This is a genomic window from Rubripirellula reticaptiva, from assembly GCF_007860175.1.
GTDB lineage: Bacteria > Planctomycetota > Planctomycetia > Pirellulales > Pirellulaceae > Rubripirellula > Rubripirellula reticaptiva.
The window spans coordinates 1-461,373 of the sequence record NZ_SJPX01000001.1; the positions used below are offsets into that span (position 1 = coordinate 1).

334 protein-coding genes, 2 tRNA genes and 3 pseudogenes (1 of these 339 only partly in view) are annotated in these 461,373 nt (G+C 55.4%); 172 read left to right on the top strand and 167 right to left on the bottom strand.

Going from position 1 to position 461,373, the window contains the following annotated elements; translation table 11 throughout:
• Positions 1-156 precede the first annotated feature (156 nt).
• The 4 genes from Poly59_RS00005 (at position 157) to Poly59_RS29905 (ending at position 3,804) form a co-directional block, all read left to right on the top strand.
• The gene (locus Poly59_RS00005; RefSeq protein WP_390621411.1) at positions 157-756 is read left to right on the top strand and encodes a site-2 protease family protein; all 600 of its coding nucleotides are present in this window, start codon (positions 157-159) and stop codon (positions 754-756) included.
• Positions 757-934: 178 nt separating this feature from the next.
• The gene (locus Poly59_RS00010; protein ID WP_146532056.1) at positions 935-2,206 is read left to right on the top strand and encodes an NAD(P)/FAD-dependent oxidoreductase; all 1,272 of its coding nucleotides are present in this window, start codon (positions 935-937) and stop codon (positions 2,204-2,206) included.
• A 173-nt stretch (positions 2,207-2,379) separates the two neighbouring features.
• On the top strand, positions 2,380-2,883 hold the full coding sequence (locus Poly59_RS30020) for an LssY C-terminal domain-containing protein (RefSeq protein ID WP_146532057.1): 504 nt from the start codon (positions 2,380-2,382) through the stop codon (positions 2,881-2,883).
• Between the two features lie 702 nt (positions 2,884-3,585).
• A complete protein-coding gene (locus Poly59_RS29905; protein ID WP_146532058.1) occupies positions 3,586-3,804 on the top strand; it encodes a hypothetical protein in 219 nt (72 codons plus the stop codon).
• Between the two features lie 225 nt (positions 3,805-4,029).
• Here Poly59_RS29905 and Poly59_RS29145 read toward each other — a convergent pair whose 3' ends face one another.
• The 5 genes from Poly59_RS29145 to Poly59_RS00040 all read right to left on the bottom strand — a co-directional run bounded on the left by Poly59_RS29145 (position 4,030) and on the right by Poly59_RS00040 (position 5,959).
• The gene (locus tag Poly59_RS29145; protein WP_186775934.1) at positions 4,030-4,179 is read right to left on the bottom strand and encodes a hypothetical protein; all 150 of its coding nucleotides are present in this window, start codon (positions 4,177-4,179) and stop codon (positions 4,030-4,032) included.
• Between the two features lie 167 nt (positions 4,180-4,346).
• Positions 4,347-4,610: a hypothetical protein gene (locus Poly59_RS00025; RefSeq protein ID WP_146532059.1), complete on the bottom strand. Its 264-nt coding sequence runs from the start codon at positions 4,608-4,610 to the stop codon at positions 4,347-4,349.
• A gap of 47 nt (positions 4,611-4,657) precedes the next feature.
• The gene (locus Poly59_RS00030) at positions 4,658-5,236 is read right to left on the bottom strand and encodes a hypothetical protein (protein WP_186775935.1); all 579 of its coding nucleotides are present in this window, start codon (positions 5,234-5,236) and stop codon (positions 4,658-4,660) included.
• A 29-nt stretch (positions 5,237-5,265) separates the two neighbouring features.
• Positions 5,266-5,499 carry a carbon storage regulator gene (locus tag Poly59_RS00035; protein WP_146532061.1) on the bottom strand — a complete coding sequence of 78 codons (234 nt, stop codon included), beginning with the start codon at positions 5,497-5,499 and terminating at the stop codon, positions 5,266-5,268.
• A 184-nt stretch (positions 5,500-5,683) separates the two neighbouring features.
• The gene (locus Poly59_RS00040; RefSeq protein ID WP_146532062.1) at positions 5,684-5,959 is read right to left on the bottom strand and encodes a hypothetical protein; all 276 of its coding nucleotides are present in this window, start codon (positions 5,957-5,959) and stop codon (positions 5,684-5,686) included.
• Between the two features lie 326 nt (positions 5,960-6,285).
• Here Poly59_RS00040 and Poly59_RS00045 point away from each other — a divergent pair, with 326 nt between their 5' ends.
• The 3 genes from Poly59_RS00045 to Poly59_RS29150 all read left to right on the top strand — a co-directional run bounded on the left by Poly59_RS00045 (position 6,286) and on the right by Poly59_RS29150 (position 10,945).
• Complete coding sequence (locus Poly59_RS00045; RefSeq protein ID WP_146532063.1) at positions 6,286-8,823, top strand: PAS domain S-box protein; 2,538 nt, start codon at positions 6,286-6,288, stop codon at positions 8,821-8,823.
• 66 nt (positions 8,824-8,889) lie between these two features.
• Positions 8,890-10,359: a sigma-54-dependent transcriptional regulator gene (locus tag Poly59_RS00050; protein WP_146532064.1), complete on the top strand. Its 1,470-nt coding sequence runs from the start codon at positions 8,890-8,892 to the stop codon at positions 10,357-10,359.
• A gap of 409 nt (positions 10,360-10,768) precedes the next feature.
• Positions 10,769-10,945: a hypothetical protein gene (locus tag Poly59_RS29150; protein ID WP_186775936.1), complete on the top strand. Its 177-nt coding sequence runs from the start codon at positions 10,769-10,771 to the stop codon at positions 10,943-10,945.
• Here Poly59_RS29150 and Poly59_RS29155 read toward each other — a convergent pair.
• On the bottom strand, positions 10,932-11,297 hold the full coding sequence (locus tag Poly59_RS29155; RefSeq protein WP_186775937.1) for a hypothetical protein: 366 nt from the start codon (positions 11,295-11,297) through the stop codon (positions 10,932-10,934). The two genes, Poly59_RS29150 and Poly59_RS29155, sit on opposite strands and share 14 nt — an antisense overlap.
• Positions 11,298-12,232: 935 nt before the next feature.
• Between Poly59_RS29155 and Poly59_RS00060 the strand changes: the two genes are divergently transcribed.
• Positions 12,233-12,433 carry a hypothetical protein gene (locus tag Poly59_RS00060; RefSeq protein WP_146532066.1) on the top strand — a complete coding sequence of 67 codons (201 nt, stop codon included), beginning with the start codon at positions 12,233-12,235 and terminating at the stop codon, positions 12,431-12,433.
• A gap of 277 nt (positions 12,434-12,710) precedes the next feature.
• Here Poly59_RS00060 and Poly59_RS00065 read toward each other — a convergent pair whose 3' ends face one another.
• Positions 12,711-13,064, bottom strand: coding sequence for a VOC family protein (locus Poly59_RS00065; RefSeq protein WP_146533145.1), 354 nt, complete (start codon positions 13,062-13,064; stop codon positions 12,711-12,713).
• Between the two features lie 1,465 nt (positions 13,065-14,529).
• Between Poly59_RS00065 and Poly59_RS29160 the strand changes: the two genes are divergently transcribed.
• Together Poly59_RS29160 and Poly59_RS29165 are read left to right on the top strand one after the other, a co-directional pair.
• Entirely contained in the window at positions 14,530-14,676 is a 147-nt protein-coding gene (locus Poly59_RS29160) for a hypothetical protein (protein WP_186775938.1), read from the top strand.
• A 23-nt stretch (positions 14,677-14,699) separates the two neighbouring features.
• The gene (locus Poly59_RS29165; protein ID WP_186775939.1) at positions 14,700-14,867 is read left to right on the top strand and encodes a hypothetical protein; all 168 of its coding nucleotides are present in this window, start codon (positions 14,700-14,702) and stop codon (positions 14,865-14,867) included.
• 138 nt (positions 14,868-15,005) lie between these two features.
• Here the strand turns inward: Poly59_RS29165 and Poly59_RS00070 are convergent, their stop codons facing one another.
• The 11 genes from Poly59_RS00070 to Poly59_RS00120 all read right to left on the bottom strand — a co-directional run bounded on the left by Poly59_RS00070 (position 15,006) and on the right by Poly59_RS00120 (position 34,274).
• Entirely contained in the window at positions 15,006-16,451 is a 1,446-nt protein-coding gene (locus Poly59_RS00070) for a serine hydrolase (protein ID WP_146533146.1), read from the bottom strand.
• An 88-nt stretch (positions 16,452-16,539) separates the two neighbouring features.
• Entirely contained in the window at positions 16,540-17,613 is a 1,074-nt protein-coding gene (locus tag Poly59_RS00075; RefSeq protein ID WP_146532067.1) for an alpha/beta hydrolase, read from the bottom strand.
• Positions 17,614-17,699: 86 nt separating this feature from the next.
• Complete coding sequence (locus Poly59_RS00080; protein WP_146532068.1) at positions 17,700-19,124, bottom strand: ThuA domain-containing protein; 1,425 nt, start codon at positions 19,122-19,124, stop codon at positions 17,700-17,702.
• Between the two features lie 5 nt (positions 19,125-19,129).
• Positions 19,130-20,530 carry a DUF1552 domain-containing protein gene (locus tag Poly59_RS00085; protein WP_146532069.1) on the bottom strand — a complete coding sequence of 467 codons (1,401 nt, stop codon included), beginning with the start codon at positions 20,528-20,530 and terminating at the stop codon, positions 19,130-19,132.
• A 62-nt stretch (positions 20,531-20,592) separates the two neighbouring features.
• Positions 20,593-22,530 (bottom strand): DUF1592 domain-containing protein, encoded by a 1,938-nt coding sequence (locus tag Poly59_RS00090; RefSeq protein WP_222436019.1) that lies wholly within the window; start codon positions 22,528-22,530, stop codon positions 20,593-20,595.
• Positions 22,531-22,666: 136 nt separating this feature from the next.
• Positions 22,667-23,770, bottom strand: coding sequence for a serine hydrolase domain-containing protein (locus tag Poly59_RS00095; RefSeq protein ID WP_146532071.1), 1,104 nt, complete (start codon positions 23,768-23,770; stop codon positions 22,667-22,669).
• A gap of 112 nt (positions 23,771-23,882) precedes the next feature.
• A complete protein-coding gene (locus Poly59_RS00100; RefSeq protein WP_146532072.1) occupies positions 23,883-25,238 on the bottom strand; it encodes a WD40 domain-containing protein in 1,356 nt (451 codons plus the stop codon).
• Between the two features lie 32 nt (positions 25,239-25,270).
• On the bottom strand, positions 25,271-29,935 hold the full coding sequence (locus tag Poly59_RS00105) for a DUF1549 domain-containing protein (RefSeq protein ID WP_186775941.1): 4,665 nt from the start codon (positions 29,933-29,935) through the stop codon (positions 25,271-25,273).
• On the bottom strand, positions 29,919-31,334 hold the full coding sequence (locus tag Poly59_RS00110; protein WP_146532074.1) for a DUF1501 domain-containing protein: 1,416 nt from the start codon (positions 31,332-31,334) through the stop codon (positions 29,919-29,921). The genes Poly59_RS00105 and Poly59_RS00110 overlap by 17 nt, the downstream gene beginning before the upstream one ends.
• An 82-nt stretch (positions 31,335-31,416) precedes the next feature.
• The gene (locus Poly59_RS00115) at positions 31,417-32,889 is read right to left on the bottom strand and encodes a DUF1501 domain-containing protein (protein ID WP_222436020.1); all 1,473 of its coding nucleotides are present in this window, start codon (positions 32,887-32,889) and stop codon (positions 31,417-31,419) included.
• Complete coding sequence (locus Poly59_RS00120) at positions 32,886-34,274, bottom strand: DUF1501 domain-containing protein (RefSeq protein WP_146532076.1); 1,389 nt, start codon at positions 34,272-34,274, stop codon at positions 32,886-32,888. Before Poly59_RS00120 ends, Poly59_RS00115 begins: the two co-directional genes overlap by 4 nt.
• A 222-nt stretch (positions 34,275-34,496) precedes the next feature.
• On the opposite strand from Poly59_RS00120, the gene Poly59_RS00125 reads away from it, so the two are divergent.
• From Poly59_RS00125 to Poly59_RS00210, 17 genes are all read left to right on the top strand, one after another.
• Entirely contained in the window at positions 34,497-37,466 is a 2,970-nt protein-coding gene (locus tag Poly59_RS00125) for a DUF1553 domain-containing protein (RefSeq protein WP_146532077.1), read from the top strand.
• 24 nt (positions 37,467-37,490) lie between these two features.
• Positions 37,491-38,936 (top strand): DUF1501 domain-containing protein, encoded by a 1,446-nt coding sequence (locus tag Poly59_RS00130; RefSeq protein ID WP_146532078.1) that lies wholly within the window; start codon positions 37,491-37,493, stop codon positions 38,934-38,936.
• On the top strand, positions 38,933-41,497 hold the full coding sequence (locus tag Poly59_RS00135; RefSeq protein ID WP_222436021.1) for a DUF1592 domain-containing protein: 2,565 nt from the start codon (positions 38,933-38,935) through the stop codon (positions 41,495-41,497). Before Poly59_RS00130 ends, Poly59_RS00135 begins: the two co-directional genes overlap by 4 nt.
• Positions 41,498-41,528: 31 nt before the next feature.
• Complete coding sequence (locus Poly59_RS00140) at positions 41,529-43,631, top strand: FAD-dependent oxidoreductase (protein ID WP_246151264.1); 2,103 nt, start codon at positions 41,529-41,531, stop codon at positions 43,629-43,631.
• Between the two features lie 167 nt (positions 43,632-43,798).
• Positions 43,799-45,157 carry a DUF1552 domain-containing protein gene (locus Poly59_RS00145; RefSeq protein ID WP_146532079.1) on the top strand — a complete coding sequence of 453 codons (1,359 nt, stop codon included), beginning with the start codon at positions 43,799-43,801 and terminating at the stop codon, positions 45,155-45,157.
• A 139-nt stretch (positions 45,158-45,296) separates the two neighbouring features.
• Positions 45,297-46,556, top strand: coding sequence for a hypothetical protein (locus tag Poly59_RS00150; RefSeq protein WP_146532080.1), 1,260 nt, complete (start codon positions 45,297-45,299; stop codon positions 46,554-46,556).
• A gap of 17 nt (positions 46,557-46,573) precedes the next feature.
• Positions 46,574-49,681 carry a DUF1553 domain-containing protein gene (locus tag Poly59_RS00155; protein ID WP_146532081.1) on the top strand — a complete coding sequence of 1,036 codons (3,108 nt, stop codon included), beginning with the start codon at positions 46,574-46,576 and terminating at the stop codon, positions 49,679-49,681.
• Between the two features lie 3 nt (positions 49,682-49,684).
• Positions 49,685-51,106, top strand: coding sequence for a DUF1501 domain-containing protein (locus Poly59_RS00160; RefSeq protein ID WP_146532082.1), 1,422 nt, complete (start codon positions 49,685-49,687; stop codon positions 51,104-51,106).
• A gap of 2 nt (positions 51,107-51,108) precedes the next feature.
• Positions 51,109-53,841, top strand: coding sequence for a PSD1 and planctomycete cytochrome C domain-containing protein (locus tag Poly59_RS00165; RefSeq protein WP_246151265.1), 2,733 nt, complete (start codon positions 51,109-51,111; stop codon positions 53,839-53,841).
• Positions 53,842-53,930: 89 nt separating this feature from the next.
• On the top strand, positions 53,931-55,388 hold the full coding sequence (locus Poly59_RS00170; RefSeq protein ID WP_146532084.1) for a DUF1501 domain-containing protein: 1,458 nt from the start codon (positions 53,931-53,933) through the stop codon (positions 55,386-55,388).
• A complete protein-coding gene (locus Poly59_RS00175; RefSeq protein WP_146532085.1) occupies positions 55,385-57,937 on the top strand; it encodes a DUF1592 domain-containing protein in 2,553 nt (850 codons plus the stop codon). The genes Poly59_RS00170 and Poly59_RS00175 overlap by 4 nt, the downstream gene beginning before the upstream one ends.
• Positions 57,934-59,223, top strand: a complete 1,290-nt coding sequence (locus Poly59_RS00180) for a DUF1552 domain-containing protein (RefSeq protein WP_146532086.1) — start codon at positions 57,934-57,936, stop codon at positions 59,221-59,223. The genes Poly59_RS00175 and Poly59_RS00180 overlap by 4 nt, the downstream gene beginning before the upstream one ends.
• Positions 59,224-59,284: 61 nt before the next feature.
• Complete coding sequence (locus tag Poly59_RS00185) at positions 59,285-61,126, top strand: FAD-dependent oxidoreductase (RefSeq protein ID WP_246151266.1); 1,842 nt, start codon at positions 59,285-59,287, stop codon at positions 61,124-61,126.
• Positions 61,127-61,283: 157 nt separating this feature from the next.
• Positions 61,284-62,927, top strand: coding sequence for a sulfatase-like hydrolase/transferase (locus tag Poly59_RS00190; RefSeq protein ID WP_146532087.1), 1,644 nt, complete (start codon positions 61,284-61,286; stop codon positions 62,925-62,927).
• Positions 62,928-62,940: 13 nt separating this feature from the next.
• Positions 62,941-64,899, top strand: a complete 1,959-nt coding sequence (locus Poly59_RS29910) for an exo-alpha-sialidase (protein WP_222436022.1) — start codon at positions 62,941-62,943, stop codon at positions 64,897-64,899.
• A gap of 62 nt (positions 64,900-64,961) precedes the next feature.
• Positions 64,962-66,119: a sialidase family protein gene (locus Poly59_RS00205; RefSeq protein WP_146532088.1), complete on the top strand. Its 1,158-nt coding sequence runs from the start codon at positions 64,962-64,964 to the stop codon at positions 66,117-66,119.
• Positions 66,120-66,413: 294 nt separating this feature from the next.
• Positions 66,414-67,247 (top strand): polysaccharide lyase, encoded by an 834-nt coding sequence (locus Poly59_RS00210; RefSeq protein WP_146532089.1) that lies wholly within the window; start codon positions 66,414-66,416, stop codon positions 67,245-67,247.
• A gap of 249 nt (positions 67,248-67,496) precedes the next feature.
• Here the strand turns inward: Poly59_RS00210 and Poly59_RS30025 are convergent, their stop codons facing one another.
• Complete coding sequence (locus Poly59_RS30025; protein ID WP_390621412.1) at positions 67,497-69,806, bottom strand: family 16 glycoside hydrolase; 2,310 nt, start codon at positions 69,804-69,806, stop codon at positions 67,497-67,499.
• 1,617 nt (positions 69,807-71,423) lie between these two features.
• Here Poly59_RS30025 and Poly59_RS29175 point away from each other — a divergent pair.
• The gene (locus Poly59_RS29175; RefSeq protein ID WP_186775942.1) at positions 71,424-71,570 is read left to right on the top strand and encodes a hypothetical protein; all 147 of its coding nucleotides are present in this window, start codon (positions 71,424-71,426) and stop codon (positions 71,568-71,570) included.
• A gap of 273 nt (positions 71,571-71,843) precedes the next feature.
• Here the strand turns inward: Poly59_RS29175 and Poly59_RS00225 are convergent.
• Positions 71,844-71,917: transfer RNA gene (locus Poly59_RS00225), tRNA-Arg, on the bottom strand.
• 755 nt (positions 71,918-72,672) lie between these two features.
• Between Poly59_RS00225 and Poly59_RS00230 the strand changes: the two genes are divergently transcribed.
• From Poly59_RS00230 to Poly59_RS00250, 5 genes are all read left to right on the top strand, one after another.
• Positions 72,673-73,194, top strand: a complete 522-nt coding sequence (locus Poly59_RS00230) for a DinB family protein (protein ID WP_246151268.1) — start codon at positions 72,673-72,675, stop codon at positions 73,192-73,194.
• A 75-nt stretch (positions 73,195-73,269) separates the two neighbouring features.
• Positions 73,270-74,610 (top strand): class II 3-deoxy-7-phosphoheptulonate synthase, encoded by a 1,341-nt coding sequence (locus Poly59_RS00235; RefSeq protein WP_146532090.1) that lies wholly within the window; start codon positions 73,270-73,272, stop codon positions 74,608-74,610.
• Positions 74,611-74,716: 106 nt separating this feature from the next.
• A complete protein-coding gene (locus tag Poly59_RS00240; protein ID WP_146532091.1) occupies positions 74,717-76,390 on the top strand; it encodes a sulfatase family protein in 1,674 nt (557 codons plus the stop codon).
• 34 nt (positions 76,391-76,424) lie between these two features.
• Entirely contained in the window at positions 76,425-77,849 is a 1,425-nt protein-coding gene (locus Poly59_RS00245) for a pectate lyase (protein ID WP_186775943.1), read from the top strand.
• Between the two features lie 120 nt (positions 77,850-77,969).
• On the top strand, positions 77,970-80,147 hold the full coding sequence (locus tag Poly59_RS00250; protein ID WP_146532093.1) for an FdhF/YdeP family oxidoreductase: 2,178 nt from the start codon (positions 77,970-77,972) through the stop codon (positions 80,145-80,147).
• Between the two features lie 68 nt (positions 80,148-80,215).
• On the opposite strand, the gene Poly59_RS00255 is transcribed toward Poly59_RS00250, so the two are convergent.
• Both Poly59_RS00255 and hemB read right to left on the bottom strand, forming a co-directional pair.
• Entirely contained in the window at positions 80,216-80,905 is a 690-nt protein-coding gene (locus Poly59_RS00255; RefSeq protein WP_246151269.1) for a class I SAM-dependent methyltransferase, read from the bottom strand.
• Between the two features lie 4 nt (positions 80,906-80,909).
• Positions 80,910-81,920, bottom strand: coding sequence for a porphobilinogen synthase (hemB, locus tag Poly59_RS00260; protein WP_246151270.1), 1,011 nt, complete (start codon positions 81,918-81,920; stop codon positions 80,910-80,912).
• 220 nt (positions 81,921-82,140) lie between these two features.
• On the opposite strand from hemB, the gene Poly59_RS00265 reads away from it, so the two are divergent.
• The 5 genes from Poly59_RS00265 (at position 82,141) to Poly59_RS00285 (ending at position 92,332) form a co-directional block, all read left to right on the top strand.
• The gene (locus Poly59_RS00265) at positions 82,141-85,491 is read left to right on the top strand and encodes a PSD1 and planctomycete cytochrome C domain-containing protein (RefSeq protein WP_146532095.1); all 3,351 of its coding nucleotides are present in this window, start codon (positions 82,141-82,143) and stop codon (positions 85,489-85,491) included.
• Between the two features lie 6 nt (positions 85,492-85,497).
• On the top strand, positions 85,498-86,946 hold the full coding sequence (locus tag Poly59_RS00270) for a DUF1501 domain-containing protein (protein ID WP_146532096.1): 1,449 nt from the start codon (positions 85,498-85,500) through the stop codon (positions 86,944-86,946).
• 73 nt (positions 86,947-87,019) lie between these two features.
• Entirely contained in the window at positions 87,020-88,555 is a 1,536-nt protein-coding gene (locus Poly59_RS00275; RefSeq protein WP_146532097.1) for a family 16 glycoside hydrolase, read from the top strand.
• Between the two features lie 294 nt (positions 88,556-88,849).
• Positions 88,850-90,877 carry a hypothetical protein gene (locus Poly59_RS00280; protein ID WP_146532098.1) on the top strand — a complete coding sequence of 676 codons (2,028 nt, stop codon included), beginning with the start codon at positions 88,850-88,852 and terminating at the stop codon, positions 90,875-90,877.
• 39 nt (positions 90,878-90,916) lie between these two features.
• Positions 90,917-92,332: a polysaccharide biosynthesis/export family protein gene (locus Poly59_RS00285; RefSeq protein ID WP_246151271.1), complete on the top strand. Its 1,416-nt coding sequence runs from the start codon at positions 90,917-90,919 to the stop codon at positions 92,330-92,332.
• Here Poly59_RS00285 and Poly59_RS00290 read toward each other — a convergent pair.
• Entirely contained in the window at positions 92,329-93,603 is a 1,275-nt protein-coding gene (locus Poly59_RS00290) for an NAD(P)/FAD-dependent oxidoreductase (RefSeq protein ID WP_146532099.1), read from the bottom strand. The two genes, Poly59_RS00285 and Poly59_RS00290, sit on opposite strands and share 4 nt — an antisense overlap.
• A 41-nt stretch (positions 93,604-93,644) precedes the next feature.
• Positions 93,645-94,979 carry an MBL fold metallo-hydrolase RNA specificity domain-containing protein gene (locus tag Poly59_RS00295; RefSeq protein ID WP_146532100.1) on the bottom strand — a complete coding sequence of 445 codons (1,335 nt, stop codon included), beginning with the start codon at positions 94,977-94,979 and terminating at the stop codon, positions 93,645-93,647.
• A gap of 237 nt (positions 94,980-95,216) precedes the next feature.
• Here Poly59_RS00295 and Poly59_RS00300 point away from each other — a divergent pair, with 237 nt between their 5' ends.
• Together Poly59_RS00300 and Poly59_RS00305 are read left to right on the top strand one after the other, a co-directional pair.
• Positions 95,217-95,540, top strand: coding sequence for a hypothetical protein (locus tag Poly59_RS00300; protein WP_146532101.1), 324 nt, complete (start codon positions 95,217-95,219; stop codon positions 95,538-95,540).
• A 197-nt stretch (positions 95,541-95,737) separates the two neighbouring features.
• Entirely contained in the window at positions 95,738-97,090 is a 1,353-nt protein-coding gene (locus tag Poly59_RS00305; protein WP_146532102.1) for a M14 family metallopeptidase, read from the top strand.
• 19 nt (positions 97,091-97,109) lie between these two features.
• On the opposite strand, the gene Poly59_RS00310 is transcribed toward Poly59_RS00305, so the two are convergent.
• The 12 genes from Poly59_RS00310 to Poly59_RS00365 form a co-directional block, all read right to left on the bottom strand.
• Positions 97,110-98,402 (bottom strand): outer membrane protein assembly factor BamB family protein, encoded by a 1,293-nt coding sequence (locus Poly59_RS00310; RefSeq protein ID WP_186775944.1) that lies wholly within the window; start codon positions 98,400-98,402, stop codon positions 97,110-97,112.
• Positions 98,392-99,555, bottom strand: coding sequence for a hypothetical protein (locus Poly59_RS00315; protein ID WP_146532104.1), 1,164 nt, complete (start codon positions 99,553-99,555; stop codon positions 98,392-98,394). The genes Poly59_RS00310 and Poly59_RS00315 overlap by 11 nt, the downstream gene beginning before the upstream one ends.
• 120 nt (positions 99,556-99,675) lie before the next feature.
• Positions 99,676-100,080: a hypothetical protein gene (locus tag Poly59_RS00320; protein ID WP_146532105.1), complete on the bottom strand. Its 405-nt coding sequence runs from the start codon at positions 100,078-100,080 to the stop codon at positions 99,676-99,678.
• 13 nt (positions 100,081-100,093) lie between these two features.
• Positions 100,094-101,377, bottom strand: a complete 1,284-nt coding sequence (locus Poly59_RS00325; RefSeq protein WP_146532106.1) for a beta-ketoacyl-[acyl-carrier-protein] synthase family protein — start codon at positions 101,375-101,377, stop codon at positions 100,094-100,096.
• Positions 101,378-101,475: 98 nt separating this feature from the next.
• On the bottom strand, positions 101,476-101,988 hold the full coding sequence (locus Poly59_RS00330) for a 3-hydroxyacyl-ACP dehydratase FabZ family protein (RefSeq protein ID WP_146532107.1): 513 nt from the start codon (positions 101,986-101,988) through the stop codon (positions 101,476-101,478).
• Positions 101,989-102,023: 35 nt separating this feature from the next.
• Positions 102,024-102,413 (bottom strand): acyl carrier protein, encoded by a 390-nt coding sequence (locus Poly59_RS00335; RefSeq protein ID WP_146532108.1) that lies wholly within the window; start codon positions 102,411-102,413, stop codon positions 102,024-102,026.
• Between the two features lie 97 nt (positions 102,414-102,510).
• Positions 102,511-102,993: a 3-hydroxyacyl-ACP dehydratase FabZ family protein gene (locus tag Poly59_RS00340; protein ID WP_246151272.1), complete on the bottom strand. Its 483-nt coding sequence runs from the start codon at positions 102,991-102,993 to the stop codon at positions 102,511-102,513.
• Positions 102,994-103,148: 155 nt separating this feature from the next.
• Positions 103,149-103,682, bottom strand: coding sequence for a DMT family transporter (locus Poly59_RS00345; protein WP_146532109.1), 534 nt, complete (start codon positions 103,680-103,682; stop codon positions 103,149-103,151).
• Positions 103,679-104,065: a response regulator gene (locus Poly59_RS00350; RefSeq protein WP_146532110.1), complete on the bottom strand. Its 387-nt coding sequence runs from the start codon at positions 104,063-104,065 to the stop codon at positions 103,679-103,681. The genes Poly59_RS00345 and Poly59_RS00350 overlap by 4 nt, the downstream gene beginning before the upstream one ends.
• 133 nt (positions 104,066-104,198) lie before the next feature.
• Positions 104,199-106,370: an outer membrane protein assembly factor BamB family protein gene (locus Poly59_RS00355; protein WP_146532111.1), complete on the bottom strand. Its 2,172-nt coding sequence runs from the start codon at positions 106,368-106,370 to the stop codon at positions 104,199-104,201.
• 110 nt (positions 106,371-106,480) lie between these two features.
• The gene (locus Poly59_RS00360; protein WP_246151273.1) at positions 106,481-108,766 is read right to left on the bottom strand and encodes an outer membrane protein assembly factor BamB family protein; all 2,286 of its coding nucleotides are present in this window, start codon (positions 108,764-108,766) and stop codon (positions 106,481-106,483) included.
• A gap of 113 nt (positions 108,767-108,879) precedes the next feature.
• Positions 108,880-109,302 (bottom strand): cupin domain-containing protein, encoded by a 423-nt coding sequence (locus Poly59_RS00365; RefSeq protein WP_315852559.1) that lies wholly within the window; start codon positions 109,300-109,302, stop codon positions 108,880-108,882.
• A 901-nt stretch (positions 109,303-110,203) separates the two neighbouring features.
• On the opposite strand from Poly59_RS00365, the gene Poly59_RS30030 reads away from it, so the two are divergent.
• The 4 genes from Poly59_RS30030 (at position 110,204) to Poly59_RS00380 (ending at position 113,654) form a co-directional block, all read left to right on the top strand.
• Positions 110,204-110,431, top strand: a complete 228-nt coding sequence (locus Poly59_RS30030) for a hypothetical protein (RefSeq protein ID WP_246151274.1) — start codon at positions 110,204-110,206, stop codon at positions 110,429-110,431.
• A 281-nt stretch (positions 110,432-110,712) separates the two neighbouring features.
• Positions 110,713-111,093 carry a hypothetical protein gene (locus Poly59_RS30035; RefSeq protein WP_246151275.1) on the top strand — a complete coding sequence of 127 codons (381 nt, stop codon included), beginning with the start codon at positions 110,713-110,715 and terminating at the stop codon, positions 111,091-111,093.
• Positions 111,094-111,347: 254 nt separating this feature from the next.
• A complete protein-coding gene (lpxB, locus tag Poly59_RS00375) occupies positions 111,348-112,571 on the top strand; it encodes a lipid-A-disaccharide synthase (RefSeq protein ID WP_146532113.1) in 1,224 nt (407 codons plus the stop codon).
• A gap of 243 nt (positions 112,572-112,814) precedes the next feature.
• On the top strand, positions 112,815-113,654 hold the full coding sequence (locus tag Poly59_RS00380; protein WP_146532114.1) for a hypothetical protein: 840 nt from the start codon (positions 112,815-112,817) through the stop codon (positions 113,652-113,654).
• Positions 113,655-113,711: 57 nt separating this feature from the next.
• Here the strand turns inward: Poly59_RS00380 and Poly59_RS00385 are convergent, their stop codons facing one another.
• Positions 113,712-114,053, bottom strand: coding sequence for a hypothetical protein (locus tag Poly59_RS00385; RefSeq protein ID WP_146532115.1), 342 nt, complete (start codon positions 114,051-114,053; stop codon positions 113,712-113,714).
• Between the two features lie 148 nt (positions 114,054-114,201).
• A complete protein-coding gene (locus Poly59_RS30370) occupies positions 114,202-114,336 on the bottom strand; it encodes a hypothetical protein (protein WP_261343479.1) in 135 nt (44 codons plus the stop codon).
• A 128-nt stretch (positions 114,337-114,464) separates the two neighbouring features.
• On the opposite strand from Poly59_RS30370, the gene Poly59_RS00390 reads away from it, so the two are divergent.
• Positions 114,465-115,343 (top strand): sugar phosphate isomerase/epimerase family protein, encoded by an 879-nt coding sequence (locus tag Poly59_RS00390; RefSeq protein ID WP_146532116.1) that lies wholly within the window; start codon positions 114,465-114,467, stop codon positions 115,341-115,343.
• 63 nt (positions 115,344-115,406) lie between these two features.
• On the opposite strand, the gene Poly59_RS00395 is transcribed toward Poly59_RS00390, so the two are convergent.
• Positions 115,407-118,547 carry an error-prone DNA polymerase gene (locus Poly59_RS00395; protein WP_146532117.1) on the bottom strand — a complete coding sequence of 1,047 codons (3,141 nt, stop codon included), beginning with the start codon at positions 118,545-118,547 and terminating at the stop codon, positions 115,407-115,409.
• 190 nt (positions 118,548-118,737) lie between these two features.
• Here Poly59_RS00395 and Poly59_RS00400 point away from each other — a divergent pair, with 190 nt between their 5' ends.
• Positions 118,738-119,202: an NINE protein gene (locus tag Poly59_RS00400; protein WP_222436023.1), complete on the top strand. Its 465-nt coding sequence runs from the start codon at positions 118,738-118,740 to the stop codon at positions 119,200-119,202.
• Here the strand turns inward: Poly59_RS00400 and Poly59_RS00405 are convergent.
• The 6 genes from Poly59_RS00405 to Poly59_RS00430 form a co-directional block, all read right to left on the bottom strand.
• Positions 119,199-120,266, bottom strand: a complete 1,068-nt coding sequence (locus Poly59_RS00405; protein ID WP_146532118.1) for an outer membrane protein assembly factor BamD — start codon at positions 120,264-120,266, stop codon at positions 119,199-119,201. The genes Poly59_RS00400 and Poly59_RS00405 overlap by 4 nt on opposite strands.
• Positions 120,263-121,369 (bottom strand): MlaD family protein, encoded by a 1,107-nt coding sequence (locus Poly59_RS00410; RefSeq protein ID WP_146532119.1) that lies wholly within the window; start codon positions 121,367-121,369, stop codon positions 120,263-120,265. Before Poly59_RS00410 ends, Poly59_RS00405 begins: the two co-directional genes overlap by 4 nt.
• Entirely contained in the window at positions 121,366-122,094 is a 729-nt protein-coding gene (locus tag Poly59_RS00415; protein WP_146532120.1) for a P-loop NTPase family protein, read from the bottom strand. Before Poly59_RS00415 ends, Poly59_RS00410 begins: the two co-directional genes overlap by 4 nt.
• Positions 122,095-122,097: 3 nt before the next feature.
• The gene (locus Poly59_RS00420; RefSeq protein ID WP_146532121.1) at positions 122,098-122,970 is read right to left on the bottom strand and encodes an ABC transporter permease; all 873 of its coding nucleotides are present in this window, start codon (positions 122,968-122,970) and stop codon (positions 122,098-122,100) included.
• A gap of 191 nt (positions 122,971-123,161) precedes the next feature.
• Positions 123,162-124,715 (bottom strand): NfeD family protein, encoded by a 1,554-nt coding sequence (locus Poly59_RS00425; protein WP_186775945.1) that lies wholly within the window; start codon positions 124,713-124,715, stop codon positions 123,162-123,164.
• Between the two features lie 95 nt (positions 124,716-124,810).
• Positions 124,811-126,376, bottom strand: coding sequence for a TrkH family potassium uptake protein (locus Poly59_RS00430; RefSeq protein ID WP_146532123.1), 1,566 nt, complete (start codon positions 126,374-126,376; stop codon positions 124,811-124,813).
• A 283-nt stretch (positions 126,377-126,659) separates the two neighbouring features.
• Between Poly59_RS00430 and Poly59_RS00435 the strand changes: the two genes are divergently transcribed.
• On the top strand, positions 126,660-127,433 hold the full coding sequence (locus tag Poly59_RS00435) for an SOS response-associated peptidase (RefSeq protein ID WP_146532124.1): 774 nt from the start codon (positions 126,660-126,662) through the stop codon (positions 127,431-127,433).
• Between the two features lie 269 nt (positions 127,434-127,702).
• Complete coding sequence (locus tag Poly59_RS00440) at positions 127,703-128,584, top strand: hypothetical protein (protein ID WP_146532125.1); 882 nt, start codon at positions 127,703-127,705, stop codon at positions 128,582-128,584.
• Positions 128,585-128,587: 3 nt separating this feature from the next.
• Here the strand turns inward: Poly59_RS00440 and Poly59_RS00445 are convergent, their stop codons facing one another.
• Positions 128,588-130,129 carry a YifB family Mg chelatase-like AAA ATPase gene (locus tag Poly59_RS00445; RefSeq protein ID WP_146532126.1) on the bottom strand — a complete coding sequence of 514 codons (1,542 nt, stop codon included), beginning with the start codon at positions 130,127-130,129 and terminating at the stop codon, positions 128,588-128,590.
• A gap of 231 nt (positions 130,130-130,360) precedes the next feature.
• Between Poly59_RS00445 and Poly59_RS00450 the strand changes: the two genes are divergently transcribed.
• The 6 genes from Poly59_RS00450 to dprA all read left to right on the top strand — a co-directional run bounded on the left by Poly59_RS00450 (position 130,361) and on the right by dprA (position 137,658).
• Complete coding sequence (locus Poly59_RS00450; RefSeq protein ID WP_146532127.1) at positions 130,361-131,749, top strand: sulfatase; 1,389 nt, start codon at positions 130,361-130,363, stop codon at positions 131,747-131,749.
• A 134-nt stretch (positions 131,750-131,883) separates the two neighbouring features.
• On the top strand, positions 131,884-133,506 hold the full coding sequence (locus Poly59_RS00455) for a sulfatase family protein (protein WP_146532128.1): 1,623 nt from the start codon (positions 131,884-131,886) through the stop codon (positions 133,504-133,506).
• 408 nt (positions 133,507-133,914) lie between these two features.
• Positions 133,915-134,286 (top strand): DUF2513 domain-containing protein, encoded by a 372-nt coding sequence (locus tag Poly59_RS00460; RefSeq protein WP_146532129.1) that lies wholly within the window; start codon positions 133,915-133,917, stop codon positions 134,284-134,286.
• 69 nt (positions 134,287-134,355) lie between these two features.
• Positions 134,356-134,850, top strand: coding sequence for a DUF4149 domain-containing protein (locus tag Poly59_RS00465; protein WP_146532130.1), 495 nt, complete (start codon positions 134,356-134,358; stop codon positions 134,848-134,850).
• 147 nt (positions 134,851-134,997) lie between these two features.
• Entirely contained in the window at positions 134,998-136,326 is a 1,329-nt protein-coding gene (locus tag Poly59_RS00470; RefSeq protein WP_146532131.1) for a PGAP1-like alpha/beta domain-containing protein, read from the top strand.
• 117 nt (positions 136,327-136,443) lie between these two features.
• The gene (dprA, locus tag Poly59_RS00475; protein ID WP_246151276.1) at positions 136,444-137,658 is read left to right on the top strand and encodes a DNA-processing protein DprA; all 1,215 of its coding nucleotides are present in this window, start codon (positions 136,444-136,446) and stop codon (positions 137,656-137,658) included.
• Here dprA and scpA read toward each other — a convergent pair.
• The 6 genes and pseudogenes from scpA to Poly59_RS30785 all read right to left on the bottom strand — a co-directional run.
• Positions 137,655-139,823, bottom strand: a complete 2,169-nt coding sequence (scpA, locus tag Poly59_RS00480; RefSeq protein ID WP_222436024.1) for a methylmalonyl-CoA mutase — start codon at positions 139,821-139,823, stop codon at positions 137,655-137,657. The two genes, dprA and scpA, sit on opposite strands and share 4 nt — an antisense overlap.
• 97 nt (positions 139,824-139,920) lie before the next feature.
• Positions 139,921-140,325 carry a methylmalonyl-CoA epimerase gene (gene mce / locus Poly59_RS00485; RefSeq protein WP_146532133.1) on the bottom strand — a complete coding sequence of 135 codons (405 nt, stop codon included), beginning with the start codon at positions 140,323-140,325 and terminating at the stop codon, positions 139,921-139,923.
• 8 nt (positions 140,326-140,333) lie between these two features.
• Positions 140,334-146,786, bottom strand: a complete 6,453-nt coding sequence (locus tag Poly59_RS00490) for a type I polyketide synthase (RefSeq protein WP_146532134.1) — start codon at positions 146,784-146,786, stop codon at positions 140,334-140,336.
• A complete protein-coding gene (locus tag Poly59_RS30775; protein ID WP_456238987.1) occupies positions 146,786-149,293 on the bottom strand; it encodes a MupA/Atu3671 family FMN-dependent luciferase-like monooxygenase in 2,508 nt (835 codons plus the stop codon). The genes Poly59_RS00490 and Poly59_RS30775 overlap by 1 nt, the downstream gene beginning before the upstream one ends.
• Positions 149,276-151,063 (bottom strand): annotated as a pseudogene (locus tag Poly59_RS30780) (AMP-binding protein); the annotation flags it as partial. The pseudogene Poly59_RS30780 and the gene Poly59_RS30775, both read right to left, overlap by 18 nt.
• 15 nt (positions 151,064-151,078) lie before the next feature.
• Positions 151,079-151,600, bottom strand: a pseudogene (locus Poly59_RS30785) (formyltransferase family protein); the annotation flags it as partial.
• Positions 151,601-151,759: 159 nt separating this feature from the next.
• On the opposite strand from Poly59_RS30785, the gene Poly59_RS00500 reads away from it, so the two are divergent.
• The gene (locus tag Poly59_RS00500) at positions 151,760-152,806 is read left to right on the top strand and encodes a PP2C family protein-serine/threonine phosphatase (protein ID WP_246151277.1); all 1,047 of its coding nucleotides are present in this window, start codon (positions 151,760-151,762) and stop codon (positions 152,804-152,806) included.
• Positions 152,803-153,807, top strand: a complete 1,005-nt coding sequence (locus tag Poly59_RS00505; protein WP_146532136.1) for a DMT family transporter — start codon at positions 152,803-152,805, stop codon at positions 153,805-153,807. Before Poly59_RS00500 ends, Poly59_RS00505 begins: the two co-directional genes overlap by 4 nt.
• Before the next feature lie 31 nt (positions 153,808-153,838).
• On the opposite strand, the gene Poly59_RS00510 is transcribed toward Poly59_RS00505, so the two are convergent.
• Complete coding sequence (locus Poly59_RS00510) at positions 153,839-154,924, bottom strand: NHL repeat-containing protein (RefSeq protein ID WP_146532137.1); 1,086 nt, start codon at positions 154,922-154,924, stop codon at positions 153,839-153,841.
• A 159-nt stretch (positions 154,925-155,083) separates the two neighbouring features.
• Between Poly59_RS00510 and Poly59_RS00515 the strand changes: the two genes are divergently transcribed.
• Complete coding sequence (locus Poly59_RS00515) at positions 155,084-155,929, top strand: class I SAM-dependent methyltransferase (RefSeq protein ID WP_146532138.1); 846 nt, start codon at positions 155,084-155,086, stop codon at positions 155,927-155,929.
• Between the two features lie 21 nt (positions 155,930-155,950).
• Here the strand turns inward: Poly59_RS00515 and Poly59_RS00520 are convergent, their stop codons facing one another.
• Together Poly59_RS00520 and Poly59_RS00525 are read right to left on the bottom strand one after the other, a co-directional pair.
• Positions 155,951-156,391: a PH domain-containing protein gene (locus tag Poly59_RS00520; RefSeq protein ID WP_146532139.1), complete on the bottom strand. Its 441-nt coding sequence runs from the start codon at positions 156,389-156,391 to the stop codon at positions 155,951-155,953.
• Entirely contained in the window at positions 156,388-157,104 is a 717-nt protein-coding gene (locus tag Poly59_RS00525; RefSeq protein WP_186775947.1) for a TVP38/TMEM64 family protein, read from the bottom strand. Before Poly59_RS00525 ends, Poly59_RS00520 begins: the two co-directional genes overlap by 4 nt.
• 110 nt (positions 157,105-157,214) lie before the next feature.
• On the opposite strand from Poly59_RS00525, the gene Poly59_RS00530 reads away from it, so the two are divergent.
• From Poly59_RS00530 to Poly59_RS00540, 3 genes are all read left to right on the top strand, one after another.
• Positions 157,215-157,877 carry a hypothetical protein gene (locus Poly59_RS00530; RefSeq protein WP_146532141.1) on the top strand — a complete coding sequence of 221 codons (663 nt, stop codon included), beginning with the start codon at positions 157,215-157,217 and terminating at the stop codon, positions 157,875-157,877.
• Positions 157,852-159,258 carry a sporulation protein gene (locus Poly59_RS00535; RefSeq protein ID WP_146532142.1) on the top strand — a complete coding sequence of 469 codons (1,407 nt, stop codon included), beginning with the start codon at positions 157,852-157,854 and terminating at the stop codon, positions 159,256-159,258. Before Poly59_RS00530 ends, Poly59_RS00535 begins: the two co-directional genes overlap by 26 nt.
• 74 nt (positions 159,259-159,332) lie before the next feature.
• Entirely contained in the window at positions 159,333-160,136 is an 804-nt protein-coding gene (locus tag Poly59_RS00540; protein ID WP_146532143.1) for a phosphoribosylformylglycinamidine synthase subunit PurQ, read from the top strand.
• A gap of 79 nt (positions 160,137-160,215) precedes the next feature.
• Here Poly59_RS00540 and Poly59_RS00545 read toward each other — a convergent pair whose 3' ends face one another.
• Positions 160,216-160,650 (bottom strand): thiol-disulfide oxidoreductase DCC family protein, encoded by a 435-nt coding sequence (locus tag Poly59_RS00545; RefSeq protein ID WP_146532144.1) that lies wholly within the window; start codon positions 160,648-160,650, stop codon positions 160,216-160,218.
• 104 nt (positions 160,651-160,754) lie between these two features.
• Between Poly59_RS00545 and Poly59_RS00550 the strand changes: the two genes are divergently transcribed.
• On the top strand, positions 160,755-162,413 hold the full coding sequence (locus tag Poly59_RS00550) for a hypothetical protein (protein ID WP_146532145.1): 1,659 nt from the start codon (positions 160,755-160,757) through the stop codon (positions 162,411-162,413).
• A gap of 114 nt (positions 162,414-162,527) precedes the next feature.
• Here the strand turns inward: Poly59_RS00550 and Poly59_RS00555 are convergent, their stop codons facing one another.
• A complete protein-coding gene (locus Poly59_RS00555) occupies positions 162,528-165,362 on the bottom strand; it encodes a 2-oxoglutarate dehydrogenase E1 component (RefSeq protein WP_146532146.1) in 2,835 nt (944 codons plus the stop codon).
• A gap of 453 nt (positions 165,363-165,815) precedes the next feature.
• Between Poly59_RS00555 and Poly59_RS00560 the strand changes: the two genes are divergently transcribed.
• The 3 genes from Poly59_RS00560 to dusB all read left to right on the top strand — a co-directional run bounded on the left by Poly59_RS00560 (position 165,816) and on the right by dusB (position 169,990).
• Complete coding sequence (locus tag Poly59_RS00560) at positions 165,816-167,612, top strand: ABC-F family ATP-binding cassette domain-containing protein (RefSeq protein ID WP_146532147.1); 1,797 nt, start codon at positions 165,816-165,818, stop codon at positions 167,610-167,612.
• 155 nt (positions 167,613-167,767) lie between these two features.
• Entirely contained in the window at positions 167,768-168,826 is a 1,059-nt protein-coding gene (locus Poly59_RS00565) for a transporter (protein WP_146532148.1), read from the top strand.
• A gap of 135 nt (positions 168,827-168,961) precedes the next feature.
• Positions 168,962-169,990, top strand: coding sequence for a tRNA dihydrouridine synthase DusB (gene dusB / locus Poly59_RS00570; RefSeq protein WP_146532149.1), 1,029 nt, complete (start codon positions 168,962-168,964; stop codon positions 169,988-169,990).
• 10 nt (positions 169,991-170,000) lie between these two features.
• Here the strand turns inward: dusB and mscL are convergent, their stop codons facing one another.
• From mscL to Poly59_RS00590, 4 genes are all read right to left on the bottom strand, one after another.
• The gene (gene mscL, locus Poly59_RS00575; RefSeq protein WP_146532150.1) at positions 170,001-170,468 is read right to left on the bottom strand and encodes a large-conductance mechanosensitive channel protein MscL; all 468 of its coding nucleotides are present in this window, start codon (positions 170,466-170,468) and stop codon (positions 170,001-170,003) included.
• Between the two features lie 42 nt (positions 170,469-170,510).
• On the bottom strand, positions 170,511-171,788 hold the full coding sequence (locus tag Poly59_RS00580; protein ID WP_146532151.1) for an alkaline phosphatase family protein: 1,278 nt from the start codon (positions 171,786-171,788) through the stop codon (positions 170,511-170,513).
• On the bottom strand, positions 171,785-173,476 hold the full coding sequence (locus Poly59_RS00585) for an alanine/glycine:cation symporter family protein (RefSeq protein ID WP_146532152.1): 1,692 nt from the start codon (positions 173,474-173,476) through the stop codon (positions 171,785-171,787). Before Poly59_RS00585 ends, Poly59_RS00580 begins: the two co-directional genes overlap by 4 nt.
• Before the next feature lie 279 nt (positions 173,477-173,755).
• Positions 173,756-173,828 (bottom strand) — tRNA-Phe (locus Poly59_RS00590).
• 253 nt (positions 173,829-174,081) lie between these two features.
• Here Poly59_RS00590 and Poly59_RS00595 point away from each other — a divergent pair.
• The 8 genes from Poly59_RS00595 to Poly59_RS00630 all read left to right on the top strand — a co-directional run bounded on the left by Poly59_RS00595 (position 174,082) and on the right by Poly59_RS00630 (position 186,605).
• Positions 174,082-175,770: a hypothetical protein gene (locus Poly59_RS00595; RefSeq protein ID WP_246151278.1), complete on the top strand. Its 1,689-nt coding sequence runs from the start codon at positions 174,082-174,084 to the stop codon at positions 175,768-175,770.
• Positions 175,771-175,848: 78 nt separating this feature from the next.
• On the top strand, positions 175,849-176,793 hold the full coding sequence (locus Poly59_RS00600) for a hypothetical protein (RefSeq protein WP_246151279.1): 945 nt from the start codon (positions 175,849-175,851) through the stop codon (positions 176,791-176,793).
• A 62-nt stretch (positions 176,794-176,855) separates the two neighbouring features.
• Positions 176,856-177,563: a MotA/TolQ/ExbB proton channel family protein gene (locus tag Poly59_RS00605; RefSeq protein ID WP_146532153.1), complete on the top strand. Its 708-nt coding sequence runs from the start codon at positions 176,856-176,858 to the stop codon at positions 177,561-177,563.
• Positions 177,564-177,572: 9 nt separating this feature from the next.
• A complete protein-coding gene (locus Poly59_RS00610) occupies positions 177,573-178,061 on the top strand; it encodes an ExbD/TolR family protein (protein WP_146532154.1) in 489 nt (162 codons plus the stop codon).
• 104 nt (positions 178,062-178,165) lie between these two features.
• The gene (locus Poly59_RS00615; protein WP_146532155.1) at positions 178,166-178,927 is read left to right on the top strand and encodes an ExbD/TolR family protein; all 762 of its coding nucleotides are present in this window, start codon (positions 178,166-178,168) and stop codon (positions 178,925-178,927) included.
• A 71-nt stretch (positions 178,928-178,998) separates the two neighbouring features.
• Positions 178,999-182,334, top strand: coding sequence for an outer membrane protein assembly factor BamB family protein (locus tag Poly59_RS00620; RefSeq protein ID WP_146532156.1), 3,336 nt, complete (start codon positions 178,999-179,001; stop codon positions 182,332-182,334).
• Between the two features lie 27 nt (positions 182,335-182,361).
• Positions 182,362-184,722 carry an ABC transporter substrate-binding protein gene (locus tag Poly59_RS00625; protein ID WP_146532157.1) on the top strand — a complete coding sequence of 787 codons (2,361 nt, stop codon included), beginning with the start codon at positions 182,362-182,364 and terminating at the stop codon, positions 184,720-184,722.
• Positions 184,719-186,605 (top strand): hypothetical protein, encoded by a 1,887-nt coding sequence (locus tag Poly59_RS00630; protein WP_146532158.1) that lies wholly within the window; start codon positions 184,719-184,721, stop codon positions 186,603-186,605. The genes Poly59_RS00625 and Poly59_RS00630 overlap by 4 nt, the downstream gene beginning before the upstream one ends.
• A 73-nt stretch (positions 186,606-186,678) precedes the next feature.
• Here the strand turns inward: Poly59_RS00630 and Poly59_RS00635 are convergent, their stop codons facing one another.
• Positions 186,679-187,077 (bottom strand): S1 domain-containing protein, encoded by a 399-nt coding sequence (locus tag Poly59_RS00635; RefSeq protein WP_186775948.1) that lies wholly within the window; start codon positions 187,075-187,077, stop codon positions 186,679-186,681.
• A 46-nt stretch (positions 187,078-187,123) separates the two neighbouring features.
• Positions 187,124-187,786, bottom strand: coding sequence for a YqgE/AlgH family protein (locus Poly59_RS00640; protein WP_146532160.1), 663 nt, complete (start codon positions 187,784-187,786; stop codon positions 187,124-187,126).
• A 152-nt stretch (positions 187,787-187,938) separates the two neighbouring features.
• On the opposite strand from Poly59_RS00640, the gene pdxH reads away from it, so the two are divergent.
• Positions 187,939-188,583, top strand: coding sequence for a pyridoxamine 5'-phosphate oxidase (pdxH, locus tag Poly59_RS00645; RefSeq protein WP_146532161.1), 645 nt, complete (start codon positions 187,939-187,941; stop codon positions 188,581-188,583).
• Between the two features lie 20 nt (positions 188,584-188,603).
• Here pdxH and priA read toward each other — a convergent pair whose 3' ends face one another.
• Complete coding sequence (gene priA, locus Poly59_RS00650; protein WP_146533162.1) at positions 188,604-190,964, bottom strand: replication restart helicase PriA; 2,361 nt, start codon at positions 190,962-190,964, stop codon at positions 188,604-188,606.
• Between the two features lie 317 nt (positions 190,965-191,281).
• Here priA and nadD point away from each other — a divergent pair, with 317 nt between their 5' ends.
• Positions 191,282-191,941: a nicotinate (nicotinamide) nucleotide adenylyltransferase gene (gene nadD / locus Poly59_RS00655; protein WP_246151280.1), complete on the top strand. Its 660-nt coding sequence runs from the start codon at positions 191,282-191,284 to the stop codon at positions 191,939-191,941.
• On the opposite strand, the gene Poly59_RS00660 is transcribed toward nadD, so the two are convergent.
• Complete coding sequence (locus Poly59_RS00660) at positions 191,938-192,456, bottom strand: NADPH-dependent FMN reductase (protein ID WP_146532163.1); 519 nt, start codon at positions 192,454-192,456, stop codon at positions 191,938-191,940. The genes nadD and Poly59_RS00660 overlap by 4 nt on opposite strands.
• A gap of 145 nt (positions 192,457-192,601) precedes the next feature.
• Positions 192,602-193,309 carry a hypothetical protein gene (locus Poly59_RS00665; RefSeq protein ID WP_146532164.1) on the bottom strand — a complete coding sequence of 236 codons (708 nt, stop codon included), beginning with the start codon at positions 193,307-193,309 and terminating at the stop codon, positions 192,602-192,604.
• 369 nt (positions 193,310-193,678) lie between these two features.
• Here Poly59_RS00665 and Poly59_RS00670 point away from each other — a divergent pair, with 369 nt between their 5' ends.
• Entirely contained in the window at positions 193,679-195,352 is a 1,674-nt protein-coding gene (locus Poly59_RS00670; RefSeq protein WP_146532165.1) for a transglutaminase-like domain-containing protein, read from the top strand.
• A gap of 75 nt (positions 195,353-195,427) precedes the next feature.
• Here Poly59_RS00670 and Poly59_RS00675 read toward each other — a convergent pair whose 3' ends face one another.
• Positions 195,428-195,865 carry a bis(5'-nucleosyl)-tetraphosphatase gene (locus Poly59_RS00675; protein WP_146532166.1) on the bottom strand — a complete coding sequence of 146 codons (438 nt, stop codon included), beginning with the start codon at positions 195,863-195,865 and terminating at the stop codon, positions 195,428-195,430.
• A 116-nt stretch (positions 195,866-195,981) separates the two neighbouring features.
• Here Poly59_RS00675 and Poly59_RS00680 point away from each other — a divergent pair, with 116 nt between their 5' ends.
• The 4 genes from Poly59_RS00680 (at position 195,982) to Poly59_RS00695 (ending at position 200,984) form a co-directional block, all read left to right on the top strand.
• A complete protein-coding gene (locus tag Poly59_RS00680) occupies positions 195,982-196,533 on the top strand; it encodes a cob(I)yrinic acid a,c-diamide adenosyltransferase (RefSeq protein WP_146532167.1) in 552 nt (183 codons plus the stop codon).
• 127 nt (positions 196,534-196,660) lie between these two features.
• The gene (locus tag Poly59_RS00685) at positions 196,661-196,999 is read left to right on the top strand and encodes a P-II family nitrogen regulator (RefSeq protein ID WP_146532168.1); all 339 of its coding nucleotides are present in this window, start codon (positions 196,661-196,663) and stop codon (positions 196,997-196,999) included.
• Positions 197,000-197,111: 112 nt separating this feature from the next.
• Positions 197,112-199,733 (top strand): [protein-PII] uridylyltransferase, encoded by a 2,622-nt coding sequence (gene glnD, locus Poly59_RS00690; protein ID WP_246151281.1) that lies wholly within the window; start codon positions 197,112-197,114, stop codon positions 199,731-199,733.
• 450 nt (positions 199,734-200,183) lie between these two features.
• On the top strand, positions 200,184-200,984 hold the full coding sequence (locus Poly59_RS00695) for a hypothetical protein (RefSeq protein WP_146532170.1): 801 nt from the start codon (positions 200,184-200,186) through the stop codon (positions 200,982-200,984).
• 727 nt (positions 200,985-201,711) lie between these two features.
• Here the strand turns inward: Poly59_RS00695 and Poly59_RS00700 are convergent.
• The 10 genes from Poly59_RS00700 to Poly59_RS00745 form a co-directional block, all read right to left on the bottom strand.
• On the bottom strand, positions 201,712-202,317 hold the full coding sequence (locus Poly59_RS00700) for a DNA-3-methyladenine glycosylase (RefSeq protein ID WP_146532171.1): 606 nt from the start codon (positions 202,315-202,317) through the stop codon (positions 201,712-201,714).
• Positions 202,318-202,546: 229 nt separating this feature from the next.
• Positions 202,547-202,993, bottom strand: coding sequence for a hypothetical protein (locus tag Poly59_RS00705; protein ID WP_146532172.1), 447 nt, complete (start codon positions 202,991-202,993; stop codon positions 202,547-202,549).
• 281 nt (positions 202,994-203,274) lie between these two features.
• Positions 203,275-203,607 (bottom strand): protein kinase domain-containing protein, encoded by a 333-nt coding sequence (locus Poly59_RS00710; protein WP_146532173.1) that lies wholly within the window; start codon positions 203,605-203,607, stop codon positions 203,275-203,277.
• Positions 203,607-204,224 (bottom strand): protein kinase family protein, encoded by a 618-nt coding sequence (locus tag Poly59_RS00715; protein ID WP_146532174.1) that lies wholly within the window; start codon positions 204,222-204,224, stop codon positions 203,607-203,609. Before Poly59_RS00715 ends, Poly59_RS00710 begins: the two co-directional genes overlap by 1 nt.
• A 335-nt stretch (positions 204,225-204,559) precedes the next feature.
• Positions 204,560-205,702 (bottom strand): NAD(P)-binding domain-containing protein, encoded by a 1,143-nt coding sequence (locus tag Poly59_RS00720; RefSeq protein ID WP_146532175.1) that lies wholly within the window; start codon positions 205,700-205,702, stop codon positions 204,560-204,562.
• Between the two features lie 101 nt (positions 205,703-205,803).
• Positions 205,804-207,108, bottom strand: coding sequence for a DUF1501 domain-containing protein (locus tag Poly59_RS00725; protein WP_146532176.1), 1,305 nt, complete (start codon positions 207,106-207,108; stop codon positions 205,804-205,806).
• A 59-nt stretch (positions 207,109-207,167) separates the two neighbouring features.
• Complete coding sequence (locus tag Poly59_RS00730; protein ID WP_390621413.1) at positions 207,168-209,993, bottom strand: DUF1549 and DUF1553 domain-containing protein; 2,826 nt, start codon at positions 209,991-209,993, stop codon at positions 207,168-207,170.
• Positions 209,994-210,047: 54 nt separating this feature from the next.
• Positions 210,048-210,704 carry a hypothetical protein gene (locus Poly59_RS00735; RefSeq protein ID WP_146532177.1) on the bottom strand — a complete coding sequence of 219 codons (657 nt, stop codon included), beginning with the start codon at positions 210,702-210,704 and terminating at the stop codon, positions 210,048-210,050.
• Positions 210,694-211,281, bottom strand: a complete 588-nt coding sequence (locus Poly59_RS00740) for an anti-sigma factor (RefSeq protein ID WP_146532178.1) — start codon at positions 211,279-211,281, stop codon at positions 210,694-210,696. Before Poly59_RS00740 ends, Poly59_RS00735 begins: the two co-directional genes overlap by 11 nt.
• Before the next feature lie 33 nt (positions 211,282-211,314).
• Positions 211,315-211,857: an RNA polymerase sigma factor gene (locus Poly59_RS00745; RefSeq protein ID WP_222436025.1), complete on the bottom strand. Its 543-nt coding sequence runs from the start codon at positions 211,855-211,857 to the stop codon at positions 211,315-211,317.
• Between the two features lie 314 nt (positions 211,858-212,171).
• Here Poly59_RS00745 and Poly59_RS00750 point away from each other — a divergent pair, with 314 nt between their 5' ends.
• Positions 212,172-213,170: an ROK family protein gene (locus Poly59_RS00750; protein ID WP_146532180.1), complete on the top strand. Its 999-nt coding sequence runs from the start codon at positions 212,172-212,174 to the stop codon at positions 213,168-213,170.
• A 45-nt stretch (positions 213,171-213,215) separates the two neighbouring features.
• Here the strand turns inward: Poly59_RS00750 and Poly59_RS00755 are convergent, their stop codons facing one another.
• The 3 genes from Poly59_RS00755 to Poly59_RS00765 are packed head-to-tail and all read right to left on the bottom strand — an operon-like array spanning position 213,216 to position 218,055.
• On the bottom strand, positions 213,216-214,292 hold the full coding sequence (locus Poly59_RS00755; protein ID WP_146532181.1) for a hypothetical protein: 1,077 nt from the start codon (positions 214,290-214,292) through the stop codon (positions 213,216-213,218).
• Entirely contained in the window at positions 214,289-216,487 is a 2,199-nt protein-coding gene (locus tag Poly59_RS00760; protein WP_146532182.1) for a hypothetical protein, read from the bottom strand. Before Poly59_RS00760 ends, Poly59_RS00755 begins: the two co-directional genes overlap by 4 nt.
• The gene (locus Poly59_RS00765) at positions 216,484-218,055 is read right to left on the bottom strand and encodes a MotA/TolQ/ExbB proton channel family protein (RefSeq protein ID WP_146532183.1); all 1,572 of its coding nucleotides are present in this window, start codon (positions 218,053-218,055) and stop codon (positions 216,484-216,486) included. Before Poly59_RS00765 ends, Poly59_RS00760 begins: the two co-directional genes overlap by 4 nt.
• Before the next feature lie 303 nt (positions 218,056-218,358).
• Here Poly59_RS00765 and Poly59_RS00770 point away from each other — a divergent pair, with 303 nt between their 5' ends.
• The 4 genes from Poly59_RS00770 to ccsA all read left to right on the top strand — a co-directional run bounded on the left by Poly59_RS00770 (position 218,359) and on the right by ccsA (position 225,611).
• Positions 218,359-218,784, top strand: a complete 426-nt coding sequence (locus Poly59_RS00770; RefSeq protein ID WP_146532184.1) for a hypothetical protein — start codon at positions 218,359-218,361, stop codon at positions 218,782-218,784.
• 119 nt (positions 218,785-218,903) lie between these two features.
• Positions 218,904-220,505, top strand: a complete 1,602-nt coding sequence (locus Poly59_RS00775; protein ID WP_146532185.1) for a helix-turn-helix domain-containing protein — start codon at positions 218,904-218,906, stop codon at positions 220,503-220,505.
• 213 nt (positions 220,506-220,718) lie between these two features.
• Complete coding sequence (locus Poly59_RS00780) at positions 220,719-221,876, top strand: hypothetical protein (protein ID WP_146532186.1); 1,158 nt, start codon at positions 220,719-220,721, stop codon at positions 221,874-221,876.
• Positions 221,877-221,990: 114 nt separating this feature from the next.
• The gene (gene ccsA / locus Poly59_RS00785) at positions 221,991-225,611 is read left to right on the top strand and encodes a cytochrome c biogenesis protein (RefSeq protein ID WP_146532187.1); all 3,621 of its coding nucleotides are present in this window, start codon (positions 221,991-221,993) and stop codon (positions 225,609-225,611) included.
• A 20-nt stretch (positions 225,612-225,631) separates the two neighbouring features.
• Here ccsA and Poly59_RS00790 read toward each other — a convergent pair whose 3' ends face one another.
• Positions 225,632-226,990, bottom strand: a complete 1,359-nt coding sequence (locus Poly59_RS00790; protein WP_222436026.1) for a hypothetical protein — start codon at positions 226,988-226,990, stop codon at positions 225,632-225,634.
• 149 nt (positions 226,991-227,139) lie between these two features.
• Between Poly59_RS00790 and Poly59_RS00795 the strand changes: the two genes are divergently transcribed.
• The 5 genes from Poly59_RS00795 (at position 227,140) to prmC (ending at position 231,796) form a co-directional block, all read left to right on the top strand.
• On the top strand, positions 227,140-228,087 hold the full coding sequence (locus Poly59_RS00795; RefSeq protein WP_146532189.1) for a bile acid:sodium symporter family protein: 948 nt from the start codon (positions 227,140-227,142) through the stop codon (positions 228,085-228,087).
• Entirely contained in the window at positions 228,077-229,030 is a 954-nt protein-coding gene (locus tag Poly59_RS00800) for a class I SAM-dependent methyltransferase (RefSeq protein ID WP_146532190.1), read from the top strand. Before Poly59_RS00795 ends, Poly59_RS00800 begins: the two co-directional genes overlap by 11 nt.
• A 200-nt stretch (positions 229,031-229,230) precedes the next feature.
• Positions 229,231-229,470: a 50S ribosomal protein L31 gene (gene rpmE, locus Poly59_RS00805; RefSeq protein WP_146532191.1), complete on the top strand. Its 240-nt coding sequence runs from the start codon at positions 229,231-229,233 to the stop codon at positions 229,468-229,470.
• A gap of 208 nt (positions 229,471-229,678) precedes the next feature.
• Entirely contained in the window at positions 229,679-230,764 is a 1,086-nt protein-coding gene (prfA, locus tag Poly59_RS00810) for a peptide chain release factor 1 (RefSeq protein WP_146532192.1), read from the top strand.
• 144 nt (positions 230,765-230,908) lie between these two features.
• Positions 230,909-231,796, top strand: a complete 888-nt coding sequence (gene prmC / locus Poly59_RS00815; RefSeq protein WP_146532193.1) for a peptide chain release factor N(5)-glutamine methyltransferase — start codon at positions 230,909-230,911, stop codon at positions 231,794-231,796.
• Positions 231,797-231,816: 20 nt separating this feature from the next.
• Here prmC and purD read toward each other — a convergent pair whose 3' ends face one another.
• Positions 231,817-233,103: a phosphoribosylamine--glycine ligase gene (gene purD / locus Poly59_RS00820; protein WP_146533164.1), complete on the bottom strand. Its 1,287-nt coding sequence runs from the start codon at positions 233,101-233,103 to the stop codon at positions 231,817-231,819.
• Between the two features lie 576 nt (positions 233,104-233,679).
• Between purD and Poly59_RS00825 the strand changes: the two genes are divergently transcribed.
• The 4 genes from Poly59_RS00825 (at position 233,680) to thiC (ending at position 239,089) form a co-directional block, all read left to right on the top strand.
• Positions 233,680-234,471 (top strand): methylamine utilization protein, encoded by a 792-nt coding sequence (locus Poly59_RS00825; protein WP_246151282.1) that lies wholly within the window; start codon positions 233,680-233,682, stop codon positions 234,469-234,471.
• A 160-nt stretch (positions 234,472-234,631) separates the two neighbouring features.
• Positions 234,632-236,152 carry a glycosyltransferase family protein gene (locus tag Poly59_RS00830; RefSeq protein ID WP_146532194.1) on the top strand — a complete coding sequence of 507 codons (1,521 nt, stop codon included), beginning with the start codon at positions 234,632-234,634 and terminating at the stop codon, positions 236,150-236,152.
• Between the two features lie 51 nt (positions 236,153-236,203).
• Positions 236,204-237,601: a c-type cytochrome gene (locus tag Poly59_RS00835; protein WP_146532195.1), complete on the top strand. Its 1,398-nt coding sequence runs from the start codon at positions 236,204-236,206 to the stop codon at positions 237,599-237,601.
• Between the two features lie 132 nt (positions 237,602-237,733).
• Positions 237,734-239,089, top strand: coding sequence for a phosphomethylpyrimidine synthase ThiC (gene thiC / locus Poly59_RS00840; protein WP_146532196.1), 1,356 nt, complete (start codon positions 237,734-237,736; stop codon positions 239,087-239,089).
• 138 nt (positions 239,090-239,227) lie between these two features.
• Here the strand turns inward: thiC and Poly59_RS00845 are convergent, their stop codons facing one another.
• The 8 genes from Poly59_RS00845 to thrC all read right to left on the bottom strand — a co-directional run bounded on the left by Poly59_RS00845 (position 239,228) and on the right by thrC (position 249,328).
• Entirely contained in the window at positions 239,228-240,532 is a 1,305-nt protein-coding gene (locus tag Poly59_RS00845; protein ID WP_146532197.1) for an MFS transporter, read from the bottom strand.
• 61 nt (positions 240,533-240,593) lie between these two features.
• Positions 240,594-240,962 carry a hypothetical protein gene (locus tag Poly59_RS00850; RefSeq protein WP_146532198.1) on the bottom strand — a complete coding sequence of 123 codons (369 nt, stop codon included), beginning with the start codon at positions 240,960-240,962 and terminating at the stop codon, positions 240,594-240,596.
• A gap of 376 nt (positions 240,963-241,338) precedes the next feature.
• On the bottom strand, positions 241,339-241,944 hold the full coding sequence (locus Poly59_RS00855) for an O-linked N-acetylglucosamine transferase family protein (RefSeq protein WP_186775950.1): 606 nt from the start codon (positions 241,942-241,944) through the stop codon (positions 241,339-241,341).
• Between the two features lie 30 nt (positions 241,945-241,974).
• Positions 241,975-243,123 carry a hypothetical protein gene (locus Poly59_RS00860; RefSeq protein WP_146532200.1) on the bottom strand — a complete coding sequence of 383 codons (1,149 nt, stop codon included), beginning with the start codon at positions 243,121-243,123 and terminating at the stop codon, positions 241,975-241,977.
• A gap of 475 nt (positions 243,124-243,598) precedes the next feature.
• Positions 243,599-244,405 (bottom strand): 4-hydroxy-tetrahydrodipicolinate reductase, encoded by an 807-nt coding sequence (gene dapB / locus Poly59_RS00865; protein WP_146532201.1) that lies wholly within the window; start codon positions 244,403-244,405, stop codon positions 243,599-243,601.
• A gap of 77 nt (positions 244,406-244,482) precedes the next feature.
• Positions 244,483-247,521, bottom strand: coding sequence for a DEAD/DEAH box helicase (locus Poly59_RS00870; protein ID WP_246151283.1), 3,039 nt, complete (start codon positions 247,519-247,521; stop codon positions 244,483-244,485).
• Positions 247,522-247,644: 123 nt separating this feature from the next.
• Positions 247,645-247,848, bottom strand: coding sequence for a hypothetical protein (locus Poly59_RS29180; RefSeq protein ID WP_186775951.1), 204 nt, complete (start codon positions 247,846-247,848; stop codon positions 247,645-247,647).
• A gap of 118 nt (positions 247,849-247,966) precedes the next feature.
• Positions 247,967-249,328, bottom strand: a complete 1,362-nt coding sequence (thrC, locus tag Poly59_RS00875) for a threonine synthase (protein ID WP_146532203.1) — start codon at positions 249,326-249,328, stop codon at positions 247,967-247,969.
• A 274-nt stretch (positions 249,329-249,602) separates the two neighbouring features.
• Here thrC and Poly59_RS00880 point away from each other — a divergent pair, with 274 nt between their 5' ends.
• The 6 genes from Poly59_RS00880 to Poly59_RS00910 all read left to right on the top strand — a co-directional run bounded on the left by Poly59_RS00880 (position 249,603) and on the right by Poly59_RS00910 (position 254,391).
• Positions 249,603-250,235, top strand: a complete 633-nt coding sequence (locus tag Poly59_RS00880; protein WP_146532204.1) for a signal peptidase II — start codon at positions 249,603-249,605, stop codon at positions 250,233-250,235.
• Complete coding sequence (gene hisN, locus Poly59_RS00885; RefSeq protein WP_146532205.1) at positions 250,219-251,028, top strand: histidinol-phosphatase; 810 nt, start codon at positions 250,219-250,221, stop codon at positions 251,026-251,028. The genes Poly59_RS00880 and hisN overlap by 17 nt, the downstream gene beginning before the upstream one ends.
• A gap of 252 nt (positions 251,029-251,280) precedes the next feature.
• On the top strand, positions 251,281-252,015 hold the full coding sequence (gene fliP / locus Poly59_RS00890; RefSeq protein WP_246151422.1) for a flagellar type III secretion system pore protein FliP: 735 nt from the start codon (positions 251,281-251,283) through the stop codon (positions 252,013-252,015).
• Positions 252,016-252,230: 215 nt separating this feature from the next.
• A complete protein-coding gene (locus Poly59_RS00900) occupies positions 252,231-252,494 on the top strand; it encodes a flagellar biosynthetic protein FliQ (protein ID WP_146533167.1) in 264 nt (87 codons plus the stop codon).
• The gene (locus Poly59_RS00905; RefSeq protein WP_146532206.1) at positions 252,494-253,300 is read left to right on the top strand and encodes a flagellar biosynthetic protein FliR; all 807 of its coding nucleotides are present in this window, start codon (positions 252,494-252,496) and stop codon (positions 253,298-253,300) included. The genes Poly59_RS00900 and Poly59_RS00905 overlap by 1 nt, the downstream gene beginning before the upstream one ends.
• Before the next feature lie 8 nt (positions 253,301-253,308).
• On the top strand, positions 253,309-254,391 hold the full coding sequence (locus Poly59_RS00910; protein ID WP_146532207.1) for an EscU/YscU/HrcU family type III secretion system export apparatus switch protein: 1,083 nt from the start codon (positions 253,309-253,311) through the stop codon (positions 254,389-254,391).
• An 83-nt stretch (positions 254,392-254,474) separates the two neighbouring features.
• On the opposite strand, the gene Poly59_RS00915 is transcribed toward Poly59_RS00910, so the two are convergent.
• The gene (locus Poly59_RS00915; RefSeq protein ID WP_146532208.1) at positions 254,475-254,969 is read right to left on the bottom strand and encodes a hypothetical protein; all 495 of its coding nucleotides are present in this window, start codon (positions 254,967-254,969) and stop codon (positions 254,475-254,477) included.
• Positions 254,970-255,397: 428 nt separating this feature from the next.
• Between Poly59_RS00915 and Poly59_RS00920 the strand changes: the two genes are divergently transcribed.
• Positions 255,398-256,975, top strand: coding sequence for a 2-isopropylmalate synthase (locus Poly59_RS00920; protein WP_146532209.1), 1,578 nt, complete (start codon positions 255,398-255,400; stop codon positions 256,973-256,975).
• Between the two features lie 81 nt (positions 256,976-257,056).
• Here the strand turns inward: Poly59_RS00920 and Poly59_RS00925 are convergent, their stop codons facing one another.
• Positions 257,057-259,399 carry a glucuronate isomerase gene (locus Poly59_RS00925; protein WP_146532210.1) on the bottom strand — a complete coding sequence of 781 codons (2,343 nt, stop codon included), beginning with the start codon at positions 259,397-259,399 and terminating at the stop codon, positions 257,057-257,059.
• A gap of 306 nt (positions 259,400-259,705) precedes the next feature.
• Here Poly59_RS00925 and Poly59_RS00930 point away from each other — a divergent pair, with 306 nt between their 5' ends.
• The 15 genes and pseudogenes from Poly59_RS00930 to Poly59_RS00995 all read left to right on the top strand — a co-directional run bounded on the left by Poly59_RS00930 (position 259,706) and on the right by Poly59_RS00995 (position 278,144).
• Entirely contained in the window at positions 259,706-261,199 is a 1,494-nt protein-coding gene (locus Poly59_RS00930) for a S1C family serine protease (RefSeq protein ID WP_146532211.1), read from the top strand.
• 219 nt (positions 261,200-261,418) lie between these two features.
• Positions 261,419-262,798 (top strand): O-antigen ligase family protein, encoded by a 1,380-nt coding sequence (locus Poly59_RS00935; protein ID WP_186775952.1) that lies wholly within the window; start codon positions 261,419-261,421, stop codon positions 262,796-262,798.
• 100 nt (positions 262,799-262,898) lie between these two features.
• Entirely contained in the window at positions 262,899-264,125 is a 1,227-nt protein-coding gene (locus tag Poly59_RS00940) for a formylglycine-generating enzyme family protein (protein ID WP_146532213.1), read from the top strand.
• A gap of 114 nt (positions 264,126-264,239) precedes the next feature.
• Positions 264,240-265,253, top strand: a complete 1,014-nt coding sequence (locus Poly59_RS00945; protein WP_146532214.1) for an aspartate-semialdehyde dehydrogenase — start codon at positions 264,240-264,242, stop codon at positions 265,251-265,253.
• A gap of 134 nt (positions 265,254-265,387) precedes the next feature.
• Entirely contained in the window at positions 265,388-266,170 is a 783-nt protein-coding gene (truA, locus tag Poly59_RS00950) for a tRNA pseudouridine(38-40) synthase TruA (protein ID WP_146532215.1), read from the top strand.
• Positions 266,171-266,489: 319 nt separating this feature from the next.
• Positions 266,490-268,019 carry a serine/threonine-protein kinase gene (locus Poly59_RS00955; protein WP_246151285.1) on the top strand — a complete coding sequence of 510 codons (1,530 nt, stop codon included), beginning with the start codon at positions 266,490-266,492 and terminating at the stop codon, positions 268,017-268,019.
• Positions 267,979-268,341 (top strand): annotated as a pseudogene (locus Poly59_RS30570) (FHA domain-containing protein); the annotation flags it as partial. The gene Poly59_RS00955 and the pseudogene Poly59_RS30570, both read left to right, overlap by 41 nt.
• Before the next feature lie 147 nt (positions 268,342-268,488).
• Positions 268,489-269,034, top strand: a complete 546-nt coding sequence (locus Poly59_RS30040; RefSeq protein ID WP_246151286.1) for a hypothetical protein — start codon at positions 268,489-268,491, stop codon at positions 269,032-269,034.
• 65 nt (positions 269,035-269,099) lie between these two features.
• Entirely contained in the window at positions 269,100-270,476 is a 1,377-nt protein-coding gene (locus Poly59_RS00965) for a lipopolysaccharide biosynthesis protein (RefSeq protein WP_146532217.1), read from the top strand.
• A 6-nt stretch (positions 270,477-270,482) separates the two neighbouring features.
• Positions 270,483-271,661, top strand: a complete 1,179-nt coding sequence (locus Poly59_RS00970) for a glycosyltransferase family 4 protein (RefSeq protein WP_146532218.1) — start codon at positions 270,483-270,485, stop codon at positions 271,659-271,661.
• Positions 271,658-272,809: a glycosyltransferase gene (locus Poly59_RS00975; RefSeq protein WP_146532219.1), complete on the top strand. Its 1,152-nt coding sequence runs from the start codon at positions 271,658-271,660 to the stop codon at positions 272,807-272,809. Before Poly59_RS00970 ends, Poly59_RS00975 begins: the two co-directional genes overlap by 4 nt.
• An 84-nt stretch (positions 272,810-272,893) precedes the next feature.
• Positions 272,894-273,466: an NYN domain-containing protein gene (locus Poly59_RS00980; protein WP_146532220.1), complete on the top strand. Its 573-nt coding sequence runs from the start codon at positions 272,894-272,896 to the stop codon at positions 273,464-273,466.
• Between the two features lie 14 nt (positions 273,467-273,480).
• Positions 273,481-275,619 carry an alpha/beta hydrolase family protein gene (locus tag Poly59_RS00985; protein ID WP_146532221.1) on the top strand — a complete coding sequence of 713 codons (2,139 nt, stop codon included), beginning with the start codon at positions 273,481-273,483 and terminating at the stop codon, positions 275,617-275,619.
• A gap of 82 nt (positions 275,620-275,701) precedes the next feature.
• Positions 275,702-277,030, top strand: coding sequence for a Gfo/Idh/MocA family protein (locus Poly59_RS00990; RefSeq protein WP_146532222.1), 1,329 nt, complete (start codon positions 275,702-275,704; stop codon positions 277,028-277,030).
• Between the two features lie 25 nt (positions 277,031-277,055).
• On the top strand, positions 277,056-278,144 hold the full coding sequence (locus Poly59_RS00995; protein WP_186775953.1) for a serine hydrolase domain-containing protein: 1,089 nt from the start codon (positions 277,056-277,058) through the stop codon (positions 278,142-278,144).
• A gap of 27 nt (positions 278,145-278,171) precedes the next feature.
• Here the strand turns inward: Poly59_RS00995 and Poly59_RS01000 are convergent, their stop codons facing one another.
• Both Poly59_RS01000 and Poly59_RS01005 read right to left on the bottom strand, forming a co-directional pair.
• Positions 278,172-279,602: a DUF1501 domain-containing protein gene (locus Poly59_RS01000; protein WP_146532224.1), complete on the bottom strand. Its 1,431-nt coding sequence runs from the start codon at positions 279,600-279,602 to the stop codon at positions 278,172-278,174.
• A 67-nt stretch (positions 279,603-279,669) separates the two neighbouring features.
• Positions 279,670-282,840, bottom strand: a complete 3,171-nt coding sequence (locus Poly59_RS01005) for a DUF1553 domain-containing protein (protein ID WP_146532225.1) — start codon at positions 282,838-282,840, stop codon at positions 279,670-279,672.
• A 127-nt stretch (positions 282,841-282,967) separates the two neighbouring features.
• On the opposite strand from Poly59_RS01005, the gene Poly59_RS01010 reads away from it, so the two are divergent.
• On the top strand, positions 282,968-283,723 hold the full coding sequence (locus tag Poly59_RS01010) for an AraC family transcriptional regulator (RefSeq protein ID WP_146532226.1): 756 nt from the start codon (positions 282,968-282,970) through the stop codon (positions 283,721-283,723).
• Here the strand turns inward: Poly59_RS01010 and Poly59_RS01015 are convergent.
• Positions 283,715-287,368, bottom strand: coding sequence for a proline dehydrogenase family protein (locus Poly59_RS01015; RefSeq protein WP_246151287.1), 3,654 nt, complete (start codon positions 287,366-287,368; stop codon positions 283,715-283,717). The genes Poly59_RS01010 and Poly59_RS01015 overlap by 9 nt on opposite strands.
• A 145-nt stretch (positions 287,369-287,513) precedes the next feature.
• Between Poly59_RS01015 and serC the strand changes: the two genes are divergently transcribed.
• From serC to Poly59_RS01050, 7 genes are all read left to right on the top strand, one after another.
• The gene (serC, locus tag Poly59_RS01020) at positions 287,514-288,626 is read left to right on the top strand and encodes a 3-phosphoserine/phosphohydroxythreonine transaminase (protein ID WP_146532228.1); all 1,113 of its coding nucleotides are present in this window, start codon (positions 287,514-287,516) and stop codon (positions 288,624-288,626) included.
• 140 nt (positions 288,627-288,766) lie between these two features.
• Positions 288,767-289,942 (top strand): 3-phosphoglycerate dehydrogenase family protein, encoded by a 1,176-nt coding sequence (locus Poly59_RS01025; protein ID WP_146532229.1) that lies wholly within the window; start codon positions 288,767-288,769, stop codon positions 289,940-289,942.
• A gap of 300 nt (positions 289,943-290,242) precedes the next feature.
• Positions 290,243-290,785 (top strand): DUF2726 domain-containing protein, encoded by a 543-nt coding sequence (locus Poly59_RS01030; RefSeq protein ID WP_146532230.1) that lies wholly within the window; start codon positions 290,243-290,245, stop codon positions 290,783-290,785.
• 204 nt (positions 290,786-290,989) lie between these two features.
• Complete coding sequence (gene flhA, locus Poly59_RS01035; protein ID WP_246151424.1) at positions 290,990-293,044, top strand: flagellar biosynthesis protein FlhA; 2,055 nt, start codon at positions 290,990-290,992, stop codon at positions 293,042-293,044.
• An 81-nt stretch (positions 293,045-293,125) separates the two neighbouring features.
• Positions 293,126-294,346 (top strand): flagellar biosynthesis protein FlhF, encoded by a 1,221-nt coding sequence (gene flhF, locus Poly59_RS01040; protein WP_146532232.1) that lies wholly within the window; start codon positions 293,126-293,128, stop codon positions 294,344-294,346.
• 158 nt (positions 294,347-294,504) lie between these two features.
• Positions 294,505-294,774, top strand: a complete 270-nt coding sequence (locus Poly59_RS01045; protein WP_246151288.1) for a hypothetical protein — start codon at positions 294,505-294,507, stop codon at positions 294,772-294,774.
• A 212-nt stretch (positions 294,775-294,986) separates the two neighbouring features.
• Entirely contained in the window at positions 294,987-295,784 is a 798-nt protein-coding gene (locus Poly59_RS01050; RefSeq protein WP_186775954.1) for a FliA/WhiG family RNA polymerase sigma factor, read from the top strand.
• A gap of 80 nt (positions 295,785-295,864) precedes the next feature.
• Here the strand turns inward: Poly59_RS01050 and Poly59_RS01055 are convergent, their stop codons facing one another.
• Positions 295,865-296,956, bottom strand: coding sequence for a class I SAM-dependent methyltransferase (locus Poly59_RS01055; protein ID WP_146532233.1), 1,092 nt, complete (start codon positions 296,954-296,956; stop codon positions 295,865-295,867).
• A gap of 215 nt (positions 296,957-297,171) precedes the next feature.
• On the opposite strand from Poly59_RS01055, the gene Poly59_RS01060 reads away from it, so the two are divergent.
• The 4 genes from Poly59_RS01060 (at position 297,172) to Poly59_RS01075 (ending at position 300,952) form a co-directional block, all read left to right on the top strand.
• Positions 297,172-297,702 carry a hypothetical protein gene (locus tag Poly59_RS01060; protein WP_146532234.1) on the top strand — a complete coding sequence of 177 codons (531 nt, stop codon included), beginning with the start codon at positions 297,172-297,174 and terminating at the stop codon, positions 297,700-297,702.
• Positions 297,703-297,742: 40 nt separating this feature from the next.
• Positions 297,743-298,918, top strand: coding sequence for a glycosyltransferase family 4 protein (locus tag Poly59_RS01065; RefSeq protein ID WP_146532235.1), 1,176 nt, complete (start codon positions 297,743-297,745; stop codon positions 298,916-298,918).
• A 103-nt stretch (positions 298,919-299,021) separates the two neighbouring features.
• Positions 299,022-299,987, top strand: a complete 966-nt coding sequence (locus tag Poly59_RS01070; protein WP_146532236.1) for a serine/threonine protein kinase — start codon at positions 299,022-299,024, stop codon at positions 299,985-299,987.
• A complete protein-coding gene (locus Poly59_RS01075) occupies positions 299,987-300,952 on the top strand; it encodes an acetyl-CoA carboxylase carboxyltransferase subunit alpha (RefSeq protein ID WP_146532237.1) in 966 nt (321 codons plus the stop codon). The genes Poly59_RS01070 and Poly59_RS01075 overlap by 1 nt, the downstream gene beginning before the upstream one ends.
• Positions 300,953-301,320: 368 nt before the next feature.
• Here the strand turns inward: Poly59_RS01075 and Poly59_RS01080 are convergent, their stop codons facing one another.
• Positions 301,321-302,004, bottom strand: a complete 684-nt coding sequence (locus Poly59_RS01080; protein WP_146532238.1) for a CvpA family protein — start codon at positions 302,002-302,004, stop codon at positions 301,321-301,323.
• A 268-nt stretch (positions 302,005-302,272) separates the two neighbouring features.
• Between Poly59_RS01080 and Poly59_RS01085 the strand changes: the two genes are divergently transcribed.
• Entirely contained in the window at positions 302,273-303,001 is a 729-nt protein-coding gene (locus Poly59_RS01085; RefSeq protein WP_146532239.1) for a metal-dependent hydrolase, read from the top strand.
• Here Poly59_RS01085 and dtd read toward each other — a convergent pair.
• Complete coding sequence (gene dtd / locus Poly59_RS01090) at positions 302,998-303,447, bottom strand: D-aminoacyl-tRNA deacylase (protein WP_146532240.1); 450 nt, start codon at positions 303,445-303,447, stop codon at positions 302,998-303,000. The two genes, Poly59_RS01085 and dtd, sit on opposite strands and share 4 nt — an antisense overlap.
• Positions 303,448-303,567: 120 nt before the next feature.
• On the opposite strand from dtd, the gene Poly59_RS01095 reads away from it, so the two are divergent.
• Positions 303,568-304,482, top strand: a complete 915-nt coding sequence (locus Poly59_RS01095; RefSeq protein ID WP_146532241.1) for a DUF1559 family PulG-like putative transporter — start codon at positions 303,568-303,570, stop codon at positions 304,480-304,482.
• A 92-nt stretch (positions 304,483-304,574) separates the two neighbouring features.
• On the opposite strand, the gene Poly59_RS01100 is transcribed toward Poly59_RS01095, so the two are convergent.
• The 3 genes from Poly59_RS01100 to Poly59_RS01110 form a co-directional block, all read right to left on the bottom strand.
• Complete coding sequence (locus tag Poly59_RS01100) at positions 304,575-306,023, bottom strand: DUF1501 domain-containing protein (RefSeq protein ID WP_146532242.1); 1,449 nt, start codon at positions 306,021-306,023, stop codon at positions 304,575-304,577.
• Positions 306,024-306,081: 58 nt separating this feature from the next.
• Positions 306,082-308,019 carry a DUF1800 domain-containing protein gene (locus tag Poly59_RS01105; RefSeq protein ID WP_186775955.1) on the bottom strand — a complete coding sequence of 646 codons (1,938 nt, stop codon included), beginning with the start codon at positions 308,017-308,019 and terminating at the stop codon, positions 306,082-306,084.
• A 537-nt stretch (positions 308,020-308,556) separates the two neighbouring features.
• Entirely contained in the window at positions 308,557-309,771 is a 1,215-nt protein-coding gene (locus Poly59_RS01110) for an argininosuccinate synthase (RefSeq protein ID WP_146532244.1), read from the bottom strand.
• 91 nt (positions 309,772-309,862) lie between these two features.
• Between Poly59_RS01110 and larB the strand changes: the two genes are divergently transcribed.
• The 4 genes from larB to Poly59_RS01130 all read left to right on the top strand — a co-directional run bounded on the left by larB (position 309,863) and on the right by Poly59_RS01130 (position 313,698).
• Complete coding sequence (gene larB / locus Poly59_RS01115) at positions 309,863-310,717, top strand: nickel pincer cofactor biosynthesis protein LarB (RefSeq protein ID WP_146532245.1); 855 nt, start codon at positions 309,863-309,865, stop codon at positions 310,715-310,717.
• Between the two features lie 30 nt (positions 310,718-310,747).
• On the top strand, positions 310,748-311,641 hold the full coding sequence (locus Poly59_RS01120) for an NAD(P)H-hydrate dehydratase (protein ID WP_146532246.1): 894 nt from the start codon (positions 310,748-310,750) through the stop codon (positions 311,639-311,641).
• 62 nt (positions 311,642-311,703) lie between these two features.
• Positions 311,704-312,657 (top strand): bifunctional riboflavin kinase/FAD synthetase, encoded by a 954-nt coding sequence (locus Poly59_RS01125; protein ID WP_246151289.1) that lies wholly within the window; start codon positions 311,704-311,706, stop codon positions 312,655-312,657.
• Positions 312,658-312,711: 54 nt separating this feature from the next.
• Positions 312,712-313,698 carry a DHH family phosphoesterase gene (locus Poly59_RS01130; RefSeq protein ID WP_146532247.1) on the top strand — a complete coding sequence of 329 codons (987 nt, stop codon included), beginning with the start codon at positions 312,712-312,714 and terminating at the stop codon, positions 313,696-313,698.
• Positions 313,699-313,807: 109 nt separating this feature from the next.
• On the opposite strand, the gene Poly59_RS01135 is transcribed toward Poly59_RS01130, so the two are convergent.
• Positions 313,808-315,853 carry a membrane or secreted protein gene (locus Poly59_RS01135; protein ID WP_146532248.1) on the bottom strand — a complete coding sequence of 682 codons (2,046 nt, stop codon included), beginning with the start codon at positions 315,851-315,853 and terminating at the stop codon, positions 313,808-313,810.
• Positions 315,854-316,109: 256 nt separating this feature from the next.
• Here Poly59_RS01135 and purB point away from each other — a divergent pair, with 256 nt between their 5' ends.
• The gene (gene purB / locus Poly59_RS01140) at positions 316,110-317,537 is read left to right on the top strand and encodes an adenylosuccinate lyase (RefSeq protein WP_146532249.1); all 1,428 of its coding nucleotides are present in this window, start codon (positions 316,110-316,112) and stop codon (positions 317,535-317,537) included.
• 24 nt (positions 317,538-317,561) lie between these two features.
• On the opposite strand, the gene ppk1 is transcribed toward purB, so the two are convergent.
• From ppk1 to Poly59_RS01160, 4 genes are all read right to left on the bottom strand, one after another.
• Positions 317,562-319,787, bottom strand: coding sequence for a polyphosphate kinase 1 (gene ppk1 / locus Poly59_RS01145; RefSeq protein ID WP_146532250.1), 2,226 nt, complete (start codon positions 319,785-319,787; stop codon positions 317,562-317,564).
• 102 nt (positions 319,788-319,889) lie between these two features.
• A complete protein-coding gene (locus Poly59_RS01150; protein ID WP_146532251.1) occupies positions 319,890-320,996 on the bottom strand; it encodes a c-type cytochrome domain-containing protein in 1,107 nt (368 codons plus the stop codon).
• A 231-nt stretch (positions 320,997-321,227) separates the two neighbouring features.
• On the bottom strand, positions 321,228-321,920 hold the full coding sequence (locus Poly59_RS01155) for a hypothetical protein (RefSeq protein WP_146532252.1): 693 nt from the start codon (positions 321,918-321,920) through the stop codon (positions 321,228-321,230).
• A gap of 112 nt (positions 321,921-322,032) precedes the next feature.
• On the bottom strand, positions 322,033-324,207 hold the full coding sequence (locus tag Poly59_RS01160; RefSeq protein ID WP_146532253.1) for a serine/threonine-protein kinase: 2,175 nt from the start codon (positions 324,205-324,207) through the stop codon (positions 322,033-322,035).
• Between the two features lie 226 nt (positions 324,208-324,433).
• Between Poly59_RS01160 and Poly59_RS01165 the strand changes: the two genes are divergently transcribed.
• Both Poly59_RS01165 and queC read left to right on the top strand, forming a co-directional pair.
• Positions 324,434-325,396, top strand: coding sequence for a 3'-5' exoribonuclease YhaM family protein (locus Poly59_RS01165; protein WP_146532254.1), 963 nt, complete (start codon positions 324,434-324,436; stop codon positions 325,394-325,396).
• A 24-nt stretch (positions 325,397-325,420) separates the two neighbouring features.
• Entirely contained in the window at positions 325,421-326,110 is a 690-nt protein-coding gene (queC, locus tag Poly59_RS01170) for a 7-cyano-7-deazaguanine synthase QueC (protein WP_146532255.1), read from the top strand.
• A gap of 133 nt (positions 326,111-326,243) precedes the next feature.
• On the opposite strand, the gene Poly59_RS01175 is transcribed toward queC, so the two are convergent.
• The 14 genes from Poly59_RS01175 to Poly59_RS01240 form a co-directional block, all read right to left on the bottom strand.
• Positions 326,244-327,302 (bottom strand): hypothetical protein, encoded by a 1,059-nt coding sequence (locus Poly59_RS01175; protein ID WP_146532256.1) that lies wholly within the window; start codon positions 327,300-327,302, stop codon positions 326,244-326,246.
• 280 nt (positions 327,303-327,582) lie between these two features.
• Entirely contained in the window at positions 327,583-328,035 is a 453-nt protein-coding gene (locus Poly59_RS01180) for a YraN family protein (RefSeq protein WP_146532257.1), read from the bottom strand.
• Positions 328,036-328,131: 96 nt separating this feature from the next.
• Entirely contained in the window at positions 328,132-328,485 is a 354-nt protein-coding gene (gene rplS, locus Poly59_RS01185) for a 50S ribosomal protein L19 (RefSeq protein WP_146532258.1), read from the bottom strand.
• A gap of 10 nt (positions 328,486-328,495) precedes the next feature.
• Positions 328,496-329,215, bottom strand: a complete 720-nt coding sequence (gene trmD, locus Poly59_RS01190) for a tRNA (guanosine(37)-N1)-methyltransferase TrmD (protein WP_146532259.1) — start codon at positions 329,213-329,215, stop codon at positions 328,496-328,498.
• A gap of 28 nt (positions 329,216-329,243) precedes the next feature.
• Positions 329,244-329,612 (bottom strand): 30S ribosomal protein S16, encoded by a 369-nt coding sequence (gene rpsP, locus Poly59_RS30525; RefSeq protein ID WP_390621432.1) that lies wholly within the window; start codon positions 329,610-329,612, stop codon positions 329,244-329,246.
• A gap of 290 nt (positions 329,613-329,902) precedes the next feature.
• A complete protein-coding gene (gene ffh / locus Poly59_RS01200) occupies positions 329,903-331,372 on the bottom strand; it encodes a signal recognition particle protein (RefSeq protein WP_146532261.1) in 1,470 nt (489 codons plus the stop codon).
• Positions 331,373-331,567: 195 nt separating this feature from the next.
• Positions 331,568-332,035: a DUF420 domain-containing protein gene (locus Poly59_RS01205; RefSeq protein ID WP_146532262.1), complete on the bottom strand. Its 468-nt coding sequence runs from the start codon at positions 332,033-332,035 to the stop codon at positions 331,568-331,570.
• Positions 332,032-332,706, bottom strand: coding sequence for an SCO family protein (locus tag Poly59_RS01210; RefSeq protein ID WP_146532263.1), 675 nt, complete (start codon positions 332,704-332,706; stop codon positions 332,032-332,034). The genes Poly59_RS01205 and Poly59_RS01210 overlap by 4 nt, the downstream gene beginning before the upstream one ends.
• A 12-nt stretch (positions 332,707-332,718) precedes the next feature.
• On the bottom strand, positions 332,719-333,552 hold the full coding sequence (locus Poly59_RS01215) for an ABC transporter permease (protein ID WP_146532264.1): 834 nt from the start codon (positions 333,550-333,552) through the stop codon (positions 332,719-332,721).
• 52 nt (positions 333,553-333,604) lie between these two features.
• Positions 333,605-334,516, bottom strand: coding sequence for an ABC transporter ATP-binding protein (locus Poly59_RS01220; RefSeq protein WP_146532265.1), 912 nt, complete (start codon positions 334,514-334,516; stop codon positions 333,605-333,607).
• A 6-nt stretch (positions 334,517-334,522) separates the two neighbouring features.
• Positions 334,523-335,593 carry a protoheme IX farnesyltransferase gene (locus tag Poly59_RS01225; protein ID WP_146532266.1) on the bottom strand — a complete coding sequence of 357 codons (1,071 nt, stop codon included), beginning with the start codon at positions 335,591-335,593 and terminating at the stop codon, positions 334,523-334,525.
• Between the two features lie 16 nt (positions 335,594-335,609).
• On the bottom strand, positions 335,610-336,692 hold the full coding sequence (locus Poly59_RS01230) for a COX15/CtaA family protein (protein WP_146532267.1): 1,083 nt from the start codon (positions 336,690-336,692) through the stop codon (positions 335,610-335,612).
• A 169-nt stretch (positions 336,693-336,861) separates the two neighbouring features.
• On the bottom strand, positions 336,862-338,064 hold the full coding sequence (locus tag Poly59_RS01235) for a cytochrome c (RefSeq protein ID WP_146532268.1): 1,203 nt from the start codon (positions 338,062-338,064) through the stop codon (positions 336,862-336,864).
• A gap of 112 nt (positions 338,065-338,176) precedes the next feature.
• The gene (locus tag Poly59_RS01240) at positions 338,177-339,202 is read right to left on the bottom strand and encodes a threonine aldolase family protein (protein ID WP_146532269.1); all 1,026 of its coding nucleotides are present in this window, start codon (positions 339,200-339,202) and stop codon (positions 338,177-338,179) included.
• Between the two features lie 257 nt (positions 339,203-339,459).
• Between Poly59_RS01240 and hisD the strand changes: the two genes are divergently transcribed.
• From hisD to hisB, 3 genes are all read left to right on the top strand, one after another.
• A complete protein-coding gene (hisD, locus tag Poly59_RS01245; protein ID WP_146532270.1) occupies positions 339,460-340,806 on the top strand; it encodes a histidinol dehydrogenase in 1,347 nt (448 codons plus the stop codon).
• Between the two features lie 70 nt (positions 340,807-340,876).
• Complete coding sequence (gene hisC, locus Poly59_RS01250) at positions 340,877-341,941, top strand: histidinol-phosphate transaminase (protein WP_146532271.1); 1,065 nt, start codon at positions 340,877-340,879, stop codon at positions 341,939-341,941.
• Positions 341,938-342,528 carry an imidazoleglycerol-phosphate dehydratase HisB gene (hisB, locus tag Poly59_RS01255; RefSeq protein ID WP_146532272.1) on the top strand — a complete coding sequence of 197 codons (591 nt, stop codon included), beginning with the start codon at positions 341,938-341,940 and terminating at the stop codon, positions 342,526-342,528. The genes hisC and hisB overlap by 4 nt, the downstream gene beginning before the upstream one ends.
• Before the next feature lie 41 nt (positions 342,529-342,569).
• Here hisB and Poly59_RS01260 read toward each other — a convergent pair whose 3' ends face one another.
• The 4 genes from Poly59_RS01260 to gatA form a co-directional block, all read right to left on the bottom strand.
• Positions 342,570-343,412 carry a hypothetical protein gene (locus Poly59_RS01260; RefSeq protein ID WP_146532273.1) on the bottom strand — a complete coding sequence of 281 codons (843 nt, stop codon included), beginning with the start codon at positions 343,410-343,412 and terminating at the stop codon, positions 342,570-342,572.
• The gene (locus Poly59_RS01265; RefSeq protein ID WP_146532274.1) at positions 343,409-343,891 is read right to left on the bottom strand and encodes a hypothetical protein; all 483 of its coding nucleotides are present in this window, start codon (positions 343,889-343,891) and stop codon (positions 343,409-343,411) included. Before Poly59_RS01265 ends, Poly59_RS01260 begins: the two co-directional genes overlap by 4 nt.
• A gap of 13 nt (positions 343,892-343,904) precedes the next feature.
• Entirely contained in the window at positions 343,905-345,398 is a 1,494-nt protein-coding gene (gene gatB, locus Poly59_RS01270; RefSeq protein WP_146532275.1) for an Asp-tRNA(Asn)/Glu-tRNA(Gln) amidotransferase subunit GatB, read from the bottom strand.
• Between the two features lie 86 nt (positions 345,399-345,484).
• Positions 345,485-346,957 (bottom strand): Asp-tRNA(Asn)/Glu-tRNA(Gln) amidotransferase subunit GatA, encoded by a 1,473-nt coding sequence (gene gatA / locus Poly59_RS01275; protein ID WP_146532276.1) that lies wholly within the window; start codon positions 346,955-346,957, stop codon positions 345,485-345,487.
• On the opposite strand from gatA, the gene Poly59_RS29185 reads away from it, so the two are divergent.
• Together Poly59_RS29185 and Poly59_RS01280 are read left to right on the top strand one after the other, a co-directional pair.
• Entirely contained in the window at positions 346,956-347,093 is a 138-nt protein-coding gene (locus Poly59_RS29185) for a hypothetical protein (RefSeq protein WP_186775956.1), read from the top strand. The genes gatA and Poly59_RS29185 overlap by 2 nt on opposite strands.
• Before the next feature lie 123 nt (positions 347,094-347,216).
• Positions 347,217-348,050, top strand: coding sequence for a dienelactone hydrolase family protein (locus tag Poly59_RS01280; protein ID WP_146532277.1), 834 nt, complete (start codon positions 347,217-347,219; stop codon positions 348,048-348,050).
• A 52-nt stretch (positions 348,051-348,102) separates the two neighbouring features.
• On the opposite strand, the gene Poly59_RS01285 is transcribed toward Poly59_RS01280, so the two are convergent.
• The 4 genes from Poly59_RS01285 to mnmG form a co-directional block, all read right to left on the bottom strand.
• Positions 348,103-348,792 carry a zinc metallopeptidase gene (locus Poly59_RS01285; RefSeq protein ID WP_222436027.1) on the bottom strand — a complete coding sequence of 230 codons (690 nt, stop codon included), beginning with the start codon at positions 348,790-348,792 and terminating at the stop codon, positions 348,103-348,105.
• A gap of 77 nt (positions 348,793-348,869) precedes the next feature.
• Positions 348,870-350,150, bottom strand: a complete 1,281-nt coding sequence (locus Poly59_RS01290) for a sensor histidine kinase (protein WP_146532278.1) — start codon at positions 350,148-350,150, stop codon at positions 348,870-348,872.
• Between the two features lie 51 nt (positions 350,151-350,201).
• On the bottom strand, positions 350,202-350,789 hold the full coding sequence (locus Poly59_RS01295) for a response regulator (protein WP_186775957.1): 588 nt from the start codon (positions 350,787-350,789) through the stop codon (positions 350,202-350,204).
• A 480-nt stretch (positions 350,790-351,269) separates the two neighbouring features.
• A complete protein-coding gene (mnmG, locus tag Poly59_RS01300) occupies positions 351,270-353,087 on the bottom strand; it encodes a tRNA uridine-5-carboxymethylaminomethyl(34) synthesis enzyme MnmG (protein WP_146532280.1) in 1,818 nt (605 codons plus the stop codon).
• A 192-nt stretch (positions 353,088-353,279) separates the two neighbouring features.
• Between mnmG and Poly59_RS01305 the strand changes: the two genes are divergently transcribed.
• Positions 353,280-355,547 carry a hypothetical protein gene (locus Poly59_RS01305; RefSeq protein WP_146532281.1) on the top strand — a complete coding sequence of 756 codons (2,268 nt, stop codon included), beginning with the start codon at positions 353,280-353,282 and terminating at the stop codon, positions 355,545-355,547.
• A gap of 55 nt (positions 355,548-355,602) precedes the next feature.
• On the opposite strand, the gene Poly59_RS01310 is transcribed toward Poly59_RS01305, so the two are convergent.
• Both Poly59_RS01310 and Poly59_RS01315 read right to left on the bottom strand, forming a co-directional pair.
• Positions 355,603-356,265 (bottom strand): hypothetical protein, encoded by a 663-nt coding sequence (locus Poly59_RS01310; protein ID WP_146532282.1) that lies wholly within the window; start codon positions 356,263-356,265, stop codon positions 355,603-355,605.
• The gene (locus Poly59_RS01315) at positions 356,265-356,942 is read right to left on the bottom strand and encodes a hypothetical protein (RefSeq protein ID WP_146532283.1); all 678 of its coding nucleotides are present in this window, start codon (positions 356,940-356,942) and stop codon (positions 356,265-356,267) included. The genes Poly59_RS01310 and Poly59_RS01315 overlap by 1 nt, the downstream gene beginning before the upstream one ends.
• 149 nt (positions 356,943-357,091) lie before the next feature.
• Between Poly59_RS01315 and holA the strand changes: the two genes are divergently transcribed.
• A complete protein-coding gene (gene holA, locus Poly59_RS01320) occupies positions 357,092-358,135 on the top strand; it encodes a DNA polymerase III subunit delta (RefSeq protein WP_146533173.1) in 1,044 nt (347 codons plus the stop codon).
• A gap of 88 nt (positions 358,136-358,223) precedes the next feature.
• A complete protein-coding gene (locus tag Poly59_RS01325) occupies positions 358,224-359,384 on the top strand; it encodes a suppressor of fused domain protein (protein WP_146532284.1) in 1,161 nt (386 codons plus the stop codon).
• A 23-nt stretch (positions 359,385-359,407) separates the two neighbouring features.
• Here Poly59_RS01325 and Poly59_RS01330 read toward each other — a convergent pair whose 3' ends face one another.
• The 3 genes from Poly59_RS01330 to Poly59_RS01340 form a co-directional block, all read right to left on the bottom strand.
• Positions 359,408-360,346, bottom strand: a complete 939-nt coding sequence (locus tag Poly59_RS01330) for an ABC transporter ATP-binding protein (RefSeq protein ID WP_146532285.1) — start codon at positions 360,344-360,346, stop codon at positions 359,408-359,410.
• Between the two features lie 46 nt (positions 360,347-360,392).
• Positions 360,393-362,729, bottom strand: a complete 2,337-nt coding sequence (locus Poly59_RS01335; protein ID WP_146532286.1) for a hypothetical protein — start codon at positions 362,727-362,729, stop codon at positions 360,393-360,395.
• 62 nt (positions 362,730-362,791) lie between these two features.
• Positions 362,792-363,121, bottom strand: coding sequence for a MazG nucleotide pyrophosphohydrolase domain-containing protein (locus tag Poly59_RS01340; protein ID WP_186775958.1), 330 nt, complete (start codon positions 363,119-363,121; stop codon positions 362,792-362,794).
• A gap of 196 nt (positions 363,122-363,317) precedes the next feature.
• Between Poly59_RS01340 and Poly59_RS01345 the strand changes: the two genes are divergently transcribed.
• The 5 genes from Poly59_RS01345 to Poly59_RS01365 all read left to right on the top strand — a co-directional run bounded on the left by Poly59_RS01345 (position 363,318) and on the right by Poly59_RS01365 (position 369,602).
• Positions 363,318-364,460 carry a sulfotransferase family protein gene (locus Poly59_RS01345; RefSeq protein ID WP_146532287.1) on the top strand — a complete coding sequence of 381 codons (1,143 nt, stop codon included), beginning with the start codon at positions 363,318-363,320 and terminating at the stop codon, positions 364,458-364,460.
• Positions 364,461-365,765, top strand: a complete 1,305-nt coding sequence (locus Poly59_RS01350) for a 3-keto-disaccharide hydrolase (RefSeq protein ID WP_246151290.1) — start codon at positions 364,461-364,463, stop codon at positions 365,763-365,765.
• A gap of 524 nt (positions 365,766-366,289) precedes the next feature.
• Positions 366,290-367,117, top strand: coding sequence for a CvfB family protein (locus Poly59_RS01355; RefSeq protein WP_146532288.1), 828 nt, complete (start codon positions 366,290-366,292; stop codon positions 367,115-367,117).
• Between the two features lie 290 nt (positions 367,118-367,407).
• Positions 367,408-368,364: a hypothetical protein gene (locus Poly59_RS01360; protein WP_246151291.1), complete on the top strand. Its 957-nt coding sequence runs from the start codon at positions 367,408-367,410 to the stop codon at positions 368,362-368,364.
• Positions 368,365-368,384: 20 nt separating this feature from the next.
• Positions 368,385-369,602 (top strand): purple acid phosphatase family protein, encoded by a 1,218-nt coding sequence (locus Poly59_RS01365; protein WP_146532289.1) that lies wholly within the window; start codon positions 368,385-368,387, stop codon positions 369,600-369,602.
• Between the two features lie 101 nt (positions 369,603-369,703).
• Here Poly59_RS01365 and Poly59_RS01370 read toward each other — a convergent pair whose 3' ends face one another.
• The 3 genes from Poly59_RS01370 to ispH all read right to left on the bottom strand — a co-directional run bounded on the left by Poly59_RS01370 (position 369,704) and on the right by ispH (position 373,588).
• Positions 369,704-371,623, bottom strand: coding sequence for a dienelactone hydrolase family protein (locus Poly59_RS01370; RefSeq protein ID WP_146532290.1), 1,920 nt, complete (start codon positions 371,621-371,623; stop codon positions 369,704-369,706).
• Between the two features lie 184 nt (positions 371,624-371,807).
• Positions 371,808-372,527 (bottom strand): hypothetical protein, encoded by a 720-nt coding sequence (locus Poly59_RS01375; RefSeq protein WP_146532291.1) that lies wholly within the window; start codon positions 372,525-372,527, stop codon positions 371,808-371,810.
• A gap of 104 nt (positions 372,528-372,631) precedes the next feature.
• Positions 372,632-373,588 carry a 4-hydroxy-3-methylbut-2-enyl diphosphate reductase gene (gene ispH, locus Poly59_RS01380; protein ID WP_146532292.1) on the bottom strand — a complete coding sequence of 319 codons (957 nt, stop codon included), beginning with the start codon at positions 373,586-373,588 and terminating at the stop codon, positions 372,632-372,634.
• Between the two features lie 31 nt (positions 373,589-373,619).
• Between ispH and hpnC the strand changes: the two genes are divergently transcribed.
• The 3 genes from hpnC to hpnE all read left to right on the top strand — a co-directional run bounded on the left by hpnC (position 373,620) and on the right by hpnE (position 377,053).
• Positions 373,620-374,564 carry a squalene synthase HpnC gene (hpnC, locus tag Poly59_RS01385; RefSeq protein WP_246151292.1) on the top strand — a complete coding sequence of 315 codons (945 nt, stop codon included), beginning with the start codon at positions 373,620-373,622 and terminating at the stop codon, positions 374,562-374,564.
• A gap of 66 nt (positions 374,565-374,630) precedes the next feature.
• The gene (locus Poly59_RS01390; protein WP_146532293.1) at positions 374,631-375,626 is read left to right on the top strand and encodes a phytoene/squalene synthase family protein; all 996 of its coding nucleotides are present in this window, start codon (positions 374,631-374,633) and stop codon (positions 375,624-375,626) included.
• Positions 375,623-377,053 (top strand): hydroxysqualene dehydroxylase HpnE, encoded by a 1,431-nt coding sequence (gene hpnE / locus Poly59_RS01395; RefSeq protein ID WP_146532294.1) that lies wholly within the window; start codon positions 375,623-375,625, stop codon positions 377,051-377,053. Before Poly59_RS01390 ends, hpnE begins: the two co-directional genes overlap by 4 nt.
• A 129-nt stretch (positions 377,054-377,182) precedes the next feature.
• Here the strand turns inward: hpnE and Poly59_RS01400 are convergent, their stop codons facing one another.
• Together Poly59_RS01400 and Poly59_RS01405 are read right to left on the bottom strand one after the other, a co-directional pair.
• The gene (locus Poly59_RS01400; protein WP_146533177.1) at positions 377,183-378,787 is read right to left on the bottom strand and encodes a glycine--tRNA ligase; all 1,605 of its coding nucleotides are present in this window, start codon (positions 378,785-378,787) and stop codon (positions 377,183-377,185) included.
• Positions 378,788-378,985: 198 nt separating this feature from the next.
• Positions 378,986-379,711: a tetratricopeptide repeat protein gene (locus tag Poly59_RS01405; RefSeq protein ID WP_246151293.1), complete on the bottom strand. Its 726-nt coding sequence runs from the start codon at positions 379,709-379,711 to the stop codon at positions 378,986-378,988.
• A gap of 745 nt (positions 379,712-380,456) precedes the next feature.
• On the opposite strand from Poly59_RS01405, the gene Poly59_RS01410 reads away from it, so the two are divergent.
• The 4 genes from Poly59_RS01410 to Poly59_RS01425 all read left to right on the top strand — a co-directional run bounded on the left by Poly59_RS01410 (position 380,457) and on the right by Poly59_RS01425 (position 404,414).
• The gene (locus Poly59_RS01410) at positions 380,457-396,572 is read left to right on the top strand and encodes a GEVED domain-containing protein (protein ID WP_146532295.1); all 16,116 of its coding nucleotides are present in this window, start codon (positions 380,457-380,459) and stop codon (positions 396,570-396,572) included.
• Between the two features lie 286 nt (positions 396,573-396,858).
• The gene (locus Poly59_RS01415; protein WP_146532296.1) at positions 396,859-399,492 is read left to right on the top strand and encodes a dockerin type I domain-containing protein; all 2,634 of its coding nucleotides are present in this window, start codon (positions 396,859-396,861) and stop codon (positions 399,490-399,492) included.
• A 214-nt stretch (positions 399,493-399,706) separates the two neighbouring features.
• A complete protein-coding gene (locus Poly59_RS01420) occupies positions 399,707-403,906 on the top strand; it encodes a Calx-beta domain-containing protein (RefSeq protein WP_146532297.1) in 4,200 nt (1,399 codons plus the stop codon).
• 112 nt (positions 403,907-404,018) lie between these two features.
• Positions 404,019-404,414 carry a hypothetical protein gene (locus Poly59_RS01425; RefSeq protein ID WP_146532298.1) on the top strand — a complete coding sequence of 132 codons (396 nt, stop codon included), beginning with the start codon at positions 404,019-404,021 and terminating at the stop codon, positions 404,412-404,414.
• Here Poly59_RS01425 and pyk read toward each other — a convergent pair whose 3' ends face one another.
• A complete protein-coding gene (pyk, locus tag Poly59_RS01430; protein WP_146532299.1) occupies positions 404,415-405,848 on the bottom strand; it encodes a pyruvate kinase in 1,434 nt (477 codons plus the stop codon).
• A 142-nt stretch (positions 405,849-405,990) separates the two neighbouring features.
• Here pyk and Poly59_RS01435 point away from each other — a divergent pair, with 142 nt between their 5' ends.
• Positions 405,991-406,830 carry an SDR family NAD(P)-dependent oxidoreductase gene (locus Poly59_RS01435; protein WP_146532300.1) on the top strand — a complete coding sequence of 280 codons (840 nt, stop codon included), beginning with the start codon at positions 405,991-405,993 and terminating at the stop codon, positions 406,828-406,830.
• 113 nt (positions 406,831-406,943) lie between these two features.
• Positions 406,944-408,263, top strand: coding sequence for a xylose isomerase (gene xylA / locus Poly59_RS01440; RefSeq protein ID WP_146532301.1), 1,320 nt, complete (start codon positions 406,944-406,946; stop codon positions 408,261-408,263).
• Positions 408,264-408,267: 4 nt separating this feature from the next.
• Here the strand turns inward: xylA and Poly59_RS01445 are convergent, their stop codons facing one another.
• The 5 genes from Poly59_RS01445 to Poly59_RS01465 form a co-directional block, all read right to left on the bottom strand.
• Positions 408,268-409,188, bottom strand: coding sequence for a DNA cytosine methyltransferase (locus Poly59_RS01445; protein ID WP_146532302.1), 921 nt, complete (start codon positions 409,186-409,188; stop codon positions 408,268-408,270).
• Between the two features lie 73 nt (positions 409,189-409,261).
• A complete protein-coding gene (locus Poly59_RS01450; protein ID WP_246151294.1) occupies positions 409,262-411,961 on the bottom strand; it encodes a prenyltransferase/squalene oxidase repeat-containing protein in 2,700 nt (899 codons plus the stop codon).
• Entirely contained in the window at positions 411,958-412,380 is a 423-nt protein-coding gene (locus tag Poly59_RS01455) for an ExbD/TolR family protein (protein ID WP_146532303.1), read from the bottom strand. Before Poly59_RS01455 ends, Poly59_RS01450 begins: the two co-directional genes overlap by 4 nt.
• Before the next feature lie 3 nt (positions 412,381-412,383).
• The gene (locus Poly59_RS01460; RefSeq protein ID WP_246151295.1) at positions 412,384-413,346 is read right to left on the bottom strand and encodes a MotA/TolQ/ExbB proton channel family protein; all 963 of its coding nucleotides are present in this window, start codon (positions 413,344-413,346) and stop codon (positions 412,384-412,386) included.
• A 14-nt stretch (positions 413,347-413,360) separates the two neighbouring features.
• The gene (locus Poly59_RS01465; protein ID WP_246151296.1) at positions 413,361-416,642 is read right to left on the bottom strand and encodes a tetratricopeptide repeat protein; all 3,282 of its coding nucleotides are present in this window, start codon (positions 416,640-416,642) and stop codon (positions 413,361-413,363) included.
• 455 nt (positions 416,643-417,097) lie between these two features.
• On the opposite strand from Poly59_RS01465, the gene Poly59_RS01470 reads away from it, so the two are divergent.
• Together Poly59_RS01470 and Poly59_RS01475 are read left to right on the top strand one after the other, a co-directional pair.
• On the top strand, positions 417,098-418,084 hold the full coding sequence (locus Poly59_RS01470; protein WP_146532304.1) for an NAD-dependent epimerase/dehydratase family protein: 987 nt from the start codon (positions 417,098-417,100) through the stop codon (positions 418,082-418,084).
• A gap of 55 nt (positions 418,085-418,139) precedes the next feature.
• Entirely contained in the window at positions 418,140-418,631 is a 492-nt protein-coding gene (locus Poly59_RS01475) for a DinB family protein (RefSeq protein ID WP_146532305.1), read from the top strand.
• A 44-nt stretch (positions 418,632-418,675) separates the two neighbouring features.
• Here Poly59_RS01475 and Poly59_RS01480 read toward each other — a convergent pair whose 3' ends face one another.
• The 6 genes from Poly59_RS01480 to Poly59_RS01505 form a co-directional block, all read right to left on the bottom strand.
• Positions 418,676-420,202 (bottom strand): hypothetical protein, encoded by a 1,527-nt coding sequence (locus tag Poly59_RS01480; protein WP_146532306.1) that lies wholly within the window; start codon positions 420,200-420,202, stop codon positions 418,676-418,678.
• Positions 420,203-420,239: 37 nt separating this feature from the next.
• Positions 420,240-421,244: a potassium channel protein gene (locus Poly59_RS01485; protein ID WP_146532307.1), complete on the bottom strand. Its 1,005-nt coding sequence runs from the start codon at positions 421,242-421,244 to the stop codon at positions 420,240-420,242.
• A gap of 79 nt (positions 421,245-421,323) precedes the next feature.
• Positions 421,324-421,704 (bottom strand): DUF1844 domain-containing protein, encoded by a 381-nt coding sequence (locus Poly59_RS01490; protein ID WP_146532308.1) that lies wholly within the window; start codon positions 421,702-421,704, stop codon positions 421,324-421,326.
• Between the two features lie 46 nt (positions 421,705-421,750).
• Complete coding sequence (locus Poly59_RS01495) at positions 421,751-423,394, bottom strand: CTP synthase (RefSeq protein WP_146532309.1); 1,644 nt, start codon at positions 423,392-423,394, stop codon at positions 421,751-421,753.
• 67 nt (positions 423,395-423,461) lie between these two features.
• Positions 423,462-425,591, bottom strand: a complete 2,130-nt coding sequence (locus Poly59_RS01500) for a peptidylprolyl isomerase (protein WP_186775960.1) — start codon at positions 425,589-425,591, stop codon at positions 423,462-423,464.
• 141 nt (positions 425,592-425,732) lie between these two features.
• Positions 425,733-426,554 carry a 3-deoxy-manno-octulosonate cytidylyltransferase gene (locus Poly59_RS01505; protein WP_146532311.1) on the bottom strand — a complete coding sequence of 274 codons (822 nt, stop codon included), beginning with the start codon at positions 426,552-426,554 and terminating at the stop codon, positions 425,733-425,735.
• Between the two features lie 210 nt (positions 426,555-426,764).
• On the opposite strand from Poly59_RS01505, the gene Poly59_RS01510 reads away from it, so the two are divergent.
• Positions 426,765-428,273 carry a sodium:solute symporter family protein gene (locus Poly59_RS01510; protein ID WP_146532312.1) on the top strand — a complete coding sequence of 503 codons (1,509 nt, stop codon included), beginning with the start codon at positions 426,765-426,767 and terminating at the stop codon, positions 428,271-428,273.
• A gap of 365 nt (positions 428,274-428,638) precedes the next feature.
• On the opposite strand, the gene Poly59_RS01515 is transcribed toward Poly59_RS01510, so the two are convergent.
• The 4 genes from Poly59_RS01515 to Poly59_RS01530 all read right to left on the bottom strand — a co-directional run bounded on the left by Poly59_RS01515 (position 428,639) and on the right by Poly59_RS01530 (position 430,892).
• Positions 428,639-428,923 (bottom strand): hypothetical protein, encoded by a 285-nt coding sequence (locus Poly59_RS01515; RefSeq protein ID WP_146532313.1) that lies wholly within the window; start codon positions 428,921-428,923, stop codon positions 428,639-428,641.
• A 207-nt stretch (positions 428,924-429,130) separates the two neighbouring features.
• Positions 429,131-430,033, bottom strand: a complete 903-nt coding sequence (locus tag Poly59_RS01520; protein ID WP_146532314.1) for an NAD-dependent epimerase/dehydratase family protein — start codon at positions 430,031-430,033, stop codon at positions 429,131-429,133.
• Between the two features lie 122 nt (positions 430,034-430,155).
• Entirely contained in the window at positions 430,156-430,698 is a 543-nt protein-coding gene (locus Poly59_RS01525; RefSeq protein WP_146532315.1) for a hypothetical protein, read from the bottom strand.
• Positions 430,698-430,892 (bottom strand): Flp family type IVb pilin, encoded by a 195-nt coding sequence (locus tag Poly59_RS01530; RefSeq protein ID WP_146532316.1) that lies wholly within the window; start codon positions 430,890-430,892, stop codon positions 430,698-430,700. The genes Poly59_RS01525 and Poly59_RS01530 overlap by 1 nt, the downstream gene beginning before the upstream one ends.
• Before the next feature lie 335 nt (positions 430,893-431,227).
• Between Poly59_RS01530 and Poly59_RS01535 the strand changes: the two genes are divergently transcribed.
• From Poly59_RS01535 to Poly59_RS01545, 3 genes are read left to right on the top strand one after another with little or no spacing between them, the layout of a single operon-like run.
• A complete protein-coding gene (locus Poly59_RS01535; protein ID WP_146532317.1) occupies positions 431,228-433,000 on the top strand; it encodes an ABC transporter permease in 1,773 nt (590 codons plus the stop codon).
• On the top strand, positions 432,997-434,277 hold the full coding sequence (locus tag Poly59_RS01540; RefSeq protein ID WP_246151297.1) for a CNNM domain-containing protein: 1,281 nt from the start codon (positions 432,997-432,999) through the stop codon (positions 434,275-434,277). The genes Poly59_RS01535 and Poly59_RS01540 overlap by 4 nt, the downstream gene beginning before the upstream one ends.
• A complete protein-coding gene (locus Poly59_RS01545; protein ID WP_146532318.1) occupies positions 434,274-435,215 on the top strand; it encodes a CNNM domain-containing protein in 942 nt (313 codons plus the stop codon). Before Poly59_RS01540 ends, Poly59_RS01545 begins: the two co-directional genes overlap by 4 nt.
• A gap of 9 nt (positions 435,216-435,224) precedes the next feature.
• On the opposite strand, the gene Poly59_RS01550 is transcribed toward Poly59_RS01545, so the two are convergent.
• From Poly59_RS01550 to Poly59_RS01570, 6 genes are all read right to left on the bottom strand, one after another.
• On the bottom strand, positions 435,225-435,542 hold the full coding sequence (locus tag Poly59_RS01550; RefSeq protein WP_146532319.1) for a hypothetical protein: 318 nt from the start codon (positions 435,540-435,542) through the stop codon (positions 435,225-435,227).
• 142 nt (positions 435,543-435,684) lie between these two features.
• Entirely contained in the window at positions 435,685-436,617 is a 933-nt protein-coding gene (locus Poly59_RS01555; protein WP_246151298.1) for a tetratricopeptide repeat protein, read from the bottom strand.
• A gap of 254 nt (positions 436,618-436,871) precedes the next feature.
• Positions 436,872-437,795: an endonuclease/exonuclease/phosphatase family protein gene (locus Poly59_RS01560; protein ID WP_246151299.1), complete on the bottom strand. Its 924-nt coding sequence runs from the start codon at positions 437,793-437,795 to the stop codon at positions 436,872-436,874.
• 1,093 nt (positions 437,796-438,888) lie between these two features.
• A complete protein-coding gene (locus Poly59_RS01565; protein ID WP_146532320.1) occupies positions 438,889-439,353 on the bottom strand; it encodes a translation initiation factor in 465 nt (154 codons plus the stop codon).
• A gap of 479 nt (positions 439,354-439,832) precedes the next feature.
• Positions 439,833-440,240: a hypothetical protein gene (locus Poly59_RS29190; RefSeq protein WP_186775961.1), complete on the bottom strand. Its 408-nt coding sequence runs from the start codon at positions 440,238-440,240 to the stop codon at positions 439,833-439,835.
• A gap of 286 nt (positions 440,241-440,526) precedes the next feature.
• A complete protein-coding gene (locus tag Poly59_RS01570; protein ID WP_146532321.1) occupies positions 440,527-440,967 on the bottom strand; it encodes a DUF3750 domain-containing protein in 441 nt (146 codons plus the stop codon).
• 414 nt (positions 440,968-441,381) lie between these two features.
• Between Poly59_RS01570 and Poly59_RS01575 the strand changes: the two genes are divergently transcribed.
• On the top strand, positions 441,382-441,807 hold the full coding sequence (locus Poly59_RS01575; RefSeq protein WP_146532322.1) for a hypothetical protein: 426 nt from the start codon (positions 441,382-441,384) through the stop codon (positions 441,805-441,807).
• Position 441,808: 1 nt separating this feature from the next.
• Here the strand turns inward: Poly59_RS01575 and Poly59_RS01580 are convergent, their stop codons facing one another.
• The 3 genes from Poly59_RS01580 to Poly59_RS01590 all read right to left on the bottom strand — a co-directional run bounded on the left by Poly59_RS01580 (position 441,809) and on the right by Poly59_RS01590 (position 445,084).
• Positions 441,809-442,225: a Fur family transcriptional regulator gene (locus tag Poly59_RS01580; protein WP_246151300.1), complete on the bottom strand. Its 417-nt coding sequence runs from the start codon at positions 442,223-442,225 to the stop codon at positions 441,809-441,811.
• 176 nt (positions 442,226-442,401) lie between these two features.
• Complete coding sequence (locus Poly59_RS01585) at positions 442,402-442,713, bottom strand: flagellar biosynthesis anti-sigma factor FlgM (RefSeq protein WP_146532324.1); 312 nt, start codon at positions 442,711-442,713, stop codon at positions 442,402-442,404.
• A 451-nt stretch (positions 442,714-443,164) separates the two neighbouring features.
• On the bottom strand, positions 443,165-445,084 hold the full coding sequence (locus tag Poly59_RS01590; RefSeq protein WP_246151301.1) for a fused MFS/spermidine synthase: 1,920 nt from the start codon (positions 445,082-445,084) through the stop codon (positions 443,165-443,167).
• A 355-nt stretch (positions 445,085-445,439) separates the two neighbouring features.
• On the opposite strand from Poly59_RS01590, the gene Poly59_RS01595 reads away from it, so the two are divergent.
• Both Poly59_RS01595 and Poly59_RS01600 read left to right on the top strand, forming a co-directional pair.
• On the top strand, positions 445,440-446,357 hold the full coding sequence (locus Poly59_RS01595) for a cation diffusion facilitator family transporter (protein WP_146532326.1): 918 nt from the start codon (positions 445,440-445,442) through the stop codon (positions 446,355-446,357).
• An 87-nt stretch (positions 446,358-446,444) separates the two neighbouring features.
• Positions 446,445-446,909, top strand: coding sequence for a hypothetical protein (locus Poly59_RS01600; protein ID WP_146532327.1), 465 nt, complete (start codon positions 446,445-446,447; stop codon positions 446,907-446,909).
• Positions 446,910-447,552: 643 nt separating this feature from the next.
• Here Poly59_RS01600 and Poly59_RS01605 read toward each other — a convergent pair.
• Positions 447,553-449,388 (bottom strand): TIGR03960 family B12-binding radical SAM protein, encoded by a 1,836-nt coding sequence (locus Poly59_RS01605; RefSeq protein ID WP_146532328.1) that lies wholly within the window; start codon positions 449,386-449,388, stop codon positions 447,553-447,555.
• Between the two features lie 161 nt (positions 449,389-449,549).
• Here Poly59_RS01605 and nirD point away from each other — a divergent pair, with 161 nt between their 5' ends.
• The gene (gene nirD, locus Poly59_RS01610; protein WP_146533185.1) at positions 449,550-449,891 is read left to right on the top strand and encodes a nitrite reductase small subunit NirD; all 342 of its coding nucleotides are present in this window, start codon (positions 449,550-449,552) and stop codon (positions 449,889-449,891) included.
• 93 nt (positions 449,892-449,984) lie between these two features.
• Here nirD and trpB read toward each other — a convergent pair whose 3' ends face one another.
• The gene (trpB, locus tag Poly59_RS01615) at positions 449,985-451,208 is read right to left on the bottom strand and encodes a tryptophan synthase subunit beta (protein ID WP_146532329.1); all 1,224 of its coding nucleotides are present in this window, start codon (positions 451,206-451,208) and stop codon (positions 449,985-449,987) included.
• Positions 451,209-451,506: 298 nt separating this feature from the next.
• Here trpB and mutM point away from each other — a divergent pair, with 298 nt between their 5' ends.
• The 3 genes from mutM to Poly59_RS01630 all read left to right on the top strand — a co-directional run bounded on the left by mutM (position 451,507) and on the right by Poly59_RS01630 (position 456,639).
• Complete coding sequence (gene mutM / locus Poly59_RS01620) at positions 451,507-452,376, top strand: bifunctional DNA-formamidopyrimidine glycosylase/DNA-(apurinic or apyrimidinic site) lyase (protein WP_146532330.1); 870 nt, start codon at positions 451,507-451,509, stop codon at positions 452,374-452,376.
• A 120-nt stretch (positions 452,377-452,496) separates the two neighbouring features.
• Positions 452,497-453,558, top strand: coding sequence for a prenyltransferase/squalene oxidase repeat-containing protein (locus Poly59_RS01625; protein ID WP_146532331.1), 1,062 nt, complete (start codon positions 452,497-452,499; stop codon positions 453,556-453,558).
• 54 nt (positions 453,559-453,612) lie between these two features.
• A complete protein-coding gene (locus tag Poly59_RS01630) occupies positions 453,613-456,639 on the top strand; it encodes a CRTAC1 family protein (protein ID WP_146532332.1) in 3,027 nt (1,008 codons plus the stop codon).
• A 9-nt stretch (positions 456,640-456,648) separates the two neighbouring features.
• Here the strand turns inward: Poly59_RS01630 and Poly59_RS01635 are convergent, their stop codons facing one another.
• Positions 456,649-458,022, bottom strand: coding sequence for a PQQ-binding-like beta-propeller repeat protein (locus tag Poly59_RS01635; protein ID WP_246151302.1), 1,374 nt, complete (start codon positions 458,020-458,022; stop codon positions 456,649-456,651).
• A 71-nt stretch (positions 458,023-458,093) separates the two neighbouring features.
• Complete coding sequence (locus tag Poly59_RS01640) at positions 458,094-460,034, bottom strand: ABC transporter ATP-binding protein (protein WP_146532334.1); 1,941 nt, start codon at positions 460,032-460,034, stop codon at positions 458,094-458,096.
• Positions 460,035-460,176: 142 nt separating this feature from the next.
• Here Poly59_RS01640 and Poly59_RS01645 point away from each other — a divergent pair, with 142 nt between their 5' ends.
• Positions 460,177-461,373, top strand: the 5' portion of a protein-coding gene (locus tag Poly59_RS01645; RefSeq protein WP_146532335.1) for a sodium:solute symporter family protein. Its footprint extends 846 nt past the window's final position; 1,197 of the gene's 2,043 nt are visible here — the first part of the coding sequence; its start codon is at positions 460,177-460,179; the stop codon falls past the right edge of the window.

The window sequence follows — 461,373 nt, forward strand, 5'->3', positions numbered from 1 at the left end:
ATTCTGCAACGCGACACTACTGTGAAAGACAACATTCGCGGCAAACGTATGCGAGCGGGATGGGATGACGCCGTCCTGGATGGCATTTACGCCGGATTTAACCGCACTTGAACGTGCGATTGCCCTGGCCTGCCGATCATAGCAACAGCATCTCTATTGCCTGTCGCCGTGATCGGTTTTTTGTCAAAACTCGCTTGGGTCAATGTTGCATTAGTCGTGTTCAACATGATCCCTGCTTTTCCGATGGACGGCGGTCGCGTGCTGCGAGCGATGTTGGCGTTGGCGATGCCGTACAGGAGCGCGACTCGCGTTGCCGTCGGCGTTGGTCGGTTCGCGGCGGTCGGTTTGGGTTTGGTTGGCTTGATGACGGGCAACTTCCTGCTGGTCTTCGTTGCCGGGTTCGTCTTCTTGGCCGCCGGTGCGGAACTAGCGATAGCGAATCGAACGTCGGGCGAGGTACCAATGCCTGCGAAGTCGACATTACTGGACGCATCGGGACGAGAGATCGCACCGATCCCATCGCAATCCTTGCCGGTGGTGAGTGCTCAGTGGAACGCTCGCAACGTCCTAGGTTGGCTGTCAAGCGACTCGGTGGACGAATTTTTGGTTTCAAGTCAGGGCGTGGCAGTGGCCATTGTTCGCAAGTGCGATCTGCGACAGGCGGTGAAGAATGGAATGGGTTCGATCCCGATCGAACGATTACTGGCCGGGCACTTCTTGCCGTTTCGAGATGCGCATTCCGGGACGACAGCGTGAGCGGATTCGTCGTAAGCCGACCGGCCAGAGCTTGGAATACCAGCCAACACCAACCCTACGCGTCTGCAAGGCTTCATCCAGTGTGTCCTCGCTAACGCTTCGGATTGGTAGATTCATTCACTCTCTCAAGAGTGCGGCGACGACCGATATTCGTTCATTTTTCCAATAGAATCTGTTGATGAAGAACCAAACGACCAGAATTCTCGTCCTCGGTGGCGGGTTTGCGGGCGCGTATTGCGTCAAACGACTTGAAAAACTCGTCCGCGGTCGCGACGTTGAAATCACGCTGGTCAACGCACACAACTATTTCGCGTTCACGCCAATGTTGGTCGAAGCCGCCACGTCGGCACTTGAACCACGACACGTTGTGGTGCCGCTACGCGGCTTTATGCGATCAGCCAATTTTGCGATGGCCAGCGTCGAAAATATTGACTTGAATTCTCAACTGGTCACGGTCCAGCCTGAGTTCGGCGACCGAATGATGCTTTCCTACGACCATTTGGTGGTAGCGATGGGCAGTGTCACTCGAATGCCCTCGATAACGGGAGTCCAAGAGTTTGCTTTTGGACTGAAGACACTCGCTGACGCAACGACGCTAAGAGACCGAGTAATTGGGATGCTAGAAATGGCAAACTTGGCTCCCGATCACGAACATCGCCAAAGTTGGTTGACGTTTGCAGTCGTCGGCGCGGGGTACACAGGCGTCGAAGCAGCAGGCGAATTCAACGCATTCTTGAAGGAAGCAATTCGGAATTATCGCAACGTCAACGAAACCGATATTCGAGTAATGTTGATTCAACGTTCCGGCAGAATACTAGATACGCTCGATGACACAATGTCGGAAAAAGCGAGCGAGATCCTGAAACGAAATGGTGTCGACATCCGCTTGAACGAAAGTATCGCGGAAGTTCGCGAAACGTCGTTCACGCTCGAAAGCGGCGCAGAGATCGTTTCCCACACCGTAATCTGGTCCGCCGGTGTCGCTCCGCCGTCGCTTTTAAAAAATTGCGGTTTGCCGATCAATTCACACGGCTATCTCGAGTGCGAACGCGACTTGCGAATTCAAGGACACGACAACATTTGGGGCATCGGCGATTGTGCCTCGAATCCCGATGCGGATGGCAAACCGTATCCCCCCACCGCACAACACGCTCTTCGCGAAGGCCGCGCGGCGGCCGAGAATCTTTCCGCATTGCTGTCAGGTCAACCGACTCAGCCGTTTAATTATCGCAACAAAGGAACAATGGCACCGCTGGGAGGACGTCAAGCAATTGCAAACGTCTTCGGCTTGCACCTAACTGGCTTGCCCGCATGGTTTCTATGGCGAACAGTTTACCTTGGCATTATGCCAGGATTCGGCCGCAAAATTCGCGTCGCCATGGACTGGACGACCGAGATATTTTTCCGCCGCGACGACTCGCAACAGAACTTTCACCGCACACGCAAGTAAGATCCGTTGCAATCGCAGTCTCCTTCCATCATGACAACGATGGCTGCAGGCGAACTCCGGTATTGACGTAAAGTTTCAACTCTTCGTTGATTCGCGCATGTAACAGACGACGGTGAACCGCGCCGAGTGGTAGATGCGGTTCATTGCAATTCCATGCAGCAAGTGCTTTGACGATGTCTCGTAGAATTCGAACGCGCGGGAACAGGTCGTCGTCTCGAATCCAACTCAATGATTCAGCCAAGTCTATCGACGATCAAACCTTCAAAACGAAGACATCATGTTTTTCGGGCGACTGGAATTTTTGTTTTGATGTAACTCTCGTTGGCCTATTTGCTGGCTCCCCTGATGTGGGAAACCGTCGAACACTGGCAACTACGAATGGACCAAGGTCCTCGAATCGCTCACCCCGGCTCAGGCATCCCTGGGATCCGTTGAATGTCAGGTCGATTGGATCGAAAATAGAATTACTTGCAACCATGAAGTCAGCCAATTGGTATCAGGCAGACGCCTTGGGTATCGAGAGTGATTTGGAGATCGACGCGAATACGATGCCAAAACGAACATACGACGAGGCGACTGTCAGCCGGCTGATCTTGCTTTGTCGCGAAGAAGTTCTCGCGATGGAGGAGCCAGCCAAAACAACCCGCGCCGCCGGAACCATGTCCGATTTTGGTTAACTGAGCAACTTGGTTCCGGCGCTCGTCTAAGTTGGATCGGTTAAGCCAGCTTTGACCCTCGAGTCGGATTGGGCCATACCCCTGTCAGGTCACTCACCACATCGCGAGCGAGGTCGACACCGAACGCGACTATTTTCCCGACTGCTGCAGAAAACCGGACAGCTTTTCGGTAGCGACGTTGCAACGGAATTCCACGAACCGCTCGACAGCCGAAACGGCATCGGCGATCCGTGGATCGACACAATTCAACAGCCGGTCGTCAGCGAAGTCGGTAAAATTTAGAGTTGCACACTGGTGCAGCAATTGCGTTAAAGTGAAATCCGGCTAGTCGACTCGGACAAGCAATGAATCCATAATGATGAAAGCCAAATAAGTAGCCTACAAAGCTTCATTACCACCAGGGAAATCTTCGCGCAATTGCTTTCGTTTGCAGGACGCGTGATCCTTGGTGTTTTAAAGATCGCAATATCGTCCATCCTCACGCACGAGTTTCGTTCAATGACGAGTGATTACGAAGATGACGATTCCGAACCAAAGCCAATTCCCGCTATTGATCGGAGGGAAGTGATTCTGGTGATTACGCCAACAAGATACACAACGGATGCGCGGCGGCACTTTGTTGGAACGGTTCAGCGATACGATCGTAGCTGCATAAGAGCTTACGGTTACGAATTCGTTTGCGACAACAAGGTGGGGACTTTTGTGAGAAGCAAGACTCAGCGAACACGGATTCTTCCACTGAACGACAACGTCATCATTTACGTTTTGCCCGATGAGACCGAACTTTCAGGGGTGCGTTACGAGCAGACCGATCATTCCGATTTGAATGTCACCGACGGGAAGAATTTCACGCTGGACCTGAGCGAACTTGGACATCCTAAGCCATCGACAGAGCGAAGCTTCGAAGCCGAAGGTCTGTAGGCCTCGAGTCAAAACATCGATACGGGCTACGTATACCTTACGCTGAGGGGGAGACATGAGTCGCATTCGGTGCCGATGATAGGTTTCAATATGTTCATTTCCATCGATCATGGCTAAGTCATGGACATGGGCGTTGAAGAGTTGATGCAGGTGTACTTCTCGCTGGGTGTGATCAGGTCTTCGGTCGGGCCGGCTGAAGTAATGCGAAAACCGTAACCGAAGTCGTCAAATATTGAACTCCGTGCCAATCTGAAACGCCAGCCATCCGGAAGTCGACATGAGTTGCTTACCAATGTCTCTCTCGACATGAATGATCCGCTCGCCTAGGGGACGGCAAACGATGTTGTCCCATTCGATGATTTGGAAACCAGTCATAGCGGGTGACATAAATTGCTTGAGGCCTGAAATGGCAATCTCTTTATGGAGTGCTCTCGGTGCGCCGAAGCTGCACGACGTTAGATGAATGCCACGACCGAATCGAGACGTGCGGAGGTGTTCGGCTGGTGGTCCTTGCTGGCGCGTCGGGTTGGTTTTGAGTGAAACTAGAGCGACTTGCGAATCCGCTTGAAACCGTCGCTTATTTCGCTTCCAACCAGCTTGAATGAGTCCCAAACATCCTCGGTAGTTTCGTCGACGGCTTCGCGGAGTGGTTTGTAATCGTCACTCAATTGAGTGAGCTTTCCTTCGAGAACATCCCAATCGTCTTTAAAATTTTCTTTACCAAGGTGCAAGCGCACGCGAAGTTCGTCGCGTTCTTGCTTAAGGGCCACGATCATCTTGCCGATTCGTTCTTGAGTTGTAGTCATGATTGTTATTCCTTTGTGCGGTCGGAGCTGAAATCAAAAGTGCCGTACTAACTCGGAGCGTAAGCGGATGCGATTCCCAGTGGGAAAGCGATCAGGTGTGCGAGGTCTGCGGATAGCATTCGCCCGTCTTCGGGCAAGTGAATGAAGGACCAAGTGGCTCGCAAGCACAACACAACGATAATCGCAACTACTAGTGGCCATCGCATTTGCGATGCCATTGTGGCGAATGCTAAGCCTACGCATCCGTAGTAACCGGCTGAAGGACCGACATCCTGAACACACCAAAGCAAGTTACCGCGATGCGTTTCGCTGATCACGCTGGCAACCATGACGCCGATGGTCATCACGGCTAGCGTTGCCAGATGGACGGCGAAAAACGTTGCGATCGCTCGCAGCGGACCGAAACACCCCTCCACATATCCGACCGCAACGGCGAACATCACAATTGAACTATAAAACCGCCAGCCTCCGGCTGTAAAAAACAATGACGTGAATGCACGATGCACCTGGCCTTCGATCATCAATCGCATCGAGTAACCCGCAGTGCGATGCACGTTCTCGTTGAGCAAACCGACGTGACTGCGACCATAGATCCCAGCACCGATCAAAATGATTAACATCGTCATGGTAAAGGGAAGACGAAAAAGAGTGTTCATCACCTTAATACGGCAGTCGCCGAAGTTTGGATCGATGCGACGATAGACGCGACCAAAGTCGTGGGGACTTCGGCTACCGACGTCGTCATTTGCAACTCACCACGCACGATCCGGATTTCCTTCGGAGCCTCGATCGCAAAACGAACTCGATTACCTTGGATCTGAGTCACTGAGATGAAAATGTCGTCGCCAATGCGGATTGATTCGTTTTCTCTTCGCGTTAGAACCAACATGATAATTTTTCTCTTGGTGGGGGAAGAGTTCTTGTACCGACGCGTGAGCGAGGATCAAATCAGAGATGCTCTCGCTCTAGGTTCGGGTTGGTAAGCAAGATAAACGCACAGACTGTGCCAAACGAAAACTCGCACAAAAAATTGTCTAGAATTGATAAAAGCGGACAAATCCTGGTCACCCTGGCTAATTTCTGCTCGGCAAAGCATCGCTCATCGACACTGCGATTGCGGCAATGGCGTCAAGCAGCGGCTTCCAAGCGACGGCGTTGCGGTGCTTGCTTTCAAGCGAAACTGCTTGCTCAGCCTCGATCAATGCTTCGGACAGATGCCCTGACTCAATGAGTGATACGGCCTTGCTCGCTGCAGCTTTTGCAGCCTTGGCGTCAATCTCCACCCGTTCCAGAAACTGCGTCGCCTCCAGCCAAGCAGCCGATTCAGAACCGGAGGTCGAATCGGACATCAACTGAGCTTGTCGCGCCCGGATGCCACTCAAATTCAGCTGCCGTGAACCGAAGACGGTCTTCCAATTGCAACCCGTCCATTGACTCACCGCATCTTCGTAGAGTCGTTGCAATGGTTCGGTGGATTGTCGTGATGTGGCCAGGAAAACACCAATGCCTTTTTCAATGCGTAAGTGGAGAGGCAACGACCGTCGAGCTATGTTGCAGGTTGCGTACCGTTTGCGAGATGAACTGATACAATCCTCTGAAATTTCACCTACTAACCCGACGCGTTAGCGAACTTCAACACTCGCGCACGCGTTTGGCTAGTCCAATTCCTAAATAAATGAAAACACTCAACCGCACTTACTGGCTGCCTTATGCGATCGCTGCCGCATTCATCGCCGTTGCTGCGTTTGCGATCGTTTCCTATTTGAATACGCTCGCGATACGTGAAAGCGAACGCTTGGTCGCCCGCTCGTATTCGATTCGTGAAGCAACCGATCAATTGCTATCTGCGATGAAGGATGCAGAGACCGGACAGCGAGGATATTTGTTAACCGGTGACGAAACATTTCTAACACCGTTTCATACAGGCATTGAAAAAGCTGAAGAAAAGCTGAAAGAGCTGGAGTCGCTTTCTGAAGGAGCACGAGATACCGCCTCGCGTGTCGGCATCCTACGCGAGTCGTTTCAAAAGCAGCTCAAGCACCTGAACGAAACAATCGAATTGCGGCGTATTCAACCTGCCGCTCGCGTCAGCGACGAAGTATTGGAGCTGGTGAAATCGGGGCGTGGAAAGACGGCAATGGAAGCCGCACGTGAGGCTTCGCGGCAGATCGTAGCGAATCAAACCATGCAACTGAAAGACACCGAATCGAAGAATAGCTATTTGTCATCGATGTCACGGACCACGATAACCGTCGGAAACACGATCGCACTCGCATTGATTTTGGCCACCGCACTCGCTGCGTACCACGACCGCAAGAAACGCGATGCGGCGGAAGTGGCACTGCTAGCCCAACAAGCGGAACTCGCCGCCGTCGTTGACTCGGCCTTTGAAGGCATCATCACGCGTGACCAGGATTTCACGATCCGTTTTGTTAATCCAGCAGCGGCAAACATCTTGGGAGTTGACGTAAAGCAAACAGTTGGCAGGTCGTTGTTGGATTTCGTTCCTGAAAACCGTCGCGATTTTGTGAGGTTGCGAGCAGATCAATCTCAGCATTCCAGACTGCAAGTCTATGAGTTCGACAATGAACTGATGATTCGGGCGGATGGCACCGAGTTCGCAGCCTCCGGAAACTCCGTCCGAACCATTACGGCAACCGATACCCTGGTCACGGTTAAGTTCCGCGACATGAGCGACGTTCAGAAAAACGAAGCAAAACAACGTGAGTACGCTGCGATCCTTGAACAAATCAGCGATGCCGTGCTGGTCTGCGACACTGATAGTCGAGTTCGTTCATGCAACGACTCGGCCGAAACATTGCTGGGGATCAGCGAGCGAGAAATGGCAGGCCAGTCGGTTCGCGACCTCTTGGCAGTCGATACCGAGCAATGGGAAAGAGATCGCATCAAGGTAATCGAAACGGGACTAGCGATTAGTGAAAGTTCCTGGGTTTCGCCAGCTGGCCAGGAATACGTTCTCGAACAACGCCGCTCACTGATTCGAGATAATGAGGGGACCCCCATCGGGAAATTGTTGTTCTTGATCGACATCACTGACCGTGTGCGCGATGAAGCCAAGGAACGTCGTAATCAACGACTTGAAAGTATCGGCAGACTGACCGGTGGGATTGCGCACGACCTGAACAATGTCCTAACGCCAATCGTGATGAGCGCCAAACTGCTCAAGCGTGGTAGCAAGACGCCAGAGCGTTTGGTGGACAACATCATTACGAGCGCCGACCGTGGCGGACGAATGATTAAGAAGCTTCTTTCATTCGCGAGTGGTGGTGATGGCGAGCGGACACGACTGGACTTGCGAGAATTACTGTCAGAGTTGGAAGAAATCCTCAGTCATGCGTTGCAGCAAACCATTGACCTGCAAGTCACAATCCCTGCAAAGCTTCGCAATATTGACGCCGATAGTACCGAGCTTTCGCAGGTCATCATGAACTTGGCAATCAACGCTCGCGACGCGATGCCCAACGGTGGTCGGCTGGACATTTCGATCGGAGATTTTGACGTCGATCAATCGCGGGCGGATCGCAGCGATTTCTTGACCGCTGGACCGCACGTGCTATTGACCGTCGCCGACAACGGTCACGGTATCCCAAAGGAAATCATCGACCGTATTTTTGACCCGTTTTTCACCACCAAGGAGCAGGACAAAGGAACGGGTCTCGGTTTGGCAACGACACTGGGCATTGTTCGCTCGTACAACGGCGACATCACTGTCTACAGCGAACCAGACATCGGCACCAAGTTCTCAATCTATCTGCCGTCATCAACATTGTCAGCCGAGATTGCTGAGCTAGATGACGAAGACGCTGCGCCAATTGGCAAAGGCGAAACAATCTTAGTAGTCGATGATGAACGCCTGATTTTAGAAACCGCTCAAGAAACACTCGAATCGAGTCAATACAAGGTCATCATCGCAAGCAGTGGCGCCGAAGGCGTTGCGATCTATCAAAATCAGGGCGAAAAGATTGATTTGGTCTTACTTGATATGATGATGCCGGGAATGGATGGTTTTGAAACCAAAAACGCGATCCGTCGCATGAATGCGCAAGCACGAGTGATCGCCAGCAGCGGCCTACGTCGCCCCGGCCAAGAAGGCGGAAAGATGGCCGACTTCGACGGATTCCTCCCCAAACCTTACACAGACGACCACCTACTACGACTCGTCCGCAACATCATCGAACAAATCAAATCATAAGCGAGACACATCCAGTGCATTCTCGCTTATGTATCCGGTTCGCATTTTTTTGCACTCAAAGTAAACATGACAAACCTTCTCGTTATCGACGACGAACCGCTCATTTTAGAATCGATCGAAATGGCGTTTCCTGATCATGAAGTCACGAAATGTCTGACCGCTGAAAAGGGTATCGACGCGTTTTTGCAATCCACGCCCGACGTGGTGCTGTGCGACATTCGGCTTCCCGACATGTCCGGCATGGAAACGTTTGAAAAACTGCACCGCATCGACCCCAAAGTTCCGATCATTTTGATGACCGGCCGCGGCACTGCCGGGACCGCGATCGAAGCGATGCAACGCGGAGCGTTCGAGTACCTCCTTAAACCGCTCGACCCAGAGACCCTGATCCCATTAATCGAGGACGCCGCCGAAACCAGTCGTATGACGCGAGTCCGCGCTGTCGTGCCTGATGCGAGTTTGGACGAGGTGCCTACCGATAGCGAGAACGATTTGCTAATCGGCAACTGCCCAGCGATGCAGGAAGTCTATCGCTCGATTGGCCGCGTCGCTCGGCAGAACGTCACTGCTTTGATCCTTGGCGAAAGCGGTACCGGCAAGGAAGTCATCGCCCGAGCGATCTATCAATACAGCGAGCGTTCGGCGGGACGGTTTCTCGCCATCAACTGCGCCGCAATCCCTGAGAACCTGCTCGAAAGTGAATTGTTCGGTCACGAAAAAGGCTCGTTCACCGGAGCCGATCGCAAGAAGGTCGGAAAGTTCGAACTGTGCAATGAAGGCACGTTGTTCTTGGACGAAATCGGCGACATGACGCCGCTGATGCAGACGAAAATTCTTCGAGTCCTGCAAGATCAAACGTTCGAGCGGGTTGGCGGCACCGAAACGATTCGCACCAATGCCCGGATCATCGCCGCGACGAACCGTAACTTAGAACAAGCGATCGAAGACAAAGAATTCCGCAGCGATCTGTTCTATCGGCTTAACGTCTACACGATCAATTTGCCACCGCTACGAGAACGAGGCGACGACATCGCACTACTGGCGAGCTATTTCCTCAAACGATTCGCGAAGGAAATAGACAAACAAATCGACGGCTTTGCCGCTGAAGCCGTCGACGTGATTAGCGGCTACTCATGGCCCGGGAACGTTCGTGAGCTTCAAAGTGCAATGAAGCACGCATTGCTTGAAGCGACAGGCCCAGTGATCGTGCCTGCTTACTTGCCGGATTCAGTACGAGAGTGCGGTAGCCGAACTCGCGAAAGCTTGGATTCGGGAGCGGACCAGAGTCTACCGAGTTCGGCTACGACCGGCTTAGATTTTGCCGCGCTCACCCGTAAACGACTTGCCTCAGGAAGCAACGACATCCACCGTGAACTCGTTAACATTGCCGAGAAGGAAATCTTCGCCGAAGTGTTAAAGTATACCGATGGCAATCTCACTCAAGCCGCCAAACGACTGGGCATCACAAGAACAACGTTGCGATCCAGGCTTGAATCCCTTGGCATGTCACTGGACAAATCTGCATCTTACTCGTAGCTAGCGAACCACCGGTAACCGAACTCGCCAGAGCTTTGATCACCCATGCCGAAATCCATCATGTGATTATTGGTTCTCATCATCGCCTTGCTTTCCAGCCAACTTGCTGTGACCGGCGGCGAACCGATGACCATCGGCGAACATTAACCTGTGAACGCATTGAATCAGCGCTCAAACAACTCGACGTCACTCATCACTGGCTTGCTGGCAAGCACGTCGACTGGCTCACGGGCGATCCAAATGGCAAACCCGTCGGAAACCTCGGTTACCATACGCACTACAGTTCCTTCGTCGCCGCCGTGTCGCACCACCTTGGCGTGCTAATCCTGGAACCGCCCCAGCATCCGCAAATTTGCTCGCCGATGCGCAGTACGATTGGCTTGTATCAAATGCAGGTCTCAGCATCGGCTTGGAAACCATTAGCGATCCAGTCCTCGAAAACAAGTTTGCCGCGCAAGGTAAACTTGTCATCGCCGCTAACCACTCGCCCGACGAAACGAAGCCCGGACACATTGCCGTCGTCATTTACAGCAATCGCACCGAAGCACGAATCAAAGAAGACGGACCCGACATCAACGGCACTTAATCCGCGAAAGTACTACGCCACACCTGATTTGTAGTCGCGTCTTGGCTTCTTCGATGATTTGGTCGACTTGCCGGAACAAGCTTACCTCATGAGCGAGTCTGCCCTTGTACCGCCCCATCGCCATCTCCGGGACAAGGCCGGTCGACAACGCAAAGAGCACAATGACGCGTAAGATTGGGACCCCACACGCTGGTGCTTGGCTGGTCAGTTGCGGGTACTCAGCTTGTTTTTTTGGGGGAGTGTCAGCCATCGTCACCGTTGCCTCATCGGCGGTGATGGCCCGGTGCCCCTGCCACAGATCGGGGCTCGTCGCTTCAATCGCTTGGCCACCGCAGGTGACCAGGCGATGCATCAAAGATGCAACGAGCAAATCCGAGCGACAAAATCCGCACCGGTCTTCGCCGAGCAGGCCCGCTGAAAATTGGCGACTCGATAAGAGATAGGTTTGGCAATTGCGCATCCGCAGTCGTGGTGAATGCTCATGACCTGCGACACAAACACCCACAAGGTGACGAGGGTGTCGTAGATTCGGGCCGCACCAAAAATAGAGGTTGCTACGCCGAAGCCTGACTCGATCGTCTCTTTCGAGATCAGTGAGGCAGAGTAGAGGTCGCCGCATTACCATGCGTGGTCGACTCGGGCGCAAAACGAATCAAACGTTTGATCGTACACGGGGGGCTTCCTTGCATGGTGTGTTTGGGAGGTTGGATCCCAAAACTCATCGCAAGTGAAGCCCATTGCTGTCAATCGACGCTAACCCACGAACTGAAAACGGGTTGCTGTGGATTGATTGCCATTTGGGTCAATCGCCCAAACGGGTGCGACCGTGCTGTCGCGGACTTTGCTGCTGGTCTGCCGTATCAAAGCGCCAAAACACGACAATTGTTGAGCAGTCAACAATGCGGTGAATGTGATGCCCATCACAATAGCTAAGACCTGGCCCAGCTACCGGGAAACATTTTGATGGTGATGGTTCTAATGAAGAGATTCTTAGGTTTTCGACCGTGGCTGGCCAGCATTTGATCGGACCGCTCAAATTCTATCCAGCTGGTGTAGCGGTTGGACGCCAACGAGCTCACCCGAGACCGGAAAATTCGCTCGGCGTCAGCATTTTCTAGCCAGGAAAGCAGTATCGCCAAGAATTTGTTCGTGCCGACAATCCGATTGGTCCAAGGTATGCGACTCCTATATCGAACGCCTGACTAGCTTCTGCCAAGCTTCTGCCAAGCTTCGCTAGGATCGGCCGTTTTCGTGTTTCGGAACCCCATTTCAACCTAGAGATAAAAAATGAAACGTTCACTTGCTTTGTCGCTGTTAGCCGCACTTTCAGGCAGCACTTTCGCCGAACCGACATCGGCCGCAACCAGTCACTCCAACAGAACCTCCGCGGCACAAACTCAGACCGCTGAAAACTCGGACCTGAGCGAAAAGCAGCGGATCATGGTCGAACTCCGTCGCCAAGTTGGAAGTGAACTTAGCGAGAGATGAACACTAACCAACAAATTACCGTTTCGGTTCAGCAATTTGTCGATCACACGGTCGCCGATATTCTTTCCACGCAGTCTAGAAACGACACGACTCGAAATGTGCTGAGAGAGTGCTGACTGTGAAAAATGTTTTAAGCAACAAACCACAGTATCGCAAAAACGGGAGACCGCGTGACCTGCGGTTCAGACGAAAAAGTACGCCTCAAGTTCGATGGAAAAATGCCGAAGAATCTAGCCCCGTTTCAATCTCATGACTTTGAGTTTTGAGAAAACCTCCGTTATCCGCGACGAATTCTCTGAGCAAAGCTCAATTCGTTTCCTTCGGGATCGCGGAGATGAAAATAGCGTTCTCCCCACTCGGCATCCTTTGGCTCAAATTCAGGTTTCAGGCCTTTGTCGACTAGCGATTGGTACAGCACATCAACATCGTCAACCGCGAAGATAATCAGCGATGCGACAGGCGTCGGCGCATCAGGGTTAATGAGGCGAAGATTGACGTGTTGCTCACTAACCTGAAAAGTCGTGAACGAAGCCTGTTCGCCGCCGCGATGCAGAGCAAAACCTAAATGCGTGTAAAAGCGTACTGCTGCAGCCATGCACGATGTTGGGAGAGTTACGGCCGAAAGTTTCATCTCTTGTGATCCCAAGTTTGAAAGAAGTCGCCAGACTTCAAATCTTTCATCTAACCCGATGTGTGAGCGAGCACCAATACACAATACCTCGTTTGCGCTTTTAACCAGGACAGCTCGCCCCTCTTATTCGTTCGCAACACTCGAGGATCGCAACTCGCCGTCGCCAACACGTGATTCCTCGCCTCTCAGGCTAGGCACTGTCTCGCAACCCAGATTTGATCAATCTTCGTAAGGCGGCAAGGATTACGAAGGCGACGAAGCCGGCCACCTGGAGTCTCCGTATCGGTACCAGCTCAGAAAGGTCAGCAACAAACCTGATGGGACGAAATTGCCGGCGGTGATCTTTTGCCATGGTTCTGGCGGAGGCGTCAAAGAATTCCCGCCTGCGGAGAAAGAGATTGAATGGCAACAGGCACTTTCTCAGAATGGAGATTCGTACTATTTCTTTACACCAAAAAGCGGCAAAAAAGTGGCAGTCTCTCCGCAGAAGACCTCCAGAAGTTTATGAGCAACGTCGTGGCGAATTACGACTTCGATCCCAAACAAATCACAATCATTGGGTACAGCGCTGGCAGCGGGTCTGTTACAGCACCGCCGTGGACAAAGGTGACTTGATCAAATCAGCGATTGTGATCGAAGGTGGCTTCCGAGGGACTGTTCCGGACGACCATACGCTGAAAGGTCTACTGATCATGGTTTTCACAACAAGGACGATCAACGGGTTGCGTTAGAACGTGGTGAAAGCTTCGTTAGGATGGCACGTGAGGCTGGAGCGGATGTCAGTTTCACCATCAATCCCGATGGCGAACACAAGATTCAGGTCAAAAGGAACTTAACGCCAGAAGTTATAAAATGGATTTTGGGAAAACCGAGAGAGAAGTAGTCAATCACGCTGTTTCACAGCTCAACCACTTCGGAATTCAATCCAGACCATGAAGACAATACTCTCCGTTGCTTTTTGTCACCTCTTCTGTTGCGGCTGGAGAATTGGTCGACGACTTTACGGACGCACAGCTTGATCGGCGACTTGCAGAACGCGGCGAGTGGCAGTTTCAAAATGGATTCGCCAGTTGGGTCGCCGACCCAGATCTTTATAAAAATTTAAGAATCACGGCACCATCCTCAAATGGCCGCGTGAGTTCCCTCTTTACAATCGTGGTCACAGTCGACAAATAAAGAATGTCATGACGGCTGAGACGGAACTTACAAGAGTGACAATCTACGATTACCAATACACGACCCGGCAGCGGCAGCAGCCCTACACGAACGGCTATCCCCTCGTCGCAATGGAATCGACTTCGTTGCAATTTTCCAGCGTCTCTTTATCGCCCGAGGGCTCTGTCGATAGGATTGGTTCGAAGTTCGGCTTCCAATACATCGACTTCGACGAGCGCCCTACTTTCTCGTAAATGTTTGTGCTGAAGTCGAGCGACGAAGAGGCAATACGAGGTGCTTTTTTTCGCCGATGCTCGACCTGTTTTCCAAACAGCCCGCGGTGTCAGTCGATGCAAGCGGCGACTTGTTCACCGACATGGAGGTGAGCCATAGAGAGCCTGAAGAAATCCGCGATTTCATGGCCGAAGCCTACGAGTTCTTCACCGCTTTTCAGTAGCAATTCGATGAAACCAGCGTTCGGTGAATGAACCAGTCCAGCGCGTTCGGCCCGACTTTTCCGAGCAATTCGAATTGCTGCACGTTTTGGTTGCGATAGCCCCAGCCACGCATAGTGATCACAAACAGGACATCGTCCCCAACATCCAATCCGACAATCTGCGCAACGGCCAGTTGCTGATGAAGGAATGAGTCTTGGCGAAACCTCAAGGGTTTGCTCTTAGGCTTTAACTGGCTGGAAGCTTTCCGTGCATAAATCGATTTGCAGAATGACGAGCCACCATTCATCTACACGACTCCCGTAAGTCTGTCCGAGCCGTGTTGGTGACATTATGGACCAACACTCTGTCGATCGAGAAGCAACTGCAGTTCTGATGCATCGAGTGCGCCGTCGCGATTCTCATCGAGGAAATTGAACGAGCTCTTCAGTCGTGGCCCGGCTTCGTCTTGTGCAATCTTGCCATCACTGTTTCGGTCGAATCTTTGGAGGAATATTTGCACAGCTTGGCGCTTGTTACCCGGGACGCCGAAATCTCGCACGGATGCCTCAGCAGCTTGACCCGCGAGCAGCAGACTGAGGAAGGTGTTGTCTTCGAACCGATCCCGATCGCTGTCTCCTTGCCGAAGTGCAACCAGCTTCAGCGAGGGGATGACATACATACGGCACTTCCCCGCGCCAAGCGCGGCAAACAGGTCAGGGCAGCCGTCCCAGTAAATCCAACCGGCCTTGTCTCTTGGCTCCGTCCTCTGCGCGGCAACCCCCACCGAACCTTGCCCGCCCGGCTGGTTCAACCACAAAGCCAATCCATGTCCGGGGTTCGCATCGCTTGGCTTCATGAGTTCGTGCAGCAAATCCTTCCTGACGATCTGTTTCCCATTCCATTCACCGTCTTGAAGCAACCACTGGCCGTACTTTATCCACTCAAGCGCGGTCAGGTGTGCGCCGTTAGGGATGTGTGGATTGCCCGACACGTCGTGTACCCAGTCGCCGACCTCCACACCGATCGGATCGAGGATCCGCTGCTTCAAGTAGTCCAGCGGCGTCTGCTTTCGCGTCGCCAACTTTCGTTTCATGATCTCGCCCAACACGTAGTAGCAACTGGGACCATATTGGAATACCTCGCCAGGCTCGCGCAACACCGGCACTCCGATCGCGTGCCGATAGAGATCCCGGGCGAGGGTCGGCCGGTCGTGGCCCTGCAAGTTCGTAACATCCTGCACGAGCCCGGCACTGAGGGTGAGCAGGTGGCGGAGCGTGATCCGACTCTTTCGCGGATGACCATTCCATTCGGTTAGAGTCTTTGCGGCAAGTTCGTCAAAGGATTCGACCATCCCGTCTTCGATCATCGCTGCAATCACCGGTCCCCAAAATGCCTTGGTGGCACTGTGCAAGTGGGTGGCAGTTTCAGGTCCAAATCCGTTGGCGTATTTCTCAAAGACGGTCTTGCCGTCAACCAACACCAGCACTGCGCGACCGCCGTTCCTGGCCGAGTACTCGGAGGCTCGCTTGAAATTTCCGGCGGTCGGCACTACTCCACCATCGTTCGTGTCGATCAAACCTGCCGTTTCGCTGGCATCAGTCTTCGTTGCCGTGCTCTCTCCCTGGGCGAAAGGTTTGGCGTCGGCGGAGATCGGTGGTTCGGTGCCCCACGTTTTCGGCGCAACAACGAAAAGATAAACGCTAAGCAAAGCGAATGCGAGAAAACTCACAAGTCCAATTCGAAAATACTGCATTGCTTGAAGCCTATCGTTATTGAAGATGCGAGTCGCTCGCATCGCTATTTTATCTCTTGGTCGGTGGCAACGATAGCGAGAGTGTTTGCGAAGCAAGTTCCAGTCTGGGTAGCGTGTCGGTTATGGCGAACTACTTCGCTTCGATCAGTTGCCGAATCAAGAACCGTTCTACCGAACCATCGGGATCATTTTCAACGTTGATCCCCGGTGCTCGGACGATGCACTGGAGTCCGAGTGCTTGCATAGCTTCCTGTAACTTCAAACCAAGACGCACGTGGTGAACCCAGTCGCCCTGGGGCGTATCCCTGGTGACTTCCGTATTCCCGTGACCGTACACCATGTAAACCCTGGCCCGATCGTCTCGCGACAGGTGCGTGATCGGCGAAGCGTCTTTCATCCGCTGCCTCACTACCTTGTCGAAGAGTTCGATTTCACCATCAATCCCAAGGAACGCAGGCAACGCATCGTGGAACGGTAGGTCGGGAACACCAAACCACTCGCGATAGGTGTGCATGTCATACGTCGATTGGCCATTGAGTGTCGCGGCGGCGAGAATCCGAGTCGACTGACGAGCCACGGGATCGTCGCTGTTGGGTTGGGCCAGATCGTCATGAAAAGCAAGCCACAAACTGATCCCGGCTCCGGCTGATCCGCCGAAACAGGCAACTCGATTCGAATCGATGTTCCATTCCTTCGCTCGGTGCCGAATCGTCTGCAGCCCGCGAGCGGCATCGTGCATCATGTTCGGGTAAGGACCGACATCGGAAAGTCGATAGTTCATCGAAGCAAATGCAACGCCCGCTTCCTGAAACAGCCTGACCTGTTTCTCGCTCACAGCCGATTTATCGCCGCCGCGAAAGCCACCGCCATGAATGAAGATAACCAGGGGTGTTGGTTCTTTGGCGTCAGGAACAGGCCACAGATCGAAACGTTGCCGCTCATGCTCGCCGTAGGCAATATCGGCGTGCGGCGACACGGGCCGACGAGCTTCGGTTCGACTGCGGCGATCTTGCTGAAAATTACGATACTTATCCATCGTCAGACGCCCGTCGTGATCGGCATCACTTTCGGGGAAGCGTTTCAAAAACGCCGCCAACTTCTCTACCGTCGACAAAGTAGATCGGGTTGGCTCCTGAGCCAGCAGGAATGAACTGAAAGGCAAGCTGATCAGTACGAACAGGCAGCAGGTCAATCGACATTGCATTCGACGTTTCTCTTTCGTTTCAAAATACAAAAGCCGCACGATCCTTAAGCTGACTCTGCCAATCGGACCGATCCATCAACGCAAGCTCACGGCAAGTCGCCGGGAAGTTCGTCGAGACGACGCAGTTCGACAATCTCACTGACGAACCAAGGCTTGCCGGTTGCTTTGCGATATCCGATGCACTTGGACGGATACTTCGCCCCATCGTGTTGCCTCCAGTTACTGAATCGATTGATGTCCTTTCGCCAATCGATTCGCACGATCTGCAGGTTCGTCTTTTCAAAGTAGACGTCCATCGCTGGCGAGATCGACTCGCTGACTTGCAATCCAACCAAGGTTCGCCCGGCTTCTTCGATTTCCGGCAACACTTTCAGTTTCGACTTTTCATCGACGAGTGCCTGCAGTGTCCACGCCCACACGAGATCCGTGGCTGGTTCGTCTTTCTTTTTCTTCCAGTCGCCCTTGCCTCCACGAAACCACCAGTTCTCGTGGCCATCGAAAACAGACTCGCGAGGCTTGCCCGGTTTTGCCGGATCGTCACTGACATTCAATCGCTCCTCGATGGCAAACCGACTCAGTAGATTCGCGTTGCCTCCCGCGGATTGAACGATCCGCCGCGCCAATTTTCGCGGATCTTCGGAAAACTCAACCGCCGCCGGAGAGAATGTGGTGAGGTCCGGCAGTGTTGTCTGCACTCCGCCGTCGGGAACATCACGCTTGGCAGTCCAGACAATTCCATTGAGGATAAACCGTCGCAAATCTGCCAACGCCCAGTTCTTGTAGAAATGGGGCATCACGATCCCGAACCCACGACCGCTATCGGGTCGCTCGACACACCAAGCAACCGTTTCATTCTTGGGTGAATCCGTTGGCAACATTGATGTGGCTAGGGCCGTCACATTCGAGGCCAGTCGATTCTGATCGGCTCCGAAATAGTTGTTGACATAGGGTTCATCGTGCAACATGAATTCATTCCAACCACGTGAGATCGGATGTTCCGGAGTCGCCGGCGTGATCGCTGCGGAAGGATAGATTTTGGCGATGCTTTGGTGATGCGGGCAAGACTTGTTTGCAAAATAACCACCGAGCCAACCGAGCAGCGGATGCTCACCCGCCTGCCCAACATCGTGACCCATCAAGCCGGTTGCGTAGTGCACGCAAACAATGCCACATCCACGAGCCATCAGCGTATCGAGCTGCGCAAGAATCGTGGCGGTCTCCGGCAATCGCTGAGGCGGAAAGGTATCGCCGATGAACACAATCGTGCTGACCGATTTCAAACGCGACTGATCCTTCGGCCACTCATACACCACCTCCGCTGCGACGTCCGAAACGTTGGACATATTTTCGAGGCAATGCTGCAACAACCGTCCCCCAGCAGCGACTTCATGCGATCCCGGCGGATGGGTACTCGGGCCAACCACGATCAATACCCGAGTCGGCTCCGCTGCAACCAAGCATGGCACGGCGAACAAGCAAGCCAGCAGACTAAGTAAGAAACCATTCTTCATAGTGTTCAGCTCCTCGGTGTCGCATCAGAGGCAATCTCTTTGATTTGTTTGGTTGCAATCCCAACGGGTCGGTCCAGCGGAATCCCGGCGCAGGTAAGCAAAGTGGTTAGCAGGTCACCCTGATTTCCCTTCACGTCCGGCAGGAAGTGTCCCGTGTTGATCGAACCGCCTCCGCGACCAGCCAAGATGAACGGCAGGTTCTCTCGGGTGTGCCTGTCGCCGTTTTCAAGGCCAGAGCCCCACATCATGATGCAGTTATCTAGCAGCGTACCGTCGCCCTCGCGCAAACTGGCCATCTTTTTCACCATGTAGGCGAACTGATCGATGTTGAACTTCGTGATCGCGGCTACCTTCCTGACCTTCTCTGGATCATTGTTGTGGTGAGTCGTCGAATGATGCTTGTCCGTGAATCCCAACTCGGGGTAGGACACGCCGTTCGGGCTCGATCCTATGTAGGTGCAGACGCGGGTCGTATCGGTCTGAAATGCCAGCACGTTCAGATCGCACATCACCTGCATGTACTCACTACGTTTGTCTCCCTCCGGAATCTTGATCTCAATAGGCGGGGAATCCGATTCGTGGCGACGACTGGATCGGACGCCCGCCTGTTCCATGGCGGCCTCCTTTTGACGCAGTTCGATGGCGGCAATCCGTCGTTCGACTGAGCGAACGCTGTCCAGGTACTCGTCCAACTTTCGCTGGTCGGTCGGCGACAAGGTCCGCCGCAAATCCCGTGCACCGCCAATGACTAAATCCAGCATGTCTCGGTCTAACGGACTCATCCCTGTGGATGCCCGCCCGCTGCCTTCTATTTTCTTGTGAAACAATCGATTCAGCACGTTGCGAGGATTGCTTTCGGCAGGAACCGCTTGGGTCGGCGAGCGGAAACTGCAGTGGGAATAATAGGCCTCGTTCAGCCCCGCTTGGTTTTCCTTCCACGTTTGAGGCATCGTTGCAAGTTCCAACGAGGGCAATGTGGTGAAAGCTCCCAGAGCGCCCGCAGCAATCTGATCGGCAGAGATCGAGATGCTGATCTCATCCCGCTTGTCCGGGTCCGGCAACGCGGCCGTGAGCCACGTCGATAGTTCGAGTGCGTGAGGCGCGCCTTTGAAAGGACCGTTGGAAACTCCCGAGATGCCCTTCATCATCAGACATTGATCAAGCACGGGCCGCAGGGAATCGAGTGCCGGTGGCGGCGACGTGAGGAAACTCTCCGCATCCGTGGGCCAGAACTGATCCATGATCACGCCATGCGGCATGTACATGAACCCCAGTCGGATCGGCGGTTTGAACGCCTTCTTCTCGCTAGCTTCCGCCCAGCCCATCGAATCCAACAGCGGCAAGGCGAGAGCAGCCCCAACGCCTTTCAGACAGAACCGACGGTCAATCGTTGTGTTTTTACTCATTAGAAGACCTTTATATTGAGCCGCGGTTGGTTTCGATTTCGCTACAACTTGTGGGATGCCGACTACTCGGTTCGACGATGCGTGAAGGGGTAGCTGGTGACGATCGCTGTGACCACTGTCTGCATGCGGTAGCCATCCTGAGCAAGCTCCCGCATCAAATCATCCAACACAATTTCGTCATACCCCTCCAGCCTTCGACACAGGGCATAGGCTAACAATTTCTCAACCAGGTTGCGTGAAAAGTCATCGAGGCGTCCGGCAATCATGACCTTTAATTCCTGCGGACTCGAAAAACGACTTCCATCAGGAAGCTCACCCGAGGCGTCAATCGGCTGACCGTTTTCGTCCTGATCACGCCAGCGACCGATGGCATCGAAATTCTCCAGACCAAACCCGATCGGGTCGAGTAACTGATGGCAATTGGCGCAGACCGGATCGGTGCGGTGCAGTTCCGTGCGCTCGCGTAGGGTTAGATTGGCAACCGACTGCTGGTCCTGTTTCTCCAATGCCGGAACGTTTGGCGGAGCAGATGGCACATGCTCCCCGAGCAATTGTTCAAGCACCCACACACCGCGAATGACGGGACTGGTACGGTTGGGGAAGGACGTCGACGCGAGAACTCCAGGCATTCCCAATATCCCTCCCCGATTTTTATTGGTCAGCTTGACCTTGCGCATCTCGGCGCCAGCAACGGTTTTGCCTAGCCCATAGATGGAGGCCAGACTCTCGTTGAGGAACGTGTAATCGCTATCAATAAAACGAGCGACACCTTGGTTCTCACGCACGATACTCTCGAAAAAGAGACGCACTTCGTCGTACATCGCCGCGCGCATTTTTCCCGTCATCTCGGGGAACTTGGCGGGATCAAATGTCTTGCTGTCTAAATCCCCAACACGAAGCCACTGAGCACCGAAACCGTCAAACAGGGCTCGCGAACGAGGATCCTCCAGCATGCGTTTCACTTGCATTTTCAGGATCGTCGGCTCGTGTAGCTTTCCGGAGCCAGCCAGCGTCATCAGCTCATCGTCAGGCATCGTGGCCCACAGCAGATACGACAATCGCGAGGCGAGTTGATAATTGTCAAGTGGAACAATCTCAGCCTCGGATTCAAATTCTTCAGCCGGAGTGATGAACAGGAACTGTGGAGAAACGAGCATTGCCTTGAGCATCAAACGCAAGGCCGCCGGATACGAGAGTTCGTTTTGTTGTCCCAAGTCGAAGACGTCCAAGAGCACCTTGAGCTCGCCATCGGATGGCGGTCGACGGTAAGCTCTCTTCGCCAGCGACTGGGCTACCTTTCGTGCCTCTCTCCGAGAGTCATTCTTTGACGCGGGAGCTTCGCCAAAATGTCGCTGTTGGAACTGCGTGGGCGGGGAATCGTCGGGTGCCAAAACTTGGTCTAACACTTCATCGGCGATTGAAAGATACTGCTCGAGTTGAAGCGGTGAGAGCGAATTAAGATATCCCTCACCACTGACCTCATCTGGCAAGCCAGCGGCAATCTTCGGATCGACACCGAATAGATCGCGCAGCGTGTTGCTGTATTCCGTTTTAGTCAAACGACGAATAACAAACGTTCCAGGATCTTTGGGGCTGAGGTATTTGACCTTGTCCAGCCATTTCATGAACATCTGGCGTTCTTCATCGGTCGGCTGCTCCAAACCATCCGGTGGCATGTCGTGTGTCTTCACTCTGGCCGCCGCTTTCTTCCACTTTTCACTGAAGGCAGCATGCCCTGGAGTATCCAGGGCTGGGGTGAAGCTGAGGCCGGCCTCTGTCGGTCGACTGTTCTGGTGACACTCCAGGCAATACGTTTTGATAAAAGGAGTGACTCGTTGACGAAAGAACTTCTCAGAGTCGGCTTTCCCCTCAGCCAACGCCTCCTCAGCCGCGGACTGAGCCCAGCACGTCTTGGGACTAATCCACAACACGCCCAGGACCATCACGGCAAGTGTGCCACGGAGAAAACGTGCTTTTATCATTGTCACTTGAAAGCTCATCACACCCATCTTTGTATCTGTCCATTGTAGTCATTGCTCGTTAAAGCGGCATGCCGTAAGACGGACATCTTGTCCATCACGCGTCTCGCCCGACCTGGAAGGCCGGCGAGTCGGTGCGAACTCATCTGCCGTTCGCTCAGGATTTTTGCAAGGCCTCAGCGATTCGCGTCGCGACGAGATCCCTGGGATGGGGAAAGACTGCTCCGTAGGGTAGCGTCGTCAGAATCACGCAGATTGAATCCGTTGACGGGTCGGCCCAGCAAATCGTTCCTGTTGATCCAGTGTGCCCGAAGGTTTCATCACTCAGGTGAGGCGTATTGCCGATTTGCCCGAGATCAAACCCAAGACCTCGTGGTTGAATGTTCGGTGAATTCTGATTGCTGATTATCAGCTTGATGGTTTCAGGCTTGAGGATCCGTCCGGTCGAATGCAGAAACTCGCGTAGGAATCGAGCGACATCTTCCGCCGAACCGTGCGCAGTCCCCCAAGGAGCCCCAAGCTTTCTCCAGTACGGACTGTTCCAGTCCCAAGACTTCGTCGACGGATCGCCCGCGCCCGACTCAGGAGCAGCCCAATCGACCTGATTCATCAAGACGTCAGAGATTTTGAACGCCCCGAGCCCCATCGCCGAACGCGTCATCCGCAGCGGCTTGAAGATCCGCTCGTGCGTTAAGTCTGCAATCGAACGACCGCTAATCCGCCGGGCGACTTCTGTGGCCAGCAAAATTGCCATGCTTGAATAGCTGTATCGGCTACCGGGCTCGAACAGCAGCGGTGTCTTGACCGCCGCGGCAACGAACTCGGCAAGCGAAGCATGCGACGCGCGCAGTCGGGCGTTCTCGGGAAGTTGATCGGGAAGCCCCGAGACATGCGTCATCAACTGGCGGATCGTGATCTTCTCGCAACCGTCGCCTTGAAATTCGGGAAGGTATCGCTGCACGCGATCATCGAGCTCAAAGCGACCATCGTCGAAAAGCTTCATCACGGCGGCAATCGAGATCGTTTTTGAAATCGACGCCAACAAGAACATTGCGTCGGTGTCACGCGCTAGGCCATACGTTCGCGAAAAGACATCCGAGCCCTGCTGGACGTAGATGGCACTCGCTTGAATCTCCCCTTGCTCGGCAGCATTGGCTAGAATTCTGCAAGCGCTTTCAAGCCGCGACTCGTCCATACCAGCTCCCGCGCGCGGGCAAATCGCCAGAGCCAGACCACTTCCCAGAAAGATTCGTCGTTTCATGTCGCAGATACTCTTCTCGTTAACGGCTCAGCAGTAGTTAGGATTTAGTACGGCTGACAGAATCCTGCAGATCCATTTGCCAACTCTCATCTTGGCAGATAGCTCGTGCCGGCTACGGCTTGGCGATCCAATGGCGAACGATTGCGGCGTCGGCGATGTTCCAAATGCGAATTTCTCCGCTAAAAGAGCTGCTGGCGATGTAGTTACGTTTGTCGTCACCCGCAGTGTTCGGCTGGTAGCATGCTGACAGCACCCAATCACTGTGCCCCTTGTATTCTTGGGCAATCTTATTGGTGGCGAGATCGATTCGCAGCAGTCGGTGGTCGGAACAGGGCACGAAGAGATCGGTTCCGTTGCGGATCAGTTTGTAACCTTCACCACCAACGCCAACTTCCGCAACTTTCTTGGCGCCTTCGACATTCCATCGGTGCAGCTTGTTGTCCGCTCCAACGGAAACAACCTGCTTGTTGTCGGCGAGAATCGATACGCCTCGCACCGCTGCTCCGTGTCCTAGATAGCTCGAAAGCAATTCACCCGTGGCTCCGTCGTACACCTTTGCCGATTTGTCACGACTGGCCGATGCCAGTCGCGTGCCGTCGTCGCTCCAAGCTACCGCAGTGACCCAATCCGCGTGACTCGCGATCGACCGAATTTCCTGCAGGGTCTTAACATCGACGATGCGGATGGTGCTGTCAGACGAAGCGATAGCAAGTTCATTGGTCCCAGGCCGATAGGCGATGTCCAACACGACGTCGTTGGTTCTCGCAACAACGCCTTTGATTTCACCTGAATTGAAATCGACAAGTCGCACCTCTCCACTTCGTCCAGGCTCGCCACAACCGACGGCCAATGTTTGTCCGTCCGATGAAAACGCCAACGCAAAGACACGTTGCCCGACATTTTTGATCCGCCGAACGAGTTTCGCGTCCTCGGTATTCCAGACGACTAACTCGTGATAGCCGCTGGTAACAATCAGCTTTCCGTCAGGAGAGAAGATCGTCGCCGTGATTGGAATGGCTTGGCTGTAGACTTCCGGCGGGTCAGCGTATTTGACTGGTGGAATAACCAGCGTCAGCGACTGGCCAGCATCCTCACCATCGAACTTACCGCCGGCGGCAATCCATTTCCTGATCAACTCAATCTGCTCCGCCGCAAGAGGTTCGCTCTCAGCCGGCATGCGTTCCGATTCGTCGTCGCAGGCCACGCGTCGTAGCAACTCGTTGACTTGATCCGGCGAAGCAGCGATCGGCAATTCGCCCGAGTCACCCGCCTTAAGCAGCTCTTTATAAGTATCGACTCGATAGCCGCCTTCTGCTTTCTTGGGACCATGACAAGCGAGGCAACTGTCCAGCAGAATCGGAGCAATATCACTGCGAAAGCTGACCGTCGCAGTTTCTTCGCCTGAGGTGACCGACACTTGGACCAGAAAGCAGCTTAGCGAAACAGCAAGAATGTAGATTTGTTTCATGGATCTATTTGGGCTCGATGAAAATCCAGCGATTAATGCTGGAACAAAAACTCGTCGGTATTGAATAAGGCCCAACAAACATCCTCAACTCCCACGACTGGATCTGGATTCTTGCTGCAATGCTCGAGCGAGGCTTTTAGCTCGATGTCGGACGGTGGGCGACAGACGGATGCTAAATAGATGTCGCGAATGACTTCTTCGACTGGCTTCCCGGCTGCCAAGGCTTTGCGGAAACGATTGTTAGTGTCTCGCAACTTCTCGTGGATCATCGGTCCGTTGAACAACTCGATGGCCATGCCCAGATTGGAATCGTCAGCTCGTTCACACGCACAAACGGTGCTTCGTTCGGGTTGGCCGAAAACTTTCAAGAAATCAACTTTGACGACATCCGGAGCTGGCAATTGGGTCGCGAGCGTGCCTGCGGGTAGGCTGCCAAATTTCTGTTCGAGTGCTAGGGTCCGATTGATGGCGTCGAGCAATTGTTCTGCTCCCAGCAAACGAGGCTCTTGATGCGAGAAGTACTTGGTGTCCTCCTGGTTGAACTCCGTTGTTTGGTAACTCGCTTGATAAGTCCGGCTGTTCAAGATGACTCGCAGCAAATGCTTTCGGTCATAGCCGCTTTCGACAAAGTCCTTCGCGAGCGCGTCCAACAGGGCTGCGTTCGATGGAGGATTGGAGTCGCGGAAGTCGTCGATGGGATCGACAATGCCTCGCGCAAAGAGTTGACTCCAAATGCGATTGGCTTCGATTCGGGCAAAATACGGATTGTCAGGATTCACTAACCAATCGGCGAACGCGAGGCGTCGGTCGGTGTCGCCGGGCGACTGGATGCTGCCGACTTGCGGCAACCAGGGGGCCATGACTTGGCCGGTTCTGGGCTGCGTCACGTCGCCGGAAAAGCTGGTGTAGACAAACATCTCACCGGGTCGATCCGTCTTGCGTCGTTGGACACGATTGAAGAACGAGCCAAGTCCATAGTAATTGTCTTGCGTCCAGCGCTCGAAGGGATGATTGTGGCATTTGGCGCACTGCAGTCTCGCACCGAGGAAGACTTGCGAGATGGTTTCCACACATTCGTTCATGTCGGTGGAGGTGCGATAGAAATTCGCGGGCGGGTTGGACAGCGTACTGCCGGCACCGGTGAGCAGTTCTTTGGCAAACTGGTCGTAAGGCATGTTTTCATGCAGCGACTGTTCGACCCAGCGATGGTATTTGTAGACTCCTTCGTCGCCGACCAACTTGCTAGTCATCCTCAGCAAGTCGCCCCACTTCAGCGACCAGAACTTCGCGTACTCTTCTCGCTGGAGCAGCGCGTCAACCAACCGATCGCGTTTACGCTCGCCGGTATCCGCTAAGAACGCGGTTGTTTCTTCAATGGTGGGTAAAATTCCGAGCAGGTCCAAACTGACCCGTCGCAGGAACTCATCGTCGCTGCATGTTTCTGCGGGCAAGTACTGCAGTTGTTGCAGTTTGGCATTCACAAGTTCGTCGATGTAGTTGTTCGGCGCCAGAGACTTCCACTCGAAATCGTCCAAGTTCTCGACAAACATCAACGGCACGGATTCGATGTACTCCAGCAACCGCACCAAGATCGCAACTTCACCGCGTTCATGTGGGGTCACAAAGCCATTGACATCAACGGTCGCGACAGCCGTGTCGGAAGTTTCGTAGGCGACCAGATGCGTTACGTCACGCCGGCGACCATCGGCAAGGTGAGCCGTGACGGCCAGTTGCTGGCCGCCGTCTTTGACCGCCAATATTTGTTTTTGATTCGGATAGACCTCAAGCTTGGTGACGCGTGGCGTGTCCGCGGGGTCAGCATTCGCACCGCTGGCAATCCAGTCTCGCAAAATCGCATAAGCCGCATCGTCTTTGTGCAACTGCTTGCCACCGCCGTGCGCAACTTTCATCAAGGGTTTGAGCAACAGCAGGCTTTGTTCAGCATCCAGCGAGTTCGTACGACGACCAAAGTCTTCGCGGATCAACGTCAACTCGTCGAGTTTCATATCAAAGGCGCGTAGCGACAAGCGAAACCCGCCTTTGCCGCTCGGCGAACCATGACAAGCACCGGAGTTGCAACCTTGCTTGGACAACGCGACCAAGACTTCGGACTCGAACTCGATCTTACGCGGCGTGGTGACGTTGGAAACTCGGACCGGGATGACTTGTCGATGCATACCAACTTCGACGACAACTTCGGCTTCTCCATCAGCAATCGGATAAACGACTCCGTCACGCACCTCGGCAACTTGTGGGTTGGATGAAGTGAGTCGTGCATGGCGAGTCCAGTCGCGCGGCAGATTTTGCACGTCGGTTCCGGTGACCGCCATTTGCTGTCTGCCACGCGAATCTGCTAACACAATCTCGCTCGGGTACACGATCAGATTCGTGGGACTATCGTCCAGCTTCGGCAATGCGTGTGTCGATGCGACCGTGAAATCCTGACCTGCGTATTTGCTGGCGGCGTTGACGGTTAGCTCATGAGCAACATCGAGTGCGGCGTCAGCAGTGATTTGCAAATCGAATTCCGCATGTGATTGATCGGCGGAGACGACAAGCGACTCAGGCCCTGTGATGCCGACTGGTAAGCTCGCAAACGTAATGGTTACTGGCTGCGGATCCGTTCCCTCACGCAGTAGATGCACTTCCGCGCGAACTCGTCCGCCACGCACAAACGGTTCCGAAAATTTTGTCGTGACGCGAACGGGATCAATCCACTGGATCGGCAAGTTATAAGTTTCGATGCGTCCGTGTCCGTTGAACTCACCGAAGACCAGCAACGGCAGTTGCTCGGGTTCACCCGTGGCTTGGTCGCTGCGCAACAGCGTTAACGTGTACGATTCCTTATCCACTTTCGTGCTCGCGTTCCAACCAGCAGGCAACGCACTGGAGAGCACATCGACGCCCGCTTTGAATTCGGCTTGGATTCTTTTGGGCGTCAGTGCGGCCGAGTGCGAACGAACGGGACGAGCGAACTGTACCGGAGCGGTTGGTTCCATCGTGAACGGCGCATCGGTGGTCGTCGTAGCGGCGAGTACAATCACGCCGTCGGCTTGCGTCGAAGGAGCAAGCACAAACGGCTCCTTGACGCGTCGCAGCGAGTGACTGTTGACGACGCAACTTTGTTCGGGATTGTCGACGGAGGTCGCACTGATTCGCACGACGTCCAGGCTGTCGGATTTCCATGCTTCACTTGCAGTCAGGTAAATTTTCGCCTCGGCGACTTTCGCGGGAATGCGAGGATTCACGATTCGCAAACCTGATTCCGCGTTCGTCAGCGCGAGTTCGATCTCACCGTCGTAACCGAACCGCGAGATTTGCAGGTCCAGAGCACATGCGCCGTGCTCGGGTTCGATCATGAATGCTTCCCGTGTCGCTGCGTCGGCTTTGAGTGCAACGCTAAACGATCCGGACGGAGCGCATTCGATGTGGTAAGCAAACTCATCGCCGCCACGTTTCAGCAAGTCGGTGACGTCCAAACGATAGTCACCATCTTCGGGCAGCGTCGCATCAAAGCTCCACTCGTCAGCGTCGGTGACTTTGGTTTCAGCAATCTTCGCTCCGGCAGCGTTGAACAACTGCATTTGCAATAGCGTGGGACTGCCCAGGCTGCGCGTTTTCGCAGCGATGCGAATGACTTGTCCCTTGGCACAACGGATGAGATAGTTATCGACTTCTTGCGGTTGCCCTAAACGACCGTTGATGCCGATCGGCAATGTCAGACTGTCGTTTGACGCAGCCTCAATCAATTGCGGATACGGACTGCAATAGAGCGGTACCCAACTAGAAGATTGTCCGTCGTCGAATTTGGCACGAACTAGCATGTTGCCTGGAGCTCCGGCAGGAACGTCCATCTCGCGTGCTGGCAACCGTTCTCCATCGGGTCCGGAGAAGGCAACCGAAGTCTTTTCGCCACTGCGCACAGCGAGTGGATAACACTGGTTGACGATTGGGAAGTCACCGATTCGCAATTGATAAGCTGCGCCACCGGCGGCATTGCGGCTGTCTTGAATCTGCAGCCAGTAGTCGCCTTCCTCTGTGAATTGGTAACTGAACCGGCAATCGGGACCGACCAAACTGTCGTCAGCTTGGATCAGTGTCTCTCCAGCGGCATTGAGCACGCGAAGCACTGGGTCCATTGCGGAGCGAAGCTGCTGCGTGTGGACTTCGACGGCAATCCGTTCACCCGCAGTCGCATGGATTCGATAGAAATCGCTGACCGACGCATCGCAAACACCTTCGACAGTTGATCGCGTGGATAGCTGTTGCGCCGTTTCGATCGAGTGATTGTTGCCGCTGTCCTTCACCGCATCTAAGTCGTCGACGATGACCACATGGGGTTTGACTACGCCCGTCGCTGTCGTCAGCCACAGACTCATCGGGCCAAGTTGCACGTCTTCGGATAGCGTCAGAGCGACGGTGACTTGAGTAGGCTCGATCTTTTCGACTTGCCACCGCACCGATTCTTCACTGGATGCGATTCGCAGCGAGTCGTTCAAGTCCGTGCCTTGAATCAGCAACTGGGTCGTTTGCCCCGGCTTGAAGGTTCGCGGCTGCACCGAATTGATCGTTTGGGCTGTGGCGTGAAGCGACAAACACAGCCAAGCGAGACTCACTAAGCAAAGCGTGTAAGTTCGGTTTCGCATGGGCTTCATTCGGTAGGACGATGGAACGTTTTCATTAGGCGAGGAGTTCATGCAAGACTCTCCCTGAGGTGATTCGGTGAGGTCGGTTTTCGCGATCGAGCAGCGCGGTTTCGGTTGGCAGCCCCATTGCATGCAAGATCGTGGTGGCGAAATCCTGTGGCGTGACAGGATCGGATGCGGGGTAGGCAGCGTGTTTGTCGCTTGAGCCATAAACCATGCCTGGCCGAATGCCGCCGCCGGCCAGTAGGCCGCTGTAGCAAAACGGCCAGTGTTCGCGGCCCGCATTGTTCGCCGTAATCTGTGGCTTACGACCAAACTCGCCGACCCACGCTACAATGGTTTCGTCCAGCAAGCCGCGTTCTTCTAAGTCCGTCAAAAGTGCTGCGAGTGCTCGGTCGGCGGGTGGGATCAAGTCGTTCTTCAAGCGATTGAAATTGTCGCCGTGTGTGTCCCAGAAGTTTTTGCCGTCGTTGTGCCAATTCACTGAGATCAGCGGCACGCCATGTTCAACCAAGCGCCGAGCCATCAAGACGCATTGGCCGTGAATGTTGCGACCGTAACGTTCACGCGTTGCGTCGCTTTCTTGAGTCAAATCAAACGCTGAACGCACGTTGCCTGAACCGATCATTTGCATCGCGCGTGCTTGGTGGTTCCCATAGGATGACGCGCCGAGCGAACGATGCAGGTTCGCACGCTGAGCGTCGAGCGTCTTCAGCAATTCCACTCGCGATTCCAAACGTCCAATCCCAATGTCCGCTGGTAGTGACAGTCCTTGCGGGTGCCAGTTTGGATCATTGGGATCGCCACCCAGCAACATGCCGTCGTAGGCCGAACCCAACCAGCCACCGTGTTGCCCAGGCGCTTCGCCGCCGGGTGCGGCAGGATGAAACGCTTTCCATGGCATGGCAACAAAGGACGGCAAACCATTCGTACTGGGGCGAAGCTTCGATACCAATGCGCCCAAGTGCGGCGAGTCCTTGGCGCTCGGCGGATCAGCGTCGCTCTTGAGCACCGGTGCGAGCTGACCAGTGAGCGTTGCATGTCCGCTGGACAAGTGAGCGGGATCGTCGTGCGTGAGTGAGCGAATGATCGCGAGCTTGTCCGTCATCGATGCGAGCTGCGTGAAGTGTTCGCAGATTTGAATGCCTGGAACTTTGGTTGAGATCGGGTTGAAGGTGCCACGCACTTCCGCCGGCGCATCGGGCTTCATGTCGAACGTTTCCAGTTGACTTGGCCCGCCCCACATGAACAAGAAGATGCATGCCTTGGCACGCTTGGCTGGCAAGCTCAGTCCGTTTTCTTGTGCGAGCGCCAGTCGCGATTCCAAATCACCCAAGCCCAGACCGAGCGCCGAGATCGCACCCGCCTGCAATACTTGCCGACGGTTCAAGCGATTGAAACGTCGAAATTCGTTGCAGCCCGTTGGCATGCTTGTTTCACGAAATGACATGGTGTTCTCGGTGGGAATAATTTGTCGTCGTGCGCGCTGCCTGCCTACGCTCTCAGGCTGGCAGCCTGGGCTACGATTCCGACTAACTCAAACCGGCGATGGGTTCGCCGTGGTAAATGTGGTGGGGGCGATTCTGTGCGTCATGCCAAGCGGCGGTGGCTGGGACTCCCAAGGCGTCGTAGATCGTTGCAGCGAAGTTCTCCGGCTTGACTGGTTGTTCGTCGGGATACGCACCTCGCGCATCCGACTTACCAACGACGTTGCCGCCGCGAATCCCGCCGCCGGCGAACAAAACCGATTGGACGGCGCCCCAGTGGTCGCGGCCTGGCAATTTGTAATGTTTTTCAAGCAAAGTGATCTGTGGCGTACGCCCAAACTCGCCGGCCATCACGATCAGCGTCTCATCCAATTCGCCCGTCGAATGCAAATCATCCAGCAAAGCCGAAACGGCTTGATCAGTCGGAGGAAATAAATTGTTCTTCAAGTGCGGGAACGCATTGCCGTGCGTGTCCCACGTTTCATCGTTGCCTAAATTAACCTGCACGAGGCTGACTCCCGCGCCGACCAGTCGCCGCGCCATCAGCAACGACCAACCAAACGAGTTGCGACCATAACGATCAAGATGCTTCTCGTCCGCGTTCGTTACGTTTAGTGCTTGATGCACGGAGGATTCCGTCAACAGGGACACCGCTCCTTGCCGCAAGCGATCGAAGTTCTCGACTTGAGCGTACGATGCGAGGTCCTCACGCTGGCGATTAAGCGACTCCAACAGCGCTAGCCGACCGTTGATGGCCTGCATGCCAAGTCCGTCTGGCAAGGAAAGTTGCGGGGCTTGAAACAGACGTTCGTCTGGCTTGCCGCGATCCTGGTGATCGAACGCGTACTCGGGAAACGCACCATACGAAGTGTTGTGGAACGGCGACGCTTCGATCATCCAGGGATCGTGTTGCGGCCCCATCGGACCGGAGTGTTGCCCAGGGATCACGCGTCCGCTGTTGTGCACAAGTCGTTCTGGCAACACGACGGCTGTTGGCAAATTGTTTTGCTGTTTCGCACGCATCGCATAGCCCGTCACCGCAGCAATCGACGCTCGATCGGATCGGCTCGGGTTATTCGGACTGAATCCAGCCGGCAACTCGGAATGACCCGTCAACATGATGTGATGGGCGGCGGAGTGTTCGTTGGAGCCGTGGGTTAGCGAACGACAAAGCGACCACATCTGGCTTCGCTCGGCGAGTTTCGGTAGGTGTTCGCAAATCTGCAGTCCCGGAGTCTTCGTAGCGCGAGGTTGGAACTCACCGCGAATGTTGTCGGGAGCGTTCGGCTTCATGTCAAAGCTATCGTGCTGCGACAATCCACCTGAAAGAAAAATGAAGATGCACGATCTCGCTTTGCCGCTGGGCTGACGACCCTCCGCCGCAGTCGCCTGGCGCAACCCAGCGAGATGATTCATGCCGAGTCCAAGAATTCCAATGGCACCCGCTTGCAACGCGTCGCGACGTGAACGCCTCGCATGTTGCCAACTGCATTGCGACTCTTGAACTCGCTTGCTCACGCTGACGCTCCCGTGTACAGATTCGAGATGACGTTGCCGTTGAGCAAATGATGCGGGCGATTAAGTGGATCCATAAGGGTCGCACTCGAATTGACACCCAGGGCATTGAAGATCGTGCTGCAGATATCCGCCGGCGACCACGAGTTTGTTACCGGGTAAGCCGCTTGTCCGTCAGTCTGGCCGAGTACTTGTCCGCCTTGGATTCCGGCTCCCGCGAACAGACCGGAATACGCGTGAGCCCAATGGTCGCGGCCGGGAATCGTTTGGCCGGGCAAGGTGCTAACTTTCGGCGTCCGTCCGAATTCACCCATCACGATCAGCAGCGTTTCGTCCATCAAGCCGCTCGCCGTCAAGTCATCGGTGAGCGCCGCCAAGCCTTGATCCAACTGCGGCAACAACGTGTTCTTTAGCTTGCCCCAGTTGTCGGTATGCGTGTCCCAAGTCTGCACGATTCCCATCGTCGCTTGGACGACCGGCACGCCAGCTTCGATCATACGTTTGGACAATAGCAGCGATTGCCCGAATTTGTTGCGACCGTAACGATCTCGCGTGGCATCGGTCTCGCGATTGATCTCGAAAGCGTCCGTCAACTTGCCCGAAGTCAGCAAGCCGTAGGCGAGGTTCTGTTGATCGCGGAGTGAATCGGTTTCGACTCCCGTCAACCTGCTATGTCCACGATTCAATTTATCAAGCAGCTGTCGTCGCGATTGCAATCGTCCTGTTGAGACACCCTCGCGCATCGAGAGCGCCTGCATCCGAAAATCTTTGTCGTTCGGATCGCCATTGATTTGCCACGGATCATGCTTCGCGCCTAGAAAGCCAGAGTGTTGACCGGGCCAAGTCAAAGGGCCTTCGATCAAATAGTTCGGTAGCGAAACACCCGAAGGCATGCCATCGGTGCGCGGACGAATGAAATCCAAGGCCGAGGCGTAGTTGGGAAAATCGTTGCGTGTTTCAACGCGATCCAAATCCGATCCACCGCGCGGCACCGGCGTAGGACGACCGGTCAACGCCACATGCGTCGCCAGCAGATGATTGTGTTCGCGATGGGCGAGCGTCCGTACGATGGCCCAGCGATCGGTCTGTTGTGCGAGCTTTGGCAAGTGTTCGCAGACCTGAACACCGGGAATCGTCGTCGAGATCGGCGAGAACTCACCGCGCACTTCCGCCGGCGCGTCAGGCTTTGGATCGAGCGTGTCAAGTTGGCTCGGACCACCACTAAGCAGCACGATCAGCACCGACTTGGCCTTACCAAATCCGACCGGCTTGTCGGACATGGGATCGCCCGCCAATGAGATACCTTTCGGCAGCATCGATCCAGCGACGCCCGCAGCAGCGGCGCAAAGCAAACCTCGACGGTCCAATCCATAGAGAGGATTCAGCATGGGCGAGTACCCAGAAAGGCAGGGTTTAAGGTGGGCAGTTCATAACAGGCGGGACTGCCATTCTACACCAAGCGTGGCTGTCAAACCGTAGGGGACGCCAGCACAGGTCTTTTCCACTGTCTCGTTTCGTGCGGTACTTCTACCACAACAGCAGCGATTACCGTGCATGCACAAGTAATTGAGGGCATACTGGTAGGGCGATGTCTTTTGAGAACGGGAAAGATGAAACGAACACGACCAAGCCAATCCCCCCACGCCCGACGTCTACTCGCCTTTTCACTTGCTGTTTTTTCGGCGTGCGAAGCGCGAGCAGTCGATTTTGTAACAGACATCGCACCGATATTTGCTCAGCATTGCATAGGCTGCCATTCGCCGGGGAACAGGGAAGGTGACATCTCGTTGGCGACGATCGCCGATCTCGCTGCGAACGAGTACGTGACGGCTGGAGATGCTGCCGGTAGCTACCTGATCGAGCTTGTCACCGGGACCGACGGTGAACCGCCCGCGATGCCGAAAGACGCAAAGCCACTGGCAGAAAGTGAAGTGGCATTACTTAAGCAGTGGGTCGACCAGGGAGCGAAATGGCCGCAAGGATTGACGCTTCAAGAGTCGAACGTCGACAACTTTGATTGGTGGTCTTACCAGCCATTGATCCGCCCGCCAGTTCCGCAGATCAGCCATTTCTGGGCAAAGTCGACCATCGACAAGTTCATTCTAAGTGAGTTGAATCAGAAGGGGCTTACTCCTTCCGAGCCGACCGATCGCCGCACGTTGATTCGCCGAGTGACCTATGACCTGATCGGACTTCCACCGACTCCCGAGCAGGTCGATCGGTTTGTCCACGATAAGGATCCCCAGGCTTTTGAAAAACTAGTCGATCGCCTGCTTCAGTCGAAACACTACGGCGAACGGTGGGGGCGTCACTGGTTGGATATTGTCAAGTACGCCGATACTCATGGCTATGACAAGGACAAGCTACGCAGCAATGCATGGCCCTATCGTGATTATGTGATTCGATCATTCAACGACGACAAACCTTACTCGCAGTTCGTGCAAGAGCAGATTGCCGGAGACGTTTTGTTTCCGGGGCAGCCGGACGGAATTCTGGGACTCGGTTTCATCGCCGCCGGACCGTGGGATCACATCGGGCACGTGGAAGTTCCGGAAACAAAACTTGATGGCAAGGTGGCTCGCAATCTCGACCGTGACGACATGGTGTCCAACACGCTGAACACATTCTGCAGTGTGACCATTCAGTGTGCCCGCTGCCACAATCACAAGTTCGATCCGATCACACAGGAACATTACTACGGACTGCAATCGCTGTTTGCTGCCATCGACCGTGCCGATCGCACCTACGATCTGGATCCTGAGATCGACCAGCAACGTATCGAGCTGGATACTCGGCTGGCAGAGTTGCGGAAACAAGAGAAAGAGTCTGCTGAGGAAATCACTGAATTAGGCGGCCCCAGGCTGGCTGAACTCAAGAAACAGATTGCAGAGTCCCTGGCGAAAATCAAAGTCGTCAAAGAACCGCAGTTCGGCTATCACACCGGCATCGCAAAACAGCAAGATGTCGAAAAGTGGGTGGAGGTCGATCTCGGAAAAGGGCTTGAAGTTTCAAAGATTGTGCTGCGCCCGTGCCATGATGATTTCGGAAGTATTGGCGCAGGCTTTGGATTCCCCGTTCGTTTTCGTGTCGAAGTGTTACTGGACGGTGATTGGAAGACCGTTCTGGACCAAACGGAATCCGACTTTCCCAACCCGGGATTGTCCGCCGTGAAAATTGCGGATGTCGACCAGACGATTCGTAACGTTCGCATCACGGCGACCCGGCTAGCCGATCGTAAAGGGGTCTTCATCATGGCGCTCGCCGAGCTGCAGGTTCTGCAAGCTGACGGCACCAATGTCGCATTGGGGGCCAAGGTCGCGTCAGGCGATTCGATTGAAGCGCCGGTGCGGTGGGCACGCCAGAACCTGACGGATGGATTTTGGGCTCAAGGTGGCGATCCGCAGCGGCAGCAACAGCTCGCTGCGGAAATCAATGAGCGCGACGAGATCATGGCATCGATCCTGACGCCCGAGCGAAGTCAGCGGGACGATCAGATTCGAAAGGAAATCAAAGACACACAGGACCGTCTGAGCAAATTGCCAAAGGGAAAGATGGTCTACGCGGCCGCAACAAACTTCCAAGCTCAAGGCAATTTCAAGCCCACCAAGGGCAAGCCGCGCGTGATCCACGTGCTCCATCGTGGCAACATCCAACAGCCCGGCGATCCCTCTATACCCGGCGTCGTGCCGCTTCATGAGTCCGACAAGTTCCAGTTGGACGCGGGACTCAAAGATGATCAGCGTCGCGCGGCGCTGGCGCGTTGGCTGACCGGCAGAGATCACCCGTTGGTATGGCGATCGATTGTGAATCGGATCTGGCAATATCATTTCGGGCGTGGAATCGTCGAAACGCCGAACGACTTTGGTCGGATGGGGGCCAAGCCGACTCATCCCGAGCTGCTGGATTGGCTGGCGGTTGAGTTCCGCGACTCGGGTGAGTCGATGAAGTCGCTGCACCGATTGATCGTCACCAGTAATGTTTACCAGCAGTCATCGCAACACATCACTGCGAACGCGGAAATTGATGCAGGTAATCAATACCTGTGGCGAGCCAATCGCCGCCGCTTGGAGGCGGAAGAAATCCGAGATTCGATTCTGGCCGTCAGTGGTGCACTGGATCTGAAGATGGGCGGCCCCGGCTTTTATCTGTTTGCGCTGGAGAAGACGACACACTCGCCACATTACGAGTATCACAAATTCGATCCCAATGACCCTGCTTCACATCGCCGTAGCATTTACCGATTCATCGTGCGTTCTCAGCCCGATCCTTGGATGACCACGCTCGATTGCGCCGATTCGTCGCAAAGTACGCCCCGACGCAACGAAACGCTAACGTCGCTCCAAGCGCTCTCGCTGCTTAACAGCACATTTAACCTGGAACTGGCCCGGCTGTTTGCATCACGCATCGAACAAGAAGCCGGCGACCTGGAAACCCAGGTTCAGCACGCGGTGCAACTGGCCCTGCAACGCCCTGCCAGCGAAACAGAGCAGGCGGAACTCGTCGACTACGCTCGTTCTCATGGACTGCCGAATTTGTGTCGCGTTCTGTTTAACCTGAGTGAATTTGTGTTTTCGGACTGAACGGTCCAGCAAAGGAATCACCCCATGCAAAATCGACGTGACTTTCTATTGAGCGGCGGCGCCGGATTCGGCAGCCTCGCGCTTGCGACGATGCTGCAGGAAGATTCTCAAGCATCATCCGATGGCGTGGTGAGTGTTTTGCACCATCCGCCGAAAGCAAAACGAGTGGTGCAATTGTTCATGGCGGGAGCCGCCAGCCATATCGACCTGTGGGATCACAAACCGATGCTGGAAAAGCATCACGGCGAAGATTCCGATTTCGGTGAACACGTAGAGGCGTTTCAGAACGGACTTGGTCCATGGATGAAATCACCCTTCAAGTTTTCTCGGCACGGCGAGTCGGGAAAGATGATCAGCGAGGTCGTCGCGCCGCTCGGTTCTTGTATCGATGACATCGCGTTTGTGCATAACATGGTCGGCAAGACCGGTGTGCATTCCCAAGCAACCTATCTGCAAGCAACCGGATTCCAACGCCCCGGCTTTCCCGGCATGGGCTCGTGGATCAGTTACGCGTTGGGTTCGATCAACGAGGACCTGCCGACGTTCGTCGTCTTGCCCGACCATCGCGGTTTTGCGAGCAACGGTCCGAAGAATTGGGGATCAGCGTTTTTGCCAGCCAGCTCGCAAGGCACAGCGATCTTTCCTCAGCGTGACAATCCAATCGAGGATCTGCTGCCTCACGCAGATTACGTGACCAAAGCGGGAGACCGCGACGGGCTCAATCTATTAAACCGTATGAACCGGCGTTATCAACAGCAACGCGAATCCGATTCACGACTCGACGCACGAATCCGTTCTTATGAATTGGCAGCTCGCATGCAGCTTTCCGCCCCGGAAGCTTTGAACATTTCCGGCGAACCGAAGCATGTCATGAAAATGTATGGACTTGATCGACCTGGCGCTACCTATCCCAACCAAATCAACCATGCTGAAGAAGCAGAGTACTTTGGTCGTAAGTGCCTGATCGCTCGAAGATTGCTTGAACGAGGTGTGCGATTCGTACAAATTTGGTCTGGCAACGACAACGGTTTTCCGCGGCGCAACTGGGACTCGCATGAAGATATCCAGCGCGATCACGGTCCTCTGGCGCGAGGAATGGCTGTCGGGACCGCGGCGCTGCTGAAGGACCTGAAGCAAAGCGGCCTGCTGGACGAGACGATTGTCCTGTGGACCACCGAATTTGGCCGCATGCCAAGTACTCAAGGAAGCAAGGGGCGCGACCACAATCCGTATGTGTTTACCAATTGGATCTCAGGCGGTGGCATCAAGGGAGGCGTGACCCATGGTGAGTCAGATCAGTGGGGCTACAAACCGCTTGATCGAAGCAGTCCGACTCAGGTCTACGACATTCACGCCACCATTTTGCACTTGCTCGGCATTGACCACACGCGGTTGACCGTTCGGCATGACGGCATCGATCGTCGCCTGACCGACGTCCATGGACATGTAATCAAGGACATTTTGACGTGAATGATTCAATCTTCTCGAGTCGCCGCTGGAGTTTCGCCAAAGTGAAGCCACATCTTTCGCACTCCTTCGCCACGACTGACGTGTTCCCTATGTCGCGTTTATGTTTCGTTGTTTTGGCGTTCGTTTCCCCGGTGGTATCCGTGTCTGCTGCGGAATCGTTTGAGGCGTTTTTAACGAAAAACTGTGTCCGCTGTCATGGAGCCGATAGAGAAGAAGGCGACATGCGAATCGACCGGCTGTCGCACGATTTCAAAGCGGCAGTGGACACTCACCACTGGGCTGAGACGCTTGATAAGGTCAACAGTGGCGAGATGCCGCCTGAAGATGAGCCGCAACCAACTCAGGACGAGATCGCGGCGTTCGTGATGAATCTCAACTCTCGGCTCCAAGAAGGGCGGGCAGCCCGCATGGCAGTTCGACCCGCTGTGGCACACTACCGCTTGAGCCGGAAGGAATACCAGAACACGGTCTACGATCTGCTCGGCGTGCGCTACGATCCGGCCAAGCCGGGGGAGCTAAACGAGGACACGCTGTGGCACGGTTATGAACGTATCGGGTCGCAGCTTTCGCTCTCGCCATCGCATGTCGATCGCTATTACCACGCGGCGGACATCGTGCTCGACCGCGCGTTTCCTGCCGCTGCCAGTAAGACTCACAAAGTCCGCAAGACAGCAGCAGAGTTGCGATATGGTGGTGGGAAGAGTCAACAGGAGGCGTTGGACCGATTCGGCATCAAGCGACCGCTTCGTTACCTCCTCTTCCCCGGTCGGGTCCAAAACGCGCTTTCGTCCAACTGGTTTGGAAAGACCGGTCCGGAACACAGCGGACTTTACAAGCTCCGCCTTCAGGCCAGCGGAATTCGCCCGCCCGGCGGCCAGCCGGCCCACCTGAGTATCGGCAAGCAAACCAGTGAGGAGACCGTTGATGGCCTCGTTGAATTCGACATTAGAGCACCCGAGGACAGTCCGCAGGTTTATGAGTTCGACGTATTTCTTGAGATGCCGGCGTCTCTAGATTTCAGCGTGGTGGTCACCGATGTTGTGGACAGAAGAAGCGGCGCCGCCTTCCGCAACGCGCTCACCAGCCGAGGCGGCTATGTCTTCACGCACAGCAGCGAGACCGCGCTCCTGAACCCCAACGCTCCCCAGATGTTCGACGGCGACGGGAACGGCATCTTCTCGACAGTGCTGCTCGATTGGATCGAGTGGGAAGGGCCGCTAGTAACAGAAGCGGAGAAGTCACGGCGCAATGATGTGCTGCCGCCCGATGACGCGACTGCGAAAGTGGTTGCGGAGCATCTGCAACGCTTCGCCCAGCGCGCCTGGCGGCGGCCGGTAGAGCAGGAAGAGCTGGAGGACTATCTGGAAACTTACCGGATCGAACGCGAGGCGGGCGAAAAGGCGACCGATGCCTATCGGATCGCGCTGCAGGGCGTACTGACGTCCCGAAACTTTATCTATCTGGTCGAGGGCGATCCAGTCGCTCGCGAACGTCTCACGGACTCGGAACTCGCCTCGCGGCTATCGTATTTCCTTTGGAGTTCGATGCCCGACAACGGTCTTCTCTTAGCTGCTCGCAACGGCTCCCTATGTACGACGGACCTTCAGTCCGACGCTCCCCGAACAGACAAGATGTCCGTCGTACTGGCGCAACAGGTGGACCGGATGTTGATGGACAGCAGGGTCAACCGATTCATCGACGACTTCGCGCGGCAGTGGCTGCAGCTGCACCGCGTGGGCATGTTTCCGCCGGACAAAAAGCTCTACCCCGGCTATGACGACTGGCTCGAGACGAGTACGAGGGCTGAGCCGGTTGAGTACTTCCGCGAGATGCTCGCGAACAACCTGCCCATCGATAGCTTCCTCGATTCCGACTGGACCATGGCCAACGCTCGGCTCTGCGATTTCTACGGATTGCCCGAACCCAGAACGGGCGGCTTCCAACGCGTCTCGCTCAAGCCCGAGGACCATCGCGGCGGTCTGCTCACGATGGGCGCGGTGCTCGGGCTGACTTCGGACGGAACCCGACACCGCCCGGTGCATCGCGGCGTATGGGTGAGTGAATCGATCTTCAACAGCTCTCCACCATCACCTCCGGCCAATGTGGATCCGATCGAGCCCATTCCCCCCAAGGGAACCAAGATCACGATCCGCCAACGAATTGAAGCACACGCGAAGAACGCGAGTTGTGCCGCCTGCCATCGCAACATCGATCCGCTGGGACTGGCCTTCGACCAATACGATGCCATCGGTCAGTGGCGCACCCACGAGCGAGTTCCAACGGGTGTGGGTGAGGATCCGATGGTGGATGCCTCCGGATTGATGGCCGACGGACGTTCGTTCACCGATTCTGTCCAATTTAAACAACTTCTGCTCGAAGACCGCGACAAGGTCGCGCGAGCCTTCATCGAACACCTTTGCACCTACGCCCTCCGCCGCGTGCTGACCGTGGATGACGAAGGCGATCTCATGACGATTGAAGAAGAAGCGAAGAAGAACGATTACCGAGTCAAAGACATCGTGCGTGCGGTGGCCTTGTCGGAATTGATTCGAAAACGCTAACTGCCTTTCAGGAAATGAAATTTAGAATTCTATGAATACTTGGTTCAAAATCGCGATTTGTTTCATGGGTCTTCTAAGTGGTGAAGTGAGCGCCCAGGACGATCGATCACCATCCACGGAAACCCATTCGACAGACGTCATCGTCTATGGTTCGACACCCGGCGGCTTTTGTGCCGCGATCGCTGCTGCTCGTGAAGGCGCGTCGGTCATTCTGCTGGAGCCAACCGATCATGTTGGCGCGATGAATACAGGAGGGCTCAGCCACTGCGACTCAAACCAGATGGTCCGAAGCACCTTGATGGGACTCTTCGACGAGTGGCACATGCGCGTGGTTAGAGACTACACCGATCGTGGGCTGAGGGCACCATACAACCCGTCGAAAAAGGACCAGTCGCGGTGGACTTTCGAACCACATGTCGCGATGCGTGTGACGATGAAAATGCTTGAAGAAGCCGGGGTCATTGTGTTGACCAAACGCTATCTCGAATCGGTCACAAAGGATGGTCCGCGGATCACTTCGATTGTCACCAAGAACGGCACGTTTACCGCCAGAGCTTTTGTTGATGGCACATACGAAGGCGACCTGATGGCAGCGGCGGGAGTCGATTGGGTGATCGGGCGCGAAGGGCGGGACGAGTACGACGAGTCGCTGGCGGGCAAGCAGTATCCCAAGAAAAAAATGAACATCAGCGGATTCAATGAAACTGGAGTATCGTTGCCACTAGTCACCACCGAGGATGCGGGTGCCGAGCGGGAAGGTGATAGCCGAGTCATGACGTACAGCTTTCGACTTTGCCTGACCATGGACCCGAAGAATCGCGTCCCGATACCAAAGCCAGCAAACTACGCCCCGTCACGGTTTCAAGTCGTGCGTCGCGCATTGAAGGCGGGAGAGAAACGCATTGGTTTTGACCTCTACCCACTGCCGGGAAACAAACTCGATGGCAACAATTCGATCGGTGGACAGTTCTCGATCGGGTTAGTCGGTGGCGGGAACAACTGGCATTCAGCTGACGAAGCAGGCCGGAAGCAGATATGGGAAGCACACAAGCAGTACACGCTTGAGTTCATCCACTTCCTGACGACCGACCCGGCCGTGCCCGAGGGCATACGCAACAAATATGCGGAACTCGGTCTGTGCAAAGACGAGTTTGCGAGCTATGGCCACTTCTCTCCTGCGCTCTACGTTCGAGAATCGCGTCGCATGCAGGGCATGTATGTCATCAGCCAAAAGGACATCCTAAAGGAGCCACGCAAAGATGACCCCATCGCCATCTCGTCGTTCCCGATCGACTCACACGACGTCCAGCGAGTCGCGTTGAAAGACGGTGGAGTCATGAACGAGGGGACGATCTTCCCTGTGCGGAGAATCCCGGGTCAGGGATACGCCTACCATGTGCCCTACCGCGCGATCCTGCCGAAGCCTGAGCAGTGCGACAACTTGCTAGTGCCGGTCGCGCTGTCATGCACGCACGTCGGAATTTCGTCGTTGAGGATCGAAGGCGCGTGGATGGTGATTGGCCAAGGCGCTGGCGTTGCAGCGGCACTGGCAGCAAAAGACAACGTGGCAGTGCAGGAACTCGAGTACACGAAATTGCGCGCGCGACTTCTGGTTCAAAACCAGGCTCTGGAGCTGCCGGACGTGTCCGACTTGCCGACGGTGGACGGCTCCATTGCCGCGAAGTCCCTTTCGGGAATTGTACTCGACGATACGCAAGCGAAGCTGTCAGGCAACTGGTCTCGATCTACGAATTTCAAACCGTACATCGAAAGTGGATACGTCTTCAGCGGAGAAAAAGGTTCAACAGCAAAGGGCGATGGCAAAGCCAGCGCGACCTTTCGATTCAAAGTACCGAAGTCCGGTCGCTATCAGTTGCTCATGGCTTACTCGGCTCACCAGACCCGAGCGAAGAATGTCCCCGTTACGGTTTCTTATGCATCTCACCGTCAAGACATCTTGGTTGATCAGACCGTCCCACACCCAAGCGGCAAACACTTTCGTCCAATCGACACGCTCGAACTCGAAGCGAACACCGAAACCGTTATACAAATCACGAACACGAGCACGGATGGATTTGTGATTCTAGACGCTCTGCAACTGTTGCCGATCGATCGCAATGCGAAAACCAATTAGCAGCTTCACGTCGACTATGTCCTATTTGCTCAGGCGGTGAACGATACGCACGCAAGGGACATCACCATTCAATTCCTTGCTTACGCATCGCGTTACCCAGCCGATGCACGACTTAGACTTACCTTAACAGCACACACACCGAATTAAACGAACCCAGGAAACTCCCAATGAGTCACTTCCTTTCCCAATCGTGGTTGATCGACCGCCGACACGCCCTGCGCGCGATGGGCACTTGCATCTCGCTACCATTTTTGGAATGCATGATTCCGCTGCGCGCGGCGGAATCGGAAAGCGCCTCGCCTCGGCGCAGCGCCTTCATCTATCTCGCCAATGGCGTCCATTCACTAAACTATCAGGTCACGACACCGGGCAAGGATTACCAATTTTCCCGGTCACTTAAGCCATTGGAAAAGTATCGTCAGGTCATCACTCCTGTCAGCGGTTTACATCATCCGGGAAGCCTCGGGCATCATCACAACTGCATCGACATCTGGCTGACCGGCGGAACGATCGGCCCTTCGGCCCGCAATTCCATCTCCGTGGATCAGAAGATGGCCGAAGTCACCGCGCCGCATACCCGCTACCCTTCCATGGAGATTGCCCTGACGCAGGGCTCCCTCGCCTGGACCGCGGACGGCGTGCAGCTTCCTGCGATGCGTCGTTGCAGTGAAATATTCGCATCCATGTTCGTGGAACCGAAAGGCGGCATCGCTGCCCAGCGAAGAGCTTTGCGTCTTAAAGCCAGCGTTCTCGATGATAACCTCGCGGAAGTGCGTCGGCTCGAGCAAAAGATGGGAGCGGCCGACAAAGGACGACTCGACCAATACCTTACTTCGGTTCGTGAGGCGGAGATCCGCGCGCGACGGGCCGATACGTGGCTCGATACGCCGCTGCCTGAGATCTCCGATGCCGATCGCAAACGCACCAACCGCGACATCCCAAAGACTCAAGCGGGCGACTATTTCCGAACCGTCTATGACCTCATGGTGCTCGCCTTTCAAACGGACGTCACCCGAGTTGCTACCTTTAGCCTGGGCGGCGAAGGAGACGCCTTTGCCATTCCGGAAATTGGCATCACCGAGTCCCGCCATCAACTCAGTCACCACGGCGGTGATGAAGGCTACATGGAGAAGCTCACCAACTACGACACGTTCGCCATTGAGCAGTTCGGCTACTTTCTCTCGCGCCTCGAGGAGACGAAGGACGTCAATGGCCGGCCGCTGCTTGGTTCGACGATGGCTCTGTTTGGCAGCGGCATGTCCTATGGGCATAGCCACGGTAACGCCAACCTTCCTCTCGTCTTCGCCGGTGGTTCGGACCTTGGCCTGAAGCACGGCAGCCATCTCGACTTCAATCAAGGGCACTTCAACGGATACCAACTCGAGAAGCCCGGCGAACACTACGGACTCTGCAGTCGCCCCGCGAACCCGGACGCTCACATGAGCAACCTTTTGCTGACGATGGCCCAACGCATGGGTGTGGAGACTGATACTTTTGGTGATAGCAACAGAGTGATCGAAATCTAACGGATCGCTTTTCGCCAACTAAATGCAGGACGGACAGGAAGTCCGTCCTACGTTCGCCCACAACAACGTGATCCTCAACGACCACACGCTCTCAGACTGGCCACTACCAGATATGCCCTCACGAAAAACGGCAACCTCTATGTTTCGTCTTGCACTCTGCGTCAGTGTTACCTTGATTGGATCTGCCGCAGCCGCAGACGAACCGTTCCGCCCCGAGGCCGGGAAATTTCCGCCTTTGGAAAAGGCGCATTCCTACCGAGGCGAACTGGTCTTCGTGGATCATGCCAACCGACGCGGCAGCATCCGCGTTCAAGGGACGGGCAAGTTTTACCGAAACGACCCGCAGCCCTTCGCTATGCTTCCCTACGGTGTCATCCGCTATCACGGCGCTCCGGCAGATCTACGCGACATCCCGCTCGGTACCGTGATGCACGTTCGTGCCTTTCTCCCGCCTGCCCCAAAGATTTCCGCCGTACCGGTGTTGCCGGTAGACAACAAAAGGAAAGACGCGGGGCATTATCGTGGCACCGGTACGGCGCCAGCCGAGAACCATGTGCTGCTCCTAGAAGACGAGTCCAGTCACTGCCTGCACGAGGGATTGGTGTGGAGGCTTCAAGAAGTGGAACTGAAAAACAACGCGGGAAAGATCATCGCTAGTCGCGGGCCAAAGACCGGTGGCGACGGCAACTTTGAAGGGAAAGAATTGACCTTCGATGCCGCCACTCGCATCTGGCGTGATCGCGAGCGAATCAGAATCGCAGACCTGGTCGCCGAAAAAGCATGGCCCGCTAGCGGGAAGAAACAGCTCGATGGGCAGGCCGTCCTACTCGGGATCACCTGGAAGCCTGCACCAGGCGATGGGCTGAGTGGCGCTTTCACGCAATTTCACATCTCCGACATCTGGCTGAACGAAGACGCCATCCAGAACGCGGCCCATTTTCAGACCGAGACGCACAAAGCCTTCATCCGCAGCCGTTGGATGCCAGCCTGGATTGATGCCGTTGAGTATGGCAAGTTCGGCCACGCGACCGTCACCGCGACGCTCTTCGGCGGGATGGACTCCTCTCTCTACAACGACTTCCAGAAAGGCGTCGGTGCACAAATGAATGGTGCCGAGAACACTTTGAAGCACACAGCCGGACACTACGGTCCATCCCACGTCGCATCCAGTGGCAAAATCCTTGACGTCACCAAGTCAACCGGAGAAATTCCGCTCGGCAGCAGTGGTATCCAAATCCAGTTTGAGACGGACTTGATCATCGAAGGCATTCGACCCGGAAGAGTCGTTCGTGTCCGCCCGGAAAGCTGGCCAAAGATGCAAGTCCCTCGCGAGGAATACCTTCTTGAAAACGACCCCGAAGATCGATTCCCGACTCCTGCGATCTTCCCAAAATACTGACCCAGCGAAATCGAACGATGACACAACTCAAACTTCACTGCTGGGTCGCCGCGCTCTACCTCGGGCTCAATCGACTGCGGAACTGCAATGCGATTATCCGCAACTGCTTCATTTCGTTGAGTTGTTTGTGGCTGATAGCGCTGGGCTGCTCCGCGAAGGCGGCTGATAAGTCGATTGATTTCGGCAAGCAGATTGCGCCGATCATTGCGCAGCATTGCGTGCGATGCCACTCGCCGGACAGCAGCAAGGGCGACGTATCGCTGGCGACACTCGACGATTTGAAGTCGAACGACTATGTCGTCGCCAGTGATGCGGATGGCAGCTTTCTGATCGATCTGGTGACATCGCAGGATGGTGAGCCGCCCGCGATGCCGCAGGAAGCAAATCCGCTGCCAGACGAAGAAGTGGCCCTGCTACGTCAATGGATCAATCAGGGTGCGAATTGGCCCGACGACGTTGTCATCGAAGAGAAAGCAAAGGCTGATGTGTCGTGGTGGTCGCTGCAGCCGTTGGAAGTAGCTCGACACTCGGAGTTGAGTTCAAGCAGCCCCGACTCGGAGAGTCAGGCTACAACCATCGACGACTTTATTCACGAAAGACTCAGCCAACACGGTCTCACATTCAGTCCGAAGACAGATCGTCGAACATTGATCCGGCGTCTGTCATTTGATCTGCATGGACTGCCGCCGGCGCCGGAATCCGTTGATGCGTTTGTGACCGATGCGGATCCACAGGCATATGAAAAGCTTGTCGACCGAATGTTAGACTCTCCCCACTACGGCGAACGATTTGCGCAGCACTGGCTGGACATCGCACACTACGCCGACACGCATGGATTTGAACGCGACAAACGGCGGGACAACGCGTGGCGGTATCGCGACTATGTGATCCGCGCTTTGAATGAAGACAAACCGTACGACCGCTTCTTGCAAGAACAGATCGCTGGCGATGTGTTATGGCCCAGTGACGAGCAAGCCGTGATCGCGACCGGTTTTCTCGCGGCCGGACCGTGGGACTTTGTCGGGCAAGTGGAAACGAAAAGTCCTTTACTGCGTCGGTCGGCAAGGTCGCTCGATCTGGATGACATGACGACGCAGGTCATGACGGCCACGATGGCGATGACCGTTAATTGTGCGCGCTGTCACGATCATAAACTCGATCCGATTTCGCAGCAGGAGTATTTCCAGCTGCAAGCCGTGTTCGCCGGTGTGCGGCGAGACGATCGTGTTGTGAGTGACACAGCACTGAAGCAATACGAAGAAAGGAGGGAGTTGCTAATTGCCCGTCGAAACAAGATCGACTTCGAGGCTGGACTGCTTGAAGGCGACGGGCTGAATCTCGCGGACATCGTTGGCGGCGGCAGTGGGCTCGGCAGCGGTACCTATCGCAACGCTCTTGATCCTCGCAACGCCAAAGTTCAAACCCGTGACTCTGGGAAACTCGGCAATGTTGAGACGAATCGATTCTCGCCGTCCGATTTCGAATTCATCGACGGCGTGTTCATTCCAGATGGCGAAGACGGCAAGGCCGAGATCCCAGTCAGCTCAACGGGAATAACCATCACTGGTCTACCGAAAACGTCCGGTGACGCGTGGGACATGATCCGCAACGGGCCGGTTGCGAGTCAGCATTCTCCAGAACTAGGCGGCATTGACTTCACCAAAGACGGACACAGTTTGCTGGGACTGCATGCCAACGCGGGAATCACCTTTGATGTCGCCGCGATACGCGGCGCACTCGTGGGGCAAGACACAAACCCGCGTGACTCGCTTCTATTCACCGCAAAACTCGGTTACTTCGGTGCCGTCGGCGGACACCACGCAGACGCATGGGTGTTCGTTGACGGAAAACAAACTACACATTTTTCGAAACTAACTCGTGATGATGGGTTGCAGAATATCGAAATTGATCTGCCTCCGTCGTCACGATTTTTGACACTGGTTGTGACCGATGGCGGAAACGGTTTCAGCATGGATCAAATCGGCTTTGGCGATCCCGCGGTGAGGCTCTCTGCGCCAGCGAATCTCACCGTCGACGATCGCCAGCGACTTACTGAACTTCGCAGGCAGCGAATAGAGATCGACGCGAAGCTTGAGATTCTCGGGCCAACACCAAAGTTCTACGGCGTCGTTGCCGAATCCGACGTGCCGGAAGTAAGGCTGTTGACGCGAGGTGATCCCGAATCGCCGATCGGTGAAGCGCTTCGCCCCGCGGCACTCGGTTCGCTGGCGATGTTGACTCCGAATCTGGGAACACTCGAATCGAGCGCAGGCGAACGCCGCGCCGCACTGGCTCGCTGGATCACTCATCCCGACAATCCGCTGACGCGCCGGGTGATCGTGAATCGTCTGTGGCACTGGCATTTCGGCAAGGGATTGGTCGATACGCCCAGCGATTTTGGATTCGGCGGCGGTCGGCCATCGCATCCGGAATTGCTTGACTGGCTGGCGGAAGAACTCGCAGAGCGCAACTGGTCGCTCAAAGAAATACATCGATTGATTTTGAACAGCGAAACGTACCAACAGTCGAGTTACGTCGATGACGGAGCGAGCGCTGAATCTGCCCGACAGATCGACGCGGACAACCGATTACTCTGGCGTCAAAACCCACGGCGACTGGAAGCCGAGTCGATTCGTGACGCGGTGCTGTTCGTCAGTGGCAAGCTGAACCCCGAGCGTGGCGGTCCTGGTTTCGAGGACTTTCAGTATCAAGAAGCCTATGCCCCGATTTACACCTACATCACCGCTGACAAACCGGAACTGTGGCGACGGAGCATCTATCGTTACATCGTACGCACCACGCCGAACCGGTTTCTCACGACGCTTGATTGTCCTGATCCAGCGAACCTGACGGCCAGCCGAATGACAACGACCACGCCACTGCAATCGTTGGCTCTCTATAACAACGACTTCATGCTGAAGCAGGCGAGATACCTGGCCGAACGCGTCGAAAGCGATGCCGGATTGCACAAACGGGATCAAATTACACGAGCCTTTGAAATAGCTTTCGGAAGGCAGCCAACAGAAAGTGAATTGATCCTTGCGACCGACTTTGTGCATCAGCAAGGATTGTTTGGCCTATGCAGATCACTACTTAACTCGAATGAGTTTATTTATGTGGATTGAGAAATGAGCATCAGTTTTTCACGAAGAGATTTTCTTCAGTCCGCTGGCGGTGGACTCGGTGGGCTTGCGCTGACGGCGATGCTGGCTGGGGAAGGGCGAGCTGAGTTGCATCATGCGCCGAAGGCAAAGCGTGTGATTCAGATCTTCTGTCCCGGTGGCATGAGCCAGGTCGATACGTTTGACTACAAACCAGAACTTGAAAAACGCACCGGGAAGCCGTTTGATCCCGATGGCACGCTACAGTTTTTCGCGTCGAAGCCAGGTAACTGTCAGGGCAGCCACTGGAAATTCCGACAGCACGGCGAATCGGGGCTGTGGATCAGTGATCTGTTTCCGAAGTTGGCAACGTGCGTTGACGATATGGCGTTCATCTATTCGATGCACAGCAAAACAGCGCTGCATGGTCCGGCATGCTTCATGATGAACACCGGTTTCGCTTTGCCCGGTTTTCCGAGCATGGGTTCGTGGGTGACTTATGGGCTGGGCAGCGAAGCGGATGACCTGCCAGCCTTTGTTGTGCTGCCCGATCCACGTGGGTTACCGCCGGGAGGAATCATCAACTGGGGCGCCGGCTTCCTACCAGCGGAACATCAGGCGACGACGCTCGATACATCGAATCCGACTCGACCGATCACTGATCTGTTCCCACCAAGAGACTTCGCAGCAGCGAATCCTGAAGCGGATCGTGCGGGACTTGCGTTTCTTGAGCAGCTCAACCGTATGCACATCGAATCTCGCACCGCCAACAGCGAACTCGACGCGCGAATCAAGGCGTATGAGATGGCCGCCCGATTGCAGCTGAGCGCGCCCGAAGTCACCGACCTGAGTAACGAGACAGCAGCAACACAACAGCTCTACGATATCGACCATCCCGAGACTGGTTCGTTTGGTCGGCAATGTCTGTTGGCTCGGCGATTGGTTCAGCGCGGTGTGCGGTTCGTACAGATTTATTGCGGTGCGGAAAACACCACGGCGAAAAAGATACGCCCGAACTGGGACAGCCACGAAGATGTTGTTCGCGATCACGGATACTGGGGCGCGGTGCTGGATACGGGAGCGTCGGCACTGTTGAACGATTTGAAGCAGCAGGGAATGCTCGACGAAACACTGGTGATTTGCACGACCGAATTCGGTCGTCAGCCCGGTGCTCAAGGCGGCCAGGGCAAAGGCCGTGACCATAACGCCGGAGCATTCACCGCATGGCTCGCCGGCGGTGGCATTCGAGGTGGATCCGGCTACGGAGCCACAGATGAACTCGGGTTCAAGGCCGTCCAGTCGCCGGCCTACAGCTACGATCTCCACGCAACAGCACTTCACCTGCTGGGCGTCGATCACACGCGTTTGACGTTTTATCACAACGGGATTGAGCGCCGCTTGACAGACGTTCATGGACATGTGATCAGAGAGATTCTGCGAGAAACATGAACATGAAAAGAAGAATGTCAAATCAGCGTTTGTCTGCCTTGCTCTTCGCAGTCATCTTGGCTTGTGAAGTGCAAGCAGTTGACTTCACGCAAGACATCGAACCAATCATTCAGGCTCATTGCATCGATTGTCATGGACCGGATGAACAAGAGAGTCTGTTCCGACTTGATCGCTTGGCAGACATGCTTTCCGGTGGGAACTCGGGCGAGCCTGCCGTGGTGCCAGGAAAACCAGACGAGAGTTTTCTGCTGAAGTTGATTCGGCACAAAGAAACCGGCAAGGAAATGCCGCCGGATGAATCATTATCGAAAGGCGAAATAGATTTAGTCGAACAATGGATCGCCGACGGAGCAACGACTCCGGAAAGCTACGGACCAGCAAAAAGGAAAGTCGATCTTTCGCACTGGGCGTTCCAGCCGGTAAAGCGTTCCCAAGCAAGTGGTATCGACAAGTTCGTTCACGACAAGTTGACAGACAACGATTTAACGCAATCGCCCGCTGCGGAACGACGTGTTTTGATTCGACGGTTGTATCTCGTGATGCTTGGCATTCCGCCATCACCGCAGCAGGTCGAGACATTCGTGACGGATGATAGTGACGATGCTTGGCAAACGCTTGTTGAACGTGTTCTTGCCAGTTCGCATTACGGTGAACGTTGGGCGACGTACTGGCTGGACCTGGTACGGTTCGGGGAGACGCATGGCTATGAAATGAATCGCGAGCGACCGACGGCGTGGCAGTATCGCGATTGGGTCATCCAGTCGCTGAACGACGACAAACCCTACAACGAATTCGTTCGCCAGCAGATCGCCGGTGATGCGCTGGGAGCGGACGTCGCTACAGGGTTCCTAGTGGCCGGTCCCGTCGATCAAGTCAAAGGTTCCGACCCGAAACTGCGACAGGCTCAGCGAATGAACGAGCTCGACGACATGATCAACACCACCGGCACAGCGTTTTTGGGACTGACGACTGGCTGCGCGCGTTGCCACAATCACAAATTCGATCCCATCAGCCAGCGCGATTACTACTCGATGCAAGCCGTGTTCGCCGGCGTCGAGCACGGTGATCGCTCGCTGCCGCCATCGCCGGAAACCAAACAGCAGATCGCGACGCTGGATGCGGAGATCGCAGAACTGAATGACCGGCTGAAGAAATTCATGGCCGAAGATGAATCGAAACTACGTCCGTCCGTCAACGCCAAGCAGAACGAAGAGGTCTTCGAGAAACGAAAAGCACGCTTCATTCGCTTCACGATTCAGAAAACCACTGGCGGCGCAGGCTGTATTGATGAGTTGGAAGTTTACGCTGAAGGAAGTAACGTTGCTCTGGCTGACTGCGGTGCCAAAGCGACATCGTCCGGCGACTTCGTGCATCCAAAACATAAACTGTTGCACATCAACGATGGACGTCACGGCAATGATCGCAGTTGGATTGTCGATTCTGCGAAAGGCGGCTGGGTCCAAATTGAACTCGCCGCACCGGCCATCATCGACCGCGTCGTCTGGGGCCGCGATCGTGACGGACATTTTGCCGACCGGTTGCCGATCGATTACCACATCGAATCCGCTGTGGAAGCGGGCCAATGGGAATTGTTAGCGTCATCGGCTGATCGAACAGCTTACTCGGGTAGCAAGCCTTCCGAGCCAGAGTATCAGTTCGCGAAGTTTCCGGATGCGGAAGCGGTGCAGGGTGAGACGTGGTTGAAGCGGTTGCAGACAGCTCGCGACGAGAAAAAGGAACTCGAAGGTTCGACACTCGTTTATGCCGGCACGTTTTCACAACCCGGTCCCACGCATCGTTTGTATCGCGGCGAACGAGATGCGAAGCGCGAGCAGGTTGCTCCGAATGCGATCGAAGTCTTCACATCGCTGAATCTGTCGTCCGACGCGCCCGAGCGTGACCGTCGACTGGCGTTGGCGAATTGGGTTGCCAGCAAGGACAATCCGTTAACGGCACGCGTGATCGTCAATCGGTTGTGGCAGTTCCACTTCGGCACCGGTATCGTCGACACGCCCAGCGACTTCGGACTCAACGGAACACCGCCGAGTGACCCGGAGCTGCTCGACTGGATGGCCAGCGAACTGATGGCTCACGATTGGTCGTTGAAACATATTCATCGACTGATTTTGAATTCTGACACATGGCGTCAAAGCAATCGACCGAATGCGGATGCCGTGCGAGTCGATGCGACATCGCGTCTACTGTGGCGATTCCCGCCTCGACGTTTGGAGGCGGAAGCGATTCGCGATTCCATCCTCGCCGTAACCGGAGTGCTTGACCTCAAAAATGCTGGTGGTCTGGGGTTCAGTCCGTTTGAAGTGGAGATGGAGAATGTGCGTCACTATCACGCGAAGAAAACGTTTGGCCCAGCCGATTGGCGACGGATGATATACATGACGAAAGTGCGACAGGAACGTGAGCAGGTGTTCGGCGCCTTCGATTGCCCCGATGCGAGCATGGTGGTGCCGAAACGAAGTCGCTCGACCACACCGCTGCAGGCACTGAATCTGCTTAATAGCGAATTCGTGATGCAACAAGCCGAACTGTTTGCGCGGCGATTGGAAAAGGAATCCGATACACGGCCGGAGCAGATCATACGAGCCTGGCAGTTGTGTTTTCAGCGAGATCCGACAGACGAAGAACTGGCCGATAGCGAAGCGTTCATTCAACAAGAAGGCATCCAGCAGTTCACCCGCGCGATGCTGAATGCGAATGAATTCGTGTTCATTCCGTAGTGGCCGTTTAACGGCTAGCCGAAGGCGACAATTCACAACCGTTCGACGCCTTCGGCTTCGCATTAAACGAATCAATCAAGAAACCCACCATGACTCCATTTCTGAATCGACGACACTTTCTGACTCAGGCGACGACGGGACTCAGCAGCATCGCGCTGGCGAGTTTGCTGGATCAGCAACGGTTGCTTGCCGACACTGCACCGATTCGTCCGAAGATCGATCCCGCGAAACCGTTCGCTGCTCGTGACACGCATCATCCTGCGGCGGCGAAGAATGTGCTGGTGATCTTTTGCGCGGGTGCGTGCAGCCAGATCGACACGTTCGACTATAAGCCCGAACTGATCAAACGCCATGGCCAGCCCATGCCGGGCGCCGAGTCGCTGGTGACATTTCAGGGCGAACAAGGCATGCTGACGAAGAGTCCGTGGGAATTCAAACCGCGTGGCGAATCCGGCAAGATGATTTCGGAACTTGTGCCGCAACTTGCGGAACTCGCCGATGACATGTGTTTCATCCATTCGTTGACCGGAAAGACCAACACGCATGGGCCGGGCGAAAACTTCATGTCGACCGGTTATACGCTCGATGGTTTCCCCAGCATGGGCGCGTGGGCGACATGGGCATTGGGAACCGAGAACGAAAACCTGCCGGCTTACGTCGCGATTGCCGATCCACGTGGCACGCCGCAGTCGAGCGTCAATAATTGGGGACCGGGTTTTCTGCCCGCAGCCTTTCAGGGAACCGAGTTCAGCGCCCTCAAACCGCTAGACAACCTCGACATTCCGCCGGGTGTCAGCGCAAAAACTGATCGAGCGACGCGAAGTTTTCTGGAACGCATGAACCAGCGTCATCTCGAACAATTTCCGGGCGACAGCGAACTAGCGGCGAGAATTTCCAGTTATCAACTCGCCGCGCGGATGCAGTTGAGCGTTCCCGAAGTCACCGACTTGTCGAGCGAACCGCAGAGTATTTTGCGCGAATACGGAGCGGACGATTCGCAGAACACCTTGAAGGCACAGTTTGCGAAGAACTGTATCCTCGCGCGGCGGTTGATTGAAAACGGCGTCCGTTTTGTGCAACTGTTCAATGGCGCCTATCAGACTGGTGGCGAAGGCGTCAGTAACTGGGACGGACACAAATCGCTTCAAGAACAGTACAGCAAACATGGCCCGGTGCTGGATCAACCTTGCGCGGCTCTGCTTCGAGACATGAAGCGGCGTGGGTTGTTGAAGGATACGTTGGTCGTTTGGATGACCGAGTTCGGTCGCATGCCGACATTTCAAAAGGGAGCCAGCGGACGCGATCACAATCCAGACGGATTCACGGCATGGATGATGGGAGCTGGCGTGAAAGCACCGTTCACTTACGGGGCGACCGATGAGTTCGGTTACAAAGCCGCCGAAAACATCAGCACCGTCTACGATTTCCACGCCACGATTCTGCATCTGTTAGGTCTGAACCACAAGCAACTCACCTACTACCACAATGGCTTCGAGCGTCGCCTGACAGACGTGCATGGTCACGTCATCAAGGAGATACTGGCGTGAGCAGCTCGGCATCCCGCGGCCACTTGAAGGTCTCCTTGTTTAACGGAGTGTGCTTGCTGTTTTGCATCTGCGCATCGAAGTCAAACGCGTCGGAAATCCCCAAGCCAATTGGTGAACTCATCCGGAAGACCTGCGTCGACTGTCATGACGGCGACTCGGCAGAAGCTGGACTGGACCTCACATCACTGACGTTTGATCTGGCTGACCGACGACTTCGCGAGCGTTGGATTCTGATTCATGATCGAGTCAAATCGGGTGAGATGCCGCCTGATGATTCAAGTCTCTCAGATGGTGATCGACAGTCACTGGTGAAGACACTGCACGACGTTATCGGGAAAGCGGATCGTGAGGATGTTCTTGCAAACGGTCGCGGTCCGTTGCGACGGCTCAACCGTGACGAATACGAACAGAATTTGCGGGACGTGCTGAAACTGCCGCTGCTCGATATTCGTGACATGCTGCCGGAAGATCGCGTTGCCCATCGGTTCAACAAGACTGCCGCGGCACTCGACATGTCCCGCGTGCAGTTGGCTGCCAACCTCGATGCCGCCGACGCGGCGCTGCGACAGGCGGTGGCGGGCGGACCGGAGCCGCCACCGGTCACCAGGTATCACGCGGCGGGGACGCAGCTTTTTTCGGCCACCAGCACCTTTGGTGAACGCGAAGCGATGTTCTTTGCGAAGGACAACAAGGCGGTTGATACGACAGAACTCGACAATCTTAAAGACGATCCCGCACTGGAACTGGCGTTGTTCCGGTCGGCTCACTGGCCCTATTTCGGATATCCGCGTGGATTCGTTGCGAAACTCCCGGGCGAATACCGGGTCCGCTTTTCGGCGCGGGCCGTCTTGCAGACCGAAGGGTATCAGCTCAAACCGGCAACCGATCCGGTGCCGATGACGTTTCGCGCGCGAAAGCCGTCTGGCCCGGATGTCTCTGGCGATATTCGGGCAACGGGTGGAATCATCGACATTCAGCCCGAGCCCGCCGTTTATGAGACGACCATTCGCTTACTTCCAACAGAGACGTTCGAGTACAGCCTGTTAGGTCTGCCAGTTCCGCTGGCACGTAACGTCAACGGTGGCCCGCCGACGTATCGTTATCCGCCGTTTCCCGATGGTGGCCAACCGGGGGTTGCCTTTCAATGGCTGGAAGTCGAAGGTCCGCTCCCGCCGGAGACATGGCCGCCGCCGTCACACCACGTCTTGTTTGATGATTTTGGAGCGGACATTCAATCCACCAACCCGCAAGAAGACTCGCGGCGTCTACTTCGGCGCTTCGTAGAGATCGCTGCTCGCATGCCTGTACCGGAAGAAGCACTGCTCCGGTTCGAGCAACTCATTCTCAAGCGACTCGAGCAGGGGAGCCCGTTCCCTGAGGCGATGCTCGCCGGTTACAAGGCGTTTCTCTGTTCCAGCCACTTCCTTTATCTGCGAGAACCTGCTGATCCAGCGACTGGCAATCTCGATCAATATGCCATTGCCTCACGACTATCGCATTTCCTAACGAACACGCGGCCGGACCCGGCGTTGATGGAACTGGCCGGCGCGGGAAAGCTCCGCGATGCTGACACACTTCGCCGTGAGACCGATCGGCTGATCAATAGTCCCGGCTTCGATCGGTTCGTTGATGCTTTTACCGACTACTGGCTCGACCTGCGCAACATGCGACGCGACGAACCGGATATTCGTCTGCATCCCGAGTACCGCTTTGATGAGTACCTGATCGAGTCGATGGAGCGCGAAACTCGCACCTTCTTCACGGCGATGATTCGCGACAATCTCCCAGCGAGTGTTCTAGTCGATGCCGACTTTGTTTACGCCAACGATCGTCTTGCGCGGCATTACTGTTTGAAACCGCTCAGCGGGTCCAAAATGCAAAAGGTCGTGTTACCCGATGACAGTCCCTACGGCGGTCTGTTGACGCAGGCGGCCATTTCGAAAGTGACCGCCAACGGCACATCGACGTCGCCGGTCATCCGCGGCGCGTGGATCATGGAGCGTTTGATCGGCCAGCCACCCCCGCCTCCGCCAGCGAGCGTCCCCGCTGTCGAGCCGGACATTCGTGGCGCGAAGACGATTCGTGAGTTGTTGGCTCTGCATACGAAATCGGAATCGTGTGCTGGCTGCCATGCGCGGTTCGATCCCGTTGGTTTGGCATTGGAAAACTTCGATGTCCTGGGCGGCTGGCGAACACGTTATCGCGGACTCGAAGCGGGAGAACGCATCTCCGGGATAGACCGCGCCGGCCACGATTTCGCCTACGCACTTGCTGACACGGTCGATGCCAGCGGCCGTTTGCTGGATGGTCGCCGCTTTCAGGACATTCACGAACTGAAGGCCATCCTTGCAGGCAATCCACGTCAACTGGCCCGCAATCTTCTGCACCAGTTCACGCTTTATGCGACCGGAACTCCGGTCCGGTTCTCAGATCGCGAGGAGATCGAATCAATGCTCGATGCCTGCGAAGCAGATGGATATCGCGTTCGTGATCTCGTCCATGCATTGGTGCAGAGCAGGATCTTTCTCGGAAAGGAAGGCAGCCGATGATAGGCCGCTATCAAATCAATCGCCGTCAGTTTCTTCGCGGTGCGGGAGTCACGCTTGCGCTACCGTTTCTGGACAGCCTGCGTTCAGTATCAGCAAAGCAACCGGATGCAGAACTTCCGCGGCGAATGCTGTTGATCTCGAACAACCTCGGGGTCCTGCCGCAACAGTTCTTTCCGGAAACACCCGGGCGTGATTACGAACTCTCACCGTACCTGCAGGCTCTTGCCGAGTTCCGCGACGACTTCACGGTGATCAGTGGCCTCTCACACCCCGATGTCGACGGTGGTCACAGCACAGAGAACTGCTTTCTCACGGCAGCCCGTGGCCCGACCAAGAGTGGCTTTCGCAATACAATCTCGCTCGATCAATTCGCCGCCGAACGCCTGGGACCCGTGACGCGGTTCCCGACGCTCAATCTCGGCGTGAACATCGACAAGGCGAATCGCAGTCTTTCCTGGACGCGAGACGGTGTGCTGCTGCCCGCCGAAGACAGTGCGTCTGCTCTGTTTCGCAAGATGTTCATCCAGGGCGATCAGGCTGCTGTAAAACACCAGCTCCATAAACTCGACGAACGCGGCAGCATTCTCGATACGTTGCTGGATGATACGCGGCAGTTCCGCAGCAATCTCGGTCGCGACGATCAATCACGGCTCGACCAGTACCTGACGTCCGTCCGCGAAATCGAAGAGCGACTGCAAACAGCTCGCCAGTGGGAACTGCGCCCGAAACCGATAACTGATCAGCAACCACCGGACGACATTCGCGACCAGAAGTTGTTCTTCGAGAAGTTTGACCTGATGCTGTCGATGGGGCGGCTGGCGCTGGAATCGGATTCCACGCGGATCGTCACGCTGATGGTCGATGCCTTTGCGACTCCCGTGTTCAAACTGCATCCCGATCAGAACACAACCGATGGCTACCACAATCTCAGTCATCATGGTCAGTCAGAATCGAAGGTCCAACAACTCATCGACGCCGATCATCAGCAGATGACGCTGCTCCACAAGCTGTTCGGACAGCTTGCCGAAACTCGTGAAGGGGAAGACCGGTTGCTGGACCGCACGATGATCCTGTTCGGTAGCAACATGGGGGACGCCAACACCCACGACAATAACAACCTGCCGATTCTGCTCGCTGGCGGCGGACTCAAGCATGGCCAGCACCTCGCCTTCCGGAGCGATCGCAACAAACCACTGTGCAACCTGTTCGTCACGATGCTGCAGTACCTTGGCGTTGAAACAGAGTCCTTCGGCAGCAGCACTGGCAATTTGAATGAGATGACCTAATGGCCACGACCAAGAACGGACTGGCAAATGCATTAAGATTCGCTTAACCATGAGAGACGACATGAGAGATACAAGCACCTTACTCCTAACGCTTGTTGCGGCCCTGATGCTCGCGCCGCTGGCTGTGTTGCGAGCCGCCGATCGGTCCTTGGATTCACCAGACATTGTCGTGTGCGGTGCCACGCCCGCGGGCATTGCCGCGGCACTGAATGCTGCTGAAGGCGACCGAAGCATTTGGCTGGTCGAGCCCACGGGGCGAATCGGTGGCATGATGACACACGGCCTCTCGCATTCGGATTTCCATAGCTTCGAAGCACTCAACGGGCCTTTTCTGCTGTTTAGTCAGCGAGTCCTAAAGCACTACCAGGCTACTTATGGTGAAGACTCTGCGCAAGTCCAAGACAGCTGGCAGGGAACCCATGGTGAGCCTTCAGTCAACCTGCTGATCTTTCAACAGATGCTCGCCGAACGGCCGACAATCACAGTCCTAACCAACCACCGTCTGGTCGAAGTTGACGTTGAGAACTCGACCATCACCGCTCTGCATTTTGTGCTTCCGGATTCAAAGAAAGTCACGGTCAAGCCGCGGCTGGTCATCGATGCCACTTACGAAGGCGACCTGCTGGCAGCAGCGAAGATTCCGTACCGCGTGGGCCGCGAGGCGAAGTCAGAGTATTCAGAAACGCTCGCGCCGGAAGCTGCCGACGCCGAACTGCAGGGTTACAACTTCCGTCTATGCATGACTCAGAACCCGACGAATCACGCACCTATTCCTGTCCCCGACAATTACAACCGAGAGGACTATGCGGCGATCATTCCTCTGGTGAAAGCCGGGCAGTTTGACGCTGCCTTCGGCTATCCCGGCCGTCGCTTCATACTCAAGGCACATCTTCCGGTGATGCCTAACGGCAAGCACGACATCAACGATGTCTCACAGGGACTCGTTCGTCTTTCGCTGCCAGGTCAACATCACGAGTATCCCGAGGGCAACCTCGCCACCCGCCGCTTGATAGAGAAGAAGCATCTCGACTGGCAGCTCGGCCTGATCCATTTCGTCCAGACCGATCCCGAACTGCCTGAGGCATTTCGAAAGGAAGCCGCGACGTGGGGTCTATGCCGCGATGAGTTTGCGGACACCGGCCACATCCCACCGCAAATCTACGTTCGAGAAGGTCGCCGCATGGTGGGCTTGCGAGTCTACACCGAAGCCGACACCGAATACGCCCCCAACGACGCCCGTGCCCGGTTGCATCTCGACGCCATCGCGGTCGGAGAATACAGTCACAACTGCCACGGCACAGGCCACGAAGGACCACCTATCGGCGGACGACACACGGGCGAATTCTACAAGGGCGTTGCTCCCTATCAAATTCCCTTTGGCGTGCTGGTGCCGAAGAAGATTCGCAATTTGCTGGTTCCGACAGCCTGCAGCGCAAGCCATGTCGGTTTCTGCGCTCTGCGACTCGAACCAATCTGGATGTCGCTTGGAGGCGCTGCTGGGTTTGCAGCCGACATGGCGCTGGCTGAGAGCGTCTCTGTGCAGGAGGTCGATGTCGAAGCATTAAAACGCCGTGTTTGGTCGAGCGGCGGAGCAACGATCCACGTGAGCGACGTGCCTCCGAGCCACCCAGACTTTATCCCCGTGCAATGGTGGGGCAGCCTTGGCGGCTTGCATGGAATCGAGCCCGCTCCGAAAAAACCAGGCGCGCGAGGCAAGCATATCGTTAGTCAGTATTACGAAGCGTTTCCTGGCCACTCCATCAAGCTCGACCAGCCACTGGATGAGGAACTTAAGACTCGCTGGAATCAACTGGCTCGCCAACACGGCCTGCCGGAGTCCAATAACAGCACAACCCGCGGCGACTGGATTCGAGCTGCATTTGCGGGCGCAAAGAAAAGGTGATTCGATCACGAGTCACATCCACTCGAACAAAATGGTCTGCAGTTTCGCACGAATCGTCATATCAAATGTAAATCTTAGCATTCCGTTTCTGTCCGACGGACGCGGCAGAATGGTCAATAGAATTCAATTTCCTCGATGATGCCAGAAAAAAATCCGAATGAACAAACAAGCGGTCCTCATCCTCATCCTCGTCCTCCTGCTGCTCCCGCTCACCGCGTTGCAATCTGTTAAGGCAGCGAAACCCAATGTCCTGTTCATCATCGCCGATGATCTTGGTTGGGGCGATCTTCGCTGCTATGGCAATCCTGTAATCGACACACCCACGATCGATGGGCTGGCGAAGGCGGGAGTTCGATTCACTGATCATTACTCACCATCAGCGTTGTGCGCGCCGGCCCGCGCGGGGTTTCTGACAGGGCGTTTCAATCATCGCACCGGCGCTGTGGATGTGCCCAGTAATCGCGGACTCGACCGGCTTGATTTGTCCGAGAAAACCTTCGGTGACTACTTCCGTCACGCGGGCTACGCGACGGCGCTCATCGGCAAGTGGCACAACGGCGCGTATTCTGACGACTATCTGCCGCGCCGGCGCGGGTTTGATCTGTTCTTCGGATTTCCCAACGGCGGGCAGGATTACTGGAAATGGAATCTGCTCCGCAACGACGATGCCGTGCAGCACGATGGGCGATATCTCTCAAATGCACTCAACGACGAAGCTATCACGTTTATTCGCCAGCAAAAGACAAGACCATTCGCGTTGTGGCTCGCGCATCATGCACCACACAGTCCGCTGCAGGCTCCCGAGGCGCTCGTGCAGAAGTACGAGAAACGTTTAGGCAAGAACGTCGCCAAAGCTGTGGCGATTACTTATGCGATGATCGAGGCAATGGACATGGGCCTAGCACGAGTGTTTCAGACGCTGAAGGACGAGGGCGTGTGGGAAAACACGCTGATCGTTTTCACCAGCGACAACGGCCCAGTGCTCAGACCCGCCGCGGAACTCGGTTCGCAGATGCGATTCAACGGTGTCTTCTCTGGCCAGAAGGAGTCGGTATTAGAGGGAGGCATCCGAGTGCCTGCCATTGTCGCCTGGCCAAGACATATCCCAAGCGGACGAGTCGAGTCCACTGCGGTGCATGGTTGCGATTGGCTGCCGACACTTTACAGCCTCACCGGAGAGTCTGCGCCGGCCGGTGCTAAACCTTTTGACGGGATGAATCTGATGCCGTTGCTCGAAGGAAAGCCAGCACCCGCAGTGGCCGGGCGTTTCCTTTCGTTCCAACGCAACCGCTACGCCCCCGTGCCGCACGTTAACGCGTCCATTCGCGATAGCCGGTGGAAACTGTATTGGCCCGGCCATGACGCATCGCTCAAGAAAGACAGTGGTCGCGACAATCCCTCCTATCTGCGAGGCGTCGTGACGCCACATTGGGAGATGCCGCTTGACCGGCAACTCGACCCGCCCACCACCGCACCGCAACCCCCGCCACGCCTCTACGATCTCGACGCTGATCCCGCCGAGCAGCACAATCTGGCCGCCCAGCACCCCGAGATCGTGAAGTCGCTTGCCGCGAAACACGATGCCTGGTTCAACGACGTAAACGCCGACTGGCGGCAATCGCGAGCCCACATCGTTGCGCAGGACCGAGCATACTGGAGTACCCGCACCGCACCCGATCCCGCCGCCTTGTTCAAAGACTACTGGCAATGGAAGTCTGCCCCCAAAGGCACTGACCCCAAGACTGCTGATCCGCTGCAGGTCTTCCGAGGCTTCTGGAATAACGCTCTAACAGACCAATGAAAGCTGCCACGCGATGAACCCCACCTTCATGCTACTTGCTTCCCTGCTCCTCTCGCGGTTCGCCACGCTGCACGCTGATGAGCCCGCAACACTCTGGGACAAGCGTGCGTCTTTGCTCAAGACAGCCGAAATACCAGTACTTAAGGATGTGCGTTTCTCGGTGATCAAGCCTTACGAGTTTGAAAGCGACGGTTATCGATTCCTGCATGGTGCGGCAATTTGTTTTCACAAGGGGCGGCTCTACTCATCGTTTGGTCACAACCAGGGCGGCGAGAACACCGACACGGAGGAAGCCAGGTTTTGCGTAAGCGAAGATGAAGGCGAGAGATGGAGCAAAGTGAGCACGATCGACAAAGGCAAAGGCCCAATCGGCGTGAGTCATGGCGCATTTCTTTCGCACAACGGAACACTCTGGGCTTTTCAGGGAGCCTACACCGGTACGATGAGCGGCGTTCATACACGGGCTTATCTTCTCGATGAGGCCAGCGCTCAATGGCAGCCGAAAGGCACTGTCATCGAAGACGGTTTCTGGCCCATGCAGGAACCTCAAAAGATGGACGACGGCAACTGGATCATGGCCGGGCTCAAGGTCGGTGACAGCAACCCGGCCATCGTTGCCATCAGCCATGCCGATGATTTCACCAAGTGGGATTTGGTGCCCATCCCGCAATCCAAGAACCTCAAGAAGATGTGGGGCGAATCCACTGTCATCGTCAGCGACAAACAGATCACAAACATTTCTCGCTACGGCGATAAAGCGGAAGCTCTTGTTGCAACCAGCGAAGACTACGGTCGCACCTGGAGTGAGATGCGTCCCAGCAATCTGCCGATGACCACCAGCAAACCAATCGCTGGTACGTTGAGCACCGGTCAGCGTTATCTCGTCTGCACCACCACAGCGGACAGCGGCAAGCGACGTTCGCCCTTGACCATCGCTGTCAGCAGATCAGGCGAGACCTTGTTCAGCAAAGTCTTCGTCATTCGCCATGCTGAATTCACCGATGGCCCCGGCGAGTCGCATCCAAAAGCCGCGCTCTCTTATCCGTATGCAATCGAGCACGACGGAAAGCTCTACGTCGGCTACTCAAACAGCGGCGACAAGTCGGCCCGCATCGGCACCGGCCGCGAGCTTTGGAACAATAACAGCGCCGAACTGGCCGTCATCCCGATCGATCAATTGCGTACCGACGAAGGCTCGCTTTCGCCAACGGAGCCGACCAACGTTAACGAAGCAGCTGCGATGAAGGCTCGCGAAGAAGCGGAACTGGACCAGAAGTATCAAGCTTGGGTGGCAAAGCTGACGCCCGCCCAGCAGGCGTGGGAGAAAACACTGCAGGCGGAACTTGGCAGCTTCTATCTGCCGATTCATAAGCGTGAGAAGGTTGCCGGGAAACCCAACGCCTGGGACTTCGTCGAAGACGATCCCGTATTGCCCCGAGTCCTTCTCATTGGCGATTCGGTCTCACGCGCCTATACGCAAACAGTAAGAAAAAAGCTGGCAGGAATTGCCAACGTGCATCGCGCTCCCGCCAACTGCGGCTCAACGTCCACCGGTTTGAAAAAGATTGACGTATGGCTAGGCGATAATAAGTGGGATGTCATCCACTTCAATTTTGGAATCCACGATAGAGCGACACCGCTGGCGGATTACACGAATCGGCTTGAACAACTTGTCGAACGAATGCAGCAGACTGGTGCAAAGCTGGTTTGGGCCAGCACAACACCGATACCCGACGTCGCGGACAAGTACACCGCTGAGTCGATCGTTGAACGCAACGCAGCAGCCGCTGAAGTGATGCAACGACACTCAGTCATTATGGATGATCTCTTCACTGCAATCACGCCACGGTTAGCCGAATTGCAAAATCCCAGTGATGTACACTTCACCGGGCCGGGAAATGAATTTCTTGGTGAGCAGGTAGCGACGTTCTTTAAATCAATGATTCCGATTGTGTCCGCGCCAAGACAATGACGACAAAATCAGGGGCGACAGAAACAATCAAATGCATACTGACACTAATCTGAATCCTCTCTATGAAAACTTTTATCGCGATCCTTTGCCTGTCTATGTTTTCGGTATCTTCTGCCGCCGAACCGCTGCGAGAAACAAGCGATGTTTTTCCGCCTGGATTCAATGGCGTTGCTCGCTATCGCATTCCCGGCATCGTCGTGACTCCCAAAGGAACAGTACTGGCTTATTGCGAGGCTCGCCGGAACAACAGCTCCGATTGGGGTGAAATTGAAATCCATCTACGACGCTCACTCGATGGCGGCAGAACCTGGGAACCTGCCAAACACATCGCACACATCGGTGATCGGTTGCAAGGTAATTTCCACAAGAAGGAAGATGGTGAGCGTGAACAAACCGTGAACAATCCAGTCGCCATCGTTGATCGCCAGACTGGCGCGATTGAGTTCCTGTATTGCATCAACTATGCCCGCTGCTATTCGATGCGCAGCACCGACGACGGTCTCACTTGGAGCGTCCCAGTCGACATCACGGCGACGTTTGAACCCTTCAGAAAACACTATGACTGGAAGGTCATCGCCACTGGCCCTGGGCACGGCATTCAGCTCAGCAGCGGTCGCCTCGTGGTGCCAATCTGGTTGGCTTATGGCAACGCGGGTGATCATTCGCCTTCCGCTGCCGCGACGATCTTCAGCGACGACCACGGCCGGACATGGCAGCCGGGCAAACTGGCTGTGCCAAACGAAGGCGACTTCAATAACCCGAACGAGACCATGCTGGCGACCTTGTCCGACGACAGTGTCATGCTGGTCACCCGCAGTGTCTCGAAACCAAATCGCAAGCTCATCACGATCAGTTCCGATGGTGCCACTGGATGGAGCAAGCCCGTCTTTCATGACCAACTCTGGGAACCCGTTTGCATGGCTGGCATGGTGGCGCATCCGTCACAGCCCGGCACGTTGATCTTCTCTAATCCGCACTCGCTTCCGCTCGATAAAGACGGAAACGAAAAACCTGCTGGGCGTGGCAAGCGTGAGAACCTGTGTATCAAACTCAGCCGCGACGATGGAAAGACCTGGCCTATCAACAAAGTGCTCGATCCCGGAAAAGCAGCCTACTCCGACCTCGCTGTGCTGCCCGATGGGACGGTGCTGTGTCTTTACGAAAAAGCCGACAGCATCGCCTGTGCACGCTTCAACCTAGAATGGATCGGCACTCTCTAAGCCAATTTCCCCGCTTGTTCCTCTTGGCATCGTCGCTTAACTTTTGCAGCTCTGCAAGCGGCGACTTAGGAAGCTCAACGTGTGCCAAACCCGAGTTTCATGAGATCATCGCCAGGGAGATGTCAGTTGCCGAGCGAAGTTCATCGGGGTCTGCGAGCATTCAAGACAAAGACAATCAGTGGGTTACATGGCCGAATAAACCATTGATGACAAGCTCCGGGTGTTCTTGTTCGGGTGTTCTTGAATGAGCAATTGGGTTGGAACGTTTCCTGTCGATCATTTCACGAGAAATTTATGAAACAAGTCATTCATCTGCTGACGTTGACCGCACTTTCGATCGCTGGGCTGTCGATTTTTTCACTCAATGCCTTCGCGCAGTCGCCCGATGGGTTGTTTCATTGCGACTTTGAATCCGACACTTGGTGGTCCGAGTGGGCCGTTAAACAGCGAGATCCGCACACCGATACGGTCGAATCCGACCCCTCCCGAAAATTCGAACCTCACAATGGCAAGGCTCTCCGCATTCGAGTCGACGAAGACGGACACTACGGTGTGAGTCTGGAATTTCAGTTTAAAAAGCGAACAGGCTCTGAGCCGGAAGAGATTTTCTTTCGCTATTACATTAGGTTCGCCGATGACTGGAAACCGGAACGCGGCGGTAAGCTGCCAGGGATTGGTGGCACGTATGGCCGGGCGGGTTGGGGAGGGCGACCGGTCAACGGTCAAGACGGATGGTCCGCGCGGGGATTGTTCGACGGACAGAAGGACAGCCATACGCCTGTTGGTTTCTACTGTTACCATGCCGATATGAAGGGCAAGTATGGCGACAACTGGGTGTGGGATCGCGGCGGCTTTGACGGACTGGAAAACAACCGTTGGTATTGCATCGAACAGCAAGCACGACTGAACACGCCTGGGAAAAACGACGGGGTTCTGCGAGCCTGGGTCGATGATCGGCTAGTCTTCGAGAAAAGCGACGTGCGGATGCGGGACGTGGATAACCTCAAAATCGAAACCGTCTGGCTGAACCTCTACTACGGCGGCACCTGGACCGCCAAGTCCGACTACCACGTTTACATCGACGACGTGGCAATCAGCAAAACGCGCATCGGCATGACCGATCAATAAATAGAATTTTGCGCAACATATCAATCAAAAATCAGACGACCGTTTCGACGGACAACCGCACACAGACACTCGCTAGAAGAGAGCTGGACCTGGCGAAACGAAGCGCGTGCAACCCGGCATTCGAATAAGGGGATTGTCCCGCAATGACCTTCTTGCCTAACGTTGTTACGCAGCAATCTTCAGTCGCTTGCGCTACACAACCTGCTGCAAAAAACATTGTTGCTCTTCTTTGCACATACGGAAGATTATTTATTGTTTCGCTGCCTTCTCTTTGGCTTCCAGCATTGCCTTTACCCTTGCTTCTTCCTTCGCCAGAGCCTGGCCGGTCACAGGCATCGGTTCAAAGTAAGGTTCGGCCACAATGACTTCGTCTTGGGGGATTTCTCGCCAACGCAGGTTTCGAAACCAAACGTCCTGACCGTGGTCCTGCAACCAGAGTTGTCCCTTGCGTCCAGTCAGGTCGCCACCACGCGCTGCGAGCAACTGAATGTACCACTGCCACTTCGGATCAGCGTAATCAAAGGACAACACGCGTTCGCCGTTGAGCCAATGTTCGATCACACTTCCCTGGCAGATAATCCTCGCCGTGTTCCAACTTCCCATAGGCTGCGTGGCGTCTTTGGACGGTGCCATGCAGAAGAAGAGTGAAGCGGCGGCTTGTCGTGCATTCTCGCCGTAGGGACTGCCGACGTTGTCGAGCACCTGATACTCGACCTGCCCCGGACGATAGTAAACTCCGCTGTTGCAGCCTGCGGAGACCTTCCAGTCAAACCGCAATTCAAAGTCATCCGGCACCGCGGTCGCGGTATAGGTCAGGTTACCGCCGCGTGACTTTCGGTAGAACGCGCCGTGATCGATAACCCAGTTCCCGGACTGTTCCCAACCGTCGAAGGTCTTGCCGTCAAAGATCGGTGTAAAAGCCGATTCAGGCTTCGCAAAGCAGGCGAGCGGCCGACTGATCAGAATCTTTCGTTTTGATTTCGAACCCTTCAGTTCTCTCGCCAGAATGTCGTCCTCCGTGAATCGAGCCAGCAGGATTTCACCGTCGGTAGCACGGTTGCGATCGTACGAGATGTAGATCGTGCCATCGGGCGATTGAAAACCGTCGGGATAAGAAATGCCTTCGCGTTCGTCCAGAACAAGTCCACCTTGCCATGTCTTGCCGTCGTCATTGGAAAGCCAGGCACTGAGTTGCACTCGCCCTTGATGCGCGTCGATGCGATTACCGTGTTTGACCAACAGCAAGCGTCCGGACAGCAGTCGCCGCACATGGAAACGCGCGTTCGGCTGACGAATGCCTTGCGGCTCGTTCGCCTCGCTCCACGTACGTCCACCATCGGTCGAAATCGATTCCATGATTCCTTTCGCAGTCCGAGCCAACATCCACAACGAACCGCCCCGCCGCTCGACAACCATGTGCTCGTGCCAGTCGGGATTCGGAAAGGTGACCATGCCTCGACGCTCCCAGGTCGTTCCTTCATCACTGGACACAAACACGTTCGCACCTCGCATCGGATCCAGCTCAGGGAAGCATCCTTTGAACGGCCCGAAACCGCCCCGCTGGTCCAACGAGATCGGCAGCATCCACTCGCCCGTCGACAGAACAGTTGGCTTGTTTAGCGTCACGCCGTGCCAGATGCGGCGGGGAGTGGACCAAGCTGGCTCATCAGCGTCCGGGTTCTCACAAAGCGTCGCCCAGACTCCGGCGCGACCGTCGAACATGTCCATCGATTGATCGAAGATCAACCACAGCCTTCCCAGGGGATCTGTCCACAGATTCCCCACCAGGATGCTGCGTTCACGCGGCAGGTCCTTTGAATGCGAGTCCAAGACCAATCGCGGCTTCGACCAAGTCTGACCGTCGTCGTCGGACGTGGCCAGCACAAAGTAGGCTGCCGGACTGTCACCACCCGCAACCCAGCAGGCCCATAATCGACCACTGGGTGTCCGTTCGATCCCGATCGTCATGCCGTAATCCAACATCTCGTAGTCGTACTCGGGCAGCGGCGATGTGTTCAACACCGGTGGCACGAGGGCGTGGTCCGCCACTTTTTCCATCGCCGCGATTCGAGCCGCTGTTTCCTCCGCAGTCTCTTGCTTTCGAACTTGTGTTTGCACGAGCTTCACCTCGAGCCCCTCACCCAGAACCGGGAAGGCGAGTTTCCTCATCGCAATCCGGTCGCCCGGCTTGAGTTGCCGATGCCACGTCGAAACGCGATTGATTTCACCGGGGAACAACTGAAACACGGGAGTATCGATCTGCTCGAATTCTAGTTTTCGCAACGCGTCACCGCGATTGGATTCATGCGGCTTGCTGAGCGTCATGAGGAAGAGTTCGCCCGGCTTTGTGCAGACAAGTTCGTACCCTTCGATGCCTGTGCGCAGAAACGAACGACCGATCAGGAAGTCCGGCGCTTCTGTGAGCCGATAACCACGATCGGTGAATAGAGTCACACCAACCTTCATCACCGCCGGTTCCGCGGCAAGTGCGGGCCATTCGATGCGAGCGTGACCGCTCTGCGACTCAAACTGTCCGACCTCTTCCAGCTTGCCGAACATGATGCGTTCTTTGCGGCTTGCGTCTTTGTCTCCCTGCGTGACGGTCAGCCAGATCGCGCCGTTGTGCTCATGGAACGTTGGGTATTGAAAAGACTTGGGAGTCTCAAAGCGATACTTGCGTTGCCAGTTCTTTCCATCGCGAGAGATCTCCACGTTGAATACGCTGCGGTTCGCTCCATGGATCTTCGTCGCTTCTTGCCAGCCGAGGTAGTAGGTGTCGCCGAACTTGTCGAAGGTGGGCTTCGAGTTGGCACCATTCGGAACGACAGGAAGTTCTCTTCCCACGCTCCACGACTTGCCTTCAGAACTGGTCGTGAAGTGATAATTACCGCGATCATTGCGGCAGATGGCCATCCATGTCCCATCCGGCAAACGGTTGACTGCCGATTCGCTCAGCGCGGCCGACTGCGGTTCGTTGTAGTGGCCGAGGACCTCGAACGTCGCCAGATCGTCATGAACCATTGCCAGTGCATTCTGCTGGCCGGGGAAGTTGTTCAGAGCGATGTACTTCTGCCCGTCGAAGTCCTTGAATGAGTCGAACAGATACAGGCCAAAATCCTTTGCCGGTTTCTTGAACCCGCGTGCCGCTGCATCGTCGTGGAAGAAGCGAGGCTGCATGTCGACGATGCCTGCTGATGTCTTCAGCTTGGCCTTGTGGATCGACGCTTCAAACTTTCGCGTCATCAGATCGAAATCGCGAAACCATGTTTGAGCCTGACGCTTGCCCGGTTGCTCGCTGGCGAAGTAGCACCGCAGTGACTGCTCATCTTTCTGCAAAACACGGGGAACGAAGCAGGCTCCCACAGGAAGTGTTTCGTTCTCAAACTTCTGTTCGCTGCGGGCGAAAGGAATGACATCTTCGAGCTTGAGCGTTTTCAGGTTGACGATAGACAATGTGCAGTAGATCTCCGGCCACGCAGAGTTTTCTCCCGCCCGCGTGTCATTGACCTCGGCGACGATATAAGCACGATCGCCGACGCACACGAACTCAGCATCGTGGGCACCTTTCACTTCCGGCCCCGTCACCTTCACGAGACCTTTAATCACTTCATCGCCCGCCAACGAAGCATCCCATGCTTCGGGAATGAGTTTCAGGTCATCCGACCGCACCGTATTGCACGGGACGATAACCGCCAACATCGCAACCGCTATGCAGAGTTGTTTGCTCAATTGCCAAATCATATTCAAGTACTCTCCACTTCACTAACCGACTCTCGACTGAAGCACGCTCGCAAAGAGTTCGAGACCCTGCAGGCACTATCCGATCCTGACCTTTGCACCCACGTGAGCGATCGATCATGGCCGTCTCGGGTGTCAACCTCAATTGCCAGAATGATTCAAAATGTTGCGTATGTTTGTCGAGTAAGCATTATCACACGGCGCATTATATCACCCGCGACTGGGCAACCAGTTGATCGTGCCAATGGCCCATCCACCGCACATGAATACCGAGATCGGAACGAGCGAGCGACTTGGCGGGCTACTTCGGTCGTATTGCCGCGCGGCCTGAACTCGGCAATCTTTCCTGAATCACATTACCAATCAGTAACGATCGGCATCGAGACTATTGCGCCGATCCGCCGATTTGACTCAGTTTTTCGGTGCTTCTGTTGAATCTTGTCCCTGCCCAACACCGTCAACGGCCGCGACCCAATCAAAGAAGCCGACATCCGGCCCATCGCCAAGACGCTCGACTGGAAACAGCAACGCAAAATGTGGCGAGCGATCAAGGACTCTCAAGCTGTTAACCCAAGCCAAACATGAACCGTCTGATTCGGCGGGTCGGAAGCAAACGGCGTGGTAACAAGCAGCCACTTTGTGAACAGAGAACGCGATAGTTCGCAAAGAAAAAACCGCCCGGACGGACGCTGGCTCATGCGGATTCGGGGCAGCTAATTTCGGAGAAGAGGTCCGGGGCAAATCACCGGAATCTGAAAAACGCCCAAACACGGCGTTTATTGACCGGCCAGCTTGGCCGAAGAAGGACTCTCAACCTGCGAACTGGCCGGTAGGGCCAATTCCGCAGATCGTGAAGAGTACACCCGGCAGGATTCGAACCTGCAACCCTCGGTTCCGAAGACCGATGCGCTATCCAATTGTGCCACGGGTGCTTTTGTTCCGATAGTTTAGCGTTCTTTCGATTAGGGTTCTAGAGGCCAAAACGGAGACGACTGGTTGAGTGGGGGGGGCTGGTGGCTGACAACGCTAATTCCCGTTGTTTTTAGCATCCTTGGGCACAATTTCGTTTACGAACAGCGGATTTTTGCGTCCGGGATTATCGGCCCGGGAAGGATGGCGCGGGGGAATTGCTAGTTGTTTGAATGCGACGCTATCCCGTCGGCGGAGAAATAGACTGATGAAATCCCGGAATCTAACTCAAATTAGGTGGCGGGTGAGGATCCACCGGAATCCCCCAGGGATCAGTGGACATCATGTTTTCTCAACCGAAAAAGAGTTGAAGCCGGATTCGATCGTGGTGTGAGAGTCGGTTTACGAGCACGCCGAATTTACTCAACTGGCACATTTGTTCGCTATGCCCAGTGAGGTTGCGTCGAGCGTGTTGATTGCCAATCTTCGCTAGAGACGGCTCCCTCACGAACGATCTCCGGTGCAACTACCTGAACACACCTGCGGAACTCGTTTTCGCTGAGGAACTTCCCGGTACTCAATCGTGGCGAACCACTGAATTTGAGATCAGCCTCCGATTTGGTTACTGATCTCTGTGTCGAGTGATCGTCAATGTGACACTTGAAGGCGTTCGGAATTGCCGGCAGGCATATCAGTGGACTCTCTATTCGTAGCCGAATTGTTACAATCAGCCATTTGAATGACTGCAGAGCACCTGTTTGAACGCAAAGGATTTTTGATGTCAACAATCGGACCTATGTTTGCTGCGTCCGCCAACCTTGGTTTGGCCAATGCAGAACGCCTGTTGTCGGGGATCGCTGCGAGCGACTTTGGACGCTTCGCCCGGCCTGGCGGCCAGGCCATCGTTTCCAACCACCCGGCATTCGTATGCGGACACCTCAGTCTTTACGCGTCCAAGGTTTTGCACGACTTAAAACAGGACGCATCGGCTTTCGAACCGAGTGCAGCCTACCAAAATTTGTTCTCGAAGAATGCGACTTGTGCCGACGACCCTGATGGCACGATCTACCCTGGCAAGGATGAATTGGTCGAGCGTTTCCTAAGTGGCTATCGGGCTGTGTCGGCGGCGTTGATGACGGCGCCGGACGAGCTGTTCACTGCCCAGCTTCCGGACGAAGTGATGCGTGCGAAGTTTCCGACGGTGGGTGCGGCTGACTGCTTCTATGTCGGCGGTCACCTACTGTTGCATATCGGTCAACTCAGTGCTTGGCGGCGAGCAATGGGAATGGCGCCGGCCTAACCCGCGACGCAATGATTAACTGCGGATTTAGCGGGTGGCGTTTTGATGAGGCACACACTTTGCACGAAATCTTTTATGAGCGAATGGCAGCCATCGTCCTGGCGGAACAAAACGGCGCTACAGCAACCGGTGTATGCAGACCAAGACGAACTCGGTCGTGTGATCGATGAACTGGCGACCCGCCCTCCGTTGGTCACGAGCTGGGAAATCGAACGGCTGAAGTCTCAGTTGGCTTCTGCGGCGGTAGGCGATGCGTTCTTGCTGCAGGGAGGCGATTGCAGTGAAAGCTTCGACGCTTGCCAGGCTGACCCAATCGAAATGAAGTTGAAGGTCTTGCTGCAGATGAGCCTGGTGCTGGTGTACGGGATGCGCAAGCCCGTAATCCGAGTTGGACGCATCGCAGGCCAGTACGCCAAGCCGCGGTCCAGCGACCTGGAGACTCGCGACGGCGTTAGCTTGCCGTCGTATCGCGGGGACTGTGTCAATCGAAGTCCTTTCACGGCGGACGATCGCTGTCCCCAGCCAAGCAATTTGATCGGAGCCTTCAACCGTTCAGCTCAGACGCTGAACTACTTGCGAGCTTTGACCGAGGGCGGATTTGCCGACATCAAGCATCCCGAAAATTGGGAACTGGATTTCGTGACGCAATCGTCTCGATCAAGTCAGTATCACCGGATGGTCCACGGCATCAGCGATTCGCTGGATCTGCTTGGGGTGATCGGCGGTGTATCGCGATCCGACTTGTCGCGAGTTGATTTTTACACGTCGCACGAAGCACTGCTGTTACCGTATGAGCAAGCGCTGACGCGGCGAGCGATCGCAGGCGACGGTTGGTACAACTTGGGCACGCATTATCCGTGGATTGGCGATCGCACTCGGGCGATCGATGGAGCTCATATCGAGTATTGCCGCGGGATCCGAAATCCGATTGGTATCAAAGTCGGACCGAGCATGACGCCTCAGGAATTGTGCAAATTACTGGACGCGCTGAACCCGTCTCGCGAGGCCGGCCGGTTGACTTTGATTTGTCGTTTTGGCACCAGCAAGATCGCCCACTGCTTACCCACGTTGATCGATGCCGTGGTCGCCGCGAAGCATCCGGTCTTGTGGTCCGTCGATCCCATGCACGGCAACACGATCACGACCGACGAAGGCATCAAAACAAGGCACTTTGATCAGATCCTGGACGAAGTCCGACAGTCGTTTGCGATTCACGCCGAACAGGGGACCGTGGTTGGCGGGATTCACCTGGAACTGACGGGCAATGAAGTGACTGAGTGCATCGGCGGTTCAGGCGGGCTTGGCAGTCGAGACCTGGCACGAGCGTACGAGAGCAATGTGGACCCGAGATTGAATTACGAACAAGCAATGGAGATCGCATTTTTGATTGCCGACCAAGCTCGTGAGTCGAACTGAACGTACGATTCAGACAACCTTACCGGCCAATCGCTGTATTCGTAGAGAGACCGGTGTAGAATCGGTTTCTGCACTAAGACCGATCGCCCTTTAACCCCGCCCCGCTATGAATTGCAGAATCCTTTTGCTGCCCTTGGTTGTTTGGATGATCGCTGCATCGTCGCCTGCCCAAGCTGAGCAGTCGCGTGACAACGACCGTCCCAACATCCTGTTCATCATGTCCGATGACCACACAGCTCAGGCCGTCGGCGCCTACGCGACCTTGTTGAAGGAACTCGACCCGACCCCGACCATCGACACCCTAGCGGCCGACGGGATTTGCTTTGACAACGCATTTTGCACCAATGCGATTTGCACTCCGTCACGGGCCTGCATCATCACGGGCCAGTACGATCACATCAACGGCGTCTTTGACTTGAACGGCCAAATCAAGGGGCCAGACCAAACGTTGCCGATCGCAATGCGCGAAGCGGGCTACCAAACGGCCATGATCGGCAAATGGCATTTGAAGGAAGAACCGAACTACGATTACTACAAGGTACTGCCAGGCCAGGGCAAGTATTTTGACACCGAGTTTCGTATCCAAGGCGACAAGGCGTGGCCTAAGAACACGGTCGCGTATCCCGGCTCGCATTCGACGGACGTGATCACGGATGCGGCGTTGGATTGGCTGAAGAACAAACGTGATCCCAGCAAGCCGTTCTTTATGTCGCACCACTACAAGGCGCCGCACGACTATTTCGAAAGCAACCCACGCTACGACAGCTACTTGGCCGATGTCGAGATTCCCGAACCCAAGTCGCTGTGGGAACGGCCGGAAACTTGGGGGTCGATTGCGACGCGAGGCTATAACGACGAATTGACCCGGCACATTGGAACATCAATTGGCCGCAGAAACTTGCGACGGTCTTATGCGGAAGACTTGCCCAAACAGTTTCCCAAGGAATTCAAGTGGGACTTTAAAGACCCGAACCTGTCGGACGATCAGATCAAGCACTTGGCTTATCAGGCATACTTGAAAAAGTACCTTCGCTGCGTCAAAGGCGTTGATGAAAATTTAAAGCGATTGTTCGACTACTTGAAGTCCGCAAACTTGTTCGACAACACGCTGATCGTTTATACCGGCGATCAAGGATTCTGGTTGGGCGAAAAGGATTTCCAAGACAAACGTTGGGCCTATGATCCGTCCGAGCGGATGCCATTCATTGTTCGTTACCCAAAAGCCATCCCGGCTGGAATTCGCAGCGACGCGATCATCGAGAACGTCGACTTCCCTGCGATGATGATGGATTTTGCCGGGGCCGAAATTCCAGCATCGGTACAAGGCCAGTCGTTTCGTTCGATCTGCGAAACCGGCAAGGAACCGGCTGATTGGAAACAGGCGACGTACTATCGGTATTGGATGCACATGGCCCACCACGACAATCCTGGTGAAATGGCGATTCGAACGAAGACTCACAAGCTGATTTTTTTCTACGGATGCGACTACGCAGGAGGCGACCAGACGCCGCCGGCGTGGGAACTCTACGACATGATTAAAGATCCCGAGGAACTCAACAACGTCTACGATGATGCCGCTTACACGACGATTCGCGACGAATTGAAATCACAGTTTGCCGCGCTTCGCAAGCATGTCGGCGATGACGGCTCGCACTATCCCAAGACAGAAGCCGTAGTCCAAGAGTTTTGGGACTACGATGAAGCAGATCGTCAAAAGGCAATCGCGATCTCTGCCGATTTTCGCAAGCGACGCGAAGCAAGCTTGAAGAACAAAAAATAGGTAGCTAACGATGCTTGGGCGAATTCGATTGTGGATGACGACTTCAATCCCAACCTTCCTGTGTTGGATGTCACTTTCAGCCATCGCAAACGCGGATGGCGATAATCGTCAACATGTGCTCGATGCCATGCATCGTGCGTCGACTTACTTTCACCAGCAAGTCGCTTCGCACGGCGGCTATGTCTATCATTACTCGCTCGATTTAACGATGCGCTCGGGCGAGGGGGCGGCAACGAAGGACCAAATCTGGGTCCAGCCGCCGGGTACACCGACAGTTGGGATGGCCTACTTGGCCGCCTATCACGCAACGGGCGATCCGTTCTATTTGCAGGCAGCCCTTGATGCTGGGAATGCGCTTCGGCACGGACAATTAAAGTCAGGTGGTTGGACCAGTGCAATCGACTTTGACCCGCGAGGCACTCAGGTCGCCGACTATCGCAATGGCCACGGTCGTGGCAAGAACTATTCGACACTCGATGATGGAAAGAGCCAATCGGCAATTCAATTCCTGGCGAAGCTGGACGAGGCGACCGGATTTGCGAACGAAGCGATTCACGAATCCGTCATATTCGCGCTCAATGCATTGCTAGGTGCCCAGTTCGCCAATGGCGGGTTCCCTCAAGCATGGCCAATGACGACCGGCACCAAGCCGCCAGAAAATCTAAAAGCAAGTTACCCCGAATACGATTGGCGCACCGAACACCGCATCAAAGAGTATTGGTACTTAAGCACACTCAATGACAACTTGGCTCGCGATGTCGCCGAGACACTAGGCGAAGCCTATCGCGTTTACAAAGACCCTCGGTTTTTGGATTCGCTGCGCCGACTAGGCGATTTCCTGTTACTGGCCCAAATGCCCGAGCCCCAACCTGGTTACGCCCAGCAATACACGCCACAGATGAAGCCGGCTTGGGCTCGCAAATTCGAACCGCCAGCGATAACGAGCAGCGAGACTCAGTCTACTCTCTTCGCATTGATACTGATTTCGGAATTGACGGATGAAACGAAGTACCTTGCACCGATCGAGCCGGCACTGAAGTGGCTTCAGCGGTCTCTGCTTTCCGACGGCCGTTTGGCAAGGTATTACGAATTGGAATCTAACCGGCCGTTGTACATGAAACGTTCCGGCGACGTGTACTCGTTGACCTACCAAGACGATGACTTGCCGGGGCATTATGGATGGAAAGTCAGTTCGAAACTTCCGCAAATTCGCAAAGCACTGGACCGCACTGAAGCAGGCAAGTCGATTAAGTCTCAGACATCGCTGAAGTCGCTGTCAAAGCAGGCGTCGTTGATCGCCGATTCACTGGACGAATCGGATCGCTGGGTCGACATCTCCGACGGTTCGCGAATGGTGGGGCAGCTCAAGTTGCCCAGCGGCGAGCCATACCTGTCGAGCGAAACATTTAGCAAGAACATAACGATTCTGAGCGAGTTTCTTTCAGCGTCAAAGCCTTAGCGTCATGAAGCGAGGCCGCCAAACGCACGTCGGTTGAAAATGATTCCGACGCCGGTTGCAGATAAACCACATCGACTAGAATGACGGGGAATCAACACCTAGCGGAAAGGCAGTGAACACGTGAAAGTTGGCAGCGGCGGTGGATTTCGTGCGATTCTCTATACCTTCAAGAAGGGAAAAGAAGTCGGGGGAGTCTGGAAACTCTACAAAGCGCTTCGGTCTCGAAACTCGTGCAAAACTTGCGCGTTGGGAATGGGCGGCCAAAAGGGCGGCATGGTCAACGAGGCCGGACATTTCCCTGAGGTGTGCAAGAAGAGCATGCAGGCGATGGCCGCCGACATGCAACCTGGTATCGACCCCAATTTTTGGAAGAAAACGTCCGTCGCTCAACTGCAGCAGATGACACCCTACCAATTAGAACGGCTTGGTCGGTTGATTCATCCGATCCGGTATCGACAGGGCCGCACACACTTTGAAGTGATCACTTGGCAAGCAGCATTCGATGCAATCGCGGAAAAGTTCAAATCGCTGACGCCGGATGAATCCTTTTGGTATTTCAGCGGCCGCAGCAGCAACGAGGCTGGGTTCCTGCTTCAATTGATGGCGCGAGTTTACGGCACGAACAACGTCAACAATTGCAGCTATTACTGCCACCAAGCCAGCGGCGTTGGGTTGCAGTCAAGCGTCGGCAGCGGCACCGCGACGCTTGAACTGGCTGATTTGGAAAAATCGGATTGCGTGTTCTTGATCGGTGGCAATCCGGCCAGCAATCACCCGCGGTTGATGACAACGCTGATGCAGATTCGGCGTCGCGGCGGCAAAGTGGTCGTGATCAATCCGGTGCGAGAAACTGGCTTGGTTCGGTTTCGCGTCCCCAGCGATCCGGTTTCATTGATGCTGGGCACCAAGATTGCTAGCCACTATTACCAACCGCACATCGGCGGCGATCTGGCGCTATTGTGGGGGATTGCCAAAGCCGTCAAGAAAATGGGCACGATGGACGAAGCGTTCCTGCGTGATCATTGCAATGGCAGCGAAGAATGGGCGATTGCAGTTGATACGTTGTCGTGGGAGGAAATCGAAGCCAAGTCGGGCGTGCCACGCAGCGAAATCGAAGAAATTGCCCAGGTCTATTCGGCGTCAAAACACGTCGTATTTTCGTGGACGATGGGAATCACGCACCACGACAACGGCGTCGAAAACGTGCAAGCAATCGCTAACTTGGCAATGTGCCGCGGCATGGTCGGACGGCCAGGTTGCGGTCTGATGCCAATTCGCGGGCACAGCAATGTGCAAGGCATTGGCAGTGTCGGCGTGACACCAAAACTGAAAGACAAGATTTTCGAATCACTGCAATCAAAGTTTGGCGTGGACCTACCAACGACGGTCGGTAAAGACACACTGCAGTGCATGGAATCGGCTCACCTGGGCGAGATCAAGGCCGGGTTCTGCTTGGGAGGCAACCTGTACGGTTCAAACCCGGATTCGACGTTCGCGGAAAAAGCGTTGTCGAATTTAGAAATGAACGTGATGCTGAACACGACGATGAACACAGGACACGCATGCGGACTTGCCGCCGATACAATCGTATTGCCAGTGCTAGCTCGCGACGAAGAACCCGAACCGACGACCCAAGAGTCGATGTTCAATTACATCCGGCTAAGTGACGGGGGACCACGGCGGTTGCCTGGCCCGCGCAGCGAAATCGAAGTCATCGCGGAAATCGGCGAGCGTTTGGTGCCGAACACCAAAGGCATCGATTGGGATGCGATGAAGAAACCGACGACGATTCGCGACTGGATCGGTGCGGTAGTGCCGGGTTACGAAAAGATCACCGAGATCGACAAGACAAAGCAAGAGTTTCAAGTCGAAGGACGGACTTTCCATCAAATGAAATTCGGAACCGACGATGGCCGCGCGATCATGCACGTCCACTCGCTGCCCGAATTGAAGGGCCGTGATGAGACCGAACTTCGCATGATGACGGTTCGCAGCGAAGGCCAATTCAACACTGTCGTTTACGAAGAAGAAGATCTGTATCGGAACCAAGATCGTCGAGACATTATCCTGATGCATCCGGATGACTTGACGCGACTGGGACTGCAACATGATCAACGTGTCACAGTAAAGAGCGACACCGGATCGATGAAAAACATCCTAGCGCGAGGATACGAAGAAATACGTCCCGGCAATGCGTTGATGTACTACCCCGAATCCAATGTGTTGGTATCGCGGAAAGTTGACCCGTCCAGCAAGACGCCTGCGTTTAAGAACGTCGTTGTGACGATTGAAGCGTAGGCATTGCAGGTTGTCGGCATGCGCAACGAGAATCATAAATGCCAGCAAGTCGATACAAGGCTTGGCCGTTAGTCGGCCAAACGCAGCTGCATCACTCGAATCGGGTGCTCTGGGTCGTCAGCCAATTCAATTTTGTGCTCGGTATAGTCCCAACCTTGACCTTGAATCCAATCGCGGAACTCGTTGGCGATGAAACGAAACGGATCACTCAACAGAACCTCGCCACCGTCGGCCAAGTGATCTCGCAAACACTGATCCAGTTCCGGCCATAGAGCACGCAGGTAAGTCACATCGCTGCCCAAAATCAGCGGAAACTTCGGATCGTCAAGCCGATCCAACCCGAACCTCAGTCGCTCGACACGGCAGCGATCAGCCACCGCAAGCGTGCTCATCCGGACCAACATCAACGGATCGTTTACTCCGTCGGTCAAGACAACGTTGGCGCCGCGCATTGCAGCGGCCAAACCGGCGTGTCCCGTTCCACAACCGAGTTCCAAGACTCGCATGCCGCTGAGATCGATACGCTCGAGGTAATGATCTAATCCCGATGCGGCGCGCCAGGTTGCGGCCCAAAACGGATCAATCACACCTTCTTCACCGGCATCCTGTCGCTCGCAGGCTTCGATTAGCATTCCATCGGGATCCGATGCTACCGCCAAACGAGATTCCTGGCCGGCGATCATCGTCGGTTCCCAGTGCCATTTGATTTTTTCGTCGGCAAGTTTGGCCAGGCCCTGCATCACTGAATCGTCACTCATCGAATCAACCATCCGCCTTAAGAAGCTTGGCGGCATCTGCCGCAAAGTACGTCAACACACCATCAGCGCCCGCTCGCTTGAATCCCATCAAGCTTTCGATCATGACCTGCGATCGATTCAGCCAACCGTTCTGCGCTGCAGCGCAGATCATCGCGTACTCGCCACTGACCTGATAAGCAAAGGTAGGCACTGCAAATGTTGATTTGACGCGGTGAACGATATCCAGATACGGCATCCCCGGTTTGACCATCACACTGTCAGCGCCTTCGGCCAAATCCAATGCGACTTCGTGAAGCGCTTCGTCGGACTGAGTCGGTGACTGTTGATACGTTTTCTTACTGCCGCCGGCCAAGTTTCCGGACGAACCCACCGCATCGCGGAACGGACCATAAAACGCGCTGGCATACTTGGCCGCGTACGACATGATCTGCACGTCGGACTTGCCAGCACCATCAAGCGCTGTGCGGATCGCGCCAATGCGACCGTCCATCATGTCGCTTGGCGCAATGATATCGCAACCGGCATTGGCTTGGACGATCGACTGTTGGCATAGCACTTCGACCGTTTCATCGTTGACGACATAGTCACCCACTACAAGACCATCGTGCCCATGGCTGCTGTAGGGATCTAACGCGACGTCGCAGATCACACCAAGCGAGTCACCGACTTCGGCCTTGATCGCGCGAACCGTGCGGCAAACCAAATTGTCGGCATTGGTGGCTTCCCGTGCATCTTCGGTCTTCAATTTTGAATCGGTCGCTGGAAACACAGCTATGGCCGGAATGCCAAGCTCACACGCCATCACGGCCTGGCGTGCGATCTGGTCAGCGCCTAACCGATCAACACCCGGCAGCGAATCGACTCTTTGTCGACCATTTCCGTCGAACACAAACCAGGGCCAGATCAAATCGGCCGCTGTCAGCGCATTCTCGGCAACCATACGGCGAGCCCAATCATGCCGACGGATGCGGCGCATTCGGGTTGTAGGGTAGGGGGCGCGTTGAAATTCGGGCATCAAGCATCGTTCCTTGTTTCATGACAACTTCGTGAGTGCACGTTCACGGCCGACATATTAACAGTGTGTTCGAAAAGGGGTCAGTCGGGCGATTTTCACGAACTGAAGCCAAATTTTACCTCGCCGAGACGCAATCACCACAAAACTGGTATGCAACGAAGCGAGCACGGCAGGTTAACATAGAGTTCCCGCCTCGATCCCCACCCAAGAGCCTGCCCGCATGAGCCACCGTCGATCTGCCGCTGCCTGCCTGCTTGCCATCATCACCTGCGCGTCCATGTACGCGGACGGCCTGACACCTCGCGAAGAATTCTTCGAAAACCAAGTTCGTCCCCTGTTGGTCGAAAAGTGCATGGAGTGTCACAGCGAAAAGCTTCAGGAATCCGATCTGAGACTTGATTCGCGAGAATTGATCTTGCAAGGCGGAATCAGTGGCCCTGCTGCCATCGCGCGGAACATCGAAGACTCGTTGATCGTGAAAGTGATTTCTGGCGACGAAAATTTCGAGCGAATGCCGCCCGATGAACCACTTGATAATGACGAGATCAACATCTTAAAAAAGTGGGTACGTCTGGGGATGCCTTGGACGTCGGTCGAATCGTTCGCGGAAACCGAATCCGGAGACCAAATTCCCTTGGGCGATCAAGTGGCGATCGGAAAAGCGGCGCTTCGGCACTGGGCGTTTCAGCCAATCGCCAAAGTTTCACCGCCCGGCGACAGCAATGGATTGAACACGAATCCCATCGACGCCTTCATCACAGCCCGTTTAAAAACCGAAAACCTGAAACCAAACTCGCCCGCCGAACGCACGGTTTTGGCGCGGCGGATGTACTTTGATCTGATCGGGCTGCCGCCGACACACGAACAACTCGATGCACTGGAGCACGACCAACGGGCCGACAAAGAAGTGCTTGATGAACTTGCGACTACGCTGTTGTCGAGTGAACATCACGGCGAACGGTGGGCTAGATATTGGCTAGACCTTGCAAGATACGGTGACACCCGTGATTGGCAGGCCCAAGCCGAACTCCGCTATCCCTACGCCTACACATACCGCGACTATGTGATCGACAGCCTCAACAGCGACAAACCCTACGATGATTTCGTACGTCAACAGATCGCAGCGGATTCGTACACCGACGATCCTTCATCCCCTGACTTAGCAGGCCTAGGCTTATTGACCGTCGGACCGCAGTTTCGAAACAACAAACTGGAACAGATTGCTGACAAAATCGACGTGGTTTGTCGAGGCCTGATGGGGATCACGGTCAGTTGCGCCCGGTGTCACGATCACAAGTACGATCCGATTCCGACAGAAGACTTCTATTCACTTTACGGCGTGTTCGCCAGCACGCAGGTTCCCGATAGTTTTCCCGTGATTCCGGGAAAAAACATACCGCCGAAAATCGAAGCTGAATTTCGCGATCAGTTGTCCGTCAAACAAGCGGAACTGGAAGACTACAAACAGGGGCTCAAGCGAACAGCGGAAGCTGCCCTGAAGAAAGACTTCGCCATTTACATGGACGGGTTCGACATCATGACGATCCAAAAAAAGTCGGACATCCGTGGTACGGTCAGCAAATTGAAAGTGGTCGAAACGGCGATGACACCGCTGAACAACAAGCTCGCTCGAACGCTGACCGACAAGTCGTTGTCTGACGATTCAGTGCTGGGCCCCTGGTTTGACGGGCTATCAGTTTCAGACAAAGACTTTTTAGCCAAACGTGATACGTTGATTGCGAATTGGACGAGCAACCAGAATCTGAATCCGCGCATCGCCGCAGCTCTGAAACAAAGCCCGCCCAAGTCGAGGACAGATTTGGTGGTGATCTACCGAGACGTTTTCGATTCGGTCATCAATGCATGGGTCAAAGAATCACGAACCAAAGCGAAATCAAATGCGAAACTAGACGATGCTGATACGGCGATCCGAAAGGTGCTGTTCGGGCCGACCGGTTGGCTGGATCTTGACGTCGACCAAGTTGTTGCGGCTTCGCGTTTGCTAGGCAAAGGACGCAAAGATCTTGGCGACCGTGAAAAGGCCATCACTGAAGTCGAAGCAACTCATCCGGGTGCCCCGCCCAAAGCCATGACATTGGTCGACTTGGAAAAGCCGATCACGCCGTTCGTGATGTTGCGAGGCGAACCGAATCGCCGCGGCGACCGGGTGCCCAGACAGTTTCTGCGATTGATCGCCGGAGACCAACGCAAACCGTTCAAGGACGGCAGCGGCCGCCGCGAATTGGCTGAAGCAATCGTTGCCCCTGACAATCCATTGACCGCCCGAGTAGCCGTTAACCGAATCTGGTCACGTTACTTCGGCACTGGATTGGCAATGTCACTCGACGATTTCGGACTCCGAAGCGACCCACCAAGTCATCCCGAATTGCTGGATTGGTTAGCGCGAGAATTCATGCAAAACGATTGGTCGATGAAGTGGTTGCATCATACGATTGTGACTAGCGACACCTATCGTCAGAGTTCAGCCGTTCATGACGACGGATTGCTTGCCGACCCGAGCAATCGGATGCTTTGGCGACAGAACCGCCGACGATTGGATTTCGAGGCGATGCGAGATTCAATGTTGGCGGTCGCTGGTTCGCTTGACCTAACACTGGGTGGCCGATCGGTCAAGCTGAGCGAGGTTCCCTATTCAAACCGCCGGTCAGTTTATGCTTACGTCGACCGAATCGAATTAGATCCAATGCTGCGGACGTTTGACTTTGCCTCGCCCACAGCGTCGGCGGCGTCACGTGCGGAAACGACCATTCCCCAGCAAGCTCTCTTTGCGATGAACCATCCGTTCGTCGCACAGCTCTGCCGAAAAATTTCAGGCGATTTAAGACATCGTGATGCGGCCAACGATACCAGTCGTGACATCGCAGCGGTCTATCGCCGCGTGCTGGGCCGAGAACCGTCGCCAGAGGAAGCTTCGGCATCGAGTCAGTTTGTTCGGATGGCCAACGATGTGACTAGCGGCGACGCGACAAGTAGCGGCAGTAACACGTCAACTTGGCGATACGGGTATGGACCGCTGGACGCCGATACGTTCACGCCACTTCCACACTGGACGGGGCAAGTCTATCAAACGAGCGAAGAATTCCCGGATCCCCAGTTCAAACACCTTCGCTTGACCATGGCCGGTGGCCATCCAGGCATCAACGAGGAGTTTTGTGCAGTTCGCCGCTGGATCGCACCGGGCGAAGGCGTTGTCCGAATCACGGGCACGCTCAAACACGCCCGCGAAGGCAGCGATGGCATCATTGCAATGATTCGCAGCACCGATGTGACAGAAACGTTTAAGGTGCAACAAAGCAGCAAGGAAACCAAAGTTGGCCGGTTGGCCGTCAAACGAGGCGATGCCATCGATTTCGTGGTCGGTCCCGGCGCCACAACACGAGCCGACTCTTTCGCATGGGACGCCACCGTTGAAGGCATTGATGGCGAACTTAAAAAGCAGCGATGGAATTCGGTCAATGGTTTTCAGTCGCCACCTCCGCCGCCGCTTGACCCGCTTGCCCAACTGGCTCAAGCGTTAATGCTGACGAACGAATTTCTCTATCTGGACTGATCGACGATGAACAACGAAATCCACGCCCGGATGACGAACCGGCGGCAGATGCTGTCGCACAGCGGAATGGGGCTCGGCATGTTGGCGCTTGCCGGGATGATGGCCGACGAAGTCAAGGCCGACCAAGCAAACTCTTCTTCCGCGATCGCGACGGATGTCGCAGGCGGAACTTCGCTTAGCCCGCGTCTGCCACACTTTGCCGCAAGTGCGAAGCGTGTCATACATTTGTTCGCCAACGGTGGCCCGAGCCAAATCGATACGTTTGATCCAAAACCGGCTTTAGAGAAGTTGGCGGGTAAAACGCTGAGCACCGAACTTGCGCGCGACAAGCGACTGGGCGGAGTCGCACATCCGTCAAAATTCAAGTTCGCCAAACATGGCCAGTCTGGAACCGAAGTTAGCGAACTGTTCCCTAACATCGCCAAACATGTCGACAAGATGTGCGTGATACGTTCGATGGTCACGGACGTGCCGAACCATGAACCCGGTTTGATGATGATGAACTGCGGTGACATCGTTCGGCCGCGACCAAGTGTTGGTTCATGGGCGTTATACGGGCTGGGCACCGAAAACCAAAGCCTGCCCGGATATGTCGTCATGTGCCCCAGCGGGTTACCGACCGCGGCGACTGCGAATTGGCGAAACGCTTTTCTGCCGGGCATCTACCAAGGCACGCACGTCGACACCAAGTACACCGACCCTGATGAATTGATCGCGAACATTGAGAACAAATTTCTTGTTCATGATCAACAACAACGGCAACTCGACCTGGTCCGTCAACTGAACAAGTTCCATATTGACCGTCGTGATGACGATCCTCAATTGGCAACTCGCATCGAGTCGTTGGAGTTGGCGTTTCGGATGCAAGACGAGGCTCACGAAGCGTTCGACATTTCGGATGAACCCAAACACATCCAAGAAATGTATGGGGACTCGTTACAAGGCCGACAAATGCTGATCGCCAGACGTTTAAGCCAACGTGGTGTTCGCTACGTCCAGGTCTACCACGGCGCGGGACAACCTTGGGACTCGCATGCCGCGATCGAAAAAAACCATCCGCGTCTAGCAACCGAATGTGATCAACCGATCGCTGCGCTTTTGCAAGACTTGGAACAACAAGGATTGCTCGAAGATACGCTTGTGATCTGGGGCGGCGAGATGGGACGAACCCCAACGGTTCAATTGCCCGTCACCGCCAGTCCCGGCCGCGATCACCACAGCGATGGATTCACGATGTGGATGGCCGGCGGCGGCGTTCGCGGCGGGATGACGTATGGATCAACCGACGAAGTTGGATTGAAAGCGGTCGAAAATCGCGTTCATGTTCATGACTTGCACGCGACCATCTTGCACCTGCTTGGGTTTGACCACACTCGCTTGACGTACCGATACGCAGGTCGCGATTTCCGCTTGACCGATGTCCACGGAAACGTGGTCCACGACATCATCGCTTGACGTATGATCGTCACTACCATGCTGCTAGACTCGTCTGAACCTCTTTTACTCCTTTCCTCGAATTGGTTGCCCCATGTATCGATTCGCCAACTTGCTAGCTCGGACGACTTTGCTGTTCTTATTTGTCTTCATCGCGATCTCACCTTCGGTCGATGCGGCTGATCCGGGATCAAAGCCAGGATCGAAAATCTCAGTCCTATTGATTGACGGCCAAAACAATCACAAGTGGCAAGAGACTTCGCCGATCATCAAACAGACACTTGAAGCCTGCGGGCGTTTCGAAGTCGACGTGGTGACGTCGCCGGCAAAGGGTGGCGACATGGAAAGTTTTTCACCTGACTTTTCAAAATACGATGTCGTCGTTTCGAATTACAACGGTGACCCCTGGAATGAATCAACTCAGAAAGCATTCGAAAGTTTTGTCGCTAGCGGCAAGGGATTCGTCAGCGTGCATGCGGCAGACAACTCGTTCCCGAAATGGGATGGTTACAACCAGATGATCGGACTGGGCGGTTGGGGTGGACGCAACGAATCGAATGGGCCTTACGTGCGATGGAAAGAAGACCTAAAGCGTTTTACTCGTGACACCTCCAAAGGCAACGGCGGAACCCATGGCAAACGGGTTCCCTTTGTGGTGGTTATTCGGGATAGCGACCACCCCATCACGCGAGGATTGCCGGGTTCGTTCATGCAAACGGCGGACGAACTGTACGGCAAACTTCGCGGTCCGGCTTTGAACATGCACGTTTTGGCCACGGGTTTCAGCGCCACAGAAACGGGCGGTACGGGCGAACACGAACCGCTGTTGATGACGGTTCAGTATGGGGAAGGACGCGTGTTTCACACCACACTTGGCCACGATGTCGCCGCGATGCAGGGCGTCGCATTCCAAGTCACCTTGCAGCGTGGGACCGAGTGGGCGTCGACTGGTTCGGTAACCCTACCGCCCGTCGACCAAAAAACTTTATCGATGGACGAAGCGGCTGTCCGTGCCCCGGTTGATGCCACGGCTTCGAATTCCGAATCCATGCCCGACATCAAGAGTGACGGATGGGTTTCGCTGTTTGATGGAACGAGCCTAACCGGTTGGTCCACAAAAAACGGAACCGCGACGTACCGTGTCGAAGAGGGTGCGATTGTAGGAAAGACCGCCGAAGGAAGTCCGAATTCGTTTCTGTGCACCAACAAAACGTACAGCAATTTCGAGCTGACATTCGAGGTCTTCGACGACGTCGATTTAAACAGTGGCGTTCAAATCCGTTCACGAAGCACCGCCGAGTTTAAGGACGGGCGGGTTCATGGACCACAAGTGGAAATCGAAAAATCGCCAGGCGACAGTGGGTACATCTACAGTGAAGGCACGAACCGACAATGGATCTCGAAAGACCGCCCCATTGATGACGCTTTCGTCAACGGTGAATGGAATCGGTACGTGATCCGGGCCAACGGCGATCGCCTGCAAACTTGGATCAATGGGCGGGCGATCGCAGACATCCGTGATCCCGAATCGTTTCAAGAGGGTTTCATCGGACTGCAAGTGCACTCGGTTCCAAAGGAAAGCCCAACCATGACGGTGAAGTGGAGAGATGTGCGCATTCGCGAACTGTAGGCTGTCGGTAAACTTTGACGCCGGAGAGATACAATAAAATCGGTCGGGCAAACTTTGACGACCGCGACTTTGCCTACTATCCGGGTCGCCGGGTTTATCACGGATCTATGCGTTTAAACGCATTGTTGGTTTTTGTCGGATTTGAAACCTCACCAGAGGGATCCCTTGCTTGTGCTCGTACATTGCGTCACCAAAAGTGACGCGGTACGTCGATCTGGATCAGTGGATGTCCAAAGGCAGATCATAAGGACGTGATCGCTTGAGGCATCATTCAGATACGGGACAGGCAAGTTCATGGAAGAAACAAGCCGCTATTTCCGCTCGACCATTCATTGCTGGGCCAATCGTGGACTAAGCAAGGCTGGCATGACGAAGCGGATCGCGATCGCCACACTGATTTGCTCGTGCTCGGCGACATTTACCGTCGCGGACCATCCAGCCACGAAGTCCGAGACATCACTGCGCAGCCTATTGGCACAGGGCTTTGGCGACACGTCGCCGCTCGTCCCGTCAACACCGCAAGCCGCAACACCGCAAACCGCAACGCCATCTGCTGTAGCGCCATCTGCACTTTCGTTGCCAGTCGTTCACGAGAGCACGATTGCGGACGAGAGCCACAGTGAGGCGATCTCGTCACCTAAAGGCGAAATTGTTCCAGCCAATTCCCCAATTGCCCGTTCGATGCCAAGGCCGGTGAGTCAGCTCACACAACCAGCCAACCAATCGCAAACTGATCAGGACGATGACACTCGAGAGACGTCGGCCGATGTCGCCAAGAATGCCCATCCGAATAGCCTAGCGGAACTGCTGCGTCGAAAAAACAATCTGATCCAAGTTCCGAAGTTGGCCGAAGTCTCAAAGCCAAGGGAGCAACCTTCGCCAACACAACCCACCATCACCAGTCGCCAAGTTGCTTCGGCAGTAGAGCCTCAAGTGGTTGCCAAAGCAGATCCAGTGACCGCCCCAGCCAAGGCTGAACGCAAGACGACGAACGAAGGTGCTGCGATTGCTAAAAAATTGCAGTCCACCGAGTCGAGCACTGAAACCCACAAGGCCGAAGCTGTTCCAGCTAAGCCCCAGCGCATGCCATCGCATCCTGTCGCGTTTGCGAATCCGATCGAGTTGCCAGGCCCAACCATGTTGGAACTGCTAGAGGCCGAAACGGCTGAACGACGCGCCGAATTGGATGCAGAGTTCGCGAAACGGAACTTTGAACCTTTGACTGACGTTCCGAACACAGACGTTCCGAACACAGACGTTTCAAACATGGGCGGTGCAAACCAGCTTCAGCAGCCTCAAACAGTAGCCCAATCAACTGGCAAAGCTGTGATACCGGAATCGGCAAGCCATTCGCTGGCGAGCGACGCACTGATTCCACCGCCGTTGATCCCCGCCAATCAAGCGTTACCGACACCATCGCCAACCGCATTGGCGCACGCCAATCGACTGCGTGAGATGGCCCACCAATCGCTTCAGGATGCCAAGGAAAGCCTCAATCGCAGCGCAACCCACTCAGCTCGCAAGCATGCAACCGAATCGCTGCGGATGGCAGTCAACATGCAAGACGCGCTCGAAGGCAGCAATCACCATGCGAAGCACCTCGATACGGCACTTGATGCGATTCGTGAATCCAATGACTTCTCTGGACGATTTGGATTGGTCGACACTCGCGTGTTAGAGCGAATGGTCTCCGTTCACGAAACCGAAGTGCTGAAGAGCCGCGACCTTAGCAGCGTTTCGGCGATGCGGGCGACGGAAGCTTACCTAAGCATTGCCAAGGACAACTTGGTGGCCGCCACGGGTAGTTCAAACGACGCTTGCGATGCACTGGTGATGCTAGGCATTATCGAAAAGCAGTTGCACGACGGCAATGAATCACACGCTGGTGAGGTCGCCATGACGTTACAGCGAGCAGCGATTGAGATTGCACCTACTAGCGCCGTCGCCCACCGCGAACTTGGCATCACGCTGTTGGAACAAGGCCTCGTGCCGCAAGCAGCTTGGGCACTGACACAAAGCGTCCAGCTGCGACCATCGCGAGAAGGCTACAACAGATTGCTGGAAGCATCGCGTCGCATGGGTGATGCCAATGCTTCCCAAAAGTGTTTGGCAGCGTTGCAAGATCCGACACTGCCTAGTGGCATTCCGGTAAAGACACTTGCACCGGATGCATTCGCGGCGAGTTATCGTCCGAATCCGGCGGCAATCCAACCGACGCCGCCAACAACACAAACCGCCTCACCCGAGGTCAACCCGACACGTCCGGCAAAAACCGAAACGCGTGTCTCTACCCGTTCTTTGTTTCCGTTTGGGCGGCGATAGCGATGCACCGTGCATCGTCAATCGTGACGAAATCCAATCGTGTTTAAGTTCCTTCCTGATGGACCGAATCTTCGCGTCTTGAAACTGCGAGTGACCGTGATGGCAATGACTTCCAACCGAATAGCTTGGTCTTTGATGCTGACTTGCCTGATGATGGCTAGTTCAGCAGTAGTGCGAGCCGTGGAAAATGAATCGGTTCCGAAAGCGCCGAAATCAGCTCTCGAGGATCCGGAAATCAAGCTCGGTAAAACCAAGAAGGCCGAGGAACCAATCCCGTCGGCACCGTACTATCCAACGGCTGCCGAATACACCGTGGCGTCTTTGCCCGTTTCATCGGGACCGATCATTTCAAGCCAGTGCGGATGTGGCCAATGCCTAAAATGCGTTGATCGCACCGACGGCACAATGATCGGCGGCTTGGGAATGAAACTCGGCGTTGGACCATGCCCCGCGGGACACCAGTGCTGGCAATGTCCCTATGACGCGCCGTTCAACATCGTTGGACCTGGCGAGTACGCTGGTCCCGCCCGCACCCACCGCCTACCCGAATATCGCTTGCGGACGGGCGACACACTGCAACTGACCTTCATGGTCGCTCCGATGGCTACCGATGGCCCGTATCGATTGGTGGTCGGCGACGAACTGTTGATCGAAGCCGAGGCCGATGAAGACCTGACTCGCGGAACGCTCGAGAAGGGCTTGAAGATTCAACCCGACGGAACGATCACGCTGCGTTTGATCGGCCAGGTTCACGCCGCCGGACAAACGATCGACCAACTTCGCGAAGTGTTGGAAGACAAGTACGTTGAGTTTTATCCAGAGCCTTCCATCGATGTGACACCGGTCAATACAGGAACCGCTGCTCGTCAAGTTCGCGAAGCGATCAGCGGTGCGGGTGGATTCGATCCTCAACAAATTCAACAAACGTTGACACCATCAGGCGAAATTCGTTTGCCTAAGGTTGGCAGCGTTCAAGCCCAAGGTTTGACGTTGGACGAATTGAAGCGTGAAATTAATCTTCGCTATGACGATGCAGTGGGCGGCTTGGAAGTCGAACCATCGCTGATCTCACAAGCCGCTCACAACGTGTTCGTCTTGGGCGAAGTCGGCCAACCTGGCCGTTACGACATGAACAACACGCCAACAACGGTACTGGGTGCCATTGCAATGGCTGGCGGTCACCGTACCGGTGCCAACCTTCGCCAAGTGGTTGTCTTCCGCCGCGGCGACAACTGGGAACTGATCTCGACGACCTTAGATCTTCGCGGAGCCATTCTTGGCCGCGAAGCTCATCCTTGCGACGAAATCTGGGTGCGTGACGGTGACGTAATCATCCTGCCTAGCAGCCCGATTCGATTGTTCGACAACTTCGTTCGACAAGTCTTCACCGAAGGACTCTACGGCGTCCTGCCGATCTCGGGGTCTTACAACTTCGGCGGCAGTTTCAACAACTAGGCTTTGCCGAGGATTGCATCGGCCACCCGGATACCGCTATTCATCGCACCCTGGATGCTTGGCGTTTCGCAGTGGTCGCCGCAAACCAGCATGCCTGCCGGGCCGTCATAATCCGACGCTTGAATCGATCGCATGACCGGTTCAAGCGCTCGACGGGGTAGGGCGTACGGAACTTGATAAACCGCTAGACGATCCCAGTTTTTAACAGTCTCGCCGAACCAACCCACTAGCTGTTTCCGAACGCAGTGATCGAGCTGCTCCAAGTCGTTTCGATCCAGTTCAGGCCCCAGCGGACCAAGACTGATCGAGATCAAGGCTTTTCCAGTCGCCGAATACTCGGGCGCCACATCGGACATCACCGCGACCGTCTGTACCGGTCCCGTGTCGTCCCCACGCAACATCAACTGCTTCCGTTGATCGGGGGACTTGTCCGCTGCGAAATACAGCGTGGTGGTTTGATTCCACTGCGTCGCAATCTTCGCCGTCCCCAGCAATCGAGCAGCGGCAGTGCTTTCGGTCGCGACGACGATCTGTTCAGCCCAAAGGATCTCTCCGCTGCTCAGGTGCAAGCAATCGCTATCGACTCGGGTCACACTTTGTTGCAACCGGACGGATCCGCGTGGCAATCGATCGGCAAGTTGACGCGGGATCGCCGCCATGCCGTCGGCCGGTACAGCGACCTTGCCTTGGGCAAACATACGAAATACGAACTCGAACAATCGACTCGATTGAGTAAGTGATTCGTCTAGAAAGATACCACCGAGAAACGGCCTAAAAAACTCGTCGATCATGGACTGCGAAAAACCAGCCTGCTGTAAAAAATCGATCGTCGGTTGGTCGTTACGATGGTAAAGCTCATCCAGTGTGCCAGAACGAGCCTGGCGCCGGAGCTTAGCGATCGACAGCTTTTCCGACAGACTGCCAACCGGATTCAGCACCGTCGCAATCGCTTGGCTGGGCCGTTGCAAGGGATCGCTTAGAACACGAAACCTTCCTTGTTGACGAATCAACAGACTGGGTTCAAAGAACCGCAACCGCAGCGCGTCGTAGTCCAACATTCGCTGGCATGCCGGATAAGCGGTCAGCATCGATTGAAGTCCATGGTTCATCGTGAATCCGTCAACGACGTCAGTTCGCAGACGACCACCGAGCCGGTCCGTTGCTTCCAACACCGTCACGCGGCGTCCAGCATCGGCTAAAAGAACTGCACAAGTCAGCCCAGCCAATCCGCCGCCAATGATCGCGACGTCGAGTTTTTCTTGAGATTCCATTAGACGATTAAGCGATCGATCGAGTACAGGATTTGTCTGAATCAGATGACATTAAAACCTCGTTCAGTGAGTTCTTCGGCAAACACCTGTTTGGGTTGATACTCGCCGTGGACCAGCCGAATTTGTTCAGGGGGACTGGGCATCGTTTCGACAAAACGAAGCAAGTCGGCTTGATCGGCATGTGCCGAATAGCCATGGATCTGATGCACTTTCGCAGCCACATCGAAGCGTCGCCCATTGAGCCGAACCCATTGGCTGCCGCGGCTGATAATATTGCCGGGCGTGCCACCGGCTTGATATCCGACGAACACGATATCCGTGGTTGGATCACCGATAAAGCGTTTCAAGTAGTTGACGACTCGCCCCCCCGTGCACATCCCACTGCCCGCGATCACGATTGCCGGCAGTCTACGATCAGCTAGGTAATTGACGGTATCACGGTGCTCGCGATGATCGCCAACCGTCGTCAAGTTTTCAAAAACAAGTGGCTGGTCATCCGTTTCTAATTTTGCCTTCGCTTCGATCCCCCAAAACTCTTTCATGTCACGATAGAGTTCGGTGAAACGCGATGCCAAGGGTGAGTCAACGATCACATCGACTTGTTTCATCAACGATCTTCCTTCAGTCGATTGAATGCGTTCGAAGATCGCGTTCATTTCGTACAGAATGGATTGTGTACGCCCCAGGCTAAACGCCGGGATGATCGTAACTCCTTTGTCATCAAGTGTGCGCCGCAGGATCGTTTCCAGCGTGTGTTGCCGATCAGCGGTCGACGGGTGCAGCCGGTCGCCGTAGGTACTTTCCAAAATCAATAAATCGGCACGTTCGGGACAGACCGGATCACGCAACAGCGGATCGTTCCCAGTCCCCAAGTCACCTGAGAACACCACTCGCTTGCCGTCGGGCAAATCAACTTCAAACAAAGTTGATCCAAGCACGTGACCGGCTGTGCGTAGTCGGATTTTGATTCCGCCTGGCACATCGTGCCAAGCGTTATAAGGCAGCGGACGTATCAGTTGTTGGATTTTGCTTTGGAATCGCTTGATCAGATTTCGCGAGCGCGTGAATCCAATCTTTAATGAGTCCGCCATCACGAGTGGCAATAAGCGAGCGGTTGGAATGCTGCAATAAATCGGTTGCTCGAATCCCGCGGCGATCAAATATGGCAATCGTCCAACATGGTCGGCGTGAACGTGAGTCAGCAACATGCCAACGACGCCCTCGATCGAAAACTCGATTTCCGGGTTTGGGTGTTTCGCCGCGTCGTCACCTTGAAAGATCCCACAGTCGACTAGCACGCTTTGGTTCTTTTCCCAAAACAACTGGTGGCACGATCCCGTCACACCATGCTGAGCGCCGTGATGGATCAGTTTCATACCGGGGCCAATCGGGGGTAAGGATTCAGGGAATGGAACGATAAATGACCGCTGACAGACGGCACAAATTAACATTCACCGGCCGGCCTGCCGACCGGGCCAGCGGATGCAGTAATCCGGCGAACGGATGACGGACCAGACTTGTCACATCCCTGGGCGATGATATTGGTACCGCCGGCAAAGGACCTTTGCCGAATTGCAAACAACCTTAACCTCCAACATCGTCGGATCACAATCATGGCTAAATTCTACGTTCAATCTGGTACCGTCCGCACCATCGTTCAAGCCGAATCAAGCCGCAAGGCAGCCCTGTGGGCCGTCCACCAAACGATGCAACAAGTTTTGCCGGTTGCCGACGACATGGACCAAACCGCGGCCAGCAAGACCGACAAAGCCAATCAGCAAGGTTTCACGGTATTGGCGTCGCAGGTCAACGTCAGTGAACGTGGCTTTGATCGTGCCGACGGTGTCACGATGCCGACGATTGAAGTGGTAGCAGAATGGAACCAAATGGTGACGACTCTCGATCGCTTGGAACGAATGCTATACCAAGCGGCGTGAAACCGGAATGTCAACGACACGCGAACGACAAACAACAATCGCGTCCGGATTCACCTTGATTTCAGTGACGCGGGTTCAGTACAAGGGATTTGCTCACCAAGAGTCCCTCCTAAGCCTGCCCGAGTCGCTTCCTGCACCGTCGTTTCCAACGGCAAGTGATGATTGCGGCTCTCGGTCCCTTCGCCATTCATGCTCTGATGACCTCACCTATCGATGACCGGTCGGTTTTACGCGCGCCAACCGTACGCGCGATCCCAATTGCCGCGTTGCTGTTGTCATTCAGTTTCTGCCTTTTGCAGTCGTCACCGGCAACGGCGGACCCTCACAGCAAGTACTCATTTGAATCGATTGCCCAATCGAGCGGTACGACGTTCGTTTCTCAAAAAAACGATATCTTGATCACGAGCGAATTCGCGGGTGGGCGAATGAACCGCTGTGATCAAATCAGCGATGATGAGTTCGCGATCACGATCGAGCCAGAACGCAATCAGATCAATGATAGTGCGTGGTACGCGTTTCGAATCGAATCGACCGCCGCGGAATTGTCGAACACTCACGATGTGACCATTCGATTGAGCTATGTCGGTGGAACCCACCGGTATGATCCCAAGATAAGCCGTGATGGTCGGACTTGGGAAACCGCTGCGCACCTCGTCACTCGCAGGCATCCGGTCGGCAAGGAAGTCGAAATGCGGATTCCATTAGACGGAAAACCTATTTGGGTTGCGGGCCAAGAACTGCTCGACAGCGAAACGCTGGATGTGTGGGCAGACCATCTAAGCGAACAGCCACATGTTAGCCGCAGCGTCATCGGCAAATCGGTCCAAGGCCGCCCCCTGCATCGCTTGGACATCACCGAATCCAAACGCCCCGACTATGTCTTCATCATTGCTCGACAACATCCGCCGGAAGTATCTGGCGCAATCGGCATGATGCATTTTGTCGATGCGATCGCAGGCAAGAGTGAACTTGGCAAACAGTTTCGCGATCGCTACTCGACCGTCGTTGTGCCCATGGTCAATCCCGATGGTGTCGCGCACGGTCATTGGCGATGCAATGCAAACGGAGTCGATCTGAATCGTGACTGGTCTCACTTTAGCCAACCGGAAACGCGAGCCGTGATGGATCAGTTGGTCAAGTACCGCACGCTTGAAGACAACGATCGTGACGAACAACGTCTGTGCCTGTTCATCGATTTCCACAGCACGTTCGACGACGTTTTTTACACAACACCTCGCAAGTCAAATCTGTTCCCCAAGGACTTCACCCAAGATTGGCTCGGCGCGATCCAAGGTCGGTTTCCCAAGTACGAAGTCAATCAGGTCGCAGACCACAACGTACACCGTGCCACTAGCAAAGCCTGGGTCGCCCAGACGCTTGGCGTCACCGCAATCACGTATGAATTCGGTGACGAAACCAACCGTGACACCATCCGATCGGTTGCCACAGGTGCAGCCGAAGAAATGATGCGTTTGCTGATCGACTTGCCGAGCAAACCAACCCAGGGAGCCCGGGTCGCGACCACCAATGCGAAGCCAATCTTAAAGTAAGCCTGAGGCGTTTCCCCATTCACTCGAAACAGTAAACCGTTTCTTTGGCGCGGATGATCAAGCGTCCGTCGGCGATTGCGGGTGAACCTAAGACACCGTCGTCGAGCGTGACTTCGCTAATCACTTCGGCGGACTCGCCTTGGTCTTCTACAACGACACCGTTTCCGGATTGATCGAACGCATAGATCCGATTGCCGGCGACGACTGGAGTCGCCCATCCGCTGCCGATCGAACCGAGCCGTTCTTGCCAGCGCATTTCGCCATCACGAAGCGTGCCACCAACCAAAACCGATCCCTTCAGTGCATAGACGCGGTCTTCGTAGGCGACAACGGATGCGTTCTTAGGACTGAACTTGCTGCTACGCCATGCTTCAATGGGTGAGGTTTTGTCTGCCCCCTCTTCTTTTTCGCTTTGAACCGAATCGCTGCCGACCAGATCGAGCACCAACAAATCATTGCCCGGCAACATCAACAATCCACCGCTCGACGTCGGCGACGGGATGGTAGCTCGCCCCTCTTCGATCTCCCAGCTCGTTACACCGGTCCCTGGATGAACCGCCAATACACTTTCGCCGCTTTGCATGACCACTTCTTGGCTGCCGTCACCTCGGCTAATCAACAGTGGCGATGACCAGTTCGAGCTTTGTGGCCGATCGATCCGCCAACGCGTGACCCCAGATTCCAAGTCGATGCCCGCGGCGAATGAGTCACCCTTGGATTCGACCTGAACCACCACCACGTCACCGGCAATGATTGGCGATGAGGCCATGCCGACGTCATTGCCTGCCTTGGGATATTCGAACCCAAGTCCGCGATACCACATCAGGTCGCCCGCTGTATTTAAGCAAACCAAATCGTTGCTACTGAAGAACGCGACGATTCGTTTTCCGTCACTCGCCGGAGTCGGTGCCGCATTGGCACTCGACGAATGACAAAAAGGTCGTCCGGTCGCGTCAAAGGATTGTTCCCATGTTTTGATTCCGGACTTCAAATCTAGCGCGGTCACGAAGATCTTCTCACCGTCCGGCCCCGCCGAACTGGTCGTGATGACTTGACCATCAACTACGATCGGCCCGGCAACGCTCTTGCCGGGCATGTCGGCTCGCCAAGCCAAGTTACCGTTTTCGCTAGCGTCCAATTTTGCAGGGCCAGCCGAAACGCCACCGCTTCCATCACCTCGAAAGGCCAACCAGTCGTCGCCCATCGACTGTGCGGAAGTGAACGAAACAGTTGCCGCTGCAGCGACAGAGAACAGAATCGTCGCGAGACGTCGTTGCTTAATCGCCATATGGCGTTGCTGTTTAGTTACCACTGGTGAGTCCCTTTCCGTTGAGGTCGGTCAAGCGAAACTGGAATTCCCATTCCTGTGCCCAGCCTTCGGTTTGTTCGTTTTGACAGTTCTTGATCAAGATCGTGTTCTCGCCCGCCTTCAATTCCACCTGAGCGATGTATTGGTCCAGCGCAGTACCTGAGTGATAAATCTTGTTGGCGATCAATTCGTCCCCGTTGATCCAAACTTTGTTCGCAGCGATCGACCCGAGACGAGCCTGGGCGGTTTGCGCGGCCGGTGAATTAAACGTTGTGTAGACATAAGCTACCGCACCTTTCTCTTTGTCGAACGCCGTCGCCAAATCGACATTGCCGGTGTCGCCGTCCGCTTTAATGTCCTGCCAACTCACTTCGCCTTCTTTTCCATCGGCCGCTGGGTTGAAATTGATAGCGGCCGTTCTCACATAATCTTTTTCGACCGAGTACGCGGTATCGAAACCGACACCACCGACGTTATCGAAGGGGCCGATTGTTTTCCAATGTTTGATCATCGCAAACGCTTCCGCGATGCTGGCTGTTTCGCCAAGGCCCTTCAGCGCGGCCACAGCACCTTCGAGTTGCCTTGGCTGGCGAGCCGAAACGAGTGCCTGGCGATACAGTTTTTTGGCGACCGCTTCGTCACCGTCTTGTTTGGCTTGTTCAGCACGACCAAGCACTTGTGCGACTGCCATTTCTCGCAGCGGCAAACTCGGATCGTCCAGGCATTGGCCGATGCGTTGGGCCGCTGGCTCCGGTGCATCCAATTGAAACATTTCCATGGCAAGACCACGTCCAAACATGTTCTTCGAACGGTCCATCGCATAGTCTTCTAGCATGTCAGTTGGCGACAGCGACGTTCTTCGCTTGATATCAAACGCTAGCCCGCGGATCCAGTTACGCGACACCGGATCGGCGCCAGCCATCGCGTCGAGCAAATCTGGCAAGCGATCAGCGGGCAATTGCCGCAGCGAAGTAACGGCCGTAGTTGCTTTACTTAACCCCGCCGCATCGGGCGATACGGACGAGACCGCTGCGAGAGCATCTTCGACAGACAGGGGAGAAGCCGATATTGCCGGCATCCCATCAAACAACAGAGCTGCTGCGGCAATCGCTAGCGAAAAGCGGCGCGAACAAAAAATCAAATCGATCGGTGTCATAGAATCACCAAAGAAAGCGGACGACGAAGTACACCCCAAGAGTGTACCCGGATCGACAAGCAGCGACTTCCCATCGACGTGCCGCCGCCTCAGAACTTCCCAATCAACAGCCGACGAGGGCTACTGCTTCGACTTTAAATAGCCGGCACTGGTTTGAAAGTACCGAGTTCGGCGACGATGGGGTTGGTCATCCGGTGTTGCCGCCGCTTGCAGGTCCGCCAGATTGGCGGCGCAGTAACGGCAACCGACGGTTTCGACATGAAACCGAATATAACCCGAATGATCAGCTTCGAGGGCGCCAAGCAGATGCTGGCCCATCTCGTCCCGCGTCGGGCACGACAATCGCGAGCGACGCCAAATCCCGCCGATCGTGTGCAAACCGGCGGCTTCGCGACCGCGCACTTCGATCAAACGATTCCGCAGCTCAGTATCGCTGCGAAGATCCTGTTCCAACATGGATGACCGATTCGCGGGAAGGGCTTCGTCGAGGAAAGCGGCCAGTTCAGCGTCGGTATAGAAGCTCATGATTGGATTTCACTTAACCTTCGAAACGGCTCAGACACAGCGAGACATTCTGGCCTCCGAAACCGAAGCTATTATTCAGGGCGTATTTGACTGAGGCTTCACGTGCAACGTTGGGCACGTAGTCCAAATCACAAAGCGGATCCGGATTTTCGTAGTTGATCGTTGGTGGCAACACCGAATCTCGGATCGCCAGCAAGCAAACGATCATTTCGGTAACGCCAGCTGCTGCGATCAAGTGCCCCATCATGCTCTTCGTGCTGCTGACAGGAGTATTGGCAGCGCCCGCGCCAAAAACTTCGCGGCACGCCAACGATTCAACTTTGTCGTTCACCGTCGTGCTGGTTCCGTGTGCGTTGACATAGTCAATTTCCGACGGCGTGATCCCTGCGTCTTTGATCGCCATTCGCATTGCTGCGATACCGCCGTGACCATCGGGCGGAATGTCTGTGATTCGGTACGCGTCGGCGGTAGTCCCATATCCAGCAACTTCGCCATAGATCGTCGCGCCACGTGCCTGGGCGGCTTCCAACTCTTCCAGCACGACCATTGCCGAGCCTTCGCCAAGAACAAAGCCATTACGAAGTCGGTCGAACGGGCGACTCGCCTTGGTTGGCTCGTCATTGCTTTCCGACAGCGCCGTCAACAGGTTGAACCCCGTCACACCGAACGGGTGAATCATGCTGTGCGTGCCACCGGCTAACATCACATCGGCATCGCCTCGGCGAATGATTTCGGTCGCTTCGCCAACCGCTTGGCTGGACGCCGCACAAGCGGTCAAGCAATTCAGATTAGGGCCTTGCGCGCCGAACATCGTTGCCAGGTGGGCGGCCGGCATGTTGGGTTCTTGCTCGAGTTCTTTTTCGGGGTTCAGCAGTTCCAAACCCGCGGCAATGAACTTCGACGCCTCGTAGCTACCACTTTGCAGTGCGGCCGCCATCATCTTGCTGAAGGTGGCAAAGTCTTGGTTGCCTTCGCCGCTGCCCAAGTAGATGCCGAAGCGGACACGATCCTTGATCGAATCCATCACGCCGCTGTCCGCGATTGCTTGCTTGGCAGCTCCGACGGCGAACTTGGTGTGACGACCGCGGTTGACCCACAATTCGGCGGGCTCACCACAGTCCGTGATGTCCCAGTCTTTGACCTCGGCACTGATCTGGGTCGGAAAGCCCGTTGCGTCGAACAGAGTGGTTCTGGCAACGCCGCTTTTTCCCTCTTTCAGTCCCGACCATACAGTTTGGGCGTCGTGCCCCATCGGGTTGATCATGCCGATTCCGGTAACGACGACGCGACGACGCATGGACTTACTTTGCGAGAAGGGAGAAAGAGCAGGAAACAAAAACGCAACTTAAAAGTGACTAGCACCAGCGAGATTTGACACCTCGAATTCGAGCGCAGCTATAGATTCTGGTAAATCGGAACCGGTTTGCCAAAAGCATCCACGGCGACATGAAAGAAATTCATCATCCGCAGCATGCCTTCCAAATCACCGGGTGCGAACAGCGGCCCGTCGGTAAACCGATTGTCGCCTTCTTCCAGGAACGCGAACATCAGGTCGATTTCAGCCTGCGGTTTGCCATCACAGAAACTAGCGCTGGTGACCGTTGCACCGTGATCTTGAACCGCGTCAAGATTGACCTGATAGGTCAATTGGTCGCCCGCCCGGGCAGGCTCGAAAAATTCAGCCCGACCGACTTTGGCCAACACCACTCGCTTTTCGAACTTGAAATGCTCGGCCACCAGAATACCGCCCAATTGGGCCATGCCTTCGATGATCAGCGTTGGTGGTAACATCGCGTAACCGGGATAGTATTCGTCAACGACTTCTTCAGCCAACGAGATATTCTTGATCCCGTGGGCATGAGAACCGCTAACGAACTCGGTAAATCGATCGACCCAAAACCAACGCATCTGAAATCCTGGTGGGGGCTAAGCGAGACGGGCGATTACTCGCCGACCTTGCTGCCGACGTAGTTGCAAAGATCGCCAACGGTCAACAGGTTGCCGAAGTCTTGCACGCGCGGGTTCTTTTCGAACTCGGCCAAGTTCGCCCACGGCATCCGACGCTTCAGTTCGGCCATTCCGTCGCCGGTGACGACACCGTCTTGGACATACTGGCTATTGGTCAAAATGTCTTCGGGCGACAATTCTTCGCGAGGAATCGTAATGTCGAACGCTTTTTCGAGCTTGAAAACGATGTCCAAGAAATCGATCGATTCAGCACCCAGGTCACCGACCAAAGTCGCGTCGCGATTTACTTCGTCGTCATCAACGCCCAGAGCATCAACCAAAGCGGCTTGAACCTTCTCGAAAATATCTTCTTGCGACTGGGCCATCGGAAATCCTTTGTAGAAATTTGTCTCGGGTAAATTGATTTAAGGTTTGCGTTTTAGGGTCGCCGACGTAGTGGCCTCCCGATTGAAGCGGCTGGCTTCAAGCGGAAAGAGTAACATCGCCGAACAGTTCACGGAATTGCGTTTCGGCCTGCTTTCGCACGTCCTCGTCCGTTCCGAGGCGTTCCGGATCGTTACTGTGGCACTTTTCTAGCACCAAACGGGCGGTCACGGTGACTCGGTCGCCCTTCATGGCGTTTGCCTTCACAGTCACCCGATTTCCGTCTTCTTTTAGGATTTCTGCCGTAATTGTCAGTGTTTCGCCCGGTGCCAGGAAGTCACCAAACTTGACGCCTTTGGCTTCCCGCAGCAGTACCAGTGGGGTTTTGAAGTCCTCGCTCACTCGAATCAACCAAATGGCAGCCTGGTGCAAGGCTTCCAGCATCATCACGCCTGGCATGACAGGAAAACGCGGAAAATGATCTTCCAAATACTGCTCTTCCGCTCGCAACGTCCGCTCGGCGGTCAAAACCTTGCCAGGCGTCAGCGAGGTGATCCGATCGAGCTGGCGGTATTTCATCATCAGGCGAAACAATCAACAGAGGATAATCCAGGGGAGACACTAAAATAGAGTGTCTGAAAAAATGCCTCAACCATGCTAAGAACCGGTTTGCGAGGTATTCCGTGCCGGGGGACGAATCGTCCAGAGGTAGGGATGGCTTGATCAAAGCACTCGGTTCAGCGAGCTTTCACCTCGGCTTTGACCATTTCGCGGTCGATCGCCTGCTGTTCAGATCTTTTCGCGTACACGATTAGTGCTAATCCGGCTAGCAACAATGCGGCTCCGGCCAAACGGGTCGGCGATGCAGCGGCTCGATGATTGCCCAGCCATCCAAAATGGTCCAGCAACACGGCCGCGACGACTTGCCCGGTCATGATTGCGGCAAACCATGGCAGCGAGCCAATTCGAGGCACCAGAATCAATGAACTTGTCACCATGAACACGCCCATCGCTCCGCCACACCAAACCCACCACGGCATCGCCAATAGCGAAACATTAAAACGAGGCGGAAAGACTCCTCCGACTACGGTCATCACCAACAAAATCGCTGTGCCGCTAGCAAACGAGACCAAGGACGCCTGTAAAGGGTGAACGGCATACCTCCCCAACTGCCCATTGACGCTAGGCTGGATCCCGACCAACGCTCCGGCGGCGAGTCCGAACGCGATCGCAACAACAAGCAACCCGCTGCCGCCAATTGCGCCAGTCACTTCTTCTTCCGCTGGCCCAAGTACGGTTCCAGCAAAGCTTGCGTGGCATCATCGCCGATCGACAACTTCCCGAAGCCACGAACGCAACCTTGCTTGACCGCGTCGTCTTGGTGTTCCTCATAATTGGTCACCAACATCACGGGCACGGACTCCAGTTCGGGATCCGCCTTAATCGCTTTGATGACCTCCATCCCGTCGGTGTAATCACGATCAAGTTTCCGGTTCACCGTGACCAAATCAATCGTTCGCTCGCGAAGCATTGCCAAAGTGTCTTCGGTGCCGTGTGACTGTACCACGGAAGCATTGAAGTTCGACGTCACCATTTGACGAATCGAGTTGAAGTCGGGACCACAATTGCCGCAGTCCAAGAGCGTTTTTGACATATTTATCGAAACAGGGGGAACGAGCGTCGGATTAGAAATCTCTCTACCACAAACTCACTTACGACTGAAGAATTGAAACGACTTCAATTCTTCAGTCGCGTGAAATTCGTGGCGGAATCTCAAAGCAAAAGAGTTACTCAGTCTCACCGATCGAGAACAACTTGTCTTTGGTGCTGATGAAAATCGATTCATTGGCGGCGACCGGTGTGCTGTACACGCTGCTGCCCATGTTAATCTCGTCCATCGGCTCATTGTTCTCAGCGCCGAATTCGAAAATCGCAACGTCGCCGTCTTCATCACCGATGAAGACTCGCCCGTCAGCGATCAACGGACTGCCCCAACTCTGGGCCAGCATGTCATAGGTGAAGTGAACGACCGGCTTGCCGTCTTTGGTGCCTTTGGCATCCAAGCAGTGCACCAATCCAGAGAAGTCGGCAACGTAAAGAACATTGTCTTTGATCGCACAGGTACCGATCGAACGGTGCATTTCTTCTTCGAAGTCGATTTCGTCATCCTTATTGGAATCGAACATCGAGTAGTGCCACACAACGGCCGAGTTTGGGTTATCGACTTCGACCTCGCCCTTTTCAGGTTCTACCGCTTGAATGCGTCGATGTTCGATCGGCACTCGTTTGCCGTCTTCCAACTTCATCGCCAAAGTTGGTGACGTATCACCTCGCTTGGTAGGATCGATGCACCAGAAGTGGCCCTCGCCTTCGCCGTGTTCGGGGTCTTGCCCGACCGCAATGTAAACCAATCCATCGTAGGCCACTGGTGTTGCGATCAAGTTGTTGCGAGTCCCTTCGCCGCCCAATTTCCAAACGGTGGTCTTGGGGTTGCAGTCGAACTTCCAAAGCAATTCTGGCTTGCCGTCTTTGCCACGATTGGCAGCAAAGCTGTACAGGATTCCGTCGCCGCCACAGAACAATGCTTGAGGAACGCCGCCCAGTTCGGCAACTGCGGGGCTAGACCATTGGCCGTGCAAAATATTTCGTCCCGGCGATGAATCGGTCCAGATCACTTCGCCGGTGTTCTTGTCCATGCAAATGAAGCTCGGCGCGTCAGGTGCTGGCAAGTTGATGTGCGATTCGTCCAAACCGTTGGATGTGTTGACGAACAGCAAGTCACCATAGCTGGTCACGCTGCAGGCACACATGTTGTGCTGGCTGACGCCCATTTCGGGCCCCATCATGTCAAACACCCAAACCACGTCGGCGTCACGTTTGTCGTCGACCCCCAGTGCTTTGACGAACATGATTCGTGGGCCAATTTGCTTGATCGTGATATCGCGATCGACGCCGCCAAAGTTGCCGGTCGCCTTCCAGACTTTGCCATCGGTAACCGTCGTGACCACGACGTCGCCGTCAAGCGGCTCGTCAGCTTCAGCCAGCTTAGCTTTTGCGGCGTCTGACAATTTACCTTCGGCAAGTGCCGCCAGCGTGTCTGCGTGAGCTTTCGCCGCCGGACCCGCGTTCATGATCTCGGCGACGTTAGCAGGTTCGTTGGTGACCGGACCATCATCTTCGCCGTCGTAGAATCCCTTGGTGTCCAAGCAGCGAACTTCGCCGCGGTTGGTCACGAACCACAAGCGGTCGCCCTCAACAAGCGGCGCACAGCAAACACCTTGCAACGGCCAGTCATGGACGCGGCCAGTGATCAACTTTTCGCTGCTGTGTTGCCACAAAAACTCGCCATCTTTTTCGTTGAATGCCAACAAGCATCCCAGGTCGACTTCCGATGGGTAACGCTTGATGTGACCCGCACCGTTGTTGGTGCCAACATAGACATGTCCGCCAGCGACCACGGGGTTACCGTACGTTTGGCTGCCCAAGTTCGCGTACCAACGAATGTTCTTGGCCTTGCTGCTGTCCCAGTCACCGGTACGGCGATCGAACTTGCCGATATTCCATTCCTCGGGTAATCCAGTCACGCCGGGCGTGTTATTACGTTCGCTGGTTCCGCCCCACTGTGGCCAGTCGCCACCGGATTTGCGAACCGCATCAGGTGATGCGGTGAGAGCAACATCGGCCGCCGGTGCCGCAACCAACTTAACCGCTGGCTCAGTGCCTGGCTGGGCTTCCGTTTTCGCCTTTGACACAGACTCATCCGCCGGCATCGGCGTTTCCACTGCTGCCGATGGGGCACCGCCGGTGACGTTGCTGTCGACCGGACTATCGATGGTGGTTGACGTGTCAACGTTGACTGGCGGGGTAGGCGTACATCCACTTAGTGCGACCGTAGTGGCGCTGCCGAGCAATGACGCGCAAAGCAATGACGTCCAGGTCCAGATTTCTTTTTTAAACATGTCTTGGTTTCGACTTGAAATTTAGAAGGTTGTTTTGGTTTTAAACCAGGACGAAGCCTGGGAAGAATTTGAATCGCGTCTGCCAAGACATTGCTTGGCCTCGGTTTGCCCTAAGGCTGGTCCGTATTCGCCGAAACTTCGATGTTATCGAGGTACAGCTCAGCGACTTTCGCGTTGCCGTACAGACCTGGGCTGGCGTTCAAGTTCGGCGATTCGTCGCGAGCGGTGATCGTCCATTCCTTGGGCTCCGGTTCATCCTTTGGCCATACCTTTCCTCGCAACACTGCGACCGCGGCCGGCGGTTCGCTTTCGATGTCTGCTCGGAACTTCATCCGATACCACGTGTTTTCCTTCCACGGGAAATCGATCGTTTCAGCCATTCGCAGTTGAGCCGACCAGGTTCGAATTTGCAGTTGTTGACTCTCGCCCATCAAATCCAAAACATAACCGTGGTTGGTCAGCCCGATGTCGGGCAACTGATCACTCATTCGTTTGCCCATCGCATCGGCGGCAATGGTGTATTCCGCCAAATCACTTGGCCCCATCCAAGCACGGCTGCGTGCGCCTTTGGGAATCGTCGTGATTTTTGTTAGCGCTGGCGAACCGTCGACTTCCTTGATGATGTGTCGATAACGAGCCCCAACCCATGACAACGGAGGATCCTGCAGGCCGTCGAAAGTGAACTTCCACGGCAGTGGTGGAACGATTCGCACCCGTGCTTCGCCGGTGACGTCACCGACTTTGGCAGTGATCACCGCGCCAGTGTGGGACGCATCCGAGGATGCGGTGAACGTTGTCCCGCTGATCGATCCAGGCCCCTCGACACTGAACGTCACATCGCCATTTGTGTTTTGGACCGCTTGGCCGAGCGAATTGAAGTAGTTGACTTTCAACTCGACCGATTCGCCAGGCTTGACCAATGATTCGGTTGGTACCAACTGAACCCATGCCACGCTTGTGTTTTCCGACACCGGTGTCTCGGCCCCCATCGACTCGGACATCGTGACCGACTCTTGTTTGCCGTTCTCGGTACCGACGCAGTAAAGCGTTTTCGAACTTGGGAAGTACAGCCGTCCGTCAGACACTATCGGCGATCCGGCGAAGCCGACGCCTCGGACACGGCCTTTGTTGAGCACTTCGAATCCGTCTTCGGTTGGCTTCACCGTGGCCCAGCGACCGTTTTCGGTTAGGACATAAATTTTGCCATCGGCATGCAACAGTGCAGCCCGCTGGCGACTGCCGACAAACGATTCTTGTTCAACGATAGCCTCGCCCGTTTCAGCATCGAAGATCCACATCTTGCAACGATCGTCGACCAGATAAAGTCGGTTTCCGATCATGACAGGTTCGCTGTAACCGGAAACGACTTCCAATTGCTTCCAAAGCTCTTTGACCTTGGTATTGTCGCCCGTACCGGTGATTTCCAGTCCGACGACTCCGCCCATGACATTGTTGCTAGGCGAGACGTTTTCTTCGCTGTGACTGGCGAAGACTTTATTGCCGACGACCAACGGAGTAGCGAAGATGCCTCGCATCGAAAGATCGTAATGCCATAGCGGTTTGCCAGTGCGTGGCTGGAAACCCCAAATCGCTCCGTCACCGCCACCGATCACCAATTGTCGTTGGCCGTCGACGGTAACAATGCTAGGTGCCGAATAAGTCGTGTCGTATGGCAAGTCTCGCGTGCCGCTGAACCAACGCAACTCGCCGGTCAATTTATCCATCGCCAGCAGTCGGTGATTTGGCTTAGCCTTCTCGCCCCAGTTGATGATGATTCCGCTGATGATGACCAAGTCTTCGTGAACGACGGGAAAGTTGGTGCGTCCCCCGTAGGTCGACAACATTCCGTATTGCTCATGCAGCGGGATGCTCCAAACCGTTTCGCCGGTTTCACCGTTGATGCACATGAAAATGTCGCAGGAACCGAGCGCATAGATGTTGCCCGAATCCGGATCGGCGACGACGCTGGACCAACCGATACGTTCCGCTGGAACGTCCGACAGCCAAACGTTGTAGCGATTCTCCCAAATCGTTTCGCCCGTCTTAGCGTCCAAACAGACGACTCGTTCGGCTTCGCGAGGTGTGCCGGCATCGGCACGCTGAATCGTGTAGAGCCGATGGTTCATGACAACGGGCGTACAAGGGCCGCCGATATCGTCGCGGCTCCAGATCACATTGCTGCCTTCACCGCCATCGGGATCCCAATCGTCCGGCAATCCACTTGCCACCGCGGTGCCGTCAAACTGTGGCCCTCGCCAATAAGGCCAATCCGCCGATGCAAACTTCGGTGACGCAGAAATCCACAAAACCGACAGTGCGAATAGACCAACGATTCGTACTGTTCTCTGCATTTGCAGAGCGGTTGCGGGAAAAATATTCCGTGGACTCAGTTTCATAGTTTTGGTTCTGTTGAGACGGATGGAGTCGGGGGGAGGGGCGATGTGTCGAGTTCAGTTTTGGAAGTCGCATTCTTCAAATGGCGAGCGAATGCTCGGTCAGATAAGTCAACTCAGTCAAAAAACTCGTCGGCGGGATCAAAATTCGGAGTGCATACGATCATCACGGTCATTTCACCGCAGGCACGGTGGCGGACACCGGGTGGGATCAGCACGGCAGTTTGCGGCTTGACCGCAGTGGCGACGCCATCCAGTTCAATGCAAGCATTAGGCTGACAAGAAAGGACGACATAAACCTCGGTGTGCTCGCGATGGTAGTGCTGGCGAGCGTCTTTTGTGATTTGGGTTAAATGAACGGTTCCGGGAAACTCATCTCGATCAGCAAACGCTCGACGAGCAATCCCACAAGGGCAGGGTGTTGGTGGCAAACGCGTCAAATCAACAACCTCAGCACTGGCCCCCGTAAATCTGCCAGTCTTAGGTTTTGCAAAATTCAGTTCAGCAAACTTTGCTTCGTGTTCAATTCCAGCTCCCAACGCTGAGTCCTTTTCCTGACTCGATTCAGGTCTCGTTTTCGGATCAGGTTGGCCAGCGTTCAAACGATCAATTTTCCTTCGATTGGTACGCCAAAACAGCGAACCCCTCACAAGAGGTGCGAGATCACCACATTTGGCCTGATGGAAGCAGTTTATACCGGTCGCAACGAATTCGCCACGCGCACGATCGTTGGAATGATCAGACGACGAATATTTGGCTATTTTCGCCCAGGCCGCAAAGCTTAGCAACAGCCCGAAAATCCCCCAGAACACTGATTAGACGCCCGCTCAACGTCGATACGCTTAGTGACCCGCAAACAACACAACGCCGACTCGTGGTCGACGAACCTGCTGTTTGCGACTGACCCAGAAAGGCGATGACATTGGATGTCGTCGTCTTGTAGCACCAGAAAAACGCAAAGAGGCTGCCCCAAAACCCGCTGTCAATCACGCGGAGCATGGGGCTCTTAGGCCAAAGTAACCAGAGAATATGGCGAACAGAGCGAAGTCGACGGGCCGGGTGTCCGCACCCGGCTTGCGAGTGTTCGCTTGGGAAACTCGAGACCTGTCCGACGGCGACTTCGTCCGTCGAACATGCCTCCGCCCAGTTCTAAGGTGACTTTGAACCAAATTCTCTCAGCGAAATTCGACGGCTGCGAATATCGATCGCACAAAGATTGAGATTAGGGAGACGTGGCTCCAATGAAGCGGACTATCATGACTTTGACCATGGTTCTTGGCTGCACGCTGTGCACTCAGAGCTTTGGCTTTGACCTTCTGGATCGTATGCTCGGTATCAAGGGCTGTGGCAGTGCCACTAGCTGTTGCGACACCGGCTGCGAAGCCCCATCATGCGGCTGTGAGACGGCGTCGTCTTGCGGTTGCAACGCAGAACCAGCTTGTGGCGCCGAAGCCGCTTGCGGTGGATGCGGATCAACTAGCTGCCTCGGCGGTTGCGGATTGCTATCAAAGCTCCGCGGCAACGACTGCGGTTGCTCAGAACCTGCGTGTGGATGCGAAGCACCTGCTTGCGGATGTGCAATGGAAGCTCCGGCTTGCGGTTGCTCGGCTGAACCTACCTGTGGTGCTGACGCCTGCGGTTGCGGAAAAGCTGGCTGTGGTTTGCTAGCCAAGCTCGGCGGCAATAACTGCGGTTGCTCGGAACCAGCCTGCGGTTGCGAAGCACCTGCTTGCGGTTGCTCAGCAGAACCAACCTGCGGTGCTGACGCCTGCGGTTGCGGCAGCTCGGGCTGCGGATTGCTGTCCAAACTCGGCGGCAACAGCTGCGGATGCTCGGAACCAGCTTGCGGTTGCGAAGTCGCAGCTCCTTGTGGTTGCGAAGCCATTCCATCTTGCGACAGCGGATGCGGTTGCGGATCGAAGAAGCGTTGCGGCGGATTGCTGTCGAAGATGTTCAGCAGCACCGGCTGCGGATGTGACGCTGGTTGTGACATGGGCTGCGAAGATCCGACTTGCGGATGCGAAATCGCATCTTGCGACAGCGGTTGCGGATCGTCTTGCGGAACCGGTCACGGCAGCCTGATCAGCAAACTGTTCGGCAACTTGCGTAGCAAGGCTGGCTGTGGCTGCGACAGCGGTTGCAGCAGCTGCTCGGCTCCTGCAGCACCGTCATGCGGTTGCTCAGGCAGCAGCATCAACTACTCGGCACCTGTTGAAACTCATCAACACATCGAAGCCGCTCCTATGCCACCAGCACCGATCGTTGATCCAAGTGCTAGCGTGACTCAAAAGCGTCGCGTCGTTCAGGCCAGTGCCGTCTTCACCCGCTGATAAAGCGAAGTGAAGTCCCACTGATACCTATCAGACGTGACCGCAAAACGACCTGCCGAGGGAAACCTTGGCGGGTCGTTTTTTTTTGCTCCATCAGAGCCCCAAACAGGCAATGCTATCAATTACCCATTGATGCTGTTCCCTGTCGACTGTCACCGATTCCCCACTCGGCGTTGACGTCTGATCCCGATTTCTATTACCGATAGACGACGAAGTCTCGTAATTTCCACGCGAACTCGGACTGACCGTCTGTCATGCCCAAAACCATCTTCTTTTCCGTCGGCGAACCCAGCGGTGACCAGCACGCTGGGCGACTGATCCAAGCGATCCGTAACACCGATCCATCGATCCAGATCCGCGGTTTCGGCGGACAGTCGATGAAAGACGCGGGCTGCAGCGTCGACTTGGACCTGACCCAGCACGCGGTCGTGGGATTACTCGAAGTCCTGCCCAAGCTTCGCCAGTTCTTTGCCTTCGCCGATCAAGCCGAAGAAGTTTTCCAAACCGGTGATGTCGATGCCGTTGTGCTGGTCGACTTTCCCGGATTCAATTGGCACATCGCTAAACGAGCCAAGCGGTACGGCATTCCGGTCTACTATTACTGTCCGCCACAATTGTGGGCTTGGGGCGGATGGCGGACGAGAAAAATGAAACGCACCGTCGATCATGTACTGGCCGTGCTTCCGATCGAAGAAACCTACTTTGGCGGCGCCGGCATCCCATCGACCTATGTCGGGCACCCGTTCTTTGATGCGGTCGAGCACACTCAATTGGACTCGCGCGTCGTCAATCGCCTGCAAGCGATTGAACAAACCGGTGCGCCGCTGGTCGCGGTGCTGCCGGGATCTCGTGACCACGAAGTCCACCGCAACTGGCCGATGATGTTGGAATCGATCCGACGCCTGCACGCCAAGCATCCAACGGCCAAGTTTATGGTCGCGTCGTACCGCGATCGACAATGCCTGTGGTGCCGGGACCAAATGGCGGCCGCCGATGCTGAATTGCCGATCGAGTTTTTTGTTCAGCGAACCAGCGAAGTGATCGAGGTTGCCCGCTGTGCGATGATGGTCAGCGGCAGTGTTTCCTTGGAACTGATGGCCCGACGGACTCCCGCGACTGTCGTCTATCGTGTCGGCCGATTCCTGTACACGGTCGGACGATTGCTAGTGAAAACCAAGTCGTTGACGCTGCCGAATCTGATGAGCGACCGAGCGATCTTCCCCGAAATGGTTTCCGTCGGATCCGAAGAACCGGCTATCGAGTTTCTGACCGCATCGATCGATGCCATGATCGGTGACGAATTCTACTACCAATCGATCCTGCGACAATTGGACAAACTGCGAGCCGTGCACGCTCGATCCGGAGCCTCCAAGCGTGCAGCCCAGTGGATCTGCGAATCACTCGGCAGCAGACGATCGACCAAGGTAACGACACCGCCGAAATCGCTCGACCACACCCCAATCCGCCGCGCCGCCTAGGCGGGCAAGATCGCCGATTGCATGTTGCTGCACCTCGCCGAGTCGTAGCAACAAGAATCAAATAGCTGGATAATCGCCGCCAATTTCGCACTGGTCCGTCATTGCGGACAAATTCGGCCTCCGACTTCTGACGTCCGCACCAAACCTTTCCGGCCGATCGTGCGTAGCAAACCGCTACAGGCGGCATGTCGATCGAACCGACAGCCCATCCCCCATCTCCCTCGATTCGGTTTTGACGTACCCATGACCTCGGATTCGACCACCGACTCAAAGCCCGAAAACACTCCCTCGGCATCTAATTCGTCCGAAACACTCAGCCCGATGGGACAGGTGCCGCAGATGCACGCCGAGACGGGCTATGACGAGTCCGAGCTAATGGCGCCGCTGCGTTTTTCTGGATACGTCTGCCTGATCCTCGGATTGATCAGTCCGGTTGCGCTACTTGGCCTTCCCGCGTTGGTGGTCCCAGCACTGGCGATTTTCATGGGCCTGATTGCATTGCGTCCATCAAGCGGCCCTGTGCCAGCCGGACGCATGCCCGCCCAGATTGGAATCATCTTGGCGATCGGCTTTGGCATCTGCGGCTTCGGCATAGTGTCGATGAAAAAAAACACGCTCGGAACCCAAGCCAAATACTACTCGCGTGAGTACATCAGTTTGGTCGCCAATGGTCACAAGGAGCTGCCAATTGAATTGAGCAAGAGCTTCAACAATCGATTCAGCGAGTCGATGCCGCTGAAAGAGTTTTATGAAAACCAAGAAAAGGAATACGCCGAAAGACAGGCCGACGGACAAGGCGGTGGAGGAGGCGAAGGTTCCCCAATGGAAGAGTTTCAAAACAACGCCGCCCATACTGAAATCATCAGGCAGGGCCCCGACGCCGAGTGGAAACTTGCAACTCCGATCGAGATCTATCATCAATTTGGTATCGATCGCGCCATCGTCAACTGGAAAGCGCCCGGCAGCGAGCAAGTCGTCCAGTTCATGATGCAATACCTGATTGACGGTGAAGACGTTGGCCAGTGGCACGTCGACATCATCCAAATCAAACGCGAACGCTTGGTCGCCGAATCAATTCTGTAATGACTTGGGTCCGGTTTCGTCCCCGTGCATTCTCGGAATGGGGAAAGCAAGCGATTATCAGCGACGCAATCGAGCAAACTGGTATTCACGTTGTTGAAACACGGCAATAACGATTAAGACCGGAATCGCGGACATGGTCGCAGCCATCAATAGGCTACCAATGCCGAGCGGCATTGAGAATTCAAACGTGGCCCGGCAAATGATTGTCTGTGTGAACTGTGCGATGAACATCACAACGAAGACGATCGATACCGAAACAATCCAACCACCGTGTTTGTCCCACCACGCGATGCTGCCGACAGCGAATAACAACGGCCAAAAGTTCAGGATGATGGGGACTGGAAAGTAGGCAACAAACCACTCCGTTGGCCGGCCGTAAAACCCAGCCAGATGAGCCATCTGCCAAGGGGTCCATCCAACGCAACGATCGATTCGTCATGGGATAGAGCCAAACGACTAGCAGGGCTGACGCAACAGTCATGTGCTTCACCAACGACAGCAACAGTGGCAGCGGCCAGATTGTCATCGCTACCAACGTTTCGAACAACTAGATCGCGATCACAAATTGCCAACCGTTGATGACCAGCCCTAACAAGACCGGTATCACGATGACGGCGATCAAAATCGATTGCTCCTTTCGCCGTTGGTGTGAGCCTGCGGGCTCGGGCGATGATTCACTCACAGCCAGCTTCCCTAGTTAAATATTGCTTTGATGGCATGAGTCTTGGCCGAGTAAGTCTGATCGTAGAGTCGCATGTATACTAGTTTTTACTTCCAACTTTTCTCTTCACACAAAAATCGAACCTGAATATGAAACGTCGTCAATTTCTTGGTGCTGTTGGTGCTGGCGCTACGTTGGTTTCCGCTCCCCGTTTGCTGCTCGCGCTGGATAAAGACAACGCGTACCGACAAAACATCGGCATCCAACTTTACACGCTGCGAAACGAAATCAACGAAGACGTCCGCGCGACCGTCAAAGCCGTTGCCGACGCCGGTTACAAGCAAGTTGAACCGTACGGATTCCCCAACGCCGCCCCGATGATCGAAGCTGCGAGAGACTTTGGACTCGCCATCAACTCGTCGCACTTCAACAGCGACTCGATCGTCAACAACGATGCTGGCGACGACGAGTACTTTGAGACCGTCTTGGAAAAGGCTTCCGACGTTGGGCTGAAGCACTTGGTGATCCCTTACCTACCCGATCAATTTCGAACATCGTTAGATGACTACAAGCGGGTTTGTCAAAACTGCAACCAAGCAGCCGAAAAAGCGAAGTCGGCCGGCATCCAATTGTCCTACCACAATCACGCGTTCGAATTCGAACCACGCGAAGGTGGTATGAGCGGCTATGACGTGATGATCGATGAATTTTCTCCAGACATGAAGTTCGAAGTCGACGTGTTTTGGGTCGTCGTCGGCGGCAAGAATCCTGTCGAACTGATCGGCAAGCTCGGCAATCGTGTCTCGCAATTGCACTTGAAGGATCTTGATGCCTCGGTCGAAGTCCCTAACTACGGCGGGATTCCCAAAGAAGCGTTCAAGGAAATCGGCAACGGTGTCATCAACATCGAAGCGATCATTGAAGCCGCCGGTAAAGCGGGCGTAGCCCATTGCCACGTCGAACAGGACCAATCGCCAAACCCATTGGCAAGCATCAAGCAAAGCATGAAGTCGCTGAAACAAATGTAGCCCGACGCCAGCTCTCAAACATTCGGCCTTCCACCGAACCGGAGGCCGCGGTGTCGCGGTTGGCTACCGAAAGTCTCTGGAACGTGGCATCTTCTGGCCATCATCATCGGTGCCGAAATCTACCTCGTCGTTCAGATCGATCAGTCGTCCTACAATCACGTGGATCACGCCTTTCCGGTTTTCCAATTTCCCGTCGACGAGCCAGGAATTGCTAGTCTTGGCAATGCGGAAAAACCGTTGCCAGACAGCCTGAAACAACACAAGATTGATCGATCCGGTTTCGTCTTCAAGTGTCACGAAAACGATCCCCTTAGCGGTCGACGGCTGCTGTCGCAGCAATACCAATCCTGCGACTCGAACCGCGCGCCCGTCGCGAAGGCTGGCCAGGTCACCGGCACAAACACACCCGAGCGACTGCAGCTGATTGCGCGCAAACGAGATCGGGTGCGCCTTCAAACTCAGCCCCGTTGTTTGATAGTCAGCAAACACTTCTTCCTGTGGCGACATCGGCACCAACCCCTCCGGTGCATCGTCTTGGTCGTCAATCTCATCAAACAACGGTGTACCACCGGGACTGTTCTCTTGACCCAGCGATTGCCAAACTGCCGCACGTCGATCCGTTGCCAGTGATCGCATCGCATCAGCATCGGCAAGCCGTTTCAACAGCCCCTTGCCGGCCTTGGTTCGTCGCACCAATTCATCCATGCTTCGAAAAACGCCGCCGCGAACACGCTCGTCTACCAAATCACGACCGGACAATTCGGCCAGACCACTGATCGTCCGCAGCCCTAGCCGAATCGATGGACCAGGCCGGTTCCGATCCGGTTCCAACGTCGAATCCCAATCGCTGTGATTGACGTCGACGGCTCGAACGCGAACACCATGTTTGATCGCATCGGCAATCAATTGAGCCGGCGCATAAAACCCCATCGGCTGGCTATTCAACAGCGATACACAAAAAGCCGCAGGATAGTGACACTTCAAATAACACGATGCGTACACCAACAACGCAAAACTGGCCGCGTGCGATTCAGGAAAACCATATTCGCCGAAGCCCCGAATTTGATTGAAGACATGTTCGGCAAACTCAGCCGTTAACCCGCTGTCTTTCATGCCCGCCAACAACTTGATGCGAAACGTATCGATCACTCCTGGCCGTCGCCATGCTGCCATCGCACGCCGCAACTGGTCCGCTTCGCCCGGCGTAAACCCCGCCGCAACGACCGCCAATCGCATCGCCTGTTCTTGAAAAATCGGCACGCCCATCGTCTTTTCCAACACTCCACGAATCGCGTCGTTGGGATACACCACCATCGACGGATCCTGGCGAGCCTGCAGGAACGGATGAACCATGTTTCCCTGAATCGGTCCGGGGCGAACGATCGCAACTTCGATCACCAAGTCGTAATAGCAACGCGGGCGAAGTCGTGGCAGCATGCTCATCTGAGCTCGGCTTTCGATTTGAAAAACGCCCGTCGTATCGGCCAAACAAATCATGTCGTACGTCGCCACATCATCCGGCGGAATATTCGACAGGGACAACGCGTCGCCATGATGCTTTTCGACCAATTCAAAGCACCGGCGGATGGCTGACAACATCCCCAGCGCCAACACATCGACCTTCAAGACGCCAAGCTCGTCCAAATCGTCCTTGTTCCACTGGATCACCGTGCGACCGGGCATCGATGCGTTTTCAACCGGGCATAGCTCGCAAAGGTTGCCCGCCGTCATCACCATTCCGCCAGTATGCTGGGATAAGTGTCGAGGGAACCCTTTCAACATTTTGACCAAGTAAACAAATCGCTTACCCGTTTCGCTGGTCGTATCCAAACCGGCCGACTCGCAGCGCTGTTCGAACTCTTGACCGCTTTGACCAAGTTTTGAAATCGCGTCGATTGCATCGGCCGAAACCCCCAGCGACTTTCCGACTTCGCGGACCGCGCTGCGAGTCCGATACGTCGTCACGACCGCAGTCATGCCGGCTCGATCGCGACCGTACTTTTCGTACAAATACTGGATCACTTCTTCGCGTCGTTGGTGTTCGAAATCGACGTCAATATCGGGGGCTTCATCACGTTCTCGACTGACAAAGCGTTCGAACAACAGGTCCGTTTGACTGGGGTCAACACTGGTCACACCCAAGCAATAGCAGACAGCCGAATTGGCGGCCGAACCGCGACCCTGGCACAAGATCCCGCGTGACCGAGCAAACCGGACCATGTCCCAAACGGTCAAAAAATACGCTTCGTAATTCAATTCTTGGATCAGTCGAACCTCATGACGAAGCTGATCCAGCACTTTGTCGGGTACCCCACTGGGCCATCGCTGCTTGGCACCCTCCCAAGTCAAACGTCGCAGATGCTCCATCTGACTCATTCCCGACGGCGCAAGTTCGGCGGGGTATTCGTATCGCAGATCGGCCAACGTGAACGTGCATCGATCGGCAATCTCGATCGTCCGGGCGATCGCGTCGGGCACATCACGGTAAAGAAGTTTGATTTCGTCGAGTGTTCGCAAGCAACGTTGGCTGTTGGCGAACCGCTCGCTGGCAACCGCGTCGATCGTCGTGCCTCGGCGAATGGCGGCAACCAAGTCGTGCATTAGCATTCTCGCCGGCGTGTGATAGTGAACGTCACCACCGGCCACCAAGGGGACATCACAACCGATCGCCAATCGCTGAAGCCGTTGAACGTACAGCCCGTCGTCGACGCCGCGATGCAGTTCGCAAAAGACATAGCCGCGGTCGCCAAACGTGTCGCGAAATTTCGTTCGCAAAAACCGAGCCAATTTGGTCGGCTTGCCGTTCTCTGCTGCAACGACTTGTTCAACACTTGGCACCACCGCGGCGATGATCCCGTCACTGAGTTCGGCAAGATCCGCGAATCGCAGTTCACACTCACCTTTTTCCGCTCGCAAGCGCCCACGAGAAATCAAACGACACAGCCGCCCGTAGGCCTGGCGGTCGGTTGGCCAAACGACCATCGGCGGTGCATCGGCCAAGTGCAATTCCGAACCGACGATGTACTTGATGCCGCGTTCTTTGGCCGGCGTCCAGCCACGCACGACGCCAGCCAAGGAAGCTCGGTCGGTCAGGGCGATCGCGTGGTAGCCAAGATCGGCTGCCCGCTCGACCAATTCGTCGGGATGCGACGCACCCTCGAGAAACGTAAAATTGCTTTTGCAGTGCAGTTCGGCGTACTGCATGGGTGTCTACAACCTGAGGACAGAAGTGGCTTTTTGTCCACGTTAACGCGCCGAGCTCGGCACCGGTAGGCTAGCGGCCCCGAAGCGACGACAAAGTCTTGACGCCCAGAACTTTTTCACTGTCGCCCCAAGATTTCGGTTGCCGCGACGAATCCAAGACAGTGCGTTTGCCCGATTCTTGGAAATCACGATGCCTACCGCTTCATTTCAACCATCCTTCACCAACCAGCAACCCATTAACCACCGACACACGTCGATGTCCTCTGAAACCGCGCCGACTCATCCAGCCCTCGTTGGATACTTATTTTGGATTCTGGGATTTGTCGGCGCTCACCGGTTCTACTTTGGGAAACCGTTGACGGGAATCTTGTGGTTCTTTACGGGCGGCCTTTTCTTGGTCGGCTGGATCGTTGACCTATTCCTGATTCCCTCGATGGCTGACGAAGCCAACCGCCGATTCCATCCCGGCGAAGTGGACTACACCCTGACCTGGGTGCTGCACACATTCCTTGGCCTGTTCGGTGTTCACCGTTTCTACATGGGCAAGATCGTCACGGGCGTCATCTACCTGCTAACCGGCGGACTGTTTGGCATCGGCTACATCTACGACACGTTGACGCTGAATGAACAGATCGACGAGATCAACGTTAGCTAGTGAGAAGTTGCGTACGCGTCGGCCTTTAACATCCGTTCGATTTGCCGTGCGACTAGTGACAATCGAATGCGAATCGAGTCCTCGTCGTCGATCGCGCAAGCATCAACCGCATCGCTTGCCGCCCGAACGAACTCCCATGCCTTCTTGGCATCACCACGCCCAACCCAGACACGTGCGACTCGGTTCAGCCGATCAGCCGCCTCCCTTGGCATTCCGGCTTGCTGATACGCGGCCGCCGCCAACTCCAATGCGCCGGGCACTTCACGGAAATTACCCGCCATCCGCAGATACTTTGCTTCGCGATCAAAATGCCAGGCCGCCTGCAGGTACTCTTCTTTGGCCACGTGAATCAGCGCCGCGACGTTTTGCAATTCTGCATGCAGTTCGTACGAACAAACATCGCTTATCAGTTCACAAGCACACTGAAAGTGCTTGCCGGCGGCCGCCAAATCAAACTGCTCGGCTGCCAACCGAGCCCGCGTCAGATGGATCTGAGCGGTGAAACCATCGCGGCAATCTTCCTCGGCACGTTTTGCTTCCAAACGACGCCCGACACAGGGTACGCAATCGAGTGGACATCGCTTGCAGCCCTCAGAGGTCGGACATTCACACGTCGAATCGCCAACCGCGCAGGGCGGCGTCGCACACGCACTGGCATCCAGATAACGCGCCGCAGCAGCGAAACGCCCATCATCGATCGCGATGCGCGACTCTAATAACCAAACGTTACCGATCGATTCGCCGCCACGTGTTAGCTCTGCACGCGCATCAGCCAACCAATCGCGGGCGACCCCGTTGTCGCCGTCGGTCACCATGCAAGCAGCCAAGTTATACGCCCCGTTGCCCGATTCAGTGGGGTCGTCCATCGCCCATGCTCGCAGCACAGCCGATTGGTACTTCTTGATTGCCGCTTCAACATCACCTTCGGCAAACAACTCGCGACCGTCGTCCGCCAATCGCCGAACACGAGTGTCTTTAGCAACTTCACCAACCGACGAACTGCGACATCCGCTGACCACCAGCAACGTCAAGAAAACGAATCCGAAACTAAACCGTACAATCATCGTGCGAAGCCTCCCCGCACCGTCGATGGCGAAATCTGTTCACTCGACGATGCCCGGTTGCTTGATCGACGCAGCAACCAATGATCGCGAATCTCACCAACCAAGTCCTGCGTCTCGCTAACGGTATCGTTGACGCGAGCGGTCGTGCCGGGCAAGTCATCAGCTTCGCGTCGAACGATTCGCACAATCGCGCGAGTTTCTTCGGCCAACTGGGCGACTTGTTCTGCGGCCTGCTTTAGCGTCGCCATCGTGTCGGCAACATCGTCGCCCACTTCGACCGTGGTCGTGTTGGCCGTCTTGGCGGCTGAACTAATGTCGTCGCTTGATTGACGAACATCGGCAAGCGTCGACTTCAAATCATCGTCGAGCAACTTTTCAATTTTTGCAGTCAACACACCAACCTGCGACTGCAACTCGGTCGTCGCTTCGCGGATCACACGCAATGTTTCAGATGCTTCCGGACGCAGTTGCTCGTTGCTCTTCAAGAACGACTCCGACGCCACGCGAGCCTGGTCAAAGGATGGATTCACCGAACTATCAAATGACTCGTTCAAGTGATCCGAGGTCGTTTCAATCGAATCCAATGTCGGCATCATTCGTTGTTGAATCAAGCGTACCGAATCGCTAACGGTTTCAACTTCGCGCGCCATGCGTTCGATCCGATCATCTTCGCTACGGAACGTCGCGATGCGACTGCCATCGGGCAACGGAACCGGCGAAGTCTCGGGGCCTGATCCCCGGCGAATGTTCAGCACTGGCGTGCCCACGCCATACTTACGTGCCGGAACAATGACCGAGTTATCGAAGATCTGATCACCTCGGTTCGCGTCGATTTCTAAATTGACGCGTACACGATCGCTGCCGTTGACGTAATCGATGCCGCTAACTTGACCCGCTCGCTGCCCCAGAATTACCACTTCGATTCCAGGATGCAGATCCTGGACTTCTTCTTGGCCAATTTCGAACCAGTATGATTTTTTCTCCGCGAAATAGTCACTCGCTCTCAGCAACAATAACGCAAGCAGAATCAAAAACAGCAACAGCACCAATAGGAAGGCGCCGACAATTTGGTTGGTGTATCGCAAACGAAAAGGCTGGTTCATAACGTTGCCTCCGGACCTGCAAGACTAAGATCCGCAATCGGCTGTAACGATGCCGACACCAGTCGAAAATGAGCAACCGGCGGGATCAGTTCGGCGCTCGCTTCGGACGAATTGCCCGCGAACCACAACACCGCCGCCCCACGCTGGCGAAGTCGGTTGACGGCGGCCACCAACTTTGGCAACCACAACGGTGGGACTGCCTTCATCGGCCGCTCCAAAAGCAACAGCGATGGATTGCCGATCATGGCACGGACCCACTGGTACATTTGCAAACGCGTGGAATCGACAAAGGCAGGCCGTTCCCAAGATGGTGGGTCAAGCGAAAGCTGTTCGGACAATTCGGTCACTTCGGCACGAACTTCGTTGAGATCGCGACCATGGTGTTCGCTGGCTAACATCACGTTCTCGGTCATGTTCAAGTTTGCAAGCCACGCCTGATCATCGAACACGCGTCCGATCTTACTGCGCATTTTGAAGTGGCGTTCAAAGTCGCTCCCTTTCCAATCAGATTCCTGAAACAGAACTTCGCCGAACCTCGGTTGTTGGAGTCCTTGGATCATCGAAGCGATGTCTCGCGCGCTTTGGGATCGGTCCAAATGCACCATCAGTAATTCACCCTGACGAAGCGTCAGGCTGACGTCGGCAAGGACGAGCGAGCGTTTTGCGTTGCCTTCGAACGAGACATTGCGAAGCTCTAAAACGGCTGGAAGATTATTGGGTTCCATCGCCTACATGATCTTAAAAACGAGTAGGCGACCGTAAATCAGCACCGACAGCACGGCCGACACTGCAAACACGGCCGTCAGTGCCCGGATACCACTGCGACTGGAAACTCGCGGCACGTCTGTCATCGTGCCGCGAACATTCAATCCATCAATGCAGCAAATCGCGCCGGCAAACGCACCCGCAATGATGGTCTTGGGAACAAAGAACAATAGATCCAACGAGTTGAATTGGCTGACGATCCCATCCAGGAACGTTGACCAAGAGTCGCGTATGGCATCCATTCCCCATCCGATCGCATAGCCAGTGACCACCATCGACGTCGCGATGATGATTGCCAAACAAAACACACTGACCACAACACTGATGATTCGCGGCATGACCAAACAAGTCATCGGATCGATTCCCTGTGCATCCAAGACCTCAACCTCGCCACCCACGACCATCGTCGCAAGTTCAGTCGAGATCGCGATTCCGCTGCGCCCGATCACCACCAAACAGGCCAGTAGTGGCGCTAGCTCGCGGACAATTGCTTTCCAAAGTATGGGCATGATGATGTCAGTGGTAATCCCGAGCGCGTCGATCCAAAGCGCGGCCTGTACAATGATCAACACACCAACGGCGGCTCCGAATCGGACGCCCACGAATGCAGCGTCGACGCACGTGAACATCAACTGCCGTGCGAGCACCTGGCGGACCGGACGAGTCCATGAGGTCGGCCGGATTGCCAATATCGCCGTCGCCCACAAAATGGCCAGGATTGACGCCAGCGTCGCACAACGCCCGAGGAACTGGGCGCCGATGAACTCAACCGCCCAAAACACCCGATCCTTGAACGCGCCGCGAGATCGAGTAGGGGTAAGGGATGTCGAAGACACGGATCAAAATCGCTGGGACATGCGGATACGACGGACCCGCGAAACCCTCGCCGGCACCATCGATACGTTCGGCAACTTCCCAACCGCACTGCCAGCAAAACCCCGTCAACCCGAATTGCTAGCAATTCAAGTACCGATGCAACGGTTGCAACCCGCATAATCGGCCCTGTGTCATACCTGTAGTCGCTGCCTCACACGACAGTGGGACGAACCAGCACTCGGGCACCTTGCTTGCCAATCACGGTCACTTCGGTGCCACTGTCGACGAAATCACCTTCGGTCGCCACATCCACCGTAATGTCGCCTACCTGAATACGACCGCTTGGACGCAGCGGTGATACCGTCCGCCCTACGTCGCCAACGCTGACACGCTGCCACCCGGGCAACATCGAATCCATCGGCGCCTCGTCCGTCATTCCACCGGCCATTCCGCCAGCGCCAGCCAACACGGGTGGCTGCAATGTCAATCGACTCAGCCCCGGAATATCGCCGATGTAGTGAGACAGTAAAAACAGCCCCACCAAGAACGCACCGAACGCCCCCATCACCGTCAACACGTCGCTGCCGAGGCCGTCCCACTGCTGTGCATTTTCAGGAATCAACACACGCCGCGACGCCATCACGAGCGACCCTAATAGCAAACCGATCCCGGCCAACCCAGCGATCCCAAAACCGGGAATCACAAACAACTCGCACGCAATGAAGACAATCCCCAATGCGAACAACATGACTTCCAACCATCCAGACGTACCCGCCGCAAACCGGCTCCAGAAGAACAGCCCAAAACACAACAACGACATCAACCCACCCGCGCTAATCCCCGGCGCGCTGAGTTCCACCACCAGAGCAAGCAAACCGACCGCGATCAAAAAGAACGTCATCCAACCCGTGTTCAGAAACCTTGCAATTCGCTCGGCCCAGGTCGGTCCAAGCGTTTCGATGGGTTCGGCGACGTCCAGTATTTCGCCCAATTGGTCTCGGCTGTCGAACGTTTGGTCGGCCACGCCCAATTCAACAAGTCGGCGACCGTTGGCGATGAAGAACATTTCTTTGCCGCCTTCGCGAATCGGCTTGCCCCGTTCCCATTTTTCGCTGTCCTCAAAGGCGTCCCATTCCTTGTCCGAAAAGTACTGTTGCTCGCCAGTTTCCTTTTCCGTGGCCGAAAAAACCACCATGTCTTTGTCCGTCATCTTCTCGGCCAGCACTGGTGGTCGGCCTGTCGCGGCAGCCGTATCACGTGCCTTCTGGGCGACCATGCTGCGGCTCTTTGCTTCGGCATATCGAAACTCGCCACTTATCCCCAGCACGATCACGCCGGCATCGCCCAAGCGAGCCCCCGGCTTCATGATGATCTTGTCGCACGCCAACGCAAACAGAGCCGCACCGCTGATCGCATCGCGTTCGATCATGGCTACGGTTTCCACGTTGTCGGCTTCCAACAACATGTCCATCAATTCGAACGTCACGTCGACGCGACCGCCCGGGCTGTTGATGTCAAAAATCACAACATCTGCGCCGGAATCAACCGCTTCTTTGAACTTGCGTGACAAGATCGCACCGCTCAGCGGGTTCAAATCCTCATGCAGCTCGATGATGACCGCCGTTCGCTTCTCGTCCTTTTCGCGTTTGAACACCTGCGCGGTCAAAGGCGACGCCAGCATGCCGATCGACAGCACGGAAAGGACGCACGCAATGGCGAGCGACAAAGTATTGAGTGAGAAGGCATTCAAGTTTTTCGTGTACATCTGAGGCATCCGATCATCCGGTTCGCGGCGCCCACACTTTGAAAAGAACGGGCCGTTCGTATTGTAGCCGTGTTCAATCTAGGCACGAAAAGGGATCAAATACGGCGCCAAAATGATGGGAAAATCAGTACTAAAACGCTAAAAACTTCCACTCGCCCCAACATCATCAACCACACAAACAACAATTTAGCGCCCTGGCTGAACCCTGCGTAATTTTTTGTTGGGCCAACCACGCCAAAGCCCGGGCCGATGTTATTGAGTGTTGCCGCAACGGCGCTTGCCGAATCAAGCAACTTTTCATCCAACGTGTTGCGCCTCACCTGTTTTTCGATCGCGTCACCACTTGTTTCGACTTGCCCCGCCGTCGCCGCCTCGGTCACGCCCCACGTACTACTAGGTTCAAAGGTGATCAACAACAACCATGAAAAAACGAAAATTGCCAGGATCATGGAAAAGTAGACCACGATCCCATTGGCCAAGTTCGGATCGTCGACCGCCGTGCCACCGATGCGAATAAAACGAATCACGCGAGGCCGATGCGACTTTTCGATTTCTTGACGCAAGATTTTGTAGAACAAAATGTGGCGGATCACTTTCATGCCACCACCAGTACTGCCGGCACATCCGCCCACAAACATCAACAGCAACAAAATACCGCGGCCAAAGTTATTCCAGTGATCAAAGTCAGCGGTTCCGTATCCGGTTGTCGTCAAGACTGACACGACCTGGAACATTCCGTTCCGCAGTGCATCAAAGAACGTATCAAAACCTGCATCACCGGATCGCATTCCAAAGAAAATCACTCCGCCGGTCACTAATGTGATGATGCCGATGAAGGTCCGGAATTCAACGTCACGAAACAGTCGCTTGGGACTGTCCAATAGCGAAAGGTAAAGCAACGTAAAATTCGTGCCCGCCAAGATCATGAACAAGATCGTCGTGAAGTCGATCACGCTGCTGTTGAACTGTCCGTGACTAGCGTTGTAAGTGCTGAAACCACCCGTCGCCATCGTCCCAAACGCATGACACAGTCCATCAAACCACGACATGCCTTCGATGACATAGACGAACGTTAAAATCACGTTCAAGCCGACATAGATCGCGGCAAAGGCCCATGCCGTCGCTTGCATCCGCGGCATGCTGCCTTCTTTGGTGGGCCCCGGCATCTCGGCCCGCATCATCGCTTTGCCGGCCGACCCTTGCCCAAGAATTGCGACGAACAAAACGACGATTCCCAGACCGCCAAGGAAGTGAGTCCAAGATCGCCAGAACAAAATGCAGTGCGGCACTAGTCCAGGTGAATCCAAATCCGTCAACACCGTCGCACCGGTCGTGCTGAACCCGGACTGTGATTCAAACATCGCTTCGATGAACGTGATCGGTTGCCCTGCGCTGATGCATGTCCCGGACAAATAAAACGGCAGCGCGCCCAAGATCGTTGCCAACAGCCAACTGAGCCCGACGACGGCCATGGCTTCTTTTTGAAACAGCTGGCCACCCCGATGCCGGCGACCGATCATCCGAAGCAGCACACCCAAGAGCATGCATATCGTCATGCTCAGCAACAGCCCGCGAGCACCGGCGACCTCGAACCCATCCGCGGCCGGCAAATAAGTTCGCTTAGCAAGCGCCGGAAACGCAAACGGCAAACTGAAGCTCATCGATCCACCGATCAACAAACAAATCGATCCGAGCGCACGGAAGAGAAGCGGAAAGTTCAAAGAATTGGGCCGCTGGGAAAGGCGGTGGAGTGATGCAAAACGCAATTTCAACGCGGCGGCCAGTCGATTCCGGCTACCAAGGCCAAAAAATTCTAACGCCCCAGCCAGATTTCACGAAGGTGGCGCGGCGGAACAGCCGGCAAACTAGGTTGCAGCCACGGTCGCGACACCACGCTAGGATGGCACCAACAACTAACTTTGATGATATTTCGGAGCAAATCCCGTGTGTGGTCGCCTGACTCTTCGCACCCCGCCGACCCGTTGGTGCCAGCAATTCTTGCCGTCGATCGATCCCCAAGACTTCGGCAGCCAGCAATTCGACATCCAGCAATTCCCCCCCCGGTATAACGTCGCCCCAACCCAGATGCTCGCTTGCGTGATGACAGGGGTGACGGATCAGTCGCCGGAACACCCAACGAAGCAATCAACGAGGCAACCGACCGCGGCACCGGTCTTCCAGGGCCGCTGGTTGCGGTGGGGACTGCTGCCACCCTGGGCCAAAGAGCTTTCGGTGGGTAATCGCATGATCAACGCACGCAGCGAAACGGCGGCATCAAAGCCTTCCTTTCGCCAAGCCTTTTCGCGCCAGCGGTGCCTGGTCCTCGCTGACGGCTACTATGAATGGAAGAAAATGGAGGATGGAAAACAGCCCTACCTGATAGAGCAAAAATCGGCTCCCGACGGCGTCCCCGCAACCTTTGCGATGGCCGGATTATGGGAAACCAACACGAAGATTCCCGCCGACAAGTCGCCTCTTTATTCCTGCACGATTTTAACGACCGCGGCGAACAACACGATGTCAAAATTACATGACCGGATGCCAGTCATTCTGGAACGGGCCAACTACGAACGTTGGCTCGATCCAACTTTTTGTGACCTCGACACGTTACAGTCCTGGATGGCCCCGGCACCCGACGACAGCCTGTCGTTTCGCGCGGTCGATCGTCATGTCAACAACGCCCGCAACCAGGACGCTCGCTGCATCGCATCGGCCTGATGACAAGTTTGACGGTCAATCAACTTAGTCGCATCAATACAATTCCTGGTCGCCACAATCACCCGCAAAGTTTGCCGAACCCGATTGGTCAATCTGACCGGACCGATCCGATTAATTTGTGATTTCAGATCAACAAATATGTTCGCCACGAATCCGCGTCAGTTTGGCGCAATCGTCGGACACCGCATCGCTGCCAAGGATCCCGACGCTCGATATCAGAAATGCACCTCCCGCCCTTTCTGTTTCAGTTGAACTCATTGGCTATTTCTATGCGTCACCTTTCCTTGATCGTTGCGATCACCATCGGCTTCGCGTTCTCAGCAAACACAAGTGCGCAAAGCACAACTTCCGATCGCCCGTTTGATTTGACATTCGGCAAAGCGTTCTGGGGTGCGATGCTGCCAGAATACACGATCGGCGAAGATGCGGATGGTGGCTCGGCATACCGCGACGATGGCGACACGCTTGGTGCCCTGTGGGAACTCAAAGCAGTTCGACGATTCCTCTGGACTCGCACCAGCGTTGAAACGAAAGCCTTCTATGGACTGGCGCGAGCCAACTCGAACAAGGGCCCGACCGATCTTGATGTGCCCAACCCGATCACCGGCGCAAGCAGTGCGTTAACGAGCGGTCGAAGCCACCTTGATGCAGACGTTGATCACTACGGATTCGATTTCGCTCTGCGTGATACATGGCAAACGCGGGTCGGCGGATTGTCGGCCGGTTGCGGGTTCAGCTACATGGCGTTCGACCAAGATTTCAAACTTGAATATTCCGGTGACCGACTGTTCAAAGAATCCCTCGATTCGGACTTTGTCGGTGGCAAAGCGTTCGTCGGCTGGGAAGGCTACGTCCTTGACCGAGCAAGCAACCTTGATCTCACCTTCGGCTTCTACGATATGGATGCCGATTACACGTTCACGGGCGGATCAATCGCCGGTTCACGATTCGATGAAATCAGCCGCACCTCGGGTACCGCTGACATCAGCTTCACGACTCGCGGGATGATCAACGGACGCGTCGTCGGATTCACGACCGGCGCCATGTACATTTCGCGGATCGCGGCGATCGAGCGAAACGCCGCCGGCGTAGCGGTACTCGGCACTGACGACGCCGTAACGATCCGCGCCATGTTCGAAATTTTGCTGTAACCATCACGTCCACAAGTCGCGGTCCAGACTTCGATAGCCGATGGCTTCGGCGAGGTGCATTTCTTCGATCTTTTCGTCGCCCGCCACGTCGGCGACCGTCCGGGCGATTCGCAGGATCTTGTCGTGGGCTCGGGCGGACAGCCCCATTTCTTCGACGCTATGACGAAGCATCATTTGGCAGGTCTTGTTCAGTTCGCAGTACTTGCGAACCTGGCGGCTAGTCATCAGCGCGTTGTAGCGAACGGGACCGACCTTGAATCGTTCCTGTTGAGGCCCGCGCGCGGCAACCACATCCGCCCGCATCTGCTCGCTCGTCGTTCCGTCACTCGTCGACGTCGACAGATCTTCGAACGGAACAGCCGGTACTTCGATGTGAATGTCAATTCGATCAAGCAGCGGTCCCGAAATCTTACCCATGTATTTTTCAATCTGCGGCGGCGTGCAATTGCAACTGCGCCGCGGGTCGCTGCGGTAGCCACAAGGACACGGGTTGGCTGCCGCAATCAACATAAAGTCACTCGGGAAAGTACTGCTACGCAGCGCACGACTGATCGTGACGACGCCGTCTTCGAGCGGTTGCCGCATCACCTCGAGCGTCTTGCGATTGAACTCGGGCAGTTCGTCCAAAAACAAAATGCCATTGTGAGCCTTGCTGATTTCGCCCGGCGCCGGTGGACTGCCACCACCGACCAACCCAGCGTCACTGATCGTATGGTGAGGACTACGAAACGGACGCCGCGCCATAAGCGGCTGACCGGCCGGCAATTGCCCCAACGCACTGTAGATCCGAGTCGTCTCAATCGACTCCGGTGCAGACAGTTGTGGCAGAATCGTCGGCATCCGCTTGGCCAGCATCGTTTTCCCGCTGCCGGGCGGCCCCACCATCAACAAATTATGCCGGCCCGCTGCGGCGAGGGTCATCGCGCGCTTGGCAGATTCTTGTCCGCGGACGTCACCGAAGTCGACGTCGTAGGCACTGAACTGTTCGAACAATTGTTCCAGTCGACTTGGCGCCGGGTCGATTTCGATGGCACCGCCAAAGAAGGCGACCGCTTGCGCGAGTGTTTCTACCGCGATCACGTCGAGCCCTTCGACGACAGCGGCTTCGCCTGCATTTTCGGCTGGCACCACGATGCCGCGCAGCTTCTTGTCCTTCGCCGCTTCGATCGCGATCGACAACACTCCCTTGACCGGCCGCGTTTGACCTTCGAGCGCAAGTTCGCCGATGATTGCGTAGTCCTCAAGCCGCTCGGCCGACAACTGTCCGCTGCCTGCCAACACGCCCAACGCCACCGGCAAATCGAACGACGCAGCTTGCTTGGGTAAATCACCAGGCGCCAAATTGATGACGATCCGATCTTGCGGACGAACGAAACCGCTGTTGACGATCGCGCGTTCGACACGGTGCGTCGACTCTTTTACCGCTGCATCGGGAAGACCGACCAGAATTGTCTTGGGCATCGCGGCCGGCGAAATGTCGACCTCGACATCCACGGGCATCGCTTCAATCCCGAGCAGCGTGAACGTCTTCAGTCGAGCAAGCATGATGCCCCGTCACAGTTTGCGTAGCGTTTGTCCATGTAAATCGTGACACGCTCGACACCAACTATCAACCGGTGAGCGGCCTCTCGTGCACCACAGAATCGAATGCAGTCGATCTCGCACCGGTTTCCGACGAGTTATTGGTAGAGGGAAAGCCAACTCGCTCATTCAAGTTTGCCGACCTCTGACCGTCTATAATCTCAGCTTAAACTTGAATCATTTGGAAGATTGTGGATGATGATCCGACTGCACCTGATACGCCTATGCGTCGCTTTCTGTTTCGTTTCGATGGCTTGCGCAGCAGCACGAGGTGAAGGGAAACCCAACATCTTGCTGGTGATGCTTGATGATTCGGGCTGGACGGATTTTGGTTGCTTTGGAAGCGAAATTCAAACACCGAATATCGATGCATTAGCAGCGCAAGGGATGACGTTCACGGACTGCCACGCAGCGGCGCCCAACTGCTCTCCTTCGCGAGTCGGGATGTTGACGGGCCGAATGCCTACCCGGGTCGGAATGTACAGCTACATTCCGGCGAACCATCCAATGCACTTGCCCGACGAAGAAATCACGATCGCGGAAGTATTGAAACCACACGGCTACGCGACCGGGCACTTCGGAAAATGGCACGTTTCAAAACTGGACTCTGACCAGCCACAACCGGCCGATCAAGGTTTCGACTATTCACTGGGCACCGACAACAACGCTTTACCGTCACATCGCGATCCAATTAACTTTGTGCGAAATGGGAAAGCGATCGGTAAGGTCGATGGTTACTCGTGCCAAATCGTTACCGATGAAGCAAACCGGTGGCTCGCTTCGCTGCCCGGCGACCAACCATTCTTTTCATGCGTTTGGTTCCACGAGCCACACAACAAGATCGCTTCGCCGCCAGAACTAATCGAGAAGTACAAAAAGCTCTACCCGCAATTGAACCAGAAACAAGCGACGTATTACGCCAACATTGAAAATGTTGACCTCGCCGTTGGCCAGTTGTTGAAGAAGCTCGACGAACTTGATCGCGCGAAGGACACGTTTGTCTTCCTGACCAGTGATAACGGCGGAATGAATCCCTGGTCAAACCAGGGGCTTCGCGGCCAGAAGTCGCTGGTGTACGAAGGTGGGCAACGGGAACCGGGGATCCTGAGATGGCCAGGCAAAGTCGAACCGGGATCGCAGTGCGATGATCCGGTCAGCCACCTGGATTTGTTACCGACGATTTGCGAGATCGCCGGCGCTGCCAAGCCAAACGATCGCAAACTTGACGGGACCAGTTGGTTGCCGATCCTGTCGGGTCAGCCGCTGGTGCGAGTGACACCCTTGATGTGGTTTTTCTATCGCGTGGCTCCCGCGGCAGCGATGCGGCGAGGTGACTGGGTCATCCTGGGATATTTGAACGATCCCATCCAGCAACATTCGCATGCATTGACCAAACCCGACATGCCAATGATCAAAACGGCACGGCTTGATCGTTTTGAGTTATACAACCTGAAGTCCGACCAGCAGCAGACGAACGACCTTTCGGCATCCGAGCTCGAGCGACTCGGGCGAATGCGAACCGAGCTGATCAATTTGCACCGGGAAATCGTCGCCGAAGGTCCCGTTTGGGAATTAGAAGAGTAACCCTAAGCAAAGCGATGTACCCGAGCTCGTGTACGCCATCAAAGTGGTACGCATTGTGATTCGCCCAATCGGCAACCGTAGTCATCTCCCGCCGGCCGCCATTGAAGCGGCACTCCAACTAAGAGACCAAAGTTATGCAGAGTTCATCGTTTCTGTCTTTCCGTTTGCTGGCGGTTTTCGCCTTACCATTCCTGCTGACGGAGGCGAGATCGTCTGAACTGACGGCGCACGAGCGTCCCAATATCGTCTTCTTTTTCAGCGACGACTTAACCACGCAAGCGATCTCGGCATACCAGTACGGACTCGACTTGCCGCCGACGCCAAACATCGATCGCTTGGCGAAAGAGGGCATGCTTTTCGAAAACAGTTTCTGCGGGAATAGCATCTGCACTCCATCGCGATGCACCGTGATGACGGGACTGCACAGTCACAAAAACGGCATTGTCAATCTTTCCGGCGCCCTTGATCCGCAGCGGCCGACATGGCCAAAGGCGCTTCACAACGGCGGCTACACGACTGCGATCTTTGGCAAGTGGCACATGAAAACGAAGCCGACGGGTTTCGACGAGTGGGCAGTTTTGAGCGGGCAGGGCAGCTACTACAACCCCGACTTCTTTTTCTCGGACGGCGAAAGCCGCCGCATCGAAGGCCACTCGACTGATGTGGTCACGGATCTAGCACTCGATTGGCTCGAGCGTCGAGACACCTCCAAGCCGTTTGCATTGATGGTTCAGCACAAAGCGCCTCACCGGAACTGGAAACCAAGCCTGCGCGAACTCGAACTGTACCGTGACATTGAGTTCCCCGAACCGCCGACGCTGTTTGATCAATACGAAGGACGTGTCGCGGCGGCCTCACACGCGATGGGTATTGATGGCCACATGAGGATGGCATCTGACCTAATGCTGTTCGAGACCGAGAAGGACCAGAACGTCATCAATCGTTTTACACCCGAGCAGAAAAAGGCTTACCTGGCAGCTTTTGCGAAAGAAAACGAAGCCTTTCTTGCCAATCCACCGACGGGCAAAGAACTTGTGCGTTGGAAGTATCAGCGGTACATGAAGAACTACCTTCGCTGTGTTGCGGGCGTCGACCGAAACGTGGGACGTGTCCTTGCGGAATTAGACAAGGCTGGACTGAGCGACAATACGATCGTCGTCTACTGCGCCGACCAGGGATTCTACCTTGGCGAACATGGTTGGTTTGACAAACGTTGGGCGTACGAGGAATCGCTAAAGATGCCTCTGATCGTTCGCTGGCCCGGAAAGGTAAAAGCGGGATCTCGCTGCGCCGCGATGGTTCAAAACATTGATTACGCGCCGACGCTACTCGAAGCCGCTGGAATCCCAACCGACTGGGATGTTCACGGAATTAGCCTGATGCCACTGCTAACTCAAGGCGGGACGACACCGGATCAGTGGCGAGACACGATCTACTATCGCTACATCGACGGCGGGCACGGCGTCGCTCAACATAGCGCGATTCGCACGAACGATTTCAAGCTGCTGTACTTCGACAACCCACGAAACGAGGCAGAGAAAGCAAGCCGCTGGGAACTGTTCGACCTCAAGAATGATCCGCAGGAAATGACCAACCTCGCCACCGACACCAATCACGCAGCAAAACTAAAAGCGATGCAGGCAAGATTCCAGGAAACACGCCAGTTTTACGACGACACGGACGAGAGCGTGTGGAAGCGAGGAGCAAGCCAGAGGTACGCACCGGACTCCTATATCCAGCCACCGAGAAAGCGATAGCCAAGCGAGGATCCTCACCGATGCCGTATGTACGAGAGATGTACCTGGCGTGAAGTGAGGCTAATGCCGGTAGCGGATACCGATCACGACGGGGTACCTACCGGTACTTGGTCCGAAGGGAATAGCGGGCATGACCGAACAGGGCGGTCACGTCCCAACTGATGTCGTCCTTCTTGTCTTCGGCGATCCAAACAGAGCGACAGACCTTTTGGTGGCCATTGCGATGGCACTTTGATCGGTCGGTCGCGAAATGGTTCGGCAGTGGTATGATCGCCTGCGCAATGCCGCTGCGCGTTGCCGATTGGAATATATCGAAGCGGCGACCATGGTCCGACGGTGACTGATAAGCCGCTTATTCCACTGCGCGAAAACGACACAACAAAAACCAACGTCTAACGAGCAAACGCAATGAAACGCGATATGAATTTGATTCGGAGAATTGTGCTTGCGGTTCGCAGTCACGAGGGTCGACCAGGGGCTGGCGAAGTGCAATCGCTGATCTCCGATTCCGAAAACGATGTTTTCGGCTATCACATTGCGTTGTTGGTTCAAAGTGAAATGATGTCCGGCGTTGACACTGGACCTCGAAAAGACCGCTTTGGCGTGACCAACTTGGCTTTAACGTGGGCAGGACAGAATTTCGCTGACAACATTTTGAACGATGAAGTCTGGGCGAGCTGTCAAAAAAGCCTGGATGATGCGAAACTAGAATCAGCGTCATTTGAGGTCTGGTCACGAATTGCGATTGCGAGGATCACTGATCGATTGGGCAGCTCCTGATCGCGAGAAAAGAGTGAGCGAGCACGCGGCGAAAACGCATTTAGAGCAGCGTAGTGGACGATTAAAATCATGACTTGGGTTTTGCGAGTTCTGCTATTGCTTTCTTACTCTCTGTACTGGGGCGGACTCACCTTTTACACCGGTTTCGTCGTTCGGATATCGCACGATGTTCTAAACGACCCAATGGATGGCGGACTGATTACTCAGCGAGTGACGTCAGTGCTGAACGTCTTAGGCGCGGTGACGGTCGTTTTGATGGCGTGCAATTGCGTCGTTGTGATGCGTCAATCCCCAAAGTACGGATACGCGCTCGCCGGATGCGCCACAGTGCTTGGGGGCGTGCTGATTGGGTTGTTCGTGGTGCATGGACATCTGGACGCGATCATCAACATTGAAACCATGGAGATTACCAACCGCGACGCATTCGTGACGGGGCATCGCCGATACAACCAACTAACCACGATCGAGTGGCTCTGTTGCCTTGCCTATCTTCCAATCACGGTCGTTGCCTGGCGTCGCATCGACTCGAAAAAAGATTCTGTAGTCGCAGACGGTAACTCTTAGCTTCCGTTTGATTGAACACGACGGATTGGAAACCCGTTTCTTTCGTTGGCCTCGGCGACGTTGCCTTTTGACGTCAGTGGTATGATTCGAGCCACTTGACCTTGGCAAGCTTGTCTTCGTCGCCTTCCTATTTCCAGCGAGTTTACGATGCGATTCTTTTGGGCTGCACTCTTCGCAGCGATGCCTTCGACGAACGTTTCAGTTCGCCGACATTTTGGGATCCTGTTGTTCGGATTGATGTGCGTCTTCACCAACGCGACCAATCCAACGGTTGGGTGTGCGCAACCGCCGACCACGATCGGTGACGCCGGATGGCTGGAAATGGTCGTACCGTCGCAGAATGGACGAGTTCGGTGGAGCGATGTTTCGGAGGCGATGGCCGAGTCGATTCGGTTGGACAAGGAATCGGTACGTTCAATGTTTCCCGACGGTGAGATCAACCTTGCCGACGACAGTGTGATGTTGATGTTGCTGGGTGCGAACTTAGTGCTGGGCCAGCGTGGCTCGATTGCGATGACGAGCGATGCCGATGGCAATCGATCGATCAAGCTTCGCGTCAAGATTCCCGAGAGTGATTCAGCGACCAAACTGGGAGCGCTTGGAACTCAGCGACTTGCCAATGTCACGATTAACATCGACGAGGACTGGGCATTGCGAACGGCGAACAAACCACTGGCAATCTGCTTGCACGGTTTAAAAAGCAATCCCGAAATTTTTGGTGCCCTGCGAAATGAACTGCGTCAAGCGGGTTACGCAACAGCTACTGTTTCTTATGACGACCGGCGGTCGATCGTTGAATCAGCCAATTTGATTTCGAACAAATGCGAGACGCTTTTTAGAAACGCCAGAGTAAAACCGAGACTTGCCTTGATCGGGCATTCGATGGGTGGCTTGGTTGCTCGTGAATGGACTGAAAATCCTGCGTTACCCAATCAACGGATCACAACACTGATCACGGTGGCATCACCACACTTGGGATCGAACTGGGCGACAATGCCGCCACTGATCAATTTGTTGGCAGACGGAACGTTGGAAGGCCGGGACTTGGTCAATCTGTTGCTTCATCTGCCATCAAGTCCAGGCGTCCGGGACTTAGAACCCGGGTCGAAGATGCTAGAAACCATGAACGGGCGGCCTCGGCAAAATAATGTTCGCTACACCGCGATCGTTGGCACCCATTGCCCTATCAACGCCGAAGAATCACGAGAACTGCGGTCGGCAATCCGGCAACTTGACCAAGCGGAAAGTTTTACGCGGCTGATCCGACCGCGAATCTTGCCTCTTTTGAACGACTGTGACGAGTTGATCGAAGGAAAGGGCGATGGAGTGGTCGCTGTATCGAGCGGCATGATTCCTGGCGTTGCCGACACGGTCCTGGTTCCGCTGGCGCATAGCGAAATGATCGCTCGTTTGCCCGCCGGCAAACCAAATCCCGTTTGGCAATTGATCCTCGACCGACTTGGCGCAGTCGATTAGATCCAATCGGCTAACGATGGAGTCTTCATCGTCCAACTTTCGGTTCAGATGTCATTAAGCCCCTGCCGAATAGTTGTTAACCCTTACCGCGAACCGTTAGACTCAGGGTTTCGATTGATGACGAACGCTCGAGGGATCGGCCCGATGGAACATTCGACAGCCACTGACAAGTCGCATGCTGCATTTGATAAGTCAGCGATTTCACAGCTCACGGCCGATTCGCTTCGGTTGGCGATGTTGCCAGGAATAGGGCCTCGGACGATGTCTCTGTTGCTAGAGGCGTTTGGCGATCCTGCAGCCGTGCTGGCGGCTTCCGACGATCAACTGGCTTCGATTCATGGTGTTGGACAAAAACTGATCCAATCAATTCGATCTGCCAACCAACTGGTTGATGTGGAATCGATCGCAAGATGGTGCCACCGCAATCACGTCGACATCATTTGCCAAGACTCGGAATCCCAAACGTCAGTTGTCGGAACCACCACCGCCTATCCACGATCCCTGGCGGATCTGCCCGACGCGCCGCCGATTCTGTTTGTTCAGGGCGATCTAGTTGCCGATGATGAACTCGCCGTCGCAATCGTGGGCACACGGCACGCAACCACTTATGGATTGAAACAAGCCGAGCACTTGGCCTACTCGCTCGCTCGTGCAGGTGTGACGGTCATCAGCGGCCTGGCACGCGGGATCGACGCCGCGGCTCACGAAGGCGCCCTCGCTGGCGGCGGCCGAACGATTGCGGTTTTGGGTAGTGGTCACGATCATATCTATCCACGAGAACACGAAGGTCTTGCCAAAGCGGTGGCAGCCGACGGAGCCGTGATCAGCGAGTGTCCGCCGTACGCGAAACCTCGCGCCGGTATGTTCCCTCAGCGAAACCGAATCATTGCCGGACTGTCGCTCGCGACGCTTGTCATCGAAGCCCCCGATCGCTCGGGCGCCTTGATCACCGCCCGGATCGCCATGGAACAAAACCGCGAGGTCTTGGCGGTCCCTGGCCCGATCACCAGCCGCGTCTCTCGCGGGTGCAACCAATTGATTCGCGACGGCGCCAAATTGATCCAGAATGTCGACGACATTCTAGAAGAACTTGGCCCAATGCGTGCTCCAGTACAAACATCCGATGGACACGAAGTCCGTAACGCAGCAGAACTGCAACTCAACGAACTGGAACGTGCGGTCTTGAATGCGATCGAAACCGAAAGCACTCCGATCGACCAAGTCATCCAGCGCAGCCAGCTACCGACGCACAGCGTCATTGCTGTGATCAGTGTGTTGGAGATGCGCCGTTTGATTCGCCGGCTCAGTGGCCAATACGTATCGCGGATCTAACCTTGCGTCCGATGTTGTTCCGCAAGCGTGATCAAATCACTTGCGATCACGTCGATCGGTGTTGCCGGACCGTAGATTTGCCCAACACCCAATTGTTCTAGCGATTCTCGTTCGGCATCGGGGATGACCCCGCCAACCACGACGGGGATCTTGATTCCCGCTTTGGAAAGCTGGTGCATCAATTGGGGCAATAGCGTTTGATGGCCTGCCGCTAACGTTGAAATGCCGACAACATCGACACCGCTTTGGTCAACCAATCGGGCAACGTCGTCGGGCGTGGTGAACAACGGCGCCAGCACCACTTCGAACCCCAAATCCGCCAGTGCCGATGCCACAACTCGCTGACCACGATCGTGTCCATCCTGACCCAGTTTACAAATCAAGATTCTTGGCGGTCGCTCGTACGAATCAGTAAACGACACGACTCGCTGCGACAATGCTCTCCACTGGTCATCTTCACGGCGTTTCGACTGATAGACGCCGGAAACCAGAATCGATTCGTCTTGATGCCGTCCCCAAACCATTTCCAAAGCCATCGAAACTTCGCCGACCGTTGCACCGTTTCGCATCGCTTGAATTGCTAACGGAACCAAGTTGACGTCACTCGACCGCGCGGCATCAGTGATCGCCGCCAGCGAATGTTCAACGGCTTGTTGATCACGTCGACTGCGAAGTTCTCGCAGTCTGGCTTGCTGCTGTTGCTCAACCGATTCACCGTCAACGACGACAGTTTCGGCGACGGTGGAATCCGGTGTGGTGTGTTTGTTGACACCAACGATGACACGTTCACCACGATCGACTCGTGCTTGCTCAGCCGCAGCCGCCTCTTCAATTCGAAGTTTCGGCAACCCCAACTCGATCGCTTTCGCCATCCCACCAAAGCTTTCCACTTCATCCATCAGTCCATTGGCTCGGTCAACCAACTGCTGAGTCAGGCTTTCCATGAAGTACGATCCACCCCAAGGATCGACCACCTGAGTGATGCCGGTTTCCTCTTGCAGAATCAACTGGGTGTTGCGTGCGATTCGTGCGGCGGTGTCGGAGGGCAAGCAGGTGGCTTCGTCAAACGAATTGGTGTGCATCGACTGGGTTCCTCCAAAAACGCCGGCCATCGCTTCGATCGATGTGCGGACGATGTTGTTCATCGGGTCCTGCTGCGTCAAAGACCAGCCTGATGTTTGACAGTGCATCCGCAAGATCTTCGACTTCGGATTCTTGGGACCGAACTCGTTGACGATGCGGTTCCAAATGATTCGCGAGGCTCGCAGCTTTGCGATCTCGGTATAGAAATCGATACCGATGCCGAAAAAGAACGACATACGCAGCGCGCATTGATCGACGTCCAGCCCTGCGGCGATCGCGTTTCTCAGGTACTCGCGGCCATTGGCCAGTGTATACGCCAGTTCCAAAGCGGCCCCTGCGCCGGCTTCGTGCATGTGATAGCCGGACACCGAAATCGAATTGACCGAAGGGGCTTCGATGTGGCAGTATTGCATTACGTCTCGGACGATCCGCATCGACGGCGAGGGCGGATAGATGTACGTGTTGCGAATCAAGAACTCTTTCAAAATGTCATTCTGAATCGTTCCCTTCAGTTGTGCGGGGCTAACGCCTTGACGTTCCGCGGCCACGACAAAGGCGGCGAGGACCGGCAGCACGGCACCATTGATCGTCATCGACACCGAAACTTCGTCCAGCGGAATTCCGTGAAAGAGTGCGACCATGTCTTCCACACAGTCGATCGCGACGCCCGCCTTTCCGACATCGCCGAGCGCCAAAGCATGATCACTGTCATAGCCTCGCTGAGTCGGCAAGTCGAAGGCGACCGAGATCCCCTGGGCGCCAGTTGCAAGCAACTTTCGATAGAACGCATTCGAATCGACCGCGGTTGCCAGTCCCGCGTACTGGCGAATCGTCCAAGGTCGTTCGGAATACATCGTCGCATAGGGACCACGAACGTATGGCTCTTCGCCAGGCAACGAACCGAGATGATCGACGTGCTTCAAATCGTTGCGGGTATAGACCGGCTTGATCAAGATTCCGTCGGAACGACTGTGTCCCGTGGCTTCGCCAATTTGCGTTTCGTTGGCCGCTGCAGACCGCAACGAAAATCGTCGAATAGGACGAACCGAACGTATGGAATGGTTGGTTTTGCGAGTCATCATGTGGTGAAGCAGGAAGGGCGGGGCAGGGCTAGGAAGGACAGAGCAGGGTAGGGCGAGGGGCTAATCAGGCACCGATTGCAACCAAGATTGGTTGTCGTCAATCACCAAGACTTGCCAGTTCGATCAGTACACCGTCGAAGGAATCGGGATGGATAAAAATGACGCGATGTCCGCCCGCACCGATGAAGGGATGGTCGCTTAGGAACTGGTACCCACGGCTCCTTAACCGAGCGATATCGTTGTCCAAGTCATCGGATAGAAAACAAAGGTGATGAATGCCGCCACCACGTTTGCGAACAAATTTTCCGATCGCAGATTCATCCGCGGTCGCTTGCAGTAACTCAATTTTTGTCGAAGGCAACGGAAACATCGCCAGCGCGACGGACTGATCAGCCACTTCGTCTGTGCTTTCGCAACTCAGTCCCAAGTCACGTACGAAACGCTCAATCGCTTTATCGAGCGATGGAACCGCGATCGCAATGTGATCCAGTGCAACAATCATTTTGGCCCCTAAACCAACTCGGGTTGATGAGAGTGGGAAGAGTGAGCTAAGTCAAAATTCGACGCAGGAGCCAACACGTTTTTCGCAGCTGATTGGGCAAGTTCGAGTTGGCGTTTCATCATTGATGCGAGCGTTCGCACGTGCGGTTCAAGGACCATCGAGTCGTGGTCACCAGCGACCTCGAACAATTTGATGCCACCGCGGACCCACGGTTGCCAGTGATTCATTTCATCCATGAATTGACGATCGCTGTTAATTCGTCGTGAACCTGGCAAGTCATGCGCGATCGCAAGCGGCGGACGAAACAGATGCACGACACCGTCATAAGGCAACGTTTGGTAACACGCGTGGGCGTCCATGAACGCGTCACCAATCACCGAAGATCGAAACTCAACACCGTCGTGGGTGGCTTCAGCGGATGCATGACGGCTGCGTCGTCGGTCGGTTTCGGATTGACGATCGCTCCAATCTTTACGATCACGAAGCAACTGAGCGAAGTAACCGAATCGGCGCCCGCGAATTTGATCAAAGTGAATCTTAGCTTTGTCGATCCAAGTCAATTTCATGTGATGAACGGCTGGCGTATCGAGCAGCGCCACGAACGCAACTTCTTGGCCAGCGGCCGTCAATTGCTGAGCCATCTCGTAAGCTGAAACACCGCCGCCTGAGAACCCCCCGATGAAGTACGGTCCCTCGGGTTGGATCAGACGCACTTCATGCAAGTAATCACGCGCCATGTCAGCAAATGTGCGATGAGGCGCATCATCGCCAATCAAACCCTTGGCTTGGATTCCGTAGACCGGTTGATCGTCACCGAGTCTTTTCGCCAAGTAGCGAAGATTCAGCACATTTCCAAACATGCCGCCGACGATAAACAATGGCGGTTTCTCTGTTGCCGCCGGAACGTGCAACGGAACAACAAAACGATACGCCGGAGTTGTCGCAATTGCCGCATCTGATTTTGCATCAGATGAATCCTGATCGCCATCGATCAGAACCGCCAGCTTGCCGATCGTGGGCGAATCGAACAGCGTGGACAACGGCAAGTCGACACCTCGCTGCGTTCGCAGCCGGCTAAAGAACCGCACCGCCAACAACGAATGACCGCCCAAATCTAGAAAACTATCGTTGACGCCAATGTCTTCGATCCCCAGCAAGTCTTGCCACAACTGGGCCAGCCATTTTTCAGTCGGCGTGGTCGGTAATTTCAAAGCTTCGGCCGATCGCGGACGTGCGAACTTGAATCCAGAATCTTGCTTGGGTTGATCCAATTCGTCAAAACGCGAACGAAGATCGGACAAGTCCACTGGCGATACGTAAACGCACCCGTCGCTTGCATTCTCGACAATACGCTCGATCGCTTGACTACCTTCCTGGGGTGAGATGCCTAATCGATAGACTTCTGCAAACAGTTTTTGGCTGTCCGAGAGAACCGGTTTGTTGGTTGTTTGACGCTGGCGTACGACCGGCGAACCAAAACGGCTCGCATCAACCGCTCGCATCTGCAGCCGCTGGATCTCGGCGACCACGTGCCCCTGCTCATCTTGAATCGTGATGTCAAAGGCGATGTCGCTGCCCACGCCGGTTCGATTGCTGGCAAGTCGAATCGTCGACCGAACCACCGCCGGCATCGGTCGCAAAACACGAACGGATCCATAGCCAACCGGCACATACAACGACGACGATTGGTTGTAATCGGAAACCAGCGGTAAACCAAATCCCGTCGCCATGTCCAGCAGCGCCGGATGCAATGCGTGGTCGTTTAAATCACTGGCAAATTCCGCTGGCAATTCGAGTTCGGCAGTCGCGCAATCGCCAAAATACTGGATTGTTCGATACGAATTCCAGCGAGGCCCAAAGTTTAGCAATTCGCACTGGCGTGTCGTGTTTGCGATCGAACGAGGTATCGTCTCGCTCGGTGGACCAACCAGCGAGTCGAGGGTTACGGTCCTAGAATCGGCAACTGCTTCGACTTCCGCGATTGAATGAGTCAGCCAAACTTGGTCATCGCGAAGACGACTTTGAACTTCGATCGAACCAAGCTGCGATCGCGAATCCGTTGATGGCAACCAACAAACTCGCAGTTCCGCGAGTTCTTGGTCAGCCACGATGCATGGCGCAACGAACGCGACGTTGCAAAGACGGAATGAGCAGTGACCTAGCGACTCACTCGCAGCCGCGACCATCCATTGGATGTAGGCAGTGCCAGGAATGACCGCGTCACCGTTAGGCGTTCGGTGTTCATTCAGTTCCCAATCGCCGATTGCCTGCCGAGTGGTGTGATAGCGAACGACACCGTTGGATTCATCGACTGAAATGTGTTCGAACAAGGAATCGGCAGACGGTTCACGACGAACGAAATCTCCGTCGGTTGCGCCGATTAGCTTTCGGTGGACGCCAGCTCCCATGCCAACCGACTTCCACACACCCCAATTGATCGCGATGACATGCGTATTGGATTCGGGAAACGGATTCGAATGAGTAAACGCGTTAAGGAAATGGTTCGCCGCGACATAAGCCGTTTGCCCGGCGGGCGTCAAAAATGTACTCGTTGATGCACACACGAGGAAGAAATCAAGATTCGATTCTCGAAAGATTGATTGCAGAACTCGCGTCCCGTGAACCTTCGCCGACAATACTCGCTCGATCGAATCACTCGACAAAGTAGCGATCAGTTGGTCGTCTATTTCACCAGCCGCATGCAGAACACCATCGATCTTTCCAAATTGCTTGATCGCTTGTTCGACGGTTGAATCCATTTGCCACTGATCGGCAACGTCAGCGGCGCAGACCATGACGCAAGCCCCCGCGTTCCGCAGCGTTTCGACTTGGCGAGTGCGTTTGCCGTCGGATTCATCCAATCCGCGGCGACTAATTAGAACCAAATTAGCGTTCTTGCGAGCCAGCATCGCAGCCATCTGCAAGCCGATGCCACCCAGCCCACCGGTAATCAAATACGTGCCACGTTGCCGAATCAAATTTTCGGTGCCCCGATCATCCCCAGCCGACGAATCCATCAAGATCCGGCGATACGTATTTCCGTTGCGGATCGCCAACACTTGCGATCCTGAATCATGAGGCAACAACGTCTGCGCAATCACAGCCTTGGATGCTTCAGCGAGATCAACGCGCACGTGACCGCCAAGATCAACATCGATCGCCAACGTTTTCAAATTTGGGTATTCGCGTGCGGCAACTTCGATGGGTCCGAGTGCCGTTGCCTTTTCGGGATGGGCAACCGTTTCGCCATGGACTGACTGTGCACCACAAGTCGTCAACGTGATTCGGCACGACACATCACCCAATCGATCCGCCAGCGCCGCGATCAAGTAAGTAAGCCCATACAGGCCTTCTTCGAACGTCCGCATCAGGAACGTTGATCCCGGACGAAAACTCTGATCAGCAGTGACGGGCCACATGAACAAAACGTGATCGGGCAAGCGATCATCGTCGGCCAACGAATCAATCAGACTGCGGTACTCACTCGCGCCCAATTCAGGAACGATGCCGTAGCGTGACGCCGTAGTCCGCTGGAAAACATCTGCGACATGAACCGTGGTGACCTGTGCCGAAGCCGCCCGCAGTATCTCGACCGCAGCGTCACCAACGCCGGCGTCATCAACAAACACAAGCCATTTGGATGCCGAATCGACATTCAATGAGTCTGCTTGTGCATTGAAGGATTCCCAAGACGGAACCGAGAACCAATGCTGCAGATTATCACGGCGAGTCAGCGAAGGCTTTTTCACGACTTTGGCTGCGTCCGGGTCTTCGGTCGCATCCACCCAATATCGATCTTGTTCGAACGCGTACGTCGGCAACATAATTCGACTGGGCAACTGCTCCGCCATTCGGTTCGTCAAGTCGACCGGGAAACCGGCTGCCCAGAGGCTCCCGAGTGTCGCTAAGAAGTAGTCTTCGTCGGCGACGTTTTGATCGGGATGTCGCAGCGACGAAAGCACCGTCCGACTGGCGTGAACAGCCGGATGCTGCTTGACGATTGCCGACAGCACCTTCCCAGGACCGGCTTCCAACAGGACGCGAGACTCGTTCTGGGCTAACGTTTCAATGCAGGAAGAGAACCGAACCGTTCGACGCAATTGCTCGCACCAGTATTCGGGCGAAGTCGCTTCGTCATCGGTGATCCAAGTGCCAGTGCGATTCGATACAAACGGAATCGCCGGAGCATGCAGGGAGATGCTTTGCAAGAACGATCGGAATTCGGGGAGCACATCATCGAGCAATCGTGAATGGGCAGCGATGCGAATCGGAATCCGTTTGGTTTCGACGCCAATCGCTTTCATCCGCACCGCAAAACGAGCCATTGCTTCGTCGGCGCCAGAAACAACACACATTGAGGGTCCGTTGATTACCGCAATATCAACTTCGCCGCAAAGATGATCGGCAACTTGCTCTGACGCCCTATCGACCGTCATCATCCCGCTAGGCGGAACCTTTTCAAGCAACTGTCCGCGAAGTACGATTAACTGCAACGCATCGTCGAATGACATCACGCCAGCCATGTAGGCGGCCGTATTTTCGCCCATGCTATGACCGAGCATCGCTGTGGGCTGCACCCCGGACGCGATCCACAGTTTTGCGATCGCGACTTCCCACAGAAAAATCGCCGGCAACTGGATGCTGGGGCGTTCAAACTGTTGACTTGCGTCCGAATCGGCAAATACAAGCTCACGAAGATCACAGCCAATCAACGGCTTCAGCGTTTCACAACCCAGATCGATAACACTACGAAAAACTGGTTCGTGATCGTACAGCCCTTTGCCCATTCCCAGATACTGTGCACCGCCACCGGGGAACAGAAACGTCGCCGACGATGACTTGGGGTTTGACTTGACCGTCGATTGATAACCGAGTTCGTCACCGCGCAATCGCGCAGCGGCTTCGGCACGATCGCGAGCGACCACAACGCGACGATAGGCAAAGTCATCGCGACCGACTCGCAACGTGTAGGCGACATCGGAAAGCGATAGATCAGCCGACTCTTCGATGAAATCGGCTAATCGAATCACTTGTTCATCAAGCGATTCAGCCGACTTCGCAGAGATTGTCAAAATTTGCGGCGTCACACTTTTACGTCCCAGCACCACTCGCCTAGGCGGTGACTCCAGAATGACGTTTGCGTTCGTTCCGCCCACGCCCAGCGAATGAACCATCGCGCGGCGAACGGCTTGGCTCGGATCCCAATTTCTTGCGACACTGGAAACGACGAAGGGACTTGAATCGAAATCGATGGCCGAATTTGGCTCTCGAAAATCGACACTGGGCGGAATTTCACCGTGATGAATTGCAAGCGATGCTGCGATGAAACTGGCAACGCCGGCGGCCGTATCTGTGTGCCCGATATTCGGCTTGATCGAACCGAGAACACAAGTTTGGGTTTTTCCAGACGTTTCGCGGAACGCCTGAGTCAGCGCCGCAACTTCGATCGGATCACCGATCGGCGTCCCAGTCCCGTGGGCAGCGACGAAGCCGATCGTGTCGGCCGTGACATTGGCAATCGCCATCGCTTCGGCAGCAACCGCGGCTTGCTGATCGATGCTGGGCGCTAAATAGCCTGCCTTGGATGCACCATCGTTGTTGACCGCCGATCCACGAATCACGCTGTAGATTCGGTCACCGTCAGCAATCGCATCCTCCAACCGGCGCAGCACCACCGCACCACTCCCACTGCCGAACACGGTTCCTTCGGATCGATCGTCGAAAGCGCGGCAATGTCCATCGGGCGACAGAATCTCGCCGGGCGTGAATTCGTATCCTTGCCCATGTGGCAATTCGATGGTCGTGCCACCAGCGATCGCCATATCACATTCACCGGCCAGCAAACTTTGCGCGGCTGAGTGGATTGCCACAAGCGAGGTAGAACAAGCGGTTTGCACGCTGACGCTGGGGCCTTTCAAATCGAAACAATACGAGACTCGTGTCGTTAGAAAGTCCTTGTCGTTGCCAGTATGACGCAGCAAGAACATGCCGACCGAGTCACGCACCGCAGGATTGCGAAGCAGGTTGAAGATGAAATAGCTGTTCATCCCACAACCGCCAAAAACGCCAATCGGGCCATCGAACTTAGCGGGCGGATGCGTGCTGTCCTCGAGTGCTTCCCAACAACATTCCAAGAACTTGCGATGCTGTGGGTCCATGATCGCCGCCTCTTTGGGACTGAACCCAAAGAACTCAGCATCAAACAAATCGAAGCCTGTGATCGGCGCCCCTGACCGGACATAGCTCGAATCGTCGAGCTGATCAGCATCAACACCGGCGGCCATCAACTCATCGACCGAATAATCACGAATCGATCGCACGCCCTGGCGAAGATTGTCCCAGAACTGTGCCGGCGTCACAGCGCCGGCGAAACGTAATCCCATGCCGACCACTGCGATCGCACCTTCGGGAATGGGATCGGAAACTGCGTCCGATGTTGCCTCGTGGCCCCTTTCGAGCATCAGTTTGCTCCCTGCGGATGCTGGCTAATCCCGCCACGCCGCTGCATCATTTCGCGGCGACGCATAGCTCTGGACTGGCCGACCGACTGGGTCGCCGGTGTTTGTGATGCCGATGACTGGGATGCAATCGGCGTCACACTGTCCGTTTCGGCTTCACTCGCGTTTGTCCGTAGCGAATCTATGTGCGCCGCCAGCGTCTGAACGGTCGGGTAACGGAACAGATCCGTGATCGCCACCGTGACACCCAACTGATCGCGAAGCTGTCGGTGCATTCGAACCGCTAAGAGTGAATGACCACCCAAGTCAAAGAAGTTGTCGTTCAATTCGATCGTGTCAAGCTGCAAAACTTCTTTCCAAAGCGAGGTGATCTGCTTTTGAGTTTCCGATGCGTCGGGCGAAGACGCGCGAGCAGTGACCACTGGCGCCCGTGATAACTCGCTTTGCTTTGCAGAATCGCCAACCGGCAACGTGCTGAGCACCTTTCGGTCCACTTTGCCGTTAGGTGTTAATGGGAACGCATCAACGACGACAAAGTGCACCGGCAACATGTGAGCCGGCAACGATTGGCGAAGCTCCAATCGCAGCGACCGGATGAAGTCAGGCGAACCTTCGACACCGTTATGAACCACCACGAACGCCACTAACGTTTGCTCGGAAGAACTCGATTGCTTGGGAATCACAACCGACTGACGAATGGACGAAACCGCGTCGATCGCGTTTTCAATATCTCCAAGTTCGATCCGGTGGCCACGAATTTTAACTTGATGATCCGAACGGCCAAGGAATTCCAAATCGCCCGAGGCCGTCCATTTCGCAAAGTCACCGGTGTGATACATCCGCGCGTCTGGGTCGCTGACGAAGGGATCCGCCTGGAACTTTTCTCGAGTCAGTTCATCGCGATTCCAGTATCCCGGAACCACTCCATCGCCACCGATCCAAAGGTTGCCGGCCGCACCGTCCGGCACGTGATTTCCTTGCTCATCAAGCAGATAGATGAACGTATTGGCGATCGGCCGACCGATCGACACGGACTGAATCTCGCCCGGTCCAATCTTTGTGGACGTGGACCAAACAGTGGTTTCGGTGGGTCCGTAAACATTGATCAAAGCAACCGGCGAATCACTCGTCAAACGAGTCGCCAATTGAGCGGGCAGGGCCTCGCCGCCCAGCAAGACATTCGGAATCGAGCGAATCGCGGTTGCCGATGCATCGTCCTCAATCAACATCTGCGCCATCGATGGGGTGCACTGGAAGTGAGTGACGTCGTGCAAGTCGACCAACTGCTGGATCGTCGCAGTTGCGACCTCGGACGCTTGCTCGTTGACCAAGTCTTTCAAGTCGTTCAACGGATGCAGTGCGGCCAGCGATTCATCGGCACTGACACCAAAATCGATCAAACACGCGATTTCCGTCGTGCCGGCTTCCTGAAGTTTGCGAACCAGTGTCTGACACTTCTCGGGCGTACCAAACAGGCCACTCGTTTCAAAGTACCGTTCAAACGAAAACGCCAGCAGGTCATCCATGTCGTCGTCCGACAAAGAATCCAAATCCAACGCGCCTGCGGTGGTACCGTCGCTGCGTTTTTTGAACGCCGCCCAGGTGTGGGAAAACCCACGGACCAAACTTGCCGAGGTTCGCAAGTATTCGATCATCGGACCGCGAACGATCTGTTTGACCTTGTCCGTATCGTCACCCACAAACGTGTGCACCATGACGGAGACTTCGCCGGGACCAACGTGTCCGGCCGCTGCGCGGGACTCGCGATAAGCCTTGATCTTGATCGCCAGTTCGTCAGTGGTTTGCCCAAGCAAGTGCGTCAACACGTTGCAGCCGCTTTTGCCGGCTTGCCGAAACGTGTCCTCATTGCCAGCCGTTGTGATCCAAACCGGTAGCTCTTTTTGGATCGGCCGCGGATAGGTTTGAACGGAAACGGGCGCATCATCCGGCCCGATCATTTCGACCGTTTCGCCTCGCCACAGTTTGCGAACCGTTTCAAGGTTCTCGAACATCACCTTCTTTGCATTGGCATAGTTTGCCGGCGCCAAGACAAAGTCATTAGGCTGCCAACCCGAGGCAAACGAAACGCCAACGCGGCCGCCCGACAAACGGTCTACCATCGACCATTCTTCGGCCACTCGTGCCGGATGATGAAGCGGCAGCACCACACTGCCAGACCGGATCGCGACCTTCGTCGTGATTGCAGCAACGGCAGCGCCGGTCACCGCGGGATTCGGATACAGCCCACCAAAATCGTGGAAGTGACGCTCAGGAGTCCAGACGGATGAAAAGCCGTTCACATCCGCAAACTTAGCGCCTTCAAGCAGCAACCGATACGAGTCGCTGGGCGACTCGGCGTGATTCAGACTGGCGCTGCTCGAAAAGTAAAACAGACCGAACTTCACTTGGCTGGAAAGCGCACGGTGCCGATCAGCGGACGCGATTCGCGAAGGCGTGTCGTGCAAAATCACTTTGAACCCGCGGCAAACGGTCCACAACAACTCCAACACTGAAATATCGAACGACAAGCTGGTGACAGCCAACCAAGTTTTTGAAGAACTAGATTCCGACGTCGCATCTGGAATCACGTCGTCCATGCCCGCAAAAAAATTCATCACGTTACGATGCGAGACCATGACGCCCTTGGGCAGTCCCGTCGAACCCGATGTGTAAATGACATAGGCAAGATCCGACGCAGCACCAACAGAAAGATCCGCGACGTTTCCATCGGCACTGACCGAATCAACATCAAACAAGGGTGTATCCGATGCAGGTAAACGAGTGACGCTCGCCGAGTCCACCACAATACACCGCAGATCAGCGTCGGAAATCATGAACTCGATTCGCGAAGCCGGAAATTCCAAATCAAGCGGAACGTACGTCGCGCCGACTTTCATCACCGCCAACAGAGCAGCGACCATGTCAAGACTTCTTGAGGTGGCGATTCCAACTCGATCACCATGGCACACTTCACGAGTTTGAAGGGCAGCGGCAATCTGCTTGACTCGATTTTCTAGTCCGGCGTACGTCCATTGCAAGTCACCGCACACGAGCGCTACGGCACCGGGTGTCTTAGCGACTTGAGCAGAGAATTCACCATCGATCGTTGCTTGGCGATCGTAGTCGCGATGTGTTTGGTTGCGATGTTCAATCACAGCGAGACTTTTCGCTGACGACAATGACAAACGACCAAGATTCGTCGCCGGCTTATCGAGAGCACGCCGAATGAAGTCGCCCGCCTGATTCAACCATCCGACGCTCGAATCATCCAATCGACTCGCATCGAACCCGATCACCGCTCGTGAACCATCACGACTGACTTGCAAATCTATCTTTGATCCGTTTGGCATCCGTTCACCCATCTGATCAACGATCCGTGTCGTGATCGATGGATTGGCGGTAGCTTGCGAAAGCGATGGAAAACGCAGTCCAAGATCGCGAAGGTATCGCCCGTGCTGGGATGCCTTGACGATTCGATCACGAATCAACGCCGTGTTGTCATTAACCGACTTCGAACGGTCGAGGGAAATTGACAGAGGAACCAGAGAAGCAAACAACGAATTTACGACAGCGTTTGCATGATACTGCGACGTAACGAGGCTGAGATCAAAATCGGTTTGACCGGTAATCTTCCCCAAGCACATCGCAAAAATGGCAATGACACTTTCCGCGGTGGCGTGTTCCGGCAACTCGACCGAAACCGTTTTATAGGCAGCAACCGTTTGAAGTCTGGCGCTATTCGCATCACCGATCATCAGCGGCCGAACGTTTCTTAGTCGCGATATCCAAGTCGATTCTTGTTTAGCGGCGGATTGATAGGCTGCGTCGATTTCGGTGGCTAGGGATTCTGGAATCTGGTCCAGCTTTGTGCCGACTCGAAACGTACGGTCCCAAAATTCGCGTGACAGCGGTGCCCCCGCGAGATCGGCCAGATTGCTCAGTCCGATGTCGTGGGTCGAGGTCGCAACCCAAACCACTTGGTCCGCGACGCGGACGATCGTGCCAGCCTCTTCGGCTGACTTGGTGGCCGCGAGTTCGCATCGGCCGACAACAAACCAAGAATCGTTGATGCGAATTTTTGCGGTCGCAAGTGGATTTTCAAATTGCTTGCCGAAGTCAAGTGAACGCACCCGAGCAGCACAAACGTCGGCCGAATTTCGGTGATCGATCCAGCCTGCGACCGAAGGTCGTCGATGTCTGCCAAAATAAGTTCTCGCCGAAAGATCTTGGGGCGATGGCACGAAGTCGTCGTCAAGCAATCGATCAATCATCGCGTCCATCGATTCGGTCGCGGCTTCGAAGCACTTGGTGTTGAGCGTCAGCGCGGTTTCGTCACCAGCAATCGTGACAGGAACCTGCAACAACACGTCCCCCGTATCCGGCTTGTCCGTCAGTTGGTGCCAAGTGATTCCGTGTGATGTTTCGCTCGCGGCGACCGCCCAACTGGTGACGTTTAGCCCGGCATAACGCGGCAACATTGAATCGTGAAAGTTGATCGCAATTCGATCAGCCGCAGCAATCACCGCGGCGGGAATCATCTGCAAATACGTGACGCTGATCACATAGTCGATTGGTCCGGCCGCTTGCACGGCAGCGATGAGCCCGTCGTTAGCATTTCCGGTGTCAGCACTGGTTCCGACATCGACACTGGTCCCCATATCAACACAGGGAATTGCCTGATCAGATGCCCATCGCAGCACTTGTGGGTTGGACGATGCGAGACCGGCGACTCGGACACCACGCGTGAGGAGCGACTGCGCCGCTTGGACGACAAGAAGCCGCTCTCCGAGGAGAAACGCCGAACGAGGCTGGACCATGAAATTGAGGTGGGCAAAGGCAGTTGAGATTCTACGTCTCTATTAATAGTCGCGGGGGGTGCGGTCAACAATGCTTCAAAAGTAAATGAGCGTGAATCGCGGCATGAAGCCGCACTTTCCGTCGCCATGATCCGGGGCCAACAATCGATCATTTTGATCATGCCAATGGCCGATATTTATCAAGCTGTGAGAATCGCCAACATTCAAGACGCTTGCCCCACGGCCTGGATGGGGCGAGAATCGGTCGGCGGCAAATTCATTCTGCGGGCACCCAACCGACGCGAAAGAAGTGTTTTGGACAACGATTTTTATCGCGAGAGCGACCATTCTTTGGCAGGCGACGACGTGGTCAACGCCTGCGGGATGACCGACCAGGGCCGTGTTCGAAAGACGAATCAGGACCAGTTCCTGATTGCCCAGCTGAATAAATCGATGCGAGTTTCTGCGACAAGCATGTCTTTTGATCAGCGGCTTTACGGTATCGCGCAAGGCGAAGTGATGCTGGTGGCCGATGGAATGGGCGGCCACGCAGCGGGCGATCAGGCCAGCCGGCTAGCGATCGAGCACTTGGTCCAGCGATTGCTTAGCAGCATTCATTGGCATTTTCACGGCGAAGAAGAACGCGAAAGCGAATTCGTCACCAACCTGCAAGAGTTGCTAAAAGAGGCCCACGCTCACATCTTGTCAGAATCGGCCCAGCACGTGGACCAGCGCGGCATGGGCACGACTTTGACGATGGCCTATCTGATTTGGCCTCGTCTCTATGTCGTCCATGCCGGTGATAGCCGTTGTTACTTGATCCGCGACGGCCAAGCCGACGTGCTGACAACCGACCACACTCTGGCACATCAATTGGTCGAAGCAGGCGGACTGAAACCAGAAGACGAAGCGTCCAGTCGCTGGAGCAACGTGCTTTGGAATGTGCTGGGTGGTCGCTCGGACGGAGGTCTGATCGCGGAAGTAAGGCGGGTCGATTTGGAAGCCGGCGACAAAATCGTCCTTTGCAGCGATGGTCTGCACCGGTACGTCAAACCCAACCAATTGGCAAATATCGTCAACGAAAGCCAGGATCCCAGCCAAGCTTGCCAGAGTTTGATCAAATTGGCCAATGATGCCGGTGGCGAAGACAATATCACGGTGATCGTTTCGGCTCCGGCAGGCGAAAACATTAACGAGTCAACCTGGATCGAAGCGCTGACCGAGTGAGCATTCCCGATCCCTCGCCTTATCAGAGCCCGAAGACGCTCGAGCCAACCCGGCCGAAAACGCCGCCATTGTCCCACCCACCGCCAATCAAGTTGTGGTGGGGCGCGGCATGCGGAATGGCTGCGGCGGTCTTGTACACGGTTTCTAACATCGCCCTGCGGCAAAGCGTAAGCATTGATCCGTTCTTGGTGTCCGCTGTCAAAGCAGGACCAACGGTGCTGTTCCTAGGTCCGGTGATTGCGTGGATGTTCATTCAAGGACACCCGATCGCCACGAACCGCCGCATGATTCCGCAGTTCATGCTAGTGGCGCTGATGGGCCAGTTTGTCGGCAACGCAGCTTTTCAAATTGCGTTGGGTGTTATCGGCTTGGCCGCTGCGGTGCCGATCACGCTGGGCGTGCTGCTGATCGGCGGTGCGATGCTGGGACGGATCGTTTTGGGCGAACCCGTTCGCACGGCTACGGTTGTTTCCATGGTGACGTTGATCATCGCCGCGATCGTTTTGTCGCTTCCATCATCAACACCGAAAGTGCAACAAGCTTCATCGGAACTTCCGATGTGGGTGGGCGGACTTAGCGCAGCAGCCTCGGGCGCAGCCTACGCACTATTCGGTGTCGTGATGCGAAAAACGATGAACGACGGCGTATCCGCACCGCTGACAATGTTCTTAAGCGGCGCCGTGGGAACGGTCGCGTTGTGGTCGTTCACACTGATCCAGCATGGAACGGAACCGATTGCGATGCTTGAATCGAACCAGTGGGTAGTGATGGGTGCCGGTGGGCTATTCAATTTCCTGGCGTTTGTCGCATTGTCATACGCATTGAAAGCACTGCCAGTCGTCGCCGTCAATCTGATCAACGCCTCGCAAGTCGCGATGGCGGCGATGGCAGGTGTCGTGCTGTTTGCCGAACCCGTGACATGGCAATTGATGTCTGGTATCGGACTTACCTTTGCCGGATTGTTGATCCTGATGCGTGGGCGACTGTCGCCGTTCAGCTAAGGTCGACGAGCAAGGCCCAAACCGATTTCCTTTAGACTCTGGTCAGCTTGGTGACTCGTCCCGTGGCGACCCATTCGGCGACGTACAGGTTGTCTTCCTTGTCAAAACAAGCATCGTGGGGGTGAACGAACTTGCCTTGCTGCCACTTGCTTTCGTCGGTGCGGATCACAAACCCGTTGTTCTCTTTTTTGTCGGCTAAGACTCTTTCTCGGTCGTCACCAATGGTCGCAACCGTGTTGTGATCACGATCGAGCAACGACACACGAGCCACCAACTCTGGCACCACCATCAACTTGTCGTTGGTATCCATGTTGGCAGGTAAGCCGAAACCGGAAACCGTTTTCTTGTAGCCACCGTCCATCGTGAAGCACTGCAGAGTGTTGTTCGCGCGGTCGGCAACGACAATTTCAGAGTCGCCACCTTTGCGATTATCGATCCAAATTCCGTGCGGCGTTTTGAACGTTCCCTGACCATCGCCTTCACCGCCGAAACACGACACCCAGTTGCCATCGGAATCGTAGCGGTGGATGTAGAACGAACCATAACCATCGGCCAACAAGAACCCGTTGTCTGGCAAAAAAGCAAAGTTGGTGGGCATGAATCGATCGCGGCCCCAGATTTTTTCTGGACTGCTGGCTTCGCCTGCTGCGTAGACACCCGACTTCATCGGCGCATAGTGCTGCCAAATCGTTTCGCCTTGCAGAGTCAACTTGGCGATCGATTTGACTTGTTGATATCCGGTCACATACAGAAACGGTGTTCCGTCCTCCACCCGGACTTCCAATCCGTGCCCGCCACCTTGGAACTGCTGTCCGAAGGCTCGGATGAACTTACCGGCTGAATCAAATACGAAGATTGATGGGTGATCCGTCTTGGTGGCATCACCTTCGTGGATTACGTACAGATTATTGTCGGGATCGACAGCGACATTGTGCGTGATTTGCCAGGTGTAGCGATCGGGCAACTGAGGAAACAAGTGTTCGCACCTGTACTTGAAATCGCCATCGCCGATCACATCTTGGGCGGCTGAACGTTTGGCTGTGAAAATCGCTGGCGCACAAACGGTCGCGAGGGCGGCAGTCTTTAGAAAACGTCGTCGGGGAGTCGCTGAGGCCATAAGGTGATTCTCGAAAAAGAGGCGAGGGCAGGGCAGGGGGGCGACTCTGTTATACGCAACCTCGTTTCGCGACGGCAACTGATGTATGCAACACAGACTATGATGGGCAAACGCGAGTTTCGAATTGGCAAGCACTGAACGCCTTTTATCTATCGCCTTATGACTATCGCTCATCCGACCATCGCTCACCCGACTGACGAAGAAACTCGGTTCGCGTTTGGCGAAAACTGGCAAGCGTTTTTGCAGACGCTTGATCAAGAACGCATCGACGAAGCCGTCCGCTCGCTCGGTGAAATGCTAGACGTCGATTCGCTGGAGGGCTGTCGGTTCTTAGACATCGGCTGCGGCAGCGGCTTGTTTTCATTGGCGGCCTACCAAATGGGAGCGGCAGTTGTCTCGCTTGACTACGACACCGATTCAGTAGCCTGCACAGACGAGTTAAAACGACGATTCTTTGGCGACGGCGAGTGGACGGTGTCGCAGGGATCGGTCTTGGACGAAGCGACCATGTCCGAGCTTGGCCCGTTCGATGTCGTTTACAGTTGGGGTGTGCTGCACCACACCGGCGCAATGAATCGTGCGATCGAGTTGGCGTCACAGCGAGTCGACGATGGCGGACTGTTCTTCATCGCGTTGTACAACGACCAAGGCGGTCCCAGTCGCCGATGGTTGCAGATCAAAACAATGTATCACCGGCTTCCCAAGCGGATCCGCCCATTGTGGGTCATGATCATCGCCGGGCTGTATGAAATGAAATTTGCGTTAGCAAGACTGGCTCAGTTTCGAAACCCGCTGCCGTTTTCAGATTGGCGTGCAAAGAAGAAAGACCGTGGCATGTCGGCATGGCACGACTGGGTCGACTGGATCGGCGGCATGCCGTTCGAAGTGGCAAAACCCGAGGACGCCATCGTGCCCTTGGCCCGCCGCGGCTTTACGCTACAGAACCTGAAAACCGTCGGCAGCGGCTGGGGATGCAACGAATACGTGTTTCGCAAAGAAAGCTAGGTGGCGGCCTGTGCTACGTTTTTAGCTCAGGTCGGCGATAAAGGCGTCTTGGTCTTTGGGCGAAACGATGATGGTTTTCTTTGACGTTTTGATGGCGACTCGTTTGAGTGATAGCGAGGGTCCGCTTTTGAGTGACGCGGTTCGCTCAACCGACACGATGTCCGAAAGCGGAACTTGATAGCAGATCAGTCCACAGCGGATCGAAACGGCGTCGTCCAAAATCGTGTAGCGGCAAGGAACAGTAAAAGCAGCAGTGATCGCGGTTACAAATGCACCAGCCACAAACAGAACCGCCGCATCACCGGGCTGGCCCATCCACCAGGCATAAACGCCCAGCACGCCGGAAATCAACGGAGCCATCACCAGCAACAATCCAACCCACCAATCTATCGCGGATTCATAAACGGCTGGACGCGTCTTCCTGATCGCAGCAACATCGGCCCGGAATTCACTTTCGTTCAATCGATAATTCCTAGTTGATCTTGGCGTGTTTGTTTAAGTCGCTGAACTGCGCGGCGTGGCACGATGACGCTGACTGCGATCGCGCCAATGACCGACAGTGCGATACTAAACCATCGTAACTGGTCACTTTGCGAATCGCCGACCATCGTCACAGCACTGCCACTGTGAACCCACAACGTTTGCGGGATGACGCCAGCCGCAGCCGCTGCCAGGAACGGCCAGTACCGACCACCACAGGCACCCATCAGGTAACTGATCACCATCGTGGGCACGGGGGTCAGTCGCAGCAGAAAATGGAAACCAAACCCGGCTTCACCTGCCATCGATCGAGCCAGTTGCAGAATCTCGCCAGTTTGTGATTCCGCTTTGATCCGCCGATCAATCGTATCGGCCAGCCACCATCGCCCTATGAAAAAATTGATCGAGGCGGCCACCACGGCGATAAGGAGCATCAGCCCGCTGCCCATCACGGTGCCAAACATCGCTCCGGCGGCAACCGACATCACGGTTTTCGGGACCATCACCGACATCAACACAACTGCCATCACGACGAACACGATCGGCGCGGCACGGCCCAAATCCGTAACCATCCCTTCCAGCCTTGCCGAATCAAATCCGTTTGCCACCAGCGAAACCCCAATCAAAACTAGCACGACAGGCGCGCAAAGCTTGATCCATCGCAGGGCGGACGGTGATTGGGGAGTTTGGTTCACAGATTTGTCATATCGAATAGGTTGCAAGGTCGAATGTCGGTCGCTCATCATAGTGTGACGCCAAAGCGACGCTCGCACTACGGCCACATCGGCTGCAGTTTAGGAAACTGATGACGAAATCCGAACACCCGACCTGGCCACCGTCGATTGATCCTCATCGGTGGGAACGGCACCACCTGGTTCGCAACCCCTTTGGCGAACTGACACGGGAAGAGCGGACGCGTTTGGCGATCGTCGATGGCGACCAATGGGATTCGCTGATCGGTCGACCGCACAGTGCAGTTCAATTCATCGGCGACTGCGGACGTGGAAAGACGACACGGATGTTGGCGATCGCTGATCGACATGCCGAGTCGGCTTATGTTTATCTTCCCGAGAATGGGACGATCCCGGCAATTCCCACCGGCAACCCGGTGATGATTGACGAGGCGCAGCGATTGCCGCGAAAGATCCGCCACTGCATTTTCAGCAGCGGTGTTTCGCTAGTCATCGCGACTCACAAGGATCTGACTGGGCCGCTTAACCGACACGGCTACCAGGTTCACACCGAGCGGATCGGCGACCATAACAATGCGACGCATATCCGTCGCGTTCTGAACACTCGCATCGAAGCCTCGATGAGTGACGACGGATTGGCGAAGCTGATTTCAGCAGAAGACGCCGAAGTGTTGCACCGCCGATTTGGTAGCGATCTACGCGGTATCGAAGGTTTCCTTTACCAACAAATCCAAACCCAAGTGATGAGCGATGTCGAAGTGCGATTTGTCGATTGAACTAGACCACCCGAACGCGATCATCGATGGCGGCAGCAAGATCACCGGCGTCGTGCGAGCACGCACTAATGCCGACGTTAACTGCAAATCGCTAGAAGTGAAATCAGTCTGGAAGACGCACGGCCGAGGCAATGTTGCCACCGGCCAAGCGGGATCGATCACGTTATTCGAAGGACAATGGCAGGCAGGCGAAAACAACGAATATCGATTTGAGTTGCCGGTCGCCAACTGGCCGCCGACCTACCACGGTTTCCACCTGAACATCGATCACTCGGTCGAGGCACGCGTGAAGGTTCCTTGGGCATTTGACCCCAAAGCATCGGCCAGCTTTGTGATGCGACCGACAAACGATTTGGGCGCAACAGCAGCGAAAAAAACGCTTGTGGTGAATGGCAAACTGATGCAGATCATCGGTCTTTTCATCGGGGTAATCTTTGTGGTGATCGGCTCGGCGGTGGCGAGAAACTTCGGCGTCTTCGGCTTGATCTTCTTGCTGGTGCCCATCGGATTGCTGGTGCTCTGGATCGTCAAGCATGTCATGCCAAAATGGGTACTTGGCGAAGTGGAATGCGAACTGGCGTCATCGACGTGCCGCCCAGGTGAAACCGTGACAGGCGAGATCGTCGTTCGACCTCGCAAAAACGTTTCCATCAACGGCATCACAGCCGAATTGCGCGGTCGCGAACAATGCATCAGCGGCAGTGGCAGCAACCAAAAGACTCACGTCCATGTCTTCTATGAAGACCCCAAAACGTTGACCGAGACAACCACGTTGACGGGCGGACAAGCGAACCGGTTTCCAATCGAAATCACTTTGCCTGCCGATGCCGCAGTGACTGTTTCGCTAAACCACAACGAATTGATCTGGAGTACGAATCTGCGAATCGACATTCCTCGCTGGCCGGACTGGACCAAGGAATTGCCGATCACCGTAATGCCATCGGAAAAACGCAACCGAGACTCCGTTACATCGCCCAGCACAGTCAAAACTGAAACGCCGGGGCCGACGCAAACCGCAGCGACTGCATCCGCAGCCAACGAGGGCGAAATCACGTTTGCTGAAACGGCTCGTCACTTGATGGCAGTTCGTGACGACCGGCAACAAGTCGAGATGCTGGCCGAAGCGGTTACCGGGATGAGCTTCGATATCGAGGCCGAGGTCGAGCGACGTCTGCTGTACGCCGGAGACGACGATCCGCACGTTTACAAGGATGGATTCGCCGTTTGGGCCCGCTATTCTGAACCTTCTTTGCCGCTGGTTTTGTACGTTCCGCACCATTTGGGCGACGAATTTGAGCAATCCGGGCGGGGTCTTTGGCGGGGCCGGGGCACGATTGTGGGGTGGGACGGACTGCACGGCCGGTTACAGATCAAGCTTTGATATGGTTCTCAAGTTTTGCACGGACGTCTAAACTCGCGGAAACTGTCCATCTCCCCTCGCCCCGTGACACCGTCATGCCGTCGCCCCGTGTTTTGGTTCTTCGCGCTCCCGGCACCAATTGTGACGAGGAAACTGCGTTCGCCTTCGAACAGGCAGGTGCCGAAGTCGAACGTGTCCACGTCAATCGATTGATCGAAAACCCGGCTCTGAAGGATCGATACCAGATTCTTTGTGTCCCGGGCGGGTTCAGCTATGGCGACGATATCGCCGCCGGCCGGATCCTGGCCACGCGGCTTCGCCAGCACTTGTCCGACATGGTGGACAAGTTCGTCCACGGCAATGGCGATCGTTTGGTGCTAGGGATTTGCAACGGAATGCAGGTTTTGATGCGTTTGGGAGTGCTGACCGAAGGTGTCGGCGAAGCAGATCAATCCGCAGCGACGTTGACCTGGAACAACCACGGCCGGTTTGAAGATCGCTGGGTCCACCTGGCTGTGGACAAGACTCCGTGCGTGTTCTTGAAAGACATTGACCAGATGTATTTGCCGATGGCACACGCCGAAGGCAAGTTCGTGGCGGCCACCGAAAACACGCTGTCACAGCTTCGCGATGCCGGTCGACTGGCAGTTCGGTACTGCGACGGAGAAGGGCAGGGCGGGGTAGTCGACGAAGTGCTGCCGTTCCCAATCAATCCCAACGGAGCCGACGCTAACGTTGCGGGCGTTTGCGACTCGACAGGTCGAGTTTTTGGCCTGATGCCGCACCCGGAACGCCACATCGACGCAACTCAGCACCCATTTTGGACCCGCCGAAAAGTACAGCCCGAACGAGGCGACGGCTTCAAGATGTTCCAAAACGCGGTGGATTGGTTCGCTTAGGCCGGACTCGCCTGATCCCGAAAGTCAGGCGCTGGAACAAATGTGCTGGAACAAATGTGCTGGGGCAATCTGGCCCCAGCTATTTCAAATGCACGCTGCACGAATCTCCGTCGCAGTCGGACATCTTCCCCGCGATTTTGTAGCGACGTTTGGCGATTTCGCCGTAGATCCATCGCCACAACCGCGCCGTGCCGGGCAGATGCAGGATCGGCATCGCCGGCCACAGTATCGGCAATCGCCGTGACAAGTACTTCACGGCCTCGGATCCGCCATGACGCCGCCCTCGAGTGTCGACGACGTACATCTGCTTCATCATCTCGTCGTACGTCAGATCCGGATAACGCTCGGCGACCCGTGGGTCATGCAGCGAAATGAACGCCAATCGACCACCGCCCAGATCAAATCGGCTGAGCGTTCGGACCTGAGACCGACAAAAGTTGCAATCGCCATCGTAAATAACGACATCGGCGTCACTTTGCGTGTCCGGATCAGGCAGTTCGGGGCGACGTAACATTCGAATCTCGATAGAAAATCGGCAATTCAGGCTCGGATATGGGACAAGCAGAGCTCTATACTGAGTGTAGCCCGCAAAACAAGTCCCTGCTTTGGAACGCCGCGATGAACCGACTCGAACAAAAAGTCTCCACCGCCCGACGACGTCTGGTCCTGGCAAAGTTCGGCAAAGCCCTCTGCATGACGCTTTTCGTTGGCCTGATTGTCGCCACAGTGGCGATTGCCGTTCCGGCGCTGAAGTTTTTGGAAATCGATTTCCAAGCCTGGACCTACGGCTGGATTGGTGGCGCGTCGCTGGCCGCCGTGGTGATTGCTGGGATTTATGCGATCGCAACCGCCCCGACTATGCAGTCAGTCGCCGCCGAAGTCGACCGCCGATTCGGACTTCGCGAACGGGTCAGCAGTTCGATGGCTCTGGACAAAGCGACGAAGGAATCCGACTTCGGCATCGCCTTGGTCGCGGACGCCGAGAAACGAGCCGACCAATTGGCAGTTGCCGACCGATTCCCGCTCAAACCCAGCCGGCTTGGCTGGATGCCACTGGCGATCATCCCCGTTCTCGCGGTGGTATTGATGCTGGTCGAACCGCTCAACAAGACCACCGCCAGCAGTACTGCGGCGATTGATCCGGTCGAAGCCAAACAGGTGCAAACGGTGGCGTCGCAACTGAAGAAACGCATCCAGCAACAAAAGCGAAAAGCCGACGCAGCCGGACTCGAAGAAGCCAAAGAGATGTACGAGAAGATGGAGTCACAGCTCGACAAGATCACCGGCAAGAAGGATATGGATCGCAAAGATGCGATGATCGCGATGAACGATTTGAAGAAACAACTGGAGGAACGCCGCGAACAACTCGGTTCACCTGATCAAATGCGGCGTGCGATGTCACAGATGAAGGGTCTCGAATCGGGCCCCGGCGAAAAGGTGGCCAAGTCGATCGAAAAGGGCGAGTTCGGAAAGGCCGAGCAGGCGGTCAAAGACCTGGCTGACAAGATGCGCGACGGAAAACTAACTTCCGAAGAAAAAGAGCAGCTCAAGAAGCAAGTCGAACAGATGGCCAAAGTGCTGGAAAAGAATGCTGAGCAGCACGAAAAGAAGAAGCAAGAGCTGCAAGACAAAATCGACAAAGCGAAGAAAGAAGGCCGCGGCAACGACGCCGCGAAACTGCAACAAGAAATGAATCAAATGCAGTCCAAAGACGCGCAAATGCAACAGATGAGCAAGATGGCTCAAGCGATGAGCGACGCGGCCAAGGCAATGAAAGAAGGCAAGGGCGGCGAGGCTGCCGACGCGATGGAGAAGATGGCTGACCAACTCGGCGACATGGCTGATGCAATGTCAGAACTGGAAGACTTGGAAATGTCGATGGACCAGTTGTCGGAATCAAAGAGCCAGATGCGGTGCGAAAAGTGTGGCGGTGGCGGATGCCAAAGCTGCCAAGGCAATGGCCAGTTTGGAATGGGGCAGGGCCAGGGTGAAGGCAACGGGATGGGCAAGGGAAACGGATCCGGTGACCGTCCCGAAGAAGAAGGCGACACAAACACGTATGACACTCAGGTTCGCGGCGACGTAAAAAAGGGCAAGGCAATCATCGCTGGTTTTGCCGATGGCCCGAATCGCAAAGGCATTAGCCGCGAAGACGTCAAAGCGGCGATCCAAAGCACGCTAAACGAGGAAAGCGACCCCTCGGAAAATCAAACACTGCCACGAACCGAACAAGAACACGCTCGGCAGTATTTCGACAGCCTCCGCGAAGGCAAGTAAAGGGCAACGCTTTGTGACCCTGCAACTCTGTTCGCAAGGTGCATGATCTTCTACAGCTGCTTTGCAGCTGACGTCCCACGGACGGACTCGCGGGTCCACATGGGGCGGCCCGTGTTACAGGCCTTCGAAGGCTTCGTTGATCAGGTCGGCTTGCTCTAGCTTGTGAGCCGCCAGACTTCCGGTGCTCGGGCTGGCCGATTCAACTCGGCTGACTCGTCGCAGCGGATAGACGCCTTGCAGGTCATCACCAAAGTTCAGCTTCAAGTACGGCCAGGCGCCCATGTTGGTCGGCTCGTCCTGAACCCAGTAGATTTCGCTGCCCTTCGGGTAACCTTCAAACGCGGCGATCAATTCTTCGGTACTTAGCGGATACAACTGTTCGATCCGCATGATCGCGACGTCGTCTAGGCCACGTTGTTCGCGTGCTTCGAGCAAGTCAAAATAAACCTTGCCGGTACAAACGAGCAAGCGACGTGAATCGGCCAGCGAAACTTTGCGATCCCGCAAGATCTTCTTGAAACTGCCGTTGGCCAAAACCTTCAAAGGGCTGACACATCGCGGATGCCGCAGCAAACTCTTGGGAGTCAAAATCACCAGCGGCTTACGCCATTTGCGGATCACTTGACGGCGAAGGAGGTGATAATACTGGGCCGGAGTGGTTGGCTGGCACACTTGAATGTTGTCTTCGGCAGCCATTGCTAGGAAACGTTCCGGACGAGCACTACAGTGCTCGGGGCCTTGCCCTTCGAAACCGTGCGGCAACAGCATCACCAAACCACTAAGCCGATTCCACTTGTCTTCGGCCGACGCAATGAACTGGTCCACGATCACTTGGGCACAATTCCAAAAGTCACCGAACTGGGCTTCCCAGATCGTCAAACCGTCGGGATTGTCGAGCGAGTAGCCGTACTCGAAACCAAGAACGCCAGCCTCGCTAAGCGGACTGTTGTAGAGTTCCAGCGGCGCCTGGTCAGGCGACAAGTGTTTCAGCGGCGTGTAGGTCGAACCGTCTTTGGTATCGTGAAGAACCGCGTGCCGCTGGCTAAACGTCCCGCGCTGGCAATCTTGGCCCGTCATGCGGATCGGGTGACCGTTGGCTAACAGGGTTGCGAACGCGACCGCTTCGGCGCTGGCCCAATCGAGCGGCAAAGTGCCCTTGGCCATTTCACGCTTCTGAGCCATCGGTCGCTTCAGCTTTTTGTTTGCCGAAAATCCAGCCGGCAAGCGAGTGACCTTGTCGAGTAATTCCGACAACGTTTCGATCGGCGTCGTCGTATCGGTCACCTCTGTCGGTTCCGAACCACCGAAATACTGCGACCAGTTGGCGGCAAGCGTTTGCGTATCGGGAACGAACGTCTCATGCTTGGTGGCTTCGAATTCAGACTCAAGCTTCTCGGTTCGTTCTTTTTGAATCTGTTCGGCTTCGGCCGACGTGATCTTCCCTAGCTTCAGCAACTGCCCCAGATACTGTTCGCGAACCGTCGCACGAGAATCAATTTCGGCGTACATGCGTGGCTGTGTGAAACGAGGCTCGTCGCCTTCGTTGTGTCCCCAACGGCGGAAAGCGTACAGATCAATCACCACGTCGCGGTGGAATTCTTTGCGGAAGTCCATGGCAAGCGATACCACTTGCGCGACGGCTTCGGGATCTTCGCCGTTGACGTGAAAGATCGGAATTTGCAGCATTTTGGCGATGTCTGTCGCATACGTTGTGCTACGTCCATCGCAGGGTTCGGTTGTAAAGCCGACTTGATTATTAATGACCACATGCAGCGTGCCGTTGGTGCGATAGCCCGGTAATTCGCTGAGGTTCAATGTTTCTTGAACCACGCCTTCGCCAGCGAATGCCGCGTCACCATGGATCAAGATTGTCATCACTTCTTTGCGATCAACATCACCGGTTCGGTCTTGCTTGCAACGCGTGCGGCCTTGGGCAACGGTGTTGACGAATTCCAGGTGGCTGGGATTAAAGCACAACGAGATATGGATATTCTCGCCTGCGGCAGTCTTCCAATCGCTGCTGTATCCCAAGTGATAACGCACATCACCGCCGCCGCGATTCATTTCCGGCGTTGGATCATCGAACGACCAGAAAATGTTGGTCGCGCGTTTTTTTAGGATATTCGCCATCACGTTCAAACGGCCGCGGTGGGCCATCCCCATGACGACTTCCTTGACATTGTGCTGGCCCGCTTTTTCGAGCGCTAAGTCCAACAGCGGGATCAGACTTTCGGCACCTTCGAGCGAGAACGTTTTGGCACCGACGAACTTTCGGCGTACGAATTCTTCGAAAATTGCAGCGTCGGCCAACCGAACATAGATTCGGCGTTGGACGTCGTGAGAGAGTTCCAGGCGGTTTTCTGTCGTTTCCATCCGGCGCTGCAACCAATCGCGGATGTTGCGACGGTTGATGTGCATGAACTGGGCACCGATCGAACGACAGTACGTGTTTTGAAGCCGTTTCAGAATCGTTTTGATCGTTCCGCCGGCATTCTCGATCGCCATCGACTCGAACGGTAAGTTCAAGTCTTCGTCCGACAACCCGTAGACCTCGGGGCTGAGGTTCGGTCGGTCGGGACGGTCAAAGCCCAATGGATCCAAATCCGCAGTCAGGTGTCCGCGAACCCGGTACTCACGAACGAGATTATTGACACGGTCTTGAATCCGCGACAGCCAAATCGCTTCTTCGGCGTTTCGCATCGCCGAAGGTGACGCAGAATCCACGAGCGACGCGACATGCCCGTTTCCAGCTGATTTTTCAGCGCCAGCCATCGCTGTTTGGGGCCCTGCACCAACGGACGAAGCAGGCTTCGCCGCCGGCTTGGCCGTGGTGCCGCCAACGACAAAAAACTGTTCGAAGTACTGACGCCAAGTTTCGGAAACGCTCGAGGGATCCTGAACGTACTTGACGTACAGATCATCGATGTAGTCCAAGCTGAAGCTATTCATGGCAACGGCACATGGCCGGTCGGAGGGGAAACGCCAAAGACAACTTGATTTTTTCAAATTTTGACGTCTGGCGGAGTCAGGCGCAATTTAGAGAATCGTTGTTACGTAGGGTACCCTCGAGGCGAGTGTTTTCGCCAGCCGACTAAGGCGTCTAGCCGACAAAGATCACCCGATGACTTCATGCGGCGACCGCAGTCAACAACAAGGGCCGGTTGTAAACTTTCGGTGTCCGATCATCTTATGTCGTCTCATTGGGAACCCGCAGGCCTGTCCCGTTATTCCCAGGCTCGGTATTTCTAAGCTCGCAATTTCTAAGCTCGCAATTTCGAAGCTCGCAATATTTCTAAGTTCGCCATCCGTTCCTAAGCTCGCAATCCCAAGACCCGCTATCTCCGGGCCTTTGCGGGCGGAACGCCCACGCACCCACTACCCGTTCTCGATATTTCTGAATCCATGGCTGTTTTGATCCAAGTTCGTGACGCTCACAAACGCTACGGCGACCAAATTTTGCTGGATGGCGCCGAGTTATCGCTGGTCGATGACGTGAAGGTCGGGTTTATCGGCCGCAACGGAGCCGGAAAATCGACACTGCTGCGAGCCCTGCTGGGGAATGAAGAACTTGAAAAAGGCGAAGTCATCCACCATCCGTCGCTGCGGATCGGGTACCTGCGTCAACATGACCCATTCAACGCTGGCGAATCGGCGCTCGATTTCCTGATGCGTGACAGCGGCGAGCCGGATTGGCGATGCGGCGAAGTGGCCGGCCAATTCGAATTGAAAGGCGCCTACCTTGAAGGCCCTGTCAAAGAACTCTCTGGCGGTTGGCAAACGCGTGTCAAATTAGCGGCGCTGCTGCTGCACGACCCAAACCTGCTGATGCTGGACGAACCAACCAACTTCTTGGATTTGCGGACCCAGATTTTGCTGGAGCACTTTTTACGCAGCTTCAAGCAGGCCGCGTTGATTGTCAGCCACGACCGTGCATTCTTGAAAGCCACCTGTTCTCAAACGCTGGAACTTTCGCGCGGCAAACTGACGATGTACCCGGGCAAAATCGACGGGTTCTTGGAATACCGCGAAGAACGCCGAGAACACGACCGACGAGTCAACTCGACCGTCCAAGCCAAACAAAAACAATTGCAACGGTTCATCGAAAAGAACCGCGCCAGCGCGGCGACCGCCAGCCAAGCTCGCAGCAAGGCGAAACAACTCGAAAAACTGCAAACAACCGAGATCGAAGTAGACGAGCCAACCGTCTACATCCGTCCGCCACGGGTAGAACCGCGCAGCGGCACGGTCCTGCGATGTGAGAACCTAGCGATCGGCTATCCGGCCAGCAAAGAAGGCGACGCCGTCACGATCGCTGACAATATCAACTTTGAACTCGAACACGGCCAACGTGTCGCGATCGTCGGTGACAACGGACAAGGCAAGACGACACTACTGCGAACGATTGTTCACTCGCTCGACCCCGTCGACGGTTTGATGAAGTGGGGTTACGGGGTCGAAGTGGGAACATACGCCCAGCACGTCTACACGTCGCTAGACGAAAAGCAAACAGTGATCGAAAACCTCGAATACAACAGCATGGCCGGCACGACGCGGCAAGAATTGCTGGCGATGGCTGGCGCGCTGCTGTTCCGGGACGAACACATCAACAAGAAAGTGAAGGTCCTGTCGGGGGGCGAACGCGCTCGGCTTTGCATGGCAGGCTTGCTGCTTGGCACTGCCAACGTCTTGGTGCTGGACGAACCGGGCAACCACTTGGATGTCGAAACCGTCGAGGCGCTCGCCGAAGCGATGGATCTCTACAAGGGCACCGTTATCTTCACCAGCCACGATCGCCACTTCGTCGGACGCGTTGCGACTCGCGTGATCGAAGTTCGTGACGGCACCGCCAAGACCTACTTTGGCGATTACGACAGCTACCTAAAAACAGTCGAAGACGAAATCGACGAAGGCGAACGCCAACGCGGCAAGGTGCCGCCACCGGCAGCCGCAGAAGCACCGAAAGCCAAAGGCGAAGTCCACCGGGAACGAGGCAAGGACGGACGCAAAGCCGAGAAAGAGCTCAAAAACTTGGAAAAGAAGATCGCGAAGCTAGACGACGAAAAAAAAGAACTGTCGAAGAAGATGCTGACCGAAACGAATCCCGAAAAAGCGATGAAGCAACATGAGGAAATCGAGAAGCTGAACGCCGAACTGGCCGAGTGCGAAGAAAAATGGCTGGAGCTGAGCGACTTTTCGTAAGCTTCGTTCGAGAAAAAAGTGCCTGACCTGAGTACCGGGTCCGAATTTACCGGCCGTAACGGTTGCGTCGGTGGTTTCATTTTGATCGCGCATTGAGCCTCCATTGGCTCGATACCTTGAGCGTACCTTCAATGCCTCAAGGATGAGCGTGAAAAATGCGTCTACGATGTGCTGCTGCCGCAGCTTGCCTATTATTTTGGGGCACCCCTGCGAGTGCTGACCACCCCAATCGCAAGAGCTTGGCGGACAAGCACGCGCCCGCCGGCATTGTCGGTGACCACTTGCACAGCAAGGGTGAGTGGATGGTCGAGTACAAGTACATGGTGATGTCGATGGAAGACAATCGCATCGGCGAGAACTCCATCAGCGGCCAAGACGCGCTAGGACCGGCCGGGCCGCCGCCAGGCATTGTGGTCAACGGTATCCGCACCAACGCAGGTGCCGCGCCAACTCAAATGACCATGGAAATGCATATGGCACACGTCATGTACGGTCTGAACGATGACGTGACGCTGTACACGATGGCGATGCTGCCAAGCTTGACGATGGACCATATCCGCGGCGACGGAAACCCAGCCGGACGTGGCGGAGACTTCACGACTCACAACAGCGGCTTTGGCGACACGTCGATCGGCGCCTTGCTGCGTCTATACAGCACCGATTCTCAAGACTTTATCTTCAACCTTGGTTGCTCGGTCCCGACCGGCGACATCTATCGCGAATCGACGGCGCCGACCGCCGGCCTGGTATCCCAACCGCTGCCGTATCCGATGCGGCTGGGCAGCGGGACGTTCAACGCGCGGCCGGGCATGACCTGGAAATACTATCGTGATTGGTGGAGTGGCGGAGTGCAGTTTCAAACAGACCTTCCGATCGGACGCAACTATCGCGGGTACAGCGTCAGCGACGAGTTCCGACTCAATTCGTGGACCAGCGTGTTGCTTACCGAAAACTGGTCGGTCTCGCTTCGTGGCGAGCACTTGTGGCGAACGAACTACGACGGTGCGGACTCGGCGACGCCAGACATGTTGATCTCCACAAACGTCGAAAGCTTCCGGGGCGGATACTGGTACAACCTCGGCTTGGGAACGCAAATCATGGCGGCAGGCCACTACTTCAACCTTGAATTCGTTCCCACCATTGCCCAAGACCTAGAGGGCATCCAGCTGGAAACGGACTACTCGGTGATCGCGAGCTGGTCGAAAGCTTGGTAACGGGTGCTTGGCAAAAAGGCGGGTGCAAAAGCCCGGTAAAAAGCGGCCGCCGAGAAAAGCGAGTTGGCAGAACGTGGCTTAGCAGACACAATCAGTCTTCGTGCTGACCTGAAAACCGCTACCTAGTTCCGTCCTATGCCCAGCTTTCCACCTCCACCGCTTCGCATCGGCGACCTTGTCGTTGACCCGCCGATCTTGCAAGCCCCGATGGCGGGCTTCACCAACGCGGCGTTTCGACACATCGTTCGCCAATTTGGCGGCGCTGGCCTACTGGCGACCGAAATGGTGAATGCTCGCGGGTTTGTGTGGCTGGACGAAAACGATGCCGAACACCCCGACCGACTGTGGGGCGTCGCCGACGAACCGCGTCCGCTAGCGGTCCAGATCTGGGACAACGATCCCGAAACGATGGCTAAAGTCGGACGCCGACTGACCGAGGAATACAAGGTCAGCGTCGTCGACATCAATTTCGGCTGCCCCGTTCGCCAAGTCACCGAAAAAGCACACAGCGGCAGCTACCTGCTTCGCGAGCCCAATCGCATGTCGGCCATCATCAGCCAGTTGGTCAAAGCCTGCACACCGACGCCCGTCACCGCCAAAATTCGACTCGGTTGCAGCCGAACCCAAATCAATTGCAACGAGATCGCTCGCGTGGTTGAGGAAGCCGGCGCGGCGGCACTGACCGTTCATGGACGCACCGCAGCCGACATGTTCACCGGCAACGCCGACTGGGATCGGATCAGCGAGATCAAGGCCCACCTGAAACACATCCCACTGATCGGCAACGGCGACCTGGACTCGGCCGAAAAAGTCGTCGCAGCCTTCAAGAACTACAACGTCGATGGCGTGATGATCGCACGTGCCTGCCTTGGCCGGCCATGGCTGTTTGCGCAAGCGGCAGCGGCACTGCGAGGGGAACCTGTCCCGCCGGAACCCACAATCGCCCAGCAACGCGACGTGATGATCGACCACTACCAACTGGTGGTTGACCGGTTCGGAGAAGACAAAGGCACCGTACTGATGCGCAAGTACGCGTGCTGCTATGCCCAAGGCAAACGTGGCGCCCGGTTTTTCCGAACGCACGTTGCCAAAGTCTCAACCGCCGAAGAATTCTACAACGTCGTGGACGAGTACTTTCCGAACGCCGAAGTCGCGACGACCTAAACGAACTGACCTACGACTTCTTCAACGAGTCGCGAATTTCACGTAGCAGCAAGACGTCTTCGGATGGCTCTTTGACTTCTTCGGCTTGCTTTTTTTCGTAGCGAGCCTTGACGGAATTCATCACCTTGACTGCCACAAAAATGGCAGCGGCAACCAGCAAGAAGTCAACAACGGTCTGAATGAAAGGACCGTAATTCAGAATCGGATAGTCCTGCATCGCCATGACGGGCGAACCGTCTGCTGCCTTTTCAACCGTTCCATCGGGCAACAACTTTGGCGACTCCGTTTTGACTGTGTACGCCATTTCGCTGAAATTAACGCCGTATTTGGCCGTCAACAAATTAAGCGGCGGCATCACAATGTTGGCGACGAATGACGAAACAATCTTGCCGAATGCGGCACCGATTACGACACCAACGGCCAAGTCGACGACGCTACCGCGCATCGCAAACTCACGAAACTCTTTTAACATCCCCATCGCAACGATTCCTTCAAAAGCACTAGTAATCCAACGCCATGGTCAAAACATCTGACGGACGTAATCCGAGAAGTCTTGCATGCTAGTGGGCAAAATGCCAGTACCAACGACGACAGGACCGTCCTCTGGATTGTCAGGGCGCGTTCCATGACTCCCCCTGACCAATGAAGGATCCAGCGGAATCACGTCCATTTTGTAGCGAAAACCAAGTTTCTTCTGCGCCACGCGAGCGACCGCGCGTAGCTTGCTGGTCGCGAATAATTCACAGGGGTCGTACCCTGGCTTGCGATGAATATCGACCGTCCGCGCAAAGTCGGGAGCCATGTGATCGTCGAGCCAGTAATAATAGGTAAACCAAGCATCCGGTTCAGCCAGCGCGATCAGTTCGCCACTGCGAGGATGGTCGAGCTCCAACTGCTCCGGCGCAACCACCTGTGACACACCAGGCGTTGCCTGCAAACGGTCCCGAACGTCACCGATCATTGCCGGGTCGCGAACGTAGACATGAGCCAACTGATGATCGGCCACCGCAAAAGCCGCCGACTCGCCCGGGATCATCATCTCGCCAAACGGGCCTCCCCGGATACCCAGCCATCCGGCTTCACGAAGCACGCGATTGATGGAAACAGGACGACTGACCGGCACCAAACCGTATTCCGAAACGACGATCGGCGTCGCACCAATTTCGTTAGCCGCATCAATGATTCGGCCCGCCGCAGCGTCAACTTCGGCGACCCGAGCGGGGTCATGAACGGGCAGACGCTGGAAGTCGTAATCGAGATGCGGCAGGTAAGCGAGCGTCAACGCTGGCCGCTTTTCCCGCATCACAATTGCTGTCGCATCGGCGATCCAGTCACTGCTGGGCAAGCCCGCGTTAGGCCCCCAAAACGAAAAGAACGGAAACGGCCCAAGCTTCTTCGTTAGCTCGCATCCGGTGTGATCCAAGATGTCGAACGCCTTCGATCCGTCACATCCGTAGTGCGGTTTCGGGGTTGCCGAATACTTTACGCCCGATGATTGGTTGAACCACCAAAACATCTTCGCCGTTTCGATACCGTCATAGAACATTGGACCCTGCACTAGAGAATTAGCTTGTTGCCAAAACCGAATTTCCTGCGTATCGCGGTAGTACCAGCCGTTGCCAACGATTCCGTGGTCGCGTGGCGCAAGCCCCGTCAACATCGTTGCCTGCGACGTGCAAGTCACCGCCGGCAGCGGGCTCTGCCACGCCGAACCGGATCCGATCGCTCGGATTCGCGGCGCATGTTCTAGCAATCGAGGCGTCAGGCCGACGACATTGATGATGCAAACACGGCTCATGATTTCGGCACATCGACTCGCTTGATTTCGCCGCTTTTGTAGCGTTTCCAATACGAATCGAGCTGCCGCTTGACGACGCCGCTAAGCAAGAACACACCCAACAAGTTTGGAAAGCTCATCCCCAAAATCATCAGATCGCTGAAATCAAGAATGTTGCCACGCGTGATAACTGATCCGAGAACCGTGAACAATAAAAACAGCAACTTGTAGATCACCGATGTTCGCTCGCCAAACAATTCGACCCAACAGCGTTCGCCATAGTACGACCAACTGATGCAAGTCGAATAGGCAAACAAGACGACTGCAAAATACAAGATATAACGGAACCATGCGTGACCACCGTTGGCAAACGCATACAAAGTAATCTTGGCACCTTGATCGGCTTCGATCGCGGCCCCCAACTCAGGCGCGTTGTAGGCACCGGTGACGACAACGACCAAGGCGGTGATTGTGCAAACCACGACCGTATCGATGAACGGTTCAAGCAATGCAACAATGCCTTCGCTGACAGGCTCATCCGTCTTGGCGGCCGAGTGAACAATCGCTGCCGAACCAACGCCGGCTTCATTGCTGAACACCGCCCGCTTGATCCCGATGACCAACACGCCCAAGAACCCGCCGTAAGCGGCCTGAGGCGTGAACGCTTCGGTCACGATCAAGACAACCGCACTGGGGACCGCTGCATAATTTTTCGCCAAGATGTAAAGCGCTGCCATGACATAGGCCAAGCACATGAACGGTACGACTTTGCCCGCAACGGCGCCAATGCTCTTGATCCCGCCCACGATCACGATGCCAACCAAGAACGCCATCAACAGCCCATAGACGACAGGATGCGTTTGCAGAATGGGAATGTCACCACGAATCGCTTCGAGCGACTGCCCAATTTGGAACGCATTACCACCGCCGAAACTGGCACCAATACAAAGCAACATGAACACGACCGCCAAGATGCGACCTAGACCTGCATAGCCAACGTCGGCCAAACCAGTTCGCAGGTAACGCATCGGACCACCGAGCACATGTCCGTCCGTATCGGTCACTCGGTAGAGTTGCCCAAGGGTGCACTCAGCAAACTTTGACGTCATGCCAAGAAAACCAATCATGATGATCCAAAGCGTCGCTCCCGGACCACCCGTCCCGATTGCGATTGCAACTCCGGCAATGTTCCCTAAACCGACGGTTGCCGAAAGGGCGGCGGCCAACGCCTGAAAGTGAGAGACCTCCCCTGGCTCGTCTGGGTTATCGTAAGCGCCGCGAGTCAGATCAATCGCATGCCGAAACGCTCGAAAGTTGATGAACCCCATTTTCAAGGTCAAAAAGATGGCACCGAACAACAGCCAAACGACCACGAACGGGATCTTCGTGCCCAACCACGTCTCGGATCCAAAGCCATAGAAAATCACGGCGGCAGTAGGGCCAACGACGTAGGTGCCAAAGGCGTTGTCGATCTGTTTCGAAAGCGTTACTGGCAGTTCCGATTGATCGGAAGCTTCCAGCTCGGAAACCGAACCGGGATCTTCGCTTTCCAACGCATCGCCTACGACCTCCGATACCTGAGCAACGTCGGCCCCGGGATCGGTCGGCGAGTCCGATTGGGCAAGCGTGACCGCCGGCAACAGAAACACGGCGAGGACTGGTACAGCGAGACAACTAGCTCGCAATGACAGGCGACTTAGAGTGGGCATGGAGACCTGAAGGGAGAAATGGCATTCGAAAAGTCCAATTCCCCTCAAACTAAAGCCTAACCCGAGCCAAAGCGACACCTACGGCCGCATCAGAAGCGGACAAGCAAAAAAAACTTAAAAAAAGTTGGTTTCCTGTTCGCCACTTGGCTTAAATATCGCCAAATCTAGTGCACACCAATGGCAGCGACGCACGAAAGGCCCGTTTCCATTTGCTGGAAAATCACAGCAAACTGGACACAAACGCGACGAAGAGCATCGCGTTGAAAAGAGAGGTAAAAGTGGTTAGAGGCGGGCTCGAACCGCCGACACCGGCCTTTTCAGGGCCGTGCTCTACCAACTGAGCTATCTAACCATCGCAGAGACCCAACTTTGAGTGCGAAACAGCTAAAAAGCGGCTGCACACGAATGTTGGTTGAATCAACGGATGAGGATCGTAGGGTATGATGCTAGGCGTCGTCAATCGGTATGCCAAGTGACTTGACACTCCGATCAAAAAACACACACATTTCCCAAACAAAGCAACCCGACAGAGGGGAACGAGCAGCAACTACGACACCAGCCTGCCCCTTTTTAGCGAACCTCTACACCCATCAAAACCGATTTTCATGCCAACCACCATCAAAACATCCGCAAACCCCGCAACCATGGTCGCTCGACGATGGGTTGCGGCAATGGTTTTGACATATGCGTTCTTGGGAATGAACGCAAAATCTGCGTCCGCGTATACACCCGAGGACCCAATTGTCCAGAAGATGATTGACGGTGGGATCAGCTACCTGGAATCGTTGCCCGCCGACAACTCGAATGAGAACGGCGGCACAACCGGACTGACCGGATACGCGCACTTCAAGGTTCGCCATGATGCCGAGAATCCGGTAGTCAAACGGGGTATTCAATGGGCAGTCAATTACGCCAAGAACCTGCACGGTGGAAATAGCCACTCTCACACAGCAAATTACGAAATTGCAGTCGCAGTCCTGCTGCTGGCCGCAGTCGACCCAGTCCACTATCGCCCTGAACTGGAAACACTTCAGGAATATCTGATGTCGGTCCAGTTGCCCAATGGCCCGTTTGATTATCCCGGCGAAAAGTCTGGTGACGTCTCGCAAACTCAGTACGTCATGTTGGCGATCTGGACACTCGACCGCATCGGCATTCCGCTGGAATACGACCGGGTTGTGGCTTGTTTGCAATGGTTGTTGCGGGTCCAAGACATTGACGGAGCCTGGCCTTATAAGGGAGTCGACCCTGGTGTTGGGCGTCCCAACATCCGCCAAACTCAGTCTGTCGGTTACTCAATGGGACTAGCCGGTGGCAGCAGCATTTTAATCGCCGGTGACGCTTTGCGATTGTGGGGCGACACGGGTACAGACCAAGATGATCCTGGCATTGTCGGACTTCCCGAGGCCATCAAGCTATTCATCGAAGACTCAAACCAGAACAGACGCCAAAAGGTCAAAATTTCCCAAGAACCGGTCAAGCGATCGATCAATTTCCTAGAGCAGTGGTTAGCGAAAAATCCGTATAAACGCGGTGGCATGGATTGGTATTACTACATCATCTACACCACCGAGCGATACGAAAGCTTCATCGAAATTTCGCAAGGCTCAGCCAAGGACCCAAGCCCGGCTTGGTACAACACGATCGTTGAACAACTACGCGGTTACCAAAGCCCCGAAGGTGGCTGGAAAGATCGATCACACTCGCAACCAGCGCAAAGCACTGCGTTCGCTCTCTTGTTTCTGATTCGCAGCACCCAAAAAACCATCTTCTCGATGAGTGCCGGTACTCTCGAAGGCGGCTATGGATTGCCCAAAGACACGACCAACATCCGCGTCGACGGGACTCAAATCAAAGGCAAAGCCATTGCTTCGCAGGTCACGGACTTGTTGAAGATTCTGGAATCTGACGACACGAGTGAAACCGAGGGCAAATCGCTGCCCGATGACTTGGAACTTGACCCCACACCAGCAGGACGTCGCGCTCAATTGGACCGCTTGGAACGATTGGTTCGCGGCAGCAAGTCTTGGCAAGCGCGGCGGGTGGCTGCCAAGTTGCTGGGCAAGAGCGACGAGCTGCGGGTCGCTCCGGCGTTGATCTTTGCACTTAGTGACCCCGATAAACCGACTCGCCGTTTCGCCCGCGACGGTTTGCGCTTCATCAGCCGCAAATTCGAAGGATTCGGGATGCCCGATGATCCGACGGAAACCGAAACGGACCAAGCCCAAGATGCGTGGCGCGCCTGGTACCGAACGGTGGACCCAACTTTCGTGTTTTTGGATTACGATCTATAAGCCGCGGCGATTGACGCTCTTTCCGTTAACCCTTTTCATCTTTCCTTTTCTAACTCGCTTTGTTTTTGGGCTGCTGCCATGGCTTCGGTTGAAGATCCCGATCAAGACGCGTCTAAAATGACGCACGCGCAGACGCATAGCGACCACAGCACTCGTGACGCAGAACGAGAAAAGTTTCGCATCAGCCGGTTTGACGTGCTGACGTCATTTTTCATGGCTTTGATGCTGTTTATCGGCGTGTTCGTGTTCATGCTGTTCGTGATTTGGTTGACCAGTCGCTGGACGTTCGCGCCGCTCGCGATCGCTCCGATCATCGAAAATCCCGCCGGTCGCGGTGACAACGCCGAAGGTTTTGAACGCGACTTTGAACCACCTGGGGCCGAAGAAGTCGAAGAACTGCTGGAACCGACACTTCAAGACACGATCGAAGCCGTCACGGACGCGGTCAGCAGTGTGGCTGCGTCGCTGACCACAAATGACACGGCCGCGACGGCCACGACATCGGGTACGGGCGCCGGCGACTCGCGTCCGCCAGGTCCCGAAGGCGAAGGTGAAGACATCATTCCTCGATTCGAACGATGGCAACTCAACTTCACCGCCCGCGACATTCCCTCGTACGCCAAGCAGTTGGATTTCTACAACATCGAGCTCGGCGCAATCGGCGGCAGTAAACAAGGCGTGGATGCGGTCAACAACTTAGCCAGCAAGCCAACCGCCCGATTAATTGTCGACACCGAATCGGAAAAACGGCTGTACTTCATGTTTAAGACGCCAAGCCCGCTGATGCAGTTTGACTTGTCACTTTTGAATGCCGCGGGCGTTCAAACCCAAGGACGTACGCCGCTGAAGTTCATACCGACCGAACTTGAGAATAAACTGGCTTTCATCGAACTGGAATATTCCAAGGCAAAGGGACACCCGTCGGTCACTGAGATCGCCAAAACCGTTTTCGAAAGCAAATCCGCCGGTGGCAACTTTGAATTCGAAGTCACGAGCCAACGATATCGCAAGCCAAAGAAATAACGTTTCTTCCGCTGCAAACCAACTCTTCACGATTTAGATTCACCCGAAGGACCCGACCGCTGATGCTACTCGCCGAAATTTCTCTATTCGAGATCATCTCCAACGCGACCTATTTCGCACTGGCCGCCGCCGCGCTGTGGGGACTGTATTGCATCGTTGTCGTTTGGACTCGCGTGGGTCAAAAACGATTCAAGTCCGAAGAAGAACAAGATGTCTTCATGGACGACATCGAACAAATGCTAACCACCGGCGATTTGGATGGAGTCATCGAGTACTGCGAAGGCGACACTCGCGCCATCCCCCAAATCGCTGAAATGGCCTGCCAACACCGCGAACTTGGCTACAAGAAAGCTCGTACTTACGTCATGGACCGTTTCCAGCGGGACGTGATGAGCGACGTCGAGTATCGCTTGTCATGGGTCAGCACGATGATCAAGAGCGCGCCGATGATCGGATTGTTCGGAACGGTTTTCGGGATGATGGGAGCGTTCCAAACGCTAGCCACGGCTGAATCGGTCGAACCATCGCTGCTGGCTAGCGACATCAACATCGCACTGCGAACGACCGCCTGCGGTTTGGCCATTGCGATCCCGTTGATGATCTTGGTCGCAAGCGTCAACATTCGAATCTCGAAAATGGAAGACCTTGTCGGCGCCGGTTTGGCACGTTTCATGGCAGCGTTCCGCGAAGGGCTCGAGGCCAAACCTCAGTCTCGTCCATCGGCCGGACAAACCAACGAAGCAGTCGCCGTCCAAGCCCCCAATCGCTAAGGCATCCCAATGAGTACTGACCTTGACGATGCGGTTGACGACGCCGAAGACGATTTCGCGCTGCCGAGAAAGAAACGCGACGACGATGAGATGGACATCACACCGATGATTGACATCACGTTTCTGCTGCTGATCTTTTTTGTGGTCTGTTCAACGATGGACCCCACAAAAATCGGAACGATTCCGGAAGCCGAAAATGGTCTTGCGATCGCTGCAAAGAACTCGGCCGTGATCTTCATCAACCCAGGATCTGGGGATGAAGTGATCCTGTCCAAAATGGACGGTACCGAACTGAGCCGCGACGAAGACGCCCAGGCGTCCGAAATCATCGAATACATCACCGGCGAAATGGAAAAAGCGAGTGGCGCCAGTAAGCAGCAAGTGATGCTGTTCGGCGACTCGAACGTCAAAGTTGGCCAAGTCACTCGCATTCAAAAGATCATCGGCGACGCGTTCGAAGACATTGATTCAACCTACATCGCCGTCAAAGAAAACTAACCGCTGGTGGTTGTTGTCACCCAAAGCTGATCTCAAGCACCGCCCACGTCCATCACAGGTTTTTCGAAACCTGACCTCCTCAAACCTGTCACGCATTCTCCGCCATGTCGATCGAAGTCATTTGTTCGCAGTGCAGCACCGTCCATCATGTCAATGATCGGATGGCAGGCCGCACTGTGCACTGCCCAAACTGTGACGCGGTCGTGCCTGTGCCCGAACCAATCGTTGCCCTCGACGACACGGATGACTCGATCGAAGTCGAAGCAGTGGACGCCAGCGAAATCGTTGGCGCGAATACCGAAAACGCCCGCAGCACCGAGGCTGATATCGACGTCGAATCAGCTCGCGCCGAGTCAACTGAAGGGCAATTCAGCGATGCGATGATCCCGTCGATTTCGGGACTCGAGGATGACGAAGAGGACCAGGTTCTTGCTCGGAACAAACGTCCCGAAGAAGAAATGGACATGACGCCGATGGTCGACGTGACCTTCTTGTTGCTGATTTTCTTCATGGTCACGGCGGCGTTTAGTTTGCAAAAATCGATCGAGATGCCTCGCCAACAAACCGACGCGCCTAGCACGAATTCGGAACCCGAAGAAACCGAAGACCTGGACATGGTCGAGGTCCAAGTCGACGAATTCGGAAGCTTCTTGGTGATGGCTCCGGAATGGGAACGAGAAACGCCCGGCAAACAAAACTTGATCTCAACTCTCAAAGAAGCTGCGGGCAATAACAACGATGGCATGCGATTGGTCATCAAAGTTCATGAATCGGCAAAGCTGTTCGCTTTGGTCGATGCCATGGATGCCGGAACGATCGCCGGCTATGCCGAACTGGAAGTCACCCAAGTCGAAGAATTTGACTGACGTTTTCTGCGACCGACTTTCGGGCTCAATACTTAACGCCTAATTCCTAAAACCTAATACCTATTTCTTCCATGCTTGCTAAAGAATTGATCGATCGACTCGAACGGCTCGGGTTGCTCGACCAGGAGATCATCGAAGCCCTCCGCGAACAACTCGAACAAGGTGGCACGCGGGTTACGCCCGAAGCCGTCGCAAAGTTGTTAGTCGACAACGGCCAACTGACGCACTTTCAAGCGTCCAAGTTGATCGGCGAACTGCGCAGTGGCCAATACGAATCCGATGAAGTCGTCGAAGTCGGACTGGCCGAGGAAGAATTGGGCGTTGTCGGTGAAGAATTTGGGGACGTCGTCGAAGTCGAGGAAGCCGGCGTCTATGATGCGGAACCGGTTGCTGTTGAAGCCGTCGCCGTCGAAGCTGTCGCAACGGACAGTGGGCGAAGCGGTAGCAACGGTGACTCGCCGCCAGCCAACCGACCGCGTTCATCTCGCCGCAAACCAGACCCTCAAAAATCGGTTTGGGACTCTTTCAAGATCTATGGTTATCTAGGAATCATTGCGCTGCTGATCCTGACTGGTGCAGGCATCATGTTCGTGCTTAGTCGCGAAAACGCCGACGAAGTTATCGGCAACGCGAACAAACTGTACGACCAACAGAACTATCAAGGCGCCCAAGATGCTTACACCGGTTTTCTGAAGTCGTTCGGCGAAGAACACCAGTACTCGTCGCTGTCCAGAACTCGCATCACGATGACAGAGATGTACAAGGCAGCGCAGTTCAAACAGGAACCGTGGCAAGCCGTTGACCTAGCGAAAGAGAAGTTACCGATCATCGCCGAAGAAGAAGGCATGAACGAGGAACGGGGCAACTTGGCCGCATTGCTGGTCGACATCGCTGCAAACATGGCCACATCGGCGGGTAAGGCAAAGGAAACTTCCGAAAAGGAGAGCTTACTAGCGAAACTGGACGAGCATCTCGTGTTGATGGAAAATCCACTCTACATGCCAACGTCGATGCGGGCGACATTAGCGGGCCAGATCAAACGCGTCGAGGAAGCTCATGAACGCGTCAAACGCGACATCAGCCGGAACAAACGACTCGATGCAGCGGAGGCTTCGATGAAGGCCTCGTTAGAAACGAAGGACACGAAGGCAGCCTACGACACACGCACCGAATTGTTACGGGATTTCCCCGAACTGCAAAATGACGAGCGATTGGTGTCCCTGATCCGCGAGGCCAGTGGGATCCAACAAACCTTGGTGGCGCCCTCGTCGAAGTTACCCAAAATGGTGACTCAAGCCCCCGAAGGCGACTCGATCAAACAAATTGTATTGACGACTCTGGCCGGCAAGGCCGCGCCGGACCTGCGAGGCGAAACGCTGTACCTGCGAGCCGGCGGGTCGATCTTGGCGTTCGACGGCGAGAAAGGGAAATTGCGTTGGCGCAAGTTCGTCGGCTATTCCAAAGACTTGCCGCCCGTTCGGATCGGCAGCGGTGATGGCGTGCTGCTTAGCGATGCATCCCACAACGAAGTTTTCCGATGCGATGCCGAAAACGGGAAAGTATCGTGGCGTTCGCAAGTCGAAGAACCGTTCTACGAACCAATCTCGATCAAAGACGACGTTTTCGTATCTAGCAAGTCGGGCCGATTGATTTCGCTGGATTCCGAATCAGGCGATGCCAATTGGGCGACCCAAATCCCGCAAGGCTTAGAAGTCGGCCCCGGTGTCGACCAACGGGTTAGCCGAGCCTACTTGCCGGGCAACCACAGCAACCTGTATCTGATCAATACTCGCGATGGTTCATGCTTGGAAAGCTTCTACATTGGCCACCGCGAAGGCACCATCGCCGTTCCTCCGGTACCCTTGCTCGGTCACGTGTTTGTGATCGAAAACGCTGGTACTGATTACGCGAACGTTCACGTGCTTCGCGTTGACGAAACGGGCCAGAAAATGCGCATCGCGCAACCGGCCTTCCGGGTGACCGGAAACGTTCGTGTTCCGCCGATCATCCAGGGACGACGTTTGATCGTGTTGACCGACCGCGGCGAAGTCATGGTCTATGACATTGAACCAACGGCCGAACGAGAACAGGTCACCGTGGCGGCCAAACTGCCTGCGTTTTATGACCAACCCACTGCAACGCAAATGGCTGTTGGCCGGACCGCAATGTGGATCACGGGAACTCGAGTGGGTCGTTACGAACTGCAAATCAATACTGGCCGTGTGGTCCGCGATTGGAGCCTACATGAGTTGGACACGTTCATTGGCCGTCCTTTTGCCAGCGACGATACGCTGGTCCATGCACGAGTCCTTCGCGGAACGTCAGCCATTCGAGTGACGGCTGCAAATCCGAAGACGGGCGAAGAGATTTGGCGAACCGACGTTGGCGTGCCGGTTTCGATGATTCGCGCAGCTCCCAGTGGCGGCTACCACGTTGTGACTAGCCAAGCGGCATTGTTCGAACTCGATCGCGAATCACTGGCGAGCGGTTCAACCCAAGGACCAATCGAAAATCCAGGAAAGAATGCGGTTGGTATTCGATTTGAAGATCCAATCGCAATTGATGACACACGGGTCGTCATGGTCAACCAATCCGGTGGTCAATCGAATTTGGTCTACGACCCAAGTCGGGAAACCGAAAAGCTTCGCCAGGTCACTATGCAATTGCCCGACGGCAAACCAAGTGGTGGCGGAATCGTCGCCGGCGGCGGCCTATTCTTACCGCTCGATTCCGGGCGGGCTGTATTGGCCAAGATCCAAACCGGCGCCATGATGGCCACGCCGTTCCAACCCGCCAGCGACCCGGTCGCCAGCGTCCAATGGACCCGGCCGGTCGCGTTACCAGACGATGCCGACCAAGTTGTGGTCGCCGACAGTCGTAAGAAGATCTACCGCATTCGGATAGCCGAACAGCTTCGCGAGCTTGCGTCGAAAGATGTCGAGTACAAGTTCTTGGGCCCAGCCGCTGGAGTCGAAGGCACCTACATCGCATCAACGGCAGGACCAGCCGCCGACTTCTTGGTCGGCTTCGATCTGACCAGCTTGAATGAATCATTCAAGACATTGCTGGATGGCCGAATCGCTTGGGGCCCCGTTGCGGCAGGGAAGTGGTGCTTGATCGAAACCGAGGATCGAATACTACGAGGCTTCTCGTCCGACGGTGTCGAGAAGTTCCAAATCGAGTTGCCCGAAGGTCGCCCAGTCGGCCAGCCTGTAGTCGTGGGTGATGCGATTGTGCTTGCCGGACAAAGCGGTTGGCTGATTGCGTTGGATCCGGTGACCGGCAAGCTAAATGGCAAGATCGACCTGGGACAACCACTCTCGGCCTCACCACTGAAAGTCGGCAACAGTCTATTGGTGCCTGGCGCTGAAGGCGTCATCTACATCACTGAAATCCCCTCGGAATAAGCACTGGCAATGGAATTGATGAGGGACATGAACCAAGGTCTTCGGCGAGTCCAAGGCTCCGCCATCGCAATGCTCTGCGCGACGCTTTGCATAGCCGCTCTGGCGGTTGCGCCTGCACACGCCCAGCGACTCGATTACGCCGAATCGGGAACGCCACCTGATCCGGGTCTCGAACTGCTGCAGGAAGAACCGCACGACATCATTTACTTCACCGAAAAAGCAGGTGGAGGATGGGCCCGAGTACTGCCGCTGGATTTCCCCGGCCGTCGGCCACCATCCAACCCCACTGGAACGTTGCGATTCCAAGTGCTGGGGATCGAAGGCAAAGAAATGGTCGCCAAGTGGCCGACCATTGAAAAAATCGATCTGTGGGAAGTCAAACTTGAAAAGGAAGCAAGGGAACGGATCGCCAAAGGCGACTTCGTCGGCGCGTATCCTTTTCTGTCAGTCCTGATCCGGGATTTTCCTAACCAAAAGGGGCTGCGAGAATTGCGCAGCAACTTCCTTTGGCAAGATGCCATTTCAAGGGCCAAGAAAGGCGAGATCGCGCCGACACTGGCGATGCTTGAAGAGTTGCGCAGTTATGCACCCGAGTTCCAAAGATCCAGCGTGGTTCGTGCGCTCAGCGGCACGGCTGATCGATTGATGCAGATTCTCGTTGATGCCGGCAAACTTGACCTGGCTCAGCAGATGCTTGCCCGTCTTGAAACGGACTATCAAAACGATCGACTCGATGCGGTCAAAAAATGGAACCAGAAATTCTATGAAATGGCGGTGGGCAAACGCGATGAAGCGGAAACGGCCCGCGATGCTGAAGACTACCGCTTGGCTCGAAAGCTGGCCCGCGAAGCGCTCTACCTGCAACCCGATCTTCCAGGCGGGATGACGCTCGTTCGCCAAATCCATGACCTTTATCCGATGGTCAATGTCGGCGTTTTGCAAACCGCGACGGTCTTGGAACCGACTCGGATTGATAACTGGGCGGCGCGACGTGCGGGACGCTTGATGTACCGGACGCTATTCGAAATCCAAGGCGCTGGCCCAGAGGGCGGTGAATACGATTTCATTTTCGGCGATACCGAAATGAGCCCGGACCGCATGCACTTTGACCTGCTAATCGAACCGAACAATATCAAGCCCCCCTTAGACAAGATCCGCGGCTTCTTCTTGGCCGACGTGATGGCCAAACGGGCTCAGCCGAGTCATCCTGACTATTACGCGCCCTGGGCGGCTGCCGTACAGTCAATCGAGTTGGTTGGCCCGCAACAAGTCGGGTTCAATTTGCGGCGACCGCATGTGTTGCCGATCAGCTTGCTGCAGATTCCTGTCGATGGCAGTTGGTTCGGCGACAAACCAGACTCACCCACCGGCGACTATCGCCCGGACGAGACAGCCAAGAATGACGATGTCGTTCGCTATGTGCTGCGAGGTGAACCGAAGACTCCCACGCAACCTCGCGAACTCGTCGAAATGCGAATGACGTCAGGTGCAGATGGTGTCGCCAAATTGCTGCAAGGCGAAGTCGATGTGCTGGACCAGTTGTTTCCTGCCGATGCGATCCGCCTGTCCAAGAGCAAAAACATCAAAGTGGTGAAGTATCCACTACCGACGGTTCACATGCTGGTGCCATGCTCGGATCACCCTTACATGAGCGAACGGACGTTTCGACGTGCTCTGCTTTACGGAATCAATCGCGAAGACATTCTTAATGGCGAGTTGCTCGAAGGACTTCGCTCGGAAGGGTGCCGCGTCCTATCGGGACCGTTTCCGGCGGGTATCGAGATTAATGACCCGTTGGGCTACGCGTATGATCAAAAGATCAATCCGCGCCCCTACGAACCGCCACTCGCAAAACTTTTGTTAGCAATGAACGCCAATCAAATGGAAGCGTTCGCGGCGCGCAAGAAAGAGAAGCGACCAGAAATGACTCCGATCCGTTTGGCCTTTCCCGCCGACAACCTATCGCGAGTCGCCTGCGAAGCGATCAGTAGCCAGTGGGAACTGTTGGGTTTGACCGTTGAATTGGTTGAACTGCCGATTGGACGCACCTTCCCGAATCCCGACGAAGACATCGCTGACATCGTGTATGTTTCTGCAGCAGTCTGGGAACCGGTCATCGATGCCCGCCGAGTGCTCGGCCCCGAAGGAATGGCGAAGAGCGAAGACCAGTTGGTTGGACTCGGACTGCGACGGTTAGAGGAAGCAAAAAATTGGCGTGAAATTCGCGACCGCCTGCTAGATCTGCATGCGATTGCGCACCACGAATTGCCCGTCTTGCCACTCTGGCAAATGGTCGACTCGTACGCTTATCGACGGGAATTAGTGGGAATGGGAACGGATATCGTTTCGCTTTACCAAAACGCGAGCAATTGGCGGTTGGGACAATGAAAACGACTTCGAATCTGAACTTACCGACTTTGTTGATCGCGTTGCTGGCGACGCTGCCTGTGCAAGCACTCGCAGCCGATGTCGAAACACCGCCATCTGAATCGGTGCCTTCGCAGCCACAAACAACGGATACGAAACCAACCCAGCCTGAATCGATGGAGTCCAGCCCCAAACCGGAGCCACTGCCGGAAATACCTTGGGATTTTTCACCGTACCGCGTTCTAGTCTGGGTTGTCGCAGATAGCGCCCGCGCAAGTTCGGACGCGATCAGTCCGACGCTTCACGAATTTTTGGATCGTGATTTCTCGTCGATATGGCGTGTCACGATCGCGGATGCCCCGATGGCCGTCCGGGCTGCTGCATCGCGAGACATGGATGCAATGAGCTACGACATGCTGACTTCAGCCGACCCTGTGTTGGCGGTTAAGCGAGACCACAAAGACGCTGTTCGAATTCGAATCGCTTCGAACGTCGGTGAATTCGTCAACACGATCTACAGCACCAAGAACCAGATTGACGGCGTCATCGAACGTGGTGGACAGCGTGGGGACAGCACGCTCGCGGGCGTTGACAAACGCTTGAAACCGATCGACGGTGATGCATCAAAAGTCCAAGATCTTTGGGCCGATGCGAATACCGAAGCCATTTTGGCGTCGCGAGGGATGGCGGTCCGCCTGGACAATCCCGAAGCAAAAATCGTTACGCTGCCGATCGCCGGTTTGGTCAGCGAGACCATCGAACAATACGACAAAGTTTTTATCGTTCGAGCGACCGTGGATTCGATGCCTGGCCGTATCGACGTGGTTGAGCTCGATACTTTGATGCGATATTTCGGACCTATCGCTAGCTCATCGATCGCCGCCAACCAACCGATCGGTGAAGCCGTCGGACACGCAGTGATCAAAGCGTTTGCTCCAGTTGTACGCATCGATGACGCCGGTCAAAAAACAGCCGTCGGGTTGCTAAGAGCGTCTGGCCTGATCATGGACGAAGACTCGCCGGCGATGATCCATGTGGACGATGTTCTGCAACCGATGACTCGAAAGAACGATCGCAACGGAAACCCTTTCATGATCGGCGCAATGGATTGGGCTTACCTGGCGGTCACCGAATACAAAGACCGAAATGTTTCGATGGATTTCTATGCCGGTCGCGCCGGTGGATTGCAAGGTCGCAAGAACGCAAGAACGTTTCGAACGGCATTGAAAGTTCGCCCGATGGAAGACGAGACGCTGTTGCGACTGCATGCTCAGGGTGACGTTGATTTCCCCTTGATCGGATACGAAATCTACGAAAAGGAACTCAAGAGCACAGCAATGACGTTCATCGGACGCACCGATTGGAACGGCCGATTGAACATCCAGAAAACAGACGATCCGTTGCGATTGATGTATGTTAAAAACGGCGGTGCCGTTTTGGCTCGGTTGCCGATGGTTCCTGGCCTTCACCCAACGGCAGTCGCTGACTTGCAGGGCGATGATTTACGGTTGCAAGCCGAGGCGTACATTCGTGGCGTTCAAGACGCGATCATCGACTTGGTCGCTGTTCGCGAACTGTACAAAGCACGCATTCGCATGCGACTAGAACGCGGCGAAATGAAAGAAGCAGAAGAGTTGATGGAAGCGCTTCGTAACCAGCCCAGCAACGAAGCGCTCGCAACCGACATGGGAAAGAAGCAAGCAGTGTTCTTGAAATTGCTGGGCACCCGAAATGCAAATCAGAAACGCAAAGTCGACGAGATGTTCATCACCACTCGAGAATTGCTTTCCAAACACATCAACCCGATCCTTGTACGTGATCTCGAAAAAGATGTATTGGCCGCCAAGAAAAACGGTGGCAAGCTTCCGGTAAAGAAACCGAAAGACGACGAGGAAGAATCCTAGAAATAGATAGACCAAAGGTAGGACATCAGGCGACGATCGTCGCGGACATCCCTAGGGTCAAATTAATCGCGTGTTAATCGTTTTTGCGCCACGTAGGACGTTTGCGTTTTGCGTTGGGATGATGAGTGATGATCTTGAACGTTGCATCACGCCCCGACAATTTACGTCCGATCGGACGATCAGTCGGGCGGCAGACCTTGGCACGCAGCTTTTTCTCTTCTTCGAACTTAGTATCGTCCAGCTCGAACTCGACCCACATTCCGATTTCGGGTCGTACAAAGACGTCGCGTCCGAATCGGTTGGTTCGCCCATCCCAGACGTCTTTGTGAAAGAAAACGTCATCGCGATAGTCTTCGGCATCGATGAAACCGAACTTTCCATCGGGCTGGATTTGAATGATCTTCCCCAAGCGACGACGCTGGATGCGGAATTTCTTCTTCGGTGGAATGTCGTCTTCGTCGTGTCGTGCCACGGAAAGCTTCTTGGTGAAGTTGTCGATCTCGGATTGGTGGGGGCCGCTAGTTTAGCTCGCTTGCCCCAATCACGTCAGGCGTCCCCACCCAACGGGCCAGAGATCGTGCGGTCGCCCGCCGAATCAAGCGCGGCCACATCTCGTCGGGAGTCCCAAACACGATTTCAGCGGTGGCGGGCGCTGTATGCCAGAGCCCTGCGTTCAATTCGGTATCCAATTGGTCGATATCCCACCGCAAATGCCCAACGATCAACCGACAACTCGACGGATGCTGGGCAAGCAGGCGTTCGAGATGCTGTTTTTGAGCTGCCAAATAGATCCCGCTGCCCGGTTCTGCCTCGGCAAATTGACTGTCTTGGTGCAACGCGACGACGGGTCCTGACAGCGGGCCACCGAAGTGAACCATTCCCGAATCCGGCAACGCAGCAGGCATTCCAACTGACATCGCCGACTCGACGTCCGAGATGTCGCCAGTTTCCGAATCGTACCCATTGGGCTCTGGTAAACGCGAGGTCTTGGGCTTATTCACCATCGCCATCAACGCGCCCAAATTAGGTTTGAGTGGTCGATTCAGCATCACTCCATAAACTTGCTGGTCATCTTGATGCACGAGCAAACAAACGCCGCCCGAATAAATCGGATCCTGGACCAACGAGGATGCAAGTAACAGACTTCCCATAAAGGAATGATCGGCAAACGATTCGTTCATATGAATTTCAACGGAGGAAACAAACGTCTGTCAGGTTGGCAGTCCCTGGCTTGAATCCTACAAACGAGGCAAGCGGCGCGCCAAAGTGTTCGACCAGCCAGCTTTACACTCCCATTTCAAGACGATTTAACATCCAATTCGAAAGACAAGCGATGTCGATTCACCATATGCGACAGACCTACACCAAGGCCGGAATCAGCTTAAAGGACGTGAATTCGGACCCTATGGTTCAGTTCTCGGTCTGGTTCGATCAAGCCAAAGCCGAAGAGGCCCCCGATTGGATGGAAATCAATGCAATGACGCTCTCGACGGCGTCCTTGGACGGCAACGTGACATCTCGAATCGTGCTTTTGAAGGCAGTCGAAAATGGCAAATTCGCGTTTTTTACGAATTATGACTCTGTCAAAGGCCAACAGATCTCGGCCAATCCGAATGTTTCGCTGTGTTTCTTTTGGCCGCACCTGGAACGGCAAATTCGGATCGAGGGGACTGTCACGAAAACCAGCCGCGAAATTTCGCAAACCTATTTCGCCTCGCGCCCCCGTGACAGCCAGTTAGGCGCCAACGCCAGCGACCAATCGTCCGTGGTCGAAAGTGAGGATTGGCTAAACAACCAAATGGACAGCCTTCGGTCTCGATACGAAGGTGACACCGTTCCATGTCCTTCACATTGGGGCGGATACGATGTCACCCCCAACACCATCGAGTTTTGGCAGGGCCGACCAAGCCGTCTGCATGACCGAATCGTGTACAAGCGAAACGGTGACACTTGGAAGATCGTGCGGCTTGCACCTTAGTAACGAGGACGCACCAGCGATCACAGCATGTCCATCGGATCAATGTCGACAACGTATTGGACGTCATCCTTTTCAGGAATCGTGAACGTCTCGAGTGCGCGGCGAATGGTTTCGCCCAACTGAGACGCTTCGACCGATTGCAGCAAAATGTGGAATCGATACTTGCCACGCAGCTTGGTGATTGGCGGTGGTGCGGGCCCCAACAGCCGTACTTCGAATCCAAGTTTATCGCGGGCCGCTTCTAAACGATTCAGCAATGCTTCGGCCGTCGCTTCAGTCACATCTTCAACCGCGCCACGAATGATGATCCGGCCAACACTGCCGAGTGGCGGATAATTGAATTTACGACGGTTGACCATTTCGCCTGTCGCGAACTGTTCATAGTCGTGCGTCGACGCCGCCTGGATCGCCGGATGCTCCGGTGTAAAGGTTTGCACGATTACTCGGCCGCCACGATCTCCGCGACCGGTACGGCCAGCCACCTGCGTGACAAGCTGGAACGTTCGTTCGGAAGCTCTAAAATCAGGGAAGTGCAGGGCACCGTCGGCATTGATCACGCCAACCAACAAGACGTTGGGAAAGTCCAGTCCTTTGGCGATCATCTGGGTTCCCAACAAGATGTTGACCTCGCCACTGCGAAACGCCGACAAGACTCGCTGGTGACTGCCGGGACGTTTCATCGTGTCGCTGTCCATACGGGCGACATTGGCGTCGGGAAAGCGAGCCTTGACTTCGACTTCCAATTTTTGAGTACCAAGCCCACCATAGCGGATTCCATCGAACCGACATGCCGGGCACCAAGGCGGAGTGCCGATCGTGTAATCGCAATAATGGCAGACCGCTTTCCCACCATCCCGGTGATGCGTCAGAGGCATGTCACAATCAGGGCAAGCAACGACGTGGCCGCATGATGGACACTGAATCGTTGTCGCAAAGCCGCGTCGATTCAGCAGCAGAATGACTTGGCCCTTTTCCTTCAAAGTTTCTTCGACGGCGCGATGCAGCGGCCGGCTGATCGCGCCCGACGTACGATCATCGCGAACTCGCAGGTCGACCAACTGCACGTCGGGCATGGGCCGATCGCCGACGCGAGATGGCATCGAAACCAATTCGGCATGCCCCGTCGTACACGCGTGCCAGGTTTCCATTGACGGTGTCGCCGTGCCCAACACCAACGGAATCTTCAACAACATTGCTCGAGCGTGCGCGACCTTGCGAGCATGATAGCGGGGAACGCTATCTTGCTTGAATGATCCATCGTGTTCTTCGTCCAAGATAATCAGACCCAACCGAGGCAGCGGTGCGAACACGGCGCTGCGCGGCCCGACGACGACTTGAACATCACCACTGCGAATACGTTGCCATTGAAAGTGGCGTTCAGCGGGCGTCATCTGACTATGCAGAACAGCCACCGATTTGAAACGACGTTCGAATCGCCCGCGAGTCTGCGGCGTCAAACTGATCTCGGGCACCAACACGATCGCACTTCGTCCAAACTTGACCAAATGCTCGATCGCGCGAATGTAGACTTCTGTTTTCCCGCTTCCCGTCACACCATGCAGCAACAGAGTCTTGCCGACCTCTGAATCGACCGCCGCAACGATTCGGTCAAGCGCGTTGCTCTGATCGTCGGTTAGCGAATGACTTTTTTCTTTTTCACCATCGCCGAGATTCCAACGCATCGGCGCCGCGGTCGCCATTTCTCGACGAGTCTCGGTGCGTAGCAGTTCTTTCTTTTCAAGTGCTTTGATCGGCGCCGACGTGCAAGCAGCCTCGACCATCAATTGCGACGACGTCATCGGCCGCCCCGCGGCAATCAAAAACCGCAGCGCGATTTGCTGTTTCTGTGGCAGACCTTCGATCAGTGCGTCATCGATCAGCTTTGCGTTGGGCGTGTAATACGTCCGCTCGCGAGTTCCCGCGCCGCTACGAACACTTGACGGAATCAAAGCGTCAAAGACCTGCCCGGCGGGTGCTTGATAGTAGTGGCTCATCCACAACACCAACCGCACCAACGGCGGATCGCACAGTGGAGCGTGGTCAACGATTTGGTCGATGTCTTTCAAACTTCGCGACGCGGACGAGCCCAGCTTGCACTCGATGCACCATCCCGTTGTCATTTTCTTGCGGCGGCCCAGTGGCACTTTGACCCGCATGCCGGCTTCCAAAGATTCTCGCATCTCGTCGGGAATGCGGTAGTCGTAGGGGCCGTGCGGAGCCTCGCTGAAAACGACTCGGGCAGTCGCCACATCATCCTGGACCGCCAATTCCCAAGGCGGTGGGGCGGTCTCGAACAGTTCACCCTGCAACGAATCGGCCTTCAACGCATCGTCTTTGCGATCGTCAGGTACGTCGTATTCGTCGGAAACCGGACCGGACATCGGGACAGGCAAGGGGTGATGAGGGAGCGAGGTGTGATCCGTCAACATAGTAAATATTCCCAGACTTTGAACGTTGCCACTTTTATTGCAGTATCAGCCGGACGGTTGACACGGTTGGTCAACGGTTTGAAACCGACGGTTGGAAACCTAAGATTCGCCAATCAAGTAGAATGGCGTCGTCGAGATGCGAATTCTGCGTCTTCGCCAAACCAAGCTCGCAAATGAACCGCAGAATCCGACATCGTCGGCACTGACGCTATCGAAACCGGTGTTTTTGAAACAGCAGAAATGACCCGATACAACCCAGGACTGGTCGCTTGAGCAAACGAATTGGAATTTTTGGTGGCTCTTTCGATCCCGTGCACCTCGGCCACCTTTGGATCGCAGAATCGGCGCGAGAATCGTTGTCGCTGGATGAGATACGGTGGATGCCGGCGGCAACGTCACCGCTAAAACCAAGCGGTCCGGTCGCAAGCAATGAACACCGCGTTCAGATGGTACGCCTGGCGATTTCTGGCAATCCGCATTTCGTCGTCGATGATCGCGAAATCCGGCGTGGCGACGTCAGTTATACGGTCGACACGATCGCTGAGATCCAAGCAGAAAACCGCTTGGACGAGTTCTTTCTGATCATTGGCAGCGACTCACTGGCCTCGTTCAACCGCTGGCACGAACCAGCCAGACTGCTTGGATTGATCAACTTGGCCGTGGTCCAGCGGGGCGGCGATCCGCCGATCAACTTTGACGTGTTGGAACCATTTGCCGCGTCAAAAGAGCCAGCGGAAAAGACCGCTTCCGTGCCGATCACAAGATCGCATGACCATGTCATCGTGATGCCTGTGATCGAAATTAGCAGTAGCGACCTGCGACATCGCATCGCCGATAGAAAGAGCATTCGCTACCGAGTCCCGGCGGCTGTTGAATCCATGATCATGGCCAATCAGCTATATCAGTCCAAGGATTCGGACAAGAGCTAGGCCAAGGCTTTGGACATTCGAACCGACTCTTCAACCAATTGATTGACACGATTCTGAATAGAGTCATCCGCCAATTGATTGCCTTCGAATGATTCGCCCGTGGCGTAGATAAATCGTGGCACAATCACGCAGCGGAAGTCAAGCATTAGACTGTTTGCCAATCCCATGGCCGACATATAGCTGCCCTGACCGCCGGCGGCCAGCATCAAGCCAACGACTTTGTCCGTCCAAGCTTTCCCCGTCAACTCGACCGCGTTCTTGATCGCCGCGTTGACGTCGTAGTTGTAGACCGGCGCAGCGATTAAAATGCAATCGGCAGTATGAATTCGCTTTGAGAGTTCTTGCACATTGGCATCGCCATAGGCCGATGCTCCATCACAGGCCGGAAGCGATGTCACCGCCAAATCAAACAATTCAGCAGATTCACCAATCTCGGCAAGTCGATCGATCGATGCGCGAGCAAGAATTCGGCTGCGACTATCCGGATGTAGCGAAGAACTGATAACCAAAATCATAAAACAAACACACCAGCGACTAAGAACCAAGTAAGGCCGGATTGTACCTTGGCGATGCTCTGGTGCGAAACGTGTCCCCGAGTGCGGTGACAATCGCGTCACTGCAGGTGGGTTAACGCCAATTCAATCGCAATGAACGGACCGATCACCAAGCCGAAGCTTCACAATCTTCGCCGTCCATTCCAAGACGATTCTTCAGCACATTGAATTGGTCGTACATCTTTTCGCTGCTGCTGTGGACGTGTTCGGCTTCGGTGATGAAGCGAATGTCTTCTTCGGGGTACACGTCGCCTGCGATCAATACCGATTCAAACGACTTCAGCGGATCACCGTACGCGATCAACAACTTGTGTTCGTCCAACTGGACCTCTTGTCGTTTCGACGGATTGATCACGGCAATGCCGGTGCAACCATCGTTAAGAAGCAAGTCTTCGAATTCAAGCAAGATGCTTTTCAACACGGGCATGTCAATGTGTTCACGATACAGATCGTCGTGTCCGCCGCCGGCGCGGTGGCTGGTTTCCAGCACAACGTCAACGACTTCGCCGAGAGGTTCGATCAGTTCCAAGAACAGATCGATCAATCGATCGCGTGATGCCGACGCCATGATCACTGGCGTCCGCGTTCCACTTGCGTCATCGACGTATTCGTCGTGGCGAAAGCCCTGACGAGGCACGATACGAAGGTCGTACGAAGGACGAATCGCATCGGTCAATTCGAACACTCCGTAAGTTCGAATGCCCATGTGAGCCTGCAGCTCTTCGTCGGTGAGTGTTTCAAAACTTCCATCTGAAACGTTGCGCTGTGCTTCTTCGGTGGCGCCGCCTCGAAGGATACGTTTTAGAAAGCCCATGATGGTTCGGTCTCGTTGCCTGGGAATTTGTAGGTTGGACCGAATTTGTCGGTCCGATCAACCTGACGGTCGAACATCTACAAAAAAACTAGGTCAACTTTGTCGCGAGAGATTCAGGAACTGTGCAAACGATACCTAACGCGGCTAACCCACCCTGACTTATTGATAACGACTGATTCAATCGTTACCGTCGTTGCAATCAGGCGTCCTCGATGGGATGCGTAAACACCATACCTGGGTGTGTTTTTGCATCATTGTTGTCCATTCGATCTTGCACTTTCGTAGTTATAATCAGGTGCTGCCCGATTCTTTGATTCACGCTTACTCGCATTCGAAAGATCGCTGTTTCTAAAACGACAGCGACACACTGTGACTCGATTCAACTTTGCTGACTTTCGAACTTCAGCCATCGCCACCCACAAATGTCGTCAATTCTTCGGCGGTTACCTTTTCGTGTTGGGAACCGTCGTCCTGATATTCGGTTGCGACATTCCCAAGCGGCCGCCGCTAGTTCCTGCAGACGTGGCACACTTGGCGAACGAATCGGCCAATGGCCAGTCGTTGTCTGAAGGCGGAGCACTGTCGGTTGATGCCCAATCGGAAAACTACGAGTTGCCGATGGGAACCTTCAGTGATGACTGGGAAACCTGGGATTTGTATACAATCGATGGGCAACCCGTTGGCTACAACCACCTTACAGCCGAAGGGACTGATGAAGGCGAAGTTCGTTACCGAACGGATAACCACCTTTACGTCAATCAAGGAAAGTCACGAACGCTGCAGCGGATGATCCAAACCAGCTTCGAGACTCCCGACGGCAAATTGCTGCGATTTGAAAGCGAACTTCACGTCGGCCCCATCGTTACTCGCACTTCAGGCACCGTCGACGGTTCGCAGCTAAAGATCGAATCGGTTCGTGGCACTGCTAAAACCAATCGATCAATCGCCTGGTCGCCGCGAGACCGTGGACTTGTCGCCATTGAACAGTCATTACGCACCAAACCAATGACCAGAAAAGGTGAGACTAGGAATTTACGTCTGTTGTTGCCGGGTCAATTTCAAATTGCAACGGCACGGCTACGTTGCAGCGGAACCGCTTCGATACCGCTTTCCGATCAGACTTTGGCAGAATTGACGGAAATCAACTACGAAGTTCAAGTCGATGGCCAACTGGCGTCCTATTCAACGATTTGGACCAAAGCCGATGGTGAAATCGTCCGAATGTTTTCAGAGGGAATTAATTTGAATTCCTACCGAACGGATGAATCGACCGTCAAGTCGGCCATCGTCAACCAAAATGAAGTTACGGCCATCCCAGTGACGGGATCCATTGAACGCCCATCCGAGGCGACGCGAATTGCCCTGAGAGTGACTGCGACCTCGCAAGCCGCGAAAGAACAAAAGACCGCCCGCATCGAACCGATGCCCGGCCAACTGGTTCGCGCCCTCGATGACGGGACTGCGCAAATCTTGATAAGCCAGAAACCCGAATCAGCAACGAATGGTTTCGTCGCATTCGAATTGACGCCGGTGCCCGAGGACTCTGCACCGAACGCATTCGTCGATTCCAATGCATCCTTGGTCGCGCGTTACGCGACGGCGACGTTAGGAACACGTGAATTGACACCGCGAGAAACCGCCATCGAACTGGCTCGAGCCGTTGGCACGTCGATCGCGGATCGCGATAGACCCGGTGGATTGGTCAAGGCAAGTGAAGTGTTCAATCAAGGTCTCGGCGACAGCACAGGACGGGCGATCTTGTTGGCGGCAATGCTGCGATCGCGGAAAATTCCTGCGCGTGTTGCGATCGGTTTGAAGTACGCCAACAGTCCGCCGGATCGAATGACCTACCACATGTGGACTCTGGCCTACATCGACGACCAATGGATTCCCTTGGACGCGACAGCCGAAGGATTGGCACCGGTGGACCGCCTGATGTTGGCGACCTCAAATCTTTCCGGTGGGAACGAATACAACGCGTTCATCCCATTCCTTAATGCGACCAGCCGAATCAATATTGAAATATTGAAAGCTACCTACTAGCCGTAACCGGCGGTTCGCCATGCCCGAACCGAATCAGCACGTGATCAAAACGCAGTCAAAACAGGATCGGCGGATTCACGACAAATGCTGTTGAGCCGCCAAGATCAATGGGTCGATCGTTTCCGATTGGATAGGGGCGTTCGGTGGATCCCAAGCCCACCACTGGGCCGATTCGTGTTCCGTCAACGTTAACGCTGGCTGATCACGAACAAAACCGATGAAATACCGAACATGCTTTTCGAACGGCAGGTCGCCATAATTTTTGTAGGTGACCTGGTACTTCAAGTCGAACTGAAAGTCGGGATCCAACGAAATGGCTGATTGCGGAATGCCAGTCTCTTCTTCGGTCTCACGCAGCGCAGTTTCGACGAATGTTTCACCGTCTTCGCAGTGACCTTTGGGCAAATCCCATCGATCACGATGACGCATCAGCAAAAAGTGCGCCGGCGTCCCTTCGCCGGAAATCAACAGGATCCCGGCAGCCTTGACAGTCTGACCTGGTACTTTCTTCATGACGCACCCTTTCGGATAGGCGTTTTCGGATAGGTAGCACTGCGACGGCTTGTCGAACCGGAACAGTCGTTTACAACAAACTCAATCAGCCACCTCCACTATTTTGATGGGCTTCAATGAAAATTTACACCCGCACCGGCGATACCGGCAGCACTGGCCTGTTTGGTGGTCCGCGAGTTTCAAAAGATGACGATCGAATCGAATCCTACGGAACGGTTGACGAACTGAATTCGGCGATCGGTATGGCTCGTGCGGCTGGGGTAGGAACCGCGATCGATGCTCAGCTCGATCAAATCCAACACGAACTGTTCTCGATCGGCGCCGAATTAGCGACCCCCGAGCCCGACGATCACGAAATGCGGATCATCACCACGTCACACGTTGAACGGCTAGAACGCTGGATTGACGAGCATGAGAGAAATCTTCCAGAACTGAAACACTTCATCCTGCCGGCTGGCCATCCCGGATCGGTCGCGCTGCACCTAGCCAGATCGATCTGTCGGCGAGCCGAACGGCGAGTCGTGACGCTGGTTCGTCATCACGAGACCCAAGTGTCCGAGGAACTGATTGTATATCTGAACCGACTAAGTGATTTACTGTTTGTTTTGACTCGGACAGTCAATCACAACGCTGGGATCACCGAGGTACAGTGGATTCGGCCAACCTAGCATCCGATTTAGCCCGCTAGATCAACCCGATTGCGAGTGTACAATGACGCTTGCTCTACCAAACACTGTAAAAACAGCCGAACACTGTAAGAACAGCAGATCTATAGCCACCGACCGAGGTACGATCGTGAAGAAAGTCGAAGCCATTGTCCGTCACTTCAAGCTTGAAGACGTCAAAAACGCCCTGACGGACCAGGGCATCCATGGCATGACGGTCAGCGAAGTTCGTGGCTTTGGTCGCCAAAAAGGGCACACGGAAATCTATCGCGGCACTGAGTACGCAATCGACTTCGTGCCCAAGGTGAAAATCGAAGTCATCTGCGCCGACGAAAATCTGCAAACCGTCATCGACACGATTCTGCAAACAGCACAGACCGGGCAAATTGGCGACGGAAAAATTTTCGTCACCAATCTCGAGGACTCGATCCGAATTCGCACCGGCGAACGGGGCGAAGACGCGCTCTAGGACTAGCTCTGGTGGCGGCACAAGGCGAGGGTCGTTGATCCGTAATTAATACGATGCGCTCGCGCAGGCGAGTTGCCTACTCTTGATCACGCTGCGTTGCTAAATGCCAACCATGTCAATGCGACCGATCGTTCTGCGAAGTCGCGAAGTGCTGCGTGAAGGTCGCGAGAAGGCCTTTCAACAACACCGCAGCGGATCACCCGGCACTCAGGTATCAACACTGCTTGCCGACCTTTACGACGATGTCGTGCTGGACATCTTCAACGAAGCGATTCGTGAATACGCGACCGACGATCGATTGAGCGGATTGTGTCTGGTTGCCCACGGAGGTTTCGGGCGACGCGATTTAGCGCCTTACTCCGACGCCGACCTGATGCTGCTGACAACACCAAAATCAGAAAGCTTGGCGACGATCATCTCCGGTGTGTTGACTCGCGATCTGGGTGACTCGGGAATCCAGCCGGGGCTTTCCATTCGAACTGCTCCTGAAGCCTGCAGCATGTCGTGGGCCGACCCCATCATTTACTCTTCGCTTGCCGAGTCTCGTTTGCTGGCGGGCAGCCTGCAGTTGTACAAGAAATACTTTGACGCGTTTCGACACGGCGCGATGCAGCGCAGCAAAAGTATCATCAGCGATATCATTGCGGCTCGACGTGAAGAACGGACAAAGTGGGGCGAAACAAATTATCTGTTGCGTCCCAACGTCAAACGATCGCGTGGCTCGCTGCGAGACATCCAATTGATCCGTTGGATCGGTTTCGCCCGCTACGGTGAAACCGATCTTGACCGACTGTTGAAACTTGGCGCGTTGCCGGAAGAAGATTATCGCAAAGTCCGTCAAGCGTACCGATTCATGCTGCGACTGCGCAATGAATTGCATTTTCGCGAAGGCAAAAGCCAAGACGTGCTGGATCGGCCGACTCAGATGGAAATCGCTGATCAATGGGGCTACACCGGTACCGATGGCGTGCTGCCCGTCGAACAGTTCATGCAGGACTATTTCGATCAAACTCGCAACGTTCGCTACGCAGCGTCCTATTTTTCCGAAGACGCCCAAAGCCGTCCGCTGATTCACCGGATCTTTGAACGAGTTTTTTCGCGTTCGATCGACGACAAAATTCGCATGGGGCCAACTCACATTTGGGTCCGCGAACAAGCACTCGAATCGTTCGCAGCCAACTTGCCCGACGTGTTGATGCTGATGAGTTTGGCCAATCAACATTGCCGTCGCATTGCTCATCCTACTTGGCAAGCGATCCGGTTAGCGATGCAGGATCGGACACCGACTCCGCCGGATGCCGAAACGATCGATGCGTTTCTGTCGCTACTTAGCCGGCCAGGTCAACTAGCGCCGTTGCTTAGCCGGCTTCACGAACTGCGGATCATCGAACAACTGATCCCTGAATTCAAGCGAATGCGAGGACTGTTGCAGTTCAATGCGTATCACAAATACACCGTCGACGCGCACAGTCTGCTCGCCATCGAAGCGGCGACTAACATGCAAGATTCCCCGGACGGAATGGGGCGTCGCTATCGACGGATCGATGACAAACGATTGCTACACCTGGCGCTGTTGATTCACGACATTGGCAAGGGCTACGAAGAAGACCACTGCATTGTCGGCGCGCGGATCGCACGCGACACTGCCGCTCGCTTGATGCTAGATCCGACAACGGCCGAGACGCTGGAATGGCTTGTGCTTAAGCACTTGGCCGTCAACGTCACCGCGTTTCGACACGATCTTAGCGATCCCGAAATCGTATTGGCGTTTGCTGCCGAAGTCGGTTCGATCCGCCGTTTGGAATTGCTTGTCGTCCATTCGGTCGCTGACCTGATCGCCGTAGGCCCAGGCGTGGCGACCGATTGGAAGCTAAACTTGATCGAAGACCTCTATAAACGAACTCGCCGATACTTTGATTCGGGTGACCTGCCGGGTAGCCCGAATGATCCAGAGATTGAATCAACGCGAGGACGTGTGCAGAGTGAACTGAACGCCGCTAAGGCGCCGGCGCAAGCGTTCGAACTGCTGGAACAGGTTCCTTTATCACTGCTTAGCCGATGCGAACCAGACGATCTTGCCAGCGAGATCATGGTCATCGTCAATCAACCCGATCGAGATACGAAAACGATCACGATGTGTCGCTTTGACGCCAGCATCAAAGCGCTGCGTTATACGGTTATCCGCCGCGAGGACAAACATTCGATCGGTACGTTCGCCCGAGCCACCGGCGCCCTGTCGACCAGCGGGCTAACGATTTTGAGAGCACAGATTGAAATGGTCGGGGACTTTGCCTGGGACCACTTTTGGGTGATCGACCCCGAATATCCAGACGGCGATGTTCCCGAACATCGCACGGCCGAAGTGCGCAAACAACTCTGTCATCTACTGGACGATCCGACCGCGCCGCTGCCGCCCTATCGGTCGCGATGGAAACCCAATACATCGGTGGAACCGAAAAAGGTCAAGGTACTGCCAAAGAAAGTTGTCTTTGACAACGATACTGTCGACCGCTACACAATCCTTTCTTTTTTTGCGTACGACGAAGTCGGCTTGCTTTACCGAATCGCGTCGGCGCTCGCAGAAAAACGTCTTGTACTATCCTTCGCAAAGATCGATACGCACTTGGACCAAGTTGCAGACGTGTTCTATGTCACCGAAGCCGACGGGTCCAAGTTGACAGACACTTACCGGCAAACCGAAATACGTGCCGCTCTCTTGGACGCGGTAAGCTAAGAATTTCACTGTGTCCTTCGAATGCGCAGTCGTTCCGATTACGTTGGGCGCATGAATGCAGCGCTGACGATGTTCCGGCAAGTTCGGCAAGATTTAACGACTAGCGAAATGGTTCGCATCGTTTCGGTTTTGATCAAAGCTGTGTGGCGAAACAAGAAAAAGAAAGCCAAGTTTGCTTGCAGGGTACTTGCGGCGCGGCAAAGCTTTGGTGGTTCATCAACCACCATCGCTCGACGGATCCTGCCACCCCCGTGCCGCAAGCTTTGACTTGCCACCTACTTCGGGATTCCTGTCACGCGATAACCCACTTGATGGTTAGCGCTGAACAAAAACCAATCGGACTCGAAAATATCGAATTCGACTGAATTGAGTCGGCAAGGAAACCAAAAGATGGGCACGGTTGGGATCCAACAGATCCTCTCAACCCAACTTGCACAAGGAAGTCCTCTCATGCGAATCTCCGCACTCTCAATTGCGATCGTCGTCGCGAACGTTTTGGCTCCCCAAGCTTTTGCCAAAAACGATTTCAGCGCACTTCTAGCCGACCTCAGCTTCGGCGACGCACCGCCTTCGGCCCGTGTCGTTCAAAACCAATCCAACAATGCCTCGGCTTTCGATATCGACGAAGCCTTAACGCTTTCAGCGCCGACGCAGCTCGAATCCGCTGCCGTCGAAACAACCGAAGTCTTCAACGCCGTCGATAAGCTGGTGCCTGTTCCCCAAAGCTTCGCAATGCCAAGCTTTGCAGAAGTCCCGGCCAAGGTTTCACTACAAGCCCCCATCGCTGTCGCACCGCACGCAACCGACGCGATCGACCTGAACGCTGCGTTCGCACTTCAAGATTTAGAATCGTCGCAAACGTCAGTCTCAGCCCAATCGGTAGGGTTTGGACACCATGGTTCACACTCTGGACCTCTGGCGACGGCCATCCACGGAAACCATGGATGCGCGTCGGGCGTCTGCGACTCCGTCAGTGATTGCACGCCGCACGTCGCACCTTGCTTGCCCTCATCGACGCTGCTTCAGTACTTCCGAACCAGCAAGTGCAACACGCATGTTTGGGACGGATACCAGCAAAAGTGCGGGTTTGGTCAGAAACACGTTAACGGCACCTGCGATTGCTTCAAGCAACGCCAAGGCTGCGGACAACTTCTACCCGCCTGCAACGGTCCGAGCTGCGATGGCCCAAGCTGCAGGGGTTGCGACTCTTGCCGCGGCAGCAACAGCTGTGACAGCGGCTGCGATCGCTAACCATCTCTCAGGTGGACTCTCGTCCCCAACGGTGGCTTCCCTAAAAAATCCTACCCTCCTAATCAATTCGGTTTCAGATCATCAGGCCGATTTGCCGATTTGATCAGTACCATGGATTGGGAGGGTGGAACGATCGGTGCCATCGTTCCAGCATTGATGGGCCATGGTGAGGCAGGGAGGGCTTCACCATGGCCCTTCTTTTTTGCGCTGACTACTCAAAAATAACACGTTCCCTGAATGGGAAAACTCGGTGTTCTTTTTTGCAATTTTCTCTAAAGTCGCAATCTTCAGCTCTCGGGTCTGAATTCCGTTTGGCGTACTAGCGATGCAGCCGCTTCTAAATTTTTGGATCGACGCGACTGCCACTTACTTGGTCGTCCTCACATCGCAAGCTAGTGGACTATGTCGGCTCAGTTTTCGGGTAGTGAATGCAGTCACGAGTCCTTAACGGGACAGCGACTCGTTGCATCCAAAGTCGGTAAATCAGCGTTTTATCTTGTAAAGATGAACAGGGCAGGGGGCAACTCGGGTCTGCAATCGCTGTTTTGGCTGAAGAGATTGCTTAAGTTCCTAGGTCTTTGATCAGCTTTGCGTCCTTCGCTGCCAACGCCTCTGCGACGGCTTTCCGCAAGTCTCCTGCGATGTCATCTATTGCAATCTCCGGCGGCCAAGCAATTTGGATGATGAGCGAAGACGAGTTCGTTAGATTGATTATTCAAAAATCAGGCTACTTGCGTCGGCTCACAAAACGATTGTCTTTGATAAAAAAGCGGAGTGGCAGGTCGACGCTTTTGCTAATCCCGATACGGGGTGACGCGACAATATCGAACTCGGTACTTACGTGGTTCTGGCAAAGCATCAAGCGTGGTTCATCGGTGAAGTGACGTCCGTTGAAGCTGCGATCGATTGCCAGTGCTTGGCACAGCATAGCTGGGCCGCTGGTCAGTCGAGTCGGCGTTGTCAGACCACGGTGAGTTTCCATAACATCGATGCCCCAGATCGGCTCCAGTGCCCGAACAAGCACCGCGGCACCTACGTTTTCTGGCTGGGTTACAACGTTGAAACAAACCTTGGCGTGAATCGGGTAAACGTAGATCGTCCCTGGTTCAGCAAACATGGCCGCATTTGAATTGCCCTTGCCTCGAGCACTGTGACTGGCGAGATCATGTTCGTGCAGGTACGCTTCGGTCTCGACAATCCGGCCACCAATCCATTGCTCGTTGATTCGCCTTAGCAAAAGGGCGCCGAGCAGATTCCTGGCGACGGACTCCGTGTCTTCCGCGAAGTAGCTCGCAACAAGCTGCTTCGGATTATCTAGTTCCGGCTCAGTCATGAGTGAAAAAAGGGGACAGTGTAAAAAGCAATATGATTCTCGAACGTGACAGGACCTTGCGTTAATCGTAGCCGGACACGCCAACGTTCAGTTTTCCAGAGTTGCATAGAAGTCTGGCGACTCCTGCTACGATTGAATTAGCAAAGAACATCGGCACTTAGCGATCCACGGAATCCGGCAGCTCGAACGCGTCGATCGGACTCTCGCTTGCCAATGCATCAAAAAAGGCTTAATCGCATGGTACAAATGTCTGGTTGTCGCTGTGGATCGCGACCGTCGCGAAATCACCGACCAACTCTTTGGCATACTCGACCAGCCGCTGCGATGCTTTCCGAGGGATTGACACCGTTTCGGCTTGTTCGGTGTTCTGGGGCCACTGGTAGATGTCGATCGCAATCCAAGCCGAATGATCGCTGATCCGTTTGGCAAGCTCACCGTTGGCACCCGGTTCTTTCACCAGAAGGTTCACATCATGAAGATACGGTTTGCTGCTTGATTGAATGAAGTACTTGCATTTCTGACTCGCAACGATGACGACGTTTTCATTGCATTGGAAGACGTAGCCGTTCTCATCCGGCGCCATCTGATTCCGCTCCATTTGAAAGACAGCTTCGCCAATTGACCGTGACGCCTTGCTGACGATACCGGCAATGAACGGGCGAGGTGCCTTCAACAAGAAAACAACTCGCCGGACTTCGTTCTACAACGAAAACTCGCTCGGCATTTCGTCCGCCGCAGGGGCAGGCAGATTGAAAAGCCATTCCTGGGGCACTTCGATTGCGTTGACAAAGTCGTCGTGTGCATACGTTGCCGATCGGGTCAAACACCTTTGGTAAGCCGAGTCGAACCTGGTCCGATCGCCTTTCGCCGCATAGACCAGCGATCGCAGAAAATCACTAGAGTCTTCCAGCGTCTGACGCGCCGAAAGGATGGCGTCGTCGTAACGCTCCAGCCCTATCAGGAACCGTGTCCGTTATCCGTCGCTGTGGTAACGCTGCCACCGGTGGCTTGCTCGAGCGACATGAATCCCGGCGTGCCCATCACTGCGCCGGTTTGCGTGATACCGTGATCGTGTTCGGTACTGCGAGCGAGTCCAAAATCCGTCACCACCGGATCTCCGTCCGCATCAATCAGAACGTTGGCCGGCTTGAGGTCGCGATGCAGAATGCCGCGTTGGTGAGCGTGGTGGACTGCCGACGCGGTCTTGGCGACCATCTCGATGATGCGTGACTGATCTTGGCCGATGTTGTCACCGACTTCGCTAAGCGATTCACCCTCGATCAACTTCATCAGAAATAGTGCTGGTCATCGAAGTTGCCGATGTCGTAAATGGGCACGATACCGGGGTGGTCTAAGCCGGCAGCGGATTCCGCTTCGATTTGGAAGCGACGAATTTGATCATCCTCCGCGATATTGCCGCTTAGAATCATCTTCAGCGCGATCTCGCGGTTGAGACTGATCTGGCGAGCCCGGTAGACAACGCCCGTGCCGCCGCGAGCAATCTCGCTGACGATTTCATCGTCACCAAAGTAGCGAACTCGCGCGCCTCGCTTGGGCAGCAAACAGTTCCCATCGGGATGCCCCGAATCGAGCGTCGACATCTCAGCCTGGGTGGCCTGCGGTTCGCTCAGATCCAGACCGAGCGGTTGCATTTGACGCTCGTAAACATCTTCTGTGAGTTCACAGTGATGCCTCTGGCGATAGTCGCAATCGATTTGAATCAGTTCACGGGCGAGCGTTTCCCGCTGCATTTCGCTTGACATCCGCACGAACTCGGCAAGACGGGGTGGCGAGCTGGGTGATTCTTTCCAAACCTGCTCGAACCGGTCACACAGACGATCCATCTCGAGTTCGCCGTTCCATTCCGTATCCGATGCCTTGTCCCATGAGATGTCGTCGTGATTCATCAGGCAAGTCTTCGTAGTATCAGCAAGTCAGAAAGAAAGAAGGAACAGGCAGTTCTCTTAAGAGCGACAAATGTTGCGGATGCCCGACATCGACATCGGAAGAGCATAACAGTACGCGATTGAAGGGCATTTCGTCCGGTCCATTTTCTGACCCTTTGCGAAATCCAAGCATGCGTGCCGGCTACGTCGTCACACAGGGCACGGTCGCCTGGGGCTCAACACATGCGTAAAGCACATAAGTCCGGCCGGGAAGGCCGGGCATGAGCGATCTGGTAACGATAGAGACCAGGGCAGGGCGTACGCCGTTCACATCAAAGGTTTGCGTACTTCAACATTCAGCTCTCGGGGCTGATTTCAATTTGGCATGCCAGCGATGCAGCCGCTTCTGACTTTTCGGCTTGGCTTGACGCGCTGCCGTTACTCACCCCATGTTCTTGACTGGCGATATGACGGGCAATCTTTGCCGGATGATCATGACAGTTTTCCAAGAAGATCTGGTACTTGCTGCTTTGCGTGCCACCGACGGCTGTCCCGGCGACGTAAATTCCTGCAACCGGTGTTTCCATCGTTTCAGGATTAAAAACTGGTCGACCCGCGTCGCTGTCCAGCGGAATCCCTAGCTGATTGAACAGTGTTTTGTCTTGTCGATATCCAATCAGTGTCAGTACATCATCGACCACAACATCGATCATGCGATCTGGTTGGCCCGGTGCGACTTGGCAAAGCTTGACTTGGCCTGGCATGATTTCAACGACTTTTGAATCGAAAATCGCTTCCACGGCACCGCTGCGAATCAGGCCATCGATTTCTGGTCTTAACCAATACTTGATGCTGTCCGATGGAAATGATTCACGATGATAGCTGAGCGTTACTTTTGCTCCGGCCCGGTGCAGCCGAATTGCTGCTTCGACCGCACTGTTTCGCCCGCCGACGATCAGCACTCTCCGGCCGTGATACCGATGAGTCTCTCGCAAATACCCATCAACCAACGGCAAGTCTTCGCCGGGAACGCCCAAAAGATTCGGGTGGTCGGTGCCGCCGGTCGCCAAGATCACGTGCGGCGTCAGAATGTATTGTTGGACTGGTCCGCCAGCCTCGGCATGTCCGGAAACCAAACCGACCATCCATTCGTTGCCGTCTGGGGATGGCTTGATGGTCGAGACGCGAGTGAACGTACTGATTGCTACGCCGAATTGATCGACGACCGAGCGCAGATAATTTAGATACTCTTCGCGACTTGCCTTGGCTTGGTCGATCGTACACAGCGGAACTCCGGCGATCGAAATTCGATCATTGCTGCTGAACCACCGCGTCTGCGGCGCCCACCACGACACGGTATGCCCGATTGAGCCGGCTTCGACGATCTGAAAGTCGATCATTGCCGCCTGGAATGCAACGGCCGTCTCGATTCCGATCGGGCCAGCACCAACGATTACGGCGTCACGACGAAGGGTACATTTTGAGTCGTTTTTCAGCATCGGTCAACAGAGATCAGCGGGGCAGGGCGGTTCAGTTCTTTTATTCTAAACCGTTTTACCGCCGCTGATCATCAGTCGACTCGCCTGATCAACGAAAACCGCTAAGCGAACAGTTGGTTGATGACGCTGCCGTTGCGAACCAAGGTGATTGGACGCCCCGTGCTGCTGTCATATTCCAGCGTGTGATCAATGCCAAGGTTGTGATAGAAGCTGGCCGCGACATCGTCGGGCGTGATCGCTTCGTGGCGTGGTCCGGCAGCCGTGTCATCGCTTTCACCGATCACCTGTCCACCACGCACGCCACCACCGGCCATCAACATGAACATGCAACGCGGATAGTGATCTCGTCCACCTTCGGCACTGCGACTATTGATCTTGGGCGTCCGTCCGAATTCACCCGTCACGTAGATCGCAGTGGATTCCAGCATGCCACGCTGTTCCAACCCGACCAGTAGACCGGCCAAACCTTCATCCAGCTTGGGCAGGTTGTTGTCTTTCAGTTTCGTCCAGTTATCCGTGTGCGTGTCCCAACCACCAAGTTGCAGACTGACCATACGGACCCCCGACTCCACCAACCGCAGCGCCAGCAAGCAGCTTTGGCCGAACGAGGACTCACCGAACTGACTGGCAAAGCTTTCCGGTTCCTTACTGATGTCAAACGCTTGGCGTGCAAGCGGTGAAGTGATCATCGCGTAGGCTTGTTCACCAAATCGATCCAAGCCATCGAGCAACTGATCGTCTTTTTCGAGATCGGCAAAACGCCGATCCAATTTCTGCAGCAACGTTTGACGGCGTTTCACTTCGTCGACGCCAATTCCGCCTGGCAACGAAATGCCACGCACCGAATAGGGTTGGCCAAAATTTGGTGTCGAATTGGTTTCCAATGCAGCGTAGCGAATTCCAAGAAACCCTGGCCCTTGCGATCCTTTGGGGATTGCGACTTGACTGGGAATCTCCGGTGCACTCGGCTGTTCTTTGGCAAGCACAGCACCAAAGCTCGGATACTCAAGCGACGGAATCGGCTTGCTGCCCGTATTGACGTACTCTTGGCCCAAGCGGTGCGCTGCCAACGTATGACTGACCCCTCGCAGGATAGCAAACTTGTCCGCGCACTTGGCCAGTTTCGGCAAGTGTTCAGAAATTTCAATTCCAGGGACGTTGGTTTTGATCGGGTTGAAAGATCCGCGAAATTCGCTTGGTGCGTTCGGCTTCATGTCGAACGTATCCAAGTGAGACGGCCCACCCGGAAGTTCAATGAAGATTGCCCGAGTCGCTCGGCCGGGAGTGATCTGGCCGGCGTCAGCCAATTTCATATAGCCGCTAAGCGACAGACCGCCAAGCGATAGTGTGCCCGCGTGGAGCATGTCACGTCGGCTGATTCCGTCACAGGTGCGATTGAACTTCATAGGAATAATCTCAAAACAGGGAAGGGCAGGGCAGGGCGGAGCGGGTAACGTCGCAATCGCTAGTGAGTGATGATGAACTCTTTTGTATTCACAAGCGCCCAAAGCAACGATTGCAAACCGTCAGACGGCGACTTCGAATCTTTGATAAACGCAACTGAAATATCGGACTCTTCAGAATCGGGAAAGCGACTGAGAGATCGCAAGTAAGCTTCTTCGACCAACTGGTCCATTGTGATCGACGGTTGACCAGTCGATTCAACGGCGTTCTCGAGCGACGCCCACGAGTTGGGATTCTTGATCAATTGATCCAGGGTAGGGACTTTGATGTTGTATTGCCCCATCTTCGTGGAAACGCGTTTGTGCTCGCCGACGATTTGACGATGCAACTTTTCTCGTTTCGCTTCTGGTTGCTTGTTGAACAGCTTCACCTTCGCTATCAATTGCTGCTGCATTTGACTGGCACGTCGTTTGATCGCCAGCTCTTGCAAGTCTTCACTCTCGCGAGGTCCAGCCACGCCTAGTTTGCCGCACGCCTGATTGACCCAGCCGTCTTTCGCAGCCAATCGTTTGTACATGTCGGAATCATTCCGCAAATAGATCGACTGCAGCAGACTTGGCGAATCACTACGGTCGCAGTCACAGTTGGATTCACGATTCGACTGGCCAAACACTTCCAACGCAAAATCTTGGCGATTTCGCAATTTAGGTTTGCCGTCGGCAATGGCCATATCATCCAATTCGCTGCGCAACTGTTCGGCTTGCTTATCCGATCCGGTCGCCAACACCACTGCATCGTAGACCACTTCGGCTGGTAATCGCCGTGGCACATGTCGCGAGAAATTCGATTGGTCGCGAACGTTCGTCGAATTGACGGCTGAGCTTCGCTGATAAGTTTCGCTGGTCGCAATCGTGCGGTGCAGCCAATGCAAGTCAAATTCATGCTCGATGAACTGCTTAGCCAATCCATCCAGCAGCGGAGCGTTGCTAGGCGGGTTCGCCAAGTTCATGTCGTCCGACGGATCAACGATTCCAATTCCGAAATAGTTACTCCAGACTCGGTTAACAATCGCTTTTGCAAAGTATGGGTTTTCGGGTGCTCGCAACCAAGCCATCAACGGGTCGCGAGGATCTTTATCCAGCAAAACCTGGTCGGGTTGGCCCAAAATCTTTCCACTTGCCAGGTTCGCCGCTGGCGATTTGCTTCCCTTACCTTTGGCGCGAGCCTTCTTGGCTTTATCAGGAATCGCTCGGGTGTTCACCACCAACTCACCGAACGGAACCGTTTTCCCATCTCGTGCAGCGATGTAAATTTCTTTCCGCAGCTTTCCATTGTCGATTTTCTTACCACCGGTGATGGCCGCCAACATCTCTTCACGAACCTTCTTGGCGTCGGCAGCTACAAGGTTTTGATTCATTCGAATCGGCGTAAACAATTTCGAGAACTGTTCAAAGTCGTCTTTGGACCATTGGTCAAAGGGATGCTTGTGACATTGGGCGCACTCGATCCGGACTCCTAAGAACGAGTAAGCAAATCCGATGGCGCGTTCTTCGGGTTTTTGAAAGTTACGTCGTGCCCAGTACATTGGCATCCCGTCACGCTCGGCGAACAACGCCTCACCGCCTGGGGCGCATGCCTTGGTCATCGAATCGCAGTACTGCTGATAATCTTCACCAGGCTGGCGACTGTTAGCCGTCACGATCCCTTCGATGATCTCGTCGTACGAAACATTTTCGTCGAGTCGCTTGCGCAACCATTCGTACCACAACTTGCTAGCCACATCGCGAATCGGCAACGTGTTGGTGAGTTGTTCGTCACTGTTGCCCGTCCAATCCGAAAGCCGTGTGGCCCACCATGCGGCATAGCCGGGCGAGTCAATCAATTCATCGATCAACATGCTTCGCTTATCCGGCGACGGATCAGCCAAGAATTCACGAACCGAATCGGCCGACGGCAGAATGCCAGTGATATCCAGCGAGACGCGGCGAATGAATTCTTCGTCCGTGCAGATGCCCGATGCCTTGATCCCCAACTTGTCTAACTTAGTCGCGACCCATTGATCGATCGGATGTTCGTAAACCGTAGGCAAGCTTGGTACTGGGCCGATCGACCGCATCACTGGAATCGGCACGACTGCGTTGTCGTAGTAGACGACGAAGTGGGTGTCGCCAGTTTGGCCAGACTTCAGCGTTCCGTTCTCGTCAATGTCAGCAATTGCGTCATCGTTGGTACTGAATCGACAAAGCTCGGTCACGTCTTCTTTTGACCCATCTTCCCAGTGTGCGATCGCTCGTACTTGGATTGATTCATCGTCGCTAGCGAAGCGTACTTCCGAAGGAATGACTTCCAATTTGGTCAGCGTCTGTGGTTCGGCGTCGAGATACTTTGCACCTGATTCAACCCAGCGACGAAGCACATGATGCTGCCAGCTGTCTTCTTCGAATCGTTTTCCGCCTTCGTGAATGTCCGCGTCCAGTGGCTTGGCCAGCATCAAGCTTTCATCGATGTCCGCAAGATCAACTCGACCGGTTGCGTCATCGAGCAGCGCGTCGTGGTCTGCTTTGAAGTCGTAACCAAACAACGACAACTGAAAACCACCTCGACCTTGAAACGAACCGTGACAAGCACGACCGTTACAGCCCAGCCGTCCTAATAATGGCACCACATGCTTTTGAAAGTCAGGACTCTCGGTCACGGATGGACCGGCGAACCTGCTACTTAGCGGCTCCACCACTTTTGTGCCAGGAACCGTGGTCGGTTCGACCCGAGCGTTGGCGGGCGATGGCGCCGGCTCGATTGCAATCGCCGATGACGAAAGCAGCACGCCGGCCGCGATGGTTACAGACGATAGACTGAATCGCAATTTTTTGAATGGCATAATTGTCATTGGGAAATTCGTTTCGTCGGCAAATATAGGGGAACGATTCGGCGAGTTTGTGACTTAGGGTCGACGTCCGGATTTTCGCAACAAACCCACATAGGCATGCTGTCGATCCGCTTCGGTCGAGTCTTCGAGCATCTTAAGTTTTTGATTAGCAGATTGAAGCTGCTGCTTGGCCCTATCCAATCGGTCGGCAGCAAGTTGAACGTCGTAACGAACACGAGCCGTCTTGGCTTGATGGAGTTGGTCGACCGCATCCCGAAGCAAGTTGCGATCCGATGCGTCGTCGCGCACTTTCAACTTTGCACTCAACAAATCCACATTCGTTTCTGCTTTCAACAAATCAACTTCGATTCCATGCAGTTTTGAGTCACGCTTCTTTGCCGATTCCAAGCGTTTGACCCAACGCGACAAATCGCGGATGGCACGCTCGTATTGTCGTGGATTGGCGTCACGCAAACGGTCTAACATGCCGGCGAGCTGTGGCAAGTGTGACTGAACCAACAGCAACACGGCTGCTTCCGATTCGCCCGCAAGCTGATTCGCATCGGTCGGCAACGTCCGATCGAGCTGTGGGCCGTTTGCGGCCAACGGGCCGATCGACTTGGTGGGCTCGATCGCGGTCACCGTTGTCGCGACCAACATCAGCGACAACCAGGTTGCCCGCCGAATGACGACAAACCCGTAAGGGACTCGACGGGACGGACTAGCTTTCATCGTTAGACTCCGACATGTGAGCTTGCCCGGGCGATGACGATCCCGCAGCGACAGCGACGCACATCCAATCGAACGATGACTCGCCGCTAAGACTGACGTCCGCACCACTTTCGTCGGCAGGATCCAAAACAGAATCAATCAGGCTGAGGTCCGCGAAATTGAGATCCGAATCGGTTGCTTGGCGACCCGAAATGCTATCGGCCCAAGCTTGTGCGATCAGAACGTCCTCGGTCGAAGACGAGTCTCGCAATTGGATTCCCGTGACCGCCAACACAAAACAAGCCGCGACAGCTATGAAGACCGAAATCCAAGCCCCACGCAAAGTCACCGGTGCAACGGACTGATCAGGTAAACGAACCGGCCGAGAAAGATCGCCGCGCACATCAGCAATCGCCAGCAACAGATCAGCTTGCCGCACCAACTTGTCAGCCAGATCCGGTGATGTGGCCAATTGCAATTCGAATGTTTCGCGATCATCGCCGGCCAATTCACCTAGCAAATAAAGACCGCACTGCGAAGCAAAACCGTGCTCGTCGCACGGATTAATGGACGGGTTTGGTGGATCGTTAGAGTTCATAGCATTTGACAAATTGAATCGGTCGTTGGAATCTCAGTCGGTCGAATCTAGTTCGGTGGAATCAAGGTCACTTCGCAGTTGGATCAACGAACGTCTCATCCGAGTCAGTGCCGTTCCCAGTGGAATGCTCAATTGTTTAGCGATCTGTTCGAACGTCAGGTTTTCATGGATGCGAAGTCGCACGATCTCTTGATTGGCGGGTGGCAGTCGGTCGATTGCTTCTTGGACGGCTTGTCGTGTTTCGTCTCGAATGATGGGCAGGGCAGGGTCATCGTCGACCGCTTCTTTCGCGTCTTGGCCGAGCAGCATTTTTGTGGTGGACGACTTGGTGCGCCAGATCCTGGCCGATTCATTCGCCGCCACCCGAAACAGCCAAGCCGTTCGGGTTGCTGCGGCGACGCCCCCTCCGTGCTGGATCAACAAGACGTAAACCGCTTGCAAACAATCATCGACATCCGAGGGGTCTGGCAAACGCCCCATCAAAAATCGGCGCAGTCCCGGTGACGATTGTTCGAACAACTCGCGCAACTGATCACCCGTCAAATCACAACCCGAGTCATCGGCAGGCTTGTGCATGCGCGAGGCCGCCACAGAATTTTCATCCTGAGATTGCAGGTCGGTACGATCGGAGGGGGATTTTTTGGCGGGCAATTCACTCATCACTGAGTCGTTACGGTTAATAGATGCGCAACCAGCTACGATTATTTCACAATGAGTCGCTTTTTTTTCGAGCGAGACCAGATTGGAAACGGATAGGCGGGTTGAAGACCGACCAAAGTTACGGTCTTCTCTCAAAAAACCACTACCATTGTGACTGATTGGCGTGCCGCCTGTGGGTAAATGACCATACCCCGGCCGACCTTCCCCTTCATTACCTGGATCGCTGCCTGATGGCCGATAACGAAAAAAACATTTGGATCGGATTCGACTTAGGCGGCACGAAGATGCTGGCAATTGCCTATGACGACCAGTGGAAGGAACTCGGTCGCCGACGCCGAAAGACTCGTGGCCGTGATACATCCGATAGTGGTGCCCAGCGGATCGTGTCGACGATCACTCGGCTTCTCGAAGAAAACAAACTCGACAAAGCCAACTTGGCAGGCATCGGAATTGGCTGTCCCGGACCGATCGATTTGAAGAAGGGCTCCATCTTGACCACTCCCAATCTGGGCTGGGATGACGTCGAAATCGGCAGCTTGCTGAAGAAAGAATTCGGCTGTCCTGTGGTCGTTCTGAACGACGTTGACGCGGGTGTTTTCGGCGAATACCAGTTCGGATCCGGAAAAGGATCTCGCTGTGTCGTTGGCATTTTCCCTGGCACGGGCGTCGGTGGCGGTTGTGTGTACGAAGGCAAGATTCTGCAGGGTGCCGGCATTAGCTGCATGGAGATCGGCCACACCCGCATCAGCAGTAGCAATCGCGCAAGCGGCATTACGATGTCGGGCACGGTCGAATCCGAATCAAGCCGCTTAACGATCGCAGCCGAGGCCGCCAAAGCTGCGTTCCGCGGCGATGCTCCCTACTTGGCAAAAAAAACGGGAACGGATCTGACCGAAATCCGTAGTGGTGCGATCGCTGATGCGATCGAAAATGGCGATAAGTCGATCAAGAAACTGGTGGAGGGCGCCGCCGAGACGATCGGTTTAGCCGTCGTCAATATCGTCCACATCCTGGCGCCTGACAAAATCATTTTGGGCGGTGGACTCGTCGAAGCCATGGAGAGCCTGATCGTTGACACCGTCAAGAAAACGGCCAAAGCAAACGTGATGAGCGTCTACAAAGATCGCTTTGAAGTCGTCGCAGCAAAATTGGGCGACGACGCAGGCGTGCTAGGCGCGGCGGCGTGGGCCAAGGAACAAATCCAGGCGGTTAAACCGTCCGAGGGTTAACCAAGACGTATTTTTATCGTGACGCTGATTGCAGCGTCGATCGGCCTACTGGGCACTCGAACGAGAGCCCGATGGACTGCCGCTGATCGGTCGATCCATCGGCAGCGGTCTTGCTGCGGTGGCGAATCCTTTCGCGTACAGACGCTCCTTCAAACCTCGGAAAGCACCAAAGCTGTCCGGATAGACCCAGACGGTAATCGTTGTGCTTCTTGGATCGCGTCCAGCAAGTTCGATATCCAGTTCGCTACTGCCGCTGAGAACCTTTCCGATCTCCTGTCCGTGCGGTTCGGCTAGCGGTTCCAACGTCATGCCAACCAACTGGACTCGCGTAGCCATCTGAGCCCTGCCGCCGTTGTTGACCATCGCCCGATTTTTGTCGATCACGTAGCGAGCGACATAGCCGCGAACTGGCCCCACCGCGCCGTCGAGTTGCCCTTCGCGCGAACCGACTGCGGCCCGTTCAAAATCAACTTTGATCTCATCAACCAAGCGATCCACCGGAACCACCGACAGTAGATTTCCCTTCAAACGCAAGTGGATTTCGTCTCCGAAGACGGTCTTCGCCATCGGGGTTGGCAAGTGCTCGACCTTGACGACCGTTTCAGGTTGGTCCTGCAAACGCTCGCGTTCACCCTCAAGCTGCTGAAGTTCAGTTTTTGCTTTCTCGATCTGGGTTCGATGAGTCGCCGCCAGCATCTTGCTTTGGTCGAGCGACTTCTTCTTTTCGTCCCATGTCAATTTTGCTTCGGCCAGCAAGTCCATCAACATCGCGCGTTGCTGGACCTTCGAATCGAGCTCGGCATCATGCATCTTGACCAGTTGCTCTAAACGATTGGATTCCGACTGCGCCGCGGCGGCGCGCATCGCTTGCTGAGCCAACCGAGACAACTGCGATTCGCTGGCCCAGTGAGATTCGTCCAGCAGGCCTTCGTCGTTCAACGATTCGCTATCGATCGCTAACTTTTCCTGTGACTGTTCTTGGATTTCTTCGATCACGGCGGTCGACTGTGATCCCAAGATCACGACCAAGATGATCAAAATGCCGACCAAGTTGGCAACAATGTCCAAGAACGAATCGTGCCCTAGTTCAATGGTTGTGCGATTTCGCCGATTCCCGATCATTGTGATTGCCTCCCAAGCACTTCGACGCCGCTGCCGTCCATCAATGAACGCAACTGGTTGAAACGAGATTCAGCACCTGGCATGACTTCGACATCCAAACGTGGTTGCCACCGCCCACCCGGAAGTGCGGCGCCCCAACGCTCGACTTGATCTCGAACCGACGTCGCCAATTCCAACGTTGCTCGCTCGACGTCACCACTTAAAAAACCAAACATTTCGGTCGCACTGCCTCGAGTCGACAGCAACACAAAGTGGTCGTCATAACACTGGACCCGCATCGTACGAACGATCGCGTTTCCTTGTGCCCCCGCGACTTCGCTTGGCAGTGCCCAGTCGCGTCCCTGCCGACGAACAAGATCACGATCTTGTTTGGGCGACAGGTCTTTTTGAAATGAGGGCGACGGCGTGCCTTGTTGATTTGAATCCGACAAAGACGAGGATGCCGTACCAGCTTGCGATCGTGAACTTTGCGATCCGGGACTTTGTGAAGCCGAACCCGAACTTTGATTTCCGCCGGTACCGGTGCTGCCGGCTGACATTCGCGAAGTGGCTGAACCGGACTGACGGCTTGCCCCAGCCAGAGGCGCACCGTCGGCATCGACACCGCGGGTGCTGTTGCCTTTTCCATCTACGCGGCTGCCGTTTGCTGGTCCGGAAAGATCAAACGCGCCCGGCTTTGATCCCGCAGCGGTCAAGCCCTGAGCTGACTTGGAGCCCGCTTGATCCATTTGCTCAGCATCTTCGCCACCTTCTTCGCCTGTACTCTGATCCGTACCGCCAAGCGATCCTGAGCCACCGGACGTTCCAGCCCCGAGTGCATTTAAGGGGTCCGACATTGAACCACCAACGCCCCTTGCAAAGCTACCGTCGCCTGCGAAACCGCCCGACTTCATTTCACTGGCAGCCACCTTCATATCGTCTGCCCAGCGCTGCTCGGTCTGCGGATCGATCCCAGCAGAATTGGCTTGCACCCCGGAACCTGTTCCGAGGTGGCTACTGGCTCCGGTGTAACGACTAGCACCACTCGATCGAGCGAGCTGGCCATCGGCGCCACGAATGGCGGAACTGCTAACGTAGGGTGACCGTCCATAGGACGACGAGCCGTAGTCTTCGCTGCCGCGATCGGTATGAAAACCATTGGAACGACCATCGCGATCGAGCGACGCAGCCGACAAAATTCGCGGCCGCGACTTTGGACCACTGCCGTAACCGGCCCCACCGCTACCGCTGCCGCCAACACCGTATCCGCGTCCTGTCGCCATCATCGTTGATTTTTTGCGGACTTCGCGAGCAATCGTGTCTTCCAGCTCGCGTTTCAAGTTTGAATCGGGTTTGGCATACGCCAACTTCACTTCATCAGGCACCAGTTCGTATCCGAATTGGTCGTCCCAGTCTTCCATCGCGTTACGGGCCAGCCCATAAGTCTCGATACCGCCCGGACGCACCACCAGCAAAGGGTAGGGCGACGTGGTATCGCCATAGGTCTGCATTGCATGGTGACGAACGACACGAAGCGCCGCATTGAGCGGGTTTGCCGACGAGTCCGAGTCAGCCAACTGAGATGCCGTGATGCGAGTTCCTTCGGGCCAAATCGTTAGCCCATCATCTACACATTCCAAATAGATCGGTCGGCGATCGGTGCCGTTGGGCCCCTTGTGCGGCACGATCACGACGCGCGGCGTCTTGCCACCCGAGCCAGCTTTGAGCTCTTCGATTTCCTGTTTTTTGTCGTCAATCTGTTTTTGATATCGCGTCAACTCGTTTTCATCGACGTCCGCGATCGGGTCATCGCTGACCGCGCGATCGACTTCGTCGCTTAGCTGTTTCAGTTCAGCGCGTAATCGCGTGATATGGTTTTCAATGTGAGCAAGTTTGTCACGACGATCTTCAAGATCCGCGGTTTGCTTATCACGAAAGGCGACCAACTGGCTGACGCGAAAGTCTTCTTCGTCGACCATCTGCGCAACCGCAGCAGCTTCTAAACGCGGTGGTTTCGGATCCGAATCCACTTCGAATTTGGCAACCGGTGTGACAGCGGCTTTGGCACGCTTAGCATCGGCCTGGCGCTTTGCGTTATCGGTCGCATCTTGCGAAACGAGTGCCAACAACAAGATCAAAGTTCCTAGCGTGCAAACAAGCACAGCTAAGAATGGAAAAAGCGAAGGCGACAAGTTGGCGCGTTTTCGCCGACTCATGCTGCACGCCTTGTGGGAGTCGTCTTCGCGGACGAAGCATCCGTCGCCATCCGCGTAGTCAGCGTATCGACCGCCCGAGCCAGAATGCGCATGGCATCGGCCATGGCTTCGTTAGCTTCGTTGTTGGGGTTTGCCATCTGATGCTGCAACGAAACCGTGGCCTCGGTCAATCGACCGATCGCTTCGTGAGTTTGATTGATCGACGCATAGTGCCCCGCCAGAGTTTGCTGCTGGGTCGAGAGCGTTTCGCAAACGTCATCAAGAGTTTCGTTGAGCAACTTTGTTTGCGAATTGATTTGTTCGCTACTTTGACGAACCGATTGGTCCAACAAAGCCTGGGCCGATTCAATCGATCGTTCCCAACGGCCACACTGATCTGCCAACCGATCGCTAGCGATCACTGACGAATCGGCAACCGCGCCAGCATGTTTCAGCAGCGCCGGTGCAAGCGTCAGTTCGAATGCATCGGCGATCGTGGCGTTGTTCTTTTCATGAACGTCCTGCCACTGCGACTGAGCCGAATCGATTGTGCTTCGCCACAGCGTGGCTTGGTTCGACAACGACTCGGCAACGGCCGCTTGAACGCCTCGGCAAAGCTCGGCGATCAACACCGTTTGATTGTCAGACGCTTCATCGCTTGGCAAGGTCGATGAAACCAAGTTGCCAACACGAGCATCGACCGCGGCCAGCATTCGCTGTTCACTGCGCTCGACCGGAAACTGCAAAAAGATCGCAACGACCGAAAGCACCAAACCCATCGCCGTGGTATCGAAAGCGACGTACAAACCACTTTTCAGGTTATCCACTGCCGCGGTTCCGCTGCTAAAGTCAAGTCCGCCAAGCGTTTGCGTGATCCCGATCACGGTTCCCAAGAACCCCAACATCGGAATTGCCCAAACAATGATGCGTACCAAGCCCAGGGAATCGTGAGCACCGTCGGCATCGCGTCCGGCCAGTTCTCGCAAATCGTCGGCCAAGTTCTTTGAACCACGTTGGGATTGCCGCGTCAGCACTTCACGCAGTCGAATCACCAGGTGGCTATCGCGAGTTGTCTCAGGCAGACTTGCCAGTTCGCTTAACCAATTTCGGGCAACATGCCCGGCGTCGTTCTCGTCCATCCAGGCCTCCGCAGGGCTACTGGATTGACCGACATCCGCAGGCAGCAAATCCGAATCACGAATTCGATCCAGATGACCGCTCTCGGCCATCACCCCCATGGTCTTGGTGATTAAAATCGCGGCGGCAAAACAGAACAGAATGGTCGCCGCGACCGCGACCGGGTGGCCCAAAAAATAACGTTCTAGCGGGCCAGTGAAGGACTGGGTTGGCCCAAATTTCATGGCACCGATCAACAATCCGTAGAAACCCACGGACATGCCTGCGCCCAACACCGTCGCCAGCATCGAATTTCCCGCCACCGGCGCGTTGGCGATCACGGGCAGGACCGCAACCGATTTAGTTGCCGACGAAGTCAATCGTGATGATGGATCACTGGCCGGCTTGGGCTTGTTGCCAACCGGTTGAAAGCGTGCCGAGTCTTGCGATAACGCGTTGCCGTGATCAGTCAATTTTCAACCCTCGGGTCGTAGTCGTGTTTTCGGTGGGAGCGCGTCGCGGTGCTCGACGGAGCCGCCAAGGCATGCGTTGGCGGCATAGTCCCAATATCCAGATCGGCCGTTGCAACCAGACGTCTTTACCTAATCGTCAAGATTCTCCATCCGTCTTGCGGCCGCAGGCTGACGACAGGTACCAATTCGTCTGGGCGAAGCGATAGATCGTCTGAATTTTTGCTGGCGGAATCGCTGGTGGCGGCGATTCGTCGCCTGGGAGCGTCCGAACCTGTCCCTCGAACGAGATTTACCGAGAAAAAGATGGCAAATCACGGCGTCAAACTGACTTCATTGATCTTCGCGGCAGCTCTCTTGCTAGCGGCAGCCAGTGCTTCGACCGGGCAAAACCAGGTCCCTGGCACGGCCCCCGGCGCTTTCGCAAGCCCTGAAACGCCAAACATTGAAACGCCGACCGATGGCGATGTTCGAACGTTCCTATCCACCGCTAGCGGGATACCACAGATGGGCGTCGCGGGCGACATGATCGGATTTTCCAGTTCTGACGGCTCGGGAACTCAGACAATTACGCTAGTTCATACCGATAAATCATGGATGGCCGTGTATCATATCGATAGGTCCGGAAAAATCCGGCTGGTCAGCAGCCGTCCCATTGATGCTGATTTTTCACTGCAATTGAACGCTACTTCACCTCTGCCTGAAGAAATTCGTCAGATGGGTCGACGCTAATAAAAATAGCGCCGTACCGTTGGGAGAAGTTGCTGTTGCTGGCGATGCTATTATCCTAGCACCGCTTGCCTATCCACACGCACTTATCCAACTTGCCCAATCGCGGAGCCAAAAATCCGATGGCCGACTATCTGTCACTTGAGGAAGCTGCCCAAAAGCTCGGGATTTCAACCGAACGCTTGGTAGAACTTCGTAGCCAAGGCAAAGTTCGTGGTTTCCGCGATGGCTCGAGCTGGAAATTTCCGGAAAACGCCATCGAACAGCTCCAGGACGACCTAGCCGATCTGTCGTCCGGCGGCGGCAGCGGAATCTCGTTCGATGAAGGCAGTGACCTTGGCATCGGCGGCGATTCAGGCGAGTCCGGCGGCAGCGACGTCAATTTGGTCCCAAGCGAAGGCGAAGGCAGCGACGTGGCCATCGTCGCTAGCGACAGCGATCTGATGATGGAAAGCGCTGGCGGCAACCTGCTAGAAATCGATTCGGCCGATCTGCAACTCGATGGCTCGGCGATCCTGCACGATTCAGCTCAGCTGGATCTTGCAATCGAACCCAATGCAGGCAGCACCGGCCCGGTCACCGACGAAGAGCTTCGCGAAATCGCCGATTCACACCCCGACGCCCTTCGCCCCGAAGCTGGCGATAATGGAAGCGGATTGTCATTTGACGATGATGACGAAGACAGCGGTGAACTCGTCTTAGGCAGTGATGATGATGACAGCGCGATGGACGTGCTCGGCGACGCAGGAAGCGGACTCGCTTCGGCAGGCGCCAGCAGTCTTGAATTGATGAACGACCTGAACCCTTCTGACGATAACAGCAACGTTGGATCGATGGGCTCACGCGGTGTCGACGTGTTGAGCGAACTGGATCTGTTGAGTGCCGAACAATCCGGCAGCGGTCTGATTTCCGGTGACAGCGAAAACTTATTGATGTCGTCGGGACTGGGCAGCAGCATTGGTGCCGACGCATTCTCGGACAGCGATGTTTCAGGCATCGACGATGCCCTGGACGATGACGACGATCTGGTGATTGCGGATGATGACGACGATCTGGTGATCAGCAGTGCTGGCAGCGATATTTCGGTTGCCGGTGACAGCGGAATCAACTTGATGAGCCCATCGGACAGCGGCCTGTCGCTAGAAAGCGAACCGCTTGATCTGGCCGGCAGCAGCATTTCGGCACTCGACTTGGGCGCTGAGCTTTCCGACGGCAGCGGCAGCAGTGGAAGTGGCGGCGGCAGCGGGTCGATGGTCGACTTTCAAGCTGACGAAGAATTCCAATTGTCGCCATCCGGCATCGGCCTGGATGCGGACATGGAAAGTGGATCGCAGGTCATCGACGTCGAAGAATCGGGCGAAGTTGCCGAAGCGGTTGAGTTTGACGACGCCGGATTTGGCGATGCCGATCCGCTTGGCGGAGACGTTTTTGGCGCCGCTGATGGTGGCGAAGAAGCGGCGTTTGCGGTCGACGAAGAAGACGGGATGGTCGAAATCGACGAGTCATCCGCGCCGGTCGCGATGGGCGCCGTGGGAATGGGCGGCTATGAAGTGCCGTTCACGCTGCTGCAGTGCGTCACGTTGATGCTGGTTTTGTTGGTCCTGGGTCTTGGCGGCATGCTGATGACCGACTTGGTGCGAAACATGTGGACGTACACTGAAACCAGTGCACCGGTAAGCTCGCTAACCGATTCGTTGGTGGGCCTGATGGGCTGGGGTCAGTAACGGCGGACGAACGACAACCGTCGCAGTGCCGGCTTTTAGCTTACAAATCAGGCTAGCCTTAACGCGGCGATCCAAACCAACGCGTCAATTTGACGGGTACGTGAAGCTTGCGGCGTGCGTTAAGCTTGGGCGGTAGGGAAACAGAAATGAATTCCTGCTCCTGCCATGCCACTCCCGCTAAGCCACCGATGGCTGCTTCGCTTCTAGGTCGATATGTCGGCGCACCAATCGCAATTTCAATCGCTATCCGTTCGTACACTCGCATGTTGCCTGATCGCAGGTCTTACGCTCGGTTGCCAAAAGACTGAACCGATCACCACCTATCGGGTATCGAAAACGGTCCCCAGCCAGCTACTTGCCGAGCAAGACCGGATGCTGGCGGCGATGGTGCCCAGCGGTGACCAAGTCTGGTTTTTCAAAGTTACCGGCCCCGAATCGGCCGTGACATCAATCGAAAAGCCTTTTCGCAGCTTCGTCGAGAACATCAAGTTCGACGACGGATCGCCTGTCATCTCTGAACTTCCCGACGGCTGGAAAAAAGGTGGCGACAAACCGATGCGGTTCGCGTCGATAGACGTCGACACGCCCGGTAAACAACTCGACATCAGCGTCTCGCAGCTCGGGCGACTCGACGACTATGACGCGATGGTTACGATGAACGTCAACCGTTGGCGCAAACAGTTGTCGCTTGATGAATCGACGGAAAAATGGGCTGAGGGCGATGAGATCAACGTCGCCTCGGCGGATGGCAAATCCGTGTGGGTCGACATCACTGGTAAAGGTGGCGGTGGTGCACCGATGACACCGCCGTTCGCTGGTGGCAACGCACCGTTTGCCGCAGGCAGTGCCCCCTTCGCCGCAGGTAGCGCGCCGTTTGCCGGTGGCGAAACGCCCCCTGCGATGACCGCGCCGCAAGAACCTGCTGCTGATGCCGCACCAATCGAGCCGGACGAACGTATTCAGTTTGACCGCCCGGAAGGTTGGCGAGATGGCCGGATGAGTTCGATGCGGATGGCTGCATTCAACGTCGGTCCCGAAGACGCGGCAGCTGAAATCACGGTGATCCCAGCCGGTGGTGATTTGCGTGGCAACGTGGCTCGTTGGTTAGGGCAAGTTCGTGACGGTAACGCTCCCGACGACGTCGTCGACCAAATTCTCGCCGATGCAACCCAAGTCAATATCGATGGTCGACCGGGACAGCGGTACCTGTTAACCAGCGACGACTCGGCCGGTCAAGCCATTGATGCCACCATCGTGCCGCTTGATGGTGGCATGAGTCTGTTCATCAAGATGACCGGACCGGCCAAGACAGTGACAAGTGAGTCCGAAGCAATCACAGCTTTTTTGGAATCGATGAAGCTAAACCTGTAAACTTAGGTTGCAAGCTTTGATCGCAAGATTCCTGCCCCGCCTATCGAGTCACGATCTGCCCCCGCAGATCGATGCCCGCATCCTGAACCTTAACGTTCTCAAAGAGACCCAACGATGGCTACCATCGCTTCAGATGTCCAAGCTCATGATCGCACCAAGGCCGTCGACAGTTTCGGTTGGAAACTGCTGCAAACGGCTGGTTCACTCAAGCTGACGGTTTTCCTGTTTGCTTGTTCATTGATTTTGGTCCTAGTCGGCACATTGGCCCAGGACGAAATGAACATGTTGGAAGTCAAACAGCGGTACTTCCTGTCGTGGATCGCGCCACTTCACATCGACGACTTTTTTCCACAGGCCTTTTTGGCACACGATAAACCGATTCCCGGTGTAATCCCATTCACCGGCGGTGCCTTGATCGGCGTGCTGTTGATGATCAACTTGATCGCAGCAAAAATCACTCGTTTCAAAATTCACGCATCGGGCAGCAAACTGATCAGCGGAATTGCAGTAATTTTGGCTGGCTGTGCCGTTGCCGCGGTGGTGATCCTGGCCGGTCACGACAGTGATGGATTGCAAGGCACGCCGCCCGAGTGGTTGGGATACGACAAGTTATGGGCAGGCTTACTGTCGGCCATCACGTTGCTTGGTATTGGCATCGGGTACACGGCGACCAAGGTCAACAATTCGACTATCAAACCGCTGCTGTATGTCGTCGCCGCCAGCATTCTTAGCGTTGTCGCGTATTCGCTTTTCAGCGGATTTCGCATCGGCGAGCCCGGCTTGCGAATCGTTTGGCAACTTACCAAAGGGCTCGGCGCCGGCGTGATCCTGTTGATGGGATGCCAAATGGTGTTCGGCAAACAGGGTGGCAACGTGCTGTTGCACATCGGTGTCGGACTGCTAATGGTCGGCCAGTTTGTGTTCGGCGACCGCCAAACTGAGCAACGACTCAGCTTGATCGAAGGCGAGACAACCAACTCGTTCGTCAATCTGGATCAAGTCGAATTGACATTCACTGAGTCTCTAGAAAAAGAAGACATCGTCACGGCGATTCCCGGAACTCGGTTGCAAGCCGCGGTGGATTCCGACGCAAAGATCTCGGACGATTCGCTGCCCGTCGATCTAAAAGTCATTGCGTTCTATCCCAACTCGACGCTCACCGAAGTCCCGGCCGACAACATCGCCAATACAGGACTGGGGCTGGAAACGGGCGCTGCCGAGCGTCCCAAATCGGGCGGTGTGGATGCGGCGATGAACGTGTCGTCGGCGTACATCGAATTGCTCGATAAGCAAACTGGCGAATCTTTGGGCAAACACCTGGTCAGCCAGCTGCTATCGAATCGCGAAATGCTATCGCGTGGCGGTTCGTCCAAGAATTTTTACGACTCGGTCGAGGTCGGCGACAAAACGTACAACATCGGGCTTCAGTTTCATCGCGAAGTTAAACCGTACTGGGTCCACCTGGTCGATTTCCGGCGCACCAACTACAGCGGCACCCAGACGCCACGCGATTACTCGTCGTTCGTTCGTATCATTGCAGACGATACCGGCGAAGACCGCAACGAACGGATCTGGATGAATAACCCGCTTCGTTACCGCGGCGAAACGTTCTACCAATCTAGTTTTGACACCCTGCCTAGCGGCCAAGAGGTCACCAGCATCCAGGTCGTCCGAAATTCGGGTTGGTTGATCCCCTACGTCGCCTGCAGCATCACGGCACTTGGCATGTTGGCTCACTTCTTGGGCACGCTAACACGATTCCTTAAACGCCGCGAACGCGAGACCCGTGTCGAACGCGAAGAACTTGCTGCGTTCGCTGGCAAACGACCGGCCCAGTGGCCCGTGTACGCCACCGTCACTGGATTCGGTGTGCTGGCGATGATGGCGCTCGTCCCTTGGACCGCCGTCATGAACACGGCCCGGCCAGCGGCACGAATGCAAAGTTTCGACTTTTACACTGCCGGTAAAATGCCGGTCCAGTTTGGTGGCCGAGTGATGCCGCTGGACGCTTACGCACGGCAAACACTCAAAGCAATCAGCAATAAAGAATCACTGCCATTGGACACGGCCCCCTCAGGCATCAAGGGCCGAGTCGAAGGGCGCAAATTGTCGGCGATCCAGTGGTTGATGGAAGTCGCGATCGACAAGCCTGAAATGCGGTTCCTGCCGATGTTCCGAATCGATTCGGACGAAGTCCGCAGCGAACTCGAACTCGAACGCCGCGAAAGCAAACTGTATTCGCTAAACGAGCTGCTAGAACATTTTGATCGAGCCAGCGTGATCGTCGAGGCGGCCGCTCAAAAGGATGCATCGGAGATGACATTCAAAGAAAAGAAGCTGGTCGAACTGGACCGCCGAACACGGCAGTACACATTGACGGCCGCTGCGTTCCGATTGCCGGTGCCGGACAACATCCCAATGGAAGAATTTAAGAAGGTCTTTCCGGATGCGACTGAATCGGACCGTCAAATGGTGATGCTGCGTCAATTGCAGCGACGACTCGACGCAATGAAAAACATGTCAGCGCCCGCTATCGTCGCCCCTTCACAGGAAGACATCACGGCTTCGGATGACCAGCCCCAATGGTCCCCGTTCGCACCTGCGTTCTTTGACCACTTCCGTGAAGTTGCCGGCGGCAACGTTCCGGATTCCGACAAAGGCAACCCGGGCATCGAATCCTTCAGCCAAATCATCCAGGCCTACGGCAGCGACGATCCGGCAAAGTTCAATGCCTCAGTCGATGCAGAGCTCAACGCCGTCATGTCTTACCCGATTCCAGGCTACAAACCGAGCATGGTTTCACTGGAACGTTGGATGCAATCGAATTGGCCGACCGGTGTGGCGATGATGCTATACCTGATCACTTTGGTGATGGGACTGATTTACTTTTTGGTCGATCTGCCACGACTGCGTCAGGCGGTTTGGGGAACGCTTGCCTTGGCGATGGCGATCCACACAGTCGCCCTGATTTGCCGTATTTCGATCACCGGCCGTGCGCCGGTCATCAACCTGTATTCGTCGGCGGTATTCATCGGATGGGCTGCGGTATTGTTTGGCTTGGTCGTTGAACGAATCTTCAAGTACGGGATCGGAAACATCTTGTCGGCTGCGGCCGGCGTGATGACGCTGTTGGTCGCCTACGGCCTCAACTCGGGTGACACGATGCCCGTACTGCAAGCGGTTTTGGATACTCAGTTCTGGTTGGCCACGCACGTGATCAGCGTCACGCTGGGTTATGTTGCGACGCTTGTTGCGGGGACGCTTGGTGTTGGCTATCTGATCGCCGGATGGCTTGGCCGAGACGGCAAAGTAATGCGAGACTTGTATCGCTGTTGTTATGGCGCGGCTTGCTTCGGCATCCTGTTCAGTTTTGTGGGAACGGTCCTGGGCGGTCTTTGGGCCGACGATAGCTGGGGCAGATTCTGGGGCTGGGACCCGAAGGAAAACGGCGCGCTGCTGATCGTGATCTGGAATGCGTTGATGCTGCACGCCCGCTGGGACGGAATGGTCAGCGCTCGTGGATTTTCGGTGCTGGCGATCGGTGGCAACATCGTGACGGCATGGAGCTGGTTCGGCACCAACGAACTTGGCATCGGACTTCACAGCTACGGATTCACGTCCGGCGTGCTGATGTGGCTAAGCCTGTTTGTCGGCATCCAGCTCTTCTTCATGGTCGCTGACGGAGCATTCCGCTTGATGGGTTTGCGATTCGGCAAACCAACCGCCGGAAGCTAAAGAGCTCGCACGACGCCCGATCAGTAAGGCTGCGACGTGACTTCGCCGCCGGACCATTCTCTTGCCGTTTGGATCCTTGCTCGCATCGCGTCGGGGTCCAACGGCAGTGGGCGACTTGGCGGGATCAAGTACGGCAACAGTCCCGCGTTCTGACTCGAAAGCGGCACCGTGACACTGTGCGACGGTGCCAACACCGACATCAACGCAATCGCCGGCAACGTTTGTTGCCCGGAACGGACCAAAGCATAGCCACCCGAATGCAGCACGATGCCGGCCGGAAAACTGGTGTAGCCGACTTCGGTGTGACAGATCCCGTTGAGTTTCAACTGCGTGTCATTGAGCGAGAATCGCATCGCGATCCGGTCGTACGCTAGGTCTTCGACTCCGTCGGGAAGCGGAACGAGTTCGAACCCCAGATTCTGACTCGCCGACGCCAGTAACGAGCGACCGATCTGGCCATCACTGACCAACAACGTGCCCGACACATCCATGCTTTGAATGAAAGGATCGATGCGGCATCGTTCCAACCGAACCGAACCATTCCCCGTCAAACGATGAGGCTGTCTTTCAAAGACTCGGTCCAGCGAGATGTTGTCCAGCGATCCCACCATGTCCATCCACCACTGGTCAGCCGCGAAGCGATCACGTTTCACTTGCCAGCGCAGCGATCCAGTGAACGTCGCGTCGTCGCCGAGGTTGCCGATCGGTCCCGGCAAGTACTTTGCCAAAGCGGTGCAGGGCAGGGCGTTGTCGTGAGTATCAAGCGTCCAGTCGGTCGTTGGCGTTTCGTTACCGCGATCTCGGCGAAAGCTGATATCGATCGGAGTGCTTGAACGAGAGGATGCCAGCATGCACTGGATGCTGGCGCTGACCGCGTCCGATTCCGGCTCGATCCAGGCGTCCACATCGGTCAGCGTCATGCCGCCGCTAGCACCATCGGCGATCGTCAAGTCGTTGGCGGCGAATCGAATCGGCAACCCCGTGTGTTCGGGGCGACACAAGAATCGGTCGTGAACCAACCGCCACGCGGCGGCGATGGTGCGCGAATGCAGCTTCGGTTGACGCAGCAGCACGGAAACCGAGTCGTCGCGAGTGACCCAATCAAGCTGCCGAACAAAGGCCACTTCTTCGCCCGTTTCAGGGTCCAGCAATCGCAGTTCGTCCAAACGGATCATCGACGGCGAGGTGCGAACGAGTGTTCCGATCTCGACCAATAGCCCAGTATCGCGAGCGAGCTCGGACTCGAAACGTGATTTCAGCCGATTTGCGTACCAGGGCGTCGCCATCATGATCACGATGACCATCGTCACCATCGTCGGGACCGCGCAGCAGCCAACGAACATCAATCGAGCCATCGCTCGTTGCGTCCGTTCATGCACGGCCGGATTCCTTTCCTGCACGTCGTTGCGACTGGTCACGCGAGAGCATCAGCTATGCTAGCTTGCCGACGTTCTCCGCTAGAATTCTATGCCGCGATCTTACGATTACGGTCTGTGTCACCGATAGGTCGTTTAGGAAGAAGCACGGCATGTGGGCAAACGCTAAAAATCACTGGTTCTTGATCTCGATCGGGCTCTGCTTTGGGGCCGGCTACTTCGCTGAATCGTGGTTAGCTCCGATCACGCAAATTCCGCTGCTACGGGACGGGGTTGTCTTTGTCGTGATGTGGGCGATGGGCGTCACGCTGGCGGCAGACACCGTTCGTGAAAGCATTGCGAAACCCACGGCCGCCTTGCTAGCAATTTTGATCAATGTGTTCGTCGTGCCTTTGCTAGCATTGCCGTCTCAGTGGTTCTTGCCGGCAGGAGTGTTCGGCGGGCTGTTCGTGGCGGCGCTGATTCCCTGCACGTTGGCATCGGCATCAGTTTGGACGCGGCGGGCGGGCGGCGATGATTCGGTGACAATGATGACGACCGTGGTGACGAATCTGGCCTGCATTGCGGTCGTGCCGATCGGTTTGACCATGGTTCTAAGCCGCGTCAGCAATATCTCGGCAACCGATCAAATCTTGAAGCTATCAATCCTGGTCGCGTTGCCTCTGGTGATCGCCCAGACGATGCGTGGCATGGGCGCGGCCGGGTGGGCGGACCGAAACAAGCCACGATTGTCGCTTCTGGGCCAATGCGGGATCTTGGTGATGGTAGTCTTTGGCGCCATCGCAAGCCGGCAAACAGTCGACTTGGACGGCGGCGAATCACTGAACTGGCCGACGCTAGTGATCTTGTGCCTGGCCGCAGCGGCGATTCACACGACGGCGTTTGCGATCGGCATCGTGGCGTCGCGCGGCATGGGGATCGACCGAGACCGCCAGATCGCGGTTGGGATCGGCGGCAGCCAAAAGACATTGATGGTAGGACTGCAGATCGCGATTGATTGTGGTGTCAGCGTCGTGCCGATGCTGGTTTATCACTTAAGCCAGTTGGTCATCGACACGGCGATCGTTGATCGCTGGAAAAAGAAAGACAATGAACGATAAAACAATCCGACAAACAACCGAGTTCGCTGCGCGGCTTGGCAAGCGAGCTAAGCACTTTCGCAAATGGCCGACAAAACGCGGCATCACATGCTTTCGGATCTATGAACGAGACATTCCCGAAATTCCGTTGGTGATTGACCGCTACGACGACTGCCTGCACATCACGGAATACGAAAGACCGCACGATCGCGACGATGACGAGCACGAAGAATGGCTCGACCTGATGGCCTCGACCGCCGCAGCGACATTGGATGTCGATCCGGACAAAGTCTTCTTCAAACGTCGCAGTCGCCAACGAGGAAAGACGCAGCACGAGAAAGTCGACCAATCCGAACATCGCATGGAAGTCACCGAAGGCGGCCTGAAGTTTCTGGTCAACCTGCGAGACTACGTCGACACGGGACTGTTCCTTGATCACCGAAACACTCGTTCGATGATCCGAGAGGCTGCTCCGGGCAAGTCGTTCTTGAACCTGTTCTGCTATACCGGTTCGTTCACCGTCTATGCGGCAGCCGGCGGTGCGACCAAGACGGCATCGGTGGATTTGTCAAAGAACTATCTTCAGTGGGCGAAAGCGAACATGAACCGCAACGGTTTTGATGGCGACGACCACCGCTTCATCGCCGCCGACGCACGCGAATTCGTAACCAATCACTCACCGGGACCCCACTACGACCTGGTGGTGGTCGACCCGCCGACGTTTTCCAACAGCAAGCGAATGGACGACGACTGGACGGTCCAGGACGACGCGATGGACCTGCTGCACGGCATTTTAAAGTTAATGCCGGATGGCGGCGTGATGTACTTCAGCAACAATTTCCGGCAATTTAAATTCGACCGACAATCGATCTACGTCAGCGAAGCTCACGAAATCAGCAATCAAACGGTCCCCGAAGACTTTCGCAACAAACGAATCCACCGGTGTTGGCGGATCGTAAAGTAGCCGGATCAGCTCGATATTTAGCGATCGGCATTCGGTCATCGGCGAAATCCATTCAGAACTGCGGCAAACAACGCCCTGATCGTCAAAAAACGACCTGCATTGCCGCACTTGAACACAAGGCCCCTCCTAACGTACACTTCGGGGCCATGCGGAACTGTACCAAGCCAGAACCGCCAACCCCCCCAAATGAAGAATCAGCCATGAAAGACGGCATCCACCCTAATTATCAAGACACCGCAGTCACCTGCGGTTGTGGAAACACGTTCAGCACGCGCAGTGTTAAACCGGAACTTCGGATTGACATCTGCAGCGAATGCCACCCGTTCTACACCGGCAAACTGAAGTTTGTTGACACCGCAGGTCGAATCGACAAGTTCCAAAAGAAGTTTGCTGCTGGCACCTACGGCAGCTTGGCATCGAAAAAGGGAAAGAAGAAGTAGCTTTTCCAATTGCTAATTTTCTGATCAGCCGCTCGGTTCCCGATGAACCGATGCGGCTGTTTTCTTAACCACACGGCTGCTGTTTCCTGACCCGTAGACCATCGTTTAACGCCCGACGGAAGGCGCTGGCTTCCCCAAAAGCCGAGCAAGCCGACGCGATCAAGCCAGCGTTACGACAAGCAACTCCCTAAAAGCAAAGACGCCCCGCATGAGCGGCACTATTCGCGACACGCTCGAAGAAAAACTCGCGCGATTCAAGCAACTCGAAGACGAAATGGCTCAGCCTGAAATCCAGGCCGATGGCGTTCGTTTCAGTGCTGTTGCTCGCGAGCATGGCGGCTTGGCCAAAGTGGCCGGGAAGTACCGTGAATTCAAACGTTTGACCGACGAAATCCGCGAGTGCAAGGAATTGGTCGAGGTTGCTGAAGACGTTGAAGAACGCGAAATGGCTGAAACCGAAATGGCCAGCCTAAAGACGGAACGAGAAGAGCTTTGGGAAGAACTGCTGTCGTTGACCGTCGGCGGCGAAGACTCGCACCGAACGCGCTGCGTGATGGAAATCCGCGCGGGAACCGGCGGTGACGAAGCTGCCCTGTTCGCTCGCGACTTGTTCGAGATGTACCGTCGATACGCTGAATCTCGAAAATGGAAAACCGAGATCATGGACATGAACGCGACTGAAATGGGCGGGTTCAAAGAAATCGTGATGTCGCTCGAAGGCGAAAGCGTCTTCCGTGATCTGCAGTACGAATCGGGCGGCCATCGCGTCCAGCGAGTTCCAGAAACAGAAACGCAGGGCCGAGTCCACACTTCGGCCGCGACGGTTGCCGTGCTGCCCGAACCGGAAGACATCGAAGTCAACGTGAAATCGGAAGACTACCGAATCGACAAGTTCTGTGCGTCGGGCCCCGGTGGACAGCACGTCAACAAAACCGAAAGCGCGATTCGGTTGACACACCACGAAACCGGAATCGTAGTCCAGTGCCAAGACGAAAAGAGCCAACACAAGAACTTGGCCAAAGCGCTGCGAGTGCTGAAGGCGCGGATCTACGAAAAGAAACGCGAAGAAGAAGATGCCAAGATGTCCGAAACCCGAAAGGGATTGACCGGTTCAGGCGACCGCAGCCAGCGGATTCGGACCTACAACTATCCGCAAAACCGTCTTACCGACCACCGCATCAACTTAACCCTTTACAAGTTGGACCAAATCGTTGCCGGCGACCTGTCCGCGGTTACCGCGGCGCTCATCGAATTCGATCGCGACCAACTGCGCGGCGACATGATCGAGGCATAAGCTCGCCCAACCTCGGGCGATTTAGTTTCCAGCGAAATAGCCCCCGGCGCAACAATGCCGCGACCGTCACGCTAGTGGCAAATCTCTTCGGTTCTCATCCAGCCCGGCAAGTCTCGCGGGCCTACTTCACGAAAGAACATCACCATGTCCACCAGTCAACAAGATCCGTGGACCGTGCTACGGCTGCTGGAATGGACGACGGACTTCTTCAAACGCAAGGGCAGCGAATCACCTCGACTCGACGCTGAGGTTCTACTTGCCCATGCCCGCGGATGCAGCCGCATCGAACTGTACACGGCGTTTGGTGAAGAACCCGAAGAGGAACAGCGAGTCGCGTTTCGGGAATTGGTTCGTCGCCGCGGCGAAGGCAGTCCGGTTGCCCAGCTCGTCGGATACCGCGAATTTTATTCGCTGCGGTTTCGCATCGACGACAGCACCTTGATTCCTCGACCTGAAACCGAACACTTGGTGATCGAAGCACTCGACATCGCCAAAGCAAGCACGATCACCGACCGCCCCCTTCAAATCGCTGACATTGGAACCGGCAGCGGCGCGATCGCCGTGTCGGTTGCCAAGACGCTGAAGAACTGCGAAATCACCGCAGTCGACCAGAGTACCGCGGCACTGAAAATCGCAGCCTGGAACGCTGAACAACATAAAGTTGCTGACCGAGTTCGCTTTATCGAAAGCGATCTATTAGCAGCGGTCCAAACACCTGAACTGTTCGACATCATCTGCACCAATCCACCCTATGTTAGCGACGCCGAGTACGACGAACTGTCACCAACGGTGCGCGACTTTGAACCCAAAACGGCGTTGGTATCCGGCCCGACCGGCACCGAAGTGATCGAGCGAATTTTCAACGAGGTACCAGCCCGCATGCAAGTCGGCGGCCGGTTGATCATCGAGCTAAGCCCGATGATCGCTGACGCATGCTTGAAAATTTCACAGGACAGTGAACACTTCGGCGACGAACGATTCATCAAAGACCTCGACCACCATCGCCGAATCCTGTCCGTCAAGCGAGTCTGATCGCGACGGCAAAGCCGCGTCTATCTTGCCTTGTCGCTGATGTCTTTGCGACACCAAGCGCCTTGCCAGCGAATTTCTTTCACACCGCGATAGGCCTGCAATTTCGCTTTTGCAATCGTGTCGCCCATTGCTGTCACGCCCAACACGCGGCCGCCGTCGTTGGTGACTTTGCCGTCGACTAATTTGGTTCCGGCGTGAAAGACCTTCACGTCCTCGATCGCATCGGCTGCTTCCAAGCCCTTGATCTCGCGACCTTTGGCATAGTCGCCTGGATAGCCTTCGCTGGCCATGACCACACAGATGCTCGGGCGAGGATCCCACTCGAGCGGTTCGATTTCCCCCAAGCGTCCATCGACGGCGGCTTCAAGCACGTCAGCCAAATCTGTTTTCAATCGCATCAACAGCGGTTGGCATTCGGGATCGCCGAATCGCACGTTGAACTCCAACACCTTCGGCCCACCAGGCGTCAACATCAAGCCAGCATAAAGCACGCCCTTGAACGGTCGACGAGCTCGCTTCATTGCATGAACGATTGGCACTAAGACATCGGACTCGATGCGCGCCATCATTTCATCGTCAAGAACCGGTGCCGGACAATAGGCTCCCATGCCTCCGGTGTTTGGACCTGTATCGCCATCGTAGGCGGGCTTGTGATCTTGCGCCGGGGGCAGCGTGACAATCGTTTCGCCATCGGTGATCGCTAATACGCTGACCTCGGGACCGGTCAACCGCTCTTCGATGATTAACTCTTTGCCGGCATCACCAAACTCACGTTGCGAAGCGATCCGATCGATTGCATCGAGAGCTTCGTTACGAGTACCGCAAACGATCACGCCCTTGCCAGCGGCCAACCCATCGGCCTTGACGACGACACGCACCGGTTCATCGGGATCACAGTAGCGTTCCCAGATGTGACGTGATGCTTGTTCAGCGCTTCGAAACGTCAGATACGTCGCCGTCGGAATATTGGCGGTGTGCAACAGGTTCTTGCAGAACACTTTGCTGCCTTCCAACTCGGCGGCCGCCTTCGATGGGCCAAACACTTTCAGACCGGCTTCCTCCATGTCGTCGACAAGCCCATCAACCAAGGGAATCTCCGGGCCGACAACCACTAAGCCAATGGAATTTTCTTTGGCAAACTGAATGAGGGCTGGCTTATCGGTGACCGCGATCGGAACATTCGTCGCATCCAGAGCCGTGCCGGCGTTTCCTGGGGCAACAAAAACCTGTTCGACGCGCGGCGATTGCCCTAGTTTCCACGCAAGTGCGTGTTCACGACCACCGCCACCGACTACCAAAACCTTCATCATCGAACCCGAGTCTGCGAGGACTAGCCGGCCTGCGTGTCCAAATGGAATCGTATCCAATGGAATCATATCGACAAAACCGGCCCCAAAATTACCAAGCAGCAATTTACGCGGGTACAGCGAACGCAAACAGCGGTCGATTGAATCCTGTGACGGACGTCCTGCGACCGGCTGTCACGGCCCGTTTGCCAGCAATTAACGGTAGACACCCCGCCGTTAACAGCTAGAATAAGGCGACTTGCCGAAGAATGAATTTCTGCCATCCGCCCATGTTTCCCACCCCTGGAGTGGCACATTCTTCGCCCGCGACTAGTTTAGAATGTGCGGTGACGGCGGCGTTTCCCCGACTTGCCACGTCACCGCATTTTCACTCGGCTTCTAGCCAACGACTGATTTAATCACACAAGTTCACCACTCAATTTGACCGTTGACGCGGCCGACTACCTGTCACAGAAATGGCGATAGGGTTGCCTAGACTGGTTTTTAAGCGAGAATTCAGTGAATGCGTCTGGCAATCGAGTTGGCGGCCGCTCCCCAAAACACCCTGAATGCACGTTCTCTCTAGGAGAGTTAGTTTTGAAGATTTCGACTCTACGTCACATTGTTTTTTCTGTTGCCGTTGCTGCAGCTCCGTTTGTCGGCAGCCAAGTAAATGCCGAAGAAACTGGCGATCTGAAAATTCGCTTCGAATATGGCGGAACCCCTCCGAAAGCAGAAGCGATCGACGTCAACAAGGATGTCGAGTTCTGTGGCCGAAATCCGCTGATCGACGAGCGATTGATTGTTAACCCGGACAATAAAGGCATTAAGAACGTTGTCGTTTACGTTTACACCGGCCGAGGCGGGACGAAACTGCCAGACTTTGAACCAGCCAAGAACACACACACACTGGCCAACGAAAACTGTCGCTTCGAGCCACACATTGTTGTCGCACAAGTCGGCGACACGCTTGAAGTGACCAACCCGGATGCCGTTGGACACAATGCAAATCTGGGATTCTTTAACAACAAGCAACAGAACTTCACAATCCCATCAGGCCAATCGAAAATGGTTGAGCTTGAGAAGGACGAACCTGCACCGATCCCCGTCGATTGCAACATTCACCCTTGGATGAAGTCGTTTGTCGTTGTACTTGAACACCCATTTGCCGCGGTCAGCAACGCCGACGGCGAAATGGTCATCAAGGGACTTCCTGTTGGCACTGAACTGGTCTTCCGAGCGTATCACGAGTCAGGATCAATCAGCGACGTAACAATCAACGGCAAGAAAGAAGAATGGAAGCGAAGCCGGTTCGAAACCACCGTCAAGGCAGGCGAGAACGACATGGGCACAGTCGTGATTCCCGCTGAGGCACTGAAATCAAACTAATCAATCTTGAATCGAATTCTTGATGAAAGGCCAGGATCCGTCCTGGCCTTTTTTTGTTTCGATTGCTTGGTGATCCCTGGCTGGCGTTTCCTGTTCGACTTTTTCGATTTCACTCCACTAGTCTGATTAAAACTCGTGATCTGATGAGATTGGTGATCTGATGCAATCAACGCGAGCTCATTCGATCGGCTTGTTCATTGTCACGATCGTCGTGATGACGATCGCGGTGGTTGTTCGACTGTCCTCCCTGTATGAAAGTTTCTGGGTCGACGAACTGCACTCGGCTTGGTGCGTCTGGGAATCGTTTGCCGATGTGATGCCTCGGGCGAGCGCAGGCAATCAATCGCCGGTTTACTTTGCTGGGCTTTGGGCATGGAAACAACTGGTCGGTGAATCAGAGTTTGCACTGCGGCTTAGCAGCGTGATTGCCGTTGCGATGGGCGCTGGAGTTCTGTGCGTTGGAGTCGGACGTTGGACGGGACAGGTTGCGGCTGGCACCGCCGCAGGACTAACGCTTGCATTGGAGTCGAACGCGTTGTTTTTTGGCACCGAACTGCGGCCATTTGCGATGGTGATCCTGTTTTCGTCCCTGGCAACCGTTTGCTTTGTTCGATTGGCGACGACCGCGTCCCGTGAGGAAGACTGGCCGAAATGGCTTTGCCTGGTGATTTCAGTACTCCTTGCGATGGCGTGCCAACCGACGAGTCTGGGGGTGCTGGCATGGTTGCCCGCGATCGTTTGCTTGGTTTGGGGGTGGCGTGACCGCGGATCGATGACCGAAGTCGACGGCAAATCAATTGCCTTGGCCGCGATTGCGATCGCATCGTTTTGGGCGATCTGGAAGGTCACGTTGGATGAATCCTGGCATCGCCGCGATGCATGGGCGTCATTCGGCACAGCGAACGATCCATGGCAAATTTGGCAAGCCTGGGATTGGTTTTGGCTGTCAATCGCACCGGCCGGACTGACTGTCGCCGGCGCTGTCTATCGGTGGCAAATCGGCACCGGCCTCGATCGAAAAACAGTGGTAAAACGGAACCTAAAGGCGGCCCAGCGAGACCGCATCACCCTTGCGATCATCTTGCTTGCCGCCGCGTTAACGACCGCATACTGGACCGTGTCATGGTCGGGCGTGATGCCGATTTGGCATCGGCGATATTTCATTGCAGTCCTGCCAATGCTTGCGGTTGGCATGGGCGGCGCAGTTGCTTCCGTGCCGGCGTTCATCCGAGGCTCAAACTGGCTAGTCGCCGCCGTGATGATCTCGGGATTGACGTGGCAACAGGGCACGATGACCAGCTTGGTCCGATCACCTCGCAGCGTGATTGTCGCACGCGGCGAAGATTGGCGTGGGGCGGTCGATTGGGTGAACGACAACGCGATGCCCGATGATCGGATCCTGTTGGACGCCGGCCTCATCGAAGCACGAACGATCGAAATTTCAGCGGCAAGCTACCAAGTCAAACAGTACCTCAGCTATCCCATCATGGGACCGTACGAGATCCGCCAAGACGTTGAAGCCATCGGCCCAGACCTGGGTAAAATCACGGTCACCCCGGACAAATCAGTACTTATCATCACTCGCCGCCCTATGGCACGCATCGACGAATCAGTTTTCCCAAAAGCCGAAATCCATGGCTTCGGGGGCGTATCAGTCATTCGGTTGCCTGCTAATGATTGATAGCGGTCTATCCTAGAGATAAATCTCACCTCGTTCCCAGCGATCGTTTCTATGAAGTTGCAGCACTCGCATGCCTTTCAACTGGTCGCCTTAGCCGCAGTGATGAATTGTCTGCTTGCTTTGCCGCCAGCGCGAGCGGATGACGAGACTTCACGTGATGATGAGGCTTCGCGTGGCTACCGAACACTGACAGAGTTGCCGCTGCTTTCCAGCGACTTCACGCAAGAGGTATTCGAAAACAGCTGGCAATCTTGGCCCGAACCGCTGCGTAAGGCCGCGGCCCAGGCATCGCCAGATGAACGGTGGAAAATGGCATTTGATCGCTATGGTTTAACCGTTCGGCCGGGCGACGATTCGGGCAAACCGCTGCAATATGTCGTCGACGAAGCGACCGGGACTTGGACGATGAACTGCTTTGCCTGTCATGGCGGCGACGTCTATGGCGTGCCAACACCGGGTGCCCCGAACAATCGATTCGCGCTGCAAACGCTGACCGAAGAAATTCGGTCGACGAAATTCAAACTCGGCAAACCGTTTTCGCGGATGGACTTGGGCTCGCTCGTGATCCCTCTCGGGACGACCAACGGCACCACCAACGCGGTCGTGTTTGGGATGGGATTGATGAGCAGTCGCGACGCCGATCTGAACTTGATTTCAACACCTCTCGAATCGTTCACTCACCATGACATGGATGCGCCGCCGTGGTGGCACTTCAAGAAGCGTCCCTACCTCTACATCGATGGGTTTGCCGAAAAGGGTCACCGCGCCTTGATGCAGTTTGCATTGATCCCCGAGAACGGGCCAGCGTTTTTTAGGGATCACGAAGACGAGTTCAAAGATGTCAAAGCCTACCTTTCGTCGCTGACACCGCCCCCGTTCACGGGTGTGATTGACGAGAGTCTGGCAGAGCAGGGCAGGGTACTGTTCAACGAAACCTGCGCCGAGTGTCACGGCACTTACGGCGACAACCCAAGCTATCCCAATCGGCGAATTTCGATCGACGAAATTGGCACCGATCCTGTTCGCTTACACGCACTGTCGACGACCGGCCGGCAAAAGTACGCCAACAGTTGGTTTGCTCATGCGGGTGAACCCGACGAGCATTCCACCGTGGTCGATCCCGACGGCTACGTTGCTCCGCCGCTGGATGGAATTTGGGCTAGCCCCCCGTACTTCCACAACGGCAGCGTGCCGACGCTATGGCACGTGCTGCACCCCACCGACCGGCCAACCGTTTGGCGACGAACCGACCAGGCGATGGATGCCGAAAAAGTGGGCTTTCATATCGAACTGGCCGAGAAAATGCCGCTAAACGAGCCGGATGTAGCGATCCGCCGCAGCTATTTTGACACGCGTCGATTCGGAAAGAGCGGCTCCGGCCACAATTATCCAGACTTGCTGTCCGAGACCGACAAGCAAGCGGTGCTTGAATATCTGAAAAAGCTGTGATCCGACGCCGCCCAGAACCTGTCGTATTCACCGTGTCAATTGTTCCCAGAGATGTCCAGGCCTACGCGATTGTCGGCCGGCAGCGTATAAAGTGTATTCCCACCCGATCGATGCGTAGGAGCAAATAACGAGATGAGTCAAACACAACTGCAGGCTGCCCGCGCGGGTGAAATCACGCCGGAAATGGAATATGTCGCCAAGCGAGAAGACTTGGCCGTCGAGCTGATCCGTGACGAAATCGCCGCTGGCCGAATGGTCATCCCGGCCAACAAAGTCCACGCGGCCGGATCGCTTGAACCGATGGCGATCGGCATCGCTGCAAAGTGCAAGATCAACGCCAACATTGGCAACAGCGCCGTGACCAGCAATCCAGGCGAAGAGCTTGAGAAGCTGCACACGGCAGTCCACTTTGGCGCCGATACCGTCATGGACTTGTCGACCGGCAAGGACATCGACGAGATCCGTCGCCAAATCATCGAAAAGAGCCCCGTGCCGATCGGAACCGTACCGATCTACCAGATGCTCGAAGAACTCGGTGGCAACATCGAGGACATGACCGCTCAACACTTCTTGGACATGTGCGAGCATCAAGCCAAGCAAGGTGTCGACTACATGACGGTTCATGCAGGCGTCAAGCTGGAACACTTGCACCTAAGCATCAACCGCGTCACAGGCATCGTTAGCCGTGGTGGTTCGTTGATTTCGAAGTGGATGATGGTTCACAACAAACAGAACCCGCTGTACACGGCATTCGATGATCTGTGCGATATCTTCCGTCAATACGATGTGACTTGGTCGCTCGGTGACGGACTGCGTCCCGGTTCAATCGCCGATGCATCGGACGCAGCTCAGTTTGCCGAACTTGACGTGTTGGGTGAACTAACCAAGCGCGGCCAAGCCAACGGAACTCAGGTCATGGTCGAAGGGCCGGGACACATTCCGTTGAACCAGATCCAAATGAACATCGAAAAGCAAATCGAAGTTTGTGACGGTGCTCCGTTCTATGTCTTGGGTCCATTGGTTACGGACATTGCACCGGGCTATGATCACATCACCAGTTGCATTGGCGCGGCCAACGCTGGCATGCACGGTGCAGCGATGTTGTGCTATGTGACGCCGAAAGAACACCTCGGCTTGCCTAACGAAGAAGACGTCAAGCAAGGCGTGATCGCCTACAAGATCGCTGCTCACGCGGCTGACGTCGCCCGCGGCCGCAAGGGAGCACAAGATCGCGATGACGCGCTATCCAAAGCACGCTTCGCATTCGACTGGAACGAGCAATTCCGCTTGTCACTTGATCCAGAAACCGCTCGTCGTTATCACGACGAAACGTTGCCACAAGAAACCTTCAAGAGCGCCCACTTCTGCAGCATGTGCGGACCGAAGTACTGCTCGATGAAGATTACCGAAGAAATTCGGCAATTGGCGAAGGACAAGAAACTGGTTGGAATGCCAGTCGTCGAAGCTCCCGTTGTGGAAGCCAAGTAACTGTAGAAGCCAAGTAACGACGCCGTCCAAAGCGTTTTGATTCAAGGTAGCGAGACTCGGCAAGAGTCTCGACAAACGTGAAACACGTCGAAAGTCTGACGACGATCGCTACCGTGAAAATGGATCACTGATGAAGCCCTAGGCTTTGCTTGGCGGTTCCACCCCGTCACTTCCGACGACAAGTCCGGTTCCACGCAATCGCCACAAAAAGAATGCGGCGCCCACTGCCATCAAAATCGCGCAGATATAAAAGATGTGCTGCGGTCGATCACCAAAGCCTGGACGGATGGCCCAGTACAATAGTGCGGCCACGGTCATGAAAGTGAACGAGACTGCGTTCGCCGTTCCCAAGAATCGACCTCGTTCGTCGTCCGGCGACAAGTACTGCAGCAGTGCTTGCAGGGGAACGATGTAGAACCCAGAAAAGAACCCAGCACCAAAAATCAGAAACGACGTCATGCTGGTAGCAACATCAAGCATACTGGCGCCAGGCATTTTCGAAGTTGGAACTGCTCCCAACAACGTAAAAAAGACGATCAACCCGCCCGCGCCAATGGGAATCAATCGCGGCTGAATCTTGTGGCCCGAAATCAATCCGGCCACCGCACAACCAACACCGATCGCAACGCCCAACACGCCCATCAACGCACTGGCTTCAGCTCGATTGATACCAAGCACCACGGTGTACTCTGGCACAATGAACAGCGCCAGCCCAGCTAGCAAGTAGAAGTAGCCCCAGGCCATCATCACCATCAACAATCGCGACTCGGCCATCTCACGGACCGTCATCACATAAGTTGAAACTGGATTCCAATCCCATTTGAGCTTGCGATCACCAACCGGCAACCGCGGCATGAAAATCGCCGCGATCCAGCCACCGACGGCAATCAAAGTCAGCGCCGCCCCGGGCAGCCAGGCGATCCCCGCGGCACCGGCTTGAGGCGAGTATCGATCGCTAACCGCGCCGGCCACCAGCGTTCCCACAATGACCGCAACGTTGGTCATCATGTTGATCGTTCCATTGGCTCGGCTAAGATCGCCATCATCAACCAATTCGGGAATCATCCCATACTTGGCTGGCCCAAAGAACGAACTCTGGCAAGTCAGGGCGATCAACGACAACAACGTGACCCACAAATTGCCCGTGAAGAATCCAACGGCGGCAATGATCGCAATCGGGATCTCGGCAATTTTCACCCACAGTGTGACGTCACGTTTCGAAAAGCGATCGGCAAGCTGACCGCCATATCCCGAAAGCAAAATGAACGGGATCGTAAAGCAGATCCCGACGATGCCCTGGCCACCGGCACCAAGCTGTCCGGCCCAGGCACCATCGATCACCATGAACGTCAAAATCCCTTTCAGGACATTGTCATTCATCGCCCCAAAGAACTGAGCCGTCAACAGACTCAGGAAACCACGTTGCAAAATTTTGCTGGACACGTCAACGGGCTCTCTGTACCACGGGGCATCGGACGGATTCGGGTCGCGAGAGTCTAGCAGATTAGCCCGATCGATACTTCGCGATCGCTTCGGGCAGCGGGTACATCGTCACATCCCGGTCGCCCTCGGTCGCCGCGATTTCCAGCAACCGCTCGTATCCACGTGTGACCAAAACCGTCCGAGCGTCACGGTAGCCGGCGTCCAAGTTCGCTTTGGCAAAGTCACCTTCGACCGCGACCGCTTCGAAACGCGAATGATCGATGAACTGGGCCAGCACAGGATTGCAGCGAATGTGGCGTTCGGGCCGCGTGTGCAGCACCTCGGGATCAAGCTCGCCGATGACATAACGCAGGTACAAATCGCTATCGACAATCGACGCAACATCACCACGACAAACATCGCACAAATAACCCTCGTCGCACTTCGCCATACACCCACCTTCAAGATTTACCGAACCGCATCAACGATACCTTACCGCAACTCCCCAGACGACGCTCGCGGCAACCGAACGGCAAAACAGCTCGTGAGAAAGACATCGCACACCCTGCGAACGGAGTGTGGACCCGCGCCTCCGTTCGCGGGATACGAACTGCAAAGCAGTTCCTTGACGAAAACATAGCACACCCTGCGGCTACATCTGCTGATCAGTAACCCACGACCGCATCCGGGATTCCAGTTCACTCGTCAGGCCCTGCGGATCGGTGAGCGGTCCTGTGTAGAACCGATCTTGAACCACCGTGCGCAGCGATCTCAGCGAATCAAGGTCGCACAAAAGCTGGACCGCGATTTCGGCGTATTCCGCCGGATCACTTGCCACCAATTTGATGCAGCCCCATTCGCATCATCATCGCCGACGTGGCTCGATGCGCGTAATAGTCGCCACAACACGAGACGACCGGAGTTCCCACGGACAAACACTCAAAGGACGTCATCGTCCCTTGATAGGGAAACGCATCGAGCGCCAAATCACAGGACATCATCGTTCGCAAGTGCTGCCGGAGCGATTCGGTTTGCGTGCGAAAATCGAGTCGATGAGGAAGCACACCCTCGGCCGCAAATTCCCGTCGGTATCGATCCTGCAGTTGGGTAACGCTGTAGCGATCACCGTACTTCAAAATCAACTTCGCGTCTGGCACGCGGCGAATGATTAACGCATAGGTTTTTAGCGCCATCGGCGAAATCTTGGCGATATTGTTGAAGACGCCCAGCACCGGACCATCGCGATCATCGACCGAGATTTCGCTGGCGATTCTATACGGCCGCCATGCCAAGATCGCGTGGTCCAGCCACACCAATTGTTCGCCGTAAAGATGCTCGGTCAAACCCGGTGGGTCGGCGAATCGATCGGTCAAATGATAGTCAATCGTTTGCAAGGCCGATGTATTGGGGTGACCCAAAAACGAAGCCTGCACCGGTGCGACCCGTCGTGATACACCGTCACATCAAATTGCGATCGGTCGTGGCTTTCCAGGATCGGCAACACGATCTCGCCGACCGGATGCGTGTAAAAATCGCTGCCCAAGTACCCGATGCAAATGCGTTCGCCTGGTTGCCGCAATCGGCGCGGGATCTTCTCCGGTCGCTCGGTGAATCGCATCCCCAACCGAAAGCGTTCGTTTGAAATTTCCGCAGCCGAGTAGCGGTCGGAATAGTTCATGTACAGCAAGAAATTCGCAGCCGCAGCCAAGTGATGGCGGTTGATTTCCAACAGCCGCCGACAATACGCCAGCGACTCGTCCACCTCGCCGACCCCGGCCAGCAGCACGGACAACTGAAACAGGTTGATCTGGTTCGTCGGGGCAAGCCCGGCGAGCCGACGACGAAACTCGATCGCCTCGAACTTTCGCTCGGCCCGTTCCAGTGTCTCGCAGACCAAAGGCAACACGCAATTGGCCTTCTACGGGAAAACTGTCGCAGCGTTTGGCAATGTGCTTCAGCGATTCGGCGGCCTCGTCCGTTTGACCGATCCATCCCAGGGCTTCGGCCAGCCGTAAATGTGCCGCCAAGTCTGACCGATCATCATCGCAAGCCCGTCGCCACCGCGCGGCCTCTTCATCCCAGTTCGCTGACAACCACACCGGCTTTTTTGGACCGACTGTGTTGTCCGATGTCCCGACTGCATGCGAACTCTGCCGCAGTGGTTCCGGCGTCGGATATCCGAGCAGATCCAGCGTGGCGAGAAAATCTTCGTTGCCGCCGAGCGGCAGCCAAAATCCAGGCGGCAAGGGCTTACGTTTTCGTGGCCCGATCGTCTGCGGCTGACTCTTGACCGAGTCACCGGTGATCCGGTCATAGCCAGTCCATCGATCCTTCCACGCTGGATCGTAAGTCACCGACAACGCATCACAGATTCCAGCGAGCGTCCGATCCGGCGCCGCCAAGAAATCTTCATAGCGAAACCAGGGGATCGTTTGGATCGATTCAGCAAACTGCCGCATCCCACGCCAAACCGCTGCCTCATCCCAAGACGCTTTCAGGGATCCGAGTTGTTTCGTGCTGAGGTATTGATCGATCGAATGTCGGACCGTGGCACATCGTGGTCCCAGCCAAACATCCTCACCACCACCCATCCCATCCCATCCCACGACCACCCGCCAATCCCGAGCAAAACCACCTTCGCCCCTCCTAACTTCGCCTACGGCAAAGTCAGGAGGGGCGAGCTTGCTGCAAATCCAACTTCACTCACCAACGTTTTCACCGGAGAGACCACCAACAGTTTCAACAACGAATCGGACATCCCCGCGCAATTTGCTGGGAGCCGATCGCTACTATGAGGAACAAATGGCGCTGGCGATTGCGGTGATCAAGACGGCGTTCCCTACGTGATCGACAATCATCGCATCGACATGAGCTTCTTTCACTACTACTCGATCGACCGCTTGACATCGTTTGCCAAACACCGTCAACGTGTCATCTCGATCGTTCGAAACTATCCCGAATTGCACGCACTTCTATGTGAAAGCGCAGATTGGAAACGGTTGCCTCGCGGGACACGGACTGCAAAGCAGTTCGTGGGAAAAACAAAACATCCCGCAAACGGAATCGTGGGGCCACTTGCACTTGCGTTTACGACAAGCCAAGCACGTCGAACATGCTGTACAGGCCGGCCGGTTTACCTTGCAGGAACTTGGCTGCGGCGATCGCGCCGGATGCGTAGCAGTCGCGATTGCTGGCTGCGACGTTGATCTCGATTCGCTCGCCCAGCATGCCGAAGACGATGGTGTGCTCACCGGGATTGTCGCCGACTCGCACCGCGTGATAGCCGATTTCGTTTCGTGTCCGTTGCCCGGTTTCGCCTTCGCGTCCGTGAACGTGCTTGACGTCGCCGTCCATCTTTTCGGCGATCAGTTCACCGAATCGCAGCGCCGTTCCGCTTGGTGCATCGGCTTTGAAACGATGGTGCCGTTCGATGATTTCGATGTCGACTCCGCCCGCCACGTTCTTCAACGTTTCGGTGATTTGCTGGGTCACCTTCATCGTCAAGTTGACCGCCGTCGACATGCTGGGTGCCCAGACGATCGGGATCAGTTTTGCGGCGGCGGCGATCGCCTCTTTTTGCGAATCATGCAGCCCCGTCGTTGCGATCACAAGCGGCATCTTGGCCGTGACGCATTTAGCGACACAGGCATCGACGGCAATGGGCAACGAGAAATCGATCATCACGCTGGCGTAATTCGGCCATTCGGGCGTCAGCAAGACGTTCAGCGCAGCGATACCCGCGACGAGCCCTGCGTCTTGCCCGATCAAGCCGTTATCGGCGTGATCGATCGCGGCAGTGACTTGGATGTCTTTATCTTCGGCGGCAAGCGCCACCACGCGGCGTCCCATTCGACCAGCGGCGCCGTGAACGGCGAGTTGAATTTGTTTGCTCATACCGACAAATTTACAACGGTTTCGCCGGCTTGAGCAGGGCAGGGCGGTGGGCCGTTCCGAAGGGCTATTGCCAGTACCTATTGCCGCAACATTCGGATCAAGTCGTCATTGGACAATTTCGCCGCTGATTCAGTCCCTTCCATCACACCAGCAACGAGATCTCGCTTGGTTTCATGCAGTGCCAAAATCTCCTCTTCAATCGTCCCTCGCGCGACAATCCGGTAAACCATCACTGGCTTGTCTTGTCCCATCCGGTGAGCGCGGTCGGTCGCTTGGTCTTCGACGGCGGGGTTCCACCACGGATCCATGTGGATGACGTAGTCAGCAGCGGTCAGATTTAGACCGGTGCCGCCCGCCTTTAGCGAAATCAGAAACGCGTCCGCGGTTCCGTTTTGAAATCGGTCAACTGCTTCTTGACGCAACTTCGCGGGCGTCGATCCGTCCAGGTACTCGTAGCTGAATTCTTTCGCGTCCAGTGCCGCACGGATCAACGCCAAGTGCTGGGTGAACTGGCTAAAGATCAGTGCGCGGTGACCTTCTTCTTTTAGGCTTACAAGCGTCTCGCAAAGCTGATCCAATTTTGCTGACGAATCGGTCCAGTCTTTGTTGACCAGTCCAACGTGACAAGAAATTTGTCGCAAACGGGTCAGCATCGCCAAAATCTTGAAGCGTTGATCTTTGATGTCCGGCAACGATTCAAGCTGTTCAATTTCGCCAAGCGCCGCCAACCGTACGTTCTCGTACTCGGCCCGTTCGGCGGGGCTTAGCTCGACGTACAGGTTCATTTCCGTGCGAGGCGGTAATTCCGTCAACACTTCTTTCTTGGTCCGACGCAGCACGAATGGCTTCAAGCGGTTGGCGAGTGACAATCGAGCGTCTTCGTTGTTTTGCTTTTCGATCGGCGCGGCAAAGCGTTTTCGAAACTGTTCCCAACCGCCAAAGACGCCGGGCGATACCACATGAAACAGACTCCACAATTCGCCCAAGTGGTTTTCAACCGGCGTACCGGTCAGTGCCACGAACCAGTCTGCATTCAGGGTCGCGATTGCTTTCGACGTCTTGCTGTTGCTGTTCTTGATCGCCTGCGCTTCATCCAGCACGACGGTGCTCCATTTCACATCGGCAAGCGCCTTCTGGTCTCGCAGCGCCAATCCGTAACTACAGATGACCAAGTCGCCGGGTCCGACCGACGGCAGAAACTCGCCACGTTCGGTTTCGCGGTACAGGTGCACATTCAAACTTGGCGTGAACCGCTCGGCTTCACGAACCCAGTTGAACCCGACCGATGTTGGCGCGATGACCAGCGATGGCCCATCGGCAGATCGATCCAACAACACCGCCAATGTTTGCAGCGTTTTCCCCAGCCCCATGTCGTCGGCCAGGATTCCACCAACACCCCACTCAGCCAAACGACGCAGCCAGTTGTAACCCTCGATTTGGTAGTCGCGCAGAGTCGCATCCAGGCTCGCCGGCAACTCGGGCTGCAGCTTTTCGGCTCGGCTAAGTCGGTCCAGGCATTTCTGCCAAGCCTTGGCCGCGTTGACTTCGAAATCACCGTCCATCAAATCGCGAATGGCCGGCGCCGCGGTCGCGTCGAGCCGCAGGGACGACCGATCCGAGTTCGTTGCATCGCGAAGCTTTTTCAATCGCTCACGAAGTTGCTGCGAAACGCGTGCCCACTGGCTCTCGCCGACCTTCAAGTAGTCACCCGACACTTCGTCGTTGTCACTGGTCGCCAGCCCATCGAGCAACGCTTTCAGCGGCATCGTTTTGCCGCCGAAATTGCACTCGCCGGTGACGCCGAACCAATTCCGTTTGCTGCTGATGTCGACGCGAACATTCTTGCTGGTCAAATTGCCCAGCACTGAGATCGGCTGGGCGCTGGATTGATCCCACAGCACTTCGATCTCGTTATCGCCTGACTGCAACTTTTCAAGCAACGACAACCCGGCGCGAAAATCAGCGATGCTGCCAAACCAATTTTCGCGATCGACGGAAACGCCGAGTGAGCGAACGGCTGCGTGGCCGCGGCGCAATTCATCATCGAGCAACCGCTGGATTTGAATGGGCTTGCCATCGCGAGTCGCTGAACGAATCGTCGGCTCAATGCCGGGCCGGCGCAGTGTGCCGCCCGCATCGCGAATTCGAATCGCCAAATCAAGCGCACCGTCGGTGCGACTGCGCAGCAAAACGGCAAGTGGCGCTGACTCGGCGACAACTGGCCCACCGTCGGCTTCGTCTAAACGAATCGTCACCACTTTCTGCAACTCGCGTGCTTTGGCAATCAATCCGGCTCGATGTTCAACCGAAATCGGGGGCATACTGACCAGTCGCTTCACAATACCAATCACTTGTTCGCCGGACTGAGAGATGTAGACGATCTGGTTGGGCAGATCCAACGCCGCCAGCGATTCTTGATTGACCACCATTGGCAACTCTTCCTTGCAGTTGCCCTGTTCGTCGGCGATCCGAAAATCACAGAAAGCGTCTCTCTGGATGATCGCCAGCACTAACGGTCGCCGCTTCACTTCGATCGAAACGCCATCCGCCACAACATTGTCAGCGCCAACCAATTCGACCAGCGCCGCGAACTCGTCAATCGTGTATTCGGACCGCGAGTAATAGTATCGATCGGAATCCAATTCAATATGCTGAACGACTCTTTGATCGATCGGCGAAAGCGGCAACGACGAGTTATTTCGCAGCTTTTCCAGCGAAATCGCGCGGCCTTTGGTAAAACCGCCGCCACGTTTCTTTCGCTGCTGCAAGACGGGCCGCAAATGGATGTAGTCGTCATGGAAAATAACGTCCCAACAGATCCGTTGCTCTTTGATCTGGGACAGTTCAGGCAAACCGGCATCAACTTCGTCCGTGACCACCAAATTACTGGCCAACATTCTGTCGATTTCCCGCAGCGCAAGCTTTGATCGGTCCGGCGCAAAGCGTTTTAGGTCCAGCTCTCCTTCGTCGATGTCCTGGTTTTCGATACGCTTGCGCAGTTCCGTCCCTTGCTGCTTTAACTGCGTGACCAAGTAAGAAACAAAACCATAGCCATGAACACAGGGCCCCTCGCCCTCGGAATCGCTGCACCAGCAACCGGCCGGCGGAGAGCCCAACGTCCCGTCAGCGAAAATATCGAATCGCTGCGCCCCGGCCGTCGCTTAGCCTTCGATCGAGCCGTCGCGATAGACCTTGTCGATTCCGAACCGAAGTGCTTTGTTCTTTGCTTGTTTGGCAAGCTACGGAGGGTACATCCGCTGCAGCGTCGAAAAAGCATCAGTCAGCTCGCTGACCCGAGAACGCTTGCTGACGCCAGGCAGGGCGTCGTCGGAAAGGTCAGCGCCAAGAAGATTAGCTGCACCCGACCGAAGCGGGATCCCAGCCTTCTGCATTTCCAAAAGAAGCGATTGCAAATCGACGCGAGACGGGCGTCCTTTTCCCATGACCAGTTACTACCTATTCGCTGCGGTGTAAAAGATTTTCAGCAGCGAATAGTCTAGGACATTGAACCGGATATGCCGAGCAGCATTCGGCTAGCGCAAATCAGCAGAAAACGACCGCCTACAGATTCAACCGCTTGGCGATTTCGTCTTTGACGGCCGACGCGTCAGCGGGCAGATGAGTCGCCGGATTGGCGAATTCACTGGTCACGCCTTCGAGCGAGGACTCGTGATAGCCGACCTTGAAGTCCGTGAACTTCAAACCATGCGCGGTGCTGATCACGACCGTTTTGTCCGACGACTTGATCACGCCGCGTTTGATCAGTTTAGCCAATACCGCCAAAGCAACGCCTGTGTGCGGGCACGTGAACATACCCGTCAAGTCAGCGTGCGCCGCAGCCGCAGCCAGCTCGTTTTCGCTTGCTTGTTCGACGATCCCATCGGTTTCCTCGACCGCCTTGACGGCTTTGACATAGCTGATCGGATCACCGATTCGGATCGCGTTGGCCAACGTATCACTGGCTGTCACGCTGACCTTATCTTTGAAACCGTTTTTGTAGGACTGATAGAATGGGTTGGCGCGTTCGGCTTGCGCGGCAACCAGTCGTGGCATCCGGTTGATCAGCCCCAAGTCCATCATCAACTGAAACCCTTTGTGCAAGGCGCTGATGTTGCCGAGGTTGCCGACCGGGATCACGATCCAGTCTGGGACTTCCCATTCGAATTGACGAACGATCTCGATTCCCACCGTTTTCTGCCCTTCGATGCGAAGACTGTTCATCGAGTTGGCGAGGTAAATCGAGTTGTCTTTGGTGACCTCTTGGACGATCTTCATGCAGCCGTCGAAGTCCGTATCGAGTGCCAGGACGTGGGCACCGTTGGCGACCGGCTGGATCAACTGGGCGGTGCTAACTTTGCCGGCCGGCAAAAAGATGATTGCCGGAATTCCAGCGTACGCAGCATACGCAGACAGCGCTGCGCTAGTGTCACCGGTGCTAGCGCACGCGACCGCTTTGACGCTGCTGCCGCGAGCCATCATTTGCTTGACGACGCTGACCAGCACTGTCATACCCAAATCTTTGAAGCTGCCGGTGTGGCTGTTGCCACAAAGCTTGATCCACAAATCGGGCACGCCCAATTGCTTGCCAAGTCGCTCGGCCCAAAACAGGTTCGTGTTGCCTTCGAACATGCTGACAACGTTCTCGTCGGCCAGCGATGGAATCACCCATTCACGCATTCCCCACACGCCGCTGCCATAGGGCCAACTGCTGACACTGGCGCGCGAATCAAAAAGCTGTTGCCACTGATAGGCGTTCTTCTTTTGCAGCGGTTCGCGTTCGTGATGCACTTCCAACAAACTGCCACAGGTCGGACAGGTATAAATCACATCGTAAATCGAGAATTTTCCCGTGCAGCCAGAAACACAGCGAAAGTAAACCGTTTGGCTTGCGGTATCAGTTTGGGGCTCAGCGACAGACGACATTTGAAAATCCTGGAAATTGACGGAGACTCCCCCATTATGTTCGCCACCGCCGATCAGGCAAAGGGCGATGCGAAAGAGAAGTGCGGAGTTGGGAGTGGAAGATACGTGCGTTCAAATGCCATGGATGTCGCGACGACCGCGTCAGGGCGAGTATCACTGAAAAAACACCTCGACAGGCCAGCCTCCTAAAATCCAAAACAACTCTAGAATCGCCCTGCGAGAAACCTAAATCGGTCTGGGCAATCGAGCGGCGTGTTTCTAACGTGGCACGACTATGAACTCTCTAGCAACAAACTTCGAGCGAGAAACCGCTTTGACTCCCGCTTTTCCCCTATCTCGCGTCGTCCTGTTTCTTTCGCTGGCCCTGCTGGGTTCAGTGGCTGATTTATGGACGAAATCGGCAATTTTTGCGTGGCGGGGGCTGCCGGGCCAAAGTGATCCGTGGTGGATCATCGATGGTGTGTTAGGAATCGAGACCGCAGTCAATATCGGCGCCGTATTTGGGCTGGGCGCCGGAAAAGGTTTGTTTTTCGCCGCTTTTTCAATCGTTGCCGGCATCGGGATCTTGATTTGGCTGTTCTGGTTCCGAGCCGCCCAGTCGATTTGGCTGACCACCGCACTGGGGATGGTCACCGGCGGCATCATTGGCAACCTGTACGATCGGCTGGGGATTTGGTGGCAGGTGGGCTACCCCGAGCAGTGGCAAAGCGGCGTCCGAGACTGGATTTTGTTCCAAATCGACGGCGTTCCCTTGTTCAGCCCATGGCCGAATTTCAACATCGCTGATTCGCTGTTGGTGGTCGGCGCAGGCATGTTGCTGTATCAATCGTTCTTTCCTGGCAACGAAGAAACAAACGCACCAACAAACGACTCACCCGACAGCGTTCAACATGACCCAGCATCCTGATACTTGGAACACCGAGCACGAAGGCCGACTTTCCGCGATGACCGAGGTCGCAACGGCCGCCGGCAAACACACGCTGAAGTACTTTCGCAGCGACAGCTTGGTCATTGACGCCAAATCCGACGAGTCGCCGGTCACGATCGCGGACCGCGAAGCCGAACAATTGGTTCGCAAGCTGATCACGGCAAAATTCCCAACCGACACGGTGCAAGGTGAAGAGTTCGCCGAACAGACGGGCACCAGCCGCTATCGATGGGTCGTCGATCCCATCGATGGCACCAAGTCGTTTGTATGCGGCGTGCCGCTTTATTCAACGCTGCTTGCCTTGGAATGGGACGGCAAGCCGCTGGGCGGCGTGATCTTCATCCCGGCCACCGGCGAGATCATTGTGGCCGCGACAGGGCAGGGCAGTTGGTTCAAAAACAGCGAAGCCGACGACTGGAACCGAGCCGCCGTTTCAAAAAAAGCAGACATCGCCGAAGCCGTTTTTGTGGTCAGCCAAGTCGACTCGTTCGCCAACCGCGGTGCCGCCGACGCGTATTTGAATCTCGAAAAAGCATCATGGTTGACTCGTTCCTGGGGCGACGGCTACGGCTATCTGATGGTCGCGACCGGACGTGCGGACATCATGGTGGACCCGATTTGCAATGCTTGGGACGTGGCCGCGATCCTGCCGATCATCCTCGAAGCGGGCGGGAAATTTACGGACTGGGCAGGAATCGAAACCTGCCGCGGCGGTGACGGAGTGGGCACAAACGGACGGCTACACGATGCTGTCATGAAAATACTGTCTTAAAAATCTAGGCTTAGCCAAGATTTTCGCTCAAGTGCACGTCGCCTTCGGCCGACGGTTGCCCTTCCATCGACGACCACGATTTTCCTAAGCTCCAGCCACAGACATTTTCTTTGTCGACGGAGCGACGTGGTTTTGTTTCAGTTCTGCCGAATAGCGATACTTTTTACACTGCTGTTTACCAGCAGTCAGTCGCTGCGCGGACAAGACACGCGATCCAGTCAAGACACACAGCCCAGTTCCGACGCACCTACGATTATCTCGCGATCGCCGGTCACCGTGCCAGCCAACACGCTGGACATGTTGGCCGGCGGTCCCGAAAAATGGACCAGCCCCGAAGGCATGGCCAGCAGCCTGCAAGTGCTATTGTTGTTGACCGTGATCAGCATGGCGCCGGCGATCCTGTTGATGACGACCTGCTATGTGCGCATCATCATCGTGCTGGGACTACTGCGCCAAGCGATCGGTTTGCAATCGCTGCCGCCTAGCCAAGTGATGACCAGCATTGCGTTGTTCATGACCTTATTCGTGATGACGCCGGTGTGGACCCAGGTCTACGAAACGGCCGTCAAACCTTACACCGATCCCGATACACCAATGACGCTGGAAGAAGCGTACGAGGCAGGCGCGCTTCCGATTCGCGAATTCATGTCACGTCAGATCGACATGGCTGGCAACCAAGACGACGTGTTGCTGTTTTATGGCTACATGGACTCCGAAGCTGAACTGCCCACCGGCTATGAAGAAGTCCCGATTCGCGTGTTGTTGCCGGCCTACATCCTGAGCGAACTGAAGACATCGTTCTTGATGGGATTCCAAATCTACTTGCCGTTCCTGATCGTTGACCTGGTTGTCGCCAGTGTCACGATCTCGATGGGCATGCTGATGCTGCCGCCGCAAGTGATCTCGCTGCCGTTCAAGCTGCTGCTGTTCGTTCTAGTCGATGGCTGGCACCTAGTCGTCAAAATGTTGATGGACAGCTTTGGATGAGAGTAGGAAACAGGTGACGGGTGAGAGGACGATACAACGCCACCTACCACCTACCACCTGTTACCTACCACCTGTTACCTGTTACCTGTTACCTGTTACCTGTTACCTGTTACCTGTTACCTGTTACCTGTTACCTGTTACCTGTTACCTGTTACCTGTTACCTGTTACCTGTTACCTGTTACCTGTTACCTGTTACCTACTAAGACCAACTCTCATGGATGCTCCCGCCGCGATTGATCTTTGCCGTTCCGCGATGATGGCCGCCGTCGTGATTGCGATGCCGATGCTGTTGGTGGGCATGGCGGCTGGTTTGGCGGTCGGTTTGATGCAAGCGCTGACCCAAGTCCAAGACCAAACAGTGGCTTTTGTCCCCAAGGTTTTGGCGATGGCGGCCGCTTTGGTGGCGTGCTTGCCTTGGCTGTTGACGCGGTTGGTCGAGTTCACTCGGCACGTGTTTGAGAACGCAGGAATGCATTGATGGAACCCGTTGCTGACGCATCCAATTCCACCATCTTGGCTCAGTGGCTGATCGATCACTTGGTACTGGGCATGCTCGTGCTAACTCGACTTAGCACGCTGTTGATGTCGATGCCGGCAATCGGCACCGGAGTCCCAAATCGCGTTCGCGTTTTTTTGGCGCTGACGATGACGATGCTGATGCTGCCGACCGTCGCTGCGGTCACACCGTCGGATTCGCTACCTAACATGGACAATTTGATCGATTTGGTGATCGCGGTCGCGCGCGAGGGCATGATCGGGCTGCTGATTGGTGCGACGGTTCAATTGATCATCACCGGTTTGCAATTGGGCGGCGAAGCGATCACCAGCACCGGCGGCATGCAACTTGGTGACGCAATCGACCCGTCCACGCGAAGCAACATGCCAGCGATTGCTCGTATGGTCGGCATGATGGTCACCGCGGTACTGCTTTGTGTCGGCGGACACCGAATTATTTTGAACGTGCTGTTAGACAGCTTCAAAGCGTTGCCAGCAGGCGACGTGACGTTTGACGAATCAATGATGACGCTGATCGTCGACCAATTGACGTCCGGAATGGTAGCCGGCATCCGCGTGGCTGCTCCGGTCATCACGGCACTGTTGCTGGCAAACTTAGTGACTGGCTTGATCAGTCGCACCTTGCCCCAGATCAATGTCTTGGCAATCGGTCTTAGCATCAACGCACTGGCGATGCTTGTTGTCTTGGCGATCACGATCGGCTCGGCCGGTTTGATTTTCCAAGAAGAACTGGCCGATACTGCGACCCGACTTGGAAACCTCTGGTGAGCTAAACCATGTCGGAAAGCAGTGGAGACAAGAAGCATTCAGCGTCAGAGAAGAAGCGGCGAGATTCTCGCGAGCAAGGTCAGATCGCAAAGAGCCAGGATCTGACCTCGGCCGGGATGCTGCTGGCCGCATTGGGTGCACTTTGGGTATTCGGTGAACCAGCCGCCCAAAACTTAGCCGATGCGATGGCCCATGCTCTTTCAACACCAAGAATGGGAGCGCTGGGCACCAATGACGCTGCGCATTGGTTGCTGTCGGGATCAGCACGATTAGCGATTGCCGCGGTGCCGATGTTGCTGGCGATGTTTGTCGCCGGCGTGCTGGTGAATGTGGTTCAAACCGGGCTGGTATTTTCAACGGCAAAGATCGAACCGAAACTTAGCAACATTAGCCCGCTGTCGGGTGCGAAACGAATCCTGTCGCTGCAGGGCGTCGCGAGGCTCGGGTTCGGCATCTTCAAGCTACTGATCATCGCAGCAGTCGCCTACGCCGCACTCCTGAGCTATCGCGATCCCATATTCCATCTTGCCCAACTGAGTGTGCCGCAGATCGTCAAAGTGCTGTTCCGAACGATCATCGGAATCTGCGTTTGGATCGGCGCCGCCTTGTTCGTGCTGGCGATTCTTGAATACGCGTTCCAATGGTGGAAGCAAGAACAAGACATGATGATGACGGACCAAGAGGTCCGCGATGAAATGAAGGAATCCGAAGGCGATCCGCAGTTCGCCCAGCGACGTCGCCAAGTCCAACGACAAATGATGATGCAACGCGCTGAATCAGAAGTCCCCAAAGCCGACGTCGTCGTCAGCAACCCAACCGAACTTGCCATCGCAATCAAATACGATCCAACCACGATGCCGGCCCCGATCGTGCTGGCCAAAGGAGCCGGAGTCTTGGCCCAAAAGATCCGCCGCATCGCGTTAGAAAACGGCATCCCCGTGGTGGAACGCAAACCACTAGCTCAGGTTCTGTACAAGACGGTCGATGTCGGGCAGGTCGTGCCGACCGAACAGTACCAAGCCGTCGCCGAAGTCCTGCGGTATGTCTACCAGCTGCAAGGCAAAGAAATCCCGAAAGCAACGGCGGCGTAAGAACACCGCCATCAATCAGTCGAGCGGCCCGTTCGTCACTCGTCAGTCACTAGCGGACTAGGCGTCCAACTTAAACGCTCGAACTAGCCTACGATTTCGCGGACGACTTTTCGGATGCGCGGTGGCATGATGTAACGCGGGTTGCCCGAATCGTCGTCGCCCGCGTCTTCGGCAAGCTTCAAGAATCGGATATCGAAGCGGTTTTCGAGTTTGGCGAAAATCGCTTTCGTCGAGCGCATCTTGTTCGGCGGCAACGAAAGAGCTTGATCGAACTCGGCCAACGACCGTGGCGTTTGATCCAGACTCGCGATGCCCGATATGAATCGCCAGACACCGCGCTTGCTGATTCGATTGAGCTTCTGTTTCAGCGGCAGCCCGGCCGGTCCGTCCTTCTCTTTTTCGTCGTCTTGCTGACCTCGCTGGCGATGGCCACCGTTGCCAGGCCGGCAACCGCCGCCACCTCCACCAGGCCCTTCGGGCAGGGGATCGACTCCGGCGCGGCGAAGTCGTCCGCTTAGCTGGCGAAGTCCGCGCTGGCAGTCGCCGACGTCATCAAGATTGATCATTAAGTAAGGCATGTGTTTTCCCGTGCAGTGATTTGATTTAAGGAGCAAACTCCCAGAACGCCCTCACTATACACCGCACGCAACGCTCACGCAAGGCGTACGCAAAATCCCGTGTGGCTAACAGCTTTTGCGGCTTACAAACCTGTGTTGGCATGGCCTACTGACTTGCGCGGGGCTGGCCCAGTGGGCGGCAACCAAAGATGTGGGTTGCCCGCCAACTCGGCCGTGGCTACGATACGGCCATGCACAACCAATCCCTCCTCCTATCACTGCTACTATTGCGACGCCGAATCGGCGGGTGATGAGGGTTTGTCCGGACCAGAGATTGGTCCACCAAAAAAAGACACTGACCCGAGTCGCTCCGAGCGACTCGGGTTTTTTTGTGCTTCCATTTCCAATCGTTTCTCTCCCTGTAAATCTCTCGAAGGTTTCTCACAGCGATGTCGCAAACTACGACGACCACCGAAAGTGATGCACCTGCATCGGGCAATCAAGAACCACGCATGATTCGTATCTTTGATACGACCCTGCGCGATGGCGAGCAGTCGCCGGGCGCGAGCATGAACTTGGCCGAGAAGCTTGAGGTCGCACAACTCTTGGAATCCATGGGTGTTGACATCATCGAAGCCGGGTTTCCGATCGCATCACCGGGTGACTTCGAAGCCGTCAAAGCGATTGCGTCAACGATTCACCAATCGACCGTTTGTGGGCTGGCTCGTTGCAGCGACAAAGACATCGACGCGGCATGGGAAGCGGTCAAGGGTGCCCGCAACTCGCGGATCCACGTCTTCTTGGCGACCAGTGCCATTCACCGCGAATTCAAACTGCGGATGTCGACGGATGAAATCGTCGAGCGAGCGGTTGCCGGCGTCAAACGTGCCAAGGCCTACTGTGACGATGTGGAATTTTCACCCGAAGACGCCTGCCGCACCGAGCACGACTTCTTGTGCCGAGTCGTCGAAGCCGCCATTGATGCGGGCGCGACCACGATCAACGTGCCCGACACCGTTGGCTACGCGACACCAAGTGAAATTTTCGATCGCTTCACAATGCTGCGAAATCGGGTACCCAATATGGACAAAGCCGTGCTGAGCACTCACTGTCACGATGACCTGGGGATGGCGGTCGCCAACAGCATGGCTGCCGTTGCCGCCGGTGCTGGCCAAATCGAATGCACGATCAACGGGATCGGCGAGCGAGCGGGCAACGCGGCACTGGAAGAAGTCGTAATGGCGATGAAGACTCGCAAAGACTTTTTCAATTGCACGACGCGTATCGACAGCACGCGACTCGTTCCGGCAAGCCGCCTGGTCAGCAAAACCACCGGCATCCAGGTGCAACGCAACAAAGCCATCGTTGGTCGTAACGCGTTCGCGCACGAATCGGGGATTCATCAAGACGGAATGCTGAAGGAACGCAGCACCTACGAAATCATGTCCCCCGAAGAAGTTGGTTTTTCCAAAACCGACTTGGTGTTGGGCAAACACAGCGGCCGAGCAGCTTTGGCCGATCGCGCCAAGACGCTCGGTTACACGTTGACCGCCGAACAACTCAACATCGTGTTCGAACAGTTCAAAGTTCTGGCCGACAAAAAGAAAGAGATGTACGACGGCGACATCGTTGCCTTGGTCCAGCAACAAATCAGCGGCAGCGTTGAGGAGCAATGGAGTCTTGTCGACTATGTCGTCAGCAGCGGAAAGGGCAGGGGACCGCAAGTCGAATTGACTCTTAGCAACGGCGACGAACAATTCAGTGAAAAAGTCGAGCAGGGCGACGGACCAATCGACGCAGCGTTTTGGGCGGTGGAAAAGATCACGGGCGTCGACGTTGTCTGCAAAGACTTTCGCGTACGCAGTGCCACGCTTGGCAGCGATGCGATTGGCGAAGTCAACCTCGAAGTCGACCACAAGGGCCGCACTTACCGAGGCGTCGGGTCCAGCACGGATACGGTCGAAAGCACGATCCTGGCGATGCTAAACGCGATCAACCGAATCATCGCTGATCGCCCCAAGAGCTAAAGCTTGCCGAGCAATCGACTGGAAACTTGGATTCTTCCACGCGAGCAATAACGCGTTTGGAAGAATCCAAGGCTACTGCGTTTACTCTTTCGCGGTTCTTGGTTCACCATCGCTGTCACCTTCTTCGGCATCATCGTCGTCGAAGAGGTTTCCAAAATCGACTTGGCCCTCTTCGTCGCCGATTTCCAACGTGGCATCGAGGTCTTCCCCAGCGTCCGACTCGTCAGCACGATCATTGTCTTGGTGGTTGTCGGAATCGCCGATCTCCGGTGCAAGCACTAGATCATCGCCGCCACCGTTGTCGATTTGAAACGTCAACTCGCCTGTCACAGGATCGGGCGTCAACTGCAAAGAATCTTCGTCCGTCTCGAACGATTCTTCGCCGCGCATCATATGGATTCTGGGGGTTCCATCACCAGAATCACTAGCTTCATCACCAAGCATAGCCTCGAGATCGAGTGGTTCCGAATCAAGCTGATCCGAAATCGAATCGACATCGAGGGCTTGAGCTCTTTCCACGGACCGATCCGTCAATTCAACATCAGCCAATTCGGTGGACTTGATTTCATCGTCGTTTGGCGAAGGATCCAGCCCAAGCTCGTCTTGCGAGACCTCGATCCGAACCGTGTCATCGGTGACCGAAACCGTTTCGAACTTGACGACGTCATTATCGCTGTCACTGGCCGCCGGTTCGCTTAATTGATCGTCAAATTCAGCATCAAGTTCATCGACATTGACGTCGGACACATCGGTTGCGTCCTCAAACGAAACGGTGTCATCACTCATCGAGACCGTATCCGAATCAGACATTTCTTCAACACCGGATTCGATTAAATTCGAATCGAACGCGTCTGATTCGTTATTAAATTCTCCGCTGGTCAGTTCGTCACCCGACACCTCTTCGATGACCAAATCGTCGGCATCGGCTTCATCATCGCGGCCGAGCGCCCCCGCTGTCGCAGCGATCCCGCCTGCCATTCCTGCGGCCGTGGCTCCGGCGGTTGTCGCGTCCCAACTGGACGAAACCTCCTCAGAATTCATCGCGCCGATCAAATCCGGTCCTGAACCTTCTTCTGCCCAAGTGTCCGCTAACGGATCGACTCGACTCAGATCATCGTCAGTTTCCACCACACCGGACGGACGTGGGAAAATGTCGTCGACGTTGCCACGCAGAACTCGGCGGCCTAGCTCGATCGCCCGCTCTTCGCTCCATCGACATTTGCCAACAAAGTGATCCGCCAAAATGTCCGACAACACATGTCGGTACATATCAAACTTCGGCCACACAAATTCAAGCTTGTAAGCGTCGCTGTAGTAACCGATTTGTTTGGTTTGCGGGACCGCCTCAAGTCTTGCGGCGGCATCACGGGCAATGAAGGACGGAGTATTGCTGTACCACCAATGCCCATTGGTGATCACGTTCGGGAAGATCCACGCATAACTGACCAGTTCTTGATTCGTGACACTCGCCAATACCGAAATCGGGAACTTCACTTTCGGAAACGCATTGAACAGTTCGCGGTACTGGATCAAGGACACGCGACTGTCGTATAAATCTTGACCTTGAAAAACGCCACCCTCATAAACCCCGCGGTTCACCCCGATCATTAAATCGAATGGCAAACCAAATTCATCGCAGAGCTCAGTGATCGTCCAGAAGACGCGGCGAGAAAGTGCTTGCTTGTGGGAATCATCCGCTAACACGCCTCGGCGTAAAACCGCGTCGAGCGCCGACGTTGCCCGGCCATCACCGACCGGTGCGGGCGAGAAAGTTGGGGGCAGCGAAATCGCGCAGGCTCGTGCACCACGACTGACAAAGTGTTGAAAGCGTTGACGCAGTGATGCTCGCAGCGATGCTAGCGATCCATCCAATTCGATTCCCGTGCAAGCGGCCAACCGCGCGCGGACTTCGGGCTTGGACAAGTGAAAGACCAAGTCGTCGGTTCGCAGGCACGGGATGTAAGTGTCTGTGTCGAATCCGGCCAAATCGTCATCGAAATCATTCGTCAAGAAGACAGCTTCGACGTTACTTTGGTCCAGCACGATTTGCGGCCACTCGGCGGATGCCATCTGGGACTCGGCGCTGTCGTAAAGCGATTCCCAATTCGACGCATCAATACGATCGCCGTCAAAGCCAAAGAACATCCGACAGATTTCGACCAACCAGCGATACTGGGCAGTGTTCTCGAGAGGCAACAGATTTTCGACCAATCGGCGAACCAATTCACGCGGCCCAATACCCGACTCTTCGATCTGGTCTTTGGGCATACCAGCCGAATGGGCCAGTTCCGTGTAATAGTGATATCCCAACAAATCCGCGAGCGTCGTTGATCCCGCTGCATGAGGATTGATGTGTGTGTGAGGATCGATTAGTCGAATCGACGCAATCGCTTCGTAAATCGAATCGCGGGCAGAGTCAGACATGGCAGCAGGCTATCAGCGTCGAGTGGAATTAGAGTGGGAAGCTAGCAATGGATCGTACGCCAATCGACGCAGGTTGTGTCGACGGGCACCCGATAAGATAGTCGCTTGGTTGGCCCCAATCATCGGCATCAAGCCTCGGTAAAAACGAAAATCGGGGCAGGGCGGGGCGATTGTGACGGGACAGAACCCCAACGACGCCCCAAATGAGTCGAAAAATCCTAACCCTTTCAGTTGGCGCTGCGCTACAATGGATCGGTCGCCTGCTCGACGTTTCCCGGTCACTACCCGACAGAGTCGCCAAAGATCATGCTCGAGGATCCAACGCCGATCGATACCGACATGCCGAAACAAGCGTCTAGCGAGAGCCCGATTCAGGATCCGCGGCCCAAGCCGAACATTGCCCCCCCCAAAGGATCGGCAACTCAGCCAATTGCCGAAAACTCAACCGCAGCAATGCCTGCGTTGACCTCAACGTCCAGTCGCGACAAGTCGGCCATCCAAACCGAAGCGCCGGCAACCTATGCAATCACGCTGCAACGTTTCGATAGCGTCAACAGCCAGCGACTGATCCCACCACCGCCGCCGCGAACCGTCGAAACATTGAGAGTCGATTCTTCGACTCAAGGATCTCGCAAGAAAACGACCACCAAGCGTCGGTTACGTCGCCCAGATCCGCTAACGCAAAGTCTGATCCTGCTTGCCACGATGTCCATCATTCTGCTGGCCGCTCGGTTCATCGTGCCTCAGATCGTCGAAGAGACTCGGTACGCGTGGCGTCGCGGCGAGATGCGAGCAGAACACGAAACAGGAACGGAGGGACTTCGCAACGTTTCGCTTGACACACTGAGCGACGCCTACCAAATGGTCAATTCGGCCGTTGGCCCGAGCGTTGTCCATATTGACGTGCAGCGCCGCGAACCGATCAACGAAGCCAGCATCACGGCGTTGTTATCCAACCGCGCCGCGCCGGCATCGGACCAAGGCAGTGGTGTCGTCGTCGATGCAGAAGGCTACTTACTGACCAATCGCCATGTGATCGCCGACGGCGAGGACATCCGCGTTACCCTCAGCGATGGGCGGCGAGTATCAGCGGTTGTCTTAGGCACCGACGCGCTAACCGACTTGGCACTTTTGAAAGTCAACTGCGACGGGCTGATCCCGATTCCGTGGGGAAACAGCGATCGCTGCAACGTGGGATCGCCGGTCTGGGCCGTAGGCAGTCCGTTCGGATTGGACCGAACGGTGACCTTTGGAATCCTTAGCGGCAAGCACCGCATGGTCCGCGCCAGTACTCAGTACCAAGACTTCATGCAAAGCGACGTGGCGGTCAATCCGGGCAACAGTGGCGGCCCGTTGGTTGATGCGCGAGGGACGCTTGTCGGAATCAACACGGCCATCGTCGGTGACACCTATCAGGGCGTCAGTTTTTCGATCCCCAGCAATGTCGTCAAACAGGTCTACGAACGTTTGCGAGCGCATGGCAAAGTCGAGCGAGGATTTCTTGGCGTCATCTTGGCCGAAGTACCCGATGACGAACTTGTCGGTGACAACGCTCGCATGCGTGGAGCACAGGTAACCCAGATCCCGACACTCGATTCACCAGCCGGTCGAGCCGGCTTATTGGCTGGTGACATCATTTTGTCCGTTGATAACGCGATGGCTCGGGACAAAAACCACCTGATGCAGTTGATCGGCCAGGCCGCATCGGGTGAGCAGATCGAATTGCAGATTCAACGCAGCGGCCAACCCAAGGACATCAAGGTGGTTCTGGGCGTCCGACCGGAATCGTTTGCTCCCTAGGATTCCGCCTTTAGAAACTGACATCTTTAGATACAGGGATTCTGGACCTCTGGAATCCTCTCAGCTGGAAACGGGGGCAGCGTCGGTCAATTCACCGATTAACATGGGTGCCGCAGGACAAAAAATCGAATCGTCCTGCGTTTTACGAATCTCGTAAATTTTCGGCGACATTTAATGGATGCTCCGGCGCCCCTTCTGAACTCATCGAGCTCGCACCCCTTGGCCAACGACCGAACCATCAGCGGTACTTCACGGATTGCCGCGGTCGCGGGACTTCCCGCAGCCTGCTTCCTGATGGTCGCCATAGCGGCTTTTTTCAACACGGTCGACATCAACGCCTATTTTGATGCAGACGATGACCACTTAAGCGTCGATTGGCCCGTCATGGTCAAGCTTGCGATTGCTGGAATTTGCGGAATTGTTGGAGTCGCTGGTGTCATCTTCGACCGCTCTGTCCGCCGCAGTTTAATGACACTGCCTGGCATCTTTCTTGTCGCCTTAGCCGCGGTTTTCTTAGCGACTTCGGTGGTTGCGTACGAGGAGACGGCGACGATTTCTCGCGCAGCGGCGATAATCAATGTTGCCTATCTGTGCTTTGTTCCGACCGCAATTTCGATCTTGGGTCTTCGCCGTTTGATGATCGCATGCCTGATCGGAATGGTGACAAACCTAATCGTCAACTGGGGCATGTACTTGTTCTGGCCCGCGGTAGGCGTGTTCGAAGAGGAACTTGGAAACCAAACTTTTGTCAATCGAATGGGCGGCCTTGGCCACCCGAATGCCATCGCAAGAACGGGCGTCTTATCCAGCCTGCTGTCACTGGCAATGCTGCGAGGACTAGGCGAACACAACGCCAATACGGCATCGGGCCAACTTGCTTCGAAGGCACGGCAGGCCGTTTCCGGATGGTCTCGACTGGTTTTGCTCGCGATCATTGGAATTTCATTGCTAACGATGGCAGCCGCGTACAGCCGCAGTGGATTTGCGGCTGGTTTCATGGCAGCAGCGGTCTTGATGATCGACCGTCTTTTCAGCCGTGCCGGGATCCTGATTTCGCTTTCCGCCGTCTTGGTACTCTCGATAGGGTTTATCGGCGTTGAATTGCTGAGCGAGAAGATGATCCGCGGTGACTCGGTCACCTCAATGGTGACAAAAACTGGCGAGATCGACGAGCTGACCTCGGCAACCGGCCGAACCGAAATCTGGGGCGAAGCGATCCGTTTGATCCGCGAGCGACCATTGACGGGCTGGGGACTCAACAGCACGCCTAAATTGATGGCCGACTTCTCACTGCACACCCACAACCTGTTGCTGCACGTTTGCTTTTCTGGTGGGCTGATCGCCGGGCTACTGATTCTGATCCTGCTGGGCTGGAACTTGTTTTACGGCGTCCCGAGTCCGCTGCCGATCGTCCGTTCCATTTCAACGTATGTGCTTGTTTCCGGCATTTTTGAAGACACGGTGCTGGACACTTTCGCATCACCGTCAACGATTTGGTGGTTCGTGGTTCTGCTTTATCCGGCGATCGAAATGTCGCGACGAGCCAGCCAGACGCCTCGTACAGGCGTCGAAAGCGATTCCATCCCGGCGTATACTTAGCAACGCCATCTGAAACGCGACCAAATCGCCGTTTTGAGTCGCAAATCTGCCCACCCCCAGCTAGATCAACTTGTTTAACCTTTCGACCGAGTACTGCGACATGCGTCCGCTTGACCTGCTTTCATCGTTTCTTTGTCACCGCTTTGCCGTGGCTTTCGCCGCAACGGCCGTGACCATCGTCGGGGCTAACGCCGAAGCACCTGCCAAACCCGCTGCGACTGATTCAGCCCAGCTTGGGATCTCTGCGACCGAGCCCAGCGAAGGCCCATCGGTCAAAGTCGACAGCGGCTATATGGTTCCGTACACGACCAAGATCCCAGGCACCGACGTGACGATCGACATGGTCCCCGTCCCCGGCGGCAAGTTTCTGATGGGCAGCCCCGACAGCGAAGCCGATCGCGGTGACGACGAAGGCCCGCAAGTCCAAGTCGTGGTTGACCCGATGTGGGTTGCCAAAACCGAAACGACTTGGGGTCAATACAAAGAATTCATGCGTTTATACGCCATTTTTAAAGAATTCGAGTCGTCCGGAAAACGAATTGTCGACGAATCCAACAAGATCGACGCGATTACCGCACCCACCGAACTGTACGAGCCCAGCTATACATTCGAATACGGCGAAGAACCCGAACAGGCCGCTGTCACGATGACCCAGTACGCGGCACAGCAGTTCACCAAGTGGCTGACCCGCGTCACCGGGTCACAATACCGTTTGCCGACCGAAGCCGAATGGGAATACGCCGCACGTGCTGGATCAACGACTGCATTTAGCTGGGGTGATAGCGCCGACGACATCGACGAATATGCCTGGTACTACGACAACGCTGACGAGGGCCAATTGCCCGTTGGAACCAAGAAACCAAACGCCTTCGGCTTGTACGACATGCACGGCAACGTCGCCGAGTTGACCGCCAACGCGCACACTGAAAATTACGACGAATACAAAGCCAAAGAACCCATCAATGCCACCGACGTGGTGAAGTGGGGCGAAACCGCATCGGGTGTCGTCGTGCGTGGCGGCAGCTGGGAAGGTGATCCCGAAAATCTTCGCAGCGCAGCTCGATTGGTCAGCGATGACGAAGAGTGGAAAACAGACGACCCCAACTTTCCCCGCAGCCCATGGTGGTTCACAAGTGACCCAGCGCGAGGCGTCGGCTTTCGATTGTTCCGCAGCTATCGACCGCTTAGTGACGAAAAGATTGTCAACTTCCACGAAGCTGTCGCCGAAGATGTCCTCAGCGACATCGAGTCGCGAGTGCTCGGTGGCCGCGGTGGCTACGGTCTTGTCGACCCGAGCTTGCCCGACGCCATCAAAGAAATGAAGTAAGCAAACAACGACTGTCGCAACCACCATTGCAAACGATATCGCAGTGCAGGCTGCTCGCCTGCAAACCTTGTTTCAAATATCTAGTACCTATCACCCAATACTTATTTCTCCACTGTGTACGAAACCATTGCTTTGGTCGGCGCGACTGGCGCCGTCGGACGAATCGTCCTTGATCAACTCGTCCAACGACAGTTTCCCTACAAGCGACTAAAATTGCTGGCTTCTCAGCGGTCAGTCGGCACTGAGATCCGCGTCGGCGACGAAACGATCAAAGTCGAGTTGCTAGAACCCAGTGCATTCAAAGGCGTTGACCTGGTAATCGCTAGCACGCCAGACGAAGTATCCGCCGAGTTCGCTCAGTGGGCTGTTGATGCGGGCGCAGTCGTGGTCGACGAAAGTGCGTATTGGCGAATGGATCCGTCGGTCCCCCTTGTCGTTCCGGAAGTCAATCCCGAAGCGGTCAAACACCACTCGGGCATCATCGCCAGCCCCAACTGCAGCACCACACAAATGGTCGTCGCGCTGGCACCCCTGCACAAAGCCGCCGTCGTCAAACGCGTCGTCGTCAGCACCTATCAGGCAACTAGCGGCGCGGGCATTGCGGGCAACGAAGAACTCCGCGACAGCGTTCGTCGTTCGCTTGCCGGACAGACTCATCCGCCGAAAACGTTTGCGCACCCGATCGCTTTCAACCTAATCCCGCAGATCGGATCCGAAAAGCAAGATGGCTACACCAGCGAAGAAATGAAGATGGTGTACGAGACTCGCAAAATTCTTGGTGACGACAGTATCCAAGTCTGCCCGACTTGCGTGCGTGTTCCCGTGATGATCGGACATAGCGAGTCGATCCTTGTCGAAACTGAGCGGCCGCTAACGGCCATGGAAGCCACCGAGTTGTTCCGCGGCGCCGAAGGCATCACCGTGGTCGACGACTTGGCGGCCAAACAGTATCCGATGCCTCGTGATTGTGATGGCAAAGACGACGTGTTCGTTGGGCGTATTCGTCACGACATCAGCGGCCCCAACGGGATCGCATTCTGGTGCGTCAGCGACAACCTGCGGAAAGGTGCTGCCACCAACGCCATCCAAATCGCCGAACTGCTGGTTCGAAACGCGGCTAACGCTTAGTTGCATCGCAGCTCAAAGATCGAGAAGAGTTCGTAGCGAAAGCCTTCAAGACTTTCGACGTTCTCCGGACAGCCATCGCCGAATGTCTTGCCGACTTCCGCCATCGGCGAACCACCACCCATACGATTTGACTTGTGCCCGGTACCTTCAAACTAACCGTCGCCTATGACGGTACCGATTTCGCGGGTTGGCAGGTTCAAACCAATACCAACAAACGCACGATCCAAGGCGCCATGCAGCGCGCGGTCAGGAAAGTGACCGGCCAAGACGCCATCGTCATGGGCAGTGGGCGCACCGACGCCGGCGTTCACGCGCTGGCCCAAGTCGCTTGCGTTCGAATCCCGAACTGGCGTCACCCGGCCAAGACATTGATCCGAGCCATCAACGTCCGCCTACCCGATACGGTTTCGGTGCTCGATGCGGTCGAAGCCCCCGATGACTTTCACCCGATCCGCGACGCTATCGGCAAACGCTACCGATACCAACTGCAGATCGGCGGTATGCGAGATGCATTTGACCACCGATACCGCTGGCACCACCACGCCCAACTTGACCTGGACGCGATGCGCGACGCGGCTGCGAGGATTGTTGGTAAAGCCGATTTCGCGAGCTTCCAAGGTGCCGGTTCTGTTCGCAAAACCACCACTCGAGACGTCCGCGCCTGTGACATCATCATCCAGCCCACCACCACGGACCAGCGCGCTCACATCGCCATCGAAGTCGAAGCCGATGGATTTCTCTACAACATGGTCCGCAACATCGTCGGATCATTAGTCTCGGTCGGCCTAGGCCAACACGCCCCAAGCTGGATCGACCAAGTCATCGCAGCCAAGGACCGCCGACAAGCCGCACAAACCGCACCGGCACACGGACTGTTCATGATCCGAGTCGACTACCCAACCGACAACGACCTGTAACGCTCGTTCGACGATACACAGCCGTCGAATTTCATGGTCGAGAAATTCACACGGTTTCTTCACAATCGTTGCACCGGCAATTGTCTGCTGCATCCCGACAGAGAAAACTCGCCACTCAACGACAAAATTTCTTGAGCTTCTCGCGGTCGCTTATGGCGAATTCAGGTCCGTTCTATCGGCTCAATGGACAACCTCGCCAATGTGAAGAACCACTTACAAAGTGTTCATTCAATATTCACGGAATCCAGTGGCGATGGATGCGTATGCTATGCGACGGTCCGATGACATGTCGCTGGACTTCTATCAATGAAGATTGGAAATGCAAACGGGAACCTCGATCAACAGCGCTACGACGACTCAACCAGTCCCACCTCAACCGGTCTTGGACGAGGCGACTCGTTCGTTCGTGAAACGTTCGTTGGCGGCTGGCTTGGTCGAAGTTAGCGACCTGAAAAAGGTCGTCGTGTCACTGATGGCTGAGAGTCTAGTGTTCTCGCCCGAACGACTGGCCGGCGGCTTAGTCGGTGCCGGGATCCTAACCCAATGGCAAGCGACCAAACTTTTGTCGGGCAAAAGCAAAGGCTTTTACTTGGGCAGCTACCGTCTGCTGCGTCCACTCGGTCGCGGAGGCATGGGCGTCGTGTATCTGGGCGAACACCACGTGATGAAGCGGTTGATGGCGCTGAAGATTTTGCCCCCCGAAGCGTCTGGAGACGCGCGACGCATCAAACGTTTTCAAGACGAAGCGAAAGCTTGCGCGCAGCTTGACCATCCCAACATTGTTCGTGCTTACGATTTTTCACAAGCCAGCGGCAAGCTTTACATCGTGATGGAGTACGTCGATGGCATCGACCTGCACCAAGCCGTCGCGCGAGATGGAAAGATGTCGGTCGCCGAAGCAATGGACGCACTAACGCAAGCGGCTGCCGGCCTGGCTCACGCGCACGAGCGAGGCATCATTCACCGCGACATCAAACCGTCCAACTTGATGTTGCGGACCGACGGTGTTTTAAAAGTCAGCGATCTAGGACTAGCTCGCATTGGCTGGACCGACGGCGAAGACGAGAGCCGACGGCTGATGGGCACCGCTGATTTTGTTGCACCTGAACAAGCCATCAACAGTCAATCGGTCGACGCACGAGCTGACATTTATTCGCTAGGGTGTTCGCTCTATTTCTTATTGACCGGACGTGCCCCCTTTGATGGTACGACGGTCGCACAGCGATTGGCCAAGCATCAAACCGCCGCCGTCCCTGACGTTCGGCAGCGGCGCCCCGATTGCCCCGCCGGAGTCGCCGAACTGTTGATGCGGATGATGGCGAAACGCCCCGAGGACCGCCCCAAGTCGGCAGTCGAGTTGATCTCGCAGTTGAAGCGATTCGGCGGACTTGGAACAGATTCGAATAATCATCCGCTTCGCCATGTGGCGCCGGCCAGCGACACGGCCATCGATGAAATGACTTATCAAGCCACCATCGACGACAGCTCGCTTTCGTCCGATGGCGAGGTCGAAATCGTTGCTGATGAATCCGTATTTGATTTTGGCGATCTGCCGCCGGTCGATATGGCCAGCGTTGTGATGAGCAAACCCGTCGCAATAGCAAATGCCGGTCCCATCAAACCCAAGTCAGTGGCGGGCGAACGAAATTCACCAACTTCAAACGGCAGTGCCTCGAACAACCAGCAAGTATTGCTAGGCGTCGGACTAGCGTTTGCGATGATCGCGCTGGTTGCGGTGATCGGACTCGGGTTCATTTCCATGTCACGTCCATTGCCTCAGGCAGTGCCCAAAATCAAAGTGACCGAAGGTGGAAAAGACGGTTCCGTCATCATTCTGCAGCAACCCTAGCACACCAAAGGAAAAATCCTTGATTCGCTCGGCAGTACTCGAAACGGCTTGCGCACGACTGATCCTCCAAACGGGCAGCTTGGCTGGTTTAGAGGCTCCGTTGATGACGGGTTTTTATATGATCGGCCGACATGCAGATTGTCAGATCCGCCCCAAGACACGGTCAGTCAGCCGACGACACTGCTTGCTCCAATGCCAAGATAAATCAGTGCAATTGATGGATCTGAACAGCACCAGCGGTACCCGGGTGAACGATGAGAAAATCGAACCGAAAACGTGGCGTTTGCTTTTTGAGGGCGATCGGGTCCGATGCGGCAAAATTGAATTTCGCGTGGGCCTGACTGCTCAACGGCCCCCCAGACCAGCGATCAACAATCGCATTACCGCTGCGAAGCTAACCACAGCACAAATCAAGCCTCCTCGCATCGAGGCACTTCCGACCAAACTCACCGCTCAACCCAGCGACCGCATGACCTCCATCGCCCCACCCGAATCTCAGCCGAATTCTCCGTCGATCGTCAATGGAGCGGCTTGGGAATCATTTGACATCGCCGGATTCCTTGAAACCGAAGACAATCAAGATCGTGAAGCACGGTACGACCGAATTCGGACCGAGAATGCCGAGGCGATTGCAGCAGAGAACCTGCGAGACCGCCAATTTGACGACACCCAATTTGATGACACGATGGTCGAAGACAGTAGCGACGATATTGCACCGTATAACGATGTTGACGCATCCTCGCTTGCCGCTTCGTTCAACAGTGGTGCGACCACGCAGCCCAAGTCATCGCAGCCCAAGTCGTCGCAGCCCAAGCCGTCGCGGCCCGATAGGCCGCAGCCCAGAACGAAACGAAACTGGAACTTGGCCGCTCGGTTCACCCTTCCCTACGAACCCGACGCGATCAAGTTAACTGCGGCTTGGATTCTCGCCGCAGCCATCGTTGGGCTGGTCGCTTGGAAGGCCTATCATTTTTCCGCTAAACCGGATGTACGCGTGATCCAGACAATCGACTGACGAAGTTGCCGATTTTTGGATGCCGGGTTTAGAAGACTTTTAGGGCGCGACTATACTCGCCCCTCATGACCACTTCTGCCAACCATCCCGATTCGACGCCTCCGCAGGCGACTGCATCGGACGGCGCGAGCGCGGATACGCCCACGGGCGATGCCGCCCCAGCGGGCGAGTCGGCGGCAGAGTCGGCTAAATCCGCCAGCGGCAAGAAACGCAAAGCACTGCAGTTCATTTCGACCGTCGGATTCGCATTCGCCATCGTCGGTCTCCAGCTCGGCCAAGGCATCCTGCTGGCCCGGTTGCTGGGCCCGGTCGGCCGCGGCGAATATGCCGCAGCGGTACTTTACGTCCAGATGCTGTTGTACGTAGGACTGTTTGGCGGGCTGGAAGTGATCTGTCGCCGTGCGGCCGAAGACAAACAGGCCAGCGAGGGACAAATTGGCGACCCTTTCAAACTTCGCCGAGCCGCACTTTGGCTGGGCATCACGACCGGCACCGTCACATCGCTGATTGCCGTGGGATTGAACCTAGTCGCATTGCCAGCCGACAAACGGTTTCTGATTCCTGTCGCGATCCTGTGTTCGCTCAGCATCCTGGGCCAACACGCGATGCTGATCATGACGGCAGTCGACCGTGGCCGTGGCGAGTTTGGCAAGTACAACATCCGCCGGCTGATCGCCGCGGCCTCGTTCCCGATGCTGTTGCTGATCACGGCCTTGATGATGCCGATCGATGTGATGACAGCCGCTTGGTTGTTCGTCGCTGCGTCGGTGATTTCGATGATCGCGTGCTTAGCCGGCGTGCCACGCCCATTCACGGGGGCAAGCGAACCGAGCGTGCCAGTGTTGACCCGCGAAAGTCGGCCCTACGGGTACTCGATGCTGGTGACGGACCTGTTCGAGCGACTCGATCTGCTGCTTGTTTTATGGCTCGCACCGCTGATCCAGCAAGGCTTCTATGCCGCGATGGTGCCGGCGGTTTACCCGTTGACGGTGATCCCCAATACGCTGGGCCTGTTCCTCTTCAACGCCGGTGCCAGCAAGGAAGGCCGTCTGAAAACCCGTGACATCCACCGAATTTTGGGATCATCGCTGGCCATTCAAACCATCAGCACGATCGCTTTCATGTTGTTGATCGGGCCAATGGTGCGGCTATTTTACGGCGAAGACTTCGAACCGGCGATTAAGTTTGCCATGTGGCTGGCCCCGGCATCGGCAATCAAGGGCGTGCTGCAGGGCCTGGACAGCTATCTGAAGGGGCGAGGGCGACCACTGGCGCCGATCCGAGCTCGGTTTCTGGCAATCGCGGTCATGATAGTGTCCACTTGGGCACTATTTAGTACCTATGGAACTCTCGCCGTCGCCATGGCAGCCTTGGCGGGCCAGGTTGTTTGTCTGATCTGGTTGACTAGCATCGTGTATTCAGATGTTCAGCGTCACGAATAATTCAACATGAAACCCGCCCCATCAACCGCCGTCGAAGACGCTCACGTCGTGTTTCTGGTCAACTTTGTTGCGCCTAACCTGATCGCGGTTTGCCAACAAATCGCTGCTCGAGTCGGCAAGTTCACGATCCTGTCGTCGGTCGCGATGGAATCCAACCGCGACTGGCAGACGGAGTGGGGCGACTTAGACGTTCGCGTTCAAAAGACGTGGACCATCACCCGCCATCCTAAGCATCCGGGCGGATACGTCGAAGTCAACTACGTTCATATCCCAACCGATACGCTCGGCCAACTTCGTCGGCTCAAACCTGATGCGATCGTTTCACTAGAACTCGGTGCTCGAACGGCTTGGTCATCGCTCTACAAGAGCCTGCATCGCAAGTGTGTCCATATCACCTCGGTGTACGCGTCGGAACGAAGCGAAAGCGGTCGTGGACGACTGCGAGGCTGGCTGCGACGACGGTTGCTCCGCCGCGCCCAGTGGGTGACCCACAACGGTCCAAGCTGCCAACGATTATTGCTGTCGTTCGGCGCCGATCCCAATCGCATGTCGTCGTGGAATTATGCGGCCGATCCCAACAAAGCTTACCGCGGTCCGATCACGCAGAAGTCTGACCGTTCGTCGTTGAAAATGCTTACCGTTGGACAATTGAGCGAGCGAAAGGGCGTCACTCAGGCGCTTCAGCAATTGTCCCAATGGGCAACCGCCCATCCCGACGTATCGATCGTTTGGAACGTCGTTGGCAATGGTCCGTTGATGGAATCGATGAAGGCGACATCGTTGCCGGCGAACTTGACGATGCTCTTGCACGGTCACTGTGGCCCCGAAGCGATCGCAGACCAGTACCGCGACAACGACTTGATGCTGTTCCCAACTCTGGCTGATGAATGGGGATTGGTCGTCGACGAATCGCTACAGTCCGGCTTGCCCGTCATCGGCAGCCTGTACAGCCAAGCCGTCACGACGCTGATCACCGACGGCTGCGAAGGCATGGTTTACGATCCCGAAGAACCATCATCGCTTGCCCAAGCGATTGATCGCATTCTGGCGATGCCCGACGAGGACTATCAACGCATGCCCGAGACGGCTCGACTCACCGGAGCCGCGAGAACGCCCGAAGCATCGGCGGATCAACTTGTCAACGCCATCCGAATGGCCATGCAATCCAATGCGAGGGCACGATGAACTCATCGACCATTGCGAACAATCACCCGGATCTACCGGGCACGTCTAAGCCGCTTCGAGTGGCCATCTACACGGCCGATCAAAATCCGCACCGTGACCGCAGTCAAGGCATCACGTCGATGACGCGAACGCTGATGGAAGAGTTTGCCTTGCGCCGTGATCTGCAGATGACTCAAGTGATCAGTCGCAGTTCGTATCGACATTCCGATGCGGCAGTTCAAACCAAGTCGATTCCGTTTCGAACCGACGGACGAATCGGACGAGTTCTGGCCGACGCAATCCACCCCTGGCTCGCACGCCCCGCGGTGGACCTTTGGTATTACCCCAAGGGCTACGTGTCGCAGTACTCGCATCCGCATCAACCATCGGTCGGCACGATGCACGACACGATCGTACAACACTATGCCGATCACTATCCCGAAACTCGCAGCCCGCGCGCGTTCAAGTACTGGATCGGTGTCACCCGGCGCAGCTTAAAAGAACTTTCGTACGTGCTGACGATTTCCCAGCATGCTGCGTCTCAATTGAAACAGTTCTGCGACCGCTACGACATTCCTCAACCGCAAATGGAAGTCACCTACGAGGGCAGTTCATGGGAATCGATTCGCCATATCCGTCACGAAAAAGACGACTGTGTCACTCACCTCGCGTCACCGGCGCCTCACAAAGGCACCAACCGTTTGCTGACGTTCTGGCAAACATTGCAATCACGCGGACGCGACCTTCCCAAGCTCGAACTGATCGGCAACCTCGACCAAGCTGGCGAAGAACTTTTTGAAACTCTTCGTGGCGTGATTCGCCACAAGCCGCAAGCAACCGCCGATCTGCAAGCCTCGATTGGCAAGGCTCGCGCGCTCTTGCTGCCTAGCGAGATCGAAGGATTCGGACTGCCGGCTTTGGAAGCCTATTACGTCGGCACGCCAACTTGCTATGTCCGTGACACGTCGGTCGGGGAAGTCGTCGCGGACCAGGGCAGGGCAGGGGAGTTCAATTTGACGGACGTCGACGACTTTGAAAAAGCACTCGACTGGTCCCTGAGTGTCGACGAACCGACCATCCGCGCGATCGGCGATGCGATGCACGCACGATTTGCCAACCGAGTCATCGCCGACCGTGTTGTCGCAGCCTTTCGCCGCGCCGTGGTCTAGGGATGTGGTGTAGGATGGCCCTCGAGTGAACCGGCAATTCCCTTGCCGCCAATCCCTACGACACAAACCATCAAGCGTTTCACAATGGCCAAGGATCGGACCACACCAACCCGGACCGCACAAATCGTGTCGCCCGCGTTGTGGTTGCTGATTGATGGCTACAACGTCCTGGCTCCGACCGCCCCACCACGAAACCCAGGTGCAAACTGGCTTCATCAAGAACGGATGCTGCTGATCAACCGATTGGCCGAGCACCTTGATAGCGAAACGCGGCGTCGGACCTGCGTCGTTTTCGATGCCGCCAACCCACCCCGCGATCGACCGCACCGATTCACGATCAACGATATCGACGTGGTCTTCGCCATCGAGTATCCCGAGGCAGACGACTTATTGGAAGAACTGATCGCAGCTCACCCGACACCAAAGACATTGGCAGTTGTCTCGTCAGACGCTCGGGTCCAGACAGCCGCGAAACGCAAACGTTGCCGATCCTTCGATTCGCAACTTTGGCTCGACGACTTGCTTGACGGAAATGTTCGCTTGGCCGTCGATCCGGCGCCGACCCAACCAACAACACCCAATCGCATCAAACCGGCACCACCATCCGAATCCGATGTTGCCGATTGGATGCGAGAATTCGGATTCGACGAAAATTAAAGGTTAAGGTATCCATGTCATCGAGAAAACTGATTGCCCCCAGTCTGTTGGGACTCGTCTTCATTGCCGTCTGGAATCTGACCTCGATGGCAGACGACCAAACCGGCAGTGAAACGCTTGCAGGCGATCGTCTGGTTCGTGAGTACTTTGAGATTCAAACCGAACAACTGTCAAAGCAGGTGCTGCCCCCGGACACCACACTGCAGCAGTGGAAGGACGGCCGGCCTGAACTGCAACGGCAACTACGCGACATGCTGGGGCTCGATCCCATGCCACCTCGCACTTCCTTGCAAGCCGAAGTTGTCGGTTCCATGCTGCACGGCGACTACCGGGTCGAGCGACTGCACTTCCAACCTTCACCCGGGCTCTACGTCGCCGCCAACTTCTACCTTCCCGCCAAAGTCGAAACGCGGTTACCGACAATCTTGTACGGCTGTGGCCACGCCAAGCAAGCCGCTGGCAAACTTAGCTACGGCAACAAGACCGCCTACCACCATCACGGCGTTTGGTTCGCTCGTAACGGCTACGCGTGCTTGATCATTGACACGATTCAGTGGGGCGAGTTCCTAGGCGATCACCACGGAACGTACAGGTTGAAACAGTGGTGGTGGAACAATCGAGGCTACACGCCGGCGGGAGTCGAAGCGTGGACGTGCGTGCGGGCTTTGGACTATTTAGAGACTCGGCCCGAGGTTGATTCCGACCGCTTCGGTGTGACCGGTCGCTCCGGCGGAGGCGCGTATTCTTGGTGGGTGACCGGGATCGATGATCGCGTCAAAGTCGCCGTGCCGGTTGCCGGTATCACGACGCTTCGAAACCATGTGGTCGATGGGTGCGTGGAAGGACACTGCGACTGCATGTACATGATCAACACTTACCGGTGGGACTATTCGATGGTCGCCGCGATGGCGGCACCGCGTCCACTGTTAATTGCCAACAGTGATAAAGACACGATCTTCCCGCTCGACGGTGTTCTTGCGATCCATCAACAAGTTCGTGACGTCTATCGCCTGTACGGCCAGGACGACAAGCTCGGACTGCAGATCACCGAAGGCCCGCACCGCGATACCCAGGAACTTCGCGTTCACGCATTCCGGTGGTTCAACCGCTGGTTAAAAGACGATGACTCGTTGATTCAGTTTCCAGCGGAGAAGACTTTGACGCCCGAAGAATTGAAGGTGTTTGATGAACTTCCCGCTGATCAAACTGTGACGACGATTCAGGAATCGTTCGTCCCCAAAGTTGACGCAGGCGAACTACCGTCCACGGACGAAGCACTGTTAAAACGAACGGAACAATGGGTCAATGATCTGAACACAAAAACATTCGCGGGTTGGCCAGATGCCTCGCAACCAATACCCTTGAATACGGCCCACTCTGAAACGCTGCGCAATGATTCGGTCCAGTGTCAGGTTTACGATTTCGATAGCCAACGACCGTATCGCTTACCATTCTACGTTTTGCGCCCGCGTGACGCGGTTGAGAAACCCAAGTCGGTGCATCTGGTCGTGCTGCACGCTGAAGACTGGACCGCGATCGAGAACGACTTAAAAACGCTCGCTTCGACTGCACCGCCGGTAGATTCAAAGGCCAACTCCCAGGCGGGCCATACCGGATCGACGCCGACGTTATCCGAGCTCGTCGAAAGCAATCCTGACGCCGCGGTGCTGCTCTTTGCGCCACGCGGGGTCGGATCAACGCGGTGGACGGGCGACGACCGATCAGCGGACCATCTGCTGCGACGATTCATGCTGCTTGGGCAAACGGCCGATGGCATGAGAATTTGGGACATCCGCCGATGTCTCGGAGCCATGGGCGACGTCCCAGAACTCAGTGGACTCCCCGTTACCGCGACTGGCCGCAGTACCGCTGCCGCTTGGTTACTGTACGCGAGTCTTCAGTCGCCCATTCTTGCGAAGCCCAACGTCGCAAAATTGAGCCTGGTGGATTTGCCAACGACCAATCGTGACGCGATCTCGCTGCTCAATGTCAGCCGGGTGATTGAGATACCACAAGCCGTCCTGGCGGCAACCACGAAAGTTCAATCAGTTGAATTGGTCAGCAGCCGATCCGGCGATTCCGATTGGCAGGCGATCGCAGACGCATCAAATCGGTTCGCCACATCAGTTAACATAAAGCGTTCAACGGATTGAATCGCAAACTGAATTTTGCGGATCGACCTGTTGCCACATCGGATGGCAGTAATCGACTTCTGTTCTCAATGGGTAGAAACAAATGCATACGGCTGCTTCGCAACAGCGGCGACTGTTCCTTCAAGCCGGCGCGGCGATCACCGCGTCGATGCTTGCTGGCACATCCTCGGCCCAATCCCCAGAATCCGCCCCGGACCCCGTGACCGACGACCAAGGCAAGCTGGACGGCCAAAAAGTTCGGCTAGCAGTCATCGGAGCCAATAACCGTGGCACCGCGTTAATCAAAGGTTTCAACGCCAATCCGAACGCCGAAGTCGTTGCGGTTTGTGATGTCGATTCCGATGTCCTGCAGCGGACAGCTGCGTTGATCAATCAACCGAGCGGAGGCAAACCGACGACTTACGTAGATCTACGTCACGTCCTGGATCGCCCCGACATTGATGCCATCGTCGTTGCCACGCCCAACCACTGGCACGCGCCGGCGACCATTCTCGGCTGCGCCGCCGGCAAACACGTTTACGTCGAAAAGCCATGCAGCCAAACGCCCGAGGAAGGTGTCTTGGCAGTCCAAGCGGCTCGCAAGCACGACCGCGTCGTCATGATGGGATCACAGCGACGCAGTTGGCCCGCCGTCATCGCAGCAATGAACTTGGTTCACTCTGGACGAATCGGCAAAGTTTCCTACGCACGAACTTGGTACAACAATCGCCGCACATCGGTCGGGGTGGGAAATCAGGTGCCCGCTCCGCAAACACTTGACTGGGACCTATGGCAAGGACCAGCCCCGCGTCGCCCGTACGTCGACAACATCGTTCACTACAACTGGCACTGGCATTGGCACTGGGGCAACGGTGAACTGGGGAACAACGGCATCCACGTGCTGGACCTCGCTCGGTGGGGGATGCAGGTGACGTATCCAAATCGCGTCACCGCCGGTGGCGGGAAATACCGCTACCAAGACGACCAGCAAACTCCCGACACGATGATGGTCACCTACGACTTCCCCGAATCGAAAACCATCACTTGGGAAGGACTCAGTTGGTCGCCGATGGGAGCTCACGACACGTCGGTTGGTGTCAGCTTTCATGGTTCTGAAGGGACTCTGGTCGTCTTCGGACAAGGCTACACACTGTACGATGATCACAACAAAGAGATCGAAACGGTCACCGACGCGGGTGGGGACACGGCCCACTTGGATCAGTTTGTCCAGTGCATCCGCAATGGTGGCACGCCCAATACCGATATCCAAGTCGCGCACGACAGCACTTTGCTGACACACCTGGGCAACATGGCCTACCGCACCGGTGGACTGCTGAATATCAATCCGAAGAATGGCAAGCCGATAGACAATCAAGCCGCCACCGCATTGTGGGGCCGCGAATACGAACAAGGATGGAAACCCATTGTTTAGAAGATTGTTTAGCAGATTCCTTCTAGTGGCAATTTTGTCGTGCGCATCGTCCGCCGCCTGGGCCGATTCAGCATCCGCGACCAAATTGCTAGAGGAAGCGATTCGGTCGGGCCAGACCGCTGGCGTAGTCGTCTCGATGACACTCGGTTCCGAAATGATCTACCAGGTTGCTCTAGGCGACGCCCAGACTGAACCCGAGCCACGCCCAATGACGATGGACACGTTGTTTGACCTAGCGTCACTGACCAAACCGATTGCAACCGCTACGTCGATTATGATCTTGGCGGACCAAGACCGTGTGCAACTCGATGAACCAGCGGCGACTTACTGGCCACCATTTGCGATCCACGGCAAAGACACGATCACGGTCCGTGACCTGCTATTACACCGGAGCGGCTTGATTGCCGACAACTCGCTGTCGGACTACAGCGACGATCAGTCCGCCAACTGGGCCAACATCGCTCAGCTACGGCCAACGATGCCACCAGGTCAGACCTTTCGATACTCGGATGTCGGATTCCAGGTACTAGGGAAGTTGGTGGAAGAAGTCAGCGACATGCCACTGGATCAATTCGCTCTGCAGAACATCTTCGCACCTCTGAAAATGACGCGGACCCGATACAACCCATCGCAACAACTCGGCAAGCAGGAAGCAGCCCAAGCGGCGGCAACAGAGCAGCGAGACGGGCAATGGATGGTCGGTGAAGTTCATGACCCGCGAGCATTTCGGATGGGCGGTGTCGCCGGGCATGCTGGACTATTCTCAACCGCCGGAGACCTGATCCGTTTCGGGCAATCATTCTTAAAATTTTCCTTCCCGGATCATCCCGCCATCCTGCGCACCGCAACCATGGCAGAGATGACGAAACCTACCGCAGTCCCCAAAGGCATTCGCGGACTGGGATGGGACATGCGCACCGCCTATTCGTCCAACCGAGCGGAATCGTTTTCCGATGCCGCGTTTGGTCATGGCGGGTTTACCGGAACCGTTTTATGGATCGACCCGGCACAGCAAATCGTTTTTGTCTTGCTGAGCAATCGCCTGCATCCCGACGGCGACGGCAGTGTCAATCGCTTGGCAGCTCAAGTAGCCGACGAAATCCTAAAACCTTGACGGATCGTTCGTGTTGCGAAACTCAAATTAGGCGAGAATGTCGTTGATTACGCTTCCGTGAACGTCCGTCAGCCGGAATCGTCGGCCTTGGTACTTGTACGTCAAACGTTCGTGATCGATGCCCATCAAATGCAGAATGGTGGCGTTGAAGTCGTGCACATGGACACCGTTTTCAATGACGTTGTAACCAAACTCGTCGGTCGTCCCGTGAGTGATCCCGGGCTTGATCCCGCCACCGGCCATCCATGAAGTGAAACATCGAGGATGGTGATCGCGTCCATAGTTGTCGGCGCTCAACACGCCCTGGGTGTAAGACGTCCGGCCAAACTCGCCGCCCCAAATCACCAGGGTGTCATCAAGCATCCCCAGTCGTTTCAGATCAGTCACAAGCGCCGCCGATGCTTGGTCCGTTTCTTTCGCCTGACCGGCAATCTGTTTCGGCAAGTTGGAGTGCTGGTCCCACCCCTGGTGATACAACTGAATGAACCGAACATCTCGCTGTGCCAATCGCCGGGCAAGCAAACAATTCGCCGCGAACGTTCCGGGTGTGCGGGCGTCTTCGCCATAAAGTTCGAACGTCGATTCAGGTTCATCCGAAAAGTCAGCCACCTCAGGCACACTCGACTGCATTCGAAACGCCATTTCATACTGTGCGATTCGCGATTCAATTTCACCGTCTAGCTCTTTGCCGAACTGATGTTGGTTCAGCGAGTTGATCGCATCAAGCTGAGCTCGACGACGCGAGGGTGTGATGCCTTCGGGATTTGACAAATACAAGACGGGATCGCTGCCGCCACGAAACTGGACGCCCTGGTACTGTGAATCGAGGAACCCGTTGCCCCACAATCGGGAGTACAGAGGTTGCCCACCTTGCCCGGCGGTGACCAATACGATGAACGCCGGCAAGTCTTCGTTCTCGCTGCCCAAACCGTACGACAACCAAGACCCCAGCGAAGGTCGACCGGCGATCTGTGAACCGGTCTGGAACATCGTCACAGCCGGATCATGGTTGATCGCTTCGGTGTGCATCGATTTGATAAAACAAACATCGTCAACGATGCCGCGATGGTGCGGCAACAGATCGCTGAGCCAGGCACCGGACTCGCCGTGCTGCGAAAACTTGAATTTCGAACTCGCCAGCGGCAATGACGATTGGTTGACCGACATCCCCGTCAATCGCTGCTCGCCACGAACGGCGGGTGGTAATTCTTGGCCGTGCATTTTGGTCAACAGCGGCTTGTAGTCAAACAAGTCCTGCTGTGCCGGACCACCGGATTGAAACAGATAAATGATCCGCTTCGCCTTGGGTTCAAAATGAGTCTTTGGCAACGGTGCGGCCGGCGCGTCGGCCACCGCATCTTTGCCCAACATTGACGCCAGCGCGGCGATACCGACACTGGTGCACCCATTCTTGAAAAAGACGCGACGGTTCGAAGCGAATGGATCAGGTGAATTCATCGTGACGTTAAATGCTTTGAGTTGCTGATTTGTTTCAAGGGAGTCGGTACAGTGGCGGGTGAAGGAATCACCGTTTCCAAATCGTCGCGTCCAGATTCAGGATCGCTTGACAGACCGTTGTCATCGCCGCCAATTGGACCGGATCAATGAACTCGTTGATTTCCTTATCGCCCGAGTCAATCAACTTCTTGGCCTCGTCCGGATGGTCCGTATAGAACGCGACTTCGTCCTTCAATAAACCTGCCAGCACTTCGCTTTCTCGGTCATCAGGCTTGCGGCCCGCCAAACGCAAGAACGCTTGCTCGACCGGCGAATCGTCTTTCATCACTTGCTCGGCCAGCACGCGAGCCGCTTCGACGAACTGAACGTCATTGAGCAACACCAACGCCTGCAGCGGAGTGTTCGTTCGGGATCGCTTGACCGTGCAGACTTCACGTGTCGTTGAATCGAACGCCAACATATTGGGCAGGGGCGCCGTGCGTTTCCAAACCGAATACAACGACCGACGGTACAACGCCTGCCCAACCGATTGCTGGTACGGCGGTGACATTCCGTTGGATTCTTTCCACAAGTCTTCGCCCGGCTGATAGGGCGACACCGGCGGACCGCCTGTTTCGGGGTCCATGAGCCCCGATGCTGCCAACGCTACGTCACGGATCTGCTCGGCTGCCAATCGATAGGCGGGGCCACGGGCGAGCAATCGATTGGTGGGATCTGCCACGATCGATTTCTCGTCGGTTTTCGAATCTTGACGGTACGTTGCCGACAGCACGATTTGCTTACAAAGCCGTTTTACATCCCAACCGGCACTGACGAAATCACGCGCCAACCAGTCCAACAATTCGGGATGCGTTGGCAGATCGCCCTGCGAACCAAAATTCTCGGACGTGTGAACCAGCGGCTCTGCAAAGAAGTTGCCCCAAACGCGGTTCACCGCGACGCGTGATGTCAGCGGATGATTGGGATGGGTCACCCACTGGGCCAATCCCAAACGATCCTTTGGCCCATCGTTGGGAATCGGAATCGCCGACAATGTCTGGCGATTGACCAGTGTCTTGTCGCTGGTGACCGCGTCGTACTGACCGCGTGCCAATACGTGCGCGGAACGAACTTCAGGCATCTCTCGCATGATCGGAATTTCGTTCATGACTTCTTCGGCCATCACCCACGCCTTTCGTGCGTCGGTCAGTTTGCTCATCGCGGCGCGGGCCGCCTCGTCAATCGCCGTCGTGTAATAAGCGTAGTAGGCGTCGTCGTCCAGACTCGTTTTACCAGTCACCAATTGTGAAATCTCGGACATTGTCAACGCGCGGGTATAGACGCGAACGTCATCAATCAATCCTCCGTCGAGTCCACGAGCACGGAAACGTTGCCCGACGACAAACTCGCCACCGTGATCGACGAGCACGTTGCAGCTCTTTTTCAGTTCGTCCCGAAGCACCACTGTTTCAAGCGGCTTGCCATCGAGGAACAACAACAGTCCCGACGCCGCTGAAGATCCGTCGTACGTCGCCGTCACTTGGTGCCACTGGTCCACGGGAATGGGATCTACCGTGCGGACGCCGATGGCGTTTCCGGGCCAAACCCGATACATCCGCGATTCAAGGTGTCCGTCTTCGATCGTCAGATCCCAACCGTTGTACCCACAGTCGGTACCGCGAGTGTGGTGCGCGATCACACTTCGCTGACCAGTGCGTTTGGTTTCGCGAAACGTGACCACAACACTGATTGGCAACCAGCGGTCGAAAGGTTCAATCCCATGAGTCGTCACGCCTCGTTCGCCATCAAGCTTCATCGCTCGGCGAGATAGCGGTTCAGGAGAATCGGACTTGTCGGCCGCTACGCTGGGGTCCATTCGAACGACACTTGAATCGGTGACCTCGACTAACTCGGGCATTGTTGTCCAGGACCGATCAGACTCGGATGGATGATAGACCTCTTTGAACGAGTTATCGAAACTAAGGTCAAAACCAAGGGCCAGTTTAAGATCAGGAATGACAAGCGTTTCAGGTGCGTCTGCTTTCCAAGCGGTGAACCGTTCGCGTGAACCATCGACGGCCGCTTGATAAGCTTGCTCGGCTTTGGCGAGGTTGTTTCGAGCTTGCGTGAGCGCAGCTTCTTGGTCCGGTGTCGGCAATAAGATCGAAGGGCAGGGCACTTTGTCGGTTCGATCGTAAACGCCGCTTTCGTCGATCGAATTGAAGTACGCCGAGAACGAATAGTAATCGCGCATCGGAATCGGATCGTACTTGTGGTCGTGGCAACGACAGCACTCCATCGTCAATCCCAAGACCGCCGTACCGAAGGTGTGCACTCGGTCAGCCACGTTTTCAATTCGCCACTCTTCGAATACCGCTCCGCCTTCGTTGTTGAGTCGGTGAATCCGATTGAACGCGGTGGCAAGCCTTTGCTGGCGAGTGGGATTGTCCAGCAGGTCACCGGCCAACTGCCAGGTCAGAAAATCGTTATACGGCAAATTGTCGTTGTATGCCTGCACCACCCAGTCCCGATAAGGCCACTGGGTATTCAGTTTGTCCGATTGATACCCATACGAATCGGCATAGCGAGCAGCGTCCAACCAAGCGACCGCCATGTGTTCACCGAACGCGGGCGCATCAAGCAATCGTTGGACAACCCTTTCGTAGGCAGCGTCGAGATTCCTATCAGGCGAACTTGCGACCGATGCTTCGAACGTCTTGATCTGCCCGAGTGTCGGTGGCAGTCCGGTCAGATCCAGAGTCACACGCCGAAACCATCGCAGCGGATCGGCGGGCAAGGCTGGCGTCAAACCAGCTTCTTCGACTTTCGCCAATACAAACTGGTCGATCGGCAGGTCGCTCCAGTGACTGTCTTTGACCGAGGGAATGGGCACCGATTCGGGCAACGGTTCGAACGCCCAGTGACCTTGATACGGTGCACCGGCGTCAATCCACCGGCGAAGCATATCGCGATCAGCATCCGTCAACTCAAGGTTTGACTCGGGCGGTGGCATCATCGCGTCAGGATCGTCGCTGGTAACCCGGTCCATCAATTCACCCGACTCGATGACATCGATCGCTGCTTCGCGATTGTCCAGCCTCAGCCCAGCTTCTTGGTGCGTTTCGTCAGGTCCGTGACAGTAATAGCACTTGTCCGACAGGATCGGCCGAATGTCACGGTTGAAGTTGACATCGCCAGCATGCGCCGAAGCCGCCAACATCAAAACAGTGGCCAGCGCGAATGAGGTTTTGAATCGCATATTGAGTCAGCACGATGAGTTGAATTGATCAGCAGCAGGGTGCCGCCGAGTTTCAGAAACCACATCTTCGTCCAAACACGGCGTGGAATCTTGCACAACGGCACCTGATCCTGTGTAAAATCCACGCATGGAAACTACCAACTTCAAAGATCGCTTTTTTCGGCGTTTGGACTCGCACGAACAGGTATTCGCTTTGCTGGACCTCTTGCCGGGACTGTCCTTTTTCGTGAAAGACCGCCAGGGTCGATTTGCGGCCCTGAACCGCCGGGGCTGCGAGTACTGTGGCGTGGCGACCGAAGCCGACGCGATCGGCAAAACCGATCACGACTTCTTCCCCAAACAGCGTGCCGACGAATACCGTGCCGATGATTTGCTGGTGCTTCGGTCAGGCGAACCGATCCTCAATCGGGTGGAAAGTGCTCCCGAATCAGCCGGATCCCCGCGACTGGTCATGACCAGTAAGGTGCCGCTGCTTGATCAACGGAAACGAGTGATTGGCGTGGCAGGCTTTTCTCGCCAAGTCGACCAGATTCGCCAGCCTCAAGGCACCGTCGCCGCGTTCGCAGAAGTCATCGAGCACATGCACCAGAACTACGCCGACAACTTGGTCACCGCCGAACTAGCGGTGATGGCCGGGCTGTCACAGAGCCAATTCGAACGCCGTTTTCGCCGCGCATTTGGGGCTTCGCCGCGGCAGTATTTGATGCGAATTCGCGTCGAGCATGCCGCCGAAATGCTTTTGACGCGGTCGCAGACGGTGGTCAAAGTTGCACTCGACTGCGGTTTCTATGACCATGCTCATTTTAGCCGCAGCTTCCGCCGGATCATGAACGCGACGCCTTCCGAGTACCGCTTTCGAAACCGGCGACCATCCTCACACTGACCGACGAACTTCCTCGCCTCGTCGTCCAAGGTTTCCATAGCGGTGGTAGTCATGCGAGATCGATTGCTCATCGAGATATCGCAAGCATTCGATCGAAGCTTCGGCCAACACGGGTTCGGCAATCACGGTCACAAAGTGCTCGGCGCACACAGCGGTGGATTCAGAGCCAGTCGAAATCGCAGACAGTCTTCGCAAGCGTTTGACATCACCACTTACGATTCGTGATGCAAGCTCGCTATCGGTTTCATCGATCGGTTCAATCAAACCAGGAACATAGTCGGCAATCGCATCGAACCATTCGCTCCACGCATCCGGCGTGCCAGGATCGCTGGACAACGTGACCGGCGTGCCAACCGAAACCGCAGCGATAACGGCGAACAGAGCATCGCGAATCGAGTCAACGACTTCGACGCGAATCGTAGTGGCAACCACGGGGCGGTATCGACGCAAATTGTCTTGTCCGAGCACTCGGACAGTGTCGTGACTAAGCGAAAACTCAGTTTCCATCGCCCAGTGACAGTCCGTGACCATCTGCGATAGCGAGTGCAGAAATTTCGCGTCGAAGGACTCGGCCGACAAACTCGCCAACCAATCTCGCAAGGCGCTGGAAGGATACGATTCGTCGCGAGTATCATCCACCGCCGCATCATCGATCGCAGCAGCGTCCATTGCCTGCGGTGCAACGTCTGCGATTCGCATCAAGGCCAGAACATAGTGCGGACCGCCCGCTTTCACGCCTGGGCCGTAAGCGCTAAGCCCAACGCCCCCGAACGGTTGCCTTAGCACGATCGCGCCGGTCGTTGAACGGTTGATGTACAGATTGCCGGCGTGAATGGATTGCTTCCACAATTCGATTTCGCGGTCGTCCAAACTTTCCAGTCCGCTGGTCAATCCGTATCCCGTCGAGCGAACGATATCGATCGCTTCTTCCAATCGCGAAAACGGCATCACACCGAGGACCGGTCCAAACAACTCAGTCAAGTGCGCGAAGCCGCCGGGGTTCAAATTCCATTTGACGCCGGGCTTAAAGAGGTTTGGCTGCCCGACCACATGTTCAGGCGCGACCAACCAAGTCTCGTCGTCCTCAAGCGTTTTCATGCCGCGTGTGAGGGTCTGGCCAGGCGGACCAATCAACGGCCCCATCTTCGTGGACAAGTCCCAAGCTGATCCAACGGGAATGCTCTCGACGGCATCAGCGAACGTTTCACGAAACGCAGGATCGTCGAAGATTTCTTTTTCGAGCAACAGCAACGAAGTCGCACTGCATTTCTGGCCACCATGTCCAAACGCCGATTGAATGACGTGCTTGATCGCCAAGTCACGGTCCGCCATTGCAGTGACGATCGTCGCGTTCTTGCCACCGGTTTCCGCCAATAAGTGCAAGTCGGGCCGCACGGCCAACATGCGTTTCGCCGTCGACGTGCCGCCCGTCAAGATTACCGTATCGACCTTCGGATTCGCCACCAGTCCGGCTTCCGCATCAACGTCTTCGCACGGAATCATCTGCAGCACGTCGCGAGGAACCCCACCGTCCCAAAATGCTTGGCAAACTTGCGAAGCGACCAATACGGTTTCCGACGCGGGCTTCAAGATGACCGTGTTGCCCGCCGCGATCGCAGCCGCGATGCCACCGCAGGGAATCGCCAAGGGAAAGTTCCAAGGCGTGATCACGGCTACAACACCGCGCGGGCTAGTCGTGAGCGATTCACGATTTGCCCAGTCCAACATTGTCAGCGGATAGAACTCGCAAAAGTCGATCGCTTCGCTGACTTCGGGATCCGATTCCAGCACCGTCTTACCACCGTCGGCAACCATCGCGCCGATCAAATCTCCCCGTCGCTGGCGCAACAACTGTGCCACGTCACGAAGCACACGATGACGCTTGGCAAGATCCGTCGACTTCCAATCACTGCGATCGGCCAAAGCGATCTCGACGGCTTGTTCGACTTGCGATCGATGCGCCACTTGGTAGCGGCAAACCACCGTACCTGGGCGTGATGGATCAAATGATTCTCGCAAACATGACTCGTCACGATCGACTTTCTGATCACCGATCCAAAGTTCAACCTCAGTGGCGTTTTCGCCGGAGCGAACAATCCAGCGATCTAAAATCTCTTGTGCCCAAACGGAGTTCGCTGGCACAGCCCAGTCCGTATCAGGCTCGTTAATGTATGCCGACCAATGTTCCGAAATGCCGGATTCAAGCGGGGCAGGGCAGGGCGGTGGTTCGTGACGATCCACGTTTCGGCGCGGCGCCGAGGAAACGGTTGTCATCATGGCATACGATTTTTCGAAATCGTATGCCAGCGAATCGAACTCTGGCGTATCGGGTTTCAACCGATACGTGTGTCGCAAAAAGTTTTGCGGTCCCGTATTTTCGTCCAGCCGACGGATCAGATAGCCAATCGCGTTGATGAACTCGTCTTGTCGACACGCCGGGGCGTACAACAACATGTTATCAGCATGTTCACTGATCGCACGACGCTGATGGTTGGCCATCCCTTCGAGCATCTCGATTTGGATCGCATCGGTGTCCTTGATCGAATCGGCCCAGATCAACCCAAGGGCAACGTCGAACAAATTGTGCGACGCCAGCCCGACACGCAGAACACCTTCCTTGGCAGCGTCAATCAGCTCACGCAGCATCCGCTTGTAATTCGCATCGGTTTCCACTTTCGTGGAATAAGTCGCCTGAGCACAACCGGCGATCGACGCTTCGACACGTTCGAGTTCCAAGTTCGCGCCTTTGACCAACCGGATCGTCAGTGGAGTTCCTCCCTTGGCCACCCGGTCGTGCGACCAACCGATCAATCGCTGCATCACCGGGTACGAATCCGGAATGTAAGCCTGCAGGGCGATGCCCGCGCGAGTCTGCTCGAGTCCTGGTCGGTCGAGCGTTTCGCAAAGGATGTCAGCGGTCAGGTAGAGATCACGATACTCTTCCATATCCAAGTAGATGAATTTGCCCACGCCGGTAACTGGATCGATTTCACGATCGGCGGTCCGATACAACGTCTCCAAACGATCAGAAACTTTGGCGATCGTATGAGGACGGCTAATCGACGAAATCTGGCTATCGATGGTCGATACTTTGACAGACAGACATCGAACGTCGGGCAAACGAATCGCTTCGATGCAGCGCCGCATTCGATTGCGAGTCTCATCCTCGCCAAGAATCGCTTCGCCCAACAGGTTCACGTTCATGCCAACACCCTGACTTTGGCGAGCCCGCAAGTGACGCGTCAAAAGTTCGGGTTCGGCCGGTAAGATCACGTTGGCGGTTTCTCGCCGCATTTTTTCTTTGACCATCGGCACCGCAACGCCCGGCAGGTACTCACCAAACGACTGAAACCCCAGCAACATGGCTTGTTCGACGGGACTAAAGAAGCGAGGTATCCCTTGGACATCCAATAGGTGCGTCAATTGGTCCGCTACGCGGGCCGGCGAGTGAGTCCGAAAGGCTTGGTCCGTCATCTCAACCAGAGTCGCCTTGTCAGCCTTATGACAGATCATCCGATCAAGTTCGGCTTGTTGGCGTCTTTCCTGCGGTGTCTGCAGCTTTGAAGCCTCGGCCAACAATTGGGCGGCCAATCGGATTGCTAGGCGTACGTCGCTGGAATCGTTGGTTTCTGGGGTATCGGCCATTTTGGTGCTCCTCAGCGAACCGCCCGGTTCGCAACCTTCCGCACCCTTGGCGAGAAGCATAGAATCCGGAATCAGAAGCGACGATGAACATCATTTTTTCACCGTGCTTTCCCATGATACCTTTCCAATCAGGAAACTTCGATCCATGAGTGCCACCGCGACCACTGAGCGGGTCTTCAATTTTTCGGCCGGCCCCGCCGCCTTGCCCGTTTCGGTACTTCAGGAGATCCAAGACGAACTTCTGTGTTATCCCGGCGCCGGCGCGTCGGTGATGGAACTGAGCCACCGAGGCAAGGTCTTCATCCAGATCATGGAAGAAGCCGAAGCATCGATTCGCTCGCTGTTTGGCATTTCAGACGACTACGCTGTGCTGTTGCTACAAGGCGGCGCGGCGCTTCAGTTTTCGATGATTCCCTGCAACTTGCTTCGCGACAGCGGCAAGTCGGCTTCGTACCTGCTAACCGGTGCATGGGGTAAGAAAGCGATTGGCGAAGCCAAGAAAGAAGGCACGGTCGATACGATTTACTCGGCTGCCGATACAGGCTTTGACCGAGTACCCAAGGCCGGCGATTACACCGTCAAAGACGATTCGGCGTACCTGTATTACTGCAGCAACGAAACGATCGAAGGCGTTCAGTTTCAATCCGAACCCGAATGTCCAACCAGCGTGCCACTGATTAGTGACGCCTCGAGCGATTTTCTGTCTCGACCACTGGACATCGACAAGTACGGCCTGATTTACGCGTGTGCTCAAAAGAACGCCGGCCCGGCTGGCGTTACCGTCGTCGTGATCCGTCGCGATCTGTTGGAAATGGGCAGCGACAAGTTGCCCGGTTACCTGAACTACAAGAACCACGCCGATAACGACTCGATGTGGAACACGCCCCCGACATTCCCAATCTATGTACTGGGTAAAGTTGCAAAGTGGTTGTCCAGTGACATCGGTGGCTTGGCCGCGATGGAAAAGCTGAATCACGAGAAGTCAAACTTGCTGTACCAAGTCATCGACAAGTACCCCGAGTTTTACTTGGGCCATGCTCAGGTCGATTGCCGATCGAAGATGAACGCAACGTTCAATCTGCCCAGTAGTGGGTTGTTAGAAGCTTTTGTCAGCGAAGCCGGCAAAAACAATCTGCAGAACCTAAAGGGTCACCGCAGCGTCGGAGGCATCCGTGCCAGCGTCTACAACGCGATGCCGCTTGAAGGTGCCCAAGCACTGGCAAGCTTCATGGACGACTTTGCAGCCAAGAATGGTTAGTAGTCGACGTCAGCTTGTTTTTCCGGGTAGCAAAACTTGTCAAGAGTTTCGCTACCGATGCGGGTCAATGTGGGCCAGGACGATACCGATACCTGGCCAAAGTCCCTTTCCAATTTACTCTCAACGCTATTTCATTGTCCATGTACAAGATCCTGACGCTCAACAACATTTCGCCCCTCGGTCTGCAACGTCTGCCTCGTGATAAATACGAGATCGGGTCCGAAATCAGTCAACCCGACGGCGTCCTACTGCGTTCGTTCAAAATGCACGACATGGACATCCCAACGTCCGTCAAAGCGATTGGTCGCGCCGGCGCCGGGGTGAACAACATCCCCGTCGACGAAATGACCAAGCGTGGCGTCCCCGTCTTTAACGCGCCGGGCGCGAACGCCAATGCAGTCAAAGAGCTGGTCCTGGCGGGCCTACTGATGGCGTCTCGCAACATCCATGGTGCGATGAAATTTGCAGCGGGAATCCAAGGCGACGATGCAGCCGTTTCGGTCGCGGTCGAAGCCGGCAAGAAGAACTTTGTCGGATCGGAATTGCCGTCCAAGACGCTCGGCGTGATCGGACTCGGCGCCATCGGTGTACGCGTCGCCAATGCTGCGTTGTCATTGGGCATGAAGGTCGTTGGTTACGACCCGCTGATCTCGGTCCAAAGCGCTTGGCAATTGTCCAGCGGAGTCGAAAAAGCAGTCAGTCTTGATAGCCTGTTTTCCCAATGCGATGCCATCACCGTTCACGTGCCACTGATCGATGCGACTCGCGGCATCGTCAATGCCGACCGATTGAAGATGATGCCCAAGGGTGGCATCATCGTGAACTTAGCACGTGGCGGAATCTGCGATGACAAGGCGGTTCTAGCGTCACTCGACTCCGGACACACAGCCGCTTATGTGATTGACTTCCCAACCGAAGCGCTGATGAAGCACGCCAAAGTGATTTCGTTTCCTCACCTGGGTGCATCGACCAACGAAGCTGAAGAAAATTGCGCCGTGATGGTGGCAGACAGCGTCAGTGGTTTCCTGCAGGACGGGACAGTGACCAATGCCGTCAACTTTCCCGAGGCTTTCATGCCACGAAATAGTGGCACACGGATCACGATCGCAAACGCAAACGTCCCTAACATGGTGGGTCAAATCTCAACAATTTTGGCCAATGCAGGATTGAATATCGCCGACCTATTGAACAAGTCTCGCGGTGACATCGCGTACACGATCATCGACCTAGACGGTGACATCGACGATCAAACGCTCGAGTCACTTCGAGGTATCAAAGGCGTGCTTTCGCTGCGAAAACTACCACCGGTCGCCTAACAACGACGCGTTAGCGCCTGATCACTGATCGGAATGCACCGGGATAACGTCCCGGACGCACACGGAAACCTACAGTGGTCAGGCAGTGAATTGCTCGAATCACAATGGTGCTTCGTCTCCCCCCAGATCAAGCCGCACCCGCCAAGCCCCGCCCCCAAGAGGCCCTGGCTTGATGATCATTACCTGCAGCGGGGAGAGACTATCTTAGCGCCGGCGCCGCGGCTAACCTGAGTCCGAAAGAGGCGTTCGTATCATCGCCTCGAGTTGCAAGACGCATCTTTCGGCGAAGGTTTCCTGAGCATGCCTGCAAAGGTTCAACAAGGCTGGGCGAAAACGCTAAGTGGTCTCATGGGGCGCAAGCAAGGCCCAGCGACTCCTAGCGTAACGATCTCGCGCGACCAGTTTCTGCAGACCGATGAACTCGAGTTTTTTCACCGCTTGGTCGCCGCCATAGGAAAACGAGGCATTGTCTGCCCCAAGACGCGAGCCATCGATGTCGTTCGTTTGACAAATGCATCAGCGCACCTTAAAGATGCTGTGCGATTGAATCTAAAGCAGATCAACTTTCTTATCATCGAGCCACGATCTGGGGTTCCGATCTGCGCCATCCAAACAGAGCTAATCCAAAATCGCCGCGGACGACTACAAGAAGACTTCCTTCGCAACGTCCTCCGCTCGGCCGACCTGCCACTGATTCGAATCTCGATCACCAAGATGCCGTCGGTTGGATCGATTCGCGACCTGCTGATGCCGATCATCGAAAACCGAGAAAACGAACTCACCCAAACTTCGCAGATGATTCACGGCCCGCACGACAACGCCGCCCGCCAAGCAGGAAGCTAATTGCAAGCGATTTTGGAACCCCAGGCATCCAACACAAACAGCCGTGTCTGCCCAAATCGCCAAGCCAGTGCCCCCGATTGAATATTGGACGGCGCGAACTTCTCTGGACCGCAACCTGCGGTTTCCTGTAACGTCGAACCGTAGTGCTGGCAAAGGGATTGCCGGCTTCGGCGTTGCCAGAAGGATTCGACGATGCAGTTCTTGATGAAGTACCGAGACTTGGTGCTGCCACTTGGCATCATCGGTTGCTTGGTCGTCATCTTGGTACCGCTTCCACCGGCACTGATGGACTTGCTGTTGGCCGCCAATATCACGGTCGGAGTGATCGTGTTGGTGACCACCATCTACATCTCAACTCCACTTGAATTCAGCATTTTTCCATCGCTTTTGCTAGCGACCACGCTCGCCCGGTTGGTGCTTAATGTCGCGACGACCAGGCTGATTTTGACCGGCGCCGACGGCAAAGGCATGGGCGCCGCCGGTGGCGTGATCCAGCAATTCGGCGAATTTGTCGCGGGCGATCGCATCGAGGTCGGCGTGATCATCTTCGTCATCATTGTTTTGATTCAGTTCATCGTGATCACCAAGGGTGCAACTCGGATCAGCGAAGTGGCAGCCCGTTTCGCGTTGGACGGAATGCCCGGTCGACAAATGGCGATTGATGCCGACTTGAACGCCGGTCTGATCGACGAAAAACAAGCTCAAGAACGCCGCGAAGAAGTCGCTGGCCAAGCTGACTTCTATGGGGCCATGGACGGTGCTAGCAAATTCGTACGCGGTGACGCGGTCGCCGGTATCGTGATCACAGTCGTCAACGTGATTGGTGGACTGTACATCGGTGTGATGCAAGCCGGAATGAGCATCACTGAAGCAGCCGCCCTCTTTACAAAACTGACCATCGGTGACGGACTGGTCAGCCAAGTGCCCGCGCTGTTGATTTCGTTGGCGGCCGGTTTGCTAGTCACCAGAAGTGCCAAGAAGGCAAGCCTACCAACTCAGTTTCTGCAACAGTTGTTCGGCAATCCTAAGGCGTTGTTTGTTGCCGGCGGATTCTTATTGCTGTTGATCGTAACCAAGCTACCCGCGATCCCGATGGCTACTCTTGGCATTGGTTGTATCGGATTGGCCGTCGTCATGAATCGTCAAACGGCCCAAAAAGGCGTTGACGACGCCGCCAGCGCAGAAGCCAAACGAACGGCAGCAGCTGTACCGCCCGAAAAACGCGTTGAAGATTTCTTGGCGATCGACCCTATGGAAATCTCCATCGGTCTCGGCCTACTAAGCCTTGCCGACCCGGCCCGCGGCGGCGACCTGATGCAACGGATCACCGGCGTTCGAAACGCGATTGCGACCGACATTGGCGTCATTCTGCCAAAGGTACGCGTACGAGACGAAATGACACTGGGCCAATTCGAATACGAAATTCGCATTCAAGGGAATCCGATCGGCGGGGCGTCGGTACTGCCTGATCGACTGCTGGCAATCGACAGCGGACATACCACCGGCGTGATCGACGGCGAACCTACTCGCGACCCAACCTTTGGCGAGCCTGCGGTTTGGATTGACCCGATGCGGCGCGAACAAGCCGCAATCTACGGTTACACAACGGTCGAACCGGGAGCTGTTCTAGCGACTCATTTACAAGAAGTTGCCCGCCGCCACGCCGACGAACTGCTCTCGAGAGATGCAACCAAACACTTGATCGACGAACTACGCGAAGCATCCCCCACCGTCGTGGACGAACTGGTCCCCGGCGTGATGAAAGTCAGCGATGTTCAACAAGTTCTACATCTGTTGCTGCGTGAAGACGTCCCCATTCGTCAACTTGGCATCATCATGGAAACGCTTGGCGACTTTGCCACACGAACCAAAGATCCAATTTGGCTTTGCGAGTACGTTCGCCACCGCTTGGCACGCACGATCAGTTCGCGTTATCGCGACGAACAGGGCCAACTGCACGTGATGGCGCTCGACCCAGCCATGGAAGACCGTATCGCAGCAGGCATCGAACACAATGATCGCGGATTATTTATCCGAATGAGCCCAACAGCGATCGACTCGACTTGCGACAAGATCCAACAAGGGATTAAGAAACTATCAACCGCGGGTCATCCACCGTTGGTTTTGGTCAGTCCGAAAATTCGGCCAGGTCTTCGACAAATGACCGCGTCGGCATTGCCGCGACTAAGAGTCCTTTCGTACAACGAAATTACCCAAGACACAAAAATCGAATCTCACGGCGTGATCACAGATCTGTAGGCTTCAAAACCCCAGTTCTACCGTTCACAAAACAACGTTCTGTAAATCGTAATCCTTCCCATGATTCCCGACGTTCCCTCCATGCACATTCGCACCTTTCGAGCAGCCAGCTTGCAAGACGCCTTGGAACAGATCCGTCACCAGATGGGACCGGACGCATCGGTGCTGCACACGCGGCAAGTGCGAGACGGTTGGATGGGCTGGCTCGGGCGCACTTATGTTGAAGTCACGGCCGGACTGCGTGACGGCGAATCAGCCGCTGCCAAAGCAGGCAACCCCGCCGATGCGATCGATTCGCGGCACGCCTCGACCAACCATCCGCACCCACCGCGAAACACACCATCACACGGCAACTCGGCTAGTCCGATTCGCATCGCCGACCACGCCTACGACTTTAGCGACGCAGCGGCGAGAAACGACCGGGGCAGGGAAGGGTACTTGTCAAATTCAGCGTCACTTCCAATTTCGCTGCAATCGTATCGCGAGGAACTGATCAGCGCGGGTGTCGGATCTTCAACGGCAGACCGATGGCTAACCGCAACCGCCAGCTTTGCAGCCGGACTTGGCGATGCACCGGGCGGCCAATTCGTTTCGGGCACGCCATGGATGGAACACCTTCAGCGGACAATCGGACGCGAACTACGAATCGGCAGCCCGATTCTGACCCAACCTGGCGACCGCCGAATCGTTGCTCTCGTTGGACCGACTGGCGTTGGCAAAACCACCACCGTCGCCAAGTTGGCGGCTGGTTTTCGAATCGAAGCACGCCGGCGAGTCGGTTTGCTGACGATCGACACATTCCGAATCGCAGCAGTCCAGCAACTAAAGGCTTACGCCGAGATCATGGACCTACCGATGGAAGTCGTCGAAAACGAAAGCCAGATGCAACCGGCATTGGACCGACTCGGCGATGTTGACTTGGTCCTGATTGACACTGCTGGACGAAGTCCCCGCAGCGACGCGAGAATCGACCAATTGGTCGGCATGCTTCACAGCGCACAACCCGACGAAACTCACTTGGTGCTTAGCAGCAACAGCTCCGCCAGCGTGATCCGATCAACGCTTGATGGGTTTGCACCAGTCCAACCGACCTCGGCCATTCTAACCAAGCTTGACGAGACGCCGCACACCGCAGGCGTGTTGTCGGCAATTGCAGCGAGCGATCGCTTCGCCGGCATACCGCTTAGCTACGTCACCAACGGACAACAAGTCCCCGACGATATCGCCATCGCCGAACCGGAATACTTGTTGTCACGGTTGCTGCCGGCGCGAATGACATTATCGCAAATCGAAGCGGCCTAACAGAAACAAAAAAGAATAACTGATGACCCAACCCTAGAACGCCGATACTGACACTGAGGCGTTTCGCAAAACACAAAACTAGCTTTAGCAAAACTTTTTGCGACCGAACAACTCACCCAAGAAACTAAATAACTGACTCTGACGAAACCGACTCAACCGTGTCACGAAGCTTTGCTGTATCGCTTGGCACTCTCGCCATGGCCTTGGTGGTCCTGCGAGGGGCCATCGGCGGCGAACTGGCCGGTCAAGTCGCCTGCGAATCAATTGTCGCTTTGATAATTTTCGCCGGCGTTGGATACGTTTCCGGATGGATCGCAGACTACTTGATACGCGATGCACTTGAACGAAACTTTCGAGCTCGCGTCGATTGGTATCGAGATGGTTTAACGGATTCGGTTTACGACAAGACAAATTCATCGAAAGACTGAAGGGCACGGATGCTCGCAAAGGTTGATTGATGATGATGAGGAAGCGGAAAGGATTTACTTTGGCAAGGATGCTAAGTGATCCCAACCGCGACCCGTATTGGAACTTCTCCACTGCGGATTTTTTTGAGACCGGTATGCTCCGGTGAAGACGCCTGTCTTTGCGGAGCAAGTGCAGCACGACGCTGCGATACATAACTTTCACGGAGGATTGGATGGCAGCGACAGCCACAGCCGACGACGAGATCCTGCAAGTCTGGCAAGAATTCAAAAAGCTGGAAAAGGATGCTCACGACTACGAAGACCTCCGAAACCGGTTGGTTGAGCGTTACATGCCATTGGTCCGCTATAACGGCGAACGAATCTGGCAACGTCTCCCCGATGGTGTCGAACTCGACGACCTTATCAGCGCCGGCATTTTCGGCTTGATGGACGCCATCGACGCGTACGACATGGAACGTGGTGTTAAGTTTGAAACCTACTGTGTCCCACGGATTCGTGGTGCCATGTTGGACGAACTTCGCACCATGGACTGGGTACCGCGACTTGTTCGCAGCAAAGCCAGCAAACTGGCCGCCGCGAAGAAGGCACTCGAAACCAAACACGGTCGCGCTCCGACCGTCATCGAGCTGTCCGAACACATGGAACTGCCGGTCGCCGAGATCGAAAAAATGCAGTCTGACGCTAACGCTGTTGGCGTCGTATCGCTTAACAAGAAGTGGTACGAAACGGACAGCTATAAGGACGTTCGCGAAATCGACGTGCTAGAGGACAAGAAGGGCGAAGACCCAACTCGTCGCGTGCAGAAGAACGACCTGATGCGATTGGTCACCAAGGGACTCAATCGCAACGAACGGTTGATCATCATTCTGTATTACTACGAAGAATTGACGATGAAAGAAATCGGCGCTACGCTCGATCTTTCGGAATCACGCGTCAGCCAGATGCACACTTCCATCGTTAACCGATTGCAACAACAACTTGGCTATCGACGACTAGAATTTGGCGCCTAGCCAAACAAAAGCATCGACATCGAAACAAAGACGGCGACTCTGTAAAGAGCCGCCGTTTTTTCGTTTTCGGGCACGACAAATCAATTTCCTGATTTGCGATAGCAGATCAGGTCGTAGCCTTGCACGGTCTTGACGCTGTCGCAGTACAAGTTGGGCCAGTTCTGATCCTCGTACTTGTCGGTTTGCTTCGTAACGACCCACACATCACCACCGGGCCGAAGGCAATTCGAAGCGGTTTGGATGAAGTGTTCCGAAATGGCGAAATTGCCGTAGTAGGGCGGGTTCAGTAATGCGATGTCGCACGGCAGCACATCCAACTCGCCATCGTGATTCAAGATGGCCGTTAAGTTGGTGATCTCGTTCGCTGCGACCGCTGATTCAACGCACTGAATCGAACGTGCGTTGCAGTCCACCGCATAAACTTGGCCGGTTCGCGATCGCAGCGCCGCAGCTAAGGCAACTGCGCCGTTACCGCATCCCATTTCAAGCACATTGGCACCTTCGGGGATAACGACTTCGCGCATCATGACTCGCGCGGCGTTATCGATCGATCGATGCGCAAACATCGATGGGCGAGAGAACGTTTTCAAAAGCCGGCCATCAGCGCGAAACTCAATTTCGGCTGCGAACGAACGAACCTTCTTAAGCTCGGACTTCTTCTTCGCCACATACGACCAACCGGCCTCGGTCTGCTGGCAGTGAACCTTGGCAAACAACGCTTGCATCTGAGCCAGCAACCACTGGTCCTGCGGCGAGTTGACGGCGGCAACGAGGTGCCCACCGATGCGCAGTCGCTGGTAGGATTGCTGCAACAAGTCGCGGTTCATCTCAGCTTCGCCGTTCTTTAGTACTGGCAGAACGACAAGGTCCACGACGACCTCTGGCAAATCGGCGCTGCAAACGATTTCGACGCGAGTGCTCTGTGACTGAGCCATCGCCGACGCTTTTGATGATCGGTGCGAATCGACATACCAACTGATCACTCGAGCGCCGGGATAACGTCGTTCCAACTCGAATGCTGCTTGACCGCGTCCAGGCGACATCACCAGACAAGTCTTGACCGATGGATCCATGATTGAAGGAAACGCGCCGATCGCCAACTCCTCAGATGGGAGCGCGGGCAGTCGGGAGAGTTGCGAATGGTTCGAAAGTTCATCAGCAGAGTCAGTCATGCCGCGATTGTAGACGCAGCGAACCTAGATCCCAAGAAGGTAGCCTTGTCTAATCTCGCCCCGACTAGATCAACTCAAAAAAATCTGCTTTGATCTCGACGCAGGGCAGGGTGAACTGCCCAAAGAGAGAATTCCTAGAGCGGTCGCGATCACGCAAGAAAGCAATTAACATGGCGGTAACGTTCACGTTTTAGCGTCCCTCTCATCGATGCCCCATGTCTGACTCGCAACCCGATCTACTGACTGACGCACCATCCGATCCTGCGGCAAAGGAAGTCACCGAGCCTTCAGTGATCAGTTCAGGGACCGGTGCAGATGATGCCGATGACCGAACCCCAGCGGCAAATGAAGCACCATCGATCAGCAAAAGCCAACGAGTCCGCGACTACATTGCGGCGAACCCCAAAGCTCGCAACAAAGACATTGTCACAGCACTTGGTTCTTTCGGCATCAAGGTTGGCGATGTGGCGAGCGTCAAGTCAAAATTAAGACAACACGGGGACAAGCCCGCTCTCAAACGCCGCGGCCGACCAAAAGGTCCGAAAAAATCGGAGTCCAAAGTTGCCTCCGATCCCAAACCAGCTAAGTCAACAGCGAAGCCTGCGCGTCCAGCCATGGTATCGTCGACCGATGCAACCGTCGGTATCGATGTGCTGGAACAATGCGTCGAGTTCATTCGCAAAGCCGGTGGCATCGACCACGCACAAAACGCCCTCGACCTGATTCGTCGCATCCGATCTCTGTAGCCCGCTATCGAATCGAATTCTTTCCTGAAAGCCCATTGCATTGCGAATCGCTCACGTCATCACTCGAATGATCATTGGCGGCGCGCAAGAAAACACGCTGCTGAATTGCTTGGATTTGGTTCGCGACTACGGTGACGACGTTCTTTTGATCACAGGTCCTTCGGTTGGTCCCGAAGGAGACTTGCTTAGCCAGGGCAGAGCAGGGGACTTACCAGTTCGAATCCTGCCCAATTTGCTGCGTTCGATTCACCCTAGTCGTGACTGGGCGGCCAGTCGTTCGATCCGCCAAGCGATTCGCGAATTCAAACCTGACGTTGTCCATACTCATAGCGCAAAAGGTGGAATGCTTGGCCGATATGTGGCTTGGGATGAACAAGTCCCTGCGGTTATCCACTCGGTTCACGGCGCTCCGTTCCATCCCTATCAATCCGCGGTCGCAAGAGAGTTCTTTCGGCGCTGTGAAAAATGGGCGGCGAAACATTGTCACCGGATGATCAGTGTTGCAGACGCAATGACCGACCTGATGGTCAAAGCAAATGTCGCGCCGCGCGAAAAATTCCAAACCATTTACAGCGGCATGGATGTCGAACCATTCGTCCACGCCAACGATCACCGTGATGCCGTGCGTCAAAAATGGGGTTTTGAAAACCATCATGTTGTCATCGGCAAGATTGCTCGACTATTTCACCTGAAAGGGCACGACGACTTGGTAACCGCAGCGGCGGAAGTGGTCGGCCAAAATGCCAACGTTCGCTTCCTATTGGTCGGCGATGGAATTTTACGGCCCAGTTTGAAAAAGCGAATCGACGAACTCGGGCTAACGCATCACTTCGTCTTCACAGGCCTGGTACCTCCAACTGAGGTCCCGTCTCTGATCGGTGCCATGGACGTGCTGGTCCATACGTCATACCGCGAAGGGCTGGCTCGAGCCCTGCCGCAAGCCTTGATTGCCGGAAAGCCAATCGTCAGCTACGACGTCGACGGGGCCAGAGAAGTCACCATCGACGATCTGACCGGATTCTTGATCCCAGCCCAGGACACGGGCCAACTGGCCCGTTCGCTGGTCCAACTTGCCGGCGACGAACCAATGAGGCGTCGGATGGGCAGGGAAGGGCAGTCGCGTTTTACCGACCAATTTCGGCATCAAACGATGACCAAAGAAATTCGACACCTGTACGGGGAGGTTCTGGCGAGCAAATCGCCAAGACCCGTCTGATCTTCCCTGGTGGCGAAATCTTGCGTTATCATGTCGAATTACGCAGACCGTACCGTTTGCCAATTTGCGCCCAGCAACCCGCTTCCTCTCAGCATCCTGACAAATGTCGAAATCACGCGACTTTCTCGGCCCCTATCGGCTCGCCCGCTTGATCCGTGGCGGCAGCACTGCTGAAGTCTGGGAAGCGATCGACGAGAACACCCAAGAACGATTCGCTTTGAAAGTGCTGCGTGAAAGCAAAGCCGACAAAGCCGAAATCGCGTTGTTGAAACATGAGTACACCGTCGCGAAAGACTTGGCCAGTCCGCGAATCATTAAGGTGATTGACATGCGTGAGGACAATGGCCGCACGTACTTAGTGCTTGAACTGTTCAGCGAACTGAACATGAAGCAAGCATTGCGTCGCGGACCAGAATCTCTTGCTTTCATGCTTGGCAAAATTGTTGAGCAATCTGCCGAGGGACTCTACTACATGCACACTAAGAATTGGCTTCACCTTGATATCAAGCCTGATAACTTTCTGGTCAGCCGCGAAGGTGTTGTGAAGCTGATTGACTTCACGATCTCACAAAAGAAAAAAACAGGACTTAGCAAATTATTTCATAGTGAAAAAGTTGCTAAAGGCACTCGCAGTTATATGGCTCCGGAACAGATTCGCCGCAAAGTTTGCGACGAACGCACCGACATCTATTCATTTGGATGCGTCCTATATGAACTGGTGACCGGCAAACCACCATTCACCGGCGACACACCAAACGACCTGCTTAATAAACACCTAACCGCCTCGATCCCAAGCCCAATCGTCCATAACGACAATGTGACACGAGAATTCGCGGACTTGGTCAAAAGCATGATGGCCAAAAAACCCGATAGCCGGCCGCCGTCGATGTGGGAGTTTTTAAAGGTGTTGCGAGGCATTGAAATTTTCAACAAGCGACCTCGAAAACCAAAGATAAGTGTTTTCGACAACATGCCAGGCATCAAAGGCGCCGAAGACATGCTGTTAAAAGATCGCGGGCTCGAAGACGATGATGATGACGAAGATCAACAAGTAACGGAGGGTCGATAATGAGTGGCGGTCCCGGATTAGAATTTGAATCGAACATTGCAGTACTTGAAGAACAAATTGCGCAGCTCGAACGACGCACCGATCGCACCGACGAAATCGAAGTCGAAATGCGAGGGCTGCGTTTGGAACTGGTCAAACAGCTTCGCGAAACGTACAGCTCGCTGAACGCGTGGCAGACCGTTCAAGTTTCGCGGCACAAGAACCGCCCGTACACACGCGACTATCTGAATTTGGCGTTCGACGAGTTCGTCGAATTGCACGGCGACAAACACTTCGGCGACGACCGCGCGATGCTTTCGGGCTTTGCCAAACTGGATCGGTTCAAGGTCATGGTGCTCGGTCACCAGAAAGGTCGCACATACAAAGAACGCGCCGCCTGCCACTTCGGATGCGCTCATCCCGAAGGCTACCGCAAGGCGATGATCCGAATGCGGATCGCCGAGAAGTACAAACTGCCGCTGATCTGTTTTATCGACACACCCGGTGCGTACCCGGGAATCGGCGCAGAAGAACGTGGCCAGGCCCAAGTGATTGCCGAGAGCATGTTCATGATGAGCCGACTGAAAACACCGGTCATTTGCGTCGTCATCGGCGAAGGCGGATCGGGTGGCGCGCTGGGCATCGGCGTGGGCGATCGAGTGGCCGTTTTGGAGCACGCTTACTACAGCGTCATCAGCCCGGAAGGGTGCGCCGGAATCCTGTGGAAGAGCCACGAGCACGCACCCAAAGCGGCGGCGGCTTTGAGGTTCACCAGCGGCGATCTGAAGCGGCTTGGCGTGGTCGACGATGTGCTCGAAGAACCACTCGGCGGCGCCCACCGCGACCATCACCAAATGGCGTCACGGTTGAAAACTTATCTGTCGCGAACACTGTCGGAACTTGAGCAGAAGAGTGACAAAGAACTCGTCGACGAGCGCTACGAAAAGTTCCGCCGCATCGGCGTCTTCATGGAACAAGCCGTCTGAACACAGACGGCCAAACGGCTGGGAAGAGCGTCATCCACGGGCGATTCCAAACCGCCCCGCAACGTCCGATAATGCCTCTTATGTTGTATTGCAGGTACGGTTTTCCCCGTATCTGGCGTGATTTTGCTTTTCGAGCCGCCCACTGCACCGACCCATGGCGATGGCGAGCCTACACGGCGGCTCGCACGCCAATCATTTGCGAATCCAGAACACCAAGTGTTCGCCCTTTGAACAGCCGCGTCACAACTGTTCGCCAAATTTTGAGCCGAGCCTGCGCCCGCACACATTCGCCAAACCGATCAGCAAACAGACAGATTCTGCTCGCTTGATTCAGTGCATCAATCGCAAACCGAGACCCGCCCAACGCATCAACGTTGGTATGATCCGTTGATCGATTGCCGAGCCTGTTGAGTGTTCCAAGCGGGTGCTGCGGCGGGCGGTTGCCAGGGGGCGGATTCGACAAAACCGGCGGCCGCTTGGCCGAGCCCACCGATCGGACGAACTTCGCCGCTAGCGATGTTCGATCGGGCTGACTCGGCTTCGTGGAATTGCTGCTCGAATCGATCCAGGTACGGACCGATCACTTCGTGGATTTCCGGCGGGATCACAGATTGGCTTTGGTCAAGAACTTTAGCGATATAAATCCCGCTTTTGCTTTGCACGACTTTTTCGCGAACTTGCTGACCCGCCAACGTGACAGCGAACATCGTGATCAAGGTGCAGTACAGCGATCCCTTCAACAACCCGAACACAGCGCCGATGTGATTGTCGAACTCCTTCAATTTCATCCGATCGATCGAACTGCTGATCATCCGAAACGCAACCCAGATCAGCAGCGACGTTCCGATGAACAGAATCAACATCGCCAAGAACTGGTTCCACGGCGGCTCGACACTGATCGATCGTCCGAATGGCTCGCGCAGCTTCAAAGCCACAAAATAGCTTCCCAAGATCGAAGCGATCGAGGCAAGTTGCCAAGCAAGTCCTTTGACGGCGCCGAACAACATCGCGCCAATCAAAACGACCAACATCACAATGTCGTAGATCTCCATCAAATACATCCATGAAGGTAGGGAGAGAGCGGTGGGGGCGTGGCAAGAGGCCAGTGGAGAATGAGCGAAAATGAGGGAAGGGTGTTGATAGCAAAAAATCTGCGATCGGCACTCAGTCGGACTATAGCGATCGGCAGCATCGGATCGAATACCAATCCGACAACTCATCCGCAGCACGTTGCGCTAGCGTTGAGTCCCACAAAAAGACTATCTACGTAGGAGTCCGGAAGTTCCCCGTCCACTCCCCTGCCCTGGCTTGCTTACCCGAGTGGCAGATTTCAAATCGCACATTACTGGAAGCACGCTCGTCGGAGTCGCCTACGGCTACTGGGGCGTGGTCAGCCAATCCATGTCGCTGGAAAGCGGAATTTTGGCCGGTGGCGTGTGCGCGGTCAGCGGAATGCTGCCCGACCTGGATAGCGACTCGGGCATACCGCTTCGCGAGACCAGCATGTTCGTGGCGGCGATCGCGCCGATTCTGATGATCGATCGATTCCGCGACATTGGGCTGTCCCATGAATCGATGGCGCTCGCCGCGATGCTGATCTATGTGGCAATTCGATTCATCGCCGTCGAGTTCTTCAAACGATATACCGTTCACCGAGGAATGTGGCACAGCATCCCGGCTGCGCTGATCGCTGGAATGTTGGCGTACTTGGTCATGCCATGCCCGAGCGAATCTGTTCGAGTCTACAAATCCATCGCCGTCGTGCTTGGATTCATCGTTCACTTGACAATGGATGAAATCTGGGCAATTGACATTGGACTTGGATTTCGCCTTAAAAAATCCTTCGGAACAGCGCTAAAGTTTGTTGGCCCCAACATGATGATCAACGTCGCGATCTACGCACAATTGGGTCTGCTGATCTATCTCGCCATGAGCGATCACGGAATTGTTGACCGAATACGTTCTCGCACTGACTTGGAACGTCAATACATCGCGCAACCCGGACCACCACTGTTTGATCCTGCACGATGGAATGGAAAGCGATACTAAACCAACGGCGATCGGTCCAATACAATCGTTACGGGACCATCGTTCACTAACGAAACTTTCATGTCGGCAGCAAAAACACCTAGCTCGACCTTGATACCACGCTGAGCAATCGTAGCCGCATAGAGTTGATAGAGTCGCTTTGCGATTGGAGGATCGGCGGCATCGGTGAACGAGGGTCGCCGGCCTTTTCGGCAATCTGCCAGCAATGTGAATTGGCTAACCGCTAGGACTGCGCCGCCAATGTCCTCGACCGACTGGTTCATTTTTCCATGTCGGTCTTCAAAGATACGAAGCCCACATGTCTTATCGGCCAGCCAACGGACCTCGTCTTCGCCATCGCCCTGCCCTACCCCTACCAACGCCAACAAACCTTGCTGGATCTGGCCAACCACCTCACCATCCACTCGCACAATCGCCTCGGCAACTCGCTGCAACACGACTCTCATTGGACCACTCTTGCTTGATTCGTTTTGGTAAAATTCATTCGGTAGGTTCGTCCAGTGTGTTTGACTCGCGAAAAAAGGGGAGTCCACCGGCGCCTAAAATAATCGACTCGGACCCTCATCATGCCATTTCTGTTCACCTGTCCCGAATGCAATACGAAGACCCAGGTCGACGATCGATTCAGCGGACTGGCTGGACAGTGCGTGACGTGCGGCGCAGCGATTGTAATGCCAAAATTCGCAACCCAGTCCCCTGCCCTGCCCTCGCCACAGAACGTACCAACCAAACGAAATTTCGGTTGGCTGGCGGCCGTGCTGGTAACCGTCTTACTCGTCGGCAGCTTGTTGTTTGCAGCTATTCGATTTGGCGGCCAAACGATGTCGACGCTTGCCACCAGCCGAGAACAAACGGCATCCATTCGCAACCTGGAAAAGATCGCAGCCGCGATGGCGGCTTATGCAGCAGACCATGGAACGTATCCGCCACCGATGATCCGCGACGCAAAGCAACAACCGATGCATTCCTGGCGAGTACTGTTGTTGCCCTATCTCGGCGAAGACGAACTGTACAACCGCTTCAATCTTCAATTGCCATGGGACCATCCGGCCAACCGAAACGCGGCCGACTTTGGTATGCCGAAGGTGTACCAACACCCCTCGGCGATTGCCAATGGACTCTATGGACAGTCAAGCTATTTCTTAGTGACCGGCCCGGGAACCCTGTTTCCGACCCAAGGCGCGTTGGGACCGTCCGACATCACCGATGATCCCTCCCAAACGATCTTGATAACCGAAGCGGTTTTCAATTCGCCCTCGTCACTTTGGACCGAACCGATCGACCTCGACATCATCCGGATGCAAGGCAACGTTGGCAGTGGCTTTGGAAACGAACCGGGCGGATTGACAGCCGGCGGCGTGGCAGTCGTAACCACTGATGGACGCGGTCACTTCATACCGGACACAATCGATCCGGCGATTTTCAGAGCTTTAGTGACGCCGCAAGGCGGCGAACGACTCGCCGATGACCTGCTTGACTGAACAAGTCCCCCATTGCCGTGCGGATCAAAATCAACACGCGGCTCAGAATCTAGATTGGGTGCTCGGTCGCGAAACTCGATTCGGCGACAACCTTACGACAAGAATCCGATTGGATACGAAGTACCGGCGCCGAAGAAATTTCGGATATTAGGCAGGATATGTTCCATGTTATTGTCATTGGCAACGCCATACCACATCGCCAATTCAGCGGCCATTTGATCAACGGATGTCGTCGGCAGCAAACGCCCACGGCCCAAGTCCAAAGCATTCCCTGACGCAAGCGACAACGGATAGTCGCCATGAATTCGCCCACCAGTGACCGGACCGCCCATTACGATCTGGTTTCCACCCCAGGCGTGATCACTGCCCTTGCCGTTGCTACTAAGCGTTCGGCCAAAATCACTTGCCGTGAACGTGACCACGTCGTTGGTCATATTCAATTCGTCAATCGAATCCTGGAAACTTTTCAACGCCTGGCTGACCGTCGCCAGGTTGGTATCTTGGGCTCCAATCAAATTATCGTGATTGTCCCAGCCGCCGACGCCAACAAAGAAAATCTGGCGTGACTGGCCGATGCTTTCGTGCGCACCGATCGACTTGGCGATCATTCGCAATTGACTCTGCAATCGGGACGGCGACGTTGGGAAAAACTGATCAACGGTTGTAATTTGATCAACGGCATCATTGAAAGAAATCGCAGCGTCCAAAGCTGTGCGATTCATCTTGGCAAACGTCTTCTCCATCAAGTTGGCGTAAGAACGGGAAAGCACATCGTCCGTCAGCGTCGTAAATATTTTTGCCTGCGTCCAAGTGGGACCATACCAGCCAACCTCTTGTGCACCATTGCTGGTGACCACATAAGGAACCACCGAACCGCCGGTTTGCAAAAGATTGACCGAGTCCAGCGACATGTTCATCGAAATCGCAGGATTCGTATTGACCGTATCAGTGATCATATCAGCCATTCGGCCCGCCCACCCAGTGACCTGTGAGCGAGACTGAGGGACGGAAGTCATCCAGTGCTGTTGCAGGTCCGAGTGCGAGAACAAACCGAGCGGCAGATTCGCTCGCGATTGGTACTGAGCCATTGTGGTCGGCTCGACCAGGCTGCCGACGTTGGCAAGGAAAGTTGCCTTCCCTTGGTCGAACAGCGTTTTGACTTCGGGCATAGACGGGTGAATGCCGAACTGGCGTCCCGATACCGAATCCGTGATCGCGGTCGCTGCGAGTTCCGATGCCGGAATCCCAAGCGCACCGTTGCCAGCGGTGTAGTCGCCACCACGAGCGGCCAGATAATCCGCATGCTCGGACGAAGTTAAGGGCGTCAGCATATTGAACGAATCGTTTCCGCCAAACAAGAAAACACAGACGAGCGCCTTGTAGCCAGACAATCCTGATGTTTGCGCGACCGCGGTGTTAGTCGCCGACAGATTCAACATCGTCGACAAGAGCGAAGTGTTGGTAAGCGCCGCACAGCCACCCGCCAACTTTAGAATGTCACGGCGTGAGGTGTCTTTAGCAACTATGTGTGAGCGTTTCATCGCAAGGACTCAAGTGATAAGTAGTCGGTTGGATTAGGTAACAATCAGGAACGGGACACTATTCTTCGATCGCAGCAAACGGCGAAGTAAGCACCGAAATCAACGTCGATAAAACGCGAAACTCACCAGCTCGTGTTTGCCATGCTGGCGTACCATTGGCATTACCGATCATCCAATCGGTTTCTTTCAAGACGACGTAGGCAATCTCGTCTTTGAACTCTTGCGGCATCGTTCCGGAACAGAACAGCAGGTCGTACTTGTCAATCAAAGTGACTAAGTTACTAACGGCTGCCTCGGAACGCTGGATTGCCTCCCAAGCCGCATCGGTCAAGTTTCCTTTATTGGTCAGATCGTCTTCGTTGACCAGCGCACGGTCGGCATCCAAGTTGAATGTCAGATTACATTCCATGTTGTAAACGGATCCGTTGCTGGCAGTGAACCTTGCCCCACCGCGATTCAGATCGCCGATGTACCGGTTGACCAAACGGTTTGCCGTTACAGCTGTCATCTGCTGGAACTCGGGCGCTACCAAGTTCCCGTTCGGAATTCGCCGCGATGGCTGGAACCCGATCAAGTCACCCGGTGGTTGGAAACCCGGCAAGAAAAAGCTAAAGACGCTAGGCGACTTATAGGGCTCTTGTGTCCAGTCATAATCACGCGGCGTCACCATCGCATAACCATTGGCATAGTCGCTTGTCGCTTCTAAGCCACGCATCAAAGACGTGTAACGAATCACCGGCTCACGCAATCGGGAATACTCAGTCCCACGCGTAGCAACGTCGACTCGATTCGGACTTCGCAGCACTCGGACACGAACCGAACGCCAGGCTTCAGGATCGATCAAAATAGCTTTAACAACCGCCTTCATATCGCCTTTGACCCCCTGCCCGTTGTTGTCAAACGTCCGAGCGACTCGGCGGATGTAGGCTCGCGATGGATTACTTTTAACAAGCCGCTGAATCAACCGATACGAAATGAACGGCGCGACGTTGGCGTGATCAAATAAATCATCCAGCGCCGCCGCGATGTCGGCGTCACCATCGTCGACATCGACAACTTGCCCGCTGACCAAGGTCTTGGGTTCGGTGTCGTGTTCGTGCTGGGCCATTTCCATGGGGTACAAAAAGTCGTTGCCCGAATAAAAGACCCGATTGTTTGTGCTGGTATCACTCGGCTTGAAAGTTAGCCCCGTGAACACCCGAGCAAGTTCTTTGATCGTTTCGTTCGTGTACGTTGGAATCAGTTCGCCACTGAGAGTGGTCTTCAATCGCCCGTCGTTGTAGAGCTCATACAGACCGATCGAGAACAATTGCATGACTTCGCGAGCATAGTTTTCGTCTGGATAACGAACACCATTCGTCTTGCGATTTCGCATGTGGCTGAGATAAACCCCCATCACCGGGTGATAGGTCACATCTTGAAGTAGATCGCGGTAGTTTCCGAACGCACCGTTGACCAAAACATCGTAGTAATTTGTGACTCCGACCCAGCGGCCGACTCCCGAAAGATTACCGAGGCCGGTGTCATTAAATCCGGCTCCGTCTTCGCTGGTGACAAGAATCTGACTGAGCGCCCAGGCAACTCGCTGACGCAATTGGTCGTCGGCCTGCAGCGAAGCCGTCCACCAGGCGTGGTGCCGAAAACGCTGAATCCAAACGTTGTTCTGGCCAGACGTGAATCCGTCGTTGGCGATCATGCTCATCATCAACGGCTGGTGCTCAGTCGCTGGCAGCGCAAATTGAGCATCGATCCATTCTTCGCACGCAGGACGAATACCGATTTGATTGATTCGGCCAGCCAAAGTATCGATGTCGGCCATCGTAGGCCCAAACGTTGCGCGATTGAGGAACTGCGCGGCAAAGACTTTACTTTTCATCAGCTTGGCAGCGATGGGACTATCGACTTCGAAAGTCCCTGCCGATGCTACCGACGAAGAAAGTGCAAGCAGACAGAGGACGGCCAGCCCTCGAGAGATCAGCGTTTGGAAACTGAACATCACCATCACCTTAGTTTGGACGCACGCAAGTGCCGAAAAGGGGTATTCCTATGCCGCTGCCTATAGGTCGATCACGCCATAAAATGGGGTCATAGGTGGAACAGCCGAGCAGCAAAAGAGGAGGGTCGACAGGATTATAAGGCCGGTCAACTTCCCGCTAGCGTACTGCTATGGTTTCGCCGCGTCAAATGAACAATCCGCTCAAATTCACGCTACAGACGGACAACAGCCACAAAACACCCCCTGAATGAGTATTCCCCGTCACACCCTTAGCGCTGACTGGCTCGGGCAAGTTGGTCGGGCAGAGTCTCGGTCAACTTCGAAAAAATTGGCGTCAGACAGAAGGTGACCGTTACGTCGAAGAATAATCCTGTCCAATCGGCCTCGCGGCCTGATCGGACAGAAATTGAGTGAAATACCGCAAAAGCGACGGTGAAGACGTTAGATGGTTTCGAGCTCGATGCCTACGAAACGAGGCAACCTCAGATGACCGAAGTTGGGATCGAGATTTTCAGCAAACCTGAGTAGCTACAAACCTTAGTAGCTACGTGGCTTGACGGTGCCCTGCACGCGCGATGGCAGACCCTGAATTCGCAAGAATCCTTCGGCGTCGTCTTGGTTGTACGATCCGCCGCCTTCCATCGTGGCGATCTCAGCGTCGTATAGGCTGTTCGGGCTAGTTCGCGAATCAACGCTAATGTTGCCTTTGTACAACTTCAGCGTTACGTCACCGGTGACGGGCTTCTGCGCTTCCTTAATGAACGCCAACAAGGCATCCATTTTGGGCGTGTACCAGAAACCGTAGTAAACCATCTCGGCAACTTCGGGCGCCATGCGATCTCGCATGTGCATCAGATCGCGATCCATCGTCAACTGTTCAACGTTCATCAGCGCGTTATACAGAATCGTCATACCTGGCGACTCGTACACACCACGACTCTTCATGCCGACGAATCGGTTTTCAACCATGTCGATACGGCCGACACCATTCCGACCTCCGATCGTGTTGAGCCCCTCGACCATCTCGAGCGGCGAAACCTTTTTGCCGTTCAGCGTCGTTGGCACGCCGGAAACGAATCCGATCGACACCGATTCGGACTTATCAGGTGCTTCCTGCGGGCTGACGCCCATTCCAAAATCGACCAACTCGACACCGTTGATATCAAGTTCTTCCAATTGCCCTGCTTCGTAGCTGATGTGCAGCACGTTCTCGTCGCTGCTGTACGGTTTGCTGGTCGACGCTTTGACGGGAATGTTCTTGTCTTTGCAGTACGCGATCAACTCGGTCCGACCGGGGAATGCTTCGCGGAATTCTTTGATGCGCCATGGAGCGATCATTTCGACCTTGGGATCCAAGGCTTCGGCAGCCAGCTGGAATCGGCATTGGTCATTTCCTTTGCCGGTCGCACCGTGAGCGTACGCGGTCGCGCCGACTTCGCGAGCGACTTGTAAACAAATCTTGCTGATCAGCGGACGGGCGATTGACGTGCCGAGCAAGTAGATCTGCTCGTACTTCGCTTGCCACGCCAAAACGGGAAAAGCAAAGTCGCGGCACAGTTCTTCGCGAACGTCGATGGCACGGTACGATGCAGCTCCGCCATCTTCGGCCTTCTTCTTGATCGCGGCACGGTCTTCACAGGGTTGCCCCAAGTCGACGTAGACGGCGTGAACTTCGTAGCCTTGATCTTGAAGCCAACCGAGAATCACGGAAGTATCCAAGCCGCCGGAGTAAGCCAGTACACACTTTTTCATTACGATGATGTCCGCAAAAACTGTTAGATGACGAAGTTGACAAAGGAAGCCATAGAGATGAATTTTGTAACCTTTCGCGAGCGTTTCGCCCATGCCTGAGCAAAACGGAATCCCCTCTGCCCTGCTTTGCCTGCTTTCCGAGGTCATCGCAGGACGCGCCACGGCGACTGATTTGGTCCATCAAATCGGCTTGTTGGCAGTCCCTGAAACAGCGACTGATGCGGCGGATGGAACGTCCATGACAGAGATTGACGGCGCAACGGTGGACCTCGGCCGCAAGGCCCGCTGCGGATTCGGCGAAGTGATCTACGGGCCCGGGAAATCCGCTGACCTAGTCGCAAGGCTGATCGAAACGCAATTAGAGGCTGGGCAAGACTCGTTGGTGACGCGAATCGATCCGCAGACCGCCGTTGCAGCGACCCATCGGTTTACACACGCTCGACACAACCCCGTCGCCCGAACGCTACGCGTCAGCAGTGCTCCGATTGTGTCTGGTCTGCAGCCATCCCCCAACGGTCTGCATGTCGCCGTCGTCACCGCGGGCAGCACCGATGCACCGGTCGCCGAAGAAGCGATCGAGACCATTGAGTGGATGGGAGTCCCCGTTTCTCGGTTTGACGACATTGGCGTGGCCGGCCCCCAGCGACTGATCGCGGCGGTGCCAAAACTTCGAGAAGCGTCCGCCGTTGTGGTGGTGGCCGGCATGGAGGGAGCTCTGCCGTCCGTCGTGGCCGGGCATTTGGCGGTTCCCATTTTTGCGGTCCCAACCAGCGTCGGCTACGGCGCATCGCTGGGCGGGCTGACGCCGCTGCTGGGAATGCTGTCCGCCTGCGCCGCGAACGTTGCGGTGGTCAACATCGACGCCGGATTCAAAGGCGGTTATCTGGCCGGCATGGTCGTTTCACAGTTACGTCAAGTAACACCTGATACCTGTCAAGCAAGCTAGATCTTTGTCAGCCTACAAACGGACTCCTTCATGCCAACACAGTCTCGCCCTCCGGTTCAGATACCTGAGCGCACCCAAGATGCGCACAAAGGCACGTTTGGCCGCGTGCTGCTCATTGGCGGTTCGCGTGGCATGAGTGGTTCAATCTCACTGTCGTCGGTGGCGACACTGAAGACAGGATCTGGCCTCGTCACCGCAGCGGTCCCCAATCGGTGCTTAGAAACGGTAGCAGCCTTCCATCCTTGCTTGATGACGATCCCGTTGCCCGACGACGACAAGGGCACGTTTTCAGTGGAGGCATCAACGTCGGTTGCGACGCGACTCGCAAAGGTCGATGCGGTCGGCGCAGGCCCTGGAATGACGACCGGCGCCGGATCCGTGCGGATCGTCGAGCGATTGATCGCCGCATCGGGGCTGCCGCGAGTGCTAGATGCCGATGCGATCAACGTGTTGGCCGAACTGGCCTGGGCGTCGTCGGCAACTGCTGACCATACCGGACCGCTTGTGCTAACACCTCATCCAGGTGAACTCCAGCGACTGGTCGGCGTACCGGCCAAACACCGGACAGATCAAATCAATGCAGCGGAGAAACTGTCCGATCAAACAGGCGCGGTGATCGTCGTCAAAGGAGGACCAACGGTCGTGGTCGGGCTCGGCCAACGTTACACCAATTCGACGGGCAACCCCGGCATGGCGACGGCCGGATCGGGCGACGTATTGACGGGCGTGGTCACATCTTTGCTGGGCCAAGGGCTTTCGCCGTGGGACGCAGCCCGACTTGCGGTCTGGATTCATGGGCGGGCGGGCGATTTGGCGGCCAAGTTGACCGGGCAAGCCGGATTGACTGCACTAGAGATATTGCAGTGCTTGCCGCAAGCGGTTGTGGATGCGCAGGCTAGAAGCTTTCCGGTTGACGGCGCATAATTTGTGCGGGCCAGGACTCGCCGGCCACACTCCCCTGCCCTTCACTGCAATTTGCCCTTCTCGTGACGAAAATCGTTCCGCTCGCCAACGTCACCGATGCCAACGACCAGGCTCGGCTGGCGCATCTTCGCGGAGGAGCCGTCTCGATCGGCAACTTTGACGGAGTCCACCGCGGCCACGCTGCCCTGTTGAAACAACTGCGCCGTGCAGCCGATCGTGTTGGCGGCCCCGCCGTCGCCATCGCGCTGGCCCCGCATCCAGCAGAGATTCTGAGGCCAGACAAAGCCCCGCCGAAGCTGGCTTCGCTGAAACGGCGAGCCGAACTGATGACCGATCTCGGCGTCGATGCTCTGGTGATTTGTGACACCAGGGGCGGATTACTGAAATTGACCGCCCAGCAGTTCTACGAATCTCTAATTCGCCAAACGCTTGACGCCAAGGCCGTCATTGAGGGGCCAAATTTCTTTTTTGGACGTGGCCGAGAGGGCGACATCGCCGCACTCGGGCAAATGTGCCAAGCCGATCAAGTCGAACTGCAAATCGCACTGCCAACGACCATGGCCGGCGAAATGATCAGCAGTACTCGGATCCGCAATTGCCTAGCCCAAGGTGATTTGGCAACCGCGAATCAATTGCTTGGTACAGATTACCGAATTAGCGGCCGAGTGGTCAGCGGATCACGCCGCGGCCGAACGATTGGATTTCCAACGGCAAACTTGGAATCCATCGACACCGTGATACCAGCAGTCGGCGTTTACGGCGGCCGAGTTCAAACTGGCGACCAACGGTATCGCGCGGCAATCCACATTGGCCCCAACCCCACTTTCAACGAAGACGGTGACGTGAAGGTCGAGGTGCACGTGATCGATTACGATGGCGACCTGTATGACCATACACTGCAGGTTGATTTTGCCATCCACGTGCGAGGTATCACGAAGTTTGATTCGGCCCAACAACTCGCTGAGCAACTCGGGCGAGACATCCAAACCATTCGCGACCAACTAGCCCCACGCTAACACTCACCCCAATCACCCCGCCGCTTTCAGTAGCCCAACCAGGATCAGAATTTCATGAGCGTCAACTGGAAAGCGTTCACTCAACAGATCAGCCATTACCAATCCTTCGTTTTAGTCAGCCATATTCGTCCCGACTGCGATGCACTTGGCAGCGAACTTGGAATGGCCGAAGTGCTGCGAACGATCGGAAAAACGGTCCGCATCATCAACGCTCACCGCACCCCAGCGGCACTGAACTTCCTGGACCCCGCTGAAGCCATCGAAGTACTCGGCGATCACGTCGAGCCCGAAGACATCTCGTGCGATTGCATTATGATCATGGACACCAGCGCATGGGCACAGCTTGGCGATATGGGCGACGTCATCCGAGCGGCATCGTGCGACAAGATCGTATTGGACCATCACATCGGCGAAGACGCGCTGAACGCGACGATGTACAAGGACTACCAAGCCGAAGCGACCGGCCACTTGGTCGTACAGGCTGCCGACGCGTTGGGCGTGCCAATCACTCGCTCGATGGGCATGCCTTTGTTCGCCGCAATTGCAACCGATACCGGATGGTTTCGCTTTCCAAGTGTGACCGCAGAAACGTACCGCGTGATCGGGCGGCTGATCGATGCGGGTGTCGTGCCCAGCGAAATCTATGGCGACTTGTATGAACGCGACACAATCGGCCGATTAAAACTGCGTGGCACGATATTGTCGCGCACCGAAGCTGAACTGGATGGCAAACTGATGCACACCTACGTCAAGAAAGAAGACTTTGCAGCGTGCGGCGCAATGCCCAACGACACCGAAGACGCCATCAACTTGACGCTGGCTGTGCAAGGCGCTCAAGCTGCCGTGATCTTTGTCGAACAGCTCAAGGGCGGGTTCAAACTCAGCTTCCGCAGCCGATGCGAAATGGACAGCAACGAAGTTGCCCAGTTGTTCGGTGGCGGCGGTCACAGAGCAGCAGCCGGCGCCTTCGTCGAAGGCACTCTGGAAGAAGTCCAAAACCGAGTCCTGCCCGCCGTCCGCAAAGCTGTCCAAGGCGAGTAACCCCAGCTTTCCAACACCTGCGTTTCAAACACAGCGAAACAGCCGACTAGGTTTTCGGAACCATTGAAACACAGTCGAACCGAAAACCTGATTCACCGGACGTGGACTTCTACTTCAAAAAGAAGCTGGTCATTTCCCAGCCATCTTCCGTCGTATTGATGTAGCTGGCGGCCTCGGGCAACAGATGCTCGATCTCGCTGAGGGCCGGCAATTTGGTGGCATCCATCAAATTAGGTTCATCGCTTTCCGCGTCTTCGAACGCACGTCGAACCAGCGATGCAATCAACGTATCGCTTTCTTTCAATCGGTTCTGACGCAGCAATTGGTATTTCACTCGCAGCGACAACTTGGTGCGGACGAATCGGTCCAGTGCAACCGGACCAGCCTGTAACTGCTTCATCGCATCCGAAATCGCAATCACACGTGGCTGGCTACCGAATCCGCCGGGAGTGCCCTGCTGAATTCGCTTGGCCGTTTCCACCAAAAATTCCGGATGGCTTGAAAACATCAAGTACGGCGCATCCGATCCAGGACCTTTTTCAACCAGCGCGATCGCCCAGTGATCCAACAAAGGCGGTGGCTCGTCGGTTTCTTCCTCTTCTTCGATTGCCAAGTCACCGAACAATTCGGCATCAAAGTCGTCTGTACCCTCACCGCGTTGCACACGCCAAATTTCGACACCCGGCAACGCATCCATTTGGCTGGCATCGGGTTCGACTTCCATCGCTTTACGAATCGCCACCTTGATTGCAGCGGCATCAGCAACGCGAATCGCGACCAACATTCGGTCTGAATTAACATCAGCCGGCAACGTGTTATCAGTAATCAGCAAAACGTGATTGTCGAGGTTTGGTAGCACGTTCTTTTCAATATCGATTTGCGGCCCGTCTTCGTCTTCACGAATGCCATCGATGATGTCGCGAAAGATGGCGTCGCCGAATGCTTCGTTGACCAGCGATTCGGCAGCCCAAAACGCTTCTTCGATTTTGACGTTCAAGCGATTTACGGTTGCCACATCGTCACCGATCCAAGTCGGCAAAGGCTTGGCAGGCTCATTGGGAAACTGCAGCATTCGTGCTGCCATTTCGTATTTGTCAGGCTTGCCCGTGACGCCTGGTGCCCACACAAAACCTTTGTGCAGAATATCGAAAGGATCACCGGCCATGATGGCGATTCCGCCGACACCCTTGATCGCTTCGAAACCTTGGTTCTGCAACAGCTTCAAAATGTCGACTTGATTGCCGCGATCAATGTCCAGCGACTCGCGAACAATGCGTCCCATTTGAAACGGGCGGGCAAACCATTCAAGCGCGACAATTCCACCGTTGGTAGTTGCCGGACCGCGGATCGCACGTGCCGAATGAGTAAGCACCGTGCGAAAGTCTTCCGCCTCACTGATCGACGGCCCCTTTGGCGAACCGGCGATCGCATCGAGTAAATCCGTGACGACCGAATCCCGATCTGCTGTGATCAAACGCGAGTCGTTGAGCGTGATCGCAATCTGCTCAACTTTCAATTGCCCTGGTTTGGGCTTGGTGTTGTAAATCCGAACAGTCTCTCCAAGGTGCTGGGCATCGGTGCGAATCCAACCACCGGCTTTCAGGTCGGTATCCAGCGTCGCCATCACTTCATCCGCCTTCGCCTTGCGTCCGCGAATATCGGCAACGACACAAACAGCGAACGGGCGTCGCTTGTCATTCTCGAATGGCAACCACGCAAACACAGCTTCACCCGAACCAATCTCGTAAAGATCTTCAAGCTTCAATCCGATTTTGTTGTCAAGTGATTGCAGATAATCTTTCGCGCGCTCACGTTGAGCATCGACGAACGGCTTCATCGACGGATGCTCAATCAATTGGCCCGCGTTGGTGGATTTCCAAGCGGTGCAAAATTTTGGCAAGTCGGGAACGCGAACCAACCCCGCGACGGTTTCTGGCAACAACTCGATCGCCGGTTGATAGGCAACTGCGTTATTGCCACCACCAGCCGGAGCAGCCTTTTCAGAAGCAGTTTCTTGGCCGACAACAGCGTTCAAAAAGATCAGTGGCGACGTAGCGGTCAGCCCAGCAATCAAAACGACAGCGATCGAGTGAAGTGAAAAAAAAGCCGCCTTGCCGACGGAACGGCCAAGCGAAAAACCAATCAGGGTGAACATTCAAATTCCGGTGCTTTAGATAATATGTGTCGATTCGATCGCACCCTCGGGAACGATCGGATCGACCCGTATGTTATCGAACTCGTTTTGTTGCCGAAACGGCGGCTTTGGCCCAAAGCGGCGACTTCGAGTACATTTCGCCGACTGCATTTTGTCGGTTACATTCCCGTTCTCGATCGCTGATCGCGGTCAGGAACCCACGTTTTGGCCATTCCCCCCTAATTCTCCGCATTCTCGATCCACAGGACCCCCCCACGTGTCGGTCAATCTTCCCAATGTGCTCGCCTCTCGTTACGCCAGCGAGGCGATGGTCAAAATTTGGTCTCCGGCCGGAAAAGTCGTTCTGGAGCGAGAGTTTTGGATCTCGGTCATGGAAGCTCAGTCCGATTTGGGCGTTCCGATCCCGCCAGGCGTCATCGATGCTTATCGCGCGGTGATCGAAAACGTCGACCTAGAATCCATCGACGCTCGCGAACGGGTCACCAAGCACGATGTAAAAGCTCGCATCGAAGAATTCAACGCGCTAGCCGGGCATGAACACATCCACAAAGGAATGACGTCTCGCGACTTGACCGAGAATGTCGAGCAACTGCAGATCCGCACCGCGTTATTGTTGGTCCGCGATCGCACAATTGCTGCTCTAGGCTTGGTGGCTGAACGAGCAGCCGATTTTGCTGAACTGGCAATCGCCGGTCGCAGCCACAACGTACCCGCGCAAGTCACCACGATCGGCAAGCGAATTGCGTCGATCGGCGAAGAACTTCTGGCCGGCTTGGGACGCATCGAAGACTTGCTGGCCCGGTATCCGCTGCGTGGCATCAAGGGCCCCGTCGGAACCCAACAAGACATGCTAGACCTGTTTGAAGGCGACGCATCGAAACTCGCATCGCTTGACCAGCGCATCGCCAAACGGTTGGAATTCGGCAGCTACTTTGATTCCGTCGGACAGGTCTATCCCCGATCACTGGATTTCGATGTTGTCACATCGCTGGCTCAGCTTTCATCAGGCCCCGCCAACTTCGCACGCACACTGCGATTGATGGCGGGAGCCGAACTGGCTACCGAAGGATTCAAGCCCGGCCAAGTTGGCTCGTCCGCGATGCCGCACAAAATGAATGCACGTTCGGCTGAACGAATCGATGGTTTTTCAGTGATTCTTCGCGGCTACGTAGCGATGGTCGGCGGATTGATCGGTGACCAATGGAACGAAGGTGATGTCAGTTGCAGTGTGGTCCGCCGCGTTGCCATTCCAGATGCGTTCTTGGCGATCGATGGGCAAATGGAAACGTTCCTAACCGTGCTGGTCGATTTCGGCGTCTACCCCGCCGTGATTGGTCGAGAAATGAAACGCTACTTGCCGTTTCTGGCGACCACCAAGATTCTGGTTGCGGCAATCAAGGCAGGTGTCGGCCGCGAAACGGCACACGAAGCCATCAAAGAACATGCCGTCGCTGCAGCGTTAGCAATGCGAGAACAAGGCGGCGACGAAAACGACTTGATCGATCGATTGGCAGCTGACGCAAGAATCCCAATGGATCATGCGACGCTGACAGCTGCGATTGGTGCCCCCGCCGAATTTGTCGGCAACGCGCCCGCACAAGTCGCGACCGTCGTTGCCAAGATTGAATCGATCGTCAAGCAACATCCCAATGCGGCAAAGTATCGCGCGGGTGCGATTCTGTAATTGGTGGCGAAATTCGCTCTAAATTTATTCCACTCGGTTCGGTTCGTGAGTTTCGAACCGAGTCAGGCGGCTCTGCCGAATCGCTTTCATCGTCTTGCAAGCACGATCGTAAAGCACCTTTTGCGATCGAAACTTTTCATCACCAGGCTCGGTACGTTTGTAAGCACCGTTGGACTGCATGACCCATACATTAGTCGTGTCCTTGAAATAGGTCCCCAGCATTTCCTGTAGCTTCTTTCGACAATCTTCATCATCAACGGGCACCAACAACTCGACACGTCGATCCAAGTTGCGAGGCATCCAGTCGGCACTACTGATGTACAGTTCGTGATCGCCCCCGTGACGAAACATGATTACTCGCGCGTGTTCCAAATAACGGTCAACGATCGAAACCACCTTGATCGAATCGCTCAGCCCTTTTACGCCCGGTTTCAAACAGCAGACACCTCGAATATTCAGCAAAATTTTCACGCCGGCTTGGCTGGCTCGATACAGCGAATCAATGATTTGTGTATCAACCAACGCGTTGAGCTTCGCGATAATTTCGCCTCGCTGACCGGATTGAGCACGCAGCGTTTCGCTTTCGATTAGTTCAATCAAACGGCTACGCAGGGTCATGGGGGCCGACGCCAGATGTTGTAACTGCTGAGGCTGGCTCGCACCGGTCACACAGTTAAAGAACGAAGTTGCATCAATGCCCAGCTCTTCATTGCACGTCAACAATGACACGTCACCATACAAATTGGCAGTGACTTCGTTGTAATTTCCGGTCCCAAAGTGCATGTATCGCACGATCCCTTGCGGCTCGCGACGAACAATGATGCATACTTTGGCGTGCGTTTTCAGGCCCCGTATGCCATAGATCACTTGCACCCCTGCCTGTTCCATCTCGCGTGCCCATTCGATGTTTCGGGCTTCGTCGAACCGGGCTTTCAATTCCACAATCACTGAAACGTACTTACCGTGTTCAGCCGCGCGCATCAGTGCTGCAACGATGGGGCTGTTGCGGCTGGTCCGGTACAACACCTGCTTGATCGCCAGCACATCCGGATCGTTGGCCGCCTCTTCAATCAGCCGAACGACCGGATCGAATTTCTCGTACGGGTGAATCATCAACAGATCGCCTGCTGCGATCGTTGTGAACATCGATTCGGCAGGATCAATGTTGGGGGACCCCTGCGCCAACCAAGCTTCGTCTCGCAGTGCATCGAACCCTTCCAAGCCATGAAGCGTGAACAGGTATGTCAAGTCGAGTGGGCCGTCGATCGCGAACAAGTCGTCTCCGCGAAGCTCCATCTTCTCAGACAAGAAAGCCAACATCGAGTCGCTTGCGCCAGCGGTGTACTCCATCCGCACCGGTCGTGATAGTCGACGACTTTCAAGAACGTCCTCCATCCCAACCATCAAGTCGGCGGCCGAGTCTTCTCGCAATTCGACGTCCGCATTTCGAGTCAACCGGAACGAGATACACTCTTGGACCTCGCGACCGGGAAAGAAGTCGTCGATATAATGCTTAACTAATTCCTCAAGCAACACGTAAGCGTGGCCGCGATCACTAGGCATCGGCATCATCCGAGGCAGCGTTCGCCCCAGCGGAATGACCACAAAATCCAATCCCAACTCTTCGTCAGCCGACGTTGGCGCCCCCGAGGCAATGCTGTCCTGTGACTGGGGCCTTAGTCGCGTCGACGCTTTCGGATCCGACTTAAGCGACGCGCAGACATGCAGCCCTAACCCTTGCAACAGCGGGAACGGTCGCTCGGCAAAAATCGCTTGCGGTGAAAGCACTGCAAAGACATCACTTTGGAATCGAGCGTCGGCAGCTTCACTGCAACGGTCGCTACATGAATTTAAATCTACGCGATGAATGTCGGCGTCTGCCAATCGTGGCTCCAACGTTTCTCGCAACACCTGGTATTGGCGATTGACAATGGACTTGCAACGGCTGGCGACGGCCTGCAACTGCTCAGCAACCGTCATTCCCGACGGATCGCAAACCATCGAATTACGATGATACTGCATCTTCAAAGAACCGACCCGGACCATCATAAACTCGTCCAAGTTCGAGCTTGTGATAGCCAAGAACTTGGCTCGTTCTAACAACGGCAGCGACGAATCGGCGGCCTGATCCAGAACCCGTTCATTGAATTCCAACCAACTCAATTCTCGATTGATGAAACGATCGGCGGGCAATTCTTTGGGAGCTCGCTTTTGGCTACGTTTCTTACCAGTAGATGATTTGGACGGCATAAGAAGAGCTGGGGATAAGATTGTGAATGGAGAGTTGGAATTGAGAGAGTTGGAATTGAGAATTGGGAAATGCTGGCGTTCACTATTTGAGTTCAGCGTTCTTTATTCTCCGGTGTCTTCTTGTGGTGCGACGACTTCAATGTCAACAACTTCAACATCAACTGAATCGACGTCAACTTTCTCGGTCCCCAACAGCGTTCGAAACATCTTGGGATAGAAGTCTTCGCCGTAGCTCATTTCACCACCTTGATGACCCACTAAACCCGAAATTGCAGCGCAAACCAACAAGCCGAACTTCCAAACAAAGTTCATTTTCGGACGGTCGCCACGCAACGACAAAAGCGCCACGATCGCAAATCCGACCGACAGAATCGAAACGATCACGCCGCTCCAACGGTGCCAGAAAATTTCTCGGTCCATCATCTCGGCATCAAATCGATTCCACGATCCATAGCCTTGCTCGGTGGCGAAGGACCATCCCATCAAGGTTGCACCAACCGCTGACACTGCGCCGAACAACAAACACGCTAACGGAATCTGAGTTCCTAGCGATGGCCACTTCCATCCCAAAACCACGAAACCGGCACCGAACATCAACAGCGCAATCGGAAAGTGAACGGTCGCGGGGTGCAAGAAACCCTGTGCGGCCCAAACTCGCTCGAGCAAACTCTTTGGCGCCTGTGCAACGTCCACGTCTACGTCCAACAAAACAGCGACTCTAGAACCGTCAATTGCGAAGTCTTCGGGCCAATCGGCACCCTCGTTGATCCATACTTTGACGAGCGCCAACTCGCCCGCTGACAGTGGACCGCCATGAGAACGCGGCGGCATCAACATGTCTTCGTCATCAGTCGTCAGATAGTCGACGTAAAGCGTGCTGGAATCGGCGTCGTCCGGTTCAAGGTAGTCCATCATCATATCGCGATCGTCGACTCGAAAGTCGTTCTTTGCATCGTCGGGACCGTGACATTCCAAGCAGTGCTTTACCAACAGCGGTGCGATGTCGCGTCCAAATTGAACCAAGTGCCCGTTCTCATCAAGCGGAGTCGTTTCTGCGGCATCGACTTCCACGATTTCCACATCCAGCACCTCGGCGTCCTGTGCTGACGAGACGGCCGCCCTGCCCTGCCCTGCGACAGTCAGCGTGAATGCGACCAAGCATCCGAAAATGAAACGTGCGATACCTGCGTCGAGGTGAAGTTGGAACATACAGAAAGTCTCCGTTGGCGTTTTAGAATCGCCAGTGAGTTCAAAGGCGGGGATCAGCGATCCAATTTTGCCGTTTCCAAAACGACAACATGCTGATGCGAAGCTGCTTGATTACCAAGGATTCCGCCATACCATTGTCGTCCGATCGGGCCAGACTTTCCAGGCCACAGGGTTGCTAGGCAAGGACAGACTCCGGAAACGCCGAGCTACAGAACGCCTGCGGCAGGCGGCCTAGACCGCGATGCCTGAGAAAGCTTTCCCAAGCCCCAACAGGGCGATCTCGCGTTTAACGTCTTCGCTGGTCGGCGCTTCCAAAGTTTCGGCAACCTCGTCAGCGATCAATTGAGCGAACAAGGTCCTGGCTTCGGCCAATGTCTTCTGCACCGTTGCCTCGTCGATTTTCAACCCCGATTCGGACGCAATTTGCAGAACCAACATCGCGGGCGTCGCAGGGGTACTTTTCGTCGCGCCGTGCAGCACCGTGTAGACCGGCGATTCAGGGCTGGTGTGTTCCTGGCGTTCGAGCGATCGCCAGGCCCGTTCGAGCAAACCTTCGCGCCAGTACGTCAGCCACTGCTTTGATTCCAGCGTGATGCTTTCCAGATCTAACGTCGGTCGACTGCCTTCGGGCAACTCTGCAACCGCCGACTTGGCCGCCGAACGGATGCCTCGCAACAAGAAATCTCGCAGCCGGCCTCGTTTGTGTTCGCCGAAACCCACCGACACCAAATGACCTAGAAGCAATTTCAGTGATTCATCCGCCAGATCGCTCGACCCTAAAATCGCAGTCAGCTGACGGCGCATCGGCGATAGATAGCGAAGCACAAAACCAGCCGCGCTATCCGCTTGCGTCCAAGGGTGCGATGATCGCACCAAGTTGATCGAACTTGTGCGTCCGGTTGCAGAAGAAGTCAGGTCAGCCATTTGGATAAGTTTAACCCGCCGGATCGGTCAAGTGTGAAGCCAGACGGCTTCGAAAAGCGGTGGAACAGGCGGTCGTTGTGGCCACCTCATTCATCCCGTCACTGTCATTGCATCATTGCCGCTGTCGAATCGCCAGCCCCGGTGACTCGGACGGTCGTCCTTCTTTCGATCGAAAGTAGGTGCGTTTAGACGACCGGCTTTGACGAACCAAAGCAATCGTGACTCGGTCATCGCGTGACGTCCTTAGGAAATCGTCAAAAGCGGTTCCCGATATTCTGATCTGATCCGCCTGGTCTTTCAAACGGTTATCTCGGTTCATGAACTGCACCGCCCCCAGAAGAGTCTGGCTTTCGACTCCTTCACGCAACGGTGACTGGCTCCAAGTCAAATACCCTGGCCCAGACTCGGTCCATCCAGAGTCCAAGCCCTGGACTATTCCATAAGCTACAAATTTATTTTCCGCATCGACCTCTCCATGCTGCGCGACAGTCAACAATAGAATCACCCGATCAATCTCTTTGCGGTCGAACTTGCACTTTGCCAAATCGAATCGCAAATAGATGTGTTCTTGAACCATGATGCTACCATCCGGCCCCTGAAACCCTTGAACGATATGTCGATCGCCAAACGATTCGTCTGACGTGCTGCTGACATAGGTATCGGCTCCACGACCATCCGCCGTTCGTAACGTCTGGTAGCCCAGCAGTTCGCTGGTCATCAAATTCTCTTCGACCGCCAAATTCGAATTGGATTGCCCAACCACGGTACCGCCCGGCGTTTGCAATTCAAAAACAATTTTGTACTGAGTCGGTGCTATTCGATCAGTCAGAATCTGAATTTCGAACTCATCAGATTCCCCAGGCTGGGGAAGCGAACTGGCGGAAAATTTGCGAGGAAAGACAGGTGCTTTCAACCGCTTACCATCCGCCGGCACCAGATAGGTCACCAACTGGGCCACCACATCCGCACCGGCGTTTAGCTGCCGAGGATCGTCAGCATCTCCGCTGGCTCGATTAATCAAACGCATTTTAAATCGCGCGGCCTCACCGCCAGTCACCTGCAAGGAGCTGGCGTTCACCGGCGAAAGTTCAAGTGACGCCAGCGACGCTGCGGTGATCACCGCCTGCTTGACCGGAACAGCATCGACACGACGACGACTCACGTCGGAACGGTTGGACGTCGAATCGACCGGATTCGGTACACTTGCGATGCGATTGGGACTCGCAACCCAAGCCACCATGATCGCGAGCACTAGCAGTCCCGCAATGGAATAAGCCCACCAAGGAATCAAGCGAACCTTAGACGTCACATCGACACGAGTTCGAGAGACCGACGAGTCGGTTGCTTTAGCTTTGCCGGCGGTGGTTGGCCCGACCACAATTTGCATCGCGGCTTGGTGCTCGGCCGAACAGCGTTGTTCACAATCATCGATCAGCTTGACCAACTGGGTCGCCGAACTCGGACGATCTCGAGCTTCCTTTGACAACAGCCGCTCGATCAATTCACACAGCGGAGCCGGTGTCTGCGGCGCGACCGTCGCCAGCGGCACAAAATCCTGACAGATGATGGCGATCAGTTGACCTGTCATCGTGTCGGATCTCAGCGGCAGGGTTCCGCTTAACATCTGATAAAGCATGACGCCGAGCGAGTACAAATCAGTCCGGTCGTCGACCGGTTCATTGCGAGCCTGTTCAGGCGACAAGTATCCGGGACTGCCGACGACGCTGCCGCGAGGTGTTAAACGATCGGTTCCAGCGACCGCTAACCCAAAGTCCAATATTTTGGCGCGTCCACTGGGCTCTTCCAACCAAATGTTGGCAGGCTTGATATCGCGGTGATAAATGCCGCAGGCATGCGCGGCACCCAACCCCATCGCGACCTCTCGCGCGATACGAATCGCGTCCACGTAGTCGAACCGCTGGCCCGCTGATTTGTCCGCTTTGATTTTCTCGAAAAGCGATTGCCCTTTCAATAACTCCATCGCCAAAAATGGCATGCCGCGATGGACGCCGACTTCGAAAATGGTGGCAACGTTATCGTGATGAACTGCGGCCATCGACCGAGCTTCTTCGACGAACCGTTTGCGGCTGCCCGTGGTGCCAGCGAACTTCTTGTTCATCATCTTCACGGCGACGGTTCGTTTCAGCCGCCCGTCCGTAGCCCGAAACACCTCACCCATTCCGCCTTTGCCCAGCACCCCGACAATTCGGTACGGGCCCAACCGACCAAGTTCGCCCGCGCGTGACGGGGGATCCAGGAATTCGTAGGCAGGTTTTTCGGTACTCATATTTCATGCAAACCTAAACACTGATCGCCCTAGATTCAACGCTGTACACATTAACTATCCCGCAAATATCGGACTCACCGACCGGTTAACCGACATCGACGCGACCCCATCTGGTGGTCCGGGGATTGCCAACCTACGGACTTTGCCGCCATCCTTTGGCACCGGGCCTGCAACCGCACCATGCCAAAACCGCCCCCCGACCCCCACGCACCGCCGAGCCGATCCCGTGAATCGTACCCCCGTTGCCGACCTGACCGATGGTCAACAGATCGACCAAGTCTTCCGGGCCGCCGACAAACAACTAAGAGTCAATCGCCAAGGCGGAAAGTACATCTTGATGCGTCTTTCCGATAAGTCGGGAGTGATCGCAGCGATGATGTGGAACGTTGACGAAACGATGTTCGAATCGTTCCAGCGCGGCGGCTATGTGCATTGCCACGGCCGAACGCAAATCCACAATGGCGCATTGCAACTGATTGTGACCGATATCGAATCGATCGACGAATCAGAGGTCGACGTGGACGATTTTGAACGATTCGACGCCAACGAATCGGACCGATTGATGACGCGGCTCGGCGAAATCCTTCGGGGATTGCGAAACGCACCACTACGGCAACTTGCCGAAGTCTACTTGGCTGACGAAAACTTCGTCGCTCGATTCAAAAAAGCTGCCGCCGCAGTATCCAATCACCACGCGTTCCCCGGCGGCCTGCTGCGACACACCGTCGACATGATGGAGCTTTGCCAATTGGTCGGGCCGCGGTACCCCCAACTGGACGCCGACCTGCTGACGTTCGGCGCGTTCCTGCATGACCTGGGCAAAATCGAAGAACTATCCTGTGACGGCGAGATCTCGTACACCGATCGCGGGCAACTGGTCGGCCACATCGTGATCGGTGTTCAAATGCTCGGCGAAAAAATCGCTGACTTCGAAAAGAACGGCGAAGCGTTTCCTGCCGAACTGCGTTTGCACTTGGAACACATGGTCGTCAGCCATCATGGGCAAATTGAATTCGGAAGCCCCAAGCTTCCAGTGATGCTGGAATCCGTCACGCTACATCACATCGATAACCTGGATGCAAAATTATGGTCTTACACCGCAGCGATCCAAACCGATGTTTCGGGTGACGGAAACTGGACAAACTACACGCCGTCGATCGGTCGCAAGTTGTGGAAAAAGCAAAGCTAGCACCTGACGAATCAAGGAAAGCGAATGAACCACCCCCTTCCCGCCGTCGTCCTGCTTTCGGGCGGCCTGGACAGCGCCACCTGCCTCGCGATCGCACGCGACAAGGGATTCACGCCCCACGCGATCAGCTTTCGATATGGCCAACGACATGATTACGAACTCGATCGCGCGGTTCGTTTAGCCAGCAACCTACAAGCCGCCTCGCACCGGATCGTCGATATCGACCTCGCCCAGTTCGGCGGATCGGCGCTGACCGACGCCAAAATTCCGGTCCCCAAAGCAGACTCGATCGCAGAAATGGGCAGCAGCATTCCGGTCACTTATGTGCCGGCGCGGAACACGGTCTTCTTGTCGCTGGCGCTGGCGTTTGCCGAAACAATCCAGTCACGTGACATCTTCATCGGCGTCAACGCACTCGACTACAGCGGCTATCCTGACTGCCGTCCCGAATTCATCGCCGCCTACGAGACGATGGCCAACTTGGCAACCAAAGCGTCGATGGAAAACCCTCGCCGCTTGACCATTCACACACCGCTGATCGATTTAACGAAAGGCCAAATCATTCAAACGGGCGTCGCACTGGGCGTCGATTACGCAAACACGCTTTCGTGTTATGACCCGGGCAGCGGAGGCAGCCCATGCGGTCACTGCGACGCTTGCCTGCTACGTGCGAAAGGGTTCGCCGAAAACGGCATGACGGATCCAGCAACCTAGCGATTCCATTGCAGTCGGGCTTTCGGGTAGTAAAACTCGCCAAGAGTCTTGGCCTGGTAGGACTAGACGCAGCCCCTTCCTTCCTTGCCTCGATTAGAAAACCTATCCAATGGCCATTTCCTGGACACTCCATTCAATTTTTGCGTGTCTGCCCTTTGCCAAGTCCATTGGTTGGCTGCAACTCCTCGGGAGTCCTCCAGGGTGTACCGGTAAACAAGCCGCCCGGTTGCGCGTGGGTGTCAAAGTAAAAGTCGTAAAGCGGCGAGAATTGCAGACGAAAGTCGGTCGACTCGCAATCAAAAAACTTATCGTCTAGCTCATCACCGACACGCCAATCGAACACCCAATGGTGATGCACTTCCGCACCTCCGCGTGAACTGCCGGCGGCTGCCTTGACAACGTGCGGCAACCATTCACTGAGCTTCAGATTCTTTTTCCACTTAATGTTGGTCTCACCAAATCGATCGGGCATATTTGGGTTTGTGCTCGTGTACTTCACCTGCGTTGGCATGTAGCCGTATGCCTTTGATTGTGTCAGTTCAATGTCAAATGCCAATGTGTGCTGCCTCCAATGCCATTTACTCACAATGTCACCCTGCGTTACCTCTTCGGCCGACAAAAACTTGCTTTCCTGCAAGTAAACCTTTTCGATCCATCCTCGCTGTAGCATTTCGTTCTGTAAAAACATTGCATGCAGAACCAAATCGTCAAATGGGTCGAAGCTCACGAATGAGAGTCGATTCTCACCAATGAATCGTGCAACCGTCTGTCCTTTTTCTCTCTGAGAGTAACCGTGGGTGTCAGCGGAACCAGCGCGACCTTTCAGCTTTTCGCCGCACTGAAAGAACTCGACCCAGTACTGGAACTCGAAACTGCGGTTGGACGACCCGGGCCCCATCACCTTGCCATGCGCACGGTAGTTAAAATTTTTGGCCTTGTTGCCCGCGTGCAGTTTGTAGATGCGATTGATCGCGATGGGCGGGCGATTGACGGATTCTGCACTTAGCGTCGTCGTTTCACCGGTCACCATCAATGCATACCGACTTAGCACGCTGTCACGGAGCAAGATCAAATCCGCGAGCCCATCATAGACGATCGCCTCCTTTTTCTCCGCTTCAGCAGCTTCATCCGCGATCAACGACAAAGTCATAAAAAGCGAGACACCAATCGTCAAAACACAACGCATCAACATACCACATCTCCAGGAAAACAAATTGTATGCTACGCGTCCAATCGAACGCCCAAATCGACGACCATTCTGTTTTGCAAGTCACTCTAGAGTCTCGAAGCGATTCACATTCCAAAGCATTGAACGCTGGTCAGCCCTACCCAGTCGACGGTGTCAATATAAGAAGGATTAAGAATGTCGCCAAAAGTTTTGGCCTGTGTGGAGACCGCCGAAAGTCTTGACGACTGTCGCTACGAACCGTTCCAGAAATTTTAGCTGCGGCGGACTACTAGCCCAACGCAAGCTAGAACATTTGGAATTCACCGGCGACTTCGAACGCAGATTCGTAGTGCTCGATCTTATTGGGCGACTGCCCATCACCATGCCACCAAACCGCGATGACATCGAATCGAGCGGTGACGCCTAGCAGTTTCTTGCGTTTCAGATACCGCAGCGCCGCTCGCGATACCCTGCCCTGCTTTTCTGCGTCGACACGCTCGGCAGGATGCCCAGGTTTGGTCGTTGAATGCGTTTTAACTTCGACAAAGACGATCGTTTTCTTCTTGCGGTCAATCGCGATCAAGTCGATCTCGCCACCCCTGTCCGATTCACTTTCGGCCACCACGACCAACCCCTTCTGACGCAGTAGCCGGGCGGCCGCCTGCTCGCCGCGTTTGCCTACCGAAGCGGTCTGGTCGATCGCACCGAAACGGATTTCGACGTACCGATCACGAACTCGCTTGACAAGCCAGTGCATAGCAGACGGCCCTTTCGGTGCGTAAAAAAACGACGCGTTCTCATGATAAAGGACACGTCGTTTGTTGTGTGGGCAGTGAACTGACAGCACTTCGCTTTAGCTGCGGCGACGTTCTTTCAGACGAACGGCCTTACCAACCCGGCCACGCAAGAAGTACAGCTTCGCACGTCGGACAACGCCGCTTCGCTTGACTTCGATCTTGTCGATTCGCGGGCTGTGAACGGGGAATTTACGTTCCACACCTTCACCGGCAACGATGCGGCGAACCGCAAACATTTCTCGCGAACCAGTTCCGCTGCGTCCGATGACAACACCGGTGAAAACTTGGATTCGCTCTTTGTTGCCTTCAAGAATCTTCAAGTGCACGTCGACCGTGTCACCGATTTCAAACTGAGGCGCGTCTTCTTTCAACGAGGTCTTTTCGACCAGGTCCATAATGGCTTTGGACATATTATCAGGCTCACGCGTTAGGGTTTTTAATGTCGTTTTCGCTCTCGACCAGCAAGTCGCTGCGTCGAGCTTGGGTTCGCAACCGGCTTTGTTCCGCTCGCCACTTGGCGATGGCTCCGTGGTCGCCGCCCGTCAGGACGTCGGGCACGGTATGGCCCCGAAACTCTCTCGGTCGCGTGTATTGTGGAAACTCAAGCAACCGGTTTCCCTGGCTGAAAGAGTCGTCAATGTTACTTTGTTGGTCGCCCAGCACGCCGGGTATCAACCGAATCACCGCTTCGATGATCACCATCGCCGCTACTTCGCCGCCGTTAAGGACAAAGTCGCCGATGCTGATCTCCTCAGGCTGCCAAATGTCTGTCACGCGTTGGTCGAATCCTTCGTAGCGGCCACACAGCAGGATCAACCGCTGGTCAGTCGCAAATTCTTCGGCCATTCGTTGGTCAAACCGCTTGCCGCCAGGCGTCAGCAAGATTTTCCTTGCTGGCATCGGTGACATCGCTTGGACCGCTTCGACACACTTCACCGTCGGCTCGACTTGGATCAACATCCCAGGGCCGCCACCGAACGGTTTGTCATCAACCGGCCGGTGAACAGAATCGGGTGCAAAATCTCGCAGGTCGTGCCGATGGATATCGACGAGCTCGTTCTTAATCGCTTTGTTAAGAAGCCCTTCGCCGAGGTAGCCCTCGAACAACGCCGGAAAGAGCGTGACGATATCGAATCGCATGGTTCTCTTTCAAACGTTTACAAATCGACTATTCGGACGCTGTTTCTTCCGCAGGTGCAGCTTCAGCAGCAGCGGCTTCTTCGGCTGGTGCTTCAGGTGCAGCTTCAGCTTTGGGCTCTTCTTTCTTCGGCTTGGCCGGTTCGGGCGGTGCCGGAGTGTATTGCTTGCGTTTGCCGAGGCGTTCCATGGCAGCCTTTTGAGCTTCCAAGTGAGTGCCTTCGGTGCCGTACTTCTTGATCAGCACGCCGACCTTGTCGGTCGGTTGGGCACCGACGCTTAACCAGTAATCGACTCGTTCGCCTTTTAGGTTGACGCGAGCATCCGTTTCAGGACACATCGGGTCATAGGTTCCCAGCTCTTCAATGACGCGACCGTCACGAGGGCTACGTTGATCCATCGCAACGACGCGATAGAAGGGACGGTGAGTACGTCCCATTTTCTTCATTCGAATTCGAACTGCCATAAGTAGTTTGTTCCTAAAGGGAAACGAGTTTCGACGACTAGTCAGACTTCCTGGAACCGAAAACGTTTTCGGACACCGGGTCGGTGCCAGTACGACTGGCACTTTTGTTCATCTAAGCTTTTCTCTTCACTTCAATCTTCACTCGCGGCAACGACGGCCGCGACACTCTGCATCGCCCGTCGCAATCCCCAGAGAAATCAGCCGGAGACGCGAGGCGACTTGTTCTATTTTTTGCGTTTCATCCGGCGTTTCAACTTGTCACGTTCCTTCTTTTGCTGAGCACGATCGTTCGCACTGAGCCTCTTGCCGGTACTCTTTTTCAACTTCATGCCGCCCATGGACGGGTCACCCATTCCACCGGCCTGCAATTGCTGCATCATCTTCATCCGATCGCCCATGCCTCCGCCGGCCATGCCCTGCATCATCGGCTTCATGACATCGAACTGTTTGATCAATTGCGATATGACGGTCGTCTGCACACCGGCACCCTTAGCGATCCGGTTGCGACGGTGAGTGTCGATCAGCTTGGGATTACGACGCTCTTCCATCGTCATAGCGTTGATCGCGCCGATGGTTTGGTTAATGCCCTTGGACGCTTCTTCGCTTTCCAGGACATCTTTAAATTGTCCCATGCCGGGCATCAAGCCCATCATCCGTCCCATGATGCCTGGCTTGGCGACCTTTTGCATCATGTTTTTGAAATCGTCAAGCGTGAAGTCGCCGGACGCCATTTTGGCTTCCAACTCTTCGCGTTCTTTTTCATCGACGATTCGGTGAGCTTCACGAGCAGCAGCGACCATGTCGCCCATCTGCAGAATTCGGCCCGCCATACCTTCGGGACGGAATGGCTCGAGAGCATCAAAGTGCTCGCCCGTTCCAATGAACTTGATCGGCACACCGGTGACTTGCTTGACCGACAACAACGCGCCGCCACGAGCGTCACCGTCCAGCTTGGTCATGATGACGCCGTCGAGTTCGAGCGCCTCGTTAAAAGCCCCCGCACTGTTGACTGCGTCTTGGCCGGTCATGCCGTCAACGACCAAGTAGACCTGGTCGGGCGAGACCTTTTTGTCGATGCGTTTGAGTTCGGCCATCAACGTTTCGTCGATCGCCAACCGACCGGCGGTATCCAAGATCACGACTCGATTGCCGTCTTTGATCGCCTTGGCGACGCCTGCTTTGCAGACCGCGACAGGATCTTGGTTGCCCTTATCGCTGAAAACCGGCACGCCCAACTGATCGCCGATCACGTGCAGTTGATCGATCGCGGCCGGACGCTGCAGGTCAGCCGCGACCAACAACGGCTTGATGTCTTCTTCTTTGAGCAACTGCGATAGCTTGCCACAGGTCGTCGTTTTGCCGCTACCTTGAAGGCCGCAAAGCATAATGATCGTCGGGCCGTCTTTTTTCAGGTGCAGCGACGGGTCAACTGGCCCCAGGATCGAGATCAACTCGCTGTGAACGATATTGACCAGCTCTTCGTGCGGCCGAAGACTCAGAAGCACTCGTTTGCCCAGCGCCCGTTCGGACACCTGAGCCATAAAATCCTCGACGACGCTGTAGCTGACGTCAGCTTCCAACATCGACCGTTTCACGATCTCCAGCCCGTCGCGCATATTGCCTTCGGTCAACTTGCCCTTGCCGGACAAGCTCTTGAAGGCGGATTGCAGACCGTCGGATAGGGATTCAAACACGAAGAATCGGCTCGAAAGCGAGAAATACGGGCAATAACGAGGAAATCGAAGCCCGGTAGTCTACGCAAACAGCCCCGGTTTTGTAAATGGCTGCCGTTCTTTTCGCGAAACGCAGGTCAACGAAGCCCTAGCCGCCCCGAAGAACGCCCCAATCGGACACCAAAGCCCCCCGACAGGCAGACCAATTACCGCGACCTAAACCGCGTACAGGTGATACAGCATGGCGTACACCATCACACCCGTGATTGACACGTACATCCAGATTGGGAAGGCGAAACGGACCAGTTTCTTGTGCGCCAGGATTCGCCCGGCCTTGGCCAGATAAATCGCCCGGACGGCCAGAAAAGGCACCGCGATCGCTAGGACCAAGTGAGTCCCCAAAATCCCGAAGTACGTGTACCGGGCGGCATCCGAGGCGATCGCCGGATCGGTTGGAAATCGCCGGTTGGGTTCGCCAGTTGCCTGGAACAAGGCGACCTTATGGAACAAGTACAACACCAGAAACAACGCACTGACCGCAAACGCCGCCAGCATGTACTTCTTGTGAACTCGCGCCCGGCCTCGCTTGATGTTCACCAAACCGATCGCCAACAAGACCGCAGCGGTCGCGTTGAGGGAAGCGGTCACGTGAGGAAGATTGTCGGCCAGAAACTGCCAATTCATGCGGATTCCTGAGCTTTCATCATTTCGCGAATCTTATCTTTCATGGCAGCCAGTTGACGCTTTTCGGGCCAGTTGTAAAAGCCCTCGATCGCCCCTTGGGGGTCAACCAAAACGAATCGCTCGGTATGAAATTGCTTGTTGACCGGTTGCTGGAAAATCTCGCCACCGATTCGGCGGATGTACGTCAGGTCGCCCGTCATGAACAACCACTGATTCTCGTCAGCACCGAACCGAGCCGCATACTCGCGAAGCTTCTCGGGCGTGTCGGTTTCAGGGTCGACCGAGATCGCAATGAAGCGAACGCCCTGCCCTTCGAATTCGTCCTGCAGTTCTTTGATGATCTGGTTCTGCTTGACGCAAATGCTGGGGCACGTGCTGAAGAAGAAGCTGACGACATAAGGCTGGCCGGCTAGGTCTTCACTCTTGACCGTCTTGCCGCTCCGCTCGGTCAACTCGAACCGACTAAGCCACTCTTCGTCCTCGGGCGGCTTCGACAAAGTCGCACTTTCGATCTCGCTTGGGTCCAGCGCCGACGGGCCGTCATTGGTGTAGACAACATCATTCGGACCAGGCCCTGACCCCGTTGCGACCGGTTTGCGCAACACCCGAATCGCCAAACCTAGGCCGACGCCGACCAACAGAATCATCGCAATGTTTATCAGTGTTTTCATTTTCATTTTCCTCTAAACAATCACGTCGACCTTGCGACTGCCTCGCATCAGGTACCACGCGATCAGTGTTGCCACCACCGCCATCGCGATCGATACGATCCAACAAACCGACGACGACGGAGCAAAACCTACGGCAGCAAAATCGATCTGCGGGTACATCAAACGACGTAGCTCGACCATCGAATAACTCAGCGGGTTTGCCCTCATGATACCGCCCAAAACCCATTGCCCCCAACTCGCACCAGCATCCAAGACTGGGATCGGGAAGAACGAACCGCTCAGCAACCACATCGGCATTAACCCCAACATCATGATCGCATGGAACCCCTGCGTGCTTTCCATCGGCCACGCCACGATCATCCCCAGCGAGCACATGGCCACCGCAATTACCGCCAACAATATCAAAATCGGCACCACCGACGAACTGAACGAAACCGTGCTAATGACATAGACCAGCGCCAAGAAAACGGCCGCCTGGACCCAAGCGATCGCCGCGCCACCGAGCACCTTGCCGACCAGCACTGGCAATCGCCCGACCGGTGCGACCAATACGGACTGCATGAAGCCTTCGCGGCGATCTTCGATCACCGAGATCGTCGCGAAAATGGCGGTAAACAACACGATCAACCCAAGCGTGCCCGGCAAAAAGAACTGCATGAAATCGAGCTCGCCAGAACCCGAAAACGCGCCCTTTAACCCGGTACCGAACAGCAACCAAAACAACAACGGTTGCAGGATCGCCGCGGTAACTCGATTTCGCTGGCGAAAAAAGCGAACCCATTCTCGGCGAGCCAGCATCCAAGCGGCACCCGCACCATCGGCCATTGTTGTTGTGTTGTCGTTCATATTCAGCTTGCGAAAGTGACGGACCGGAGACCAACCGGAGATTGGCGATGGGCTACGAGAACGTCTGTCCCGTCTTGGCCACAAACACGTCTTCCAAACTCGGCTTGCCGATCGTGATGGACTCGGCTTTGTCGCCTAACCGCTGCAGCAACGCTGCCACTAGCGGCGCCGGCGCATCGGTGTGCAACCGAACTTGACGAGGCAACGTCTGGACGTCCAACCCCATATCGCGGCGCAAGATTTCTTCGACTTCGGCTTCGCACGATGTCTCGATCGTCACCAACCCGCCACCCATCTCGCTGCGCAACGCATGCGGCGAACCTTCGGCAATTTTTTTCCCGTCGGCCATGATCGCAACGCGATCCGACTTGTCCGCTTCTTCTAACAAATGCGTCGTCATCAGTACCGCCATGCCGTCATCTGCCATCCGCCGAATCGTGCTCCAAAGATTCAATCTCGCGGACGGATCCAAGCCCGTGCTTGGCTCGTCCAGCAGCAACAACTTCGGACGATGCAGCATGCCCTTGGCTAGCTCGACACGACGTTTCAGGCCACCGGAAAGCGACTCGCAATAATCGCCCCGCCGATCGGTTAACTCAAGCAGAGACAACAACTCGTCACGTCGCTGGGTCAGTTCGGCACCGCGAATTCCGTACAACGCCGCTTGGCAAGCGATATTCTCGTCAACCGTCAACTTCTTATCCAAGCTGGGTGACTGGAACACGATTCCGATTTGACCTCGAACGGCCAGCGCGTTCGAACTGGCGTCATAGCCACCGATCGTGACCGTCCCTTGCTGAATTGGCAGCAACGTGCAAAGCAAACGAAACAAAGTCGTTTTACCGCTGCCGTTGGGACCAAGCAGCGAGACCACTTCACCGGCATCCGCCGACAAGTCGACTCCACCGAGCGCGACTTGATCACCGTATGAATGGTGGAGATTTTCAGCGATACAGACTGGCATCAACGACTACCAGAACACGCGAAGAGTAACGATCAACAGCACCGCCGGCAGCACTAACAACGATGACCGCAGCAACTTGCGTGCGCGACCATCATCGGGCGATTTTGCAAACCGAATCGACGCATTCAACATTGGCACCGTCGCAGCCAAAACTCCGATTGCCGCCGGAATGGCAAACCATGAAAAGCCATTGATGAAACACAGAGCCACGCCACAGGCGATCAGCGCCAACGAGCCGATGATGCTTTGCCAGCCGGCACTGCGTCCGGTCGGCTCGACCGTCGTGGTCATCTTGAAACCAGCGGCATCGTACTGATGGCGATACATCCAAGCGATCGCCATGAAGTGCGGGTACTGCCATGTGGCCAATACACCAAACAACAGCCAACCACTTGCATCGGAAACCGAACCACCCATCGCTGTGTAACCGATCAAAACAGGCAAAGCGCCCGCGATAGCGCCGACGGTGGTGTTCCATGCCGTGCGAGTTTTCATCGGCGTGTAAACGACAACATACAACAGCCAAGTCGCGATCCCCGCTAGCGCAGGTTCGGCACCAAACATCGACCACAGCAGCGCCGATCCGCCGACGCCAAGAATCGCGGTATAGAAGACAGCGGGTAACAAAGCCACTCGGCTTGCTGGCAGCGGACGATTGGCTGTCCGTGTCATGTTACAGTCGATCACGCGTTCCCAGACCTGGTTCGCGGCGCCGGCACTGCCGGATACTGCGGCCGTGCCGATCATCAACCACAACCAATCGACGATCGAAAACAGTCCAGCGGCCCCGATGATGGCGGTCGCGGTCGTCGTCACCAAAATCATGGTAACGATACGTGGCTTGGTTAGCTCGACATAATCACGAAAAACAGACGGCGTGGACGACGCCCGAGTTTTGCCGGCGGCCCGGTCAGCGTTTTCGTCGCCAGCTTTTGATTGATCCAAAACTTCGACACTCCCCTGCCCTGCCCCATCTGAGTTCGAATCAGCTAAACGAGACTCGGGTGACTCATCCGCCAAACTGACGCGAATCGGTGCCGTCGCTGGATTTTCGGCCGTCAAGAGATCAGTCGCCATGTCAGAAAAGCCGGTCCTAGGTATCGACGGTGTTGGGCACGGAATCGAAGGACGCCGCTAACTGGAACTTATTAGGTTGGGGTTCATTCAATGTGACGGAAACGTCATTCGACGAATCACGCCGCCTCGATCGTTCTCGCCAAAGCCGTGCGGTCAGCATCGCAGAAACTGCCAAAATCAGCGATCCGGTTGCCACGTGAGCAGTCACGATGATCGAGTCAGTGAAGCCTTTGGCGCGAATCAAAAAGTCCGCTGAGCCTGGCACCCACTCTAAAATCGAAGGCCAACCGTAGTTCACGACCCAAGTACCAATGCCCAGCGCGATCTGCACGGCAACTAATCCTACCAATCCCGCCGCAGGACGCGAGAGCGTCAAATCGCCGCACCGCCGCAACCGCAACCATGATCCCGCGGTCACCGCCCACAAAATGAACGCCGTCATCACGTGCATCATGATGATCATGGCAAAAATGCCAGGCCTCATCGTAGGTTGCACGTGACGCAATTGAGCCCCCAGCACCAACTGCAGATAGCTGAGTCCGATCAGGCAAAAACCAACGGCCAGGATGCCGCGACCGATTTTCGGCAAATTCGCCGCCAAGACATCGTGCTGCCGCCACCAAAAATTGCTGGTTACCACCGCCGCGACCACACAAACAGCGAAAAACGCGGGTCCAAAACAGCCGTGCACCATCGCCAGCGTCCGGTCGCCCAGCACGACTCGCATGCCGCCCAGCAATCCCTGGGCAATCACCATCACCAACAACCCGACACTCAGCCATCGCACCCATCGGCGAGGCTCGGTGACAAACGCGGCGATCACGATTCCGATCGCGACGAAGCCGACAACCGCACCGAGCAGACGATGCCCGTGTTCGATGAACAGGTCGAACGGTCCCAACAACCAAGTCTTGTAGGGATACAGAAAGAGATTGTATCCGTACGTCCCCGGCCAATCGGGAACCGCCATGCCGGCGTCGTAAGTCGTCACTAACCCGCCCACCCAAATCAGCGGCCAGACCAAACAAACAGCCAACACGCACAGCCGATGAAGCCAGCGTGCGGGTGAAATTTCGGTGGTGGAAAGTGTGTTTGTCATAGTCGTTTTCTACCGTGCCATTGCTCGCCGGCTATCGCGCCGACGACACAGAAGCTGGCACCAAAAATAGCTGCCGGCATGACTCCCGAGTAACCGAGAAATCGCATCAATGCCCAACCCAAAACCAGTCCCGTGACCGCTCCGATTCGCCTGGCTGTGTCTTTCGCGATCATGTACTTGGCCCATCCGGATCAAGAGATTGTAGGTAACGAACCAGATCCCAAACCTGATCGCTGGTCAGCCCCCGACCGTCTTCTTCGGCGACCAATTCGATGCCTGGCATCGGAGTCCCGGCGATCCCTTCACGGATCCGGCGATACAAAGTCGCTCCGTCGCCACCGCCTCGGTAAACGCCCTGAGTCAGATTTCGCGGCTCGGCTGGTCGCGGTGGCAACGCACCGGCTTTGCGAAACGGACGCATGTCGTCTCGGTCGCTCGGCGTCAGCCCCAGTCGCGTCGAGTACTCTTTGCCCCAGTCGTCAAAGTCCACCAGCACCGCTTCGCCGTTGCCGCCCGGACCATGACAGCCCACGCAATTGGCGATCTTGCCGTGAAAAATTTCGTTACCACGAGCGATTGATTCGGCCAGAGATTCCCCGCCGAGCGAATCAGGATCCGTCACGGCGACCACTTGTTCGGGCGCTGCGATCCAATCACCGACGACTCGGTCGAGCACTTCTGCCACAACCTCTGCGCCGTCGGTTTCGCCGCTGGCCGCCAAACGCAAATCGGCCGCGACTTGCTCTTCTTCTCCGTTTTCCGATTCTCCATAGCCCAAGTCGTCGATCGCGGCCGCCATGGATCGTCGCTCGAATTCACCACGCAGCGACAAGTACATCACGTAGTCGACAAGTGCATCGATATCGTCCGGCTCGACCGCAGCAAACGAAGGCATTGCCGATCCCGGAGCACCGTGCTGGACGATCGATCGCAGGTCATCACGCGTCGGTTTGGCCGATCGCTCGGTCGATTTCCACTTGAACACGCCATGGCGAAAATTCCGTGGATGCGGCTTTTGGTACAAACTCGCCGGCCCCGCTCCACCACCGCTGACACCATGGCAAGTCACGCAGTGCTCGCGATACAGCCCCAAGTGCGTGCCGTCTTTCTCGCTCGAAACCGGCCCCGCCGCTCGAACCAACCGGTCCAGCGAAATGACAGCAGCCGCGGACGGTGGAACCCGCGGAACATCCGGAGTCCCAAACAACTCTTCGGTCACTGCCGCAGCATCGGCTTTAGCCGCATCGGTCACAACCGACCGAGACTTAGCCAACGTCAACGAAAACACCTCGTTTGGGGCAAACGAAACCACGGGATGATCGCAACCGACAAAAACGCCTGCGAACCACAACAAGAAAAACAATCGCCACATGAAATGAGAGTTCGCGTAAGTACGGGAAAATAGTGTCAACTCAGATTGAACCGCGAAACTCTCGGGGACGCAAACGCTACCAATTGTCGCACCTAGCTCCAGCTGACCATCCCTAACCCGCAATTCTCTTGATGATTTCGCAAGCTTCGTGGATCTGCGATTCGCTGACGTCCAAATGAGTCACGAATCGAATCGACTGTGGCCCGATCGCGAAACAGTCGATACCGGCCTGGTTCAACTGCGCAAGCATCCCCTCGGCGGTGCCCCAGATCGGATTGATCTCGACAATCACAATATTTGTGTCCACTCGATCACCCCGAATCGACAGCGGCGCGCATTGACGGCATGCATCGGAAAGCTTGGTCGCCGCCAAGTGATCCTCGACCAACCGATCCCGGTGATGCTCGATCGCATAGACCGCCCCGGCCGCGATCATCCCGGCCTGACGCATCGCACCACCGAACAGTTTTCGAGTCCGACGGGCCTCGGCGACAAAATCGGCCGACCCCGCTAGTGCCGAACCGACCGGTGCTCCCAAGCCCTTGCTGAAGCAAACACTGACGCTGTCGAACGGCCGAGATAATTCTTCTACGCTGACCCCAGTCGCCGCCGCTGCGTTCCACAAACGGGCTCCGTCCATGTGGCTTCGCAGCCCGTATTCAGACGCCCACTGACAGATTTCAACTACGTTCTGATGGGGCTGTACGCGACCGCCCCAGCGATTATGCGTATTTTCCAAACAGACCAACCGCGTGCGAACAAAGTGATCGTTGAGAGGCCGGATCAGAGGACGAAGTTGGTCGACGTGCAACACTCCGCCGGAACCAGCGACAACATGCGCGACCAATCCGGACAACTGAGCAAACGCGGCTTGTTCGTAGTGATAAACGTGACAATCGGCTTCGCAAAGAAACTCGCTGCCGCGATCACAATGCAACCGAATCGCTACCTGATTGGTCATCGATCCACTAGGCATGAAAACGGCTGCTTCCTTGCCTAGCAATTCCGCGGTCATCTTTTCAAGACGGTCGACCGTTGGATCGACGTCAATCACGGCATCACCGACAACGGCGTTGGCGATCGCCTGACGCATCGCGGGTGTGGGCTTGGTCACGGTGTCGCTGCGGAGGTCGATCATTGGGGGTCCAAATTTTCCTGCGGTAACCAATTGGCAAGTCTTCTACTATTCTATCCGACAGCCGTGTTTGCCTCTTCACCCGCTAGCATCCCATGTCAGCTTGATTTTCGGGTTAGTCCGTAGCTTGGTCTGCCAGGACTTGAGTCAGCAATCCCCCATGCACGACTCAAACCCTTGCGGGCCAGCTAAGGTAAAACGCCAACCAAAAGCCAAGTTTTCGCAGTCCACTAGCCTATCCCTTTCAATCACCAGCCTCGATGACTTTCAGCATCCAACGCGTCGACGCACGATCCGGATCGGCCGAGATCTTGCAGCAACTGCGAGACAAACTGAGCCCCCAGGGCAACGTGGTCAGCCCCCGCGGCCGAGCACTGACCGAAGAAGTCTTCGGCAAACCGCTGACCCCCGCCGAAGTCGTTCAAACGATTTGCGATGACGTCCGCCGCAACGGCACCCCTGCCCTGCTCCGTTACAGCACGTCACTAGACAAAGCCAACCTAACCGCCGACCAACTGCGAGTCCCGGCGGACGACTTGGCCGCGGCACATGAAGCCGCAGATCCAAAGCTGATCGAAACCATCGGCCGAATTCGTGACAACATCACGACGTTCCAATCAGCGATTCTGCACACCGACGTCACGATCACCCCCAAGCCCGGCGTCAAGCTGACCCAGCGATACGTTCCCCTGCGCCGCGTCGGTGTTTGTGTACCCGGCGGCGCGGCGGCCTACCCGTCGACCGTACTGATGACGGCGGTGCCCGCGCAAGTGGCCGGCGTAAAAGAGATTGCAGTGGTTGCGCCGCCCACGCCCTTTGGTTCGTACAACGTCGACATGCTGGCGACGTGCCATGAACTTGGCATCACCGAAGTCTATCGATGCGGCGGTGCCCAAGCCGTTGCGGCGATGGCATACGGATGCGACGTGATTCCCGCCGTCGACAAGATCGTTGGCCCCGGCAACCTGTTCGTAGCCCTAGCCAAGAAGCACGTTTTCGGCACGGTCGACATCGACTCGTTCGCCGGACCGAGCGAAGTGATCGTGATCGCTGACGACACAGCCCGAGCCGACTACATCGCCGCCGACTTGCTGGCCCAAGCCGAACACTCGCCCGGTTCGGCCATCCTGATCACCTGGCACGAACCGCTGATCGAAGCCGTCGCCGCTGAATTAGAAAAACAAGTTGCCCTGCTGCAGCGCAGCGAACTGACCGTCGATTCGCTGGAAGCCTTTGGGGCATTGATCCTGGTTCGCGACGAAGCACACGCCTGTGCGTTGACGGACCAATTCGCGCCCGAACACTTGAACATCGAAACATCGGCACCGGACCAGATGATGGCTAAGATCAAGAACGCCGGCGCCGCGTTCCTGGGCCACCACACACCGGTCGCGATTGGCGATTATGCGGCCGGCCCCAGCCACGTGTTGCCCACCGGCGGCACCTGCACTTGGGCGGCCGGATTGTCCAGCAACAGTTTCCTGCGCAGTGGCAGCATCACCGAATTCACTCCGGCAGCCCTGAACCAAATTGCACCCGATGTTGTCCGGCTTGCTGAAAAAGAAGGGCTAACCGCCCACGCCCGCAGCGTCACGATTCGCGAGTAGAATCGTTTCTCGCCACCCTCCCTATGTTCATATTCTGCTGAACCCTCGACCTCCTGAGCCTTCGACGCCCGTGACTCTCGACAACCTGTTCCGCCCTGCCCTTTCCCAGATGTTGCCGTACGCGCCGGGCGAACAACCACCGCCCGGGTCAGGCATCAAGCTGAACACCAACGAAAATCCCTACCCGCCACCGCCCGCGGTCGTCGAAGCAATCCGCCAAGCGGCGACCGGCCCGCTAAATCGCTATCCCGACCCGATGGCAAACTCGTTCCGCCAAGCCGCCGCCGAAGCCCTCGGCATTCCGGGCCCGGAATGGATCTTGGCAGGCAATGGCAGCGATGAGATCCTGACGTTGCTGGTCCGCGGCTTCGTCGGCGAAGGACAAAAACTGCGTCTGCCCTACCCCAGCTATATTCTCTATCGCACCTTGGCCGACATCCAAGGCGCAAGCTGGGAACAAACGCCCTTCGAAGACGGCTGGAAATTGCCGGCCGCATTCGGCAACAACAGCGACGACCTGCGTTTGGTACTGCTGCCCAATCCCAACAGCCCCTCCGGCACAATTGTTCCGCCAAGCGAAGTCAAAAAGATCTCCGATTCATTGACTTGTCCTTTGGTGGTCGACGAAGCCTACGCCGACTTTGCCGAAACCAACTGTTTGGACCTGGTCAAACAAAACGAACGAGTCTTCGTCACCCGAACGCTTAGCAAGTCTTATGGACTAGCCGGTCTGCGTTTCGGATTCCTCGTCGCTCAACCGCATGTTGTCGCGGAATTGACAAAGATCAAAGACAGCTACAACTGCGACGCCATTTCGATCGCCGCCGCGACCGCCGCGATGGGATGCAAAGACTGGCTTGCCAATATCAAGACAAAGATGAACGCAACCCGCGCTGCGATGCAAACACGTTTGACGGCGATGGGCTTTGACGTCACGCCATCGCACGCGAACTTCGTTTGGTGCCAACATCCATCGAGCAACCACAAAGCGATCTACGAATACCTAAAACAGAATCAGATCCTGATTCGATACATGCAGTTTCCGGATTGGGGCGACGGCTTGCGGATTTCCGTCGGCACCGACGAACAAATCGACACCTGCCTCTCGACCATCGAAAGAGCCCTCAAGTCATGACACGCACCGCATCGATCAGCCGAAAGACCGGCGAAACAGACATCAAACTTTCCATCAACCTGGACGGCAATGGCGCGGGTAAACGTGAATCTGGCATTGGCTTCCTTGACCACATGCTCGACCTGTTGGCCAAGCACGCGATGATCGACCTGGACGTCGATGCCAAGGGCGACTTGCACGTCGACGATCACCACACCGCCGAAGATATCGGCATCGCGCTGGGACAAGCGATCAACAAAGCACTCGGAAACCGCGCAGGGATCAAACGCTATGGCCACTTCACGTTGCCGATGGACGAGTGCCTCGTCACGGCTGCCGTCGACCTTGGCGGCCGCTACGCATTCGAATATCACGCGCCGATCGCCGCATCAAAAATTGGCGTCTTCGACAGCGAACTGGTCGAACACTTTTGGCAATCGTTTGCCGCCAACGCAAACTGCAACCTACACGTCATTTTGCACCACGGTCGCAACGGACACCACATCGCCGAGTGTGTCTTCAAGTCGATCGCCCGAGCAATTCGCATGGCTGCCGAAGACGACCCAAGAAGCGGCGGTGCGGTCCCCAGCACCAAAGGCGTCCTGTAGTATCAGCAAGTGGTCGGTATGTCGAACCGCGATATACCGCCTTACTTTTGCTTGGTGACAAAAAAGCCAACGGCCGCCAGCCCAATCAAACTGGTCAGCACTGAAAACAACAGGAAGTTTGAAAACAGGGCAATCGACATCAACAGCAACACAGCCACAGTCGCCGCCCAGCGCGCCGGCAACAACCACAGCCCCAACCCGGCCACCGTTTCAACGATCACCACTTTCCGGCTGTACCACTTTGCCATTTCGTGCAACGTTTCATAATCAAAGTTTTCACGAAGCAAGTTGAATACCCAAAAGTTGCGATCGCGAAAGTAGATGTCGAAAAACACTTCGCCCGACCAGTACTCGCCGGTCCACTTGCCAACACCACCGCCGAGCAAAATCACCGAAACGATCAATCGGCTCAGCAGTGCCCCTCGACTCAGAACGCAAACCTGATCCGTGTCAGCCATGTGCCACACAAACCACAGCGACCACAGCGAGGTCCACCAAGTCGTCACAAACGTCATGTCGTTGTAACTGCCTTGATGAACACACAAGACAGTGCTGGCCAGGAACGTGACCGCGCTGCACGCCACTTGCAGCGGACGACTTGCCGTTACCGCGTTCAACGCCAACGAAGCGATCGCGGCCACGAAAGCGACAATGACTACGGCTGCTGACTGAAAAAATGCGGGAAAGAAATCATCGGCAAGTGGTATCGCTTGATAAACCTTGGCGGACTCGACAAAGAAATTCCACTTCCAAACCAGCCCCACGAACATGCCGATCTGCACCATTCGGTGAACTAGGACTACGCGATCAAACTGGATCTTCTCTGGCGCAACTGACTCCAGACTGATCGGCTCCGATGCATCCCCTGGCAACGCCTCATTCATCGCGACGATTCCTCTGGCAGACGAATCACGACGAAGCCACCGGGCACATTTGCGTCGGGCTTGGCATGCACGCGAGTCTGAAGCGTCTGACCGCGGTACGATGAATCGATCGTCAGCCAGCAATCCCTACCGCCTCTTAAATATCGATGGCGTGCGTTCGAAAATGTCAGCCATCGAAACGGAAAATGGTTGACGTATCGCTTATCCGTTTCGCCATCCATAGGATCCAACAAAATTGGATCGATCAACCCAGGTGGCACATCGGTCATTTCAAACCGATTGGCAAAATTGTACATCGAGGGGATGGGAAACTGAGCAGCCCAAACGACAAAGGACGATGATCGCAAATGGAATCGATGCAGGGTTGCCGATGCGATTGCCGGAACCCAGGGCATCAGCAAGATCCACGCCGCGGTGACCGCAACCAACGCAACGATCGCGATGAATCCGAAATCGCGTCGAGGCATTTCCTGGGTCATGGCGAGATTCGTCTTAAGCGTTTCCGGCTGATTCTTGCAACATTCGGATCAACGTTTCCCGAACTTGCTGTGGATTGGCGTTAGGATTTTTTTTCTTGGCTTGGCCGATCAACGAACCAACGGCCTGTTGTTTACCTGCATTGAAGTCTTCGGCGACTTGCGGGTTTGCGGCTAACAATTCTTTGCAAAGCGATTCAAGTTCGCCACCGTCAACCGATTCAATCCCCAACGCTGAAACAGCCGCATCGACCGACGTGCCGTTTTCGACCATGTGAGCCAGAACGTCTCGCGCACGAGCCGTATCCAACTCACCGCCAGCGACCCGTTTCAACAGCCCGCCCAGCAGACCTGCGGCGACGGGAAAATCGCCGATCCCGATGCCACGATCTTTCATCGTCCGCATCACATCCTGTTGAATCCAAGCACTGGTACGCTTACCGTCGCCGGAAACGCTTGCCGCTTCTTCAAAGTAAGCGATCAACTCAGGCCCTTGATTGACGATCACATCCGCATCGTAGGGTTTGATCCCATACTGGCTTTCCAAACGCGTCCGAAGCGCGCCAGGCAGTTCGCCCAGTGATGCTTTGGCTGCTTCGATCCGCTCGATCGGCAAACGGATTGGCAACAAGTCGGGATCGGGAAAATACCGATAGTCTGCGGACTCTTCCTTTTCACGCTGCAAGAAGGTCGTGCCCGCGCCGTCGTCCCATCCGCGAGTCGTTTTGGATTCGTCGTCGATGGTCTTGCCGGTTTCTTCCCACAGATCGTATTGCCGATCGATCTCGTACTCGATCGCTCGCTCGACAGCGCGAAACGAGTTCATGTTTTTGACCTCGACAATCGGCGTCGCGATTTTCTTACCGTCAACGTCGATGTGCAAGTTCACGTTCGCATCGACTCGCAGCGAACCTTGCTGCATCTCGCAGTCCGAAATTCCCAAGTGAGTCATCCGCAACTTCAGCTCTAACAAATACGCTTTCGCTTCAGCACTGCTGCGCATGTCGGGCTGGCTAACGATTTCCAACAATGGCGTGCCACAGCGATTTAGGTCAATGCGGGTGTCACTACGGCCGGCTGCTTCGTCGTGCATGCTCTTGCCGGCGTCTTCTTCCAAGTGGGCGCGAATAATTCCAAGTCGACGTGTCCTGTCGGGGTTAGCAGGATCCGGGATTTCAAGGAAACCGTCGGCACAGATAGGCAGATCGAACTGGCTGATCTGATATCCCTTGGGCGAATCGGGATAGAAATACTGTTTGCGATCCCACTTCGTCATCGGCGGGATCGAACAATCGATTGCCAAGCCTGCACGAATCGACAACTCAATCGCAGCGTCGTTCATCACCGGCAAGGCGCCGGGGAACCCCAGGCACACAGGGCAAACCTGAGTATTAGGTGGGGCTCCGAATTCGGTACTGCAGCCACAGAACAGTTTTGTGTCGGTCTTCAGTTGGACGTGAACTTCCAAGCCGATCACGGTCGTTGTGGGATAGCCGTTGTTGAGTGTCATATTCGATCTATTGGTTCTTGATTAGCCGACTTCATGTGATACCGCAGTCTCCGCGGCGATTCGCAACCGCCGCGATCAACGAGCAATCACTTCGGTCGTCGCTTGTGATGATCCGTTGCCGTTTGGAAAGCCGCACCAGCAAACAACAAACGCGACTCTTCCAGCACCGGTGCTTGCAGTTGGATCGCGACCGGCAATCCCGACGCGTCCACTCCCGCGGGCAACGAAATCGCAGGCACACCGGCCAAGTTCGCACCGACGGTGAACAAATCACACAAGTACATCTGAATCGGATCATCGATTTTTGACCCCAGCGGAAACGCCGGCGTCGGTGTCACCGGGCCAAGCAACAAATCGACTTGGCTAAACGCGGCGTCATAGTCGCCTTTGATCAATCGTCGCACCTTCAACGCCTGACTGTAGTACTGGTCCGCATAACCTTCGCTCAGCGCATACGTGCCGACCATGATTCGCCGCTTGACCTCATCACCGAACCCTTCGGCCCGACTGCGGCAGTAACTCGTCACCAACGGACCAAGCTTGTCGCTGTTTGACGAATCGGTTGACCGGTGACCGTAATGAGCTCCGTCGTACCGCGACAAGTTGCTGCTCGCCTCACTCGGTGCGATCACGTAATACGTCGGCACCCAGTAATCCGTATGCGGCAAATCGATCTCAACGATTTCGGCGCCGATCGATTCAAACACTCCCGCCGCGTCCATCGTTGCTTTGCGAACGGAGTCTTCGACGCCGTCGCGATCCATCGAGTCGCGCAAGATGCCAATCTTCAAACCACGCAAATCGCTAGAACTGAGCACGTCGGTGTAGTGCGAAATGTCGATATTCAGCGACGTCGAATCACGATGGTCGTAACCTGCGATCGCCTGCAACATCAGCGCGACGTCGGGCACTGACCAAGCGATTGGGCCGACTTGATCCAGACTACTGGCGAACGCGATCAAACCGTATCGGCTGACGCGGCCATAGGTGGGTTTAAGTCCTGTGACGCCGCACATCGCGGCCGGCTGGCGAATCGATCCGCCCGTATCGGTACCAAGCGAAAGCGGCACCGTTCCAGCAGCCACACAGGCCGCCGCGCCACCGCTGCTGCCACCCGGAATGCGAGTCGTGTCCCAAGGATTCCGAGTCACGCCAAACGCACTGCTTTCGGTGCTAGCGCCCATCGCGAACTCGTCCATGTTTGTCTTGCCGACGATCACTGCATCGGCGGCTCGCAATCGCTCGACCACACCGGCATCATAAGGCGGACGAAAATCTTTCAGCATCTTTGACGAACATGTTGTCGGCATGTCGCGAGTACAAAGCACATCCTTCACCGCCACGGGAACACCTGCCAAGGAGCCCAATTTTCCACCCGCGGCGCGTTTCGCATCGACGACCGCCGCCGCCGCTAGCGCCGTTTCGCGGTCCACATGCGTGAAAGCGTTGATGGTTGGTTGTGACGCTTCGATCGCGTCCAAAGCGGCGCCAGCGATCTCAACCGCCGTCGCTTCGCCAGCGGATTGGAGTCGAAGGATTTCGAGTGCCGAATCAAGCATGTTGATCAATGATTGGGGTAACGTCAGTGAGCTGTGGCTCGAAATTATCGGTCATCCACGCCTCAACGACCAGCGGGCAGACCAAATCGAACAAACTCGCGGCTTGCAAAGCAATGCGATGCAGAACGGAAGCTGACAATCTCTAAAAACCCAACGCTCGACCGTCACTCGTCACCAGCTCGCGACCGCCTACAATGCAAAGCCGAGCGGTTCGCAAAACACGAACCCAAACCAGTCCCATTTTCTTAGCGAGGCCCCCATGCAACGCACCGTGTCCCGATTCTTGCTCGTCGCGTCGACGCTCGTTCTCGCCTGCATTTTTCTACCCAGCAACGAAGTGTTAGCCGAAATCCAAACTGAAACGGTCGTCTACCAGGATGGCGACATCACGCTCGAAGGATTTGCCGCCTGGGATTCCGAAAAGGTCAACGGCAAGGCCCCCGGTGTGTTAGTCGTTCACCAGTGGATGGGGCTGACGGATTACGAAAAGGGTCGCTGCAAACAATTGGCCGATCTCGGCTTGGTCGCGTTCGCGCTCGACATTTACGGACAAGGCGTTCGTCCAGCCAACCCAGGGGAAGCCGGTGCGATGGCAGGCAAATTCAAACAGGATCGCGATCTCTATCGTCGGCGACTGAACCTGGGACTCGCTCAACTGGTTGATCGCGACAACGTTGATGCCAATCGAGTCGCATCGATCGGGTACTGTTTTGGTGGCACAGGAGTCTTAGAACTGGCCCGCAGCGGTGCCGATCTCGCCGGTGTGGTTAGCTTTCACGGCGGGCTCGATTCGCCCAGCCCCGAAGACGGCAAGAGCATCACCGCCAAAATCCTGGTTTGCCACGGTGCCGATGACCCGTTTGTCCCTAGCGCGGACATCGAAGCTTTCATCGCCGAACTCAATTCGGCCAACGTCAACTGGCAAATGGACAGCTATTCCGGCGCCGTCCACTCGTTCACTCAGCCCATGGCCGGCAACGACAACTCCAAAGGCGCCGCCTACAACCAACAGGCGGATCACCGATCATGGCTGGCAATGCAATTGTTCTTTCAAGAACTATTCGACATGAAGATGCCGCTAGTTCAGCCGTGATCTGGCCCGCACTTCCTCCCCCCAAGCTTTCGCCTCACACCCAGTTTTGGTTCTAGTGGCGGCCGCGGCCGAGGAAGATTTTTGCGAAGTACAAGGCTTGGATGATCGCGCCGAGTGCGGCCACCACGTAAGTCATCGCGGCCCAAAACAAAGCCTTACGGGCTGAAAGGTATTGATCGTCTTTGGCAATGCCGACCTCTTCGAGCCAGTTGAGCGCACGGCGACTGGCGTTGAACTCGACGGGCAACGTGATCAGGCTGAATAAGGCGGGCAAACCGAGAGCAAAGAAACACAAAATCGCGGTCCCATGGTTGCCCGCCATTTGCGAAACCGCGGCGCCGCCAAACGCCAATACCGGCAAGGCGATGTTGCTGACCTTCAGCATTGGCACCATCTTGGAACGCAGCGACAACATCGCGTATCCCGTCGCATCTTGCACCGCGTGCCCGCACTCGTGCGTGGCGACGGCAACGGCAGCTACGTTGGACTGCGAGAAAACCACCTGGCTTAGGTTCACCGTCTTGTTGCGCGGATCGTAGTGGTCGGTCAGTTTCCCTGGTGTCGAAATGACTTGAACATCGGTGATCCCGTTTTCAAACAACATCCGCTCGGCCGCTTGCTGTCCCGTCAAAGGCATCGGGTCGCTCGAAAACTGAACGAATCGCTTTCGCATTTGCCGCGACACCAGACCACTGATCGCAGGAATGCCGAACAACAGCAGCAAAAAGAACGGATCACTCACAACCGACTCGCATTAAGAAGTTCAACAAAATTTGTCCGTGTGGATTTCCGAGTGATCCAGCGATGGCCGATTTCTTCTTAAACTGAAAAATCGTTCAGCGTGATCGTTGCCACGCATCCAATCGGGCCGCCCGCCAGTGTAACGTCGCCCAGGTGAAGACGGGCAACACGGTAAGCACGGCAAAGCCCCAGTCCTAATCCTCGACCTGCTTCACGACCGCTAAAATACGGATCAAATGCGTGCTTCCTAGCATTGTCGGATAAACCGGGGCCACTGTCGGCGACGTGGATCATGATCCGGCCCGATTCACGCACCAACGAAATGACAACCGTGCCTTGGCAGCCCACTGCATCGATTGCGTTTCGGACTAATGCCGCAGTTGCCTCAACCATCATGTTTTCGTCCACCACGACTTCGGTGGGCTCATCCGGCGTCGAAACTTCCAGCCGGATGGATTGACGCGTTGCTTCGTCGCGGAACGAATCCGCCACCCGACCGAGCACTTGATTCAGATCACATCGTGACCGGATTGCTGATGGCGGATTGGCATAAAACATCAGATCCGAAATCATCTCGTGAGCCCGGTAGACCTGGTCGACGATCCGCTGCAAGGTTGCCACGCGTCCCGGATCAGTCTCGCCTCGCTGCAATTGTTGAGCGCGAGTCGAGATATTCGCTAGCGGATTGTTGATCTCGTGACTGAGCCCGTAAGCCAGTTGTTTGATCGCCCCAAGTTTGCTTTTTCGAAGCACTCGATCAAACGATTCCTCGTATGACTGGGCCTGCTGCATCGTCCGCGCCAACTGAGCCAGCAAATCATCGGTCGTCGTCGGTTCGGCAACCACTGCACCGCTAGAGTGCGACACCACACTTGGCCACTGCTGCTGCCACGTTTGGGACACCTTTGGTCCGGCCAATTCCAACCACAGGGCCGCGTCGTCCATCCAACGATCAATGGGCAGGGTTTGAAAGTGCGATCTCAGTCTTCGCCACTGCGTCTGCAAAGCAGCCGTGATCTGGGGCGCGCCCATGAAAGCATCGCCGCTCGCAAAACGCGATGTAGCATGATCGATCAACCAATCAGCCAGATCGCTCGGGTCGGCCTGCTCGTCAGGCCAACCGAGTGCAGTGAAGATTAACAGCGGTGGGTCGGCCGCAATGGCGTGTGCCACGCGTGAACGGAACACCACATCCGTATTCGCCACCGCGCGATCAACGCCATCACGCGGCCCACCATGCGATGCACCGGAGCCGCGACGATGTCGCAGCAAGATCCGGCCGATCACATCGGTAACATCGCCGCTTCGCGGCAACCACCAGCGGTCCGAACCGCGTCGCAAACAGGGCAACAAACCCATCGGGCTCGTCCTATCAATATTTCTGTGGCGACGAAGACTTTACCGCGATGATCAGTTGACCACGCCTCGATCGATTTCAAGCAAATCACAAGCCCGGCTGACCAAGTCGTCAATCGAGAACGGTTTTTGCATGAAATCATTCGCGCCGGCAACTCGCAGGGCATCGACCTTGCTATGTTCGACCATCCCCGAAATGCACAGAATCTTGACCATGTCCATTGTGGGATCGTTGCGAACGCGTTGACAAACTTCCTTGCCGTTGATGTCGGGAAGCATGACGTCAAGCACGACCAGGTCAGGCCGAAATTCTTTCACGCCCATACCGGCATCAAAGCCGTTGTTCGCTGTGCGAATTTCGAATCGCCCGTCGCGTTCGAATCCGTCTTTCATCAAGTCGACCAAGTCTTGGTCATCGTCGACGATCAACAATTTCTTCTTGCCGTTTTCGAGTGCATCCGTGGGAATGCCGTTGTCCCTCATGAACAGATAAAGCTGTTCGCGAGGAATCCGACGGAACTTACTTCCGGGGACACGAAAGCCCTTCAACGATCCGTTGTCGAAACAACGTATGATCGTCTGTTGGCTGACTTTACAAATCTTGGCCGCTTCGCCTGTCGTGAAGACCGTTTTAGTGGTCATGGCAGAAACCATCCTCCCTGCATGACTAGCCGTTTTTCAGAATGAATCTTGGCTTCGATCCGTCTCTCATGATTCTTGCACCGTATGCCAGAATCCGATCGCCTAACCGAAGCGGACAACCGATGGGATGGGGGTCAACGCATCCTGTGCGTCCAAATCAGACCATCCATTCACCGCGAGCCCTCATCTAGCAAGCTTGCCGCTCTTCTCCTTACTTCCATGCCCCCGCAATTGCTTACGCGGGACACAGCAGACTACGTGAAGAACGCAGGCGACAAGAAGCTCCGAGCCTCTCTGCCTTGCCAAGCTTGCCTCATCGCCGAATTCTATCGATTCAGCCCAGCGGGTCAAGGTCGATTTCTACGCCGTAAGTCGCCGAAAACATTGGACTTACCGCAAACACCGCGAACTACGCAAAAGATTTTTTATTTTGCTTGCCCCCCTGCCCGCCAACGCCCAGAAAACTCAAGCCCAGCAAATTCAATGGTCCAAGTGCGCCATCACCAGCGCGATGTCGGCCGGCGTGATGCCGCTAATTCGCTTGGCTTGGTCCAGCGACAACGGGCGCACCTTCGACAACTTCTCGCGTGCTTCGTTTCGCAGCGACGAAATTTTTTGGTAATCAAACGAGGGTGGAATCTTTTTGCCAGCCAGCCGATGCTGTTTTTCGACATCCATTTTTTGACGGTTGATGTACCCGGCGTACTTCACGTCATGCAAAACCTGCTCGGCAGCGAACGGATCAATTGAGTTGAGTTCGGGAATCAATGCACAGATCGCCGGCCAGTCAATTTCGGGGCGTCGCAAGTAAACGTCGCCTGCCGTACGTTCGATTCGCGCCTCTTTCAAGATCGCAATCGCTTTATCGATTTGCAACAGCTTGTCTGCGAACGTGTCGCGGCGATGTGCGGTGATCAAACCAAGCTTGTCTGCGTCTGCGGTCAGTCGCCGGTCGGCATTGTCTTGTCGCAACAGCAACCGGTACTCGGCGCGACTGGTAAACATTCGATACGGCTCGTCCGTTCCCGCGGTGACCAGATCGTCCACCAACACGCCGATATAGGCTTGATCGCGAGTCGGCACCCACGTCGGCTTTCCCGCCACCGTCAGCGCCGCGTTTGCTCCGGCAATCAAACCTTGACCGGCGGCTTCTTCGTAACCGGTTGTGCCGTTGATTTGCCCAGCAAAGAACAATCGATCGACGGTCTTGGCTTCCAAGTGCGGCCATAGCTGAGTCGGCGGACAAAAATCGTACTCGACGGCATAGCCGTAGCGCATGATCGAAGCGTTCTCGAGTCCCACAATCATGCGAAACATCTGGTCCTGAACGTCTCGCGGAAGACTGGTCGAGATCCCGTTGACGTAGACTTCTTGCGTATCATGACCCTCGGGCTCCAAAAACAATTGGTGCTGGGATTTGTCGGCAAACCGTACGACTTTGTCTTCGATCGATGGACAATAGCGCGGACCGCGTGAATTGATTTGGCCGCTGTACATCGGCGCGCGATCCAAATTTGCACGGATCAATTCGTGAACGGCATCGTTGGTGTAAGTGATGTGACACGACACTTGTTCGACGTTCAACTTACCCGTCAAGAACGAGAACGGCTGAGGGTCAACGTCGCCGGGCTGTTCATCGAGTTTGGAATAATCAATCGTTCGCGCGTTGATTCGCGGCGGCGTGCCAGTCTTGAAACGGTCGACTTCGAAGTTCAGGCGATCCAGCGCGCCACTGATTCCTGACGTGGTCCCCTCTCCTCCTCTGCCACCAGCCGTTTGCGAGGTACCGGTGTGCATGATCGCTTGCAAGAATGTGCCGGTGGTCAACACCACCGCGCCGGCTCGGTAGACCGCATCGCCACGGACCTTGATGCCAACAATGCGAGTCCGGCCGTCGACCGATTCGGTGATCAAATCTTCGACGGTTTCCTGACGCAGGTCCAAGTTGTCTTGAGATTCGATTCGCAACTTGATGTGAGATTGATATGCGCGCTTATCGGCTTGCGCACGCGGGCTATGCATGGCAGGGCCTTTGCGCAAATTCAGCATCCGAAACTGGATCCCGGTGGCATCGATTGCTTCGCCCATCAGGCCGCCCATCGCGTCGACCTCGCGGACAATTTGCCCCTTCGCGACTCCGCCGATCGCTGGGTTGCACGACATCTGCCCGACGGTGTCCAGATTGGTGGTAAGCAGAGCCGTCTTGGCCCCCAAGCGAGCCGCAGCAGCAGCAGCTTCTGTTCCGGCATGTCCGGCGCCGATCACGATGACGTCGTAGTGGTAAACGTTGGCGGTCATGAATTCTGCAAAAGAAAGGGAGGATTCCTTAAAGATCTTTTTCTTCAAGAAATGGTGGTCGAATTGTCGAATCCGAGATAGAGGGATTGTGCCCAATGACAATCCCGCCGACCCGAATTCGCATCAAGCGAGTGTCATTTCGCAATCAGCGAAAGACAGCGGGCCAAGTTTTCAACGAATCGTATCAACACAGTGTTTCTTACACGGGGCATGGCCGACAAGATGCAAATCGCCAAGAAAGCGAAGCTGATTGCCGTCCTGGCCGCAGCCTGCTGCCAACCGACCACGATGATCCACACCGGGTGGGCTGTCGAGGTGAGCGGCTCGGTTACTCAGCAGAATTCGCAGCTTGTTGACGAAAACTCCGCCTCGCAGGCTCCCAGCCACGACAGCTTCGTGCTGGGTTCGCGGACTTTCACGATCCCCTACACCGTCGACTCCAGCGGACCGGCCACCGTCGAAGTCCAGCTATTCGTTAGCCGCGGTCCCTCGGATCCGTGGAAATTGATCGAATCGAAACGGCCTACCGAAGCGGACGCTCGCCAATTCGAATTCACTGCTGATCAAGACGGCGAATTTTGGTTCGCCACGCGAACGACCAACCAATCCAGCATGACGCAATTGGCCAGCACGGTTTCGCCTCAATTGAAAGTCTTTGTCGACACATCGAAACCATACTGCGAAGTCTTGGCAGAAGCGGACGGGGATGGCCGAATCGATATTCAATTGGTCATCCAAGATGCCACACCGCTGAAGTCGATGCAGCTTCGATATGTCACCGAGTCGGTGCGAACTTGGCAAGACGTGGATATCACCGGACTGCCGACGGACGGACGGATGAGTTTCAAGCCCAACGAAGACTGGCAACAGTTGTCTTTGCAGCTGATCGTCACCGATGGTGCAGGAAACCAAAACGCAGCAAACAAACTGGTCCTGCTGCCACGCATTGCCGAAGCACCGCCGGAAAATCGATATGCGATGCGCCCCGGCGGCGGCATTGATGCTCGGCAGACACCGTTCCGCTTAAGCGAATCGGATGTGACGGATGCTCAAACCGCATCGGGTCCGGTGATCGCCTTGGACCGCCATCAACGCGCCCTGAATCAGCGGAACCAGAGCCAACAAAACCAACAGCATGCGACTGCCCATGGCTATGCACCCGCCGTCGCTTTGCCGAATCAACGTAACTTTGGGAACTTTCGTGGTGCAGCATTCCCTGCATCGCCCCAAGATCAAGTCTCCCAAGGCTTCGGCACTCTTCCGTCACAGACAGCTCCTGAACTGATTCCGCCACCGGAACCGGCCAGCATGACGGATGGTCTATTCAATTTTCCTGCGCCAAAACAGCAAGCCGGCATCGAATCACTGCCAACTCCGCACGCAACCGCGGTCCCGTTCGATGCACCGTCGATCTATGCGTTGCCCGCCCCTAAGCAAAGCCAAAGTGCATTGCCGCCGCCGGCGTCACTCGAACAGATCAGCAACGGACTTGGGCTAACGTCACCGACGAACCCGAGTGCACCAGAGTCGATCCCAGCACCGGCAGGCCAAGCGGACGCTTTGAAAACCAAAACGCCCTCGGTCACACCGGAATCGATCCCCGCGCCGCTTCCCGAGCGAACTCTGTCCGAAGCGCTGCGGCCGATGTCGGAAAAGAGTGCGCTGCCACCGCGCCGCGTCGACACACCGGCTCCTAAACCGAGTCTCGCACCCAAAACAACCGATTACCGCAGCGCTCGCCCAAACTCACTCCAGTCGCGAACACCAGAGTCGCCGACAACATCGGCAAAGTCGCTGGCTTCCCGTGTGCCGGTTCGATACAGCGATGGGCTGCGTTTTAGCTTGGCGTACGAACTCGAAGCCGTCGGCAGCCAAGGCGTTGAAGCAATCGAACTGTACGGCAGCGTTGACGAAGGCCGTTCGTGGAAACTGTGGGGTAGCGACCCCGACCGAACCAGCCCGTTCGATATCGAAACTCGCGAAGAAGGCGTCTTTGGTTATCGCATTGTTGTCGTCGGCAACAATGGCTTGGCTAGTCCGCGGCCGTTGCCCGGTGAATCGCCAGACATCGTCGTCGTCGTTGATAAGCAAGCCCCCGAAGTCCGAATCACGGGCGCACGGTACGGCGAAGGCGATCGCATCGGCGCCTTGGTGATCCTTTACGAATGCAGCGATCCGAACTTGATGGCCCGTCCGGTCGCCCTGTCATTCGGCCCAAGCATCGACGGCCCTTGGACTACGATCGCAGCCGGCCTTGCTAATGACGGTGACTATGTTTGGCCCGCCGACCCTCAATTGCCACGCCAGTTCTACTTGCGGCTTGACGCGACTGACCAAGCGGGCAACGTCGGAACTTACATTTTGGACAAACCAATCGACGCCCAGGGCCTAGCACCGCGAGCAAGAATTCGCGGCTTCCAGTCGATCTCGGGTGTAGAACCCGATGCATCGTTCAAGTAGCGTTCGTTCAAACAGAGCAGTCTTAGCATTGTTAAGATCGAAAGACACAGCTTGATCACTTCGGCTCGGTCCAAATCAGAATGCCGTTGGCAGGCTCGTTGCCGTCCACACTGCGCCAAGATCCAGGCGACATCTCGGCTGCCATCCGGCGCCGCATGAACTCTAAACGCTCGCTCGGGTCCGAAACGACGCACTGACGGACACCCATGCTGGCGCTATACGAGTTGCCCGTGCTCCAACTCTGTGGCCGAGCTTCGTTGATGACAATGTCACCATTAAGCACAATTTGAATGTGAGTTTGGCTGTCTATGACTCTCGCATCGGCGTGATCATGACGCAGTTCGATCACGTGCCGTCCCGGCGCCATATCTACGCTGATTATTTCATCAGGAAAAACCGGCGTCGGATCAGTTCGCTCCAGGATTCCTTCGAGCGCCACACACAAGACGGTGGCAGGCACCGTCTCGCTTGGCGGCGGAATGTAGACATCAAACACAACTTGATCCATCAAGGTTGGCATACGAGCAACTGCCGTTACCTTGGTTGGATCATCAACTTCTAGTTCGCGAACGATGTTCCGCAGACCGGCCAGCTCGGATCGTGCGACAACCAGTTGATCGTGAGTGCGATACCAAGCCATCGCCACCACCAAGATCGTCATCAGGAACAACGCGGATCCTAACCCGATCTGAAATCGCGGGGGACGTTCAGGTTTCATCACTGGTTACCTGCCTTCGCTTCGGCCAATTCGGCTTCCTCATTGACAAACGACTGCTCAGTCCCCAGCCGCAATTGGAAGACAGTCAACGCGGCATCATCGTCACTACGCCGGTTGGGAAACGCCTTTTGAAATTCGTCTCGCAGCGACTTGGGGGCTCCAATACGCAACACATCTGTGATTTGGTCCGACGACATGTCCAGCTGGGACTCTTTGCCCGCGATCTCGAGCACAAGCGAATCCCAATGGGCTGTGACAAAGCTAGCCATATTCTTCCCGCCGTTCATTGGAAACGTTGACCCGACAGTGACGACATGAATGACGCAATCCGAGTCTTCACGGATCATCCGAACACTCAGTAACTGCGGGCGGCCATCGCTACTAGAAAACCCCGAATACCCCGACCTTGAACCGCCGATGCCGTGGGTAAGACGCCAATTCTCACCGCCTGGGATCCAAAGTCGCCAGATCAATTTCACGTCGTCCGGACTCGCGGCATCCACTTCTGAAAACTTGATGTGAAGTCTGGATGGGTCAACGACGTCAAGGACGCCTACGGACGACTCAAGCCTGACGATATCGGACTTCAGTTCCGACAGTTCAAGGTGATCGCGCAGCAGCCAAACCAACATCAAAATGATGATGACACAGCCAATCATCCGAAGAGTTTTCTTCACTCGGTCCGCCTGATCCCAAGAGAATGGTCACTCGAGCCCGCAACCCGGCCAAACGGTGCAAAATACCCGAATCGGCGACCGAATGGTCGAAAAAGGGGTTTTTGACGCCGTCATTTTGCCACCTCGGTTGCTCTGGTATCCTGACCGACATGACGCTGATTCACGCCTTCGAAATGCTGCCCGCTCCGCCCGCGTCGGTCCCCGATGTGGTCGCCGTGTTTGGTGCCGACGCCAGCCTGCGATCTTGGTCGATGCAAGCGTTGGCCGCTGGCGGCGATGTGACTCAGTTCGATGGCGAAACGACGAAGTGGGCTGATCTTCGTGACGACTTGGCGACAGCATCGCTATTCGACATGGGCGGCGGAAAGCGAACGATCATGGTTCGCGGTGCCGACAAATTTGTCAGCGACCATCGCCCGGAACTTGAAAAGTATTTGGCCAAGCCCGGATCAGCCTCGCGACTGATCCTGGACCTCGAATCGCTCGCCTCGAACACGCGAATCTATAAAGCGATACTGAAAGACCACATGCTGGTCGCGTGCGGCAACTCGACCGATGCAAAAGCAGGTGTGACAGCCGCGACTCGGCGGAAGTTCTTGACCGGCTATGTTGCCGCGCGGCACAAGACCAAAATCGAAAAGTCGGCCGCCGACGCACTGCACGAAATGCTCGGCGACGAGATCGGCATGCTCGATACCGAGATCGCAAAACTGGCGCTCTACATTGATCCGGCTGGCAAGATCGAAGAAGCGCTTGTGCGAGATGTCGTCGCCGGATGGCAAGGTAAAACGGTTTGGCAGATCACTGACGCGATCGCCGCCGGAGATGCTGCCGAGGCAATTCGCCAACTCGACAAATTGCTAAGCGGTGGTCAACGAGCAATTGCGTTGTTGCCTCAGATCGCTTGGTCTCTAAGGCGTCTAGGCATGGCCACCGCGCTTGTCGAACAGCGTGAACGGTCAGGCCGCAGAATCCAACTCGAAGACGCCCTGTCATCGGCCGGCTTCCGACGTCCCAGCGATATTCAACAAGCCAAAAAGCAACTGCTGGGTATCGGACGCGTGCGAGCACGCCAATTGCTGCCGTGGCTACTCGACGCCGACCTCCGTTTGAAGGGAACCCACAGCGCCGAAGGGCGTGACCGGTTCTTGCTCGAACAGTTGGTGATGAAGTTGGCCAAGTCGGCGAGTTAAGCTTAAGGACGCCGAAATCCCAACTACAATGGCCTGCTTAGCGTCGTCCTTGTCACGGGGGCTCGACCTCTTTTCTTAGGCTATTGCGGTGCCCCGACACTGGTTTCTAAAAACGAAACACGGAAAATCCGACCCAATCACGTCCAAGACGCTGATCCGCTTGGTGACCGCCGGCAAGGTGAAACCGGCCAGCGGGATCAGCTCGGATGGCATCGATTGGATCAAAGCCGAACAAATCAAGGGGCTGCCGTTCCCCAAAGACGAGCCGGATCGGTACTGGGTCCGAACTCGCAAAGGCGACGCGGGACCATTCACATTGCCCAAGCTTGCAAAGCTGGTTGCAGCCGGACGAGTCAAACCGGCTGCAATGGTCAGCCGAGATGGCAAACGATGGACGCAAGCCCAGCAATTCCCCGGACTCCCCTTCCCTTCTCCGGTGCAACCACCCGTCTCGGAAACGCCAACCGCAGTCCAACCGACCGAAACAATCGTTGCGACCGCCACCACCGAATCACTCAAGCTTGATATACCAGCTAACGACACGATCGAAGCTGAGGAACCGGAACTTCAAACGCCGGATACCGAGACCGTCGCCACCGAAACACCCGAACTTGAAACACCAGCCGCCGAGACAAACGACAGACCGGGACCGCTGGTCAGATCGGCTGCAGCGGCGGTTCGTGAAGCCGAATTTCTGTGCCGCTTTGGCGCCGTTGGATCCATCGATCGCCAAGCGGATTCCTCGATCGCCGTCCAAGTCCATTCAGCCAACTCGATGCGTCCCGTCACCACCATCGTGACCAGCGGACTGAGCGACTATCCGATGCAGGCCTCGGCGGGTGCGAACTCATCCCGCGCAGAATTGGTTCTCTATACCGACGATCCCAAACCCGAATCTATCCAACTGCTGCGTGAAATCGCCGAATCGACCATCCATCAAAATGACTCGATCGGGTATGGCAGCGTCTACGAACACGGATCGCCGATCTTCCCAGGAACCGAACTCGACGGCTGCCTGTTCATGATCCCCAACATCCCGTCCGATTTTGCGATTCGAAACGCCGTCGCCATCGAAGACCAACCGCTTCAATTGCTTTGGGTCGTGCCAACCACTTCGCTAGAACGCGCCCTGATCGCTCGGCAAGGCGTCGCGGTGTTCTGCCAATGGATGGACCGATTCGGCCACGGACTGCTGATCAACCCACGTCGCAGTTGCCTGGCCGCAGTCGCACGCGTGACGAACTACTAGCAAACGACCGACGCCGAAAGCCATTACATTCGGTTGCTGGTGCCCTTGGTCAGCGCCATGAAGGCAGACTCGAGGTCAAGTTCTTCTTCGTTGAAACGGCACAGGTCGATGCCATTTTCGATCAAAAGTTTTGGAAGATCGCTGTACCCGCTGACGTCGCTCTTCAGAACCACTCGCATTACCCCGTCGCCAAGTTCGCAGGCTCGGACTTTCGCGTGACCTGTTAGCAAATCCGAGATCGCCGACATCTTCTCACGATCAGCCGGTTGGATGACGAGCACCGTATGCTGGCGCACCATCCGAATCACTTCGGCCTTGGTAGCATTCTGTTTCAGCTCACCCTTGTCGATGATGCCGATCTTGTTACAGACGTCGGCAAGCTCCGGCAGAATGTGGCTGCTGACGATCACGGTCTTGCCCATCTGGCCAAGCTTGCGAAGTAGATTCCGCATCTCGATCCGGGCACGCGGGTCCAAGCCCGACAACGGCTCATCAAGCAACAGCACCTGCGGATCATGCAGCAGCGTTCGCGCTAAACCTAGACGCTGTGTTTGGCCTCGCGAGAGTGTGTTGGCGTATGCATCACGCTTGAAATCCAGATCGACAATCTCCAACATTTCGTCAACGCGTTTCCGTCTCGCTTGACCGGTGATACGGTACGATGCGGCAAAAAACTCCAGATACTCGACCACGGTCATGTCGTCGTAAACACCAAAGAAGTCGGGCATGTAGCCCACCAATCGGCGAATCTCCTTGGGCGCCGTATGGACGCTGTGTCCACACACGTACGCCTCGCCCCAACTTGGTTCTAACAGCGTGGCGATGATGCGCATCGTCGTCGTTTTTCCGGCGCCATTAGGGCCGATGAAACCAAACAAGTCGCCCGCCTGAAGATCCAGGTCGATTGCTTTGATTGCGAATGCGTCGCCGTACTTCTTGGTGAGATCGACTGTTTTGATCACGAGCAAATTCTACGGAAAAGTTGAAAAATGATTTGTAAAAAGCGATCTAACGTTTCTTTGCAGTCACCGGCATAATGACTCGAATCATCGCCAATTCTTCGCCCACTGGCGTGAACACTCCGCCTTCTTTTGAGGCATTGTTGTCCGTCAAATTTACCGACGTCAGCCCACTATCAAGCCGGCCATAAAGGATGCAGCGATCATCGCCCAACGTATCGCTGAGGTCCAAATGACCGAGAGGCTGGTTTTCTAGATTGGTGTACTGAGTCCCTCCGGTTGCTTGATGAAACATCAACATTTCGGCAACGCGAACCGCCGTATTGGACGAGGTCGGATCCCAAGCCTGAGTCTCAGTCGAACTCTCCAGCGCCTTTTGACGACTCAGCAACCAGCGAAAATTCTTCTGACGCAGCTTTTCAACCGCCGCAATTCGCTCGCCCGCTCGCAACCGTGTTGGCAGCAAGTAAGCCCAGTTCCGAAACACCAACTTTGCATCCAAGACATCAAACGGCAACGGATTGATGAATTCGCCTTGCAGCAACTCGCTGCCAGATCGTCGCTGCAACTCGACCTTGGTTCCCATCGTCGGCGTGAACTTCGACTCGCCAAAAAAACCCTTGCTGCTGCGCGGTGCCAACGGCAAGCCTTCGATCACACTACTGATGCGAGAGTTCTGCTTTCGAAACACAACGTCATAGGCTGGCAAACGCGAGTCCTCGACCGAAATCTGAACGCCACCAAACGACTCGCCGGGGTACCCAAATGGAGCCGTCCGTGACAACGCAATCTCTGGTGCAATCATTCGCATCGTTCCAGATGCGTTAACAGCAACGTCAAATCGAGATGCATCGTGAGCATAAACGTAGTTCACCGAATAGGATCGACCGACGTCGTTGATCGTGTCGACGTCGACGATTTCAATGCGGTTGCAACGAATATCCCGATCTTCGCCAGCCGACCCAACCTGCTTTGCAGACTCAGCCTGGGACGTGGTAGCCGACTGCGACACCAATACCCACGATAAACCGATGACCGCAATCGGGAACGTTAGCCATCCCAGCAGCGGCTTCCCAACCACTCGGTTGACCAACAGATAATCCAGCGGACCGATCACCGCGATCAAAGCCATCAGCGCAAGTGCCAGGACCGAAAAGCTAAACCGGCGCTGGATCGAAAAATGGTCCAGCATCGATCGCGTTTGCCCTGCCAAATCGTTGTAGGCAGTCGGCAATTTGGCTCGTTCTTTATTGCGATCGTCCACTCGGATCGTTGAACCCGTCAGACGTGAAACCAAGTCCAAACGCTCGGGCCACGTTACAAACTGCGAAGCCTCCAAATCAGCGGCGACCACGACAGCCGATCCGAAACCGATCGCATAACTGACTGCGATTGGCGTGCTGATTCGGCGCGAGGTGCGTCCCATGATCAGAATGTCGCCGCGATCCTTGGGCAATCGCACTCCATCGAACGGTTGCAGCGGCGACTGGCTCGACGTGTACGTTTCAATGCCCGCTGGATCAATTGTGATGGTCGCGAACGAATCGATCGGCAACAATTCACCAATCCAAGGTGCTGCGGCAAGCAGGCTTTTGGTTTGTTCCCCAAGCGTCAAGAACAACTTGCCGCCGGCAGCAATCCAATCGACGATCGCTTGAGATTGTGCGGGTTTCAATTTGCCAAGCAAATCACTGCCGGAGGCTCCCACGACGATCATGTCGATGCCATCAAAGCCCAACATCGAGTTCGGCATCACCGTGGCAGACTCGGGGCGAGTCACTGCGATCGAAGCATCACGGTCAAGCAAACGATTGACCCCGATTTGGTCGATCCCCAGCGGATCACCAATCACCAAAATCCAAGGCATCGCCAGCGGAATCATCGCCGGGCCGCGTGATGGCACACCGATGGTGGGCAGCCGAGTGGTCGCCAGTGGAAGACCGCTCGATTCGGATGGTTTACCCTGCAAGACGAGCGGCGCCGCTTCGCTGCCCGGGATGACATAGGTCCAATCAAAAGCACTGGCTTGACCGGCCTGATCCGACGGACTGTCTTGATTGGTAACCTGACCAGCAGACGAATCACTGCGTTCGTATAGAACTTGAACGCCGTCCCCGTCACGGGTTTCGATCGCGTTCACACCCATTTCAACCGCGGTACGAATTCCCACCCAGCGACCGACTCGATAGTGACCGTCGATCCCGACCGATACTTGGGAACCTTCGGTTGAAATCGCTGACGGATCGGATTCCGCCCGCGCAGAAAAACGTCCGCCCAAAATCAGCGAAGTGAAAACCAAGAATGCAGCAAACGGCAAACGCCAGCTGGGTTTGGTCGAGACTCGTGGCCGAGCGAGTCGAAGGAGAGTGGCTGGCAAGTTAGGCATCGCGTCGCAGAATCGAGTTGGGACAGTCGCCGCTTCAAAATTGTTTCAGAAGCGTTTCAAGATCAAGGCTTTTCCGAATCGGGGCATTCGCACACCAACCGTTTGCAGCCGGGGCAACCATGACCGTATTTTGCGACCAAAGCAGCGTTCAAGTCGACGCCCGCGACATTGGCAATCGTCGCCAGCCAGGCAATCACGTCGGCAAATTCCTCGGCCAAGTTCTCTTTGTCGTTGCCCCGCAGCGCTGACGCCAATTCGCCAACTTCTTCCATCAACCACATAAATGTGCCGTCGACGCCCCGGGCGACGTCCTTATCAAAGTACATTTTGTGAATGTGCCGCTGCAGATCGGCAACCGACAATTCGTCGGCCGGGCTGGGTATTGAGGACATCTGGCTGGCTTGGACCAAGGAAACGCGTAGAAAACAGAACTTTGGTGAAAAACGCGGGCGGACAACCGTAACGTATCCCGCTGCCCGATTACACGGTAGTCAACTACAGTGTTTAAGGTCGTTTGGTTCCGTTCGATCTTGCATGACGCTGAAAATTCTTTCAGCCGACGACTTTCCCCGGATAATATCTTCGCAGATGACAGCTCCCCTGCCCCCGCAAAGCTCGGCCAAGAAAGCTGACTTTCATCGCTATCCGTTCTATTCACCGCGTTTTTGGCACGGGATGAGGCCAGCCACGTGGTGGGGGCTGCTGAAAAACGGGCATTTTCGGATTCATCCGACGCGATATGGGATCCTAATCGGCGTCACTTTGGCGACGCCCGTCAATACGATTCTGGCCGGACTGCAATGGTTGATTTTTCGGGGAAAGCTGTCCAATGCTGAAATGCACGGCCCGCCGGTATTCATCGTCGGCCACTGGCGCAGCGGGACGACGTTGTTGCACGAGCTAATGGTCCGCGATGAGCGACTGAGCAGCCCGTCGACGTTTCAGTGCTTCGCCCCCCACCATTTTCTGATCTCGCAATGGTTCTTTCAGCGGTTCGCCGGTTGGTTGCTTCCCGGCAAGCGACCGATGGACAACATGGCGGCCGGTTGGGATCGCCCCCAAGAAGATGAATTCGCACTGCTGACCCTGGGTTTGCCATCACCCTATCGCCGGATTGCGTTCCCGAACGAGGGACCAACCGACATGGACTACTTGGATTTCGAGGGAGTCCCCGAAGCGGACGTGAAAAAGTGGCTGGCAAGCCTCAGACAGTTCCTGTTGAGGGTCAGCACTTCGACAGGCCGCCCGCTGATCATCAAAAGCCCCACGCACACCGGCCGGGTCGCCAGACTTGCCCGCGAGTTCCCCGATGCCAAGTTCATCCACATCACGCGAGACCCGCGTGCCCTGTTTCCCTCAACGGTGCGATTGTGGAAAGGACTCGACGACGTGCAGGCTCTCCAGCACCCTAGCGAAGAAGGACTCGGCCAGTACGTGATTGATTGCTTCAACCGAATGTACGCTTCCTTCCACCGCGACCGAGATCAAATCCCCACCGGTCGGTTGATCGACATTCGATACGAAGACTTGATCGCCGATCCCACCAAGACGCTCGAAAGCATTTACCAAACATTGCACCTGAGCGACTTCGATGCGGTTCGTCCAGACATCGAAAACTGGGTCGAGACTGAACACCGCGGCTACAAAACCAACCAACACCAACATGACCCGGAAATCGAAACGTTGATTCGAAAAGACTGGGCTGAGTACTTTGATCGATACGGCTACTAAATGAAAATGCACTTTTCCCTTCACTCGCTGATCTGCGTTTCCGCGCTCGCATCACTGGCACTGTCGGCTGTCCTACTATCGGGATGCAGCAAATCAGAACCAGCAACCAAGCCAACGCTCGCGTCTGCGCCTGATCCCGCGACAGCAACTCAACCCAAAGCACCGATTGCCCCGCAAGCGTACGAGGCAAGCGCCGAACAGTTGCTAGCTGTTCGCTTGCCGGCCAATGAGGCCGCCGAGGGTTGGATCCGATTATTCGACGGCCAAACTTTGTTCGGATGGGAAATCACCGGCGCAGCTAACTGGCGCGTCGAAGACGGAAAGATCGTTGTCGATGATGGTGAAAAGTGCCTGCTGTGTACGTCGATGCCATGGCAAGACTTTGAATTAGAATTGGAATTCAGTGCAGGCCCGAAAACCAACAGCGGCGTGTTCCTAAGAACTCCGCTGGCACCAGAAGACCCCGCAATCGATTGCTACGAAGTCAACATCGCCCCCACTGACAACCCATTCCCAACCGCGGGAATCGTCGACCGCCAAAAAGCAGACGACGGTACCCAAGCCAATGTCGCTCAATCATGGCGAACGATGCGAATGGTGATGGACGGCAAGTCTTTGAAGATCAGTGTGGATGGAAAACTAGTCAACGACTTCACCGATCCCGTCGGCCTATCAGCAGGACGAATCGGACTGCAACACAACAGCGGCCGCGTCGAGTTTCGCAACATCCGATTGCGTCCACTGGGTCTGACCACCATGCTTGACAAAGACCTTTCGAAGTGGACCAAGTATCCCAAGATGCCGGGTGACTTCACCGTCACCGACGATGGTGAACTGCACGTCCAGGGCGGACGAACCCAACTCGAATCGAAGGAATCCTACGGCGACTTCGTGCTGTTGGCAGAATACCGATTGCCCAAAGCCGAACTGAACTCGGGAATCTTCTTTCGCTGCATACCCGGCGATGAGATGATGGGCTACGAGTGCCAGCTGTCCAATGAAACCATCGATGACAATCGGCTATCGCCCGCCGATACCGGCACCGGTGGAATCTTTAAACGCCAAGACGCTCGTTTCGTCGCCGGCGAAGTCGATCAGTGGACAACGCTGGTCCTCGTCGCACACGGACAAAAGATTGGGGCTTGGGTCCAAGGCGTCCAAGTCAGCAACTGGTTTGACGACCGGAAACCGGACGCCAATCCTCGCAAAGGACTGAGACTAGAACCGGGCACAATCATGATCCAAGGCCACGACCCAACGACCGATGCGAAACTAAAGCAAATCATGATTCGCGCCATCGAGTGATCGATTAGGAACCGCACGCCTTCGATCGCGGGCGGATGGATTGAGCAAATCACGACGATCGCATCAAATGCGCAGTGATGTATTCGGTTGACCATTTCGTCGGACCAGTGAACACACCATCGATTGTTTCAGACGGATTGCTTTTGGTTGTTGAATGAATTGCTTCATGGTTGCTTCGGCCGGCGCGATTCACCATTGTTTTGATCTCATTGAGGCCCCGCGAGTTTCGAGGCCCCGTGATCATCCGCCGAACTCGGTTTTGTTCTTGGTCGTTGCCAGCGCAATTTCGGCAGCCAACGCAGCTCTCAAATTTGATCCGATCGCCGTGCCTCACGGGTGCCTGGCTCCCACAGGGACGACACCTAGAAGGAGGCGGCGAAGCCCGCGTCACCAGATCGCCAAGGAGTGCATCGAACGATAAACTGCGCCGCAGGTAATGCGGGCGAGTCTGCGGCAGAGTCGGCCAGGTCAGTCCGCCCCAGACTGAAACAATCGGCCAATCACTTCGAGCAAGCATTGAAGCCATGATTCAAATCGGCAGGACGTACAATCTAGAGGTGGTCAAACACACGGACTTCGGAGTGTATCTGGACGCCGAAAATCTAGGTGAGATCTTGCTTCCCACCAAGCATGCTCCCGACAATTTGAGCGTCGAGGAGTCGGTCGAAGTTTTCCTTTACCTGGACTCCGAAGATCGCCCCATCGCGACCACACAGGTCCCCAAAGCGGAGGTCGGCGAATTCGCATATTTGAAAGTCAAAGACAATACGCGTATCGGCGCGTTCTTGGATTGGGGATTGGACAAAGACGTCCTAGTCCCTTTTGCAGAACAGCGTCGACCGATGAATCTGGGTGATTCTTACCTCGTGTATTTGTACATCGACAACCAAGATCGGATCACTGCGACCTCAAAGATTGACAAACGCATATTCGAAGATGACGCACACGATTTCCATCCTCAGCAGGCGGTCGATTTGATTATCGGAAACAGCACCGAATTGGGCTTCAAAGCAATTATAAATCACAGCCATTGGGGATTGCTGTACAAGGACGAAGTGGACCAACGCCTGAGTTTTGGGCAGAGCATTCAGGGCTACATCAAACACATTCGCCAAGATGGCAAGATTGACTTGAGCCTGAAGAGTGGTTCGCAAATCCGTGACGATTACAAACAATTGATCCAAGACTACTTACGGGACAATGACGGGTTTGCGCCCGTCCACGACAAGTCTACTCAAGCTCAAATTTACGACCTGTTTGGAATGAGCAAAGGCCAATTCAAAAAAGCGATCGGGGCCCTGTATAAACAGAGAGTCATTACGATTGAGAAAGATGGAATTCGATCGGTTTGATCACCTTGCGAAACGGCCACGGTTGAGGGGACGGATCGATGTGAGCCCAAAGGCAGCTCGCGTTTGATCAGTAAGCAGGCAATGAACGCGTCCTCTGATCGCTCGAATTGGTTGATCACCTCGTGGATGCGATTGTCGCAATGCGGCGAGCGCAACGGCTCTTAACATCGACAAAGTTCAGCTGAGATCGCACCGAAGACATCGTCCTGCTTTCCTTGCAATTAGCAGCCAATCAGTGCCGGACACTGCTTCTACGTTTGAAGTATGATGCATCGTCCATGAACACACCGATGCAACCCTCATCGAACGGCAACACTGCATCCCAGCGGATGATTTTGTGCTTGCGGGTACTTGTCGTGATCGAGTGTTTCGGGCTGGGTGGACGCTATCTATTTTCATCGTTTGAAACGGAAAGCGATGTCTACGGCTGGCTCTATTTCGATTGCCGTTGGTCCGAATCGTTTGCCCAATCAATCGATAACGGTGGGGCTCTGATGACCTTGCTCGCCGGTGGCCTTCTGTGCCTGAGCGGCTTACTTTTGCCGAGACCGCCAAATGAATCGCCACGGTTGAAAATTGCTCGCAGGCTTGATCAAGCGGCCGCATTGTGGATCGCAATTTGGATGCTGACGATTGCAGCGGCGCATATGATGCGAGCAGCCGTATTTGCTGAATTGTCACTGGCCGAACATGCCGTTCGCTACGCCGCTCCACTGGCGTTTGCCATTTGCGTTGGTACTGACCGTAAAGTTGCTGACCGTGGAGTCGGCTCGGCGATGTCTTCGCAACCTGCACGGGCTCGATTCGCGGTGCTGATGTTGACCGTGGCTGCGACCTTCACGTTCGCGGCGCACGGCTACAAAGCGTATCAGTGTTACGCCCCATTTACCGATCTCATCCTGCTTTCGGACATGCAATGGACCGGCACTGGCTGCACACAGGCGACGGCCGAGAATATCCTAGTTGTGATCGGCATAGCTGACATCATCGTGGCGTTAGCCTTACTGATCCTGCGCTCGCGTTCAGCTGCGTTTTACATGATCGTGTGGGGTTTTGTGACGGCGGCGAGTAGAATGACGGCACTCGGAATCGAGGCGTGGCCCGAAACGTTGATAAGGGTTGCAAACGGCGGTGTTCCGCTGGCCATTTTGACGTATTGGATCACGATTCCAAAAGCGATTCCTTTAACCACACTCCCACCGCGACCGCCGCACGACGCGGCAAATCACGCAAACTCTCCCGCCTAATTGATTGGAATCGTTGTCAGATGACACGACTTGAACGAACTCGGCCTCTGATTCTTGCCTTCCTCTGCTATCTGTTGGCGGCAAGCGGTGCGGCAAACGCGGCCGCCCCGCTATCCGGAACCAAACCTGCTCAGTGGCGCGTGGTTTGGACCGACGATCCGGCGACTTCAGCAACGGTTTCCTGGAGCACCGAGGCGGCAGGGAAATCACACACCCTGCGCTTTCGCGTCAAAGGCAGCGACGAAAGTCCGTCCGCCCAACTAGCCGACTCGGGACGGCACACTGGCGGCGAGTTCGAGTTGTACTATCACCATGCTCGCCTTCAAGAATTGCAACCAGCAACAGCGTACGAAGTGCAAATGGTCAGCGACGGGGACGAGTCGCCCTTGTTCTACTTCGTGACGGCTCCGGCGACCGACCGCGAATTCAGCATTTTACACGGCGGTGATTCACGTTCTGATCACGAAGTGCGCAGACGCGTGAACAAAATGATCGCCGGTATCGTGGCGACTTCCTACGACAACGATGACTTGGCTGATGACATTCTGGCCTTCGCCCACGGCGGCGATTACGTGGTTACCGGAACCAAGATGGATCTCTGGTCCGCATGGTTGTCGGATCATGAATTAACCACAGCGACAGACGGTCGGTTGTTGCCGGTCATCCCCGCCCGCGGGAACCATGACAAAGGAAAACCGTTCAACGAAGTGTTCGGGTTCCCGGAAGGCGATTTAAATTATTACGGCATCAGCATCGGCCCCCAAGTTCGCTTTACGACTTTGAATTCCGAAACCAGCACTGCGGGCGATCAGGCGCAGTGGTTGAAGAGCGAGCTAAAGGAATCTCGTGCCAGCCATCGCTGGTTGCTCGCACAGTACCATCGCCCGGTCTATCCGGCCGTCAAGACGCCGGGGCCCGGCCTGAAGAGCTGGGTTCCGTTGTTCGAAAAGCACAACGTCGACTTGGTATGCGAAGCGGACGGACACAACATCAAACGCACCGTGCCAATCCGAGCCGGTGTGCAAGATGAAACCGGTGTTGTTTACATCGGCGAAGGTGGATTGGGCGTTCCGCAACGGACGCCCAAGACCGATCGCTGGTTTCTGGAGTCACCCGGCATGGCGGACCAAGGACACCATGTGTTTGTTCTGAAATTCACAAACGAAGCGTTGCAAGGAACCTGCGTGTTGGAAGGCGGAAAGGTCCGCGATCAGTTCACGCGAATGGTGCGTCCGTAACCCGCCAGGCCGGCTCCGCCGGCCATCCTTCGTTAGCCAGTCGACCGTCAAACAAACTGTCTCGCCAAAGTCGCGGTCGCAAGCCCCACGTGACTCTTTGGCTAGTCGACCCAGCGAAGATTACGAAACTCGGGTTCATTGCCTCGCCAGTTTCGACCGACAATGCGAGACTGACCGGATCCTCGCTTGGCTGGCTGCAGACGCTCGGCATCGGACAGCTTCAATTCACGGATGCCCGTCCAATTCGACAGTGACTCGCCGTCATAATTGCGAAAATCAGCAGGCGACAGCATCACTTGCTGCCACTGATCTGGTTGCTGTGGGTTGGTAGCTGCAAGATCGACGACGACGGCATGCCCGTCGATCATCACGACCAATTGATTGGGTTCGTCACAGCGAACTTCGATAGCCAGTCGGGCGTCGTCGCTTGGGGCCTTGAATTGATCATCGTACAACTTGTGAGTCATCCGCGGCCAGGTTTCCGGCTTGTTCGAAAACCATTCTTTTTGCCAGTCTTCGTCGAACGATTCGATCATCGATTCGGGCCGAAGCGTCGGTTTTGCACCAGCGGTTTTCAGTTCCTTCGGCGACACCTTATCGAGCAGCGATGACACATTGAACGTGTCGGCGTTATAGATGCCATAGTAATACCCGGCTCCTGAAACGGGCTGGTCCAATGCGTAGGTCACGTTTGCGTAGACCCATAGCGGTTTATCAACGGTGCCCACAGGAAGCTTTGCCGTCCAAGCACCGTTCAAACGAGTCGCCTTGGCGTAACGCCAAAATCGGTTGACCGTGTTGTCACGATCCGACGAGGTTTCCACATCCTTTCCGTGCTGGGTGTAGAACACATCGACCGACAAAGGATCTCGTTTCGTATCGACCGCAACTGTGATCGTCGGCACTGCGTCTTTACCGCTGAATCGAACGTCCGTGACCGGCGTTTCGGGGAATTCGAAACTGCCTTTGAGGTACTGGTCGAACCACAGCAAGCTGGCGACTTCGTACTCGGCCGAGTCTTGATGGCTGCGATGGGGTGAACAAGTCACTCGCCAATCGTCACTTTGGATTTCGCCAGCAGCACGAGGAAGGTCTCCGATTCGTCCATGAAAGTCGTTCGACGGACTCAAGAAAATGATCGGACAAGTGATCTGTTTCAAGCTGACATCGTCGCCAATCGTTTTGCGAAACAGCTCGCTTTCGTTGTCCCGATCGCTGATTCCTCCGCACGACGGCGCAGCCGCTTTGACCCGGTCGTCGACGCTGGTCAATACCGTCAACTTGCCGCCCATTGAATGGCCGTAGACGCCCAACCGGTCGGCATCGACTTCGGGCTGCTGTTCCAAAAAGGTGAGTGCGCGTCGTGCGGCTATCGCACACAAAAACCATGGGCTATTGCGAGGTGATTCGATATCGTCAATCGTCCATGCGGCGGGCTTGGCGGACGGAAAGTTGTTCGCCGGATTGCGGCATGGTGCGTGATAACCGTCCACCGCGCCCCAGTCCGTGGTCAATCTGTATCCCGGGTCGTCTGTTTTTTGATCCCAAAACAGTTCCACCTCCGATTCCGAAACGCGATACTGCGGAGCCGAGATGCGACCGGCCCAGGCGATCGAGACGGTCGCGTAACCACGCTTGGCATTCATTAGGCAAGCCCGATGGTCGGCGAACTGTCCGCCGCCATGGATTTGCACTAAACCTGGAATCTTTTCGCCGCTGTCGATCGCCGACATGGGAACGCCAACGATCGCAGCGAGTCTAGCTGTTTGCCCTTTGAAAACCCCGATGCGAAACCGCACGACTCGCAGCCGCACGCCATCTTCTTCCCACTGGTGCAGCGTTTCCGTTTCCAAAGGTTCCGCGCGAGGGTCGAAGTCGCCCCACATCTCAGAGAAAGTTGCAGGAGCCACGCCGCCGGTCAGTTGAGGCAAGGTCTCTTGTTCTCGAGCGACCGCGTTGTTAGCTCTCACTGAAACGACAGAAACTACTAGCAAGGTGGTCAATAAAAGGAATCGAGTCATGGGGCGAACGTTTTCGATTGCGAGGCGAGGGCCGGGCGAAATGTTTGGTCAACATTAAAAACCCTGCTGCGGTCACCAACTCGCGGTGATCTCGGGACAAGCGAAGCGTCAGTATCAGATTCGTAGTTGCAAGCTTGCAGCCCACACTACGGCAGCTGCTACCGCTCGTTACGCCGAAACGTGATCACGGGTAGTCGACGACATCTTCATCGATATCGGCGTCGAGTTCTGGATCGTCGGACCATGAGGTCCCATCCATTTCGTCTTCGAGGCCGTAGCCTTCGTCATATTCGACGACGTAGTTGTCTTTGCCCGCGGTTCGTTCCAGCTTGTCGACGATTTCTCCGATGCGTTGGTCGGTATCGTACGGTCCCGTCACAAACACAGGTTGCCCGTCACGTCCAAATTCAAACTCGCTTTCGCATTCCGACGAATCGATGCCGTCAAAGATCGCTGCGACTTTGGCGTAAAAAGGCGCGGGTTGCAGATCAAACTTGGCGGCGAACGCGATCGCTTGTTCGATCATCTTCTTTGCTGCCGCCGGAGTGACCGCAACCATATCCTCAGGGCCCGACTCAATCGTGCTATTGAGCTGAGACGGGAAACAGAAAAACGAATTCGCGTTTTTGACACCCAAACATAATCCGTCGATCAAGAATCGGACGACGCACAAGCGACCATCTGGCATTCGGCGACTGACTAACACGCTGCCAAACTTGCTGGGCGAATCGAACAGACCTTCGGCGACCAAGCAGCGCTCGATCGGACCAGCAAGCCCTGCTTCGAATTGGCCGGCAAACGACGTCATACGGTTCTTTTCACGAGCCTGCGTTTTTTTGCGGGCAAGCTCTTTGGATCGCTTCTTGGCTAACTTCTTCTGACGCTGTTGTTCTTTGGCGGCCATGCGAGGTCGTTCCTATCTTCTCGTCGAATGAAAACTGCCAGGGCGAATCCTGGCTTACGGTAATGCCTGACTTAGGGTGATGCCTGACTGCGGTGATGCCTGACTTACGGTGATGATTGTTTACGAGATTCGGCAGCGAACGCACGCAGTGGTTTGGGCAGCGGGAACTGGACAGATTCTTCGCGGATCGATGCGACTTCGACCGTTGCACCGAATCGCTCGACCAACCAATCGATCGTGGCCTGAACCACCGACTCGGGCGCGCTAGCGCCGGCCGTGACCAAGACCGTATCGGTTTCCGAAAACGCGTTAACGTCTAGGTTCTCGGGACCATCGACCAAATAGGCTTGCTTGTGCTCATCGGCTGCCAACTCGCGAAGCCGCTGGCTGTTGCTGCTGTTCTGGCTGCCCAGCACGACGACGACATTCGCCTGATCGCTTAGCACGCGAACCGCTTCCTGGCGATTCTGGGTGGCGTAACAGATGTCGGCTTTGGGTGGACTTTCAATGTTCGGGAACCGCTCGCGAAGCTTATTGATGATTCGGTTGGCATCGTCGACGCTAAGGGTTGTTTGCGTCAGGTACGCCAGCTTGGTTTCGTCGGCAACCTCGAGCGCCGCGACACCCGCTTCGTCCTCGACCAACACAATCGCTTCGGGAGCTTCGCCCATCGTGCCGATCACCTCGTCGTGACCTTCGTGCCCGATCAAGATGATCGTGTAACCGCCCTTGGCATACTTGATCGCTTCGAGGTGAACTTTGGTCACCAGCGGACAGGTCGCGTCGAGCGCGTTCAGGTTGCGAGCTCGGGCTTGTTCGCGGATCGCGGGCGAGACGCCGTGAGCCGAAAAGAGAACAACACTGTTCTCGGGGATCTCTTCAATCGTGTTGACGAAGACCGCGCCTTTGGACGAAAACGTGTTGACCACATATTTGTTGTGAACGATCTCGTGATACACATAGACTGGTGCCCCGAACTTTTGCAGCGTCAATTCCAAAGAATCAACCGCCATATTGACGCCGGCACAGAAGCCTCGCGGCGCGGCCAAAATAATTTTCATTCGTATCGCTGGAACTGGAAGGATGTGTCCGTTGAATCGTCTTTCCCAAGATAACCGCGAGACGCCCGAAACGTCCAACCGGGGCAATCAGGAAGTCAGCCTTTGGGACGCTGATCCGGCCGAATTGAGCCGTGGACGGGCAATGACGGCGGCAATCGCGAAGTCTCATTACGAGAACTTTTTGGTCGCCAGCTTGCTGTTGCCAAAACGCCTAAAACAGCCGTTTTACGACGTTTACGCGTTTTGCCGGACTGCCGACGACGTGGCGGACGAGTCACCATCGCCGCAAATTGCGACCGAGCGACTAGCCGAAACTCAACGACAACTCGACGCGACTTTCGCTGGTTTGCCGCCAACGGCGCCGTTTGTGGCGCTCGCTGACACGATTGTTCGGTTCCAATTGCCGAAGCAACCGTTTGATGACTTGATGAGCGCCTTTCGCCAAGACCAAGAAACCACGCGTTACGCCGAATTCGACCAACTGCTCGATTACTGTTGCCGGTCGGCCAATCCGGTGGGCCGGATCGTTTTGCAGATGAGCGGTTGCTGTGACGATGATTCGGCGGCTCTGTCGGACCAAATTTGTACGGGATTGCAGTTGGCCAATTTCTGGCAAGATGTGAAGCGAGACTTCGAGATCGGACGTGTTTACTTACCAGCCGATCAAATGAAACGGTACGGTGTGACCGAGTCTGATTTTATACTCGGCGCGGAACGCAATTTGACGCCAGTCAGCCTTCGTGATGCAATCAACCAGCAATGCGAGTTGGCCGAACAATTCCTTCGTCGCGGCTTGCCGCTGATCAACCAAGTACCATCCTGGTTGGCCGCCGATATAAGACTGTTTGCCCATGGCGGACTGGCGACGATCGAAGCGATACGCCGGGTCGATTTTGATGTGCTACGCGTGCGACCGAAAGTTTCGAAAACCCAACAAGTCTCGATGCTGGCGCGAGCTTGGCTGGGCTGGCTGTAGTTCGCGCTGATCTCAGTGACTTGCGCTGTTCTCGGTGGCTCGCCGGGCGGCTATGCTGCTAAGGAAATGAACCGCCCCCCATCTGTCGCCGCTAGCTACCGCCACGTCCGACGCATCTCGCGGCGCAGCGGCAGCAATTTCTATCGCTCGTTTTGGTTGCTACCTAGGCCCAAACGCCGGGCGATGTGTGCTCTTTACGCATTTGCGAGAATCACGGACGACTTAGGCGACTGCGACGCGGCGGCGGTGACTCGGTCGATTTGGCTTGATTGGTGGCGACGAGCGACCGAGGCAAACATGTCGGAGGGCATGCCAATCGATCAAGTGATTCTGCCGGTCGAAGTCTTACCAACAATTTCAAGCAAGCGTTTGCCGGTCAATCTGCAACGATCGGCCAACCAGGTTTTCCCGGCGCTGCGAGATGCGTCAATGCGGTATCGAATTCCGTCGCGGTACTTGCTAGAGATCATCGATGGCGTAACCGCTGATCAACAGAAAACTCGCTTCGACACCTATGAACAACTCGAACACTATTGCTATCTGGTTGCATCATCGGTTGGCTTGGCGTGCCTCCATATCTGGGAGTACGAGGATCCATTGCCGACCGCCGCCGCGATCGATTGCGGCTTGGCGTTTCAATTAACAAATATCTTGCGAGACATTTCCGAAGACGCCCAACGCGGCCGAATCTATCTGCCTCGTCAGCACTATGAACAACACGGGCTTAGCGAGGATGACTTGCTAATGCCGCGGCCCGATGATCGGCTAAGGTGCCTGGTCGATGACGAAGTTCGTCGAGCAGAACGCCTGTTTGAATCAGGCTGGGAAGTTTGGGATTCATTGCACCCGGACGGTCGACCGATGTTCAGCATGATGTGGCGGCGATATCGCAAACTGCTTGCCAAGATCGCAGCGGCGCCCGGATCAGTACTGCAGCGCCGCGTTGGTTTGTCCAATCGCGAAAAATTCGATTTGGTTTCGCGGCACTTCATCAAACCAATGTTTCGTCGCCTGCCTTCGCCTCCGAGCGAACTTCTTAGCAACGACGAGACGCGGCGTTGACGGCCAGCACACCGAAAAAACGTGTCGTGATCATCGGCGGCGGACTGGCTGGCTTGTCGGCTGCCGATGCGATCACGACCGCTGCGCCGGATCGCTTCGACATCACGGTTATCGAATCGAAACGAACCACGGGTGGTCGCGCCGGTTCGTTTACCGACGACGTCACTGGCGAAACAGTCGACTACTGCCAACACGTCGCGATGGGATGCTGCACCAATTTATTGCTATTGATGCATCGCCACGGCCTTGCGGGCCATTGGCAACGGTATGATCGACTTCGATTTCTGCATCCGAAATACTTGCCAAGCCCGTTCAAGCCCTCGCGTTGGTTGCCGCCGCCCTTTCATTTAATGCCGGCGTTTAACTCGCTGCGTTATCTTTCATCCGCCCAGAAGCGGCAGATCGCCGGTGGCCTTTGGCGACTGATGCGGACGATAGAAGCGACACTGGTCGATCAAAAAGCCTCGACGTGGCTGCGTAAAAACAAACAAGACGACCAAACGATCACTCGGTTTTGGGACGTTGTCTTGGTTAGCGCGTTGGGCGAAACCACCGACCGAGTTTCAATGGCGGCTGCTCGCAAAGTACTCTTCGACGGCTTCGTGGCTGCTCGCGGCGCGAGCGACATTTGGATTCCCAAGCTTCCGTTATCCGATCTTATCGGCAACAAACTGGTCAATTCAATTGCAAGACATGGCGCGAGTGTGATCCAGCAGTGCGCGATCTCGCAGGTCGACGCCGGCGAAGATCACCAGGCGATCGTGTTGGCAACCGATGGACGCCGCTTCGCCGCCACTCACGTCATTTCGGCTGTTCCATGGTTTCGGATCGAGTCACTTTTCGCCGGTTCATCAGTGATCCGTTCACTGCCGTCGATCGGCCAGTGGACTCAATTTCCAACCTCGCCCATCACCGGCATTCACCTTTGGTTTGACCGTCCGATCATGGACGTGCCTCACGCCGTGATGGTGGGAACGACGGCACAATGGATTTTCCGCGAACCACACGCCGCAAATCATCCTAGCCCATCCGGACGACATTACTATCAAGTCGTCGTCAGTGCTTCTCATCAAACACGGCAACTTCCGCAGAGCGAACTGATCCGCACCGTGCAAAGTGAACTTGCCCATCAGTTTCCGGCCGCTCGCGAAGCCAAGCTGTTAGCCAACCGAGTCGTGACCGATCCTCGATCCGTGTTCTCCGTCACGCCGGATGTCGAGCGACGGCGTCCGCTCGCTCGCACTGCCCTGCCCTGGTTGCATTTGGCCGGCGATTGGATTCAAACGGGTTGGCCGGCAACCATGGAGGGCGCCGTCATCAGCGGCCGAATGGCAGCGGCAAGTGTGCTGGACCGCTGCGGCATAACCGAATGTCCGATCGATCCTGGAATCGACCGGGGTTGGTTAACCAGACGGCTGATCCGTTAGCGCATTTCGAAAAATGATTTGGGAAGTAGAGCCGGTTCCCAACGGCCAGCTTGGGATCGGCCCGTAGGAACCGGCTCTGCGGCTAACCCTAAATTTAAGCACTCATCAACGGCATTCAACCGTCGACAATCAAACGTTGATTCGGCGAGTCAGCACTTCGGTCAAATCGTCGATCTTCACTCGCGATTGTTCAAGCGTATCGCGATCACGAATCGTGACCGTCTGATCGGTCATTGTTTGAGTATCAACAGTGATACAGAACGGCGTTCCGGCTTCATCTTGACGACGATACCTGCGTCCGACGGCACCCTTTTCGTCATAGAACACGTTGAACTGTTTTTTAAGCGTGCCGTAAATCGCTTGAGCAACTTCGGGCATGCCGTCTTTCTTGACCAAGGGGAAAATGGCCGCTTTGATCGGTGCCAAACGCGGGTGCAGTTTCATGACCACGCGAGTCTGCATGTTGCCGTTTTCGTCGGGCGCTTCGTCTTCGGTATAGGCTTCACACAGGAACGCCAGCACGCCGCGGTCTGCACCGGCCGAGGGTTCGATAACATGAGGAACGTACTTCTCGTTCGTCGCTTCATCGCGATAGGAAAGGTCCTTGCCGCTGCCGCGATACTTTGGCTTGCCGTTTTCACCAAGCTCGACCGTCATCGGTTCGGTCTTCGGATCCAACTTGCCTTCCATATGGCTGCGCAAATCAAAGTCGCCGCGGTGTGCGATTCCTTCCAACTCGCCGTATTCGCCTTCGGGCAAGAACGGGAACGCGTACTCGATGTCTGCGGTACCGACGCTGTAATGAGCCAGTTCGTCCTTGTGATGCTCGCGCATGATCAGTGACTCGTCCGACAAGCCGAGCGACTTGTACCAAGCCAGTCGGCGGTCACGCCAATACCCGTACCAGGCGTGCGATTGATCCGGTGGGCAGAAGAATTCGATTTCCATCTGCTCGAATTCTCGCGATCGGAACGTGAAGTTCCTGGGCGTGATCTCGTTACGGAAACTCTTACCGATCTGGCCGATACCGAACGGCAACGAGACTCGGCTACTGTCCAAAACGTTTTTAAAGTTGACGAAGATGCCTTGAGCCGTTTCGGGTCGCAAAAACGTGTAGTCGTCTTCGCCACCGAGCGCACCCACGGTCGTCTTGAACATCAAGTTATACTCGCGCGGCTCGGTCAACGTGTCGAGCGTTTTCGCATCCGGTGCAAGCACTTGTGTCGTGTCGTCCAGCTTGTCGATGGTGATCGAAAGATCCTCGACGCTCAGCTTTTCAGCATCCTTGCTTCGCAGCTTGAAGTACTTCATGCCGCGGCGGCGAACTTCGTCGAATTCCTGTTCTTGTTCGGCCATCGTGGCGACAAAGATCTTTTTGTCTTGATACTCGACCCAACGACCGCGAATTTGGTCAAACCGATATCGCTTTTTGGATTCTCGGCAATCGACCATATGATCATGGAAGAGGTCAAAGTGGCCGCTGCACTTCCAGACTTGCGGGTGCATGATGATCGTGCAATCAAGCCCGACCATTTCAAACGTGCCAGGGGCATCGTTGGGAGCGACCAATTCGTTGTGGCCGGCAATCATATCCTGCCACCACGCCTCTTTGACGTTCCGTTTCAGCTCGACGCCCAGCGGTCCGTAGTCCCAAAAACCCTGGATCCCGCCATAAATTTCGCTGGACTGAAACAAGAAGCCACGTCGCTTGCACAGCGACACAATTTTTTCCATCGATTTCATGGCAGAAACATGATTGGGGTGGGGAGGCGAAAACGCAGAATGTAGGCGTTTCAAAGAGATTGGGCGACCGGAGGGCCAAGGCGGGCTGCCGCTGGCATCCCGCACGAGGACGATCCGCGGTGGGGCAGATCCTCTTTCCAACGAGAACTGAGTCTACGTCAGGGCGGTTTCTGGCCTAGCGTAGGACGACTAGTACTGGCGAACCATTCCGCTGTTGAAGTTCGGCTGGGTTGCAATCTGGGATTGCCCGTTGGCGTAAGAAGTCTCGGCATTCGCGCTGATTTGCCGAGCCAACACGGCCACTCGCTCGGCTGCCATCGGCTGCAAGCCGTTGAGGGCGAGACTGCGTTGGTAGTTCTGGACGGCTTGGTTCAAATCCCCGGATTGCTCGCGTAACCGGCCCAAAGCCAACCAGGCCCTCGCATTATTTGGATTTTTTTGGACCGCATCTTCCAGGTATTTTAGTGCCGTACCTGGATCGCTGACCTCTTCATACAAGCGGGCAAGCTCGATTCGGGGTTCGGCGAAGTCAGGATTTTGCGCGGCCCAGTTTTTCATCAGAGCAAAAGCGCGGTCGGGTCGGCCCGTGTCGGTCAGCAAAACAGCCAGACCACGGTGACATTCGACGTGGTTGGGGTCGTGGTCGAGACATTGGTTGTACAGGGCTTCGGCCTGGGCGAGCTGCTGGGAATCACTGCGTTGGTTGCCCAGTCGGTGATTGGTTGCTGCCAGGTTGTAGTAGCCGTCAGCATTGTTCGGGTCGGTAGTGATTACCTTTTGAAACTGCTGCAAGGCTGCCGAATATTGACCTTGCTCGTAGAGCCGTGCGCCGGTGGAGTTTTGTCCACTCGCCGCCCACTGGCACCCCCCCAACAAGAGTATCGCCGACGACAAAAGCAGTGAAACAGCGCTCAACGACTTGCAACGACACAAATTTCGCCGTGCTGGCGCCCTGCGGTTCGGATTACCGCTGTTTGGGGCGCAGTGGTGATGCGAACGATGGCGGTTGCGATAGATGAGGGCCATTTGATGAGTACTTCCGCGGACACGAGTGGCATTGGACCGCAGCCAGAGGAAGCCCTACGGCTCGGTCCCAGTCGATCGGACACTAGCAACCGCAAACCAAACCACGCAATACCGGAACTTTTGGCACACGATGTACGTCCAACCGATCTCATCCTGATACGGCGCTGATCCGCCTGTGGACTGGCACATTTGGCGAATCCAAATGGGCGGGGCACGCCCGGAAAACGCCAACAATCGCTACAAACTGACCTAAACCCCGTCCCCCAGCTGATTTCCGTTGCCAATAGCTAGCGCTCGACTACACTCTGGTCCTGGTTCTCGCTCGGCCTTCGGCCCCCTCGTCCCCGATGTGATCAACGCCGTTTTTACCTACGATTCCGGATTCTCGACCGCCGTCTCGGTGGCCGCGGGTCTGATTTTTGTGACCCGATCGAGTCAAAATCGCTGACTTTATCGCGCTACCCTGACACCAATCGTTCGATCCAACCGGATCGCGACGAGCCCATATTTTCACCTTTCGAACCGTCTCTTTCGAACCGCTAATGGATCAGCGATTCGGTAGCGACCGATCGATCGGAAACAAGACAATTACTCTGCCAACTTCGTTTGGCACCTGACATACGAGGCTTTGTTGATGACTCTTCGTGATTCGCTTCTTCGCAACGGTACCCGCATGAGCGCTTCGGAAAATGGCAGCATCCCGACTGCCCACACGTCAAAGAAGTCCACGGATCGTCTGCGACAGAAACGTCGCCGCAAAGACCGACGTCTGCTGACCGAAACATTGGAAGCTCGCCAACTATTGGCCGGTCCCGACTTGATCGGTATCCAGCCCAACGAAGGCGCGCTGCTGAAAGACGGCACCGAGCTGAACGTTTCACCACGCGAGTTGGTGTTCCGCTTTGATGACAACGCGGACATCGACCCCAGCACTCTGTCAGCGATCCGCATCACTCGCGCTGGCGAAGACGGCGTGTTCGAATCGGCCACGGCAACGTCCGATTTAGGAACCAGCGGTCAAGTCTTGCTTGAATTCCGCGCGGTCCAGTCGGGTAGCCTTGGCAACGGCGTTCAGGTCGTCTTCACGTCCAGCTCGCGTACCGGATCGAGTTTGCCGATCATCACCGTGGCTGACCAAGTCGTCACCGTGAATGTCAACAGCAACCCAGGCCAGCCAACACGTGTTCAAGATCTGATCAGCAGCTTGAACTCGAACTCGGCAGCTTCACAACTGGTCGAAGCCATTCAGGTCAGCGGCCCATCCCAAGGTGACATTGGAACGAAGGTTCCAACCGGTTTGACGTTGACCTTGGTCGGCGCCAATTCGGCCGAAGCCGTTACTGATTTTGGAACCAATGGCAACATTCGTGTTCGCGTTGTTTCACAGTTGCCCGGCGTAGATGGACGCGGCACGATTGTCGAAATCGAGCGACGCGACTTTGGTGGCCAAGCTAATCCAGTTGTGGTTGTGACCGGTTCGACCATTCGCGTGCAGCTAAACAGCAACGCAGCTTTCCCATCGACAGCCGCTGATTTCATCAACGCGATCAACACCAATCCCGACGCATCCGCGTTGATTTTGGCTGTACTGCAAGAGGGCAACATCAACACAACGATCGGCGCTGGTACAACGTCGATTCCTTCGTTAACGCTAAGTGGCGTGACCGATGTGGTGGTCGAACCGGGCTTCGTTGGCCTTGGCGATTCATCACGCGAAGTCGTGTTCCGTTTCGCGGAACCATTGCCGAACGACTTGTATCAGATCGACATCCTGGGTGGCGGCGCGTTCGCGCTTCGCAACGTCGATGGTGAACTATTCCAAGATGGCGTTGATCTGTCGCGACGGTTCCAAATCAACCTGGGCCCGAAGGTCGTCGCTGTGGTTCCCGAACCCATTCGTCGCGACCCGATCACCGGTGCGCTCAGCCCCGACATCGGCAAGATCGAAGTCCACTTCAACGACGACGACTTGGACAAGAACTTAGCCGAAACGGCTGGCTTCTATCAGTTGGTCTTCACGCGCGATACGGCCACCAACCAAGACGACGTGATCGTTCCGTTGACGAACAAACCGGTCTACAACAACATCACCAACATCGTAACTCTTAACTATGGCCGACCTCTGTCACGTTTGCCTGATCCAGCGAACGCAGGTCAGTTCTTGACCGGTGCGGTTCGACTGCGAGTTGGGACGAGCGAAGGGCTAGCCGCGGCACCGACAGTCATCCCATTGGTTCCCGGTGCCGATCAAGCTGGCGATACATTCAACAGCGCCTACAACCTCGATTCGCAGTGGACGATCAGTGCGACCACGACGTCGGCTACTCGGCTAAGCGGCGAGATTTTCAATACCGACTCGTACGACTTGACTTTGCCGGGCCCCAACTTGCCAGGCACCCGTGAAATCCGTCCGGACGACCCTTCGCGTTTGGCGCGAACGGTGCCATTGGACTACCTGCGAAACGGCGCCGACTCGGTCAACGGCATCTCGGTCATTCAATACGACTTTGCACCTTCGTGGCAGGGTGACGATCCAACGACGCCCGGTTTCGACGAAGATAAAACTTACTTCAACATCATCAGCGAGCAACAAAAGCAACGTGTTCGCGAAGTCATGTCGCTGTACAGCGAATACTTAGGTATCAGCTTCGTCGAAGTCGAAGGTGGTCTGACCAGCCAAGCGGCGATTTCGATTGCCGTGGGCGACTTGTACGGCACGGTCACCGACATCAACAACTCTGGCACCGTCAGCAGCCAAGGCGATATTGCAGTCGATACGCGAGATCGTAACGGCGACGGAATCGACGACCTTGGCGTGATGGACTTCCAAGATTTTGACGAATCGATCGATGATCAATTCGGCGGCGAGTTCTTCCGCGGGTCGATGTTCATCGTCGGCCAGTTGCTCGGCTACGGCTACGCGGACGACCTCCCACAACCTGTCACGCAGAGTACAAGCTTCATCTTCACACCTGGGACCGATAACGAGCCGGCCTTCCCAAGCGTTGCTGACATTGTCAACGGACAATACCTGTATCGTCCCGACAGCACCGACATCGACTTGTACAAGTTCACGGTGGCAAGCCGAGGCACGATTTCGATCGAATCGATCGCTGAACGTTTGGCCGATCCCAGCTTGCTGGACACAACACTGCGTCTGTACAAACTCGGATCCGAAGGCACCTACGTCGAGATCGCCCAGAACGACGATTACTTCAGCAATGACTCGGCAATCGACATCGAAAACTTGTCGGCCGGTTCATACATGATTGGCGTCAGTGCGCGTGGCAACAACAACTACGATCCGTCGATTGAAGGATCGGGTTATGGCGGATTGAGCGAAGGCAACTACGAGCTTTCCATCAAGTTCCAACCTGCGGCCACCAGCGGCATCCGCGATGCGGGCAACGGCACTACGTCCCAAGCACTCGATGGCGACGGCGACAACAAAGCCGGCGGCGTCTTTGATTTCTGGTTCGTTCCGAGCGACAGCAACAACACGCTTTACGTTGACAAAGCAGCATCAGCGACCGCAGGAACCATCGGCACTGTTGGCAACCCGTATCGCGAAATCGACCAAGCCATCGCCGCAGCCCAACCTGGCGATACGATTCGAGTCGTCGGCAACGGCGGTACCGACGGTCTTGTCCAAACGACGTTGGACAACTTCAGCTATCAAGTTGGTTTTGGAAGCAACGGCTTGCCACTAGCCGACGGATCGTCGCTAAACGTTCCCAAGGACGTTCACTTGGTTATCGAATCAGGCGCGATCATCAAACTCTCCGGGGCAAGACTCGGTGTCGGCAGCGTGTCGCCATTGATTGACGTCAGCAATTCGTCGTTGCAAGTTTTGGGAACTCCGTCGATCATCGGCACGAACGGCTTGCCGGCGCGGGATGCGACTAACCAACTGATTCCCGGCAGCGTGTATTTTACTAGCTTGAATGATCGCACTATCGGGATGGGGAACGCAACGGTCACTTCGCGTGCCGCCCAACCTGGCGACTGGGGTGGTATCGATTTCCGCGGCGACCTTGATTCAGCTGATGAATCACGTCGCAATCGCGAAGACGAAGGTGTGTTCCTGAATCACATTCAATACGCCGACATGCGATTTGGCGGTGGAGCCGTTTCGGTCGGTGGTCAACTGGTTGCGATCTCGCCAATCGACATGGCGGAAACCCGTCCCACGATCATCAATTCGCGAATCGCAAATAGCGCCGATGCGGCGATTGCGGCAACCCCAGATACGTTTACCGAAACGCGATTTACTGAACCTAGCTTTCAAGCGGGCGGCGCTTTCACACCTGACTTCACACGCGTGGGTCCGGACATCCACGGCAACGTGGTCATCGACAACAGCATCAACGGCTTGTTCATCCGCGTGGTGACTCGCACGGGCGATGTGGTCGAAAAAGTCACCACAACGGCACGATTCGACGACACTGATATTCCTCACGTGTTGACCGAAAACTTGGTCATCCAGGGCACACCCGGCGGCCCCATTTTGCAGTCGTCGGCCCCATCGGCTTTGCTGGTTCGCTCACAACCTGCGGTGACCGGTAACGTTCCCGCGGGTACGTACACCTATCGCATCACCAATGTGAATGCGCAAGGTCTCGAATCAGCAGCAAGCCAGAACACTGCTCCGGTGACACTAACAAGTCAGGGCAGTGTTCGATTGACGCAGTTGCCGACCACCAGCGCCGGGACGAGTTTTGTTTCGCGCCGTTTGTACCGTGCAACGATTGATCCGACCACTGGCTTGCCAGGCGAGTTCCGATTGGTCTCGCAGCTCAACGCCAGCAACACATTCTTTACCGACTCTGCAGCGACTGGATCGACACTGCTGTCGACCGCGACGCAGGTCTTGCGAAGCCGATTAGACGCCAGCTTGGTGATCGATCCCGGTACGGTTTTGAAGATCGATGGCGCTCGAATCGAAGCCCGCTTCGGTGGCAACCTGACTGCCGAAGGCACGCCAAGTTTGCCAGTCGTGTTTACGTCGCTTGAAGATCAACGCTACGGTGGCGGTGGAACGTTCGACACCAACGATCGCGGCGACTCGGGTGAACTGAACCCTGGCGATTGGGGTGGGATTTACATCGGTGCTGCATCGGCGGCCAACATCGACCAAGCGGTGATCGCCGGTGCCGGCGGATCGACACGAGTCGAAGGTGGGTTTGCTTCGTTCAACGCAATCGAAGTTCAACAGGGACGTCTGCGTCTAGCCAACACGCGTCTGGAACAAAACGCCGACGGTCGTGGCGATCTCAATGGTGAGCGAGTTGGGCGTGGTGACAATGGTTCGGCCACGGTCTTCGTTCGCGCGGCAACCCCGGTCATCGTGGACAACCTGTTCATTGACAACGAAGCCAGTGCACTGTCCTTCGATGTCAATTCACTGTCCGGTACAGAAGTGAATGACCCTGGACGTGCGTCTGGTTTGGTCGACAAGTCCAACGTCATTGGAAACTCGGGTCCGTTGGTGCAAGGCAACGTGCTTAGCAACAACGCGATCAACGGCATGCAGATTCGCGGCGGCGAACTGGCGACCGCAGGGGTTTGGGACGACATCGACATCGTTCATGTGGTGACCGAATCGATCGAGATTCCTAACCAATACATTTTCGGCGGCTTGCGACTTCAGAGCGATACTCGCGGATCTTTGGTGGTCAAGTTCCAAAGCGATGCAGGTGAAAACGCCGGCATTGTGGTAGGTGGCTCGCTCGCAACCGCGTCCCAAGAATTTGTTGACATCGCCGACCGAATCGGCGGCTCGTTGCAAGTTGTCGGTCATCCTGATTTCCCTGTCATTTTGACCACGCTGGCTGACGATACCGCGGGCGCTGGGTTCACTTTGTCGGGCTTGCCGCAAATGGACACCAACAACGACGGTATCACCGGCGACGATCTTGCCAGCCAATCCGGCGACGGATTCGCTCGCTTTCCGTTTGGTGCGGAAGTCGATCGAAATATCACGATCGACAACGATGTCGACGTCAACACCGTCGGCTACTTCGAGGCCACGCCACAAGCAGGTCACCTTACGACCGCTGCCGGCGTGACCGTGACGGACGAATTGACCGGACAAATCCTTAGCAACCAAGACTACTTCTTTGACTTCGCTACCTACGTCATCGTTGGAACGACCGTCACGCGTCTATCGGCGACGACAATCACCCAGCAACCGACGTTGATCGGCGATGACTTGGTTGAAAGTCGCGGAACGTTTACCGGTGCAAATGGCGAAGTCACCTGGATCGCCCAAACTGAATTCCGAGACGGCATCGCCGTGATGTTCTCGTCTCTGGAACTCGTGGCTGATGATGACACCGCACTTGGCGACGTTCGCGTCGTCAACTTCTTGCACCCTGATGTCGGCGTACCGGGCCGCGAAAACGTGTACGCCATTGGTACACCGGGTGAGAGCGACTTCCGTGCGGTGACCTATCAGATCAACCAGCGATTTGGATTCGGCCACGGTGGTTACTTCGAAGACGATGGCACCAACCAAGTCAACGCAAGCTATGTGGGTTGGGGTGCCGACATTTTTGCCAACCTGGAAACCCAAATTCAAGCCAACACCCAGGGATTCACGCCTGCGGGAACAATCAACCTGACCAACTTGCCATCAATTGTTGATGCGCGACTCGGACAGGTATTCGGGACTGGCGACGTCAACACGGCATTTGCTTGGGACGTCAATCCGACCGGTTCTTCGTCGAAGATCACATCATTCGTTGAACTGCTTCCCGACGAGTCCTCGATCAGCAACGGTTCGAGTGTTGTCGAGTCCGGACTTTGGAACGGCGTCGTCATCCGCGAAGCCGCGTCGGACCGAAACGTCGCGGCCATCCCAGAACAAGAGCCGGTACGTTCGGCGTTCATTGATTCGAACTCGATTCCAAGCCAGTCTCAATTTTTGGGTGAAATCGCGCCGAACGAACAATCCGGCGACGAAAACCGACGCCTCGGCTTTGTCGTCGAAGGTGCCATTTCGCAGCGCAATGACTTGGACGTCTACTCTTTCATCGGCCAAAGCGGAACCGAAGTTTGGTTGGACATTGACCAAACCGGATCGCAACTGGACTCGGTTGTCGAACTGATTGATGCCAATGGACGCGTACTAGCTTCGTCAAACGACTCGTTGCTTGCCGAAACGAATGACGCAGCCTTGTTCACTGCTTCCGGCGTCAATCCAGATGCCGCGCGTCCGTTGTCCGTCGTGACCGAACGCTTGGCCGTACAACAGATCACGATCTCGGGTGACATCCAGAACGCCACGGGCGGAAACCTAGAGTTGTCGATTCCGAGCGACCCATCCGTGGTCGAGTTGTCGACCACTCAGTTCTTACAAGACCCAGCCGGATCAATTCGCGGGGCGCTTGAAAACGCTTACGGTGTCGAACTTGGCGCGATTGCCGCAACGCTGCTGCGACGGTCGGGCAGCCAAGACTACGTCATCCAACTGCGTTTCGATTCAAACTTCTTTATCGGCCGCACGGTTCCTCACGTCACAGTCACGGGATCAACGATCACTGGCGCGACGGTGACCGCAACGAACACCAATGTGTTGTTGGATTCGCAACTGCAAGACGCCTACAGCACCAACGCCAAAGATGCCGGCATGCGAATCGTGCTGCCGGGCGAAGCAGGCACACGAAATCTCTATCACGTTCGCGTTCGCAGCAGCAACACGACCAACCCGTTGGATTTCGCAACGCTCAACGATACATCACGAATCCATTCAGGTCTGTCCGCAGGTGCGTATCAATTGCAGATCCGACTGCAAGAAACCGACGAGCACGCAGGCACTCAGATGCGTCTTGCCGACGTGCGTTACGCCGTCAACGGACTGCAGATCATAGGTCAACCGCTGCACTCGCCGTTGTTGGGTGAAGACTACGAAATCGATGGCGACAACGATTCGCTGGCCAACGCACAAGCACTCGGCTACTACAGCAACTCAAACGGAGGCGCCTCAGGTCCGCTGCAAAGTGACCAATTGGCCAAATCGTTTGCGGGATCGTTGTCATCGGCGACTGACGTCGACTGGTACCGATTCGATATCAACTACGAAAACTTGACTCGTGGTCCCAACGATCCTCCGTTGTACTTCTCGACGGTGTTCGACCTGGACTATGCCGACGGCTTCGCTCGCGCCGACATGGCGTTGTATGTCTTTAACGAAGCTGGACAATTGATCTATGTCGGCGGCGACAGCAACATCGCTGACGACTTGCCTGGACTGCCATCGAGCAACAACACGAACGACTTGTCGCGCGGTAGTGCCGGACAGCAAGACCCGTACATCGGTGCGGCCGAGATGGCTGAGGGCATCTATTATGTTGCCGTTTCCAACCAAAGCAGCGTTCCGTTGCCGTTGGATCAGTTCTTCAATCCGGGCAGCGCTAACCCGCTGTTGCGACTCGAACCGATCGACTCGGTTACTCGCATCGCCGAAGACCGCATTGATTCGTTTGGCGGCGGAACGGCGACGGATCCGATCACGCCGATTCTCTTTGACGACTCGTCAATTGTTCCGTATTCGTTGGACGACGTCGTACTATACGTCAACACGGGCGGCGACTTGCGAGTGGTCAATCCATTCACCGGCCAAAGCTACGGCAGTGTCGGTAACTTCGGCACCCAACTGACCGAAGTTGCGTTCCGCAGCAACGGTGAACTGTTTGCTTATTCGGCAACCAACAACAACGACTTCTTTTACCACCGCATCGATACCGGTACGGCAGCAGTCAGTGCTCCACTTAGCACAGACGCGGCCATCGATTTATACCGAGCAACTGCGGTGATTGACGCAGCGACTGGCGTGATCACATTCACGGCCGGAGTTGTTGACGAGGCCCTAGTGGTACAAGCGATTTCGATCGCGGCGACCAATGGCTTCAACACCCCAACCACCGAACGAGGCTTCCTGGTCGGCGAACGTCAAAACATCGATTTGATTTCAACCAATGCCGGTGCAAGGTACAGCGACAACATTCTGTACTCGTTCGATCCAGACGACGGCCGGGCCGATGGAACTCGTTTCATCTTCACCAACCGATTGACCGGAGCCGGATCGAACCCGTTCGAAATTGGTCAGATCAACACCGATCGCTTCGACGATCCGAACTTCCCAACCGGCACCACGGTTCAAGAGTTCTACAATGTGCTCGGCTTCAAACTACCCGACCAAACGGGTGTGAACCCTGGACTGGCTGACGGCGACACATTCACGATCCAGAACTTCGAAACACCAACCGCTCAGTCGGTCACGTTCGAATTCAACAGTGGCCCGACGCTAGTTGCCGGTGATTTTGACCCAGCTACCGAATTGGTCGACGGCCAGTTCATCAACATTGACGGCCGAATCTTTGAAATCAACACCGGCCAACGAATCAGTTTGGCGCCTGCGGTTGCGGCTGGATCCACGATCCGAGTCGAAGGGCAAAACGGCGAAGCAGCGACGTTCCAGTTCATTACGACCGGCCGAACAACCGGGAACAACATCGGCATCCAATTGCGTGATGCAGCTGGTCAGTTCAAGACCGCTGATGTGCTAGCGATTGAACTTGCGACGCAGATCAACTTGGCGGTGGGACGCGTTGGCGCAACCGCCGTCGGTACTGAAGTCGTGTTCGGCGGCATCGTCCAACCGACGTTTTCAACGACCGGTTCGGGCTTGTCGATTTTGGGCAACACCGGCTTGAACAACTCGGCCGCCACGGCGGTCAATGTCTTGGCAACCGCAACGCCAAACGTCTTGATCTCTCGATTGGCCGAAGTGATTCGGCTGGCTGGCATCGAAGTATCAGCATCCAACGATCGACTATCGCTGCCTGGTTCGACCAGTGTGACGGTTAGTCCGGTTGCGTTGGGCCAGACCTTGCCACCTCTGCAGGTCTTAGGCGAAACTGGCGTGACGACCGGCAATTTCGAGATCCCTTTCCGCCAAGGCGAATCGGCCGAAGTGATAGCGGCTCGAATTCGATCGGTGATCAATTCCGCCTCGGCGATCTTGACCAACGTCGAAGCGGTGGAACCCAGCGGACCATCCGAGACAGTCCAAATCACCGGTGGCCAATTCCTGGGGCCAAACGGCGACCCAGCAAGTACCGCCAACAATGTGACGGCATCCGGATCGTTGGTCCGAAGTGGTGTTCGCCTGGGTGGTACCGTCACGGGTGTCGAAGTGGTCTCGGGCGACAACATGTACGCCGTCACTAACTTGGGCGAACTGTACGTCATCACGAACTCGGAATTGCGCGCGATCGGAAATCGCGGTATCGGCCAACTGGTCGACACGGCAACCGACTTGATCGGCATCAACTTCACCGCATTGCGAAGTGGACCGATCAGCTACAACGACGGCGAACTACGTGAAACGCTGTTCGGCATCACCGGCAACGGCGACATTTATGCGTTCAACACTGCCGGCGAACTGCAACCTGTTTTCGCGAACGGCCAGTCAATGATCAGCACCGGCATTTCTGGTGCATTGGGACTCGACTTCAGCACGTTGGGCTACAACTTGTGGCACACAACGACCACGCGTTCCGCCGACGCCGGACACGGCATCGACGCCCTCGACAACGGAACTCGCGGTGCGACGGGTGGCGGCTCCAGCTTGGCGTTCAATCTGCAAGGCAACTTCAATGGCAATTACCCGAATGCGGTCGAATTGCCTAACGCGACCGCACGCCAAGACGGAACGCCCGTCGATGACACTTACAACTTGCCGGGCGGTGCCAAAGGTGTTATCCAAAGCAAGTCCTTTAGCCTCGACGGATATTCACCCGACGACGAACCGACTCTGTACTTCAACTACTTCTTGAACACAGACGGCGTCGACAGCGCGACCGGCGATCGCGACGCACTTCGTGTCTACGTCGTTTCGGCTGATGGTTCACAGCACCTGGTAGCAAGCAACAATACCGCTCGCTTGATCGGCGACGAGAACGACGAGTTTGACGACCCAGCACAAACGGGTCAGTACAACGACACAATCGACGTCGAGACTCAGCAACTGTTCGACAACACCGGCACTTGGCGTCAAGCTCGGGTCCCACTAAGCAGCTTTGCGGGACAAAAAGAGATCAGTCTGCGAATTGAATTCTCAACTGGTGGTCAATCGGGCACGGGAACGTTGGCACTGCGGACCAAGTCGGGCGAAGATTTGTTCCACAACCAGAGCTTTGTGATCAGCGGCGAGACCTTCTCGATCGACTTATCAACAGCCGTAGGCGTTCCTTCGGGTGTCCAATTGGCGACGCTGTACAACGATCCCGCCGCACGATCGACCTTGACGATCGAAGGCCAAGTCTATGTGCTCAACGACGGAAGTCGTGTGATCAATGCTGGTGAGATTTCGGTCCCCTTGTTCGCCAACTCTCTGCCCGGCTCGACGCTGACTGGATTGTCGGCCGCACAGATTGCTGAAGTGCTTGGCCAGACCGTTCAATTGTCACCACCACCACCGGCAGCGCCGATTTCCGGATTGCGATTTACCGACCCAGACGACTTCGTGCCGGCAACCACAGCCGCGGACAACGATACGATCGTCAACGCGTTTGCGCTTCCATACGTCGGAGGCTCGGCGACATTTGTGGGCACCGGACAACTGGGTTACGACGCCAACGTCGGAGCCTATACAAATCTGGCTAGCTTGCCTGATGCAGTTCCGCTGAATCTCGCCGACGTTGACTTGGTGCAACTCGATGTGGCCGCTGGCACAACAATCGACGTATCGATTGGGAACGCGGGCGACTTTAACATGCAAACGCGTGTTCGATTCTTCGAAAGTGATGGAACTCCGCTGTTGACGGGGGTTGTCCCCAACACCGGAACCTTTGTCTCGGACATTGACCGCACCGTGTTCATCGGCATTAGCGGATTGACCAACCAGGACTACGATCCAGCGACGGGTGACAACCAAGTCAATGGTTCTTCACCGGGAACATACGAAGCCACGATTGCGGTTTCTGTGCCGAACAATGTTCGCATTCAGTCGAGCGGAAACTTGGTTGAATTTGGCGGACTCGACAATGTCGTCGCAGAACCAGCCAGTCTGTTCACGGTCAGTGGCGACACTCAAGTGCTGGGCATTCCCGTTGTCCTGAGTCGGTTCATGTCGGCATCGGAAGTTGCCGCAGTCGTCCAACAAGTGGTTGCCGATCGATTCGCCGGCGGTGCCATCAATTCCTTGCCAACCAACGGTAGCTCGATTTTGCTACCGCTGTTGTCGATCGATGACCCAGGTCCGTTCGCCGAAGACAGTGGACGCTCGGGCGATGCCTATGGCGCTGGTCCCGTGGGCGGATCTCGCGACAACGCGTTCGAAGGTGTTTACCTAGACGATTTCATCATCGGCTTTGCCGAACGCGGTGAAATCGCGACCAATTCGAACGTCGTCGACACGGCATTTGTGACGGATGCTTCGCCGCAATTCCCACTACCGAACGATCCGGTCAGCAATCTGGTAACAGGTTCGTACCAAGTCGAAATTCGAAGCGGTAGCGAGTACGTGGTCTCATCGACTTCGTCCCAGTTCCGAACCTTCGACACTAACGAACGCCTGACCAACTCGCGCATGATCACGGCATTGCCAGCGGATCAAATCCGCGATGGCAGCAGCTTTAGTTTGAACGATGGTCGGTCAACGATCGAATTCGAATTCAATTTGATCGAAGCTTCCAACGGCGTAACGCCAGGCCGCGTTCAAATCCCATACACGATGCTTGCCGTCGAACCCGGCAGCGAGCAAATCAACTCGATCACGGGAGTACCGATTGCTGGCTCGGGAACGCTGCGTCCCCAAACAGCCGCCGAGATTGCCAAACTGATCGTTGACGCAATCAATCGATCTGACGTCCAGTCCTTGATCGACGTAACGGCTTTGGTTGCAACAGGCACCAACAATTCGCTAACGACGGTAACGAACAGCGCGGTGATCAACCTGTTTGGCGACGTGATCATCAACGATGCCGGCGGTGCACTTGGTGCGGTGGACCTTGGCGTTCTTCGTGGTGACAACAACCGCGATCGCAACGGGCAAGGCATCATTCTGATCGAGAACAGCCGGTTCCTTTACAATGAAGAACACGGCATCGCAATCTCGCACGGATTGACAGCCAACGTGGCTGGTCAAGACACGCCGTCCATCGTTCGTTACCCCCGAAACTTGGTGGAACTCAACACCGAGAACTTGGCACCGGGCGTGATCATCCAGAGCAACGTGATTGCGTTCAACGGAACATCCGGGCTGCAAATTGACGGTGTCGGATTGGGTGTCAACGATACCGCAGGTGACCCAGTCGCGTTTGATCGCATCGTGAACAATACGATTATCGGTGGTTCGATTGTCGCCGGTCGTCAATCACCACCACAGACATTCAGTGGAACATTGTTCCCACAGGGTGCGATCTCGTTCGCCGATTCGGTGGTCAGCTATCTGCCCAATGCGGGCGGTAGCCAACCGACGTCTGTCTTCCAAGATTCGGCGCAAGCACTTGGAAGTCCCGACGGCAACGGACGCGGTCCGGAACCAATCGACGGAACCACCACGGTGTCGCTCGGTCTTGGTGGCTCGTTGACGTTGCAGTTCGACGACAATTTGCTAACCGGAAGCGGCGACTCCCAACCTGACTTGATCGTCTACGAAACCGGTGCGATCGAATCGGTAAAAGTCGAAATCAGTCGCGATGGCATCAAATTTGAAAACGTCGGAACGCTCGGCGGACTGACAAACTTGGTCGACATCGATGCCTACGGTTTTGGCACGCAAGATCGATTTGCGTTTGTTCGATTGACGGACCTACGTCAAGGTGGAAATAGCGGTGCCTCGCTCGGTGCCGACATTGACGCGGTCGGCGCAATCAGTTCGGTCCCTGTCGAGTCCTATACGGCCGGTGGAACTGGAATCGAGTTGGTCGGCAACGCTGCCCCCGTTCTGTTGAACAACGTGATTGCGAATACAGAAGACGGCGTCATTGTTGATCCGATCAACACAATGCCGATCTTAGGTGGCAATACCTTCTATCGAAACACGAACAATGTTCCCACCGGTGTATCGGTTGGGCAGTTCGCGCAAGAATTGTCGGATGCCGAAGTGATCTTCGTTGGTGCCGCAGATCTGGTCTTTGCACCTGCCGCCGGCGCCGGCATCATCGATAGCTCGATCGATTCGCTCGAAGACCGACCAAGCCTAACGACGGTGAAGAACCCACTTGGCTTACCACCGTCGCCAATTTTGGCGCCAAGATTGGACGTCAACGGTCAGTTGCGAATCGATGATCCGAATGTCGAAACACCAAGCGGTCTTGGTGAACGAGTCTTCAAGGATCGAGGTGCTTCGGATCGTGGCGACTTGGTTGGACCACGAGTTGTGTTGCTATCACCACTGGCACCTAACTTGGGGCTATCGGCAGGTGCGGTTAGCGTTCCAGCCGGCTCAGTGCCTCGCTACTTTGAAATCCAACTGATCGACGGAATCGCGCCGGCCGACGTGACCCCCGGCACAGGCATCGACGATCGCAGCGTTTCCAACCAGTCGGTGCTGTTGCTTAAAGACAACGTTGCTTTGATCGAAGGCATCGACTACCGATTCGGCTACAACCCGTCAACCAATGTGATCCGCTTGACGCCGATTGCAGGCGTATGGGAACCCGATTCGACGTACGTGATTCGCATGATCGACTCGAGCGATGCGATCGTTGCGGCGTCTGCCGGTGCCAGCTACATCGACGGTGGAGTTCTGAGCATTCGTGATCTCAATGGCACGACGACGAATTTCGAATATGAAACCGGCATCACTTTGACCGTGCCGGACGGAACGATTGAAGCGAACCGTGGCGATGGCATCCAGATTGCTGTCTTTGATGGCGTCAACACCATCACGTTCGAACTCGATAACGACCAACTGTTTGATTCGCTGAACTTCCAAGTTCCAATTCCGCTTGCCGGCAACGATGCCTTGATCGCGCAAGCGATCGCAAACGCGGTCAACGCGTCCAGCTTGAACTTGACCGCCAATGTCAGCGGAACCAAGGTGCAATTCCTAGGCACTAATCCGCTGACCACGGTGGTCGAAGAATCAGCATCGATTCCAATCACCGGCCAAATCGGAACGGCCGTTGGATTTGGTTTGCAAATCCCAGCCGACGGTGCCGCGGTGGCCGACACCATCGAAGACGGACAGACCTTCATCGTTCGTCGGGGTTCAGCGACTGCGGTCACCTTCGAATTGGACAACAACGGTGCTCTGGATACACCGGGTGCCATCGCAGTTTCGTACCCAGTCGGTGCGTCGCTGGATCAAATTGCTGATGCCATCGTTCGATCGGTTGGCGGTGCTGGACTCGGACTGAGCCCATCGAACGCTGGTTCGGGGCGAGTCTTCCTGGGTGGCGATGCAAATTACTCGCTGGATTTAATCGGATCGACATTCACTCAACTGGGATTGCCCGGCCAAGTCGCAACACTGCCAATCATCATTCCGATTGATCAGTCAGCCAGCGAATTGTCGATCGTGATTGCCGATGCGATCAACGCAGCGGGTCTGTTCGGCGTCACCACGTCGATTGTTGACTCACGAGTCTTCGTCGAAGGTACTTCGTCGACCAGCGGCGTCGGCGTGGTCGACACGCTGACGATCCGCGATGAAGTTGGCAACTTGCTGCAAAGCAATCAAGCCAACGGACGAACCGAGCTGACAATTTTCGTCGGCGGTGGATTCGATTATGGCGATGCTCCGACACCGTATTCGTCGCTTTCGGTTGATGGTGGACCACGTCACGGCATCGATACAACGCTGACGCTCGGACAGACGGTTTCGGCCGACTCGGACGCCAAGCTTCCCAACGCCGATGATGACGATGGTGTCTCGATCGGTGCGGTCAGAGGTGGATTCACCTCCAACGTTACCGTCTCGATCAACAGCTCCAATGCAGCCCGTAGTCAGTTCTTCTTGGATGCTTGGTTCGACTGGAACGACAACGGTGTGTTTGAACTATCCGAAGTCCAACGATTCGGATCAGTCGGAACGGGTCGATCGGTCATTGCCAATGGCATCAACAACTTGTTAATCAACGTCCCTGCAAGTGCGGTGGTTGGCGAGATTTACGCTCGCTTCCGTCTGAGCGAACAGGACAACCTGGGCTCGACCGGCGATGCAGCGACGGGTGAGGTCGAAGACTACTCGATCACGGTTTCGAACAATCCGTTCCAGAACCCAGCCGGTCGCTTCGATGTTAACGCTAGCGGTATCGTGACACCACTCGATGCACTGCAGATCATCAATGCGATCGACCGCAACGGTAAGCAAAACATCCGTTTGGATTCGTTGCCGTTGCCGACCAATTTGCCGCAGTACCCCGACGTTAATGGCGACGGATCGGTAACCGCGCTTGATGCGTTGCAGGTCATCAACCAATTAGCACGTCTGCCCGACACGACGGGCGGATCCGGCGAACTGGTCGGTGAAGGTGAACTGACTGGTTTTGTCCAAGTCGCCAGCGGTGTCATGGCGTCCGGTGCAACACGTCTCGGCGACGATGCGATTGCCCAGGCGGAAGCCAATGCCGCAGTGTCGACCGTGGAAGCTCCGGTTGCGAAGACCAGTGTGTTTGACAGTGCAGCAGTCGTCGACCTCGATTCGATCGTTGACTCACTCGCCGAAGACAACGTTGCCGCTCGTGATGAGGCCAGTGAAATGAGTGCACTCGACCAACTGTTCGCTGGGTTCTAGGACGAAGCGAGAAGGCCAGGACATGTTCTGGTCAATCCAACGCGAGCCAAACCAGAACTTGGCTCACAAAGAACGTGAACGCATGTGCGCTCACGTTTTTTTGTAGCCCGACGATGATAGAAGATCGAGCGAGACGCCCAATCCGAAATAATCTGAAAACTGCGCAGTTAACGGGGACAGTTCCGATTGGCTTGCGTCTAACGCATGATGCAAACCTTTTGATCCGATAACGCATCTGGCGATCGCCCGCCACTCATCCTTCGAATTCCTCGGACAGAAACACGCAATGCCGAGACGGTTGCCTTTTCACCGACGCAAACGTGAGCGAAAGCTTCAAGTTCAGCGACTCGAGTCTCGTCAATTGATGGCGGCGGACTCATTCGGTGTGACACCGAAGGACACCGGCGAGTTCTTGCTTGGAACGGTGACCGTTACGCCGGTATTTCTGGAAAGTAACGGACAGATCGATACCGAGTCGCAAGACTGGACGCCCGAGGAAATCGACGCGATGATCGCAAAGGTCGGTGTCGGGGTGAATTGGTGGTCCGACACGCTGGATACGCTCGATACGGTTCATACATTGGACTTTGTGATCGACGAAACGTATGCCCGGACACCGTTCGAAACGCCTTACGAACCGATCGACCTAAACACCAGTGCGATCAACGACTACATCGGCGACTTTGTCACCCGGTTAGGTTACGGCGACGCTCGATCAATCGAAGAAGCCGTCCAGCGGTTCAACCACGATCAAAGAATCAAAAACGGCACCGACTGGGCGTTCACGATTTTTGTGGCTGATTCATCGGACGACCCGGATGGGCTGTTTGCTTCGGGCGGCAGTTTTTCGGCCGCGTTCGCGTACGCCGGTGGTCTGTTCATGGTCACACCGTCGACACGCCCAGCATCAACGATCACGCACGAGATGGGACACATTTTCTGGGCTCGCGATGAATACTTTGGCGGTGGATCGTGGACCGACCAACGAGGTTATTACAACACTCAAAACCTAAACGCGGCGGATAATCCGACACCGGGTTTCAGCCAAGATATCAGCATCATGCGGGGTGGCGTTCCCCTGACCGCAGCCTACGAAGCTCACACGAGCCCCGCCTCGACGCTGGCCATGGTTGGCTGGCAAGACAGCGACGGCGATGGAATTTTCGACATCTTTGATGTACCGCTTCAGCTCGACGGTGTCGGCTATTTCGACAGTGAATCGTCGACCTATCACTTCACCGGCGAAGCGTCCGTCACGCCGCTTCGCAACCAGAATTCGTCCGGCACCCAGAGCGACATTTCGCTAGCCAAAATCAGTGAACTGCAATACCAACTCGACGACGGGCCCTGGGTCGCCGCCGCTAGCCCCAACGCTCAATCAGCTTCGTTCGATGTTTCTTTCGTGATTGAAAGTCAGTTCACGAGCATCCAGTTCCGAGCCGTCGATACGGCAACGGGCGTCACAAGCGAGACCATCACCGGCAATGCCGCGGTCGCGGCCGTTTCGGCGGCGAGCATATCGGGAGTCGCGTTTTACGACGAAAACGGAGACGGATCCAAAAGCGATTCAGAAATTTCGCTGTCGCTGACCTCCGTGACCGTGTCCCGAGCCGACGGTTCGCCGTTGTTCACCGGGTCGGCTGTGGCCGCTGATTTTGCCGAAGGAGAAATCGATGATGCAGAAACGATCGGCATCAAGTTAGCCGCCGATGGACTGGTTTCCGACACACAGGTAGCATCGCATACGCTTGTGGATACGGACCGAATCGTGTTCGAGTCGTTCGACTTGCAACGATCCGAATGGACGTCGCGATGGTCATCCAAAGTCGCGTTAACAGCGACCTTTGACGAACCTGTCGGCGAGGTTCATGTGTCGGTCGTCGGTCTCGACGATGTCAATTACGGACGAGTCGAAGCTTACAACGCGGCTGGCGACTTGGTTGCTCGTCAAACCACGTCGGCCATCGGTGTCAACGAATCCACCATCGTGACGCTGCGTCATGCAACCGGCGCGATCGCCAGCATCCGAATCTTTGGTCATGCGGGCAGTTCAGTCGCGGTGGATTCGATTGACTTTGGCGTTCACGGCAATATTGTCACCGACCAATCCGGCGCGTTTCGCTTGGCCGATTTACCGAACGGTGGATACATCGTTGAATTGTTGTCTTTCTCTCCGATTCACGCGTTTACCGATCCGATTGAGATTTCCGTTGTCGGTGGTAAGAGCGATTTCATTAGTGCCGCCGCCGTTCGCACCGACAGTCCCCGGCACAACACTGCGTTAGCCGAAGATGCCAACCAGGATGGCGAGGTTACCGCTCGGGACGCGTTGGTGATCATCAACGACCTGACCCGCAGCGGTCCACGAACACTATCAGCTGGCGACCTAGAGGGATTTGACGTCGACGTCAACAACGACGGCACGGTTTCCGCCCTGGACGCGTTGCTGGTGATCAATGCGATCAGCCGTAACCGTAATTCTGGGGACGGCGAGCAGTTTGTCAGTCAGACAGAGATGACCAGTCAGACATCGATGACCGCGGAAACGGTGATTGTCGGCTCCGAGCGTGAATCCGTCGACACTACGCGGTCTAGCTGGCTTTTAACGGTCCAGCAATCGGAAAATCTTGCCAAAGCTACGTCCATGTTCAACTTTGACGGTGGTGTCGCCGTTGTTGAAAGAGTGGTGCGGTTTCCGACCGATACCACAGAAAGCACTTCTCGGCCGTTGGATCTGATGAAGCTTTCATCATCATCTAACGACCAGAAAAATTCCGTGACTACCATGGCAAACACTGTTTCAGACGTTTCTACGGGTCTGGATTGGGGCTCTGGTGATACCGTGGCGGAATTAACGACAGAATTGTTTATCGGGATTGACGCGAATTTGCCGGAACCTTTCCGCATTTTGTTGGTCTAAGGCCTCACCAAGGATCTACGTTGACGAAGAATCCAAACTGTTTATTGATAAACGGGGAGGCTCAGGTAAGATGGGTCCACTAATCGCTTTTTTCGGACACATTCCGTCCCTCGCTGAATTACCCTGGGCCCTTTAAACGGCACAGCCACCACGGTCCGACACCGAGTCGGTCTCGAATTCCCCACGATTCCACTGCATCTTCCCGAGAAAACAGATGAAAAGTCTGCGTCATTTGCTTAGCCGCTCCGGATTGCTTTCCAACACAAAGCGGCCCCGACGCTCCGAGAAGCCTCGCCGAATGGACGCTACCCAGCGCCGTTTGAGCAATGAACTTCTGGAAAAACGCGAATTGCTCGCGGGCGACATCCTGGCTTCCCAGCACAACTACTGGAACGGCTACGACGTCAACGACGATCAACAGATCACGTCGCGTGACGCTTTGGCGATCATTAACCAGCTTGGACGTCAAAACAGCGGTGAGGCCGAGGCGATCGACGCGAGCGCCCCGCGAATGTTTTACGACGTCAATGCTGACAACCAAGTCACTGCCGCCGACGCACTTTCGGTCATCAATGCTCTTGGCCGCGGCGAAGAAGTTGGGGAGTTGATCGAGATCATGCTGAACGCTCGTACGACGAGCGACGCCGCGATTACACCAGACGCATCCGGCGCGATTTCGGTCGACGTGGGCGAATACTTCGACCTAGAAGTCAGCTATGACGATCTGCGAACATTCAGCAGCCGGTTGGGCGCTTTCCAATTGTTCACCGACATCGAAACTTTCGATGCTGATGGCAATGTCGTCACCGGCGCGATCTCGCCTGTTTTGACCGAGACTCAGCGACTGATCATCAGCGAAGATATCCTGTCGGTCGGTTCGGACAGCGTCACGTTTACGATTCCGACTCTGCCACCGGGCGCCGAGGCAGGCGCGGTGACGAGCTACGTTTCGTCAATCAATGATTTTGGCAACAACTCACGTGGTGAGATTTCGAACGCATTACTAGCGTTCGGCTACACCGCTGACGAATTCACAGTCACGCCACTTAGCTTTGACAACAATGACTTGGGTTTCCAAGTTCACTTTGTGGGCGACCAATACGGCAACGTGAACTTGCCAAACATTGCGGTCGATGTCAATGAAACTAACGCGGCTGACACGATTGCCACGCAAACCCAAGAGTTCGCTCCGTTCCTGGCTGATGGCGTCACACCGAACAGCGCCGCGGTTCAATTCAACATCAATGCGTTCAGCCGCACATTCAACGACAACGAAGAGTACTATTCGTCTTTGAATCGCGGCCAGTTTGATCCTGCAATCGGCTTCACGGACATCGGGGGTCTGGCTAGCCAAGTGCCATTGCAAGGTGGTGGTATTCCCGACGTGACGGACGACGGCAACTTCATTGAACCGTTCGACGCTTACAGCGTCCGTGTCTTCATCAACCGTCCCATCCAAGGCCTACGTTTGCAACTGACGCCGGGCGAAGATCGTGAAGCAACGCTACTGTTCGGTCGCGACGACTTTGTTCCGCAAGACTTGGTTCTGATCCAAAACACCGACACCAATAACAACGGCACCGCCCAGCTGATCATCAATGCGGGCACTGTCACCGTCGCACCCGGTGTACTGTCGGTTTCGCCAGCTACCGTTTCGGTCAATGAAGACGCGGGCAACGCGACCTTCACGGTTACACGTGCGAGCGGCAGCGATGGCGCAGTCACCGTCGCTTATGCAACCGCCGACGGCACAGCGACGGCCGGTTCGGACTACACCGCTACGAGCGGCGTCCTGAGCTTTGCTGATGGTGAAACGTCCAAGACAGTCACCGTTCCAATTCTGGATGACGCCGATCCTGAAGCAGCCGAAACATTCACGCTGACGATCAGCGCTCCCACGGGCGGAGCAACTCTTGGTACGGCTGTGACATCGACTGCGACGATTGCCGCCAACGATGCCGTCACACCAGTTCCCGGTGTTCTGTCGATTTCACCTGCGACCGTTTCGGTCGGCGAAGCCGCTGGTACGGCAACCTTTACCGTCACACGAGCCACCGGCAGTGATGGTGCTGTCACCGTTGACTACGCAACTGCCAACGGAACGGCAACTGCCGGATCCGACTACACCGCCAACACCGGCACGCTGACCTTCGCCGACGGCGAAACATCCAAGACCATCACCGTTGCGATCACTGACGACGCAGCCGATGAATCCGACGAAACCTTTACAGTCACGCTTAGCAACGCCACCGGTGGTGCAACGCTTGGAACCACCACGGTTTCAACCGCAACAATCGTTGACAACGACACCGTGACTCCGATCCCAGGCGTGCTGTCGATTTCGCCAGCAACGGTATCGGTCGGCGAAGCAGCTGGTAACGCGACCTTCACGGTCACGCGTACCGGTGGCAGTGACGGAGCCGTCACGGTTGGATACACAACCGCCAACGGCACGGCCACAGCCGGTTCGGACTACACCGCCAACAATGGCACGGTCAGCTTTGCCGATGGTGAAACATCCAAGACCATCAGTGTTGCAATTCTGAACGACACGGTTGAGGAATCAAACGAGACCTTCACGGTCACGCTTAGCAACACGACCGGTGGTGCAACCCTCGGAACCACCACGGTTTCCACCGCAACGATCGTTGACAACGACACCGTGACTCCGATTCCTGGCGTCCTGTCGATCTCGCCAGCTACGGTTTCAGTCGGTGAAGCTGCCGGAACGGCAACCTTCACCGTCACGCGAGCCACCGGCAGCGATGGTGTGGTCACCGTTGCCTACGCAACCGCAAACGGAACGGCAACTGCCGGATCCGACTACGCCGCAAACAGCGGAACGTTGACTTTCGCAGCCGGTGAAACATCCAAAACCATCACCGTTGCCATCATCAACGACACAGCGGATGAATCGAACGAGACCTTTACCGTCACGTTGTCCAGCCCAACCGGCGGTGCAACACTCGGAACGACCACGGTTTCGACCGCGACGATTACCGACGATGACGTCGTCACACCAATCCCAGGCGTACTGTCGATCTCGCCAGCAACAGTTTCAGTCGGCGAAGCAGCCGGAACGGCAACCTTCACGGTCACCCGTGCCACCGGCAGCGATGGCACGGTCACCGTTGCCTACGCAACCGCAAACGGAACAGCGACTGCTGGATCCGATTACACCGCCAACAGTGGCACGCTGACCTTCGCTAACGGCGAAACGTCCAAGACAATCACTGTTGCGATCATCAATGACACAGCCGACGAATCGAACGAAACGTTCACTGTCACGCTGTCAAGTCCGACCGGTGGTGCAACCCTTGGAACGGCCGTCACATCAACGGCAACGATCGTTGACAACGATGACCCTGTTGTCAACGTTCCGCCAACCGCGAACACGGACACTGCGACCGTACTCGCTGGTGCAACCACGACCATCACGGTCCTGACCAATGACACCGCGGGACCGGCAAGCGAGCCACAACAGTTGACCGTCACCGCTGCATCGTCAACGGGCGGTTCAGTATCGATCAACACGGATGGCACGTTGAATTTCACTCCGAACGCCGGCGTGACCAGCACGACGATCAGTTACACGATCCAAGACTCGGAGGGTGCAACAGACACTGGAACGGTCAACGTGACTGTCAACCAACCAGTACGTGCAAGCGTCAATGGCTCGGTGTTCATGGACGAGATTTCGAATCTCAACGCATGGCTCAACGGTGCGGCACCGATTCGAAATGGTGTTCAAGACGCGAATGAAACGGGCTTTGCCGGTATCGCGGTCACATTGATTGATTCGACCGGTTCGACCGTCGCGGCAGTTAGCACTGGACTCAACGGTGGCTACGAGTTCCTAAACGTTGCACCTGGCACTTACACGATCTCTTACAACCTGCCGGAAACACTGATTCCGATCGGCCCAACGTCGGCGACCGTCACAGTTCCTGCTACGGGATCGGCTCCTGTTACCGGCCCAAGCATGACAATTCGTGGAACCCAGGGATCGGCGATCGAAACCACCGACATCCTGGCATCCAGCTACCTGCGAACTCACCAGACCATCAGCACCATCAGCGATGGTGGACGCGAAGGCGGGTTGGTTTCGCTAGACGAATCGGGCCGACAAGACTTCCTGATCGCGGGTGCGGGCTTCGACGGCGTCGAAGCAGCTCAGTTCGTGCTATCGGATTCAGGCGATTCAGCTCTGTTGATCATCGTTGGCGAGAATGCGACATCGCCATCGATCGCAGTACTGAGTTCCGACTACTTTGTGGTCACCGCCGATGGCCGTGGCGTTCAGTTCTTCGGTGGAATGGAAGACTTCAACTTCTCAAGTACGACCGATGAGTTGATCAACGAAGAGTTCTCGAACTACCAAAACGCCATCGATCGTCTGATGGCCAGCCTCTAAGACTCACTCGTTCGAGTAAATTTGATAAAACAGCGACCCCAAGTGTTCAAACACTTGGGGTTTTTGTTTTAGATACTCACAATCGCTTAAGACTCTGAATAACGACCTTGCGATGCATGTCATCCGACTACGGAAACCTTGGCGAAAAGTTGGTCCTGACGGGATCGCCATTCAGATCGATGTACCTGAACCCGTCAATGAATCGGTTCCGCTAGAGTCCCTGCGGGTTGGCCAATCGACTCGCTATGAACGCAACTTCAATTCGCCAACCGGGCTCGGAGCCAATGCGAGAGTCTACTTGCGGGTCGAAGCCTGGGATGGCGACCTAGCCAGTATTCAAATCGGTGAAGAAGTGGCCACTGAAAATTTTGTTGGCGCAAAGACTGAAATCGACATCACCGAGATACTGCGACCGAGCAACACTTTGGTGATCACGCTTCTCTCTACCCAGCATTCGGAACCGCGATTGTCCGGTGCGGTTACGATTGCGATCGACGATCCGTCTTGATCAAGGCACCGTGTGAACGACGACGAGATTGTGCGCCTTTTTGAACACGCCTGTCCCGGTCACAAAGACGATATGGTCACCTCGCTTCAAACCACCATTATCTCGCGCCCACTGACAGATCTTGTCAATCAAACCAGACGTGTCGTCCATCTTTTCGACGTAGAACGGTTTGATGCCCCACAACAAATTCATCCGGCGAAGCGTCTCGATTGAGTTCGAGACGCCCAGTGTCGGGATCAAACTTCGGCTTTGACTGCCAACCCAAGCGGTATTGCCGCTGCGTGTTGCGATCACGATCAACTTCGCAGAAATCGACTCAGCAACCTCGGTCGCCGCGGCCGTCACCGCCGTGGTGATCGGATGCACCCGGTGATTGCAAGCGATGCTATTTGCACCGCTTCTTTTCCAATCTCGTTCCGTTGCTTGCATGATGCGACCCATCATCCGAACAGATTCCAACGGATATTCACCGATCGCCGTTTCGCCGCTCAACATGCACGCATCGGCACCGTCAAGAATCGCGTTGGCAACGTCACTGACTTCGGCTCGCGTCGGACGCGATGAATGATGCATCGACTCCAACATCTGAGTCGCAACGATGACGGGCTTTACCTTCTGTTTGCAAACTCGAATGATTCGCTTCTGCGCAACCGGCGTCTCGGCAACATCGATTTCAACGCCCAAGTCACCACGGGCAACCATCACGCCGTCGGTGGCTTCGACAATCGATTCCAAGTGATCAAGCGCTTCTGGTTTTTCAATTTTCGCAATCACCAACGCCTGCGAACCATGCTCGGCAAGCAACCGCTTCAAACCTAAAACGTCTTCGGCAGACCGAACAAACGACAAGCTTACCAAGTCGATACCGCACTGCGCCGCCCAAATCGCGTTGTCGATGTCTCGTGGCAACATCGCCGACACAGACAATTTCACGCCCGGCAAGTTGATCCCTTGGCGACTGCGAATCGAACCTTCGGCAACGACCACGCACTCAGCACTGTCCGCCGATACGACTTCGACTCTTAACGTCACCGCCCCGTCGGCCAACATCACTTGGTCACCAGGTTGCAGTTCATCGATCAACGTCTCGTACGAACAGGTCAATTCATCTGGCGCCCCGCTAACATCGCCGCGGATCAAACGGAACTTGGCATCGAGCGGACATTCCATTGGATCGGTTAACAAAGTTCCCAATCGAATCTTGGGGCCCGCCAAATCCAACAGCACTGCAACCTGATAACCAACTTGATCCGACGCTTCGCGAATTTTTGCCAACACGCCGACATGTTCTTCTCGGCTGCCGTGCGCAGTATTGATGCGAAAGACGTCGACGCCTGCGTCAATCAACGACGCCAACTGCTCGACGCTGCTGCAGGCGGGGCCGACCGTCGCGACGATCTTTGTGCGCGCTGTACTGAGTCTTGGTCGAGGCATACCGATCTTCTCTGTTGAAAAGGAGAGTTTCTAATAAACGCAGCAGGTTGGATTGATTCTGCGATGGCGGCTACACTTGGCCCCATCGCACTGCCCTCCCCTGCCCTGCCTTTTGTGATCATCCCCAGCACAACGACCCTTGATGGAACTCGATCAATCTCCCGTCGCCCTCGTCACCGGATCAACTGCGGGCTTGGGCTTGCATATCGCGTCGGCACTGGTGCGGAAAGGATACCGCGTGGTGATCGTCGGACGCGATGCCGAAAGACTAGAAATTGCACGTCGTCAAATCGAATCTTCACCAAGCAAAACCTTAACAAATGGGTCGGTAACTGGCCATTTAGCGGATGTAACCGACCCCCAAAGCGTTGGCGAACTGTTCGCATCGATGGCCCATCAGTTCCCCAGACTGGACGTGTTGGTCAACACTGTCGGTGCCAGTGATCGCGGATTGATCGAGAATTTATCGGTCTCGCGACTGGAACAACTGATCACCCAAAACGTGGTTTCGGTGCTTCTATGCAGCCAAGCCGCCATTGCACCGCTGGAAAAAACAGGCGGAGTGATTGTCAATATTGGTTCTCTGGCTTCAAAAGTTGGCGCCCGTTACATCGGTGGCTACGCCATAGCAAAACACGCGTTGGCGGGTTTGACGGCCCAGATGCGACTGGAATTGAAACCGCGTGGCGTTCATGTCGCTCTGGTCAGCCCCGGCCCCATCCGTCGCGACGATGCAGGAACCCGTTACGAACAGAATCTCGACCCTGGTCTGCCCGAACAGGCGGCCAAGCCCGGCGGCGGTGCGAGGCTAAAAGGGTTACCGCCTGAACTTGTCGCCGACGCTGTGGTGCGATGCATCCACCGCCGATCACCCGACGTGGTCCTGCCTGGATATCTGCGTCCTCTGATCGCAATCGGCCATGCAATGCCCCGAATCGGTGACTGGCTATTGCTAAAGTTCACGTCATCCAAGCAACCCTAATGGATGCCGCTGTGATACGCCACGCCCGCTTGTCGGCTGACTGTCGCATACTGATAATGAAGGGCGTATTTCCCGACATTCGTCATCATCACACCCCCAAACGGACACGCCCAATGAGTGCCTTCGCAGACATTCCAACTATCAAGTACGAAGGCCCTCAGAGCGACAATCCGCTTGCTTTTCGTTGGTACAACCCTGACGAACTGGTCGAAGGCAAGACGATGAAGGAACACCTGCGTTTCTCCATCGTCTACTGGCATACGTTCCGTGGCACAGGGGCTGATCCGTTTGGTCCGGGAACGGCCGTTCGCCCCTGGGACGACGGTAGCGATTCGGTCGAAAACGCACAGAACCGAGCTCGCGTGGCTTTCGAATTGTTTGAAAAGCTGCAGGCCCCCTATTACGCCTTCCACGATCGCGACGTCGCCCCCGAAGGATCGTCGCTGGCTGAATCGAATAAGATTTTCGATGCCGTCGCCGACGTACTCGAAGAAGAACAGAAGCGCAGCGGCGTCAAACTGCTGTGGGGCACTGCGAACATGTTCAGCAACCCGCGTTTCATGCACGGTGCAGCAACGACCTGCAACGCAGACGTATTCGCCTATGCGGCTGCACAAGTCAAGAAAGCGATGGAAGTCACGCATCGACTGGGCGGTGAAAACTACGTGTTCTGGGGCGGCCGCGAAGGATACCAGAACCTTTACAACACCGACATGAAGCGAGAACTGGACCACCTGGGCAAGTTCTTCCACATGGCGGTCGACTATGCCAAGAAGATCGGCTTCACAGGCCAATTCCTAATCGAACCAAAACCCAAAGAACCCACCAAGCACCAATATGATAGCGATGCTGCTGCGTGCATGAACTTCCTTCGATCGTACGGCCTGGAAGACCACTTCAAGCTAAACCTTGAAACTAACCACGCCACCCTTGCCGGTCACACGATGATGCATGAGATCGACTATGCAGGCATTCAAAACGCACTGGGCAGCATCGATGCCAACACCGGCGACATGTTGTTGGGCTGGGATACGGACCAATTCGGCACCGACTATTACCTAACCACACAAACGATGTACTACATCCTCAAGCACGGTGGCTTGGGCAGCGGTGGCGTGAACTTCGACGCCAAAGTTCGCCGCGAATCCTTTGAACCGATTGACTTGTTCTATGCCCACATCGGTAGCATGGACGCCTACGCCAAGGGACTAAAAATTGCCGCCGCAATCCGTGCCGACAAAGCATTATGCGGATTCGTCGCGAAACGATACGCATCGTTTGACGAAGGCATCGGTGCCAAGATCGAATCTGGGTCCGTCGGATTTGCCGAACTGGAAGCCTACATGTTGGAAAAAGGCGACGCGGCAACCAACGTCAGCGGACGCCAAGAAATGCTCGAGAACCTGGTCAACAAGTACGTTGACCGCGTCTAAAGCATCAACGCACCAGTCCGTTTAGCAGCGTCTGAACGACTGGAATCGAAAGGCTATTTCCAAGCATCTTCCACTGCTTGCGATACGAATAGCCAGGCGGAAACGTAAACGCGGCCGAGAATCCCATCAGCCGCGAGACTTCCAATGGCGAAAACCGTCGCAACCGTCCGCTTTGACGCAAGTACGATCCGCTACGAATGATCGACTTGCCGTACCCGCTGGCAAAACACGCCGTCACTGCCATTCGGTCGTCCGCGTCAACGACGTCCATGGCACTAGCGTACTGGGCGACCGACTGCGAATCCATCCACAACTCCGATGCATCATCTGGAACGGTTTCCAATACGTCTGCAATGGCAAACTTCTGTGGTGAATCCTGTGGCATCTCGATCGAGACAGCGGACTGGTGAGACGCCAGCAAGTAATACCGCCGGCGCCGATTGGGAATCCCAAACGATGTCGGACAACTCACGATTTCGGCGATGTTGAAACCCACAGCTTCAAGACCATCCACCAAACGATCGCGGTGCGACGCCGAAGCAAACTCGGGAACATTCTCGAGCCCCAGATAGTCCGGCAAACCAGTTGGCCGCCTCGCCAACCAATCGATCAACGACAAGATTGCCCGGCAGCGAGGATCATCGTCCCAGCGACCGCGGCCTCGCCGGCAATAGGGCTGGCACGGCGGCGATAACCACCACAACTCAGGTTCTTCTTTGTGAAACCGCACGCGATCCCAATCGATTGACTCAATTGTTTGGCAATCAAAAACATTGCCAAAGTTGTGCTCGTACACTCGGCCGCAATCAAGATCAATGTCGACCGCTCGTGAAGTCACAAGGTCGATTCGTTGCGGCGCCAGATCAAGTCCGCGCACTGCTTCGGCGACACCGCCGATGCCGCAAAACAATTCTATTAAGCTCATCGATCAACAGCCGTTTCCAAACTCTCATCACAAAAAGACTAATGCTCGCATTCGATTGCGAAAGCGACGTCCGCTATGGTTCCGCCGTCTCTTCGTAGATGGGCAAATGGCGATAATAGACTTCCAGATTCAATAGATTCATCGTCGTCACGTAGAGTCGCCCCGCATGAACACTCCACCGATCCGGCACCGGATCTACCGGATCCCAACTACCAGCATCGGGCCCATCGCTGACTTGGCTTTCAAGCAGAATTGGAGTCAGGGATCCGTTCCAACGTTTCCAATGGTCGCCGCCCATGTGAAACATCACCTGCGTCGCATAATACCAATAGTAAGCGTCGCGTTGAGGTGACTGAGCCGTTCCCATTTGCGGAGGATACTCTAGCAAGTAGTCCGCCGCCGAGCGCATCGCATCGGTATCTCGACGCCAACCTGAATACATTCGCATCAAGATTCCGACCGCCGTCATGGTGCGAGTCGGAAAACGTCCGTGCCGCTGGGTCGGCGTATCGGGGGCCTCTGGGTTGTAACGATATCGGTCGTCTCGATCGGGGCTTTGCGCCAAGTCCAACCATCGATCGATACGCTTGTAAGTTAACTCAGAAACCTCCAACCCCGACAACTCGCCGCTCTTCAGCGCCATCATCATCCAACCCGTAACGCTGGTATCGCTGCTGACCTGCGCCACATAACGCCAACCGCCTAGCGAACGATTCTGAGTTCCAGCGATGTAATTCAAACATAGCTGGGCTGGCTGTCGCAGTTCTTCGTCCTTTGTCATTCCATACGCTTCGCACATTGCCAGCGAGGCTATACCGTGCGAGTAAAAAGCAACGTTCAGATCCGTCAGCGGATTTTCGCTTCGGTACAGGTCACCGTTGGTGCGTTGATTATCAATCAAAAACTTCAATCCGCGGCTGACCGTATCGGCATACTGGTGTTCACGGTGCGTGTACCCGGCGCCTTGAAAAGCCAATAAACAGAGCCCCGTTGCCGCTGTATCAGTCTGCAAAACGACGTCTGAACCGTGACCTTGCAACGACCAACTGCCGTCCTTGTTTTGAGTGCTGGCCAAGTACGCCAGACCATTTTCGATTGCCTCTTCGGTGGCTGGGCCGACCATCCCCGCCGGCGTCGCCATTTGGCCACCTTGTGTTCGCTGAACTCGGCGGCTGAACGATTCGACCGCTGCGATCTTAGTACCAAACGGAGTCACGGGGCCGCCAACATCCAAACGACGGCGAGTTCCTGGTGTTAAGTCAATCGATGCAACTTGGGGCGGCTGGTTCGATGGAACAACGCCAGTGGTACGCCCGATGATGTCCGCCAAACCGATCGGTCCATCATCAATGGGCAAATCAAAGGTCGGACCTGACATCGACGGCGTGAACGTCGACCTGGCTATGTCCATCGAACTTGGCCGCCGAGTCGACTCAGCAAAGGAAGGCCGGTCGTCGACTTCGGCTCCTGGCGATTCAACCATGCTTTCAGCGATCACAGCCAGCATACCACTTGGATCCGGCAATCCAGCCGGCGAAAACCCAGCACCAGCGGTTGTCTGTCTCGCTCGCCCCGGAGCCCGCAATGCCGAGCCCGTCGCCACCTCGGGAACTCCAGCCGCAGCAGCCAAGTCTCTCGTCGAGCGGAGCTCGCCCGAGAACTTCTGCGATGATGGAGATGGCGAAACAGCAGACGGTGACTCACCAAGACTCAACTGAGCCCCCGATGTTTTGCCTTGCCGAGACATCGGAGTCTCGACTGGCGAAATCATTCGATCGGCCGTTTCAGATATTCGGGCAACGGCGACGGTTGGCGGGGCGGGCGCCGAACCCACCGGATTTGGCCGATTGGCAATCGAATGGTCACGTCGCTTTCGTGTCACACCCGAATCACCGACCGTCGGTTCTGCCTCGCTGCGTTGCCTCGCCCCAGCCAATGACGGCGACTGGATTGGTGATTCCTCAGCCTGCTGCATCGGCGGCAACTGCCGATCAATCGCGGTCGCCTTCGCTCGCGATGGCGAATCAGCTTGCCGCTCCACCATGAAAGGCTTGGTGTCCACTTGCACAGGAACCTCGGGCGCAACCGGTGATGACGCAGCCGCATCCACCGACGGTGACTTAGACTCCACTCGACGCGCCAACTTGGATGGCGAATCACTCGGCTGAGGCAACGATTCGACCGGCTTCTCTCGCTTGATCAAGTGCTTCTGGATCGGTCGTTTAATGGGATCCTGCAGCTTGGGCATCTCCAACTCGGGTGCTGTATGCTCGACCGGTGGCAATTGACGCTGCTCGATCGGCATCACTGGCGAAGTCGTTTCGGCTTCGGCCAGCTTCGACCAATCCGGTTGAGTGGTTCGCTCTTCGCTCGTCTTGAACAAATACTCAGGAACCGTTCGTCGCACCGGAGATCGTTCAGGTTTTACGCCCGTAAAGGCATCAGGGAAATAACGACTGAAGATGATCACATTCACGGCCAACATCAGCAGCAACAAGTGAACCAGCACGCTGAACAGAAACCCCAACTGCAGCGACTTATGAACATAGTTCGAAACGATGCCGCGAACAAAATACGCGAGTACTAGCGCCACCAAGGGAACCGCCACGGCGTAAGTAGTCGCATTGAATTGCCAGCGAGGATCGGTAAACGAAAGCTGAGTTATGACCAGATACAGCACAAGACCAGCCAGCGCTGCGATCGACAAATCCAGCGGCCACAAACGTTCGTTTGACGACCGTTCATCTGCAGTCGTGCCAGTGTGCCGAGTCACGATCCCGGTCCTTCTTGAGTAGTCACGCTGTAGTCGCTGATTCCGGCTCGGTTGCATACGTCCATCACGTTAACGACCGGTTGAAAAGTTGCCTCACGATCGGCGCGGATCACAACCGTTTGGTTAGTCGGATTGTTAGCCACCGCTGATTCCAACAAAGACTGCAACAAATCAATCGACGTCGGTTTACCGCCGATGTAAACCGTTCCTTCGGCATCAATATCAACCACGACCTCGCGAGGCTTTGCTGTCATCGGGACCGCGCTGGTCGCGGATGGCAAAACGATGTCCAAGCGTCTTTCTTCGTCCTCGAATTCGCTGGTCACCAAAAAGAAAATCAGCAACAGAAATACGACATCAATAAGAGGCGTCAGACTAAGCGTGCTGGCAACGGATGATCGCTTGATTTGCACAGCCATGAACTACCCCGTTCTTGCTTCGTCACGTGGCTTACCACTGGTTCGTGGCGGCGGTGTGGGCGGCAACGAAGTGGAGGAAGCTGAAGAGACCGTCTGTCCATCAAACTTTTTCAGTTTACCGTCTGCGGTCAATTGATTTCGTCCCATAAAACGAACTAACCCTGGTGCCACATCGAACGCCAACTGCTCGACACGATGAAACAACTTGATCAAACGGTTTTCCAAGTACAACGCCAACATTGCCGCTGGGATCGCAACAATCAATCCTGCCAACGTCGTGACCAGCGCCGTGTAGATTCCTTCGGACAACTGCTCGCTGCGACTTCGGTCGGCTGTCAGCGTCGTTGATTCGTGAAACGCCACGATCATCCCCCAAACCGTTCCCAACAAACCCATTAACGGTGTCGCGGCCGCGGCCAACGTCAACCAGCGAATAGGCGAGGCCTGTGAATCGGCCTCTCGTTCGATCGTTTCCATCGCAGCTCGCTCAACATCCGCTAGCGGTTGCCCCGTCCGCTTCAACATCGCCTGAACGACACGCGCCGCCGGCGACGGAAAGTCTAGACAGGTTTGATACGCGGCTGCCGGATCAAACCGATCAGCCGGATCAAGCATTTCATCCAATCGCTTGCGAAGTCGATTGGGAATGATTCTTCGACGGCGCAAGCTGACGAATCTCTCCACGGCCAGGGCAACCACCAAGAAACTCATGATCCCGATCGGAATCATGAATGCGCCACCGCGTGAAATCAGCGTCAACAAGTCGATCCCGGACGGGACCGCTCCCTCGGACGCCACTTCAGCCGGCTGATCATTCATGATCGACTCGATCTCCGATGCATCGACTTGACCATCGAAATCTTGAGCGGCCATCTGGCTTGCAAATATCGCTTGCATGCTGACTGCCACGCAAACAACCAACGCACACCACCAAACCCGGTTTCGTATCGATATAGACTCATTCATGGGGTTGCATCGGTTCACTTGGATATCGCCTCTAACCGCTGGCGTGACTTCTCGGCGAGTTCATGATCAGGATGTTTCTCGACTACATAATCATAGAAGCCTTGAGCGATCTGAACCGCTTTTTCTTTTGCAGCCGCCGTCTTCGTGACCTGGGACAGCAATTCACCACATCGGCCAGCTTCAAATCCGCTCTTCGCTTGCCAGTTCGCAATCGAATCCGGAGCTTTCTCAGCTCCAAAACCGAACATCACCCGCTGGAACTCTGGAATCGCTTTGTCGAACTTTCGCTCGCCAAAGTAAATTTCCCCCATCATGAAGCGAGCTCGAGCCGCCAGTTCGTTTCGATAGTTGTCAGCGACCTCGCCAAAGAACTTTAGCGCCTCTTCGCTTTGCTGTTTCTGTTGATAAGCAAAACCCGTCTCATAAAAAACTTGTGGCAAATAGTCCGTTGCCGGGAACCGCTTTCGCAGTTCTTCATACCAACCGATCGCTTCATCCCACTGTTTCAATTGAGCCGCACTTTGACCGCCGTGCAGAAGCGCCAGTTCGCGGACTTGGCGTTCGGCCGCATCGCGAATCGATGTCGAATTTTCATCATTGCTTTGAATGCGTTGTCGGGACTTTCCAAATCCAGCAAGCGCTTCCTTGTAGTCACCCTTCTTGAACCGTGATTCGCCAGCCATCATCAAGCCATCGAAACTAAGTCGACCTTCGGGATGCTTGGCCGCTTGTTGCAAGAACGCTTTCTCAGCGTCTTCATAGTCACCCGTTTTGAACCGCGACCACCCCAGACGATAAAGAGCTTTTTCAGACAATTCAGCATCGCTGGTCTTATCGGCCGCCGTCGCAAACAAGCTCGCTGCATCTTTCCACTTTGACGCTCCGTAATTTTGCTGGCCGATGAAGTACGAAGCCTCGGCGACTAACGGCGTTTCCGGGTACTTGGTGATCAGAGCGGTGAAGTGTTTGACCGCACCGGCATTGTCACCGTTTTCTTGCATCGACCAACCAAGCTCGTAAAGCACCTTGTCCATGGACGGATAGTCCGGAACCTCGGCAACTAAACGCTGTAGATTTTCGGCTGCTTTTCCTGGTTGCTTTTCAGCTTGATCAATGAGCGACAACTCATAGAGCACGTGACCAAGATTGGTGCCGCGAGGCGGAATCGCAAGAAAGGTTTCTAAATCGACGCGAGCCCTGTCGTACTTTCCTAAATTGCGAAGTGTGATGCCACGGGTCAGCGTCGCTTCGGCCAACAGCGGATGAGTCTTGTAGCGATTGATCATTGCATCGACGCTGGTGAGCGCGGACTGATAGTCGCCGGCCTGAAGCTGCGCGAACGCTTTTCCGTACTGGGCATAAGGCAACAGACCCGGATCTTGATCCGACTGAAGAATCTGATCGAAAAACGAAATTGCCCGATCGAACTGTTCCTCAGAGCTAGCGACTTGGGCCAACTTGTATCGTGCTTGGTCCGACATCCGCGACTTAGGATTTTCCTGGATCATTTGATTCCAAATCCCGATCGCGGCTTCGGAGTCACCGCTGGCCAGGTTTGCCTGCCCGACCATTAACATCGCCTCATCAGCCCGCGGCCCCTTCGGATCCAAACTTGCCGCAGCAGCAAAGGCTTTGGCTGCGTCCTCGGGACGTTTCGCCATCATGCCTGCTTGCCCGATTAACATTTGAGCTTCGGCTTTTTCTGCCGAAGAGACAAACGAATCCATTTCAGACTCGAGCAGCTTGATCGAATCGTCAAACTTGCCGGTCGCGTTCGTTGTCGTGGCAGCACGCAAAACCCAGATCGGACGCTGGACATTATCCTTCTTTGCCGACGAAATCAGCTCACGATACATCGTGACAGCTTCGGCGGGGTTGCCCGTCAACAATTGCCCCTCGGCCGCAACAAATTTGACGTCGGGCAAAAGCATGTCGCTGGGGAACTTATTGATAAACTCCGATGCCAACTCTAACGCCTTGTCGGGCTGGTTCATTTGCAGCGCCGAGAATGCCGCGTTGTAGAGCGCTCGCGGCGCCAAACGATTCTCTGGCGAATCTCGATATGCCTTTTCAAACAGTGCCAGCGACTCACCGATCGTCTTGGGGTCAAGCGACAACGCCTCAGCCAAATCCAGCCGTACATCCATCGCAAAGTCACCTTCGATCCCCTTCGCAATCTGAGCCCTGGCAACTGCTGTCGCGATTGCCGGCTTTCCCCGATCGATGGCAATCCTGGCAAGCCAGTGCGAAGCTTCAGTTGCGGCTGCGACATTCTTCTGGTCAAGAACTTTGGCAAATCGCTTGCCGGCTTCGTCGATATCGCCGCTACGGTAAATGCTTTGTGCAGATGCTAGTGTTGCCGAAGCAGCGTACTGAGAATCCGGGAAGTCGCTCAACAGTTTTTCGTATTTCGCAGCCGCTTCGGCAGGACGATCCGCTTGCACCAACGCGAACGCTTGCCGAAACACCGCATACGCTTGATCCTCTTCTGACTTTGTCGATTCGAACGCCTTGTCGAATGACTCGACCGCTTTCGCGTGCTCACCTCGCAGGATCGCCAGATCTCCCAAACGCAAATGCACGTCGGTCACCAGACTGCTTTCCGCACAACTGTTTAACAATTGCTGAAACGACGACATCGCATCAGAAAATTTATCGAGGTCTCCTTGCGCAACGCCGCGAGCATACAAAGCATCGCACCGGAGCGACGACTCTTTGGCGTTGGGCAATGCCAACAGTTCGTTGTAGTACTCAATTGCCTTGGCCGCATCGCCCATGCCATACGCCGACTCGCCACAATAGAAAATAGCGCGATCCAGAAATCGCGATTTCGGAAACTCTTTACGAAGCGATTGGTAAACCTCTAGCGACTGCTTCAGTCGGGCTTTGTCACGATTTTCGCCCTCACCCGCCGATGCGTATAGGCACCAACCTTGGTTCGCTAAACTTTCTTCGCGCAGATCGTAATCCTTGCTTTCAAGCGCTTTGCGAAAAGCATCAGACGCGGCAACGTAATCTGGCGATTCAGTTTGCATGTAGCAAACACCCAAGTAGTGCGCAGCGTTTGCCGCCATCGAATGATCCGGAAACTCTTTCAGATAGGACTGCCAACCTTGAATGGCTAAGTCGATAGCGCCGCCGGTTTGAAAATTTGCGGCATCGGCATACAACGCCATCGCCGCTTCGTCCGCTTGATACTCGCTCGACTGATCCGCTTTGTCTTGACTAACAACGACATTCGTTACCGGAACGAGAGCCAACGCCAACCCGACCCCTAAGGCGGTTAGACGATTCAAACGGATAGGATTCGGCAACACGCAAAACAACCTGATCACAAACAATCCCCGAACCAATAGCGTTGGAAGTAATCAAGGAACCAGAGAAAAGATGAGCCCCTGAAAAGCTTGAATCTTCATTCTAGCGGTCGGTGCCAGCACTCGATAGTTCGACAGCATGACTTGCCCAGCCCGCAAAGGCGCCCAAACGTCGTCTTTTGCCTATCCAATCAATCACATACCACCTACTTGAACAACCACTAGGCTGGATGCGTAGATACATCGATCGAATCGCCAGCGGGTCGTCAAATCGATAAACGACGTGATATTTCCCCCAAGGCTGGGGTGACCGACCACCATCTTCCCGTTACGACTTATCATCGCGTCTTTGTTTGCAACTTGCTTGCTGACGGTCTCATTCGCTTGCCATCCCTTCGATCTTCTTCGGCCTACTCCACTAGAATTTACGGGCTACCGTGACTGCGAAAAATTGCCTCATCACCGGCGGCGCCGGATTCATCGGCTCTCACCTCGCCGAACACTTACTTGCCGATGGCTTCCAAGTCACGATCGTTGACGACTTGTCGACCGGCCGCGCGACCAACTTGGCCGACATCATCGATCACCGAAACTTGACGTACATCGAAGGCACCGTCGCCGATCCGGCGATCGTTGCCGAACAGGTCGACCGAGCCGATCGCGTCTATCACTTGGCCGCCGCGGTCGGCGTCGCGCTGATTGCCGCGCAGCCGATCCAAACGATTGAGCGCAACATCTATCCGACTCAGTTGATTCTCAATCGGCTAGGTGAGAGAGCTTCCAAAGGCGATCGAGTTCCCTGCTTCATCGCCAGCACGAGCGAGGTGTACGGCAAGAACCCCAAAGAAGTCTGGACCGAAGAAGATGACCTGGTATTCGGATCGACTACGAAGCCGCGCTGGAGCTATGGCGTCACGAAGGCGATCGATGAATTCCTTGCTCTGGCATTTTTCAAAGAGACCGGCTTGCCAGCTGTTGTGGGCAGGTTCTTCAATGTGGTTGGACCGCGACAAACGGGCGCCTATGGCATGGTGTTGCCTCGGTTTGTCGACGCGGCCTTGCGAGGCGAACCGCTTGTGATCCATGACGATGGACAACAAATTCGGTGCTTCGCGCACGTCGATGACGTTGTTGGTGCCGTTATCAAGTTGGTCGACACACCGACCGCAGCAGGACGCGTCTACAACATCGGCAGCGACGTGCCGGTGTCGATCCTGCAACTGGCCCAGCGCGTGATCGATCGCGTGAACCCCCAAGCGACGATCGACTTCCAATCGTACGCAGACGCGTACGACGAATCATTCGAAGACATCCGCCGCCGCGTGCCCGACCTGACTCGAATCAGCGAGACGATCGGATACAAAGCCACGCTGGACCTGGATGCGATCATCGATTCCGTCGCCGCACACCAACGATCCCATTAGACCTGCTGCCCTGCCCCAACTGAATCCTGAACCTTAATTGAAAGAGACGCCCAACATGGATGCTAAAGAACTCGCTCGACTCGCGATTGCATCAGCCGATCAAATTTGCATGTCGTATCTCGCAGACCTCTCCGATGCCGACCTCCTGCACCGTCCGATCAAAGGCACCAACCACATCAACTGGCAAGTCGGTCACCTGATTGCGTCCGAACACATGCTTGGCGAAATGGTCCAGGCTGGTTCGATGCCAGCACTGCCGGACGGATTCGCAGAAAAATACGCTAAGGAAACCGCCTCTAGTGATGACCAGGCAAGCTTTGCGACCAAGGAAGAACTGCTGGCGGCGAAACAAGTCCAACGTGACGGCATGCTCAGCCTGCTAGATAAACTGCCAGTCGAAGACCTATCCAACCCGTCGCCGGAACAAATGCGTTCATTCTTTCCAAACCTAGCGTCGCTGATTTTGTCAGCTGACAGCCACTGGTTGATGCATGCCGGACAATGGGCAATCGTACGACGATCGCTGGGCAAGCCACCGTTGTTCTAACGGACTGCCAGACGCGTGAGCGTGACACGAAGTGCAGCGTGAACTCATTTCGCGCCGCGAGTTACTCGGATCGTCAATTCACCTTGTCGCTGAATTTGATCGATCCGATCGGCAAATCCATTGAAATCTAGCAACATCGCTTGTCCCTGCGTGACCTCGCCCGACATCGCCGCGAGCTGCTGGTCGATGATCTTCAACTTTGCTTCCGCGGCGCGGCGTTGGCCATAGTCATTGGAACTCAAAAATCCACGCACTCTGGTTTGATCGACCAACAAACCCGCGTGCCGATTCATGGCGACGCCTAGTGGGCGTGTGACCTGCAGCCTCATTTTCTTGATTCGGCTGATCGAAAACGGCGTATCCTTCAAACCGGCAATCGTGAAAGTCCACTCACCGCTAACCGCAATCGAATTGTCTTCGGTTACTCGGATCAATCGAAGTTCGAGCTTTAACTCGTACATATCGTCAAAGACGATCTCAGTGGGCGAATCAAACGACAACTCACCCGGCTCTGGCGAAATCTTCGACGAGACAACCACTCCTGCGATGCCTTCAACGAAGAGCTGATCCTGGTCGGTGACGTCCTGCAAACGGTAAGCTCGCTTTGCTGAATCAATGTCAAGCTTGACGCCAATGACTTCCGACACTAGCGGGAAAGGACTCGAAGCCATCTGGTCGGCACTGCGAAGCAGCATCTCATTGGCTCGGTTTCTCTCCGGTTCAACGACTGGATTCGGACGATCCGTCATCGAATTCTCGACGTCAGAATCGGCAGCGACAGGATCTTGCTTGGTTGAAGTTGACATCGACTCGGTCGACGTCGGCGACTCGGACGCCATTGCCGAGTGCATACCGGATGAAGGCTCAACCAAATTCGGCGAAGAAACAAGTGGCGACTCGGATTCTTCTTTTAGATCATTTGCAACGGGACCAGTCGACGAGACAACATCCAGCGGCGGATCACCATGAACAACCGCGTTCCCTTGATCCGCGGGCGAGACATCGACCGCGACTTTAGTAACAGGCAACAGCAGCTTGCCGATGGCCTGCCTCAGGCGTGGGCTGCCAACGAACAGCGACACCGGTAGCACCAGCAAGACAAATACTGAAACGAGTTGCGAAACCGCGGACTTCCACCGAAACGCCCGACGTTGCGGTCTGACAACAACCGCGTCAGCACGTCCCAGAATCGCGACGTCCGAATCCACGGGCATCGGCAACGAAAGATCGGACAAGACTGGCGGGACTTCGTCGCGGACTGCCTGGCCCTCAAGTTCGCGACGCAAATCGGCGTCATATCTCGCCTTTTTGACCTCGTCACAGAGCGTCAGCCTTGCCAGAGAAACTTGGTTCGAAATCGACTCGGCAACTTCGGCGTGTGGCCCATTGGCGGCGAAATGCAGCTCACTGAGGTGACGATCAGCCGCCTGGTTCATCAAATCAACATTCGACTCGAACAGCTCGACGCCCAGCAATCGATACAAATTGGGTGGCTGTTGGTCCGACGGAATCCCCAGCCACTCTTCAAGTGGGTCGAACGGTGGCGGATCGGATGACGGCAAGTCGGGCACGAATCAATATCAACTTTGGGGAACACTCAAACGCGAATCATTCTACTTCGTTTCCAGCGTCACGGCTCCGCCTGAGCTTATTGATCGAACGCTGGATATACTTGGCTTCGGATTCCAGATCAACCAATCGTTTTTCCAGCTTTGCAATCGCTCGATCAGGGTCTCGATGCAGGAAACGCTGGAAAACGTCTAACAGGACGACCGCGCGAAGCGCCTTCACCGCGGTTCCTCGCAACCGATAAACCCGTGCCAATTTCGTCAACTGCTGGATCTTCAACAGTTTCGTCACCTTGGTCGCTCGCAACACTTGCAGCGACCGCAAGAAGGAAAAGATCGGCAACGAGATGATGGCCAAATCGATCCAGTGCTTTTTGCAGTACGCCAGTTTTTTTTCCGCGACCGAGACCTTCAAAATAAACTCGAGCGCAAAAGCAAACCAGATCACGCCTGTTCCGATGTGCAAAATCAGACGCAGCCACGTGTACTCGGCAACCTGAGCCTTCAGGAAAAACTCGATCACCAATACCGGCAATATCATCAGCGCGATCACAATCATTGGAACGCTGAATCCGTGTTCCAATCGAATTCGCAGTCGACGATTCGCTTGCCGCCACCCCAACCCAGGCAACCACAATCGGTAGTTCATTTCCGGACTGCGAGCACACATTCGTAGAGATGGGCAAATGCAAAAGAGCAACCCGAACCAATGGTACTTGCGATTCTCTTCATTCCACGATCGGGTCAACCAGTGCCAAACCGATTCAGCGATCACAATCGGCCAAACCAAAGTCATCACAATCGCTGCAACATCGATGAAACGGTGATCGATCACATCATCGGTCAACACGGATCGCAAACGCGTCGCCTCAGGACTCGATGGATCAATCATCGTGAGCGCGTTTTCGCTCAGATCGGGAACATCAACCCAGACGACCACCAGGACGGCCTGGCAGACCAAGAACGCCAACGACATCGCGAACATCGCCGGAGCTGTGCGGCAGGCGATCGAACGGTGGAGCACGTTTCGGTGAAATCGATTCATCCTATTCCCCTAGGCCGAAACGATCTCGTAACGGGGCGTCGAAAATCTAAAATCGACCGACGATTTCAGCAGACCACTGCTACGAAGCCTTTACGGTAACGTAAGCCATTCGCAGTGCATGGAGGGCTTCGGAGAGCATCTTCGACTCTTCCTTTGACAAATTGCCCTTGGTTTTTTCACCCAGCATTTCCAGAGTGTCGATGTAATGCTTCGCGTATGCCTTGTTGACCGGCGGCTTTTCCATTGACGGATCGGGCACTTGGCCAAGCGTTGCCATGCCTTGCGTGAACAGCATCGACACCAACATCTCGAACGAAGCCGGCGGCATTTTTTCCATGGCAGCCGCACCTTCATCGGCAGCAGCCATGGCTTCCGCGACGGCCTCTTCAGCGCTGAATTGGTCGTCGCTGGCCTGGTCGTCGCTAAGCTGATCGTCTTGCGACTTGTCGTCGTTACTCATGGGAAACTCTCTCTCTAGCAATGGAAACTTGTCGATGGAGACACCTCTAGCGCGAACTCACCCCGAGACCGTCTTTCGTTGATCGCGACTGATGTCGCTCGATCGCCGCGCCGACAAACCCGGCAAACAGCGGATGTGCCTGCAGCGGTTTGCTCTTGAATTCGGGGTGGAACTGAACAGCACAGAACCATGGGTGAGCCGGAATTTCAACAATCTCGACGAGGCCACCGTCGGGGCTCGTGCCAGAGAACTTCAACCCGGCTGCCTCGAACGATTCACGGTACGTGTTATTGAATTCGTATCGGTGACGATGCCGCTCGTTCACTTCGGTCACGCCGTAAGCTTTTCCGGCGACACTTTCAGGATCTAGTTTGGCGGGCTGGCTTCCCAACCGCATCGTGCCACCCATTTGAGTCACGTTTTGTTGCTCGTCCAACAAACAGATCACCGGATGCTGAGTGTCTTTGTCAAACTCGCTGCTGTGCGCAGCTTCTAGGTTCATGACATTTCGGCCATAGTCGATGACCGCACACTGCATCCCCAGACAAATGCCAAAGAACGGAATTCCGCGTTCACGAGCAAACTTGACTGCCTGCACCTTACCTTCGATGCCGCGCTCGCCGAAACCGCCTGGCACCAAGATGCCGTCGTAACCGCTCAGCAAACGTTCACAGCCTTCACGTTCAATATCGGCACTTTGAATACGACCGATCCGTACCTGGGCTTGGTGATGCATGCCGGCATGGTCGATGGATTCATAGATCGACTTGTACGCGTCTTTGTGCTCGGCGTACTTGCCCACCACCGCAATCGAAATTTCGTGATGCGGGTTGCGAAGGCGATGCAACAGATCGGTCCACGGCGAGATATCCAAAGGCTTTGCACTAGTCAGCCCCAACTTTTTGATCACCAACTCGTCAAGCTTGTTTTCGACAAGCGACAAGGGGACTTCATAGATCGAAAAGTCTTTGTCTTTTTCTTCGATCACGGCCTCGACGGGCACGTTGCAGAACAAGGCGATTTTTTCGCGATCGTCGCGGCTGATCGAATGCTCACAACGACAAACCAAGACATCCGGCTGGATCCCGATCATGCGAAGCTGACCAACGCTGTGCTGGGTTGGTTTGGTCTTTAACTCGTCAGCTGCCTTCAAATACGGCACCAAGGTCAGGTGCATGTAGAGGACGTTTTCGCGACCAACATCGAGCGAAAATTGCCGGATTGCTTCTAGAAATGGCAAGCTCTCGATATCGCCGACCGTGCCACCGATTTCGGTGATCACCACATCGACATCATCGCCGCCCATCCGCTTGACCACCGACTTGATTTCGTTGGTGATGTGAGGAATGACCTGGACTGTCTTGCCCAGAAACTGGCCTTTGCGTTCTTTTTCGATGACCGACAAATAAATCTGGCCAGTCGTGTAGTTGCAGTCCCGCGACAACAACCCGGACGTGAATCGCTCGTAGTGCCCCAAATCCAGATCGGTTTCAGACCCATCATCGAGGACGTAGACCTCGCCGTGCTGATAAGGGCTCATCGTGCCCGGATCGACGTTGATATAGGGGTCCAATTTCTGCATACGGACCCGCAGGCCACGCTGTTCTAGCAGCATGCCAATCGAGGCACTGGTTAGCCCCTTGCCAAGAGAACTGACCACGCCGCCGGTTACAAAGATGTGTTTCGTCATGGATCGAGATCATAGCGAACCGATCCTGATTTGTGACCGGGCTATTTGATGGAGTTTCGCCCGTCCGTCAGAACAATTGCCCCGGCAAGCCGTCAAAATCGCGATCTTCCGCCATTGTGCTGCCTAGAGAATCCCAGCCATGAGGGCCACCAATCGAAATTGACCATATTGCAGCATCGATCAGTCCCAGACGTCGCTCGGCGGCGGCTTCCCCTTCGCCGCTGACCTGTTGCCGGCCGATTTCGTTGATCACGACCAACGCATCCAGGGCCGTGATCGCCACGTCCTGATTGGCGTTGTAGTAATAATCCTGCCGCAGAGACGACAATCCCGATGGCGAGTTCAGGTCATATTCGGGCAACCCGATCGTTCCACCGCCCCGGCTCAGGGCGTTAATAACCAGCAGTGCGTCCAGCCCGCTGACCGCACCGTTCCCGTCCACATCGTAAGGATTGGCTGGGTTCACGTAGCGAGATGTAATCTGCACCGTCAATTCGATTGCGGCCGAGTTTCCGGCGACGTCTTCGCCGACGACCGTAAAGCTCTGGACGCCTCGCACTGACGACGGTGGTGTCCACTGCAGCAAACCAGCCGCTGGATCAATCGTCATCAATTCGGGGCCATCGACAATCGACCACCTAGAAATCACCTCATCCGCTGCCATCGCCGCAGCAATCGGCTCGCCCGCAAAACCATGCGTGGGCAAAGCGACGGTGTCGATCATCGGCGCGGTTCGATCAATGTTCACCACCAGCGCCGACGACGAACCACTGACCAAGCTTCCGACTCGGCTGCGCGCAACCAGTGAATACTCACCACTTTGCAGTGACTCAGGAAAATCCCAAGTCACTACGACCACCCCAGAATCAGCCGACGTCGTTGCCAACACCTCGCCGGTATTCGAATCCACCAACTCGATCAACGCGCCCGCGGTGGCTTCCGAAACAGTCGTCGTCAAAGCTTGGTGATTGACACTTTCAAGAACCGGCGACGACGGAACGAGAAGCGAATCAATGAACTGCAGTTGAAACGCCTGAATGTCGTACGGCAAATTGTTTGCGACTGCGGACGTCACACCGAACAGAAAATCAATCGTGCCGGTGAAACCAGCGGCCGGCGTGATTTCGAAGATGCCAGTGACTGGATCCAGCGACGCTGTACTACCAAAAGAGTCACTGGAATACTGACCAGCAAACGCAACCGCATCCGATTCCAGGTCGATTGCTTCCAGCGTCAATGAATAGGTTTCATTCGATGACGCCAAGACCTGCGGCGGAATCGGCTTTAAGAACGGATTAGCATTCACAGCATCCGCGACCGTGCTGACCACAAACGTTTGCGAAACGGAATTCCCGTCTTGGTCCGTCACCTGAACCGTCACATCGACCTGCACATCAGCCGCCAGTGCTCGCAGCATGACGACTGAATTCTCCACATCATCAAACACGTCGATTGTTCGAATGACCACATCAGTCAGAGGTTTGCTGGTGACGCTGTCCACCGGTGTTTTACTGATTGCTTTGCGGACGTCGAACCCTTCGACCAGTTGACCAAAAATGGAATGATTGAAGTCCAAATGTCGGGTATCGGTTGCGGTGACAAAGAACTGTGAGTTGTTCGTGTCATCAGATGTCTTTGCGAATGACAAAATGCCTTCGCGGTTGTGCTGGAGATCGGGATGGAACTCGTCATCGAAATCGGCCAAATCGGATCCGCTGGTTCCTGTGGCCGTTGGATCGCCGGCCTGCAATACAAAACCATCGATCACCCGGTGAAATAATATCCCGTCATAGAACCCAGCCTCTGCCAACTCAATCACACGCCCCGACGCTCGCGGAGCACGCTGCTCGAACAACTCGAAGACCATCTCGCCGAAGTTCTCGACGTCGACGCGGATCGATCGGTTACCCGAGATCACGACTGCTTCAACCAAGGCCGGGTTGCTGACCGTGACGGTTGTGGTCAGCGGTCCGCCAGACGCGCCCGCGGCATCAATGGGAATGTGCAGCGGGCTGCCCATTTCAACTGTTTGATCGGCGATCAATTGAAAACTGGGGGCGTCCGTAGTTTCGCCTTCTGCCTTAGCAACGATTCTGCTGGCAGCCCAAACATCGCTGGCCAAAGCTGGCGGAAGATCCCAGTCGCCGGCCAACAACCGCCTAGCTTCAAGGTTTTCGAGTCGCAAATGGCGTCTCAATCGAGATCGAAAAGAAGTCACAGGCATCACGCTGGCTTGGTCCAAGTCACGTCGAACGAGAATGCGTCGAAAGTACAAACTCAGTGTAGTTTGAAAGAGACAAAATGAGTTTGAAAGAAATCAAATCCGACCGCTCACACTTCAACGCCTTGCCAGTCGCGTTGCAAACGCCTGCAGGTCAGATTCGGTATCAATTCCCGCAGTCGCCGACTCGACTCGGGCAACCAATATCCGCTTGCCAGCTTCGATCGCCCGTAACTGCTCAAGCCTTTCCGTCATCTCCAATACACTCGGCGACTGCTGCGCAAACCAACTCAAAAATTCTCGACGATACGCGTAGATCCCCAAGTGGTGCCAGTAGATCGGCGGCTCGGCATCTAGCATTGATTCCGGCGATGCATCACGAGAGTGAGGAACTACAGCGCGGCTAAAATAGACCGCCCTGCCCTTCCCTGTCTGGCCCCCATTTTCGGATGACTGGTCGCGAGTGGATTCACCGCCATTGGATTCGTATCCCGCCATCACGATCTTCACGCACGAAGGCGAGCTCAGCCTTTCAAGATCACGGATCGGTGTCCCGGCCGTCGCCATGTCGGCGGCCTGATCATCGATCAACAGCTTGGCAACGGAATCGATGGTCTCGGGATCGATCTCAGGCTCGTCGCCCTGGACGTTGACGAAAACGTCAACGCTAGGAAACTGGCTGGCGACCTCGGCGATGCGGTCGGTGCCGCTGGCGTGATCAACACGTGTCATGACCCACTTCCCGCCAAAAACATCGACTTCACGAGCCATCCGCTCATCATCGACCGCGATGACGACCGCTTTGGCAAGCTTGGACTGCAAGGCAGCTTCGTAGGTGTATTGCAGCACCGATTTACCGCTTACTTTGCGCAGCAACTTCTCTGGCAACCGAGTCGAGGCAAGCCGAGCGGGGATGACAATCTGGCAATTTACAGGCATGGCGAACTCTTGATCCGAAAGGACGACAAGGCGAAACGGCAGCGATGCGAGAGTCGCAAGCGTCAAAATGTAAGCGCTGATTCGGCCGGGTGCGATCCACTGGCATAAAGTTGGGCCGAACGCCGACAACGGGACTCGGCGAATGGCTGGATTTCGCTACATTGTCGTGGCGTTTTTGGTTTAACCATCTCACTTTGGCTCGCCCCGCTTATGCCCACTGAATCCGCATTGCCTTCGGGGATGGAAAGCATCTTCGCCGGCGCCTTGATCGTCTACCTGATCGCCCTGTACGGGATCGGGTTCCTCGCTCAGCGGCGTGTCAAGAATGTCGAAGACTTTGTCCTGGCCGGTCGCCGACTGCCAACTTCACTGGCCACGATCACAATCATCGCAACCTGGTTCGGCGCAGAATCGTTGATGACGACCGCCGACGAAGTCGGCAACGAAGGGCTGCGCAAAGCGATGCTCGATCCTATCGGCATCTCTCTTTGTTTGCTGCTAGCAGGCCTGTTCGTCGCTGGCCCCATGTGGCGAATGGGGATCCTGACCATCCCCGACTTTTTCAATCGTCGCTACGGCAAGACCGCTGAAATCCTGTCTTCATTGATCATCGTGCCAAGTTACTTTGGCTGGGTCGCGGCCCAATTCGTAGCACTCGCGCAGCTTCTCGATGTGTTTTTTGGCATCCCTAAAGAATGGGGCATCACAGCGGTTGCGACACTGGGAACCGGCTACACCTTGCTGGGCGGAATGTGGACAATCACGTGGACCGACGCGATCCAGATGACATTTATCCTGATCGGACTGATTCTGCTAGGTCATGCGATCCTGGTCGAACTTGGCGACGGCAGCATGTCAGCCGGATTGTCAGTTATGCAGACCGACATCCCCGACGAACGTTGGCGGATCGCCGACCCACCGACGTTTTGGCGAGACACACTCACTGCGATCAGCGCGCTGGCGATCGGTGCGCTCGGTAACCTGCCCATGCAGGATTTAATGCAGCGAATCTTTTCTGCCAAGAGCGATACCGTCGCCTCGCGTGCCTGTCTATGGGCGGCAGCTGGATACTTGGTCATGGGCATTTTGCCCGTCGGCACAGGCATGGCAGCACACTTGCTGTTGCCGCAGCAGAGCGGCGACTTTGACGGAGTCGTGTTGCTGGTTGCCAGCAAGCTGCTGAATCCGATTTTGCTATTGGTATTCTTTCTAGCAATCGTTTCAGCAGTCCTGTCGACCATCGTCAGCGCTGTGATGGCGCCGGCGGCGGTGATGGCGCACAACTTGGCCGAACCGGTTTGGCGACGATCCCAAGAAACGGCGCCGACCCAGCAAGGATTACTGTGGCTACAGCGGATCGCCATCGTGATCGTCACGATGGCTTCGGCGTGGTTGGCATACAAGGGCGAAGGCGCCTACGAGCTAGTGCAAGGATCGTACTCAATGCCACTGGTCAGTTTGTTTGTGCCATTCATCATCGGCATCCACTTCAAGCACGCTCCACCACTGGCGGCGATCCTAGCAATCGTGTTTGGGATTACACCATGGTGCCTGCACATGTTGATCGGCTGGGAAATTTTCTTCGAACCATGGCTCGAAGCCGCCGGGCTTCCAATCCCGCACGAACTTGCCGGCACCCTCTGCAGCCTGATTGGCTTCCTGATTGGCGCGGCACTTGGCCGCGCCCAAAACACGGACACCCAAACGTCTGCTTTGTAACGACCAAGTCCTCGCGACTCATGTCGTAGGTGACCGACTTCCAATCAACCCAGTTCACTCGCACAGCGTTGTCATCGTGGAACTGCACGACGGTAACCCCGCACCACCGTCCCACGGAACATGCAAGCAACTTCGTGCCAACCGTCACGGGCGTTTTGGAATCTACGAGAGTGCCATCATCCGCCAGCGGAATTGCGATCGGATAACGTTTCAGTTTCGATCGGTTGACGAGGCTCTTGTTGGTAGGTCCGAGACCGACAAATACGGTGTGGATCGATCGCCACCTACAGTAGACGGACGCGAGATTTCGTCCCAGGGTGCAACATCGGTGAAAGTAGATTTTTTCACCGCCGGCATTTGCGAGTTCATGCGTACCGTGTCCAAGTAATCCAACGGGGGCACCTCCGTGACACGTGCGTGTCGCTGAGACCGATCCGCGTCAGCGTCAGTGCCATAACAGAAATCGCCAGCAACAACGAAAAGCAGTATCCCGTCGTCACCACGCATGCCATGCCGACGTAACGGCACAGTACCGCAGCAACGGTGACAATCGATAAAACCCCAACCAAGGATGCAACGATGCCCGCCAAACCAGACGGAGTCGAAAAAGCCGTTTGATCAATGCTCGGATTGTTGCTGACCTTGCTCATCAAGGGCTCTCCCCTCTCACGACTTTGCCAACTGGATCCTGTGTCCCCACCCAGTTGTGGCACTAGAAATCGCCCTAAAACCTGGGATTGCGACAACCAGCTTAAACAACCCACCTGCCTGAAGCACCGAAACCAAGCATTATTGCCGCTTCATCGTCACTCACTTCATCGAAACTCCATCAACAGCGGCCATCTCCTCACTCACCATCAGTCAGTGTTTCCCGCGTCAATCAGCGTTCGAATCGTTGCTTCTAACTTAGATGTCCCACCAAACGTAAATCCGAGTTTCTGGATCTTGCTCGTGTCGATCTTGTTCTTCGCAACCTTCTCCGATCCCGAGATCACCGATTCGCTTTTCGAGAGACGCTTGGCAATCATCGCGACTTCGTGCTCGCTGATCATGCGGTCACAGCAATTGTAGGTTTCGCCGTCAATGCGTTGGTCGGTTTCCAACAACAGTCGGATTGTGTCGACCACGTCATCGACATGCACTGACTTGCTGCCGCCCGAGACGTCAACGCTGCGCCCCGCGATAATGGCTTGCACCAGCGAAAACCACTTAGAATCCGCGACCGGGTCGGCGGCGCCATAGATAGCCGTTGGCCGCACCGAACAACACGACAGTCGCTGTGAATGTCCGTAGGCGTGGATGAGCGTTTCGACCGATGCCTTGTAGGCTCCATAGATCGACCCGGGCCATAGCGGATGTGTCTCGTCGAGCGGATAGTTGATCGCGATTTTTTCGTGCACAGCACCCGACGAAACAAACACAAACCGGCGAACCGAATGAGACGTGGCCGCCTCGATCAACTGCAGTGAACCAATAACATTGGTTTGAAAGTACGCCGACGGATCGGCAGGCCAATCCATGAACCCGTCACTTGACCGATCCAGACCGGCATGCACGATCACATCCGATCGCTCAGCCAATTCAATCGCAGCATCTTGATCACCCAATCGGCCATTGATCCAGGTGACTCCGCTAGATGCTGCATCGAGCTGCGAATTGGAATCGCGTCGCCATGCGATCACGGTATGCCCTTCGGCAACCACACGCTTGACAAACGCCTGACCAAGAAATCCCGTCGCGCCCGTCAATCCAATCTTCATCGTCACTCGCTTGCAATATTTGGCCCGAAATCATTTCGTCCCAATATGGCAGATCAAGCAGCCGATGAAGTAAGCCGACCTTGCAATTTTCCACACATGATCAACTTTGCCCCAATATCCATTTAGCGGCTAGACATTGAAAAGAACTCATCGGCTTCTTCATTGTCCGCACTTAGCAATGCACCCGGCTTTGACACCGATGAACCTAACTGCGAACGAGCGATGGCCGATTCTTTGAATTCTCGCAACTCGATCAATTCATCACGAAGTTTGTTGAACACGCCTGCGAAGTCGGTCCAATAATCGCCGTCTCGAAAGGTCAATGGGAATTCGCTTTTACCATCGACCAAGCGTTGCATTTCGCGGCGAAGTCGAAAAATAGGGCCGGCAAATCGATTGGTCAATCGCAGCATGTCGTAGGCCACCAGTGGCGCCAACAAGATCAGTCCGGGTGCCCAATAGATCGCCTCGTCCATACACTTAACAATAGCGTCAGATAACGTCGCGTTTGTATTCGACATCGTTTCGGCAAAGACCAAAATCACGATGAAGTAGACTGCACAGGCGACGCTATAAAGTGCTGTTCGCTGAAGCAGTGTTCCTTGAACATGCCGATCGATGAGCAGTTGTTGACGGAGAAACGCTGGCCGATTGTCAGTATCCATTAGTTGCCGATCGCTCCTGCGATTGCTTCGCCCGACGCGTCAAAACTCTCTTTTGTCGAATTCGCAAGAAAACTGACGGACGCAGCGCAAACGCCAATGATCATCGCGAGCATAATCGCGTATTCGACAGCCGTCGTGCCATCTTCTTCGAAAATGAACTCGGCAATGGTTTGAAGGGATTTGCCCTGAAGCATGGTCAGACCGATCGGGGTTGTATTGAACCGATGTTAGACGAGTGACCCACCAGTTTTAAGACCGATGGCATGTGACTAATAAAACCGTAGTGCGCTTTGCGACGTAGAGACGGCAGACACTTGCAAAACCGCGTCCTCAAAACGGGGGCGAACCCTGCTTTTCCCGGTTTTAACGGAATTAACGATTCTCGAGGCTAGTTAAACCTTGCATGACGACCGCGATCGTCTTTGCTAACCTATCTCGTAAATCTATGTCGCTAAGTGATGCCGACTGGTCGTGATTTAGCCCAGCGGCAACTTTTTCCACCATTTCTAACTCGATCTCGCCCCTTTCCATGCTCGGACCAATTTTCACCCGCGAAGCGACTGTGGTACCGAAACGTCCCAAGACGTATTTGGCTCGTGCGGTGTACGTGCTATCGCTATTCCTGCTGCTCTGCACAGGCTATTTGGTGCTGGATGGTTCGCGGTCGTTGGGCAACAGCGGCGATGCGGCGCGGTTCGGCGGTTGGATGTTCACGCTGCTGGCGCCTTTGCAGTTGTTGGTGCTCTCCAGTATCGCAGCCGTGGGCGCAGCTAGTAGCGTGGCACAAGAAAAGGACCGCCGAACGCTAATTCTGCTGCTGCTAACCCGGCTATCTGGTTTCGAGGTGGTTGCCGGCAAGATGGCCGCTACACTCCTGACGCCGCTCTCGATGCTGCTGTGCAGCCTGCCACTGTTTTTGTGCCTACCGCTGTTAGGGGGAGTTTCCCCGAGGCAAGTGATGGGCGTTTACGCAGTCACGGCAGCTTCGATTCTGCTGGCCGCTAGCGTTGGCACCTTGATGGGAATGTGGCGAGAGAAAACGTTCCAAGCGATCGCGTTAACAGTGCTGGGGTTGCTGATGTACATCGGCCTTGGCGAGATCGTGTCCGAATCAGTCTCGACACTCCCCGAAACTGCCAAGCTCGCGATCAGCGCCCCTCGCGCACTTGCCGCGGCGGCATCGCCCATGGCCAGCTTATCTAACGAAACCGCCGCTGGTGTGCTGGGGTTCGTGATCGTGACCACCGGTTTGGCCCTGATCGTGCTTGCGATCGGCGTGATCAAGGTTCGTGTTTGGAACCCGTCGCGTGAAGTCCGCATGCGTGCGCCGGAACCTGAATCTTCCGACGAAGCACTTCATGCATCGGCGCCGGCAAGCTGGAAAGTTCGCGCGCCGCGACCGGTCTGGGACAATCCAATTCTGTGGCGAGAAGTACGCACGTGGGCCTACGGCCGAAAAGTGTTGGTGATTCGAGTCGCGTTTGTCTTGCTGTTTCTATTGGTCGCCGCCGTGCTGTACTTACAAATTCAAGATGGCGTCGCGATGGAATCGGGTGGACGGATCGGACGCGCCCTGCCATCGGTGACGTTACCACTGGTTGCGATCGGTGTGATCAGTTTGGTCTTGGTCAACGCGCTGGCAGTCACATCGGTTACGGGCGAGCGAGACGGACTGGCGATCGACTTGTTGCTGGTCACCGATCTAAGCCCAGCCGAATTTGTTTTCGGCAAACTGCTGGGCGTGATGTATGTGGCCAAAGAAATGATTCTGTTGCCAATGGTTTTGGTCATCTACTTGGCTGCCAACGGTGTGCTGACAATCGAGAACACGGTGTACGTGATTCTGGGTTCGATCATCTTGTACGTGTTTGTGGCAATGCTCGGAATTCACTCGGGGCTGAACTACGTGGCCGGCCGCAGCGCAACGCTGGCCAGTTTGGGAACTGTCTTCTTTTTATGCGTCGGCATCGCCGTTTGCATGACGATCATGGTCAGTTTCCGCGGCGCATTCCAGCTTCAGTTGGCACCATTCTTGGTGATGATTTTGGGTGGCGGCGCAGCACTTTTTGCGGCACTGGGATGGCGAAACCCATCGTCCGCGATCTTCATGGCTTCGTTCGGTCTGCCGCTAGTCACGTTCTATGCGATCACTCAGTTTTTGCTGCAAACGGACCACTTGTATGTCTTCTTTGCCATGCTGGTTGGATACTGCTTCACGACCGCCGCCATGATGATTCCTGCACTCAGCGAGTTCGATGTTTCGCTGGAACGCGACCGCGCCGCAGCCGGAGACGCAGCTTGAGTGCGATCATCGATCTTTGGCCATGGCTGATTTCGATGGCGGTGCTGATCGTTCTAAGCGCACTTTTCAGTGGCAGCGAAGCGGCGCTTTTTTCCTTGACGCCGCGCAGTCGCAAAAGCCTGGTGCGTGCCGGAATCGGCGGCCGTATCGCAGCAGGACTGCTAGAAAATCCTGAACGATTGCTGTCGGCAATCCTGTTCTGGAATCTGCTAATCAACATGACCTACTTTGCAATCGCTGCGATCGTTGGCGGAAAGTTGGAACATCACCCGGCCGCTGGCCACTCGTTTGCGATTGCGTTTACCGTCGCATCGCTGATGACGATCATCTTCTTCAGCGAGATGCTGCCCAAAAGCTTGGCCGTGCTCGCACCGTTGCGGCTATCGGTCCTGATTGGCCCGCCGTTGTTGTTAGCCGTTCGGGTCGTCAGCCCTGCCCTGCCCCTCGTCGCAGTTACCAACCAAGCGGCCAGCCGACTAATCTGGCCTTCCTTTGAACCCGAGCCGGAAATCGATCTAGCAGATATCGAACGGGCAATCGAGCTCGGAACCGATGATGCCGCACTGTTGCAGCGAGAACGAATGGCATTGCGGGGATTGGTCGAAATTGCCGAAACTCGAGTCAATGAACTGATGCGACCGCGCAGCCGCCTTTGGTTGTGCAACGATCTTTCCGACCGCAACGCGATCATCGAACAACCACTGCACAGCAACTATTTGATGCTCGTCGACAATGACGAAATGATCATCAAATCAATCGGCGTGCGAATGTTGCGTCCCAGCCATTTGGACGACCTTGTCAGCTTTGCCGAACCCGTCATCTATGTGCCCTGGTCGGCATACGTATCGCAAGTCCTTGACCTACTCAACGAAGAAGATCGCAGTGTCGCCGTGGTCGTCAATGAGTTTGGCGAGTTCGTCGGCGCGGTCACTATCGATGACATCCTGCGCCGTGTTCTGGCCCCGCGCCACGACGAAGGTTTCCTAAGCGAATCGTCTGTCCAGGAGATCGAACCCGGCCGCTATCGAGTTTGGGGGTCCGTCAGTGTCCGATCACTTTCCAAACGCTTGGATATCGACGTCAACTGCGAAGGCGTAACCACAATTGCCGGTTATATTGGACGACAAAACGAACGCGTCCCGCGTCCCGGTGATACGGCACCGATGGATCGATTCACGCTGTCAGTCGTCGAACAAGAAGACGAAGGCGTCTGGATTGAAGTGCTTGATGGTAATCGCAGCGAACCGGGCGACCGAGACGACGAGGCGACCACATGATCCTGGCGTGTGTGTTGTTTCTGATCGGTTTATCGCTGAGCGCATTCTTTAGCGGTACCGAAACAGGACTCTACCGAGTGTCGCGGACGCGATTGGTCCTGGACGGGCTAAGCGGCTCGATGGCGGCACGTGGGATCATTTGGTTACTAAACCACCCCGCTATTTTTGTCGCCACGACCTTGGTCGGCAACAATTTGGCCAACTACCTAACGTCATTGGCAATCGTGATGGCGGTCGCGTCTCTGTTTGGTGTCGGTTCAAGCGTTGAACTGATTGGCCCCATGCTGATGACGCCGATCGTGTTCGTGTTTGGTGAACTGTTGCCGAAATATCTTTTCTATCACGCACCGTACCGAATGATCACCGCGACGCGGCCATTGCTGTTGGGCACGGCAGTGCTGTTCGCGCCCGTTTCGATCTTGCTGGGACTGTTGGGGCAATTGCTACAAAAGATTACTGGCCAGACACCGTTTCGATTGCGACTCGCAATGGCTCGCGGCGAATTGGATCAAATCCTGCGCGACGGCCACGAAGCTGGAATTCTAGCCGCTGGCCAACGATCACTTGCGCAACGGCTTTTCGAAGTCGGCAACCAGACGGCGATGTCATTTGGTGTCGCAGCCGATCGTTTAGCGATCGTTACCGCGCCCGTTGATGTTGACGAAGCCCGTCGTCAAGCACGCCGCCGCAATCACCCAATCGTCTTGGTCAAACGAGGCACACAAATCATCGGCTTCTTGTGGTACGCGGACCTCTGCGCTGGTGAACCTAGCCTCGAACTTGGCCCCGCGATTCGCGGCAAAGTGAGCGATCGCCATCTCAACATTCTGCTAAGGCTCTATGACGCCGCCAGCGATGTTGCGGTTCTGTATGACGAACACAATCGAGTTCGATGCGTTGTCACTCGGCGGCAATTGCTGCAGCCGCTAATCAAGTAGAAGTCGCGTTTACGATTTCGAGTAACCTAAACTCGTCATCACGTCTAACATTTCATCGCATGTCAGATAGCGACGATGATGCTCAATTTTGTACTGGTCGATAGCCAAAGCGAGTTCTCGTCCATCGTCGGTCAGCCCCGCATGCGAGCTCCCGAATTGACGTCGCTCGCTTCGCCCGGGAACATTAGCGGCAAGCGTCCGGCGGTCAACGAAACTGTCCGAAGACGCGTCGCCTGAACCATGTGCCGACGGCTGCGGGCTTGGTGTGCTGACAACAAACGAGTTTTCAGGACTAGGTGAGTTACTGGGATAGCTTGACAATGACATAGGTTAGCTCGGCGCAGAGAAAGACTGTCGGATTCAGCCCGTGCGGTTTCTTCCACTCAAACCCTACGTCATAAAGCACCGACGCGCCGGGAAACTAGATTTCTTTCCTGGTTTGCAGCGATCAAAATCGTCGCAACCGTCACTATCGCAACTGAACGCCAGGCGTCGAACTGGGACGAGGCTCACTGGCCATCCGTTGCTGGACATCCTGCAGTTGCAAAATTCGCTGACCTTGGTCGTATGACATCGTGCCCAACCGAGTGGCCGAAGCAAGCGAGTCGCGGGCAACTTCGATCTCGCCGCCCTCCAAAGCGAGCGCCGCAATTTCCAAATGCGGTGCCGCATCGTCTGGATTCTTCGCCGATGCCCGCACAAAGCACCGTAGCGCTTCATCGGAACGTCCGAGTTGTCGCATCGCGATGCCTTGCAGCATGTCGACCTTCGCCGGCGCAGCTTCGATACCAACCCCATCCTGCAACCGATCAAGTGTCGCTAGCAAGCGGTCGTAACGTTTGTCAGTCAAATAGATCTCGGCCGCCTTGATTTGCACCTCGGAATAGTCCGGCTGCAGAGCCAGTGCACGGTGATACGCGGCCAGCGCTTCTTCGTTCTTGCCCGCAGCATGCAGACAATCGCCACGCAAACGCCAAGCCTCGGGTGAATCGCGTTTGGATTGCAGTGCCAACAAACTGTTCGCGTCTGCATCGGCAGCTCGCCCGACGTCCAAATACATCCGCCCCAGCCGTTCCACAAACTTAGGATCACCGGCCGACAACCGGACCGCTTGTTCCATTTGCTGGACTGCTAGCTCTTTTTCGCCACGTTTCCAGTACGCTTCGGCCAGTCCCCAGTGAGCCCGATCGTCGGACTTTGAAACCTCCAGCGCATCGGTAAACAGCGATTCGGCCAGTTCCCAGCGCCCTTCGTGGATCGCTTGAAATCCCTTGCCCGACAAACTTCGCGCCGCGATTGATTGGCGACTCTCACCAAACCGACCGATCGCCCGACAACCGCCGAGGGTCAAAACAACCATCGCCGCAAGGGCAAAGCAGAATCGGATGGCGGGCGGTTTCATCAGCGGGCCAAGAAGAAAAGGAACAGTATCAGGCTAAGTACCAAAATCTACGTGGAACCGGCAAGATAAACGTCACCGCTTTGCTACCAACCATCCCAGCATTTGCATGACGAGGTTTAACATTTGCTAGCAATCAAAACGGCAGCAAGCGTAGTGATCAGCAACACGTCTTTCAAACCAAATTGCATCGTCAATCAACTTCACTCGGAGACAGCGCGGCAAAGTCAATCGTGTCCGCGAACGAATAGAACCGTTTATTCGGCGTTATCCGCTTCCGTCGCTAGCGAGACCTCAATCATCACGGGAAGGTGATCACTGGCAAACCGGCCTGCGGGCGTTAGCGGGTTCAGGGTTTGGTGAGAATGAACGTTGACCTGATCGGTGACCATGATGTGATCGATACGACGCCCATCTTCGATCGCCTCAAATCGATTGAACGTCCCCGTTGGGCCAGTGGCCGGTAACGAAGACTGGTCGCGTGCATCGCGAAGCGGAACAACGCTGCCAGATCGAAGATTCTTCAACGGGACCGAATCCACGCTCGCATTCAGATCCCCCATCACAATGACCGGAATCTTGCCCGCCTTCCTGTCGACTAATTGGGCAATTCCTTTGCCCGAATTTTCTCTTGCCAAACTACCGCGGTGATCAAAGTGCGTGTTCAGAATGTACCACTGTTTCGAATTTGAAAGATCTTCCAATAGCATCCAAGTCAACGTTCGCGGCAAGGCAGCATCCCAGCCCTTTGAACCAACGATCTCGGGTGTCTCGGAAAGCCAAAGGGTACCCTGATCGATCGCTTTGAATCGGTCTCGCCTGAACCCGATCGCAGCAAATTCGCCACCGTCCTTGCCGTCATCCCGTCCGACGCCAAACCACTGCAATTCAGGAGCGCCAGCTTTGATATCGTCCAACTGCTTTAAAACAGGCTCTTGCAATCCAACGATGTCAGCTTCGGTGATCGTAGCAATCACAGTCTCACGGCGATTGGCCCATACATCTGGGCCGTCGCTCTTATTCAAATAGCGGACATTGTAGGTCATGACCTTGATACCACTTTGCTCGTTCTTCGCAAGTTCCACACCGGGCTGCCCCCATGCAGTCGGCGCAACAACACACAGGCATAACAGCACAACAGCCATCACGCCGTCAGTAAAAAAAGCAAGTCGGTCGATCACGGTCAAATCCTTTCGAATTGGAAGAGGGAATAAAACACCATTAGAATCTAGCGCCCGTCCGAAAGCGACCTGACGGCGAAACTGCTTCGCTCGCCCAACAAAGTTCCAGCAAATCGAGTGTCGGTAAGATACCGAATTGTCAACGTAGGAGGCCAACGAAAAACATTTCCCAGAAACATCAGCACCCGACCGCACCCCAAATTTCAGAAACGGTTCGCAACCAAAGTCTTCAAGACTTTCGGCGATCTCCAAACAGGGCAAAACCCTCAGCGGCATGTCGCTCAAATACAGATTTCCATTCACAATGATTCGCAGCATGGGATTAGAACGCCCTTCAGCCTGCAGATTGGTACTGCGACATGCGTTTCAAATCTAGCCTTGCCGGCGGGCGACAACAGTTGGCCGGTGCGTGCTCCTTAGTTGCTGGCGATTACCCTCCGCTGTGCACTTGCTTGCCTGCATTCGGGGCGACACCCATCGGATCGCCTTCTTGAACGAATGAAATGCATGGCAAAAGCGAACACTCCTGTTGTTAATATCACGATCAAGACACGCATGGCCAATACTGGACAGAACTCCGTCCGCGATTCAAGCAAACCGTGCTGTATCGAAACCGAACCATTCCCAGGCACGCGAAAACTTGGAGGCCCGCCCAAACGAAAGAGCGAGTTGGCAAGTAACGGATCGGCCAAGGCAGGTGCTCGTGCAAAGATAGCCAGTTGCAACTGGACCTGGTTCCACCAAGCTCCAGATTGAAGAGTCTAAACCTTTCCATCAACAAGCACACCGATACGCTCTCCATCCACTTGGAGACTAACAAGCCGTTCAATCCGCCATTATTTACCCTTGATAAAAACCGCTAGCTGCGAGTTACGATTGAGATACGGAGAGCCGGATCGAGTGTACTGAGACTCTTTCGTTAGAAGATCGAGCAAGTACAGATTCCCTCGGCCAACGATCGCGATGCTAAGATTGCGGCCAGACGCCACTGGTCCAACCACCGACTTCACGGCCGTCCGGCATCAACGGGCAGCGTTGATATAACCCGTTCGAAAATCGATCCACCGCCGCTCCGTGTGCATGCATGCAATGGCTATTCGCCGCCCGACTTTTTCGAGGGGCTTAATGTGCAGCAGATGCGCCGTGTCGCAATATGGGCCGGTGTTTTAACAAATGCGTGCTCTGGCACGAGTGAATCGACAAGCCGTTCAAGGACAGCTTTGCCCATAACCTGATGTTCCGGGTCGCGGCCTCGAAACAGAACCGACACACTTACATCGTTTTGCTTTCGCAGGAGTGAAATGACGCGGTGTAGTTGGTCGCCCAAATCCATGTCTTCGGATTCAGGACGAATCCGAACTTCTTTAGTCTTTGCAGTGCTCGTCTTGATCGACGGTCGTTGCGATTCGTGCCCTTCTTCGCCGATCGGCCAAGCGAGCGCGTTACAGTTTGGGCAGCAGGCATCTCCAGCAAGCGAACGATTGAGCCGGAACTCGATTCCGCAGACATCACAACGATGCGGAATTCCTTCAGGTGTGCGGGAGGATGGCTCATTCATGGACAAGCATAAATTTTAGTTGAATCATGGCGGCGATCAGCAGGCCGGGACGGCCTAATTTCAAATTGCAAAACCTTGCAAACCTAACTTGGGTTCACCCGCATTCATCCTACTGACTTGAGCGTGCCGGAGCCAGTTTGCAGCTCAAGGCTTTGCACAAGTCAATCAAAACAGATGCGGACGCGAAGAATTCAAATTCTTGAGTTAGCGTATTTTGGCTCGGGCAATGGTCCGAGCAATGATTCCGACCGCACGAGCACTGACGAATTCGCCCCGCCGACAACACACATCAGATCAAGCTCTGTTTCAAACGCCCGACCGGTCACCGTCGCAGTGATCGGGTGCGGATCGACTAGTCAAATCCTCAGACGTCTTCTCCGGTGCATCGGACCGTTCCCAGCAAAAAGTGTTTCAGCTTTGAGCGGCATGAAAGATCGCTTGTTGCAATCCGTAAGATGCCCCCAGCAGCGCCCTTGAACCTATTCACTAGCAGCACTGCTCGCTTTCAACGCTCGAACCTCGGCCTCAAGGAGCAGAACACGATCAACCAACGCATCGATTGTCGGTTGCGCAAGGCGAGTCGAACGATAGATTCTTAGTGGGTCGTCATTACTCGGCCAGTGTGGCGGCAGGTTGGCACGTACCCGCATTTCCTCAATCTGCATGTCCATTGAAACAACGGCGGGGTGCATTCCACCGAAAAGACTAGCTTCTGAGTTGCGTTTGGCAACGAGTCCCCGAATCGTATCCGCATCTACGCTTTCTTGCACTGATGATTGATCATCCGGATCACGTGAAAACGCTTCACGTCCGCAATACACTGAGAATGCGCACGCAATCGCAGCGATGGCTAACGTTAATCCAATGATTCTTTTAGAAGCAGGCATAGAAGAACCAAAGCAGTTCAGTTAATTGATTTGAAACCTACACGCGTCGCGCGATCGTCATCCGCCACAACGCGATCGGCGTGTCGAACGAAACTCCTGGGCGGAACCAAGAGCCGATGTGCACCGCGACAGCACACCTGCACTTGGAAATGGCGTGTCCTTAATGTAAAGCTTTACGATACGACCAGAATGGTCGATAGCAAAGCGACCCGTGAACCCATCGAGCTTCCGGTCAGCATCTAGCTCATGATCGACAGGCGTTAAGTCGCGGAGGTCTATTCGTTACTCAAATATTTAGTTTCGGATTTGAATTCACCGATTTCTGTCGGTCCGGGCAAAACGGCAGCCAATCGCACGATCGAGTATCACCGAGCACCCATTGCACGAATGTGATACGATTTTGCCCAGGAAATGCGAGATAGGTTTCCGTCCAGGGATACTTCTGCGGACTGGTCTCAATCCGCTTTGCCAGCATCAACGCAAGCTCGTCCATTAATCGTTCAAGCATCCGTCCGCGCCCGTTGCCTTCGCCAGCAGACGGACGCAACAGATTGCGGTGCAAACGGCCCCAAGATTTATCGCATTGATTCGGGTCTTGCCAGACTTCCCAGCGTTCAACCGAACCAGGACGTGCAATGATGAACCAGTGGTGTTCGGCAAACCGGGCGTATCCCGGAATGCGGGCCGACCAAATGTCCAAGACAATCTTCGATTCAGGTTCGAGCATGCGTCAGTCGGATAACAAATAGCGTTTTACCATGTCGCCGCGATAGCGATGGCCAATAAAACTTGTTGAACTGAACCGCCTAGCTGACGCGGTTTGGTAGTCGGAGATTGCATCGAGTCGGCTTGCTGTTTGCTGCCGCTGACTTGATCATTCGGCTGATCTTCTCAACCACGTCTCGCTAACGGTCCGAGTCGCGTCAAATCGCGAAGCAGCAACCGAAAATCGAGGTAATGGTGCGGTGTTCATTGTCTAGCCGCCTGGCGCATCGAGCAAAAGCGAAACAGAGTAAAATCCGTGTCGCAACCCGGTGTCCGGTGTCACGACTGCGCGATTTGCACTGTCTGGCTTTCGTTTCGGGCCTTGCGATCTGACGAACGTTCTCGCCGCTTACTTCCCTTGCTTCTCTGTCGACTCATGCCCGCTACCTTTGAATCTCTTGGCATCAAATTTCTATATCCCGATAATTGGACGATCACCAATCGATCGGCCGAAGAGGGAATCGATGGAGTCACGTTTGATTTGCCTTCCGGAGGTTTCTTTAGCCTAGAACGGGCTCGCAACCTTTCGTCCAACGAAGAATTGATCGATGCAATTCAAGCGGGGATCGCGAAAGAATATGGCGAAGTGGAACGGACAAACGTTGACGTTCCTGGAGCCATAGCGGGCGAACGGACCGTTGATTTTCAGTTCTACTATTTGGATCTGATCATCATTTCGAGACTGATGCTTGCGAGAATCAACGACTTGAAATTTGTGATCCAAATGCAGGCAGAGAGCCGCGACTTTGACGCCAACGAGATGGTGTTTCAGGCGATTCTAAAACAGATTCGCCCAGAATGAATCAAACCAGATCTTGCTTGCGCTTTTTTCGGCGTGCCTTGCCACAATCTTTGCAAACGCCTTGCACGATCATGCGATGGCCGCTGACGCGAAATCCCATCTCGGCCGCCACTTCATCACGAATTTGCACCAGCGGCTCGCTTTGGAACTCGATCAGTTTTCGGCAACGTGTGCAGTACAAATGATCATGGGCGGGATAACCATAGTCGAGCTCGTAGACGGTGCGTCCGTCTAGCTGGAAGCTTTTCAGCAATCCAGCGTCAACGAATTCACGCAGCGTCCGATAGACGGTCGCCGAGCTGACGTAGTTTTCTTGACCACGCCGAGGAAGTCGGTCGATCAACTCATCGGCGTCAAAATGGTCGTGTTCGCTGAAGACCGCGTCGATCAGAAATTTCCGCTGACTTGTCTGTCTCAACCCTCGCGTTTGAAGGTATTCCTCGAATCGCTCTTGCGGCGAAAGGGAAACACTTAGCGGTTGTAGGGATTCAGACGCAGACGACACAGCGGATCAATCAATCAAAGCGGAACCGGACATTCTTCGCCCCCAGCATACAGCAGAGGCGAATTCAGGTCAGCATTTCTTCCGTTGGACTAAGCGAATTGGTCCAGCAGTCGATCAAGGGCTGCGTCCATCTTCTCGGGCGTTTCGTAGCTGCCGTCGGCGATTTGCCGACGAATATCAGCAACTCGGTCGGTCCGAATTTCGCCACCACCGGCGATTGCCGAGGTTGCGCCGAGTCGGTTGACGCCACCGGCACTGGTTGCCGCCGACGTGCTGGACAGGTCCAACTGGTCAACCGGCGCTGCCGTCGGCTTGCCGATCGGTGCTGCCGCAGCTGGCGTTCGCCCACCACCGGAAGTTTGTGGGGTCGTCGATACTCTGAAAGGGCCGTAAATCTGCATATTGGAATTGCTCCCGTTTGGGACTGGAACCTCCACTCACACGAGGTCGCCCACCAAGGTGGACGCGTTTCCGGACGTGTGAAATGGATGCGAAAGCGCAAAGGGCGACCGGGTCAGCACCAATCAAACCATCCTGGCATGATTGAAGTCTAGACCGTTTCCGCGTCGGTCGTCAGCGCCGCTATCCTTGTCCCAGGATGCAATCCGTCAGCGAAAAGAGACTTTTCAGCGCGAAGCGGGCGGAAACATTTAACTAATCGTCACCGTGACCGCCCGGCCTCCAGCTAATTCTCGTAAAAGAATCACTTCCCAGGACTTCGGCACGTTATCAAAGCCGTGAAACAGCCGGCAAGAGCAAAAGACGGCTAAATTTCGCACTCCTAGCCACATCCGGCGGAAAAAGTTTTTTTCTCTAACGCCTCGGCGACCGCCACCAACCAGCCTGGATTTGCTACCAAAGCCTCAGCACGCTGACCAGATTGTGCTTTTTGTCAGTCCACATTGGCGCGTGTTGCAATTGCTGGGCAGTCGCCGGCACGGCCTCGGCCATCGAAGCGTGACTCCACAACGGATGGTCAGCCGACCCCATCAACATCCACGTGGCATGCTGAGTCGACACCGACGGGTCACCTTGGCTGCGAAGGACTCGCGTTTCGAGTCCCCCGTCATGCCCCAAGCGGTGCGAAAGGGGCACCAAATCGAGATGATTGTTGGAAACGTGAATCGCCAGGATGCCATCGCTGGCGAGTCGGTCGCAATAAAGGGCGATGGCTTCGCGAGTCAGTAGGTGAGCCGGGATGGCGTCGCTGCTGAATGCGTCCAGGACGAGAACGTCAAACTTCTTGTCCGTCATTCGTTCCAAGACCAGGCGTCCGTCACCCAAATGGACTCGGTTGGTCGCCGGACTGTCCGACAGGAACGAGAAGTTTTCGCGAGCGATCTCGACGACCGCTGAATTGATTTCGATCATGTCAAACTCATCCGATGCGCGGCCGTACGTTGCCAACACACCGCAACCGAGTCCGACGACACCAATTTTCAACTGGGGACGATCTGACTGCATCGCCACGATCGCACGGCCAATGCCGCTTTCGCGTCCGTAGTAGGTCGTGGGCTCGCCCGATGCTTCGCCGCCACGCTGCATCCCATGGATCGTGCTGCCGTGAACCAACCGCACACCCGAATCGTCTCGCAAAACTTGCAGGGTGCCAAAAAAGTTCCGTTTCGAGGTGATTGTTTCGTCTTGATCGGCCATCGACATGCTGACCATCGGAGCAATCATCAACAGTGCCGCTGCGAAACGCAAACGATAAGCAGCCGACCAGTCGTAGTCGGTTCGCATCCAGCCACGACAAGCGAAAAACAACAGAAACGTCAGCGACGTTACCATCGAAAGCGCAAACGGCAACTCGATCGCCGTGCTCAACAGCATCGGACAAGCAATCGCCACAATGATGCCGCCGATTGCCCCACCCGCCGACAGCAACGCGTAGTACTGGGTCAAATAGCGAGCACTCGGTTTGATGCGAGCCACTTCGCCATGACACAGCAAGCAAACGCCTAACAACATCACCATGTACATCGAGACCTCGACGATCAACTGAATCGATCCGGGCAACAAGGTCTTGGCTTGAATTCCAAACATTGAAACCAACGTCATTGCCGCGATCATTTTCGGCTTGTACCACTGGGGCGAGTCAAAACAAATGATGAAACTGACTAAGTACAAACTCAGCGGCAACACCCACAGAAACGGGATCACGGCGACGTCTTGGCAAACGTGATTCGTCACAACCAACAGCATCGTCGACGCTAGTGCTGGCAGGGCTACCCAGATTGCTCGTAACCGCCAATCGATCACGTCTGCCCGCGCGTCAGGATCGGTCTTCGGTGGATTTGCAGCGGTTCGGTTGACTCGGAACAACCCGATCGCCACGACGCCTTGCACCAACACAAAGACACAAAACATCAACGACCAAACGACGGACTGGTTCGACACCGACAAAACAGGTTCGACAATGAACGGATAGCTCAGCAAGGCGACCAGCGAACCAGCATTGGACAGTGCATACAAACGGTAAACACGATCCGAATTGTCCTGGTAACTCAGCCATGCCTGGATCAGCGGGCCGGTGCTGGAAAGCACAAAGTACGGTAATCCGACGTGAGCGGCCAACATCGCCAAAAGGTGCAGCGTCGGAGACTCGTCGCCCATCGGTTTCCAGGCATCGGAAGGCTCGATTGGCAGCACCATCGCGGCCGAGGCCAGCAGCGCCAAATGAATGTAGGCTTGGAAGGACGGCCTGAAAAACGTTCGCAGAATATGCGCGTACAGGTAGCCCCCGAACAACAGAATCTGGAAGAACAACATGCACGTCGTCCAGACGGCCGGTGTGCCGCCAAACCACGGCAACACGCATTTGCTAATAACAGGCTGCACTTGAAAGACTAGAAACGCCCCTAATAACGTTGTGGCAGCGAACCAAAACAGGGATCGTGTGTTAACCTGCGAAACAGCCAAAGATGACGAGGCTGCCGGATCGGCGGATGATAGTGTTTGTGAGGCCATGATTTTCCCGTGCGGCGGACGTACGACGTGAAAACTTAGGTCACTCGAATGCGCAGCCCCGCGAAAAGTTGCTCGAAAAATCAGCAGCGGTGCCCCGGATCGGCCTGCACTGTTAGAATTCGCGACCGAACTCTTTCCTGCGTCACGAGCCAACCCATTGCAGAGTCCATCCAAACGCGACGAAGCTTCTTTGGCGGTTCGCCAGCGTGTCTATGTCGACGCTAGCAGGGCCGCCGTTTGGGGGTTAGGCGTCAATATGCTGTTGGTCGGCATGAAGCTGTTCGGTGGCATCGCGACGGGATCAGCAGCACTTATCGCCGACGCAGTCAACTCGATCGGCGACGTGGCCAGTGCGATCGCCGTGCGAGGCGCCCTTAGCGTTGCCCAATTAGAAGAGGACGACGACCACCCCTACGGTCACACCAAAGCCGAATCGATTGCCGGTTTATGCGTCGCATTGTTGGTCGCGTTCAGCGCGGGACTATTTGCGCTCGAAACGGCAAAACGGTTTGGCGGCGAATTAAAAGTCCCCGGCATGTTGGCAGGTGTGTTGGCTGCGGTTTGTGCGGTCGTCAAAGAGACGATCTATCGGTACACCAACCGAGTATCCAAGCGGCTAGATTCTTCAGCTCTGCGAGCGGCGGCCTGGGATCATCGCAGCGACGCGTGGGCTTCGGCGGGTGTGGCGATTTCATTGTTGGCGGCGCCGTACATGGGTAAGTGGGCACCGTACGTTGATCCCATGGCTGCGGTCTGTGTTTGCATCATGCTGGTCGTCACGGGTATCCGAATCTTCTCGTCAACCGCCCGCGAATTAATGGACCAACAGGCGAGCGACGACATTGTTGATCGAGTTCGCGAACTCAGCTCAACGGTTGACGGAGTCCAAGACGTTGAAAAACTTCGTGTCCGTAAAAGTGGTCTCGAGTACTTCATCGAAATTCACGTCGAAGTCGAAGGCCACATCACAGTCGCCGAAGGCCACCGAATTGGGCATCATGTGAAAGATCATCTGCTGATCCAAATGCCACGCGTTCGCGATGTCCACGTCCACATCGAACCGCACGAAGAATAAGAGATTGCGATAACGCAATTCCGCAAAAAGCAGGCCGCTTGATCACTCAAGCGGCCGGCCATAAATCAGCAGTGAACGTTATTCAACTTGAGCGATACTCAACATGAACGCGACGTTCTACTTGCTTGTCGCAAGTCGAGTCACTTATCGCAACTAGGGCAAACGCATTCTGCACAGGTGCAGTCTTCGTCGTCACAGCACTTGCAACCAGCTTCGCAAACGCCGCACTCGCATCCGGCACTCGCGACGTCGTTGTTGACCGATGCCAATTCGGTCGCTGACGCAGCAGTCGCCGACGCTGGGCATGTTCCGCCGCTAGCACAGCAGCTTGGGACCGCGTCGGCCTTCATCACGAACGTGGTGGCCGCATCACATCCGCAGGCTTCACAAGCACACGAATTGCATGTGCAGTCGTCACCATCGCAACAACCACAGCCTGCATCGCATTGGCCGCATGGGCACGTTGCCGCAGCCGCAGTTGAATGTGGGCACTTGCCATCACAATTCATCACAGACGAAGAAGCGGATGCCACGAGCGCAAGGGCAACGTAAGCGCCAATCATCAATTGATACATTTGGTTTCTCTTTTCGTTTGAAAATAGGTTTTTCTTTAACAGCAGTCGGTTCAAACGATGACCGCTATTTCAACCATCTACACAAACGGGCGCATTGGTGCTGCGCCAAAAGAAACGAATTCCACACTGGCCGAGGCGATTCGGCAATCTCGCTCGGCAAGTGGTAAGAAAATGCTTGCGAGTCGACCGCAAGTAAAACCATGACGGAAGATTCCGACTGCGGTGGCGTCCATTTCAGAGGCAAATCGCCACAACAACGCAACTGACACTGACAATCGTCGGTGTCTGTTTTGCTAGAAACCGGCTCGCTGGATACGGGAGCGTTGCAATTCAAATCCGCACGATGCTGGCAACAGGACGGCACTGAGTCTGCAAGCTCTTCAAGCGACGCCGAACCCATACACGACGCTACTTCCGCGATGTCGGCGGCCCGCTTACAGCAGCACCGCGCACTGACGACGACCGGCGCAAAAACCAACATCACCGCGGTTAGCAGTGCCAACCTAGACAGCGAAAGTCGGCGACGAAGTTTCATGAGCGTCATGCCCTCATCATAGAAGCATCCATCAAGCAATGCGAGTTCGATTGCCAGGCCCAACAAACTGGTGATTCTTCGGTATCTACTGCGCGTCTGCCATGGCGGCCAATTGGACGGTCGCCCTGCCCTGCTCTTTTTCTAAATAGGGACGTCCAAACTTGACGTTGACGTGATCCCATGGCAATTTCGCCATCAAATCGTAGGGTTCATGGATGCACTTTTCAACGTCCAATCCGGCTTCTTCGATCGATTTCCACCATCGCTGAGGATCCAAGTATTCGGTCCATCCGTCCATCCTAGCGCCGCGATCCCAAGCGGCTCGGATCACCGCTCCCATGCGTCGATCGCCGCGACTGATGACGGCTTCCAACAAACTGGTTTCAATGTCGTGACACTTGATCGTCACACTGCGAATCTTGCGGTGCGCCCGGATGATCTGATGCGATTTTTTGAAGTACTCACGCCGTTGCATCGCGTTCCACTGATACGGCGTGTGAGCTTTAGGGACAAAGTTTGACACGCTGGCGGTCACTCGGGCGTAGCGACCGGTTACTTCTTTGCCGACCGCCGCGATCGCTTCGGCAAGTTCGACGATGCCTTCCAAGTCGACGCGTCGCTCGCCCGGCAAGCCGCACATGAAATAAAGCTTGACGCTTTCGAATCCGTTCGCGAACGCGACGCGACAACCTTCGATCAAGTCACTGTTTTTGATCTTTTTGCGAATCTGTACTCGCATGTCATCACGTGCCACTTCGGGTGCCAGCGTCATGCTGCGCCGCCGATCGCCGGTCAACAATAGTGGCAGCGTCTTCAGTTGGTCATTGACTCGCAAACTTGGCACCGTCACGTTCACATTCTCAGGCCCAAAGACTTCGTTGAGTCGCAGCACCAACGGTTCGAAGTGCGGATAGTCGCTGCTAGAGAGCGACAGCACGCTGACTTCGTTGTAACCCGTGTTTTTGTAGCTTTCCCAAGCCGCATCAACAATCGTTTCAACTTCGCGAATCCGCAACGGGCGTTTGATCACCGTGCTCTGACAGAATCTGCACAAGTGCGGGCAACCGCGCATGATCTCGACCGCGATTCGGTCGTGCACACATTCAACGTAGGGCACAATCGGCGAAGTCGGCAGCGGCATGCCGTCAAGATCACCAATCGTGCTGGGGGCGATCGTCGCCGGCACGTCGTCGCGAGTCCGTTGCAATTCCGCAATCCGGTCGTTTGCGTAAACAGGCTTGTAAAACCGTGGCACGTACGCACAATCCATCGCCCGCGCGATCTCGGCCAGAGATTCTTCTCGCTGGCGGCGGCCTTCGTCGCCACTTGCGAACGAGCCATCATCTTGGCGATAGCGTTCTTTCAGCTCGATCCATAAATCGCAAACCGTCGGCAGCGCCGGCTCCCCATCGCCAATGATCATGACATCAAAGTAGTCAGCCATCGGTTCAGGGTTTTGGCAACACGGACCACCCGCCAGCATCAATGGATCGGCCATCGTACGGTCCACCGAAATCATCGGGATGCCGCCCAGATCAATCATCGTCAACACGTTTGGGGCACTGATTTCGTACTGCAATGACAAACCGATCACGTCAAAATCGGAAAGCGACGTGAAGGTTTCCAAACTGTAAAGCGGGATCTGGTGTTCTCGCAGTTTCGCTTCCATATCAGGCCACGGGGTAAACACACGTTCGGCACACCAATCGTCGCGGCGATTCATCATCGAATACAGAACCTGCAACCCATGGTGGCTCATCCCGATCGTGTAGGCGTCGGGAAAGCCGAGACAAAGCTTGCCACGCAGCGCCGAGTGATCCTTGACGACGATGTTTCGCTCGCCGCCGACGTACTGGGCAGGAGCCTGGACGTGGGGCCAAACACGAGATTCAAGCAGTCGGCGTCGGTGGTGGTTGATCATGGTTCTTTGCGGGTGTCCAAAAAAGGAACGATCGGCAGTGACGATCAGGCAGGAACAATCGGGACGGCAGCGAACAGGGCGTTAAACGAAAGCGATTTTGTGGTTAGAGTGTGTCCTAACAGCCCCAGTCAATGCAAGGCAAAGAGAAAAGGTGAATGACGGTGAGTGAATTTGAAGTGGTCGGAAAGGTCAGCGATTTCGAAGACAACGTCGGCCAAGCGGTCCCCGTCGACGGCCGGATGGTGGCGGTTTTCCGCAAAGGCGACGATTGGTACGCGATCGATGACCTATGCCCCCACATGGGTGCATCGTTGGCCGAAGGTCACGTCGACGACAAGACGGTGACGTGTCCGTGGCACGCGTGGCGTTTCTGTATCAAAGACGGAACTTGGGAGGATAACCCGCGAGTCAAAGTCGAAACGTTCGAAGTCAAAATCGAAGGCGACGACGTGATGGTGCGAGAAATCGAACAAGCCAAGTCAGACGACGCCAGCGACGACTGATGCAATCGAGCCAACTGGTGCCAGCACCAAATTGCTGGCACTTCCCTGCCGTTGGTGCAAACCGCAACGATATTTTTGGATAGCCGTTTCAGACTACCAAGTCTCGCCACGCAGCCTGGCGATTTCCATCGCGTCTTTGTCGCCGCGTCCGGATAGGCAAACGACCAAGTGTTCCTTGGGGGACATTTCCGCTGCGATCGTCATCGCTTTTGCGATAGCATGCGAAGTCTCAAGTGCCGCGATGATTCCTTCGGTACGAGCCAGCTTGTCGAACGCCGCCATCGCAGCGTCATCAACGCACTCCACGTAATCGACTCGCCCGGTGTCTTTCCAATAACTGTGTTCGGGCCCGACGCCGGGGTAATCGAGTCCCGCGCTCATCGAGTGAACGTCACAGGTCTGGCCGTCGTCGTCTTGCATCACGTAGCTGTAACTGCCGTGCAGCACGCCGGGGCGACCGAACGTCAACGGCGATGCGTGATCCCCTGGATCATGCCCGCGACCGCCTGCTTCGACGCCGACCAAACGCACGCCTTCGTCTTCAACAAAGGGATAGAACATTCCCGCGGCGTTCGAGCCGCCACCGACACACGCAACCACGCAATCGGGCAACCGCTCGAATGAATCACGGCACTGTTCACGAGTCTCGCGGCCGATGATCGCTTGAAAATCGCGAACCATCATAGGGAATGGATGCGGACCGATCACGCTGCCGATGATGTAGTGAGTGTTCTCGACTGACGACATCCAGTCTCGCATCGCTTCATTGACGGCGTCACGCAAAGTTTTCGAACCACTTTCGACCGGACAAATGTCAGCGCCCATCAACTTCATGCTGAACACGTTTGGCTTTTGTCGGCGAATGTCTTCGCTGCCCATGTAGACCGTGCAAGGCAATCCAAAGTGAGCACAGGCTGTCGCGGTGGCAACACCGTGCTGGCCGGCGCCGGTTTCGGCAATCACGCGAGTCTTACCCATCCGCAAGGTCAACAACGCCTGGCCGATTGTATTGTTGATTTTGTGGGCACCGGTGTGGTTGAGGTCTTCACGTTTTAGCCAGATCTGGGCACCGCCAACATCCTCGCTCATCCGCTTGGCGTGATAAAGCGGGCTAGGCCGGCCGACAAATGTCTTCAACAGGCCAGCAAGTTCGCGTTGAAATTCGGGGTCCTTCTTTGCCTTTTCGTATTCCTCGGAGAGCTGTTCGAGCGCGCGGGTCAACGTTTCGGGCACAAATCGACCGCCAAATTCGCCAAACCGGCCCTGGGCGTCGGGAACGGATGCCGTTGCATGCTCGGACGAAGCAGAAGTACTCATATCGTAGCTATTGGGGTGGGCGTTGGTGATTGCAGCATCGGTTTTATGTTAGTTGAACCTCGATTCTCGCTCGCACATAACATTCGGTCAACGCGATGAAATCGGCAGCGATCCGATTGACGCCTCCATGCACGGCAATTGACGTTAATCGACGCCCGTGTGAAATCGAAAAAACGGCTAAAATGCCGAACGGGACCGTTGCCAACGTGGCTAACGTGATGTGATGAGGCAGGCAATTCAGCTGCCGTGATCTCAGCTACTCTGAACACCTATCCTAGATTTCCGATCGGCGACGTCCGTGCCTGAACTTCCCGAAGTCGAAACGATGCGTCGCGGTGTGCTGCCGATCGTCGGCAGTCGCATTGAATCGGTTGATCGACCGCCCTGCCTGAGGCGACCAATCCAGATCCGTCCTCGGATCGATGCGATCGACCGGCGGCTTCGTCACCGATTCGTGACCAGCATTGGTCGCCGCGGCAAACGCGTCATGATCGAAATGGATGACGGCCAAGTAATGGTGATCGAGCCTCGGATGACAGGACTCGTCTTGCTGGCCGACCCGCCGACAACCGAGCATCTTCGCCTTCGAATCGTGCTGTCAGGCGGACCATGCGAACAACTGTTGTTCTGGGATCGTCGCGGACTGGGAACCGTGCGGTTACTGCATCCCAGTGAAGTCGCGTCAGTCATCGACGTCAAACTGGGCAACGACGCACTACAAATCACACCAGACCAACTGCGAATGAAACTGTCCGCCAGCCGCCGTGCGATCAAAATTGCGTTGCTCGATCAATCCGCGGTCGCGGGAATCGGAAACCTTTACGCTGCCGAGATTCTCTATGTGGCTGGTATCGACCCTCGAACTCGATGCGACAAGCTGACCAGACCGCAGTGGTCGCGAATCGTAGCGGCGACGGGCAAAGTGCTGCAGTTAGCGATACATCACGAAGGCAGCACGCTGAGCGACGGTACGTATCGCAACGCGCTCAACAACGCCGGCGGCTATCAAAACTATCACCGCGTCTACGACCGAGCCGGAAAACCGTGCCTGCGTTGCGGCGATGCCGAGATCCGGCGGATCGTCCAGGCCCAACGCAGCACGTTCTTTTGCCCGAATTGCCAGCAAAAAAGCGGGCTGCATCCGTCGGTTAGTGCCGAAATCGACTAACGCCACCCCACCAAAACCCGCTAAATAGAGAAACTCGCTGGCGTCTGTGACTCGGCGTTAATGGATTGGCCCGATGGGCTAGAATGGGGACAGACGATCAATCATTCCAAAAGCGACTCTATGAAAAACTCAATCAACCGCCGCGACTGGCTCCGCGCTGCAAGCTTGCTGACCGCGGCCGGTGGCGTAGGCTTTGGCGGTTCCACCAGTTCCGTAAGAGCGGCTGAAACCGACCGACGTGGCAACTGGAACGACTCGATCGCTAAAGGTCTCGACTGGCTGGCCCGAACTCAGTCTTCGCGTGGCCAATGGAACACCCAGGTCTACCCCACTGCGATGGCGGCACTCGCTGGCACCGCGATGATCGCTAGCGGCAGCACCACCACTCAAGGACCGTACGCTAAGGAACTCTCGCGAGCCTCCGACTACTTGATCAGCAAATCTCGCGACAACGGTCTGATCGGCGACCCGCAAACTGATTCGCGTTACACCTACGGCCACGGTTTTTCGATGCTGTTCCTGTCGCAAATTTTGGGCGAAGAAGGACTGATCGATCGCCGCGAAGAATTGGTGCAAGTCTTAACCAAAGCGGTCGAGTTTAGCGGCAACGCGCAAACGGCGGCCGGCGGCTGGGGATATGTTTCAGCTCGCGAGGGCAACGATTTCGATGAAGGCTCGACCACGATCACTCAAGTCCAAGGCCTTCGTGGTTGTCGGAACGCGGGCATTCCCGTCAGCGGCAAGATCATCGATTCGGCCAAGGACTACATTTACGGATGCAAGAACCCCGACGGTGGCATCAGTTACAGCAGCCGGCAAAAAGGCAGCAGCCGCCCGGCGATCACAGCCGCGGCCCTGGCGGCTCTTTACAACGCCGGCGATTACGATAGCCAACACGTTCCCGAAATGCTGACGTACACCAAAGAACAATTGCACGACATCAGCGACGGGACTCGTGCGTTTGGCCACTGGCACTACACGTACTTGTACTACAGCCAAGTCGTTTACCGCCAAGGTGACGAATTGTGGAAACCGTTTCGCGACCGACTGTACGATCGCATTGTTAGCGAGCAACGGCCGGACGGTTTTTGGGAAGGCCAGATCCATCCGGTTTACGTCACCGCATGCAACCTGATCATGATGCAACTCGATCGCGGATACCTGCCGATTTACCAACGTTAGCCGCACCCAACCTTGTTGTTTTCTTGGATTCAACCTCACCCAACTTACAATGCTATGTGCCGAATTGATCGCGGTTGTTGGGTTTCGATATGTGCTTTTGTGGGTGGCCTGCTGCTGACGATCGGCTGCAGTGACCAGCCAGCATCGGTTCCGGCGGCACACGAATCGGACAAGCCAGCCGCATCAGCACCCTCCACCACGCCAATCGCCAAAGCCCGTCGGCTGTTTGGTCAGGGCGAACTTGATGCCGCCGAAAGTTGTGTCCGAGAAATCTTGTTGCGACTGCCCAGCGATCCCAATGCACTACTGCTGTCCGCGGACATCAAAGTTGCTAGGCAACAGTACCAACAGGCCATCCAGATCGCGTCGTTGATTCCTGCGACTGATACTCAGTTCAGCCGATCGCAAATCGTCATCGCCAACTGTGTAACGAAACTCGGTGGCGATATCAGCGAATCGGAAGACTTAGCGTGGCGAGCGATGGAACACGCCCTAACGACTCTGTCGAAACCGAACTCGGCCGCATCGAGCACATCCGACCCACTTGCGATCCGCCGCTGCTTGATCGCGATGCTGAACCGGCGAGGCTACCGCAACCGAGCCTGCCAACATGTTGAATTTCTGTGCCAAATCGGCCAAGCCAATTCGTCGGAACTACTCAGCCTCGTCGCCCGGCGAAACGCGTTTCCCAACCAAGACACGCAAACATCCGATGACATCATCCAGGCCGAGCAATCCAACGGCCCCATGGCCATCGCCCGTCGCCTGCACACCAACCGCCACTACGCGGAAGCCTATCAGGCTCTGCTGCCCCAGCGAAAAACAAGATGGTCGCACCCCGAACAGGCTGCGTTATTTGGAACCATCCTGGCCGATCAACAAGCGTGGGACGAGATCCCCGGATGGGCAGTTTCATGCCCTAAAAATGCAGACCGATACAGCGAGTATTGGTCGGCGATCGGATCATGGTTCTTTGCAAACGACCAAATGGATCTGGCAACAGGATCGTTTCTAAGAGCAGTCGAAATCGATCCTTCCAGCGCTGTCGACTACAAGCGTCTAGCTCGCTGCGCTGAAAAATCGACCACGGGCGTCGCTCCCCAACGCTTCGCCGCACGCGCAATGCAAATTGATCGGATGCAGGCCATCCTGGTCATGATTAGGCAGAACCCAGACTCGATTGAGTTGCAATCGGAAATGGCAGCCAAGTGGTTGGAGCTGGGGCGTCCGCTGGAGTACCTGCAGTGGACGGCAAACGGAGAAAACGTGGCTCCCCAACAAGCCGCCATGATTACACGTAAGCGGCGTGACCTACTCGCTCGCCGCGACTTTGCCGAGATGCAAAACAACGACGCACGAATGCAAATCACTCACCAGCAATACCCGCCTCCGAGCAACGAACAACTCGCAATCGCATTTCGCGACCGACCGACAAACGTCGTTTTCGCCACCACACCAAATTCTCCGGCGAGTTCGTCAGACATTCGCATCACGGACGTTGCCGATGCGGTTGGGATCCGATTCGAATACCTTAATGGATCGCCGCGAACGCTAAAGTACTTTCGATTGCACGAAACGCTGGGCGGTGGCATTTCGGTGATCGATTTTGATTGTGATGGCAATCCAGACCTCTACATGGGGCAAGGGTCGGGTGACCCCCCAGACGTTATCGGCGACAAATCGAATCAGTTGTTTCGCAACCACGCGAAGCGGTTCGTCGACGCAACGGAGGCCGCTGGACTGATCGACTACGGCTACACCACCGGACTTGCTGCGGGCGACGTCAACCAAGACGGATTCCCGGACCTGATGATCGGCAACTTGGGAAAGAACCGTTTGCTAATCAATCAAGGTGACGGCACGTTTTCCGATTCAACTCACCGCCTCGGCAACGCGCCGCCGATGTACACAACTTCGCTTGCGATCGCTGATGTGACCGGCGACGGACTTCCCGACATTGTCGAGACCAACTACGTCGACGATACCAAACTATACCAGTCTCGCGTCAAACCCAACGACCGCCTGCCCTCGGGTATCTCCCCTTCTCAGTTCGCCAATGCCCCGGACCGAGTCTTCCAAAGCAATGGCAACCGTTCCTTCACCTCAACGCCGCTGGAAACCTCGGGCGAGGATTCGGCAAGTTCCCTGGGCGTGGTTGTCACCAACATTGATTCGGAACCCGGAAATGAGATCCTGGTCGCTAACGATGTTTGGCCAAATCGATTGTGGAAACGCAACACAACCTCCGGTTGGAACGAGACTGCCTCGGTTGACGGCATTGCGTTTGATTGCAACGGCACCGCCACCGCAGGCATGGGAATCGCATCAGGTGACTTCGACGCCGATGGAAATCTCGACTTTCACATCACGAATTTTTGGGAGCAATCATCGAGTCTGTTCCTGCAAACGTCGCCCGGCACATTTACAGACCTTGCCCCGCGATACAACTTGGTGGGACCGACATTCGCAATGCTAGGTTTTGGCACCCAGTCGTTGGACATTAACCGCGACGGTTGGCTAGACCTGATGATATTAAACGGTCAGATCGAAGACTTCTCGGCCGCTGGCCATCCGTTTCGGATGCGGCCGCAGTGTTTCCTTGGCACCGGCGGGCAAATGAATGAAGTACCGATCGAAGGTCCCTCGGGATACTTTCAGCGCAAACAACTCGGCCGTACTCTGGCCCGTGTGGACTGGAATCGCGACGGGCGCTGGGACTTCGTCGCCAGTCACTTGGATGCTCCATCGGCACTGTTGGAAAACCAAACGGACTCAACCGGACACTGGATTCAATTTCAGTTGGTAGGCGTCAATTCCGAACGTGACGCTATCGGCGCCCGCGTGATCGTACGCAGCGGTGATACATCACGGTCGACGTGGCGAACCGCCGGTGATGGTTACCTTTGCAACAACGAACCGATCCTTGACGTTGGGTTGGGCGACCGAGCATCGATCAGCGACGTGACCATTTATTGGCCCAGAGGGAACACGCAAACGATCACAGACGTCGCCGTTGACCACCGCTATTTGATCGTCGAAAACCAATCTGGCGCGACCAAAATTGCACTGAATGCTCGCTAGTGATCATTTTTATTCAGCGATGTTGTATGCGAACATCAAATCTTGATCACGGATGATTAACATGCCATCCGCGATGATCGGGTGAGCCCAGATGGCGCCTTTGTCTCGCGGCAAGTTGGTCTGTTGCGGCAACTTCAACTGGCCGGCCAGGGTCCACCCTTTACGATTCGGGTCCACTAAAAACAGCGAACCGTCCTTGTCGTAATAGCAGTAGAGGCGACCATCGGCATACGCGATCGATCCACTCCCATCACGTCCTGTTTTCTCCTCCCATAGCGTTTCACCAGTGGCCAAATCTTGAGCCATCCAAACGCCACCGTTGGCTTTCGTGAACCCGTAGATCACACCATCAACCAAAACGACACCACCATGGTGATTCTGCATCGTCTTTCCGCTCAAATGATAAACCGTCGTAACATCGACGCCGCCCTGCCCTGCACTACCCTGCCCTGCACTGCCCTCACCTGCACCGCCCTCACCTGCACCGCTCTGACTCTTGCCGGAATGCGTTAAACTTAGCAGCGTATTGCCAGAACCATAATCACTAGTGTGATACAGAGAATTGCCGCTGATGATGGGTGTCGGAATCACAGCGACACCGTTACCAGTCGATCCATCTGAAAAAACAAGGTCGCCCGACTTGCAATCGAACGCCAACAGACCGGGCTTGCTGGCCGTGACATAGAACGATGTTTCACCGACGCTGCCCTTGATTGGCGAGACATAATGTGCGGGCGCGTCAGAGCCTTTGCTTTGCCAAACTTTGCTGCCGTCCTTTCGATCAAGGGCAACCATAAAATTTGATTCACCGGGCGTCACAACGACTCGGTCACCGTCAACCAACAATGACTCGCTGTAGCCCCACATCGGAATCTTGCCGCCAAAGGATTGAACAATATCGACTTGCCATTGGACCTTGCCTGTGGTCCTTTCAAGCGACGCAAGCGTCCCAATGTCTGACAACACAAACACTTGATCACCATCGATGGTCGGTGTGCTGCGAGGCCCACCGCCCCAACCGTGGTTGTAGTCATCGCCATTACTTGCGCGAGAAACGTTCGTCTTCCACACCGACTCGCCCGTCGCGGCATCCAGGCAAATCGCGAAACAATCGGTCGCGTCGGCCCCCAGCGTGTAGAGTCGGCCATCGACAACCGCGGCCGTCGAATATCCTCGCCCCAGGTTTTCTGCCTGCCATTTGATTTCGGGGCCCTCGGCTGGCCACGATTTCATCAAATCTTGTTTGGCGGCATGACCATCGCGATTCGGACCTCGCCACTGAGGCCAATCGGTATCCCCAGCGCTGCAGGGGCTCAAACCCAAATGAACGGACAGACCTAACAGACAGACCAACAACGACAAAGGCGCGTGACGCAATTTCATGGGCGACAAAGCAGAGTTTAAGTGAAGGCGGGAAAGTCGGCGGGGCATCGGGAACTGAATTATAGCAACACTCAATGGACAATTGATTGAGAAACCTCGCTGGTTTGCAAGATCACCATATCTCGGTATCGCCCACCCTGTGCCAACAGTTCCTCGTGAGTCCCGGTTTCAAGGACTTCGCCATCGCCCAGCACCACAATTTTGTCAGCGTTCTTGATGGTGCTTAACCGGTGCGCAATCACAAACGCTGTCCGATCCTTCAGCAACTCTGCTAGGCTGGTTTGGATCATCCGTTCACTCTCGCTGTCCAGGTTACTGGTCGCCTCGTCAAGAATCAGGATCTTCGGATCCGCCAAGATCGCGCGCGCGATCGCCAATCGCTGCCTTTGCCCGCCCGACAGTTTGACGCCACGTTCACCGATGATCGTGTCGTAGCCTTCGGGCATCTTGCGGATAAATTCGTCGGCCGCTGCCGCAGTCGCCGCTGCAATCACTTCGGCATCGGTCGACCGACGCCTCGCATACGCGATATTTTCGCGAATCGAACCGTCAAACAAGAACACGTCCTGTTCGACAATGCCAAGCAGGCTGCGGTAACTGGACAATTCGATGTCGCGAAGGTCTCGGCCGTCTAGACAGATGCTGCCCGACGTCGGATCGTAAAACCGCGCGATCAGATTCGTCAGCGTTGTCTTGCCGGCACCACTACGCCCGACCAGCGCCACCGTTTGCCCCGCCTCGACCTCGATCGAAACGTCGCGAAGCACCGTCGGCTTGGTTTCAGGGTAAGCGAACGTAACGCCGCGAATCGAAATAGCGCCCTGGACGTCTGCTCGCCTGAGCGACTTGGCAGTGCCACGAGTCGGCAGTTCGTCCTCGATTTCCAACACGTCTAGAACTCGGTCGAGTCCCGCCAAGTTGTTTTGAAACGTCACTGCGCTACCCGCAATCGTTGCCAGAGGCCCCAACAACATCGTTAAGTAAACCAAGAACATCATCAAGTCACCAAGCGTCAATTGACCTTCGATGATTTGGTAACCGCCGTACAACAACAGCCCTGTCGAAGCCAACGGAATGATGACTTCCCAAATGGTTTCGATGATGCGTGTCCACCACCACGTGAACAATTGTTGCCGGACCAGAAAGTCACCTTCGCGAACAAACCGAGATGATTCGCTGCGACTGCGCGAGAATGTACGCACAACTCGAATACCGCCGAATGTTTCGGTCGCCCCCGCATCGATTTTTTGACGTTGCTTCCGAATGTCGCGGTACAACGGACGAATCCGATTGATCCAAGTTCGATGTGTGACCCAAACAATTGGAAGCAGCGCTAAGCCGCAGATCATCAGTTTCCAATCGACCAACATCAAGATAATCAGACTGCCGACAAACTGAACAATCGCACGCCACGGGTTGTACAACATGCTGAAGATCAACTCGGACACTCCGCCGGCGTCTTCGCGAATCAAACTCGCCACGCCGCCGCTCTTCATGTCATAGACGCGGTGAAGTGGCAATCGGATCGCGTGGTCGAATACACGGCGACGAATCGAAATTTGTGTTTGGTTAACCGCCTTGGTCGCCGTCCAACGACTGATCAGGGAAACCACGGTCCCCAGTGCGGTGACTAGGACCACGACACCAGCGATCGCGTACAACAATCCCATCTGGGTTTGCGGATGGGGCAGCGCCTCGATCCACATCGGTAACGGCTTGGGAGGAGTCGTCAATGCCGAATCGATTGCCAGCTTTGTCCCAAAGGGCGGGATCAACTGCAATCCGATGCCCATGGTCAAGAACATCATCGACGTAAAGATCTGTCCTCGATGCCCCGCAATCAGACCATAAAATGCTTTGAACAACTCCCAGAACTTCCGTTCTCGCACTCCCAACTTTTTGGGGTTTCGATCACTGTGGGGATTCCCGGTCGGCCGTTCTTTCGCAGCATTTCGCGTGCGGACGGTCTCGCGGTATTCATTAAAACGGCTGCTGCTGGGATCGGTAGGCATGGTTTAGTAGTAGTGTCGAATCGACATTTCGGCAAGGGATGCCTGCTCCGCTGTCCACTCTCCCCCACCGCTCCACCCGCTCGGTGGCGACTCGCTAAGATAGTCAGTTTCCCGCCCGCCACGTGCGTTACAAGCAAGCCCCATGACACCGATCGACTACTTTGTGCTGGTCACGTACTTCGCAATCATGATTGGAATCGGATTGTGGGCGATGCGAGGCGTCAAGAACCAAGAAGACTATTTCATGGGTGGGCGCGGCTTTGGCAAGCTGCTGCAAACATTTGCTGCGTTTGGTGCTGGCACTGGCGCCCACGAACCGGTGACCGTCGGACGCACCGGATGGACCAGCGGACTGAGTGGTGTTTGGTCGGCGCTGATGTGGCTATTCGTGACGCCGGTCTACTGGATCACGGCGGTGTGGTATCGCCGTATGCGGCACATGACACTCGGAGACTGGTTTGTCGAACGGTACGAATCACGAGCACTGGGCGCGGCTTACACGCTGTTCGCGATCGTCTTTTACATGTTCTATTTGTCGACGATGTTTTCTGCGATTGCGAAATTCGCGGTGCCGCTGTTGGGTGTCGAAACCGGATGGTTTGGCTATGACCTAAAATACACTTTGATCCCCGTGATTGCGTTGGTGGTGATCGGCTACGGAGTGCTCGGTGGTTTGGCGGCTGCCTACGTGACAGATCTGATCCAAGGCGTCTTCATCATCCTGTTGTCAGTCATGCTGATCCCGTACGGATTGTGGGCGCTCGCGGCCAAATTCGGTGGCGCAGGCGAAGACAGTTTGATGGACGGTTTTCGAATCATGCACGCACGTGTCTCAGACGATTACTTCAATCTGTTCGCGGGTCCTAGCAGCGGCGAGTTTCCGATTCAGTACATCTTGTCACTTTCTGTTCTGGCGATGGTTGGCATCGTCGTCCAGCCTCACTTCATCGCCACGGGCGGCGGATCGGCAAAGACCGAAGACGAAGCTCGTATCGGTTTGGTGACTGGCAATTTCCTAAAACGACTGTGCACCGTTGGCTGGGCACTGACCGCGCTGATCGCGTTAGCATTGCTCGCCGACAGCCCCGAAATCGCAGGCGATCCGGACAAGGTCTGGGGCGTCGCTGCAAGAGAAATCCTGGGCCCACTCAACATGGGACTCGTCGGACTGATGTTGGCGTGCTTATTGGCTGCGATGATGAGCTCGGCCGATTGCTACATGATCGTGACATCGGCGCTGGTGGTTCGAAACGTCTATGCACCCTACATCAATCCGAATGCGGACGAAAAGAAGTACGTCCTCGTTGGTCGATTGACAGGCTTGATCATCATCATCGGT

Excerpts from the sequence above, each read along its gene's own strand:
- Poly59_RS00440 (WP_146532125.1), top strand. The coding sequence starts at position 127,703 with ATGCGTCACCTTTCCTTGATCGTTGCGATCACCATCGGCTTCGCGTTC.
- Poly59_RS01235 (WP_146532268.1), bottom strand. The coding sequence starts at position 338,064 with ATGTGGCGATTGTTTTTCTTGTTGTGGTTCGCAGGCGTTTTTGTCGGT.
- Poly59_RS00610 (WP_146532154.1), top strand. The coding sequence starts at position 177,573 with ATGAGTACTGACCTTGACGATGCGGTTGACGACGCCGAAGACGATTTC.
- Poly59_RS00455 (WP_146532128.1), top strand. The coding sequence starts at position 131,884 with ATGCAGAGTTCATCGTTTCTGTCTTTCCGTTTGCTGGCGGTTTTCGCC.
- Poly59_RS01215 (WP_146532264.1), bottom strand. The coding sequence starts at position 333,552 with ATGAACGACAACACAACAACAATGGCCGATGGTGCGGGTGCCGCTTGG.
- Poly59_RS29185 (WP_186775956.1), top strand. The coding sequence starts at position 346,956 with ATGTTGATCAATGATTGGGGTAACGTCAGTGAGCTGTGGCTCGAAATT.
- Poly59_RS01375 (WP_146532291.1), bottom strand. The coding sequence starts at position 372,527 with ATGGCCGCCAAAGAACAACAGCGTCAGAAGAAGTTAGCCAAGAAGCGA.
- Poly59_RS00695 (WP_146532170.1), top strand. The coding sequence starts at position 200,184 with ATGCGAATCTCCGCACTCTCAATTGCGATCGTCGTCGCGAACGTTTTG.
- purD (WP_146533164.1), bottom strand. The coding sequence starts at position 233,103 with ATGAAGGTTTTGGTAGTCGGTGGCGGTGGTCGTGAACACGCACTTGCG.
- ppk1 (WP_146532250.1), bottom strand. The coding sequence starts at position 319,787 with ATGCCGTCCAAATCATCTACTGGTAAGAAACGTAGCCAAAAGCGAGCT.
- Poly59_RS00090 (WP_222436019.1), bottom strand. The coding sequence starts at position 22,530 with ATGAGCTTTCAAGTGACAATGATAAAAGCACGTTTTCTCCGTGGCACA.
- Poly59_RS00880 (WP_146532204.1), top strand. The coding sequence starts at position 249,603 with ATGAACTCTCTAGCAACAAACTTCGAGCGAGAAACCGCTTTGACTCCC.
- Poly59_RS00830 (WP_146532194.1), top strand. The coding sequence starts at position 234,632 with ATGCAATCAACGCGAGCTCATTCGATCGGCTTGTTCATTGTCACGATC.
- Poly59_RS01550 (WP_146532319.1), bottom strand. The coding sequence starts at position 435,542 with ATGTCATTGTCAAGCTATCCCAGTAACTCACCTAGTCCTGAAAACTCG.
- Poly59_RS00985 (WP_146532221.1), top strand. The coding sequence starts at position 273,481 with ATGTCATCGAGAAAACTGATTGCCCCCAGTCTGTTGGGACTCGTCTTC.
- Poly59_RS00160 (WP_146532082.1), top strand. The coding sequence starts at position 49,685 with ATGAGCATCAGTTTTTCACGAAGAGATTTTCTTCAGTCCGCTGGCGGT.
- Poly59_RS00360 (WP_246151273.1), bottom strand. The coding sequence starts at position 108,766 with ATGAAACTGAGTCCACGGAATATTTTTCCCGCAACCGCTCTGCAAATG.
- Poly59_RS00615 (WP_146532155.1), top strand. The coding sequence starts at position 178,166 with ATGTCGATCGAAGTCATTTGTTCGCAGTGCAGCACCGTCCATCATGTC.
- Poly59_RS00515 (WP_146532138.1), top strand. The coding sequence starts at position 155,084 with ATGACTATCGCTCATCCGACCATCGCTCACCCGACTGACGAAGAAACT.
- Poly59_RS00240 (WP_146532091.1), top strand. The coding sequence starts at position 74,717 with ATGAATTGCAGAATCCTTTTGCTGCCCTTGGTTGTTTGGATGATCGCT.
- Poly59_RS01495 (WP_146532309.1), bottom strand. The coding sequence starts at position 423,394 with ATGACGAAACACATCTTTGTAACCGGCGGCGTGGTCAGTTCTCTTGGC.
- Poly59_RS00180 (WP_146532086.1), top strand. The coding sequence starts at position 57,934 with ATGATAGGCCGCTATCAAATCAATCGCCGTCAGTTTCTTCGCGGTGCG.
- Poly59_RS00930 (WP_146532211.1), top strand. The coding sequence starts at position 259,706 with ATGCTCGAGGATCCAACGCCGATCGATACCGACATGCCGAAACAAGCG.
- rpmE (WP_146532191.1), top strand. The coding sequence starts at position 229,231 with ATGAAAGACGGCATCCACCCTAATTATCAAGACACCGCAGTCACCTGC.
- Poly59_RS00755 (WP_146532181.1), bottom strand. The coding sequence starts at position 214,292 with ATGATCGGGAATCGGCGAAATCGCACAACCATTGAACTAGGGCACGAT.
- Poly59_RS01345 (WP_146532287.1), top strand. The coding sequence starts at position 363,318 with ATGACAGCTCCCCTGCCCCCGCAAAGCTCGGCCAAGAAAGCTGACTTT.
- queC (WP_146532255.1), top strand. The coding sequence starts at position 325,421 with ATGAACCACCCCCTTCCCGCCGTCGTCCTGCTTTCGGGCGGCCTGGAC.
- flhF (WP_146532232.1), top strand. The coding sequence starts at position 293,126 with ATGCACATTCGCACCTTTCGAGCAGCCAGCTTGCAAGACGCCTTGGAA.
- serC (WP_146532228.1), top strand. The coding sequence starts at position 287,514 with ATGAGTGCCACCGCGACCACTGAGCGGGTCTTCAATTTTTCGGCCGGC.
- Poly59_RS00955 (WP_246151285.1), top strand. The coding sequence starts at position 266,490 with ATGCAAACGGGAACCTCGATCAACAGCGCTACGACGACTCAACCAGTC.
- Poly59_RS29145 (WP_186775934.1), bottom strand. The coding sequence starts at position 4,179 with ATGACTGGTTTCCAAATCATCGAATGGGACAACATCGTTTGCCGTCCC.
- dtd (WP_146532240.1), bottom strand. The coding sequence starts at position 303,447 with ATGAGAGTCGTGTTGCAGCGAGTTGCCGAGGCGATTGTGCGAGTGGAT.
- Poly59_RS01515 (WP_146532313.1), bottom strand. The coding sequence starts at position 428,923 with ATGAGCAAGGTCAGCAACAATCCGAGCATTGATCAAACGGCTTTTTCG.
- rplS (WP_146532258.1), bottom strand. The coding sequence starts at position 328,485 with ATGTCCAAAGCCATTATGGACCTGGTCGAAAAGACCTCGTTGAAAGAA.
- Poly59_RS00265 (WP_146532095.1), top strand. The coding sequence starts at position 82,141 with ATGAGCCACCGTCGATCTGCCGCTGCCTGCCTGCTTGCCATCATCACC.
- Poly59_RS00940 (WP_146532213.1), top strand. The coding sequence starts at position 262,899 with ATGCGTCCGCTTGACCTGCTTTCATCGTTTCTTTGTCACCGCTTTGCC.
- hisN (WP_146532205.1), top strand. The coding sequence starts at position 250,219 with ATGACCCAGCATCCTGATACTTGGAACACCGAGCACGAAGGCCGACTT.
- Poly59_RS01350 (WP_246151290.1), top strand. The coding sequence starts at position 364,461 with ATGAAAATGCACTTTTCCCTTCACTCGCTGATCTGCGTTTCCGCGCTC.
- Poly59_RS00245 (WP_186775943.1), top strand. The coding sequence starts at position 76,425 with ATGACGACTTCAATCCCAACCTTCCTGTGTTGGATGTCACTTTCAGCC.
- thiC (WP_146532196.1), top strand. The coding sequence starts at position 237,734 with ATGAGTCAAACACAACTGCAGGCTGCCCGCGCGGGTGAAATCACGCCG.
- Poly59_RS00130 (WP_146532078.1), top strand. The coding sequence starts at position 37,491 with ATGCAAAATCGACGTGACTTTCTATTGAGCGGCGGCGCCGGATTCGGC.
- Poly59_RS00775 (WP_146532185.1), top strand. The coding sequence starts at position 218,904 with ATGGCCGACTATCTGTCACTTGAGGAAGCTGCCCAAAAGCTCGGGATT.
- Poly59_RS00380 (WP_146532114.1), top strand. The coding sequence starts at position 112,815 with ATGACCTCGGATTCGACCACCGACTCAAAGCCCGAAAACACTCCCTCG.
- Poly59_RS00450 (WP_146532127.1), top strand. The coding sequence starts at position 130,361 with ATGATGATCCGACTGCACCTGATACGCCTATGCGTCGCTTTCTGTTTC.
- Poly59_RS00585 (WP_146532152.1), bottom strand. The coding sequence starts at position 173,476 with ATGCCCACTCTAAGTCGCCTGTCATTGCGAGCTAGTTGTCTCGCTGTA.
- Poly59_RS00415 (WP_146532120.1), bottom strand. The coding sequence starts at position 122,094 with ATGGAACCCAATAATCTTCCAGCCGTTTTAGAGCTTCGCAATGTCTCG.
- glnD (WP_246151281.1), top strand. The coding sequence starts at position 197,112 with ATGTCAATGCGACCGATCGTTCTGCGAAGTCGCGAAGTGCTGCGTGAA.
- Poly59_RS00975 (WP_146532219.1), top strand. The coding sequence starts at position 271,658 with ATGAACTCATCGACCATTGCGAACAATCACCCGGATCTACCGGGCACG.
- Poly59_RS01225 (WP_146532266.1), bottom strand. The coding sequence starts at position 335,593 with ATGGCGACTGATCTCTTGACGGCCGAAAATCCAGCGACGGCACCGATT.
- Poly59_RS00660 (WP_146532163.1), bottom strand. The coding sequence starts at position 192,456 with ATGATTTTGGTTATCAGTTCTTCGCTACATCCGGATAGTCGCAGCCGA.
- Poly59_RS00770 (WP_146532184.1), top strand. The coding sequence starts at position 218,359 with ATGGCAAATCACGGCGTCAAACTGACTTCATTGATCTTCGCGGCAGCT.
- Poly59_RS00330 (WP_146532107.1), bottom strand. The coding sequence starts at position 101,988 with ATGCGTTGGTTTTGGGTCGATCGATTTACCGAGTTCGTTAGCGGTTCT.
- flhA (WP_246151424.1), top strand. The coding sequence starts at position 290,990 with ATGAAGTACCGAGACTTGGTGCTGCCACTTGGCATCATCGGTTGCTTG.
- Poly59_RS00920 (WP_146532209.1), top strand. The coding sequence starts at position 255,398 with ATGTCGCAAACTACGACGACCACCGAAAGTGATGCACCTGCATCGGGC.
- Poly59_RS01155 (WP_146532252.1), bottom strand. The coding sequence starts at position 321,920 with ATGGCTGACCTGACTTCTTCTGCAACCGGACGCACAAGTTCGATCAAC.
- Poly59_RS01570 (WP_146532321.1), bottom strand. The coding sequence starts at position 440,967 with ATGCTCGAACCTGAATCGAAGATTGTCTTGGACATTTGGTCGGCCCGC.
- ispH (WP_146532292.1), bottom strand. The coding sequence starts at position 373,588 with ATGAAAATTATTTTGGCCGCGCCGCGAGGCTTCTGTGCCGGCGTCAAT.
- Poly59_RS00170 (WP_146532084.1), top strand. The coding sequence starts at position 53,931 with ATGACTCCATTTCTGAATCGACGACACTTTCTGACTCAGGCGACGACG.
- Poly59_RS00350 (WP_146532110.1), bottom strand. The coding sequence starts at position 104,065 with ATGTCAAAAACGCTCTTGGACTGCGGCAATTGTGGTCCCGACTTCAAC.
- Poly59_RS00110 (WP_146532074.1), bottom strand. The coding sequence starts at position 31,334 with ATGTCATTTCGTGAAACAAGCATGCCAACGGGCTGCAACGAATTTCGA.
- dprA (WP_246151276.1), top strand. The coding sequence starts at position 136,444 with ATGACGAACGCTCGAGGGATCGGCCCGATGGAACATTCGACAGCCACT.
- Poly59_RS00970 (WP_146532218.1), top strand. The coding sequence starts at position 270,483 with ATGAAACCCGCCCCATCAACCGCCGTCGAAGACGCTCACGTCGTGTTT.
- Poly59_RS00035 (WP_146532061.1), bottom strand. The coding sequence starts at position 5,499 with ATGTTGGTTCTAACGCGAAGAGAAAACGAATCAATCCGCATTGGCGAC.
- larB (WP_146532245.1), top strand. The coding sequence starts at position 309,863 with ATGCCTGAGCAAAACGGAATCCCCTCTGCCCTGCTTTGCCTGCTTTCC.
- Poly59_RS01105 (WP_186775955.1), bottom strand. The coding sequence starts at position 308,019 with ATGTTCAGTTTCCAAACGCTGATCTCTCGAGGGCTGGCCGTCCTCTGT.
- Poly59_RS00730 (WP_390621413.1), bottom strand. The coding sequence starts at position 209,993 with ATGACAATTATGCCATTCAAAAAATTGCGATTCAGTCTATCGTCTGTA.
- Poly59_RS00255 (WP_246151269.1), bottom strand. The coding sequence starts at position 80,905 with ATGAGTGACGATTCAGTGATGCAGGGCCTGGCCAAACTTGCCGACGAA.
- Poly59_RS00535 (WP_146532142.1), top strand. The coding sequence starts at position 157,852 with ATGTCGAAGTGCGATTTGTCGATTGAACTAGACCACCCGAACGCGATC.
- Poly59_RS00390 (WP_146532116.1), top strand. The coding sequence starts at position 114,465 with ATGAAACGTCGTCAATTTCTTGGTGCTGTTGGTGCTGGCGCTACGTTG.
- Poly59_RS00850 (WP_146532198.1), bottom strand. The coding sequence starts at position 240,962 with ATGGCGAAGTGCGACGAGGGTTATTTGTGCGATGTTTGTCGTGGTGAT.
- Poly59_RS01390 (WP_146532293.1), top strand. The coding sequence starts at position 374,631 with ATGAACCGCCCCCCATCTGTCGCCGCTAGCTACCGCCACGTCCGACGC.
- Poly59_RS01510 (WP_146532312.1), top strand. The coding sequence starts at position 426,765 with ATGCCCACTGAATCCGCATTGCCTTCGGGGATGGAAAGCATCTTCGCC.
- Poly59_RS01425 (WP_146532298.1), top strand. The coding sequence starts at position 404,019 with ATGCATGTCATCCGACTACGGAAACCTTGGCGAAAAGTTGGTCCTGAC.
- Poly59_RS00460 (WP_146532129.1), top strand. The coding sequence starts at position 133,915 with ATGAAACGCGATATGAATTTGATTCGGAGAATTGTGCTTGCGGTTCGC.
- Poly59_RS00300 (WP_146532101.1), top strand. The coding sequence starts at position 95,217 with ATGGCTAAATTCTACGTTCAATCTGGTACCGTCCGCACCATCGTTCAA.
- Poly59_RS00545 (WP_146532144.1), bottom strand. The coding sequence starts at position 160,650 with ATGTTACGTCGCCCCGAACTGCCTGATCCGGACACGCAAAGTGACGCC.
- holA (WP_146533173.1), top strand. The coding sequence starts at position 357,092 with ATGACGCTGATTCACGCCTTCGAAATGCTGCCCGCTCCGCCCGCGTCG.
- Poly59_RS00120 (WP_146532076.1), bottom strand. The coding sequence starts at position 34,274 with ATGCTGAATCCTCTCTATGGATTGGACCGTCGAGGTTTGCTTTGCGCC.
- pdxH (WP_146532161.1), top strand. The coding sequence starts at position 187,939 with ATGTCGATTCACCATATGCGACAGACCTACACCAAGGCCGGAATCAGC.
- Poly59_RS00965 (WP_146532217.1), top strand. The coding sequence starts at position 269,100 with ATGACCACTTCTGCCAACCATCCCGATTCGACGCCTCCGCAGGCGACT.
- Poly59_RS00925 (WP_146532210.1), bottom strand. The coding sequence starts at position 259,399 with ATGTCTGACTCTGCCCGCGATTCGATTTACGAAGCGATTGCGTCGATT.
- Poly59_RS01260 (WP_146532273.1), bottom strand. The coding sequence starts at position 343,412 with ATGAATGAGGCGTTGCCAGGGGATGCATCGGAGCCGATCAGTCTGGAG.
- Poly59_RS00155 (WP_146532081.1), top strand. The coding sequence starts at position 46,574 with ATGACACAACTCAAACTTCACTGCTGGGTCGCCGCGCTCTACCTCGGG.
- Poly59_RS01505 (WP_146532311.1), bottom strand. The coding sequence starts at position 426,554 with ATGCCTGTAAATTGCCAGATTGTCATCCCCGCTCGGCTTGCCTCGACT.
- Poly59_RS00165 (WP_246151265.1), top strand. The coding sequence starts at position 51,109 with ATGAAAAGAAGAATGTCAAATCAGCGTTTGTCTGCCTTGCTCTTCGCA.
- Poly59_RS01575 (WP_146532322.1), top strand. The coding sequence starts at position 441,382 with ATGCCCGCTACCTTTGAATCTCTTGGCATCAAATTTCTATATCCCGAT.
- Poly59_RS00915 (WP_146532208.1), bottom strand. The coding sequence starts at position 254,969 with ATGCCTTACTTAATGATCAATCTTGATGACGTCGGCGACTGCCAGCGC.
- Poly59_RS00555 (WP_146532146.1), bottom strand. The coding sequence starts at position 165,362 with ATGAATAGCTTCAGCTTGGACTACATCGATGATCTGTACGTCAAGTAC.
- Poly59_RS01455 (WP_146532303.1), bottom strand. The coding sequence starts at position 412,380 with ATGGCTGTGCAAATCAAGCGATCATCCGTTGCCAGCACGCTTAGTCTG.
- dusB (WP_146532149.1), top strand. The coding sequence starts at position 168,962 with ATGCCCAGCTTTCCACCTCCACCGCTTCGCATCGGCGACCTTGTCGTT.
- Poly59_RS00185 (WP_246151266.1), top strand. The coding sequence starts at position 59,285 with ATGAGAGATACAAGCACCTTACTCCTAACGCTTGTTGCGGCCCTGATG.
- Poly59_RS01030 (WP_146532230.1), top strand. The coding sequence starts at position 290,243 with ATGCCTGCAAAGGTTCAACAAGGCTGGGCGAAAACGCTAAGTGGTCTC.
- Poly59_RS00060 (WP_146532066.1), top strand. The coding sequence starts at position 12,233 with ATGAAACGTTCACTTGCTTTGTCGCTGTTAGCCGCACTTTCAGGCAGC.
- Poly59_RS01400 (WP_146533177.1), bottom strand. The coding sequence starts at position 378,787 with ATGGAAAAAATTGTGTCGCTGTGCAAGCGACGTGGCTTCTTGTTTCAG.
- Poly59_RS01340 (WP_186775958.1), bottom strand. The coding sequence starts at position 363,121 with ATGTCCTCAATACCCAGCCCGGCCGACGAATTGTCGGTTGCCGATCTG.
- rpsP (WP_390621432.1), bottom strand. The coding sequence starts at position 329,612 with ATGGATCAACGTAGCCCTCGTGACGGTCGCGTCATTGAAGAGCTGGGA.
- Poly59_RS00290 (WP_146532099.1), bottom strand. The coding sequence starts at position 93,603 with ATGGAATCTCAAGAAAAACTCGACGTCGCGATCATTGGCGGCGGATTG.
- mce (WP_146532133.1), bottom strand. The coding sequence starts at position 140,325 with ATGATTGTTGCACTGGATCACATTGCGATCGCGGTTCCATCGCTCGAT.
- Poly59_RS00540 (WP_146532143.1), top strand. The coding sequence starts at position 159,333 with ATGCCGTCGCCCCGTGTTTTGGTTCTTCGCGCTCCCGGCACCAATTGT.
- Poly59_RS01535 (WP_146532317.1), top strand. The coding sequence starts at position 431,228 with ATGCTCGGACCAATTTTCACCCGCGAAGCGACTGTGGTACCGAAACGT.
- Poly59_RS00145 (WP_146532079.1), top strand. The coding sequence starts at position 43,799 with ATGAGTCACTTCCTTTCCCAATCGTGGTTGATCGACCGCCGACACGCC.
- Poly59_RS01135 (WP_146532248.1), bottom strand. The coding sequence starts at position 315,853 with ATGTTCACCCTGATTGGTTTTTCGCTTGGCCGTTCCGTCGGCAAGGCG.
- Poly59_RS00560 (WP_146532147.1), top strand. The coding sequence starts at position 165,816 with ATGGCTGTTTTGATCCAAGTTCGTGACGCTCACAAACGCTACGGCGAC.
- Poly59_RS00430 (WP_146532123.1), bottom strand. The coding sequence starts at position 126,376 with ATGAGCTTCAGTTTGCCGTTTGCGTTTCCGGCGCTTGCTAAGCGAACT.
- Poly59_RS01120 (WP_146532246.1), top strand. The coding sequence starts at position 310,748 with ATGCCAACACAGTCTCGCCCTCCGGTTCAGATACCTGAGCGCACCCAA.
- Poly59_RS00100 (WP_146532072.1), bottom strand. The coding sequence starts at position 25,238 with ATGAAACAAATCTACATTCTTGCTGTTTCGCTAAGCTGCTTTCTGGTC.
- Poly59_RS00700 (WP_146532171.1), bottom strand. The coding sequence starts at position 202,317 with ATGACTGAGCCGGAACTAGATAATCCGAAGCAGCTTGTTGCGAGCTAC.
- Poly59_RS00235 (WP_146532090.1), top strand. The coding sequence starts at position 73,270 with ATGAGCGAATGGCAGCCATCGTCCTGGCGGAACAAAACGGCGCTACAG.
- Poly59_RS01010 (WP_146532226.1), top strand. The coding sequence starts at position 282,968 with ATGGAAACTACCAACTTCAAAGATCGCTTTTTTCGGCGTTTGGACTCG.
- Poly59_RS00400 (WP_222436023.1), top strand. The coding sequence starts at position 118,738 with ATGCCTACCGCTTCATTTCAACCATCCTTCACCAACCAGCAACCCATT.
- Poly59_RS01360 (WP_246151291.1), top strand. The coding sequence starts at position 367,408 with ATGCAACCCTCATCGAACGGCAACACTGCATCCCAGCGGATGATTTTG.
- Poly59_RS01210 (WP_146532263.1), bottom strand. The coding sequence starts at position 332,706 with ATGAAAACACTGATAAACATTGCGATGATTCTGTTGGTCGGCGTCGGC.
- Poly59_RS01420 (WP_146532297.1), top strand. The coding sequence starts at position 399,707 with ATGAAAAGTCTGCGTCATTTGCTTAGCCGCTCCGGATTGCTTTCCAAC.
- Poly59_RS01485 (WP_146532307.1), bottom strand. The coding sequence starts at position 421,244 with ATGAATCGATTTCACCGAAACGTGCTCCACCGTTCGATCGCCTGCCGC.
- Poly59_RS01365 (WP_146532289.1), top strand. The coding sequence starts at position 368,385 with ATGACACGACTTGAACGAACTCGGCCTCTGATTCTTGCCTTCCTCTGC.
- lpxB (WP_146532113.1), top strand. The coding sequence starts at position 111,348 with ATGCCCAAAACCATCTTCTTTTCCGTCGGCGAACCCAGCGGTGACCAG.
- Poly59_RS00025 (WP_146532059.1), bottom strand. The coding sequence starts at position 4,610 with ATGACTACAACTCAAGAACGAATCGGCAAGATGATCGTGGCCCTTAAG.
- Poly59_RS00580 (WP_146532151.1), bottom strand. The coding sequence starts at position 171,788 with ATGAGCCGTGTTTGCATCATCAATGTCGTCGGCCTGACGCCTCGATTG.
- Poly59_RS00835 (WP_146532195.1), top strand. The coding sequence starts at position 236,204 with ATGAAGTTGCAGCACTCGCATGCCTTTCAACTGGTCGCCTTAGCCGCA.
- gatA (WP_146532276.1), bottom strand. The coding sequence starts at position 346,957 with ATGCTTGATTCGGCACTCGAAATCCTTCGACTCCAATCCGCTGGCGAA.
- Poly59_RS00715 (WP_146532174.1), bottom strand. The coding sequence starts at position 204,224 with ATGAATCACGACGACATCTCATGGGACAAGGCATCGGATACGGAATGG.
- Poly59_RS00490 (WP_146532134.1), bottom strand. The coding sequence starts at position 146,786 with ATGCTCGAAAGGGGCCACGAGGCAACATCGGACGCAGTTTCCGATCCC.
- Poly59_RS01290 (WP_146532278.1), bottom strand. The coding sequence starts at position 350,150 with ATGGGTTTGTTGCCCTGTTTGCGACGCGGTTCGGACCGCTGGTGGTTG.
- Poly59_RS00410 (WP_146532119.1), bottom strand. The coding sequence starts at position 121,369 with ATGAACCAGCCTTTTCGTTTGCGATACACCAACCAAATTGTCGGCGCC.
- Poly59_RS00230 (WP_246151268.1), top strand. The coding sequence starts at position 72,673 with ATGTCAACAATCGGACCTATGTTTGCTGCGTCCGCCAACCTTGGTTTG.
- Poly59_RS29190 (WP_186775961.1), bottom strand. The coding sequence starts at position 440,240 with ATGCCTGCTTCTAAAAGAATCATTGGATTAACGTTAGCCATCGCTGCG.
- Poly59_RS00275 (WP_146532097.1), top strand. The coding sequence starts at position 87,020 with ATGTATCGATTCGCCAACTTGCTAGCTCGGACGACTTTGCTGTTCTTA.
- Poly59_RS00910 (WP_146532207.1), top strand. The coding sequence starts at position 253,309 with ATGTCGGAAAGCAGTGGAGACAAGAAGCATTCAGCGTCAGAGAAGAAG.
- Poly59_RS29910 (WP_222436022.1), top strand. The coding sequence starts at position 62,941 with ATGAACCCCACCTTCATGCTACTTGCTTCCCTGCTCCTCTCGCGGTTC.
- Poly59_RS01545 (WP_146532318.1), top strand. The coding sequence starts at position 434,274 with ATGATCCTGGCGTGTGTGTTGTTTCTGATCGGTTTATCGCTGAGCGCA.
- Poly59_RS00445 (WP_146532126.1), bottom strand. The coding sequence starts at position 130,129 with ATGCTTGCTCGACTGAAGACGTTCACGCTGCTCGGGATTGAAGCGATG.
- mnmG (WP_146532280.1), bottom strand. The coding sequence starts at position 353,087 with ATGACCGCCAACGTTTACCACTACGACGTCATCGTGATCGGCGCCGGA.
- Poly59_RS00340 (WP_246151272.1), bottom strand. The coding sequence starts at position 102,993 with ATGATGAAATACCGCCAGCTCGATCGGATCACCTCGCTGACGCCTGGC.
- Poly59_RS00745 (WP_222436025.1), bottom strand. The coding sequence starts at position 211,857 with ATGCACAAGCCTGCCGATGACTCGGGTTGTGATTTGACGGGTGATCAG.
- Poly59_RS30035 (WP_246151275.1), top strand. The coding sequence starts at position 110,713 with ATGTTCAGCAGCACCGGCTGCGGATGTGACGCTGGTTGTGACATGGGC.
- Poly59_RS00595 (WP_246151278.1), top strand. The coding sequence starts at position 174,082 with ATGCCAACCACCATCAAAACATCCGCAAACCCCGCAACCATGGTCGCT.
- Poly59_RS00620 (WP_146532156.1), top strand. The coding sequence starts at position 178,999 with ATGCTTGCTAAAGAATTGATCGATCGACTCGAACGGCTCGGGTTGCTC.
- Poly59_RS00295 (WP_146532100.1), bottom strand. The coding sequence starts at position 94,979 with ATGAAACTGATCCATCACGGCGCTCAGCATGGTGTGACGGGATCGTGC.
- Poly59_RS00205 (WP_146532088.1), top strand. The coding sequence starts at position 64,962 with ATGAAAACTTTTATCGCGATCCTTTGCCTGTCTATGTTTTCGGTATCT.
- Poly59_RS01460 (WP_246151295.1), bottom strand. The coding sequence starts at position 413,346 with ATGAATGAGTCTATATCGATACGAAACCGGGTTTGGTGGTGTGCGTTG.
- prfA (WP_146532192.1), top strand. The coding sequence starts at position 229,679 with ATGAGCGGCACTATTCGCGACACGCTCGAAGAAAAACTCGCGCGATTC.
- Poly59_RS00315 (WP_146532104.1), bottom strand. The coding sequence starts at position 99,555 with ATGACACCGATCGATTTGATTTTTTGTTCGCGCCGCTTTTCGCTAGCG.
- Poly59_RS00500 (WP_246151277.1), top strand. The coding sequence starts at position 151,760 with ATGCCAATGGCCGATATTTATCAAGCTGTGAGAATCGCCAACATTCAA.
- Poly59_RS01095 (WP_146532241.1), top strand. The coding sequence starts at position 303,568 with ATGCCATTTCTGTTCACCTGTCCCGAATGCAATACGAAGACCCAGGTC.
- Poly59_RS01605 (WP_146532328.1), bottom strand. The coding sequence starts at position 449,388 with ATGATCAACCACCACCGACGCCGACTGCTTGAATCTCGTGTTTGGCCC.
- Poly59_RS00210 (WP_146532089.1), top strand. The coding sequence starts at position 66,414 with ATGAAACAAGTCATTCATCTGCTGACGTTGACCGCACTTTCGATCGCT.
- Poly59_RS00065 (WP_146533145.1), bottom strand. The coding sequence starts at position 13,064 with ATGAAACTTTCGGCCGTAACTCTCCCAACATCGTGCATGGCTGCAGCA.
- Poly59_RS01520 (WP_146532314.1), bottom strand. The coding sequence starts at position 430,033 with ATGAAGATTGGATTGACGGGCGCGACGGGATTTCTTGGTCAGGCGTTT.
- Poly59_RS00325 (WP_146532106.1), bottom strand. The coding sequence starts at position 101,377 with ATGCGTCGTCGCGTCGTCGTTACCGGAATCGGCATGATCAACCCGATG.
- Poly59_RS00355 (WP_146532111.1), bottom strand. The coding sequence starts at position 106,370 with ATGTTTAAAAAAGAAATCTGGACCTGGACGTCATTGCTTTGCGCGTCA.
- Poly59_RS01070 (WP_146532236.1), top strand. The coding sequence starts at position 299,022 with ATGTCGAAATCACGCGACTTTCTCGGCCCCTATCGGCTCGCCCGCTTG.
- Poly59_RS00425 (WP_186775945.1), bottom strand. The coding sequence starts at position 124,715 with ATGTACACGAAAAACTTGAATGCCTTCTCACTCAATACTTTGTCGCTC.
- Poly59_RS01230 (WP_146532267.1), bottom strand. The coding sequence starts at position 336,692 with ATGACAAACACACTTTCCACCACCGAAATTTCACCCGCACGCTGGCTT.
- Poly59_RS00530 (WP_146532141.1), top strand. The coding sequence starts at position 157,215 with ATGACGAAATCCGAACACCCGACCTGGCCACCGTCGATTGATCCTCAT.
- Poly59_RS00640 (WP_146532160.1), bottom strand. The coding sequence starts at position 187,786 with ATGAACGAATCGTTTGCCGATCATTCCTTTATGGGAAGTCTGTTACTT.
- Poly59_RS30020 (WP_146532057.1), top strand. The coding sequence starts at position 2,380 with ATGTCTCGTAGAATTCGAACGCGCGGGAACAGGTCGTCGTCTCGAATC.
- Poly59_RS00665 (WP_146532164.1), bottom strand. The coding sequence starts at position 193,309 with ATGGGCTTTCTAAAACGTATCCTTCGAGGCGGCGCCACCGAAGAAGCA.
- Poly59_RS00190 (WP_146532087.1), top strand. The coding sequence starts at position 61,284 with ATGAACAAACAAGCGGTCCTCATCCTCATCCTCGTCCTCCTGCTGCTC.
- Poly59_RS01335 (WP_146532286.1), bottom strand. The coding sequence starts at position 362,729 with ATGCCTAACTTGCCAGCCACTCTCCTTCGACTCGCTCGGCCACGAGTC.
- Poly59_RS01280 (WP_146532277.1), top strand. The coding sequence starts at position 347,217 with ATGCAACGCACCGTGTCCCGATTCTTGCTCGTCGCGTCGACGCTCGTT.
- Poly59_RS01160 (WP_146532253.1), bottom strand. The coding sequence starts at position 324,207 with ATGAGTACCGAAAAACCTGCCTACGAATTCCTGGATCCCCCGTCACGC.
- Poly59_RS00070 (WP_146533146.1), bottom strand. The coding sequence starts at position 16,451 with ATGCGAGCGACTCGCATCTTCAATAACGATAGGCTTCAAGCAATGCAG.
- Poly59_RS01110 (WP_146532244.1), bottom strand. The coding sequence starts at position 309,771 with ATGAAAAAGTGTGTACTGGCTTACTCCGGCGGCTTGGATACTTCCGTG.
- Poly59_RS01265 (WP_146532274.1), bottom strand. The coding sequence starts at position 343,891 with ATGACCCAGGAAATGCCTCGACGCGATTTCGGATTCATCGCGATCGTT.
- Poly59_RS01415 (WP_146532296.1), top strand. The coding sequence starts at position 396,859 with ATGCCGAGACGGTTGCCTTTTCACCGACGCAAACGTGAGCGAAAGCTT.
- Poly59_RS00760 (WP_146532182.1), bottom strand. The coding sequence starts at position 216,487 with ATGAGTCGGCGAAAACGCGCCAACTTGTCGCCTTCGCTTTTTCCATTC.
- Poly59_RS01150 (WP_146532251.1), bottom strand. The coding sequence starts at position 320,996 with ATGTTCCAACTTCACCTCGACGCAGGTATCGCACGTTTCATTTTCGGA.
- Poly59_RS00080 (WP_146532068.1), bottom strand. The coding sequence starts at position 19,124 with ATGAAGAATGGTTTCTTACTTAGTCTGCTGGCTTGCTTGTTCGCCGTG.
- thrC (WP_146532203.1), bottom strand. The coding sequence starts at position 249,328 with ATGTCGTCTGTCGCTGAGCCCCAAACTGATACCGCAAGCCAAACGGTT.
- Poly59_RS29180 (WP_186775951.1), bottom strand. The coding sequence starts at position 247,848 with ATGGGAAAAGGACGCCCGTCTCGCGTCGATTTGCAATCGCTTCTTTTG.
- Poly59_RS01630 (WP_146532332.1), top strand. The coding sequence starts at position 453,613 with ATGTGCCGAATTGATCGCGGTTGTTGGGTTTCGATATGTGCTTTTGTG.
- Poly59_RS00710 (WP_146532173.1), bottom strand. The coding sequence starts at position 203,607 with ATGAAGTTGATCGAGGGTGAATCGCTTAGCGAAGTCGGTGACAACATC.
- Poly59_RS01435 (WP_146532300.1), top strand. The coding sequence starts at position 405,991 with ATGGAACTCGATCAATCTCCCGTCGCCCTCGTCACCGGATCAACTGCG.
- Poly59_RS01075 (WP_146532237.1), top strand. The coding sequence starts at position 299,987 with ATGAGTGGCGGTCCCGGATTAGAATTTGAATCGAACATTGCAGTACTT.
- hisB (WP_146532272.1), top strand. The coding sequence starts at position 341,938 with ATGACACGCACCGCATCGATCAGCCGAAAGACCGGCGAAACAGACATC.
- Poly59_RS01635 (WP_246151302.1), bottom strand. The coding sequence starts at position 458,022 with ATGAAATTGCGTCACGCGCCTTTGTCGTTGTTGGTCTGTCTGTTAGGT.
- Poly59_RS00270 (WP_146532096.1), top strand. The coding sequence starts at position 85,498 with ATGAACAACGAAATCCACGCCCGGATGACGAACCGGCGGCAGATGCTG.
- Poly59_RS00470 (WP_146532131.1), top strand. The coding sequence starts at position 134,998 with ATGCGATTCTTTTGGGCTGCACTCTTCGCAGCGATGCCTTCGACGAAC.
- ccsA (WP_146532187.1), top strand. The coding sequence starts at position 221,991 with ATGGCTACCATCGCTTCAGATGTCCAAGCTCATGATCGCACCAAGGCC.
- Poly59_RS00750 (WP_146532180.1), top strand. The coding sequence starts at position 212,172 with ATGGCCGATAACGAAAAAAACATTTGGATCGGATTCGACTTAGGCGGC.
- hemB (WP_246151270.1), bottom strand. The coding sequence starts at position 81,920 with ATGCCCGAATTTCAACGCGCCCCCTACCCTACAACCCGAATGCGCCGC.
- Poly59_RS00735 (WP_146532177.1), bottom strand. The coding sequence starts at position 210,704 with ATGAAAGCTAGTCCGTCCCGTCGAGTCCCTTACGGGTTTGTCGTCATT.
- Poly59_RS00680 (WP_146532167.1), top strand. The coding sequence starts at position 195,982 with ATGAAAATTTACACCCGCACCGGCGATACCGGCAGCACTGGCCTGTTT.
- Poly59_RS01490 (WP_146532308.1), bottom strand. The coding sequence starts at position 421,704 with ATGAGTAACGACGACAAGTCGCAAGACGATCAGCTTAGCGACGACCAG.
- Poly59_RS00740 (WP_146532178.1), bottom strand. The coding sequence starts at position 211,281 with ATGAACTCTAACGATCCACCAAACCCGTCCATTAATCCGTGCGACGAG.
- Poly59_RS00385 (WP_146532115.1), bottom strand. The coding sequence starts at position 114,053 with ATGGCTCATCTGGCTGGGTTTTACGGCCGGCCAACGGAGTGGTTTGTT.
- Poly59_RS01180 (WP_146532257.1), bottom strand. The coding sequence starts at position 328,035 with ATGCACTGGCTTGTCAAGCGAGTTCGTGATCGGTACGTCGAAATCCGT.
- Poly59_RS00150 (WP_146532080.1), top strand. The coding sequence starts at position 45,297 with ATGTTTCGTCTTGCACTCTGCGTCAGTGTTACCTTGATTGGATCTGCC.
- Poly59_RS01640 (WP_146532334.1), bottom strand. The coding sequence starts at position 460,034 with ATGCCTACCGATCCCAGCAGCAGCCGTTTTAATGAATACCGCGAGACC.
- priA (WP_146533162.1), bottom strand. The coding sequence starts at position 190,964 with ATGTCCGGTCCGGTTTCCGACGAATACGACGTACCTGACGATCGCAAA.
- Poly59_RS01005 (WP_146532225.1), bottom strand. The coding sequence starts at position 282,840 with ATGCGATTCAAAACCTCATTCGCGCTGGCCACTGTTTTGATGTTGGCG.
- hisD (WP_146532270.1), top strand. The coding sequence starts at position 339,460 with ATGACTTTCAGCATCCAACGCGTCGACGCACGATCCGGATCGGCCGAG.
- Poly59_RS01130 (WP_146532247.1), top strand. The coding sequence starts at position 312,712 with ATGAGCGTCAACTGGAAAGCGTTCACTCAACAGATCAGCCATTACCAA.
- Poly59_RS00050 (WP_146532064.1), top strand. The coding sequence starts at position 8,890 with ATGACAAACCTTCTCGTTATCGACGACGAACCGCTCATTTTAGAATCG.
- Poly59_RS00900 (WP_146533167.1), top strand. The coding sequence starts at position 252,231 with ATGGATGCTCCCGCCGCGATTGATCTTTGCCGTTCCGCGATGATGGCC.
- Poly59_RS30025 (WP_390621412.1), bottom strand. The coding sequence starts at position 69,806 with ATGTTCGGCAAGCTGGAAGAGGTCGGACAGTTTGAGTCGCAGAGCGGT.
- Poly59_RS01220 (WP_146532265.1), bottom strand. The coding sequence starts at position 334,516 with ATGCCAGTCTGTATCGCTGAAAATCTCCACCATTCATACGGTGATCAA.
- Poly59_RS01240 (WP_146532269.1), bottom strand. The coding sequence starts at position 339,202 with ATGATCGACCTCCGCAGCGACACCGTGACCAAGCCCACACCCGCGATG.
- Poly59_RS00725 (WP_146532176.1), bottom strand. The coding sequence starts at position 207,108 with ATGAAGTTCAATCGCACCTGTGACGGAATCAGCCGACGTGACATGCTC.
- trmD (WP_146532259.1), bottom strand. The coding sequence starts at position 329,215 with ATGCGATTCGATATCGTCACGCTCTTTCCGGCGTTGTTCGAGGGCTAC.
- dapB (WP_146532201.1), bottom strand. The coding sequence starts at position 244,405 with ATGAGCAAACAAATTCAACTCGCCGTTCACGGCGCCGCTGGTCGAATG.
- Poly59_RS01410 (WP_146532295.1), top strand. The coding sequence starts at position 380,457 with ATGACTCTTCGTGATTCGCTTCTTCGCAACGGTACCCGCATGAGCGCT.
- gatB (WP_146532275.1), bottom strand. The coding sequence starts at position 345,398 with ATGACACTCAACAACGGCTATCCCACAACGACCGTGATCGGCTTGGAA.
- Poly59_RS00040 (WP_146532062.1), bottom strand. The coding sequence starts at position 5,959 with ATGTCCGATTCGACCTCCGGTTCTGAATCGGCTGCTTGGCTGGAGGCG.
- Poly59_RS00125 (WP_146532077.1), top strand. The coding sequence starts at position 34,497 with ATGAAACGAACACGACCAAGCCAATCCCCCCACGCCCGACGTCTACTC.
- Poly59_RS00625 (WP_146532157.1), top strand. The coding sequence starts at position 182,362 with ATGAACCAAGGTCTTCGGCGAGTCCAAGGCTCCGCCATCGCAATGCTC.
- Poly59_RS30040 (WP_246151286.1), top strand. The coding sequence starts at position 268,489 with ATGACCTCCATCGCCCCACCCGAATCTCAGCCGAATTCTCCGTCGATC.
- Poly59_RS00010 (WP_146532056.1), top strand. The coding sequence starts at position 935 with ATGAAGAACCAAACGACCAGAATTCTCGTCCTCGGTGGCGGGTTTGCG.
- Poly59_RS00405 (WP_146532118.1), bottom strand. The coding sequence starts at position 120,266 with ATGATTGTACGGTTTAGTTTCGGATTCGTTTTCTTGACGTTGCTGGTG.
- Poly59_RS01205 (WP_146532262.1), bottom strand. The coding sequence starts at position 332,035 with ATGAATTGGCAGTTTCTGGCCGACAATCTTCCTCACGTGACCGCTTCC.
- Poly59_RS01525 (WP_146532315.1), bottom strand. The coding sequence starts at position 430,698 with ATGGATACTGACAATCGGCCAGCGTTTCTCCGTCAACAACTGCTCATC.
- pyk (WP_146532299.1), bottom strand. The coding sequence starts at position 405,848 with ATGCCTCGACCAAGACTCAGTACAGCGCGCACAAAGATCGTCGCGACG.
- Poly59_RS01175 (WP_146532256.1), bottom strand. The coding sequence starts at position 327,302 with ATGTTGATGCGTTGTGTTTTGACGATTGGTGTCTCGCTTTTTATGACT.
- Poly59_RS00085 (WP_146532069.1), bottom strand. The coding sequence starts at position 20,530 with ATGAGTAAAAACACAACGATTGACCGTCGGTTCTGTCTGAAAGGCGTT.
- Poly59_RS01530 (WP_146532316.1), bottom strand. The coding sequence starts at position 430,892 with ATGCTTCAGGGCAAATCCCTTCAAACCATTGCCGAGTTCATTTTCGAA.
- scpA (WP_222436024.1), bottom strand. The coding sequence starts at position 139,823 with ATGATGACTCGCAAAACCAACCATTCCATACGTTCGGTTCGTCCTATT.
- Poly59_RS00990 (WP_146532222.1), top strand. The coding sequence starts at position 275,702 with ATGCATACGGCTGCTTCGCAACAGCGGCGACTGTTCCTTCAAGCCGGC.
- Poly59_RS01625 (WP_146532331.1), top strand. The coding sequence starts at position 452,497 with ATGAAAAACTCAATCAACCGCCGCGACTGGCTCCGCGCTGCAAGCTTG.
- xylA (WP_146532301.1), top strand. The coding sequence starts at position 406,944 with ATGAGTGCCTTCGCAGACATTCCAACTATCAAGTACGAAGGCCCTCAG.
- Poly59_RS00045 (WP_146532063.1), top strand. The coding sequence starts at position 6,286 with ATGAAAACACTCAACCGCACTTACTGGCTGCCTTATGCGATCGCTGCC.
- mscL (WP_146532150.1), bottom strand. The coding sequence starts at position 170,468 with ATGGGGATGTTAAAAGAGTTTCGTGAGTTTGCGATGCGCGGTAGCGTC.
- Poly59_RS00980 (WP_146532220.1), top strand. The coding sequence starts at position 272,894 with ATGGCCAAGGATCGGACCACACCAACCCGGACCGCACAAATCGTGTCG.
- Poly59_RS00305 (WP_146532102.1), top strand. The coding sequence starts at position 95,738 with ATGACCTCACCTATCGATGACCGGTCGGTTTTACGCGCGCCAACCGTA.
- Poly59_RS00030 (WP_186775935.1), bottom strand. The coding sequence starts at position 5,236 with ATGACGATGTTAATCATTTTGATCGGTGCTGGGATCTATGGTCGCAGT.
- Poly59_RS01100 (WP_146532242.1), bottom strand. The coding sequence starts at position 306,023 with ATGAAACGCTCACACATAGTTGCTAAAGACACCTCACGCCGTGACATT.
- Poly59_RS01080 (WP_146532238.1), bottom strand. The coding sequence starts at position 302,004 with ATGGAGATCTACGACATTGTGATGTTGGTCGTTTTGATTGGCGCGATG.
- Poly59_RS00140 (WP_246151264.1), top strand. The coding sequence starts at position 41,529 with ATGAATACTTGGTTCAAAATCGCGATTTGTTTCATGGGTCTTCTAAGT.
- prmC (WP_146532193.1), top strand. The coding sequence starts at position 230,909 with ATGTCCACCAGTCAACAAGATCCGTGGACCGTGCTACGGCTGCTGGAA.
- Poly59_RS00465 (WP_146532130.1), top strand. The coding sequence starts at position 134,356 with ATGACTTGGGTTTTGCGAGTTCTGCTATTGCTTTCTTACTCTCTGTAC.
- Poly59_RS01050 (WP_186775954.1), top strand. The coding sequence starts at position 294,987 with ATGGCAGCGACAGCCACAGCCGACGACGAGATCCTGCAAGTCTGGCAA.
- Poly59_RS00510 (WP_146532137.1), bottom strand. The coding sequence starts at position 154,924 with ATGGCCTCAGCGACTCCCCGACGACGTTTTCTAAAGACTGCCGCCCTC.
- Poly59_RS00565 (WP_146532148.1), top strand. The coding sequence starts at position 167,768 with ATGCGTCTACGATGTGCTGCTGCCGCAGCTTGCCTATTATTTTGGGGC.
- Poly59_RS01370 (WP_146532290.1), bottom strand. The coding sequence starts at position 371,623 with ATGACTCGATTCCTTTTATTGACCACCTTGCTAGTAGTTTCTGTCGTT.
- Poly59_RS00600 (WP_246151279.1), top strand. The coding sequence starts at position 175,849 with ATGGCTTCGGTTGAAGATCCCGATCAAGACGCGTCTAAAATGACGCAC.
- Poly59_RS00075 (WP_146532067.1), bottom strand. The coding sequence starts at position 17,613 with ATGCAATGTCGATTGACCTGCTGCCTGTTCGTACTGATCAGCTTGCCT.
- Poly59_RS01475 (WP_146532305.1), top strand. The coding sequence starts at position 418,140 with ATGGATGCTAAAGAACTCGCTCGACTCGCGATTGCATCAGCCGATCAA.
- Poly59_RS01585 (WP_146532324.1), bottom strand. The coding sequence starts at position 442,713 with ATGCAGATTTACGGCCCTTTCAGAGTATCGACGACCCCACAAACTTCC.
- Poly59_RS00795 (WP_146532189.1), top strand. The coding sequence starts at position 227,140 with ATGTGGGCAAACGCTAAAAATCACTGGTTCTTGATCTCGATCGGGCTC.
- Poly59_RS00780 (WP_146532186.1), top strand. The coding sequence starts at position 220,719 with ATGTCGGCGCACCAATCGCAATTTCAATCGCTATCCGTTCGTACACTC.
- Poly59_RS00320 (WP_146532105.1), bottom strand. The coding sequence starts at position 100,080 with ATGAGCTTCTATACCGACGCTGAACTGGCCGCTTTCCTCGACGAAGCC.
- Poly59_RS00605 (WP_146532153.1), top strand. The coding sequence starts at position 176,856 with ATGCTACTCGCCGAAATTTCTCTATTCGAGATCATCTCCAACGCGACC.
- Poly59_RS00395 (WP_146532117.1), bottom strand. The coding sequence starts at position 118,547 with ATGCAGTACGCCGAACTGCACTGCAAAAGCAATTTTACGTTTCTCGAG.
- Poly59_RS01000 (WP_146532224.1), bottom strand. The coding sequence starts at position 279,602 with ATGAATTCACCTGATCCATTCGCTTCGAACCGTCGCGTCTTTTTCAAG.
- Poly59_RS00105 (WP_186775941.1), bottom strand. The coding sequence starts at position 29,935 with ATGAACTCCTCGCCTAATGAAAACGTTCCATCGTCCTACCGAATGAAG.
- Poly59_RS29160 (WP_186775938.1), top strand. The coding sequence starts at position 14,530 with ATGCTCGACCTGTTTTCCAAACAGCCCGCGGTGTCAGTCGATGCAAGC.
- trpB (WP_146532329.1), bottom strand. The coding sequence starts at position 451,208 with ATGAGTACTTCTGCTTCGTCCGAGCATGCAACGGCATCCGTTCCCGAC.
- Poly59_RS01055 (WP_146532233.1), bottom strand. The coding sequence starts at position 296,956 with ATGACTGACTCTGCTGATGAACTTTCGAACCATTCGCAACTCTCCCGA.
- Poly59_RS01590 (WP_246151301.1), bottom strand. The coding sequence starts at position 445,084 with ATGTTGTTCTTCCAGATTCTGTTGTTCGGGGGCTACCTGTACGCGCAT.
- Poly59_RS01565 (WP_146532320.1), bottom strand. The coding sequence starts at position 439,353 with ATGAATGAGCCATCCTCCCGCACACCTGAAGGAATTCCGCATCGTTGT.
- Poly59_RS01295 (WP_186775957.1), bottom strand. The coding sequence starts at position 350,789 with ATGACCACTAAAACGGTCTTCACGACAGGCGAAGCGGCCAAGATTTGT.
- Poly59_RS00675 (WP_146532166.1), bottom strand. The coding sequence starts at position 195,865 with ATGAAGAAAGTACCAGGTCAGACTGTCAAGGCTGCCGGGATCCTGTTG.
- Poly59_RS01445 (WP_146532302.1), bottom strand. The coding sequence starts at position 409,188 with ATGAGCTTAATAGAATTGTTTTGCGGCATCGGCGGTGTCGCCGAAGCA.
- Poly59_RS00335 (WP_146532108.1), bottom strand. The coding sequence starts at position 102,413 with ATGGCCCAGTCGCAAGAAGATATTTTCGAGAAGGTTCAAGCCGCTTTG.
- Poly59_RS01310 (WP_146532282.1), bottom strand. The coding sequence starts at position 356,265 with ATGAAACCTGAACGTCCCCCGCGATTTCAGATCGGGTTAGGATCCGCG.
- Poly59_RS01060 (WP_146532234.1), top strand. The coding sequence starts at position 297,172 with ATGTCTGACTCGCAACCCGATCTACTGACTGACGCACCATCCGATCCT.
- Poly59_RS01015 (WP_246151287.1), bottom strand. The coding sequence starts at position 287,368 with ATGGCCGATACCCCAGAAACCAACGATTCCAGCGACGTACGCCTAGCA.
- Poly59_RS00630 (WP_146532158.1), top strand. The coding sequence starts at position 184,719 with ATGAAAACGACTTCGAATCTGAACTTACCGACTTTGTTGATCGCGTTG.
- Poly59_RS01355 (WP_146532288.1), top strand. The coding sequence starts at position 366,290 with ATGATTCAAATCGGCAGGACGTACAATCTAGAGGTGGTCAAACACACG.
- Poly59_RS29155 (WP_186775937.1), bottom strand. The coding sequence starts at position 11,297 with ATGCATCGCCTGGTCACCTGCGGTGGCCAAGCGATTGAAGCGACGAGC.
- Poly59_RS00905 (WP_146532206.1), top strand. The coding sequence starts at position 252,494 with ATGGAACCCGTTGCTGACGCATCCAATTCCACCATCTTGGCTCAGTGG.
- Poly59_RS00550 (WP_146532145.1), top strand. The coding sequence starts at position 160,755 with ATGAACCGACTCGAACAAAAAGTCTCCACCGCCCGACGACGTCTGGTC.
- Poly59_RS00720 (WP_146532175.1), bottom strand. The coding sequence starts at position 205,702 with ATGCTGAAAAACGACTCAAAATGTACCCTTCGTCGTGACGCCGTAATC.
- Poly59_RS01555 (WP_246151298.1), bottom strand. The coding sequence starts at position 436,617 with ATGAAACCGCCCGCCATCCGATTCTGCTTTGCCCTTGCGGCGATGGTT.
- Poly59_RS01025 (WP_146532229.1), top strand. The coding sequence starts at position 288,767 with ATGTACAAGATCCTGACGCTCAACAACATTTCGCCCCTCGGTCTGCAA.
- Poly59_RS00800 (WP_146532190.1), top strand. The coding sequence starts at position 228,077 with ATGAACGATAAAACAATCCGACAAACAACCGAGTTCGCTGCGCGGCTT.
- Poly59_RS00095 (WP_146532071.1), bottom strand. The coding sequence starts at position 23,770 with ATGAAACGACGAATCTTTCTGGGAAGTGGTCTGGCTCTGGCGATTTGC.
- Poly59_RS00280 (WP_146532098.1), top strand. The coding sequence starts at position 88,850 with ATGGAAGAAACAAGCCGCTATTTCCGCTCGACCATTCATTGCTGGGCC.